The sequence below is a fragment of the Acidovorax sp. sif0632 genome (assembly GCF_019218805.1).
Lineage (GTDB): Bacteria > Pseudomonadota > Gammaproteobacteria > Burkholderiales > Burkholderiaceae_C > Acidovorax > Acidovorax facilis.
On the sequence record NZ_JAHUWW010000002.1, the window covers coordinates 1 to 452232 of the forward strand.

The 452232-nt window shown below is 64.8% G+C and carries 423 protein-coding genes, 6 tRNA genes and 2 pseudogenes (1 of these 431 only partly in view); 207 read left to right on the forward strand and 224 right to left on the reverse strand.

Annotated features, from left to right (window positions below):
* Positions 1 to 885: 885 nt before the first annotated feature.
* The 3 genes from KW832_RS05060 to KW832_RS05070 form a co-directional block, all read right to left on the reverse strand.
* Complete coding sequence (locus KW832_RS05060; RefSeq protein WP_121506618.1) at positions 886 to 1179, reverse strand: DUF4148 domain-containing protein; 294 nt, start codon at positions 1177 to 1179, stop codon at positions 886 to 888.
* Positions 1180 to 1503: 324 nt separating this feature from the next.
* A complete protein-coding gene (locus tag KW832_RS05065; RefSeq protein WP_370628629.1) occupies positions 1504 to 2886 on the reverse strand; it encodes an AI-2E family transporter in 1383 nt (460 codons plus the stop codon).
* 165 nt (positions 2887 to 3051) lie between these two features.
* Positions 3052 to 4287: a spherulation-specific family 4 protein gene (locus KW832_RS05070; RefSeq protein WP_218299118.1), complete on the reverse strand. Its 1236-nt coding sequence runs from the start codon at positions 4285 to 4287 to the stop codon at positions 3052 to 3054.
* Positions 4288 to 4429: 142 nt separating this feature from the next.
* Here KW832_RS05070 and KW832_RS05075 point away from each other — a divergent pair, with 142 nt between their 5' ends.
* Positions 4430 to 5167 carry a hypothetical protein gene (locus KW832_RS05075; protein ID WP_228899943.1) on the forward strand — a complete coding sequence of 246 codons (738 nt, stop codon included), beginning with the start codon at positions 4430 to 4432 and terminating at the stop codon, positions 5165 to 5167.
* Positions 5164 to 5760 (forward strand): FlgO family outer membrane protein, encoded by a 597-nt coding sequence (locus tag KW832_RS05080; RefSeq protein WP_304505073.1) that lies wholly within the window; start codon positions 5164 to 5166, stop codon positions 5758 to 5760. The genes KW832_RS05075 and KW832_RS05080 overlap by 4 nt, the downstream gene beginning before the upstream one ends.
* A gap of 258 nt (positions 5761 to 6018) precedes the next feature.
* Here KW832_RS05080 and flhC read toward each other — a convergent pair whose 3' ends face one another.
* From flhC to KW832_RS05105, 5 genes are all read right to left on the reverse strand, one after another.
* A complete protein-coding gene (flhC, locus tag KW832_RS05085; protein WP_010459839.1) occupies positions 6019 to 6579 on the reverse strand; it encodes a flagellar transcriptional regulator FlhC in 561 nt (186 codons plus the stop codon).
* 48 nt (positions 6580 to 6627) lie between these two features.
* Positions 6628 to 6954, reverse strand: coding sequence for a flagellar transcriptional regulator FlhD (flhD, locus tag KW832_RS05090; protein WP_055400499.1), 327 nt, complete (start codon positions 6952 to 6954; stop codon positions 6628 to 6630).
* 316 nt (positions 6955 to 7270) lie between these two features.
* Entirely contained in the window at positions 7271 to 8173 is a 903-nt protein-coding gene (locus tag KW832_RS05095; RefSeq protein ID WP_218299119.1) for a sulfurtransferase, read from the reverse strand.
* A gap of 91 nt (positions 8174 to 8264) precedes the next feature.
* Positions 8265 to 9176 carry a DMT family transporter gene (locus KW832_RS05100; RefSeq protein WP_121419317.1) on the reverse strand — a complete coding sequence of 304 codons (912 nt, stop codon included), beginning with the start codon at positions 9174 to 9176 and terminating at the stop codon, positions 8265 to 8267.
* A gap of 322 nt (positions 9177 to 9498) precedes the next feature.
* Complete coding sequence (locus tag KW832_RS05105; protein ID WP_121419318.1) at positions 9499 to 10629, reverse strand: aromatic ring-hydroxylating dioxygenase subunit alpha; 1131 nt, start codon at positions 10627 to 10629, stop codon at positions 9499 to 9501.
* 277 nt (positions 10630 to 10906) lie between these two features.
* Here KW832_RS05105 and KW832_RS05110 point away from each other — a divergent pair, with 277 nt between their 5' ends.
* The 4 genes from KW832_RS05110 to KW832_RS05125 all read left to right on the forward strand — a co-directional run bounded on the left by KW832_RS05110 (position 10907) and on the right by KW832_RS05125 (position 15446).
* A complete protein-coding gene (locus KW832_RS05110; RefSeq protein WP_055400508.1) occupies positions 10907 to 11149 on the forward strand; it encodes an exodeoxyribonuclease VII small subunit in 243 nt (80 codons plus the stop codon).
* Complete coding sequence (locus KW832_RS05115) at positions 11146 to 12111, forward strand: polyprenyl synthetase family protein (protein ID WP_121507187.1); 966 nt, start codon at positions 11146 to 11148, stop codon at positions 12109 to 12111. Before KW832_RS05110 ends, KW832_RS05115 begins: the two co-directional genes overlap by 4 nt.
* 115 nt (positions 12112 to 12226) lie before the next feature.
* Positions 12227 to 14131 carry a 1-deoxy-D-xylulose-5-phosphate synthase gene (dxs, locus tag KW832_RS05120; protein WP_121419320.1) on the forward strand — a complete coding sequence of 635 codons (1905 nt, stop codon included), beginning with the start codon at positions 12227 to 12229 and terminating at the stop codon, positions 14129 to 14131.
* A gap of 232 nt (positions 14132 to 14363) precedes the next feature.
* Entirely contained in the window at positions 14364 to 15446 is a 1083-nt protein-coding gene (locus tag KW832_RS05125; RefSeq protein WP_121419321.1) for a TRAP transporter substrate-binding protein, read from the forward strand.
* Between the two features lie 501 nt (positions 15447 to 15947).
* Here the strand turns inward: KW832_RS05125 and KW832_RS05130 are convergent.
* The 3 genes from KW832_RS05130 to KW832_RS05140 form a co-directional block, all read right to left on the reverse strand.
* Entirely contained in the window at positions 15948 to 17720 is a 1773-nt protein-coding gene (locus KW832_RS05130; RefSeq protein ID WP_218299120.1) for a TRAP transporter large permease subunit, read from the reverse strand.
* Positions 17721 to 17734: 14 nt separating this feature from the next.
* Positions 17735 to 18355 carry a TRAP transporter small permease subunit gene (locus tag KW832_RS05135; protein ID WP_218299121.1) on the reverse strand — a complete coding sequence of 207 codons (621 nt, stop codon included), beginning with the start codon at positions 18353 to 18355 and terminating at the stop codon, positions 17735 to 17737.
* Positions 18356 to 18536: 181 nt separating this feature from the next.
* A complete protein-coding gene (locus KW832_RS05140; protein WP_218299122.1) occupies positions 18537 to 19664 on the reverse strand; it encodes a substrate-binding domain-containing protein in 1128 nt (375 codons plus the stop codon).
* Between the two features lie 64 nt (positions 19665 to 19728).
* Between KW832_RS05140 and KW832_RS05145 the strand changes: the two genes are divergently transcribed.
* From KW832_RS05145 to KW832_RS05155, 3 genes are all read left to right on the forward strand, one after another.
* A complete protein-coding gene (locus KW832_RS05145) occupies positions 19729 to 20466 on the forward strand; it encodes an ABC transporter permease (protein ID WP_218299123.1) in 738 nt (245 codons plus the stop codon).
* Positions 20463 to 21191 carry a phosphate ABC transporter ATP-binding protein gene (locus KW832_RS05150; protein ID WP_370628630.1) on the forward strand — a complete coding sequence of 243 codons (729 nt, stop codon included), beginning with the start codon at positions 20463 to 20465 and terminating at the stop codon, positions 21189 to 21191. Before KW832_RS05145 ends, KW832_RS05150 begins: the two co-directional genes overlap by 4 nt.
* Before the next feature lie 80 nt (positions 21192 to 21271).
* The gene (locus KW832_RS05155) at positions 21272 to 22108 is read left to right on the forward strand and encodes an extracellular solute-binding protein (RefSeq protein ID WP_218299724.1); all 837 of its coding nucleotides are present in this window, start codon (positions 21272 to 21274) and stop codon (positions 22106 to 22108) included.
* A gap of 177 nt (positions 22109 to 22285) precedes the next feature.
* Here the strand turns inward: KW832_RS05155 and KW832_RS05160 are convergent, their stop codons facing one another.
* From KW832_RS05160 to KW832_RS05210, 11 genes are all read right to left on the reverse strand, one after another.
* Positions 22286 to 23983, reverse strand: coding sequence for an AarF/ABC1/UbiB kinase family protein (locus KW832_RS05160; protein ID WP_055399923.1), 1698 nt, complete (start codon positions 23981 to 23983; stop codon positions 22286 to 22288).
* A gap of 15 nt (positions 23984 to 23998) precedes the next feature.
* Positions 23999 to 24484, reverse strand: a complete 486-nt coding sequence (locus KW832_RS05165) for a DUF2269 domain-containing protein (protein WP_121507180.1) — start codon at positions 24482 to 24484, stop codon at positions 23999 to 24001.
* Positions 24481 to 24870 carry a DoxX-like family protein gene (locus tag KW832_RS05170; protein ID WP_218299124.1) on the reverse strand — a complete coding sequence of 130 codons (390 nt, stop codon included), beginning with the start codon at positions 24868 to 24870 and terminating at the stop codon, positions 24481 to 24483. The genes KW832_RS05165 and KW832_RS05170 overlap by 4 nt, the downstream gene beginning before the upstream one ends.
* Positions 24867 to 25994 (reverse strand): saccharopine dehydrogenase family protein, encoded by a 1128-nt coding sequence (locus KW832_RS05175; protein WP_218299125.1) that lies wholly within the window; start codon positions 25992 to 25994, stop codon positions 24867 to 24869. The genes KW832_RS05170 and KW832_RS05175 overlap by 4 nt, the downstream gene beginning before the upstream one ends.
* 4 nt (positions 25995 to 25998) lie before the next feature.
* Positions 25999 to 27681: an EAL domain-containing protein gene (locus KW832_RS05180; protein ID WP_218299126.1), complete on the reverse strand. Its 1683-nt coding sequence runs from the start codon at positions 27679 to 27681 to the stop codon at positions 25999 to 26001.
* Positions 27682 to 27801: 120 nt separating this feature from the next.
* Positions 27802 to 28899, reverse strand: a complete 1098-nt coding sequence (gene modC / locus KW832_RS05185; protein WP_218299127.1) for a molybdenum ABC transporter ATP-binding protein — start codon at positions 28897 to 28899, stop codon at positions 27802 to 27804.
* Positions 28899 to 29582, reverse strand: a complete 684-nt coding sequence (modB, locus tag KW832_RS05190; RefSeq protein ID WP_121419333.1) for a molybdate ABC transporter permease subunit — start codon at positions 29580 to 29582, stop codon at positions 28899 to 28901. Before modB ends, modC begins: the two co-directional genes overlap by 1 nt.
* Positions 29583 to 29617: 35 nt before the next feature.
* Positions 29618 to 30385: a molybdate ABC transporter substrate-binding protein gene (gene modA, locus KW832_RS05195; protein ID WP_218299128.1), complete on the reverse strand. Its 768-nt coding sequence runs from the start codon at positions 30383 to 30385 to the stop codon at positions 29618 to 29620.
* A gap of 82 nt (positions 30386 to 30467) precedes the next feature.
* Complete coding sequence (locus KW832_RS05200) at positions 30468 to 30698, reverse strand: DUF2798 domain-containing protein (protein WP_218299129.1); 231 nt, start codon at positions 30696 to 30698, stop codon at positions 30468 to 30470.
* Positions 30695 to 31294 carry a flavodoxin family protein gene (locus tag KW832_RS05205; protein WP_218299130.1) on the reverse strand — a complete coding sequence of 200 codons (600 nt, stop codon included), beginning with the start codon at positions 31292 to 31294 and terminating at the stop codon, positions 30695 to 30697. Before KW832_RS05205 ends, KW832_RS05200 begins: the two co-directional genes overlap by 4 nt.
* A 49-nt stretch (positions 31295 to 31343) precedes the next feature.
* Entirely contained in the window at positions 31344 to 31808 is a 465-nt protein-coding gene (locus tag KW832_RS05210) for a DUF2938 domain-containing protein (protein ID WP_218299725.1), read from the reverse strand.
* 115 nt (positions 31809 to 31923) lie between these two features.
* On the opposite strand from KW832_RS05210, the gene KW832_RS05215 reads away from it, so the two are divergent.
* Both KW832_RS05215 and KW832_RS05220 read left to right on the forward strand, forming a co-directional pair.
* Complete coding sequence (locus KW832_RS05215) at positions 31924 to 32367, forward strand: helix-turn-helix domain-containing protein (RefSeq protein ID WP_176888792.1); 444 nt, start codon at positions 31924 to 31926, stop codon at positions 32365 to 32367.
* 26 nt (positions 32368 to 32393) lie between these two features.
* Complete coding sequence (locus tag KW832_RS05220; protein ID WP_218299131.1) at positions 32394 to 33215, forward strand: TOBE domain-containing protein; 822 nt, start codon at positions 32394 to 32396, stop codon at positions 33213 to 33215.
* A gap of 125 nt (positions 33216 to 33340) precedes the next feature.
* Here KW832_RS05220 and KW832_RS05225 read toward each other — a convergent pair whose 3' ends face one another.
* Positions 33341 to 34489 carry a helix-turn-helix domain-containing protein gene (locus tag KW832_RS05225; protein WP_218299132.1) on the reverse strand — a complete coding sequence of 383 codons (1149 nt, stop codon included), beginning with the start codon at positions 34487 to 34489 and terminating at the stop codon, positions 33341 to 33343.
* A gap of 178 nt (positions 34490 to 34667) precedes the next feature.
* Here KW832_RS05225 and KW832_RS05230 point away from each other — a divergent pair, with 178 nt between their 5' ends.
* The 7 genes from KW832_RS05230 to KW832_RS05260 all read left to right on the forward strand — a co-directional run bounded on the left by KW832_RS05230 (position 34668) and on the right by KW832_RS05260 (position 42562).
* Positions 34668 to 35138, forward strand: coding sequence for a (2Fe-2S)-binding protein (locus KW832_RS05230; RefSeq protein ID WP_055396291.1), 471 nt, complete (start codon positions 34668 to 34670; stop codon positions 35136 to 35138).
* Between the two features lie 18 nt (positions 35139 to 35156).
* On the forward strand, positions 35157 to 37544 hold the full coding sequence (locus KW832_RS05235) for a xanthine dehydrogenase family protein molybdopterin-binding subunit (protein ID WP_218299133.1): 2388 nt from the start codon (positions 35157 to 35159) through the stop codon (positions 37542 to 37544).
* 11 nt (positions 37545 to 37555) lie between these two features.
* Positions 37556 to 38347: a xanthine dehydrogenase family protein subunit M gene (locus KW832_RS05240; RefSeq protein ID WP_218299134.1), complete on the forward strand. Its 792-nt coding sequence runs from the start codon at positions 37556 to 37558 to the stop codon at positions 38345 to 38347.
* 145 nt (positions 38348 to 38492) lie between these two features.
* On the forward strand, positions 38493 to 39407 hold the full coding sequence (locus KW832_RS05245; protein WP_121507169.1) for a MoxR family ATPase: 915 nt from the start codon (positions 38493 to 38495) through the stop codon (positions 39405 to 39407).
* Positions 39400 to 40632, forward strand: a complete 1233-nt coding sequence (locus KW832_RS05250) for a VWA domain-containing protein (RefSeq protein WP_218299135.1) — start codon at positions 39400 to 39402, stop codon at positions 40630 to 40632. Before KW832_RS05245 ends, KW832_RS05250 begins: the two co-directional genes overlap by 8 nt.
* Before the next feature lie 49 nt (positions 40633 to 40681).
* Positions 40682 to 41308, forward strand: coding sequence for a CoxG family protein (locus KW832_RS05255; RefSeq protein ID WP_218299136.1), 627 nt, complete (start codon positions 40682 to 40684; stop codon positions 41306 to 41308).
* 165 nt (positions 41309 to 41473) lie between these two features.
* Complete coding sequence (locus KW832_RS05260) at positions 41474 to 42562, forward strand: XdhC family protein (RefSeq protein ID WP_218299137.1); 1089 nt, start codon at positions 41474 to 41476, stop codon at positions 42560 to 42562.
* Positions 42563 to 42564: 2 nt separating this feature from the next.
* On the opposite strand, the gene KW832_RS05265 is transcribed toward KW832_RS05260, so the two are convergent.
* The 8 genes from KW832_RS05265 to KW832_RS05300 all read right to left on the reverse strand — a co-directional run bounded on the left by KW832_RS05265 (position 42565) and on the right by KW832_RS05300 (position 48175).
* Entirely contained in the window at positions 42565 to 43074 is a 510-nt protein-coding gene (locus KW832_RS05265; RefSeq protein ID WP_121507166.1) for a low molecular weight protein-tyrosine-phosphatase, read from the reverse strand.
* A gap of 20 nt (positions 43075 to 43094) precedes the next feature.
* The gene (locus tag KW832_RS05270; RefSeq protein ID WP_218299138.1) at positions 43095 to 43784 is read right to left on the reverse strand and encodes a glutathione S-transferase family protein; all 690 of its coding nucleotides are present in this window, start codon (positions 43782 to 43784) and stop codon (positions 43095 to 43097) included.
* Between the two features lie 136 nt (positions 43785 to 43920).
* Positions 43921 to 44091 (reverse strand): hypothetical protein, encoded by a 171-nt coding sequence (locus KW832_RS05275; protein WP_162995995.1) that lies wholly within the window; start codon positions 44089 to 44091, stop codon positions 43921 to 43923.
* A 94-nt stretch (positions 44092 to 44185) separates the two neighbouring features.
* Positions 44186 to 45085, reverse strand: coding sequence for a transglutaminase family protein (locus KW832_RS05280; RefSeq protein WP_121507164.1), 900 nt, complete (start codon positions 45083 to 45085; stop codon positions 44186 to 44188).
* A gap of 274 nt (positions 45086 to 45359) precedes the next feature.
* A complete protein-coding gene (locus KW832_RS05285; RefSeq protein WP_218299726.1) occupies positions 45360 to 45962 on the reverse strand; it encodes a histidine phosphatase family protein in 603 nt (200 codons plus the stop codon).
* Positions 45940 to 46908 carry an MBL fold metallo-hydrolase gene (locus KW832_RS05290; protein WP_121419351.1) on the reverse strand — a complete coding sequence of 323 codons (969 nt, stop codon included), beginning with the start codon at positions 46906 to 46908 and terminating at the stop codon, positions 45940 to 45942. Before KW832_RS05290 ends, KW832_RS05285 begins: the two co-directional genes overlap by 23 nt.
* 126 nt (positions 46909 to 47034) lie before the next feature.
* A complete protein-coding gene (locus tag KW832_RS05295; protein ID WP_218299139.1) occupies positions 47035 to 47403 on the reverse strand; it encodes a hypothetical protein in 369 nt (122 codons plus the stop codon).
* A gap of 19 nt (positions 47404 to 47422) precedes the next feature.
* The gene (locus KW832_RS05300) at positions 47423 to 48175 is read right to left on the reverse strand and encodes an IclR family transcriptional regulator (protein WP_218299140.1); all 753 of its coding nucleotides are present in this window, start codon (positions 48173 to 48175) and stop codon (positions 47423 to 47425) included.
* A 90-nt stretch (positions 48176 to 48265) separates the two neighbouring features.
* On the opposite strand from KW832_RS05300, the gene KW832_RS05305 reads away from it, so the two are divergent.
* The 7 genes from KW832_RS05305 to KW832_RS05335 all read left to right on the forward strand — a co-directional run bounded on the left by KW832_RS05305 (position 48266) and on the right by KW832_RS05335 (position 54924).
* Positions 48266 to 49114 (forward strand): SDR family oxidoreductase, encoded by an 849-nt coding sequence (locus tag KW832_RS05305; protein ID WP_218299141.1) that lies wholly within the window; start codon positions 48266 to 48268, stop codon positions 49112 to 49114.
* Complete coding sequence (locus KW832_RS05310; RefSeq protein WP_218299142.1) at positions 49111 to 50445, forward strand: NAD(P)/FAD-dependent oxidoreductase; 1335 nt, start codon at positions 49111 to 49113, stop codon at positions 50443 to 50445. Before KW832_RS05305 ends, KW832_RS05310 begins: the two co-directional genes overlap by 4 nt.
* 181 nt (positions 50446 to 50626) lie before the next feature.
* Complete coding sequence (locus KW832_RS05315; protein WP_218299143.1) at positions 50627 to 51562, forward strand: bile acid:sodium symporter family protein; 936 nt, start codon at positions 50627 to 50629, stop codon at positions 51560 to 51562.
* Positions 51559 to 52566 carry an NAD-dependent epimerase/dehydratase family protein gene (locus KW832_RS05320; RefSeq protein ID WP_218299144.1) on the forward strand — a complete coding sequence of 336 codons (1008 nt, stop codon included), beginning with the start codon at positions 51559 to 51561 and terminating at the stop codon, positions 52564 to 52566. The genes KW832_RS05315 and KW832_RS05320 overlap by 4 nt, the downstream gene beginning before the upstream one ends.
* Complete coding sequence (locus tag KW832_RS05325; protein WP_218299145.1) at positions 52563 to 53498, forward strand: EamA family transporter; 936 nt, start codon at positions 52563 to 52565, stop codon at positions 53496 to 53498. The genes KW832_RS05320 and KW832_RS05325 overlap by 4 nt, the downstream gene beginning before the upstream one ends.
* Positions 53499 to 53558: 60 nt before the next feature.
* Positions 53559 to 54185, forward strand: a complete 627-nt coding sequence (locus tag KW832_RS05330; RefSeq protein ID WP_218299146.1) for an ATP-binding cassette domain-containing protein — start codon at positions 53559 to 53561, stop codon at positions 54183 to 54185.
* 97 nt (positions 54186 to 54282) lie between these two features.
* Entirely contained in the window at positions 54283 to 54924 is a 642-nt protein-coding gene (locus KW832_RS05335) for a LysE family translocator (RefSeq protein WP_055396280.1), read from the forward strand.
* Between the two features lie 24 nt (positions 54925 to 54948).
* Here KW832_RS05335 and KW832_RS05340 read toward each other — a convergent pair whose 3' ends face one another.
* Genes KW832_RS05340 through KW832_RS05375 form a run of 8 tightly spaced genes read right to left on the reverse strand, consistent with a single transcriptional unit; the run spans position 54949 to position 60788 of the window.
* Positions 54949 to 55776 (reverse strand): LytTR family DNA-binding domain-containing protein, encoded by an 828-nt coding sequence (locus KW832_RS05340; RefSeq protein WP_055396282.1) that lies wholly within the window; start codon positions 55774 to 55776, stop codon positions 54949 to 54951.
* Positions 55773 to 56861, reverse strand: a complete 1089-nt coding sequence (locus tag KW832_RS05345) for a sensor histidine kinase (RefSeq protein WP_218299147.1) — start codon at positions 56859 to 56861, stop codon at positions 55773 to 55775. Before KW832_RS05345 ends, KW832_RS05340 begins: the two co-directional genes overlap by 4 nt.
* On the reverse strand, positions 56858 to 57175 hold the full coding sequence (locus tag KW832_RS05350; protein WP_121419361.1) for a 2TM domain-containing protein: 318 nt from the start codon (positions 57173 to 57175) through the stop codon (positions 56858 to 56860). Before KW832_RS05350 ends, KW832_RS05345 begins: the two co-directional genes overlap by 4 nt.
* Positions 57176 to 57230: 55 nt before the next feature.
* Positions 57231 to 58274, reverse strand: a complete 1044-nt coding sequence (locus KW832_RS05355; protein ID WP_218299148.1) for an alpha/beta hydrolase — start codon at positions 58272 to 58274, stop codon at positions 57231 to 57233.
* A gap of 27 nt (positions 58275 to 58301) precedes the next feature.
* Complete coding sequence (locus KW832_RS05360) at positions 58302 to 59372, reverse strand: dienelactone hydrolase (RefSeq protein WP_218299149.1); 1071 nt, start codon at positions 59370 to 59372, stop codon at positions 58302 to 58304.
* A 37-nt stretch (positions 59373 to 59409) separates the two neighbouring features.
* Positions 59410 to 59700: a 2TM domain-containing protein gene (locus tag KW832_RS05365; RefSeq protein WP_218299150.1), complete on the reverse strand. Its 291-nt coding sequence runs from the start codon at positions 59698 to 59700 to the stop codon at positions 59410 to 59412.
* A 58-nt stretch (positions 59701 to 59758) separates the two neighbouring features.
* A complete protein-coding gene (locus KW832_RS05370; protein ID WP_218299151.1) occupies positions 59759 to 60331 on the reverse strand; it encodes a DUF6622 family protein in 573 nt (190 codons plus the stop codon).
* A gap of 46 nt (positions 60332 to 60377) precedes the next feature.
* Positions 60378 to 60788, reverse strand: coding sequence for a DUF2306 domain-containing protein (locus tag KW832_RS05375; RefSeq protein WP_121419366.1), 411 nt, complete (start codon positions 60786 to 60788; stop codon positions 60378 to 60380).
* A gap of 308 nt (positions 60789 to 61096) precedes the next feature.
* Between KW832_RS05375 and KW832_RS05380 the strand changes: the two genes are divergently transcribed.
* The 7 genes from KW832_RS05380 (at position 61097) to KW832_RS05410 (ending at position 73791) form a co-directional block, all read left to right on the forward strand.
* Positions 61097 to 62398 carry an efflux RND transporter periplasmic adaptor subunit gene (locus tag KW832_RS05380; protein ID WP_174240365.1) on the forward strand — a complete coding sequence of 434 codons (1302 nt, stop codon included), beginning with the start codon at positions 61097 to 61099 and terminating at the stop codon, positions 62396 to 62398.
* Between the two features lie 15 nt (positions 62399 to 62413).
* Positions 62414 to 65617, forward strand: a complete 3204-nt coding sequence (locus tag KW832_RS05385) for an efflux RND transporter permease subunit (protein WP_218299152.1) — start codon at positions 62414 to 62416, stop codon at positions 65615 to 65617.
* Positions 65614 to 68796: an efflux RND transporter permease subunit gene (locus KW832_RS05390; RefSeq protein WP_055397372.1), complete on the forward strand. Its 3183-nt coding sequence runs from the start codon at positions 65614 to 65616 to the stop codon at positions 68794 to 68796. The genes KW832_RS05385 and KW832_RS05390 overlap by 4 nt, the downstream gene beginning before the upstream one ends.
* Positions 68797 to 68805: 9 nt before the next feature.
* Positions 68806 to 70242: an efflux transporter outer membrane subunit gene (locus tag KW832_RS05395; RefSeq protein WP_218299153.1), complete on the forward strand. Its 1437-nt coding sequence runs from the start codon at positions 68806 to 68808 to the stop codon at positions 70240 to 70242.
* 107 nt (positions 70243 to 70349) lie between these two features.
* Complete coding sequence (locus KW832_RS05400; protein WP_121422620.1) at positions 70350 to 71174, forward strand: undecaprenyl-diphosphate phosphatase; 825 nt, start codon at positions 70350 to 70352, stop codon at positions 71172 to 71174.
* A gap of 10 nt (positions 71175 to 71184) precedes the next feature.
* Positions 71185 to 72030, forward strand: coding sequence for a MipA/OmpV family protein (locus tag KW832_RS05405; RefSeq protein WP_233573352.1), 846 nt, complete (start codon positions 71185 to 71187; stop codon positions 72028 to 72030).
* 429 nt (positions 72031 to 72459) lie between these two features.
* Positions 72460 to 73791, forward strand: coding sequence for a diguanylate cyclase domain-containing protein (locus tag KW832_RS05410; protein WP_218299154.1), 1332 nt, complete (start codon positions 72460 to 72462; stop codon positions 73789 to 73791).
* 44 nt (positions 73792 to 73835) lie between these two features.
* Here KW832_RS05410 and KW832_RS05415 read toward each other — a convergent pair whose 3' ends face one another.
* From KW832_RS05415 to KW832_RS05445, 7 genes are all read right to left on the reverse strand, one after another.
* Positions 73836 to 75320 carry an FAD-binding oxidoreductase gene (locus KW832_RS05415; protein ID WP_218299155.1) on the reverse strand — a complete coding sequence of 495 codons (1485 nt, stop codon included), beginning with the start codon at positions 75318 to 75320 and terminating at the stop codon, positions 73836 to 73838.
* Between the two features lie 118 nt (positions 75321 to 75438).
* Positions 75439 to 77106 (reverse strand): diguanylate cyclase, encoded by a 1668-nt coding sequence (locus KW832_RS05420; protein WP_255577540.1) that lies wholly within the window; start codon positions 77104 to 77106, stop codon positions 75439 to 75441.
* Positions 77107 to 77267: 161 nt separating this feature from the next.
* A complete protein-coding gene (locus KW832_RS05425; RefSeq protein ID WP_218299157.1) occupies positions 77268 to 79049 on the reverse strand; it encodes a diguanylate cyclase in 1782 nt (593 codons plus the stop codon).
* 17 nt (positions 79050 to 79066) lie between these two features.
* Positions 79067 to 80539, reverse strand: coding sequence for an oxygenase MpaB family protein (locus tag KW832_RS05430; protein ID WP_218299158.1), 1473 nt, complete (start codon positions 80537 to 80539; stop codon positions 79067 to 79069).
* Entirely contained in the window at positions 80536 to 81357 is an 822-nt protein-coding gene (locus KW832_RS05435) for a carotenoid biosynthesis protein (protein ID WP_055397363.1), read from the reverse strand. The genes KW832_RS05430 and KW832_RS05435 overlap by 4 nt, the downstream gene beginning before the upstream one ends.
* A gap of 184 nt (positions 81358 to 81541) precedes the next feature.
* Positions 81542 to 82363, reverse strand: a complete 822-nt coding sequence (locus tag KW832_RS05440; protein ID WP_055397361.1) for an alpha/beta fold hydrolase — start codon at positions 82361 to 82363, stop codon at positions 81542 to 81544.
* A 42-nt stretch (positions 82364 to 82405) separates the two neighbouring features.
* Positions 82406 to 83233 carry a proteasome-type protease gene (locus tag KW832_RS05445; RefSeq protein WP_010459683.1) on the reverse strand — a complete coding sequence of 276 codons (828 nt, stop codon included), beginning with the start codon at positions 83231 to 83233 and terminating at the stop codon, positions 82406 to 82408.
* 319 nt (positions 83234 to 83552) lie between these two features.
* On the opposite strand from KW832_RS05445, the gene KW832_RS05450 reads away from it, so the two are divergent.
* Positions 83553 to 84761, forward strand: a complete 1209-nt coding sequence (locus KW832_RS05450) for an alpha/beta hydrolase family protein (protein WP_370628634.1) — start codon at positions 83553 to 83555, stop codon at positions 84759 to 84761.
* A 62-nt stretch (positions 84762 to 84823) separates the two neighbouring features.
* Here KW832_RS05450 and mutS read toward each other — a convergent pair whose 3' ends face one another.
* Positions 84824 to 87442, reverse strand: coding sequence for a DNA mismatch repair protein MutS (mutS, locus tag KW832_RS05455; protein WP_218299159.1), 2619 nt, complete (start codon positions 87440 to 87442; stop codon positions 84824 to 84826).
* Positions 87443 to 87787: 345 nt separating this feature from the next.
* Here mutS and KW832_RS05460 point away from each other — a divergent pair, with 345 nt between their 5' ends.
* Genes KW832_RS05460 through KW832_RS05470 form a run of 3 tightly spaced genes read left to right on the forward strand, consistent with a single transcriptional unit; the run spans position 87788 to position 96370 of the window.
* Positions 87788 to 90271, forward strand: coding sequence for a putative bifunctional diguanylate cyclase/phosphodiesterase (locus KW832_RS05460; RefSeq protein ID WP_370628671.1), 2484 nt, complete (start codon positions 87788 to 87790; stop codon positions 90269 to 90271).
* Between the two features lie 42 nt (positions 90272 to 90313).
* A complete protein-coding gene (locus KW832_RS05465) occupies positions 90314 to 95215 on the forward strand; it encodes a PAS domain S-box protein (RefSeq protein WP_218299160.1) in 4902 nt (1633 codons plus the stop codon).
* Positions 95216 to 95239: 24 nt separating this feature from the next.
* Entirely contained in the window at positions 95240 to 96370 is a 1131-nt protein-coding gene (locus tag KW832_RS05470) for a two-component system response regulator (protein ID WP_218299161.1), read from the forward strand.
* Positions 96371 to 96595: 225 nt separating this feature from the next.
* Here KW832_RS05470 and KW832_RS05475 read toward each other — a convergent pair whose 3' ends face one another.
* Positions 96596 to 97552 (reverse strand): inositol monophosphatase family protein, encoded by a 957-nt coding sequence (locus KW832_RS05475; RefSeq protein ID WP_218299162.1) that lies wholly within the window; start codon positions 97550 to 97552, stop codon positions 96596 to 96598.
* A gap of 175 nt (positions 97553 to 97727) precedes the next feature.
* Between KW832_RS05475 and KW832_RS05480 the strand changes: the two genes are divergently transcribed.
* Together KW832_RS05480 and cysE are read left to right on the forward strand one after the other, a co-directional pair.
* On the forward strand, positions 97728 to 98531 hold the full coding sequence (locus tag KW832_RS05480) for an RNA methyltransferase (protein WP_218299163.1): 804 nt from the start codon (positions 97728 to 97730) through the stop codon (positions 98529 to 98531).
* Positions 98532 to 98574: 43 nt separating this feature from the next.
* Positions 98575 to 99354, forward strand: coding sequence for a serine O-acetyltransferase (gene cysE / locus KW832_RS05485; protein ID WP_055400178.1), 780 nt, complete (start codon positions 98575 to 98577; stop codon positions 99352 to 99354).
* Positions 99355 to 99460: 106 nt separating this feature from the next.
* Here cysE and mog read toward each other — a convergent pair whose 3' ends face one another.
* Both mog and yjgA read right to left on the reverse strand, forming a co-directional pair.
* Positions 99461 to 100069 carry a molybdopterin adenylyltransferase gene (mog, locus tag KW832_RS05490; protein ID WP_055400180.1) on the reverse strand — a complete coding sequence of 203 codons (609 nt, stop codon included), beginning with the start codon at positions 100067 to 100069 and terminating at the stop codon, positions 99461 to 99463.
* Positions 100062 to 100733 (reverse strand): ribosome biogenesis factor YjgA, encoded by a 672-nt coding sequence (gene yjgA, locus KW832_RS05495; protein ID WP_055400276.1) that lies wholly within the window; start codon positions 100731 to 100733, stop codon positions 100062 to 100064. The genes mog and yjgA overlap by 8 nt, the downstream gene beginning before the upstream one ends.
* 64 nt (positions 100734 to 100797) lie before the next feature.
* Between yjgA and pmbA the strand changes: the two genes are divergently transcribed.
* Positions 100798 to 102240, forward strand: a complete 1443-nt coding sequence (pmbA, locus tag KW832_RS05500; protein WP_121507131.1) for a metalloprotease PmbA — start codon at positions 100798 to 100800, stop codon at positions 102238 to 102240.
* A 99-nt stretch (positions 102241 to 102339) separates the two neighbouring features.
* On the opposite strand, the gene KW832_RS05505 is transcribed toward pmbA, so the two are convergent.
* Positions 102340 to 103008 carry a TetR/AcrR family transcriptional regulator gene (locus KW832_RS05505; RefSeq protein ID WP_218299164.1) on the reverse strand — a complete coding sequence of 223 codons (669 nt, stop codon included), beginning with the start codon at positions 103006 to 103008 and terminating at the stop codon, positions 102340 to 102342.
* Positions 103009 to 103102: 94 nt separating this feature from the next.
* On the opposite strand from KW832_RS05505, the gene KW832_RS05510 reads away from it, so the two are divergent.
* The 4 genes from KW832_RS05510 (at position 103103) to KW832_RS05525 (ending at position 105637) form a co-directional block, all read left to right on the forward strand.
* Positions 103103 to 104125: a saccharopine dehydrogenase NADP-binding domain-containing protein gene (locus KW832_RS05510; protein ID WP_218299165.1), complete on the forward strand. Its 1023-nt coding sequence runs from the start codon at positions 103103 to 103105 to the stop codon at positions 104123 to 104125.
* Between the two features lie 88 nt (positions 104126 to 104213).
* Entirely contained in the window at positions 104214 to 104750 is a 537-nt protein-coding gene (locus KW832_RS05515; RefSeq protein WP_255577541.1) for a helix-turn-helix domain-containing protein, read from the forward strand.
* A gap of 219 nt (positions 104751 to 104969) precedes the next feature.
* The gene (locus KW832_RS05520; protein WP_010459940.1) at positions 104970 to 105395 is read left to right on the forward strand and encodes a VOC family protein; all 426 of its coding nucleotides are present in this window, start codon (positions 104970 to 104972) and stop codon (positions 105393 to 105395) included.
* On the forward strand, positions 105392 to 105637 hold the full coding sequence (locus tag KW832_RS05525; protein ID WP_218299166.1) for a hypothetical protein: 246 nt from the start codon (positions 105392 to 105394) through the stop codon (positions 105635 to 105637). The genes KW832_RS05520 and KW832_RS05525 overlap by 4 nt, the downstream gene beginning before the upstream one ends.
* Before the next feature lie 23 nt (positions 105638 to 105660).
* Here the strand turns inward: KW832_RS05525 and KW832_RS05530 are convergent, their stop codons facing one another.
* A complete protein-coding gene (locus KW832_RS05530; protein WP_192430107.1) occupies positions 105661 to 106548 on the reverse strand; it encodes a LysR family transcriptional regulator in 888 nt (295 codons plus the stop codon).
* 71 nt (positions 106549 to 106619) lie between these two features.
* Here KW832_RS05530 and KW832_RS05535 point away from each other — a divergent pair, with 71 nt between their 5' ends.
* From KW832_RS05535 to KW832_RS05545, 3 genes are all read left to right on the forward strand, one after another.
* Positions 106620 to 106844, forward strand: coding sequence for a hypothetical protein (locus tag KW832_RS05535; RefSeq protein WP_218299167.1), 225 nt, complete (start codon positions 106620 to 106622; stop codon positions 106842 to 106844).
* A gap of 150 nt (positions 106845 to 106994) precedes the next feature.
* Entirely contained in the window at positions 106995 to 107381 is a 387-nt protein-coding gene (locus KW832_RS05540; RefSeq protein WP_010459945.1) for a VOC family protein, read from the forward strand.
* Between the two features lie 424 nt (positions 107382 to 107805).
* Complete coding sequence (locus tag KW832_RS05545) at positions 107806 to 108087, forward strand: hypothetical protein (protein ID WP_010459949.1); 282 nt, start codon at positions 107806 to 107808, stop codon at positions 108085 to 108087.
* A gap of 50 nt (positions 108088 to 108137) precedes the next feature.
* On the opposite strand, the gene KW832_RS05550 is transcribed toward KW832_RS05545, so the two are convergent.
* Together KW832_RS05550 and KW832_RS05555 are read right to left on the reverse strand one after the other, a co-directional pair.
* Positions 108138 to 108629 (reverse strand): hypothetical protein, encoded by a 492-nt coding sequence (locus tag KW832_RS05550; RefSeq protein WP_100199432.1) that lies wholly within the window; start codon positions 108627 to 108629, stop codon positions 108138 to 108140.
* Positions 108630 to 108730: 101 nt separating this feature from the next.
* Entirely contained in the window at positions 108731 to 109831 is a 1101-nt protein-coding gene (locus KW832_RS05555) for a tartrate dehydrogenase (protein ID WP_218299168.1), read from the reverse strand.
* Between the two features lie 116 nt (positions 109832 to 109947).
* On the opposite strand from KW832_RS05555, the gene KW832_RS05560 reads away from it, so the two are divergent.
* Positions 109948 to 110886: a LysR substrate-binding domain-containing protein gene (locus KW832_RS05560; RefSeq protein WP_218299169.1), complete on the forward strand. Its 939-nt coding sequence runs from the start codon at positions 109948 to 109950 to the stop codon at positions 110884 to 110886.
* An 82-nt stretch (positions 110887 to 110968) separates the two neighbouring features.
* Here KW832_RS05560 and KW832_RS05565 read toward each other — a convergent pair whose 3' ends face one another.
* Complete coding sequence (locus KW832_RS05565) at positions 110969 to 111415, reverse strand: GatB/YqeY domain-containing protein (RefSeq protein WP_055400197.1); 447 nt, start codon at positions 111413 to 111415, stop codon at positions 110969 to 110971.
* A gap of 213 nt (positions 111416 to 111628) precedes the next feature.
* Complete coding sequence (rpsU, locus tag KW832_RS05570; protein ID WP_005799779.1) at positions 111629 to 111841, reverse strand: 30S ribosomal protein S21; 213 nt, start codon at positions 111839 to 111841, stop codon at positions 111629 to 111631.
* A gap of 415 nt (positions 111842 to 112256) precedes the next feature.
* Here rpsU and KW832_RS05575 point away from each other — a divergent pair, with 415 nt between their 5' ends.
* Entirely contained in the window at positions 112257 to 115529 is a 3273-nt protein-coding gene (locus KW832_RS05575) for an EAL domain-containing protein (protein WP_082437538.1), read from the forward strand.
* Positions 115530 to 115557: 28 nt separating this feature from the next.
* Here the strand turns inward: KW832_RS05575 and KW832_RS05580 are convergent, their stop codons facing one another.
* The 3 genes from KW832_RS05580 to KW832_RS05590 all read right to left on the reverse strand — a co-directional run bounded on the left by KW832_RS05580 (position 115558) and on the right by KW832_RS05590 (position 118458).
* A complete protein-coding gene (locus tag KW832_RS05580) occupies positions 115558 to 115872 on the reverse strand; it encodes a hypothetical protein (protein ID WP_218299170.1) in 315 nt (104 codons plus the stop codon).
* Positions 115873 to 115961: 89 nt separating this feature from the next.
* Entirely contained in the window at positions 115962 to 117215 is a 1254-nt protein-coding gene (locus tag KW832_RS05585; protein ID WP_218299171.1) for an NAD(P)/FAD-dependent oxidoreductase, read from the reverse strand.
* A gap of 67 nt (positions 117216 to 117282) precedes the next feature.
* Positions 117283 to 118458 (reverse strand): ABC transporter substrate-binding protein, encoded by a 1176-nt coding sequence (locus KW832_RS05590; RefSeq protein WP_218299172.1) that lies wholly within the window; start codon positions 118456 to 118458, stop codon positions 117283 to 117285.
* A 271-nt stretch (positions 118459 to 118729) separates the two neighbouring features.
* On the opposite strand from KW832_RS05590, the gene KW832_RS05595 reads away from it, so the two are divergent.
* Entirely contained in the window at positions 118730 to 119215 is a 486-nt protein-coding gene (locus KW832_RS05595; RefSeq protein ID WP_218299173.1) for a DUF4124 domain-containing protein, read from the forward strand.
* A gap of 38 nt (positions 119216 to 119253) precedes the next feature.
* Here the strand turns inward: KW832_RS05595 and KW832_RS05600 are convergent, their stop codons facing one another.
* The gene (locus KW832_RS05600) at positions 119254 to 120387 is read right to left on the reverse strand and encodes a sterol desaturase family protein (protein WP_218299174.1); all 1134 of its coding nucleotides are present in this window, start codon (positions 120385 to 120387) and stop codon (positions 119254 to 119256) included.
* Positions 120388 to 120511: 124 nt separating this feature from the next.
* On the opposite strand from KW832_RS05600, the gene KW832_RS05605 reads away from it, so the two are divergent.
* Positions 120512 to 121000 carry an acyl-CoA thioesterase gene (locus tag KW832_RS05605; RefSeq protein ID WP_010459986.1) on the forward strand — a complete coding sequence of 163 codons (489 nt, stop codon included), beginning with the start codon at positions 120512 to 120514 and terminating at the stop codon, positions 120998 to 121000.
* 69 nt (positions 121001 to 121069) lie between these two features.
* Here the strand turns inward: KW832_RS05605 and KW832_RS05610 are convergent, their stop codons facing one another.
* The 10 genes from KW832_RS05610 to nirB all read right to left on the reverse strand — a co-directional run bounded on the left by KW832_RS05610 (position 121070) and on the right by nirB (position 134435).
* On the reverse strand, positions 121070 to 122509 hold the full coding sequence (locus KW832_RS05610) for a cellulase family glycosylhydrolase (protein ID WP_218299175.1): 1440 nt from the start codon (positions 122507 to 122509) through the stop codon (positions 121070 to 121072).
* Between the two features lie 157 nt (positions 122510 to 122666).
* Positions 122667 to 123422 carry a methyl-accepting chemotaxis protein gene (locus tag KW832_RS05615; RefSeq protein ID WP_369801390.1) on the reverse strand — a complete coding sequence of 252 codons (756 nt, stop codon included), beginning with the start codon at positions 123420 to 123422 and terminating at the stop codon, positions 122667 to 122669.
* Between the two features lie 195 nt (positions 123423 to 123617).
* Positions 123618 to 124292 (reverse strand): TrkA family potassium uptake protein, encoded by a 675-nt coding sequence (locus tag KW832_RS05620; protein ID WP_255577542.1) that lies wholly within the window; start codon positions 124290 to 124292, stop codon positions 123618 to 123620.
* Positions 124282 to 125616, reverse strand: a complete 1335-nt coding sequence (locus KW832_RS05625) for a TrkH family potassium uptake protein (protein ID WP_218299176.1) — start codon at positions 125614 to 125616, stop codon at positions 124282 to 124284. Before KW832_RS05625 ends, KW832_RS05620 begins: the two co-directional genes overlap by 11 nt.
* A 173-nt stretch (positions 125617 to 125789) precedes the next feature.
* Complete coding sequence (gene cobA, locus KW832_RS05630; RefSeq protein WP_055400212.1) at positions 125790 to 126641, reverse strand: uroporphyrinogen-III C-methyltransferase; 852 nt, start codon at positions 126639 to 126641, stop codon at positions 125790 to 125792.
* Entirely contained in the window at positions 126638 to 127561 is a 924-nt protein-coding gene (gene ybiB, locus KW832_RS05635; RefSeq protein ID WP_218299177.1) for a DNA-binding protein YbiB, read from the reverse strand. Before ybiB ends, cobA begins: the two co-directional genes overlap by 4 nt.
* A gap of 168 nt (positions 127562 to 127729) precedes the next feature.
* Positions 127730 to 130567: a nitrate reductase gene (locus tag KW832_RS05640; RefSeq protein ID WP_218299178.1), complete on the reverse strand. Its 2838-nt coding sequence runs from the start codon at positions 130565 to 130567 to the stop codon at positions 127730 to 127732.
* 100 nt (positions 130568 to 130667) lie between these two features.
* Entirely contained in the window at positions 130668 to 131066 is a 399-nt protein-coding gene (gene nirD / locus KW832_RS05645) for a nitrite reductase small subunit NirD (RefSeq protein ID WP_218299179.1), read from the reverse strand.
* Positions 131067 to 131160: 94 nt separating this feature from the next.
* Positions 131161 to 131964 carry a type IV pili methyl-accepting chemotaxis transducer N-terminal domain-containing protein gene (locus KW832_RS05650; protein ID WP_121419395.1) on the reverse strand — a complete coding sequence of 268 codons (804 nt, stop codon included), beginning with the start codon at positions 131962 to 131964 and terminating at the stop codon, positions 131161 to 131163.
* A 26-nt stretch (positions 131965 to 131990) separates the two neighbouring features.
* A complete protein-coding gene (gene nirB, locus KW832_RS05655) occupies positions 131991 to 134435 on the reverse strand; it encodes a nitrite reductase large subunit NirB (RefSeq protein ID WP_218299180.1) in 2445 nt (814 codons plus the stop codon).
* A gap of 353 nt (positions 134436 to 134788) precedes the next feature.
* Here nirB and KW832_RS05660 point away from each other — a divergent pair, with 353 nt between their 5' ends.
* Complete coding sequence (locus KW832_RS05660) at positions 134789 to 136552, forward strand: bifunctional protein-serine/threonine kinase/phosphatase (RefSeq protein WP_218299181.1); 1764 nt, start codon at positions 134789 to 134791, stop codon at positions 136550 to 136552.
* A gap of 307 nt (positions 136553 to 136859) precedes the next feature.
* On the opposite strand, the gene KW832_RS05665 is transcribed toward KW832_RS05660, so the two are convergent.
* Complete coding sequence (locus KW832_RS05665; protein WP_121419398.1) at positions 136860 to 138074, reverse strand: nitrate/nitrite transporter; 1215 nt, start codon at positions 138072 to 138074, stop codon at positions 136860 to 136862.
* Positions 138075 to 138581: 507 nt separating this feature from the next.
* On the opposite strand from KW832_RS05665, the gene KW832_RS05670 reads away from it, so the two are divergent.
* Positions 138582 to 140243: a methyl-accepting chemotaxis protein gene (locus KW832_RS05670; protein WP_218299182.1), complete on the forward strand. Its 1662-nt coding sequence runs from the start codon at positions 138582 to 138584 to the stop codon at positions 140241 to 140243.
* Positions 140244 to 140368: 125 nt separating this feature from the next.
* Here the strand turns inward: KW832_RS05670 and KW832_RS05675 are convergent, their stop codons facing one another.
* Positions 140369 to 141394, reverse strand: a complete 1026-nt coding sequence (locus KW832_RS05675; protein WP_218299183.1) for a LacI family DNA-binding transcriptional regulator — start codon at positions 141392 to 141394, stop codon at positions 140369 to 140371.
* Between the two features lie 205 nt (positions 141395 to 141599).
* Here KW832_RS05675 and KW832_RS05680 point away from each other — a divergent pair, with 205 nt between their 5' ends.
* Genes KW832_RS05680 through KW832_RS05695 form a run of 4 tightly spaced genes read left to right on the forward strand, consistent with a single transcriptional unit; the run spans position 141600 to position 144983 of the window.
* On the forward strand, positions 141600 to 142085 hold the full coding sequence (locus KW832_RS05680; protein ID WP_218299731.1) for a gluconokinase: 486 nt from the start codon (positions 141600 to 141602) through the stop codon (positions 142083 to 142085).
* The gene (locus KW832_RS05685; protein WP_218299184.1) at positions 142082 to 142603 is read left to right on the forward strand and encodes a TRAP transporter small permease; all 522 of its coding nucleotides are present in this window, start codon (positions 142082 to 142084) and stop codon (positions 142601 to 142603) included. The genes KW832_RS05680 and KW832_RS05685 overlap by 4 nt, the downstream gene beginning before the upstream one ends.
* 12 nt (positions 142604 to 142615) lie before the next feature.
* Positions 142616 to 143908 (forward strand): TRAP transporter large permease, encoded by a 1293-nt coding sequence (locus KW832_RS05690; protein ID WP_121422627.1) that lies wholly within the window; start codon positions 142616 to 142618, stop codon positions 143906 to 143908.
* Positions 143909 to 143963: 55 nt separating this feature from the next.
* On the forward strand, positions 143964 to 144983 hold the full coding sequence (locus tag KW832_RS05695; RefSeq protein WP_218299185.1) for a TRAP transporter substrate-binding protein: 1020 nt from the start codon (positions 143964 to 143966) through the stop codon (positions 144981 to 144983).
* 118 nt (positions 144984 to 145101) lie between these two features.
* Here KW832_RS05695 and KW832_RS05700 read toward each other — a convergent pair whose 3' ends face one another.
* Both KW832_RS05700 and KW832_RS05705 read right to left on the reverse strand, forming a co-directional pair.
* Entirely contained in the window at positions 145102 to 145395 is a 294-nt protein-coding gene (locus tag KW832_RS05700; protein ID WP_218299186.1) for a DUF4148 domain-containing protein, read from the reverse strand.
* An 84-nt stretch (positions 145396 to 145479) separates the two neighbouring features.
* Positions 145480 to 145770, reverse strand: a complete 291-nt coding sequence (locus KW832_RS05705; RefSeq protein ID WP_055400238.1) for a DUF4148 domain-containing protein — start codon at positions 145768 to 145770, stop codon at positions 145480 to 145482.
* 535 nt (positions 145771 to 146305) lie between these two features.
* On the opposite strand from KW832_RS05705, the gene KW832_RS05710 reads away from it, so the two are divergent.
* On the forward strand, positions 146306 to 146746 hold the full coding sequence (locus KW832_RS05710) for a CBS domain-containing protein (protein WP_121419410.1): 441 nt from the start codon (positions 146306 to 146308) through the stop codon (positions 146744 to 146746).
* 231 nt (positions 146747 to 146977) lie between these two features.
* On the opposite strand, the gene KW832_RS05715 is transcribed toward KW832_RS05710, so the two are convergent.
* The 4 genes from KW832_RS05715 to KW832_RS05730 form a co-directional block, all read right to left on the reverse strand.
* Positions 146978 to 147817, reverse strand: coding sequence for an ABC transporter ATP-binding protein (locus KW832_RS05715; protein WP_218299187.1), 840 nt, complete (start codon positions 147815 to 147817; stop codon positions 146978 to 146980).
* A complete protein-coding gene (gene ntrB, locus KW832_RS05720; RefSeq protein ID WP_218299188.1) occupies positions 147814 to 148764 on the reverse strand; it encodes a nitrate ABC transporter permease in 951 nt (316 codons plus the stop codon). The genes KW832_RS05715 and ntrB overlap by 4 nt, the downstream gene beginning before the upstream one ends.
* Positions 148765 to 148800: 36 nt before the next feature.
* Complete coding sequence (locus KW832_RS05725) at positions 148801 to 150045, reverse strand: CmpA/NrtA family ABC transporter substrate-binding protein (RefSeq protein WP_121507101.1); 1245 nt, start codon at positions 150043 to 150045, stop codon at positions 148801 to 148803.
* Positions 150046 to 150552: 507 nt separating this feature from the next.
* Complete coding sequence (locus tag KW832_RS05730; RefSeq protein ID WP_121419414.1) at positions 150553 to 151179, reverse strand: ANTAR domain-containing response regulator; 627 nt, start codon at positions 151177 to 151179, stop codon at positions 150553 to 150555.
* 205 nt (positions 151180 to 151384) lie between these two features.
* Here KW832_RS05730 and KW832_RS05735 point away from each other — a divergent pair, with 205 nt between their 5' ends.
* Complete coding sequence (locus KW832_RS05735; RefSeq protein WP_121419415.1) at positions 151385 to 152551, forward strand: branched-chain amino acid ABC transporter substrate-binding protein; 1167 nt, start codon at positions 151385 to 151387, stop codon at positions 152549 to 152551.
* A 111-nt stretch (positions 152552 to 152662) separates the two neighbouring features.
* The gene (gene tsaD, locus KW832_RS05740) at positions 152663 to 153703 is read left to right on the forward strand and encodes a tRNA (adenosine(37)-N6)-threonylcarbamoyltransferase complex transferase subunit TsaD (protein WP_218299189.1); all 1041 of its coding nucleotides are present in this window, start codon (positions 152663 to 152665) and stop codon (positions 153701 to 153703) included.
* 65 nt (positions 153704 to 153768) lie between these two features.
* Here the strand turns inward: tsaD and KW832_RS05745 are convergent, their stop codons facing one another.
* Genes KW832_RS05745 through KW832_RS05770 form a run of 6 tightly spaced genes read right to left on the reverse strand, consistent with a single transcriptional unit; the run spans position 153769 to position 159746 of the window.
* Positions 153769 to 155220, reverse strand: a complete 1452-nt coding sequence (locus KW832_RS05745; RefSeq protein ID WP_218299190.1) for an aldehyde dehydrogenase — start codon at positions 155218 to 155220, stop codon at positions 153769 to 153771.
* Between the two features lie 45 nt (positions 155221 to 155265).
* Positions 155266 to 155976, reverse strand: coding sequence for an ABC transporter ATP-binding protein (locus KW832_RS05750; protein ID WP_218299191.1), 711 nt, complete (start codon positions 155974 to 155976; stop codon positions 155266 to 155268).
* Positions 155973 to 156731, reverse strand: coding sequence for an ABC transporter ATP-binding protein (locus KW832_RS05755; protein ID WP_218299192.1), 759 nt, complete (start codon positions 156729 to 156731; stop codon positions 155973 to 155975). Before KW832_RS05755 ends, KW832_RS05750 begins: the two co-directional genes overlap by 4 nt.
* A complete protein-coding gene (locus tag KW832_RS05760; RefSeq protein WP_218299193.1) occupies positions 156724 to 157656 on the reverse strand; it encodes a branched-chain amino acid ABC transporter permease in 933 nt (310 codons plus the stop codon). Before KW832_RS05760 ends, KW832_RS05755 begins: the two co-directional genes overlap by 8 nt.
* The gene (locus KW832_RS05765) at positions 157653 to 158531 is read right to left on the reverse strand and encodes a branched-chain amino acid ABC transporter permease (protein WP_099730813.1); all 879 of its coding nucleotides are present in this window, start codon (positions 158529 to 158531) and stop codon (positions 157653 to 157655) included. The genes KW832_RS05760 and KW832_RS05765 overlap by 4 nt, the downstream gene beginning before the upstream one ends.
* A 6-nt stretch (positions 158532 to 158537) precedes the next feature.
* Positions 158538 to 159746, reverse strand: coding sequence for an amino acid ABC transporter substrate-binding protein (locus tag KW832_RS05770; protein ID WP_218299194.1), 1209 nt, complete (start codon positions 159744 to 159746; stop codon positions 158538 to 158540).
* A 219-nt stretch (positions 159747 to 159965) separates the two neighbouring features.
* On the opposite strand from KW832_RS05770, the gene KW832_RS05775 reads away from it, so the two are divergent.
* The 5 genes from KW832_RS05775 to KW832_RS05795 all read left to right on the forward strand — a co-directional run bounded on the left by KW832_RS05775 (position 159966) and on the right by KW832_RS05795 (position 166042).
* Complete coding sequence (locus KW832_RS05775; RefSeq protein WP_218299195.1) at positions 159966 to 160961, forward strand: helix-turn-helix domain-containing protein; 996 nt, start codon at positions 159966 to 159968, stop codon at positions 160959 to 160961.
* A 198-nt stretch (positions 160962 to 161159) separates the two neighbouring features.
* Positions 161160 to 162608, forward strand: a complete 1449-nt coding sequence (locus tag KW832_RS05780) for an efflux transporter outer membrane subunit (protein WP_255577544.1) — start codon at positions 161160 to 161162, stop codon at positions 162606 to 162608.
* Between the two features lie 61 nt (positions 162609 to 162669).
* Complete coding sequence (locus tag KW832_RS05785; protein WP_218299196.1) at positions 162670 to 164058, forward strand: efflux RND transporter periplasmic adaptor subunit; 1389 nt, start codon at positions 162670 to 162672, stop codon at positions 164056 to 164058.
* Positions 164055 to 164837, forward strand: a complete 783-nt coding sequence (locus KW832_RS05790; RefSeq protein ID WP_218299197.1) for an ABC transporter ATP-binding protein — start codon at positions 164055 to 164057, stop codon at positions 164835 to 164837. The genes KW832_RS05785 and KW832_RS05790 overlap by 4 nt, the downstream gene beginning before the upstream one ends.
* Positions 164837 to 166042, forward strand: coding sequence for an ABC transporter permease (locus KW832_RS05795; protein WP_015015131.1), 1206 nt, complete (start codon positions 164837 to 164839; stop codon positions 166040 to 166042). The genes KW832_RS05790 and KW832_RS05795 overlap by 1 nt, the downstream gene beginning before the upstream one ends.
* An 83-nt stretch (positions 166043 to 166125) precedes the next feature.
* Here KW832_RS05795 and KW832_RS05800 read toward each other — a convergent pair whose 3' ends face one another.
* Positions 166126 to 166518 (reverse strand): Hsp20/alpha crystallin family protein, encoded by a 393-nt coding sequence (locus tag KW832_RS05800; RefSeq protein WP_218299198.1) that lies wholly within the window; start codon positions 166516 to 166518, stop codon positions 166126 to 166128.
* A 92-nt stretch (positions 166519 to 166610) separates the two neighbouring features.
* Here KW832_RS05800 and KW832_RS05805 point away from each other — a divergent pair, with 92 nt between their 5' ends.
* Positions 166611 to 167957 carry a branched-chain amino acid ABC transporter substrate-binding protein gene (locus tag KW832_RS05805; RefSeq protein WP_218299199.1) on the forward strand — a complete coding sequence of 449 codons (1347 nt, stop codon included), beginning with the start codon at positions 166611 to 166613 and terminating at the stop codon, positions 167955 to 167957.
* Positions 167958 to 168028: 71 nt separating this feature from the next.
* Here the strand turns inward: KW832_RS05805 and KW832_RS05810 are convergent, their stop codons facing one another.
* The 6 genes from KW832_RS05810 to KW832_RS05835 all read right to left on the reverse strand — a co-directional run bounded on the left by KW832_RS05810 (position 168029) and on the right by KW832_RS05835 (position 175325).
* The gene (locus KW832_RS05810; RefSeq protein WP_370628636.1) at positions 168029 to 168799 is read right to left on the reverse strand and encodes an ABC transporter permease; all 771 of its coding nucleotides are present in this window, start codon (positions 168797 to 168799) and stop codon (positions 168029 to 168031) included.
* Positions 168796 to 169776: an ABC transporter ATP-binding protein gene (locus KW832_RS05815; RefSeq protein WP_218299200.1), complete on the reverse strand. Its 981-nt coding sequence runs from the start codon at positions 169774 to 169776 to the stop codon at positions 168796 to 168798. Before KW832_RS05815 ends, KW832_RS05810 begins: the two co-directional genes overlap by 4 nt.
* A gap of 215 nt (positions 169777 to 169991) precedes the next feature.
* Positions 169992 to 171068 (reverse strand): lytic murein transglycosylase B, encoded by a 1077-nt coding sequence (gene mltB, locus KW832_RS05820; RefSeq protein WP_218299201.1) that lies wholly within the window; start codon positions 171066 to 171068, stop codon positions 169992 to 169994.
* 137 nt (positions 171069 to 171205) lie between these two features.
* A complete protein-coding gene (locus tag KW832_RS05825) occupies positions 171206 to 173233 on the reverse strand; it encodes a DUF3488 and transglutaminase-like domain-containing protein (RefSeq protein ID WP_218299202.1) in 2028 nt (675 codons plus the stop codon).
* Positions 173234 to 173345: 112 nt separating this feature from the next.
* Complete coding sequence (locus KW832_RS05830) at positions 173346 to 174401, reverse strand: DUF58 domain-containing protein (protein WP_121419432.1); 1056 nt, start codon at positions 174399 to 174401, stop codon at positions 173346 to 173348.
* Positions 174402 to 174404: 3 nt separating this feature from the next.
* A complete protein-coding gene (locus tag KW832_RS05835) occupies positions 174405 to 175325 on the reverse strand; it encodes a MoxR family ATPase (RefSeq protein ID WP_010460095.1) in 921 nt (306 codons plus the stop codon).
* A 101-nt stretch (positions 175326 to 175426) separates the two neighbouring features.
* On the opposite strand from KW832_RS05835, the gene KW832_RS05840 reads away from it, so the two are divergent.
* From KW832_RS05840 to KW832_RS05875, 8 genes are all read left to right on the forward strand, one after another.
* Positions 175427 to 176332 carry a histone deacetylase family protein gene (locus KW832_RS05840; protein WP_055396137.1) on the forward strand — a complete coding sequence of 302 codons (906 nt, stop codon included), beginning with the start codon at positions 175427 to 175429 and terminating at the stop codon, positions 176330 to 176332.
* A gap of 160 nt (positions 176333 to 176492) precedes the next feature.
* A complete protein-coding gene (locus KW832_RS05845) occupies positions 176493 to 177284 on the forward strand; it encodes an enoyl-CoA hydratase (protein WP_218299203.1) in 792 nt (263 codons plus the stop codon).
* Between the two features lie 5 nt (positions 177285 to 177289).
* Entirely contained in the window at positions 177290 to 178627 is a 1338-nt protein-coding gene (locus tag KW832_RS05850; RefSeq protein WP_218299204.1) for a mechanosensitive ion channel family protein, read from the forward strand.
* A 217-nt stretch (positions 178628 to 178844) separates the two neighbouring features.
* Entirely contained in the window at positions 178845 to 179594 is a 750-nt protein-coding gene (locus tag KW832_RS05855) for an electron transfer flavoprotein subunit beta/FixA family protein (protein WP_121507084.1), read from the forward strand.
* On the forward strand, positions 179595 to 180527 hold the full coding sequence (locus KW832_RS05860; protein WP_218299205.1) for an electron transfer flavoprotein subunit alpha/FixB family protein: 933 nt from the start codon (positions 179595 to 179597) through the stop codon (positions 180525 to 180527).
* 76 nt (positions 180528 to 180603) lie between these two features.
* Complete coding sequence (locus KW832_RS05865) at positions 180604 to 182394, forward strand: acyl-CoA dehydrogenase (protein WP_218299206.1); 1791 nt, start codon at positions 180604 to 180606, stop codon at positions 182392 to 182394.
* Positions 182395 to 182531: 137 nt separating this feature from the next.
* Positions 182532 to 183485 (forward strand): nitronate monooxygenase family protein, encoded by a 954-nt coding sequence (locus tag KW832_RS05870; RefSeq protein ID WP_055394253.1) that lies wholly within the window; start codon positions 182532 to 182534, stop codon positions 183483 to 183485.
* 251 nt (positions 183486 to 183736) lie between these two features.
* Positions 183737 to 184870 carry an ABC transporter substrate-binding protein gene (locus KW832_RS05875; protein ID WP_121419439.1) on the forward strand — a complete coding sequence of 378 codons (1134 nt, stop codon included), beginning with the start codon at positions 183737 to 183739 and terminating at the stop codon, positions 184868 to 184870.
* Between the two features lie 9 nt (positions 184871 to 184879).
* Here KW832_RS05875 and KW832_RS05880 read toward each other — a convergent pair whose 3' ends face one another.
* The 3 genes from KW832_RS05880 to KW832_RS05890 are packed head-to-tail and all read right to left on the reverse strand — an operon-like array spanning position 184880 to position 187863.
* A complete protein-coding gene (locus KW832_RS05880; RefSeq protein ID WP_218299207.1) occupies positions 184880 to 185890 on the reverse strand; it encodes a cytochrome d ubiquinol oxidase subunit II in 1011 nt (336 codons plus the stop codon).
* 10 nt (positions 185891 to 185900) lie between these two features.
* Positions 185901 to 187268, reverse strand: coding sequence for a cytochrome ubiquinol oxidase subunit I (locus tag KW832_RS05885; RefSeq protein WP_218299208.1), 1368 nt, complete (start codon positions 187266 to 187268; stop codon positions 185901 to 185903).
* Positions 187269 to 187272: 4 nt separating this feature from the next.
* Positions 187273 to 187863, reverse strand: coding sequence for a GbsR/MarR family transcriptional regulator (locus tag KW832_RS05890; protein WP_218299209.1), 591 nt, complete (start codon positions 187861 to 187863; stop codon positions 187273 to 187275).
* Between the two features lie 191 nt (positions 187864 to 188054).
* Between KW832_RS05890 and KW832_RS05895 the strand changes: the two genes are divergently transcribed.
* Positions 188055 to 189173 (forward strand): acyltransferase, encoded by a 1119-nt coding sequence (locus KW832_RS05895; RefSeq protein WP_218299210.1) that lies wholly within the window; start codon positions 188055 to 188057, stop codon positions 189171 to 189173.
* Between the two features lie 22 nt (positions 189174 to 189195).
* On the opposite strand, the gene KW832_RS05900 is transcribed toward KW832_RS05895, so the two are convergent.
* From KW832_RS05900 to mdlC, 4 genes are all read right to left on the reverse strand, one after another.
* The gene (locus KW832_RS05900; protein ID WP_055394290.1) at positions 189196 to 189585 is read right to left on the reverse strand and encodes a hypothetical protein; all 390 of its coding nucleotides are present in this window, start codon (positions 189583 to 189585) and stop codon (positions 189196 to 189198) included.
* A gap of 269 nt (positions 189586 to 189854) precedes the next feature.
* Positions 189855 to 190268 carry a nucleoside diphosphate kinase regulator gene (gene rnk / locus KW832_RS05905; protein WP_055394263.1) on the reverse strand — a complete coding sequence of 138 codons (414 nt, stop codon included), beginning with the start codon at positions 190266 to 190268 and terminating at the stop codon, positions 189855 to 189857.
* A 71-nt stretch (positions 190269 to 190339) separates the two neighbouring features.
* Complete coding sequence (locus KW832_RS05910) at positions 190340 to 191341, reverse strand: tripartite tricarboxylate transporter substrate binding protein (RefSeq protein ID WP_218299211.1); 1002 nt, start codon at positions 191339 to 191341, stop codon at positions 190340 to 190342.
* A 94-nt stretch (positions 191342 to 191435) separates the two neighbouring features.
* Positions 191436 to 193028, reverse strand: coding sequence for a benzoylformate decarboxylase (gene mdlC / locus KW832_RS05915; RefSeq protein ID WP_218299212.1), 1593 nt, complete (start codon positions 193026 to 193028; stop codon positions 191436 to 191438).
* Between the two features lie 66 nt (positions 193029 to 193094).
* On the opposite strand from mdlC, the gene KW832_RS05920 reads away from it, so the two are divergent.
* On the forward strand, positions 193095 to 193994 hold the full coding sequence (locus tag KW832_RS05920) for a LysR family transcriptional regulator (protein WP_218299213.1): 900 nt from the start codon (positions 193095 to 193097) through the stop codon (positions 193992 to 193994).
* Positions 193995 to 194074: 80 nt separating this feature from the next.
* Positions 194075 to 195241: a PA0069 family radical SAM protein gene (locus tag KW832_RS05925; RefSeq protein ID WP_218299214.1), complete on the forward strand. Its 1167-nt coding sequence runs from the start codon at positions 194075 to 194077 to the stop codon at positions 195239 to 195241.
* A gap of 153 nt (positions 195242 to 195394) precedes the next feature.
* On the opposite strand, the gene KW832_RS05930 is transcribed toward KW832_RS05925, so the two are convergent.
* Positions 195395 to 196453: a sodium-dependent bicarbonate transport family permease gene (locus KW832_RS05930; protein ID WP_218299215.1), complete on the reverse strand. Its 1059-nt coding sequence runs from the start codon at positions 196451 to 196453 to the stop codon at positions 195395 to 195397.
* Between the two features lie 86 nt (positions 196454 to 196539).
* On the opposite strand from KW832_RS05930, the gene KW832_RS05935 reads away from it, so the two are divergent.
* Positions 196540 to 197439 carry a LysR family transcriptional regulator gene (locus KW832_RS05935; RefSeq protein ID WP_218299216.1) on the forward strand — a complete coding sequence of 300 codons (900 nt, stop codon included), beginning with the start codon at positions 196540 to 196542 and terminating at the stop codon, positions 197437 to 197439.
* A gap of 49 nt (positions 197440 to 197488) precedes the next feature.
* Here the strand turns inward: KW832_RS05935 and KW832_RS05940 are convergent, their stop codons facing one another.
* A complete protein-coding gene (locus tag KW832_RS05940; protein ID WP_121507073.1) occupies positions 197489 to 198454 on the reverse strand; it encodes a LysR family transcriptional regulator in 966 nt (321 codons plus the stop codon).
* A 279-nt stretch (positions 198455 to 198733) separates the two neighbouring features.
* Between KW832_RS05940 and KW832_RS05945 the strand changes: the two genes are divergently transcribed.
* Both KW832_RS05945 and KW832_RS05950 read left to right on the forward strand, forming a co-directional pair.
* Positions 198734 to 199066, forward strand: a complete 333-nt coding sequence (locus KW832_RS05945) for a nuclear transport factor 2 family protein (RefSeq protein WP_218299217.1) — start codon at positions 198734 to 198736, stop codon at positions 199064 to 199066.
* Positions 199063 to 199845 (forward strand): SDR family oxidoreductase, encoded by a 783-nt coding sequence (locus tag KW832_RS05950; protein ID WP_218299218.1) that lies wholly within the window; start codon positions 199063 to 199065, stop codon positions 199843 to 199845. Before KW832_RS05945 ends, KW832_RS05950 begins: the two co-directional genes overlap by 4 nt.
* Before the next feature lie 77 nt (positions 199846 to 199922).
* Here the strand turns inward: KW832_RS05950 and KW832_RS05955 are convergent, their stop codons facing one another.
* From KW832_RS05955 to KW832_RS05965, 3 genes are all read right to left on the reverse strand, one after another.
* Positions 199923 to 200435, reverse strand: coding sequence for a hypothetical protein (locus tag KW832_RS05955; RefSeq protein ID WP_218299219.1), 513 nt, complete (start codon positions 200433 to 200435; stop codon positions 199923 to 199925).
* Between the two features lie 207 nt (positions 200436 to 200642).
* Positions 200643 to 201083 (reverse strand): GNAT family N-acetyltransferase, encoded by a 441-nt coding sequence (locus KW832_RS05960; protein ID WP_370628637.1) that lies wholly within the window; start codon positions 201081 to 201083, stop codon positions 200643 to 200645.
* 11 nt (positions 201084 to 201094) lie between these two features.
* Complete coding sequence (locus KW832_RS05965) at positions 201095 to 201964, reverse strand: LysR family transcriptional regulator (protein WP_218299734.1); 870 nt, start codon at positions 201962 to 201964, stop codon at positions 201095 to 201097.
* A 185-nt stretch (positions 201965 to 202149) separates the two neighbouring features.
* Here KW832_RS05965 and KW832_RS05970 point away from each other — a divergent pair, with 185 nt between their 5' ends.
* The gene (locus tag KW832_RS05970; RefSeq protein WP_218299735.1) at positions 202150 to 203139 is read left to right on the forward strand and encodes an NAD(P)H-quinone oxidoreductase; all 990 of its coding nucleotides are present in this window, start codon (positions 202150 to 202152) and stop codon (positions 203137 to 203139) included.
* A gap of 60 nt (positions 203140 to 203199) precedes the next feature.
* On the opposite strand, the gene KW832_RS05975 is transcribed toward KW832_RS05970, so the two are convergent.
* From KW832_RS05975 to KW832_RS06025, 11 genes are all read right to left on the reverse strand, one after another.
* Entirely contained in the window at positions 203200 to 204942 is a 1743-nt protein-coding gene (locus KW832_RS05975; RefSeq protein WP_218299221.1) for a phosphoethanolamine transferase, read from the reverse strand.
* Between the two features lie 35 nt (positions 204943 to 204977).
* Positions 204978 to 205847 carry an S-formylglutathione hydrolase gene (gene fghA, locus KW832_RS05980; protein WP_218299222.1) on the reverse strand — a complete coding sequence of 290 codons (870 nt, stop codon included), beginning with the start codon at positions 205845 to 205847 and terminating at the stop codon, positions 204978 to 204980.
* A 212-nt stretch (positions 205848 to 206059) separates the two neighbouring features.
* Complete coding sequence (locus tag KW832_RS05985; RefSeq protein ID WP_218299223.1) at positions 206060 to 207178, reverse strand: S-(hydroxymethyl)glutathione dehydrogenase/class III alcohol dehydrogenase; 1119 nt, start codon at positions 207176 to 207178, stop codon at positions 206060 to 206062.
* Between the two features lie 35 nt (positions 207179 to 207213).
* A complete protein-coding gene (locus tag KW832_RS05990; RefSeq protein WP_055402789.1) occupies positions 207214 to 207480 on the reverse strand; it encodes a metal/formaldehyde-sensitive transcriptional repressor in 267 nt (88 codons plus the stop codon).
* Positions 207481 to 207702: 222 nt separating this feature from the next.
* Complete coding sequence (locus tag KW832_RS05995) at positions 207703 to 209013, reverse strand: citrate synthase (RefSeq protein ID WP_121419457.1); 1311 nt, start codon at positions 209011 to 209013, stop codon at positions 207703 to 207705.
* A 78-nt stretch (positions 209014 to 209091) separates the two neighbouring features.
* Positions 209092 to 209412, reverse strand: a complete 321-nt coding sequence (locus KW832_RS06000; protein ID WP_055393121.1) for a succinate dehydrogenase assembly factor 2 — start codon at positions 209410 to 209412, stop codon at positions 209092 to 209094.
* 18 nt (positions 209413 to 209430) lie between these two features.
* Positions 209431 to 210135 (reverse strand): succinate dehydrogenase iron-sulfur subunit, encoded by a 705-nt coding sequence (locus KW832_RS06005; protein WP_055393124.1) that lies wholly within the window; start codon positions 210133 to 210135, stop codon positions 209431 to 209433.
* Positions 210136 to 210160: 25 nt separating this feature from the next.
* Positions 210161 to 211969: a succinate dehydrogenase flavoprotein subunit gene (gene sdhA / locus KW832_RS06010; protein WP_055393127.1), complete on the reverse strand. Its 1809-nt coding sequence runs from the start codon at positions 211967 to 211969 to the stop codon at positions 210161 to 210163.
* Positions 211970 to 211998: 29 nt separating this feature from the next.
* Positions 211999 to 212364, reverse strand: coding sequence for a succinate dehydrogenase, hydrophobic membrane anchor protein (sdhD, locus tag KW832_RS06015; RefSeq protein ID WP_055393129.1), 366 nt, complete (start codon positions 212362 to 212364; stop codon positions 211999 to 212001).
* Between the two features lie 67 nt (positions 212365 to 212431).
* Entirely contained in the window at positions 212432 to 212866 is a 435-nt protein-coding gene (gene sdhC, locus KW832_RS06020) for a succinate dehydrogenase, cytochrome b556 subunit (protein WP_121419458.1), read from the reverse strand.
* 133 nt (positions 212867 to 212999) lie between these two features.
* A complete protein-coding gene (locus tag KW832_RS06025) occupies positions 213000 to 213788 on the reverse strand; it encodes a GntR family transcriptional regulator (protein WP_218299224.1) in 789 nt (262 codons plus the stop codon).
* 215 nt (positions 213789 to 214003) lie between these two features.
* On the opposite strand from KW832_RS06025, the gene KW832_RS06030 reads away from it, so the two are divergent.
* From KW832_RS06030 to KW832_RS06050, 5 genes are all read left to right on the forward strand, one after another.
* Complete coding sequence (locus KW832_RS06030; RefSeq protein WP_055393136.1) at positions 214004 to 214990, forward strand: malate dehydrogenase; 987 nt, start codon at positions 214004 to 214006, stop codon at positions 214988 to 214990.
* A gap of 14 nt (positions 214991 to 215004) precedes the next feature.
* Positions 215005 to 216072: a CoA ester lyase gene (locus tag KW832_RS06035; RefSeq protein ID WP_255577547.1), complete on the forward strand. Its 1068-nt coding sequence runs from the start codon at positions 215005 to 215007 to the stop codon at positions 216070 to 216072.
* Between the two features lie 32 nt (positions 216073 to 216104).
* Positions 216105 to 216734: a hypothetical protein gene (locus KW832_RS06040; RefSeq protein ID WP_218299225.1), complete on the forward strand. Its 630-nt coding sequence runs from the start codon at positions 216105 to 216107 to the stop codon at positions 216732 to 216734.
* A gap of 127 nt (positions 216735 to 216861) precedes the next feature.
* Positions 216862 to 219447 (forward strand): bifunctional aconitate hydratase 2/2-methylisocitrate dehydratase, encoded by a 2586-nt coding sequence (acnB, locus tag KW832_RS06045; RefSeq protein ID WP_055393150.1) that lies wholly within the window; start codon positions 216862 to 216864, stop codon positions 219445 to 219447.
* Between the two features lie 203 nt (positions 219448 to 219650).
* Complete coding sequence (locus tag KW832_RS06050; RefSeq protein ID WP_218299226.1) at positions 219651 to 222269, forward strand: ankyrin repeat domain-containing protein; 2619 nt, start codon at positions 219651 to 219653, stop codon at positions 222267 to 222269.
* Between the two features lie 163 nt (positions 222270 to 222432).
* Here the strand turns inward: KW832_RS06050 and KW832_RS06055 are convergent, their stop codons facing one another.
* From KW832_RS06055 to cyoA, 7 genes are all read right to left on the reverse strand, one after another.
* Positions 222433 to 222996 carry a response regulator transcription factor gene (locus tag KW832_RS06055; RefSeq protein WP_218299227.1) on the reverse strand — a complete coding sequence of 188 codons (564 nt, stop codon included), beginning with the start codon at positions 222994 to 222996 and terminating at the stop codon, positions 222433 to 222435.
* Positions 222997 to 223000: 4 nt separating this feature from the next.
* Positions 223001 to 224329, reverse strand: a complete 1329-nt coding sequence (locus KW832_RS06060; protein ID WP_218299228.1) for an ATP-binding protein — start codon at positions 224327 to 224329, stop codon at positions 223001 to 223003.
* Positions 224310 to 225149: an SURF1 family protein gene (locus KW832_RS06065; protein WP_218299229.1), complete on the reverse strand. Its 840-nt coding sequence runs from the start codon at positions 225147 to 225149 to the stop codon at positions 224310 to 224312. Before KW832_RS06065 ends, KW832_RS06060 begins: the two co-directional genes overlap by 20 nt.
* The gene (cyoD, locus tag KW832_RS06070) at positions 225149 to 225577 is read right to left on the reverse strand and encodes a cytochrome o ubiquinol oxidase subunit IV (RefSeq protein WP_218299230.1); all 429 of its coding nucleotides are present in this window, start codon (positions 225575 to 225577) and stop codon (positions 225149 to 225151) included. Before cyoD ends, KW832_RS06065 begins: the two co-directional genes overlap by 1 nt.
* A 2-nt stretch (positions 225578 to 225579) precedes the next feature.
* Positions 225580 to 226215, reverse strand: a complete 636-nt coding sequence (gene cyoC / locus KW832_RS06075; protein ID WP_055402914.1) for a cytochrome o ubiquinol oxidase subunit III — start codon at positions 226213 to 226215, stop codon at positions 225580 to 225582.
* Positions 226208 to 228211, reverse strand: coding sequence for a cytochrome o ubiquinol oxidase subunit I (gene cyoB / locus KW832_RS06080; RefSeq protein ID WP_055402916.1), 2004 nt, complete (start codon positions 228209 to 228211; stop codon positions 226208 to 226210). Before cyoB ends, cyoC begins: the two co-directional genes overlap by 8 nt.
* 65 nt (positions 228212 to 228276) lie before the next feature.
* Positions 228277 to 229332, reverse strand: coding sequence for a ubiquinol oxidase subunit II (gene cyoA / locus KW832_RS06085; protein ID WP_121419466.1), 1056 nt, complete (start codon positions 229330 to 229332; stop codon positions 228277 to 228279).
* Positions 229333 to 229579: 247 nt separating this feature from the next.
* Here cyoA and KW832_RS06090 point away from each other — a divergent pair, with 247 nt between their 5' ends.
* The gene (locus KW832_RS06090) at positions 229580 to 230920 is read left to right on the forward strand and encodes an MFS transporter (RefSeq protein ID WP_055402920.1); all 1341 of its coding nucleotides are present in this window, start codon (positions 229580 to 229582) and stop codon (positions 230918 to 230920) included.
* 117 nt (positions 230921 to 231037) lie between these two features.
* On the opposite strand, the gene tolA is transcribed toward KW832_RS06090, so the two are convergent.
* The 13 genes from tolA to KW832_RS06155 all read right to left on the reverse strand — a co-directional run bounded on the left by tolA (position 231038) and on the right by KW832_RS06155 (position 240926).
* Positions 231038 to 232006: a cell envelope integrity protein TolA gene (gene tolA, locus KW832_RS06095; RefSeq protein WP_218299231.1), complete on the reverse strand. Its 969-nt coding sequence runs from the start codon at positions 232004 to 232006 to the stop codon at positions 231038 to 231040.
* Positions 232007 to 232036: 30 nt separating this feature from the next.
* Positions 232037 to 232465 carry an ExbD/TolR family protein gene (locus KW832_RS06100; RefSeq protein WP_055398910.1) on the reverse strand — a complete coding sequence of 143 codons (429 nt, stop codon included), beginning with the start codon at positions 232463 to 232465 and terminating at the stop codon, positions 232037 to 232039.
* Positions 232466 to 232479: 14 nt separating this feature from the next.
* Positions 232480 to 233193, reverse strand: coding sequence for a protein TolQ (gene tolQ, locus KW832_RS06105; protein ID WP_055398908.1), 714 nt, complete (start codon positions 233191 to 233193; stop codon positions 232480 to 232482).
* Positions 233190 to 233609 carry a tol-pal system-associated acyl-CoA thioesterase gene (gene ybgC / locus KW832_RS06110; RefSeq protein ID WP_121419468.1) on the reverse strand — a complete coding sequence of 140 codons (420 nt, stop codon included), beginning with the start codon at positions 233607 to 233609 and terminating at the stop codon, positions 233190 to 233192. The genes tolQ and ybgC overlap by 4 nt, the downstream gene beginning before the upstream one ends.
* 6 nt (positions 233610 to 233615) lie before the next feature.
* Positions 233616 to 234800 (reverse strand): pyridoxal phosphate-dependent aminotransferase, encoded by a 1185-nt coding sequence (locus KW832_RS06115; RefSeq protein ID WP_121419469.1) that lies wholly within the window; start codon positions 234798 to 234800, stop codon positions 233616 to 233618.
* A 108-nt stretch (positions 234801 to 234908) separates the two neighbouring features.
* A complete protein-coding gene (gene nusB, locus KW832_RS06120; RefSeq protein ID WP_121419470.1) occupies positions 234909 to 235466 on the reverse strand; it encodes a transcription antitermination factor NusB in 558 nt (185 codons plus the stop codon).
* A complete protein-coding gene (gene ribH / locus KW832_RS06125) occupies positions 235463 to 235927 on the reverse strand; it encodes a 6,7-dimethyl-8-ribityllumazine synthase (RefSeq protein ID WP_218299232.1) in 465 nt (154 codons plus the stop codon). The genes nusB and ribH overlap by 4 nt, the downstream gene beginning before the upstream one ends.
* Positions 235928 to 235932: 5 nt before the next feature.
* On the reverse strand, positions 235933 to 237054 hold the full coding sequence (gene ribBA / locus KW832_RS06130) for a bifunctional 3,4-dihydroxy-2-butanone-4-phosphate synthase/GTP cyclohydrolase II (RefSeq protein WP_218299233.1): 1122 nt from the start codon (positions 237052 to 237054) through the stop codon (positions 235933 to 235935).
* A gap of 175 nt (positions 237055 to 237229) precedes the next feature.
* On the reverse strand, positions 237230 to 238915 hold the full coding sequence (locus KW832_RS06135) for a DUF2235 domain-containing protein (RefSeq protein WP_218299234.1): 1686 nt from the start codon (positions 238913 to 238915) through the stop codon (positions 237230 to 237232).
* 215 nt (positions 238916 to 239130) lie between these two features.
* Entirely contained in the window at positions 239131 to 239427 is a 297-nt protein-coding gene (locus tag KW832_RS06140) for a 2Fe-2S iron-sulfur cluster binding domain-containing protein (protein ID WP_218299235.1), read from the reverse strand.
* 13 nt (positions 239428 to 239440) lie between these two features.
* On the reverse strand, positions 239441 to 240079 hold the full coding sequence (locus tag KW832_RS06145) for a DUF938 domain-containing protein (protein WP_218299236.1): 639 nt from the start codon (positions 240077 to 240079) through the stop codon (positions 239441 to 239443).
* Positions 240080 to 240210: 131 nt separating this feature from the next.
* Positions 240211 to 240393 (reverse strand): hypothetical protein, encoded by a 183-nt coding sequence (locus tag KW832_RS06150; protein ID WP_218299237.1) that lies wholly within the window; start codon positions 240391 to 240393, stop codon positions 240211 to 240213.
* A 251-nt stretch (positions 240394 to 240644) separates the two neighbouring features.
* The gene (locus tag KW832_RS06155; RefSeq protein ID WP_218299238.1) at positions 240645 to 240926 is read right to left on the reverse strand and encodes a DUF427 domain-containing protein; all 282 of its coding nucleotides are present in this window, start codon (positions 240924 to 240926) and stop codon (positions 240645 to 240647) included.
* 359 nt (positions 240927 to 241285) lie between these two features.
* On the opposite strand from KW832_RS06155, the gene KW832_RS06160 reads away from it, so the two are divergent.
* Both KW832_RS06160 and gshA read left to right on the forward strand, forming a co-directional pair.
* A complete protein-coding gene (locus KW832_RS06160; protein WP_218299239.1) occupies positions 241286 to 242194 on the forward strand; it encodes an SDR family oxidoreductase in 909 nt (302 codons plus the stop codon).
* Between the two features lie 71 nt (positions 242195 to 242265).
* The gene (gene gshA, locus KW832_RS06165; protein WP_218299240.1) at positions 242266 to 243792 is read left to right on the forward strand and encodes a glutamate--cysteine ligase; all 1527 of its coding nucleotides are present in this window, start codon (positions 242266 to 242268) and stop codon (positions 243790 to 243792) included.
* An 86-nt stretch (positions 243793 to 243878) separates the two neighbouring features.
* On the opposite strand, the gene KW832_RS06170 is transcribed toward gshA, so the two are convergent.
* A complete protein-coding gene (locus tag KW832_RS06170) occupies positions 243879 to 244094 on the reverse strand; it encodes an oxidoreductase-like domain-containing protein (protein ID WP_055398886.1) in 216 nt (71 codons plus the stop codon).
* Between the two features lie 11 nt (positions 244095 to 244105).
* Positions 244106 to 244357 carry a hypothetical protein gene (locus KW832_RS06175; RefSeq protein WP_218299241.1) on the reverse strand — a complete coding sequence of 84 codons (252 nt, stop codon included), beginning with the start codon at positions 244355 to 244357 and terminating at the stop codon, positions 244106 to 244108.
* A gap of 94 nt (positions 244358 to 244451) precedes the next feature.
* Between KW832_RS06175 and ylqF the strand changes: the two genes are divergently transcribed.
* Positions 244452 to 245429 (forward strand): ribosome biogenesis GTPase YlqF, encoded by a 978-nt coding sequence (ylqF, locus tag KW832_RS06180; RefSeq protein WP_218299242.1) that lies wholly within the window; start codon positions 244452 to 244454, stop codon positions 245427 to 245429.
* Positions 245430 to 245587: 158 nt separating this feature from the next.
* Positions 245588 to 247891 (forward strand): bifunctional diguanylate cyclase/phosphodiesterase, encoded by a 2304-nt coding sequence (locus KW832_RS06185; RefSeq protein ID WP_055398881.1) that lies wholly within the window; start codon positions 245588 to 245590, stop codon positions 247889 to 247891.
* Between the two features lie 121 nt (positions 247892 to 248012).
* Here KW832_RS06185 and KW832_RS06190 read toward each other — a convergent pair whose 3' ends face one another.
* The 3 genes from KW832_RS06190 to KW832_RS06200 form a co-directional block, all read right to left on the reverse strand.
* Positions 248013 to 248156, reverse strand: a complete 144-nt coding sequence (locus KW832_RS06190) for a hypothetical protein (protein ID WP_199727021.1) — start codon at positions 248154 to 248156, stop codon at positions 248013 to 248015.
* Positions 248157 to 248221: 65 nt separating this feature from the next.
* Positions 248222 to 249502: an MFS transporter gene (locus KW832_RS06195; RefSeq protein ID WP_370628639.1), complete on the reverse strand. Its 1281-nt coding sequence runs from the start codon at positions 249500 to 249502 to the stop codon at positions 248222 to 248224.
* 41 nt (positions 249503 to 249543) lie between these two features.
* Positions 249544 to 249993, reverse strand: coding sequence for a RidA family protein (locus KW832_RS06200; RefSeq protein ID WP_218299243.1), 450 nt, complete (start codon positions 249991 to 249993; stop codon positions 249544 to 249546).
* Between the two features lie 214 nt (positions 249994 to 250207).
* Here KW832_RS06200 and soxR point away from each other — a divergent pair, with 214 nt between their 5' ends.
* Positions 250208 to 250672, forward strand: a complete 465-nt coding sequence (gene soxR, locus KW832_RS06205) for a redox-sensitive transcriptional activator SoxR (protein WP_304505251.1) — start codon at positions 250208 to 250210, stop codon at positions 250670 to 250672.
* Between the two features lie 280 nt (positions 250673 to 250952).
* Here soxR and KW832_RS06210 read toward each other — a convergent pair whose 3' ends face one another.
* From KW832_RS06210 to KW832_RS06225, 4 genes are all read right to left on the reverse strand, one after another.
* The gene (locus KW832_RS06210; RefSeq protein ID WP_218299244.1) at positions 250953 to 251759 is read right to left on the reverse strand and encodes an oxidoreductase; all 807 of its coding nucleotides are present in this window, start codon (positions 251757 to 251759) and stop codon (positions 250953 to 250955) included.
* A gap of 35 nt (positions 251760 to 251794) precedes the next feature.
* A complete protein-coding gene (locus KW832_RS06215) occupies positions 251795 to 254878 on the reverse strand; it encodes an efflux RND transporter permease subunit (protein WP_218299245.1) in 3084 nt (1027 codons plus the stop codon).
* Positions 254875 to 255990 (reverse strand): efflux RND transporter periplasmic adaptor subunit, encoded by a 1116-nt coding sequence (locus KW832_RS06220; RefSeq protein ID WP_218299246.1) that lies wholly within the window; start codon positions 255988 to 255990, stop codon positions 254875 to 254877. Before KW832_RS06220 ends, KW832_RS06215 begins: the two co-directional genes overlap by 4 nt.
* A gap of 83 nt (positions 255991 to 256073) precedes the next feature.
* Positions 256074 to 256691, reverse strand: coding sequence for a TetR/AcrR family transcriptional regulator (locus tag KW832_RS06225; protein ID WP_121419489.1), 618 nt, complete (start codon positions 256689 to 256691; stop codon positions 256074 to 256076).
* A gap of 91 nt (positions 256692 to 256782) precedes the next feature.
* Between KW832_RS06225 and KW832_RS06230 the strand changes: the two genes are divergently transcribed.
* Complete coding sequence (locus tag KW832_RS06230) at positions 256783 to 258231, forward strand: efflux transporter outer membrane subunit (RefSeq protein ID WP_218299738.1); 1449 nt, start codon at positions 256783 to 256785, stop codon at positions 258229 to 258231.
* A gap of 60 nt (positions 258232 to 258291) precedes the next feature.
* Here KW832_RS06230 and KW832_RS06235 read toward each other — a convergent pair whose 3' ends face one another.
* A complete protein-coding gene (locus KW832_RS06235; protein WP_218299247.1) occupies positions 258292 to 261426 on the reverse strand; it encodes a WD40 repeat domain-containing protein in 3135 nt (1044 codons plus the stop codon).
* Positions 261427 to 261530: 104 nt separating this feature from the next.
* Between KW832_RS06235 and KW832_RS06240 the strand changes: the two genes are divergently transcribed.
* Complete coding sequence (locus KW832_RS06240; protein WP_218299248.1) at positions 261531 to 262466, forward strand: succinylglutamate desuccinylase/aspartoacylase family protein; 936 nt, start codon at positions 261531 to 261533, stop codon at positions 262464 to 262466.
* Between the two features lie 185 nt (positions 262467 to 262651).
* On the opposite strand, the gene KW832_RS06245 is transcribed toward KW832_RS06240, so the two are convergent.
* The 4 genes from KW832_RS06245 to KW832_RS06260 form a co-directional block, all read right to left on the reverse strand.
* Positions 262652 to 263191: a DUF924 family protein gene (locus KW832_RS06245; RefSeq protein WP_218299249.1), complete on the reverse strand. Its 540-nt coding sequence runs from the start codon at positions 263189 to 263191 to the stop codon at positions 262652 to 262654.
* Positions 263192 to 263276: 85 nt separating this feature from the next.
* The gene (locus KW832_RS06250; RefSeq protein WP_218299250.1) at positions 263277 to 263492 is read right to left on the reverse strand and encodes a hypothetical protein; all 216 of its coding nucleotides are present in this window, start codon (positions 263490 to 263492) and stop codon (positions 263277 to 263279) included.
* A gap of 268 nt (positions 263493 to 263760) precedes the next feature.
* Entirely contained in the window at positions 263761 to 264723 is a 963-nt protein-coding gene (locus KW832_RS06255) for a DMT family transporter (RefSeq protein ID WP_218299251.1), read from the reverse strand.
* Between the two features lie 217 nt (positions 264724 to 264940).
* Positions 264941 to 265447, reverse strand: a complete 507-nt coding sequence (locus tag KW832_RS06260; protein ID WP_055398918.1) for an MgtC/SapB family protein — start codon at positions 265445 to 265447, stop codon at positions 264941 to 264943.
* Between the two features lie 472 nt (positions 265448 to 265919).
* On the opposite strand from KW832_RS06260, the gene KW832_RS06265 reads away from it, so the two are divergent.
* Positions 265920 to 266510: an NAD(P)H-dependent oxidoreductase gene (locus KW832_RS06265; RefSeq protein WP_121419494.1), complete on the forward strand. Its 591-nt coding sequence runs from the start codon at positions 265920 to 265922 to the stop codon at positions 266508 to 266510.
* A gap of 33 nt (positions 266511 to 266543) precedes the next feature.
* Here the strand turns inward: KW832_RS06265 and KW832_RS06270 are convergent, their stop codons facing one another.
* Both KW832_RS06270 and KW832_RS06275 read right to left on the reverse strand, forming a co-directional pair.
* Positions 266544 to 267494, reverse strand: a complete 951-nt coding sequence (locus tag KW832_RS06270; protein ID WP_176885375.1) for a nitronate monooxygenase family protein — start codon at positions 267492 to 267494, stop codon at positions 266544 to 266546.
* Positions 267495 to 267562: 68 nt separating this feature from the next.
* Positions 267563 to 268357, reverse strand: coding sequence for a pseudouridine synthase (locus KW832_RS06275; RefSeq protein ID WP_218299252.1), 795 nt, complete (start codon positions 268355 to 268357; stop codon positions 267563 to 267565).
* 216 nt (positions 268358 to 268573) lie between these two features.
* Between KW832_RS06275 and KW832_RS06280 the strand changes: the two genes are divergently transcribed.
* Together KW832_RS06280 and KW832_RS06285 are read left to right on the forward strand one after the other, a co-directional pair.
* A complete protein-coding gene (locus KW832_RS06280) occupies positions 268574 to 269167 on the forward strand; it encodes a DUF6151 family protein (protein WP_218299253.1) in 594 nt (197 codons plus the stop codon).
* A gap of 156 nt (positions 269168 to 269323) precedes the next feature.
* Positions 269324 to 269659, forward strand: coding sequence for an ankyrin repeat domain-containing protein (locus KW832_RS06285; RefSeq protein ID WP_121419498.1), 336 nt, complete (start codon positions 269324 to 269326; stop codon positions 269657 to 269659).
* Between the two features lie 101 nt (positions 269660 to 269760).
* Here KW832_RS06285 and KW832_RS06290 read toward each other — a convergent pair whose 3' ends face one another.
* Positions 269761 to 270225: a TerB family tellurite resistance protein gene (locus KW832_RS06290; RefSeq protein ID WP_218299254.1), complete on the reverse strand. Its 465-nt coding sequence runs from the start codon at positions 270223 to 270225 to the stop codon at positions 269761 to 269763.
* Positions 270226 to 270354: 129 nt separating this feature from the next.
* Between KW832_RS06290 and KW832_RS06295 the strand changes: the two genes are divergently transcribed.
* Positions 270355 to 271272: a DHH family phosphoesterase gene (locus KW832_RS06295; protein ID WP_218299255.1), complete on the forward strand. Its 918-nt coding sequence runs from the start codon at positions 270355 to 270357 to the stop codon at positions 271270 to 271272.
* An 87-nt stretch (positions 271273 to 271359) separates the two neighbouring features.
* On the opposite strand, the gene KW832_RS06300 is transcribed toward KW832_RS06295, so the two are convergent.
* The 3 genes from KW832_RS06300 to KW832_RS06310 all read right to left on the reverse strand — a co-directional run bounded on the left by KW832_RS06300 (position 271360) and on the right by KW832_RS06310 (position 275613).
* The gene (locus KW832_RS06300) at positions 271360 to 272577 is read right to left on the reverse strand and encodes a DUF1501 domain-containing protein (protein WP_218299256.1); all 1218 of its coding nucleotides are present in this window, start codon (positions 272575 to 272577) and stop codon (positions 271360 to 271362) included.
* A gap of 10 nt (positions 272578 to 272587) precedes the next feature.
* Positions 272588 to 274201 (reverse strand): DUF1800 domain-containing protein, encoded by a 1614-nt coding sequence (locus tag KW832_RS06305; RefSeq protein ID WP_218299257.1) that lies wholly within the window; start codon positions 274199 to 274201, stop codon positions 272588 to 272590.
* 140 nt (positions 274202 to 274341) lie between these two features.
* Positions 274342 to 275613: an MFS transporter gene (locus KW832_RS06310; RefSeq protein WP_218299258.1), complete on the reverse strand. Its 1272-nt coding sequence runs from the start codon at positions 275611 to 275613 to the stop codon at positions 274342 to 274344.
* A gap of 277 nt (positions 275614 to 275890) precedes the next feature.
* On the opposite strand from KW832_RS06310, the gene KW832_RS06315 reads away from it, so the two are divergent.
* Positions 275891 to 277594, forward strand: coding sequence for a flagellinolysin (locus KW832_RS06315; protein ID WP_218299259.1), 1704 nt, complete (start codon positions 275891 to 275893; stop codon positions 277592 to 277594).
* 21 nt (positions 277595 to 277615) lie between these two features.
* On the opposite strand, the gene KW832_RS06320 is transcribed toward KW832_RS06315, so the two are convergent.
* Positions 277616 to 278053 carry a thermonuclease family protein gene (locus KW832_RS06320; protein WP_218299260.1) on the reverse strand — a complete coding sequence of 146 codons (438 nt, stop codon included), beginning with the start codon at positions 278051 to 278053 and terminating at the stop codon, positions 277616 to 277618.
* A 396-nt stretch (positions 278054 to 278449) separates the two neighbouring features.
* Between KW832_RS06320 and KW832_RS06325 the strand changes: the two genes are divergently transcribed.
* Complete coding sequence (locus tag KW832_RS06325) at positions 278450 to 279052, forward strand: DUF2242 domain-containing protein (protein ID WP_370628672.1); 603 nt, start codon at positions 278450 to 278452, stop codon at positions 279050 to 279052.
* A gap of 79 nt (positions 279053 to 279131) precedes the next feature.
* Here the strand turns inward: KW832_RS06325 and KW832_RS06330 are convergent, their stop codons facing one another.
* Positions 279132 to 279680, reverse strand: coding sequence for an alpha/beta hydrolase (locus KW832_RS06330; RefSeq protein ID WP_218299261.1), 549 nt, complete (start codon positions 279678 to 279680; stop codon positions 279132 to 279134).
* A 143-nt stretch (positions 279681 to 279823) separates the two neighbouring features.
* Here KW832_RS06330 and KW832_RS06335 point away from each other — a divergent pair, with 143 nt between their 5' ends.
* Positions 279824 to 280261, forward strand: coding sequence for an Lrp/AsnC family transcriptional regulator (locus KW832_RS06335; RefSeq protein ID WP_055398842.1), 438 nt, complete (start codon positions 279824 to 279826; stop codon positions 280259 to 280261).
* A gap of 95 nt (positions 280262 to 280356) precedes the next feature.
* Here KW832_RS06335 and KW832_RS06340 read toward each other — a convergent pair whose 3' ends face one another.
* Complete coding sequence (locus KW832_RS06340; RefSeq protein ID WP_218299262.1) at positions 280357 to 280902, reverse strand: dihydrofolate reductase family protein; 546 nt, start codon at positions 280900 to 280902, stop codon at positions 280357 to 280359.
* Positions 280903 to 280979: 77 nt separating this feature from the next.
* Complete coding sequence (locus tag KW832_RS06345; RefSeq protein ID WP_218299263.1) at positions 280980 to 281870, reverse strand: LysR family transcriptional regulator; 891 nt, start codon at positions 281868 to 281870, stop codon at positions 280980 to 280982.
* Between the two features lie 184 nt (positions 281871 to 282054).
* Here KW832_RS06345 and KW832_RS06350 point away from each other — a divergent pair, with 184 nt between their 5' ends.
* The gene (locus tag KW832_RS06350) at positions 282055 to 282765 is read left to right on the forward strand and encodes a glutathione S-transferase family protein (protein ID WP_218299264.1); all 711 of its coding nucleotides are present in this window, start codon (positions 282055 to 282057) and stop codon (positions 282763 to 282765) included.
* A gap of 19 nt (positions 282766 to 282784) precedes the next feature.
* Here KW832_RS06350 and KW832_RS06355 read toward each other — a convergent pair whose 3' ends face one another.
* Positions 282785 to 283321 carry a pseudouridine synthase gene (locus KW832_RS06355; RefSeq protein ID WP_176885386.1) on the reverse strand — a complete coding sequence of 179 codons (537 nt, stop codon included), beginning with the start codon at positions 283319 to 283321 and terminating at the stop codon, positions 282785 to 282787.
* 275 nt (positions 283322 to 283596) lie between these two features.
* Here KW832_RS06355 and gltS point away from each other — a divergent pair, with 275 nt between their 5' ends.
* Positions 283597 to 284838, forward strand: coding sequence for a sodium/glutamate symporter (gltS, locus tag KW832_RS06360; RefSeq protein ID WP_218299265.1), 1242 nt, complete (start codon positions 283597 to 283599; stop codon positions 284836 to 284838).
* Between the two features lie 135 nt (positions 284839 to 284973).
* On the opposite strand, the gene KW832_RS06365 is transcribed toward gltS, so the two are convergent.
* Positions 284974 to 285900 (reverse strand): M23 family metallopeptidase, encoded by a 927-nt coding sequence (locus tag KW832_RS06365; RefSeq protein ID WP_218299266.1) that lies wholly within the window; start codon positions 285898 to 285900, stop codon positions 284974 to 284976.
* Positions 285901 to 286077: 177 nt separating this feature from the next.
* Between KW832_RS06365 and KW832_RS06370 the strand changes: the two genes are divergently transcribed.
* Positions 286078 to 287349, forward strand: coding sequence for a phosphatidylserine/phosphatidylglycerophosphate/cardiolipin synthase family protein (locus KW832_RS06370; RefSeq protein WP_218299739.1), 1272 nt, complete (start codon positions 286078 to 286080; stop codon positions 287347 to 287349).
* Positions 287350 to 287786: 437 nt separating this feature from the next.
* Here KW832_RS06370 and KW832_RS06375 read toward each other — a convergent pair whose 3' ends face one another.
* Positions 287787 to 288035 carry a hypothetical protein gene (locus KW832_RS06375; RefSeq protein ID WP_121419513.1) on the reverse strand — a complete coding sequence of 83 codons (249 nt, stop codon included), beginning with the start codon at positions 288033 to 288035 and terminating at the stop codon, positions 287787 to 287789.
* A gap of 362 nt (positions 288036 to 288397) precedes the next feature.
* Here KW832_RS06375 and KW832_RS06380 point away from each other — a divergent pair, with 362 nt between their 5' ends.
* Positions 288398 to 289180, forward strand: a complete 783-nt coding sequence (locus tag KW832_RS06380) for a transporter substrate-binding domain-containing protein (protein WP_218299267.1) — start codon at positions 288398 to 288400, stop codon at positions 289178 to 289180.
* Positions 289181 to 289208: 28 nt separating this feature from the next.
* Here the strand turns inward: KW832_RS06380 and KW832_RS06385 are convergent, their stop codons facing one another.
* The 5 genes from KW832_RS06385 to KW832_RS06405 all read right to left on the reverse strand — a co-directional run bounded on the left by KW832_RS06385 (position 289209) and on the right by KW832_RS06405 (position 293218).
* On the reverse strand, positions 289209 to 289670 hold the full coding sequence (locus KW832_RS06385) for an SRPBCC family protein (RefSeq protein ID WP_055398924.1): 462 nt from the start codon (positions 289668 to 289670) through the stop codon (positions 289209 to 289211).
* 160 nt (positions 289671 to 289830) lie between these two features.
* Positions 289831 to 290148 carry a DUF2322 family protein gene (locus tag KW832_RS06390; RefSeq protein WP_218299268.1) on the reverse strand — a complete coding sequence of 106 codons (318 nt, stop codon included), beginning with the start codon at positions 290146 to 290148 and terminating at the stop codon, positions 289831 to 289833.
* Positions 290149 to 290412: 264 nt separating this feature from the next.
* Complete coding sequence (locus tag KW832_RS06395) at positions 290413 to 290742, reverse strand: hypothetical protein (protein WP_010460358.1); 330 nt, start codon at positions 290740 to 290742, stop codon at positions 290413 to 290415.
* 62 nt (positions 290743 to 290804) lie between these two features.
* Positions 290805 to 291797, reverse strand: a complete 993-nt coding sequence (locus KW832_RS06400) for an FHA domain-containing protein (RefSeq protein WP_255577549.1) — start codon at positions 291795 to 291797, stop codon at positions 290805 to 290807.
* Positions 291794 to 293218, reverse strand: coding sequence for a serine protease (locus KW832_RS06405; protein ID WP_218299269.1), 1425 nt, complete (start codon positions 293216 to 293218; stop codon positions 291794 to 291796). Before KW832_RS06405 ends, KW832_RS06400 begins: the two co-directional genes overlap by 4 nt.
* Before the next feature lie 79 nt (positions 293219 to 293297).
* Here KW832_RS06405 and KW832_RS06410 point away from each other — a divergent pair, with 79 nt between their 5' ends.
* Together KW832_RS06410 and KW832_RS06415 are read left to right on the forward strand one after the other, a co-directional pair.
* Entirely contained in the window at positions 293298 to 294242 is a 945-nt protein-coding gene (locus KW832_RS06410) for a M14 family metallocarboxypeptidase (protein WP_218299270.1), read from the forward strand.
* 151 nt (positions 294243 to 294393) lie between these two features.
* Positions 294394 to 295515: a hypothetical protein gene (locus KW832_RS06415; RefSeq protein WP_218299271.1), complete on the forward strand. Its 1122-nt coding sequence runs from the start codon at positions 294394 to 294396 to the stop codon at positions 295513 to 295515.
* Between the two features lie 86 nt (positions 295516 to 295601).
* Here KW832_RS06415 and KW832_RS06420 read toward each other — a convergent pair whose 3' ends face one another.
* The 4 genes from KW832_RS06420 to KW832_RS06435 form a co-directional block, all read right to left on the reverse strand.
* On the reverse strand, positions 295602 to 295919 hold the full coding sequence (locus KW832_RS06420; RefSeq protein WP_218299272.1) for a hypothetical protein: 318 nt from the start codon (positions 295917 to 295919) through the stop codon (positions 295602 to 295604).
* A 237-nt stretch (positions 295920 to 296156) separates the two neighbouring features.
* Complete coding sequence (locus KW832_RS06425; RefSeq protein ID WP_255577550.1) at positions 296157 to 296393, reverse strand: hypothetical protein; 237 nt, start codon at positions 296391 to 296393, stop codon at positions 296157 to 296159.
* Entirely contained in the window at positions 296393 to 296812 is a 420-nt protein-coding gene (locus tag KW832_RS06430; RefSeq protein WP_218299273.1) for a hypothetical protein, read from the reverse strand. Before KW832_RS06430 ends, KW832_RS06425 begins: the two co-directional genes overlap by 1 nt.
* Before the next feature lie 302 nt (positions 296813 to 297114).
* A complete protein-coding gene (locus KW832_RS06435; protein WP_218299274.1) occupies positions 297115 to 298938 on the reverse strand; it encodes a glutamine--tRNA ligase/YqeY domain fusion protein in 1824 nt (607 codons plus the stop codon).
* Between the two features lie 172 nt (positions 298939 to 299110).
* Here KW832_RS06435 and KW832_RS06440 point away from each other — a divergent pair, with 172 nt between their 5' ends.
* The 6 genes from KW832_RS06440 to KW832_RS06465 all read left to right on the forward strand — a co-directional run bounded on the left by KW832_RS06440 (position 299111) and on the right by KW832_RS06465 (position 303418).
* Positions 299111 to 299464: a hypothetical protein gene (locus KW832_RS06440; RefSeq protein WP_055393575.1), complete on the forward strand. Its 354-nt coding sequence runs from the start codon at positions 299111 to 299113 to the stop codon at positions 299462 to 299464.
* Positions 299465 to 299742: 278 nt separating this feature from the next.
* Positions 299743 to 300219: a type II 3-dehydroquinate dehydratase gene (gene aroQ / locus KW832_RS06445; protein ID WP_010460374.1), complete on the forward strand. Its 477-nt coding sequence runs from the start codon at positions 299743 to 299745 to the stop codon at positions 300217 to 300219.
* Positions 300220 to 300256: 37 nt separating this feature from the next.
* Entirely contained in the window at positions 300257 to 300673 is a 417-nt protein-coding gene (gene arfB, locus KW832_RS06450) for an alternative ribosome rescue aminoacyl-tRNA hydrolase ArfB (protein WP_055393573.1), read from the forward strand.
* 145 nt (positions 300674 to 300818) lie between these two features.
* The gene (locus KW832_RS06455; RefSeq protein WP_218299275.1) at positions 300819 to 301661 is read left to right on the forward strand and encodes a class III extradiol ring-cleavage dioxygenase; all 843 of its coding nucleotides are present in this window, start codon (positions 300819 to 300821) and stop codon (positions 301659 to 301661) included.
* Between the two features lie 38 nt (positions 301662 to 301699).
* A complete protein-coding gene (locus tag KW832_RS06460) occupies positions 301700 to 302371 on the forward strand; it encodes an alpha/beta hydrolase (protein ID WP_055393569.1) in 672 nt (223 codons plus the stop codon).
* Between the two features lie 150 nt (positions 302372 to 302521).
* Positions 302522 to 303418, forward strand: a complete 897-nt coding sequence (locus KW832_RS06465; RefSeq protein WP_218299276.1) for a DUF3014 domain-containing protein — start codon at positions 302522 to 302524, stop codon at positions 303416 to 303418.
* A gap of 27 nt (positions 303419 to 303445) precedes the next feature.
* On the opposite strand, the gene KW832_RS06470 is transcribed toward KW832_RS06465, so the two are convergent.
* The gene (locus KW832_RS06470; RefSeq protein ID WP_008903283.1) at positions 303446 to 303913 is read right to left on the reverse strand and encodes an Lrp/AsnC family transcriptional regulator; all 468 of its coding nucleotides are present in this window, start codon (positions 303911 to 303913) and stop codon (positions 303446 to 303448) included.
* Positions 303914 to 304040: 127 nt separating this feature from the next.
* Here KW832_RS06470 and KW832_RS06475 point away from each other — a divergent pair, with 127 nt between their 5' ends.
* A complete protein-coding gene (locus KW832_RS06475; RefSeq protein WP_218299277.1) occupies positions 304041 to 305312 on the forward strand; it encodes a methionine gamma-lyase in 1272 nt (423 codons plus the stop codon).
* Here the strand turns inward: KW832_RS06475 and KW832_RS06480 are convergent.
* Positions 305260 to 305733 (reverse strand): Lrp/AsnC family transcriptional regulator, encoded by a 474-nt coding sequence (locus tag KW832_RS06480; RefSeq protein ID WP_218299278.1) that lies wholly within the window; start codon positions 305731 to 305733, stop codon positions 305260 to 305262. The two genes, KW832_RS06475 and KW832_RS06480, sit on opposite strands and share 53 nt — an antisense overlap.
* A 103-nt stretch (positions 305734 to 305836) precedes the next feature.
* Here KW832_RS06480 and mdeB point away from each other — a divergent pair, with 103 nt between their 5' ends.
* Both mdeB and KW832_RS06490 read left to right on the forward strand, forming a co-directional pair.
* Positions 305837 to 308500 carry an alpha-ketoglutarate dehydrogenase gene (gene mdeB / locus KW832_RS06485; protein ID WP_218299279.1) on the forward strand — a complete coding sequence of 888 codons (2664 nt, stop codon included), beginning with the start codon at positions 305837 to 305839 and terminating at the stop codon, positions 308498 to 308500.
* A 136-nt stretch (positions 308501 to 308636) separates the two neighbouring features.
* Positions 308637 to 308870: a hypothetical protein gene (locus KW832_RS06490; protein ID WP_121419532.1), complete on the forward strand. Its 234-nt coding sequence runs from the start codon at positions 308637 to 308639 to the stop codon at positions 308868 to 308870.
* A 229-nt stretch (positions 308871 to 309099) separates the two neighbouring features.
* Here the strand turns inward: KW832_RS06490 and KW832_RS06495 are convergent, their stop codons facing one another.
* From KW832_RS06495 to KW832_RS06525, 7 genes are all read right to left on the reverse strand, one after another.
* Positions 309100 to 311091: a hypothetical protein gene (locus KW832_RS06495; protein WP_218299280.1), complete on the reverse strand. Its 1992-nt coding sequence runs from the start codon at positions 311089 to 311091 to the stop codon at positions 309100 to 309102.
* An 838-nt stretch (positions 311092 to 311929) separates the two neighbouring features.
* The gene (locus KW832_RS06500) at positions 311930 to 312754 is read right to left on the reverse strand and encodes a zinc-dependent peptidase (protein ID WP_218299281.1); all 825 of its coding nucleotides are present in this window, start codon (positions 312752 to 312754) and stop codon (positions 311930 to 311932) included.
* 36 nt (positions 312755 to 312790) lie between these two features.
* Positions 312791 to 313582: a UDP-2,3-diacylglucosamine diphosphatase gene (locus KW832_RS06505; protein WP_218299282.1), complete on the reverse strand. Its 792-nt coding sequence runs from the start codon at positions 313580 to 313582 to the stop codon at positions 312791 to 312793.
* A 27-nt stretch (positions 313583 to 313609) separates the two neighbouring features.
* The gene (locus tag KW832_RS06510; protein ID WP_218299283.1) at positions 313610 to 314116 is read right to left on the reverse strand and encodes a peptidylprolyl isomerase; all 507 of its coding nucleotides are present in this window, start codon (positions 314114 to 314116) and stop codon (positions 313610 to 313612) included.
* A 30-nt stretch (positions 314117 to 314146) separates the two neighbouring features.
* Positions 314147 to 314728, reverse strand: coding sequence for a peptidylprolyl isomerase (locus tag KW832_RS06515; protein WP_218299284.1), 582 nt, complete (start codon positions 314726 to 314728; stop codon positions 314147 to 314149).
* Positions 314725 to 316011: a murein L,D-transpeptidase family protein gene (locus KW832_RS06520; protein ID WP_218299285.1), complete on the reverse strand. Its 1287-nt coding sequence runs from the start codon at positions 316009 to 316011 to the stop codon at positions 314725 to 314727. Before KW832_RS06520 ends, KW832_RS06515 begins: the two co-directional genes overlap by 4 nt.
* A gap of 84 nt (positions 316012 to 316095) precedes the next feature.
* Entirely contained in the window at positions 316096 to 317193 is a 1098-nt protein-coding gene (locus KW832_RS06525) for a nuclear transport factor 2 family protein (protein WP_218299286.1), read from the reverse strand.
* A gap of 215 nt (positions 317194 to 317408) precedes the next feature.
* Between KW832_RS06525 and cysS the strand changes: the two genes are divergently transcribed.
* From cysS to KW832_RS06560, 7 genes and pseudogenes are all read left to right on the forward strand, one after another.
* The gene (cysS, locus tag KW832_RS06530) at positions 317409 to 318791 is read left to right on the forward strand and encodes a cysteine--tRNA ligase (RefSeq protein ID WP_218299287.1); all 1383 of its coding nucleotides are present in this window, start codon (positions 317409 to 317411) and stop codon (positions 318789 to 318791) included.
* 47 nt (positions 318792 to 318838) lie between these two features.
* On the forward strand, positions 318839 to 319513 hold the full coding sequence (locus KW832_RS06535) for a DNA-3-methyladenine glycosylase (protein WP_370628641.1): 675 nt from the start codon (positions 318839 to 318841) through the stop codon (positions 319511 to 319513).
* A 113-nt stretch (positions 319514 to 319626) separates the two neighbouring features.
* Complete coding sequence (locus tag KW832_RS06540) at positions 319627 to 320604, forward strand: acetyl-CoA carboxylase carboxyltransferase subunit alpha (RefSeq protein ID WP_055400675.1); 978 nt, start codon at positions 319627 to 319629, stop codon at positions 320602 to 320604.
* A gap of 171 nt (positions 320605 to 320775) precedes the next feature.
* Positions 320776 to 322629, forward strand: coding sequence for a methyl-accepting chemotaxis protein (locus tag KW832_RS06545; protein ID WP_218299288.1), 1854 nt, complete (start codon positions 320776 to 320778; stop codon positions 322627 to 322629).
* 127 nt (positions 322630 to 322756) lie between these two features.
* Positions 322757 to 323722, forward strand: a complete 966-nt coding sequence (gene tilS, locus KW832_RS06550; protein WP_218299289.1) for a tRNA lysidine(34) synthetase TilS — start codon at positions 322757 to 322759, stop codon at positions 323720 to 323722.
* 38 nt (positions 323723 to 323760) lie between these two features.
* A pseudogene (locus KW832_RS06555) lies at positions 323761 to 324285 on the forward strand (ACT domain-containing protein); the annotation flags it as partial.
* Between the two features lie 10 nt (positions 324286 to 324295).
* Positions 324296 to 324388: transfer RNA gene (locus KW832_RS06560), tRNA-Ser, on the forward strand.
* Between the two features lie 106 nt (positions 324389 to 324494).
* Here KW832_RS06560 and KW832_RS06565 read toward each other — a convergent pair.
* From KW832_RS06565 to KW832_RS06575, 3 genes are read right to left on the reverse strand one after another with little or no spacing between them, the layout of a single operon-like run.
* Complete coding sequence (locus KW832_RS06565; RefSeq protein ID WP_218299291.1) at positions 324495 to 324926, reverse strand: RNA-binding S4 domain-containing protein; 432 nt, start codon at positions 324924 to 324926, stop codon at positions 324495 to 324497.
* Positions 324923 to 326389, reverse strand: coding sequence for a sensor histidine kinase (locus KW832_RS06570; protein WP_218299292.1), 1467 nt, complete (start codon positions 326387 to 326389; stop codon positions 324923 to 324925). Before KW832_RS06570 ends, KW832_RS06565 begins: the two co-directional genes overlap by 4 nt.
* Positions 326386 to 327069: a response regulator transcription factor gene (locus KW832_RS06575; RefSeq protein WP_055400466.1), complete on the reverse strand. Its 684-nt coding sequence runs from the start codon at positions 327067 to 327069 to the stop codon at positions 326386 to 326388. Before KW832_RS06575 ends, KW832_RS06570 begins: the two co-directional genes overlap by 4 nt.
* Positions 327070 to 327194: 125 nt before the next feature.
* Between KW832_RS06575 and KW832_RS06580 the strand changes: the two genes are divergently transcribed.
* From KW832_RS06580 to KW832_RS06650, 15 genes are all read left to right on the forward strand, one after another.
* Entirely contained in the window at positions 327195 to 328154 is a 960-nt protein-coding gene (locus KW832_RS06580; RefSeq protein ID WP_055400423.1) for a tripartite tricarboxylate transporter substrate binding protein, read from the forward strand.
* A 92-nt stretch (positions 328155 to 328246) separates the two neighbouring features.
* Positions 328247 to 328765 (forward strand): tripartite tricarboxylate transporter TctB family protein, encoded by a 519-nt coding sequence (locus KW832_RS06585; protein WP_055400468.1) that lies wholly within the window; start codon positions 328247 to 328249, stop codon positions 328763 to 328765.
* A gap of 12 nt (positions 328766 to 328777) precedes the next feature.
* The gene (locus tag KW832_RS06590) at positions 328778 to 330283 is read left to right on the forward strand and encodes a tripartite tricarboxylate transporter permease (protein WP_055400425.1); all 1506 of its coding nucleotides are present in this window, start codon (positions 328778 to 328780) and stop codon (positions 330281 to 330283) included.
* A 226-nt stretch (positions 330284 to 330509) separates the two neighbouring features.
* Entirely contained in the window at positions 330510 to 331190 is a 681-nt protein-coding gene (locus KW832_RS06595; RefSeq protein ID WP_218299293.1) for a DUF2325 domain-containing protein, read from the forward strand.
* Positions 331191 to 331330: 140 nt separating this feature from the next.
* Positions 331331 to 332839: a sigma-54-dependent Fis family transcriptional regulator gene (locus tag KW832_RS06600; RefSeq protein ID WP_055400429.1), complete on the forward strand. Its 1509-nt coding sequence runs from the start codon at positions 331331 to 331333 to the stop codon at positions 332837 to 332839.
* 151 nt (positions 332840 to 332990) lie between these two features.
* Positions 332991 to 334184: a substrate-binding domain-containing protein gene (locus tag KW832_RS06605; RefSeq protein ID WP_121419552.1), complete on the forward strand. Its 1194-nt coding sequence runs from the start codon at positions 332991 to 332993 to the stop codon at positions 334182 to 334184.
* A 175-nt stretch (positions 334185 to 334359) separates the two neighbouring features.
* Positions 334360 to 335835: a PHB depolymerase family esterase gene (locus KW832_RS06610; protein WP_218299294.1), complete on the forward strand. Its 1476-nt coding sequence runs from the start codon at positions 334360 to 334362 to the stop codon at positions 335833 to 335835.
* Between the two features lie 64 nt (positions 335836 to 335899).
* The gene (locus KW832_RS06615) at positions 335900 to 336673 is read left to right on the forward strand and encodes an ABC transporter ATP-binding protein (protein ID WP_055400470.1); all 774 of its coding nucleotides are present in this window, start codon (positions 335900 to 335902) and stop codon (positions 336671 to 336673) included.
* Entirely contained in the window at positions 336670 to 337413 is a 744-nt protein-coding gene (locus KW832_RS06620) for an ABC transporter ATP-binding protein (RefSeq protein ID WP_055400434.1), read from the forward strand. The genes KW832_RS06615 and KW832_RS06620 overlap by 4 nt, the downstream gene beginning before the upstream one ends.
* 115 nt (positions 337414 to 337528) lie before the next feature.
* Positions 337529 to 338518 carry a branched-chain amino acid ABC transporter permease gene (locus KW832_RS06625; protein WP_055400436.1) on the forward strand — a complete coding sequence of 330 codons (990 nt, stop codon included), beginning with the start codon at positions 337529 to 337531 and terminating at the stop codon, positions 338516 to 338518.
* Positions 338519 to 338534: 16 nt separating this feature from the next.
* On the forward strand, positions 338535 to 339608 hold the full coding sequence (locus KW832_RS06630; RefSeq protein WP_218299295.1) for a branched-chain amino acid ABC transporter permease: 1074 nt from the start codon (positions 338535 to 338537) through the stop codon (positions 339606 to 339608).
* Between the two features lie 92 nt (positions 339609 to 339700).
* Positions 339701 to 341869, forward strand: a complete 2169-nt coding sequence (locus KW832_RS06635; RefSeq protein ID WP_218299296.1) for a D-(-)-3-hydroxybutyrate oligomer hydrolase — start codon at positions 339701 to 339703, stop codon at positions 341867 to 341869.
* 112 nt (positions 341870 to 341981) lie between these two features.
* On the forward strand, positions 341982 to 343139 hold the full coding sequence (locus tag KW832_RS06640) for an ABC transporter substrate-binding protein (protein WP_218299297.1): 1158 nt from the start codon (positions 341982 to 341984) through the stop codon (positions 343137 to 343139).
* A gap of 43 nt (positions 343140 to 343182) precedes the next feature.
* Complete coding sequence (locus KW832_RS06645) at positions 343183 to 344049, forward strand: alpha/beta fold hydrolase (RefSeq protein ID WP_121419559.1); 867 nt, start codon at positions 343183 to 343185, stop codon at positions 344047 to 344049.
* 80 nt (positions 344050 to 344129) lie between these two features.
* Complete coding sequence (locus tag KW832_RS06650) at positions 344130 to 344597, forward strand: DM13 domain-containing protein (protein ID WP_094287412.1); 468 nt, start codon at positions 344130 to 344132, stop codon at positions 344595 to 344597.
* 24 nt (positions 344598 to 344621) lie between these two features.
* On the opposite strand, the gene KW832_RS06655 is transcribed toward KW832_RS06650, so the two are convergent.
* Positions 344622 to 344864 (reverse strand): glutaredoxin domain-containing protein, encoded by a 243-nt coding sequence (locus KW832_RS06655; RefSeq protein WP_055400446.1) that lies wholly within the window; start codon positions 344862 to 344864, stop codon positions 344622 to 344624.
* 111 nt (positions 344865 to 344975) lie between these two features.
* On the opposite strand from KW832_RS06655, the gene KW832_RS06660 reads away from it, so the two are divergent.
* From KW832_RS06660 to KW832_RS06690, 7 genes are all read left to right on the forward strand, one after another.
* The gene (locus KW832_RS06660) at positions 344976 to 345542 is read left to right on the forward strand and encodes a lipocalin family protein (protein WP_218299298.1); all 567 of its coding nucleotides are present in this window, start codon (positions 344976 to 344978) and stop codon (positions 345540 to 345542) included.
* Positions 345539 to 346552 (forward strand): NAD(P)/FAD-dependent oxidoreductase, encoded by a 1014-nt coding sequence (locus tag KW832_RS06665; protein ID WP_218299299.1) that lies wholly within the window; start codon positions 345539 to 345541, stop codon positions 346550 to 346552. The genes KW832_RS06660 and KW832_RS06665 overlap by 4 nt, the downstream gene beginning before the upstream one ends.
* Positions 346553 to 346570: 18 nt before the next feature.
* The gene (locus KW832_RS06670) at positions 346571 to 346753 is read left to right on the forward strand and encodes a DUF2256 domain-containing protein (RefSeq protein ID WP_218299300.1); all 183 of its coding nucleotides are present in this window, start codon (positions 346571 to 346573) and stop codon (positions 346751 to 346753) included.
* Positions 346750 to 348066, forward strand: coding sequence for a DASH family cryptochrome (locus KW832_RS06675; RefSeq protein WP_218299301.1), 1317 nt, complete (start codon positions 346750 to 346752; stop codon positions 348064 to 348066). The genes KW832_RS06670 and KW832_RS06675 overlap by 4 nt, the downstream gene beginning before the upstream one ends.
* Complete coding sequence (locus KW832_RS06680) at positions 348063 to 349625, forward strand: cryptochrome/photolyase family protein (protein ID WP_218299302.1); 1563 nt, start codon at positions 348063 to 348065, stop codon at positions 349623 to 349625. The genes KW832_RS06675 and KW832_RS06680 overlap by 4 nt, the downstream gene beginning before the upstream one ends.
* A gap of 47 nt (positions 349626 to 349672) precedes the next feature.
* Positions 349673 to 350410, forward strand: coding sequence for an SDR family NAD(P)-dependent oxidoreductase (locus KW832_RS06685; RefSeq protein ID WP_218299303.1), 738 nt, complete (start codon positions 349673 to 349675; stop codon positions 350408 to 350410).
* Positions 350411 to 350608: 198 nt separating this feature from the next.
* Positions 350609 to 351637, forward strand: coding sequence for a phosphotransferase enzyme family protein (locus KW832_RS06690; RefSeq protein ID WP_218299304.1), 1029 nt, complete (start codon positions 350609 to 350611; stop codon positions 351635 to 351637).
* A gap of 28 nt (positions 351638 to 351665) precedes the next feature.
* Here KW832_RS06690 and map read toward each other — a convergent pair whose 3' ends face one another.
* Together map and KW832_RS06700 are read right to left on the reverse strand one after the other, a co-directional pair.
* On the reverse strand, positions 351666 to 352466 hold the full coding sequence (gene map, locus KW832_RS06695; RefSeq protein WP_218299305.1) for a type I methionyl aminopeptidase: 801 nt from the start codon (positions 352464 to 352466) through the stop codon (positions 351666 to 351668).
* Positions 352466 to 352741, reverse strand: a complete 276-nt coding sequence (locus KW832_RS06700; protein ID WP_094287431.1) for a ParD-like family protein — start codon at positions 352739 to 352741, stop codon at positions 352466 to 352468. Before KW832_RS06700 ends, map begins: the two co-directional genes overlap by 1 nt.
* A 60-nt stretch (positions 352742 to 352801) precedes the next feature.
* On the opposite strand from KW832_RS06700, the pseudogene KW832_RS06705 reads away from it, so the two are divergent.
* Positions 352802 to 353094, forward strand: a pseudogene (locus KW832_RS06705) (short-chain dehydrogenase); the annotation flags it as partial.
* A gap of 192 nt (positions 353095 to 353286) precedes the next feature.
* Here KW832_RS06705 and KW832_RS06710 read toward each other — a convergent pair.
* Both KW832_RS06710 and KW832_RS06715 read right to left on the reverse strand, forming a co-directional pair.
* Positions 353287 to 353577: a hypothetical protein gene (locus tag KW832_RS06710; RefSeq protein ID WP_218299306.1), complete on the reverse strand. Its 291-nt coding sequence runs from the start codon at positions 353575 to 353577 to the stop codon at positions 353287 to 353289.
* Between the two features lie 184 nt (positions 353578 to 353761).
* Positions 353762 to 355702, reverse strand: coding sequence for a sigma-54-dependent Fis family transcriptional regulator (locus KW832_RS06715; RefSeq protein ID WP_218299307.1), 1941 nt, complete (start codon positions 355700 to 355702; stop codon positions 353762 to 353764).
* Between the two features lie 280 nt (positions 355703 to 355982).
* On the opposite strand from KW832_RS06715, the gene KW832_RS06720 reads away from it, so the two are divergent.
* From KW832_RS06720 to KW832_RS06760, 9 genes are all read left to right on the forward strand, one after another.
* Positions 355983 to 357458, forward strand: a complete 1476-nt coding sequence (locus tag KW832_RS06720) for a benzaldehyde dehydrogenase (protein WP_218299308.1) — start codon at positions 355983 to 355985, stop codon at positions 357456 to 357458.
* Positions 357459 to 357534: 76 nt separating this feature from the next.
* The gene (locus KW832_RS06725; RefSeq protein ID WP_218299309.1) at positions 357535 to 358302 is read left to right on the forward strand and encodes a coniferyl-alcohol dehydrogenase; all 768 of its coding nucleotides are present in this window, start codon (positions 357535 to 357537) and stop codon (positions 358300 to 358302) included.
* Positions 358303 to 358317: 15 nt separating this feature from the next.
* The gene (locus KW832_RS06730; RefSeq protein ID WP_218299310.1) at positions 358318 to 359241 is read left to right on the forward strand and encodes an alpha/beta hydrolase; all 924 of its coding nucleotides are present in this window, start codon (positions 358318 to 358320) and stop codon (positions 359239 to 359241) included.
* A gap of 155 nt (positions 359242 to 359396) precedes the next feature.
* Positions 359397 to 360317, forward strand: a complete 921-nt coding sequence (locus KW832_RS06735; protein WP_218299311.1) for a transporter — start codon at positions 359397 to 359399, stop codon at positions 360315 to 360317.
* 31 nt (positions 360318 to 360348) lie between these two features.
* On the forward strand, positions 360349 to 361692 hold the full coding sequence (locus KW832_RS06740) for an ABC transporter substrate-binding protein (RefSeq protein WP_218299312.1): 1344 nt from the start codon (positions 360349 to 360351) through the stop codon (positions 361690 to 361692).
* A gap of 4 nt (positions 361693 to 361696) precedes the next feature.
* Positions 361697 to 362473: an ABC transporter ATP-binding protein gene (locus KW832_RS06745; protein ID WP_255577551.1), complete on the forward strand. Its 777-nt coding sequence runs from the start codon at positions 361697 to 361699 to the stop codon at positions 362471 to 362473.
* A gap of 34 nt (positions 362474 to 362507) precedes the next feature.
* Positions 362508 to 363311: an ABC transporter ATP-binding protein gene (locus KW832_RS06750; RefSeq protein ID WP_370628642.1), complete on the forward strand. Its 804-nt coding sequence runs from the start codon at positions 362508 to 362510 to the stop codon at positions 363309 to 363311.
* Positions 363308 to 364207: a branched-chain amino acid ABC transporter permease gene (locus KW832_RS06755; protein WP_218299313.1), complete on the forward strand. Its 900-nt coding sequence runs from the start codon at positions 363308 to 363310 to the stop codon at positions 364205 to 364207. Before KW832_RS06750 ends, KW832_RS06755 begins: the two co-directional genes overlap by 4 nt.
* Positions 364204 to 365295, forward strand: a complete 1092-nt coding sequence (locus KW832_RS06760; RefSeq protein WP_255577552.1) for a branched-chain amino acid ABC transporter permease — start codon at positions 364204 to 364206, stop codon at positions 365293 to 365295. Before KW832_RS06755 ends, KW832_RS06760 begins: the two co-directional genes overlap by 4 nt.
* Positions 365296 to 365328: 33 nt before the next feature.
* Here the strand turns inward: KW832_RS06760 and KW832_RS06765 are convergent, their stop codons facing one another.
* Positions 365329 to 366225: a LysR family transcriptional regulator gene (locus KW832_RS06765; RefSeq protein ID WP_218299314.1), complete on the reverse strand. Its 897-nt coding sequence runs from the start codon at positions 366223 to 366225 to the stop codon at positions 365329 to 365331.
* A gap of 126 nt (positions 366226 to 366351) precedes the next feature.
* Between KW832_RS06765 and KW832_RS06770 the strand changes: the two genes are divergently transcribed.
* The 5 genes from KW832_RS06770 to KW832_RS06790 all read left to right on the forward strand — a co-directional run bounded on the left by KW832_RS06770 (position 366352) and on the right by KW832_RS06790 (position 370607).
* Positions 366352 to 367050, forward strand: coding sequence for a class I SAM-dependent methyltransferase (locus KW832_RS06770; protein WP_218299315.1), 699 nt, complete (start codon positions 366352 to 366354; stop codon positions 367048 to 367050).
* A 120-nt stretch (positions 367051 to 367170) separates the two neighbouring features.
* Positions 367171 to 367620, forward strand: a complete 450-nt coding sequence (locus KW832_RS06775) for a hypothetical protein (RefSeq protein ID WP_255577553.1) — start codon at positions 367171 to 367173, stop codon at positions 367618 to 367620.
* Positions 367621 to 367664: 44 nt separating this feature from the next.
* Positions 367665 to 368081, forward strand: a complete 417-nt coding sequence (locus KW832_RS06780) for a DUF2141 domain-containing protein (protein WP_218299316.1) — start codon at positions 367665 to 367667, stop codon at positions 368079 to 368081.
* 25 nt (positions 368082 to 368106) lie between these two features.
* A complete protein-coding gene (locus KW832_RS06785) occupies positions 368107 to 369627 on the forward strand; it encodes a carotenoid oxygenase family protein (protein ID WP_218299746.1) in 1521 nt (506 codons plus the stop codon).
* A gap of 104 nt (positions 369628 to 369731) precedes the next feature.
* Complete coding sequence (locus KW832_RS06790) at positions 369732 to 370607, forward strand: alpha/beta fold hydrolase (RefSeq protein WP_218299317.1); 876 nt, start codon at positions 369732 to 369734, stop codon at positions 370605 to 370607.
* A gap of 130 nt (positions 370608 to 370737) precedes the next feature.
* Here KW832_RS06790 and KW832_RS06795 read toward each other — a convergent pair whose 3' ends face one another.
* Positions 370738 to 371127 carry a nuclear transport factor 2 family protein gene (locus KW832_RS06795; RefSeq protein ID WP_218299318.1) on the reverse strand — a complete coding sequence of 130 codons (390 nt, stop codon included), beginning with the start codon at positions 371125 to 371127 and terminating at the stop codon, positions 370738 to 370740.
* Positions 371128 to 371270: 143 nt separating this feature from the next.
* On the opposite strand from KW832_RS06795, the gene KW832_RS06800 reads away from it, so the two are divergent.
* The gene (locus tag KW832_RS06800) at positions 371271 to 372251 is read left to right on the forward strand and encodes an AraC family transcriptional regulator (RefSeq protein ID WP_218299319.1); all 981 of its coding nucleotides are present in this window, start codon (positions 371271 to 371273) and stop codon (positions 372249 to 372251) included.
* A gap of 113 nt (positions 372252 to 372364) precedes the next feature.
* Here the strand turns inward: KW832_RS06800 and KW832_RS06805 are convergent, their stop codons facing one another.
* Positions 372365 to 372787 (reverse strand): DUF1810 domain-containing protein, encoded by a 423-nt coding sequence (locus tag KW832_RS06805; RefSeq protein ID WP_218299320.1) that lies wholly within the window; start codon positions 372785 to 372787, stop codon positions 372365 to 372367.
* Between the two features lie 139 nt (positions 372788 to 372926).
* On the opposite strand from KW832_RS06805, the gene KW832_RS06810 reads away from it, so the two are divergent.
* Positions 372927 to 373808 carry an alpha/beta hydrolase gene (locus KW832_RS06810; protein WP_218299321.1) on the forward strand — a complete coding sequence of 294 codons (882 nt, stop codon included), beginning with the start codon at positions 372927 to 372929 and terminating at the stop codon, positions 373806 to 373808.
* Positions 373809 to 374055: 247 nt separating this feature from the next.
* The gene (locus tag KW832_RS06815) at positions 374056 to 377667 is read left to right on the forward strand and encodes an ATP-binding protein (protein WP_218299322.1); all 3612 of its coding nucleotides are present in this window, start codon (positions 374056 to 374058) and stop codon (positions 377665 to 377667) included.
* A gap of 111 nt (positions 377668 to 377778) precedes the next feature.
* On the opposite strand, the gene KW832_RS06820 is transcribed toward KW832_RS06815, so the two are convergent.
* Positions 377779 to 380271 carry a Lon protease family protein gene (locus tag KW832_RS06820; RefSeq protein WP_218299323.1) on the reverse strand — a complete coding sequence of 831 codons (2493 nt, stop codon included), beginning with the start codon at positions 380269 to 380271 and terminating at the stop codon, positions 377779 to 377781.
* Between the two features lie 126 nt (positions 380272 to 380397).
* Entirely contained in the window at positions 380398 to 381513 is a 1116-nt protein-coding gene (gene hemH, locus KW832_RS06825) for a ferrochelatase (RefSeq protein WP_121419588.1), read from the reverse strand.
* A gap of 59 nt (positions 381514 to 381572) precedes the next feature.
* Here hemH and KW832_RS06830 point away from each other — a divergent pair, with 59 nt between their 5' ends.
* From KW832_RS06830 to KW832_RS06840, 3 genes are all read left to right on the forward strand, one after another.
* A complete protein-coding gene (locus tag KW832_RS06830; protein ID WP_121422651.1) occupies positions 381573 to 382316 on the forward strand; it encodes an HAD-IA family hydrolase in 744 nt (247 codons plus the stop codon).
* A 110-nt stretch (positions 382317 to 382426) separates the two neighbouring features.
* Positions 382427 to 383281: a DUF2189 domain-containing protein gene (locus KW832_RS06835; protein ID WP_218299324.1), complete on the forward strand. Its 855-nt coding sequence runs from the start codon at positions 382427 to 382429 to the stop codon at positions 383279 to 383281.
* Complete coding sequence (locus KW832_RS06840) at positions 383278 to 383490, forward strand: DUF2788 domain-containing protein (protein WP_137748564.1); 213 nt, start codon at positions 383278 to 383280, stop codon at positions 383488 to 383490. Before KW832_RS06835 ends, KW832_RS06840 begins: the two co-directional genes overlap by 4 nt.
* 50 nt (positions 383491 to 383540) lie before the next feature.
* Here KW832_RS06840 and KW832_RS06845 read toward each other — a convergent pair whose 3' ends face one another.
* The 10 genes from KW832_RS06845 to hpnC all read right to left on the reverse strand — a co-directional run bounded on the left by KW832_RS06845 (position 383541) and on the right by hpnC (position 394848).
* Positions 383541 to 384578, reverse strand: coding sequence for a tripartite tricarboxylate transporter substrate binding protein (locus tag KW832_RS06845; protein ID WP_218299325.1), 1038 nt, complete (start codon positions 384576 to 384578; stop codon positions 383541 to 383543).
* A 46-nt stretch (positions 384579 to 384624) separates the two neighbouring features.
* Positions 384625 to 386022, reverse strand: coding sequence for a sensor histidine kinase (locus tag KW832_RS06850; RefSeq protein ID WP_218299326.1), 1398 nt, complete (start codon positions 386020 to 386022; stop codon positions 384625 to 384627).
* Between the two features lie 132 nt (positions 386023 to 386154).
* Entirely contained in the window at positions 386155 to 386838 is a 684-nt protein-coding gene (locus KW832_RS06855; protein WP_063463203.1) for a response regulator, read from the reverse strand.
* 156 nt (positions 386839 to 386994) lie between these two features.
* On the reverse strand, positions 386995 to 388008 hold the full coding sequence (locus KW832_RS06860) for a tripartite tricarboxylate transporter substrate binding protein (protein WP_121506954.1): 1014 nt from the start codon (positions 388006 to 388008) through the stop codon (positions 386995 to 386997).
* 120 nt (positions 388009 to 388128) lie between these two features.
* Entirely contained in the window at positions 388129 to 389433 is a 1305-nt protein-coding gene (gene hpnE / locus KW832_RS06865) for a hydroxysqualene dehydroxylase HpnE (protein ID WP_218299327.1), read from the reverse strand.
* Positions 389434 to 389449: 16 nt separating this feature from the next.
* Positions 389450 to 390292 (reverse strand): presqualene diphosphate synthase HpnD, encoded by an 843-nt coding sequence (gene hpnD, locus KW832_RS06870; protein ID WP_218299328.1) that lies wholly within the window; start codon positions 390290 to 390292, stop codon positions 389450 to 389452.
* Positions 390293 to 390401: 109 nt separating this feature from the next.
* Positions 390402 to 391298 carry an amino acid ABC transporter substrate-binding protein gene (locus KW832_RS06875; protein WP_216845919.1) on the reverse strand — a complete coding sequence of 299 codons (897 nt, stop codon included), beginning with the start codon at positions 391296 to 391298 and terminating at the stop codon, positions 390402 to 390404.
* A gap of 117 nt (positions 391299 to 391415) precedes the next feature.
* Entirely contained in the window at positions 391416 to 392825 is a 1410-nt protein-coding gene (locus KW832_RS06880; protein ID WP_218299329.1) for an L-serine ammonia-lyase, read from the reverse strand.
* 13 nt (positions 392826 to 392838) lie between these two features.
* Positions 392839 to 393591 carry a hypothetical protein gene (locus KW832_RS06885; protein ID WP_255577556.1) on the reverse strand — a complete coding sequence of 251 codons (753 nt, stop codon included), beginning with the start codon at positions 393589 to 393591 and terminating at the stop codon, positions 392839 to 392841.
* A 321-nt stretch (positions 393592 to 393912) separates the two neighbouring features.
* On the reverse strand, positions 393913 to 394848 hold the full coding sequence (hpnC, locus tag KW832_RS06890; protein WP_370628644.1) for a squalene synthase HpnC: 936 nt from the start codon (positions 394846 to 394848) through the stop codon (positions 393913 to 393915).
* Between the two features lie 207 nt (positions 394849 to 395055).
* On the opposite strand from hpnC, the gene KW832_RS06895 reads away from it, so the two are divergent.
* The 13 genes from KW832_RS06895 to KW832_RS06955 all read left to right on the forward strand — a co-directional run bounded on the left by KW832_RS06895 (position 395056) and on the right by KW832_RS06955 (position 409255).
* Positions 395056 to 396264, forward strand: a complete 1209-nt coding sequence (locus KW832_RS06895) for an efflux RND transporter periplasmic adaptor subunit (protein WP_055399499.1) — start codon at positions 395056 to 395058, stop codon at positions 396262 to 396264.
* An 8-nt stretch (positions 396265 to 396272) separates the two neighbouring features.
* A complete protein-coding gene (locus tag KW832_RS06900) occupies positions 396273 to 399455 on the forward strand; it encodes an efflux RND transporter permease subunit (protein ID WP_218299331.1) in 3183 nt (1060 codons plus the stop codon).
* 94 nt (positions 399456 to 399549) lie between these two features.
* Positions 399550 to 399636: transfer RNA gene (locus tag KW832_RS06905), tRNA-Leu, on the forward strand.
* 75 nt (positions 399637 to 399711) lie between these two features.
* A complete protein-coding gene (gene tig, locus KW832_RS06910) occupies positions 399712 to 401025 on the forward strand; it encodes a trigger factor (RefSeq protein ID WP_218299332.1) in 1314 nt (437 codons plus the stop codon).
* A gap of 127 nt (positions 401026 to 401152) precedes the next feature.
* Positions 401153 to 401761, forward strand: coding sequence for an ATP-dependent Clp endopeptidase proteolytic subunit ClpP (clpP, locus tag KW832_RS06915; protein WP_055399521.1), 609 nt, complete (start codon positions 401153 to 401155; stop codon positions 401759 to 401761).
* A 102-nt stretch (positions 401762 to 401863) separates the two neighbouring features.
* A complete protein-coding gene (gene clpX / locus KW832_RS06920; RefSeq protein ID WP_010460566.1) occupies positions 401864 to 403129 on the forward strand; it encodes an ATP-dependent Clp protease ATP-binding subunit ClpX in 1266 nt (421 codons plus the stop codon).
* Positions 403130 to 403317: 188 nt separating this feature from the next.
* On the forward strand, positions 403318 to 405750 hold the full coding sequence (gene lon / locus KW832_RS06925; protein WP_055399523.1) for an endopeptidase La: 2433 nt from the start codon (positions 403318 to 403320) through the stop codon (positions 405748 to 405750).
* 87 nt (positions 405751 to 405837) lie between these two features.
* Positions 405838 to 405913, forward strand: a tRNA-Gly gene (locus KW832_RS06930).
* Positions 405914 to 405971: 58 nt separating this feature from the next.
* A tRNA-Cys gene (locus KW832_RS06935) sits at positions 405972 to 406045 on the forward strand.
* A gap of 182 nt (positions 406046 to 406227) precedes the next feature.
* Positions 406228 to 406303 (forward strand) — tRNA-Gly (locus tag KW832_RS06940).
* A gap of 156 nt (positions 406304 to 406459) precedes the next feature.
* Positions 406460 to 406552: transfer RNA gene (locus KW832_RS06945), tRNA-Leu, on the forward strand.
* A gap of 141 nt (positions 406553 to 406693) precedes the next feature.
* On the forward strand, positions 406694 to 407698 hold the full coding sequence (locus tag KW832_RS06950; RefSeq protein ID WP_218299333.1) for a tyrosine-type recombinase/integrase: 1005 nt from the start codon (positions 406694 to 406696) through the stop codon (positions 407696 to 407698).
* A gap of 57 nt (positions 407699 to 407755) precedes the next feature.
* The gene (locus KW832_RS06955) at positions 407756 to 409255 is read left to right on the forward strand and encodes a hypothetical protein (protein WP_218299334.1); all 1500 of its coding nucleotides are present in this window, start codon (positions 407756 to 407758) and stop codon (positions 409253 to 409255) included.
* Here KW832_RS06955 and KW832_RS06960 read toward each other — a convergent pair.
* The 12 genes from KW832_RS06960 to KW832_RS07015 all read right to left on the reverse strand — a co-directional run bounded on the left by KW832_RS06960 (position 409252) and on the right by KW832_RS07015 (position 415078).
* On the reverse strand, positions 409252 to 409479 hold the full coding sequence (locus KW832_RS06960) for a hypothetical protein (protein ID WP_218299335.1): 228 nt from the start codon (positions 409477 to 409479) through the stop codon (positions 409252 to 409254). The two genes, KW832_RS06955 and KW832_RS06960, sit on opposite strands and share 4 nt — an antisense overlap.
* Complete coding sequence (locus KW832_RS06965; protein WP_255577557.1) at positions 409476 to 409868, reverse strand: ASCH domain-containing protein; 393 nt, start codon at positions 409866 to 409868, stop codon at positions 409476 to 409478. The genes KW832_RS06960 and KW832_RS06965 overlap by 4 nt, the downstream gene beginning before the upstream one ends.
* Complete coding sequence (locus KW832_RS06970) at positions 409865 to 410377, reverse strand: hypothetical protein (protein ID WP_218299336.1); 513 nt, start codon at positions 410375 to 410377, stop codon at positions 409865 to 409867. The genes KW832_RS06965 and KW832_RS06970 overlap by 4 nt, the downstream gene beginning before the upstream one ends.
* Positions 410377 to 410607 (reverse strand): hypothetical protein, encoded by a 231-nt coding sequence (locus KW832_RS06975; protein WP_218299337.1) that lies wholly within the window; start codon positions 410605 to 410607, stop codon positions 410377 to 410379. The genes KW832_RS06970 and KW832_RS06975 overlap by 1 nt, the downstream gene beginning before the upstream one ends.
* The gene (locus KW832_RS06980) at positions 410600 to 412741 is read right to left on the reverse strand and encodes a ParB/RepB/Spo0J family partition protein (RefSeq protein WP_218299338.1); all 2142 of its coding nucleotides are present in this window, start codon (positions 412739 to 412741) and stop codon (positions 410600 to 410602) included. The genes KW832_RS06975 and KW832_RS06980 overlap by 8 nt, the downstream gene beginning before the upstream one ends.
* Positions 412742 to 412744: 3 nt before the next feature.
* Positions 412745 to 413035 (reverse strand): hypothetical protein, encoded by a 291-nt coding sequence (locus tag KW832_RS06985; protein WP_218299339.1) that lies wholly within the window; start codon positions 413033 to 413035, stop codon positions 412745 to 412747.
* On the reverse strand, positions 413032 to 413391 hold the full coding sequence (locus KW832_RS06990) for a hypothetical protein (protein WP_218299340.1): 360 nt from the start codon (positions 413389 to 413391) through the stop codon (positions 413032 to 413034). Before KW832_RS06990 ends, KW832_RS06985 begins: the two co-directional genes overlap by 4 nt.
* On the reverse strand, positions 413388 to 413705 hold the full coding sequence (locus tag KW832_RS06995; protein ID WP_218299341.1) for a hypothetical protein: 318 nt from the start codon (positions 413703 to 413705) through the stop codon (positions 413388 to 413390). The genes KW832_RS06990 and KW832_RS06995 overlap by 4 nt, the downstream gene beginning before the upstream one ends.
* Positions 413702 to 413839 (reverse strand): hypothetical protein, encoded by a 138-nt coding sequence (locus KW832_RS07000; RefSeq protein ID WP_218299342.1) that lies wholly within the window; start codon positions 413837 to 413839, stop codon positions 413702 to 413704. The genes KW832_RS06995 and KW832_RS07000 overlap by 4 nt, the downstream gene beginning before the upstream one ends.
* Positions 413840 to 413844: 5 nt before the next feature.
* Positions 413845 to 413997 (reverse strand): hypothetical protein, encoded by a 153-nt coding sequence (locus KW832_RS07005; RefSeq protein ID WP_218299343.1) that lies wholly within the window; start codon positions 413995 to 413997, stop codon positions 413845 to 413847.
* A gap of 124 nt (positions 413998 to 414121) precedes the next feature.
* Positions 414122 to 414328 carry a hypothetical protein gene (locus KW832_RS07010; RefSeq protein WP_218299344.1) on the reverse strand — a complete coding sequence of 69 codons (207 nt, stop codon included), beginning with the start codon at positions 414326 to 414328 and terminating at the stop codon, positions 414122 to 414124.
* A 363-nt stretch (positions 414329 to 414691) separates the two neighbouring features.
* Positions 414692 to 415078 carry a hypothetical protein gene (locus KW832_RS07015; RefSeq protein WP_218299345.1) on the reverse strand — a complete coding sequence of 129 codons (387 nt, stop codon included), beginning with the start codon at positions 415076 to 415078 and terminating at the stop codon, positions 414692 to 414694.
* Positions 415079 to 415375: 297 nt separating this feature from the next.
* On the opposite strand from KW832_RS07015, the gene KW832_RS07020 reads away from it, so the two are divergent.
* Positions 415376 to 415591, forward strand: a complete 216-nt coding sequence (locus KW832_RS07020; RefSeq protein ID WP_218299346.1) for a hypothetical protein — start codon at positions 415376 to 415378, stop codon at positions 415589 to 415591.
* A 99-nt stretch (positions 415592 to 415690) separates the two neighbouring features.
* Here KW832_RS07020 and KW832_RS07025 read toward each other — a convergent pair whose 3' ends face one another.
* A complete protein-coding gene (locus KW832_RS07025) occupies positions 415691 to 416152 on the reverse strand; it encodes a hypothetical protein (RefSeq protein ID WP_218338450.1) in 462 nt (153 codons plus the stop codon).
* 162 nt (positions 416153 to 416314) lie between these two features.
* Here KW832_RS07025 and KW832_RS07030 point away from each other — a divergent pair, with 162 nt between their 5' ends.
* Both KW832_RS07030 and KW832_RS07035 read left to right on the forward strand, forming a co-directional pair.
* Entirely contained in the window at positions 416315 to 416593 is a 279-nt protein-coding gene (locus KW832_RS07030) for a hypothetical protein (RefSeq protein ID WP_218299348.1), read from the forward strand.
* Between the two features lie 76 nt (positions 416594 to 416669).
* On the forward strand, positions 416670 to 417104 hold the full coding sequence (locus KW832_RS07035; protein WP_218299349.1) for a hypothetical protein: 435 nt from the start codon (positions 416670 to 416672) through the stop codon (positions 417102 to 417104).
* A gap of 503 nt (positions 417105 to 417607) precedes the next feature.
* Here KW832_RS07035 and KW832_RS07040 read toward each other — a convergent pair.
* The 5 genes from KW832_RS07040 to KW832_RS07060 form a co-directional block, all read right to left on the reverse strand.
* Complete coding sequence (locus KW832_RS07040; RefSeq protein ID WP_218299350.1) at positions 417608 to 417874, reverse strand: hypothetical protein; 267 nt, start codon at positions 417872 to 417874, stop codon at positions 417608 to 417610.
* A gap of 134 nt (positions 417875 to 418008) precedes the next feature.
* Positions 418009 to 418404, reverse strand: coding sequence for a VOC family protein (locus KW832_RS07045; RefSeq protein WP_218299351.1), 396 nt, complete (start codon positions 418402 to 418404; stop codon positions 418009 to 418011).
* 1178 nt (positions 418405 to 419582) lie between these two features.
* Positions 419583 to 420413, reverse strand: a complete 831-nt coding sequence (locus tag KW832_RS07050; protein WP_218299352.1) for a DUF3037 domain-containing protein — start codon at positions 420411 to 420413, stop codon at positions 419583 to 419585.
* Entirely contained in the window at positions 420410 to 421195 is a 786-nt protein-coding gene (locus tag KW832_RS07055; RefSeq protein ID WP_218299353.1) for a hypothetical protein, read from the reverse strand. The genes KW832_RS07050 and KW832_RS07055 overlap by 4 nt, the downstream gene beginning before the upstream one ends.
* Positions 421192 to 421683, reverse strand: a complete 492-nt coding sequence (locus KW832_RS07060; protein WP_218299354.1) for a hypothetical protein — start codon at positions 421681 to 421683, stop codon at positions 421192 to 421194. Before KW832_RS07060 ends, KW832_RS07055 begins: the two co-directional genes overlap by 4 nt.
* 113 nt (positions 421684 to 421796) lie before the next feature.
* Here KW832_RS07060 and KW832_RS07065 point away from each other — a divergent pair, with 113 nt between their 5' ends.
* A complete protein-coding gene (locus tag KW832_RS07065) occupies positions 421797 to 422111 on the forward strand; it encodes a YdaS family helix-turn-helix protein (protein ID WP_218299355.1) in 315 nt (104 codons plus the stop codon).
* Between the two features lie 566 nt (positions 422112 to 422677).
* Here the strand turns inward: KW832_RS07065 and KW832_RS07070 are convergent.
* The gene (locus tag KW832_RS07070; RefSeq protein ID WP_218299356.1) at positions 422678 to 422929 is read right to left on the reverse strand and encodes a hypothetical protein; all 252 of its coding nucleotides are present in this window, start codon (positions 422927 to 422929) and stop codon (positions 422678 to 422680) included.
* 284 nt (positions 422930 to 423213) lie between these two features.
* On the opposite strand from KW832_RS07070, the gene KW832_RS07075 reads away from it, so the two are divergent.
* The 4 genes from KW832_RS07075 to KW832_RS07090 all read left to right on the forward strand — a co-directional run bounded on the left by KW832_RS07075 (position 423214) and on the right by KW832_RS07090 (position 427448).
* Complete coding sequence (locus tag KW832_RS07075; RefSeq protein WP_218299357.1) at positions 423214 to 423600, forward strand: hypothetical protein; 387 nt, start codon at positions 423214 to 423216, stop codon at positions 423598 to 423600.
* Entirely contained in the window at positions 423600 to 424667 is a 1068-nt protein-coding gene (locus KW832_RS07080; RefSeq protein ID WP_218299358.1) for a toprim domain-containing protein, read from the forward strand. Before KW832_RS07075 ends, KW832_RS07080 begins: the two co-directional genes overlap by 1 nt.
* A 232-nt stretch (positions 424668 to 424899) precedes the next feature.
* On the forward strand, positions 424900 to 426363 hold the full coding sequence (locus KW832_RS07085) for a DUF5906 domain-containing protein (protein WP_218299359.1): 1464 nt from the start codon (positions 424900 to 424902) through the stop codon (positions 426361 to 426363).
* Positions 426364 to 426875: 512 nt separating this feature from the next.
* Positions 426876 to 427448 carry a hypothetical protein gene (locus KW832_RS07090; RefSeq protein ID WP_218299360.1) on the forward strand — a complete coding sequence of 191 codons (573 nt, stop codon included), beginning with the start codon at positions 426876 to 426878 and terminating at the stop codon, positions 427446 to 427448.
* A gap of 30 nt (positions 427449 to 427478) precedes the next feature.
* Here KW832_RS07090 and KW832_RS07095 read toward each other — a convergent pair whose 3' ends face one another.
* Complete coding sequence (locus tag KW832_RS07095; RefSeq protein ID WP_218299361.1) at positions 427479 to 427784, reverse strand: hypothetical protein; 306 nt, start codon at positions 427782 to 427784, stop codon at positions 427479 to 427481.
* An 82-nt stretch (positions 427785 to 427866) separates the two neighbouring features.
* Positions 427867 to 428202, reverse strand: coding sequence for a hypothetical protein (locus KW832_RS07100; RefSeq protein ID WP_218299362.1), 336 nt, complete (start codon positions 428200 to 428202; stop codon positions 427867 to 427869).
* A 68-nt stretch (positions 428203 to 428270) separates the two neighbouring features.
* On the opposite strand from KW832_RS07100, the gene KW832_RS07105 reads away from it, so the two are divergent.
* The 13 genes from KW832_RS07105 (at position 428271) to KW832_RS07165 (ending at position 440590) form a co-directional block, all read left to right on the forward strand.
* Positions 428271 to 430394 (forward strand): terminase gpA endonuclease subunit, encoded by a 2124-nt coding sequence (locus KW832_RS07105; protein ID WP_218299363.1) that lies wholly within the window; start codon positions 428271 to 428273, stop codon positions 430392 to 430394.
* On the forward strand, positions 430391 to 430933 hold the full coding sequence (locus KW832_RS07110; RefSeq protein ID WP_218299364.1) for a hypothetical protein: 543 nt from the start codon (positions 430391 to 430393) through the stop codon (positions 430931 to 430933). Before KW832_RS07105 ends, KW832_RS07110 begins: the two co-directional genes overlap by 4 nt.
* Positions 430934 to 431066: 133 nt before the next feature.
* Positions 431067 to 432590, forward strand: a complete 1524-nt coding sequence (locus tag KW832_RS07115) for a caspase family protein (protein WP_218299365.1) — start codon at positions 431067 to 431069, stop codon at positions 432588 to 432590.
* 196 nt (positions 432591 to 432786) lie between these two features.
* The gene (locus tag KW832_RS07120; protein WP_218299366.1) at positions 432787 to 433521 is read left to right on the forward strand and encodes a hypothetical protein; all 735 of its coding nucleotides are present in this window, start codon (positions 432787 to 432789) and stop codon (positions 433519 to 433521) included.
* Positions 433518 to 433769, forward strand: a complete 252-nt coding sequence (locus KW832_RS07125) for a hypothetical protein (RefSeq protein WP_218299367.1) — start codon at positions 433518 to 433520, stop codon at positions 433767 to 433769. The genes KW832_RS07120 and KW832_RS07125 overlap by 4 nt, the downstream gene beginning before the upstream one ends.
* Position 433770: 1 nt before the next feature.
* The gene (locus KW832_RS07130; RefSeq protein ID WP_255577559.1) at positions 433771 to 435426 is read left to right on the forward strand and encodes a phage portal protein; all 1656 of its coding nucleotides are present in this window, start codon (positions 433771 to 433773) and stop codon (positions 435424 to 435426) included.
* Positions 435423 to 435863, forward strand: coding sequence for a hypothetical protein (locus KW832_RS07135; protein WP_218299368.1), 441 nt, complete (start codon positions 435423 to 435425; stop codon positions 435861 to 435863). The genes KW832_RS07130 and KW832_RS07135 overlap by 4 nt, the downstream gene beginning before the upstream one ends.
* Complete coding sequence (locus KW832_RS07140) at positions 435860 to 437191, forward strand: S49 family peptidase (RefSeq protein WP_218299369.1); 1332 nt, start codon at positions 435860 to 435862, stop codon at positions 437189 to 437191. Before KW832_RS07135 ends, KW832_RS07140 begins: the two co-directional genes overlap by 4 nt.
* 40 nt (positions 437192 to 437231) lie before the next feature.
* On the forward strand, positions 437232 to 437891 hold the full coding sequence (locus KW832_RS07145) for a head decoration protein (protein WP_218299370.1): 660 nt from the start codon (positions 437232 to 437234) through the stop codon (positions 437889 to 437891).
* Between the two features lie 38 nt (positions 437892 to 437929).
* Complete coding sequence (locus tag KW832_RS07150; protein ID WP_218299371.1) at positions 437930 to 438961, forward strand: major capsid protein; 1032 nt, start codon at positions 437930 to 437932, stop codon at positions 438959 to 438961.
* A gap of 6 nt (positions 438962 to 438967) precedes the next feature.
* Positions 438968 to 439303, forward strand: coding sequence for a hypothetical protein (locus tag KW832_RS07155; RefSeq protein ID WP_218299372.1), 336 nt, complete (start codon positions 438968 to 438970; stop codon positions 439301 to 439303).
* Positions 439300 to 439755: a hypothetical protein gene (locus tag KW832_RS07160; protein ID WP_218299373.1), complete on the forward strand. Its 456-nt coding sequence runs from the start codon at positions 439300 to 439302 to the stop codon at positions 439753 to 439755. Before KW832_RS07155 ends, KW832_RS07160 begins: the two co-directional genes overlap by 4 nt.
* Positions 439756 to 439831: 76 nt before the next feature.
* The gene (locus KW832_RS07165) at positions 439832 to 440590 is read left to right on the forward strand and encodes a hypothetical protein (RefSeq protein WP_218299374.1); all 759 of its coding nucleotides are present in this window, start codon (positions 439832 to 439834) and stop codon (positions 440588 to 440590) included.
* On the opposite strand, the gene KW832_RS07170 is transcribed toward KW832_RS07165, so the two are convergent.
* Positions 440591 to 440773 carry a hypothetical protein gene (locus KW832_RS07170; protein WP_218299375.1) on the reverse strand — a complete coding sequence of 61 codons (183 nt, stop codon included), beginning with the start codon at positions 440771 to 440773 and terminating at the stop codon, positions 440591 to 440593.
* 13 nt (positions 440774 to 440786) lie between these two features.
* Here KW832_RS07170 and KW832_RS07175 point away from each other — a divergent pair, with 13 nt between their 5' ends.
* The 8 genes in view from KW832_RS07175 to KW832_RS07210 are tightly spaced (at most 34 nt apart) and all read left to right on the forward strand, a layout consistent with a single transcriptional unit that may run on beyond the window.
* The gene (locus KW832_RS07175; RefSeq protein WP_218299376.1) at positions 440787 to 444764 is read left to right on the forward strand and encodes a tape measure protein; all 3978 of its coding nucleotides are present in this window, start codon (positions 440787 to 440789) and stop codon (positions 444762 to 444764) included.
* A 12-nt stretch (positions 444765 to 444776) separates the two neighbouring features.
* Positions 444777 to 445187 (forward strand): hypothetical protein, encoded by a 411-nt coding sequence (locus KW832_RS07180; RefSeq protein ID WP_218299377.1) that lies wholly within the window; start codon positions 444777 to 444779, stop codon positions 445185 to 445187.
* Between the two features lie 3 nt (positions 445188 to 445190).
* On the forward strand, positions 445191 to 446876 hold the full coding sequence (locus tag KW832_RS07185; protein ID WP_218299378.1) for a hypothetical protein: 1686 nt from the start codon (positions 445191 to 445193) through the stop codon (positions 446874 to 446876).
* Between the two features lie 12 nt (positions 446877 to 446888).
* On the forward strand, positions 446889 to 448817 hold the full coding sequence (locus KW832_RS07190) for a hypothetical protein (protein WP_218299379.1): 1929 nt from the start codon (positions 446889 to 446891) through the stop codon (positions 448815 to 448817).
* Between the two features lie 34 nt (positions 448818 to 448851).
* Entirely contained in the window at positions 448852 to 450048 is a 1197-nt protein-coding gene (locus KW832_RS07195) for a hypothetical protein (RefSeq protein ID WP_218299380.1), read from the forward strand.
* Positions 450039 to 450443 (forward strand): hypothetical protein, encoded by a 405-nt coding sequence (locus KW832_RS07200; protein ID WP_218299381.1) that lies wholly within the window; start codon positions 450039 to 450041, stop codon positions 450441 to 450443. The genes KW832_RS07195 and KW832_RS07200 overlap by 10 nt, the downstream gene beginning before the upstream one ends.
* On the forward strand, positions 450440 to 450820 hold the full coding sequence (locus tag KW832_RS07205) for a hypothetical protein (protein WP_218299382.1): 381 nt from the start codon (positions 450440 to 450442) through the stop codon (positions 450818 to 450820). The genes KW832_RS07200 and KW832_RS07205 overlap by 4 nt, the downstream gene beginning before the upstream one ends.
* 4 nt (positions 450821 to 450824) lie before the next feature.
* On the forward strand, positions 450825 to 452232 hold the 5' portion of the coding sequence (locus KW832_RS07210) for a DUF4684 domain-containing protein (protein WP_218299383.1). The gene runs 467 nt beyond the window's last position; only the first 1408 of its 1875 coding nucleotides appear in the window; it begins with the start codon at positions 450825 to 450827; its stop codon lies beyond the right edge, outside the window.

Sequence of the window (452232 nt, forward strand, 5' to 3'; positions counted from 1 at the left end):
TGCAGGGCTATCAACATGGCTTCACTCCCCGGGTGGATTGCAAGGACTCTATCAACTCCTTTAGAACCGCTCGCGCCATGAAGAGTGGATAGCGTTTGGAGTCTATGCAATCGTCCGGGATGCGACACATAGGTACATCCCGGGGCGCCGATCGGTCATGGCATAGGGCGAGTTTCTGCGCTTGACCATGCGTTTTGTTCCTTTTGCCCGTAGTGCGTGTCGCCCGCAATCGTGCACAAGCTGCCAGCAGTTGCTCAAACCAGCGTTTGCGCCGTATCGGCTGCTGTGGGGAAACGCTTCAGACTGTGGGAGCGTTTGGCGCAATAGCTGCACATGGGCGGAGGAGCTTTGCTGTGCATGCGGTATCTGCGGCCTTGCTGCCAGTTGGTGCAGCAGCCAGCGCACGCAGTAGTGCGCCAGCACCCAGCAGCTATCGGAAACTCCTAAATTGATAGCTGCTAGCGCTCGTCTATCAAAAGCTAGCGGCCAATTTGGTCTAAAAAATGCCAAGGCAAGCAGGCTCCATCCCCTGCTGGCTCTGACCCTCGTCTTTGCCGGTGCAACCTCCCACGCCATCAGCCTCCCCGGCATTCCCCCGGCCAGCCACAACCACCCACACCTGCTGGGCGACGGCCTGACCAGCTACCGCTACGACAGCGAAGATTGCCTGGAAAGCACCAGAAACCGACGGGTCAGGTTGAAGAGTTTCCGAGGCATTCCAACACCAACAAAAAGGGCTCCCAAGGGGAGCCCAGTTTGCTTGGCCAGCGCAGGAGTGTTTGTCTAAAACACCTCCCATGGCAGCGCCACCCGCAAATGCAAAGTGCCACCACCATGGGAAGTCCCGCAACTGCTTTAACCAAACTCAAGCAGTTGGTCTGCCAATTACATGGCGCTGAATTCGCCGTGGGGGATCTGGCCGGTGCGCAGGGCTTCCGCAGCCTGGGCACGCACGGCAGCGCGGTCAGCGGTGGAGGTGTAGGTCACCACACGCGAACCAGCAGGTTCCTGGCTGCGGGTCTGGGCGACGGTTGCGGCTTCAGCGGCCACTTCAGCGCGGGTGCGGTTCGTTTCGAACTTCAGGGCGAATTGCGAGCTGTCGGCTTCGTCAGCATGGGCGCCAAAAGAAGCGAAAGCGGCAACAGCAGCGACGGAGAGGAAACGGGCGGTCTTGTTCATGATGAAAATCCTTGAAGGTTAAAAAGCGTCTCAAAAAAGCCGGGTCAAAAACCATTCCTGAACCGGGTTCGGTGAGTCGCCTTGCGGGTTCGGCTCATCGATGGGATGAACTGTACGCCGATGGTGTTCACGGAAAAACTACCTGGTCGCGAACTAACTGTTCCAGTATTGGAAACAATCTTTGAGGCCGCCTTGACCTCCTGGGCCACGCCGGTGCGCCGTGATGGCGAGCGATATTGGTGGAATGGGTGAGGTGGGGGCTGAGATGACATCGCCCCGCAGCGTGGCGGGGGGCATCTGCCGGTTTGCGGCAGATGCCCTATATCAATCCCCCAGCAATTCGCCCACGGCCTTCAGGTCTTCGACCCGGTCGCACACGGCCTTCACGGCCATCATCACCGGGATGCCCAGCAGCAGGCCCCACAGGCCCCACAGCCAGCCCCAGGCGAGCACGCTGACGAACACGGCCACGGGGCTCATGCTGCTGGTGCGGCTGGTGAGCCAGGGGGTCAGCAGGTTGCCCACCAGGGTGTGGATGACCAGCGATGCACCGCCGATGGCCAGGGCCATGTCCAGGGTGCCGAACTGCAGGAAGGCCACCAGGGCCGATGCGCCGGTGACCAGGGCGGAGCCGATGTAGGGGGCGAGGTTGAGCACCCCGGCCGCCACACCCCACACGGCGGCGTTCTCCAGGCCCAGGGCCCAGTAGGCAAGGCCTGTGGCCACGCCCACCAGCACGCTGGTGAACACCTGCACCATCAGGTAGCGCTGGATCTGGTTGGTGATGTCTTCCAGCACGTGGATGGTGACCTTGCGCCGCTCCAGGCTGGTGCCCGCGATGCGCAGCAGCTTGTTGCGAAACAGGTTGCCCGATGCCAGCGCAAAGTAGGTAAGGAACACCACCACCGTGAGCTGCCCCAGCGCGGACATGAGCCCCATGGTGCCGCTCCACAGGTAGTCGCGGATGTTGAAGGGCGGGCGCTCTACCACCACGCGCTGCACGCCGCGCCGGGGGGGGCTGGCGGTGGCGCTGTTTTCGTTGGCGGCCTGTTCGATCTGCGTGGCGGCCTTTTGCATGGTGTCGAGCGGGCTGCTGGCGCCGGTGCGCGCCTTGAGGCTGTCGCGCACCTTCTTGGCGGCCACGGGCAGCGAGTCCACCAGTTGCGCGGCGCCGTCGCTCAGCGACCAGGCTGCGCTGGCCAGGCCCACCACGATGGCGATCAGCAGCACACCCGCCCCCAGCCAGCGGGGCACGTAGCAGCGCCGCAAGACCTCCACCACGGGCCGCAGTGCCGTGGTGAGCAGCAGGCTGAGCATGATGGGGATGAACACGGCGCTGGCCCAGTGCAGCAGGGCCACGCTGGCAAACAGCGCCAGCAGCGCGAGCGAGAGGTTGCGCACGTCCACGGGCATGTGGAGCATGAGCGGGCCGGGGAGGGATGCGGTGGTTGCGGGCGCGCCGCTTGGTGGTTGCGCAGGCGGTGGGGGGCTGTCGGGGGTTGGGCGGGATTGGGCGGGTGGGGCCGCTTCGTCCGCTTGGGCCATTTGGGCCATTTGGGCCATTTGGGCCATTTGGGCCACTGGTGCGGGGCCGTCCGCCGCAGGCGCGTGGGGGGGCAAGGTCGGGGCTGCGTCAGCTGCGGGGCTGTCTGGCTGTGGGGGCTCGGCAGCGGGGGCGGGTGGGGATGCAGGGGTGGGCTCGGTCATCATGCGCGGATTGTGATGGGACTCGGGCCTGCAGGGTTGTAGGTCGGGCTGACATGCAGCGTGTCGGCGGAGGGATGTGGCGGTTCGCACGCTCTGGCGGGTGGTTTGCCCGGCGACCCGCCAGCGGTGCCTTTGTGGCAGGGTTCGGCGCCCTGCCCGGTGGCATCAGCACAGCGGCAGCGGGCGCTTCTTGTTGAGTGCATCCACCGTGCCCAGCAGTTGCTGCCAGTAGGTGGGCAGTGACGACCACGAGGCGCCGATGGCCAGGTTGGTGGCATAGACCATGCCGGTGTTCAGGCGGGGCCGGTGGGCGTGCTTCACGGCGGCCTGCATGTCCGTGCAGGTGCTGGCGGTGTGGACCAGCATGGCCTGGGCGGTATTGTCCTTGGCGTAGACCCAGGTGCTGGCGGGCTGGGGGTCTGTGGCCTGGTAGGCGGCGGCATTGCCTGCGTAGGTGACCAGCGTGTCGGCCACACCCGCATAGGCCGCTACGGGGTAGGTGCCTGGGTTGCCGATCACGGTGGGTGCGTTGGGCGGCGTGGCGCCTTTGCTCATGCCCGAGGCCCGGGCCTTGGCGTAGTTGTAGACGTCCTGAAAGTACGCCAGCCGTGCGCTGTCGGTGGCCATGCCGTCCAGGAAGAAGCCGTCGAGCTGGTCGGGGTAGAGGCGGATGTAGTTGTCGATGGTGGCCTTCACGTCGGCCACCGAGCGCGACCCGCCGCTGCCCGAGGTGGCCACGTAGGCGACGACTTTGTTGGTAGTGCCCGCCACAGCCTTGAAGTCTTTGATGGCCGTGAGCAGGTCGTCGTCAACCTCGGAGTCCGCGGTCAGCACGCCGTCGCTGGCACTGGCCACGGCGGTGATCTGCACGTCCGGGTAGCTGGCTGCGCCGCTGGTGAGGGTGGCCCAGGGCGATGAGGTGCCGCTGGCGCTGAAATACGCGGGCACCAGCACCTGCAGGTTTTTGTGGGTGGGGCGCACGTAGTACGTGAGGCTGTCGCCCGCCGTGTTGGCGCTGCTGGTGGCCGTGGCGCTGACCTGGAAGGTGGCGCTGGGCGGCAGGCTGCTCACGGTGAGCGTGGTGCTGGCCACGCTGGCCACGGTGGTGGGCGCCACGGGGGAGAAGGTGGCGGCTGCGGAGGGGTTGACGGTAAAGGTGACCACCGTGCCGTTGGGGGCTGCGCCGCCGTTGACGGTAACGTCGGCCGCCAGCGGCTCGGATGCGCCGGGTTCGAGCACGTTCTCGGTGGGCTGCACGAAATGCAGCGTGACGGGCGCGCTCGCGGGTGGCGGTGGGGCTGTCGTGTTGTTGTCCTTGTCCGTGGCGCCGCCGCAGCCCGCCAGAGCCGCAGTGAGGGCCATCAATGACGCGAGGCGGTGGGTGCGGGTTGTGGTGAGCATGGTCTTCACGGAGGGTTGGTATGAATGGGTTGATTGTGAAGGCTTGCGCCAGCAGCTCCAAGGGCTGAAACGGCCGCTTTGGCCGGGAAAAACGGCCTTGTTGCGCCGATTACCGCAGGCGGTCGCCAGTACCATGGCCCACATGCCATCCTTCCTTCACCGCATTCCGGCCGCCGCAGCAGCCTTGCTGTGCGCAGCGCTGCTGGTCGGCTGCGGCACGCTGGACGTGCCGCGTGCCGACAACTACCCCGCCACCGGCCAGAAGAAAGCCCGCGCCGTGCACCACTGGGATGTGCTGGCGGGCGATGTGGCCGGGCGCGTGGCCGAAAAAATCGCATCCTGGCCCGAGGGCGAATACCCGCTGTACGTCACGGTGGCAGACAACTCCAGTTTCAACCAGAGCTTTCTCAAGTTGCTCAAGGTGCACCTGCTGAACCGGGGCGTGGCGGTGTCCACGGTGCCCACGGCGGTGGAGCTGGAGGTGCAGACGCAACTGGTGCAGCACGGGTCTGGCTCACCGCGCGGCTTGCCCGTGCCCATGGCCGGCACCATCATCGGCACTGGCGTGGGCGTGTGGCGCGACTGGGCGGTGCACTATTCCGACCGCACCCTGTTGCCGGGTGTGGCCACGGCCCTGGGCGTGGGGGCAGGGGTGGCGCTGGACATGGCCCAGCTCTACACCCAGGGCGCCGCCGCAGGCGGACCCACGCGCACCGAGGTGCTGATCACATCCACGCTCAAGTCGCGCGACCGGTACCTGGCCGGAACGGCCGATCTGTATTACATCGAGGGGGCCGATGCAGTGCTGTATCAGCCCGAGCGGCCGCCCGCGCCTGCACCGATGACGCCCGTCAAGACCTGGCGGGTGGTGGCGCCATGAAGGGCTTGTGGACGCCGCAACAAGTTCCCCGGGGCGCACGCGCCGCCAGCTGGTGGGCGGCTGCCGCCCTTGCGCTGGCGGGCCTGCAGGGCTGCGAGACCACCAACCCCATGCACAGCTACTACTACGGTGACCGGGCGGGCGGAATATCGCGCTCCAACCTCATCGAGCTGAATGAACGCGCCACCGATGCGCTGCTGCAGACCGCACCGCTGGATGCCAACCAGCCCGTGCTGGTGGCCACGCTGGTCAATGTGGACCGGCTCACTGAATCGTCGCGGCTGGGCCGCATCTTCTCGGAGCAGATCGCGGGCCGCATGGTGCACCGGGGTCTGAAGGTGACCGAGGTGAAACTGCGCGAGAACCTGCTACTGCAGCGCGACCAGGGTGAGCTGCTGCTGTCGCGCGAGGTGCGCGAGGTGAGCCAGTCGCAGAACGCGCAGGCCGTGGTAGTGGGCACGTATGCGGTCTCCACGTCGGTGGTGTACATCAGCCTCAAGCTGGTGAACCCGGTGGGCAACACCGTGGTGGCGGCGCACAACTATGCCGTGCCAATGGATGAAAACGTGCGCGCGCTGTTGGCTGGGAGGTAGCAGGGCGCTCGCAGGCCTCAGCCGGATTTGATTAATTTGATAGCTGCTCGCGCTTGTTTTGTAAGCGCAAAGTGCCAATGTGACTTCGATTCTTGAATGCTCGACCCGACCGGGCGGGCCTTACGAACTGGCGCTGCCTTCCCCCTGCCAGGGATGCCAAGCAAGGGCCGCCCCGCAGCGAGGGCATCGTCCCCCTTCCCGAATCGCGTAGCGGTTCGAGAGAAGGGGGAAGCGGCAAAGCCGCTCAGGGGGATGTACTTAATGCAGCATCAGTGCGCCAGCCGTCTTGCTCTTGCCGGCGCGGGCGGGTGGATTGCACAGGCCGCAGGTGAAGTGGCGGTTCTCATACAGCTCGGTCACGAATTGGCCGCTGCACTGGCTGCACTTGGTGCGCGTCAGCATGCCGGCGTCCACAAATTTCACCAGGCGCCAGGCGCGCGTGAAGGAGAGCAGGGGTTCGATCTCGGCCGTGGCGACCTGCTCGTTGTACAGGCGGTAGGCTTTGGTCAGCAGCTCCACCGAATCCAGGTCCACGCCCTTGGACAGGTATTCGTAGATGTTCAGGAACAGCGAGCTGTGGATGTTCTCTTGCCAGGTCAGGAACCAGTCGGTGGAGAAGGGCAGCTGGCCTTTCGAGGGTGATTTGCCCGCGATCTCTTTGTACAGCCGGATCAGCCGTTCATACGACAGCGTGGTTTCCGATTCAAGCACCTGCATGCGGGCGCCCATCTGGATCAGCATGGCCGCGCGTTCGATCTGCTTGGATTCGTTCAGCACGCTCTTGGCGGGGGCTTTGGCAGCGGGTGCGTTGGTGGACATGGCGGGCTTTCGGTGGAGACTGGGGGAAGAGGGCTGCGGGCAAGTGCTTCAGAGCACTTCCGACACGCGGCTGGCCATCAGGATGTTGGCGTGCAGCGTGTTGGTGGCTTCGTTGCCCACCTTCTTGGCTGAGTGGTTGGTGAGCAAGCTCCACACCAGGTTGTCGTCCACGCGGAAGCTGCAAAGAAGCGTGTTGCGGGAGGCCAGTTTCATCACTTGCGCTGGCGACAGCGATGCCAGAATGTCGGCAGACTCTTCGTTCATGCCCAAGCGGAACACGGCTTCGGCCTTGTCCTGACGGATCAGGGTTTGGGCCAACATCAGGTAGGTGAGGTTGGCTTCGCGGATTTCAGCGAGGATTTGTTCGTTGGTCATGGCAGCTTCCTTTTTCCAGTACCGGGTCTTGCGTTGCCTGCTGATTGCAGGTTTTGCGTGATCCGTTGAAATGGATTGTGAAACCGCCCCAATCAGAAATTAAGTCGGGGTTTGGCTGTGCCGCGTGTCTGGTTCTGCGGTGGGCCGTGTAGGAATTTGCCCTACACGCACATCAGGTGCAGGCTGGCATTTCAGGCGATGGCCGCTGCTGTGGCAGTGGGCCCAGGCTGCCCACTTCTGTTCATGGTTTTGATAGCACCCTCAAAACCATCTTTTTTGCACTTTTACAACCTGCGCTGCCGTGCTGGACGCTGGATCAGCCTTTTTCGACCGGGCGCGTGGGGTCTGAACACCACTCGCTCCAGCTGCCGGCAAACAATGCCGTCTGGCCGAGGCCGGCTATCTCCATGCCCAGCAGATTGGGCACGGCGCTCACGCCGCTGCCGCACTGGTGCACCACGGTGGCGGGGTCACGGCCGCCCAGCAGCGCTTCAAATTCAGCGCGCAGCACGTCAGCAGGCTTGAAGCGGCCATCCGCGCCGATGTTTTCGGCAAAGGGGCGGTTCAGCGCGCCCGGAATGTGGCCGGCCACGGGGTCCAGCGGCTCCACCTCTCCCCGGTAGCGGGCACCTGCACGGGCGTCGATCACGGTCTGGCCGGGCTGCTGCAGGCGCGCAAGCACCTCGCTGGCCGTGGCCAGCTGGCGCAAGGGGGCACCCAGCTGGAAGTTGGTCTGGAAGTGCGCGGGCTCTTCGCCGCTGTTCACCGCCCCACCGGCGGCCTGCCAGGCTTGCAGCCCACGGTCGAGCACGGCCACGGCTTCATGCCCCGCCCACTTGAGCATCCACCACAGGCGGCCACAGTAGTTGGCGCCCTGGCGGTCGTACACCACGGCCTGCATGCCATTGGCAAAACCCACGCTGGATAGCCACATGGCAAAACGCTCGCGGCTGGGCAGGGGGTGGCGTCCACCGGATGCCGGCTGGTCGGCTTCCTGGGCGGTCAGCGTGCCGTGAGCGCCGGGGGCACCGTGTTTGGCGCTGAGGTCGTTGTCGAGGTTGGCGTACACCGCGCCGGGGATGTGCGCCTGCGCGTACTGCTGGGCACCGGCCGTGGGTTGCATCAGTTCGAAGCTGCAGTCAAACACCATCAGCGGAGCACCGCTGGCGATCAGGGATTGCAGGTCGGGGGCAGAGATGAGCGTGGTGTAGGTGGTCATCGGCAGAAAATGGGCAAAGTGACGGAGTGCGTCGAAAGGGGCTCCATTGTGGCCATCCCGGTGGGGCGTGTCGTATCTGTTTTTGTATCCGTCAGTGTTCTTCGGCAGGTGCCCCGGGCGCAGCCCGCGCGCGCAGGATGGTGGCCACGATGCCGCTGCCCACGATGAGGGCCATGCCGAACCAGCCGATGGGCGGGATCTTGTCGCCAAACAGCAGCACGCTGTAGACGGCGGCAAACACGATGCCCGAATACTGCAGGTTGGCCACCACCAGCGTGCCGCGCTGGGTCTTGGCGCTGGCGTAAGCCTTGGTCATGCACAGCTGGCCACCCGCAGCCAGCACACCGATGGGCAGCAGCCACAGCGCCTGCCAGCCCGGCCAGTCCGACACGCCGGTAAACAGCATGGCCCCTCCGCCCGCCACTGCAGAGCCCACGGCAAAGTAGAAAACGGTGCGCGATTCGGGCTCGCCCAGGCGCGACAGCGCCACCACCTGCATGTAGGCAAATGCGGCGGTCAGGCCGGACATCAGCCCGATCAGTCCGGCAAAGGCCTGGTTCTGGTCCAGGCTGGGGCGCAGCATCAGCACCACGCCCACGAATCCGGTGAGCACGGTGAGAATCAGCGGCCCTTGCAGGGCGGGCCGTGGAGATGCCGCAGAAGGGCGCCAGGCCAGCAGCGTGCCGCCGACCAGGAAGGCGGCGATCCACACGCTGCTCATGTAGTTGAGCGTCATGGCCGTGGCCAGCGGCAGGTGGGCAATGGCGTAGAACCAGGCGCCCAGCGACGCCACCCCCACCAGGCTGCGCCAGGCGTGCATGCCGGGGTATTGCGTGGCCAGCGTCACTTTTTGAGAGCGTGCCAGCAGCCACAGGATGGCCATGCCGATCAGGCCCCGGTAGCACACCAGTTCGGCCGAGTTGAAGAAGTCCGATGCGATCTTGACGCACACGCCCATGCTGGCAAACAAGAACGCGGCCAACACCATCCAGAGGGCTTGCATCGTGACGTGATCCTGTGAAAGGCCGCGCGCCGCACGTGGGGCATAGGATTGCACGGCTTGAAATAAAAATAGCTGCCAGCGCTTGCGGATCAAGCGGTGGCAGCTATTGTAATGAGAGCGGTCAGGGTAGTCGTCGCGAATGGATAGCGTTTACCTCGCTGTTCGAGACTTCACGGATCGACGGCACAGACTCAGGTTGGGGCCTCTCAAAACTGGCGGTGCTCAGGCCAGTGCCCCCGCGCGAGGGCCGCCAAGCCGCGGATGCGGCACTTCGCTTGCGTACGCCGGGGGGCGTCCCCCGTGGGGGAAGACGCGAAGTGGCTCAGGGGGGGCTTCCCATGACCTGGCGGTACCACTCGTGGAAGTGCTGCATGCCATCTTCCATGGGGCTCTGGTAGGGGCCGACTTCGTTGTCGCCGCGCGCCAGCAGGGCCTTGCGGCCTGCGTCCATGCGCTCGCCGATTTCGTCGTCCTCGATGCAGGTCTCCATGTAGGCGGCCTTTTGCGCCTCGACGAATTCGCGCTCGAAGGCAGCGATCTCCTCGGGGTAGTAAAACTCCACCATGTTCAGCGTCTTGGTGGGGCTGATGGGGTGTAGCGTGGACACGGTGAGCACATGCGGGTACCACTCGATCATGATGTGCGGGTACAGCGTGAGCCAGATGGCGCCGTACTTCGGCGGCTTGCCTTCGCGGTAGTCCAGCAGCGCCTTGTGCCAGCGCTCGTACACCGGGCTGCCGGCCTTGCCCAGGCGGTTGGCCACACCCACGGTTTGTACCGAGTAGTTCTTGCCGAACTCCCAGCGCAGGTCGTCACACGTCACAAAGCTGCCCAGGCCTGGGTGGAAGGGGCCGACGTGGTAGTCCTCCAGATAGACCTCGATGAAGGTCTTCCAGTTGTAGTTGCACTCGTGCAGCTCCACATGGTCGAGCACGTAGCCGTCAAAGTCCAGGTCGGCACGCGGGCCCATCTGGGCCAGGTCGGCGGCCACGTCGTAGCCGTTGTCTTCAAACAGCAGGCCGTTCCACTCGCGCAGCTTGTAGTTGTTGAGGTTCAGGCACGGGTCATGCGCAAAGTGGGGTGCGCCCAGCAGTTCGCCCTGGGGGTTGTACGTCCAGCGGTGCAATGGGCACACGATATTGCCGCCCGCGCTGCCCTTTTGCTGGGTGTTCAGCGAGCCTTTGCCCTTGAGCATGACGGCCTGGCGGTGGCGGCATACGTTGGAGACCAGCTCAATGCCGCCTTGGGCGTTGCGCACCAAGGCGCGGCCCTCGCCCTCCTGGGGCAGTGCGTAGTAGTCGCCCGTGTTGGGCACCGCCAATTGGTGCCCCACATAGCGGGGCCCGCGCTGGAAGATGGTGTCCAGCTCGCGCTGGAACAGCGCATCGTCAAAGTAGCTTGAAACTGGTAGTTGGCTTGCGGCCTGCTGCAGTTGAAGACTTAAATCAGACATGGGTGACCTGACCTAAAGACTCCCCACAGGGAGAAAGTGCGGGAGGTGCGCCGGGGAATGCGCATCTGGAAAAAAGGAAACCGGCTAGGGTGGCTAGCCGGCTCGACTGGAATGGGATTATAGGCGGTGGGGTTATTCCCGCACCCCCGCTACGTGAATAGAAAACATCGCTTTCTGAAAATAGAGCGGCGTCACGCATCGGACCGCGTCTGACACGAAGGGCGTACCGGTGCGCCTAAAATCATCGGTTTTTCACCCGCGCTCTGCCGCCCCCTCCATGCCCAAGGCCCCCGCAACCCCCGCTCCTCCCGCCGAACCTGCCAGCTACGAGGCGGCCCTGGAAGAGCTGGAGCAACTCGTGGCCCGCATCGAGTCGGGCCAGTTGCCGCTGGACCAGATGCTGGCCGGCTACCAGCGCGGCGCCACGTTGCTGGCGTTTTGCCGCCAGCGGCTCGAAGCCGTGCAGGACCAGATCAAGGTGCTGGATGAAGGGCAACTGCAACCATGGAACCAGGAATGAGCGCGGTGCCAATGAATTTCGAGAGCCAGCCGCTGGACATGAACCTCTGGAGCCAGAACCACCTGGCCCGGGTGGAGCAGGCCCTGTCGCAATGGGTGGGCGATGGCGCACCTGCCGGGCTGGGCGACGCCATGCGCTATGCCGTGCTCGATGGTGGCAAGCGGCTGCGGCCCCTGCTGGTGCTGGCGGCCTATGAGGCGGTCTGCAGTGGCGCACCGGCCTCTGCGGTGGTTGACGATGCCGCGCTGCGCGCTGGCCTGGACGAGGCGGCCCTGCGGGCCGCGTGCGCGGTGGAACTCATTCACGCCTACTCGCTGGTGCACGACGACATGCCCTGCATGGACAACGACGTGCTGCGCCGTGGCAAGCCCACCGTGCACGTGCAGTTTGGCGAGGCCCAGGCGCTGTTGGCGGGCGATGCCTTGCAGGCCTTTGCATTTGAGCTGCTCACGCCCGACAACACCCTCATCCCCGCCGCCACGCAGGCCACGCTGTGCAGGCTGCTGGCGCGGGCCGCCGGCTCGGCCGGCATGGCGGGCGGGCAGGCCATCGACCTGGCCAGCGTGGGTGTGGCGTTGACCGAAGACCAGTTGCGCCAGATGCACCGGCTCAAGACCGGCGCGCTGCTGCAGGGCAGTGTGCTCATGGGGGCGGCGTGCGGCCACGCCGTGGGCGCGGCCTACCAGGCGCTGTCCGACTACGGGGCCGCCATGGGCCTAGCGTTCCAGGTGGTGGATGACATCCTGGACGTGGTGGCCGATTCCGCCACGCTGGGCAAGACGGCCGGCAAGGATGCTGCGGCCGACAAGCCTACCTATGTGTCTTTGCTGGGGCTAGCGCGGGCGCAGGCCTATGCCCAGGAACTGCTGGCCGAGGCCCATGCGGCCCTGGCCCGCAGTGGCCTGCCCGATAGCCGCGCGCTGGCGGCCCTGGCGGACATGGTGGTGCGCCGCTCGCACTGAGCCTGGCCCGATGATCCGTGCTGCACCCTGTTCATGCCCGTTGCAGTGAAATCAATGCCAAATTGGCCTCCAGCGCTTTCCTTTAAAGCGCTGGCAGCTATGAAAAGAATAGTAAATGTCCACGATGTCCTTTCCCCTGCTGCAGACCATCAATGACCCGGCCGACCTGCGCCAGCTTTCGCGCGCAGATCTCAAGGCCCTGGCGACCGAGTTGCGCGGGTTCGTGATCGAAAGTGTTGCGCGCACGGGCGGACACCTCAGCTCCAACCTGGGCACGGTGGAACTGACGATCGCGCTGCACCATGTCTTCAACACCCCTGAAGACCGCCTGGTGTGGGACGTGGGCCACCAGACCTATCCGCACAAGATCCTGACCGGCCGCCGCGACCGCATGCACACGCTGCGCCAGTTGGGCGGTATCTCGGGCTTTCCGCAGCGGGCCGAGAGCATTTACGACACCTTTGGCACGGCGCATTCGAGCACCAGCATCTCGGCCGCGCTGGGCATGGCGCTGGCCGCCAAGCGCAAGGGCGAAAACCGCCACGCCGTGGCGATCATCGGCGATGGCGCCATGAGTGCGGGCATGGCGTTTGAGGCACTGAACAACGGCGGTGTGGCCGATGCCAACCTGCTTGTGGTGCTGAACGACAACGACATGAGCATCAGCCCGCCTGTGGGCGCGCTCAATCGCTACCTCGCTCAGCTCATGAGCGGGCAGTTTTACGCGGCTGCCAAGAACGTGGGCAAGACCGTGCTGCGGCCCGTGCCGCCCTTGCTGGAGCTGGCCAAGCGCTTTGAGCAGCAGGCCAAGGGCATGGTGGTGCCTGCCACGCTGTTCGAGAAGTTCGGCTTCAACTACATCGGCCCCATTGATGGGCATGACCTCGATTCGCTGATCCCCACGCTGGAGAACATCAAGGGCCTCAAAGGCCCGCAGTTCCTGCACGTGGTCACCAAAAAAGGCCAGGGCTACAAGCTGGCCGAGGCCGACCCCGTGGCCTACCATGGCCCCGGCAAGTTCGACCCCTCCGTGGGCCTCACCAAGCCCGCCACGCCGCCCAAGCAGACGTTCACGCAGGTGTTTGGCCAGTGGCTGTGCGACATGGCCGCACACGACTCTCGCCTGGTGGGCATCACGCCCGCCATGCGCGAGGGCTCGGGCATGGTGGAGTTTGAAAAACGTTTCCCGGACCGTTACTACGACGTGGGCATTGCCGAGCAGCATGCCGTAACCTTTGCCGCCGGCATGGCCTGCGAAGGTGTCAAGCCGGTGGTGGCGATTTACTCCACCTTCTTGCAGCGCGGTTATGACCAGCTGATCCACGACGTGGCCCTGCAAAACCTGCCCGTGGTGTTTGCGCTGGACCGCGCGGGCCTGGTAGGCGCCGACGGTGCCACGCATGCAGGCGCGTACGACATCCCGTTTGTGCGCTGTATTCCCAACATGAGCATGGCCTGCCCCGCTGACGAGCGCGAATGCCGCCAACTGCTCAGCAGCGCCTTCGAGCAGGACCACCCCGTGGCCGTGCGTTACCCGCGTGGCAGCGGTGCTGGTGTGGCACCACTGGCGGCGTTGGATGGCCTGCCTTTTGGCAAAGGCGAGATCCGTCGCGAGCGCCAGGGCACCGATGCCAAGGCGCCGCGCATCGCGATCCTGTCGTTTGGCACGTTGCTGTACCCCGCGCTGGAAGCGGCCGAGGCTCTGGACGCCACGGTGGTCAACATGCGCTGGGCCAAACCCATCGACGAGGCCTTGTTGCGCGAGGTGGCCGAGCGCCACGATGCACTGGTCACGCTGGAAGAGGGCGCGATCATGGGCGGTGCGGGCAGCGCCGTGACCGAGGCGCTCCACAGCATGGGCATCGTGCGGCCCGTGCTGCAGCTGGGCCTGCCGGACGTGTTCATCGAGCATGGCGACCCGGCCAAGCTGCTTGCGTTGCAAGGGCTCGATGCCGAGGGAATCCGCCTTGCGATCGAGCGGCGGTTTTTGCCCGCGCTGCAGTCTGTGCGGGCTGCCTGATCTGCCAGGGTGGTCTGCCGCAGTCCCGTTTTGCAGCGGGGTGTGTGCGGCTGTCCCCAAGATGCTTGCAGAAGCCTGAAGCCATGTGCAAGGGCCAGGATTTTCGCGGGAAAACCCGCAAAAGTCTGAGGGGGCATGTTTCTACAATGAACCCGGCTCAAACAAGTCCTTGACGGCGCCGTGCACAACGCGTGCGCCCAAGTTTCGCAATCACTATATCGGAGAGAACCTCATGGATCGTCGTTCAATCATCAAGCAGGCTGGCATCGCTGGCGTGCTGGCTGCAGGCGTTGCGCCTGCTGTCCACGCCCAGGCTGCCATTCGTTGGCGTCTGGCTTCCAGCTTCCCCAAGTCGCTGGACACCATCTATGGCGGCGCTGATGTGTTCTCCAAGGCCGTCAAGGCCATGTCGGGTGGCAAGTTTGAAATCTCCGTGCACGCTGGTGGCGAGCTGATGCCCCCCTTTGGCGTGATGGACGGCGTGCAGCAGGGCACCGTGGAGATGTGCCACACCGTGCCTTACTACTTCTACGGCAAGAACCCCGCCTTCGCGCTGGGTTCGGCGGTGCCCTTCGGCTTCAATGCCCGCCAGATGAATGCCTGGATGCTGCATGGCAATGGCCGCAAGCTGATGAACGAGTTCTACGCGAACTACAACGCCATCAGCTTCGCTGGCGGCAACACCGGCACCCAGATGGGTGGCTGGTTCCGCAAGGAGATCAAGTCGCCGGATGATTTCAAGGGCATGAAGATGCGCTTGGGCGGTGGTCTGGTCGGTGAAGTGATGCAAAAGCTGGGCGCTGTGCCCCAGAGCATCCCTGGCGGCGAAATCTACCAGGCCCTCGAAAAGGGCACGCTGGACGCTGCTGAATGGGTGGGTCCGTACGACGACCAGAAGCTGGGCTTCAACAAGGTGGCTCCGTTCTACTACTACCCCGGCTGGTGGGAAGGTGGCCCGGAAGTGGACTTCTTCGTCAACCAGAAGGCCTTCGACGGCCTGTCTGCCGAGAACAAGGCCATCATCGAAGCCGCAACCAACGTGGCCCACATCGACATGCTGGCCAAGTACGATGCGCTGAACCCCACGGCCCTCAAGCAACTGGTGGCTGCCAAGACCAAGGTGCTGCCGTTCTCGCAAGCCGTGATGGACGCTTCGTTCAAGGCCTCCATGGAAGTCTTCGCTGCCAACGACGCTAAGAGCCCCGAGTGGAAGAAGATCTACGCCGACATGCGCGCATTCCAGCGCGATCAGGTGCTCTGGTTCCGTTTTGCCGAAGCCCGCTACGACTCGTTCATGTCTTCGCAGAAGCTCTGATCCCGAGTGGCTCTGGAGTGGCGGCGCAAGCTGCCATTCCAAGGTCTGCAAAACCCGTCCACTTTTGGGCGGGTTTTTTTTTCGTCCCGGTATTCTGCGAGGCGGCACCTTGTTGTGGCCATGCGGCCCCCTCAACCGCAGGAACGTGGGCGAGGTCCCAAGCCCCCAAGCCCAGCCCGACCAGACTGCTTGACTCTCGATGCCTTGGAGCGCGCGGCCGGTGTCTGTTTCCTGCTGAAGCCTCTCGATTCGTGAAGAGGCTTCCTTGGGGCAGCTCGCCGCCAAGAATGAGGGTGGCAGGGGATCCAGGGGCTCGTCTGCTTGCGCGCTATGCCAGAGTCGATGCTCCACCGCTACCTCCATGATCCATGGCGCACCGGACCCCCTCCGCGTCAGCTCCATAAAAAAACCTCCGCAGAGGTTTCCCATCTGCGGAGGTCTGAGGACCAGGGCGCGGGGCCCGGGTCAGACTGAATCACGGTCGTCTTGCAAGCAGTGTGCTCACTTCTTGTCGGTGGACATGGAGTCTTGCAGTGCCTTCAGGGGGTCGTCTGCTGCAGGAGCAGGCGCGGGGTCCGCAGCGCCGGCCATGCCGGCAGTCGGGTCGGCCGCTCCGGCGCTAGCGTCGGGCATGGTCGCTTCCATTTCCATGCGGACCTTGTCGAGGTCATAGACCTCGGCCTTGTCCAAGCCGCTGGAGACGATGCCCGGGAAGACAATGATCAGGCCCACCATCAGCAGCTGGATGCACAGGAACGGGATGGCACCCCAGTAGATCTGCGGTGTGGTGACCGGGGCAATCATCTTCTTGGTGACCTTGTCCATGTACTCCTTGGCCGGAGCCACGCTGCGCAGGTAGAACAGCGCAAAGCCGAACGGCGGGTGCATGAACGAGGTCTGCATGTTCACGGCCAGCAGCACGCCAAACCAGATCAGGTCAATCCCCAGCTTGTCGGCCACGGGGGCCAGCAGGGGCACGACGATGAAGGACAGTTCAAAGAAGTCCAGGAAGAACGCCAGGAAGAACACCATGACGTTCACGACGATCAGGAAGCCCAGCTGGCCCCCTGGCAAGCCGGTCATCAGGTGCTCCACCCACAGCGGGCCGTCCACGCCCTGGAAGGTCAGGCCGAATATCGTGGCACCGATCAGGATGAACACCACAAAACACGACAGCTTGGTGGTGGTGGTGACAGCCTGGCGCAGCAGCGACATCGTGAGGCGGCCGCGGAGGACGGCCATGATGCCGGCGCCCAGTGCGCCCATGGCGCCGCCTTCGGTGGGGGTTGCAACGCCCAGGAAGATGGTGCCCAGCACCAGGAAGATCAGCAGCAGCGGAGGGATCAGCACGAAGGTCACGCGTTCTGCTGCCCGCGAGAGCAGGCCCATCCGGGTGATCTTGTTGATGCTGGCAGCCACGAAGGCCAGTGCCACGCCAAAACACATGGACACCACGATGGTTTCGTCCAGCGCCACGCGGTCCACGGCTTCACCGGACCACCAGGTGTGCAGGGCAGGCATGTTCTTGGCCACATAGATGGATGCCGCCACGCAGATGCCGGTCAGCACCAGCAGCGAGGTCACACCGCTCTTGCCGTTGTCGTCGCGCAGCGTGCGCGCTTCGGGCGGGATGGCCGGCACCCACTGGGGCTTGAAGATGGCCAGCAGAATCACGTAGAGCGCATAGAAGCCGGTGAGCATCAGGCCGGGCACGAAGGCGCCCTTGTACATGTCGCCCACGCTGCGGCCCATCTGGTCGGCAATGATGATGAGCACCAGAGAGGGGGGAATGATCTGCGCCAGCGTGCCGGAGGCTGCGATCACCCCCGCCGCGAGTCGCCGGTCGTAGCCATAGCGCAGCATGATGGGCAGCGAGATCAGGCCCATCGAGATTACCGATGCAGCCACCACGCCCGTGGTGGCTGCCAGCAGCGCACCCACGAAGATCACGGCCAGTGCCAGGCCGCCACGGATGGGGCCGAACAGCTGTCCGATGGTGTCGAGCAGGTCCTCCGCCATCCCGCTTCGCTCCAATATGAGCCCCATGAGCGTGAAGAACGGAATGGCCAGCAAGGTGTCGTTCTGCATGATGCCGAAGATGCGCAGCGGCACGGCTTGCAGCAGGGCTTCGGGCAGCACGTTCAATTCAATGCCGATGAAGGCGAAGAACAGTCCGCAGGCGCCCAGGCTGAAGGCGACCGGGAAGCCCACCAGCAAAAAGCAGATGAGCCCCGCGAACATGATGGGGGCGAGGTTATGGGCGAGAAATTCCATGGTGTGTGCTCCGCTCAGGCGGCCTCGCTCTTGTTCTTGCCGTTGCCCTTGGCGGCTTCGGCCAGGTTGCGGATGGATTCGGCCAGTTCTTCTTCAGCCGTTTTTTCAATCTTCTTGACCGTGGGGTCTTCGATGAGGCCCTGCAGGAACCCCAGGCGCTTGATGAGTTCGGAGATGCCTTGCAACCACAGCAGGGTGAAGCCCAGCGGCATCATCAGGTACACAGGCCAACGGATCAGCCCGCCAGCGTTGTTCGACATTTCGCCCGACGCGAGGGCGCGGGTGAAGAAGGGAATGCCATACCAGAGCACCGCCAGGCACATGGGCGTGAGGAAGACGATGTAGCCGAACACGTCGATCCAGATCTGGGTGCGCTTGGAAAAGCGGCTGGAGATCACGTCCACCTTCACGTGTTCGCCCTGGAGCAGCGTGTATCCGGCGGCCAGCAGGAACGACGCAGCAAACAGGTACCACTGGATTTCCAGAAAACCGTTGGAGCTGATGTTGAACGCTTTGCGGACCACGGCGTTCACACCGCTGATGACTGTGGAGGCCAGGATGAGCCAGACCACATATTTACCGACCTGGGTGTTAAGCCAGTCGATCCCCCTTGATAACTTCAGTAGAGCCTGCATGGTGTCTCCAATAAAAAGGCTTTGCGTGTGATATGCCGACCCACGCGCCGGTAAGCGCAACGATTCGACAAACTTTTACAACGGCGCGATTCTACGGAGCACTGTAGGCCCAGGCTGACGGCAGCGTGACGGTGTTATCCCGCAGCCGGTATTCATTCTGTAGCTATAAAAAAAGTAGCAATTAGGGTTTCTTCCTAGGCTCGGAAGTGCGCTTTTTGCGGGTGAACTGCCACCACGGCAGCACCGTGTTCATGGCCTGCACCTCGCCGCACTGCCAGGGGCTGTAGCCCGGCAAGGTGGCCATCTGGGCCAGCCATGCGGGGGTTTGCAGCAAGTTGCGCAGGGCCAGCGTGGCGGGTTGGTCCAGGCTGGCTTTCAGGCAGGCCAGGTGGTAGCGCTCGTGCACCAGCGGCACAAAATCCAGCCCACGCGCCCGGGCTGCCACTTCAATACCCATGCCCACATCGGCCGCACCCGCAGCCACAGCCTGGGCAATGGCGGTGTGAGACGGTTCGTTGAGCGCATAGCCTCGAATGGCCTGGGCCTCCACGCCAGCCTGGACCAGCAGGTCGTCGAGCAGCACGCGGGTGCCAGTGCCCAGTGGCCGGTTGAGAAATCGGGCGCTGGTGCGGGCCACGTCGGCCAGACTGCCCAGCCCAAGCGGGTTGCCCGGTACCACGATGAGGCCCTGGGTGCGCTGGGCAAAGCCGATGATCTTGTGCAACCCGGGCTGCAGCAGGGGCTTGTAGGTGCGCGCAGTCAATGAATCGGCTGCGGGGTGCTCCACCGTGTGAAAACCCGCCAGCGTGCAACGCCCCTCATTCAGCGCACGGATCGCATCCACACTGCCGGTGAAGCGGATATCGAGGTGTAGCGCGCCCGCATCGGCCTGCGCGGCGGCGTGGGTGCGCAGCGCCACCAGCGCATCGTCATGGCTGGCGTACAGGGTGAGTACGTGGGCGTTGGGGTCAAAGGCCACGGCAAACGCGCGCTCCAGGTCGGCATGCAGCGCGGCGATCTGCGGGGCCAGCCGCGCCTGGGCCTGGCGCTCGGCCCACAGCAGCTTGGTGCCGAACTCGCTGAGCTGCGCCGACTGCCCCTTGCCCCAGATGATCAGCTCGCCGCCCAATTGCTCCTCCCAGCGCTTGAGGGCGCCCCAGACATGGCGGTAGGACAGGTCCAGCGCGCGCGCCGCGCCCGAGATGGAGCCCTGCTCGGCCACGGCCTGCAGCAGTTCGGGCAGTGGGTTGCGGATCAGCGCATTGCCTGCATCGCGGCTGAGCGTGTAGTGAAGTTGGACCCTATGCACGGACGTTCATATCGCTGGATATTGGTGAGGTGCCTACGATAGCTGAACCCGATCACAAGGCCCCATGTCCACCCTCACCGAAAGCGCGAGCACAGCGCTGCAACTCACCCTCTCCTCCGACCCCGTCCTGTGGACCATCGTGGGCCGCTCCTTGTCCGTCAGCGCCACCGCATGCCTGATCGCCTGTGGCGTGGGCCTGGTGCTGGGCGCCTGGCTCGGCGTCGCCCGCTTTGCCGGGCGCGGTGCCGTGCTGGCGGTACTCAACACCTTGCTGGCGGTACCGTCGGTGGTGGTGGGGCTCGTGGTGTACCTGGTGCTCTCGCGCAGCGGGCCGCTGGGTGCGCTGGGCTGGCTGTTCAGCTTCAAGGCCATGGTGCTGGCGCAGGCCATTTTGGTGCTGCCGGTGGTCACTGCGCTGACGCGGCAGGCGGTGGAAGACGCCGAGCGCGCGCATGGCGAGCAGTTGCGGTCGATGGGCGCGGGCCCGCTGCTGCGCGCCCTGCTGTTGGCCTGGGACGAGCGCTATGCGCTGCTCACGGTGCTGCTGGCCTCGTTTGGCCGTGCGATCTCCGAGGTGGGTGCGGTGATGATCGTGGGCGGCAACATCGACGGCTTCACGCGCGTGATGACCACCGCCATTGCGCTGGAGACCAGCAAGGGCGACCTGCCCCTGGCGCTGGCGCTGGGCATCATCCTGCTGGCCGTGGTGCTGGCGCTCAACGTGCTGATCGCGCTGGTGCGCCGCTGGCGCGAACGGGTGGATGGCTCTGCGTCTAGCACGCCGGTGGGGGTGGCCGCGTGAACGCGCCGTTGGCCCCTTCGTGGGCGGATCTGCGCCAGGTGTCCGTGCGCTACGGCCGCGTGCAGGCGCTGGACCAGGTCTCGCTCTGCATCACGCCCGGCGAGCGCGTGGCACTGGTGGGCGCCAATGGCAGTGGCAAAAGCACGCTGCTGCGCGTGCTGCACGGCTTGGCGGATGCGGCGGGCGGAGGCTTTCAGTGCGATGCCACCTTGCAGCAGGCCATGCTGTTCCAGCGCCCGCACATGCTGCGCACCAGCGCGCAGAACAACGTGGCGCTGGCGCTGTGGCTGCGCGGCAAGCGCTGGCGCGATGCGCGGCTGCAGGCCCTCACCGCACTGCAGCGCGTGGGCCTGCAGGGCATCGCCGCGCAGAACGCCCGCACCCTGTCGGGCGGGCAGCAGCAGCGTGTGGCGCTGGCCCGCGCCTGGGCGCTGCGGCCCGATGTGCTGCTGCTGGACGAACCCACCGCCAGCCTCGATCCCCATGCCAAGCGCGAGGTTGAGGCCCTGATGGCTGACTTTGCCGCCAGCCACAGCGCAGCAGGCCCGGCCCACCCCGTGACCATGGTCTTCAGCAGCCACAACCTGGGCCAGGTCAAGCGTCTGGCCAGCCGCGTGATCTACCTGGAGCACGGCCGCCTGGTGGCCGACCTGCCCGTGCACGACTTTTTCAACGGCCCCTTGCCGGAGGCCGCCCGTCTGTTTGTCAAAGGAGAACTGGTATGACAAGAATTGACCCCCACGCTCCCCACTTCGTGGGGTCGCTGCCTCCCCAGGGGGCTTTTTCATCGTGGGGCGGCCCGGCGATGAAAAACTTCAAGCCTTTTTATGGCCTAGCGCTTATCCATAAAGCGCTAGCAGCTATCATATTTGTAGTATCCGGCCCCGTGTTTGCGCAGAGCATCACCATGGCGTCCACCACCTCCACGGAGCAGTCCGGGCTGTTCGGCTACCTGATGTCTGAATTCAAGAAGGCCAGTGGCCTGGACGTGAAAGTGGTGGCGCTGGGCACCGGCCAGGCGCTCGATATGGCGCGCCGGGGCGACGCCGACGTGCTGTTTGTGCACGACCAGGTGGCCGAAGAAAAGTTTGTGGCCGACGGCTGGGGCGTGAAGCGCTACCCCGTGATGTACAACGACTTCATTCTGATCGGCCCCAAGAACGACCCGGTGGGCACCCAGGGCAAAGACATCGTGCAGGCGCTGCAGAAGCTGTCTGCCGCCAATGGCAACTTCATCTCGCGCGGCGACAAGAGCGGCACGCACGCGGCCGAGCTGCGCTACTGGAAGCTCGCGGGCGCCGACGCCGCAAATACCTCAAAAGGCAGCGGCTACAAGGAGTGTGGCTGCGGCATGGGCCCTGCGCTCAACATTGCGGCATCGAGCGGCGCCTATGTGCTGGCCGACCGTGGCACCTGGCTCAACTTCAAGAACCGCGCCGACCTGGCCGTGTTGGTCGAAGGTGACACCAAGCTTTTCAACCAGTACGGCGTGATGGTCGTGAACCCCGCCAAGCATCCCCATGTGAAGGCGCAGGATGCGCAGAAGTTTGTGGACTGGGTGGTGTCGCCCGCAGGCCAGGCGGCCATTGCGGGCTACAAGATAGGCGGCGAACAGCTGTTTTTCCCGAACGCGGGCAGGTAAATCCCCCTGAGTCGCTTCGCGCCTTCCCCCAAAGGGGGACGCCAGCGGTGGCCCGGCAAGGCCGGTTCCTCGGCATCGGCTTTGGTCGCGCCAGTTTCCTGGCGGCGGGGAGAAGGGCTGCCGCCTCAGCGCCGTAGATCGGGTTGGCCCAAAGGGCTTAACCCGACAGCTGCATGCTCAGTCATCGTCGCGGTGGTGGCTGCTGCGCCAGATGGCGCGCACCAGCCACAGGCCACACACCACGGCACCAAAGAACCCCAGGAAGCCAAACGCTGGCAGGCCAAACAGCGTAGGCCCACCCTTCACGGTCATCACGATGGACGAGCCAATGATGAGCGCTGCAATTACCAGCGCCATCGCCAGCCGGTTGGCCGACCGGTCGATCTGGTCGCCCACGCGCTTGAGGTGGGCCAGCTCGATGCCCACCTGCAGGTGCCCGCGCCGCGCATTGCGCAGCAGCCGCCCGATGTCGTCCGGCAACTGCTCCACCGTAGCCAGTGCACGCCGCAGGGTGCTCCACGCGCGCCCGGCGAGCACCTTGGGCTCGTAGCGCTCGCGCACCACCTGCTTGAGCAGCGGCAGCGCTTCGCTGGCCATATGGAAGTCCGGATCCAGGTTGCGGCCCATGCCTTCGAGCGAGATGAAGGCCTTGATGAGCAGCGCCAGGTCGGACGGCAGGCCCAGGTGGTGCTCGCGCAGGATGGCGGTCACATCCGCCAGCATCTGTCCCAGGCTCAGCTGCGCCAGCGGCACGCCGTGGTACTGGTCCACAAAGGCCTCGATCTCGGTTTCGAGCTGGCCCAGGTTCAAGCCCTGCGCGTCGCCCGTCCAGTCCAGCAGCACGTCGGCCACGGCCTGGGGCTGGTGTTCGACCAGGCCCAGCAGCAGTTGCAGTAGCTCGTCGCGCCGGCGCTGCGACAGGCGGCCCACCATGCCGAAGTCGATGAAGGCAATGCGGTTGCCGGGCAGGTAGAACACGTTACCGGGGTGCGGATCGGCGTGGAAAACGCCGTCCTTGACGATCATCTGCAGCACCGCCTGCGCGCCGCGTTGCGCCAGCACGGTGCGGTCAAAGCCTGCCTCGGGCGTCAGCGCCGCGAGTGCGCCGCCGGGTGTGCCGTCGATGAAGTCCTGCACGTTGATGCGCTCGCGGGTGTAGGCCCAGTGCACGCGCGGGATCACGATGTGGGGCAGTGCGGCCATGTTGGTGGCAATGCGCTCGGCCTGGCGGCATTCTCCCGCCAGGTCCAGCTCGCGTCGCAGTGAGCGCGCGAACTCGCGCACCAGTTGCTGGGGCCGGTAGGGCTTGAGTGCGGGCAGCTCGGCCTCGGCCAGCGCGGCCAGGCGTTGCAGCAGGCGCAGGTCGGCCTGGATGGTGTCCGCAATGCCGGGGCGGCGGATCTTGACGATGACTTCGCTGCCGTCCTGCAGCCGAGCGCGGTGCACTTGCGCAATCGATGCGGCGGCCAGCGGCGTGGTGTCAAACCAGGCAAAAACGGCTTCGGGTTCGGCGCCCAGGTCTTCGCGCAATTGCGGGCGCAGCGCATCGATGGGCACAGCGGGCACCTGGCTGTGCAGTTTCTCGAATTCTGCAATCCACTCCGGGCCAAACAGGTCGGCCCGGCCCGCGAGGATCTGGCCAAACTTGACGAACGCGGGGCCCAGCTCTTCGAGTGCCAGCCGCACCTGCACGGGCGGCTCCACGCGGGCCAGGTCTGCTGCGTGGGTCCAGTTCAGTGCCTGGCCCGCGCGCTCCAGCCGGTCTGCCAGGCCCAGGCGGCGCACGGTGTCGCCAAACCCGTGGCGCACCATCACGCCCAGGATTTCCTTCAGGCGCCCCAGGTCGCGGGCAGTGTCCAGGGTCTCGATCAGCATGGGGCGATGATAGGTTCAGAAGTTCAGGGTGGGTTTGTTCACCATCAGGTAGAACACCACGGCCATGGCCACAAAGGCCGGGTAGCCCAGTGCCTCCCACCAGCGGGCGTAGCGCCAGTACAGAGGTGGCAGCACCCCGTCGCCCTGGGGCGCCTGTGCCGCCTCTACCGCCATGTCGCGCATGCGCAGCTGCAGCCACACCACGGGCAGCCAGCAGGCACCGGCCACCGCATACAGGCCCAACGACACGGCCAGCCAGGGCGTTGTCAGCGGCAACCCCGCCACGGCGGCCATGGCGAGGCCGGTCGCTGGCTGGACGAAAACGGTGGGCGTGGTGAACCACCAGTCCGCCCGCACCACCAGGCGTGTGACCACCGCCTGCGCCTGCACATTGCCGCTGCGGTTGGTGAAGAACATGTAGAACGCCGAGCCCAGCCCGGTGCCCACCAGCAGCACGCTGGAGATGATGTGCAGCCATTTGAGGGTGAGGTACAGGCTCATGGCTTGGGTGGTGTCGTCGTCGCGTCTTGCAGCAGCACAAGCAGGATGGCGGCGATGGGCAGGTTTTTAGTCAGCGGGCCCAGCGGGTGCAGCCACCAGGACGGATCAACGAAAGTGGCCAACAGCGTCATGACCCCCATGAGCAGCAGCGCCGCCAAGTAGACGGCCCTGCGGGGGCGCCAGGCCATCCACAGGCCGATGACGGCGTCGGAGGTGGCACCCGCAAGGATCAGAAAGTGAGCCAGTCCTGGGGTACTCCAGGCTGGGGGCAGGCTGACCAGCAGTGCCCGGCTTTGTCCGTTCAACTCCACCACGCTGACGATGGCCGTGGCCAGCCACACAAACACCAGGCTCCAGCGCAGCAAGGCATAGGTGGCAGGGGTCATGGCTCCTCCACGATGTCCGTCACCATGCCCCACTTCGCAAACTCGGGTGCAAAGGCCGACAGCGGCAGCAGGCTGGTGCTGGTGTGTGCGCCGGTGGGCAAGGGTTGTCCAACAGCCAGTTGGCGCGCCAGCAGGATGGCGGCCATGCAGGGGATCTCGGGGCCATGGTCGTGGTCGGCTGCAATGTGCCAGGCGCGGCGGCGGGGCTGGCCTTGCGCACCGGTGCCCGCCACGCGTACCACCATGCCGCCCAGTGGCGTGCCCAGAAAGTCCAGCGCGCCGCCCGCGTGGTGCATCAGCCAGGCCAGCTTTTCGGGATGGGGCAGCACGCCCCAATGGCGCAGCGCTGCAAGGGTGGCGAAGGCTCTCTGTGCCAGGCCCACCTCCAGCGCTGCGCGGAAGGTGACGCGGTCGCGGGCTTTGTAATGGGCCGGGAAAATTTCCAGATCCGGGATGTCGCAGACCGCCCCCAGGCGCGGTTGCAGCCGCTGGAACTGGACCGGCGTGGGCTGCGCCCAGCCCCGTTTCGGCTGCCAGCGGCCGTCTTGCCACACATCGATGGCCAGGCCGCAGTAGCTCAGCACGGCCGCCAGCGTGGCCTGTCCGCGTGGCGCGCGTTGCGCGGGGGCGATGCAGATATCGATGCTGTCAATGCACTGCCAGTCCGCGCACAGGTGGTCGATGACGGCCGAGGACAGCGCGGGCACGGTGCTGGCGCCAGCGATGGCGGTGCGTCCGGCGGCGGTAAACGCGGCCTGCATGGCAGCTGGAAAGTCGCACACAAAACGGCGGCCATCGGCCAGGTCGATGTAGTGCGCGCCCGCCTCAGCAGCGGCCTGGGCCACGCTGTAACCCTGTGCCTGAAAAGGCCCCGCAGTGTGGATGACCAGATCCACGCCCCATTCGCGCAAGGTGGCAGCCAGACCCGGGGCCTGGTGGTCGAGGACCACGCCCTGAGCGCCGTGGCCCAATGTGTTCGCCAAGGCCTGGGCGCGGGATGCATCGCGGCCTGCCACCAGCAGGGCGATGTGGTGGCGCGTGGCCGCGTCGCCTGCCAGTGCGCGGCAGATGCGTGCGCCAAAGTTGCCGTACCCGCCCAAGACCAGTGTTTTGAGTGTTGCCATGGGTTCAGTGTCCGGGGGCTGGCGCGATGGCGGGCGGGAGTGCTGAAAACGGTGTGGAACCTGCCGGGCGCAGCAAGGCCTGCAGCGCTGCGCGCTGGGGCTGCATGTGGGTGTGGTGCCAGTCGGGTACGTGGGCTGCTGGAATGGGTTTGCTGAACACGTAGCCCTGGATGCAGTGCAGCCCAATGGCGGCCAGCGTCTGCAGCTCCTCCACGGTCTCCACGCCTTCCACCACCACAGACAGGCCGAACTCACCGGCCAGCGCGCTGATATGCCGCAGCAGCATCTGCCGCCGGCTGTCCTGCGGCAGCTTGCGCACGAAAAGGCGGTCGCATTTGATGCCTGCAATCGGCAGATCGGCCAGCATGCCCAGCGACGAGTAGCCAGCGCCAAAGTCGTCCATCCACACGACAACACCCATGGCGCTGAGTGTGTGGATGGCGGCCACCATCTCCGTGCCCAGCGCAATGATGGCGTGTTCGGTCATTTCGAGTTTGAGGGTGCGCGGCGGCAGGCCGCGCAGGGCCAGTTCCTCACGCAGCCACGGGGCAAAGCGGTCGTCCAGCAGCGTGATGGGGGCCACGTTCACGCTGATGGTCGTGTCGTTCAGGCCCTGAGCTTGCCAGGCCTTGGCACTGTCGAGTGCGTTGCGCAGGATCATGCGGTCCACTTCGGGCGTCTTGCCCTGCAACTCGCACACCAGCAGGAAGGTTTCAGGGTTGATGGCGCCCAGGGTCTTGTCGGTCATGCGCAGCAGGGCTTCGAACTGCACGCCACGCTGCTGAAAATCGACGATGGGCTGAAAGTGCAACGCCAGGTTTTCCGGGTGCAGAAGCCGGTGCAAATGGTCTGCAATGAGTGACAGCTGCATGTCGCGCTGGGCGTTTTGCGCCGTGGCCGATGACCGCATCATCGACAGCCCGCGTCGCAAGAGCTGCTGGCGGCCAGCGTCCGAGCGCATGTTGCTCATCTGTTCCAACGCTACGGCAATGGCAAAGGCCAGCACGGTGACCAGCAGCGCAATGCCGTCGGACTCACCGCTGGGGTCGCCCAGGTGCAGTGCAAAGGTGTTGACCAGCATCCAGTGCAGCACCAGGATGGCGGCGCCGCACAGGACCTTGTCTTCCCAGGTTTGTGCGCGGTAGCGGGGCGTGAGCATGCTGAGCTTGGCCGAGCGGTGCCGGATTGCGGTGCACGCCGCAAGGGCCACGGCCGTGGCCATGGACGCCATGATCGCCAGCACATTGACCTGCGAAAAACTCTGCACGTGGCCCCAGGTGATCGCAAAGTGCCCCGTCAGCATGCCAGCCGCCAGCCACACACCGGCCACCACAATGCGCGTCTTGCTGGCGCTGGTGCTGAGTGTCGGAATGGTGAGTCGCGCACTCACCGCCATGATCAGCAGGCCACTGAGGGCGGGCACCAACTCCAGCACGTGGTGCGCCAGCTCGGCATACATGAACAGACCCACCACATCCAGTGCCCAGACAATGCAGCCAATGCACAGGGCAGCTTGCGAGGCGCTGATGCGGCGGCTCGATGGATCGACCGAAAACGCCGTGTGCTCGACCAGGCGCTGGCACACATGAACCACCAGCGACGCGAAGATCCAGAACAGCAGGCTTTGGAGCAGCGGCGGAAACCCCACTGCAAACGCCACGGTGGCGTCGTGCCAGATTGAAACCATTTCCACCCCTTGTTCCCACCCTTGTTTTTTGGCGGTCATCATACGACCGATGGGAGGCCCTGGCGGCCACTGGGTTCGCCTGTGGGGCCTTCGGTGGAGAGGCCCGGATTGCGCAGCCCATCAGTTCACGATGGCAATGCCCTTCACCTGCACAAATACGGGTTGGCCGGGCGCCAGCGCTAACGTCTGGGCCGAGCGTTGCGTGACCCGCGCCAGCAGGCGTGTGGTGCCTGCATCCAGGGCCACCATCATTTGCCCGGGGCTGTCTTCGCCCAGCGCCACCACCGTGGCTGGAAGCACATTGAGGATGCTGGTGTCGCTGGGGGCGGTGAGTGCCAGGCTTACATCACGCGCCTGCACGCGCAGCCGGATGGGCTCGCTCGTGGCGTGTGCCTTGGGGCTAACCAGCAGCAGGTGCCCACCGCTGAATGCCACGGTGGTGATGTGGTCGTGCGGGTCGTGCTGTTGCACCGTGCCTTCGATCACCGTGGCGGCGGTGTCGCCATGGGCCAGGGGCAGGTCCAGCCGCACGATCAGTTCGTTGGTGCGGCCCTGTGCCAGTACACGGCCCTCACGCAACAGCACCATGTGCCCGGCCAAACTTGCCACCTCGTCGATGGCGTGGCTCACATACAGCATGGGGATGTCGAGGGTGTGTTGCAGCCTCTCCAGATAGGGCAGGACCTCGGCCTTGCGCTGGGCGTCCAGTGCAGCCAGGGGTTCGTCCATCAGCAGCAGGCGGGGGCTGGTGGCCAGCGCACGGGCGATGGCCACGCGCTGGCGTTCGCCACCCGACAAGGCCTGGGGCTTGCGGTCCATCAGGTGGTCGATGCCCAGCAAGTCCACCGCCTGCTCCAGCGCCACCTTGCGGCGTGCGGGGGGCGTGCGCTTCAGGCCGTAGTCGATGTTTCCACGCACGCTCAGGTGGTCGAACAGGCTGGCCTCCTGGAACACATAGCCCAGGCCCCGCTCGTGTGTGGCGCGCCAGATTGTCTGTGCATCGTCCTGCCACACCTCGCCGTGGACCACGACCCTCCCAGGTTGCGCGCGCTCCAGACCGGCAATCGCGCGCAGGCAGGTGGTCTTGCCGCAGCCCGAGGGGCCGAAGAGGGCGGTCACACCCCGGCCGGGCAATTGCAGGTCCACATCCAGCGCAAACCCGGGGCGAGTCAGCGTCAGTTGCGCGGTGATCTGTGCCGAAGAAGCAGTGGTGGCCATCACTGCACCATCGACAAAGTTTTGCGGCGGGTGAGGTTCAGCCCCAGCAGCACCACAAACGAAAACAGCACCATGCCGCCCGCCAGCCAGTGCGCCTGGGTGTATTCCAGCGCCTCGACGTGGTCGTAAATCTGCACAGACACCACGCGCGTGACACCCGGGATGTTGCCGCCCAGCATGAGCACCACACCAAACTCGCCCACCGTGTGCGCAAAGCTCAGGATCGCGGCGGTGATGAACCCGGGGCGCGCCAGCGGCAGCGCTACGGTGAAGAAACGGTCCAGCGGCCCTGCGCCCAACGTGGCCGCAGCCTCCAGCGGGCGCCGGCCGATGGCTTCAAAAGCGTGCTGCAGAGGCTGCACCGCAAAAGGCAGCGAATAGATGAGCGAGCCCACCACCAACCCCCAGAAGGTAAAGGGCAGGGTGCCGAGCCCCAACCACTGCGTGAACTGCCCCAGGGGCCCGTTGGGGCCGAGCGTGACCAGCAGGTAAAAGCCGATCACCGTGGGCGGCAGCACCAGCGGCAGCGCCACCACGGCCGACACCGGGCCGCGCCAGCGCGACGGCGTGTGCGCCAGCCACCAGGCCAGGGGCGTGCACAGCACCAGCAGCAACACCATGGTGGTGCCCGCCAGCCGCAGCGTGAGGCCGATGGCAGCCAGATCAGCGCTGGAAAATGGCATGAAGATGGGCGATCCGTCGATGGGGCTACAGGAGGTCAGAAACTATAGCCGTACGATTGAATGATTGCGCGCGCCTTGCTGCCGCGCAGGTAGGTCAGCAGTGCGCTGGCCGCCGCGCTGTCCTTGCCTGGCATCAGCAGCACGGCATCTTGCCGGATGGGTTCGTGCAGGCTGGCCGGCACCTGCCAGGCCGAGCCACTGCGGATCTTGCCATCGGCCATCACCTGCGACAGTGCCACAAAGCCCAGCTGCGCATTGCCGGTGGAGACAAACTGGAAGGTCTGGGCGATGTTCTCGCCTTGCACCAGGCGCGGCTGCAGGGCCGTCGCCACGCCCAGCTTTTCCATCACCTGCAGGGCTGCCGCGCCATAGGGCGCCAGCTTGGGGTTGGCAATGGCCAGGTGCTTGAAATCACCCGACTTGAGCACATCGCCCTTGGCGTCCACGGTGCCGGGTTGTGCGCTCCACAGCACCAGCGTGCCGATGGCATAGGTAAAGCGCGAGTGGGCTACGGCCTTGCCCTCGCGCTCCAGCCGGGCAGGCGTGGTGTCGTCGGCCGACAGCAGCACCTGAAACGGCGCCCCGTGGGTGATCTGTGCGTAAAACTTGCCGGTGGCACCGAACGAGAGCTCGGCCTTGTGGCCCGTGTCGGCCTCAAAAGCTGCGGCGATCTTCTGCATGGGTGCCGTGAAATTGGCGGCCACCGCGACCGAGACGGTGTCGGCATGTGCCACCCCTAGCATGGCCCATGCAACACCAGCACAGGCGAGGGTGCGGATCATGGATGCGGCGAGGTAGGGCATGGTGGCTGGCGCAAAAGCGCTATTCGTTTATGGAATAGCGAGAGTATAGGCAAGGTCGTGCGTTTTCCCTGCCTGCCTCTGTCTATCCATCACGCGCGACGACCCGCGCCACCAGCTTGCGAGCCAGCGGCGCCGCCAGCATGACCGCCGGGAAGGCGAACAGCCACCCCGTGAGCCACGCGCCCGCCCAGAGGCCTAGAAACCCCTGGTCCACCTGCGCGGCTCGAAAGGTGGAGATGCCGGACACCAGCAGCGACATCACGCCCGACAGGATGAAGCTGAACAGCACGGGGCCGTAGCGGGCGGGGATCATGCAGCCACCGCCTGGGCGGGTTGGTGTGCCGCCACACCGCCCAGGCGCTGCAAGGTCTCGGCGAAATGCCGCCCAAACATGCGGGCGGTCTTGGTATCGCCTGGCACAAACGCATCCGCTGCCGCCCCATGGCCTGCCTGCGCCATCAGGCCCGACCAGGAGCCGAGACGGTTGGCTGCTTCGTCATACGGAACCCCGGTGTGCTGCTCGGGCAGGATGGGGTTGCCCACCCACACCATGCCGTGCTGCATGGCAAACACCCACATCGACAGCAGTGTGGACTGCTTGTCGCCCGCAGGCAGCGACGACACGGTGAAGCCCGCCGCGAGCTTGTTCTTGAGCTGCTGCGTTTTCCACAGACGGCCGGTGGCGTCCATGAAGGTCTTGAACGGCCCGGAGACTCCGCCCAGGTAGGTGGGCGAGCCCAGGATGAAGCCGTCGTAGTGCAACAGGCTGTCGGGTGCGTGGGCCAGGTCTTCGGCTTGGCGTAACTCGGCATGGATGCCGGAAACGCCCTGGGCGCCCTCCAGAACGTGGCGGGCGATGTGTGCGGTGTGCCCGTGGGCGCTGTGATAAACGATGGCGATGGTTTTCATGGCATGGGTTCCAAACAAGTGATTTCGAGGGGAAAAACGCGCAGAACCGTCATCGAGAAATCAGTGCGATGGCGAGCGCAGACAGGTACAGGCCGAAGCCAAAGACGGTGTGGTTGGCCAAGCTGCGCAGGCAGTTCTTGAGCGGCGTGGGCGTGCGCGATGCCGCAAAGCCCGAGCCCATGGCGGGCTGCATCACCAGCAGCGGCGCCGCCACGGTGCAGACGCCCACGGCCAACGCGGGCAGCAGGGTGGGGCTGCGTACCCAGTCGGCGCCCTGGAGGCCGACCAGCCCGGTGGCAAATGCCATGCCCACGGCGTAGTGCGTGAGCCAGCCCCAGGCCAATTCCCCCCGGATGGGCACCGCCTTGGCGATGGCGGCATGGGCAAACTGGCCCCGAAACAGATGGCCCACCCAGCGGCCGATGAAGGCGAAGTTGAGGGTGGGGACGCCCAGATGCTTGAGCAGCAAGAGCCATGCGTCCATGACGGCGGTGGCGCCGATGCCGATCAACATGGCAATGGGAAATTCTTGCAGTGGGAGTGTCATCAAAGCACCTCGAAAAGTTGACGGAAGCAGGTTTTGAATGGAATATAGAAGTTCAAGTCAACTTGAAGTCAAGGGGTTTTTGATGGACATTGCCGAAGTTGCCAAACGCTCCGGGCTGCGGGCCTCCACGCTGCGGTATTACGAGGAAAAAGGGTTGATCCACTCGGTGGGAAAACCTGGTGAGCGCCGCCGTTTTGCGCCGGGCGTGTTGGACCAGCTGGCGCTGATTGCATTGGGGCAATCGGCCGGGTTCTCGCTGGACGACATCCGTGCCATGTTTTTGCCCAGCGGCGAGCCCAGCATTGACCGGCAACTGCTGTCGGCCAAGGCCGATGAACTCGATGCCATGGTCAAACGCCTCAAGGCCATGAGCAACGGCCTGCGGCATGCGGCAGCCTGCCCGGCGGAGAGCCATGCGCAATGCCCCTCCTTTCAGCGGCTGCTGAAGGCCGCAGCGACTGGCGCGCTGGAACGCCAGCAGAAGCTGGCAAAGCCTGTCACGGGGCTGCGCCGCAAGGCGGCGTGAAGGGAGCGCTCAGGCATCATCCGCGCATGCCTGTTTCTCTTTCTCTCACGGATGCGCTGGGCCATGCCCTGGCCGACAAACGCATCGACATCCTGCGCCAGATTGGCACCTGCGGCTCCATCTCGCAGGCCGCGCGTGCCGTGGGCGTGAGCTACAAGGCCGCGTGGCAGGCGGTGGACACGCTGACCAATCTGGCGGGCACGCCGCTGGTGGCACGCGCGGTGGGTGGGGTAGGGGGCGGCGGTGCGCAGCTGACCGAGGCGGGGCACCAGCTGCTGGCGGCGGCAAATGCGATGGCGCAGGCGCGAGGCGCTGTGCTGTCGCGCTGGCAGGCCACGCCCCATGCGGGCCCTGCGCTGGCGCGGCTGGCGGTGCGCACCAGCATGCGCAACCAGTTGCCGTGTGTGGTGGAGCGGCTGGTGGTGCAGGGGCAGATCGTGGCGGTGCACCTGCGGTTGGGCAATGCGAGCGATGGCGACGGTGCCGCAATGGGCGTGCCTGCAGCACTGGCCGCGCGCATCACCCGCGAGAGTGCGGAGCTGCTGGGCCTGCAGCCGGGGCTTGCCGTACAGGCGCTGTGCAAGGCCACGGCCGTGCGCGTGGAGCGGGGTGGTCGTTTGGCATCAGCGTCTGGGTCTGCGGTGGCCGATGCACCCGGCATCCACCGCCTGCCTGCAAAAGCCACGCGCGTGGTGCGGGGCGAGTCGGGCGATGAGGTGTCTGCCGAGCTGTCGGGTGGCTTGCAGATGGTGGGTTTTTCGGCGCCAGGCAGTGGCCTGCGCGCGGGCAGCACGGTCGTGCTGGTGGTGGAAGACAACGCCGTGGTCCTGGCCTTGGCCGAGGTCTGAGACTGGGCCCATTGCGGGAATCGCGCTATATATTTTATAGCTATTGGCGTTTGCTGAATAAGCGCTAGCGGCCAATTTGATGCAAATATCTGCTGCGCCTTGTTGGCAGGTGCCGCAGCCGCCGATCACAGCCCCTTGGGATGGCCCAGTTTGCGGTACACCGTGGCGCGGCTGATGCCGAGCACCCGGGCCGCTTCTGCCACATTGCCACGGGCGTCTTGCACGGCTTGGCGAATCAGGGCGGTTTCAGCCTCGCGCAGCGGTGCGGCCGTGGGCGAGGCGCCCGCCAGCGCCTGGGACAGGGTGGCAACAGGCTGGCTGGCGCCACGGGCGTTTTCTGGCCGTTGCGCTAGCGCCTGCAGGCGCAGGCCCGACCACAGGGGCAAATCGATCGGCTGCGCCGGGTGCCGCCGCGCAGCATCGAACAACATGGCCCACGGCATGGCCAGCAGGTCGCTGGCGTGGGTGGGCGCACCCGGGGTGCGCAGTGGCTGGGGCACCAGTTGGCGGGCCATGCTATTGCAGCCCACCACAAATCCATCGCCGTCCAGTGCCAGCAGGCCGTCGCCCTCGCTGCCCAGCGGGCCGCCGGGCCAGTTCACGCGCAGCAGCAGGGCATGGGGCAATTGCAGCAGCAAGGCGTCTTCCATGGCGCGGGCCGATCGGGCCACCAGGTGGCGCAGCTCGGGCCGCTCGGGCACATCCACGCCGGTCAGGTCCAGCATGCCCACACACTGGCCCTGCGGGTCGAACAGCGGTGCGCCTGCACAGCTGTAGCTGGCGTTGTCATCAAAGAAGTGTTCGCCCCGGTGCAGCCACACCGGCTGTAGTTCGGCCAGCGCAGCGCCGATGGCTGTGGTGCCCACTGCCGCTTCCGACAGGTCGATGCCCACGCGGCCAATGGCGCTGGCGCGCGGGTCGCCCGGGTCGCAATGGCCTTGCACGTCCACCACGATGCCGCGTGCGTCCGTCAGCATGGCGAAGTAGTGCATGCCCGCAATCGCGCGGGTGAGCTGTTGCAGCACGGGCCGTGCCGCGCGCAGCAGGTGGTGGTTTTGCTCCTGGCTACGGCGCAACGCCGTGGCGCTGACGGCGTCAAATGCCACACGGTGGGTGGGGTTGAGCCCCTGGGCCAGGCAGCGTTGCCACGACCGTGCAATCCATGGCTCCACCTCGGCCCGCAGGGGCGCTGCGCCATCCGCCAGCAAGCTTTGGCGCGCCTGTGCAATCAGTGCGTGGCGGTGGGCGGGGGAGGTGGGCGCGGAGGACAGCATGGTGAACCGAATCCTTGAGCTGCGCATGATGCGCTGGTGTGCGCTGCAACATGTTTCATTTTGAGAATATCCGGCCGGGGCTGCCGGAAATCTAGGGTTGTCCCTAGGGATGGGTGGTGGGGCGCGGCAGAAGATGCGCGAGGTCAGTCCAGCCAAAACCTATTCAGGAGACAGCCAGATGCAAGTCCAGTTCACGGTCAACGGGCGCGCTGCCAGTGTTGACGTCCCCCCCAATACCCTGCTTGTCCATGCGCTGCGAGAGCACCTGCTGCTCACTGGCACCCATGTGGGTTGTGACACCAGCCAGTGCGGGGCGTGTACGGTGCATGTGAACGGCAGGGCCGTCAAATCCTGCGCCATGCTGGCGGTGCAGGCCCAGGGGGCCGAGGTGACCACCATCGAAGGCATGGCCACCCCCGACGGCACCATGCACCCCATGCAGGCCGCGTTCAAGGAGTGCCATGGCCTTCAGTGCGGCTTCTGCACCCCGGGCATGGTGATGAGTGCGGTGGACCTGTGCAAGAACCACCCCAACGCCAGCGAAGGCGAGATCCGCGAGCTGCTCGAAGGGAACATCTGCCGCTGCACGGGCTACCAGAACATCGTGCGCGCAGTGCAGGTTGGCCAAAAGGCCATGGCTTCAGCGTAAACACAAAGGAGAAGAACCATGGGTGCATCCGACTTTTCCAAGCTGCCGCACATCGGCGAATCGCTCAAGCGCAAGGAAGACTACCGCTTCCTGACCGGCGCGGGCCAGTACACCGACGACGTGGTGCTGGCGGCGCAAAGCCATGCGGTGTTTGTGCGCTCGCCGCACGCACACGCCAAGATCAACAGCATCAATGTGGAAGCGGCCAAGGCCGCGCCCGGCGTGCTGGGCGTGTTCACCGGTGCCGACGTGGCGGCCGACAACATCAACGGCCTGCCTTGTGGCTGGCTCATCACCAGCACCGACGGTCGGCCCATGAAGGAGCCGCCGCACCCCATCCTGGCGCAGGGCAAGGTGCGCTATGTGGGCGACCATGTGGCCATCGTCGTGGCGCTGACGCAGCAGCAGGCGCGTGATGCGGCCGAGCTGGTGGAGGTGGATTACGACGTGTTGCCCGCTGTGGTCAGTGTGGCCGATGCCGCAGCAGGCACCGTGGCGGGCGCAGGGCTGCATGACGCCGCGCCGGACAACCATTGCTACAAATGGGCCATTGGTGACAAGGGCGCGGTGGACGCCGCATTTGCCAACGCCGCGCACGTGACGAAGCTGGATCTGGTCAACAACCGCCTCATCCCCAACGCGATGGAGCCCCGCGCCGCCATTGGCTCGTACAGCCGCGCCAACGACGAATACACGCTGTACGTCAGCAACCAGAATCCGCACGTCGAGCGGCTGCTGATGACCGCCTTTGTGATGGGCCTGCCCGAGCACAAGGTGCGCGTGATTGCGCCCGATGTGGGGGGCGGCTTTGGCTCCAAGATCTTCTTGTATGCCGAGGACGTGTGCCTGACCTGGGCGGCCAAGAAGCTCAACCGCAACATCAAGTGGGTGGCCGATCGCAGTGAGTCTTTTGTGTCGGACGCGCATGGCCGCGACCATGTGAGCCATGCCGAAATGGCGATGGACAAAGACGGCAAATTCCTGGCCATGCGCGTGCACACCGACGCCAACATGGGCGCCTACCTCAGCACCTTTGCCAGCGCCGTGCCCACCATCCTGTATGCCACCTTGCTGGCAGGCCAGTACACAACGCCGCAGATCTATGTGGAGGTGGATGCCTGGTTCACCAACACCGCACCGGTCGATGCCTACCGGGGCGCGGGCCGGCCCGAGGCCACCTACCTGCTGGAACGGCTGGTGTCGCGCTGTGGCTGGGAGATGGGCCTGGGCCAGGACGAAATCCGCAAACGTAACTTCATCACCAGCTGGCCCTACCAGACGCCCGTGGCACTGCAGTACGACGTGGGCGATTACCACGCCTGTATGACGCAAGCGCAGGAACTGGCCGACGTGGCGGGCTTTGCGGCGCGCAAGGCGGCCAGCGAGGCCAAGGGCTTGAAGCGTGGCATCGGCTACAGCAGCTACATCGAAGCGTGTGGGATTGCGCCGTCCAACATCGCGGGCGCCCTGGGCGCGCGCGCAGGTCTGTTTGAATGCGGCGAAGTGCGCGTGCACCCCACGGGCAGCGTGACGGTGTTCACCGGCTCGCACAGCCACGGCCAGGGGCACGAGACCACCTTTGCGCAGGTGGTGGCCGCGCGCCTGGGCATCCCGGTGGAAAACGTGGACATCGTGCACGGCGACACGGGGCGCGTGCCGTTTGGCATGGGCACGTATGGCTCTCGCTCCATCAGCGTGGGCGGCGCGGCCATCATGAAGGCGCTGGACAAGATCGAGGCCAAGGCCAAGAAAATCGCCGCGCACTTGATGGAGGCCAGCGACGCCGACATCGACTTCAGCGGCGGGGAGTTCACCGTGCGCGGCACGGACAAGAAGATCCCGTTCGGGCAGGTGGCACTTACGGCCTATGTGCCGCACAACTACCCGCTCGACAAGCTCGAACCGGGCCTCAACGAAACCGCGTTCTACGACCCGACCAACTTCACCTTCCCTGCAGGCACCTACATCTGCGAAGTGGAGGTGGACCCGGCCACAGGCAGCACCCGCGTAGACAAGTTCACGGCCGTGGACGACTTCGGCACCATCATCAACCCCATGATCGTGGAGGGCCAGGTGCACGGAGGCCTGGTGCAGGGCATCGGCCAGGCGCTGATGGAAAACTGCGTGTACGACCGCGAGACGGGTCAGCTGCTGACCGGCAGCTTCATGGACTACGCCATGCCGCGCGCTGATGACTTCCCCGAGTTCAAGCTGGGCCATGTGTGTACCCCCTGCACGCACAACCCGCTGGGTACCAAAGGCTGCGGCGAGGCGGGGGCGATTGGCTCGCCACCGGCGGTGATCAATGCGGTGCTGGATGCACTGCGCCCGCTGGGGGTTAAAGAGTTCGACATGCCCGCATCGCCACACCGTGTGTGGGAAGCGATTCAGAGTGCCAAAGCCTGAGGAGAACCAGCATGTACGCATTCACCTTTGAAAATCCCTCCTCCACCGCCGCCGCTGCACAGCTCATCGCCCAGGGCGGCAAGCTGCTGGCCGGTGGCCAAAGCCTGCTGCCGTCGATGCGGCTGCGCCTGGCCAACCCCGAGAAGATCGTTGACCTCAACAACATCCCCGAGCTGGCGGGCATCCGCCGCGAGGGCAACGCGCTGGTCATCGGCGCCATGACGCGCCACATGGACGTGGCCAACAGCGCCGATGTCAAGGCCGCCATCCCCGCGCTGGCCGACTTGGCCGCGCACATCGGCGACCGGCAGGTGCGCGCACGCGGCACGCTGGGTGGTTCGGTGGCCAACAACGACCCAGCGGCCTGTTACCCGAGCGCCGTGCTGGGCCTGGGCGCCACCGTGATCACCAACCAGCGCGAGATTGCGGCCGACGACTTTTTTGTGGGCATGTACACCACGGCGCTGGAAGAGGGCGAGATCATCACCGCCATCCGCTTCCCCATCCCCAAGCGCGCTGCGTACCTCAAGTTCAAGCAGGCTGCATCGCGCTTCTCGCTGGTGGGTGTGTTTGTGGCGCAGACCGACGGCGGTGTGCGCGTGGCCATCACGGGCGCGGCCAGCAGCGTGTTCCGGCATGCGGGGCTGGAGGCAGCGCTGAACCAGAGCTTTACGCCAGCATCGGCGGCGGCGGTGAAGATCGATGCAAGCGATCTCAACGCTGACATCCACGCCAGTGCGGCCTATCGCGCCAACCTTATCAGCGTGCAGACCCAAAGAGCAGTAGCGCAAATCCTGGGCTGATGGGGGATAGCACCCGCGCCCGGCATACTGCATCCAGGGGCGGGTGTTTGAAGGAAATTGGCCTCTGGCGCTTTTCTATCAAGCGCTATTAGCTATAGAAACTATAGTAATGAACGCTTCCCCTCCCGTGCCCGTGCCCGTGCCCATGACCGCGCCTGCGCTGTCCTCCATCGACGCCCTGGTGTCGGCCTTGCAGGGCGTGGGCTATTTTGCCGACCGGCGGCTGGCCACGGCCGTGTTCCTGGCGCTCAAGCTGCAGCGCCCGCTGCTGCTGGAGGGCGAGCCCGGCGTGGGAAAGACGGCGCTGGCCCAGGCGCTTGCCAAGGTGCTGGAACGCAGCCTGATCCGCCTGCAGTGCTACGACGGCCTGGAGCAGCGCGAGGCGCTGTATGAATGGAACTACGCGGCCCAGCTCTTGCACATGCGCGCAGCGGAAGGCAAAGGCAGCGCCGACATGGCGCAGGTGGAGCGCGAGGTCTACCAGGACCGCTACCTCATCCGACGCCCTTTGCTGCAGGCGCTGCAGGCGCCAGAACCCGGCGCCGTGCTGCTGATCGACGAAGTGGACCGTGCCGACGAGCCCTTTGAGGCGTTTTTGCTCGAGTACCTGGGCGAGTACCAGGTGAGCATTCCCGAGATCGGCACCGTGCGCGCCACGGCCACGCCCGTCACCATCCTCACCAGCAACCGCACGCGGGATCTGCACGACGCCGTCAAACGCCGCTGCTTGTACCACTGGCTGGACTACCCCGAGCGCGAGCGCGAACTGGCCATCGTGCGTGCGCAGGTGCCGGACGCCAGCGCGGCTTTGGCCACCCAGGTGGCGGATTTTGTGGGCCGCCTGCGCAGCCAGCCGTTTGCCAACGCTTTTCAGCGCGCGCCGGGCATAGCCGAGAGCGTGGAGTGGGCCAAGGCGCTGGTCGCGCTCGACACCATCGTGGTGGACCCCGAAGTGGTGTCCGACACCGCGGGCATCTTGTTCAAGCAGCGCGAGGACGTGGCTGCGCTCACGCGCGACATGGCGGCGCAGTTGCTGCAACCCGCTGAGGCCGATGCCTGAGGGCTCAACCGTGGCAGAGGTCAAAACGATTTCCCAGCTGGGCGATGCCCGCACGGGCAAGCTCGCCGACAACCTCAGCGGTTTTGGCCGCACCCTCCGCCGCGCTGGTGTGCGCGTGGACGCCGCCCGCATGGCGCTGGCCCAGCAGGCGGTGATGCTGGTGGGCCTGCGGCGCGAGGATTTCAGCGCCGCACTGGAGGCCGTGCTGGTCAGCCGTGAGCAGGACCGTTTGATCTTCCGCGAGTTGTTCGACGCGTACTTTCGCAATCCCAACGTGGCGCAGAAGCTGCTGGCGCAGATGCTGCCCAGCGCTGAGTCCAAGGCCGAGCCCGCCAAACGCCGCCCGCGCGTGAGCGAGGCGCTCGCCCCCGTGCGTGCGGCCCGCAACGCCCCCCCGCCGCGCGAGGACGAGAAGATCGATTTCGACGCCGCCATGACGGCCAGTGACCTGCAGCGCCTGCGGCAGGCCGACTTCAACCAGCTCTCGGCCAGCGAATACCTGCTGGTGGAGCGCCTGGCGCGTGAGGTGCCCTTGCCCCTGCCGCGCTACGCCGCCCGCCGCACCCGCCCCGGTGGGCGCGGCAGCCGCCCGCACTGGCCCGGCGCCATGCACCACGCGGCCCGCAACGGGGGCGAGGTGCTGCGCATCCCGCTGCTGCAGCGGCGCCAGCAACCGCTGCCGCTGCTGGTGCTGGTGGATGTGTCGGGCTCCATGGAGCGCTACGCGCGGCTGCTGCTGGCGTTTTTGCATGCCGCCACGGCACCGCGCCACACCGGCGATGCCGTGCGCCGCGACGTGTTTGCGTTTGGCACCGGGCTGACCGACCTCACGCCCGCCTTTCGCCTGGCCGACACCGACGCGATGCTGCAGGTGGCCAGCCATTCCATCAATGATTTTGCGGGGGGCACCCGCATGGGCGACAGCCTGGCCCAGCTGCGTTTGCAGCATGCCCGGCGGCTGGTGGGGCGGCGCACCCTCGTGCTGCTGATCAGCGACGGGCTGGACACCGGCACGCCCGAGGTGCTGGCGCAGGAACTGGGCTGGCTGCGCCGCCATTGCGGACGCCTGCTGTGGCTCAACCCCTTGCTGCGTTTTGAAGGCTATGCACCCACGGCACGCGGCGCCTCCGAACTGCACCGCCAGGCCCACGGCATGGTGGCCGTGCACAACCTGAGCCGCTTGCAGGATCTGGCGGCCAGCCTGGCGGCCGTGCTGCGGCAGTGACCGATTTCAGAGATAACCAGACAACACCAGACAACACAAGGAACCCACCATGGAAATGCAAGCCAGCCGCACCCTCGCCGTGAGCCAGCAGCAGGCCTGGGAAGCGCTCAACGATCCTGAGGTGCTCAAGCTGTGCATCCCCGGCTGCGACAAGGTCGAGGCGACCGGTGACAACCAATATGCGGTCGCCATGGCGCTCAAGATCGGCCCCGTGTCGGCCAAGTTTGCGGGCAAGATCACGCTGTCGGACATCGTGCCGCCGGAGAGCTACACCATAGCCTTCGACGGATCGGGTGGTGTGGCGGGTTTTGGCAAGGGCAATGCGCAGGTCAAACTGGTGCCTTTGCCCGCGGATGCCGCTGGGCAGGAAAGCTGCGAGCTGCACTACACCGTGCATGCCACGGTGGGCGGCAAGATCGCTCAGCTGGGACAGCGGCTCATCGACGGCGCGGCCAAGAGCATGGCAGAGGATTTTTTCAAGCGCTTTGACAACGAAATGCAAAGCCGCCATCCGCGCGCGCCGGCAGACGATGGTGCGGCATCCTCCGAAGCGCCCACCGAGCCTGGGGCACTGGCGGCGTCGGCGGGGGAGGATATTCCCCCCAGCGGCATTCCGGTTTGGGTGTGGGTGGTGGGCGCGGCGGCGCTGGTGCTGATAGCCTGGGCAATCAATTGACTCCTCCTGAGCCGCTTCGCGTCTTCCCCCTGAGGGGGACGCCTCCGGTGGACCGGCAAAGCCGGATCCACGGTGGCGCTGGCCTGGGCGCCGCGCGGTTTCAGACGCAGCGGGCGTAGATGGGAATATCTGAATAAGCGGTAGAAATGAATTGGTGACGGAACGATGGAAAACCTGGATGTGATGGTGTTGCGCACGCTGCAGGGCTGGCGGGCCGCCGGGCGGCGGGCGTTGCTGGCGACGGTGGTGCGCACGTGGGGCTCTTCACCCCGGCCGGTGGGCTCCATCATGGCGTTGTGCGAAGACGGTTCGGTGGTGGGGTCTGTGTCGGGCGGGTGCATTGAGGACGATCTGATTGACCGTCATACGCGGGCCTACGCGCAGGGCGCGCCCACGGCGAATGCGGTCGTAGACAAGGATCACCGTATTCCCAGCGGCCCGCCGACGTTTGTGAAATACGGCGTCACCGCCGACGAGGCGCACCGCTTCGGCTTGCCCTGTGGCGGAACGCTGGAGCTGCTGCTGGAGTACGACCCTGCCCCGGACAGCCTGGCAACACTGATCACCGCGCTGGAGGCTGGGCGCCTGATGCAGCGCAGCGTGCGCTTGGTCGACGGCGCGGTCACGTTGACGCCTGCGGCAGCGCCCACCGAGCTGGTGGTGGATGCTGAGCGGCTTACCAACACCTTTGGCCCCGAATACCGCATGCTGCTGATCGGCGCAGGCCAGCTGGCGGAATACCTGGCCACCATGGCGCTGTTCAACGGGTTTGCGGTAACGGTGTGCGACCCGCGCGAGGAATACCGGGGCAGCTGGAACGTGCCCGCTGCCACGGTAGTGAGTGACATGCCCGACGATGTGGTGCTGGCCTTCAAGCCCGACCGGCGCAGTTGTGTGGTGGCCCTCACGCACGACCCCAAGCTCGATGACTTGGCGCTGCTGGAGGCGCTGAACACGGATGCGTTCTATGTGGGTGGCATCGGCTCGCGCCGCAACAACGAGGCGCGCCGTGCCCGCATGATCGAACACTTCGACCAGACCGAGGAGAGCCTGGCGCGCCTGCGCGGGCCGATCGGCATCTACATCGGCAGCAAGACACCACCCGAGATTGCGGTGAGCGTGATGGCCGAAATTTTGGCCGTCAAAAACGGTGTCACCCTGCCGCGCGACATGGAAGTGGCCCAGGCCAAGAATGACCGGGAGCTGGCGCACAACGACCCCGGTACGCTGGTGTGTGGGGTGCGCGCCGCGTAGTGCTAAAGCGGCCTGGACCGCCGCTGCAACTGCTGCCGCACATGGTGCAGCAGGCCATCACAGGCGTCTTCCACCAGGTCCAGCACCTCCTCAAAACCAGCGGCCCCGCCGTAGTACGGATCGGGCACCACGGGGCTGTCGAACCGTTGGCAGAACTCTGTCATACGGCGCAACTTGCGGGCGTGTTCGGGTGGGCAAAGGTCTTGCGCAAGGGCCAGGTTGTCCCAGTCCATCGCCAGAACCAGATCGTGGCGTTCAAAGTCGTTGGCCAGCATCTGCCGAGCGCGCAGATCCGACAGGTCGTAGCCCCGTTGCGCTGCGTGGCGTTGCGTCCGCTCGTCCGGTGCCTTGCCGGGGTGGTAGTTGTGGGTGCCTGCCGAGTCCACACGCACCTGGCTGGCCAAACCACTGTGAACCACCTTGTGCCGGAACACGCCGTGGGCCGTGGGGCTGCGGCAGATGTTGCCCATGCACACAAAAAGCACCGAGTAGGTAGCGACGCGGTCAGGCATCTCTGTGATCCCGACGATGTTCAGGCGGACATCACCACCGGGCCACCCTTGGCAATGCCGCGCTGGTACGCGGGGCGGGCCTCCATGCGCTGCTTGTAGGCCAGAAGGTTGGTGCACGCACCGGCCTTGCTGGCGCGTGAGAGGGCGGCCTCCACCGCAAAGCTCATCTGAAAATCGGCCATGGTGAGGTGCTCGCCCGCAAACCAGCGGTGCGTGCCCAGGTGCTGCTCCATGAAGTCGAGTGCGGTGTTCACATTGGGGTCGATCAATTTCTCCTGCACCGTGCCGCACAGTGCCTTGGCGATGGGCTTGACGAAGAACGGCATGGGCTGGGTGGGGATGGTCATGAACACCAGCTTCATCACCAGCCAGTTCATGAGCGAGCCTTCGGCGTAGTGCATCCAGAAGCGGCACTGGCGGTACTCTGGCGTGCGCGGCGCCGGTTGCAGGTGGGCCAGGTCGCCGCCCGCCTGGGCTCCGTAGGTTTCCACCAGGTATTCGATGATCGCGCCCGACTCGGCGATGACCTCTTTGCCGTCGGTGATCACCGGTGATTTGCCCAGCGGGTGGATCTTCTTGAGTTCGGGCGGGGCCAGCTTGGTGGCCTTGTCGCGCTGGTAGATTTTCAGCTCGTAGGGAACACCCAGTTCTTCGAGCAGCCAGAGAACGCGCTGCGAGCGCGAGGTTTCGAGGTGGTGGACGGTGATCATGGGTGAATATTGGCACAGGTTGCCGGAGCAAGGCGCCACCGGCCGGGTGGTGTGAAAGCCCCAGAAAGCAAAAAGCCCTCTGGCGAGGGCTTTCTTGCAAGGAACCAACCGCAGTCGGCCCGTGGCGATCTGGCGATCAGCCGCCCTTCTTGGAGCGCTTGCCAGGGTTCTTCTTGCTGCGGGTTGCCACACCGCGTTCCAGGCTCACGCGCTGGCCACGGCCGGGAGTGGCCAGGGTGTAGCCGGGCACGGGCGTAGGGCGGGGGGTGCGCTTGCGGTCTGCTTCGGTGACGATCTTGTTGCCCATGGTAGGTCTCTGAGTTGGTGGAAAAAGGAGAGATTTTAGGCCACAGCCGGGTTGCCGGGCTTTCAAAGGTGTTTGGCAGGTGTTTTGTGGGTGCTCAGGCCGCCACAAAACCTGCGGCCACACCCGCCGCCACACCTGCGCCGTGGTCGGTGGACAGCGCTTGTGTGCAATGGCGGGGCAACTCAAAACCCCGCGCGGCATCCTGAATGGCCATCGTACGGATCACGGGGGGCTTGGCCCACACGCCACCGAAGATGGTGGCAAAGGCCACATCGGCCGCATCCCTCCCCACACCAAACCGCAGCAGGCCCATGGGGATCGCCGTGCCAGACGGGTCAAAGATGTACCAGCGGTCGCCCAGGTACACCTCGACATAGGCATGAAAGTCGGGGGGGCCCAGGGCCGGGTCAGCGCCGTAGTCGGTTCCGGTGGTGAAGCGGGCCGGGATGTTGATGGCGCGGCACAAGGCAATCATGAGGTGGGCGAAGTCACGGCACACGCCCACCTGCTCCACCAGCGTGTCCACCGCAGAGGTGTTGGAGTTGGAAGTGTTGGAGGTGAACGCCACGTGCCGCTGCACCCAGTCGCAGATCGCCTGCACGCGGCTGTGCCCTTGCCACAGCGCACCAAACTCGTTCGTCGCCAGGCGCAGCAGCCGGTCGGACTGGCAATACCGGCTGGGGTAGATGTAGCCCATTACCTCTTGCGGCAGGCGCCGCACCGGTACTTCTGCCAATTGGGAGGGGTCGATGCGGTAGTGGTTGATATCGACCGTGGCTGAATACGACAGCTCCAGCGTGCCGGGCTCACCATGCAGCCGCAGATAGCGGTTTCCAGTGGCTGGGTCGGTATGAATGTGGTGGGCAATGGGCTGGTTGATGACCAGGCGCTCTGCGCTTACCGACTGGTTGGGTGTCTGCGCCGCGTGGATGTTGAAGACAAAATCGGCACCATGCTGGTCCACCTCGTAGCTCAGATCAATCTGCAGCTCCATGCGTACGCGGTCATGGCTTGGCTGGTCTGCAGGGACTGTGCCGACTTGCTGGGCGGGGTAGGGGGCAGGCCAGGTGGCAGCGTTGCGGGTATTTGACTGCGGGGGAGGGCTTTGGGTGTTTGCCATGGGCATGTCCTTCGTGCACCGCGTTCCGGGGCATCCGGCACAGCAGCGTGGCTTGAGGATAGTCCTTTCCCCCGCGCCCGATGTAGGCGAACGACCCGCCGCCATGCCCGCCCGCTACCCATTCGCGGGAAGCCGCCAGGTCACCCCGTCAGGCGGGTATGGAAAGACGCGCCACGACCTCGACGTTGCCACTGCGATCTGCCCGGAGAATCAGTCCTTCGCCCGAGCTGGTGTTGGTATTTGCCAGGTCGGACAGCACAAACATGTGGGTGAACCACACTTCGAAACGACCGGGCTGGGACGACGCTGTGGCCAGCGCTGTACGCAGTTCACGCAGGTGGGCCGCGCCGGTGGTCTCCGGGCTACCCCGGGGCGACCCGAGTGCCGCCCAGACCTGCGGCGTACCAAAGGCGAGGGTGGCACTGTCCACGCAGCGGCACCAGGGGCTTGATAAAACCTTGCCAGGTTGGAGTTGCCGTTGCTGAAACCACGCGCCCAAGCTGCGTGCCTGTGCGCGGCCTTCTTCGCTCAGATTGCGCTGGGTGCTGCAGTCACCCAGGCGGAATCCTGGGGGGTCGAACGTGCCGGGGGCCAGCGCGTGGCGGAAGGCGGCCACCACCCCGCCCTTGCGCAACAAGGCTTCGGCATCCGCGTCTTGCGCCGCCCAGCCGCGCAGGCTGGCCAAGGCCAGCCCGGCACCCAGCACCGCACGGCGGGCAATGCGGGGCTCAGGCGGCAGGCTGGAAGGCATAGCCATTGCCAGAAACCGCCATGCGGCCAAACGCAGGGAACGGGAAGTGGAAGCCGCCCAGCATGGCATTGCTGGCGGTGATGCGCTGGAACACATCGCGCCGCACCTTGCGCGCAGCCTCGGCGTCCATGTCAAAGGTCACAGCCCAGTCGGGATTGCGTGCGAACAGTGCAGGCACGTTGGTCAGGTCTGCCACGTAGAAGAACTTCTGGCCCGACGAGGTCAGCTCGAACAGCGTATGGCCCGGCGTGTGGCCATAGGCCGCCACAGACTTGATGCCCGGCGCCACTTCCGCATCGGCCGCAAACTGCACCAGCGTGTCTGCGGGCATGGTGGCAAAGGTGCGGCGCACGTTATCGAATGCACCCTTCATGCCAGCGGGCGCAGCGGCCATGCGGGCGTCGTCCATCCAGAACGCGTGTTCGGCGGCGGGCACCATCACCTTGGCCTTGGGGAAAACCAACTCACCGGCCTTGTTGCGGATGCCGTTGATGTGGTCGCCGTGGTAGTGGCTGATCAGCACGGTGTCGATGTCGGCTGCCTGCATGCCCGCCGCGCGCAGGCTGTCGAGCAGCTTGCCGGTGGTGGCGCCACCAAACTCGCCCAAGCCGGTGTCGATGAGGATCTTGCGCGCGCCTGCCACCACCAGAAAGGGTGTGTAGGGCACGTCGATGTAGTCGGTGGGCAGTCCTTGCGATGCCAGCAGCGCACGCACCTCGGTCAGCGGCGCGTTCTTCACAAATTCCTCTCCCAGCGGGCGGCGCGTGATGCCATCGTTCAGCGCAATCACCTCCACATCGCCCACCTTCATGCGGCGAAAGCCGGGGCTGGGCAAGGTGGGGGTTCCGAAGTTGGGCGCGTTCTGGGCCCACACGGGGACAAACGAGCCCGCTGCGTAAACGGTGGTGGCCAGGCTTGCACCCAGGAAGTGGCGGCGTGACAGCATGAAACTCTCCGGTCTTGAGTTGAACTGAGGAGTCGCAACTGTAGCGATGCCCGAGAGATTGCCGCTTGCCGACGCGCTAACCTGTTCGCAACGTGGGGCTTTTGCTGGTAATTGGGGCTATGGAGGCTATTCGATCGCGAAGGCGTCGCGCAACGCACCGCAAAAGTCAGCATTTCCGCTGATTGTCAATGTGATCGTGGTCCGGGGTGGGGCGGGGTTGCCTGGCGCCGCACGCAGTTGCCCGGCATTGTCATCAAACGTCAGCACCAGCGGTGTGCTGATCTCCTGCACGCCTTGCAGGTCGTAGTGCCATATGCCCCCATCTTCCGACGGGCCGCAGGCATCGGGCCAATGCTGGTGCGCCCAGACGAGCACGGCGCTGATCTCGGTCTGCAATGCGGGAATCTGCGCGGGCTGCACGCTCGCCATGGCGTCAAACGTACCTACGCCGTCCGCGTCTTCGCTGTAGTCAAAATCCAGGTAGTTCAGGTTCATGGTGTCCGTTAAAGAGATGTCATGTCCAGGTACGGCCCAGCGCCTGGGCGGCTTCGCCCAGGCGGGTCACCTGCTGTAGCGCCTGCGCCAGCGGCATGCGTGCCGCCGGTGCTTGCAGTGCCACGGCGCAGCGTACCTGCCGCCGCCCGCTACCCAGCACAGGCACAGCCACACAAACGAGACCGTCCACAAACTCTTCGGCATCTGTGGCGTAACCCTGCCGCAGGATCTGCTCCAGCTCGGCCTCCAGGGCGGTGCGGTCGGTCAAAGTGGTGGCCGTGTGGCGGGTCAGCGGCAGTCCGTTCAGGATCGCCGCCCGGCGCGCGGCTGACAGGTGGGCCAGAAACAGCTTGCCGCTGGCCGAGCAGTGGATGGGCACGCGCGTGCCGGGCCGCAGCTCCATGCGCAGCGGAAAGGCCGACTCCACGCGGTCCAGGTAGATCACCTCGGCGCCGCTGAGCGCCGTGAGGTTGCAGCTCTCGCCAATATCGGCCACCAGCTGGCGCAGCACCGCATGGCGCACGCCATGCTGGGTGCCCGCGCTGAGCGTGCTTTCGGCCAGGCGCAGCAGGCGGGGTGCGGGGGTGTAGCGGCGCCCATCGGGCTCGCGCGCCAGCAGGCCACCGTTTTCGAGCTGGCCCAGCATTCGGTGCACGCTGGGTTTGGGCCAGCCTGTGGCCTCGATGGCGTCCGCCAGGCTGAACGGGCGGCCATGGGCGCACATGATTTCCAGCAGTTCAAACAGGCGCAGGCTGGGGGATGAGTTGGTCATAAATCCCGGAATTCGAGACGAATCCATAAAACATTTCGGGATTATTGAGCATTGTGGCTAAGCTGCAAACCAACATTTCACGGGGTGCTCATGGCGGCGACTTTTCAGAACGCGGTACTCACAGGCGCTTGTGGTGGCTTGGGCCAGGCCCTGGCGCGGGAGCTGATCGGCCAGGGCGCTGCCGTGGCGCTGGTGGGGCTTCACTTGCCCACGTTGCGGGCACTGGCTGCGCTGGCGCCTGGGCGCTGCGCGGTGTACACGCCCGATGTGGCCGACAGCACCGCGATGCAGGCCATGGCGGCCGACTGGATGGCGCTCTCGGGCGCGGTGCCCGACCTCGTCATTGCCAACGCGGGCGTGGCAGGCGGCTTTGACACTGCCGAAGCCGACGACCTGGCCGTGCTGCGCCGCATGCTGGAGATCAACCTGCTGGGCGCGGCCACCACCTTTCAGCCGTTTGTGAAAACCATGCGTGCACAGCGGCGCGGCGCCCTGGTGGGTGTGGCCAGCATTGCAGGCTGGCGCGGCATGCCGGGCAACGGCGCCTATTGCGCGAGCAAGGGCGGGCTCATCCGCTACCTGGAGAGCCTGCGTGCCGAGCTGCGCGGCGAATCCATTGTGGTCAGCACGGTGAGCCCTGGCTACCTTCGCACCGCGCTCACGGCGGGCAATCGTTTTGCCATGCCGGGCCTGATGGAGCCCGAAGCCGCTGCCCGGGCTCTGCTGGCGGGTGTCGCGCAAGGTCGTACCCACATCGTGCTGCCCGCGCGCATCGGCTGGCTGGCCCGCTTGCTGAACCTGTTGCCTGACACCCTGCACGACCGCCTGCTGTTGGGCCAGCCGCGCAAGCCGCGCGTGGGCGAGGCGGGGGCCACGGCCATTCCGGGCCTGCCGTTGCCTGCGGAGACACCGGTACACAACGAAAGCAAAAACGCATGACAACGGAGACAACACCCACTGTGGCAGATACCCGCACCCAGATCGCTCTGATAGGCGCAGGCCCCAGTGGCCTGGCGGCTGCGCGCAACCTGCAAAAGCTGGGCGTGCCCTTCCAGGGCTTTGAAGCGCACACCGACGTGGGCGGCCTGTGGAACATCGAGAACCCGCGCAGCACGGTCTACGAATCGGCACACCTCATCTCCAGCAAACACACCACAGAATTCACCGAGTTCCCCATGCGACCCGAGGTGGCCGACTACCCCAGCCACCGCGAGATGCGGCAGTACTTCATGGACTTTGCCGCGCACTTTAGTTTGCGCCCGCACTACTGGTTTGGTACCCGCGTGCTGAAGGTCGAGCCCGTGGGCGAGGGCGCAGCGCCGCTGTGGCGCGTCACCTGGAGCCAGCACGGCGGACCCGCGCAGACCGCAGAGTTCAAGGGCGTGGTGATTGCCAATGGCACGCTGGCCGAGCCCAACATGCCGCGCTTTGAAGGCCAGTTTGATGGCGAACTGCTGCACACCAGCGCCTACAAAAGCGCCGAGCTGTTCAAGGGCAAACGCGTGTTGGTGGTGGGCGCGGGCAACTCGGGCTGCGACATAGCCGTGGATGCGGTGCATTACGCGCGCAGCGTGGATCTGTCGGTGAGGCGCGGCTACTACTTTGTGCCCAAATACGTGTTCGGCCAGCCCGCCGACACGCTGGGGGGCAAGTTCAAGATGCCGCCCTGGCTCAAGCAGAAGATCGACAGCGTGGTGCTGCAGTGGTTTACCGGCGACCCGGCGCGGTTTGGCCTGCCCAAGCCCGATTACAAGATGTACGAATCGCACCCCGTGGTGAACTCGCTGGTGCTGCACCACCTGGGTCACGGCGACATCCATGTGAAGCCCGATATTGCGCGCCTGCAGGGCCACACCGTGTTCTTCAAGGACGGTAGCGCGCAAGACTACGACCTGGTGCTTTGCGCCACCGGCTACAAGCTGCACTACCCTTTCATCGACCACAGCCTGCTCAACTGGAACGGCATGGCGCCGCAGCTGTACCTCAACATCCTGTCCCCGCGCTTCGACAACCTGGCCGTGATGGGGATGATCGAGGCCAGCGGCATCGGCTGGCAGGGCCGTTACGAGCAAGCGGAGCTGGTAGCGCGCTTTTTCAAGGCGCAGTCTGAAGGATCACCGCGCGCCGAGGCCCTGCGCCAGGCCAAGGCCGGGCCTCCACCCGATCTGTCGGGTGGCTTCAAGTACCTCAAGCTCGAACGCATGGCGTACTACGTGCACAAGGACACCTACCGCAACGCGGTGCGGGCAGCGGCCGCTGCCCTGGCATGAAAGCCCCCCTGAGGCGCTGCGCGGCTTCCCCCCGCTCTCGCAGCGCTGCGCACTGCGGGCAAGGGGACGACGCCCTCGCTGCGGGGCGGCCCTTGCTCGGCGTCCCGCGCTGTCGCTGCGACAGTCTCGTGCGTTGCGCGTTGCGCAATACGCGGTGAAGAACTGAACTCAAAGGTTATCTATGCTGCCCGTCGACGAAATACGCCTCAACTTCAACCCTGCATCGCTCGTGGCGCTCAATGTGGTGCTGGGTTTTCTCATGTTCGGCATCGCGCTCGATACGCGCGTGGCCGACTTCAAGCGCGTGCTGCGCATGCCCGGAGCCATGGCGGTGGGCATTGCGGCGCAGTTCATCGTGCTGCCTGCCGTGACCTTTGTGCTTACGCTGCTGCTCCAGCCCGGCCCCAGCATTGCGCTGGGCATGATCCTGGTGGCCTGCTGCCCGCCGGGCAATGTGAGCAACATCCTCACGCACCGCGCAGGCGGCAATGTGGCGCTGTCGGTGTCGATGACGGCGATCTCCAACGCGCTGGCCATTGTGCTCATGCCGCTCAACTTCGCGTTCTGGGGCGGTTTGCACCCCACGGCGGCGCCGCTGTTGCGCAGTATTGCGCTCGACCCGCTGGAGATGGCGGGGCACATCGTCGCCATCATCGGGCTGCCGTTTGCGCTGGGCATTCTGTGTGCGGAGAAGCTGCCGCGTTTCACGCAGCGGGTGAACAAGCCCGTGCGCATCCTCAGCTTTGTCTGCCTGATCGGTTTCATCGTCGGGGCCGTGGCGGGCAACTGGCGCTACTTCCTCGACTACGTGGGGCTGGTGCTGCTGGCCGTGGTATTGCATGACGCGCTGGCCTTTGGCACCGGCTATGCCTGCGCGCGGCTCAGCGGCTTGTCGGACTACGACCGGCGCGCGGTGAGCATTGAGGTGGGCATCCGCAACGCGGGCCTGGGCCTGGTGCTGATCTTCAGTTTTTTTGGAGGCCTGGGGGGCATGGCCGTGGTGGCGGGTGTCTGGGGCTTCTGGGACATCATTGCCGGCTTGGCGCTGGCGGGATGGTGGGGCCGCAGACCTGCGGTGGTGCCGCTGGGGGCTTCGGCCAAGGAGCACGGCGCATGACGGCTTCTTCATTGGCAACGCGCCGCATCCTGGTGACCGGGGCCGACGGTTTTCTGGGCCAGGGTGTAGTGGCCGCCCTTGCGCGCGAGGGTGTGCACACGCTGGTGGCGGCCGATGTGCGCGAGGTGCCTGCCGAGCGTCGCCTGCCTGGTGTGATCTATCTGGTGCAGGACGTGCGTGACCCCGCGCTGGCGCAGACGCTCGCCGACCATGCCATCGACAGCGTGGTGCACCTGGCCTCCATCGTCACGCCGGGCAAAGGATCCAACCGCGAATTCGAATACTCCGTGGATGTGCTGGGCAGCCAGAATGTGCTCGATGCCTGCGTGGCCACGGGTGTCAAGCACATCGTCGTCAGCTCCAGCGGGGCCGCGTATGGTTACCACGCTGACAACCCCGCCTGGCTGCGCGAGACCGATGCGCTGCGCGGCAATGAGGTGTTTGCCTATGCCCACCACAAGCGGCTGGTAGAAGAGATGCTGGCGCAGTACCGCGCGGACCACCCCGCGCTGGCGCAGACGGTGCTGCGCATCGGCACCATCCTGGGCGAGCGGGTGGACAACCAGATCACCGCGCTGTTCGACAAACGCCGCCTGCTGGCCATCCGTGGCAGCGAGAGCCCGTTTGTTTTCATCTGGGACGAGGACGTGACCGGCGCCATCCTGCATGCGTTGCGCACGCAGCGCGCTGGCTGTTTCAACCTGGCGGGCGATGGTGCGCTGCCGCTGCGCGAGATCGCCCGGCGCCTGGGTAAACCGGTGCTGGAGTTGCCTGCGGGCCTGCTGCGTGCCGCGCTGGCGGTGGGCTCCGCGCTGGGCCTGAGCCGCTACGGGCCAGAGCAGCTGGATTTTCTGCGTTACCGCCCCGTGCTGCTCAATGCCGCGCTCAAGGAGGTGCTGGGCTACGTGCCTGGCAAGACCAGCGCTGAGGCGTTCGAAGCCTTCGTGGCTGCCCGGGCGCGCCAAGGGCGGCCGGTGGCTGTGGCTGCGGCGGTGGCTGCATGACGGCGCGGGCGCTGAGCCGTGGCGACTTGCTGCGCGCGCTGGCCGTGGTGGTCATCTGGGGGCTGAACTTTGTGGTGATGAAGCTGGGCTTGCAGGGGCTCAGCCCCATGCTGCTGGGTGCCCTGCGTTTCACTGCGGCATCCTTGCCGTTTCTGCTGTTCGTGCCCCGCCCATCGATGCCCTGGCGCTTTGTGGTGGGCTACGGGCTGGCGCAGGGGCTGGGGCAGTTCGGCTTTCTGTTCCTGGGTCTGCAGCTGGGCATGACGGCGGGCATGGCCTCGGTGGTCATGCAGACGCAGGCGTTTTTTACGCTGCTGCTGGCTGCACCGCTGCTGGGTGAGCGCGCCCAACCCTGGCAGTGGTGGGGTCTGCTGCTGGCGTTTGGCGGGCTCATGACGATTGGTCTTGCCCATGGAGAAGGGCCCGGGCAGATGACGCTGGCCGGTTTTGTGCTCACCCTCGGCGCGGCCTTCATGTGGGCGGTGTCCAACCTGGTGGCACGCCGTGCTGCGCAGGCAGGGGCTTACGCGCCGTTTCCGTTCATCGTGTGGAGCAGCGTGGTGCCCATCGTTCCGTTCTTTGCGCTGGCGGTGTGGACCGAAGGCGCCAGCGGTGTCGTGGCGCAATTGCAGGCGGTGGACGGCAGGGCTTTGCTCGCAGTGCTTTACCTCGCATTGCTGGCCACCTTGCTGGCCTACACGCTGTGGACGCAGCTGCTGCAACGCCACTCGGCCGGGCGGGTGACGCCGTTTTCGCTGCTGGTGCCAGTGGTGGGGCTGTGGGCTGCGTATGCGTTTTTGGGCGAAACGCCCTTGCCGCTGCAGTGGGCGGGCGCAGCCGCTGTGTTGTGTGGCCTGGTGGTCAACCAGACCGGAGGCTGGCTGTGGGCACGGTGGCGGCGCAAAGCCGAGACCCACTCGACCGCTCTCTAGAATCCTGGACCGGCGCAGGCTTGTACGGAATGTCCTGCGCAACAAACCCAAGGAAGCAGGATGTCTGAGAACGTGGTGTTGCAGGTGGAGGGGCTGTGTTTTGCCTATCCCGAATGTGGGGTGCTCAACCAGTGGTCGGTGGCGCTGCCTGCAGGCCTGGCGCTGGTGCGTGGCGACGAAAGCAGTGGCAAGACCACGCTGCTGCGCCTGCTGGCGGGTGAACTCACGGCACAGGCCGGGCGCATCACGCTGCAGGGTGTGAGCCTGGGCGACGCGCCCAAGGCCTTTGCGCACATGGTGTTCTGGGTTGATCCCCGTGCTGGCGACCTGGACAAGCTCACCGCCCGTGGCTGGCTGGACAGCCTGCCCGCGCACTACCCGCTGTGGGATGCGGCAGCGCTGGCCACGCACATTGAAGGCTTCACGCTGCACGAGCATCTGGACAAGCCGTTCTACGCGCTGTCCACCGGCAGCAAGCGCAAGGTGCTGATGGCCGGGGCGCTGGCCTCGGGCGCGCCGCTGACCTTGATCGACGAGCCTGTGGGCGGGCTGGACAAGCCGTCGGCCACCTACCTGGGCCGCGCCCTGGCGCAGGTGGCGGGCCAGCCCGGGCGGGTGGTGGTCGTGGCGCACTACGAGGCTTTGCCCAGCGTGCCCTGGGGCACGGTGGTGGAACTGAACGGTTGAGTGGTGTCCGGGGCACCGAGCGCCTGCGCCTTCCGCCCCCGCTTGTTTTAGACTGGGCCGCTATCGGGTGTTTTCCCGTTCTCTGAAGGACTGTTCCATGGACGCGCTTCTTTTTGCCCCGGTGGCGGTTGCCATTGCCCTCACGCCTGGCCCCAACAATTTCTGTGGCCTCAACAACGGCATTCGCGCGGGGATTGGTGCGGCCATGGTGGCGACGCTGGGGCGGGTGGCTGCGTTCGCGATTTTCCTGACGGTGTCTGCGGTGGGCCTGGGGGCCATGCTGCTGGCGTCCGAGGCGGCCTTCACGGCCGTGAAGTGGGTAGGGGCCTGCTACCTGTTCTGGCTGGGCTGGCGCGCGTGGCGCAGCCGCGAGTTCAGCGGGCTGGATGTGGTGGATGGCGCAGACGGAGGTGCGGTCAAAGCGGGCGGTGCACCGGTGCGCCTGCAGTCGCTCATCGCGCAGGAGTTCTTGCTGGGCATCACCAATCCCAAGGCCATCATCCTGTTTGCAGCGGTCTTTCCGCAGTTCATCGACCCCGGCCAGCCGGCCCTGCGCCAGTTTGTGGTGCTGGGGGCGGTGTACCTGGGGGCTGAGTTTGTCTCCACGGCGGTGTATGCGGCGGGGGGCCGGCAGATCCGCCGGTTTATCCGCACCTCGCGGGGTGTGGTGCGTCTCAACAAGGCCACCGGCGGGTTCTTCATGGGGGCGGGTGGCCTGCTGCTGGCCACCAATCGGTAAACACGTTCTAAGAACCCTCGGGGACTACATCGCCTTGAAAAGGTGCGCGTAAAGGCGGCTCACGGGCAGCTTCTCGGTCCGGCCCGCCAGCTCCAGATGCAGCTTGCCCGCCTCGTCGCGCGTCACCGTGGTGATGGCGCTGGCGCGCACCAGGGTGCTGCGATGGATCTGCCAGAACACCTGCGTATCAAGCTGGCTCGTCAGCTCCTTGAGCGGCGTGCGGATCAGGTACTCGCGCGCCGCAGTCAGCACCCGCACGTATTTGTCGGCCGCTTCAAAGTACAGCACGTCGGCCACCGGCACCATGTGGATCTGGCTGCCGCTGCTGGCCTGGATGAGGGTGAGGGGGGCGGTGCTGCTTGGTGCCGCTGCAGCGGATGGCGAGGCAATGCCGGGCGCTGCCAGCAGGTGGCGCAGCTGCTCCATGGTTGCTTCTAAATTGATAGCTGGTTGCGCTTTATTCATAAGCGCTAGCTGCAGTTTTTGCACTGTTTTTTGCAGCCGGGCCGCCTGCACGGGCTTGAGCAGGTAGTCCACAGCCTGGGCTTCAAACGCTTGCACGGCGTACTGGTCGTAGGCCGTCACGAATACGAGTGCGGGAAACGGTTTGTCGTCGGGCCAGGCGTCGGCCAGTTCCACGGCGGCATCCAGCCCGCTTTGGCCCGGCATGCGGATGTCAAAGAAGAGCACGTCGGGGAGCAGGGCAAGCGCCTGCCTGACGGCCGACAGGCCGTCGCCCACGGTCGCGGCGATCTGCAGCGCGGGCCAGGCGCGGGCCAGCTCCTGCTGCAGTGCGGCAGCCAGCAGGTGTTCATCCTCGGCAATCAGGGCGCGGGGGGCGGGCTGGTTCATGGGTTGGGAGCGGATTTCAAAGGAAAAACGACGCTAGCGCTTGTCCCTCCTGCGCTAGCAGCTATCAAATCAAGAGTGCCTGATGCGCCGTGCAAGGTGGCCAGGCGTTCGCGCACCTGGGTCAGACCAAAGCTTTGGCCGGGGCCCGGCGTGGGCAGGGTGCCGGGCAGGCCCACGCCGGTGTCGTTGACCTCGATCACCAGCAGCGGGCCATTGGCGCCCGGGCGCGTGCTGGCACGCACGGCGATGTGGCCGCCTTCCACCTGGGGCTCCAGGCCGTGGCGTATGGCGTTTTCCACCAGGGGCTGCAGCAGCAGTGGCGGCACGGGCACTTCCCGCAGTGCCTCGGGCAGGTCCAGCGTGTAGGCCATGCGCGGGCCCATGCGCACCGCCATCAGCTCCAGGTAGTCGCGCAGGCGGTCAAACTCGTTGGACAGCGGGTGCTGGGTGCTGCGCGACGCGGTGAGCGTGGCGCGCAGGTAGGCAATCATGCGGTCCAGCATCTCTTGCGCACGCGCGGGGTCTGTGCCGATCAGCACGCGCAGGTTGGCCAGCGTGTTGAACAGCATGTGCGGTTCGAGCTGGGTTTCCAGCAGCTTCAGGCGCGCCTCGCTCGCGTGCATGCGCGCCTCGGCCATCTTGTCTTCCAGATACGCCGATTTGTGGATGGCGTAGAAGTAGTAGCTGCCCACCAGCCCGGCAATGGCCGTGATGAGAATGGATGTGCGCTGGTCGGACCCGGTAGTGGACGTGCCCGGTGGGTAGAAGTGAAAGTAGTACACGCACAAGGCGTTGGCCAGCGCTGTGCCTGCCACGTACCCCACAACGATGCCCCCCGCCACCAGCGCCATGCCTTGCCACCCATGCGGCCAGCCCGTTTCGGCGGCAGACGGTATCAATTCGCGCCCCAGGTCGATCACGGCCCAGGTGAAGGTGCCGATCAGTATCGAATACACCACCGGCGGCCCGTAGGGCTTGTCGGGCATGAAGGCATATTGGATAGTCGCAACGACCAGGGTGAAGGCGAGCACCTGAAGGAAGTGCCGCAGCTTGCTGATGCCGTTGAAGGGGCGTCGCAGCATCATGGCCGGTGCTGATCTTGCTGCTTTTGGGCTTGTTCGCGCTGCAGGGCTTCGCGCTCGCGCTGCACCATGCGTTCGCGCAGGCCGTCGCCGCTGCCCAGCAGGAACACCGACACCCCATGCAGCACCAGCCCTAGGCCCCAGCCCAGCAGTGGATAGATCGACCAGGGGCGCGTACCGAATGCGTAGCGCGACATGGCAAAGAGCAGCGCGTTCACCAGCACGAACGCTGCAGCGTGCACGTACCAACCCAGCTTGGCGCTGGCGCGCCGGCGGGCCAGCGTTTCGATTTCTTCGGGGCTAAGAGGGGAGGTCATGGCGGGGCGGTCGGGGGTGAAAAGCTCGGGGCGCTGCAGGGATTCTAGGGGCGGGCTAGGCCGGGCAGGCGTGGCGCGCCACCGTGGCCACAGCCTGGGCGTCCAGCGTCAGCCCCATGTGGTTCACGCCGGGCACCAGGGTCACGGGCACAGGCTTGCCCGCCTGGGCAAACAGGTCGGCAAAGCGGTCGGCGTAAAAAAGCTCATCGTCCTGCCCGGCCACGATGCAGACCGTGCCCCGGGCATTGCGGATGTCGGCCTGGTAGTCGTCGTGGGGGCGGAAGTTGGTGGCCACCGTGTACGAATAGCGGGGCGTGAGCAGCTCGCGGGCTACGTCGTTGAGGGCAAAGCTCAGCACGGGCAGGTGGTTCCACCGGGTGATGCCGATCTGATTGAGCAGCGTGATGGCAACCATGCGGGGCAGGCCCACCGACACCCAGCCGCCGCTGTCAGGCCGCGATGTGGGGGCGTTGTGGTGCAAAAAAGGCGAAAGCAGCACATAGCGGTCGAACAGGTCCTGCCGCGCGCTGCCCGCAAAACGCAGCGCAAACCCGCCGCCTGCCGAAAACCCCATCAGCGTTTGCGGGCCAGCGTGCGGCACGGCGCGCAGAAAGTCCTCGATGTCGTCTTCCATCTGGCCGATGTACGCGGCCTGGCCCCTGGGGCCGGACGCGCCGTGCCCCCGCATGTCCAGAGAAGCCACGGCATAGCCCTCAGCCGCCAGCGCCTGTGCCAGCACGTGGTTGGACTGCCCCCGTGCGGAAGACCCATGCACCAATATCACCCGGCGCTGTGGTGTGGCTGCTGTTGCCGGACGGGGGCTGTAGCCATGCCACGCCAGTGAAGTACCGTCGCGCGCTGTGTAGCGCTGGACTGGTGGAACACCGCTGTAGTCCACACCCTTGAACGGATTGTTGATGCTGGACAGCGGCGGGATGTCGTGGGGGCCGCCCCAGGCGATGGCGGCAGCAAGTCCGGCAAGCCCCAGGGTCAGCAAGGCGGCAGCGATGAACAAGGGGTACAGGCTGCGGGGCCGCAATCTGGAGGTTTGCGTCATGGTGGCGAGCAGGCCGAGGGTGGCGGCAGAGATGAGGAGCATGGGGGCGTGTGACGCAGGATGGCCGCGTTAGGGCACTGGTTGAAAGGGGTGCAAGGGTTGCAGGTGCTGGGCGAAGAACGCCACGATGCGTGCATCCACCTCGGGCAGCACCTTGCGGTCAAAGCCGGGCGGGTCGCCCAGCAGCGCGGTCTGCACGTCGCTCAGCAGGTGCAGCGGTGGCATGGGCGACAGCATGGCGCCGTGGCTGGCGTCCGGCAGGTGGGCTACGTGGGTGCAGCGGTCCTGGCAGGCCGTGAGCACGGCGTCACTGTGAAAGCGCGGTACCTGGTTCACATCCATGCCCGCAGTCACCAGCCCCAGCGCGATGCTTGGGGTGGCAAGGGTGGCCATGTCAAAGTCGGCTGCAAAGGGCACGCTGGCCACGGCGGCTTGTATACGGGGGTCCTGGTGTGTGTAGGCGGTGTCATCGCCAAAGCGGTGCCGTATCACGGTCAGTGCAAACCACTTCTTCAGGCCATCCAGCAGGTTGCCGTGCAAACGGGTGATGAACCCGACACAGGAGGAAAAATCATCGGCAATGTGGGCCTCGCAGTGCTGACGAAAGCGCGCGGGCGACCACGCGCCGCCCGCCAGCGTCAACGCCGTGTGGCCACCGGCGGAACCACCGAAGACCCCCACCTTGTCCAGGGTGAGCAATTGGGCCAGGCGGTTGTCCTGTGCCACGGCGTCGATGGCGCGGGAGACCTCGGCGGGGCGGCGCTTCCAGCTCTCGGGGCCGGGGGTGGACGGGTCTTTGGAGTTGTCTCCCGCATGTTCGGGCAATGCCACGACAAAACCTGCGGCCACCATTGCACGCGCAAGGTCGGTGTGGACCCACGGATTGCCGCCCGAACCGTGTGTGATGACGATCAGGCGGCCGTTGCCCCGCACGGGGCTGCCCTGCCAGGCCAGCTGCAGCTGGAAGGGGCCGCGCTGCACAGGTTCGTCGGCACTGCTGCTGGGGTAGAACACCGTGATGGGGCCATCCCCCAGCAAGCCGGGCAATTCCATCAGCCCTGTGCCCGCCTGGGCGGCGGTGGCCGCACTCCATGTCGCGAGTGTCAGCAGGGCCAGGGTCAGTCGTCGGAGCATCTTCATGGGATTTCTTTCGTGCGGAAGGCGGGTGTAGACGGGTTCAAGGACGTGGCCCCTGCTGCGCCAGACGGTCGCGTTCGGCCTGCACCATGCGCTCATGCAGCCCGCCGCCAGCAATCAGGAACACCACCGCCCCATGCACCACCAGGCCGATGCCCCATCCCAGGGCGGGGTACACCGCCCAGTGCCGCCCGCTGGCGGCCGACAAGGTGATCAGCAGCAGGTTGACCAGCAGATAGACGCCGGCGTGCATGTACCAGCCGAGTTTGGCCCCGGCGCGCTTGCGGGCCAGGCGTTCGATGGGGTCTTGGGTGGGGTGGATGTAGTGCATGGTGATGTCTCCAGACAAGGTGAGTCAGTTCGATGGGAGGGCAGGGTTCTGGCGGGGCTCAGGCGCCCATGGGGGATGCGCCGTAGACCACGCTTTGCTGCGCCAGGCGCCACATCCGCAGGGCTCGGGCGGCGAACAGGCCGTTGAACACCCCATAAAGGGCCGAGATCTGCAGCGCGAAGGTGCCGTCCCGTGCCAGGGTGGGTTGCATGGCCAGCTCCACCCCGACGAAATACTTGGTCAGGAAGATGCCGACGATCAGCGCGAGCGGCATGGCGCTGCCCGGAATGTAAAAACTGCGCGAAGAGGCGCTGTAGAGCGTGCCGGTGGGCGCCGTGGGCTGGAACCACAGGGCCAGCGCCGTGGTCGCCGTGGCGGCTGCCAGCCAGAGACCCACTGCCTGTACGCCGGAGGAGGCCGAACCGCCGAATGCCGACAGCAGGCCTGCCACCGAGAAGGCGGCCATGCCCAGCGGCATGAGCTGGGTTCGCAGCAGGCTGGCGCTGCGGTCGCGCAGCTGGCTGGCGCCCAGCCCCACCAGGCCGGCCAGCATGCCCCATACCCAGTAGGGGGTGTGACTGATGACCTGGAGCATTGCTTGGGGTTGGTGAACAATCAAATTGAGCAGCATGGGGATCTCCTGAGTGGAAAGGGCAGATGGAGAGGGAACGGCAGGGTCAGATCACGCCCAGTGCCGACCAGAGCGAATGGCCGAGAAAGCGATCAGGCAGCAGAGTGAAGCCACCGGCCACCACGCAGGCGCCGATGTAGACGCGCTGCATGGTTTTGCGATGCCCGTCGATGTTGCGCCGGGCCAGGAAGACAAAAGACAGCACCAGCATCCCCAGCGTGACCGGTATCAGCAGGTGGATCAGCCCGAAGCTGCCCCAGCGCGGGCCCGGACCCCCACTGATGAAAATGGCCGACACGGCTGTGGCCACCATCAGGGTTACCCAGGCATACCCGGCGGCGCGGTGCAGGCGCGGGCGTTGGGTGGCACCCTTGCGGGCCCACAGGGCGATGGGGCCGATGGCGGTCGCGGCGAGCGCTGCGGCGAGGTGGATGGCGATGACGGGGGTGAGTTGCATGGTGTGGCTCCGGGCTCGTTCTTCAATGGAGCGGACTGTGCCGACACCGCCCCGTCGCTGCCAGCGGCTTGCGACGAAATGCGCCAGGGCCGCCGCGAAATGCAGGAGCGCGGCGTGACTTGCGGGGCATTTTTGGTGGTCGGCCCGTTGGTGGATGCGTCTTCCCTACAAATTGCTTTGACCCCAAGGTTTACTTTTCTTCGCACAGCGTTCAAAGCAACGCGTGAACTGAGCCTCTACGATCCGGTACGGTTGACCGTGCTGACACCCGCCCAGCACGCACCCCGAGAACACGAATCAAGACCGTCATGAACCCCCAAGAAGTCAACGCGCCCCCGCCATCGGCCATTCCTCCCGCTCCCCCCGGAAAACCGCCACGCCGATCCCGATGGGTAGGAAGCCTGCTGGCGCTGGTGTTGGTGGGGCTGGTAGGAGGGGCGGCGTGGTATCTCATCCAGCGGGCCAATGGTGAATCCAGCGGCGGTCCGGGCTTTCCGGGGGGCGGGCGCCCCATGGTCACGGTGGGGGATGCCGTGGTGCGCAAGGCTGAACTGCCGGTGATCATCGATGCGCTGGGCACCGTGATCCCCGCCACCACGGTCACGCTGCGGCCCCAGGTGTCGGGCATGCTGACCCAGGTGCTGTTCACCGAGGGGCAGATGGTCAAAAAAGGGCAGTTGCTGGCGCAGATCGACCCCCGCCCCTTCGAGCAGGCGCTGATGCAGGCCCAGGGCACCCGCCAGCGCGACGAGGCGCAGCTGGAGAACGCGCGCCTCACGCTGGAGCGCTACCGCACCTTGCTGTCGCAAGACTCCATCGCCCGCCAGGACGTGGATACGCAGGCCGCGCTGGTCAAACAGCTTGAAGGCACGGTGATGACCGACAAGGCCCAGGAGGGCACGGCGCGCCTGAACCTGGACTACACACGCATCACCGCGCCCGCGTCGGGGCGCATCGGTCTTCGCACCGTGGATGCGGGCAACTACGTGACCTCGGGCGACACGGCGGGCCTGGCCACCATCACGCAGGTGGCGCCCATCGACGTGCAGTTCTCGGTGCCGCAGGACCGCGTGGCCGACATCCAGGCAGCGCAGGGCGCAGCGGACGCCCTGGCCGTGACGGCGCTGGACCGCACGCGCAAGGCCGAACTCGACAAGGGGCGTTTCTCTACGCTGGACAACCAGGTCGACACCACCACCGGCACCGTCAAGGCCAAGGCGCGGTTCGAGAACGCGGCGGGTGCGCTGTTTCCCAACCAGTTTGTGAACGTGCAGCTGCTGCTGCGCAATGTGCCTGCGCTGGTGGTGCCGGTGACTGCCGTGCGCACTGGCGCCAATGGCGACTACGTCTATGTCATCAACGAAGACCGCACGGTGTCGCTGCGCAAGGTCAAGCGCGGTCAGGCCACGGTGGGGCTGATGGCGATCACCGAAGGCCTGAAGGAAGGCGAACGTGTGGTGACCGAGGGCGGGGACCGCTTGCAGGATGGCATGGCCGTGCAGCTGCCGGGTGCGCAGGCCGCCCGTGCACCGCGTGCGGGGGCCAGCGGGCCGCGAGGGGAGCGTGGAGAAGGTGGCCAGCGCCGCCAGCGTCCTCCTCAGAATCCCTGAGCGCGGCACGACAACATGAGTCCTTCACGTCCATTCATTGAAAGGCCCGTAGCCACTGCGCTGCTGATGATTGCCATCGTGCTGGCAGGGCTGGTGGGTTTCCGCTTTCTGCCGCTGTCGGCCTTGCCCGAGGTGGATTACCCCACCATCCAGGTGCAGACCCTGTACCCGGGGGCCAGCCCCGAGGTCATGAGCCGCACGGTGAGTGCGCCGCTGGAGCGCCAGTTTGGCCAGATGCCCGGGCTCACGCGCATGGCGTCCACCAGCGCCTCGGGGGTGTCCATCATCACGCTGCAGTTTGGCCTGGGGCTGGCGCTGGATGTGGCCGAGCAGGAGGTGCAGGCAGCCATCAACGCGGGCAATTCGCTGCTGCCCGCAGACCTGCCCGCACCGCCGGTGTACGCCAAGGTGAACCCTGCCGACGCGCCGGTGCTCACGCTGGCCATCAGCTCTGACACGCTGCCGCTCACCGAAGTGCAGAACCTGGTGAACACGCGCCTGGCGCAGAAGATCAGCCAGGTTTCCGGTGTGGGGCTGGTGTCGCTGGCGGGTGGGCAGCGGCCTGCCGTGCGCATCCAGGCCGACACCAAGGCGCTGGCGTCGTACGGCATTGGCCTCGATACCCTGCGCACGGCCATCACGTCGGCCAACGCCAACAGTGCCAAGGGCAGTTTTGACGGCCCGCAGCGCTCGTACACCATCAATGCCAACGACCAGTTGCTGACGGTGGACGACTACAAGAACCTCATCGTGTCGTGGCGCAACGGTGCGCCGGTGCGCATGCTGGAGGTGGCGCGTGTGGTGGAGAGTGCGGAGAACAACCGGCTGGGCGCGTGGGCGGGGGTCAACGACCCCCTCCGCGCCGCGCCGGGCCGCCCCCAGCAAGCGGACGCGCCCTCGGGGGGCAGCGAACCACACGAAGTGGGGAGCGTGGGGGCTTCCATCACTCCAGCGATCATCCTCAACGTGCAGCGCCAGCCGGGCGCCAACGTGATCGCCACGGTGGACAACATCAAGAAGCTGTTGCCCGAGCTGCAGGCGGGCCTGCCCGCATCGCTCAAGGTGCAGGTGCTGTCGGATCGCACCACGGGCATCCGGGGCTCGGTCCACCATGTGGAGCTGGAACTGGTGCTGGCCGTGCTCATGGTGGTGCTGGTGATCTTCTTCTTTCTGCACAGCCTGCGCGCCACGGTGATTGCCAGCCTGGCCGTGCCCATTTCGCTCATTGGCACCTGCGGCGTGATGTACCTGCTGGGCTACAGCCTCAACAACCTGAGCCTGATGGCGCTGACGATTGCCACCGGCTTTGTGGTGGACGATGCCATCGTGATGATCGAGAACATCGCGCGCTATCTGGAGGAGGGCGAGCCGCCGTTCCAGGCGGCGCTCAAGGGCGCGACGCAGATTGGCTTCACCATCATCTCGCTCACGGTGTCGCTGATCGCGGTGCTGATCCCGCTGCTCTTCATGAGCGATGTGGTCGGGCGGCTCTTTCGCGAGTTCGCGGTCACGCTGGCCATCACCATTCTCATCTCGGGCGTGGTGTCGCTCACCCTCGTGCCCATGATGGCTGCGCGCTGGCTGCGCGCCGAGCCCGCTGGGGGCCCGAAGGGCGTGGCGGGCCGTATCAACAGGGGTTTCGAGCGGGTGATTGGCGGCTATGACCGCTGGCTGCAGTGGGTGCTGCGCCACCAGGGCGCCACGCTGATGGTGGCGGTGATGACGCTGGCCCTCACGGCGCTCTTGTATGTGGTGATCCCGAAGGGGCTTTTTCCCACGCAGGACACCGGGCAACTGCAGGCGCGCGTCGAGGCGTCGCAGGATGTCTCGTACGCCCGCATGAGTGAACTCCAGCAAGCCGCCGTACGCGCCATCTTGCAAGACCCCGACGTGTTGTCGCTCAGCTCGTTTGTGGGTGTGGATGCGGCCAACAACACCATGCTCAACGCCGGGCGCATGCTGATCAATCTCAAGCCTGACCGCGACGGGCAGGAAGCCATCATGCAGCGGCTGCGTGAGCGTGTGCGGTCTGTGGCGGGTGTCACGCTATACCTGCAGCCCACGCAGGATCTGACGATCGATGCGGAAACCGGCCCCACCGAGTACCGCGTGTCGATTGGCGGTGTGGATGCCGCGCAGGTCAACGACTGGATCCGCAAGCTCGCCGAGCGACTGCAGCGCGAGCCCAAGGTGCGCAACGCCACGACCGATGCGGGCGCGCAGGGCCTGTCGGCCTTTGTGGACATTGACCGCAACACGGCATCCCGCCTGTCGGTCACGGCCAGCAGCGTGGACGACACGCTCTACAGCGCGTTTGGCCAGCGCATCGTGTCCACCATCTTCACCGAGACCAACCAGTACCGCGTGATCCTGGAAGCCCAGCAGGAAGGCATGAACACGCCCGAGGCTCTGGGCACCTTGCAGCTGCGCACAGGCTCCGGCACGCCCACGCCGCTGGCGGCTGTGGCCACCATCCGCGAGCAACTGGCGCCGTTGCAGATCACGCGCGTGGCCCAGTACCCGGCGGCAACGCTGGGGTTTGATAAGGCCGAGGGCGTGTCCTTGGGCAGTGCGGTGGACGCCATCCGCGCTGCCGCGAAGGAAATCGGGATGCCGCAGGGCTTGTCGATGGAGTTCCTGGGGGCTGCCGGGGCTTACGAAAAATCGTTGTCGAGCCAGCTGTGGCTCATTCTGGCGGCCATGGTGTGCGTGTACATCGTGCTCGGCGTGCTGTACGAGAGCTATATCCACCCGGTCACGATCCTCTCCACCCTGCCTTCCGCCGGGGTGGGGGCGCTGCTGGCGCTCATGGTGTCGGGCAACGACCTGGGGGTGATCGGCATCATCGGCATCATCCTGCTGATCGGCATCGTCAAGAAGAACGCGATCATGATGATCGACTTCGCCATCGACGCCGAGCGCCACCAGGGCATGGGGCCGCAGCAGGCCATCCACCAGGCTGCATTGCTGCGCTTTCGCCCCATTCTCATGACCACGCTGGCGGCGCTGTTTGCCGCGCTGCCGCTGATGCTGGGATGGGGCGAGGGGGCGGAACTGCGCCGCCCCCTGGGGCTGGCGATTTTTGGCGGCCTGATCCTGAGCCAGATGCTCACCCTGTTCACCACGCCGGTGATCTATCTGGCGTTTGACCGGTTGGGCCGCCGCTGGACGGGCCGGGGCACGGCGGCGGCGCCGGTCCAGGCCGGGGAGGTGACGTGAATCTCTCGCGCCCCTTCGTCGAGCGGCCGGTCGCCACCGTGCTGCTGACCATTGGCGTGGCCCTGGCGGGGATCGCCGCATTTTTTGTGCTGCCCGTATCGCCTTTGCCGCAGGTGGACTATCCGGCCATTTCGGTCTCGGCCAGCCTGGCGGGCGCCAGCCCCGAAACCATGGCCACCAGCGTGGCCACCCCTCTGGAGCGGCGGCTGGGGGTGATTGCCGGGGTCAACGAAATGACCTCGACCAGCTCCAACGGATCGGCGCGTGTGAGCCTGCAGTTCGACCTGAACCGCAACATCGACGCGGCCGCGCGCGAGGTGCAGGCCGCCATCAACGCGGCGCGGGCCGACCTGCCCGCCACGCTGCGCAGCAACCCCACGTATCGCAAGCGCAACTCGGCGGCATCACCCGTCATCATTCTGGCGCTGACCTCCAAGACGCGCACGCCGGGTGAGATCTACGATGCCGTCTCCAACGTGGTGAGCCAGCGCCTGTCGCAGGTGGACGGTGTGGGCGAGGTGGAGATTGGCGGCGGCTCGCTGCCCGCCGTGCGGGTGGAGCTGCTGCCCTTTGCGCTCAACCGCTACGGCATCAGCACCGAAGACGTGCGCGCTGCCATCCAGGCCTCCAACGCCAACCGGCCCAAGGGCGCCATCGAGGGCGACGGGCGCCGCCTGCAGATCTACACGCCATCGCCAGCGCGCAAGGCGGCGGAGTACGAGTCGCTCATCGTCGCCTGGCGCAACAATGCCGCCGTGCGGCTGGGGGATGTGGCGCGCGTGGTGGACGGGGTGGAAAACCGCCGCACCGTGGGGCTGTTCAACGGCGACCCCGCCATCATCGTGCTGGTCACGCGCCAGCCGGGTGCGAACATCATCGAAACGGTGGATGCCGTGCGCGCGCTGTTGCCCGACCTGCAGGCCCAGCTGCCGCAGGACATCCAGGTGGCCGTGGCGTCCGACAGCACCAACTCCATCCGTTCGTCCCTGCATGAGATCGAGCTGACCCTGATGGTCTCCATCGCCCTCGTGGTGCTGGTGGTGGGCCTCTTCCTGCGCAAGGCGCGGGCCACGGTGATCCCGGCGGTGGCCACCGTGGTGTCGCTGCTGGGAACCTTCGGCGTGATGTACTTCCTGGGCTTCAGCCTGAACAACCTGAGCCTCATGGCACTGACTGTGGCCACAGGTTTTGTGGTGGACGACGCGATCGTGGTGCTGGAGAACACCATGCGCCACATCGAGGCCGGCATGGACCGCATGCAGGCCGCGCTGCAGGGTGCGCGGGAGGTGGGCTTCACCGTGCTGTCGATCAGCCTGTCGCTGGTGGCGGTGTTCATTCCGCTCTTGTTCATGGACGGCCAGGTGGGGCGGCTGTTCCGCGAATTCGCCATCACGTTGTCAGCGGCAGTGATGATTTCGCTGGTGATCTCGCTCACCACCACGCCCATGATGTGTGCGTGGCTGCTGCGGGCGCACGACCCGGCCAGCGACAAGCCCCCGTCGCGCCTGGCGCGGTGGGCAGAGCGCGGCTACCAGGGCGTGCTGCGCGGGTATGGACACAGCCTGGACTGGGCCCTGGCCAGCAAAGGCCTGGTGGTGCTCATCCTGCTGGCGGTGATCGGGCTCAACGTGTACTTGTTCGCGAAGATCCCTAAAGGGTACTTCCCCGAGCAGGACAACGGCCAGCTCAACGCGGGCCTCAGGGCCGACCAGAGCATTTCTTCCGAAGCCCTGGCGCGCAAGCTGCGCCAGGCCGTGGAGATCATCCGCAAGGACCCAGCGGTGGACACCGTCGTCGGCTTCTCGGGTGGCAGCCGGGCCGGGGGGGGGTTCATGTTTGTGAACCTCAAGCCTTTGAAGCAGCGCACGGACAGCACGCCGGCCGTCATTGCGCGGCTGCGGCCGCAGCTCAACCAGATCACCGGCCTCAGGGTGTTTCTGAACCCCGTGCAGGACCTGCGCATGGGCGGGCGCTCCAGCAACTCCACCTACCAGTACACGCTCAAGAGCGACAACATGGCGGACCTCAAGCAATGGGCGGGCAAGCTGGCCGACCGGCTCAAGGACGAAAGCCTGCTCAAGGATGTGGACACCGACCAGGCGGAAAACGGCGTGGAGACCTATGTGGAGGTGGACCGCGACAGCGCTTCGCGCCTGGGCGTGAGCGCCTCGGCCATCGACAACGCGCTGTACAACGCCTTCGGCCAGCGCTCGGTGGCCACCATCTATGGCGAACTCAACCAGTACGCCGTCATCATGGAGTGGGCGCCGGAGTACACCCGGGGCCCGCCGGCCCTGAAAGATATCTACGTGGCCAGCAACCCGACGGGTGCCACGGGGACGGCCGCCAACCCGGGCCAGCGCGGTGCGTCCACGGGCAATGTCATCAGCACTGCGGCGTCGACCATGGTGCCGCTGAGCGCCGTGGCGCGCGTGGTGGAGCGGGCCTCACCCACGTCCATCAGCCACCAGGATGGCGAGCTGGCCACCACCATCTCGTTCAACATCGACCCCGGGACCTCGCTGGCGCAGGCGCGCCAGGTCATCGAGCAGGCCGAGGCCGACATTGCCATGCCCACCAACGTGCGCGGCAGCTTCCAGGGCACGGCGCTCAGCGCCCAGCAGTCGCAGGGGCAACAGCTGTTCCTGATCCTCACCGCCATCGTGGTGATCTACATCGTGCTGGGTGTTCTGTATGAAAGCCTGATCCACCCGATCACGGTACTGACCACGCTGCCGTCGGCGGGGGTGGGCGCCGTGCTGGCGCTGCTGCTGTTCAACATGCAGTTCACCATCATTGCGCTCATCGGCGTGTTCCTGCTGATCGGCATCGTCAAGAAGAACGCGATCATGATCATCGACTTTGCGCTGGACGCCGAGCGCGCGCGCGGGCTCACGGCCCTGGAGGCCGTGCGCGAAGCCTGCCTGCTGCGGTTTCGCCCCATCCTGATGACCACGATGGCTGCTGCGCTGGGTGCACTGCCGCTGGCCATCGGCTTCGGGCAGGGCTCGGAGCTGCGCCAGCCGCTGGGCGTGGCGATCATCGGCGGGCTCATCGCGAGCCAGTTGCTCACCTTGCTGACGACGCCGGTGGTCTATGTCCTGCTCGACAAGCTGCGCAAACCCGCACCCAATGAACAACAACTGAGCCGCGCCGGAGCCCCCGGTGCCGCTGTCTGATTGCGCACCATGACCCGTCCCTTCATCCCCCTCGCACCGGGTGCACGCGCCGCACGCTGGGCCAGCCTCGGGCTCGCGCTGACGCTGCTGTCTGCCTGCTCCGTCACTCCGCCGTACCAGCGCCCCGAGATGCCTGTGCCGGCCACGTTCAAGGAGGCGGGCGCCACCTGGGCGCCAGCCGCGCCTGCCGACGCGCTGGACCGTGGACCCTGGTGGGAGCTGTTCGGAGACGCCGAGCTGAACCGGCTGGCGGAGCAGGTGCAGCTATCCAACCAGAACATTGCCGCAGCAGTGGCTGCCTATGCCCAGGCGCAGGCCGTGGTGCGGCAGCAGCGCGCGGGGCTGCTGCCTTCCGTCAGCCTGTCGGGCGGTGCCACGCGTTCGGGTGGCGAGGGCGCCAGCCGGTCCGGCACCACGACCCAAGCCTCGTTGGGGGTGGACTGGGCCCCGGACCTGTGGGGGCGGCTCGAAAGCGGCGTCAACAATGCCCAGGCCAGTGCGCAAGCCAGCGAGGCCGACCTTGCGTCGGCCCGCCTGTCCGCCGTGGGCAGCCTGGCCTCTGCCTATTTCCAGTTGCGCGAGGCCGATGCGGAAATCGGGCTGCTGCAGGCCACGGTGGAGGGCTACGAGCGCAGCCTGCAGATTGCCAGGAATCGTTATTCCGCCGGAGTGGTGGCCCAGACCGATGTGCTGCAGGCGCAGACCCAGCTGGCAAACGCGCGGGCCGACCTGGCCACCGCGCGCCAGAACCGGGCGCGGTTCGAGCACGCGCTGGCGGTGCTGACGGGGCAGGCGCCCTCCGACTTTGTCGTGCCCAGTGCGCCGTGGGTGGCCCAAGTGCCCGAGGTGCCACCAGGCGTCCCCTCAACCCTGCTGCAGCGCCGCCCCGACATCGCGTCGGCAGAGCGGGCCGTGGCCGCTGCCAACGCGCAGATCGGCATCCAGCGCGCGGCGTACTTTCCCAGCCTGAGCCTGGGCGCCACCCTCGGCAGCGGTGGCAGCAGCGTGGCGGATCTGTTCAAGGCGTCGGGCACTGTGTGGTCGCTGGGGCTGTCCATTGCACAGACTGTGTTTGATGCAGGTGCCACCGCCGCCCGCGTGGAGGAGGCGCAGGCTGCACGCGATGCCCGTGTGGCCGTCTACCGCCAGACCGTGCTGACGGCCTTCCAGAGCGTGGAAGACCAGCTCACCGTGCTGCGCACCCTGCGAGAACAGGAGCCCCTGCGGCGCGAGGCCGTATCGGCCGCCGAACGCACGGCGCAGCAGCTGCTCAACCGCTATCGCGAAGGGCAGGTGGGCTACACCGAGGTGGTGACCGCGCAAGTGTCAGCGCTGTCTGCCCAGCGCGCCCTGCTGCAGCTGCAGGTCAACCGCCAGCTGGCCATGGTGGCGCTGGTGCAGGCGCTGGGGGGCGGGTGGCAGGCGCCGTGGCAACCCCCTGCCTGAAGGCCACGCCAGGTTGTTGGGCATATACTCCTGTTTTGATAGCTGCTAGCGCTTGATAGATAAGCGGTAGAGCCTAATTTGATTAAAATTTATCTCAAGGAGTGTGCGTGGACGTTGTATTGCTGGTCAAGGCCGCCATCATGGGCGTGGTCGAAGGCCTGACGGAGTTCCTGCCCATTTCTTCCACCGGGCACCTGATCCTGGCGGGCTCTCTGCTGGGATTTGATGACGCCAAGGCCAAGGTGTTTGACATTGCCATCCAGACCGGTGCCATCTTTGCGGTGATCCTGGTGTATTGGCAGAAGATCCGCGCCACGCTGGTGGCCTTGCCCACGCAGCGGCAGGCGCAGCGGTTTGTACTCAATGTGCTCATCGGGTTTTTGCCCGCTGTGGTGCTGGGCCTGTTGTTTGGCAAAGCCATCAAGGCCCATCTGTTCACCCCTGTGGTGGTGGCCAGCACCTTCATCATTGGGGGCTTCATCATTTTGTGGGCAGAGCGCCGATCTCCTGCGGCCACCCGCATCCAGTCGGTGGATGACATGACGCCGCTGGACGCCCTCAAGGTGGGCCTGGTGCAGTGTCTCGCCATGGTGCCGGGCACCAGCCGCAGCGGCTCCACCATCATCGGGGGCATGCTGCTGGGCCTGTCGCGCAAGGCAGCCACCGATTTTTCGTTCTTTCTGGCCATTCCCACGCTCATTGGCGCGGGGGTGTACAGCCTGTACAAGGAGCGCGCGCTGCTGTCGGTGGCCGATCTGCCCATGTTCATCACCGGGCTGGTCTTTTCTTTCCTGAGCGCCTGGCTGTGTGTGCGCTGGTTGTTGCGCTACATCAGTACCCATAGCTTTGTACCGTTTGCGTACTACCGCATCGTGTTTGGCATCGTTGTTCTGGTGACAGCATGGACTGGATGGGTGCAGTGGGCGGACTGATAATCCACCCATGAGCCGTTTTGCCCCCATTGCGCCCCTGGTTTCTTGTGCTTCGTTGCTGGCCTGCCTGTGCTCCTGGCCGGCGGCGCACGCCGCGGATGCGCCTGCGGCCGAAGAGCCGCCCAAACCGTTGTTCAACTACGCGCTGGGCGCCATCGTGGGCTCCAGCCCGGACTACGCGGGCGGTGATGGGCGCAAGAACAGCTTGCGGCCCGCATGGGCCATCGAATATGGACGCTTCAGGCTCAGTACCTCGCGTGGCAGCGCCTTCATGGGGCATGGGCTGGGTCCGCGCGAATCGGGTGCCAGTGCCACGCTGGCGCAGGGAGATCAATTCAACCTGAGCGCCTCGCTGCGCATCGACAAAGGCCGTGACGGCTCGGACGCACCGATCCTGGTGGGGTTGCCCTCGGTCCGGTCCACGCTGCGCGCGCGGGTGAGCGCTGGGTATGCGCTGACGCCACGGTGGTCTGTGGGCGCCGGGCTTTCGCAGGACATTCTGGGGCGCGACGGCGGCGCGCAGTTGTCCACCAGCGTGGGCTATACCTGGCCCGTGACCGAGCAGACCAAAGTCACTTTCGGCGCAGGCGCGAGCTTTGGGGATCGCACCTATCTGCGCGGTCATTTTGGCGTGCCTGCGGGTGGTTCCGGGGCCTTGCCTGCCTTTGATCCGGGCGCAGGCCTGTACAGCGTGGATGCCGGTGTGGAGGTCATGTCGGCCATCAATCGCCACTGGGTGATTCTGGGTGCGGCGCGTGTATCGCAGCTCAAGGGCGACGCCCGCCGCAGCCCGCTCACCGTCGAGCCCACAGGGTATTCCGTGTCCGTCGGCCTGGCATACCGCTGCTGCCGTTAGTCCACTGAAACCGAGAAATCGGCTGTGCGTGAGGGTCTGGCAGGGCCGCCCTCTAGGCGGCGGGCGCAGGCGGGTTGCATACCCGGCGAGCACGGCAACGACGAGGGCGGCCCTGCCAGGCCCTCACCCTTCGGGCCGAGGTGGCAGCAGGCGCATCGCTGCGTTGCGGGCCTTGCGCTGCACCCGCTGCCACCTCGGCGCACAGCCGATTACTCGGTTTCAGTGGACTAGCGTGCAACACCGTGCGGGAGCTGGCCTTTTGCGAAAGGCCCGTGGGGCCTGCGGGGGCACCATGGGCCGAAAGTGATAAGCTGGTGCTGACACACTGTTACCTGTAGCAGGGCGATGCAAAGCGGCCACCGTGAAGGAGGTGCAGCGTTGGATCGCCCCCTCTGTCGATGACCATCTCCCCGCCGGGGCTATCGCCGCATGATGCAAGACGAGCCTGAGTTGTCGCAGCCCCCCACAGCCGTCCATCAGGATTCCTGGTCCAAGGCTGAATTGCTGGATCTGATCACCCGCAGCGCGGGTGCCACCATGGCTGTGATCGACCGCAGTCTGGTCATGATCTATGTCAACGAGGAATACGCCCGCTGGTTCGGCGCCGTGCCCCAGCAGTTGGTGGGGAAAACCCTTGTCGAGGTGTATGGTGAGAGCGACTGCGCCCGATTCATGCCCTTCGTCGAGCGTGTGCTGCAGGGCGAGCGGGTGCAGTACCAGCGCCTTCTGCGCACACCGTATGGCATTGATGAATGGCGCACCATCTGCCTGACCCCCTGGCACAACCGGCAGGGGCTGGTGGACGGCTTCATCACCACGGCGCTCGACGTTCATGAACTGCAGGTCACCATGAATGCGCTGCGCGCAGCCAACCAGCGGCTTTCCTCGCACATGGAAAACAGCCCGCTTGCGGTGCTGGAGATGGACCATAACCTCAGGCTCCTGCACTGTTCGCAGCGCGCTGTGCAGCTCATGGGCTGGCTGCAGGTGGCGGGGCTGGAGGGGCGGTTGCTGACGGAACTGGTGGACCCCTCACTTCAGGACGACGGGCTTCAGAGTGCGCTACAGCGCCTGCAGACGGGGCAGGAGTCCCAGAACCGCGCGGAGACCTGCTTTGTGCGGGAGGACGGTAGCGAAGTGCATTGCGAGTGGTTCAACTCCGCACTGACCGACGCCCAGGGGCAGGTCACATCGATCATGGCGCTGGTCCAGGATGTCTCGGCCAAGATCCAGATCGCCCGCCAGCAGCACTATTTGGCCAACCACGATTCACTCACGGGCCTGCTCAATCGGGCGGCTTTTCAGAGCCGTCTGGAACAGTCCCTGACGCAGGCGCGATGCAATGCCGGGTCTGTGGCCTTGCTGTTCATCGACCTCGATGGGTTCAAGGGGGTGAATGACGCCGAAGGCCATCGCGCCGGTGACGAAGTGCTGCGCATTGTGGCCCAGCGCATTGCCAGCACGGTGCGTGCGGGCGACACCATGGCACGCCTGGGTGGCGACGAATTCCTGGTCATGCTCGACCGCGATGTCACCCGCGATGTGACCGACACCATCGGCCACCGCATCATCGAGGCATTGCACCAGCCCATGGTTGTGGAAGGGCGTGACCTTTTCATCGGCGCCAGCATTGGCGTGGCTGTGTATCCCCCACTGGAGGGGGATATCGACGCCCTGATGAACCGCGCCGACCAGGCGATGTACTCGGCCAAACGCGCGGGCAAAGGCCGGCTCCATTACGCGGAAGCGGCCCGTTCCTGAGCGGTGGTCTACCGCTCCAGGGAGGCTGGCCTGCAGCGCCTCCTCTACAGGCTGGGCAGCCGGACGCTCTGCTGAAAGTGGAAGAAGTTCCCGGGGTCGTACTGGGCCTTGACCTGCTGAAGCTGCGGGTATGCAGGGCCCCAATAGGCCTGGGCAAAGTCCTGCAGGCTTGCGTCGGGATAGTTCTGGTACACGTGGCCGTTCAGGAAGGGTTTGACCAGGTTCATGAACCCATCGAGCCAGGCTTCCATCTGGGCCCGCTCGGTGTCATTGGTCCAGAACACGTCCACCACGAGGTCGGCATCCACATGGCGGTGGATGAAAGCGCTGTCGGCCACGGGATAGCGGTTGATGGCGCCGCCATAGGGTTCCAGATAAGCCAGCGACCAGGGGTTGGGCGAAGTCTTGAAGTAATCGATGATGCGTTGCCAGTCGGCTGTTGACAGCGGCGTGCTGATGTAGCCGCAGGCCTTGGTTTCCGCCACGCCGTCGGGCAGGTTGTCTGGCAAGGTGTAGGGGTGGTCTTCCAGCCAGATGTTCATGTCGGGGTAGGTGCCCGTCTTGTCCACCAGCAGCTGTGCGCTCGGTATCGCCATGAGGCGTGCAATGGCCTTCATGCCCTCATCGCGCGTGCCGCAGAACATGCCTTGCACCATGTAGACCGGCGTACTGTTCTGGTAGCCCAGGTTCATCATGTAGCCCAGGGCATCGGGTGCGCCGGTTTTCATGTAGTGGGCTTGCATCGTCGTCAGGACTTCGGCGGCATGCGCGGCGTCCCAGCTGATGGCCCAGGCCCACACCTGGTCCAGCCGGTGCATGCGGTAGGTGACCTGCAGCAACACACCAAAGTTGCCGCCCGTGCCACCGCGCATGGCCCAGTAGAGCCCCGGGTTCTCCTGCGCGCTGGCCGTGACGATGCTGCCGTTGGCAAGCGCCACCCGGAACGATTCCACCAGATCGCTCTGGATGCCGAAGGCCCGCGATGTGTAGCCATAGCCGCCACCCTGCACGAAGCCCCCCACGCACACGCTGCCGCACGCTCCCGTGGGCACATGCCAGCCGGTGTGGTTCATCGCGCCGTTGAAATGGTCGAAATCGGTGCCCGGCAGCACATGCACGCGTTCGCGGGGTGGGTCCAGCACCACGCCTTTCAGGTCGCTCAGGTCCACCACCATGCCGCTGTTGACGGAGTAGCCTGCCGTGCTATGCCCGCCGCAGCGCACGGCCACCCACACGTTGTAGGTGCGGGCCACGGCAAGGCATTCGAGCACATCGTGTTCGCAGGCGCAGTAGACGATGATCTCGGGATAAGCCTGAAACGCGGGGTTGGATTCTTGCCGCGCAGCGTTATAGTCGGGGCTGGACGGCAGCACGATGCGGCCCACCAGCTTGGCCTCCAGCGCAGCCACGGCGTCCCAGGTCAGGGTTGCGCCCGGCGCGTTCGGTGCGGCCTGGCGTGTAGCCAGCGACTGAAAATGCGCAATGCGGGCGTCTTTGGCAATGCGGGCGGGACTTTTGCGATGGGCCATGGTGAACAATCCTTGGGTGGTAACGCGAAGCCCCGTGTTTAACGGAAGCCAGGCCGTTTGACCAGTTCGGAATGGCCCTTGTGGCTCAACCGCCGGGTGCGGTGTGCACTGGTAGCGCTCAGGCCGACGACAGCGCCAGGTCCCCGGTGTTGCGGCGAAGGCAGAATTTCCCTCCTTGCTTGCCGCTGTACATTGCCGCATCCGCCAGCTTCAGCAGGCCCAGTGCGTCGTTGCTGTCGTCCGGTGCAATCGCGTAGCCGATGGTCAATCCCACTTCCACCTGTAGATCGCCCAGCGAGAAAGGGGTGCGAAAAGCTTCCAGCAGTTTGAGCCCCAGCTCCTGGGCTTGCTGGCTGCTGCCAAGGTGGCCCGCCATCACCACAAATTCATCGCCGCCCAGGCGCGCTACCACGTCACTTTGGCGCACATGGCCTTGCAGCCGCCGGGTCACGGCGATCAGCAGTTCATCGCCCACATCGTGGCCGTGCCGGTCGTTGACGGGCTTGAAACCATCGAGGTCCATCACGTACACGGCCAGCAGGCTGTTGGGGCCACTGTGGGGCAGGGCGGAGGCCAGGGCAATGCTCAGGCCACGCCGATTGGGCAAGCCGGTCAAGGGGTCGGTATGGGCCAGCGAGTGCATCGCGTCGCGCTCGCGGTTGGCATCCAGCGCCTCCAGCCGCAATGCCTTGGTGCGCAGGCCCAGCACGCGCATGAAGAGCAGCATGTCCAGCGTTGCACCAAACTGGAAGGAATGCAAAGTCCAGAAATTCACCGGCACCCAGCCGTTGATGACGCCGATGACGATCGCGGTCGCAATGAAGTAGACCAACCAGGCCAGCAGCAGGCTGGTGCCGACCCCATCACCCCGGATCGCACGGCGTGCCGCACCGGGGATGCCCATCAGGGCGGGTACCAGGCCCAGAATGCTCACAATGGCTGCAATGGCGCGGGTGGAGATGGCATCCAGTCCGTATGCCAGTGCAAGGAGCACACACAGTGCCGCTCCACAGCGCATGAAGCGCAGAAAGCGTTTGTTGGAGTCGGGCTCCGACAGGGCCTGTCCGATGAAGAGGAACGAACCACAGGTGGCGAGCAAGGCAGAGAGCCCTCCCATGTGGACTTCATGCCAGAGGCTGTCGCTCCAGAGGAACTGCCGACCCACGCCGAACAGGTGCATCGAAAACAGCAGGCTGCCGGATGTGAGCAATGCGTAGTAGATGAACAGTGGCTCGCGCAGGCTCAGCCATTGGCCCACGCTGTACACAAGCAGGCACAGGGCCAGCCCCGTCAATACGCCCTGCAGCATTTGCTCGTTGACCGCCTTGCTGAGCATGGCTGCAGGCTTGTAGAACGAGATTGGCAGGATCATCGCTCCCCGGGTCTGGATGCGCACCAACAGTTCGTACTGCAACCCGGGCCTCAGATTCAGCGTGAGCGCGTGGGATCGGCTTTGCAATGGACGGTGTGCGTAAGGGTGTAGGCTGCCCAGGGTTGCTTGCTGGACCACATAGCCGCTGGTCGTGAGGTAGACGCCGATGTGGTTCAGGTCGGAGTGGTTGACATCCAGGATCCACTGGGCGTCAGACGTCGAGGCCACTTCGAACGGGATGCGCAGCCAGACTGCATCGGGCCTCACCCCCAACGTGGCGCCCACGCTGGGGGGCGGGGTGAACTTGTCGGACTGCGCCAGTACATCTTCCACTGAAAGCTGAAGGCTGGGATCGCTCAGTAGCGTGACGGCGGGCCATGCATCGATGGCTCCCCGCTCGTCGTTCAGCAGCAAGGGTGAGCTACCTGCCCACGCCCAGGGGCACACCATCAACGCCCAGAGCAAAGCCAGCCAAGGGAGGTGGTGGGGCCGGGGCCGGTTCGGCATGGGGTGACGGCGGGGCATGGTCGGGCTGGTTCAGTATAGGCAAGGCACCACGGTGCAGGAGGCCTGTTTCATGGCGCAAGCGCCAGTTCGCCACTGTTGCGCAGGATGGAGCTTTTGCCCCCTTGCTTGCCGGCATACATGGCTGCATCGGCAAGACGGATCAACCCATGGGAGTCGTCGCTGTCCAGGGGGGCCAGGGCATAGCCGATGGTCAGTCCCACCTTCAGGTTCAGGTCGCCCAGGGAGAACGGCGCATCGAAAGCGTGCAGCAGGGATCGGCCCAGCTCTTCGGCATGGTGCGGACTTTCGAGATGGCAGGCCATGACGATGAATTCATCCCCGCCCAGCCTTGCTACCAGGTCGGTCTGCTGGCGGACACTGGCTTGCAGCCGCTTGCCCACAGCCACCAGCAGGTCGTCGCCCACATCGTGGCCATGTGAGTCATTGATGGGCTTGAACCCGTCCAGATCGATCAGATACACCGCGACCAGATGGCTTGGTGAGCTGGAAGACAGCGCAAGTTGCAGCGCATGCTGCAGCCCACGCCGGTTGCTCAGACCTGTCAGTGGGTCGCTGTGCGCCAGCGAATGCATGATGTCGCGCTCGCGCAGCGCCTCCTGTGCTTTCATCCGCATGGCTTTGGCACGCAGCCCCATGACGCGCAAGAACAGCAGCATGTCCAGCGTGGCGCCGAACTGGAATGAGTGCAGCGTCCAGAAGTTCGCGGGCACCCAGCCCTGCACCAGGCACACCATGAGTGCGGCAGCCACACCGTAGGCAATCCAGGCCGCCAGCAGGGTGGTGCCGATGGGGTCTTTTTGCCGCACCCGCGTGATGGCAGCAGGCACGCTGATGAGAGAAGGCAGGGGGCCTACCAGACTCATGAAGGCGATGGCGATGGCGATGCTCAGCCAGCCCAGCGTGACGGCAACGCAGACCGCTGCTGTGATCGCTGCACCTGCGCGCATGGCGCGTGCGTACCGGCTTTGCGGGTTGTCTGCCAGTGCGGCACTCAGGAACAGGAACGAGCCCGCCAGGGCAATCAACCCAGCGGCCAGTCCTGCATACCGGCTCATCCACAGATTGCCCGGCCATAAAAACTGGTCGCCAATGCCGAAGAACTGCAGCGAAAAACCCGCGCTGCCCAGCACCACCAGTGCATAAAAGCCGAACAAGTGCTCGCGCTGCGTGAACCACTGGATCAGGCTGTACGCCAGCAGGCACAACGCCAGCCCGTTGAGCAGACCCTGCAACATCTGCTCGCGCAGGGCCTGGTGCATCTGGTAGGGCATTTCGCCGACCGTGATGGGCAGGATCAGTGGTCCGGTGGCTTGCACCCGTATCAGCAGGTCGTAAGCCTGTCCGGCCTGCAGGTCGAATGCCATCGCTGGCGTGCGGCTGGATAGCTGCATCTGATCACGCTGGCTGGTGCGAATCTGCTGGAGCACTCGGCCGCCACTGGTCAGGTAAATCTCGGCCTGCAGCGAGCTGTAGCCGATATCCACCATCCAGGGGGCGCGCGGTGTCTTGGGCGCGACGATGGGAATGTGCAGCCACATGGCTGCCTTGTGCACACCCAGCGAGCCACCGCGCCGGGCAGGCGCCTCGAACTCATTCAGGCGTTCCAGCATGTCCTGCACCGAAAGCTGGTACGTGGGATCGGCCTTGAGCGTGATGGCTTCCCAGGCATTCATCTGCGGCCGATCCTGCGTCAGCACCAGAGGCGCGTTCGCCTGCACGCCCGCAGGCAGAGCCATGATGACGAACAGCCAAAGCAGGCTGGACGCCACGCCGCAGCGCGCACGACCAAGCCGGGTGATCGTCAGGAGGGCGCAGACCAGCGGGGACATTGGCGTGGGAACAACGGCTATGTGGGTTGCTGCGCCTGGGCGGGGTGTGCGGCAGGGGCCTGGGCGGCCAGGCCCGCGCTCCAGCTGCCGCGCGTCGTCAGCCGGTCTTCGATCCGGTTGATCCAGCCCGGCGCGTGGGGGTCATCGCTCCAGCTGTGCACCACCTCGTCCACCTGGTTGAGCAACTCGGTGGGCAGTTGGAGGGGGCGGGTCTGGCTCATCAGCACGCGGCTCATGAAGTGGTAGCCCAGGATGCGCGTGAGTGTCCTCACGATCGAGAACCGGGGCAGCACCAGGCGCAGCACGGTGTCGATGGCACGGGCGAGCAGCAACACCCCCCAGAACAGCAGCGCCGATGGCCACGGCACAGGCTGGGTCAGGCCCAGATCGCTGGCCGTGTCGCGCCCGCACAGGTAGCGGGTCATGAGTTCGGGGAAGGGTTTCACAATGTTCCAGGGCAGCGAGTTCTCCATGGTCTGCATCAAGGCCCGGCCCAGGGCAGGGCGGGGGTCCGGTGTAACGGGTTCGGCGCGGCCCCGGGCCTGCATGCGCGCCATCAGGGCCTGGCCCTGGTCCATGGTGTCCACCATCAAGGCCCGGTCGATGCCCAGGATGTGGCCCACCACGTTCCAGGCGTGCAGGTAGGCCTCTTCGTCGGCCGTGCGCAACCTCAGCCCCAAGCGGCGCAAGCTGCGCAAAAACACATAGCCAAACGTTAGCAAGGTGTAGGCCAGCTCTTCCTGGTTGCAGGGCAGTCCATCGCCTTTCAGGTTCCAGCCGCGGGCGTACAGCGTCTGGAACATGGCCTGACGCCCGCCCCCGCTGGGCAGGGCTTGTGGTGCCACCTGCCCGCTGCCCCCGGCCAGCAGCTGTTTGACGGCACTTTGCGGGCTGCCGTGCAGGATCAGGTTGCGGATGGTGGCGTGGATCAGCCGCACCTTGAGCACCTGCGCCACGCCCGCGCCGCGCTGGCTGAGACCACCGTGCAGCATCACGGGGAAGATCATCGCGGCCGTGGACCGGATGCGGTACTCGGCGTTCTGCTCCAGCTGGCCCGAGGTGTGCAGCACGCTGGAGAGGTCGGGGATCACATAACACTCGGGCAGGCTGGCGCAAAACAGCAGGATGCACGACAGCGCCCCATGTTCCATGAACAGCTTCTCGGCACGCTCGATCTTTTTCGCATCGGCCCAGGACGGCAGCACTTGCGCGGTCTGCACGTAGTGGTTCAGTGCCCGGGCCATGGCTGCATCCACCCCGTCACCTTGGGCGGTCCAGCCCACCAGGCTCTTGTTGTCCGTCCATTGGCCGAACAGGCGGTTCACGGTGTCGATGCGCGCCCATTGCGGCGCATCCACCGCGACGTCCCCTGCGGGCCAGTCGCCCAGGATGTCGGCGATGGTCTGGTCGGCCAGGGGGTCGGCGTGGTGCTGCATACCCGCCAGTTCGGCGTCCGAGATGGTGTTGGAGTGTGACGTGTTCTGGTTCATACGCTGGCCTTTGCGGGGGCTGCCCAGCGCTGGTACCCGGCCAGCGCGCACAACAAGGGGATGCCCATCGCAAACGGCGCAATGGAGCGGATTTCCACCGGATTGCCCAGGATCATCTGAAACACCATATTGCTCCCATACAGTGCCAGCGGAACCAGGGCATGGTGGCGCAAGAACGGGCTGGATGGCTGCAGGGCCTGTTTGCGAACCGACATGCGGAAACCGAAGATGATGACGAAGGACACGAACACCCAGCCAAAAAACCCCTGCACCGTCTCCCCAAACCATGCGCCATCGGTCTTGGTCATGATCCAGGCCTTGAGGGTGTACACCATGTAAGGGTCGGCGCCCAGATCAAACGCCGTGACGATCATCGCTGCCAGAAATGACAGCATGGCGGCATTGCCCAGGCCCCGCGCGCCGTCCACCGCGCTTTGCCAGACGATGAGGTTGCAGATCACATACCCCGCATAGGTCAGCGAAAACCACATCAGCGGGATGACCAGGGGCACGTCCCCCAGACGGGGACCCAGCACGTCGGTGTAGGTGTACTGGCCAAAGAACCAGCCGCGCGAGGAGCCCATCTGCTCGGCAAACCAGCCAAAACTCACGGCAATCAGCACAAACTGCAGCGCTGGCCGCGCGCCCAGCAAATGGGTGGCACTGGCCCAGCAGCAGGCAAACATCACGACCGAGGCAATCACCAGGGCAATGGTGGTGTCGTTGTGGGTGCGGACTGCGAGGATGACCAGATAGACGGCCAGCAGCACATAGCTGAGCACAGGCAATCGCGAGGCAAAGTGAGGCAGGGTGGGCATGGGGGTGTATCACACTGTAACAACTCCCCCAGTGTAGGGGATTGCTCCACTCCGGGCGAACCTTGTTTGCCCTGATCGAAGGCCGTCTTGGCGGGGCTTTTCGGCGCTATTCGGGGCATTGCAGGAGGTATTGGGTGCTATGCCGCCCCAAACCCCGCAGCCCCCCAACACTGCGGGTGGGTCGTCAGTGCTTGACCGGGTTCAGCGCCGCCAGATTGAGCAGCGCCGCCTCAATGGCCGCCGCCGTGGCCACGGGCTGCTCCATCGGAAACAGATGGCTGCCGTCCAGCATCATGGTGCGGCCTTTGGTGATGCGCAGTGTCATGGCCATGCCCACCTGCCGCATCTCGTCCGAATCGCGCCCGCCGATGAAGGCGGCCGGGCACTGCAGGGGGTGGGTGCTGAGCAGCCGTCCCAGGTTGTGCGGCAGCGTGTTGTAGATGGCGGTTTCCACTGCGCGGTCAAAGCCCAACACGCGCTTGCCGTCGTGGTCCACCAAGCCGTGGGTGATGTAGTCGCCCAGCACTTCGGGGTCCCAGTGCGCAAAGGCCTTTTTCTTGCGAAAGTGTTCCAGCGCCTCTTCGTTGCTGGCCCAGCTGAAGCGCCGTTGTCGGCTGACCTTGCCCGGCGAGATGGAGCCCACGACCTGCGTGCGTTTGGCCACATCGACCGCGTTGGCCTTCCAGCCGCCCAGCAGGGGCGAATCGATCAACAGCACACCGCGCACCAGGTGGGGGTGGCGGGCGGCGGCCATCACGCTCAAAAAGCCGCCCAGCGAATGGCCCACCAGAAATACAGGCTGGCCCAGGCGCTCCACCTGCGGCGTGGCGAAGTCTGCCAGCTGCTGCACCAGATGGGGCCAGTTGTTGGTCACCGGGTACTTGGGGTCGTGGCCGTAGCGTTCCACCGCGCTGACCTCAATCCCCCGGGCCTTGAGGTGCTGGAAGAGCACGCGGTACGTGCTGGCCGGGAAGCTGTTGGCGTGCGAGAAAACGATGGGGAGCATGGGGATACCGGCGGGGCAGGGCGAACCCCGCCGTCAGAGAAATCAGATGAGCTTGTCGGTGTGGTTGGTGATCTTCTTGAGCGGCTTGCTGCGGGCCGGGTTCACCATGATGGGCACGGTGGTGGCGCCACCCCCCCAGGCCGGGTCTTCGATGCTGTCGAACACCTGGCGCAGCTTCTGGCCCCAGCTGTCGTGCAGCATGCGGAAGTAGGGGTTGTTCTCGTCGATGCAGACCACCTTGGAGGTCGAGAAGCTGTCGGCCTCGTACACCACCAGGTCCAGCGGCAGGCCCACCGACAGGTTGGACTTGAGCGTGCTGTCCATGGACACCAGCGCGCACTTGGCGGCTTCGTCCAGCGGGGTTTCGGGGGTGAGCACCCGGTCGAGCACGGGCTTGCCGTATTTGGATTCGCCGACCTGGAAGTACGGTGTCTCGGACGTGGCCTCGATGAAGTTGCCGGCCGAATACACCTGGAACAGGCGCATGCCTTCACCCTTGATCTGGCCGCCGAACACCATGGACACATTGAAGTCCACGCCCGAGCGCTTGAGCGCTGCGCCGTCGCGTTCGTGCACATGGCGCACCGCAGCACCGAGCACGCGGGCCGCGTCGAACATGCTCTTGGCGTTCCAGATCGAGATCGTCTCGCCCGAGTCACCGTCCTTGAGCTGCTCGGTCTGCAGGATTTCGCGCACCGACTGTGAAATGGACAGGTTGCCTGCCGACAGCAGCACCATGAAGCGGTCGCCCGCCTTCTCGTAGACCATCATCTTGCGGAAAGAGCTGATCTGGTCCAGGCCGGCATTGGTGCGCGAATCGGACAGGAAAACCAGCCCGGCGTTGAGTTTGATGGCGACGCAATACGTCATGGAAGAAGTGGGGTCGTTGTAAGAGGGGAACCCGCGAGTTTAGTCCGGCGTGGGAAGGCACCCTTGGGCAGGGTGCGGGCCAGTCATCGCGTGTGCAGTAGCCGGTATCCTGTATTGATAGCAACCAACGCTTGGTGGATAAGCGCTGGAGGCCATTTTTACTCAAGAATTGGCAGGTCCCAACCTTTTGCGTTCACCCGAAGTTCCGGCGGCAGCCAAGGCAACTGCCGCCCCGGGGGTAAAGGGCTATTGCTTACGGGCCAGGCAGTGTGTGCCCGTCGCTCCTATCATCCGCCGCTTCACCTGGAGGGGCCTTGCCGTGTTGAACCCACTGATTTTGTCTGTAACCCGCCGCGCCTGCGCGCTGGCCTTGGTGGCATTGCTGGCGGCCTGTGGCGGGGGCAGCGCGCAAGACCCCGGCGATGGCGGCAACACTCCGGAGCCACCTCCCGCACCGGCGCGTTCCGGCCAGCTCGAATCCGCCGCCTTGCTTGGCACCGTGCCGGCCGCTGATATCGCTGCAGCGCTGGCCGCCAAGGAGTCGCTGGCCCAGGACGTGGTGCCGCGCTACAGCGTCACTTCTTACCGGATCGAGTACCTCACCACCGATGCCGACGGCAAAGAGGTGCGCGCCTCGGGGCTGGTCAGCGTTCCGCAAAAGCCAGCGGGCGCCAAAAGCCCGGTGCTCAGTTACCAGCATGGCACCCTCTTTCGCGATGCCGAGGCGCCCAGCAACAACGCGGTTGCGTCCGAGGTGGCGGTGGTGCTCGCATCGCTGGGCTATATCGTGCTGGCGCCCGACTACGTGGGCTTTGGCGCTTCCAAGGGCACGCCCCATCCCTACCTGCTGGCGGGGCCGTCCGCAGCCGCCACGGTGGATTTTCTGACCGCCACCCGCACCTGGCGCAGCCAGGCCAACGTGGCAGACAACGGGCAGCTCTTTCTGACCGGCTACTCCGAAGGCGGCTACGTCACCATGGCCACACACCGCGCGCTGCAAGCAAGCGCTTCGCCCCACCTGCAACAGCTGCGCATGGTGGTGCCGGGCGCGGGGCCTTACAACGTGCAGACCACCATGGATGGCCTGGTGGACCTGGTGCGGCAAGAACAGCCGGTGATCGGCGCGCTCATCAACCCGGGCTTCCTGCGCTACCTGGGCGGCAGCGTGCAGCGTGAGGTGCGCCGCCTGCTGCTGCGCGCGCTGATCCCGGGCGATGCCGATGTGGCCTACGACACGCGTTTCATCGACCACTTTTTGGCCGACGACGTGTTGGCCCTGGCCAGCGCCAGCAACGTCTACGACTGGAAACCCAATGTGCCCGTGCGCCTGTACCACGGCCGCGATGACCGCACCGTGCCCTACGCCAGCTCGGTCAGCACCGTGCGCGCGATGCAAAGTCGCGGCGCGGGCGATCTGGTCAGCCTGACTGAATGCCGCGCACAACCGGTGGCCGGGCACCTGCCCTGTGTGCCGCCGTTCATCACCTTCATGCTGGGGCAGCTGGCGCCGGTGGCGCAGGATCTTTAAGCCGGGCAGGTGGCGGGGCTCGCCTTGGTGGGGAGTGCTACCCGCTGGGGTGCGTGACTGCGTCAGCCCGCCATCTTCTTGAGCTGGTACAGCGCATCCAGGGCCTCGCGCGGGCTCAGCGCGTCGGGGTTGATGCCTGCCAGCGCAGCTTCCAGCGGGCTGGCGCCCGCACTCTCAGGCACCTCGGGCGCAGCGAACAGGTCCACCTGCAATTCATCTTCGCCTGCCCGCTCTTCCAGCGCCGCCAGCGCATGCCTTGCATGGTGCAGCACGGGCGAGGGCATGCCCGCCAGCTTGGCCACCTGAATGCCGTAACTGCGGCTGGCCGGGCCGGGCTGGATCTCGTGCAGGAAGACGATGTCGGTGCCGCTCTCGGTGGCGCTCACATGCATGTTGATCGCGTGGCGCGCCTTGGCGGGCAGCTCCGTCAGCTCGAAATAGTGCGTGGCAAACAGCGTGAAGGCGCGGGTCTTGTCGTGCAGGTGCGTGGCAATGCCGCTTGCCAGCGCCAGGCCGTCGAACGTGCTGGTGCCCCGGCCGATCTCGTCCATCAGCACCAGGCTGTGAGGTGTGGCCGCGTGCAATATCTGCGCGGCCTCGGTCATCTCCAGCATGAAGGTCGATTGCGCATTGGCCAGGTCGTCCGCCGCGCCGATGCGGGTGTGGATGGCGTCGATGGGCCCCAGGCGGCAACTGGCGGCGGGCACATGGCTGCCCATGCTGGCCAGCAGCACGATCAGCGCGACCTGGCGCATGTAGGTCGATTTACCGCCCATGTTGGGGCCGGTGATGACCTGCATGCGCGTGTTGGCGTTCAGGCGCGTATGGTTCGCGATGAAGCTGCCGCTGGATGTCTCAGCCAGGCGGGCTTCGACCACGGGGTGGCGGCCGCCTTCGATCTCGATGCAGGGCTCGGGCACAAACTGCGGCGCGCACCAGTTCAGCGTGAGCGAGCGTTCGGCCAGTGTGCACAGCACATCCAGCGTGGCCAGCGCCTGGGCCAGGCGGGTGAGGGCGGGCACGTGGGGTTGGAGCTGGTCGAGGATCTGTTCGTACAGCCACTTCTCGCGGGCCAGGGCACGCTCGTTGGCCGACAGGGCCTTGTCCTCGAAGGTTTTCAGCTCGGGTGTGATGAAGCGCTCGGCGTTCTTCAGCGTCTGGCGGCGGCGGTAGTCGTCGGGTACGCGGTCGAGGTGGCTGCCGGTCACTTCAATATAGAAGCCGTGCACCTTGTTGAATTGCACGCGCAGGTTGGGGATGCCGGTGCGCGCCTTCTCGCGGGTTTCCAGATCCAGCAGAAAGGCATCGCAGTTGGTCTGGATGGCGCGCAACTCGTCCAGCTCGGTGTCAAAGCCGTTGGCGATCACACCGCCGTCGCGCACCAGGGCGGCGGGCTCTTCGGCGATGGCGGCCTGCAGCAGGCCGGTGCAGCCCTCGGGCGGCTGCAGGTGGCCGAAGATTTGAATCAAATAGGGCTCCAGCGCTTGTCCATTCAGCGCGAGTAGCTCTGCTTTTTGTAGCGTTTTGCCCAGGCCCACCAATTCGCGCGGGCGCACCTGGCGCAGGGCGATGCGGGCCGTGATGCGCTCTACGTCGCTCACCCCTTTGAGTTCGCCGCGCAGTGTGGCCCAGGGGCCCGAGCCACCGCCTGCGCCGCCTGCACCCCGCAAGGCTGTGGTGGCCGACAGGCGCTGCCGTGCCTCGGCGCGGTCGCGGCGCGGCTCCAGCAGCCAGGTCTTGAGCAGGCGGCTGCCCATGCCGGTCATGCAGGTGTCCAGCAGTGAGAACAGCGTGGGCGCATCGTCGCCGCGCAGGGTTTTGACGAGTTCCAGGTTGCGGCGCGTAGTGGCGGGCAGGTCGATGAGGTCGTCGTTGCGCTGCACCTGCACGCTGTGCACGTGGGTCAGGGTGCGGCCCTGCGTGTGTTCGGCATAGGTCAGCAGTCCGGCGGCGGCGGCGTGGGCCTCGCCCAGGTCTTGCGCGCCCCAGGCCTGCAGGCTGGCGGCGCCCAGGTTTTCGAGCAGCTTGCGTTCGCCCAAGGCGCTGTCGAATTGCCAGTCGGGGCGGGGGCTCATGGGGCAGGTGAAGGCGCCGCCCTGGCGCAGCACTTGCAGCTGTTGCTCAAAGCGCTCTGTCACGCCCGCGCTGTAGATCAGCTCGCTGGGCGCCACGCGCGCCAGCCAGGCGCCCAGTTCGTCCTGCGCACATTCGGCCAGGAAGACGCGGCCCTGCGTCACGCTCAGCCAGGCCAGTCCACAGCGCGCACGCGGCGCCTGGTGCACGGCCATCAGCAGCGATTCGGATTTGTCGGACAGCAGTTCAGTGTCGGTCAGCGTGCCGGGCGTAACCACGCGCACCACCTTGCGCTCCACGGGGCCCTTGGTGGCGCCCACCTCGCCCACCTGCTCGGCAATGGCCACCGACTCGCCCATCTTGATGAGGCGCGCCAGGTAGTTCTCCAGTGCATGGAAGGGCACACCCGCCATCACCACCGGCTGGCCGCCCGACTGGCCGCGCTGCGTGAGCGTGATGTCGAGCAGCCGCGCGGCCTTCTCGGCGTCTTGCCAGAAGACCTCGTAGAAGTCGCCCATGCGGTAGAACAGGAGCGTTTCAGGGTACCCGTCCTTGAGGGCGAGGTACTGCTGCATCATGGGGGTGTGGTGTTCGAGCGTGTCGGACATGCTGGGGGCCGAGAAATGAGGCGTGGACTGTAGCAGTTCGCTCCACGGGCCTGCACTGCATGCGGCAGAGGGCGGAGCCCGTTGGCCCAGGCGGATACGGTCATCGCCGTGCTGCACGAAGGGCTCCGGGTTTTCCCTTGGGCAAATGCCACAGGTTTTTATTGTTCGTTACGTTTTGACATACTCTTGCCTGTATGCTGGCACATTGGCTGTGACCCTCGGCCCCGCCTTGCGCAGGCGGGATTCCTACCCACCGCAGGCTTCAAAGGTTTCAGAGCGACCGTGATCTCGTCCGAACTGTTGACCGATCTCCTTGCCCCCGTTGGCGATGGCCACATAGAGCCGATGGCGCAGGCGCGTCTGCAGGCGCTGGTCGATGCCGTTCCAGTGGCCTTGATGGAGTTCCGGCTGCAGCACGGGCGTCTGCTGCTGCTGGCCGCCAACGCTGCCGCACGCCGCATGCCCGGCCTGGGGGCGGTGCGCAACCCCGGAGCGGATGCCTGCGAGGTGTTTGACCTGCTGGCGGGCACCCCCCTCATGGACCAACTGCAAGGCGTGGCCCGCGTGGGTGCGCCGCTCGAATGCCGCCAGGTGGTGCGCGAGCCGGGTCGGCTGCTGCTGGCCTGGGATCTGTCAGCCCGCCGTGTGACCAGCGACTGCATCGTGGTCACTGTGCGCGATGCCACCGAGGCCGAAACCCTGCGTGCCGCGCTGGCAGCATCCGAACGTGCCCTGGAAGAAGTGCGCCGCGAACTGCGCGAACAGACCGAGGTCTTCAACACCATGGAGAGCCTGGCCCGCACGGGCCATTGGCGCCGCATCGAAGACCCGGGCGAAACGGTGCTGCTGTGGTCGCCCGGCCTGTGCGACATCGCTGGCTTCGAACAGCAGGAATGGGTGGATCCAGAGCGCGCCGTGAGCGGCATCCTGCCCGAGGACCGCCATGTGTTCGACAAGGCCCGCATGCCAGGTGCCGGCCTGGATGTGGAATACCGCTGGCGCCGGCCCGATGGCGAAGTGCGGTGGATGCGGTCGCGCGTGCAGCGCACGTTGCCACGCGATGGGGTGCAGGTGGTGATGGGCGTGGTGCAGGACGTGACGGACGAACACCGCGCGGCCGAACAGCTGCGCGAGCAGCTGCTGTTCATCCAGCGCATTGCCAGCCGCATCCCGGGCTTTATCTACGAGTACCGACTGCATGCGGATGGCGGCACCAGCGTGCAGTACATCAGCGATGCGGTGCGTGACTTCATGGGGGTGGAGCCGAGCCAGGTGACCGCCGACCACGGCGTGCTCATGCACCGTGTGTTGCCCGAAGACCTGCCGCAGGTGCAGCGCTCGGCGATCACGTCGGTGCGCAGGCTGGTGCCCTGGCAGTGTGAGTACCGTGTGCGCATGCCCGACGGCAGCGTGCGCTGGCACATGACCAATGCCATTCCGCACCGAGAGCCCGATGGCTCGGTGGTGTCCCATGGCTTCACCATGGACATCACAGACCGCAAGCGCGCAGAACAAGAAATCGAGCGCCTGGCCTTCTTCGACGCCCTCACAGGCCTGCCCAACCGCCGCCTGCTGCTGGACCGCCTGCAGCGCTCCATCGCCGCCTGCCAGCGCACCAAGAACCTCGGCGCCCTGCTGTTCATCGACCTCGATAACTTCAAAGACCTCAACGACACCCTGGGCCACGACATGGGCGACCAGCTCCTGTCCCAGGTCGCCACCCGCCTGGTGGGCAGCGTGCGCGAAGCCGACACCGTGGCCCGCTTTGGCGGCGACGAATTCGTCGTCATGCTCGAAGCCCTGGCCCCCGACCTGCAAGACGCCGCCACCCAGGCAGAAACCGTGGCCGAGAAACTCCTGGCCAGCCTGAACCAGCCCTTCGAACTCGACGGCGCTCAGCACTACAGCACCCCCAGCATCGGCATCACCCTCTTTGGCGACGAACGCCTCACGGTGGACGAACTCCTCAAACGCGCCGACCTGGCCATGTACCAGGCCAAGGCCGCAGGGCGCAACACCCAGCGCTTCTTCGACCCCGACATGCAAGCGGCCGTCAACGCCCGCTCCAACCTGGAAGCCGACCTGCGCCAGGGCCTGGCCCGGGGCGAACTGCTGGTGCACTACCAGCCCGTCGTGGACCACCAATCCCAGCTCATGGGCGCAGAAGCCCTGGTGCGCTGGCGCCACCCCCAGCGCGGAATGATCAGCCCCGGCGACTTCATCCCCTTGGCCGAACAGACCGGCCTGATCCTCCCTTTAGGCCAATACGTGCTGCAAACCGCCTGCGAACAACTGCAGCGCTGGGGCCAGCACGAAGCCACCGCCCACCTGTCCATCTCGGTCAACGTCAGCGCCCGGCAGTTCAGGCAACCGGGCTTCGTGGCCGAAGTGCTGCAGACCCTCAAGAACCACCACGCCGACCCCCGCAAACTCAAGCTCGAACTCACCGAAAGCCTGCTGCTGGGAGACATCGAAGACACCATCGCACGCATGGTGCAGCTCAAGAGCGAAGGCGTGGGCTTTGCGCTGGATGACTTTGGCACCGGCTACTCATCGCTCTCCTACCTCAAGCGACTGCCCCTGGACCAGGTCAAGATCGACCAGAGCTTTGTGCGGGACGTGCTGACGGACCCCAACGACGCGGCGATTGTGCGGACCATCCTGGCGCTGGCCAAGAGCCTGGACCTGGAGGTGGTGGCCGAGGGGGTGGAGACGACGGGGCAGCTGAGTTTCCTGAGGCTGCATGGGTGTGAGGGGTTTCAGGGGTATCTGTTTGGGCGGCCCGGGCCGGTGGGGGATATTGATGCCTTGCTGTATCCCGCTCGGTAAGAGCCGCTCGCTGGTTGGCCAGGGCTTGGACGGAGGTTCCGCGTGACGCGGGTGGGTGAGGGCGTGGGCGGATTTCTGGACAAGGTGCTGGACCGCAATGCCCCTGGCGTGCGCGGTCTGGTGCTGGTGGTGGCTGCGGCACTGGTGGGGGCCTGGCTGGTGGTGCTGGGGGCCATGCACTGGCAAGGTGCCCAACGTGCTGACGAGCGCGCCAAGCTGCTGCAGCAGACCGTGGACACGCTGCAGGCCCGGATCACGGGTGGCGGCATGCTGGGCGCGGTGTCGTTGCTGGGCCTGAGCGAGCCGCTGCTCAAGGCCATGGCCCTGGGGCAGCTGGCACCGGACGACCCTGAAGCCCTGGCGCGGCTGGGGGTGGCCCGGGGGCGGTTTCTGGTCAACGGCGTGTATGTCATGGCGGCCGATGGCACGGTGGTGGCGCACGAGACGCCGGGGGGCCGATCCACCGGCATCAACCTGGCGTTTCGTCCGTATTTTCAGCAAGCCATCAAGGGCGCCATCAGCGTGTATGCCGCCATTGGCAGCAACTCGCAGGAGCGTGGCCTCTATTACGCCGCGCCGCTGTATGAAAACGACACGCCTTCCAGCTCCATCATCGGTGTGGTGATGTTCAAGGTGGGGTTCGAGTTGTTTGACGAGGTGCTCAAGAGCACCCAGTTGCCCACGGTGCTGTTGTCTCCGCAAGGCGTGGTGTTCGCATCGACGCGGCCCGAGTGGCTGTTTGCGGTGGCGCCGCCGCTCACGCAGGCGCGCATTGATTCCATCCGCGCTTCGCGCCAGTTTGGCAACCACTTCGACAAGGGCCTGGCTTCTTCCCTGCCCTTCGCGCCAGATGCGGGCGAGGTTGTCATCGACGGGGTGAACTACGCAGTGGAGCGCCGCCAGGTCGATTGGAGCGACCCCGGCGGCCAATGGCAGCTGGCGATGCTGGATGACGTGAGCACCCTGATGACGGGGGCTGAGCGCCTGAAGGTGGGAGGGGCTGCCTTCGTGCTGCTGAGCCTGCTGGGGCTGCTGCTGCTGGAGCTGCTGCGCAGCCGGGCGCGAGTGAGCGCTGCGCTGGAGCGCTTCAGGGTATTGGGCGCTGCGCTGGGGAGCAGCCCAGTCTCGGTGGTCATCACCGATGGAGACGGGCGCATCGACTGGGTCAATCCGCAGTACGAGCGCAACTCCGGCTACACACTGCAAGAGGTGCGTGGCAAGAAGCCGTCAGTGGTGTCCAGTGGCCAGACCCCGGCGCAGACCTACCAGGAGATGTGGTCCACGCTGCTCTCGGGCCGCTCGTGGCAAGGGCAGTTTGTCAACCGCCGCAAGGACGGAAGCCTCTACCACGACGAGGCTACGCTCTCGCCCGTGTTTGACGAGCGTGGCAAGCGCATTGCCATCGTTGGCCTGCACGAAGACGCCTCGGGGCGTATCCAGGCACAGAAGGAGCTGGAGCGGCGTGAGCGTCTGCTCAACGAGCTGCTGGAGCAGCAGACTGCCATCTTTGACAACGCGCCCCCCATTGCGCTGGTGGGGGACGGGAAGTTCCGGCAGTTCAACCCGGCGTTTGTGGAGCTGATGGGCAGCACGGCGTCCGAGCTGCTGGGGCTGGACGTCGGGGTGTTGCTGGGTGGGGAAGACCGCGCAAGGCAGTTCTACGGCCAGGTCGGTCCCGTGCTGAACGCCGGGGGCGCCGTGCGGCAGGTGTCGACGCTGTTTCGCCTGGATGGCCACAGCTTTGAGGCACGCATGGCAGGACGCAGCGTGCAAATGGAGGGGTTCAAGAACGCATCCCTCTGGGTGATCGAGGACGTCAGCGAGCAGCGCCGGGCCGAGATCGCCATGCAGCAGGCCAAAGACCGGCTGGAGCTGGCGCAGGAGGCCGGCAAGATCGGTGTGTTCGACATTGACCTGCTCACCTCCCAGGTACTGTGGAGCGAGAAGCTGCTGGCGTTGCTCGGCCTGGCGCCGGGCACGGAGGTGCGCTCCCTGCGTGACTGGCAGGCGGTTCTGCACCCCGATGATCGCGCCCGCGCGGTGGCCGCCTTTTCGAGTGCCCTGGCGGGCGGCGAGACCCACCTTCGCGATTCCTGGCGCATCGTGCGGCCGGACGGTGAGGTGCGATGGTTCCTGTCGGCGGCCCGCATATTTCGCGATGGCAACGGGCGGGCGGTGCGGGTGGTGGGCGTCAACGTGGATATCCACGAACAAAAGCTGCTGGAACAGCAGGTGGCCGAGCAGCTGGATTTCCAGCAGGCACTGATTGACGCCATCCCCGTGCCGCTGTTCTACAAGGGCGCGGACGGCCGGTACATCGGCTTTAACCGCGCCTACGAGCAGGCCTTTGGGGTGCAGCGCGAGGCACTGATCGGAAAGACCGTGCGGGACCTGGCGTTCCTGCCCGAGACCGAGCGCGAACGCTTCGATGCGGACGCGCAGGAGGCCTTGCACGGGGTCCAGTCGGTGCACAAGGAGGTGGACCTGCCGTATGCCGACGGAAAGGTGCACCACACGCTGTTCTGGCTGCACGGCTTCTCGCGGCCCGACGGCTCGCCGGGCGGGGCCATTGGGACCTTTGTCGACATCACCGACCGTCAGCGCGCCGAGCAGGACCTGCGCCGCGCCAAGGAGCTGGCCGAGGAGTCCACCGCACTCAAGTCCAACTTCCTGGCCAACATGAGCCACGAGATCCGCACTCCGATGAACGCGATCATCGGCATGTCGCACCTGGCGCTCAAGTCGGGCCTGACAGCACGCCAGCACGACTACGTGAGCAAGATCCAGCAGGCCGGCCAGCACCTGCTGGGCGTGATCAACGACATCCTGGATTTTTCCAAGATCGAGGCGGGCAAGCTCATGGTGGAGAAGCAGCCCTTTGTGCTCGACCGCATGCTGGAGAGTGTGTCCGACGTGGTGGGCTACAAGGCCGGTGCCAAGGGGCTGGAGCTGGTTTGCGATGTGGCGGCCGACGTGCCTCCCAACCTGGTGGGTGATTCGCTGCGCCTGGGCCAGATCCTCATCAACTTTGCCAACAACGCCATCAAGTTCACTGAAACGGGCGAGATCAGCATTGCCGTGCGGCTGCTGGAGGCAGAGGGCAACCGGGTGATGCTGCGGTTTGAAGTGCGTGACACCGGTATCGGACTTACGCCGGAACAGATGGGACGGCTTTTCCAGAGCTTCCAGCAGGCGGACACCTCCACCACGCGCCGCTATGGCGGCACGGGCCTGGGCCTGGCTATCTGCAAGAGCCTGGCGGAGCTGATGGGCGGCGAGGTGGGGGTGCAGAGCACCTATGGCCAGGGCTCCACGTTCTGGGTCACTGTGCCGCTCGAACGCGGTGCACCCGCGCGCGTGCTGCTGCCGCCCCCGGACCTCCGGGGCCGCCGTGTGCTGGTGGTGGACGACAACCAGACAGCGGCCACCGTGCTGTCCGACATGCTGCTGGCCATGGGTTTTGAGGTGGAGCAGGCCCACTCCGGCCTGGAGGCGCTCGACCGGCTGCGCGAGTCCATGGCACGGCACCAGCCCTTTGGTCTGCTACTGCTGGACTGGCACATGCCGGGCATGGACGGCGTGGAGCTGGCGGGCCACATCCGGGGCCTGGGCATGGCGCAGGTGCCCAAGATGCTCATGGTCACGGCCTACGGCCGCGAGGATGTGATGCGTGCCGCCCGCGTTCAGGGCATCGACACGGTGCTGATCAAACCCGTCAACGCCTCGCTGCTGTTCGACACGCTGATGCAGCCGCTGGAACACTCCACCTACAGCCCGCGCCGCGCGGTCACCCCCGCGCCCGCTGCTGACGAGCTGCCGCTGGAGATCCGGGGAGCGTCGGTGCTGCTGGTGGAAGACAACGAGCTCAACCAGATGGTGGCGGTCGAACTCTTGCTCGAAGCCGGTTTTGCCGTGGATGTTGCCGAGAACGGCCAGATCGCCCTCGACCGCATCGAGCGCAAGGCTTATGACGTGGTGCTGATGGACATGCAGATGCCTGTCATGGACGGCGAAACGGCCACGCGGCAATTGCGCAGCAATCCGCGCCATGCCCACCTGCCCATCGTGGCCATGACGGCCAACGCGATGGAGTCCGATCGCCAGCGCTGTTTTGCGGCCGGCATGAACGACCATGTGGCCAAACCCATCGAGCCTGCGGCCTTGTGGGCCGCTCTGAGCCGCTGGATTCGACCCCGGCCGGGGCTGGGCAAACCGCCTGTGGAGGGGGTGCCCCGCGCAGCAGGCGTTGGTGCCAGTTCGGATTGGGGGGCTGATGGGATGGCGCCGGAGGGGGCTGACGCTGCGGTGGCGGCAGCTTTCCCCGCAGTTGCCGGGCTGGACACCCGCCTGGGTCTGCAGCGCGCCTTGGGCAAGCCGGGCCTGTACGCCGAGATGCTGCGGCGATTTGTGCAAGGCCAGTCGTCGGTGATTGCGCACCTGGAGCAGGCCATTGCCAGCGCAGATGTGGTGCTGGCCGAGCGGCTGGCCCACACCCTGCGCTCGGTCGCGGCCAACATTGGCGCGCAGGAGGTGTCCGCCCATGCACAAGCGCTGGAGCAGGCCTTGCGCAGTGGGGCGCATGCCGAAATGTCCGCGGGACTGACGGCCACCCTGGGCGCTGCGTTACAGCCCCTGCTGACGGGATTGCAGGCGTGGATGCAGGGGCAGCAAACGGGGCGGCCGGAAGGCCTGGAAACCCCTGCTGGGGCCGCGCTGCAGGGAGTGGGCGCCACGGCGGTCCTGCAAAAGCTGCGCACGCTGCTGGAGCAGGACGACCCTGCAGCCCCCGAGTTTTTCCAACACAATGTCCAGGTGCTCCGATCTGCGCTGGGGAGCAGCTTCACGGTGGTCGAGATGCACACCCAGAATTTTGATTTTGAGCAAGCACTGTCGGCAATGGCCGCCGTGTCAGGCCCCGAACACCCTGCCGTTCACACCCCTTGAGCGGCACAACACCCAGGAACTTCCATGGACAACGCGCCCTTTGCCTCCCCACAGGCCGCTCTTGTTGACAAGCCGATCGCCACGGTGCTGGTGGTGGACGACACGCCGGACAATCTCACCCTCATGGGCAGCCTGCTGCGCGAGCATTTCCTGGTGAAGGTGGCCAACCATGGCGAGAAGGCCCTGAAGATCGCGCAGTCCGACACCCCTCCCGACCTGATCCTGCTCGACATCATGATGCCCGAGATGGATGGTTATGAGGTGTGTCGGCGCCTGAAGGCTGCGGCGGCCACGCGCGAGATCCCGGTGATCTTTCTCACGGCGCGTTCCGACACCGACGACGAGCGCGCGGGCCTGGCCCTGGGGGCCGTGGACTACATCACCAAGCCCATCAGCCCGCCCATCCTGCTGGCGCGGGTCAACACCCATCTGGCGCTCAAGGCCACGGCGGATTTCCTGCGCGACAAAAGCTCGTACCTGGAGCGCGAAGTGGCCATGCGCACGCTGGAGGTGCAGGCCATCCAGGACGTGACCATCATGGCCATGACATCGCTGGCAGAGACGCGCGACAACGAAACCGGTAACCACATTCGCCGCACCCAGCTGTATGTGAAGACGCTGGCCGAGCGGCTGCGCCACCACCCGCGTTTCGAGCCCGTGCTCAACGACCGCATGATCGAGCTGCTGTACAAGTCCGCTCCGTTGCACGACATCGGCAAGATCGGCATCCCCGACAGCATCTTGCTGAAACCCGGCAAGCTCACGGTGGAAGAGTTCGAGATCATGAAAACCCACACCACCCTGGGCCGCAACGCCATCGACGAAGCCGAGCGGCGCCTGGGCATGCGCGTGGCGTTCTTGAGCGTGTCCAAGGAGATCGCCTACAGCCACCAGGAGAAGTGGGATGGCTCAGGCTACCCGCAGGGCCTGGCGGGCGATGCCATCCCGGTGTCGGCGCGCCTCATGGCCGTGGCCGATGTGTACGACGCACTCATCAGCAAGCGCGTCTACAAGCCCGCGTTTTCACACGACCAGGCCTGCAACACAATCATTCGCGGCAAGGGCACGCACTTTGACCCCGACATGGTGGATGCATTTGTGGACATTGCGGAAGACTTCCGCAGCATCGCCCAGAAATACCCCGACCCTGGATAAAGGACAACCCCCTGAGCGACTTCGTCTCTTCCCCCTTCTCTCGAATTGCTGCGCAATTCGGGAAGGGGGACGCAGCCAGTGCACGCAAGTGAAACGCCGCACATTCGGCTTGGCGGCCCTTGCACGGCTGCACTGGTGTGCGTCTCGCCCGCTGCACGGTTCAGCTAGGAGATCTCACCATTGGTCATCGTGTGCTGGCCTAACTGCCGTGCGCGGTGGATGGGTTTAGAACGGCGCGTCTTCGCTCTTGGGGGCGTCGGCCTGTGGGGCGGCACCCGTGGTGTCGGACTCCACTTCGGCTGCAGCCTCGGCTTCAGCGCTGACGGGTCCATCTGTCGCAGCCGCCTGGCGCACAGCCGCCTTGTCGCCAGCGCTCGCAAACTTGCTGTACTTGCCCAGAATAGGCACCAGCTGGCCGTAGATGCGGGGGCTGCCGGCCAGGCACTCGCGCTGCTCCAGAAAGTCCGCTTCGCCCGTGAAATTGCCCACCAGGCCGCCGGCCTCGGTCACCAGCAGCGAGCCCGCAGCCACGTCCCAGATCGACAGGCCGGTTTCAAAGAAACCATCGGTGAAGCCCGCGGCCACATAGGCCAGGTCCAGCGCGGCGGCGCCGGGGCGGCGCAGGCCGGCGGTACGCTGCATCACGTCGGCCATCATGTTCAGGTAGCTCTTGAAGTTGTCGCCCGGGCGGAAGGGGAAGCCGGTGGAGATCAGGCAGTCCTTGAGCTGGGTGCGCTTGCTTACACGAATGCGGCGCTCGTTCAGGTAGGCCCCACGGCCCTTGGTGGCGGTGAACAGGTCGTTGCGCGAGGGGTCATAGATGACGGCCTGCTCGACCTTGCCGCGCACCGCCAGCGCGATGCTGATGCAGTACACGGGAAAGCCGTGGATGAAGTTGGTGGTGCCGTCCAGCGGGTCGATGATCCAGACAAATTCCGAATCCTTGGCGCCGTATTCGCTGCCCGACTCTTCGGCCAGGATGCCGTGGCCGGGGTAGGCCGTCAGCAGCGTCTCGATGATGATTTTTTCGGACGCGTGGTCCACTTCGGTCACAAAGTCGTTGATCTGCTTTTGCGAGATCCGCACCGATTCCACGTCAAGGGCCGCGCGGTTGATGATGGCGCCGGCGGCGCGTGCGGCCTTGATGGCCACGTTAAGCATGGGGTGCAGGTTGGACGACATAAATTGTGGTGGTGAGCAGGGCGCCGTGCGTCAACAATGAAGCGAGGCAGCCTGCGAATCAGGAGCGGTGCGATCCGACCCGGCGATGCGGGCGGCGACAATGAGGGCAGGATTTTACCCGCAGAGCCTCTTTTTCGCCTAACCGCTTGCCTTTTCCCTTGTCCTGCACCTGCCCATGAAGACCCGTTTTGTCCTGATCAACACCAGCCACGCCGGCAATGTGGGCGCTGCCGCCCGCGCCATGAAAACCATGGGTTTTGATGACCTGGTGCTGGTGGCCCCGCGCTGGGCCAACGTGCTGCGGCGCGAGGAAACCATCCAGCGCGCCAGTGGCGCGCTCGACGTGCTGGAGAACGCCCGCATCGTTGCAACGCTTGATGAGGCGCTGGACGGCATGAGCCACCTGTGCGCCACGGCGATGACTCCGCGCGACTTCGGGCCGCCCACGGCTGCGCCGCGTGCCCATTTCGAGTTGCTATTAAAACAAGAGCTGTTAGCGCTTGATGGAAAAGCGCTAGAGGTCAAAAATACCTCAAATCCAGAAGATCCATCGGCTGCGGCAGCTGGCCAGGCTGGTGTCGCCTTCCTGTTTGGCTCCGAGCGTTTTGGCATGACCAACGAGGATGTGTACCGCTGCCATGTGGCACTGTCGATTCCCACCAACCCCGGCTTTGGGTCCCTCAATCTGGGCGCCGCCATCCAGGTGATTGCCTACGAATGGCGCATGGCGCTGGGCGGGTTCCCGGTGCTGGATGCCACACCACAGCGCGCCCTGGCCGACGCCGCGCAGGTAGCGGGCATGCTGAAGCACTGGGAGCAGGCGCTCACCGGCATCGGCTTTCTGGACCCCGCCGCACCCAAGAAGCTCATGCCCCGCCTTAACCAGCTTTTCAATCGCGCGCAGCTCAGCCCTGAAGAAATCCACATCTTGAGAGGTGTCGCCAAAGCCATGATCGAGGCCACAGAGGCGAAACGCTAGACTGTGCAGCCCATAAACACATAACCAAAAGAAACGAGCCACGATGTTCGCCCGCCTGCGCTCCGATATCCAGTGCATCCTCGACCGCGATCCTGCCGCGCGCAGCACGTGGGAGGTGATCACCTGTTATCCGGGCCTGCACGCGATCTGGCTGCATCGCCCCGCGCACTGGTGCTGGCACCACGGCCTGAAATGGCTCGGTCGCTTTATTTCGCACTTTGCGCGCTGGTTCACGGGCATCGAGATCCACCCCGGCGCGAAGATTGGCGAGCGCGTGTTCTTCGACCATGCGATGGGCGTGGTGGTGGGCGAGACCGCCGAGATCGGCGACGGCTGCACCATCTACCAGGGCGTCACGCTGGGCGGTACCTCGCTGTACAAAGGTGCCAAGCGCCATCCCACGTTGGGCAAGGACGTGGTGGTGAGTGCGGGCGCCAAGGTGCTCGGCGGCTTTGAAGTGGGTGACGGCGCGAAGATCGGCAGCAATGCCGTGGTCATCAAGCCGGTGCCTGCGGGCGCCACGGCGGTGGGCATTCCGGCCCGGATCATCCCGTCCAAAGCTGGCGAAAGCGCGGACGTGACCGAGCCGCAGCAGGCGCGCAAGTTCACGGCCTATGGCATCACGCAGGAGGACGATCCGCTCTCGCAGGCCATGCGCGGGTTGATCGACAACGCCTCGTCGCAGGAGCACCAGATCGCGCTGCTGTGGCAGGCCATCGAGAAGCTGTCCACCAACCCGCAGAACAAGGACTGCGTGCCGTGTGATGCTGCGCTCAAGGAGCAGTTCGAGGCGGGCAAGCTGAACGAACTGGTGGGCAAGTAGCGGCGTGCCTGCGCTGCCCTGTTTTATTTTGTTGCTATGAAAAATATAGCTGTTTGCGCTTATTGAATAAGCGCTAGCGGCTATATTTGCTTCAAATTCTGAAGTATCAAGCTGGGCGAGTTGCCCGCACAGCGCTCTTGGGGCGGAACGCTTTGCAGACCTCGTCCCGCGTTTCCAGATACGGCCCGCCAATCAGGTCCACGCAGTAGGGTACGGCCGCAAAGATGCCCGGCACGATTTGCTTGCCGTCGGCCTCCTTCAGGCCCTCCAGCGTCTCGGCAATCGCCTTGGGCTGGCCGGGCAGGTTGATGATGAGGCTCTGGTCGCGCACCACGGCCACCTGGCGCGAGAGGATGGCGGTGGGCACGAACTTCAGGCTGATCTGGCGCATCTGCTCGCCAAAGCCCGGCATCTCCTTGTGCGCCACGGCCAACGTGGCCTCGGGCGTCACGTCGCGCAAGGCAGGGCCCGTGCCGCCGGTGGTCAGCACCAGGCAACAGCCTGCATTGACCAATTCGATCAGCGCCGCGCTGATGCCTTCCTGCTCGTCGGGGATCAGGCGCGATTCGAAGGTGATGGGGTTGTGCAGTGCGCGCGTGAGCCAGTCCTGCAGCGCGGGCAGGCCCTTGTCTTCATAGACACCGCTGCTGGCGCGGTCGCTGATGGAGACGATGCCGATCTTCACCGGGTCGTGCAGGGCGGAAGGCTCACTCATCGCCGTGGTCCTCATCGATATCGCTGGCGTCGTCTGCACCCGTGCCGCCCAGGTGCTCGCGCACCAGCTGGAACAGCTCGCGGTAGGCGCGGCCCTTGCGCGGGGCCAGGCCTTGCGAGACCTGGACATTGGCCTCCTTGCCCGCAGGCTGTGCGTCCTTGCGGGCTTGGCGGATTAGCGCGCGCAACTGCTGCGTGTCGGTGGTGGGGTGCTCGGCCATCCAGGGGGCCAGCGCGTCATCGTCGGCAATCAGGCGGTCGCGCCAGTGTTCGGCCAGGTGCAACTGCATCTTTTCGGTGGCCGAGCCCTTGTGCTGCTCTTCCAGCGCCTGGCGGGCGGCCTGCACCAGCTCGGGTTCGAGCTTGCGCATGATCTTGCCCACGTACTGCATCTGGCGGCGCTTGCCTTCAAAGTTGGTGATGCGCTTGGCCTCGGCCAGCGCGTCCACCAGCTTGTCGGGCAGTCCCACCGCCTCGAACAGGTCGGCGCGCAAGCTCAAAAGCTCTTTGCCCAGCTCCTGCAGTTCGTCGCTTTCGCGCTTGAGATCGGTGCGGCTGGCATCGGGCGTGCCTTTGAGTTCGGCCTTGAGCTGAATGTCCATTTCGCTGCCTTCGGCAACGAACTGGCCTCGCACAAAGTAGCCTTTTTTGGGTTTGCGTGACATGGGTGGGGGCAAAAAGAGAAGCGGCGCAGAGCGCGCCACAGCGGCAAGTATCATAGCTGCCGCTATGAATAAACCCTCCACCCGCGCCGCGCGCGCCCAAAGCGCGGCTGCCGCTGCGCCCGCGCCTGCCACCTCCCGCACCCCTGACAACGGCTTCAGCTACAGCCGCGCGTTCTTTGAAGACCTGGTGGACCGCGCCCTGGCCCATGCCAAAAAGCTCGGCGCCACCGACGCAGGCGCCGAGGCGTCCGAGGGCTGCGGCCTGTCGGTCAGCGTGCGCAAGGGCGAGCTGGAGAACGTGGAGCGCAACCGCGATAAATCCCTGGGCGTGACGGTGTACCTTGGCAAACGCCGTGGCAACGCCAGCACGTCCGATTTCTCGAACAAGGCCATCGAGCAAACCGTGCAGGCAGCCTACGACATCGCCCGTTTCACGGCCGAAGATCCCATGGCAGGCCTGCCGGACGCCGATGACATCGCCCCGGCCGACACGCACCGTGACCTGGACCTGTTCCACCCCTGGGCCATCACCAGCGAAGAGGCCGCTGAAATCGCCAAGGCCTGCGAGGCCGCCGCGCTCAAGACGCACCGCCGCATCACCAACAGCGAAGGCGCGGGCGTGTCGGCCCAGCAAAGCCACTTCTTCAGCGCCCACACGCGCGGCTTTCGCGGCGGCTATGCCAGCTCGCGCCACAGCTTTTCGGTCGCACCCATCGCCTCGCTGCCCGGCCGCAACGCCGAGATGCAGCGCGATGCCTGGTACAGCTCCATGCGCGACGCCACCGAACTGGCATCGCCCGAGGCCGTAGGCCGCTACGCCGCGCAGCGCGCGTTGAGCCGCCTGGGCTCGCGCAAGATACCCACCACGCAATGCCCGGTGTTGTTCGAATCCACCCTGGCCGCCGGCCTGTTGGGCGGCTTTGTGCAGGCCGTCAGTGGCGGCTCGCTGTACCGCAAGAGCAGCTTTTTGCTCGATTCGCTCGGCAAGATGGTCTTTCCCAAACACATCGACATTTTGGAAGACCCCTTCATCTTGCGCGGCAAGGGCAGCTCGCCCTTTGACGAAGAAGGCGTGCGCGTGGCGCCGCGCAAGGTGGTCAAAGGAGGGCGCGTCGAGGGCTACTTCCTGTCCAGCTACTCGGCCCGCAAACTGGGCATGAAGACCACGGGCAATGCGGGCGGCTCGCACAACCTGGTGATGACCTCGCGCCTCACGCAAGCCAGCGACAACCTCGACGCCATGCTGCAAAAGCTGGGCACGGGCCTCTTTGTTGTGGAGCTGATGGGCCAGGGCGTGAACTACGTGACCGGCGACTATTCGCGCGGCGCGAGCGGCTTCTGGGTGGAGAACGGCAAGATCGCCTACCCGGTGCACGAGATCACCATCGCGGGCAACCTCAAAGACATGCTCAAGGGCATTGAGGCCGTGGGTGCGGATGCCTACAACTACGGCGCCAAGACCGTGGGCTCCATCCTGGTCAACCGCATGAAGGTGGCGGGGAGCTAACGCCTGGTCCGTAGCGCAGCCGCCGCAAAGGGCCGCGCTGATGCAAAAAAGGCCCTCGCGACGAGCGAGGGCCTTTTTGTTTTTTGAGCAGCTGTTGCGCTACGTGTTGCCTGCCCGCGCACCCGCCAGCAAGGCCTGCACTGCTGCTTGCAGCACAGGGGTCGCCTCCTCGCCGCTGAGCAGGCCTGAACTCACGAAAGCCCCATTGATGAGCACAGCCAGCTGGGCCGCCAGGGCCTCGGGCCGGGGCACGCCCAGCCGCTCTGCAATGCCGTGCAGGCGGCTGCGCAGCGTCACCATGTGCTGCCGGGCCACCAAGCGGGCAGGGTGGTCCTGCTCGGCAAATTCGGCCGCCACGTTGATCTGCGGGCAGCCCCGGTAGTTGGAGCGGCCCAGCCGCTCGCCGATCCACTGCATGTGGGCCTGCAGCTCGGCGGCCGGGTCGTCGGCATGCTGCGCTGCCACCGCATCCCACAGGCCCCAGAAGTCCACGTCTTCACGCTCCAGAAACGCCACGATGAGGTCGTCCTTGGTGGGGAAGTAGCGGTACAGGCTGGTCTTGGCCACGGCCGCTTCGGCCACCACCAGGTCCACCCCCACGGCGCGCACACCGCGTTGGTAGAACAGGCTCGACGCCGTGTCGAGGATGCGCTCGCGCACGTCCTGCACGGGCTCGCTGGAGGCCGTCGCAGCGCGCCGTGACGAAGGCTTGGGGTGGGCGCCTGGCGCGGTTGCCGGGAGGGGATGGGAAAAAGAATGTGCGGCCATGCTTGACATGATACAGACCTGTCTGTAATCTTCAAAAAACAGACAGGTCTGTATCGTCAATTTTCCCCTCCACTTCTTTCCCGAAAGGTTCTCCATGACATCCTCTGTTCCTTCCATCGCGGTGTACGGTGCCAGCGGCCATACCGGTCAGTTTGTGGTGCAGGAGGCCTTGCGCCGTGGCCTGCGCGTGGTGGCCGTGGGGCGCAATGCCGCCCGGCTGGCTGCGCTGTTTCCATCAGGCGTGGAGTGCCGCGTGGCGGCGCTGGACGACCCGGCGGCGCTGGTGCAGGCCTTTGCCGGTTGTGGCGTGGTCATCCATTGCGCGGGGCCATTCATGGACACGGCCACCCCGGTGGCGCAGGCCGCGCTGCAGGCGGGCGCCCACTACATCGATGTGACCGCCGAACAGCCCAGCGCCCAGGGCACCTTTGCCGATTTGCAGGCACCTGCAGTGGCCGCCGGGCGCGTTGTGGTGCCCGCTGCCGGTTTCTACGGTGGCTTGGCCGACCTGCTGGCCAGCGCGCTCGCCGCTCCCGGCCCCATCGACGAGATCACCGTGGCCATGGGGCTGGACCGCTGGTGGCCCACCGAAGGCACGCGGCTGACCGGCGAGCGCAACAAGGCGCCGCGCCAGGTGGTGAAGGGCGGGCGCCTGGTGCCGCTGGTGCCCGCTGCCGACGTGCCCGACTGGACCTTTGCCGCGCCTCTGGCGACCTATGCGATGGTCGAGCTGCCGTTCAGCGAGACCATCACCCTGGCCCACCACCTGCAGGCCGACACCATCCGCTCGCTCATCAACCGCTCGGCCCTGGCCGACATCCGCGATGCCAGCACCCCGCCGCCCACGGCGGTGGATGGCAGCGGCCGGTCGGCCCAGCGTTTTGAGCTGGTGGTGCGGCTGGTGCAAAACGGCGTGGCGCGAACGGCCGGTGTGCGCGGCCAGGACATCTATGCCGTGACGGCGCCCCTCGTGCTGGAGGCCGCGCAGCGTCTGATGGCCCCGGCGTACCAGCGCAGCGGTGCGCTGGCCTTGGGCGAGGCGGTGGACTCCATGGACGCGTTGCGGGCGCTGAACGGCCAGGCGCTCGAAGTCTTTGGCGATGTGCAGGTAGCCTGAAAAGCGACCCCGAGTGCGGGTGCCAGCCGCGATCCCTGCCCGGGAAAATCGGGCGGGTCACCAGAATCCAAGGCGATATGCTTCGCGCATGCCCTTTGAGCGCCCGCACCCATTGCCCTCCAGCGCGCCCTCTGCGCCATCGAAGCAGACATCGGGTGCGGCTATTGCGCCGCAAGACCCGGCCTTGCTGCGCCGCCTGCTGCGCGCCAAGGACCGCATGGACGCCGCATCGCACGAGGCCTGGCCCGTGCAGCGGCTGGCCGAGGTCAGCGGCGTGTCGGAGGCGCACTTCGCCCGCTCATTCCGGCAGGCGTTCGGCATTCCGCCCCACCGCTACCTGCTGACCCGCCGCATCGAGCAGGCCACCACGCTGCTGCGTGATACAGACTTGCCCGTCACCGAGATCGCCTTTGCCACCGGCTGGGAAAGCCTGGGCACCTTCGGGCGCATCTTTCGCGACATCACGGGGCAGAGCCCCAGTGCGGTACGGCTGGAGGCCCAGGCTACCGCCACGCCCCTGAACCAGGTGCCCGCCTGTGTGTTGAAAGCCGCACAGCGTCCCGACCTCACCACAGCAGTTTTGGAGAAGCGCCGCCGCCTGGCGGAAGGTACAAACCTGTCCTAGAGCCTGTTCAAGGTCTTTTTGAAGTCGCACAAGTACCTTGCCGGGATGGGATGCAAGGCGCGGTGGGCAGCCAATAGCTCGGCTATTGGCAAGCGCCGCAACGCCACAGACCGCCCGGCAAGGCACTTGCCCGAAGGGTTGGAGTGAAATCGGGCGATGGCACTCCAATGCGATCTCCAAAAAGACCTTGAACAGGCGCTTAGCAACCAAGGAGATCTGATGACGAAGAACCAAGGCATTGGTGTGGTGGGTGTGTATGTGGACGACCAGGACGAAGCGCTTGCGTTCTATGTTGGCAAGCTGGGGTTTCGTGTGCACACCGACGTGCGCAACGGGCCGTACCGTTGGCTGACGGTGCAGCACCCCGATCAGCCGGACTTTCAGCTGGGGCTGTTCACACCCGGTCCGCCCATCCACGATGCCGCCACGGCGCAGACGTTGCGCGCCATGGTGGCCAAGGGCGCCATGCCGCCGCTGGTGTTGCATGTGGCGGACTGCCGCGCTGCGTATGCCCGGCTGCGCGACCAGGGCGTGGAGTTCACGCAAGAGCCCGTGGACCGGTACGGCAACGTGGATGCGGGTTTTCGCGACCCGGCGGGCAATGGCTGGAAGATGATCCAGCTCGCCGCCGGAGATGCGCAATGAGCGCCGGCGTGGGCATTCGGCGCCTTCACCGCTGGGTGTCGATGGCGTTCACGCTGGCCGTCATTGGCAATTTTGTGGTCCGTGCGCAGGGTGCAGGCAACCCGCCGGATTGGGTGACGTATGCACCCCTGCCGCCACTGGCACTGCTGCTGTTGACGGGGCTGTACCTGTTTGTGCAGCCCTATTTGCGGCGGTCTGCGGTGCGGCGTTCTCCCGACGCTCAGGGCTTACCGCCCGCGTGATGGCGGGCGGCGGCGCGCAGCCATTAGTCTGCGAAGTCGGCCAGCAGTTGCAGCACGCCCTCCACCGCAGGCGAGGGCGGTGGCTGGTGGCGGTGCGCCACGGCCATGGGGCGCATGAGCGGCGGCTGCAGGTGACGGATCTGCACGTCGTCCGCTCCCTGCTGGTCCTCCACCTCTTCCAGCGGTAGCAACGCAGCGCACTGGCTGGCCACCGCCAGGCTCTTGAGCGCGCCGGGGTAGCTCAAGGCCAGGAAGGGGCGAGGGTGGTGGCCCGCCTGGCCAAACCAGTTGGCAATCAGTCCGTGCATCTGTGTGGCGGGCGCAAACGATGCCCAGCGGCGGCTGGCCAGCCAGTCAGGGGTCACGAACTCGGGCGCCTCCCACGCTGCGGGCAGCAAGGCCACCATGGGGTCGTTGCGCCAGGGGGCCTGTCGTACCTCGGCCAAAGGCGGTTGCGGGCTGGCGATGATCCCGATGTCGAGCGTGCCCGCCTTGAGCCGCTGCATCGAATCGGCAGAGCCCACGGCCTCCAGACGGATCTCCACCCCGGGGCAGCGCGCCGCCAGCGCCTCCAGCATGCGCGGCAGCAGCTGCGTGCTGACGCCCGCCGACACCCCCATGCGCACGATGCCTTCCCGCCCCGAGGCGCGGCGGCGCACGCGCTCCATCAGGTCATCGCAAGCGAGCAGCAGCTGGCGTCCTTCCTGCACCAGCACCTCGCCGGCGGGGGTCAGTTCGGCCTGCCGCCGGCCCCGCACCACCAGGTCGGCCTGCAGCCGCGATTCCAGCTCCTTGATGTGCAGGCTGATGGTGGGCGGCGCCAGGTGCAGCGCCTGTGCGGCCGCCGCAAAGTTGCCCAGGTCGGCAATGGCGATCAGCGTCTGCAGGTGATCCAGGTTGAAGTTACGCATCAGTTTTTATGAATTGAGGCTTCATTGAATTCAACTTTACAGATGGTACGCCAAGCCCGAGCATGCGGGCCATGTTGCATCCCACCCGTTTGGACCCTCGTACTTCCGATGACGTCACGGCCCATTCGCCCGCAGACGCTGTGCCGAAGGCACCCCCCACCTCGGCAGGACAGGGCCGCTGGCTTCGGCGCGCACGCATCGCTTGCCAGCGGCGGCTGGCGGCGCTGGGCGCCGTCCTGGCGCGCGCCGAAAGGCACATCACCGAGAACTTCAAGGTACCGCCCCATGGGGGGTGATGGAGGTGCGCATCTGCAATGTCTGCACTGGTGTGGCGGTGGGGATCGGCCTACACTGCAAAACCGGTCGGACGGCCTGGACCGGAGCCTGGTGCCCACCAGGAGGCGCTAAGACCGAATGCAGGGCCGGATTGAGCGAAAGGACTTTGTATGTTGTCCGATTCCTCCGTAACCACCATGCTGCCTGTGATGGACATGGACCGCGCCCGTGCCTTCTACGAGGGTTGCCTGGGGCTGAAGCCCGGCGGGTTCCGGTCCGATGGCAAGTTCATCTATGCGGTAGGTGGCAGCACACTGGCGCTGTTCCCCAAGCCGGAAGGTACCAAGGCCGACCACACGGCCATCAGTTTCCAGGTGGCAGACATAGCGGCCACCATCGACGCGCTGAAACGCGCGAAGGTGGTCTTTGAGGACTACGATTTCCCCGGCCTCAAGACCGTGAATCACGTGTGCGTTCTCGGGGCCGAGAAGGCGGCGTGGTTCAAGGACACCGAGGGCAACTACCTCTGCCTCCACGAGGATATAGCGTCGGCTTGAGAGTACGCTGGTGGCGTCCCTGTGTTGGAGCGCCAGGTCTTTTTGGTTCAACCACCCCTGGGGCACCTTGGCATTGATCGTTCCCAGGAGTCCATATGTCTGTTTCCGGGGCGGAGATTCTGGAAGATGTGCTTTTCACCAGCCTTGAAGAAAGCAGAGAAGCTGCTTCCTGTCTGTGCTTCATTCATCGACCTTCATACCCAGCCTCTTGGTTCGCAAGAAATCGGGGCGCCACAATCCCCGGCCTTGTTGCGCCGCCTGCTCCGCGCGAAGGACCGCATGAATGCAACCCAGAACGAGGATTGGTCGGTGCAGCGGCTTGTGCAGGCCACTGGGTGTTACAAGCGCTTGTGCTTGTTCATTTCGCGAGACCTTTAGCATCCCGCCTCGCCGCTACCTGCTGACACGCCGCATCGAGCAGGCGATGACGCTGCTGGGTGCCACCGTCCTGTCCATCATCGAAATCGCCCATACCAGGGGCAGGGAAAGCTTGGATATGGGTATCTGCGGCCGTACGCTCCGGTATGTCTTCGGGAAAACCGCGAATACGCTGCAGGCCGATGCCCCGATCGACACGCGGCTGCTGGGCCTCGTCTCCGCCTGGGTTCTCAAAGCGGCGCAGTACCCAGCCATCACCGCTGCAGTTTCGGAAACGCGTCGCCGCATGTCCGAAGGTGTAGGCCAGCGTTCAACCAAGGAGATGTAGTGAACCGAGGTATCGGGGTGGTGCGGTTGTGTACTTGTTGGAGACTGACCCTATTGCAACTTGCGACTGATCCACAGGCCAGCGACACCGAGCGCCACCACAATCCAGCCCACCGTGTAGCCGCTACTGTTGGCCTCGACGAGTTTGTGTTTGTACGCAGCTGTATCGCGATAGTTGATCAATTGGCGGCTAGGCGTGCTGAGGCTGAACACCGCCTTTTCGTCTTTGGGGTCGAATTTGGCAGTCACGGTTTCACCGCTCAGGCCAGTCAGTACACGCTCGGAATTGGGCTCCCCCACACGCACGGTGACAATGCCCTCGGCACCCTTGATGTCGAGTTCGGTAAAGCGGCTTGCCAGCACGTTCTTTTTGCTCTTACGTTCAATGACGCGGGCGTTGATCGCCTTGCCGGAAACGGTGCTCAGCTCTGCTTCCGTAGGAACCGTCAGTCGCGAAGGCCGCTTGCGGTTCTCTGCGTACTCGGCGCCGAGCCAGACGAGGCCGCCAATGATCAACAAAAGAGGAATGGTTTTAAGGCTCAAAGCAACTCTCCTGGCAGGTGTTGGAATGGAGGCCCATAGTCTGCCATCGGATACGCGGAGCGCTCTCTTGAGCGTCTGGCCTTTCAGAAACAGGGCGGCGTTCAGTGGCGCCCAACCAACGCTGCGACCGCCTGTCCCACCTGCGTGGTGCTGGCCGCTCCCCCCAGGTCCGGCGTGCGCGGCCCGCTCTTGAGGGTGTCTTCAATCGCCGCCACGATGGCATCGTGCGCCAACCTGCCCGCCCCCTGGCCCTGGGTGAGGAAGTCCAGCATCAGCGCGCCGGACCAGATCATGGCAATCGGGTTGGCGATGTTCTTGCCGTAGATGTCCGGCGCCGAGCCATGCACGGGCTCGAACAGGCTGGGGAAGTGGCGCTCGGGGTTCAGGTTGGCCGATGGCGCCAGGCCAATGGTGCCGGTGGTGGCCGGACCCAGGTCGGAGAGGATGTCGCCAAACAGGTTGGTGGCGGCAACCACGTCGAAGCGGCCGGGCTGCAGCACAAAGCGCGCGGTGAGGATGTCGATGTGCTGCTTGTCCAGCGTGACCTCGGGGTAGTCCTTGGCCACATCGTCCGCTCTCTGATCCCACCAGGGCATGCTGATGGCGATGCCGTTGCTCTTGGTGGCCAGGGTCACGTGCTTCTTGGCGCGGCTCTGGGCCAGATCGAAGGCGAACTTCAAGAGGCGGTTGGCCCCGTGGCGGGAGTAGACCGATTCCTGGATCACGATCTCGCGGTCGGTGCCTTCGTACATGATGCCGCCCAGGGACGTGTACTCGCCCTCGGTGTTCTCGCGCACCACGTAGTAGTCGATGTCGCCGGGCTTGCGGCCGGCCAGGGGGCAAGGCACGCCTTCAAACAGGCGCACCGGGCGCAGGTTGATGTACTGGTCGAACTCGCGGCGGAATTTGAGGAGCGACCCCCACAGGGACACATGGTCGGGCACGGTGGCGGGCCAGCCCACTGCGCCGAAGAAGATGGCGTCCATGCCCGATAGTTGCGCCTTCCAGTCGTCGGGCATCATTTTTCCGTGGGCGGCGTAGTAGTCGCAGCTGGCCCATTCGAAGGTGTGCAGTTGCAGCTCGAAGCCGAAGCGGGCGGCGGCGGCCTGGATGGCGCGCAGGCCTTCGGGCATGACTTCTTTGCCGATGCCGTCTCCGGGCAGGACGGCGATGCGGTAGGTCTTGGTGGTGGGTGCGTTCATGGTGCGGGCAGGGTAGAGGGAAGCCGTAGGTGGGTGCGGTCGGTGTGTGCACTGCATTATTCCGAGCGCCATCAAAAACTACAATCCGCCAACTGTGGCTCCATCATTCACACATCGTGCATAAAAACCCAGCTGCCGACGATTTGCGCGTTTTCACGGCGGTGGTGCGCAAGTCCAACTTTGGCGCGGCTGCTGCCGAGCTCGGCACGTCGCCCGCCTACGTGAGCAAGCGCATCCGCCTGCTGGAGCAGGACCTGCAGGTCAAGCTGCTGCATCGCACCACCCGCCGGGTGGCGGTGACGGAGGAAGGCGAGCGCGTTTTCCACTGGGCGCAGCGCATCCTGGACGACATGGAGCAACTCATGCAGGAGGTGGCCATCACGCGCAGCGAGCCGCGCGGGCTGCTGCGCGTGAGCAGCAGCTTCGGCTTTGGGCGGCAGATCGTGGCGCCTGCGCTGTCGCGTCTGGTGGAGCAGCACCCGGGGCTGCAGGTGCGGCTGGAGGTGTTCGACCGGCTGGTGGACGTGGCGGGCGAAGGGTTTGACCTGGACGTGCGCGTGGGCGATGAAATTGCCCCGCACCTCATTGCCCGCCGCCTGGCCGACAACCACCGCGTGTTGTGCGCAGCGCCCGCCTACCTGCAGCGCAAGGGCTCGCCGCGCACGGTGGCCGACCTGGCCGCGCACGATTGCCTGGTGATCAAGGAGCGCGACCACCCGTTTGGCGTGTGGCGCCTGCGCAGCGGCGCGCAGGAAGAGTCGGTCAAGGTGCGTGGCCCGCTGTCGGCCAACAACGGCGAGATGGCCGTGCAGTGGGCGGTGGACGGGCGTGGCGTGGTGCTGCGGTCGTTGTGGGATGTGGGCGCGCACCTGCAGATCGGGCGCCTTGTGCAGGTGCTGCCGCAGTGGCAGCAGGAGGCCAATGTGTGGGCCGTGTACCCCACGCGGCTGGAGCGGTCGGCCAAGGTGCGAGTGTGTGTGGAGTTTCTGCAGGAGCATTTCCGCTCCGGTTGGATGGCGCGGGATGCCGACGCGGGGGTAAGCACCCCGGTTTGAAGCAAAAATAGCTGCTACCGCCCGTCTGACAAGCGGTAGCAGCTATCAAAAAAATACTGACTGGGTGGTGGTGAGGGGGCGATCAGCCTGCCAGCGCAGCCTTCACAGCGGCCGACACCTGGCCCATGTCGGCCTTGCCCGCAAGGCGGGTCTTGACCACGCCCATCACCTTGCCCATGTCGCCAGGGCCTGATGCGCCGATTTCGGCCACGATGGCCTTCACGGCAGCCAGCGTTTCTTCGGCCGACATGCGCTCGGGCAGGTAGGCCTGCAGCACGGCCATCTCGGCCTTTTCCTTGTCCGCCAGGTCCTGGCGGCCAGCGCCTTCAAAAGCGGTGATGGAATCCTTGCGCTGCTTGATGAGCTTGTCCACGATGGCGACCACGGCGGCGTCGTCCAGCACGATGCGCTCGTCCACTTCCTTTTGCTTCATCGCAGCCTGCAGCAGGCGGATGGTGCCCAGGCGCTCGCTGTCCTTGGCGCGCATGGCGGTTTTCATGTCTTCGGTGATCTGGTCCTTGAGGCTCATGGCGGCTTCCTTTTTTGGGTTTCAAACAGGGACAAGGGTTTGCCAAAAGGCTTTCTGGCTAGGCGTCAACGCCGCAGACAGTAGTCTCGCTACGGCAAGGCGTTGCAACGACGCCAGAAAGCCTTTTGGCAAACCTGAAAAACAAAAACCCGCGCTTGGCGTCCCTAGCGCGGGTTCTGGGACCCAAGCAAAAAGCTCGGGGCCGAAGATGGATCAGTACATCTTCTTGGGCAGTTGCATGCTGCGAACGCGCTTGTAGTGGCGCTTCACGGCGGCTGCCTTCTTGCGCTTGCGCTCGGCGGTGGGCTTTTCGTAGAACTCACGGGCGCGCAGGTCGGTCAGCAGGCCGAGCTTTTCAATGGTGCGCTTGAAGCGGCGCAGTGCAACGTCAAAGGGTTCGTTTTCTTTTACGCGGATCGTAGTCATTAGCTAATGGTTTTCCAAATGGTGCCTGCAGAGGGGCTTGGGGAGATCGGGCCTCAAGTCCGTACAAAGCGGTTTCCCCGTCTGTAACTAGTATTTGGCCGACGGGGCATTGCCAGCAAAGCCGGAGATTATAGCCTTTGTGGCGCGGATGAGAAGTACCCCCTGTGCAGCTCTCTGCGTCCCGTCCCTCGCTGCGGGGCGCCGCCACTGATGGCCTGGCTGGGCAAGGGCCATGTGGCACTGCTGAGGGCCGCGCCCGAATAAGGACTGAGGTCGTTCTCACCGGAGACATTGCCTTCGTCCATCCTCGGGCCGCGCAATGGCGTGGAAATTGCTTCATGTTGTAACAATCACTTACCACCGTCGGTGGGTTGCCCAGGTCACCCGCCCGGGCGGGCCTGCCGCTACAGACACCATGGCATTCATGCACCGCGTTTCGGGCTGGCTGGGCCGCCTCAGTGTGGGGCGCAAGCTCATGCTCATCTACCTGCTGGACCTGTCGGCGGTGATCTATGTGTCCAGCATTCTGATCCACGAAAAGTACGTGGCCATCGATTTCACACGCAAGGAGATCGTGGGCACCACGTATGCGGCGGTGCTGCGCGACGGGCTCATGGGGCAGTTTCTGGATGCATCCCAGCAGCCGCCGCTGGCGGGCGATGTGATTGCACGGCTGACGGGTGTGCGCAAGGCGTATGACGAGCAGTTGCGCACACAGGAAGTGGGCGAACGCTTCAGCATGGTGCTCGGGCAACTGGCCGCCAGGCCGCCGTCTGCAACGGATGCGCAGGTGCTGACCGGGATGCGCAGCCAGCTGCTGCGCGAGGGCCGCGAGCTGCTGACCACGGTAGGCAACCAGTCCAACCTGATTCTGGACCCGGATCTCGACAGCTACTACGGCATGTCGCTGGTGGTGCTGCGGTTTCCAGAACTGCTGCAGGCGGTGCACGACACGGTGGTTTTCTTGAACGCGGCGCAGACCGGGCGCGGTCCGCAGTGGTCCTTTGAGCTGCTCACGCTGGTGGGGCGGCTGGATGCTGTGATGCAGGGCATTGAGGCGGACTACAACCAGGCATTCATCGCAGGCTCGCCCGAAATGCGGGCGGCCTTGCAGGGGCCGCGCGAGGCGCTCCACCAATCCCTGGAGGGCTTCCAGGCGTTGTTGCAGGGTGTGGCGGCGGGGGAGTCGCGCCTGACCATGGCGCAGGTGGGCACGCAGCAGATGCAGGTGCTGGGCGCGCTGCGCGATGCCTGGACGGTGGGTATCGTGGACCTGGAGCGGCTGCTCAACCGCCGTGTGGATGGGCTCTTCGCTCGCATGTGGCTGCATTTGGGCACCGCGCTGGTGCTGCTGGGCTGCATCCTCTCCCTCGTGACGCTGGTGGCGCGGCAGATCGCCAAGCCGCTGCAGCAACTGGCGCGGGTGGCCGACGAGGTGCGCAAAAGCGGCGACCACACACTGCGCGCGCACTGGGTCAGCCGTGACGAGATCGGGCGTCTCGTCACGGCTTTCAATGAAATGCTGTCCCAGCTTGACCGCGACCGCGTGCTACAGCAGGAGCTGGCCGCCAGCGCGCGCGCGGCCGAGGCCCAGCGCGAGCTGGTCGAGGCCTTCCCCATCCCCATGGTGGTCACCTCGGTGCCCGAGCACGAGGTGCTGCACTCCAACGCCCCGGCTGCCCACTGGCTGGGTGACCGCAAGACCGACCCGTGGGCCGTGGGGCTGGAGCCCGGCGTGCGGGCGCGCTTCTTCCAGCGCCTGGCGGACCAGGGCTCGGTCGATGAGTTCGAGGTGCGCTGGAAGGGCACCGCCGAGCCTTCCTGGGCCGTGCTGTCGGCGCGGCGCCTGCAGTTCCAGGGGCGCGATTCGGTGCTCACCGCGTTCACACCCATCAATGTGCTCAAAGTGATGGAGCAGCGGCTGGAGCTGTGGGCCAAGGTGTTCGAGGCCTCGTCCGAGGGCATCATCATCATGAACGCCGATCAGCAGATCATCAGCGTGAACAAGGCGTTCTGCCGCAGCACGCACTACGACTTTTACGAGGTCATCGGCGAGGACCTGGGCTTTCTGCTGGAAGAGTCGGGTGCCGAGCCGCTGTCGGCGCAGATCCACCGCACCATGCTCGACAAGGAGTCGTGGCAGGGCGAGGTGCGGTTTCGCCGCCGCTCGGGCGAGACCTATCCGGCCTGGCTCATGGTGTCGGCCGTGCGCGAGACCAAGGGTGGTACGTTGGCCAACCACATCGGCATCGCCATCGACATCACCGACCGCAAGCGCAGCGAAGAGCGCATTCAGTTCCTGGCGCACCACGACGTGCTCACCGAGTTGCCCAACCGTTCGCTGTGCGTGCAGCGTCTGCAGATGGCGCTGGCGCAGGCGCCGATCACGGGCGAGAAGGTGGCTGTGCTGTTCATCGACCTGGACCGCTTCAAGGCCATCAACGACACGCTGGGTCACCACATCGGCGACGGCCTGCTGCGCTCGGTGGCCGGGCGCCTCACGCAGGCCGTGCGCAGCCGCGACACGGTCAGCCGCCTGGGCGGCGACGAGTTCGTGGTGGTGATGCGCGACGTGGCCGGGCGCGAGGATGTGCAGCAGCTGGTGGAGCGGCGCCTGATTCCGCTCATCCGCCAGAGCCACCCGGTGGAAGGGCACGAGTTGAACGTGTCGTGCAGTGTGGGCATCGCCGTCTACCCCGAGGACGGCAGCGACATCGACGAGCTCATGCGCCGTGCCGACGCCGCCATGTACGAGGCCAAGACCACGGGCCGCGACATGGCGCTGTTCTATTCGGCCGAGACCGACCAGCGCGCGCTGGCCCGCCAGACGATGGAGCAGCAACTGCGCCGCGCGCTGGAGCGCCAGGAACTGAGCCTGCACTACCAGCCGCGCCTGTCCGCCAAGGGCGGCGGCCTGCTGGGCGTGGAGGCCCTGCTGCGGTGGAACAACGCCACCCTGGGCCACATCCCGCCCAGCGAATTCATCCCCATTGCCGAGGAGACCGGCATGATCCGCGCGATCGGCGGCTGGGTGCTGCAGCAGGCTTGCGAGCAATGGGTGCGATGGCAGGTGCCGCTGTCGGGCCCATCCGCGCGCGGGCTGGTCCATCCGCTGGCGCATGTCTCCATCTCGGTCAACCTCTCGGCCGCGCAGCTGGCTGACCCTCTGCTGGTCAGCGACATCGAGGCACTGCTGGCGCGCACCGGCATGCCGGCCCACCGGCTGGAGCTGGAGATCACCGAGTCACAGCTCATGGACAACGCCCACGCGGCCGAGCAGCAACTGGCCGCGCTCAAATCGCTGGGCGTGCAGCTGTCCATCGACGACTTTGGCACCGGGTATTCCAGCCTGGCCTACCTCAAGCGCTTTGACATCGACCGGCTCAAGGTGGACAAGTCCTTCGTGCACGACATGCTGAGCAACCCCGCCGACATGGCGATCACGCGCGCCATCATCGCGCTGGGCCACACGCTGGGCCTCAAGATTGTGGCCGAGGGGGTGGAAGACTTGGCCACGGCCCAGGTGCTGAGCGCGCTGGACTGCGAAGAGCTGCAGGGCTACCACTTTAGCCGCCCGCTGCCGCCCGAGGCGCTACACGCCTGGGCCTTGGAGCACGGCGTGCTTCAGGGCGCGTCGGTACGGGGGCTGGGTTTTGGCAGTACGCAGCCTGCACCGCTGTGGGGGTGACCCGGCCCTCAGCGCCCGTCCTTACCCATCAGGCAATTCGGATGTGCAGCGCGAGGGCCAGTCCGACCAGGATGGCGCCCGGGGCCATATTGCCCAGCCACAGCGAGGTGCGTGAGGTCGAGCGGCCCGAGATGCGCGAGTCGGCTCGCAGGTAGGCATCGCCCTCATCAGTGCGCAGCCACCAAACCATCACCGCGCCCCCGGCCAGCGAGCCCACGCCCAGCGCTGCGAGGATTGCGATGAAGATGTTTCCGCCAATGCTTGCTGCAGGGACGAGGGCAATTAGTGCGCCCACGGCCGTTGCGGCCGCTTGGTACTTTTCTGCGCGTTCGAATCCATCCATGCCGTGGCTCCCGCCGTATCACCGGTAAAGCGATGTGTTGTTGCCTGGAGTTTAGGTGCGATGCCCCTCCCGATTGAGAACGGAGTGTTTCAGTGACCCGCTGGCGGCAACGCCTGTGCGCACGCCGCAGCGCTGGCCCAGGCCCACTGGAAGTTGTAGCCCCCCAGCCAGCCCGTCACGTCCACCACTTCGCCAATGAAGTACAGGCCGGGCTGCGTCTTGCACTCCATGGTCTGCTGCGACAGCGCCTTGGTGTCCACGCCGCCCAGCGTGACCTCGGCCTTCTTGTAGCCCTCGGTGCCCGTGGGCGTCAGCTCCCAGCGCGCCAGCTGCTCGGCCAACCGTGCCAGGGCCTTGTCGCTGGCCTCGTTGATGGGGCGCTGCCAGTCGGCCTCGCGCTGCGCCCAGGCGTCGGCCAGGCGGCTGGGGACCAGGGTGGCCAGTTCGTTGGCGATCAGCTTGCGCGAGCGGGCCTTGCCCTGCGCCAGCGCGGCGGGCAGATCCACCGTGGGCGCGAGGTTGATGGCCAGCGGAGTGCCTTCCTGCCAGTAGCTGGAGATCTGCAGCACGGCCGGGCCCGAAAGGCCCCGGTGGGTGAACAGCAGGTCTTCGTCGAAGGCCGTACGGGCTTTCTTGGCACCGGTGCTGATTTGCACCGGAAGCGCCAAGCCGGCCAGCTGTGCATACGGCGCCCAGCCCGTGCCATCAAAAGTCAGCGGCACCAGGCCTGGGCGGCGCTCGACGAGCGGGATGTTGAACTGCTGCGCCAGTCGGTAGCCAAAGTCGGTGGCGCCGATCTTGGGAATGGACAGCCCTCCCGTGGCAATGACCAGCGAGCGCGCTTGCACCGGGCCACGGTCAGTATCAATTTGATAGCTGGTAGCGCTTGATGGATAAGCGCCAGGGGCCAAAAACTTTATATTTTTGACCGCACAAGGTTGCCAGTGCGTCACCTGGCCCGCCGCGCACTCGGCCAGCAGCATGGCAATGATGTCCTCGGCCGAGCGGTCGGCAAACAGCTGTCCCTTGTGTTTTTCGTGGAAGGCAATGCCGTGCTTTTGCACCAGCGCAATGAAGTCGGCGGGCGTGTAGCGTGACAGCGCCGAGCGGCAGAACTGCGGGTTCTGCCCCACAAAGTGTTTGTGGGGCGCGGCGGGGTCCAGGTCGCGGTTGGTGAAGTTGCAGCGCCCGCCGCCCGAGATGCGGATCTTTTCGGCCACCTTTTCGGCATGGTCGATCAGCAGCACCTTCAGGCGCCGCTGGCCCGCCTGGGCGGCGCAGAACAGGCCGGCGGCGCCGGCGCCGATGATGACGACGTCAAAAACAGGGGAAGTGTGGGACACGGTGATGAACAGGCAGCGGTGACAGGGCCGCCATTGTCGCCGCAGCGTTCATGGGGCCCTCACGCCATCACTGTCGGTACACCCCGCCAGAGCCCACCACCGCGATGTCCACGTAGTTCGAGCCGTGGTGGTTCTGTGGGCTGAACTGGTAGCTGTAGCCGCCCAGGTCAAGGTTGCCCAGGCCTTCCATGGCCTGGACCAGGCTGGCCCGGGTGACGCCAGGCCCTGCTGCGCGCAGGCCTTCAATCAGCACGCGCGCATCCATGTAGCCGGTGTAGCGGTCGTAGTCCACAGGCTTGTCGTGGCGCTTCATGGAGGCCTGGAAGTCCCGCGTGAGCGCAATGGTGGGCTTGGTGGGCGAGGGGCCGGTGCGTGCAACGGCCAACCCGCGCGCGTCGTCACCCAGCGCCTTGAGCACTGCGGAGCCTGCGCCCAGCGACAAGGTGTAGACCGGCACTCCGAGGTGCGCGCGGTTGGCCCGCACATAGGCCACCACGGGCGGCCCCGCCGCCACCAGCAGCACGGCTTGTGGTTTCTGGGCGGCCAGGGCCTTGGCCGCGTCGTTGGCGTCTGCCCCGGTTGGCGCGATGGCATGCGAGCCGGCCAGCGTCGCGCCTTCGGCGGCAATGGTTTTTTCGACCAGCGGCAGCAGCAGCTTGCCAAAGTCGTTGTTCTCGTAAGCCACGGCAATGCGGGAGGTCTGCACTGCCACCAGGTTGCGCACGATCTTGACCAGCTCGTCGGCATAGCTGGCGCGTGTGGTGAAGAGGTAGGGATGCTGCTGCGCCCGGATGGCAGGGCTGCCCGTGTACACCGAGATCAGTGGCAGCTTGGCTTGCACCAGGTAGGGCAGCAGCGCCATCACTTGAGAGGTGCCAGACACGCCCAACAAGGCCAGCACGCCCTCCTTTTCGCTCAGCTGCCTGGCGTTCTCCAGCGTGCGGCGCGGATCGAACCCGTCGTCGAGCGTCACCAGTCGAATCTTGCGTCCGCCAATGCCGCCCTTGGCATTGGCGTCTTCCACTGCAGCGTCCTGTCCTTCATGGATGGGCGCAAGAAAAGGGGCCATGCCACCCGATAGCGCGGTAGACCGGCCAATGAGGATGTCGCCCTTGCCCGGAGCGGGTTGCGCCCTGGCAGACAGGCTGGCCAAGGCCGCACCGCCTGCCAGTGCCAGCACGAGGCTGCGGCGGCGCGCCTGGGAAAGCCGCTGGTTAACGGGCAAGGCAACGTGGGTCTTCATCAAGCAGCTCCTCCTGGTCGTGGCCACCGTGGCCTCAAGGTGCGGCGATGGTAGGAGTGCGGTAGCCGCGCACCCACCGGGTTTTTACCGGGGGTGCGTCAAGTTAGGGACAGGCGTCTATCCCTATCCCTTTTTGAGACTGGAGCGGCTGCCCCCAGCCCTGGGGCACGCCTTGTTGGTGTCGGTCAAGGGCTCGATGCCACCAAGGAGGCTCTGAACCGGTCGTGCGCGGCGCGGTAGCATGTGGCATCCACCCGCCGAGGACTATTCCATGAAACCGATACGCTGTGCCGCCTGCGCCCTGGTGCTGGGCTTTCTGGCCCCGGCCTGGGCCGTCAACAAATGCACGGATGCCGATGGCAAGGTGTCGTTCCAGGATGGCCCTTGCCTGGGCCAGGGCGAGAAGATCGAGGTGAAGCCAGCCATGCAGGGCGTCACCCCTGTTCCACCTGGCCCCTCCACCGCGAAGGAGGGCGCCTTCGGCCCCACCTGGCAGCGCAAACACTATCTGCAGAACCAGGGCGTGCCGCAGGCGCGCGCGGCCCTCGAACGCAACCAGCAGGAATGCGCGGCAACGGCACCGGATGCTGCAGTGGCCCATGCAGGCCCCCTGCGGCGCAGCACCCTGGCACAAGGCTCCCAGTTCGCGCAGGAACGCGCGGCTGCAGCGGGCAAGGACAAAACCGCGTGTGAGGCCCGAACCGAGGAGCTGCGTAACCAGCTCAAAGCGCTCGAAGCCGAACTCGGCAAGCTGTAGCCCTCCTCGGTGGGGGAGGGGGGAGGCGCCTCAGCCTCTCAGCCCTTCCAAGTGAACGGAAACTTGAACTGCTTCACAAACCCGTTGGGCACGTAGTCGCCCAGCACGCCGTAGTGTTCGGGCCAGAGCTTGGTGCTTTTGACGGCGGTGCCAAACAGGTAGTCCAGAAACGCAAAGTGCGCAGCGTAGTTCTTGTCCAGCGCCTCCTGGTCCTGGCTGTGGTGCCAGTGGTGGAAGTTGGGCGTGACGAGCACGTAGCGCAGCGGGCCCAGGCGCACGCTCACGTTGGCGTGGTTGAACACGGCCTGGAAGCCCACGATGACGATGTAGGCGTCGATCACTTCCTTGCTGAAACCCAGAACGTAGATGGGCGCCAGCACCAGTGTGCGGGTGATGAGCAGCTCCAGGATGTGCTGGCGCGAGCCGGCCATCCAGTCCATGCTTTTCACGCTGTGGTGCACCGCATGCAGGCGCCACAGCAGCGGCACCTCGTGGTAGGCGCGGTGCGTCCAGTACTGCACCAGGTCGGCCACGAGCACGATGAGGAACAGCGCCACCCAGAAGTTCAGGCCCTGTACCCAGCCGCGAATACCGTCGTTGGCCGCCCAGCCAAAAAATTTGTGCACGATGAGGTTGGTGGCCAGGAGCACAAAGCCCACCACCATGTGGTTCACGATGAAGTGGTGGAAGTCGGTTTGCCACTCGGCGCGGAAGATGGGCTGGTCCTTGCGCAGTGCAAAGAGTTTCTCGATGAATATGAAGATCAGTGAGCTGCCCAGCAGGTCGAGGATGAACCAGTCCAGGCCGATGTACGGTGTGTTGTCAGGGAAGTTCGGGTCCACCTCCACCTTGTGGCCGCCCAGTAACGCCGCCAGCGCCACCATGGCAAAGGCAAACGTGGCCAGCCAGCGCGAACGGTTGAAGAGGATGTTGACGAGGGAGATGCCCCCCGCGATGGCCATGGCGGTCAGCATGATGGTGCGAATCACCGTCACGTTGTAGCTCTTGCGCAGCTGTGGTGTCGTCAGGTACTCGGGGAAGTGGAAGGCCAGCACGCCCAGAAAACACAGGATGGCCAGCGTGAGTGCAATCACGCCCGACACCAGCCCGCGCCCGGTGCGCAGCGCGCCATGGCTTTCGGTGAATTCATTGAGCTTGTCGATTTCGAGCATGGTTTCCCCTCTGGCCTCCCGGCCTGCTTGGCTTTTTTGATGGGCCGTGATCTGGCTTGTGTGGCGCGAGTGTAGCGGCCTGCAGCGTTGCGCCTGCGACACGGGGGAGCCCTAAAATCGCGGCATGAACATCCCTTCACACCAACTCAGCATGACGGTGCTGATGTCCCCCGACATGGCCAATTTTTCGGGCAATGTGCACGGCGGGGCCATTCTCAAGCTGCTGGACCAGGTGGCCTATTCGTGCGCAAGCCGCTATTCGGCCTGCTATGTGGTGACGTTGAGTGTGGACCAGGTGATGTTTCTGCAGCCCATCCATGTGGGAGAGCTGGTGACCTTCCTGGCTAGCGTGAACTACACCGGTTCCTCGTCGATGGAGGTTGGTATCAAGGTGGTGGCCGAAGACATCCGCTCGCAGGTGGTGCGGCATGTGAACAGCTGCTTCTTCACGATGGTGGCAGTGGACGAGGCGCGCAAGCCGGTGCAGGTGCCGCCGCTGTCGCCTTCCACGCCCGACGAACGCCGCCGCTGGGATGCGGCACTGCTGCGCAAATCCTTGCGCAAGGAGCTGGCGGAGCGTTTCAGGCAGGTGCGCGAGACTGCTGGCGGGTAGGCCGGGAACCCGGAACAAAAAAGGGCCCCTGCATGGCAGGAGCCCTTGTTCAATGGGGGAAAAAGTTGCTTAGCGCGCGGCGCAGAAACCGAATTCGGCCGCTGCCCCGGGGGCGAGGGTCTTGTTCCAGTCCACGCCGGACGCGTTCAGGTTGCTGCCAGCCTGCGTCCATGTGGCATTCCAAAGATTGTTGATGGTGCCGCTCACGGGGATGGTGATCGCCCAGTTGCCAGCGGCGGTGCCCTGGTTGGTGACGCGGACCCGCTGGCAATAGCCTGCGTTCCAGACGCTGTCCATCATCTCCTGCACCGAGAAGCCACCGGTAGGCGTCGGTGGGGTTGGCGTTGTCGGCGTTGTGGGGGTGGTTGGCGTCGTAGGTGTTGTTGGCGTCGAACCATCGCCCCAGAGGCGCTGCAGCAACTGGACCTTGTCGGTGCGCACGGTGGTCCAGTCATCGTCCAGAATGCCGCCGGTGTCGCCGCTGTTGGGGTTCCACGACCAGTAGAAGCCGCTGCGCATGCCCTTGCCGACCATGTAGTCCACCAGCGCGTTCTGCCACTGCACATCCCGCGCATCGCCCCGGCCAAATTTGCCGCCGAACTCGCCCAGCATGACGGCATAACCGGCCTGCACGAACTGGCCAAAATGCTGGTCCCAGATGGCCGGCATGTTGCTTGGGAAGTTCGAAGCATTGAAGTAAGGCTGCACGTAGACATCCGGCCCGTAGGTGTGCGGCGCCAGCAGCAGGCGGTTGGCGGGGATGTTCAGGGGCGTGCAGGCCAGAGGTTCGAGGTTTCCACCCCAGAAGTGCGCGTTGCTGCCCGAGCAGCTGGGGTTCTCGCCGATGCCTTCCACGGCAATCAGCCAATGGGGAGCTAGCGGCAATATGGCAGCGGCTGCGCGCTCGGCGGCGCGGTTCCAGTCGGTGGCGTTGTTGCCCGTGCCCCAGGTGGCGGCGCCGTGGGGTTCGTTCTTGATATCGATGCCGATGACGCCGGGTACGCCTGCGTAGCGCTGGGCGACAAAGGTCAGATCACTGATCCATTGCTGTTCGCTGTAGCTCTGGGTGTACCAGAGTTCACTGATGGTCTGGCAATCGGGGGTGTGATGGTCCAGCAGCACATACATGCCACGGTTGCTCAGTTCCGTGACTACCTTGTCCATCACCTGGATGGCCGAGAGGCCCTGCAGGTCGGCATTGCGGCCGTAATCGATGCTGCTGGGCGGCGCCGAGCCGTGCAGGGTGGCGGGGCAGAACGGCAGGCGCACGGCGTTGAAGCCCTGGGCCTGCATTTGCGTGATCATTTCAGTCCAGTTGCGCGCCCACAGGCCATGCACCACATGGTTGTTGGTCTCAAAGCCAAACCAGTTGACGCCGCGCAGCTGGATGGCCTTGCCCGCACCGTCCAGCACCTTGCCTGCGTTGATTTCGTAGCTCAAGGCCATGCTGGTACTTGCCAGCAGGCAACCGGCCAACGCCAGGCTCTTGCACAGGGTGGTGATCTTCATGGCTTACGCATCTCCCGAAAGTGTTGTGTGTCTGGCGTGAAAGAGGACAGGCCCGCTACAGCCGGGCTACGGCCCGGTGGTGGGCTGAGTGTGGGCGCTCTGCCCATCGGCCACCGTTTCCAATGGCTGTCAATTGTAAGTGCCTGTTGCGCCCTTTTCAGGCTGCGCCACGGCTGCGTCCAGCCAGCGATACTGCCTGTAGCGAAAGGCCGTCTATTTCGTTGGTGATACCCGACAGTACGTTGGCCACCACCGCAAATTCCCGTCCGTGCTGGCCTGCGCGGGCGGCCATGACCTGGGCATTGAAGCTGACCACCTTGGCCTCGCGGGCCACGGTCTGGATGGACGCCACGATGCCCGCCAGTTCTTTCATGAGGGTTTCGGACTTGGCCTTGCCCACTTGATCGAACGCGGTGGTGGCGGTATTCAAGGCCTCCAGTGCGCTGTCGGTGGACTCCACCAGCCGCGCCAGCGCGTCTTCCACACGCGGGCTGTGGCGCTCTGCCAGGTCCAGCGTGGTGCCCACCTGCTGTGCAAACGCATCAATCGTGGCGCCAACGCCGTTAGGGCCGTGGTAGGTCTTGCGGATGATGTCGCCGTTGGCGGCATCCAAGTGACCGGCAGTGTCTACCAGCTTGGCTTGGCTGTCGGTGAACAGCGTCAATGAGCTGCGCGCCGCCTTCATGTGCAGATCGCTGCCGCGTGCGGCCAGCACCGTCTGCAACACCATGCGCTGCGACAGCATGCGCTGGCGTGCCGCCAGGTTGACCAGCGACATCTCGCCGTCACGGCTGGTTGAAGACCCGGCCTTGGGCGCCAAAGACAGCGTCGAAGAGGGGGGCGAAAAGGACGTCGAAGCTGGCATTGAGGAAGTGGCCATGCCGTTGCGGGTGGAGATGGGGAAGGCTGCCATGGTGTTCCTTGTGCTGATTGCATTCAGATACATCTGGTCAAGCAATACCCGGGCCAGTGTCACGGTCGCAGCCGTTTTCGATGCGATGGATGCAGACGCACTGACGAGGTTTGGCCCCGCGCCCGCTACCAGCCGCGCAAGGTGCTCTGGCACGTTGGCGGCAGGGAAGGGCGCGTGCGGTGCGGCGCTGGGCGCTCAGTACAACGCTGCGAAGCGCTCCACCATGCGCGTGGGGCCTGCCACGATGAGGTGGTCGCCCGGTTTGATTTCGGTTTCTGCCTTGGCGTAGATGAAGTCGAGGTGGCGGCGTTTGATGCCCACCACCGTAATGCCATGGCGTTTGCGCACGACGGACTGGGACAATGGCTTGTTGTGTGTCTCCATCGGCGCCCGGGTTTTGGCAATGGCAAAGCCGTCGTCAAACTCGATGAAGTCGATCATCTTGCCGGTGACCAAGTGCGCCACGCGCTCGCCCATGTCCGCCTCGGGGTAGACGACATGGTGCGCACCCACCCGCTCGGCAATGCGGCCGTGCTGGGGGTCAATGGCCTTGGCCCAGATGTCCTTGAGCCCCAGCTGGCTCAGGTTCAGGATGGTGAGCACGCTCGCCTCCAGGTTGCCGCCGATGCTCACCACCGCATGCGCAAAGTCGGGCACGGCCAGCTGGCGCAGGGTTTCCAGGTCGGTGGCGTCGGCCTGCACCACATGGGGTAGCACGCTCGCCAGCGACTGCACCGTCTCGGCATCGCTCTCGATGGCCAGCACGTCGTGGCCCAGCTCCACCAGTGATTTGGCAACCCCGGTGCCAAAGCGGCCCAGGCCAATCACCACCACGCTGCCCGACAGGTTCTTTACGGCTTTATCCAACAATGGGTTTCTCCTCGGGGTAACGGTAGTTGCGGCGCATCTGGTTGGTGGCCAGGGCCACGGCCAGGGTGACCACGCCCACGCGCCCAATGAACATGAGCGCAATGATGATGGCCTGCGCCCCCGGCACCAGGTCGGCGGTGATGCCCGTAGACAGCCCCACGGTGCCGAACGCTGAAATCACTTCGAACAGCACTTTTTCCAGCGGTAGCGGCGTGAGCGGCAAGATGAGCAAAATGGCCAGTCCCACCACGGCCGCGCTGAGCACCAAGATGGTGATGGCCTGGCGTTGCACCGAATCGGCGATGCGACGGCCGCGAAACTCGACGTCGCGGTGCCCACGTATTTCGTTCCACACCACCAGTACCAACACAAAAAACGTGGTCACCTTGACGCCCCCGGCGGTGCCCGCGCTGCCCCCGCCGATGAACATGAGGATGTAGTGCAGCGCCAGTGATTCGGTGCTCAGCGCTCCGATATCGACTGCATTGAACCCTGCCGTGCGTGCCGATACCGAGGTGAACAGTGCCACCAGCCCCTTGTGCGCCCAGCCCATGGGCCCCAGCGTTCCCGGATTGTCGAACTCGGCCAGAAAGATCACCACCGTGCCCAGTGCGATCAACGCCAGCGAGCCCCACACCGTGAGGGCGGTGTGCATGGACCACAGTGGGCGTTTGCGTCCGCGTTCGGCCAGCAGCTCGTGCAGCACCGGAAACCCCAGGCCTCCGATGATGATCGCCAGCATCAGCGGAGCCAGCACCAGCACATCGGACGAGAACCGCACCACGCTGTCTGCCCAAGTCGAAAAGCCCGCATTGTTGAAGGCCGATATGGAGTGGAACATGCCTTGCCAGGCAGCCTCTCCCCAGGGCATGCCATAGCCCAGTGCGAACCGCAGGCCCAGGGCCAGCGCCATCAGCAGCTCGACGGCAACCGTCACTTGGAGCACGATCTTGGCAACGCTCTTTACGTCCCCCAGCGCCAGCGAATGGGTCTCTGCCTGCAGCAGCAGCCGGGTGCGTATGCGCATTTGCCCGCCGATGAGCAGCCCCATCAGCGTGGCCGACGTCATCATGCCGAAGCCGCCCAGCTGAAACAGGCCCATGATGAGGGCCTGGCCCGTGCCGCTCCAATAGGTGCCGGTGTCCACCACCACCAGTCCTGTCACGCACACGGCGGAGGTGGCGGTGAACAATGCCGTGAGAAATGGCGCGCTCTGCCCCTGGGCGTGCGAGAGCGGCAGCATGAGCAAGACCGTGCCGGCAGCGATGACGGTCAGAAAAGACAGCACCAGAACCGCTGCGGGGTGCACGACACGTTGGTTCAAACGAATTCCTGGGCGGGTGGCAACAATGCGCGGCCCGTGAGGGTCGGGGCTTGGCGAAGACTCTCTCCAGAGTCTGCGCGCGGCGATGCTATCAGCTTTGGATGGATCTCTCGCCTGCTGCGGCGCTGTGGAGGCGGCCGGTGCTGCGCACAGCCGCAGGCACCCCCACGTCGTCAGACAGCGCGCCGCGCCCGGGGTGCTTCGGATTTTTCAGACGTGGAATGCATCGCGTCCTGCGACGCCAGCGCCACACCCCGCACCACATCCCCCACAACGATCACCGAGGGGCTGGCGAGCCCGTCGCGCGTGATGGTGGTGTGCAGTGCGCCCAGTGTGGTCACGGCGTGGCGCTGCTGGGGCAAGCTGGCATGCTGGATGATGGCCACGGGCGTGCTGGCGGGCAGGCCGGTGAGCAGCTCCTGCTCGATGGTGGCGGCGCCGCTCACACCCATGTAGATCACCAGCGTGAGCTTGGCGTCGCGGGCCGTGGCGGCCAGTTGGCGCCAGTCGGTGCCCGCGTCGCCGGGCTTGGCATGGCCGGTGACGAACACCACGCCGTGGGCATGCTCGCGGTGGGTGAGCGGCGCGCCCAGCGAGGTCAGGCCCGCCAGGCCCGCCGTGATGCCGTTGATGACGGTGACCGGCACGCCTGCCGCGCGCAGGTGCTCCACTTCTTCTCCACCCCGGCCGAAGATGAACGGGTCGCCGCCCTTGAGCCGCACTACGTTTTCACCCTCGTTCACCGCCATCAGCATCAGCTTCTCGATGAAGGCCTGGGGCGTGCTCTTGCAGCCACCACGTTTGCCCACGTAGACGATGCGGGCCGTGGGCGACGCGTGCGCCACGATGGCGTCGCTCACCAGGTCGTCCACCAGCAGCACGGTGGCGGCCTGGATGGCCTTGAGCGCCTTGATGGTGAGCAGTTCCGGATCGCCGGGGCCAGCGCCCACCAGCGTGCAGCTGCCTCCCGTTCCGAGGTGGGGCTTGGAAGGGGGCAGGGTGTTGGTGTGCGTGGGGCGGCTCATGGGGATGTCTCCGAATTGGTTTGTTCCGCAAGTCGCAAGATATGTTCCACCTGGCGCTCAATCGCAGGCGGAATCGGCAACTCGCCCGCCAGCACGCAGCGGGTGTAACTGGCCGTTGTGGCGACGTCGATCTCGGTGGGTAAGCCGGGCACCTCGCTGGCGGTCCCGGGCTGCTGTGATTCCAGCACCGCGTGCACGCCGTGCACAAAACCGTCGTATCGCGGTGTGCGGCGCGGATCAGTAGCGACCTCGCCCTCCAGCCCGCGCGAGAGCAGCGCGCTCACGCCCAGCGTGCGAAAGGTGGTCTGCAGCATCTCGAAATATTCAGGGTGTGTGTACGCAGTGACCACCACCGACGGCCCCGCGCACGGGCTCATCAGCTTGACCACGCTGTGCCCCGGGTTGCGCAAGCCCACCACCTCGCGCACCGAGAGCAGGCGCGCCAGGCCTGCGTGCAGGTGTTGGGTGTGGATATGGCGCACGGTGCCGTTTGCTATTTTTTCAGGAGCTGTTAGCGCAGGTACATCAAGCGCTAGAAGCACATCGGATGCCAAAATGCGCCGCGCCTCGGTGCGCATGCCGTGCAGCAGCACGGGCAGCCCCTCGCGCGCCAGCAGCAGCGCCAGCAGCGGGGTCAGCACCGGCAACTTGCGCGCGCCGTTGTAGCTGGGCAGCACGATGAGCGGGCGATCAGTGGCCGGCAGCAGCGCCAGGCGGCTGTGCGTGGCGTCCAGAAAACCGCACATCTCCTCGGACGTCTCGCCCTTGATGCGCATGGCCAGGCAGAACGCGCCGATCTCCAGGTCGCTCACCTGCCCGTCCAGCACCTGGCCGAACAGGTCGGTGGCCTGCTCGCGCGACAGCGGCTTGGCGCCGCGCGCGCCGCGCCCAATCTCTTTGATGTACTGACTGATGGCCATGGTTCTTGGTGGCGGGACTTGTGAAACAGGGCTTCAGCGTCGTTGTTTCGGCTTGCCGTACAGGCGTACTGTCTGCGCCGAAAGCGCCTAGCTGCAGCCCTGTTGCACAAGTCCTTGTGGGGTTTGTAGGTCTGAGGGCTATTTTCCTGCAAGCAAGAGAACTTTTGGTTATATGGCGGCCTGCGCCATGGGCTTGGACGCCAGCGGCCCCGTGGCTCGCACCATGCGCTTGAGTTCGGGCAGGCACGAGCCGCAGTTGGTGCCGCAGCGCAGCTTGCCCTGTAGTTGCGCCAGCCGGTCGTCGTCGGTTCCGTGGCAGTGCGCCAGCTCGGCGGTGATGGCGGTGTCCGTCACGTTGAAGCAGGTGCACACCGATTTTCCACGCGACTGCACGGCCACGGGTGCTTTGGCGCCGGGCACGAGCAGCAGGCGGCCATAGGTCTGCGCGGGCAATTCTTCCTGCAGCAGGGTCTTGAGCCAGCCCTCGGCGCTGGTGTCGCCCGCGAGCACGATGCCTTCGAGCGTGGTGGTGTCCCCATGGCGAGCCAGCCGCGCGGCGCGGCGCTGGCCACGTTTCTTGTCGGCATAGCGCAGCGTGTCGGCGCCAGTCAGGCCCATCAGAGATTCGATGCGTTCCACAGTGGCGTCGGGCGGTGCCTCGTGCGCGGCGGCGCGCAGCAGCACACCCACGCGCTCACGGCCGGGTTCGCCCAGCGGTGTGTTGTTGCTGAAGGGAACGCAGCTCGCAAACGGAAACTGCGCCATCAGCGCGGACAGCGCCTCGCGCGTGGCCTGGGCGCTGTCGGCGGGCAGCCAGGCCATGGCCAGCAGCGTCCAGGGCAGCTCGGCCTTGAGCACCTTCACGGCCGCGTGCTTGAGCTCGGGCTGCTTGGACGTGGGGCAATAGGCCGAGGTGGTGAGCGCGTTCACGCCTGCCAAGCGCTCGCCGGTGGACGAGCAGCCGCTCAAAAATTCGCTGCCCCAGTGCATGGCCATGAACGCCTGCGACAGGCCCACGGTGGTGTCGGCCTGCGCGGGCACCACGATGGTGCCGCGCTTGCTCGTCACGTAGACCAGGTCGCCGTTCTTCAGGCCGCGCCGCTCCATGTCCTGTGGGTGCAGTTGCACGCTGGGCTCGGCCACATGGCCGAACAGGCGGCCCAGTGTGCCGGTGCGCGTCATGCCGTGCCACTGGTCGCGCAGGCGGCCGGTGGTCAGGCTGAAGGGGTAACGCGACTCGCGCTGCTCGGCCGTGGGTTGCCAGGCGTGCGCGGCAAAACGGGCGCGGCCATCGGGGGTGGGGAACACGCCGTCTTCGTACAGGCGGGCCTTGCCCGTGGTGGATCCCTCAGGCAATGGCCACTGTTGGGGGCCTGCAGATTCGAGCGTCTCCCACGACAGACCGGTGATGTCCAGGTCGCGTCCGCGGGTGCTCTCGCGGTGCTCATTCCACACAGTTTCGGCGCCTTGGTCGGGGTCGTCAGTGGTGTAGGGGAACAGCGTGGGCTGGCCGGGGCGCAGGCGGGCCTCCAGCTGGTGCGCAAACTGCACCGCAATGGCCCAGTCGTGGCGCGCCAGGCCGGGTGCGGGCACGGCAGTGCGCACGCGCGAGATGCGGCGCTCGCTGTTGGTCACCGTGCCGGTCTTTTCACCCCAGGTGGTGGCGGGCAGCAGCAGGTCGGCATAGGCACAGGTGGCGGCGGTGGCAAAGGCTTCTTGCACCACCACAAACTCGGCGCGCTGCAGTGCGCGGCGTACGGTGGCCTGGTCGGGCATGCTCTGGGCGGGGTTGGTGCAGGCAATCCACAGCGCCCGGATTTCGCCATCGGCGGCGGCCTGGAACATCTCCACGGCCGTCTTGCCCGGCTTGCTGGGCACATCGGCTACGCCCCACAGTGCGGCCACCTCGGCGCGGTGCTGCGGGTTGGCCAGATCACGGTGGGCGCTGAGCAGATTGGCCAGACCACCCACTTCGCGCCCGCCCATGGCGTTGGGCTGGCCGGTCAGGCTGAAGGGGCCCGCGCCGGGCTTGCCGATTTGCGCGGTGGCCAGGTGCAGGTTGATGAGCGCTGCGTTCTTGGCCGTGCCGCTGCTGCTCTGGTTCAGGCCCTGGCAGTACAGGCTGAGCGTGGCTTTGGACTGCGCAAACCACTTGGCGGCGGTGGTCAGATCGGCCACGCTGATACCGCAGGTCTGCGCCACACGCTCGGGTGTGTAGTCGCGCACCAGGGCCTTGAGCTCGTCAAAACCCGTGGTGTGCGCGGCGATGTACGCGGCGTCCGTCCAGCCCTCCCACAGCATCAGGTGCAGCATGCCGTTGAACAGCATCACGTCGCTGCCGGGCTGGATAGGCAAAAATAGGTCGGCCATGCCGGCGGTGTCAGTGCGGCGCGGGTCGGCCACGATGACCCTCATGCCGGGGTTGGCGGCGCGCGCGTCTTCGATGCGGCGGAACAAGATGGGGTGCGCCCAGGCCGCGTTGCTGCCCACAATGAACAGGCACTGCGCGTGTTTCACGTCGTCGTAGCAGGCGGGGGGCGCGTCGGCGCCCAGGGTCTGCTTGTAGCCCGCCACGGCGCTGCTCATGCACAGGCGCGAGTTGGTGTCGATGTTGTTGGTGCCGATCAGGCCCTTGGCGAGCTTGTTGAAGACGTAGTAGTCCTCGGTGAGCAATTGGCCGCTCACGTAAAAGCCCACGGCATCGGGGCCGTGGTTCTGGATGGTGTTTGCCAATTTTTCGGTGGCCAGGTTCAGCGCGGCGTCCCATGGCAGGGGCTGGGGAGCATCGCTGCGTTGCGCGCGGTGCAGGGGCTGTAGCAAGCGGGTCTGCAGTGTGATGGGGCTGCTGGCCGTGAGGTGCAGGGTCGAGCCCTTGGTGCACAGGCGGCCAAAGTTGGCGGGGTGGGTGGGGTCGCCGCGCACGCCGGTGATCTGCGCGCCATCGGATTCGATGATCACGCCGCAGCCTACGCCACAGTAGGGGCAGGTGGATTTCGTTTCTTGCATGGCGTGGATTCCAGATGTTTTTTGGCTCTAGCGCTTAATGGAAAAGCGCTGATAGCTATGTATTTAATAGCTTTGGTGTTCGATGGACGTTGCGGGGTGATCAGGCCGCCAGGCCGCGCCGCGCCGGCCCTGCTACGGGGCGCGTCAAATCGACCGCATGCTCGTCCAGCTCCAGGGCATCCAGATACACCGCGCCATCTTCCACCTTCACGGCGAATTTGGGCGTGCAGCCTTCGTCGGGAGCCGATGCCTGCCCATCGCACAACCCAATCGTCCAGTTGTGCAGCGGGCACGCCACCTGCGTGCCAAACACAATGCCCTGCGACAGCGGGCCGCCCTTGTGAGGGCAGCGGTCGAGCAGTGCGAACACGCCTCCGGCATCGTTGCGGAACACGGCCACATCCAGGCCCTGTGGGCGCGCCACACGGCGCGAGCCCAGCACGGGGATGTCGTCCACGCGGCAGATCAGCTTCCATTGCGGGCTGTTGGTTGTGGTCATCATGGTTCCTTCGGTGTCTTTGGGTGTTGTCGGGGAGCCTGCCAGGGTCATCGTGGGGCGGCTCGTTATTTTTTTGAGTAAGTCTTGGGTGGGCTCAGGCCGCCAGCGCCGCATACATGCCGGTCACGCGGTCCATGCTGGAGAGCAGGTTTTCGCTGGCCACGTACACCTCGGCCACTTGGCGGTTCACGTTGCCGCCGCCCTGCATGCGCTGCAGCGCAGCGTCAAAAAACACCCACTGGCCGTCGGCCAGCTGCAGTTCCTGGCGGATGCGGTTGGTGGCCTGGGGGGCATTGCGCAGCAGCTCAGTGGCTGCGATGAATTCACTGCGGGCCTTGGCGATTTCGGTGGTGGCGGTGGACGCGTCCACCGGCAGCATGGCGGCCAGGTAGAACTTGGCCATGCGCTGGCTCAGCATGCGCTGACGGCCTGCAATGTTCACCAGGTGGCCCACGGGCTTGCCCGAGGCTGCCTCGTACTGCGTGGTGCCCAGATGGGCCAGGGCCAGCACCTTGGCATCGGCCTGCAGCATGGCGCTGGCGTTGTCGGTGGACGATGTCGCAGCGGCCAGCGTGGTCTTGTGGGCGGCCCAGGCGGTTTCCAGCTTGGTGTACGTTTCGCGGATGGTAGGCGAGGGCGCATAGGCCTTGAGTTCCACCAGCTGGCGCTCGAACAGCGCGATGGACTGCTCCATCACCTGGCGTGCCGTGGGCGTGTCGGCCTTGTGGGCCAGGGCCAGCCAGGCCTTGCCCACACGCTGGCTCAGCATGCGCTGGCGCCCAGCCTTGTTGATGGCGTCGTTGAGGTCGGTGACCTGGGCGTGGGCGCTGCCCAGCGGGGCGAGGGCGCTGCACGCAGCGGCGCAGCTGGCGGCGGTCAAAAGGGTTCTGCGGTGCATGGTGGGGTCTCTCCGGACTTGGGCGATCAGGCGCTCAAGGGCGCGAACTGGCGTGTGTCCACGGCCGCCTTGTCAAAGTCGAACCAGGGATCGGGCTCGCCGTCCAGCGCAAACTGCAGCTGCTCCCACAGCGCCTTGCGGCCTTCGTGGTCTTCCAAAATGCGCTTCTTCACATAGTCCAGGCCCACACGGTTCACGTAGTGCACGGTGCGCTCCAGGTACCAGCCTTCCTGGCGGTACAGCTCGCAGAAGGCGCCGGTGTACTCCAGCACTTCCTCGGCGGTTTTGAGCTTGGTGAAGAAATGCGCCACCTCGGTCTTGATGCCGCCGTTGCCCGCCACGTACATCTCCCAGCCGCTGTCCACGCCGATGATGCCCACGTCCTTGATGCCCGCCTCGGCGCAGTTGCGGGGGCAGCCGCTCACCGCAAACTTCACCTTGTGCGGCGCATACATGCGCCACATGGCGCGCTCCAGATCCTTGCCCATCTGGGTGCTGTCTTGTGTGCCCATGCGGCACCACTCGCTGCCCACGCAGGTCTTCACGGTGCGCAGGGCCTTGGCGTAGGCGTGGCCGCTGGGCATGCCGATGTCCTTCCAGACGTTGACCAGGTCTTCCTTCTTCACGCCCAGCAGATCAATACGCTGGCCGCCCGTGACCTTGACGGTGGGGATCTTGTATTTGTCCACCGCATCGGCAATGCGGCGCAACTCATCGGCCGTGGTCTCGCCGCCCCACATGCGGGGGATCACGCTGTAGGTGCCGTCTTTCTGGATGTTGGCGTGGCTGCGTTCGTTGATGAAGCGGCTTTGCGGGTCGTCCTTGGCTTCTTTCGGCCAGGTGCTGATGAGGTAGTAATTGACCGCCGGGCGGCAGGTGGCGCAGCCGTTGGGCGTCTTCCATTCCATGAACTTGAACACCTCGGCAATGCTGACCAGCTTGCTGCCGCGGATCACGTCACGCACGGCCTGGTGGCCGTGGTCGGTGCAGCCGCACATGGCCTTGGTCTTGGGCGTGGCGCTGTAGTCGCCACCGGCGGTGAACATGATGATCTGCTCCACCAGCCCGGTGCACGAGCCACACGAGGCGCTGGCCTTCGTGTGCTTGCGCACTTCATCCAGTGTGAACAGGCCTTTGTCCTTGATGGCCTTGCAGATGGCGCCCTTGGTCACGCCGTTGCAGCCGCAGACCTCGTCGCTGTCCTGCATGGCGGCAGCCTTGCTCTGGCCCTGGTGGCCGGTGTCGCCCAGGTGCGATTCGCCAAACATCAGCTTGTCGCGGATGTCGCTCACGCTGCGGCCGTCGCGCAGCAGCTTGAAGTACCAGCTACCGTCCACCGTGTCGCCATACAGGCAGGCGCCCACGAGCTTGTCGTCTTTGATGACGAGCTTTTTGTACACGCCACCGAAGGGGTCGCTCATCACGATCTCCTCGGTGTCGTCTCCTCCTTGAAAGTCTCCGGCCGAGAACAGGTCGATGCCCGTCACCTTGAGCTTGGTGGACGTGAGCGAGCCCTGGTAGCGGCCGATGCCGAATTCGGCCAAATGGTTGGCCAGCACCTTGCCCTGCTCGAACAGCGGGGCCACCAGGCCATAGGCAATGCCCCGGTGCGCGGCGCATTCGCCCACGGCATAGATGCGGGCGTCGGTGGTGGTCTGCAGCGTGTCGCTCACTACAATGCCGCGGTTCACGTGCAGGCGCATCTTTTCGGCCAGGGCGGTGTTGGGGCGGATGCCCACGGCCATCACCACCAGGTCGGCGGGCACCTCGGTGCCGTCCTTGAACTTCACGCTGGCCACGCGGCCTTCGGTGTTGCCCACCAGCTCCTGCGTCTGCGCCTTCATCAAGAACTGCATGCCGCGCTCCTGCAGCGACTTTTGCAGCATCTTCCCAGCCACATCGTCCAGCTGGCGCTCCATCAGCCAGTCGCCCACATGCACCACGCTCACTTGCATGCCGCGCTTCATCAGGCCGTTGGCGGCCTCCAGGCCCAGCAGGCCGCCGCCGATGACCACGGCGTGTTTGTAGGTGGCGGCCGCGTCGATCATGGCCTGCGTGTCGGCAATGTCGCGGTAGGCCAGCACGCCCTGCAAGTCTTTGCCAGGGATGGGCAGGATGAAGGGGTTGGAGCCTGTGGCGAGGATCAGTCGGTCGTATTCGGCGGTGACCACCGTGCCATCCTTGCTGGTGGCGCTGACCACGCGGCGCACGCGGTCCACGTCGGTCACCGTAAAACCGGTGTGCAGCGTGATGTGATTGTCGGCATACCAGGACCAATCGTTCAGAATGATCTCGTCGATGGTCTGCTCGCCGGCCAGCACGGGCGAGAGCAGGATGCGGTTGTAGTTGGGGTGGGGCTCGGCCCCAAACACCGTGATGTCGTACAGATCCGGGGCAATCTTGAGCAGCTCTTCCAGCGTGCGCACACCGGCCATGCCGTTTCCTACCATCACCAGCTTGAGCTTTTTCATCGTGACTCCGTCGGTTCTATCGCCTGGGCGATTCGAAAAACAAAAAAGGCGTCCACACGATGCCGTTTCGAATTCCTGTCGAAACCGCATGTGCGGACGCCTTCGTCCGGGCAATCCACCCCTGCGCCATTGCACGGGTGGATTGCGTGACCCTGTGGGGTCGTTGCTGGAGTTAAGCAATGCTTGTGCCAGTCGATTTGCACTGAGGTGGGGCGGCTTCTGGGGGTGTTTTGAGACCCGCGTGTGGGGGGTGGTGCAGTGCTGCCCCGGCTCTGCGCAGGCGCCACGGGGGTATGCCCTTGTCTGGCGCGGGGCGCACCACCTTGGGCACGGAACCTGCAAGGAGCTGGTGCATGACTTTTCAACTGGATTTCGGCCACACCTCGCAGGCTGGGCGCAAGGAGGTGAACGAAGACTTCGCCGCGCTCGTGTTGGGCCAGGGGCGCGACCGTGAGCGCGGAGCCATCGCGGCCATCGCCGACGGCGTGAGTACCGGCGGCAATGGCCGCGAGGCCGCCCAGACTTCAGTGAACACACTGGTGAACGACTATTTCGCCACGCCCGACACCTGGGACACCACGGTGGCGCTGGACCGCATCCTGTCCGCCCACAACGGCTGGCTCGCCTCCATGAACCGGCGCCGCCAGCCTGCGGTGGGGTTGACCACGCTGACCGCGCTGGTGCTGCGTGGCCAGTCCTACACGCTGGCCCATGTGGGAGACACACGCGCCTACCTGGTGCGCGAGGGCCGCCTGCAGCAGCTGACCACCGACCATGTCATGGCGCAGCACGATCTCAGGCACCAGCTCACCCGCGCCATGGGCCTGGACGACCACGTGGTGGTGGACTACAGCCAGGGCGAGCTGCGCAGCGGCGACCTGTTTGTGCTGCTGTCGGACGGCGTGCACGGCAGCATGCCCGAGCGCGAACTGCGCCAGCTGCTGCGCCAGGAGATACCGGCCCAGGCGCTCACCGACGAGCTGGTGCAGGTAGCCCTGCGCCGTGGCAGCAGCGACAACGTGACCGCGCTGGTGGTGCGGGTGCAGGGCGCGCTGGAGGCCACGCTGCAAGACGAATCGCGCCGCGCCCAGGACCTGCCCGTGCTGCCCCTGCTCAAGGTGGGCGACACCGTGGACGGCCTTACGGTGACAGCCATCGTGGCCGACAACGGCATCCACCGGCTGTACCAGGTGCGCGATGGAGCCACGCAGCGGCTGTATGCCCTCAAGACCCTGCTGCCTGCGCGCGCCCACGACGCCGAAGAACGCGCCACGCTGGCGCACGAGGCCTGGGTGGCGCGGCGCATGCAGTCGGGCCAGGCCGCCGCCCATCTGGCGCGGCTCAACGACTGGCCGGTGGGAGACGGCGGCTTTGGCGATGGCGCCGCAGCCAGCGCGTTTTACCTGCTGTACGACTGGCATTCCGGCGACACGCTGGGGCAGCGCCTGCGCCATCGCCAGCACCTGGCCGTGGGGCAGGCTGTGACGGTGACCGTGCAGGCCGCACGCGTGCTGGGCTGGCTGCACCGCCAGGGCGTGGTGCACCGCGACATCAAGCCCGACAACCTGCACCTGGGCGACGACGGGGTGCTGCGTGTGCTGGACCTGGGCGTGGCCCTCTCAGGCCGCGAGCCCGAGGCCACCCGCCGCCTGCACGCCGGAACCCCCAGCTACATGAACCCGGAGCAGTGGCCGGGCTATGAAAAGGGCGGCGACCCCTCCGGTCAGTTGCCCGACGCGGGCAGCGACCTGTTTGCGCTGGGGGTCACGCTGTACCAGCTGCTCAGCCACGGGCGCCTGCCCTATGGCGAGGTGGTGCAGTACCAGCTGGGCCGCTACCACCGCGACCCGGTGCCCCCCAGCCGCCACAACCCGGGCGTGCCGATCTGGCTCGACCAGATTGCCCTGAAGGCCGTGGCCCGCAACCGCGCCCAGCGTTTTGAAACTGCCGAGGAACTGCTTCTGGCCCTGGAGCGCGGCGCCTCACGCCCCCTGTCGGCGACCGGGCCCCAGCCGCTGATGCAGCGCGATGCCACGGCCCTGTGGAAGATCGCTCTGGCCGTGAGCGTGCTGGTGAATGTGTTGTTGATTTATTGGCTGCTGTTTTTGCCGCGGTGAGCTTTTGCGGCGATTTGCTATTAAAAACATAGCTTTTAGCGCTTATGAGATAAGCGCTGGGGCTTGTTTTTGTCAAAGACCAGTGCATGCACGACGCCCGTTGAGCGACTGCGCTTTGGCTGGAAGTGGGGTGAGCGCTGACGCGCTCACGGCTGCGCCGTTCACGCACTGCGCGCACGTCCACCCTTCTAGCGAAAGCGCGGGCAACGCTGCGCGTTGGCTGGCTGTGCCAGCTCAGGCACTGCGTGCCCGACCGCCCTTTTGCTGGAAGTGTGGCGAGCGCTTGCGCGCTCACCGGCTACGCCGGTCATGCGCTGCGCGCACGTCCACCCTTCTCCGCCCACGTGCGCGTCCAGCGGATCTGCATCACCCGCAGTAGCACCAGCATGGCCAGCGCGCACACCGCAATGCCCACAAAGCCCCAGAGGTAGGTGCCGGTGTACTGGCGCGAGATGCCCATGCCATTGGGGATGAGGCCTCCGCCCAGCGCGCCGATCTCGCCGATCATCGAGCCTGCCACCGCCGTGGCCAGTGGCCAGCGCAGCGGCACCAGCTGGAACAGGGCGCCGTTACCCGCCCCCAGGGCCGCAAAACACACCAGGAACAGCAGCATGGTCACGGGCAGTGATTTTTCGGCCAGGCCACACAGCACCATGCTGGCGGCGGTGATGGCCAGCACGCCGGTCAGGGTGTTCACACCGCCCCAGTGGTCCGACAGCCAGCCACCAAACACGCGCAGGGCCGCGCCCAGAAATGCCGCCATCATCGTGAGCTGGCCGGCCGCCACCTTGCTCACGCCGAACTGGTCATAAAAGTAGCTGGGCAAGAAGGTGGTCAGGCCAATGAAGCCGCCAAAAGTCACGGCGTAGATCAGGCTGAAGGCCCAGCCGTCTTTTTCAAACAGGCAGGCGATGTGCTCACGGAAGCTGGCGTGGGGTGCCAGGTCGGGCGGCTCCTTGGCGTACACCGCCATCACCAGCGCGGGTATCGCCACACTCACGGCAGCAAAGCCATACACGGCCTGCCAGCCAAACTTCTGCGCCAGCATGGGCGCGAGCAGGGCTGCCACCGCAGTGCCCACGTTGCCGGCGCCCACGATACCCATGGCCAGGCCTTTGTAGCGCGGTGGGAACGAGCCCGAGCCCAGTGACAGGGCCACCCCAAAGCTGGCACCCGCCACGCCCAGCAGGATGCCCATGGCGAGCAGGTCGTTGTACGAATGCACGAACAGGTAGCCATAGCCCATGGCCACAAAGATCCCCGCCATCTCGACCAGCGTGGCGTTCTTGCGACCGATGTACTGCGCCAGGATGCCCAGCGGAAACCGCATGAGGGCGCCCGCAAAGATGGGAATGGACAGCATCATGCCCATCTGCGTCGGCGTGAGCTGGAAGGCATCGCGGATGAACGGTGCCATGGCACCGTTGATCACCCAGACTGCGCACGAGAAACCGAAATACAGAAAGGACGACCACAGCGTTGGGGCGTGGCCGGACTTGAGAAACTCTCGAAATTGAAGCATGGCGATCTAGCGCAAAGAGGCTGCTGTGCTGCTGCAAGCACACCCACAACCGGGCAGAAAAACAAAAAGGCGCCAACACGGGCCGCGCGGGCTTGCTGGTTTGTTTGCAAGCCCCACACATCCCATGAAGACGCCAACGTCTTGTTCGCCCAATCCGCCGTTGCACCGGGCTGACACACGGCCAGCGTTGACCGTGGTGCTGAACATGCAAAGGATGTGCCAAGTTCTGGTGGCACTTGGTTTGAGTAAAAACGGCAGCTGGTGCTTGCGTATCGAGAGTTTTTTGCTATCAAATTTGAAGTTAAAATTGCCTGCCAGTCCAAGTTAGTGCAGCGTGCTCCGGTGTGATGCACTTTTTTGGCGCGATGCACCAATTTGGTGGCTGCAAACCAGCAGAGCCACTTAGGTGTTTCAAATCATAAAAATTCAACATAGGATGTATTCGATTCATCCGTTGCCGTGTTGCCCGGTTCTGAGGTGACGAGGCATTCCCTGAGGAGGGTCCCCATGCGCGTCAATCTCCCGATCAGCACGCAGGAATATGCGTTCCCCAAAGGCCAGACCCTGGTGTCCACCACCGATCTCAAGGGCCGCATCCTGTACTGCAACCCGATGTTCATCGAGGTCAGCGGGTACGAGAAGGAAGAGCTGCTGGGCCAGCCCCACAACATCGTCAGACATCCCGACATGCCCGAGGAGGCCTACCGAGACATGTGGGAGACCATTGCCAGCGGCAACCCGTGGTCGGCCCCGGTCAAGAACCGGCGCAAGGACGGCACGTTCTACTGGGTGATGGCCAACGTCACCCCGCTCATGCAGGGCGACCAGCCCACGGGCTACATGTCCGTGCGCACCGAGGCCACCCGCGACCAGATACAGGCCGCCGACCAGCTCTACCGCCAGATGCAGGCCGAAAAACAGGCTGGAACCCTGGTGCACGTGCTGCGCGAGGGGCAGATCGTCAAGAACACGCTCTGGGGGCGCATGGCCCGCGCAGTGCAGCTCGGGCCGCTCGGCAAGATCATGCTGTGCACGCTGCTGCTGGTGTTCGCGTCGTGGGGGGCTGCACTGCTAGGCGGGCACACCATGACCGTCGCGGCTGGCGCAGCCTGGCTGGGCGTGGTGCTGCTGGCCCTGGGCATGGCGGTGTACCTGCACCGGGCCACCGTGGCGCCGTTGTCGCAGATGCTGCGCTGGGCCAACCGCATGGCCGCAGGCGACCTTACCCAGAAGATTGCGGCGTCGCGCAGCGACACCGTGGGTCAGCTGCAAAAGGCGCTGGCCCAGCTCAATGTGAACCTGTTGTCCATCGTGCGCGATGCGCGCCAGGAGAGCGAACACATGCAGCTTTCCACCCGCGAGATCGCGCAGGGCAACCAGGACCTGTCGGAACGCACCGAAGCCCAGGCCAGCAACCTGGAGCAGACGGCGGCGTCGATGGAGGAAATCACCGGCACCGTCAAGCAGACGGCCGAATCGGCCCGCCAGGCCACCGTGCTGGCCACCCAGGCCACCCAGGTGGCTGAGCGCAGCAGCGAGGCCGTGGATGGCGTGGCCAGCACCATGAAGCAGATCCAGACTGCCTCCGGCCGCATCAGCGAGATCACCCAGCTCATCGACTCCATTGCGTTTCAGACCAATATCCTCGCGCTCAACGCCGCCGTGGAGGCCGCGCGTGCGGGTGAGCAGGGGCGCGGGTTTGCGGTGGTGGCCTCCGAGGTGCGCAGCCTGTCGCACCGTACGCTCTCTGCCGCCAAGGAAATCCGGCAGCTCATCGACGACTCGGCCACCAAGGTGAGCGAAGGCCACGCAAAGACCGACGCAGCGCAGAAGACCATGACCGAATCGCTGGAGCTGGTGCGCCGCGTGAACACGCTGATCGGTGAAATTCACAGCGCGTCCAACGAGCAGCTCAGCGGCATCTCTCAGGTCAACGCCGCCGTGGCGCAACTGGACACCATCACGCAGCAGAACGCCGCGCTGGTGGAGGAAAACGCCGCCTCGGCGATGCAGCTCAACGGGCAGGCGCAGACGATGACCGAGACGGTGCAGGTGTTCCGCATCGATGCGTCGGCGCCCAGCCAGGCGCGGGACGCGGTGGCGTTGCGCAAGGAGATGAAGGCTGGCAAGGGCGCATCGTTGTCCAGCCGCGCCTTGGCGGCGCCCTGAGCGCCAAGGGATTTCACGCAGTCCTGGAAACTGGCACGGTGCCATCACCAGTGCCACCGTGGAACGGCTTCGCCAGGCCACAGGTGGCGTCCCCCTGGGGGAAGACGCGAAGCGGCTCAGGGGGCTTATGTACTTGCCCGCACTGTCAGCTCAAACCCCAGATTCACTGAATTTTTCTCCGGCATCTCGCCCCGCATCAGCGTCAGCAGCATCTGCGCACTGGCCTCGCCGATGGCCGAGCGCGGGGTGCGTACGGTGGTCAGCGGCGGCAGCATCTGATCGCTGCCCGCCAGATCGTTAAAGCCGGCGATGGCCACGCGGCCAGGCACGGCCAGACCCAGACGCTGGGCGGCCAGCAGACCACCCTGCGCGAGGTCGTCGTTGCAGAAGAACACGGCGTCCACGCCAGGGCGGGTGCGCAGCACCTCTTCCAGCAGCTCTGCGCCCAGGCGGATGGATGAGGGCTGCGGGCTGAGCAGCTCCAGCCGTGGGTCGTACATCCCCGCCTCGCGCAGGCAACGGCGGTAGCCTTCGGCGCGCTGCATGGTGCGTGGGTCCAGCTGGGCGGCAACGAATGCGATGTTCTTGTGGCCGCGCGACAGCAGGTGGGTTGTCATCGCATGGCCTGCGTCCTGCTGTGAAAAGCCCACGCAGAACACGCCGGGTGCGGGCGTCATTTCCATCAAGTGCACGCAGGGCACGCCGCTGGTGGCAATCATGTGGCGGGCGGCCTCGGTGCGGTCAAAGCCCGTGACGAGCAGGCCCGCCGGGCGGTGGGCCAGGTAGGTGCGCAGTAGCTGCTCTTCTTCCTGCGGGTCGTAGTGCGTCACGCCAATCAGGGCTTGGTAGCCGTGCGGGAAGAGGGTGCGGTGCACGGCCTCCAGCACGTCGACAAACAGTGCGTTGGACAGCAGCGGCACCAGCACCGGCACCTGCACACTGCGCTGCGAGGCCAGTGCGCGGGCGGCGGGGTCGGGCACGTAGCCCAGTTGTGCGGCGGCGTCTTTCACACGCTGCACCAGTTCTTGCGCCACGCCGCGCTCGCCGCGCAGGGCACGGGACGCGGTGATGGGGCTCACCTCGGCGGCCTTGGCCACGTCGTTCAGCGTGATGCGGCCGCTGGAGCGGCGTCTTGTCTCGGGTTTGTTCAAGGGTTAACCCTCATGAGGGTTGAGATTCATCTGGTTAGGATAGCGCTGTCCAAGCGATGGGGCAAGGCGATGCCCGCCATTTTGGATGAAGTTGAAGAACTTGCCACAGTTTGGGCGGCATCCGGGACCGGATGCCTTTTTTACAGATTACTTGGATAGCGCTACCAATATGAGTGTTTTGCCGTCAACGGTTTATCTGGTGGTCATGGGTGTGGCCGGATGTGGCAAGTCCAGCCTCGGCGCTGCGCTGGCGCAGGCCGAAGAGCTGCCCCTGATCGAAGGGGACGACCACCACAGCCCGGCCAGCCGCGAAAAGATGCGCCAGGGTATTGCCCTGACCGACGAAGACCGCGAGGGCTGGCTGGCCACGCTGGGGCAATTGCTGCAGGCGCACCCGCACGGCGCGGTGCTGACCTGCTCTTCGCTCAAGAAGGCCTACCGAGACCGGCTGCGCGGCGCCTGTCCGGGGTTGCGGTTCGTGTTCCTGGAGATCGACCGCGCCAACGCAGGCCAACGTGTGGCGGCGCGCGCGGGCACCCATTTCTTTTCCAGCGCGCTGGTGGACAGCCAGTTCGCCACGCTGGAGTCACCGGTGGGCGAGGCGGGCGTGTTGCGGCTCGATGCGCTGTTGGATCTGGCCACGCTGCAGCAACAGGCTTCGGCCTGGATCGCCGCCCAGGAGTCTGCATGAATTCCCCTGCACAACAAGCGCAACTGCAGCCGTCGCTCAGCCGGTTCGCCAGGATCTCCCAGCTGCTGATGGCCAGTTGCCTCGGCGTGATGGCCGTGGCGGTGTTCATCAACGTGGTGCTGCGCTACGGCTTTGGCAGCGGTGTGGTGGCCAGCGAAGAGCTGTCGCGCCTGCTGTTTGTCTGGATGGTTTTTATCGGTGCCGCAGCGGCCTACCCCGCCGGTGAGCACATGGCTTTTACCAGTCTGGCGGGCCTGTTGGCAAAGCGCCCGGTGGCCTTTGGCCTGTTGACGGCCGTGATCCGGCTGCTGGTGATCAGCGCCAGCGCCATGTTGGCCTGGGGCGCCTGGCAGCAGGTAGTGGTGGGCATGGGCAGCCGCTCCGTCGTCATGGCCTACCCGGCGGCGTTGCTACCACTGCCGGCCTTTTTGTGCGCGGTGGCCATCGGAGTGATGGCGGTCATCGAGTTGTTTCAACGCAAGCCGCTGGACCTCGGTCACGGCGCCGAGGTGGAGTAAGTGATGATGGCCATGGGACCCGAAGCGCAGGCTTTTATCGTTTTTTCGCTGGGCATGCTGGTGCTGATGGGCACCGGCATGAACATGGGCCTCGCCCTGGTGCTCACTGGCGCTGGCATGGCCTGGGTGCTGGATTTTTTCGACACGCAATTGCTCGCGCAGAACCTCGTGGCCGGGGTGGACAGCTTTCCGCTGCTGGCCGTGCCGTTCTTCATCCTGGCGGGTGAGCTGATGAACTCAGGCGGCATCAGCCGTCGCATCATCGACATGGCGCAGGCATGGGTGGGGCATATCCGGGGCGGGCTGGGTTATGTGGCCATCGGCGCTGCGGTGCTGATGGCCAGCATGAGCGGGTCGGCCCTGGCCGACACGGCCGCGCTGGCCACCATCCTGCTGCCCATGATGCGCCAGCAGGGCTACCCGATGAACACCTCGGCAGGGCTGATCGCCTCGGGCGGGATCATTGCGCCCATCATTCCGCCGTCCATGCCGTTCGTGATCTATGGCGTGACGACCAACACCTCGATCTCGGCGCTGTTTGTGTCGGGCATCGTGCCTGGCTTGATGATGGGCGCGGGCCTTATCTTTGCCTGGCGCTGGGTGCTGCGCGGCTTGGATCTGCCCAAGGGCGAACCCTTGCCCGCCAAGGACCGCTTGCGCGCCACGGCACGCGCCTTCTGGGCCATGCTGATGCCGCTCATCATCATCGGCGGCATGAAGACGGGGGTTTTCACCCCCACCGAGGCCGCCGTGGTGGCCGCGTTCTATGCGCTGGCGGTGGCACTTTTCATCCACCGCGAGATGAAGCTGGCGGACATCTATGGCGTGCTGGTGCGTGCGGCCAAGACGACTTCTATCGTGATGTTCTTGTGCGCAGGCGCCCAGGTGGCCAGCTACATGATCACGCTGGCCGATCTGCCCAATGTGCTGACCAGCTGGCTGGGCCCGCTGGTGGAGAACCCGCGCCTGTTGATGGCCGTGATGATGATCGTGCTGGTGCTCATCGGCACGGCGCTGGACCTCACGCCCACCATCCTGATCTTTGCGCCCGTGATGCTGCCCATCGCCGTCAAGGCGGGGATCGACCCGGTGTACTTCGGCCTGATGTTTGTGCTCAACGGCGCCATCGGCCTCATCACGCCGCCCGTGGGCACGGTGCTCAATGTGGTGGCCGGGGTGGGGCGCATCTCGATGCACAGCGTGATCAAGGGCGTGAACCCGTTCCTCTTCACCTACGTGCTGATCCTGGCACTGCTGGTCGTGTTTCCGCAGATCGTGACCGCTCCGGTTCTGTGGATGCGTTGACGATGCTGCGCCCTCTTTTCCCGTGCCTTTCTTTCCTTCGCCAATGGAGACAACCATGAAAACTTTCCGCCGTACCCTGCTCGCCGCCCTGTCGGTGGCCGCCATCACCTGCTCGTTCCAGGTCGCTGCGCAAGACATCAAGCCGCGCATCATCCGTTTTGGCTATGGCCTCAACGAGGTGTCCAACCAGGGCCGCGCCACCAAGCTGTTTGCCGAAGAGGTCGAAAAAGCCTCGGGCGGCAAGATGAAGGTGCGCGCCATCGGTGCTGCGGCGCTGGGCTCTGATGTGCAGATGCAGCAGGCGCTGATCGGCGGCGCGCAGGAAATGATGGTCGGCTCCACCGCCACGCTGGTGGGTATCACCAAGGAAATGGCGATCTGGGACACGCCCTTCCTGTTCAACAACGCCAAGGAAGCCGACGTGGTGCTGGATGGCCCCGTGGGCCAGAAGGTGATGGACAAGCTGCAGGAAAAGGGCCTGGTGGGCCTGGTGTACTGGGAGAACGGCTTTCGCAACCTCACCAACAGCAAGCGCCCCGTCAACAAGCTGGAAGACATGGACGGCATCAAGCTGCGCGTGATGCAGAACAACGTGTTCCTCGACAGCTTCAAGACCCTGGGTGCCAATGCCGTGCCATTGCCGTTCTCCGAACTCTTCACCGCGCTGGAGACCAAGACGGTGGACGGCCAGGAGAACCCCTACAACACCATCCTGTCGAGCAAGTTCTATGAGGTGCAGAAGTACCTCACGGTGACGAACCACGTCTATAGCCCCTGGATCGTGCTGGTGAGCAAGAAATACTGGGACGGCCTGTCGAAGGCCGAGCAGAAGGTGCTGCTCGACGCCGCCAAGAAGAGCCGCGACTTCGAGCGCCAGGACACGCGTGCCGAGGCCGACAAGGCGTTGGCCGACCTGAAGGGCAAAGGCATGCAAGTGAACGAGCTGCCCGCCGCCGAAGCCAACCGCATGCGCGAAAAGCTCAGCGCCGTGAACGCGAGCATTGCCGCCAATGTGGGTGAGAGCCTGTGGAAGGAAGTGCAGGGCGCCGTGGCGCAGGCACGGGCTGGCAAGTAAACCAACGCTTGTTGACGGGGCTCAGCCCCGGCAATAGAAAAGGCCGAGGCCCCATGCGGGGCCTCGGCCTTTTTGCATTTGCAATCCAGGGTCTGCGCCACGGCGCAGACCCTGCAAATTACAGCGAACCGATTTCGCCGGAAGAGATCTTGCCGGTGCGCAGCGCGTCCACAGCCTGAGCATTCACTGCATTGCGGTCAGCCGTGGAGGTGTAGACCAGAGCACGCGAACCGACGGGGATGGCGCCGCTGGTCTGGGGCACGGTCGAGGCTTCAGCCATCACTTCAGCGCGGGTGCGGCTGGTTTCGAACTTCGTGGCGAATTGCGATGCATCGGCTTCGTCAGCCTGGGCACCGAAGGAAGCGAAAGCGGCAATAGCAGCGATGGAGAGGAAACGTGCGGTCTTGTTCATGGTGAAACTCCTGTGAAATTCAAAAAATGGGGACGAGGTGTCTGGAATACGTGAAGCGCGAAGCCGTGGATTCAAAAAGGTGAATCAACCGCCTTCAGCGGGGCCCACGCGGCCAGTGCGCATGGCTTGTGCGGCAGCTTCGGCACGCACTGCAGCGCGGTCTACCGTAGACTTGTAGGTCACCACGCGGGAGCCTGCTGGCTCCTGGCTGCGCATTTGGACTGCGGCGGCGGCTTCGGCAACCACTTCGGCACGGGTGCGGTTCGTGTCGAATTTCAGGGCAAATTGCGAACCATCAGCTTCGTCAGCCTGGGCACCCAAAGAAGCGAAAGCAGCCACAGCGGCGATAGAGAGAAAACGTGCAGTCTTGTTCATGATGAAAGTCCTTGAAGTTAAAAAAAGCGTCTCAAAAAAGCCGGAGCGAAGATCAAAAACAACGTGCTTCGCACCGGGTTCGGTGAGTCGCCTTGCGGGTTCGGCTCATCGATGGGATGAACTGTACGCCGCAGGTGGATGAAGAAAAACCAGCTGGTCGCAAACTAACTGTTCCAGTTTTGGAAACAATCTAGACGCTTGTTTCCTGCCTGTGGCCAATGAGAAGAATCTCAGGCCCGCAGCCGGTCGCAAGCGATCGATCCGAGGCAAGAAGGGTGGGCGTTGATTCCTTTGGAAGTGCGTTGGACATGGGCTGTATCGTGCCCGGCCGGCGCTGCGGCGTCGTCTCGTCGCCGTTTCGGTTCTTTTCAGTTTGTTTCGGGTTCGGCCGAATGCAACAGGGTCGAAACATATGCATCGCTGTTGCCACACCGGGCCCAAAAGCGGGATAAATCGGGCTTGCGCGGCTTGCGCCCGTTGGGCTTATGGGCTGAAATCTCTCTGTACCTGTTCCAGGTGTTACGAGGGAGGTTCCATGACCGTAGTCGCCAAAATTCTTCAGTCCAAACCGGACGCCACTGTCCACACCATTGCGCCCACGGCGTCGGTGTTCGATGCGCTCAAGCTCATGGCCGACAAGGGCATCGGCGCCCTGGTGGTTACCGAGGGGGATGCCATCGTGGGCATCTTCACAGAGCGCGATTACGCGCGAAAGATCGCCCTGCTGGGCCGCACGTCAGCCGCCACGCTGGCTCGCGATGTGATGACCACCTCGGTACGCTTTGTGCGGCCCGAGCAGACCAGCGAGCAGTGCATGCAGATCATGAGTACCGGCCGCCTGCGCCACCTGCCCGTGGTGGACAACAACGGCAAACTCGTGGGCATGATCTCGATCGGGGACTTGGTCAAGGACATCATCTCCGAGCAGAAATTCATCATTGAACAGCTGGAGCAGTACATCACTGGTAGCCATTAGAGGACAACCTCCTGAGGCGCTGCGCGCCTTCCCCCTTCTCTCGAATTGCTTCGCAATTCGAGAGAAGGGGGACGCACCCAGCGCGGCGGGGCGGCCCTTGCGAGGGGGTCGCTGGCCTGGGGTTGCGCGCGTGCGACGGCCCTACCATGGGGACAAAACGAAAAAGGGCTCTGACCGATCTGGTCAGAGCCCTTTTGATTTGCCGTGTTGTCGGGCCTGGAGCCCAGCGGTTCAAGCTGCTTTTTCTACGTGCCCCTGGCGGGTGTAGAGGAAGTCGATCACCGCCTTGCGGTAGTGCACGTACTGTGGGTCTTCGGCCAGCTCCACGCGTTTGCGGGGGCGGGGCAGGTCGACGGTCAGCACTTCGCCAATCGTCGCGGCCGGGCCGTTGGTCATCATCACGATCTTGTCCGACAGCAGCACGGCCTCGTCCACGTCGTGGGTCACCATGACCACCGTGCTCTGGGTGCGCGCCACGATCTCCAGCAGCTCGTCCTGCAGCTTGGCGCGGGTCAAGGCGTCCAGCGCACCAAAGGGCTCGTCCATCAGCAGCACCTGGGGCTCCATCGACAGCGCCCGGGCAATGCCCACGCGCTGCTTCATGCCGCCAGAGATTTCACCGGGGCGTTTTTGCCCAGCGGGCGTGAGGCCCACCAGGGCCAGTGCGGCGTCGGTGCGGGCCTTGAGCTGGGCCTTGGTTTCCTTGCCGCCAAACACGCGCTCCACGGCCAGGTAGATGTTGTCGAAGCAGGTGAGCCAGGGCAGCAGCGAGTGGTTCTGGAACACCACGGCGCGCTCGGGGCCGGGGCCCTTGATCTCCTTGTTGGCACACAGCAGCGCACCGTTGGTGGGGGTGGTCAGCCCGGCGATCAGATTCAAGAGCGTGGACTTGCCGCAGCCCGAGTGGCCGATCAGCGCCACGAACTCGCCCTTGGCAATCGTCAGGTTGATGTCGCGCAGCGCGGGGAACAGGCCCTTGGCCGTCTTGAAGGTCTGTTCGACGCCGTGGACTTCGATGAACTTGGTGCTCATGGAGGGGTGTGTGGATGCTGCCGTGGTGGTCGTGTTCATGCTTTCACCTCTTCAAACGTAAATGCGGTGGCCAGCTTGATGAGCGCAAACTCCAGCACCAGCCCGACGATGCCGATCACGAAGATGGCGATGATGATGTTCTTGACGTTGAGGTTGTTCCACTCGTCCCACACCCAGAAGCCAATGCCCACGCCGCCGGTCAGCATCTCGGCAGCTACGATCACCAGCCATGCGGTGCCCACGGCCAGGCGCACGCCGGTCAGCATGTAGGGCAGCACGGCGGGGAAGAGGATCTTGGTGGCGATCTTCCATTCGCTCAGGTTCAGCACGCGGGCCACGTTCATGTAGTCCTGCGGCACACGCTGCACGCCCACGGCGGTGTTGATGATCATGGGCCAGATGGAGCAGATGAAGATGGTCCAGATGGCGGCGGGGTTGGCGCCCTTGAACACCAAGAGGCCGATCGGCAGCCAGGCCAGCGGCGACACCGGCCGCAGCAGGCTGATGAGCGGGTTGAACATGCGCGACAGGAAGTTGAACCGTCCGATCACGAAGCCTGCCGGAATGCCCACCAGCGCCGCCATGCCAAAGCCCACGGCCACGCGCTCCAGCGACATCAGCACATTCCAGCCCACGCCCTGGTCATTGGGGCCATTGCGGTAGAACGGGTTGCTGAAGATTTCCAGCGCCTGCTTCCAGGTCTCCACCGGGCTGGGGATGCTGCCGCCCGTGGTGGTGGATACCACTGCCCACAGACCGATGAGCAGGCCCAGGCCACAGAGCGGCGGCAGTACCGTCATCCAGAAGCTGCGCGACAGGGCCGCCCAGTCGCGACTGGCAGGGGCGGGGCTCGCCGTTGTTTCGGCTTTGGACTGTTTTTGGCTTCTGGCGCTTGCTGGTGAAGCGCTAATAGCTACATTATTCATAGCGTTCTGTGCAACCACGGGGGCTGCATCCAACGGGGAGTGAAAGACGGCACTGACCATGGTGTTCTCCTTGGCAGGGTGGGCGGGGCAAGGCGCTCACGCCTTGATCTTGAAGCTGTCGGCGTACTTGGCGGGGTCTTTGCCGTCCCACACCACGCCGTCCATGAACTTGCTGGTGCGCATTTCGCTCTTGGGCAGCGGTGTCTTGGAGGCGGTGGCGGCCTGTTTGTAGACGTCGATGCGGTTCACCGCCTTGGCCACGTTCAGGTAGTCGGGGTGGTCCTTGATCAGGCCCCAGCGCTTGTGCTGCGTGAGGAACCACATACCGTCCGTGAGGTAGGGGAAGTTCACCGTGCCTTCATTGAAGAACTTCATGTGGTTGGGGTCGTCCCAGGTCTTGCCCATGCCGTCCTGGTAGCGGCCTAGGATGCGCTGGTTGATGGCATCGACGCCTGTGTTCACGTAGGCCTTGCCGGCAATGGTTTCGGCCATCTTGTTCTTGTTGGCCAGGCCATCGTCGATCCATTTGCTGGCCTCCAGGATGGCGGCCGTCACGGCACGGGCCGTGTTGGGGTATTTCTGCACGAATTCGGACGTTGTGCCCAGCACCTTTTCGGGGTGGTCTTTCCAGATGTCCTGCGTGGTGGTCGCGGTCACTCCGATGCCGTCCATGATGGCGCGGTGGTTCCAGGGTTCGCCCACGCAGAAGCCGTCCATGTTGCCCACACGCATGTTGGCCACCATTTGTGGCGGGGGAACGGTGATGACCTTGGCATCCTTCATCGGGTTGATGCCGTTGGCCGCCAGCCAGTAGTACAGCCACATGGCGTGGGTGCCGGTGGGGAAGGTCTGCGCGAAGGTGTACTCTCGCTTCTCGCTGGCCATCAGCTTGGCCAGGCCCGCTCCGTTGACGGCGCCCTTGTCGGCGAGCTTTTTGGACAGCGTGATGGCCTGGCCGTTGTGGTTGAGGTTCATCAGCACGGCCATGTCCTTCTTGGGGCCAGCCAGGCCCAAGTGCACGCCGTAGACCAGGCCATACAGCACGTGGGCAAAGTCGAGTTCGCCATTCACCAGCTTGTCGCGCACACCCGCCCACGATGCTTCCTTGGTGGGGATGATGGTCACGCCGTACTTCTTGTCGATGCCCAGCACCGAGGCCATCACCACGCTGGCGCAGTCGGTCAGCGGGATGAAGCCGATCTTCACTTCCTTCTTCTCGGGGGCGTCCGAGCCCTGGGCATGCACCAGGGCACGCAGTGCCGGGCTCACGCCCACTGCGCCCACGGTGGCGGCCTGCAGCACGGTGCGGCGGTTGAGGCTGGTTTTCAACAGATCGGTCATGGGGCGGTTCCTCGGTGCGTTAGAAAACAAAAAAGGCGTCCTCCCCTGGCCTGGTTGCATGCGCAAACGAGCTTCGGAGAGGGACGCCTTTGTCCATGGCAAAGCCCATTGGGGGGCCTTGTGTCAGCACCGGCCCGCCATTGGGTCAGTGCTGTCAGTGGTGGGACCGTCTTTGGTCTTGCCAGGGTTAATGCAAGCAGCGTGCCAGCCTGTTTTCGCCAGTTTGGCGCCACAATTACTATGCTTTTGATAGCTGCCTAGGCATGCTGGAAAGGCGCAAACGGCCTTTTTTGGCCTGCAATGGTCAGGGTTGGTGCATGCGCGCTGGCTGCACTGCGTTTGTGCGGCGCACCATCTGGGAGAAGCTGGTTGAGCTGGGCTTGGCCTAGGCGAAGGATGCCAAGCAAGGGCCGCCCCGCAGCGAGGGCATCGTCCCCCTTCCCGAATCGCGGCAGCGATTCGAGAGAAGGGGGAAGGCGCGCAGCGCCTCAGGGGGATGTCACCTGCCTACCCCAGCAGATCCATCACATCGAGCATGCGCTGCGCCACGTCCACCAGCTTGAGGCCCTTGTCCATGGCGGTCTTGCGCAGTTTCTCGTACGCGGCCTGTTCGCTCAGGCCCTGGCGCTGCATGAGCAGGCCCTTGGCCCGGTCGATGGTCTTGCGGTCCTTGAGTTCGGTCTTGGCGTCGGCCAGCTCGGCGCGCAGCGCCTGTTCGTGCTGGAAGCGCGCCATGGCCACGTCCAGAATGGGGCGGATGCGCTGGGGCGCCAGGCCCGCCACGATGTAGGCCGACACGCCCGCCGCCACCGCGTCCTTCACGTGTGAGGTGTCCTCGTCGTTGGTGAACATCACGATGGGGCGCCGCTCGTCGCGCGTGGCCATCACCACATGTTCGAGCGCGTCGCGCGCCTCGCTTTCGGCGTCCACGATGATGAGGTCGGGCTGCAGCTGGGCGATGCGCTCGCTCAGGAAGACATCGGCAGGCAGGGTGGCCACCAGGTTGAAGTTGTTCTCCAGCAACCCAATGCGCAGCGCCCGCGACCGTTCCGCCTGAAGTACGGCGTGTTCGTCGGCGGGGTCGGCGACTGCCAGATCCGGGGCAACCACCACGATGCGCAGAGACTCGTTCATACCCAGGAGCATAAGCAATTTTTACGCCACAAAATGGTGCATCGAAGCGGTGCGTTCCGGGGCTGCAGGCTGGCAGCAGGTTGTGGCCGCTTCCAAGGCCTGAAACTTGCTAATAGTTTGTCGATGGGCAGGGCATACCCGATAGCAGCTACCCGGTCGCATCGCATATACATCTGGTCACATTGACCCATTCAAGAGGATTTGCATGAACAAGCACATTGACCGGCGGCGTATCTCTGCCGGCTTGGCCCTGACCACCGTGGCGGTATCCGCGCTGCTGGTGTTGACAGGCTGCAGCAAGGTGCCCGACACCATCAAGATCGGCGTGGCCCAGCCCCTCTCCGGCCCCTTGGGCGCGCTGGGGCAGGATTTGCTCAACGGCGTCAACCTGGCCGTGGCGGAACTGAACAAGGGTGGCTACACCGTGGACGGCAAGCGTGTGACGCTGGAGGTGGTGTCGGTGGACGACAAGGCCGACGCCGCCACCGGCAAGACCGTGGCGCAGCAGCTGGTGGACTCGGGCGTGGTGGCGGTGATCGGGCACCTGAATTCGGGGGTGAGCATTGAGACGGCTCCGATTTACGCCGCCAAGGACATCGCCCAGATAGCCATCTCCACCAACCCCAAGTTCACGCAACTCGGCTTCCCAACCACCTTCCGCATGGTGGCCAATGACACCTTGCAGGCGCGCGCTATCGGCTCGTTTGCCGCCACACAGCTGGGTGCCGCCCGCTACGCTGCGCTGGACGATGGCACGCCTTACGGCAAGGGCCTGGCCGACGGTGCTGCCGAGCAGCTCAAGGCTGAAAAGAAGGAAGTGGTGGTGCGCAAGTCGTTTGACGACAAGACGGTGGCTTTCGATGAACTGGCTGGCGAGCTGAAGGCCGCCAAGGTCGAGGTCATCGTGTCCACCCTCAACGACTTTCAGGCCCTGGCTCTGCTCGAAGCCCTGCGCAAGGTTGACCACACCAAGGTTAGCCTGCTGGGCGGGGACACCATCAAGACCACCGACATGACCAAGGCCATGGGCATGGTCGAAGGCGTCTACGCCACATCGCCCGTACTGGAAGCCAAGGAGTTCACCACCGGCAAGCCCTTCCTTGAAAAGTACATCGAGGCCTACAAGAAGCCCCCGGCCTATGGCGGCCACTACAGCTACGACAGCACCTATGTGCTGTCAGCCGCCATCCAGAAGGCCAAGTCGGCCGATCCGAAAGCGATCACCAAGGCCATGCACAGCATCAACGGCTATGCGCCCGTGATCGGCACCATGACCTGGGACGACAAGGGCGAACAGCGCTACGGCGCCGTGGGCGTGTATGAACTGCGCAGCGGAAGCTGGGAACTGCGCATGCGTTCGGACCGCTGGTAAGCAAGCCGCCGCGTCGGCAGGCGCCATCCATCCGCACAACCCCTGCTGGTGACTGCCAGCAGGGGTTTTTTGCATCCGACCCTGAACGGGGCCGGGTTTTACACTCGGGGCATGAGTTTGCTGATCCTCGGTATTGAATCTTCGTGCGACGAAACGGGCGTGGCATTGGTCCGTTCCACGGGCAATGCTGTGCCCACGTTGCTGTCGCACGCGCTGCACAGCCAGATTGAGATGCACCAGGCCTACGGTGGCGTGGTGCCCGAGCTGGCCAGCCGTGACCACATCCGACGTGTGCTGCCGCTGGCCACGCAGGTGCTGACCGAGTCCGGCCAGTCGCTGGCCGATGTGGACGTGGTGGCCTACACCCGCGGGCCGGGCCTGGCGGGTGCGCTACTGGTGGGGGCGGGCGTGGCGTGCGCGTTGGGCGCAGCGCTCAACAAGCCGGTGCTGGGTGTGCACCACCTGGAGGGGCACCTGCTGTCGCCCTTCCTCAGCGCCGACCCGCCTGAATTCCCTTTTGTGGCCCTGTTGGTATCAGGCGGTCACACCCAGCTGATGCGTGTGGACGGCGTGGGCCGCTACGAGATCCTGGGTGAGACCATTGACGATGCGGCTGGCGAGGCGTTCGACAAGTCCGCCAAGCTCATGGACCTGGGCTACCCGGGTGGGCCAGCGCTCTCGCGCCTGGCTGAGCAGGGCGATGCCTCAGCCTTCAAGCTGCCGCGCCCGCTGTTGCACAGTGGCAACCTCGATTTCTCTTTTGCCGGGCTCAAGACGGCGGTGCTCACGCAGGCCAAGAAGCTGGGTGACGAACTGGAGGCACGCAAGGCCGACCTGGCGGCGAGCACCGAGGCTGCGATTGTCGAAGTGCTGGTGAAGAAGACGCTGGCCGCGCTCAAGCAGACCGGCCTGAAACGTGTGGTGGTCGCCGGTGGCGTAGGGGCCAACCGGCACCTGCGTGCGCAACTCAATGCGGCCTGCGCCGTGGCCAAGGTGCGGGTGCACTACCCTGAGTTGCACCTGTGCACCGACAACGGCGCCATGATTGCCATGGCGGCGGCCATGCGGCTGCAGGCAGGGCAGCAGCAGGCCAACACCGACTACGCCTTTGACGTGAAGCCGCGCTGGCCGCTGGATGCGATCACAGTTTGATGTTTGAGCGAAAAATGGTCGCTAGCGCTTGTCTAGAGAGCGCCAGCAGCTATCTTTTTTGAACTTCAGAAGGGGTAGTGGCGGGGGGTGGTCTGCACTGTGATCCAGCGCAATTCCGTGAACTCGCGCACGCCCGCCATGCCGCCAAAGCGGCCATAGCCCGAACTTTTCACGCCGCCAAAAGGCATCTGGCCTTCGTCATGCACCGTGGGGCCGTTCACATGGCAGATGCCCGACTCGATGCGCGCGGCCACGTTCCAGGCCTTGGCCACATCGCGGCTGAACACGGCGGAGGACAGGCCGAACTCGTTGTCGTTGGCGCAGGCAATGGCTTCCTCGACGCCGTTCACGCGCACCACGGGCTTGACGGGGCCGAACGATTCTTCGCGGTAGATGTCCATCTCTGCCGTCACATGGTCGAGCACCGTGGCCTGCATCAGCGTGCTGTCGCTCTTGCCGCCGCAGACCAGCGTGGCGCCCTTGGCCAGCGCGTCGTCGATCAGGGCGTTGCAGCGCTGCACCGTGGTCATGTCCACCACCGAGCCCAGCACCACCGGGCCCTTGCGCGGGTCGCCCAGGGGCAGGGCCTTGGCGCGCTCGGCGAGCTTGGGCACGAACTCGTCGGCCACGGCGTTGTCCACGATGATGCGTTCGGTGGACATGCAGATCTGGCCCGAGTTGGCGAATGCGCCGAACACGGTGCCTGCTACAGCGGCGTCGATGTCCGCGTCATCCAGCACCAGCAGCGGGGCCTTGCCGCCCAGTTCCAGCACCACGGGCTTGAGGTACTTGGCGCAGGTCTGCGCAATGATGCGGCCCACCTTGGTGGAGCCGGTGAAGTTGATGCGGCGCACTGCCGGGTGGGCCACGATGGCTTCGACCACGGCACCAGCGTCGGCGGGTGCGTTGGTCACAAAGTTCACCACCCCGGCAGGCAAACCGGCTTCCTGCAGGGCTTCGATGATGAGGCCGTGTGTGGCGGGGCACAGCTCCGACCCCTTCAGGATCACCGTGTTGCCGCAGGCCAGCGGCGTGGCAATGGCGCGCACGCCCAGGATGACGGGGGCGTTCCACGGGGCAATGCCCAGCACCACACCTGCCGCCTGGCGAACACCCATGGCCAGGCTGCCGGGCACGTCGGACGGAATCACTTCGCCTGCAATCTGCGTGGTCAGGGCGGCGGCTTCTTGCAGCAGGCCGGCAGCCAGGTGCACGTTGAAACCGGCCCACATGCCCGAGGCGCCGGTCTCGGCCGCCATGGCCACCGCAAAGTCGGCCGTGCGGGCCTCCAGCGCATGTGCTGCCTTGAGCAGCAGCGCGCGGCGCGCGTTGGGGCCCAGGGCGGACCAGGCCGGGAAGGCCTTGGCGGCTGCGTCGGCAGCGGCCTTGGCGTCGGCCACGCTGGCAGCGGGTGCCGTGGTGGCGACCGAACCGTCCAGCGGGTTGCGGCGCTCAAACGTGGCGCCGCCGGTGGCTTGCACGCGCTCGCCGTTGATCAGCATGGAAATGGCAGTCATTGAAAGCTCCTGAAAAAGAACAGATAAAAAGGGGGGAAGAGGTATTCAGGTCACGCCCAGATAGGCTTGGCGCACCACGTCGGATTTCAGCAAGTCAGAGGCTTCGCCAGACGCCACAATGCGCCCGCGCTCCAGCACATAGCCGCGCTGCGCGATCTGCAGCGCCTTGCGCACGTTCTGCTCCACCATCAGTACCGTCACGCCTTGCGCGGCAATGCGCTGCACGATGGTCAGCAGCTCATCGACCATGCGCGGCGCCAGGCCCAGCGAGGGCTCGTCCAGCATCAAGAGGCGCGGGCCGCTCATCATGGCGCGGGCCACGGCCACCATTTGCTGCTCGCCGCCGCTCATGGTGCCGGCTAGCTGTGTGGCGCGCTCTTTGAGGCGGGGAAAGTCTTCAAACGCCTGGTGCAACCGCTCGGCGCGCACCCGCGACGGCACCAGCCAGCCGCCCAGCTCCAGGTTTTCGGTCACCGTCATCTGCGGGAACAGCTGGCGACCTTCGGCGACCAGCGCCAGGCCGCGTTGCACGCAGGCCGTGGCGTTCATCGCAGGCACGGCCTGGCCGTCGAGCGTCACCGCGCCCTGGCGCGGCAGCAGGCCCGCCAGGGCCTTGAGCAGCGTGGTCTTGCCCGCGCCGTTGGGGCCCACGATGACGGTGATGCCGGGCGCGGCTTCCAGTGCCAGGTCCTGCAGCACCTGAAAGCCGTGGTAGCCCGTGGTCAGGTTCTGCACGGTGAGGTGTGCGCCGCTCATGCCGTGGCTCCTTCGCTGGTGGCTGTCATTTCGTCACCCAGATAGGCCTCGATCACATGGGGGTCGCGCACCACTTCCGCGGGCGTGCCGTCGGCAATCTTGCGGCCCTGGTGTAGCACCAGCACACGCTCCACGTACTTGAGCAGCGTGGTCACCGCATGCTCGATCCACACCACGGTCAGGCCCCAGTCATCGCGCAGGCGGCGGATGCGCTGGGCCATGGCGTCCACCTCGGCCTCTGTCAGGCCCGCAGCCACCTCGTCGAGCAACAACAGGCGCGGGCGTGTGCCCAGGGCCATGCCGATCTCCAGCAGGCGTTGCTGCGACGGCGTCACGTCGGCGGCGGGGCGGTCGGCCAAGTAGGCCAGGCCTAGCATGGCGAGAATTTCCTCCTCGCTGCGCAGGCCCTCAGGCCCTTGGCGGTGGCGGCCTGCGAACTGCATGCCAAAGCGCACGTTGTCGCGCACCGTCATGTCGGGGAACACGCGCGGCGTCTGGAAGGTGCGCGCAATGCCGTGGGCTGCGTAGTGGTGCGGGCCCTTGCCGGTGAGGTTGTCGGCACCACAGTGCAGCGTGCCCGATGTGGGCGGTTGCACGCCCGAGATGGCGTTGAAGAATGTGGTCTTGCCCGCACCGTTGGGGCCGATGATGCCGATCAGCTCGCCCTTGTGCAGCGTGGCGCTCACGCCATCCACGGCAGTCAGGCCGCCAAAGCGCACGGTCACGCTGTCAATGGTCAAAAGTGCTTCAGCCATGGTGCGCCTCCGCAGCAGGCTTGCGCCGTTGCCACAGCGTGGCCAGGCCATTGGGCAAGTACATCACGCACAGAATCAGCAGCAGGCCCAGCACCATCATGTAGCCGTAGGGCAGCTGCAGGCGCAGGGTTTCTGCCAGCAGGCTGAACACGATGGCCGCCAGGATGGGGCCGCCAATGCTGGTCGCGCCGCCAATCAGCGCGATCAGCACCGTCTGGAAGCCGATGAAGGGGCTGAACACGGCTGCTGGCTCGATGTAGGTCCAGCGCACGGCCATGGCCGCGCCCACGGCGCCTGCAAAGGCGGCGGTGATGCCAAAGCCCGCGATCTTGGCCAGGCGCGTGTCCACGCCCAGCGTCTGGGCGCGCTGCTCGTCGGCGCCGATGCCTGCCAGTGCGAGGCCAAACCGGCTGCGCTGGATGGCAATGGCGGTGGCAATGGCCGCCGCGGCGATCAGCAGCACCGTGAGGTACACCGTCTCGTTGCTGGGCACCACCGTGAGCACGCGGCCCACGGTGCCCGACACCTGTTTTTCGACAAAGGTCACCGCGTGGCGGATCAGCTCGGTCATGCCGAACGTCAGCACCGCAAAGTAGGTGCCACGCAGGTGCAGCACGGCAGCGCCCATCACCACGGCCACGATGGTGGCGATCAGTGCGCCGCTCAGAATCACCAGCGGCCAGGGCAGCACGCCCAGCAGCGTGGCGCTGGTGTACGCACCAATGCCAAAGAAGGCCGACGTGGCCAGCGACAGGTAGCGGGTGGCGCCGCAGAACAGCGACCAGCTGGTGGCCAGCGCGATGTACATCAGGCAGCTGAGCAGCACCGAGGTGGCGAACTCGGACACCAGCCAGGGCAGGGTGCCGACCACGGCCACGCCCACTGCGAGCGCAAGCCAGGGCTTGTTGGAAGGGAGGAGTTTCATTTCTTGCTAAACAAACCGTTGGGGCGCCAGATCAGCACGCCGATGAACACCGCATAGCTCAGCAGCATCTTGAGAGACGGGCTGCTGAAATGCATACCCAGCGCCTCGACCACGCCGAGCAGCAAGCCACCGGCCAGACTGCCTGCCAGGCTGCCAAAGCCGCCCAGCGTGATCACGATCAGCGCGGTGACGGTGTAGGGCTCGCCCATCGACGGCGAAATCTCATACGTCATCGACAGCAACGCCCCCGCCACGCCCGAGAGGCCCAGTCCAATGCCAAACATCATGGGATGCAGGCGCCGCGTGTTGATGCCCACCAGCTGCGCGCCCGTGGGCGACTGCATCAGCGCCCGCACGGCCTTGCCCAGCAGCGTGAGCTTGAGCAGCGCGATCAGCGCGGCCGACAGCGCCAGCGCCACGCCGAACAGCACCAGCTTGTTCTCGGTGAAGCGCATACCCGCGATCTGCACCGGGTCGGCCAGGTATTCATACCCTCGCAGGTCACCACCCCAGATCAGGAGCGCGGTGTTCTGCACCAGGAACATGAGGCCAAAGCCCACCATCAGGCTGCGGGCCTCGAACACGTCCACGTTTGGCGCGCGCGCCGCCAGGCGCTTGAAGCACAGCGCGTGCACCACCACGCCCAACACAAACAATGCGATGAAAGCCAGCGGCATGAGCAGCAGCGGCGAGATGCCCCATAGGGTGTGCGCGGACCAGGTGAGGAAGGCGCCCAGCATCAGGAACTCGCCATGCGAGATGTTCATGATGCGCATCAGCCCGTATTGCAGGTTCAGGCCCATGGCCACCAGCGCATAGATGCCGCCGGTAATGAGGCCACTGGCGACCAGTTCGGCCCAGGAGGTCAGGGACATTCCGTGTTACTTCCAGGCAGGCTTGTTGGTGTTCAATTGCGCCGTGGCGCGGTCCTTGGGCCAGACCACCTCGAAGTCGCTGCCCTGCCACTGGCTCACGGTGCCGGGGATGGAGGCGTTCTCGCTGCCCGCAAAGCGGATGCCGCCCAGGATGGTCTTGAACTCGTTCTTGGCGATGTGCTCGCGCAGCGCCTTGCGGTCCAGGCCCACCTTCTCCACCGCCTGCTGCAGGATCTGCAGGCCTGCCCAGGCATGGCCGCTGGCCCAGCGGTCGGGCTCCTTGTTGAACTTCTTCACGTGGGCGTCGAAATAGGCCTTGGCCTCGGGGCTGGTCTTCACGCTCCACGAGCCCATGCCGATCACGCCCTCGGTGTTGGCCTGCATCACGTTCTTGTACAGCTGGAAGGCCGTGCCCACCGAGGCGTAGAAGAACTTGGGGTTCAGGCCCACCTCGCGCGCCTGGCGGCTGGCCAGGATGGTGTCGGGCGGGTACGTGATGCCGATGAAGGCGTCGGGGTTCTGGTCCTTGATGCCGCGCAGCACGGGCGCCAGGTCCTTCACGCCCAGCGGGTAGCTTTTGCGCTCCAGCACCTGGATGCTGGTCTTCTTGAGGGCGTTGTTCAGCGCGGCAAAGTTCTCCAGGCCAAACAGGTCGTCCATGTAGACGATGGCAATGGTTTTGACGTTGTTGGCCACCAGCATGTCCACCAGCGCGCCCATCATCTTGTCGGGCTGCTGCAGCAGCGAGAAGAAGTAAGGCAGGTTCATGTCGATCAGCTTGCGCGACAGCGCCGTGGGTGCCAGCAGCGGGTAGCCGAAGCGGTTGGCCAGTGGCGCGATGGCGAAGTTGGCACCCGAGCCCCAGGGCGGCAGGATCAGGTCCACCTTGTCGCTGCCCATCAGCTTTTCGTAGGTGCGCACGCAGGTTTCGGTCTCGCTGCGGTCGTCGTAGCCGATGAGTTCGATGGGGCGCTTGGTGCCCTTCACGCTCAGGCCACCCGCTGCGTTCACCTGCTCGGCCCACAGCAGGTAGTTGGGCTCCTGGCTCACCTGGGCACCGGCTGCCCAGGGGCCGGTGCGGGCGATGGCATAACCGATGCGCACGGGTGCCGCGCTGCTGCCCTGGGCCCACAGTTGCGGAGCCACGGCCAGGGTGCCGATCGTGGCGGCGGCCCCTTTGATCCACTGGCGCTTGGAGGGTTGGTGTGCTGTCATTGTGTGTCTCCTCGGATGGGGCCTGCGTGGTGCACGCCGTGCCGGGAATCGTAGGGAGACCCGCCCCTGCGCGCTGCGCTCAGCGTGCACAAAACGCTTGCCTCAGCGTGCAGACGGCAGCGGGTTTACCCGGATTTCCCTCGGTGGCACGGGGTAACGGGGCGTCCGATAATTCAGCCGCATAACCATCAGGCTTGCGCAACCCGCACTGGAGACACCATGGCCCACCCCCTGACCGAGGTATCCACCGACGCCGTGCCTGCGCGCGACCGCCTGCACCTGTGGGGCGATGCGGTGTGGCGCCTGATTGGCGGGCTGGAGTCCGACGCGTTTGGTGACGATGCCTTTGCAGGCCACATCACCTCGGGCCAGGCGGGCTATGTGAACCTGTGCCAACTGGACGTGAGCCGCCACCGCGTGGTGCGCACCCCCAGCCTCATCCGGGGCAGCGACCGGGCCTACATCAAGGTGGTCGCCCAGCTCGAAGGGCGCGCGTGCTTTGAGCAGAACGGTCGCCAGGTATGGTTGTCGCCGGGGGAGTGGAGTGTTTACGACACCACACGCGCCTACGCCGTGAGCAACCCCGAGGCCGTGCGCCAGATGGTGCTGATGATCCCCAAGGAACAGCTGCCCGAGCGCAAGCTCAAGCTCGATGACCTGATGGTGCAGCGGTTCTCGGGCACCAGTGGCGTGTCGCGGCTGGCATGGGACACCATGCGCGCCGCGTTTGCCGAGCTGCCCACCATGTCCGACGCAGCCGCCGATGGCGTGGCCGATGTGATCACGCACCTGGTACAGCTGTCGCTGCTGGAGCGCAACGGGCAGCAGAGCCTGCTGTCGCAGCGCGAGGCCCTGCGTGACCGCATCAGCCAGTACATCGACCGCCACCTGGGCGACCCCGACCTCACCATCGACCGCATGGCCCAGGCGCTCAACTGCAGCAAGAGGCACCTGTACAACGCGGTGGCTGATGACGAGGAAACCCTGGCCGCCATGATCCAGCGCCGCCGCCTGGAGGCCTGCCTGCGCGACCTGCGCCACCCGGCGCATGCGCAGCGCTCGGTCACTGACATTGCGCTGTCCTGGGGCTTCAGCAACAGCGCGCATTTCAGCCGCGCGTTCCGCTCGCATGTGGGGTGCAGCCCCAGCGAATACCGGGCCCGCGCGTTGGCACCGGTGGGGCTGTTGCGGGACGAATCGCTGCGCGCCCACTGACCGGCGCCCCGGCCCACTTGCGTGTGGGGCCGTCTGTATGGCAAAGCACGGTCACCCTTTCTACCCATACGCATGCATAGGCATGCAGTGGCGTGACCTTTGCCTTGCATCAATTCTTTACGCGGGCTTGACCCAGTGGGTACCTTGTGGGCGCAATCGCTGCTCACAATGGGGTTTTCCCCTGCGTAGCCATTGCCCATGCGTTTTCTCCCACTGGCCTCTCCCGGCACACCCACTGCCCGCGCAGCGCCACCTTTGCGTGCTGTGCCGTGGAGGCAAACGGCCTTGTTGTTGTGCGTGCTGGCCACCGCGGGCTGTGCCAGCCTGGCACCCACGGATGGCGCATTGCCCGCAGTGGCCGTTCCCCCCGCCTGGTCTGCGGGGGGCAACGGCACAGCGCAAGGGGCTACGGCTACGTCCCTGGCCCAGTGGTGGCAGCGGTTTGACGATGCTGTGCTCACCTCGCTGGTCGAGCAAGCCTTGCGCGCCAACACCAGCGTGCGCACCGCCCAGGCCGCGCTGCAGCAGGCGCGTGCGCAGGTGGATGTGCAATCGGCCGGCCTGCTGCCCAGCGTGGGCGCATCGGCTTCGGCGCAGCGCAGTCGGGCCAGCAACAGCACGGGCAACACCTTTCAGGCCGGTTTTGATGCGAGCTGGGAGCCCGATGTGTTTGGCCGCCTGCGCAGCGGCGTGAGCGCCAGCGAGGCTGACGCCCGCGCGGCAGAGGCCAGCCTGGCCGACGTTCAGGTATCGCTGGCGGCCGAGGTGGCCGTCAACTACATTGAGCTGCGCGGGCTGCAGCAGCGCCTGGCCATTGCGCGCAGCAACCTGGCCAGCCAGCAGGAGACGCTGCAGATCACCCAGTGGCGCCTGAAGGCCGGGCTCACCACCTCGCTCGTCACCGAGCAGGCCCGTGCAGCGGCCGAGCAGACCGCCGCGCAGATTCCCAGCCTGGAAGCCAGCCTGGCGCAGTCGCGCTACAGCCTGGCCGTGCTGACAGGCCAGGTGCCCGGCGCGCTCGACGCTACCCTGGCCGCCAGTGCCCCCGTGCCGCAACCGACCGCAGAGCTCGCCCTGGCAATCCCTGCCGAGACCTTGCGCCAGCGGCCCGATGTGCGTGCGGCCGAGCAACGCATTGCAGCTGCCCTGGCGCGCGTGTCGCAGGCCGATGCGGCGCGCTACCCCAGCTTCTCCCTCGGTGGCTCGCTGGGCCTGCGTGCCCTCACGCTGGGCGCGTTGTCGGGGGGCAGTGCGGTAACCAGCGCCTTGCTGGGCAGCGTGTCCATCCCGCTGCTGGATGGTGGCGCGGCCCGCGCGCAGGTGCGTGTGCAGTCTGCAGCGCTGGAGCAGGCCCGCGTGGCCTACGAAGCCACCGTGCTCACGGCCCTGCAGGATGTGGAGAACGCGCTGGTGGCCTTGCTTGGCGACCGTGAGCGGCTCACGCGGCTGGTGGCCGCTGCGGACGCAGCCAGCAATGCGGCACTGTTGGCGCAGCAGCGTTACAGCAGCGGCCTCATCGACTTTCAGTCCGTGCTGGAGACGCAGCGCACGCTGCTGTCCACGCAAGAAAGCGTGGCTATCACCACCGCTGCCGTCGCGGCGGACCACGTGCGCCTCTACAAGGCCTTGGGGGGAGGCTGGCAATAGCCGCCTTGCTAATCCAGCCCCTGTCCTTATCGCCAGCCCTCCAATCTCTGATTCACGTCCCATGCCAAACACCGACACCCCCGCGACATCCACACCCGCCAAGGCGGCCCCCGCCGACCTGAGCGCCCTGCTGGGCGCGGATCGCCCGCGCCGCTGGTGGCAGCGCACTACCGTGTGGCTGGGGGTGGCCGCGCTCGTGGTGGTGGGCGGTGGCTTGTATGCCTGGCAGACGCGCCAGAGCGCCGGCACTGCACCCACCTATGTCACCGAAGAGCTGCGCCGGGGCAATCTCACACTCACCGTGTCGGCCAATGGCACGCTGCAGCCCACGCGCTCGGTCACCATTGGCAGCGAGCTGTCGGGCACCGTGCGCAAGGTGCTGGTGGATGTGAACGACAAGGTCAAGAAGGGGCAGCTGCTGGTGGAGCTGGACACCGCCAAGCTCGAATCCCAGGTGCTGCGCTCGCGCGCCTCGCTGGCGTCGGCGCAGGCCCGCTTGGCCCAGGCCGTGGCCACCACCAAGGAAGCCATCGCCAACTTTGGCCGGCTCGAAGAAGTGGCGCGCCTGTCCGGCGGCAAGGTGCCCTCGGCCTCCGAGCTGGACGCAGGCCGCGCCACGCTGGACCGCGCCCGCGCTGACGAAACCAGCGCCCGCGCCACGGTGGAAGACGCACGCGCTGCGCTGTCCACCGACGAGACCAACCTGTCCAAGGCCTCCATCCGCTCGCCCATCGACGGCGTGGTGCTGACCCGCACGGTGGAGCCAGGCAACGCGGTGGCCGCATCGCTGCAAGCGGTGACGCTGTTCACCGTGGCCGAAGACCTCACGCGGCTGCGGCTGGATGTGAGCGTGGACGAAGCCGATGTGGGTTCGGTCAAGGTGGGTCAGGACGCGAGCTTCACGGTCAGTGCCTATCCCTCGCGCCGCTACCCGGCCCAGGTCACGCGCGTCTCGTTTGGCTCCACCAAGACGGACAACGTGGTGACCTACATCACCTGGCTGGAGGTGAACAACAGTGACATGAGCCTGCGCCCCGGCATGACGGCGGCGGCCACCATCACTTCCACTGAACGAAAGGATGTGCTGCTGGTGCCCAACACGGCGCTGCGCTTCACGCCCGCTCAGGCCGCAGGGGCCGAGGCGAATCCCGGGGCGGGTGGCGCCAAGCCCGGCGCGTCGGGCAGCGGCAGTGGTGGCGGCATCATGTCGCAGCTCATGCCGCGCATGCCACGGTCTGGCTCGGGCCCACGCAAGCCGGGTGCGGGGGGCGAGGCAGGCGATGGCGCGGGCAAGACGCGGCAGGTGTGGGTGCTGCAGGACGGCGCCGCCAAGCCCATCGATGTGCAGGTGGGTATCAGCGATGGCCGCCATACCGAGGTCACGGGCGACGGCCTCACGCCCGGCATGGCCGTGATCACCGACCAGCGCGCGGCAGGGGCCAAGCCATGAGCGTGTCGGGCGACACCCCCATCATCCGCCTGCGTGGCGTGACCAAGGTCTATGGCGAAGGGGCGCTGGCCTTTCAGGCGCTCAAGGGCGTGGACCTGGACATTGCGCAGGGCGACTTTGCGGCCATCATGGGCCCCAGCGGCTCGGGCAAGTCCACGGCCATGAACACGCTGGGCTGCCTGGACCGACCCACCACGGGCGAATACCTGTTCAAGGGCGTGCATGTGGAGTCGCTCTCGCGCGACGAGCGGGCACGGCTGCGGCGGCGCTACTTTGGCTTTGTGTTCCAGGGCTTCAACCTGCTGGCGCGCACCTCGGCGCAAGAGAATGTGGAGCTGCCTCTGCTGTACCGGGGCGAGTCGGCCACCGCGCGCCATGCGGCGGCCGCGCGTGCGCTGGAGGCCGTGGGCCTCAAGGGCTGGGAACACCACACACCCGCCGAGCTGTCGGGCGGGCAGCAGCAGCGCGTGGCCATTGCGCGCGCCATCGTCACCGAGCCCGATGTGCTGCTGGCCGACGAGCCCACCGGCAACCTCGACACCCAGCGCAGTGTCGAGATCATGGAACTGCTCTGGCGCCTGAACGCCGACCACGGCATCACCGTGCTGATGGTCACGCACGAGCCCGACATGGCGCAGTACGCGCGGCGCATCGTGCGGTTTGTGGATGGCGTGGTGGACAGCGACGCGGCCAACCCGCATCCCAAGGGCCTGGACGCTGATGCTGTAGCTGTATCGAACGTATCGAACGTGGTCACTGCGGATTCAGGGGGCCACTGATGTTGCTCAACACCCTGCTGCTGGCGTTGCGTTCCATCCGGCGCAACCTGATGCGCTCTTTCCTCACCATCCTGGGCATCGTGATCGGCGTGAGCGCGGTGATCACCATGGTCACGCTGGGCAATGGCGCCACGCTGGCCATCCAGAACCAGATCTCGGGCCTGGGCACCAACCTGCTGCAGGTACGCCCCGGCCAGCGCATGGGGCCCGGCGGTGGCACGGGCGCCCCGGCCTTCAAGGACACCGATGCCGACATGATCGCGCAGCAGATCGGCGGCATCCTGGCCGTGGCGCCCGAGGCGCGCGCCGCCGCCACGGCCGTGGTGGGCGGGCGCAACTGGACGACCAGTGTGATCGGCAGCACCAACGCCTGGCTGGAGACCGGCAACTGGACGGTGCGCACTGGCCGCGTCTTTACCGACGCGGAATTGCGCGCGGGTGCCGCCGTGTGCCTGATCGGCGAGACCGTGCGGCGCGAGTTGTTTGGCACCGCCGATGCCGTGGGCGGCCAGCTGCGCGTGAAGGCGTTTTCGTGCGAGGTGGTGGGCGTGCTGGCGTCCAAAGGGCAGGGTGCGTTTGGCAACGACCAGGACGACACGGTGCTGGTGCCGCTGCGCACGCTGCAGCGCCGCGTGACGGGTAACACGCGGGTGAACACGCTGCTGGTTTCCATGAAGGATGGCAGCGACCCCGAGCGGGTCAAGGCCAGCCTCACGCAACTGCTGCGCGAGCTGCGCAAGCTGTCGGACTCGGACGAAGACAACTTCAACGTGCTCGACACCAAGCAGCTGGCCGACACGCTCTCGGGCACCACCAAGGTGCTGACCACGCTGCTGGGTGCCGTGGCCGCCGTGAGCCTGCTGGTGGGCGGCATCGGCATCATGAATATCATGCTGGTGAGCGTGACCGAGCGCACGCGCGAGATTGGCCTGCGCCTGGCCATTGGCGCGCTGGAGCGCGAGGTGCTGCTGCAGTTCCTGATCGAGGCCGTGGTACTGGCCGCGCTGGGCGGTCTCATCGGCATCGTGCTGGCCACGGGCGCGTCGCTCGCGCTGTCAGGGCTGATGGGGGTGCCCTACCTGTTCAACCCCGGGGTGAATTTGCTGTCGTTCCTTTTCTCTGCGGGCATTGGCGTGGTGTTTGGCTACTTCCCGGCACGGCGCGCTGCCCGCATGGACCCCATCGATGCGCTGCGGCATGAGTAATGCATCGGGTCTGGAAAGAGAATTTGAATGAAAAACGCCCGTACCGCTTATGGTACGGGCGTTTGTAGCTATTAATTCAATAGTTAGTGGATCGTCAGCGTGGTGGCCTTGCTGGCAGGCGCCACCTTGGCCAGGGTCAGTGTCAGCACGCCGTTTTCCAGTTTGGCGCTACTGTTGGCGGCGTCGATGTCGGCGGCCAGCTCCCAGGCGCGCTGCACCTTGCGGGGGGCTCCTTCCACACTTTGCAGGCGCACCACGTTGCCTTCAATGCTGATCTGCAACTGCTCGCGGGCCAGGCCGGGCACATCCAGCTGCAAGGTGGTCGCTTTGTCGTCCTGCGTGACAGTGCAGCCTGCTGCAGAACGTGCGGCAGCGGGGTCAGCCAGCGTGCCCATCAGAAAACGCTGCAGTGCCTGGTCGGCGGAACGGGGTGCTTGGGCGTAGGCGGCGCGGCGGATCACGGGGGCGAAGATCATGGGGTACTCCTATACACTGCGCGGCTCTCGACGTGGTCGCCGCATGCCAAAGAGGTGTGTGCGGCCACACCGCATTTCAAGGGAAAAATGGCATGAATAAATTGCACTCCGTGGGCTTGAAAACAGGCGCAGCGGCATTACGTCAATCCGTTTTGGCCGCAGCAGCCACGCTGTGCTGCGTGCTGCTGCCGGTGTCCGCCAGCCATGCCCAGGCTGCAGCGCCAGCCGCTGCCGTGGCGCAGGCCAAGCCCGTGAAGGTGGCGCTCATCGAAAGCCTGTCGGGCGCATTTGCCAACACGGGCGAAGCGGTTTACCGCAACATCTACTGGGCCATGGAACGTGTGAATGCGCGGGGTGGCGTGCAGTTGCCAGCCGTTGCGGGTGGCCCCCGCCCGCTGGCGCTGGAGCGCTACGACAGCAAGGGCCAGAACGAAGAGGCGCTGTCGGCCCTGCGTGCGGCCATCGACGATGGCGCGCAGGTCATCCTGCAGGGCAATTCATCGGCTACGGCGGCGGTGCTGATCGAGGCGATCAACAAACACAACGAGCGCGAGCCGAACAAGCGCGTGATTTTTCTGAATTACTCGGCGGTGGACCCCATCCTCACCAACGAGAAGTGCAGCTTCTGGCACTTTCGCTTTGACGCCCACGCCGACATGCGCATGGCCGCGCTGATGGATGTGATGCGCGAAGACAAGTCCCTCAAAAGTGTGTACCTCATCGGCCAGGACTACAGCTTTGGCCAGGCCGTGCTGCGCGAGGCCAAGAAGCAACTTGCCGCACAACGCCCCGATGTGGCGGTGGTGGGCGACGAGCTGCACCCGGTGGGCCGCGTGAAGGACTTTGCGCCCTACGCCGTCAAGATCAAGACCAGCGGCGCGCAGGCGGTGGTCACAGGCAACTGGGGCAATGACCTGACCCTGCTGGTGAAGGCCGCGCGGGAAGTGGGCTACGAGGGCAGCTTCTACACCTTCTATGGCAACGCGCTGGGTGCGCCCGCTGCCATGGGTGATGCAGGCATTGGCAAGGTGGTGGCGGTGGCCGACTGGCTGCCCAATGTGCCAGGCGCCCAGAGCGAGGCGTTCTACCAGTCTTTCCGCGAGCGTTTTCCCAAGCCGCAGGACGACTACGTGCACATGCGCATGCAGCTCATGGTGGAGGCGCTGGCCCAGTCCATCGAGCGTGCCGGCAGCACCGACGCCGTGGCCGTGGCGCGCCAGATGGAGAAGGCCGATGTGCGGCTCTCGGGCCAGGGCGGCAGCATGCGCGCAGCGGACCACCAGTTCCAGCAGGCGCTGGTGGTGGGCGTGATGGACAAAAAAGGCGCACCGGGCGTGAAGTTTGATGTGGAAGGCTCGGGCTACGGCTTTCGCGTGGTGCGGCAGATTCCTGCTGCCAAAGCGCAGCAGCCGCACAGCTGCAGCATGCAGCGGTATTGAGTCCACGTCCTGAACCGTTCACGCTGAGCCCGCCGAGGGGGTCAGCGTGAATGTTTTTTGGGGCGGTGGGCTCAACGCCGGATGCGGCGCCCCGTCTTGAACACCCACCACACCACGACGAGGCACGCGGCCATGAACACCAGCGTCATGCCCGTGCTCACGCCAATGTGGACATCGGCCTGGCCATAGAACGCCCAGCGCAGTCCGCTGATGAGATAGACCACCGGGTTGAACAGCGAAACGGTCTGCCAGAACGGCGGCAGCATGTTGATGCTGTAGAACGCCCCGCCCAGAAAGGTCAGCGGCGTGATGACCAGCAGCGGGATGACCTGCAGCTTTTGGAAGCTGTCGGCCCACAGGCCGATGATGAAGCCGAACAGGCAGAACGTGACGGCGGTGAGCACGAGGAAACCCACCATCCACACCGGGTGCGCCACTTCGTAGGGCACAAACACCCGGGCCGTGGTGAGGATGAGCACCGACACCAGCAGCGATTTGCTGGCCGCTGCGCCCACGTAGCCCAGCAGCACCTCCACCCAGTTCACCGGCGCGCTGAGCAGCTCGTAGATGGTGCCCGACCACTTGGGCATGTAGATCCCGAAGGCCGAGTTGGAGATGCTCTCGGACAGCAGCGACAGCATGAGCAGGCCGGGGATGATGTAGGCGCCGTAGCCCACGCCGCCGATGTCGCCCATGCGCGAGCCGATGGCGGAGCCAAAGACGATGAAGTACAGCGCCGTGGTGAGCACGGGCGCAATTAGGCTCTGCATCCAGGTGCGAAACGCACGGTTCATCTCAAAGCGGTAAATGGCGCTGACGCCATGCCAGTTCAGGCCGTTCATGCTTGGGGTGCTTTCTGCTGAGGGGTGTCCTGGTGCACCAGGCTCACAAAGATGTCTTCGAGCGAGCTTTCGCTGGAGTGCAAATCCTTGAAGTCAATGCCGTGCTCGGCCAGTGCGCGCAACAGTGCGGCAATGCCCGTGTCCTCCTGCTGCGTGTCGAAGGTGTAGGTCAGCGCGGTGCCGCCCTGGCTCAGCACGAGCGGCCAGCGTGCCAGCGCGTCGGGCACTTTGTCCATCGGCTGCTGCAGGGTGAGCGTGAGTTGCTTCTTGCCCAGCTTGCGCATCAGCACGTCCTTGTCTTCCACCACGATCAGCTCACCCTTGCGGATCACACCGATGCGGTCGGCCATGTCTTCGGCTTCTTCGATGTAGTGCGTGGTGAGGATGATGGTGGTTCCCGCGTCGCGCAACTCGCGCACCAGGCGCCACATGTCATGGCGCAGCTCCACGTCGACGCCAGCACTGGGTTCGTCCAGAAACAGGATTTTGGGCTCGTGCGACAGCGCCTTGGCGATCAGCACGCGGCGCTTCATGCCGCCCGACAGCGCGAGGATCTTGCTGTCCTTCTTGTCCCACAGCGACAGGTCCTTGAGGATCTTCTCGATGAACGCCGGATTGGGCGCCTTGCCAAACAGGCCCCGGCTGAAGTTGACGGTGGCCCACACGGTTTCAAACGAATCGGTGTGCAGCTCTTGCGGCACCAGGCCAATGGCCGCGCGGGCGGCTCGGTAGTCGTGCACGGTGTCGTGGCCGTCTGCGGTGATGGAGCCGGCCGTGGCATTGCTCATGCCGCAGATCACGCTGATGAGCGTGGTCTTGCCCGCGCCGTTGGGCCCGAGCAGGGCAAAAATCTCGCCGCGCCGGATGTCCAGGTCGATGTTCTTGAGCGCCTGAAAGCCGCCCGCGTAGGTTTTGCTCACGCCACGCACCCGGACGATGGCGTCCACAGCGGGCGTTGGAGAAGGTGATACAGGCATGAAGAAAAGGGGTGGGGTGGGGGTGGGCAAAGAGGTGTGCCGCTGCTGCAGGGCTGCCGGGCCAGCGGTCCAAGCCGGGCATTGTGGACTGACTTGCGCAAGCGCGCTTGCAGGCGCCGCCAAACCCCGTATCGGCCGTCCGGCCGTCCTCCTGCCGGGCCTGCGGTGCGCCGCAGCGCCTCCCTCAAAAAAACGCCCCGGTGCGCCTGCGCAGGTCAGCGCGCGCGCGCCGCCGCCACTTCGCGGCCCAGCTCGATCACCGCCATCGCGTAGTAGCTCGACCAGTTGTAGCGGGTGATGGCGTAGAAATTTTCGGTGCCCGCCACATAGCTCGGCGCCTCTGCGCCGTTTTGCAGCTCCACCAGCGCGAGCGGGCCGTTGTGTTGTACGCCAGCCGCGTCGAGCACAGCACCCTTGGCTTGCATGCTGGCCACGCTGAAGGTGGGCAGGATGTCGGGCGCCAGCAGGTCATCCATCTGCAGCCGTGCCGTGTCGAACTGCACGCCAAAGTGCGTGGGCATTCCCGGCGTCCAGCCGTGACCCCGGAAGTAGTTGGCTACCGAGCCGATGGCGTCGGCCGGGCTGTTGAACAGGTCCACGCGGCCATCGCCGTCATAGTCCACGGCGTAACGCACCCAGCTCGACGGCATGAACTGTCCCAGGCCCATGGCACCAGCGTAGCTGCCGCGCGGCTCGAACGGGTCGGTGTTGCTGCGGTTGGTGAGGCTCAGGAACTGCTCAAGCTCGCGGCGGAAAAATTCGGTGCGCTCCTTGGCGCGCGGGTGGGCCGACGGGAAATCAAACGCCAGCGTGGCCAGCGCGTCCATCACGCGGAACGTGCCCATCTGCTGGCCGTAGATGGTCTCCACGCCGATGATCCCCACGATGATCTCGGCGGGCACGCCGTACTCGCGCTCGGCGCGCTCCAGCGTGGCCTGGTTTTCCTGCCAGAACCGCTGGCCTGCGCGGATGCGGATGGGGTCGATGAAGCGGCTGCGGTACACGCGCCAGTTCTTGGCCGTGCCCTTGGGTGGTGGCAGCATGAGCCGTGGCACCTGCGGCAAAAAATGCGCCTGCCCGACGGCCTGGCGCACCCATTCGCGGTCCAGGTCGCGGCGCGCAGCCAGGTCGTCGGCAAACTGCAGCGCCTCGGGGCGCGATGCGTAGAGCACGGCTGGCTTTTGCTTTGTGATGCTGGTTTTGGAGGATTTTTGCGGGCTAGCGCTTACTGGTAGTGCGCAAGCAGCTATCAAAAATATAGCTGTTGTGATCCATGGAGCTGTCTTCTTCATTTGGGTTGTTCGTTACTTTGTTTTGTCCCTGCGCCCCGAAACCGACGCGACCCAGGCCAGGGATGCCAAGCAAGGGCCGCCCCGCAGCAAGGGCATCGTCCCCTTGGGGGGAAGCGGCGAAGCCGCTCAGGGGGGATTCATCGGTTTGGCCAGTGCAGTGCGCGAAACTCGCGCTGCAGGGCTCCCAGTTCGGTGTCGGGGTGGGGGGCGTAGCGCAGGCGTTCCAGCCGCAGCAGCCAGTCTGCCACCCCGGCAGCCTGCGGGCCGAAATGCGCGCGCACCCGTTCGGCCATGGCGCGAGGGGGCAGGGTTTCGGGCAGCGTCAGGCCGGCGCGCGCCAGGCGCTGGCGCGTGCGGGCCAGCAGCCGCAGCCAGGGGTCGTGCTGGGCACGTTCCCAAAGGCTCCAGCCCATGCCGCCCAGTGCAGCCGCGATGACCAGGCTGCCCAGCACGGTGGTGAGGTCCTGCCAGCTCGGAGATTCAAACCCCAGCGCCTTGAGCAGGTCCATCTGGCGGCTCTGGGTGTAGTTGAGCACCCACTGGTTCCAGCCGTTGTTGACGGCTTCCCACACGGCCCGCAGGTTCTGCACCATGCCCGGGCTGAGGGTGCCCAGGGCGTTGGCGAACGCACCCTGGGGCGCGCGCAAACGCTGGAACTGGCCCACGCGGTTCGGCGAGACGGCGCCTGTGGGATCTACACGCACCCAGCCACGCCCCTCCATCCAGACTTCGGACCAGGCATGGGCATCGGCGTTGCGCACCGTCCAGTAGCCATCGACGGGGTTGCGCTCGCCGCCCTGATAGCCCGTGACGATGCGTGCTGGCACATCCATCGCGCGCATCAGCACCACGAAGGCCGAGGCAATGTGTTCGCAAAAGCCTTCCTTGCGGTCAAACCAGAACTCGTCGGCGGTGTGCTCGCCAAAGACGCCTGGATCGAGGGAGTAGTTGTAGCCCCCCGTGCGCAGGCGTTGCAGGACGGCATTCACCAGAACTTCCGTGCGGGCGTTCGCCAGTGCAGGGTCTGCCCGCATCTGTGCCGCCAGCTCCAGGGTGCGCGGATTGAAGCCGGGCGGCAGCTCGGTGTACACGCGCAGTTGCCGCACCGACTGCTGGGGGCCGTGGCGGAACTCGGGGTAGCTCACGGCCTGGTAGCGCATCACCTCGGTGATGGGACGTGCCGTCATCCACTGCAGATCCTGCGTCATGTAGGCCTGCATGTTGTTGGGCAGCTGGGGAGCCTCGGGGGTGGCCTCCAGCACCATCAGCCAGGGCTGGCGCTGGGGTTCGAGCGTTACTTCATAGCGCACCGCCGGGCCGCTGACCTGCAGATTGGCGGGCAGGGCTGCACGTGCGGCCCAGGCGCTGTCTTCGCGGAAGGGCTCGGCCTGCCATTCCCGACCATCGAACGCGGTCATGACGGGCCCGCGAAAGTACAGCGTGGATTGTGCAGGCACATCGGTGGGCGCCCCTTCAAAGCGCAGGCGGATGGCCACGCGCTCATCCAGTGCGATCTCGGCCATGTCCCCGATCTTCATCGTGCCCGACAGGCCGCTACGCCCGGAGAGGTTTTCGCCGGGCATGCCCCACAACGGTGACATGCGTGGGAACAGCATGAACAGCGCCACCATGATGGGCGCGCCCAGCAGTGCCATGGTGCCCGCCATGCGAAAGGTCTGCGCCAGCGGCGGGCGCCCTACCGGCATGTGGGCATTGACCAGTGCCATGAGCAGCCCCAGCAGCGCCACCAGCATGGCGGCGGCAGTCAGCAGAGATTGCGAGAAGAAGAAATTGCTGAGCATCGTGAAGAAGCCCAGGAAGAACACCACCATGGCATCGCGGCGTGCGCGCAGCTCCAGCATCTTGAGGGCGAGCAGCATGACGATGAGGGTGACACCCGCATCCCGCCCGAGGATGGTGCGGTGCGTGAACAGCGTGCCTGCCACCGCTACCAGGAGCAGGGCGGCCACTGTCCAGCGGCCGGGCAGAGGGCGGCCCGTCCAGGCCAGCCAGCCGCGCCACAGCAGCAGGCCGCCAGCCAGAAGGCTGGTCCACACCGGCAGGTTGGACACCTGCGGCGCGATCACCCAGACGATCACGAACAGCAGAAAAAGCGTGTCGCGGGCGTCGCGAGGCAGGGAAACAAGGGTCTGTCGCAGGTTCATGGCAAGGGGGCACGCCCGACAGGTGGTGATTGATTTGCTATCAAAAATGTAGCTATCTGCGCTTTTCTAGCGAGCGCAAGGTGCCAGTTTGATCTAAATTTTGAGGGACGAATCAGCACAATGCCAGTGCCTCCAGGCAATTTCTGCGATGGGCCGCCCCCGTGTCCGGGGCGATCTCCACACCCGGCAGGCGCAGGCCATAGTCCAGCCCCAGCCGGTCGGCTTGCAGCACCCAGGCGGTCAGGCGCGAGATGCGGGCTTCGTGGTCGGGCAGTGAGGCACGGGCCAGGTCCAGCCACAGCTCGTGCCGCTGGGCCTGCTGGGCGTCGCGGCTCACCAGGTCGTCGGTGCCGGTGGCCAGCGACTTGGCGGCCTTCTTCCAGACCACGAGCTTGAGCGGATCGCCCCGGCGGTAGGCGCGCACACCGTCGAATTCGCCAATGCCCTGTGTGGGCGTGTTGCCCGCTCCGCCCGCGCGCGGTTCGCCAGACGGCAGGGGCGGTGTCGGGGTTTCGGGTGCGGGGTAGACCAGCACCTGGGCAGCGGGGCGCCAGTAGGTCCAGACGCGGAAGGTGCCCAGCGGAAAGCGCGTCTCGGCGGTCAATGTGGGAACGCGGTGCAGGCCCCGGCGCTCGGGCTTGAAAGCGACTTGCACGCTGGACTGCCCTTGCGCTGGCACGTCGGTCCAGGCCCAATGATGGGGTTCCTTTTGCGCCTCCTTGCCCGTGCCGTGCACCGACAGGGCGATGCCGTAGCGCGGGGTCTTGCGCTCGCTGGACAGCTGGATGTCAAACGCGGTGCTGCTGCCCATGAAGTGCGGCTCGGGTGCTTTCAGGTGCAGGGTCAGGCCGCGCAGGTTGGCGTGGCAGATGTGCATGCCGATCACCGCACTGCCCGCCAGCAAAAAGGTGAGCAGGTAGCCCAGGTTGAGCTGGTAGTTGATGGACGCGATGAGCAGCACGATCAGCGTCAAAGCCAGCATCCAGCCCGAACCGGTGGGCAGGATGTAGACATTGCGCTGCGTGAGCGCCAGCGTGTCGCTCAGCGGCAGGCGCGCCTGCCACCAGCGCTGGAAGCGGCGGCGCAGCGGCGCAAACGGGTTGAGCGTGGCGGCCAGGCTGCGCCAGCGCGCAAGGGGTGGGAGGGGCGGTGGGGTGGCGGATTCCATGGGTCAGGGCAATGGAACCGCTTCGACCATCGCGCGCACCTGCTCCACCGCGCCGCGTCCGGCGTCGCCGACGGGCACAAGGCGGTGGGCAATGGTCTGGGGCAGCACCGCCTGCACATCATCGGGCGCCACATAGTCGCGCCCGCTGATGAGGGCCTGCGCCTTGGCCGCGCGCACCAGGGCAATGCCCGCGCGGGGCGAGAGCCCTTGTAGAAACCACCGGCCCGAGCGGGTGGCCGCAATCAGGTCCTGGACATAGTTGAGCAGCGGATCGGCCGTGTGGATGGCCTGCACCTGGCGCTGCAGCTCGGCCAGTTCCTCGTCGGACAGCAGGGGCAGCATGGTGTCCACCATGTCGCGCCGGTCCGCGCCCGCCAGCAGCACACGTTCCGCGGCGCGGTCGGGGTAGCCGATGGAGATGCGCATCAAAAAGCGGTCGAGCTGCGACTCGGGCAGCGCGAAGGTGCCTAGCTGGTCGTGCGGGTTCTGCGTGGCGATCACGAAGAACGGGTGGGGCAGGGCGCGGGTTTCGCCCTCCACCGACACCTGCTTTTCTTCCATGGCTTCGAGCAGCGCGCTTTGCGTCTTGGGGCTGGCGCGGTTGATTTCGTCGGCCAGCAGCACCTGGGCAAACACCGGGCCGGGGTGGAACACGAAGGCTTCCTTGCCGCGTTCGTACACCGACACGCCGGTCAGGTCGCTGGGCATCAGGTCGGCCGTGAACTGCACGCGCGAGAACTGCAGGCCGAAGGTGCGTGACAAGGCGTGGGCCAGGGTGGTCTTGCCCACCCCGGGCACGTCTTCGATCAGCAGGTGCCCCCCCGCCAGCAGGCAGGCCACGCAGTCCTGGACCTGGGCCTGTTTGCCCACGATCACCGTGTTAAGCTGATCCAGAAGTGATTTGATTTTGTGCTGTGCGTTCATGGCATGACGTTATCCGAAAAATTGAGAAAAATGCGACACGCGGGGACAAGACTGTGAGCAAGACGGGCTATTTCACCCATCGGGATTGTTGGAAGCACGAGATGGGCCCGGGCCACCCCGAATGCCCCGAACGGCTGGACGCCATTGAGGATCGCTTGCTGATCACCGGCGTGGCCGACGCGCTGGAGCGCTACGACGCCCCCGAGGCCTCGCTGGCCGACATCGAGCTGGCCCACGGCCGCATGCACATTGCGGCGTTGCGCGGCCTGTCAGACCGGCTCAACGAAGAGCTGATGGCGGGCGGCCCCAACTACGCGCAGATCGACACCGACACTTCCATCAACGCCCACACCTGGAAGGCGTCGCTGCGTGCCGCCGGGGCGGCCCTGGCCGCCACCGATGCCGTGATGGCGGGCGAGGTGGAAAACGCGTTCTGCTCGGTGCGCCCCCCCGGCCACCATGCCTGCCGCGACAAGGCCATGGGTTTCTGCTTCTTCAACAACGTGGCTGTGGCGGCCAAATATGCGCTGCAGCGCTACAACCTGCAGCGCGTGGCGGTGGTGGACTTTGACGTGCACCACGGCAATGGCACCGAGGACATCCTGGCCAATGACCCCCGGGCGCTGATGGTCAGCATCTTCCAGCACCCGTTCTACCCCTACAGCGGCGACCACGATCCCGCCCCGAACATGGTCAACGTGCCCGTGCCCGCCTACACGCGGGGCATGGACATCCGCGAGATCATCGAGATGATGTGGATGCCCCGGCTGGAAGCCTTCAAGCCCGAGATGATTTTTGTGAGTGCGGGTTTTGACGGCCACCGCGAGGACGACATGGGCCAGCTGGGCCTGACCGAGCAGGACTACGCCTGGATCACCCAGCGCGTGAAGGACGTGGCCCGCCGCTATTCCCAGGGCCGCATCGTGTCGTGCCTGGAGGGCGGCTATGTGATGGGGCCGCTGGCGCGCAGTGTGGAGGCACATTTGCGGGTCCTCGCGGATTTGTGACCAACCCCCTGAGCGGCTTCGCCGCTTCCCCCTTCTCTTGCATCGCTGCGCGATGCGGAAGGGGGACGCCGCCAGCGCGGCGGGGCGGCCCTTGCGCGGCGGCCCCCGCCTGGGCAGTGCCAGTTTCAGTCGGCGTGCAGATGGCTGAGAGGAGCAAACTATGACGACAAAGAACTTCGATGATGTGCTGACAACCACCCGCGACGCCCGTGGCGTGGTCACCTTGACCCTGAACGACCCGGCCCGCTTCAACGCGCTGGGTGCAGAGATGCTCTCTGCGCTGCAACAGGCGCTGGACGATGCGGGCCGTGACGAAGCTGTGCGCGTGGTCGTGCTGGCCGCAGCAGGCAAGGCCTTCTGCGCCGGGCACAACCTCAAGGACATGGCGGCGAACCCGGACCTGGCGTACTACCAGAAGCTGTTTGCGCAATGCAGCCGCATGATGCTGGCCATCCACAAGCTGCCAGTACCCGTGATCGCCAGGGTGCAGGGCATGGCGACGGCGGCGGGCTGCCAGTTGGTGGCGCAGTGCGACCTGGCGGTGGCGGCCGACAGCGCCAGCTTTGCCACCAGCGGCATCCACTACGGCCTGTTCTGCGCAACGCCGAGCGTGCCGCTCGTGCGCAATGTGCCCGCCAAGCGGGCGATGGAAATGTTGCTCACCGGCGATTTCATCGATGCGCCCACCGCGCTGGCGCAGGGTCTGTTGAACCGTGTGGTGCCCGCCGATGCGCTGGATGCCGAGGTCGAAAAGTTGGTGGAGTCCATCCTGCAAAAGCCCCGCGTGGCCGTGGCCATGGGCAAGGCGCTGGTGTACCAGCAGCGGGAGCTGGGCATCGATGCGGCCTACCAGCTGGCGGGCCAGACCATGGCCACCAACATGATGGACGAGGCCGCGCAGGAAGGCGCGCGCGCCTTTGCTGAAAAGCGCCAGCCTGCCTGGAAGCGCTGAGAGCCATGGTGACGACGACGGACATCCCCATGCTGGAAGACGTGGGCCGCTGGGCCGAGGCGTTCCTGCGGCCCACGGTGCTGGTGGAACTGGCGGCCTTGGCGGCCTGCCTGGGCATGGCGTGGCTGCTGGTGGCGCTGCTGCAGCGCGGGCTGCACCGGGGCGACCCGCGCTCGATCCTGTTTGGCACGCGGATCGTGGATGGCGCACTGTTTCCGCTGGCGCTGCTCACGCTGGCCTATGTGGCGCGTGCGGCGCTGCTGCAGTGGATTCCGCTCGCGGTGTTCAGGGTGGCGGTGCCGGTGCTGGTGTCGCTGGTGGTCATCCGCATCGGGGTGAAGGTGTTGCAGGTGGCATACCCGGATGCCGCCTGGGTGCGGCCCATTGAACGCTCCATCTCCTGGCTGGCCTGGCTGGGCATGGTGCTGTGGGTCACGGGGCTGCTTCCCCTGGTGCTGGAGGAGCTCGACCAGATCCATTGGAAGGTGGGTGGAGCCACGTTGTCGGTGCGCACCATCATCGAAGGCGCACTGACGGCCGGGGCCGTGTTGCTGATCGCGCTGTGGATCTCGGCCGCCATCGAGTCGCGCCTGCTGCGCTCGGCCACCGGGGCCGAGCTGTCGCTGCGCAAGGCCGTGAGCAATGCCGTGCGGGCGCTGCTGATCTTCGTCGGGCTCATCATGGCCCTGTCGGCCGTGGGCATTGACCTGACCGCGTTGTCTGTGCTGGGCGGTGCTGTAGGGGTGGGGATTGGCTTTGGCTTGCAGAAGCTGGCGTCCAACTATGTGAGCGGTTTTGTGATCCTGGCCGAGCGCAGCATGCGCATTGGCGACAACGTGCGGGTGGACAACTTCGAGGGGCGCATCACCGATATCAATGCGCGCTACACGGTGGTGCGCTCGTCCACGGGCCGCGAGTCCATCGTGCCCAATGAGATGCTGATCATCCAGCGGGTGGAAAACCTGTCGCTGGCGGACCCCCGCGTCTGGTTGTCCACCGTGGTGAGCGTGGGCTATGACAGCGATGTGGACCTGGTGACGCGGCTGCTGGGCGAGGCCGCCTTTGCCAGCAGCCGTGTGCTGCGCGATCCGGCGCCCAGTGTGTCCTTGTCGGCGTTTGGTGCCGATGGGCTGGAGTTCACCGTGGGCTTCTGGATTGCCGACCCCGAGAACGGTTCGCTGGGCCTGCGCTCGGAGATCAACCGCGCCATCCTGAGTGCACTGCGCGCCCACAAGATCGAAATCCCTTATCCGCAGCGGGTCATGCATGTGCAGGTCGAGGGAGCACTGCCCCCTGCTGTGTCGAATGCGGCGGTGGGCCGCGCACTGGCGGGTTCTGAGTAGCCTTGCCCGCTTGTCCGTTGGCTGCAGGTTGCCCAAGGCGACAGCAAACTCTAGACAGGTGCTGCGCCCACTCGCCTATAATCCACAAAAAGCACGATCGTTCTTTTTTCTAATCGTGTGATCTGTGTGCTGGGCCCGTAGCGCTTTCGTTGCAGTGCCGCATAGAATGTTCCAGTTTACGTAAACGTCAATTCAACCAACTCTAGGAGCCGCAGCAATGAAGGTCTTGGTCCCTGTCAAGCGCGTGGTGGACTACAACGTGAAGGTCCGCGTGAAGTCGGACAACACGGGTGTGGACATCGCCAACGTGAAGATGAGCATGAACCCCTTTGACGAAATCGCCGTTGAAGAGGCCGTGCGCCTGAAAGAAAAAGGCCTGGTGACCGAAGTCATCGCAGTCTCCTGCGGCGTGGCCCAGTGCCAGGAAACCCTGCGCACTGCCATGGCCATCGGTGCCGACCGCGCCATCCTGGTCGAGACCGACGTCGAGCTGCAGCCCCTGGCCGTTGCCAAGATCCTCAAGGCCCTGGTGGACAAAGAGCAGCCCGGTCTCATCATCCTGGGCAAGCAAGCCATCGACGACGACGCCAACCAGACCGGCCAGATGCTCGCGGCCCTGGCCGACCTGCCCCAGGCCACGTTCGCCAACAAGGTTGAACTGTCGGCCGACAAGGTCAGCGTGACGCGTGAAGTGGACGGCGGCCTGGAAACCCTGCAGCTGTCGCTGCCAGCGGTCATTACCACCGACCTGCGCCTGAACGAGCCCCGCTACGTCACCTTGCCCAACATCATGAAGGCCAAGAAAAAGCAGCTCGATACCGTCAAGCCCGAAGACCTCGGCGTGGACGTGGCTCCGCGCCTGAAGACCCTCAAGGTGACCGAGCCCGCCAAGCGCGGTGCTGGCATCAAGGTGGCCGACGTAGCGGCACTCGTTGAAAAACTCAAGAACGAAGCGAAGGTGATCTAAATGTCGGTACTCGTTATTGCTGAACACAACAACGCGTCCATCAAGGGCGCCACGCTGAACACCGTGACGGCCGCTGTGGCCTGCGGCGGCGATGTGCACGTGCTGGTGGCCGGCCACAACGCCGGTGCAGCCGCCGCCGCAGCCGCCCAGATCGCCGGTGTCGCCAAGGTCATCCACGCAGACGCCCCTGGCCTGGAACACGGCCTGGCCGAGAACGTGGCCGCGCAAGTGCTCGCCATCGCAGGCAACTACAGCCACATCCTGTTCCCCGCCACCGCCAGCGGCCGCAACGTGGCCCCCCGCGTGGCCGCCAAGCTGGACGTGGCGCAGGTCAGCGACATCACCAAAGTGGTGAGCCCAGACACCTTCGAGCGCCCCATCTACGCCGGCAACGCCATTGCCACCGTGCAAAGCGCCGACAGCGTAAAGGTCATCACCGTGCGCGCCACGGGCTTTGACGCCGCAGCCGCCACGGGCGGTTCCGCAGCCGTTGAAACCGCCGCAGCCACCGCAGACGCTGGCAAGAGCAGCTTCATGGGCAGCGAAATCGCCAAGAGCGACCGCCCCGAACTCACGGCCGCCAAGATCATCGTCTCCGGTGGTCGGGCGCTGGGCAGCAAGGAAAAGTTCGACGAAGTGATGACGCCCCTGGCCGACAAGTTGGGCGCCGCTTTGGGTGCCAGCCGGGCCGCAGTGGACGCAGGCTACGCCCCCAACGACTGGCAAGTGGGCCAGACCGGCAAGATCGTGGCGCCGCAGCTGTACATCGCAGCGGGTATCTCGGGCGCCATCCAGCACTTGGCGGGCATGAAGGACTCCAAGGTGATCGTGGCGATCAACAAGGACCCTGAGGCGCCGATCTTCAGCGTGGCCGACTATGGGCTGGAAGCGGATCTGTTCACGGCCGTGCCAGAACTGGTCAAGGCCCTGTAAGAACGCCCCTGTGCACACAAAGGCATCGCTCGCGATGCCTTTTTTTTGACGAAATTTCGCTTTCCCGGAGACACCCATGAGCTACACCGCCCCCGTCAAGGACATGCTGTTCGCCATCGAGCACCTGGCCAACATTGAACAGATCGCGCAAATCCCCGGTTTTGAGGATGCCGGGCTGGACACGGCGGCTGCCGTGCTGGAAGAGTGCGCCAAGTTCAACGAAGGGGTGTTGTCGCCGCTCAACTGGGAAGGCGACAAGAACCCGTCGAGCTTTCAATCCGGCGTGGTCACCACCACCCCCGGCTTCAAGGAAGCCTTCCGCCAATACGCCGAAGGCGGCTGGCAAGGCCTGCAGCACCCCGCCGACTTTGGCGGCCAGGGCCTGCCCAAGACCATCGGCGCGGCCTGCATCGAGATGACCAACAGCGCCAACATGAGCTTTGCGCTGTGCCCGCTGCTGACCGATGGCGCCATTGAGGCGCTGCTCACCGCAGGCAGTGACGAGCTCAAGGCCACGTACCTTGAAAAGCTGGTGACCGGCGAATGGACCGGCACCATGAACCTGACCGAACCCCAGGCGGGCTCAGACCTGGCCCTGGTGCGTACGCGTGCAGAACCCCAGCCCGACGGCACCTACAGGATTTTCGGCACCAAGATCTTCATCACCTACGGTGAGCACGACATGGCCGAGAACATCATCCACCTGGTGCTGGCCCGCGTGCAGGGCGCGCCTGAGGGCGTCAAGGGCATCAGCCTGTTCGTGGTGCCCAAGTTCATGGTCAACAAGGATGGAAGCCTGGGCGCGCGGAATGACGCGCATTGCGTGAGCATCGAGCACAAGCTGGGCATCAAGGCCAGCCCCACGGCCGTGCTGCAGTTTGGCGACCATGGCGGCGCCGTGGGCTACCTCGTGGGCCAGGAAAACCGCGGACTCGAATACATGTTCATCATGATGAACGCGGCCCGCTACGCCGTGGGCATGCAGGGCATTGCGATCTCCGAGCGCGCCTACCAGAAGGCTGTGCAGTACGCCAAAGACCGCGTGCAGAGCCGCCCCGTGGACGGCAGCATCAACGCCAGCGCCGCCATCATCCACCACCCCGATGTGAAGCGCATGCTGATGACGATGCGCGCCACCGTGGAAGGCTGCCGTGCCATGGCCACCGTGGCCGCAGCAGCGTTCGATGCTGCCCACCACCACCCCGATGCGGAAACGCGCAGGCAGAACCAGGCGTTCTATGAATTCATGGTGCCGCTGGTCAAGGGCTACAGCACCGAGACCAGCCTGGAAGTGACCAGCCTGGGCGTGCAGGTGCATGGTGGCATGGGTTTCATCGAAGAAACCGGCGCGGCGCAGTACTACCGCGACGCCAAGATCCTGACCATCTACGAAGGCACCACGGCCATCCAGGCCAACGACCTCGTGGGCCGCAAGACGGCGCGTGACGGCGGCCAGACCGCCAAGGGCATCGCCGCACAGATCGAGAAGACTGAGGCCGATCTGTTGGCCAGCGGCACCCCCGCCGCGCTGGCAGTGGCCAAGCGCCTCACGGCGGCGCGCAAGGCGCTGCTCGATGTGATTGACTTTGTGGCCGGTGGCACCAAGGCCCAGCCCAACGCCGTGTTTGCGGGCAGCGTGCCTTACCTGATGCTGGCGGGCAATGTAGTGGCGGGCTGGCAGCTGGCGCGCAGCCTGCTGGTGGCACAGGACCTGTTGCAAAAGGGACAGGACGAAGCGTTCATGCGCGCAAAAATCACTACGGCCCAGTTCTACGCTGATCACATCCTGGTGAAGGCCCCGGGCCTGCGCGACAGCATTGTGGAAGGCGCGGCCAGCGTTACCGAGTTGGCGCTGGAAGCCTTTTGAAGGTTGAGCGTGTTGTGAGGAGACGGACTGCCCGCAGAGCGGGCAGCTTGTTGATATAAAAATGATAGCTGCTAGCGCTTGATGAATAAGCGCTAGAGCCCTATTTCATCCAAAAACCTGTTCAGGAAGTTGTTGCCATGTCCAAACTGCCCGCCGCGCTGCAAAACCTCTCGCTGCCTGTCATCGGCTCGCCGCTGTTCATCATCAGCAACCCCAAGCTCGTGATTGAGCAGTGCAAGGCGGGTGTGGTGGGCTCCATGCCCGCGCTCAATGCCCGCCCCGCTGAGCTGCTCGACGAATGGTTGGCCGAGATCACCGAGACGCTGGCTGCCTACAACAAGGCCAACCCCGACAAGCCGGCCGCGCCTTTTGCCATCAACCAGATCGTGCACAAGAGCAACGACCGGCTGGAGCACGACATGCAGGTGTGCGCCAAGTACAAGGTGCCGATCATCATTACCAGCCTGGGCGCGCGCGAGGATGTGAACCAGGCCGTGCATGCCTGGGGTGGCATCGTGCTGCACGACATCATCAACAACAAGTTTGCCCACAAGGCGATTGAAAAGGGCGCCGATGGCCTGATCGCCGTGGCCGCCGGTGCGGGCGGCCATGCGGGTGTGAAGAGCCCGTTTGCGCTCATCCAGGAAATCCGCCAGTGGTTCGACGGCCCCGTAGCGCTGAGTGGTTCCATCGCCAGCGGCGACGCCGTGCTGGCCGCGCAGGCCATGGGTGCAGACTTTGGCTACATCGGCTCTGCCTTCATCGCCACGCACGAAGCGCGTGCCAGCGATGCCTACAAGCAGGCCATCGTGGACGGCAACTCCGACGACATCGTCTACAGCAACCTGTTCACCGGCGTGCACGGCAACTACCTGGCTCCGTCGATTCGCGCTGCGGGCATGGACCCCGACAACCTGCCCGAGTCCGACCCCAGCAAGATGAACTTTGGCGGCGATGCCAAGAAGGCCTGGAAAGACATCTGGGGCTGCGGCCAGGGCATTGGTGCCATCAACGCCGTGACCAGCACCGCCGAGCTGGTGGGCAAGCTGCGCCGCGAGTACGAGGCTGCGCGCGCGCGCCTCAAGCTCTGATGCTGCGCTGAGCTTTTTGGGCTCCACACCACCGCCGCTGCCCAGGGCGTGGTGGCTTTGGGCAAGAGGGCTTCATTCGCCCGCAGTGCGCCTGGTGTGCACTGCGGGCGAAGCTGTTTCTGGCGCTCCCGAGGCAAGGGCAAACCCCCATAAGCCTGTTCTGGTGGCTGCGGATAATGATGATGATCAATAACCAAAGCGCGTGTGCTTGGGTTGCTCGGTCAGCACATTCTTTGCAAGGTGGGTGCGTGATGTTTCGTTCTTTTCTGGTGCTGCTGGTTGCCTTGTGCACAGGTGGCCTGGGCCATGCCCGCAACGAGGGCGTGACCGCCGATGAAATCCGTCTCGGTGCATCGGCGGTGCTGTCGGGGCCGCTCGGGCCACAGACTGCGCAGTATGGCGAGGGCTCGCGGCTCATGTTCGACGCGGTGAATGCGCAGGGCGGCGTGCATGGCCGCATGATCCGATACACCACACTTGACGACGGCTTCGATCCCCAGAAAGCGGTGGAGAACACGCGCCAGCTGCTGGAGACCGACAAGGTCTTCATGATCTACAACAGCACCGGCACGGCGCAGACGGCCGCCATATTGCCCCTGATCAAGGAGCACCGCACCCTGCTGTTTGGCCCGGTCACGGGCGCTTCGGTGTTTCGGGAAACCCTCAACCCCTACGTCTTTCATGTGCGCGCAGGGTATGCGAGCGAGGCTGCAAAAATCGTCTCGCAGCTGCGCCAGCAGGGCATCAGCCGCGTGGCCGTGTTCTACCAGGACGACGGTCTGGGCAAAACCTTGCTGGCCGAACTCAAGAAAGCCTCCGATGAGGAAAAACTGGCCTTCGTGGCGGAGATCAAGGTAGATCCCAAACAGCCGGACTTCGCGGCTGCGGCGCAGGCCACCGAAAAGGCACAGCCCCAGGCCGTGATCGTTGCAACCGCAGGAACCACGTTCACCAGCTACATCAAGGCCGTGCAATCGACAGCGGCGCGGCCCGCGTACTACGGGTTCTCTGTAGCCAGCATGGACGTGATCCACCGCGAACTTAAGGAAAAGGCGCGCGGCATCATCCTCGCGCAGATCATGCCGTCGCTGCGCAGCACCACGGTGCCCGTGGTGGCCGAATACCTGGCCCTGCTGCGCGCCAAGTCCCCCAGCGCCCAGCCTTCGGCTTCACAGTTCGAGGGATTCGTGCATGCCCGGCTGCTGGTGGAGGGGCTGCGCCGCACGGGGCGCAACCTGACCACGGAGTCTTTCATCAAGACAATGGAGGATGCCGGTGAAATATCCTTTGGGCGCTTTAACGTCAAATACTCGCCCAAGAGCCACAACGGCTCGACTTATGTGGAGCTGGCCATTGTGGACGCGGAAGGGAGTCTGCGGTATTGAGCGGAGGTTTCACAACCCGTACGTCAGCTCCCGCGCCTTGCCCCAGAACACCCGGTACATGAAGATGGTGTAGGCAATGATCGCTGGCAGCGTGATGGCCACGCCGATGCCGATCACCACCAGCGATTCCGTGGAGCTGGCGGCCTGCCACACGGTCAGGCGGTCGATCACGATGTAGGGATAGATGCTGTAGGCCAGCCCCAGGAAGGCCAGCACAAAGATCAGCACGGTGGCGCCGAACACGATCCAGCCGTAGCCGGCCTGCACCACGCGCGGCGTGGCCAGCACATGGCGGATGGCAAAGAAGGCCGCCACGCAGGCCAGCGGAATGGGCAGCAGCGCAAACAGTTCGGGCAGTACAAACCACTTGGCAAACACCGTGGGGCTGACCAGCGGCGTGGCCAGCGAAATCCCCATGAGCGCAAACCCCATGGGCCACAGCGCACCCTGGCCCCAGCGGGCGGCCTTGCGCTGAAGATCGCCATCGGTCTTCATGAGGAGCCAGCCCGCGCCCAGCATCGCGTAGGCCGCAGGCAGGGTGATGGCAATGCCTGCAGAAAACAGCAGGCCCCAGGTGTCGTTCTGAAAGCCGGTGATGTAGGCCCCCAGCATCCAGCCCTGGGCCAGGGTGGTCGCCAGTGAGCCTGCCGCAAACAGGCGGTTCCAGGTGGTCTTGTGCGAGTCGCGGGCCTTCACGCGAAAGTCGAACGCCACGCCGCGCAATATCAGCCCCACCAGCATCACGGCCACCGGCAGGTACAGGGCCGACAGCACCACGCCGTGCGCGGTCGGAAAACAGATGAGCAGCACCCCCACGCCCAACACCAGCCAGGTCTCGTTGGCGTCCCAGAAAGGGCCGATGCTGGACACCATCACGTCCTTCTCCGCATCGGTGGCAAAGGGCAGGAGGATGCCCACGCCCAGGTCGTAGCCGTCGAGGATCACATAGGCCAGCAGGGCCAGGCCCATTACGGCCATGAAGATCAGGGGCAGGGCGGTGGCCCAGTTCAGTGCGTCCATGGAGGCCTCCTTAAACGGCGCGAGGGGCTGGAGCTGGATGGGACGCCGCCGGTGTGGGCATGGCTGGGTGTTCGGCCATGTACTTGATCACGCCCACATAGGCCACCAGCAGCAGCCCATAGACGATGAGATAGGCCGCCAGCGTGCTGGCCACCATGGCGGGCGCGTGGGGGGCCACGGCGTCGGCGGTCTTGAAAAGGCCATAGACCAGGTAAGGCTGGCGACCGATTTCGGTCACGTACCACCCGGCCAGTGTGGCCACCCAGCCTGAGAACGCCATACCCACCAGCGTGTAGAGCAGTGGCCGGGGCAGGGTGGCCAGGTCTTGCTTGCGGCGGCAATACAGCACAAAAGCACCCACCCAGGCCACGGCCAGCATGAGCAGGCCCACACCCACCATCACGCGGAACCCCCAGAAAACGGGCGCCACGGGCGGATGGGCCCTTGGGAATTCGTTGAGCCCCTTCAGCTCGGCGTCGATGTCGTGCGCCAGGATCAGGCTGGCCGCCTTGGGGATCTGCAAGGCGTAGTCGGTGCGACCTTCCTTCTCGTTGGGCAGGCCAAACAGCGTAAGTGGCGCGCCCTTCTCGGTGTGCCAGATGCCCTCAATGGCGGCGATCTTGGCGGGCTGGTGCTCCAGCGTGTTGAGACCATGCAGGTCGCCCATGAAGATCTGCAGCGGGATCACGACGGCCACTGCGGTGATGGCCGTGCGCAGGGCCTTGCGCGTGCCTTCGTTGGCCGTGCCCTTGATGAGCTGCCAGGCACTCACCCCGGCGATCAAGAAGCCTGCCGTGAGGGCCGATGCCAGCAGCTTGTGGCCCAGTCGGTAGGGGAAGGACGGGTTGAACACAATCGCCAGCCAGTCCACCGCGTGGAACTTGCCATCGATGATCTCGTAGCCCACGGGCGTCTGCATCCACGAGTTCAAACTCAAGATCCAGAAAGCCGACAGCGTGGTGCCAAAAGCCACCATGAGCGTGGCGACAAGGTGCATGCGCTCGGACACGCGCCCCCGGCCAAACAGCATGATCCCCAGGAAGGTGGCCTCCAGAAAGAACGCCGTCAGCACCTCATAGCCCAGCAGCGGTCCGGCAATGTTGCCCACATGTTCCATGAAGCCCGGCCAGTTCGTGCCGAACTGAAAACTCATGGTGATGCCCGACACCACGCCCAGCGCAAAGGTCAGCGCAAACACCTTGGTCCAGAAGTAGTAGGCCTGCTCCCAGCCCAGCGCCGCCGGTGTGCCGCGCGTGGCCGTGTGCCGCAGGCGGAAGAACACCAGAAACCAGCACAGCGCAATCGTGATGGTGGGGAACAGGATGTGAAAGCTGATGTTGGCCGCGAACTGGATGCGCGAGAGCGTGAAGGCGTCCATGGCGTCAAACTCCTGAGGGATTGCTCTTTGGCGAGTGACTGCCCTTGCCGGTCAGCCGGTCCTTGAATTCGAGCACCCGGGTAACGGCGGTGCCCATGCCCATGAGCTGCATCGCTGTTTCAGGCGCCAGGCGCTGCACGTCGTCGAACCATGTCATGAGCCGGTCGATCAGTTCGTGCATCTCGCGCATGCGTTCCTGGGCGTGGCGCTCTTCATCGGAGGAGGGCTCTTCGAGCAGCGCCATGCGCAGCATCGACAAGGTGGGTTCGATCTCGCGGCGGCGGCGTTCCTCGGCCAGCACACGGAAGATCTCCCACACGTCCTTGGGTGCCTCGAAGTACTCGCGCCGGTCGCCCGGCTGGTGGCTCAGTTTCACCAGCCGCCAGGCCTGAAGCTCCTTGAGCCCCATGCTCACGTTGGAGCGCGAAAACTCCAGCGTTTCAGCAATCTCGTCGGCATTGAGCGGGCGAGGAGACAGGAAAATGAGTGCATACATCTGGCCGACCGTGCGGTTGATGCCCCAGCGGCTGCCCATCTCGCCAAAGTGGGCCACGAACTGGCGGTTCAGAGGGGGTAAATGTTTGACGTAGGTCATATAGGCACGTATTGTGCGCTTGATTTTTTGAAATTTCAGTAATTTCTGAAAATTCAGGAAATTGCACCTTCAGAAGGCGGGGTATCGCGGCAGGCTCTAGGGCTGCGCAAACTGCTGGATGCGGGGGACAATAGAGGTTTTTGTCTGCCGGTGCGGCCCCGCCTCGGCACATGCCATACCTCCCCGCTCCCATGTCTTCGTCTCCTTCCCGCATGCCCCTGATCGATATGGTCAAGGGCGTGGCGTGCATCACCATCGTCTGGCACCACCTGGCCTTTTATGGCCCGATGTCGGACATCGCCCAGCCTCTCGCCCCCGCCTTGATGGCCTGGCTGTATGACTATGGGCGCATGGCGGTGCAGGTGTTTCTGGTGCTGGGCGGCTACCTTGCCGCAGCCAGCCTGGCGCCCCAGGGCGTGGCGCGGTTTGACCATGCTGGCAATGCAGTGGCCAAGCGTTTTGTACGGCTGGTGGTTCCCTACGCGGTGGCGTTGTTGCTGACGGTGGTGGTGGCTGCCTTGGTGCGCCCCTGGATGGAGCACCCTTCTGTGCCGCAAGAACCCACCTTGGCGCAATTGCTGGCCAATGCCTTGCTGCTGCAGGACATCGTGGACGAAGATGCCCTGTCTGCCGGTGTCTGGTATGTGGCCATCGACTTCCAGCTTTTTGCATTGAGCGTGCTGCTCTGGGCGGGCGTCAGGGCCCTGCCGGGCGCGTGGGCCCAGCGGCACAGGGCTGTTTTGGCCCGGGTGCTCATCGTGGCAGGTGTGGCGGCGTCGCTGTGGGTTTTCAACCGCATGGCCGGGCTCGACATGTGGGCGATCTACTTCCTGGGTGCCTATGGCCTGGGCATGCTGGCGTACTGGGCAGTGCGCGCAGCCAGCCCGGTGGGGTGGCTGAGCGCCATGGTGCTGCTGGGCGGTGTGGCCCTGGCGCTGGACTTCCGGGGCCGCATTGTGGTGGCGCTCGTCACGGCGCTGTTCCTGGTGGTGGCGTTGCGGTCCGAACGTCTGCGTGCCTGGGGCGGTTTTGCGCCGCTGGTTCGCGTGGGGCAGATGTCTTACTCCATCTTCCTCGTGCACTTTGCCGTGTGCCTGCTGGTCAATGCCGTGGTCAGCCACTTGTGGCCTGCTTCGCCGGTGCCCAATGCACTGGGCATGCTGCTGGCGTTTGTCCTGTCCCTCGCCGCCGGGCGCCTGCTCTACCTGCGGGTGGAGCAGCATGTGCCCACCTGGTCCACCGCATTGCGCTGGCAGGCGGGGCTGGTGGGCACCGGTCTGCTGGTGGCTGTTACCAACAACGGGTTCTGAATGAGGGCTCGTGAAGAGCTCTTCAACGCTGTAGCTTGCGCTCGCGCCGCTTGCGCTGCCGGTCCAGAAACCAGGCCATGAAGGGCAGGATCAGCATCGAGCCCGGAATCACCCAGATGAACAGGTAGGGACTCACGGACGAGGCTGACCGCATCACATCCCGCAAATGGGCGCGCTCTGCGGCATCCCAGTTGCCCTGGCGGCGCTGCTGCACCAGCCACACCACCGAGCCCTTCATGGTTGCCATCTCGCGCTTGAGGCGGCTCTTTTCGCGGCTGTTTCCCGCCAGGAAGGAGCAGAACCATTCAGGAGCCCGCTCCATTCGCCGCTGGAATGCGACCGTCGAGTCCGGGTCGAACTGGTCAATCGATGGAGGGATGTCTGGCGTGTGTGGTGCGGGCGGTGTGGTCATGGCGGCTGCCATTGTCGCGGCTCATGGCGCTTTGCACCACCCCAATCCGTGGCACTTGCACCCTCCAGGCAGGGCTCGCCGGGAATAGAAGGCGCGCAGTGCTCCAGCGGGCTCCAGCTACCCAATAGCCTCAGAAACCGGCGTGCTCAAAGGCCAGGGCAGCCAAGCAGGGGCCGCCCCGCAGCGAGGGCGGCGTCCCCCCGCCCGCAGTGCGCAGCGCTGTGAGAGCGGGGGGAAGGCGCGCAGCGCCTCAGGGGGGTGTCCCGAATTCAACGATGCAGTTCGCCGGCACTTTCAGGCTGGTACAGGATGTCTTTCACGCGCACCGTCATCGACTTGCCGCCCGGTCCGGGCCAGGCCAGTTCATCGCCCACCGCCAGGCCCAGCAGGGCGCTGCCCACGGGCGCGAAGATCGAGATGCGGTCTGCAGTGCCATCCGCGTCGCGCGGATAGACCAGGGTCAGGCAGAACTCCTTGCCCGTCTCCAGGATGGAGAACTGCACGGTGGAGTTCATGGTCACCACGTTGGGCGGGATGTCTTCGGGCGGCACCACATCGGCCCGGTCCAGCTCTGCTTGCAGGTCCGCCTTGCCCGGGAAGACACTGGCCGGGATGGCGGCCAGCAGGGCTTCGATGCGGTCAACGTCGAGCGACGACAGGATGATCTGGGGCTTGCGCGCCATGGCAGTACCTCTAAGGTGGTGACAAAGCGCGGGACTGTAGACCATCGCGAATCTCGCACTGCCGCGCGCGGTCAATCTCCCTGGATGTTGCGCGCCTTGATCAGGGCGCCAAACCGTGCGCTGTCGATGGAAGCCCGTGCGTTGAAGTCGGTGGGCGACATGGGGGCAGGCACCCCGCCCAGCGCCGTGATGCGGTCCTTGACGGCCTGCGTGCCCAGCACCTTGTTGATCTCGCGGTTCAGGCGCGTGACCACGTCGGGCGGTGTGCCCGCCGGTGCATAAAAGCCAAACCAGGTGTCTGCGTCAAAGCCCTTCAGACCCACTTCGTCCAGCGTGGGAACGTCCGGGAAGAGGGGTGAGCGCTTGGCGCTGCCCACGGCCAGCAGCCGGAGCTTGCCCGCTTTCACATGCGAGAGGCCGATACCCGGGTCGAACATGAAGTCCAGCTGCCCACCCAGTAGGTCCTGCATGGCCGGTGCCGCGCCCCGGTAGGGCACATGCACCGCAAATGCATTGGCCTGGGTCTTGAGCATCTCGGCCGCCAGGTGGGGCGAGCTGCCGTTGCCCGGCGTGCCAAAGCTCAGCTTGCCGGGGTTGGCCTTCAGGTGCGCGAGGAACTCCTGGATGGTGTTGACCGGCAGTGTGGGGCGCACCTCCAGGAAGACCAGCACCCGTGCAGCAGCAGCCACGGGTGTCAGGTCCTTGACGGGGTCGAAAGGCATCTTGGGATACAGGTGCGGGTTGACCGACACCATGCCGCCCGAACTCATGAGCAGGGTATAGCCGTCGGCCGGGGATTTGGCCACGGCCTCCCCGCCGATGTTGCCGCCCGCACCGCCCCGGTTTTCCACCACCACCGGCTGTCCCAGCACGGCCTGCAGGGGCTGGGTGACGGCGCGCGCAATCTGGTCGGCGGCGCCCCCGGCGGGGAAGTTGACGATGACTTTAATCGGCTTGCTGGGCCAGGTGTCTGCCATGGCGGCGGTGCTGAGCAGCACGCTGGCAGCGGCGCATGCCAGCGTGCGCAGCAGGTGGCGGGTGGTTGGGGAGGGCGGGTTGTGAACGGGGTGCATGGTTGTCTCCAGTCAAGGTGAGCGCCCGGGTGCGCCGGGTCTGGTGTGTTGTGGTGATGGGGTGAGCCGGGAAGAACGGTTTGTGCAGGGCCTGTCAGGCCACGTCCACCTCAACCAGGATGGCGCGCGGGCTGGCCAGTGCATCGCGCAGCGCCTGGTGCAGCAAGGCGGGGTCGCTCACACGCACAGCCTCGCAGCCCTGGCCACAGGCGAGCGCGAGGAAGTCGAGATCCGGCAGGTCGGTGCCTTCGAGCTTGTCGCCTTCGTGGAAGCCGAAGGTGGGGGCAAACTCCTGCAGCGCCGCGTAGCGGCGGTTCTTGAGGATGATGAAGGTGATAGGCAGCTTCAGCTGCGCCGCGCTCCACAGGGCCTGGATGGAATACATCGCCGAGCCGTCACCCAGCAGTCCGATCACCTTCTTGTCGGGTTTGGCCAGCGCCACGCCCACGGCGGCAGGCATGCCATAGCCCAGGCCGCCGCTGCACATGGTGTAGAAGGTTTCGCTTTGCACAATGGGCAGGTAGGCGTGCATGGCTGCGCGCGAGCTGGGCGCTTCTTCCACCACGATGGAGGCCGCGTCGCGCACCTCGGCCAGGGTCTGCATCACATAGGGCACGCTCATCAGCGGCCCCGTGGGCTCCACACGCGGGCGTGCGGGGCGCGGTTGTGGCAAGGCGCGTGGCGGTGGTGCGGGGCGCGCCAGCAGGTCGAGCACCCCTAGCCGGATGCCGCCAACGGCCGAGGTGCCTTCAGGCGTCCAGGCGGCGGTGCCGGGGTCTTCAATCAGCTGCACCAGTTGCGCGCCCGGCGGCACATGCGGGCCAAAGCCTTCCACGTGGTACGTGAACGCCGCGGCGCCCAGCGCAAACACCAGGTCGTGGCCGGCGAGCAGCGCGACGATTTTCTCGCGCATGGCGGGCAGCACCCCGGCGAACAGGCGGTGGTCCTGTGGAAAGCCGCAGCGGCCCGCCATGGGGGCAATCCACACGGCAGCGTTGTGCCGCTCGGCCAGCGCCACCACCTCGTCCCAGGCACTGTCGCGGTCCACGGCGGCACCCACCACGAAGACGGGGCGCCGCGCGGCATCCAGTGCATCGCCAATGGCCTCCAGCACGCGGGGCTCGGGACGCGTTTCGGTGCTCACGGTGCGCGCCTTCAGCGGCTCGCAAGGCTTGTCCCAATCGTCGGCGGGGATAGACACCAGCACCGGCCCACGCGGCTGCTGCATGGCGATGTAGTAGGCGCGGGCGATGGCCAGGGGTACGTCTTCGGCGCGCGCTGGCTCCACGCTCCACTTCACGTAGGGCTTGGGCAGCTCGGTGGCCTGGCCCGAGAACAGGAAGGGGTCGAACGGCAGGATGGAGCGCGCCTGCTGCCCGGCCGTGATGACCATGGGCGTGCGGTTCTTGTGTGCCGTGAAGATATTGCCCATGGCGTGCCCCACGCCGGCCGCCGAGTGCAGGTTCACAAAGGCGGCGTTGTGGGTGGCCTGCGCATAGCCGTCGGCCATGCCCACCACCACCGATTCCTGCAGGCCCAGGATGTAACGGAAGTCGCTGGGAAAGTCGAGGAACAGTGGCAGCTCGGTGGAGCCCGGGTTGCCAAAGATGGTATCGATGTGAAAGCCGCGCAGCAGGTCGAGCACGGCCTCGCGCACGGTGGGGAGATGGGGGTGTTCTGAAGGCATCCCCGCATCTTCGGATGGCTTGCTCTATCCATCAATACAATGAAGTGACTAAGCGGTATTCACTCAATGCATATCAAAGACATCGACCTGAACCTGCTGCGCCTGTTCGATGCCGTCTACCGCACGCGCAACGTGAGCCGGGCCGCAGAGCTGCTGGACCTGACACAGCCGGCAGCCAGCCAGGCGCTGACGCGGCTGCGTTTGCTGATCAAAGACCCGCTGTTTGTGCGCGCGGGCGGCGGCGTGCAGCCCACCCCCAAGGCCGACCGGCTGGCCGACGCCGTGCGCAGCGCGCTGGGCCTGCTGGAAGAGGCCCTCAACGAGTCGGCCTTGTTCGACCCTCTGCAGTCGCGCAAGGTCTTTCGCATCCACATGAGCGACATTGGCGAAGGCCGCTTTCTGCCCGACCTGATGGTGGCGCTGCAGCGCCAGGCGCCCGGCGTGCAGCTGGAGACATTGCCCGTGCCGCGCCACGAGATTCCCCAGCGGCTGGACAGCGGCGCCATCGACTTCGCCTTTGGCTTTTTGCCCACGGTGAAGGATACGCAGCGTGTGCAGCTCCTCCAGGACCGCTACGTGGTGCTGCTGCGCGCAGGCCACCCCTTCGCCGCCACCAAGCGCAGCGGCCCCGCCTTGCTCAGCGCCCTGCGCCAGCTGGAGTTTGTGGCCGTGCGCACCCACTCCGACACCCTGCGCATTCTGGAGATGCAACAGTTGCAGGACCGCATCCGCCTGACCACCGAACACTTCATGGTGCTGCCTGCCATCGTGCGCGCCACGGACCTGGCCGTGGTCATGCCCCGCAACATCGCACGCACCTTTGCGGCCGACGGCGGCTACAGCCTGATCGAACCAGCGCTGCCGCTGCGCGACTTCACAGTGTCGCTGCACTGGAGCCGCCGCTTTGAAAGCGACCCCGGCAACCAGTGGATGCGGGGGCTGATCGAGCAGCTGTTCAAGGAGTAAACCGTGCCAAGGCCGCGCGCATGCTTGCGGGGGCGGAGGGGCAAGCACGCAGCACCAAATGGCTGTATATTTATACAGTTATGTCTCGCACCTTCACGGACAAATCCGACATCCCCGCGCCGCCCGAAGAGGTCCGCATTCCGCTGCAGGCCATCCGTGGCCGGGGCGCGGCCACGGCCCTGGCTCACCGGTTTGCGCGCGATGTGCGCGAGGCGGCCGACGACGGCTGGGGCCAACTGCCGGGGGGTAACGATGCGGGCGACGATGCATCCGCCGCCCCCGCCGCCACCCGCGTGCATCTCGAAGCCGCGCGCAGCGCCATCTGCGCCAACGACTCGCCAGACATCTTTTTTGAACTCTCGGTGAACCCCTACCGGGGCTGCGAACACGGATGCATTTACTGCTACGCGCGGCCTACCCACAGCTACCTTAACTTCTCACCGGGGCTCGACTTTGAAACGCAGATCGTGGCCAAACACAACATTGCCGAAGTGCTGCGTAGCGAGCTGTGCGCGCCGCGCTACGTGCCCCGTTTGATCAATATCGGCTCGGCCACCGACTGCTATCAACCTGTGGAGCGGGACTTGAAGCTCACCCGCAGCCTCATCGAAGTGATGAGCGTCGCGCGCCACCCGTTTTCGCTCATCACCAAATCCAGCGGTGTGGAGCGTGACCTGGATTTGCTGGCTCCGCTCGCAGCGCAACGCCTGGCGGCGGTGTACGTCACCATCACCACGCTCGATGCCACGCTGGCCCGCCGCATGGAGCCCCGCGCCGCAGCGCCCCACCGGCGCCTGCGCACCATCCGCGCGCTGGCCGAGGCGGGTGTGCCCGTGGGCGTGAGCGTGGCGCCACAGATCCCCTTCATCACCGAAGACATGGAACAGGTGCTGGAGGCTGCGCGCGACGCGGGCGCGCGCAGCGCCTTCTACACCGTGCTGCGACTGCCGTGGGAGCTGGATGCGCTGTTTCGCGAATGGCTGCAGGTGCACTACCCCCAGCGTGCCGCGCGCGTGATGGCCCGTGTGCAAGACCTGCACCACCTGAGCGACGCCGAGCGCCGCGCGGGCAAAACCTACAACAGCGACTTCGCCACCCGCATGAAAGGCACCGGCCTGTGGGCCGACCTGGTGCGCCAGCGTTTTGCCACCACCTGCCGCAAGCTGGGCCTGAACCGCGAACGCGTGGAGCTGGACCTAGGCCAGTTCCGCCCCGGGCTGCTGCAGGGGCAAAGCAGCCTGTTCTGACCCGGCTGTGTGGCGCAGTGGGTTGTAATTTGAATAAAAAATGGCCGCTTCCGCGCATCCGGTATGCCTCAATAGCTATCTAAATGATAGCAATTGAAGCAGGCTCTGCAAGCGCACGCCAGGGGCCACGTGTGGGCTGTATGCATCGCCCCCTCACACGGCCCACAGGCTTTGCACCACCTGCGTGTACAGCGGAATGCCCAGCACGATGTTGAGCGGAAACGTCAGCCCCAGCGACAGGCTCACATACAGCGACGGGTCGGCCTCGGGGATGGCATAGCGCACGACCGCAGGCACGGCGATGTAGGACGCACTGGCCGCCAGCACCATCAGCAGCACCGCATCGCCTGCAGGCACCGCCACCAGCCAGACCAGGCCCAGCGCCAGCGTGGCGTGGGTGATGGGGCCCAGCACCGCATAGGCCAGCAGCCAGGGCGACTGCTGGCGCACCGCAGGCAGGTTGCGTGCGGTCGATAGGCCCATGTCCAGAAGGAACAGGCACAACATGCCCTTGAACAGATCACCCGAAAACGGCTGCATGGCCGCCTTGCCCGCATCGCCCGTCAGCAGGCCAATCAGCATCGCGCCCAGCAGCAGCAACTGCGTGCCATCGGTGAACGACTCGTGCAGGATCTTGCCCACCGACAGGTGCGGGCCGCCCTTCCCACTGACGTTGCCCGGGCCATGACCGCCCAGCGTGGCGGCGCCCCCGCCTGTCATCGCCACCACGGGCGGGGCGGCGGTGGCCATGGCCACCGCCTGCTGTTTTTGCCGTAGCGCATTGGCCAGCAGCACTGCGAGGATGATGGCGGGCGACTCCATCAGCGCCATCGCCGCCGCCATGTGGCCGCCGTAGGCGATGTGTTGGGACTCCAGGTACTGCGTGGCCGTCACAAACGTCACCGCGCTCACCGATCCATAGGTGGCTGCCACCGCCGCCGCATTGAAGCCCGACAGCACCCGCCGCAAGAGCGCAAAGCCCACCAGCGGCACCACGATGGCCAGCAGCACCGCCAGCCCCAGGCTGGTGGCCACGCTGGGCGTGAAGCCCGACGCCGCCAGCGCAAACCCGCCCTTGAGGCCCAGTGCCATCAGCAGGTAGATCGACAAGAACTTCGAGATCGCCGCAGGCATCTCCAGGTTGGACCGCACCAGGCCCGCAAACACACCCAGGGCAAAAAACAGGATCGCAGGGTCCAGCAAGCTTTGCATCATTCAACTCCTTGGGCGCCAATGCTATGCAGTGCAGGGTGCAAAGTAAAATCGATTTGAATGCGCTTATCTATAGATAAAAATCTATGAACATCACCTTTCGCCAGCTGCGCCTTTTTCTGGCGCTGGCCGAAACCGGCAGCGTCAGCGCCGCCGCCCGGGTCATGCACGTCACCCAGCCCACCGCCTCCATGCAGCTGCGCGAGGTGTCTCAGGCCGTGGGCCTGCCGCTGTACGAAGTCATCTCGCGCCGCGTGCACCTCACCGAAGCGGGGCATGCCCTGGCCCGCACCGCGCGCGCCATTGCGGGCGAGTGGGATGCGTTTGAGCAGCGCGTGTCTGGCGCCAAGGGCCTCACCAGCGGACGCCTCAAGGTCGCCGTGGTCAGCACCGCCAAATACTTTGTGCCGCGTCTGCTGGGCAGCTTCTGCAAGCTGCACCCGCAGATCGACATCTCGCTGGAGGTGCTCAACCGCGACCATGTCATCAACCGGCTGCGCAGCAACCTGGACGACCTCTACGTCATGTCCATGCCGCCGGCCGATTTGCCGCTGGAAGACCACATCCTCATGCCCAACCCGCTCGTCGTCATCGCCGCCGCAGGCCACCCTCTCGCCGCGAAAAAGCGCGTCAAGTTCACGCAATTGCAGTCCGAGCGCTTCATCCTGCGCGAAAAAGGCTCCGGTACCCGTATGGCCACCGACACGCACCTGCGCCAGCTGGGCTTTGTTCCCAGCGCCGTACTCGAGCTGGGCAGCAACGAGGCCATCAAGGAATCGGTGGAAGGCCAGCTGGGCGTCTCCATCGTTTCCCGCCACAGCCTCGGCCCCCACCACGAGGGCCTGGCCGTGCTCAACGTGCAAGGCTTCCCCATCCAGTCGCAATGGCACCTGGTCTGGCCCAAGGGCAAGCAGCTGTCACCGATTGCGGAGGTGTTCCGGGGGCATCTGATGGGCGAGGTGAAAGGGTGGATGGAAGGACGGTGAGGGAGACGCATCTGGCTTGAAGGGCTGATATCGGCCACCCAAGACCCCATCACCGACGTGGAGCCCTCTGCACAGCCGCATTCACTGATGGGCGTCGCAAGCCAGGCCTGGGTTCTGGCAGATCACGGTCCAGCAGGCAGTCGATGAAAGCCGTCAATGCCGGTGATGGATGGCGCCGATTGGAGTAGTACAGGAACAGGCCGGGCTTTGCCACCGACCAGTCGGCAAGCACCTGCACCAGCCGCCCCTGGTCGATGTGGTTGTCCACCCGCTCACGGTCAAACGCATAGGCAATGCCCAGGCCCTGCACGGCCGCAGCCACGCCCATGTCCGAGTGGTTGGTCACCAGCGGTCCTTCTGCGGCAATCTCCACCCGTTTTCCTTTTTTCTCGAACTCCCAGCGGTAGGTCCGGCCATCCATCTGAAGCCGCCAGTTGATGCACGCGTGGCCGTGCAGGTCGGCGGGCGCCTTTGGCGTGCCGCGCTGCGCCAGGTAGTCGGGCGAGGCCACGGCAATCATCTTCACGTCCGGGGTCAGGCGCACGGCGATCATGTCTTTTTCCAGCCGCCCGCCCACGCGGATGCCCGCATCAAAGCGGCCCGCAACGATGTCGCTCAGCCCGTCGTCCACCACGATGTCCAGCACCACATCCGGGTGGGCCTGGTGGAACCGCCCAAGCCGTGGCGCGATGACCTGTGTGGCGGCCATGCCCAGCGTGTTGATGCGCAGCGTGCCCCCCATCTGGCCGGCCGCCGCACTGGCTTCGGCCACTGCGGCGGCCATGTCCCGAAACAGCGGGGCCATGCGCGCATACAGCTGTGCCCCGGTGGCCGTGGGCGCCACGCTGCGCGTGGTGCGGTTCAGCAATCGCGCGCCCAAGCGGGCTTCCAGCTGGCGAATTGTCTGGCTCAGCGCCGACGGCGACAGCCCCAGGTGCTCCGCCGCGCGCGCAAAGCTCGCGCGCTCGACCACGGCGGCAAAGGCCTTCAGTTCTGCAAAATCCGATCCGCGCATTCTGTATTGTTTTCTACATAGCCTATTTAAATTCTAGGCCATTCACTAATTGGTGCTGCAGGCGCATCCTGACGACTCCACCAACCCAAAGACTAGGGATGACCTGCATAACCCTCGCGAGGCGGTGGTAGCGCGGATCGGGATGGGGCACAAGGCGTCTCTTCTTGCCAATAGACGCGCTATTGGCAAGAAAAGCAACGCAGTGGACAGCCCGAGACCGCGCCATCACAGACCGCAGGGAGTTGTGCAGGTCATCCCTAAACCAAGGAGATCGTCACCATGACCCCTTTGAGCCTCCCTGACCCCATTGCCGCCTACTTTGCGGCCGACCAACAAAAGAACGCTGAGGCCATTGCCCGGTGCTTCGCGGCACAGGCCGTCGTCAAGGACGAGGGCCGCACCCATTCGGGCATCGACGCCATCAAGGCCTGGAAGGCCGCGGCATCGACAAAGTACAGGTACACCACCGAACCCTTCGCGCTGCAGCAGAGCGACGGCCACCAGGTCGTCACCAGCCGCGTCGAGGGCAACTTCCCTGGTAGCCCGGTCGATCTGCGTTACCGCTTTCGCCTTGAGCGTGGCCTGATTGCGTCGCTGGAGATCACGGTATGAGCTTCGACCTTCAACTGCGCGGCCAGCGCGCACTCGTCACGGGCGGCACCAAAGGCGTGGGCGCTGCAGTGGTGCAGGCTTTGGTGGACGCCGGTGTGCAGGTGATGGCTACCGCGCGTTCAGCCCCTGCGCACCCGATTGGCGACGTGCTGTACGTGCCTGCCGACGTCTCCACCGCAGAAGGCGCTGCAGAGGTTGCGCAGGCGGTGCTCACGCACTGGGGCGGCGTGGACATTCTGATCAACGTGGTGGGTGGCTCCAGCGCGCCAGGCGGGGGCTTTGCAGCGCTGGACGATGCGCAGTGGTTCAACGAACTGAACCAGAACCTGATGCCCGCCGTGCGCCTGGACCGCGCTTTGTTGCCCGCCATGCTGGCCCAGGGCGCGGGCGTCATCGTCCACGTCAGCTCCATCCAGCGCGTGCTGCCGCTGCCCGAGTCCACCACCGCCTACGCCGCTGCCAAGGCGGCCCTGTCCACCTACAGCAAGGCCTTGTCGAAAGAGGTCACGCCACAAGGCGTTCGCGTGCTGAGCGTCTCGCCCGGCTGGGTCGAAACCGAAGCCGCCGTCGCCCTGGCCGAGCGCGTGGCCACCCAGGCGGGCACGGACTACGAAGGCGGCAAGCGGATCATCATGCAGTCGCTGGGCGGCATCCCGCTGGGCCGCCCCGCCAGACCGCAAGAGGTGGCCGACCTGATCACTTTTTTGGTGTCACCGCGTGCGGGAGCGATATCGGGCTCGGAGCATGTGATTGATGGGGGCACGGTGCCGACGGTTTAGAGGCGCAGCAATGCGGCTTCTCACATCAGCCCTCGTGGAACGCCAGGAACTGACACCCGGTTGAGCTGCGGTCCGTCTTACCGCACCCCCGCCAGGCCCCCGCCACCGACAGCCCGCGTTACGGGGCAGTTGATGACGATATCGGTGACTTCGAGCGAGACCAGGCCTTTGTCTTCGGCAGCCAATAGCTCCTCCTCCGATGTCAGCTCGGGCCCCGGATCGTGTGTCGTTCTCGTCACCAGGACGAGGCGCCACAGTGGGCTGTAGCTTCGGTCCGTGTTCGCCGCGCCCACGGGACGTGGCGCAGATTGAAAGATGCTGATCTGTTCGCCCTGCGAGAATTTGTACACACGCTCCAGCACCGAGGGGCGCGCGGCGATGGCGTCGCGCAGGCGAGGCACATGGTTCACACCGGCGGCCTCTGCCATGGCGCCGTCCGAGATGTCTGTCGTGATGTACTCCACCTGTCGCCCGTCAACCCAGGCACGGTGCAGTGGAAGTACCGTTTCTGTCCGTCCGGCATCAAAACGGGGCCCCGCGCATCCGATGAGCAGAACCACGGATGCAATGGCGATGGTGAGACGAATCAAGTGCGACGCTCCTGTTGAGGCTGAACGTTGATCCTGAGCAGCATGTGGTGGCTAGCCGACGTGAGTCGGCTCGTGCGACGGATGGGAGTGCTGGCGCATGGTGCTGCCATTTTGCCCAAGCTACCTCTGACACCAAGAAGCAAAAAACCCCGGCGAGCGGATCCAATCAGTGGGTTGAGGCTGTCGCGTCCCCGTCATAGGGCCTGCCTAAACCAGCACATCCCGAATAGCCACGTCCTTGTCAAACTGTGCCTTGGCAAACGGGCACAGCGGGACCACTTTGGTACCCGTAGCCCGCGCCCACAGCACCAGCGCGTCGAGCAGTGCGCGTCCGACACCTTGCCCGCTGAATGATGGATCTACCTCGGTGTGGTCCACGATGACCATCGTGGCGTTGGTGCGGCTGTAGGTCATCTCGGCCAGGCGCTGGCCGCCGTTTTCGATGGTGAAGGCGCCTTTGGCGTCTTGCTCCTGGTGCTGGATGGTGTGCTGCATGGGGTGGTGAATGAAGCAGATGGAATAGGTGCCGGAGTATGGCGCAGCAGGTATTGCCGCCGCTGACCGATTGATGAATGGGTTGCTTCTTCGGTCGGTCGGCCAGTTCAGGTTTGCTGATGCCTTGGTTGCGAAGGCAGCGCCAAGCAGCATGCCGTTTTCCGCTACGCCTGACCAAATGCCTCCGACAGAAACTCTGCCGTGGCGCGGACGCGGGCGGTGCGCTGCAGGTCGGGGTGCATGACTTGCCAGACCTCGTAATCGGTGGCGCGGCGGCGTTGGGGCCAGATGCGGACCAGGCCTTCGCGCTCGCCCATCCACACCGGCATTTCACCCAGGCCAATGCCCGCTGCCACCGCCTTGCGCACCAGCAGGCTGGAGCGCACGGCCATGGCGATGCGGGCTTGGCGGGCGGGCACACCGGCCATGGTCAGAAACGGGCTGTGCTCCAGGTAGGGGCCATAGGCTACCAGGTGGTGGCCCCGCAGCTCGTCGTCGGGCACGGGTTCGCCAAAGTGCTCGATATAGCCCGCGCTGGCAAACAGGCCCACCGGCCATGACACCACGCGGCGCACGACCAGGTCGGGCGTCTCCGGGCGGACGTTGCGAAACGCTATGTCCACCTGCCTGCGGCTGAGGCTGAGCAACTGGGTGGAGACCTCCAGGTCCACACGGATGTGGGGCCAGTGCCGCTGCAGGCGCTCGACGGCGGGCAGCAGCAGGTCGATGGCGATGGAGTCGGTACTGGTGACGCGCACGATGCCGCCGGGGTTTTCGTCCTGGCCTTCGATTTTGGTGCGCAAGTCGAGGGCTGCGCTTTCCATGCGGCGGGCGGCTGCCAGGGCCGTTTCACCTGCCGGCGTGAGCAGGTATCCATCTTTGGCACGCAGGAACAACTTGGCGCCCAGCTCGGCCTCCAGTGCATTCAGCCGCCGCCCCACGGTGGCCTGGTCGATGCCCAGGCTGCGCGCTGCGGCGCGCAAGGAGGGGGCTCTTGTCAGCGCGAGAAAGACGCGGGTGTCGTCCCAGTTCATGGTGGTGTTCATACGGCGGTGATGATGCAATTTTGCATCACTACAGAGCGAAATTGCTGCGTTTGAATTGTGCGTTGGCGCTGTAACCTTGCAGGCCTGAATGACATTTTTGAGGACTGCAACCCATGCCCACCGCTTTGAGTGAACAACATACCGCCACTGTGCAGACCGCCGTACCACCCACCATGCAGGCCATCGTGTTCGACGACTTCGGTGGGCCTGAGGTGCTGGTGGCCCGGGAGGTCCCGACCCCCGAGGTGCGTCCGCACGACCTGTTGGTGCGCAACGCCTCCATCGGCGTGAACCGCGCTGATCTGTTGCACCGCAAAGGGGCTTACGGTCGCGCCTACTTTGGCGATGCGGACACCATGGGGCTGGAGATCGCGGGCACGGTGGTCGAGGTGGGCCCGCTGGTGCGCGGCTTTGCCGTGGGCGACCGTGTGATGGGCATTGTGGGCGGCGGGGCCTACGCCGAGCTGTCGCGCATCGACCACCGCATGGCCATGCATGTGCCGGAGGGCCTGGGCCTGGTGGCTGCGGGTGCGGTGGCAGAGGTATTTGTGACTGCACACGAGGCGCTGTTCCACCTGGCCAACCTGCAGGCGGGCGAGTCGGTGCTGATCCACGCAGCCGCAGGCGGCGTGGGCTCGGCGGCGGTGCAACTGGCGAAAGCGGCGGGCGCACGGGTGTTTGGCACAGCAAGCGGTGACAAGCGCGATGCAGTGCTGGGCTTTGGCGCGGATGTGTTCATCGATTACCGCAGCGAGGACTTTGCGGCCGTGGTGGCGCAGGCAATGGACGGCAAAGGTGTGGACGTGGTGATCGACTTCATTGGTGCGCCATACCTGGAGCGCAACGTGCGGTCGTTGGCCGTGGGCGGGCGCATGGTGGCCGTGGGCTTACTGGGGGGCGCGCAAGGCGCCACTTTGCCGATGGACGCCGTGCTGTATCGCCATCTGCAGATCTTTGGCACGGTGATGAAGTCGCGCCCGCCCGAGGTCAAGCAGGCCATGGTGCAGCGCTTTGCCGAGCGGTGGCTGCCTGCGCTGGCGGCCGGTGCGATCTGGCCGGTGATTGACAGCACCTACCCGTTGGCAGATGCCGCGCAGGCCCACAGTCGCATGGAATCTGGCGCCAACGTCGGCAAGATTCTGCTGCTGCCAGGGGCGGCGTGAGGCGCGCAGAAGTTCATTGTTGCGGTTGGGGCATGGCGCCCGGGCAGGCCCGACTCCGCGTCAGCCCGCCGCTCTGGCCGCCCCTGCCGCCTGTCGGCAACCTGCAAACATGTCCAGCCCCGCGCTGTACGCCCCGGTCTTCACATCCATCAGCCCCAGCACCGAGTGAAAGTAGTTGTCGTGGGTGATGCGCCGCTCGGCCAGCTCGTGCTGCAGGCAGCCGGTGGCGACCTGGGTGCGCGCCTGCATGGCGGGCGAGAGCCAGGTGATCCACGGCACATGCTTTTGCACGTCGGGCGCAATGGAGTAGGGCAGGCCGTGCAGGTAGAGGTTGTTCTCGCCCAGTGATTCGCCATGGTCTGCTACATAAATCATAGCTGTTTGCGCTTTGCTATCCTGCGCTGTGAGCCATTTGAGCACTGAATCGAGGAAAAAGTCCGTCTCCACGACGCTGTTGTCATACGCGTTGACGACCTGCTGGCGCTCACACTCCTGCAGGGAGGTGGATGTGCATTCGGGGCCAAACTTCTTGTTGTCGGGCGCCGAGCGTTTGTAGTACGCGGGGCCGTGGCTGCCCATCTGGTGCAGCACGACCACGGTGCCGCGCTGGCGCTGTTCCGCGGGCAGGGCGGCGATGCGGGTGTCCAGGTCTTGCAGCATCACGCGGTCCAGGCACTCGCCGCCGGGGCACAGGGCGGGGTCGGGCGTCGGGCTTTTTGGCGCGCTGGTGAGGGTCTCGCCAATGCGGTCGCACACGCCTTTGCAGCCGGACTGGTTGTCCACCCACAGCACGGCCAGGCCTGCGTGGTGCAGCACGTCGATGAGGCTTTCAAAGTTGGCAGCGCGCGCTTCATAGCCCGTGCGGCCCAGGTGCGAGAACATGCAGGGCACCGATGCTGCGGTGCTGGTGCCGCAAGACCACGCATTGCGGGCGCTGACGAGGTCCGTGCGGGCCGCGAGCAGCGGTGTGGTGTTGCGCTCATAGCCGTTGATGCCGAAGTTGCCGCTGCGGCCGGTTTCGCCCAGCACCAGCACCAGCAGCGGGGGCTTGGCCTGGCCCGCATAGCTGGCGCCCAGCTGTGCATCGCGCCCCAGGGGCAGCAGCTTGCTGGTGTCCATGCGCAGGGGCTTGGTGGCGATGTTGCCCAGCGCGTACACGCTGTTGAGCGGGTTGATCAGGTAGCGCAGCTTGGTGTGGTTGCGCATGGTCGATGCAAAGTCCTGGAACACCAGCAGCAGGCACACCACGATGACGGCGATGGCGCCCGCCAGCAGCAGCCCGTTGTGCGCCGCGTGGCGCAGGGTGCTCAGCCGCAACACGGGGCGGCGCAGCAGCCACCACAGCGGTGGCACGGCCAGCGCCAGTACGGTGGCCAGCATGCGCCAGTTGAGCAGGTCACCCGCCTCTTTGACGTCGGTTTGCAGCACGTTGGTGAGCATGCTGGCGTCAATGGCGACGCCGTAGGCCAGCATGAAATACGCGCCAAACGCAGCCATCACCACCAGCACGGCGGCGGCGGGCTTGAGCGTCCAGCGCCAGGCCAGCAGGCTCAGCAGTGCGGCATTGCCCGCTGCCACGATGAGCGCAAACGCGATGGCAAAGCCCCAGCCGCGCAGGCTGCCCTGGCCCGGCAACTGCGCCACCTCGCGCCACAGCGGCACATTGCAGGCCGTGGCCAGCCAGGTGCTGATGAGCACCACAACCCAGGCGGGGTGCAGGTGGCGTGTTGCGGTGGAAACGGGCCGGGGCGCGGTGCCCGTGGCCAGGTGGGGAAGCAGCAGGCGCTGCAGTATCAAAGGCATGGGGCGCACTGTGGCGCCCGAGGCTTAAGGCCGCATTAACGTGCGGACGGCGGCAGCAGGTTTCTGGCGTGGTGCGCCAGGTGGTCGGCCATGAAGGTTTGAATGAAGTAGTAGCCGTGGTCGTAGCCCGCGTGGCGGCGCAGACTGAGCGGCTGGCCGATGGCCTGGCACGCAGCTTCGAACAGGTGTGGGTGCAGTTGGTCGGCCAGAAACTTGTCGGACAGGCCTTGGTCGATGAGGATGCCCGCAGGGTACGGCGCGACCGGCTGGTGCTGCATGAGCACCGTGGCGTCGTGCTCGATCCAGCCCGTGCGGTCAGCGCCCAGGTAGCCCGTGAAGGCTTTCTCACCCCATGGGCACTGGGTGGGCGCGCAGATGGGGGCAAAGGCCGACAGGCTCTGGAACCGGCCCGGATGGCGCAGCGCCAGCGTGAGCGCGCCATGCCCGCCCATCGAGTGGCCGGTGATGCCCAGGCGGGTGCCGTCGATGGGCAACTGGGCTGAGACCAGCGGCAGCAGCTCTTTCAGGAGGTAGCTCTCCATGCGCCAGTGGGTGCGCCACGGCGCCTGCGTGGCGTCCAGATAAAAGCCTGCGCCCACGCCAAAGTCCCAGCTCTCGGCCTCGCCCGGCGCATTGGCTCCGCGCGGGCTGGTGTCGGGCGCGATGAGGGCCAGGCCCAGTTCGGCCGCCAGGCGCTGGGCGCCGGCCTTGACCATGAAGGTTTCTTCCGTGCAGGTCAGCCCCGCCAGGAAGAGCAGGGCGGGCACGGGCCCTTGCTTCGCTTGCGCGGGAAGGAACACCGAAAACTTCATGGGCAGCCCGATCTCGGAGGAGGCGTGCTGGTAGAAGCGCTGCTCGCCGCCAAAGCAGGCGTGGGTGCTGAGGAGTTCCAGGGAGATGGTCATGGTGGATGCTCTGAAAATAATAGCTGCTAGCGCTTGATGGATAAGCGCTGGAGGTATTTTTTTGCTTGAATTGAAAACTGACCTTAGACCGAGCCCGTTTGCCCTGAGCTTATCGAAGGGTTGGTGGCAAGGCGTGCCATGGCTTCGACAGGCTCAGCCCGAAGGGGTAACGGGGCGTTCGGGCGTATCAAACGTTGGCTGCTCTGCAGGGCTCAGGCCACCGCGTATTTAACGACGGAGCGTATCGACTTGCCTTCGTGCATCAAATCAAACGCTTCGTTGATGTCCTTGAGGCCCATGGTGTGCGTGACAAACGGCGCCAGCTGGATCTTGCCCGCCATCGCGTCTTCGACCATGCCGGGCAACTCGCTGCGGCCCTTGACGCCGCCGAATGCCGTGCCCATCCACTTGCGGCCGGTGACGAGCTGGAAGGGGCGGGTGCTGATCTCTTGCCCCGCACCGGCCACGCCGATGATGACCGACTGGCCCCAGCCGCGGTGCGCGCATTCGAGGGCGGCGCGCATCACGTTGACGTTGCCGATGCACTCAAAGCTGTGGTCCACGCCCCAGGTTGTCATCTCCACGATGACCTGCTGGATCGGCTTGTCATGGTCCTTGGGGTTCACGCAGTCGGTGGCGCCAAAGGTGCGGGCCAGATCGAACTTGGAGGGGTTGGTGTCCACGGCAATGATGCGCCCAGCCTTGGCCAGCTTGGCGCCTTGAATGACCGCCAGGCCGATGCCGCCCAGGCCGAACACGGCGACCGTATCGCCCTCTTGCACCTTTGCGGTGTTCTTGACGGCGCCCAGGCCCGTGGTCACGCCGCAGCCCAGCAGGCAGACCTGCTCGGGGTTGGCATCAGGGTTGACCTTGGCGAGCGACACCTCGGCCACCACGGTGTATTCGCTGAAGGTGCTGCAGCCCATGTAGTGGTAGATGGGCTGGCCATTGTAGGAAAAGCGCGTGGTGCCGTCGGGCATCACACCCTTACCCTGTGTGGCGCGCACGCTCACGCACAGGTTGGTCTTGCCGCTCTTGCAGAACAGGCACTCGCCACATTCGGCGGTGTAGAGCGGGATCACATGGTCGCCGGGCTTCACGCTGGTCACGCCTTCGCCCACCTCCACCACGATGCCCGCGCCTTCATGGCCCAGCACCACGGGGAACAGTCCTTCGGGGTCGTCACCGCTCAGGGTGAAGGCGTCGGTGTGGCACACACCGGTGTCGGTGATCTTGATGAGCACTTCGCCCTTCTTGGGCGGGGCGACGTCGATCTCGACGATCTGCAGGGGTTCTCCGGCTTTGAAGGCGACGGCGGCACGGGATTTCATGGGGTGTTCCTTTCGGTCAATCGGATGGGGACGGTCTATTTGAGGTAGGAGCGAAGCAACGCCAGTGTTTCGTCAATGGCCTGCTGCGACGGTGCTGGTTTTTCCGCCAGCGTCTCGCGCACATGGCTGTCGAGCAGGTCGGCCATCAGTCCGTGCACGGCGCCCCGCATGGCCGCCAGCTGCTGCAGGATGGGGGCACAGTCGCTGCCCGCCTCCACCGCGCGTTCCAGCGCCTCGGCCTGGCCCTTGATGCGGCGCAGTCGGGTGATGGCGCGTTGCTTGTCTTCGGGGGTGTGGGGCATGGGTTTCGGGTGTGGGGTGCGGGGGCTGTCTTTGTACTGGGCGGCAGTATAAAAGATAACCCCATGCTGGTCGTGAGCTAGGTCGTCAAAAAACCTTTTAACTAGGGGGGAGTATGTGCATCCGGCACGTCTTGGCCTGTGTGGGGCGCCCATGAAAAAAGCCCGCAGGCACTGCCTGCGGGCTTCGGGAGGGGGTGGACGGCGCGCGGGGCGCCGTACCGGTCAACGCTTGGCCAGTGGTGGCACGTCGCGGCGCTCGGAGCCGGTGAACAGCTGGCGGGGGCGGCCGATCTTGTACTCGGGGTCGCCGATCATTTCGTTGAGCTGGGCGATCCAGCCCACGGTGCGGGCCAGGCTGAAGATGCCGGTGAACAGGTTCACAGGAATGCCGATGGCGCGCTGCACGATGCCGGAGTAGAAGTCCACGTTCGGGTAGAGCTTGCGCTGCACGAAGTAGTCGTCTTCCAGGGCGATCTTTTCCAGTTCCTTGGCCAGCTTGAACAGCGGGTCGTTTTCCAGGCCCAGCTCGGCCAGCACTTCATTGCAAGTCTCTTGCATGAGCTTGGCGCGGGGGTCGTAGTTCTTGTACACGCGGTGGCCAAAGCCCATGAGCTTGACGCCGGAGTTCTTGTCCTTGACCTGCTTGATGAAGTCGCCGATCTTTTCCACGCCGCCTTGGGCCTGGATGTCGTACAGCATGTTCAGCGCTGCTTCGTTGGCGCCGCCGTGGGCAGGGCCCCACAGGCAGGCCACGCCCGCCGCGATAGCCGCAAACGGGTTGGTGCCCGACGAGCCGCACAGGCGCACGGTGGAGGTCGAAGCGTTCTGCTCGTGGTCTGCGTGCAGGATGAAGATGCGGTCGAGCGCGCGTTCCAGCACGGGGTTGACCTTGTACTCTTCGCAGGGTGTGCCGAACATCATGCGCAGGAAGTTGCCTGCATACGAGAGGTTGTTCTGCGGGTACATGTAAGGCTGGCCCATGCCGTACTTGTAGGCCATGGCGACCAGCGTGGGCATCTTGGCGATCAGGCGGATGGCGGCGATCTCACGGTGCTGCGGATTGTTGATGTCCGTGCTGTCGTGGTAGAAGGCCGACAGGGCGCCCACCAGGCCGGTCAGCACGGCCATGGGGTGCGCGTCACGGCGGAAGCCACGCAGGAAGAACTGCATCTGCTCGTTGACCATGGTGTGGTTGGTCACGCGGCTCGTGAAGTCGGTCTTCTGCGCTGCGTTGGGCAGGTCACCGTACAGCAGCAGGTGGCAGGTTTCCAGGAAGTCGCAGTTTTCAGCTAGCTGCTCAATGGGGTAGCCGCGGTACAGCAGTTCGCCCTTGTCGCCGTCAATGTAAGTGATGGCCGACTGGGTGGCTGCCGTTGACAGGAAGCCTGGGTCATAGGTGAACATGCCCGTCTGCGCATACAGCTTGCGGATGTCGATGACATCCGGGCCAATGGTGCCCTGGTAGACCGGCAGGTCCACGCTGGGACCGCCGTTACTGAACGACAGGGTGGCTTTGTTGTCAGCTAGCTTCATTGTTACTTTCCTTAGGTTTGCCGATGATCATCCGGTCTGGTGGGGCTGGGATCTTTTCAGAGCGAGAAAACCCGCTCGTCAGGTGCCCAGCACGGGGGTGCCGCCGCTTTCCCGCAGCATGCCCAGCACTTCATGCACCTCGGGCGCATCCAGCGTCTCACTGGGTTCCTTGCGGCAAAGCAGCAGGTCCAGGAGGTCGTTGTCGGCGAGGTCCATCAGGGCCGCAAGGCCCTGGGCGTGGCGCTGGTTCAGCTCAGGCTCGAAACGGGTGAAGAACTGTTCGATGAACAGATCGTTTTCCAGCAGGCCGCGCCGGCAGCGCCAGTGCAGCTTGCTGAGTTCGCGTTCCGTCAGCAGCGGCGAGGCTGCCGAGGGGGCGGTGGTGGCGGTTGCACCCATGGCGGTCCTGGGCCCCGGTCAGATGGCGCGACGCACCATCAGTTCCTTGATCTTGCCGATGGCCTTCGTGGGGTTCAGGCCCTTGGGGCACACGTCCACGCAGTTCATGATGGTGTGGCAACGGAACAGGCGGTACGGGTCTTCGAGGTTGTCGAGGCGCTGGCCGGTGGCGTCATCGCGGCTGTCGGCGATGAAGCGGTAGGCCTGCAGCAGTCCGGCAGGGCCCACGAACTTGTCGGGGTTCCACCAGAAGCTGGGACAGCTCGTGGAGCAGCTGGCACACAGGATGCACTCGTACAGGCCGTTGAGCTCTTCGCGCTCTTCGGGAGACTGCAGGCGCTCGCGGTCGGGTGGAATCTGCTCGTTGATCAGGTAGGGCTTGATCGAGTTGTACTGTTTGAAGAACTGCGTCATGTCCACGATCAGGTCGCGGATCACGGGCAGGCCGGGCAGGGGCTTGAGAACAATCGTGCCCTTCAGGGTATTCATGTTCGTCAGGCACGCCAGGCCGTTCTTGCCATTGATGTTCATCGCGTCGGAGCCACAGACGCCTTCGCGGCACGAACGGCGGAACGACAGCGTGGGGTCCTGCTCCTTGAGCTTCATCAGGGCGTCCAGCAGCATGCGTTCATGGCCGTCGAGTTCGATCTCGATGGTCTGCATGTAAGGCTTGGCGTCCTTGTCCGGGTCGTAGCGGTAGATTTGGAATGTGCGCTTTTGCATGGTTCTTCTCTCGTGGGGCTACTGTTTAGAACGTACGGACCTTGGGGGGCACGCTGTCCACCGTCAGGGGCTTGAGGTTGACCGGCTTGTAGGCGAGGCGGTTGCCTTCGCTGTACCACAGGGTGTGCTTCATCCACTCCTGGTCATTGCGGCCCAGGGGGAACTCGGCGTGGTCGGCAGGGTGCTCGTAGTCGTACACGGTGTGGGCGCCACGGCATTCCTTGCGGGCGGCGGCCGACACCATGGTGGCCTGCGCCACTTCGATCAGGTTGTCCACTTCCAGCGCTTCGATGCGGGCGGTGTTGAACACCTTGGACTTGTCCTTCAGCGTCACGTTGGCCACGCGGCTGCGGATCTCGGCGATCTTCTTGACGCCTTCGTCCATGCTGGCCTGGGTGCGGAACACGCCGGCATGCTGCTGCATGGTGGAGCGGATGTCACCTGCCAGGTTTTGCGCGTAGATGCCTTCGTTCGACTTGTCGAGCTGGTTCAAGCGTTCCAAGGTGCGGTCGGCCGCATCCTTGGGCAGGGGCTTGTGCTCCTTGTTCTTGTTGTTGAACTCGACGATGTGGCGGCCAGCGGCCTTGCCGAACACCAGCAGGTCCAGCAGCGAGTTGGTGCCCAGGCGGTTGGCGCCGTGCACCGACACGCAGGCGCACTCGCCCACGGCGTACAGGCCGTTGACCACTTCGTTGTTGATGCCGTTGGCTTGTGCAACCACCTGGCCGTTGATGTTGGTAGGCACGCCACCCATCTGGTAGTGGATGGTGGGCACCACAGGAATAGGTTCCTTGGTGATGTCCACGTTGGCGAAGTTGACTCCGATTTCGTACACCGAAGGCAGGCGTTTATGGATGGTGTCTGCACCCAGGTGGTCGAGCTTGAGCAGGATGTAGTCCTTGTTGGGACCGCAGCCGCGACCTTCCTTGATTTCCTGGTCCATGCAGCGGGACACGAAGTCGCGCGGGGCCAGGTCCTTCATGGTGGGCGCATAACGCTCCATGAAGCGCTCGCCGTTGCTGTTGAGCAAAATAGCGCCTTCGCCACGGCAGCCTTCGGTCAGCAGCACGCCGGCGCCGGCCACGCCCGTGGGGTGGAACTGCCAGAACTCCATGTCCTGCAGCGCAATGCCGGCACGTGCCGCCATGCCCAGGCCGTCACCGGTGTTGATGAAGGCGTTGGTCGATGCCGCAAAGATGCGACCTGCACCGCCGGTGGCCAGCAGCACGGTCTTGGCTTCCAGGATGTACAGGTCGCCGGTTTCCATTTCCAGGGCGGTCACGCCCACCACGTCACCGTCGGCGTCGCGGACCAGGTCCAGCGCCATCCATTCGACGAAGAAGTTGGTCTTGGCCTTCACGTTCTGCTGGTACAGCGTGTGCAGCATGGCGTGGCCAGTGCGGTCGGCAGCGGCGCAGGCGCGTTGCACGGGCTTTTCGCCATAGTTGGCGGTGTGGCCGCCGAAGGGGCGCTGGTAGATGGTGCCGTCGGGGTTGCGGTCGAACGGCATGCCGAAGTGCTCCAGCTCATACACCACCTTGGGGGCTTCGCGGCACATGAACTCGATGGCGTCCTGGTCGCCCAGCCAGTCGGAGCCCTTGATGGTGTCGTAGAAGTGGTAGTGCCAGTTGTCTTCGGACATGTTGCCCAGCGATGCGCTCACGCCGCCTTGTGCAGCCACGGTGTGCGAACGGGTGGGGAAAACCTTGGACAGCGAGGCCACGTTCAGGCCTGCGCGGGAGAGTTCAAGCGCGGCACGCATGCCGGAGCCGCCTGCGCCGACGATGACGACATCGAACTTGCGGCGGGTGATGTTAGCGTTGGTGTAGCTCATTATTTTTTGCCTTCAGTCGCGGGGATCAATCAGAGACGCCACAAAACCTGGATACCCCAGCCGGCACAGCCGACCAGCCAGACGATGCTGAACACCTGCAGTGCCAGGCGCAGGCCCACGGGCTTGATGTAGTCCATCAAGACTTCACGCAGGCCGATCCAGGCGTGCCAAGCCAGTGCAACGATCACGGAGAAGGTCAGCACCTTCATCCACTGGGCCGAGAAGATACCGGCCCATTTGTCGTAGCCGATGGGACCTTTGGAGAAGATCACCTGGGCCAGCAGTGCCAGGGTGAACAGGGCCATCAGGACTGCCGTGACGCGCTGGCTGAGCCAGTCGCGCAGGCCATAGTGGGCGCCGACGACGACGCGCTTGGAACCGTAATTGACGGACATGGGAATTTCCTCTCGTTCTTCGGCGGGCACTGCCTGGCAGCAGCCGCCGCTTTTTGGGGTTGATCGATCAGTACAGGCCGAAAAGCTTGGCGCCCAGCACCAGGGTCAGCGTGATGCTGATGGCCAGGACGGCAAAGGCCGAGGACTTGCCGAATTCCTTGTTCACGGCGCTGTGGCTCACATCCATCCACAGGTGGCGCAGGCCAGCGGTGAAGTGGTGCAGGTAGGCCCAGATCAGTGCCAGGGCCACCAGTTTGATGAACCAGCCGGGCACGAAGCCAATGCCGATGTTGAAAGCCGCCGAGAACCGGGCGAACGAGATTTCAGACGACACCGAGGTGTCGAACATCCAGATGATGAAGGGCAGCAGCAGGAACATGATCAGCCCGCTGCCGCGGTGCAGGATCGAAACCCACGCGGCAGGAGTCATGCGGTAGGTGGTCAGGTCCTTGAAGGCATTGATGTTGCGGAATTCAGGCCGTTTTTTGGCGAGTTCTGTCATGTTGTGTGCTTTCGTGGATGTAACTGCTTTGTAATTTGAAGATGCAAAGAACGCAAAATTCTATTGCAACGCAACAAGAAGGGTTTGCTCCAGCCCGAATGTTCTACGTTTCCGCTCAGTTGCCAGTGTGGTGTCAGCTCAGTTCGTTACGGTAATGGTGCGTGTCGGTCAGGTACAGGCCACGCCGTAACTCCATCGGAACGTCGTTGTAGGTGTAGGCGATGCGCTCCACGCTCAGCAGCGGCGTGGCCTGTGGGATCTGCAGCATCGCCGCCTGGTCGGCATCGGGCAGCACGGCACGTATTTTCTCCTCGGCACGTACCATGCGTACGCCGAAGTCGAGTTCAAACATGGCGTAAGTAGGGCCTTGGTAGTTGGCCAGTTGTTCGGCCGTCAGCCCTTTGAAAGCCTGGCCGGGCAGCCAGATGTCTTCCAGGATGGTAGGTACGCCTGCGAATGACAGGACTCGCCGCGCCTGGATCACCGGGTCGGCGCTGCGCAGTGCCAGCGCGCGCGCAACGTCAGCGCTGGCACGCACACGCCGACAATCGATCACCTTGCGCTGTGCAGGGCCCTCCACGCGGACGTCTCCCGTGTCGGGCATGAGCTTGAGAAAACGGTACTGCACATGCTGCTCGGCATGGGTGGCCACAAAGGTACCCTTGCCCTGGCGCCGCATCACGAGGTTTTCGGCCGCCAGCTCGTCAATGGCCTTGCGCACCGTGCCCTGGCTCACGCGAAAGCGTGCAGCCAGCTCCATCTCGCTGGGGATGGATTCGCCCGGTTTCCACTCGCCCTGTTGCAGACTTTGCAGGATGAGCCCTTTGATCTGCTGGTACAGCGGGCTGAACGCGGGCGTGGCAGAGCCCGTGCCTGCCAAAGGCTGCGCAGGGTTATCGGCGTTGAGCGGAAGCGAGGACATGGCGATCGGGAGAAGGGCAGGCCGCACACGAAGTGATACGCGGGCTGTGTCAGGGTGTTAATCATATCTTATATAAGACATAAGACAAATTGACCGAGGTGTCCAATCAGCGGTACACTCCAAGGCTGTTTTGCGGGGCACGGGCTGCTGGTAACAGGCGCTGGTGCTTGCGTTGCACTCACACCTGTTTTCCTCACTTCCCTGGAGTTTTCACCATGAGCAAGAAGCCTGTTCGCGTCGCCGTCACCGGTGCCGCTGGTCAAATTGGTTACGCCCTGCTGTTCCGCATCGCCTCCGGCGAAATGCTGGGCAAGGACCAGCCCGTCATCCTGCAATTGCTCGAAGTGCCTGTCGAAGGCCCCCAGAAGGCGCTCAAGGGCGTGATGATGGAACTGGACGATTGCGCGTTCCCCCTGCTGGTGGGCATGGAAGCCCACAGCGACCCCATGACCGCTTTCAAGGACGCCGACTACGCCCTGTTGGTCGGTTCGCGCCCCCGCGGCCCGGGCATGGAACGCGCCGAACTGCTGGCTGTCAACGGCGCCATCTTCACGGCACAGGGCAAGGCCCTGAATGCCGTGGCTTCGCGCAACGTGAAAGTGCTGGTCGTCGGCAACCCTGCCAACACCAACGCCTACATCGCCATGAAGTCGGCCCCCGACCTGCCACGCAAGAACTTCACCGCCATGCTGCGCCTGGACCACAACCGCGCTGCCAGCCAGATCGCTGCCAAGACCGGCAAGGCCGTGGCGGACATCGAAAAGCTGACCGTCTGGGGCAACCATTCGCCCACGATGTACGCCGACTACCGCTTCGCCACCATCAACGGTGAAAGCGTCGCCAAGATGATCAACGACCAGGAATGGAACGCCAACACTTTCCTGCCCACCGTGGGCAAGCGCGGCGCTGCCATCATCGAAGCGCGTGGCCTGTCGTCGGCTGCTTCGGCTGCCAACGCCGCCATCGACCACATGCGTGACTGGGCCCTGGGCACCAACGGCAAGTGGGTCACCATGGGCATTCCTTCGGACGGCCAGTACGGCATCCCCAAGGACACCATGTTCGGTTTCCCCGTGACGTGCGAAAACGGCGAGTACAAGATCGTTGAAGGTCTGGAAATCGACGCGTTCTCGCAAGAGCGCATCAACATCACGCTGGCTGAGCTGCAAGGCGAGCAAGACGGCGTCAAGCACCTGCTGTAAACCAGGTGAGCGCCATGCAGCCGACGCCACAGGCATCGGGCCTTCGGGCCGCCCGGGTCCCCGCGCAGGGGCAGGGCGCTGCGCCATCCCATCCACGCGATGTGTTGCTGGGCGCCCAGGCGCAGACAGGCTTCCTGCCGGTCTGTGACCACTACAGCGGCGTCGAAGCGCGCATGCGCAAGAGCCTGCAGCTGCAGGCCGAGATGACGCAGGAGTTCGGTACCTGCGTCTTTGATGTCACCCTCGATTGTGAAGACGGCGCCCCCGTCGGCCTTGAAGCCGACCACGCCCGGCTGGTTGCCCGTCTGGCCCTGGGCGCCGCACCCGGTGCCCGCGTGGCCGCCCGGGTCCACGCGGTGGACCACCCGGCATTCGCCAACGATGTCGCCACGATAGCGGGCGAAGCAGGCCATCGGCTCAGCCACATCATGGTTCCCAAGGTGGAATCTGTGGACGACGTACTGGCAGCGGAGCGTGCGCTGGAGAAAGCCTCTGCCGCCCCGGTACCGATCCATGTCCTCATCGAATCCCCTGCTGCGGTGCACCGTGCTTTTGAAATCGCAGCCCACCCGCGCGTGCAGAGCCTGAGTTTTGGCCTCATGGATTTTGTGTCGGCCCATGGTGGCGCCATCCCTGCGCATGGCATGACTTCGGCGGGGCAGTTTTCGCACCCACTGGTGGTGCGTGCCAAGCTGGAGATTGCCGCTGCCTGCCATGCCCACGGCAAGGTGCCATCGCACTGTGTGGTGACGGAGTTCGCCGATACGGTGGCCATGCAAGGCGCCGCCAGCCGTGCCGCGCGCGAGCTGGGCTATACCCGCATGTGGAGCATCCATCCCGCACAGATCCGACCCATCCTGCAGGCGTTTGCGCCTCAGCAGGATGACATCGAAGTTGCTTCAAAAATAATAGCTGCTGCCGCAGATTCTGATTGGGCTCCCATCAGCTTTGAAGGCACGTTGCACGACCGCGCCAGTTATCGCTTTTACTGGCAGGTGCTGGAGCGCGCCCACCGTACCGGGCGCACACTTCCTCTTGCCGTGCGCCATTGGTTTGGCGCGTCGGCCTCCGTTCCGTTGTGAACATTCCTGAATTTTTCCACGCAGGACCTCCCATGAAATCCTTTATCGCCTCTGCCCTGATGCTGCTGGCTCCAGCCCTCGTCCTGGCGCAAACCCCTGCCAAGACCGAAGCCAAACCCGAGACCAAGGCTGCCGCCAAACCTGCAGCAAAGCCCGCTGCCAAGTCCGATACGAAGTCTGCCAAGGCTGCGGACAAGGCGCCTGCCGCCAAGAAATCTTCGGTAGCCAAAACCGAAGGCACCAGCAGCCGCAGCCAGCTCAAGAGCGCGGCGAACCAGGTGGCCACCGGCATCATTGCTGCCGAAGCCGCGCTGTCCCCCGAAGAACTGGCCATTGCCGAACGTGTGCACGTGGGCCGCATTCCCTGCGAACTCGGTGCCTTTGTCACCGTGACCGCCGAGCCCGCGAGCCCAGGCCACTTCCATGTGGAAGGCAAGGGCTTCAAGTACTTCATGGCCCCCGTCGCTACCACCACGGGCACGGTGCGCCTGGAAGACCAGAAGGGTGGCGCCGTCTGGCTGCAGATCGCCAACAAGTCCATGCTGATGAACCAGAAGCTGGGTCAACGCCTGGCCGACGAATGCATGAGCCCGCAGCAGGTGGTGGTGGCCGAGGCCATCAAGAAAAACCCGCCCGTGAGTGTGCTGGAACCCCTGAAGTAAGCCCTTCACCAGTGCAGCGCCACAGAGCAGAAAACCGCACGACCCCGCGCATGCAGGCGCCCTGGCTATCGAAAAACGCCGCCGCGCTGCACGCCGCCCCACTTTAGAACGCAACCGGAGAAAAATGATGTTGAAAGCCTACCGTGACCACGTGGCCGAGCGCGCCGCCCTCGGCATCCCGCCCCTGCCGCTGACCGCCAAGCAGACGGGCGAGCTGATCGAGCTGCTCAAGAACCCCCCTGCGGGCGAAGAAGCCACGCTGGTGGACCTGATCACGCACCGCGTGCCTGCCGGTGTGGACGACGCCGCCAAGGTCAAGGCCAGCTACCTGGCTGCCGTGGCGCACGGTACTGAGGTGTGCACGCTGATTGGCCGCGAGCGCGCCACGCAGCTTTTGGGCACCATGCTGGGCGGCTACAACCTCACCCCCCTGATCGACCTGCTGGACGACGCTGCGGTGGCCTCCGTCGCCGCCGAAGCGCTCAAGAAGACGCTGCTCATGTTCGATCAGTTCCATGACGTCAAGGAAAAGGCCGACAAGGGCAACACCTTCGCCAAGGCCGTGCTGCAGAGCTGGGCCGATGCCGAGTGGTTCACCAGCCGCCCCGAAGTGCCCCAGAGCATCAAGCTTACCGTGCTCAAGGTCACTGGCGAAACCAACACCGACGACCTGTCGCCCGCACCTGACGCGTGGAGCCGCCCTGACATCCCGCTGCACGCGTTGGCCATGCTCAAGAACAAGCGCGACGGCATCACGCCCGAAGAAGACGGCAAGCGCGGCCCGGTGAAGTTCATCGAAGACCTGCGTGCGCGTGGCAACCTGGTGGCCTACGTGGGCGACGTGGTCGGCACGGGTTCGAGCCGCAAGTCCGCCACCAACAGCGTGCTGTGGTTCACGGGCGAAGACATCCCGTTCGTGCCCAACAAGCGCTTCGGCGGCGTGTGCCTGGGCAGCAAGATTGCGCCCATCTTCTACAACACCATGGAAGACGCTGGTGCACTGCCCATCGAACTGGACGTGAGCCAGATGCACATGGGCGACGAGATCGAACTGCTGCCCTACGCTGGCAAGGCGCTCAAGGACGGTAACGTGATTGCCGAATTCGAAGTTAAGAGCGAAGTCCTGTTCGACGAAGTGCGTGCCGGTGGCCGCATTCCGCTGATCATTGGCCGTGGCTTGACTGCCAAGGCCCGCGAAGCCCTGGGCCTGCCGCCTTCCACGCTGTTCCGCCTGCCGCAAGTGCCTGCCGCCACCGGCAAGGGTTTCACGCTGGCCCAGAAGATGGTCGGCCGCGCCTGCGGACTGCCCGAAGGCCTGGGTGTGGTGCCCGGCACCTACTGCGAACCCCGTATGACCTCGGTGGGCTCGCAGGACACCACCGGACCCATGACCCGCGACGAACTCAAGGACCTGGCCTGCCTGGGCTTCAGCTCCGATCTGGTGATGCAGTCCTTCTGCCACACGGCTGCGTACCCCAAGCCCGTGGACGTGAAGATGCACCACGAGCTGCCTGACTTCATCAGCACGCGCGGCGGCATCTCGCTCAAGCCTGGCGACGGCATCATCCACAGCTGGCTCAACCGCATGCTGCTGCCCGACACCGTGGGAACGGGCGGCGACTCGCACACGCGTTTCCCCATCGGCATCAGCTTCCCTGCAGGTTCGGGCCTGGTGGCATTCGCCGCAGCCACGGGCGTGATGCCCCTGGACATGCCTGAGTCGGTGCTGGTGCGCTTCAAGGGCCAGATGCAGCCCGGGGTCACGCTGCGTGACCTGGTGCACGCGATTCCGCTGTACGCCATCAAGCAAGGCCTGCTGACAGTGGCCAAGCAGGGCAAGAAGAACATCTTCTCGGGCCGCATCCTGGAAATCGAAGGCCTGCCTGACATGAAGGTCGAGCAAGCATTCGAACTGTCTGACGCCTCGGCCGAGCGCTCTGCCGCTGGCTGCACGGTGCGCCTGAACAAGGAACCCGTGATCGAGTACATCAACTCGAACATCGTGCTGCTCAAGAACATGATCGCCCAGGGCTATGCCGACGCGCGCACCATCGGCCGCCGCATCAAGGCCATGGAAGCCTGGCTGGCCAACCCCCAGCTGCTGGCACCTGATGAAGATGCCGAGTACGCGGCCGTCATCGAGATCGACCTGGCCGAGATCACCGAACCCATCGTGTGCTGCCCCAACGATCCCGACGACGCCAAGACGCTGTCGGACGTGGCGGGTGCTGCCATCGACGAAGTGTTCATCGGCTCGTGCATGACCAACATCGGCCACTTCCGTGCAGCCTCCAAGCTGCTCGAAGGCAAGAAGGACATCCCCGTCAAGCTGTGGATGGCCCCGCCCACGAAGATGGATGCACACCAGCTCACCGAAGAAGGCCACTACGGCGTGTTCGGCGCGGCCGGTGCCCGCATGGAAATGCCCGGCTGCTCGCTGTGCATGGGCAACCAGGCGCAGGTGAAGGAAGGCGCTACCGTGATGTCCACCAGCACGCGCAATTTCCCCAACCGTCTGGGCAAGAACACCAACGTATACCTGGGCTCGGCCGAACTCTCGGCCATCTGCTCCAAGCTGGGTCGCATTCCTTCCAAGGAAGAGTACCTGGCAGACATCGGTGTCATCAACCAGAACGGCGACAAGATCTACAAGTACATGAACTTCGACCAGATCGCCGAGTTCAAGGAAGTGGCAGACGGCGTGACCGCCTGATCCTTCCCCTCGGGGATGGATGGACCAGCAAAAAGCGGCTCTTCGGAGCCGCTTTTTTTTGGCGCTGGATGTTTGTTGCAAACCACGCAATCGCCAAGCCATGCCACGGTGTGTCACGCAATTGACGCGTGTTTGTCACGCAAATGTCATTATTTCGTCGCTATGCTCCAGCCATAAAAACAAAACGAAATGGGGGGACATCCATGGCAGGAGAGAAAAACAATGCCGACAAGACCAGCAGCGTAGGGGCACGCCTCGCGGCGCTGCTGATCAGCGCGGTCTTCGCTCTGGGGTTTGGGTTGGGCGGCTACCACGCCGGGCTCAAGCCCCTCGCCCGTACGCTCGATACTGCCCTGCAGGTGCGTGGCTGGCAGCCTGTGCAGGCCGAAGTCCTGTCGGCTGAACTCAAGACGCACCACAGCAGCGATGGCGCCACCTACGAAGTGCAGGCCCGCTACCGCTATCAGGTGGCGGGCAAGGCTTACGAAGGCACCCGCGTCGGCCTGGACGCGCGGGGCAACAGCGACAACATCGACGACTGGCCACGGCAGTGGGCGGGGCGTCTTCAGAGCGCGCAGGCACGAGGGCAGGGCATCACGGTCCTGGTCAATCCCCACGATCCGTCGCAGTCGCTTATCGATCCCTCCATCCGCTGGTCGCTGCAGATTTTCCGCATTCCGTTTGCCCTGGTTTTTACCTTGGTGGGGCTGGTGGCGGCCTGGTTCTTTCTGCACACCCTGCTGGGTCTGGCCAGGGCCGGTGGGGCATCGCCGGAAGCTGGCAGGGGTGGCCTGCAGCCGGGCTCGTCGCCCACCAGCTTGTTCGCGAAGGGCGCTTCCGGCACTTCGGTGGGTGCCATCTGGTTTTTCACCATCTTCTGGTGCGGTATTGCGTTCCCTATGGCGGCCTTGCTGTGGACCCAATCCAGCGCCCCCTGGTTTGCCAAGGCCTTCATCTCCCTCTTCGTGATGATCGGCCTGGGGCTGGTGGCCGTGTCGGTGCGCCATACCCACATGGCCTGGCGCTACGCGGGCGCAGAGCTGACCGCACTGCCCACAGTCCCGCGTGCGGGCCACCCGGTCGAGATGACACTGCTCCTGCCCGAGCGTGCCGCCGCCTACCAGCAGGGCCAGCAGCTGCAACTGCGCCTGGCCCAGTACCGGGTGGATGAATCGAGCTCCGGTTCGCCGGAGCGTTGTGTGGAGTCTTTCTCTGAAACCGCGCGTGTGCAGCCCACGGCCGATGGCGGACTGCGGCTGACAGCCCGTTTTGATCTGCCACCCGACGCGCCCCCGCACGGCGCGCAGCGCTCTGGTGAACGTGTGGACTGGCGGCTGGAGTTGCTGCGCACCCCGGGCGGGGACGTAGAGCTGACCTACGACGTGCCCGTACAGGCGGCCCCACAGGCGTTTGGCCACGAACAGGCCGATCGCTTTGACCGGCGCGCTATCTGGAAGAAAGTGACCCCCATCGCGCCCGGTGATCCGGCCCACGGAGAAGGAGAAGCGGGCGTGGATGGTGAGGGCGCCTTGCTCCTGCCCGCTTCCGTTACGCTGCTGGAGACCCCGCATGCGTGGCAGTTTGAATTCAGCCGTCGCGGCTGGCGCTGGGCTGCAGGCCTGGTGCTGGCGGGTCTTGTGGCGGAGGCCTTCGTGAACGGCCGTTTCGGCTCTGGCGGCATCGCATTGCCACCATTCTTTGTGGCCACCGGCGCCTGGTGGCTGCTGGTCGCCTTTGTCCTGCAGGCTGCCACCTGCCGCTGGACTCTGTCTGTGCGGGATGAGGGCATCACCGTGCGCCGCTACTCTGCGCTGTGGTCGCGGGCAGACGCCCTGCCCGGACAGGCCAGCCAGAGCCTGGTGCACAAGCTGCTGTATTCCACCGGCAGCGGCGCCAGCGAGACCCCTTATTTCGCTGTCTATGCGCGCGAGCGCGATGGCACCCTGGTTCGGTTGACCCCCGGCGTCAGTGGCGAAGGGGCTGCCACTGCGTTGGGCCAATCCATCGCGCGGGCCTGGTCGCACCGTCGGGGCCATTTCAGCCCTGGCGCACAGCGGCCTGCCCGCTCCGGGCATTCGCGCCCGGCCTGGGGATTGCTGCTGCTGGCAGTTGCTCTGGCCTGGTGGATCTGGGGGCCGTCCCTTGTCGGCCTGGTGCGCCCGGCTCTGCCTGGTCCATCCGCTGCGCCCGTCGCCGCCGCCGTACAGCCATCTGCGTCGTATTCTCCAGTGGATGACGCGCTGCTCGACGCGCAGGACGCCGGTGATGCCCAGGCCGTGGGCGCAGCCCTGGCAGCGGGCGCCAACCCCAATCTGCTCGCGCCCAGCGGCTCGTCCGTGCTCATGCTGGCGGCCCACCGGGGGCAGCTGGAGCACATCGAGTTGCTGTTGCAGGCTGGTGCCCAGCCCGACCTTCGCCAGACACACAAAGACAGCGAGCGTGGCGACACTGCGTTGTTGCGCGCCTTCTACGGCGGCCACCTCGCTGCCGCCCAACGTCTGGTGCAGGCCGGGGCCAGCCTGGCGGCCCGCAACCGGTGGGACTGGGGCCCAGCACACATGGCCGCGCAAAGTGGTTGTGTGCCTTGTTTGCAGTGGCTGGCCGAACAGGGGCAGCCCCTGGACGAGCCCGCGCCCGCAAGCCGGGGCGAGACGCCTGCGATGCTGGCTGCTGCCAAAGGGCGCATCCAGGCGCTGGAGTGGTTGGAGGTGCGGGGTGTGGACCTTTGGCGCAAAGACCCGCATGGCAAGAATGCGCTGGATTGGGCGCGGTTTGGAAAGCAGCAAGAGGCGGAGCACTGGCTGGTGCAGCGCCAGCGCTGATGTGAGGCCAGGCCTCAGGCGCAAAGGGTGTCTATGGATGGGCCGAGGCAGTTGATTGGCGCTTCACAGGGTTTTGCTATAAAAAATATAGCTAACAATGACGCCCTTTAAGCGCTAGCGGCCAATTCTTCTTGAAATATCGAGCCCTGGTTCCGGAGCCCGCCTAACGAACCTGTTTCTTTTCCAGCTTGCGGGTCAGGGTGCGGCGGTGCATGCCCAGGCGCCTTGCCGCTTCGGAGAGATTGAAGCCGGTTTCTGCCAGCACCTCGTTGATGCGCTCCCATTCCAGCGTCTTGATGGAACTGGAGCGGTTGGTCAGCTCCACTTCGGTGTTGCCCGCCTTCAGGCCAAACGCGGCCTCGATGTCGTCGGTATTGGACGGCTTGGCGAGGTAGTGGCAGGCGCCCAGTTTCACCGCCTCCACGGCGGTGGCGATGCTGGCAAAGCCGGTGAGCACCACGATCAGCATGTCTTCGCTGGCGGCATGCAGCTTTTGCACGCAGGCCAAGCCTGAGGCTTCGCCCTTGAGTTTGAGGTCCACCACCGCAAAGCCGGGCGTGTGTTGTGCGAGCAGGGTTTCGACCTCGGGCAGGCTGGCAACCTGCAGCACGCGGTAGCCGCGCCGTTCGAAAGAACGGGCGAGCGTGCGGGCAAAGGCCTCGTCGTCTTCCACGATGAGCAGCAGTGGTTGCGCTTGTTCTCGTTCTTCGTCGTCGGTAGGGCTCATGGCTTCAGGCTTTGGCTTCAGGCAGTGCGATCGCCGCCAGTGGCAGTTCGATGGTTACTTCGGCACCCCCTTCGGGGCGGTTGCGTGCCGCCACGCTGCCACCCAGCGTGCGTGCCACGTTGAGCACAAGGTACAGGCCCAGCCCACCGCCCGGGCGGTTTTTGGAGGACTGGTAGGGCGTGCCCAGCTTGGCCAGCATGTCGGGGGCAAAGCCCGGCCCTGCGTCGGTCACCGTGATGCGCAGTGCATCGGCGTTGCGGGTGACGGCCAGGCGCACCCAGCCGGGCGAGGCGTCGCGTGCATTGTCCAGCACATTGAAAACCATCTGCTGGAGCGTGGTGTCAGACACCATGGGCGTATCCGCGCCAAAGTCGTTGTCGTAGATGAACTGCGGCATCGACCGGGTGCTGCGCCATTCTTCTGCCAGGGCATCCACAAAAGTGCGCACGGTGGTCTGCATGGAGGCTTCGCCGCGTGTCTCTCCGGCCGAAAGCAGGATGCCGCTCACGATGCTCTTGCAGCGCTGCACCTGGGCCTGCATTTCGTCGATGTCTTCCTTCAGCGCTGGGTAGGCCGCCAGCTGCTTGTCGTGCTGCCAGTCCCCCAGGATCACGGCCAGCGTGGACAGCGGCGTGCCCAGCTCGTGGGCCGCGCCTGAGGCCAGCAGGCCCATGCGCACGATGTGCTCTTCTTCCACGCGACGGCGGCGTGCTGCGGCCAGGCGCGCATCGCGTTCACGCAGGTTCAGGTTGATGCGGGTGATGAAGACCACCACCAGCGTGGCGTTGAGCACAAAGCACACCAGCAACCCGATCACGTAAAGGCTCGACAGGCCCTGGTGCAGGTCCTGCGGCAACTCCAGGGGCAGATGGTGTGTGGCCAGCACGCCAAAACACAGCAGCGTGATGATCACGATGGACCAGATGTAGGCGCCGCGCAGCAGCACGGCCCCCAGCGTGATCTGCAGCAGGTACAGGAAGACGAACGGATTGCTGGTGCCTCCGCTCAGGTACAGCTGCACTGTGAGCACGGCCACATCGATCAGCAGGGCCAGAAAAAGCTCCACATTGCGCACCACCACACCGGTGCGCAGCCGCAGCAGGCTCACCACGTTGAACACCGCCAGGCAGCCCACCACCAGCAGCATCTCGCGCACAGGCAGCGTGAGGTTCAGGCTGTAGTGCGCCATCTCGATGGTGAACACCTGGCCGACCACGGCAATCCAGCGCAGCTCGATCAGCTGCTGCAGGTTCTTGATGCCTGCGGCGGCATTGGCCGAGCGTGCGTTGCGCTGCGGCGCGGCGGTCGCAGTATCAGGACGAAGAGGTGTCATCAGGGGCGAAGGTGGTGGCAGGGCGCGCAAAGCCGCGCAGGCGGCGCTCGTAGCGTGCCACATACCAGCCAGCACCCGCAACCATGAGGGCCAGACCGTACCAGGTCAGTGCGTAGACCAGGTGGCTGTTGTGGAAACGGATCACCGTCATGCCAGCGCGCGGCCAACTGGTGTCCGCTGCCGGGGGAGCAGCGGCGCCAGGTGCGGGAGGAAACCCCGCATCGATGAAGAAGGGGGCAGTCTCGGGCAACTGCAGCCAATGGCCGATGGCCGTAATGTCGCGCGAGTACCAGCGCTGCTCAGCCGGGGCATTGGTGCGCAGAAAACCACCGTCAGGCTCGCTCATGCGCAGCAGGCCCTGGACAGTCGCGGTGGTGGAAGTAGGGGGGATGGAGGCGGGCATAGGCTTTGCCAGCCATTGGGCGCGCTGCTCCTGCGGCACAAAACCCCGGTTCACCAGCACCTGCGCGCCATCATCCAGCTGCAAGGGCGTCATCACCCAGAAGCCCGAGCCCAGCTCGGTCAGGGCCTGGGTAAGCACGGTTTTCTCGGGCAGCCACCGGCCCTGCGCGGTGACGGGCAGGTATTCGTGGCTGGCTGCACTCACCTGGGGCCACTCTGGGCGGGAGGGCAGGGGTACAGGAGCAGCGTGCACGCGTTGATCGACGCGCTCGATCAACGCGAGCTTCCATGCGCGGCGCTGCACCTGCCAGGTACCCAGCGCGATAAAGCCCAAAAACAAGGCGATGCCCACCACTGCGAGCACCGCCTGGCGAAGCCGCCAGGCCTGGGGGGCCGGGGCTGTGGGATGGGACGGCATCAGGGCGTCGAGTGGCCCGGCGCCTCATGCGTTGGGGGCGTGGGGGTGGGGTGCTCGGGCATCATGTTCGCGTTCATGTGGAACATGACCCACAGCGTGCCCGCAATGGCGATGGCCACAAACACCACCGTGAAGATGGTGGACAGCATGGTCCAGCCGCCTTCGACCTTGCCGTTCATGTGCAGGAAATACACCATGTGCACCAGGATCTGGATCACGGCGAAGCCGCCCAGCACCAGCACGGCGGTGTTGCGGTCGGCGATGACCTTGGCCATGACGAGCCAGAAGGGAATGGCCGTGAGGATGACCGAGAGCACGAAGCCGATCGTGTAGTCGCGCAGGCTGCTGTGCGGTTCCGCGTCGCCGTGGTGGTCGTGGCCGCCATGGTCATGCGCGCCGTGTGCGTGTGTTGTGTGTTGTGCGCTCATAGTTACAGCACTCCCATCAGGTACACAAAGGTGAAGACGCCAATCCAGACCACGTCCAGAAAGTGCCAGAACATCGACAGGCACATCAGGCGGCGGGTGTTGGCAGGGATCAGGCCGTGTTTGCCGATCTGCACCATCAGCACCACCAGCCAGATCAGACCAAAGGTCACGTGCAGGCCGTGGGTGCCCACCAGCGTGAAGAAGGCTGACAGGAAGGCGCTGCGCTGGGGCGTGGCACCCTGGTGGATCAGGTGGGCAAACTCATAGAGTTCGAGGCCCAGGAAGCACAGGCCGAAGAAGCCGGTGACGGCCAGCCACAGCAGCGTGCCTTTCACATCCTTTTGCTGCTTGCGCAGCATGGCAAAGCCAAAGGTGATGGACGACAGCAGCAGGAAGGCCGTGTTGATGGCCACCAGCGTCAGGTCAAACAGCTGCGCGCCCGTGGGGCCAGCCGCATAGCTGCGGCCCAGCACACCATAGGTGGCAAACAGGGCGGCAAAGATGAGGCAGTCGCTCATCAGGTAGAGCCAGAAGCCCAGTGCGGTGCCGTTTTCGGGATGGGGCTCGTGCGCAAGGTGGTAGTCGCGCGGGGCCAGGGCGCCTGCGGCGGCGCCAGCGTTGAGGCGGAGTTCAGACATGGCGTGCCAGTTGGAGTGTGCGGGCTTCTTCGGTGGCGGCGACTTGGGACGCCGGGATGTAGAAGTCACGCTTGTAGTTGAACGTGTGGATGATCGAAGCCAGCAGCAGCGCCGCGAACGAAACGCCCGCAAGCAGCCACATGTGCCAGATCAGCGCGAAGCCAAAGACCAGCGACAAGGCCGAGATGACCGCGCCCGAGCCGGTGTTGGCAGGCATGTGGATGGGCGCAAAGCCGCCGAGCGGGCGCTTGTACCCATGCTTCTTCATGTCCCACCACGCATCGATTTCATGCACGACAGGGGTGAAGGCAAAGTTGTAGTCGGGCGGGGGCGACGAGGTGGCCCATTCGAGCGTGCGCGCATCCCACGGGTCGCCCGTGTGGTCGCGCAGCTGGTCGCGCTTGAGGTAGCTCACCACGATCTGGATCAGGAAGCAGGCGATGCCCGCAGCAATCATTGCGGCGCCGATGGCGGCGATCACGAACCAGATCTGCAGCGACGGGTCTTCAAAATGGTTGGCACGGCGCGTGACACCCATCAGGCCCAGCACATACAGCGGGCCGAACGCCACCCAGAAGCCCACCACCCACAGCCAGAAGGAGCGCACGCCCCAGGTGCGGTCGAGCTTGTAGCCAAAGGCCTTGGGATACCAGTAGTTGATGCCGGCGAACAGCCCGAACAGCACACCACCGATGATCACGTTGTGGAAGTGGGCGATCAGGAACAGGCTGTTGTGCAGCACGAAGTCGGCCGGGGGCACGGCCAGCAGCACGCCGGTCATGCCGCCAATGGCAAAGGTCACCATGAAGGCCACGGTCCACATCATGGGCAGCTCGAAGCGGATGCGGCCCTTGTACATGGTGAACAGCCAGTTGAAGATCTTCGCGCCTGTGGGGATCGAGATGATCATCGTGGTGATGCCAAAGAAGGTATTCACGCTCGCACCCGAGCCCATGGTGAAGAAGTGGTGCAGCCACACCAGGTACGACAGGATGGTGATCACCACCGTGGCGTAGACCATGGAGGTGTAGCCGAACAGCCGCTTCTTGCAGAACGTGGCCACCACTTCAGAGAAGATGCCGAAGCACGGCAGGATCAGGATGTAGACCTCGGGGTGGCCCCAGATCCAGATCAGGTTCACGTACAGCATGGCGTTGCCGCCCAGGTCGTTCGTGAAGAAGTTGGTGCCGACATAGCGGTCCAGCGACATCAGCACGAGCGCTGCCGTCAGCACCGGGAACGAGGCCACGATCAGCGCGTTGGTGCACAGGGCAGTCCAGGTGAAGACGGGCATGCGCATCAGGTTCATGCCGGGTGCGCGCATCTTGATGATGGTGACGATCAGGTTGATGCCCGAGAGCGTGGTGCCCACCCCCGCAATCTGCAGGGCCCAGATGTAGTAGTCGAGCCCCACGCCGGGGTCCTGCGCCCCCAGGTTGGACAGTGCCAGCCAGCCGGATGTGGAGAACTCGCCCAGGAACAGCGACACCATCACCAGGATCGCGCCTGCCGTGGTCATCCAGAAGCTGAAGTTGTTGAGGAACGGGAACGACACGTCGCGCGCGCCGATCTGCAGCGGCACGAGGTAGTTCATGAGGCCCGTGACCAGTGGCATCGCCACGAAGAAGATCATGATCACGCCGTGGGCGGTGAAGATCTGGTCATAGTGGTGCGGCGGCAGGTAGCCCATGTTGTCGCCAAAGGCCATGGCCTGCTGCAGGCGCATCATCACGGCGTCGGCAAAGCCGCGCAGCAGCATCACGAGGCCGAGGATCATGTACATGATGCCGATGCGCTTGTGGTCGATGCTGCAGATCCAGTCGCGCCACAGCGTGCCCCACAGGCGGAATTTGGTGATGGCGGCCATCACGGCCAGGCCACCCAGCACGGTGGCGACAAAGGTCCAGAGCACGATGGGCTCGTGCGCCATCGGTATGGAATCCCAGGTGATTCGGCCCAAGGCCCAATGGGATGCGGTATCAGGTGCGGAGGACATAAAGGTCTTTGGAAGATGCCAACACCCGCTTGGCACGGGCGCTGACATGGCAAATCAAGGGCGGGTCATTGGGCGGAGTTGGCGCGCGGTGCGTGGCGGGCTTCCAGGCTGGCCACCACCTGGGCGGCGTTCTGCGAGGTGCATACGTCCTGCGGCAGATTCAGGCCCACGGCGCGCACATAGGCGTCACCGCCGTTCTCGTCGATGGCCATCATGTGGTGCATGCACATCTTGCCGTCTTCGACACAGCGGTTCAGTACCTTGTCATACAGGCCTTCTTCCACGCTGGCAAAGCGCTGCACGGGGTCGCGCTCGCTGGGCTTGGCCAGGTCCATGTAGGCCTGGCGTGTAAGTGGCTTGCCTTCGGACTTGGTCTTGGCCACCCACTGCGCGAAGTCGCTCTCGCTCAGGCCATGGAACTTGAACGTCATGCCCGAGAAGCCAGCGCCGCTGTAGTGCGAGGACATGCCCTTGTACACGCCCGGTTGGTTGATCACGGCGTTCAGCTCGGTCTGCATGCCGGGCATCGCGTAGATCATGCCGGCGAGGTCGGGCACGTAAAACGCGTTCATCGTGGACGTGGCCGTGAGCTTGAACAGGATGGGGCGGTCCACCGGCGCAGCCAGTTCATTCACGGTGGCAATGCCCAGCTCAGGGTAGAAGAACAGCCACTTCCAGTCCATGGCCACCACCTGCACTTCCATGGGGGTGGATTGGGCGTCCAGCGGTTTGCTGGCCGAGATGCGGTCCAGCGGGCGGTAGGGGTCGAGCTTGTGGGTGCCGATCCAGGTCAGGGCGCCGAGGGCGATGACGATCAAGAGCGGCACGGTCCAGATCACCAGCTCCAGCGTGGTGGAGTGGTGCCAGTCGGGGTCGTAGTCGGCCTCGGTGTTGGCAGTGTTGTTCTGGCGGTACTTCCAGGCAAACCACAGGGTGAGGGCAATCACCGGAACGATGATGATCAGCATCAGCAGCGTGGCCTGGATGACCATGTGGCCTTGCTGGGCCGCGATGTCGCCGGCGGGGTTGAGGACGACCGCCTTGCTGCAGCCAGCCAGGCTGCCCAGGGCGGCCATGGCGGCGAGCCAGACAGGCACGCGAGGTAAAGGTAGTTTGGACATGTGACAGGCGCAACCAAGGCGTTTAAGGGTAAACGCGGATAACGAAGTGCCGTCGAATGTAATAGCCCTAGCTTTTTTGTACATTGGACATTTTGTCCAAGGTCAAAGTAATGCGCCCCACTTTGGTGCATTTCCGGCCCCTGCGGTGTTGTCCTGCACACGGCATAGTGAAACCGCACTTGTCCCAGATCAAACTTGCGTGTAGAACCAGAATGTCTTATCCAAACAACGACAAGGAGCCCTGTTCATGAGCAGCCCCGCCTCTGCCACTTACCCTGCGGCCGGCTTTGAAGAAAGCCCCGCCTCTCTCTCGCGGGCTGATACGCATGAAGACGTGACCCCCAGCGAAATTGCTGTGGGCGTGATCATCGGACGCTCGTCCGAGTATTTCGACTTCTTCGTTTTCGGGATCGCCTGCGTTCTCGTCTTCCCGTCATTCCTCTTTCCATTCCTCTCGCGCCTGGATGGCACGCTGATGGCGTTTGCGCTGCTGGCGGTCGCTTTTGTCGTGCGCCCGGTGGGCACGGCCATTTCCATGGCCATCCAGCGGCGCTGGGGCCGGGGCACCAAGCTGACCATTGCACTGTTCCTTCTGGGCGTGTGCACGGTGGGGATGGCGTTCTTGCCGGGCTACAAGGACGCGGGCCTGACTGCCGTGGTGGCGCTGCTGATCCTGCGCATTGGCCAGGGTCTGGCGCTCGGCGGTTCGTGGGACGGCCTGCCGTCGCTGCTGGCCATGTCGGCGCCCAAGGAACGGCGGGGCTGGTTTGCCATGATCGGGCAGTTGGGCGCGCCTGTCGGGTTTGTGCTGGCGGCGGGTCTGTTTGCCTATCTGTACAGCAGCCTCAGCGTGCAGGAATTTCTGGCCTGGGGCTGGCGTTATCCCTTCTTCGTGGCCTTTGCCGTGAACGTGGTGGCCCTGTTTGCCCGCCTGCGCCTGGTGGTGGGGCAGTCGTACGCCGAGCTGCTGCAAGAGCGTGAACTGCAGCCCGTGCCTGTGAGCCGTGTGATACGTGACGAAGGCAGCAATGTGGTACTGGGTGCTTTTGCCGCGCTGGCCAGCTTTGCGCTGTTCCACCTGGTCACGGTGTTCCCGCTGTCTTGGATCACGCTGTATTCGGACCAGCCGGTGACCCAGATTCTGGGCGTGCAGATCGTAGGCGCCTTTCTGGCAGCGGGGGCCATCATGGTGTCTGGCTGGCTGTCGGACCACCTGGGCCGCCGCAAGCTGCTGGGCGGCATGGCGGTGTTGATCGGCGTGTTTAGCTTCATGGCCCCCGTGCTGCTCAACTCGGGCGAGGTGGGCAGCACCATGTTCCTGCTGCTGGGTTTTGTGCTGCTGGGCTTGTCGTATGGCCAGGCTTCGGGCACGGTCACGGCCAATTTTTCGCCCCAATACCGCTACACGGGCGCCGCTCTCTCGGCAGACCTTGCCTGGATCATTGGCGCCGCGTTTGCACCGCTGGTGGCCCTGTACCTGTCGGCCCAGTTCGGGCTGCTGGCGGTCACGGTGTATTTGCTGTCGGGCGTAGCCTGCACGCTGGGCGCGCTGAACCTGAATCGGCGCATGGAGCGCCGGGACCGGTAAGAAGCAGAGATTTGCTATTGTTTGTATAGCTGTTTGCGCTTGTCTACAAAGCGCTAGAGGCTAAAAATGCTCTAAAAAGAGCGCCCGGTACTACCGGGCGCTTTTTTTTGTGGAGGCTCAGTCCTGTGGCCTGAAGCCAATGGTCAGTGAAGGCGGCACGCGGCCATCCACATCGCGCGGCAGGGTCTCGGTCTTGTCCAGGGCACGGAGCACTGCGTCATCCCAGGCCTTGTTGCCGCTGGACTGCACCAGGCGTTTGCCCACGATGGTGCCATCGGGCGAAAGGCGGACTTCCACCTCGGCGCGCGGGTTGCCTGAGATCGCGTCGGGGTACACGATGTTGGGCTTGACCTTGGCTGCAACCTTGCCGCCATAGCTGCCCGACGGACCAGCGCTGCGCTGGGCTGTGCCTGTGGCGTTCTCGCCGCCCGTGGCCCCCGCCAGGCCCTGGAGGCGGCGCAGGTTGGCTTCCCGCTGTTCTGCCAGCTGTTTGGCCTCCGCGTCGGCCTTGCGCTTGGCGGCTTCGTCCTCCTTGCGCTTGTCTTCGGCCAGCTTCTTTTGCTTGTCCTGCTCGGCCTTCTTCTGCTCAGCCAGCTGCTTTTCGCGCTGTTCCTTTTCTTTTTCCTTTTCCTTTTGCAGGCGTTCCTTCTTTTCCAGCTCCAGGCGGTCGCGGCGTTCGTCTTCCTTGCGCTCACGTTCGCGCTTTTCACGTTCCAGCTGCTGCTCGCGCGCCTTCTTCTCCTGCTCCAGGCGTTTTTTTTCGCGTTCGATGGCGATGTCCGCCTCGCGCGTGTCGGGCGGCTCCACGGCGCGGGGGGGCGGTGGTGGTGGCGGAGCGGGCGGACGCACTTCCGGGGGAGCGGGTGGTGGCGGCGGGGGCTCCACGGCGCGTGGTGCGGCCTGCTGGGGCACCGCAGCCCACAGTTCGGCCTCCACCGCAGGCTGGTCGGCGCTGTTCTTCCAGTTCACGCCCCAGGTGAGCGCACCGATGAGCACGACATGCACAAGCACCGCCAGTGAAATGGCGCGCAAGCGTGCCGGGGGGCGGGGCGGGGAAAACTGGTCGCGGTCGTTGTGGGCGTGCATGGGCTTCAGAGCGGCGGGCGTGCGTTCGGTTCAACCACCCTGTTTGACGGAAAGACCCACGCGTTGCACGCCCGCCTTTTGCAAGGCATCCATGGCCTTCACCACGTTTTCGTACTGCACGCCCTTGTCGGCGCTGATGACCACGGCACTGGCGCTGTCAGCACCCTGGGCCTTCTGCCAGCGGCTGGCTGCGTCGCCGATCTCGCGCTGGTTCAGACTGCGTGTGGCTTCGGGCGTCTTGAACTGCAGCGTGCCGTCCTTGTTGACGATGACCTGGGCCACCACCTTGGGCATGTTCTTGCCTTTGCCCACGCTGGGCACATCAACAACGCCCGGCGTCAGCATGGGCGCCGTCACCATAAAGATGATGAGCAGCACCAGCATGACGTCGATGAACGGGACCATGTTGATCTCGTTGATGGTGCGGCGGCCTCGACCGCGGGATGCCATGGCGGGCATGTGGGCCTCCGTGCTCAGTGGCCCGAGGCCGTATGGCCTGCGGGTGCGGGCTGGGCGCCCAGATTGCGCTGCAGGATGTTGGAGAACTCTTCGATGAAGGTCTCCTGGTGCGTGGCCACGCGGTCGATGTCGCGGGCAAAGCGGTTGTAGGCGATCACAGCGGGGATGGCGGCAAACAGGCCAATGGCGGTGGCCACCAGCGCTTCGGCAATGCCAGGCGCCACGGTGGCCAGCGTGACCTGCTCCATGCCCGCAAAGCCGGTGAACGCATGCATGATGCCCCACACGGTGCCAAACAGGCCTACGTACGGCGACACGGAGCCGACCGACGCCAGAAATGACAAGCTCGACTCCACAACATCCATCTCGCGCTGGAAGCTCGCGCGCATGGCGCGGCGTGCGCCGTCGAGCAGGGTGCCGGGGTCCACGATGCGGCGCTCACGCAGCTTCTGGTATTCACGCATGCCACTGGCAAAAATACGTTCCATGGGACCGGCCTGCTTGGCGTTTTGTGCGGCACTGGCGTACAGGTCGTTCAGGCTGGTGCCCGACCAGAACTCGCGCTCGAAATCCTCATTGAGCGCTTTCACGCGCTTGAGCGAAAACAGCTTGCGGAAGATGGCTGCCCAACTGGCGACGGAGACGCCCAGCAGCAGCAGCATCACGAGTTGCACCACCCAGCTGGCGTGCAGCACCAGGGTGATGATGGACATGTCTTGGGAGTTCATGGTGAGAGTTGTTCCAGCAGGGTGTTCGGAATTCTTGCGGGGCGCATGGTGGCAGCATCAACCCATCCGATGCGGATGGTGCCTTCGCTTAGCAACAAAGGGGCTTGTTCGGTCATCTGCTCTGGTTTCAGGAGCGCGCGCTGCACTATTGTCAACGATGCGCGGCCCGAGGCCTGCAGGGCGGCGGTAACAATCAGTTCATCGTCCAGCCGTGCAGGCCGGTGGTAGCGAAGCTGGGCATCGGTTACGACAAACATGCCCCCGGTTTGTTCCCGCAATCGCTGCTGACCCACGCCCAGCGACCGCAGCCATTCGGTGCGAGCGCGCTCGAAGAACTTGAGGTAGTTGGCATAGAACACGATGCCGCCGGCATCGGTGTCCTCCCAATACACGCGGATGGGGAACTCGAATGCCATCGCGCGTTACCCCAGCACGCTGCGCAGCCGCGCCACAGACTCTTGGAGTTGCGCCATGGAGTTGGCGGTGGAAAAGCGCACAAACCGTTCTGGCTCGGCCGTGCCGAAGTCACGCCCTGGCGTCACGGCGATGTGCGCACGGCGCATCAGCTCAAAAGCAAAGTCCCAGCTGCCGCTGACACCCAGGCGCTCGGCGGCCTGCGTGCAGTCCGCCCAGGCGTAGAAGGCACCGTCGGGCATCACCGGCACCGAAAGGCCCATGGACTGCAGGGCGGGGATAAAGAAGTCGCGCCGGGCCTTGAACTCGGCGCGGCGGCGTTCGTATTCAGCAATGCTCTCTGCCTCGAAGCAGGCCAGCGCCGCGTGTTGCGACACGGTGCTGGCGCAGATGAACAGGTTCTGCGCCAGGCGCTCGACCACCGGCACCATGGCTTCGGGCACTACCATCCAGCCCAGGCGCCAGCCGGTCATGTTGAAGTATTTGCTGAAGCTGTTGATGCTGATGATGTTGTCGTCGATGGCCAGTGCGGTGTGGCCAAACTCTTCCTCGTACGACAGGCCCAGGTAGATCTCGTCGATCATCGTGATGCCGTCATGCGCGCGGACCACTTCGTGGATTCGGCGCAGCTCACCGGGCGCGATGGAAGTGCCGGTGGGGTTGGACGGCGATGCGAGCAGCACACCCCGCGTCTTGTCCGTCCAGGCCGCACGCACCTTGTCGGCGCTCAGCTGGTAGCGTTCTGCGGCCGTGGTGGGCAGCAGCACGGCCTTGCCCTCGGCGGCGCTCACGAAGTGGCGGTTGCAGGGGTAGCTGGGGTCGGGCATCAGGATCTCGTCGCCCGACTCGATCAGCGCCAGGCACGCCAGCTGCAGCGCGGCCGAAGCACCGGCCGTGACCACGATGCGGCGTGCAGGCACATTGACGCCAAAGCGGCTCTGATACCAGCCGCTGATGCGCTCGCGCAGCGCATCCAGCCCCAGCGCGTTGGTGTACTGCGTAGCGCCGCTGTGCACGGCGCGCGCGGCGGCCTCTTGCACCAGGGGCGGCGCGGTGAAGTCCGGCTCGCCGATGTTCAGGAAGATCATCGGCTCGCGCGTGCCCGCCACCTCGCGGGCCAGGGCCTGCGCGGCCTTGGCGACCTCCATCACATAGAACGGTTCGATGCGCTCAGCGCGCGTGGAAAACTTCATGGGAAGGTGTCCTGCCCGTGCGGGTCGGGTGTTGCTCGGAAACTCAAGAAAGAAGGCCCCGTGCGTGGCAGTGGGTTGCACGCGCGGGAGCCTTTCGGCGGGGGGCGCTCAGGCTTCGTCGGCGGGCGCGCCAGGCATTGCGCCCGGGGCCTTGTCGGCCGCCACTTCCAGCGCACGCAGCTTGGGGGCCAGGCCGTTGAGCACGGCGTTCACGTACTTGTGGCCGTCGGTGCCGCCAAACTCTTTGGCAAGCTCAATGCACTCGTTGAGCACCACACGCCATGGCACGTCCAGGCAGTGCTGAAACTCGTACACGCCGATCCACATCACTGCATGCTCGATGGGCGAGATCTCGGCCATCTTGCGGTCCAGCAGCGGGGTGATCAGCGCGTCCAGGTCGGCGGCGGTGTTGATGCAGCCGTGCAGCAGTGCGTCGTAGTGCACCGAATCGGCCTTGTGAAAGCCCGCCAGGTCGCGGGTGAACGCGTCGATGGCGTGTGCATCGTTCCCGCCCACCAGGTGCTGGTATAGCGCCTGCAGCGCGAATTCGCGCGCGCGGCTGCGGTTGGACTTGGAGGCTGCCTTGCGCGTGCCCGTGCTCTTGAGCCCGGTGCGGGCCTGCTTGGGCGGGCGTGCCGAGGACGGCGTGGGGGTGTTTTCGCTCATGACAGCTCGTCCAGCAGGTTGGCCATTTCCACCGCAACGCGGGCGGCATCGGTGCCTTTTTCGGTCTGGCGGGCGATGGCCTGCTCGACGTTTTCGGTGGTGATGATGGCGTTGGCAATCGGGATCTGGTAGTCCAGCGACAGGCGCGTGACGCCCGCGCCGGATTCGTTGGCCACCAGTTCGAAGTGGTAGGTCTCGCCACGGATGATGCAGCCCAGCGCGATCAGCGCGTCGAATTCATCGCTTTCGGCCATGGCCTGCAAGGCCACGGGCACCTCCAGTGCGCCGGGCACCAGCACGTGCTTGATGTTTTTCTCTTGCACGCCCAGCGCGAGCAACTCGGTGCGGCAGGCGGCCGCCAGCGTGTTGGTGATGCTCTCGTTGAAGCGGGCCTGCACGATGCCGATGTGCAATTTCTTGCCGTCCAGCTTGTCCGCTGTTCCTTTGTCTGCGCCAAACATGTTCTTTATTCCTTGGGGATGAAGCCGGTGATTTCGAGGCCGTAGCCGGCCATGCTGGGCATGCGGCGGGGCTGGCCCATCAGAGCCATCTTGTGTACGCCACATTCGCGCAGGATCTGCGCGCCCACGCCATAGGTGCGCAGGTCCATGCGGCCGCGTTCGGGGGCCTGCGCCGCGCGGGCGGTGCCTTCAAACTGGGCCAGCAGCTGGGCGGCGCTTTCACCGCAGTTGAGCAGCACCGCCACGCCCTTGCCTTGCTTGACGAGGTATTGCAGGCTGGTATCGAGGCCCCACGAGTGCATGGAGCGGTTGACTTCGAGCGCGTCGAACACCGACAGGGGCTCGTGCACGCGCACAGGTACCACGTCGTCGGTGCTCCACTGGCCCTTGACCAGCGCCAGGTGCACGGCCTGGCTGGGTTTGTCGCGGAAGGCGTGGGCGGTAAATTCGCCGTAGGCCGTCTGCAGCGTGCGCGTGCCGACCTTTTCGACCAGCGACTCGTTGCGGCTGCGGTATTCGATGAGGTCGGCAATGGTGCCGATCTTGAGGCCGTGCTCGGCCGCAAACAGCTGCAGGTCGGGCAGGCGGGCCATGGTGCCGTCGTCCTTCATGATCTCGCAGATCACCGATGCGGGGCTGCAGCCTGCCATGGCGGCCAGGTCGCAACCGGCTTCGGTATGGCCTGCGCGCATGAGCACGCCGCCGTCCACCGCCTGCAGCGGGAAGATGTGGCCGGGTTGGACCAGGTCGGTGGGCTTGGAGTTGCGGTCCACCGCCACCTGCACGGTGCGGGCACGGTCGGCCGCCGAGATGCCGGTGGTCACACCCTCGGCCGCCTCGATGGAGACGGTGAACGCCGTGCTGTACACCGTGCCATTGCGCGCGGCCATGGGTGGCAGCTTGAGGAACTCGCAGCGCTCACGGCTCAATGTCAGGCAGATCAGGCCCCGGCCGAAGCGGGCCATGAAGTTGATGGCCTCGGGCGTCACGTGGTCGGCGGCCAGGACGAGGTCGCCTTCGTTTTCGCGGTCTTCTTCATCCACCAGGATGACGATGCGCCCGGCGCGCATCTCGGCCACGATGTCCTCGACGGGGGAGATCGGCACGGGGGTGAGGGGGGAGGTCATGGAAGGGCGGGCTTTCGGTGGGCCGCGCGGGTGGCGCGCACCGCACGCTGTCCGGCCACGACCCGGGCGGGTCGATTCCAAAGAGCGGGCAGTGCGGGGCTGGCCGCACGGTGCGGGAGCGCTCTGCGCCCCGAAAGTCGGGATTTTAGTTCACTTGGGGCGCGGCCAAGGCGGATCACGCAGTCGAGCGGCCGCCGTCATGCCCGGCCAGCGCGCCGGCCACGATCAAGCCGACCAGCAGCATCAGGGACAGCATCTTGACGCCGCTGGCCACCGTCAGCACTGTGGGCCAGTGGGCGAGGTGCATGTGCAGCGTGGCAAAGTTTTCCACGAGGTCCGACACCACGAGCGTGCCCATCGCCCAGTGTGCATGGCGCCAAAGGCCACCCAGGGCCCGGCCCTGCGGCACGGCCCGCGCGACCAACCGCCGCACGGCCCACGCCACCGGGTAGGCCAGCCACAGGGTGTAGCAGGCGAGCAGGGCCCAATCCAAGGCGATGACGCGGCGCACGCCCTCGGCGTTGCACATCACCTCCCAGCTGGCATGCCAGTGGGCCGACAGCTGAAAGCCCGTGGGCAGGATCTGCAGCCACAACGGCGCGGTATCCAGGTCGCAGGCGCGGTAGCCAGCGAGGGTGGTGATGGCGTATAGCACGGCTGTGGCGGCTGCCAGCGCTATGCCCATCCAGCGCCAGGGTTGCGTGCGCGGCACGGTGCTGGCGGGCACGGCGCCGCCCACCGGGCGGGCCGTGGGGTCGATGAAGTCGCTGGTCTCACGGCCACGGGCGTTCAGGCCGGTCCAGACCCAGTAGGGGCAGTCATACGCCTGGTCGTGCATGGCGGTGAGCGGGTCGCCGGGCTGCAGCCGGCTCTTGTCCACCCGCAAGCCGTGGGCAGCGGCTTCGTCCACCATCCAGGCCAGCGTGATGTTGGACAGCCCGTCGCGCGCGTACGAGCCGCCCACGTCGCTGTGCACGCCGCGGAACCAGCGCTGGTCGTAGCTGCGCCAGGGCTGCTCCTCGGCGGTGAAGTGCGGGTCTTCGTAGCGGCGGGGCGTGTACTTGCTGCGCGATTCATACAGCGACATGGCATGGCGCACGTGGGCAAAGCGCTTGCAGTCGAAGTCGGTGGAGTTGCTGATCTTGATGCTGCCCAGTCCGCCCAGGCCGATGGCCTCCACCGTGTCCCACACGCCCACGAAGTGCACCAGCGGCGTGCGGCCCAGCGAGAAGTTGTTGATCACGTCCTCCGCAAATTTCTCCCGGTCTTTGGTGCCAGCCTGGTTTTTGTGGCCGCGCGGCGCAAAGTAGGTGCGCACCAGCGTTTCGATGAGCGGCAGCCCCTCGGTGTGAATCAGGCCGTACATGTTGATCATCCCGGCCACCGACCGCGCCGTGAATGCGCCGCGCGAGAAGCCGAACAGGTAGATCCGGTCGCCCCGCTGGTAGGTATTGACGAGGAACCGGTAGGCCTCTGCGATGTTGGGGAACACGCCGTTGCCCAGTGCCAGACCTGCCAGTTGCCGCAGCTGGTTCTTGGCCTCGGACACGATGCCGTCCGCCGGGAACTCGTTGGTGGTGCCCACGCCGGGGTCGTAGTAAACGAGCTGGGTGGGCTCCTTGCCCGATGGGTCGTGGCCCTTGCCGAGCATGCGCAGCAGTTTGACCACGTTGGTGTCCTGCTGGTTGCCCAGAATGTTGCCGGTGCCGTCGAACAGCAGCACCAGGTTGCGGCCGGGCTTTTCGGCCCATTGCGCGTCCGCCGCGATGCACTGGGTCAGGATGTCCTCGCGGGTGGGGGGACGGTAAGCGGCGCGCGGTGGATTCGTGGCTACTGCGGCCGGTGTGGCAAATGCGTTCATGAAGTCCCCCCTCGCTCTGCAACCAATCATGACTGACGCAAACAGTGCTCAGGCAAGCGACACGCCCACGGCAAAGCCGGTTGCAGCATCCCGATTGGCGTAAGTCCTCAATGTATGTGCCGCAGATTCTGGGTGACTACTGCCGGGCATGGCAAGCAGGAAAGCGCCATTCGGGGGGGCGAGCCGGGGCTGGGGGCAGGCCCCTTCCGCCAACGTCAGATGCTTTGCGCTTGCAACCGCACGTCGCTTGCCGGGTAGGCCACGCAGGGCAGCACGCAGCCCTCGGCCTTTTCTTCGGCGGACAGGCCGGGCCACTCGATGGCATAACGCACTTCGCCTTCGATCAGCATGCCGAGGCAGGTGCGGCAGGTGCCGTTGCGGCAGGAGCTGGGCCAGTCGATGCCGCCTTGCTCCAGCGACAACAGCAGGGGCTGCTCGGGCCAGGCGTCACATTGCTGGCCGTCGGGCTCGACCTTGGCGATGAAAAAGGGGGCTGCGGTGGGTGTAGTCATGGGGTGCGTTTCTTCAAGCGTTGCGGGAGGCGTGTGTCCAAACCAGCAGCAGGTTGTTGGCGGGCATCGCATGCCGTGCGGCCAGTTGCAGGTCGGCCTGGGCGGCGACGGCGGCCACGTCTTCGATGCGGCGGATGCCCCAGTCGCCGTCTTGTGCGCGCAGGCTGGCGTCGAAAGACAGGTTGCCAGGCGCAGTGGGCACGCCATCTTCCAGATACGGGCCGTAGGTGACGAGGTGGCCGCCCGGCGTCAGGTGGCGGGCGGCGCATTGCATCAGCCCCGTGCAGCAGGCCCAGGGCGCGATGTGCAGCATGTTGGCGCAGTAGACCAGGTCGAACGACGCGGCGCCGAACGCCGGGCCTTCGCTGGGCCAGCGGTCATGCAGCACGTCCAGCCGCTGTGGCGCCCGCACGTTGCGGGCACCGGCCTGCTCGGCCCAGGCGGTGATCGATGCGAAGTGGGTGTTGTGCAGGTCTGTGGGCTGCCAGGTCCAGCCGGGCAGGGCGGTTGCAAAGTGCGCGGCGTGCTGGCCGGTGCCGCTGGCAATCTCCAGCGCGGCGCCGGTAGGTGGCAACAGGGCCAGCAGCTTCGCCAGGATGGGGCCCTGGTTGCGTTCGGCGGCGGGGCTGTGCTGGAGGGGGGCGGTGGTCACTGAGTATTTTGATATTTTTAGCCTCTAGCGCTTATCTGGTAGGCGCTAGTAGCTATGAAATAAAGAGCGCTTCGAAGAAGCCGACGGGGACTGTACCTCAGATGCTTTGTCCAGGCGGCGCTGCCTGTTTTTTAAGCGGCATAAGAAGTTTCCTTGTAAATCAATGACTTAAAACTGTCATACAAGGCTTGTTCAGAGTTATCCACAAGATTGTCCAGTCCGGGAAGGGATAACCGGGGGTTTTGGGGGCCGTTTGAGGGCGTTGACAGCGGGGGCGGATCGGGTTTTGTAATTGCCTGTTTTTTGAGCGTCATAAGGATATTCCTTGTAAATCAATCACTTAAAGCGTCCATACAAGGCTTATCCAAGGTTATCCACACCATTATCCAGTGCAGAACGGGATAACCATCGCCATGCTGTTCTGCATTGCCTAAAAATGAGGCAGTGCAGGGTGATTCTTTACAAATCAAGCACTTGGCGTTGTCATACAGGGCTTGTCAAAACTTATCCACATGATTGTCCAGTGCTGGCAGGGATAACCCGCAGGTGGTGGGCTCCGGGGTGTTCAGGGGGTGACCTTCACGCCCTTCCAGAACGCCACGCGGCCTTTGATTTCTTCGGCTTCGGGCTTGGGGTCGACGTAGAACCAGGCGGCGTCGGTGTTCATTTCGCCGTTGACCAGCAGCGACAGGTAGCTGGCCTGGCCCTTCCAGGCGCAGGTGGTCTTGTGGTTGCTGAAGGTGAAGTAGTCGCGGTGGAGTGCGCTTTCGGGGAAGTAGTGGTTGCCCTCCACCACCACGGTGTCGTCGCTTTCGGCAACTACTACGCCGTTCCAGACTGCTTTCATGGGAAATCCTTGGTAAAAATGGCCGCTGGCGCTTGATTTATAAGCGCTGTTAGCTATGAAATTGTGAGTAAAAGGGTGCCGCTGCGGCAGCAAGCCCCCGGAACGGGATTGCGAGGCCGATTATTCCCAATGCGCCGCAGCTGTGCACGGGCCTCTGGGAACGCAGGGTTTTAGGCGGATATGCCTTCATTTATTCAGTCGCCTGCGCAACCGGCGGCCAGCGCCGCGTGGCTTACAGTGCAGCGCGCGGTGCCCGCACATTGGGGATGGGCGCCAGAGGCGGTTTAGAGAGATGCGTTTCGTTTCTATTCCACTGATTGATGGACCAACCAAGACAACAGGACAGGAGAACCTTCACCATGGGTATTGATTTCAAAGGCCGTGTGGCGATCGTGACGGGCGCAGGCGGTGGCCTGGGCCGGCAGCATGCATTGGCTTTGGCAGCGCGCGGCGCCAAGGTGCTGGTCAACGACCTGGGCGGCGCGGTGGACGGCAGCGGCGGTACCGTGGGTGCGGCGCAGGCCGTGGTCGATGAAATCCGCGCTGCGGGCGGCGAGGCGCTGGCCAATGGCGCGTCGGTCACCGACTTTGCCGCGGTCGAGGCCATGGTGCAGCAGGCCATCGACGCCTGGGGCCGGGTGGACATCCTGGTCAACAACGCCGGCATCCTGCGCGACAAGTCGTTCGCCAAGATGAGCATGGACGACTTCCGCCTGGTGGTGGATGTGCACCTGATGGGCGCCGCCAACTGCTGCAAGGCCGTGTGGCCGCACATGGTGGCCCAGCAATATGGCCGCATCGTGATGACCACGTCGTCCACCGGCCTGTACGGCAACTTCGGCCAGGCCAACTATGGCGCGGCCAAGCTGGCCCAGGTGGGGCTGATGCAGACCCTGGCCATCGAGGGCGCCAAGTACAACATCCACGTGAACGCCCTGGCCCCCACGGCCGCCACGCGCATGACCGAGGGCCTGATGCCCCAGGAAGTGCTGGACGCCCTGAAGCCCGAGGCCGTGGTGCCCGCCATGCTGGTGCTGGCGCACGAAAGCGCGCCCACGCGCACCATCCTGTGTGCGGGTGCGGGCACGTTCGAGGCCGCCCACATCACCCTGACGCAGGGCGTTCATCTGGGCATTGGCGCTGATGTGCCCGAGCAACTGGCGGCCCACCTGGCCCAGGTGACGGACCGTGCCGGTGAGCAAGTACCACAAAGTGGCGCAGCCCAAGGAACCAACGAAGTTGGAAAGGCCTTGGCCGCAAGGGCTTGATTTCCCCAGAGGCGGGCCAGCGCTCAACGTGCTAAGTTCCGGGCCGACAGAAGTTGGATCGGTATAAACATATGAGCACACTGCACGAGAGACTGGCCGCCTACCCGGCGGACGCCCTGGGGGGGATTCGCCGCGGCATCGAAAAGGAAGGGCTGCGCGTGCTGCCCACCGGCGGCCTGGCCCTTACACCCCACCCGCTGGCCCTGGGCTCTGCCCTCACGCACCCGCTGATCACGACCGATTACAGCGAGTCGCAGCTGGAGCTGATCACCGGCGCCCACAAGGGCGTGCAGAAGTGCCTGGATGAGCTGACCGAGGTGCACCAGTTCGTGCACCACACCCTCAAGGACAGCGGCGGCGAGCTGCTGTGGGCCTCCAGCATGCCCTGCGGCCTGCCCACCGACGAGACGATTCCGATTGGCCGCTATGGCAGCTCCAATGTGGGCCGCGCCAAGAGCGTGTACCGCATGGGCCTGGGCCACCGCTATGGCCGCCGCATGCAGACCATCTCGGGCATTCACTACAACTGGTCGCTGCCGGGCGTGGACAGCGAGCAGTATTTCGCACTCATCCGCAACTTCCGCCGCCACGCGTTTGTGCTGCTTTACCTGTTCGGCGCGTCGCCCGCCTTGTGCCCCTGTTTTGTGGAAGGGCGCGAGCACCGACTGGAGCGCATGGAGGGCGGCAGCGCGCTGTACCTGCCCCACGCCACGTCGCTGCGCATGGGCCGCCTGGGCTACCAGAGCGACGCGCAGGCCACGCTGGCCGTGAGCTACAACGGCCTGACGGGCTACGCCAACTCGCTGCACGAGGCGTTGACCAAGCCGTACCCCGCCTACGAAACCGTGGGCGTGCGCAACCCCGGTGGCGACTACAACCAGCTGGGCACCAGCCTGCTGCAGATCGAAAATGAGTTCTACGGCACCATCCGCCCCAAGCGCACCGTGCGCACCGGTGAGCGCCCGCTGCACGCGCTGCGCGAACGGGGTGTGGAATACGTTGAAGTGCGCCTGATGGACCTGGACCCGTTTGTGCCCGTGGGCATCACCGCGCCCACCATGCGCCTGCTGGACGTGTTTTTGCTGCACTGCCTGCTGTCCGACAGCCCGCCGGACACACCGGCCGAAATTGCCGAACTCAAGCAGAACCAGCACCTCACCGCAGAGCGTGGCCGCGAGCCCGGTTTGCACCTGTCGCGCAACGGCCAGAGCGTGCCGCTGACCGAATGGGGTGCCGAGGTGCTGGCCGCCTGCGAGCCGCTGGCTGCCGCGCTGGATGCCACCCATGGCACCGACGACTACAGCACCGCGCTGCGCGATGCCCGCGCGCTGATGGCTGCGCCCGAGCGCACACCATCGGCCCGCGTTCTCGACAGCATCGTGCAGAGTCACCACAACAGCTTTGAATCCTTTGCCCGCCAGCAGTCCATCGCTGCGCGCGACGCGTTGCTGGGCCTGCCGTGGACGCCTGAACAGCAGGCGCGCTACCTGGCGATGGCAGATGAATCGATTGCCGCGCAGAAAGCCATCGAGGCGGCAGACACGCTGCCGTTTGAAGAATGGCGCGAGCAGTACATGGCGGTGAAGGAGCTCGGGTGATGGGGCACGCAGGCGTCAGGAAACTCCTGATTTGATAGCTGCTTGCGCTTATTCATCAAGCGCTAGAGGCTGTTTAGACGCTAATTTCAGCCTTGCAGCTGCAGCAGCGCCTCTTGCCGCCAGTATTCGGCCGCGTCCAGAAACCCCTCCCATACGCAGCCATTGCACCCGCGCCCACAGCAGGTCGTTGGCTCGGGCGGCGGGGTGCGCAGCGCAATGCCCATGTCTGCAGCGCGTTGCTGCAGCGACTGGAACATCTGCTGCGCGGTCGCGCCGTCCACAGCGCGGGCCGGGGTTGCCATGGTGAGTGAAGTCACGGCTTGTGGCGCCCGGACTTGGCGCGGCGCACGGCGTACTGCACCCCAAACGCAATGCCCAGCACCAGCGCAAACCAGCCCACCAGGGCCGCCTGGCTCATCAGATCGCGCACGCTGTCAGAGCGGGCGACGTACGGCGCCAGCAGGATGACCAGGCCAATCAGGGCCAAGGTCACGCTCTTGAACAGCAGATCCTTGTGGGCCTTGGTGGCGGTGGCTTTGCGCGGGGTGTCGAGAGGGGCTGGCATGAAGGTCAAACAACGCCGTGGCGTAGGGCAAGTGGGACCGCGATTATCCTTGCCACCCTTAGAACCTGTTGAACCAAGAAGAAAGTACCCCCGCATGGCCATCCAGTGGTTCCCCGGTCACATGCACCTGACCCGTAAAGCCATCACCGAACGCATCAAGGACATTGACGTGGTGATCGAGGTGCTGGACGCCCGCCTGCCCGGCTCCAGCGCCAACCCGCTGCTGGCGGAGATCACCGGCCACAAGCCCACGCTCAAGGTGCTCAACAAGCAGGACGTGGCCGACCCCGAGCGCACGGCGCAGTGGGTGGACTGGTACAACGCCCAGAGCGACACGCGCGCCTTGCCACTCGATGCGTCCGACCCGGCCCCCACGCGCAAGCTGATTGACGCGTGCCACCTGCTGTCGCCCAACCGGGGCGGCATGGCCAAGCCCATGCGGGTGCTGATCTGCGGCGTGCCCAACGTGGGCAAGTCCACGCTCATCAACACGCTCAGCAACAAGCGCCAGGCCAAGACGGGCGACGAGGCCGGCATCACCAAGCTGGAACAGCGCATCACCCTGGCCGACGACTTCTACCTGTGGGACACGCCCGGCATGCTGTGGCCGCGCATTGTGGTGCCCGAAAGCGGCTACAACCTGGCCGCCAGCGGCGCGGTGGGCCGCAATGCCTACGACGAGGAGTTGGTGGCGCTGGAGCTGCTGCGCCGCCTGCAGAAAAACTACGCCCCACTGTTGGAGGCTCGCTACAAACTGGGCCTGCCCGAGGGGGCCGTGGCAACGATGCACGACGAAGAGCTGCTCGAAGCCATTGGCCGCAAACGCGGTGCCATGCTGGGCGGCGGCAAGGTCAACCTGCAAAAGACAGCCGAGATCGTGATGACGGATTTCCGCACCGCCATCCTGGGCCGCATCACGCTGGAGACGCCCGCCGAGTTTGAAGCCTGGCGCGCTGCGGGCCTGGCCGAAGACGCCAAGCGCCAGGCCAAGAAGGATGCGCGCGCCAAGTCCAAAGGCAAGGGCTCGGGTGTGCGGGAGCCTGCGCCGGGCAGCGACGACGGCACGGACTGACCGGGTTCCCGGCGCATCCCAGCGGGCGCGCAGGATGCCCGCCGTCGGCGTTGCGTGGCCGCCGCTGCTGGCGTTTTGCTGGTAGCCGATCCGTAAGAACTTGAACAGGTTCTAAGGCTGCGGTTACGATGGCCTTCCCCCCTGCAACCCCCGTCGCCATGGCCGAAGCCCCCGCTGTTCCGCTGCCCGACCACGAAGACGCCACCACACGCCATCTGGTGCGTGTGGCAGGGTGGGCCGTGATGCTGCTCGGCGGCGTCATCGGCGTGCTGCTGATGTTTGACGACCCCGTGCAGCCTGCGCGTGTGGCGCTCAATCTGGTGGCGGGCCTGGTGGGGGGCTCAGCGCTGTGGCTGGCGCGCCAGCAGCGCTGGACGCAGGCGGCCCACCTGCTGGTGTGGGGCGTGTGGGTATCGGTGTCGCTGGTGGCGGCCCGCAATGGCGGTGTGAATGGCCCCAACCTGCTCAACTACCCGGTGATCATCGTACTGGCCGGCTGGCTGCTGGGGGCCAGGGCCACCCTGACGCTGGTGGGGCTCACGGCGCTGCTGTTCCTGGGGTTCATCTGGGCCGACATCCAGGGCATGTTCAAGCCGGTGCAGGTGGCCAACCGGGTGGCCGGTGCGGTGTACCTGGCAGGCATTCTGGTGCTGACGGCAGCGGCCACGCTGCTGTCGCGCCGCAACTACATGAGCCGGGTGCAGGAGGCGCAGCAGACCGCTACCAACCTGGCTGCCAGCGAGGCTGCACTGCGCAAGCTGCTGCGGGCGGTGGAGCAGAGCCCCGAGAGCATCGTTATTACCGATCTGAAAGAAGACATCGAGTACGTGAACGACGCCTTCGTGCGCCGCACGGGTTATGAGCGCGATGAAGTGGTGGGCAAGGCATCGGCCGACTATTCCAGCAATGGACTGGCGCCCGCGCAGCGGGACGGCCTGCGCGCCACCCTGGCACGCGGCGAGAGCTGGGCGGGCGAGCAGGTCAACCGCCGCAAGGACGGCGCCGAGATTGCCGAGGCCGTGGTGGTGGCCCCCATCCGCCAGCCTGACGGCCACATCAGCCACTATGTAGAGCTCAAGCAGGACGTCACCGAGCGCAAGCGCGCAGCGCAGGAAATTCATCGCCTGGCGCATTTCGACAGCCTCACCAGCCTGCCCAACCGCTTCACGCTGATGGAGCGGCTGTCTGCGCTGCAGGGCCGCGCGGGCCGCCCGCCCACCACGCAACACGCGCTGCTGCTGCTGGACCTGGACCGCTTCACCACCTTCAACGATGCACGCGGCAGCGAGATGGGCGACCGCCTGCTGTGCGCCGTGGCGCTGCGCCTGTCCGAGATACTGCCCCCCCAGGGCCTGCTGGTGCGTGTGGCGGGCGACGAGTTTGCCGTGGTGCTCCACGGCCTGGGCGCAGACGCCTCGCTGGCGGGCCGGCGTGCCCTGGCCTTTGCCGAAAAGCTGCAGACAGCGTTGCTGCGGCCGCTGCACCTGCAAGACAACGACACCGAAGAAGCCCAGCTGGGTGCTAGCGTGGGCATCACGCTCTATCCGCAAAGCGCCAACGATGTTGCGCACGACGCCCTGCGCCGTGCAGGCACGGCGCTGCACCGCGCCAAGCAGGCCGGTGGTGGGCGGGCGGCCTTCTTCGAGCAAGGCATGGGCGAGGCGGCTGAGCAGCGCTTTCGCGTGGAGCGCGAGCTGCGCCAGGCCATCGGTGCGGGCGAGCTGCGGCTGTACCTGCAGTCGCAGGTAGACGTGTTGGGCCAGATCACCGGGGCTGAGGTGCTGGTGCGCTGGCAGCATCCGCGCGACGGCCTGGTGGCGCCGGGCGTGTTCATCCCCGTGGCGGAAGAGTCGGACCTGATCGTGAGCCTGGGCGGCTGGGTACTCTCCCATGCCTGCGCGCTGCTGGCGCAGCCATTGTTTCAGGAGCGGCGACTGCGGCTGTCGGTCAACCTGAGTGCCCGGCAGTTCCGGCAGGCGGGTTTTGTGCCGCAGCTGCGCGCCATGCTGGCTGCCAGCGGCGCCGACCCGCGCCTGCTCACCCTGGAGGTGACCGAAGGCCTGGTGATCGACGATTTTGACGACGCCGTGGCCAAGATGGGCGAGTTGGCGGCGCTGGGGGTGGACATGTCGCTGGACGACTTTGGCACGGGCTATTCGTCGCTGGCCTATCTCAAGCGCCTGCCGATCCAGGAGATCAAGATCGACCGCTCCTTTGTGCGCGACGCACCCACCAATGCCGACGATGGAGTGCTGGTGGAAGGCATCCTGTCGGTGGCCCGCCACTTCGGCCTGCGCGTGGTGGCGGAAGGGGTCGAGACCCGCGACCAGGCGGATTTCCTGAGCCAACGTGCTCCCGACATCGTGTACCAGGGCTACCTCTTCGGGCGCCCCGAGCCCGACACCGACTGGCTGGCCCGTGCAGCGCTGGTGGGCACCGCCACCGTGGAGGATGAAGGCTGAATTTCAAGCAAAAATAGCTGCCAGCGCTTATTGGTAAAGCGCTGGCAGCTATTTTTATGATAGCAAACGGCTTGTCGGCGCATGCGCGCCTCAGCGCAACGGCCTGCGGGTGCTTGGTGACTTACTTGTTCTTCTCTTTGCCACGCGGGATGACGGCGGTCACCGGTGGCATGGGGCGGTCAGAGCCGCCGCTTTCCTTGGGCAGCGAAGTGTCCTTCTTGGGTTTCTTTGCCATCTTGTTGCTGCGTTGTTCGCCTTTGGCCATGGTGCCTCCTGTAAAGGTCTCGGAATGGGACCGTGCCGGGATGGTACGTCACAAACCGGCCCCTTTCAGCGCACGGCGGGCTGCGCCGCAGCGGGGTTCGCTGCCGCAGGCTGCGCTCGCAGAGCCAGGCGCTGGTCATGCGCCAGCGCCAGGGCGTTGAGCACCGCGATGCTCCCACCCAGCGCGCAGGTGGCGCCCCAGCCGCCCCATAGCCAGGCCACGGACCCGAGCGCCGACCCGCTGGCCGCGCCCGTGAAGTAGCTGGTCATGTACACCGCGTTGATGCGCGCACGGGCCGTGGGGTCCAGCCGGTAGATCACGTTCTGATTGCTGATGTGCACGCCCTGCAGCGCCAGGTCCACCACCAGCATGCCCACTACAAACCACACCAGGCTGGTGGCGCCCAGCCAGAGCGCGCCCCAGCCCAGCAGCAGCAACCCCACCGAAACGGCCGTGGCCACCTGGGCCTGACCACGGTCGGCCATGCGGCCCGCCACATTGGCCATGAGTGCACCGGCCACGCCCGCCAGCCCCACCAGGCCGATGCCCGCATCGCCCAGGCGGTGGGCAGGCCCCGCCAGCAACAGCGCCATGGTGGAGAACAACACGCTGACCGACGCAAACGACAGCCCGCCCAGCAAGGCCCGGCTGCGCAGCCGGGGGTGGCGCAGGGCCAGCGTGCCCAGAGAGCGCAGCACCTGGCCATACCCCTGGGCCCGCCCAGCGTTTCGCGAGCGGGGCATTACCCACCACAGCGCCAGCGCCACGGCCACCATGGCCACGCCCGCCACGCGGTACACCAGCGTCCAGCCGCCCAGTTCAGACAGCAGTCCTGCCACACTGCGCGCCGCCAGAATGCCCACAAGCAGCCCGCTCATCACCATCCCCACCGCGCGCCCACTGCGGCCCGTTGCAGCCAGCGTGGCCGCCAACGGCACTAGCACCTGCGCAGCCACCGAGAACAGCCCCGTCAGCACCGTGCCCAGCGCCAGCAGGGCGTAGCTGCCCGCAAACCCGCTGGTGAACAGCCCCAGGGCCGCCAGCAACATCAGCGTGGTGATGAGCCGCCGCCGCTCCAGCATGTCACCCAGCGGCACCAACAACAACAAACCCGCCGCGTAGGCCACCTGTGCCAGCGTGACGATGAGCGCCGCCGAGGCGTCACGCACCTGCAACTGCGTGGCAATGGAGTGCAGAAGGGGCTGGTTGAAGTAATTGCTGCCCGCGCACAACCCGCAGGCCACGGCCATGAGCAGCAGCACCGGCGTGCTGAGGCCTGTCGCCTCTGGGTGGGGCGTGCTGGGCGGTGTGGTGGATGCGGAGCGGGAGTGCGGTGGAGTGCTCATCTTGGGGACAGTGGTTGCCTGGCGTGGTGTGCATGCACAGCTCATGCCTGCATCACTGCTGTGGCCTCGATTTCAATCAGCATGCCGTCAAGCGCCAGCCGGGGCACCGGGATCAGCGTGCAGGCTGGTGCCGCCCCATCGGGCCACAGGCTGCGCACCGCCTGGCTGAACAGCGCCAGCCGCTGCTCGGTGTGGTCCACCACCAGCACGGTGAGCTTGGCCACGTCATGCACGCTGGCCCCCGCGCCTGCCAATGCGATACGCAGGTTGGTGAACGCCTGGCGCAGCTGCTCCCCAAAGTCGGCAGACAGCTGGCCCGCAGCGTTCTCGCCACCTTGGCCCGCCACAAAGACAGTGCGTGCCGGGGCGGGCGCCACCACCACATGGGTGTAGCCATTGGCACGCGGGTCGTACAGGCCCGGCGGGTTGATGAAGCGCAGCGCGGAAGTTGCCGTGGCGGGGCGCTGGGTTGTTGCGGTATCAAGGCGCATGGTGCAGAAATCCTGAGAGGGGATGTGAAGGTGAAACCCACGGCGGAATTGCCGGAAAGCCTGGGCGACCGCAGTCGCAGCGGCATCGGCGGCGGTTGCAAGGGCTTCGTGGGTTAGTATCAAACCTCAAGTTAAATTGAGGTCAATCGCCGTGAAGAAAGCCCTTGCAGAAGCTGTTGTGAAACCAGGCAAGCTCCGCATTCCCGTCGCCCGCGTGGTAGCGGACGCGCAGGCTGACCCGTCCGAGCTGTGCGAAAAATCCGAGCTGTCGGTGGGCGAGGTCGCCAGCCGCAGCGGGCTGGCCGTGTCGGCCCTGCATTTTTATGAATCGCGCGGGCTGATCGCCAGTGTGCGCAATGCGGGCAACCAGCGGCGCTACCCGCGCTCCGTGCTGCGCCGCGTGGCGGTGATCAAGGTGGCGCAGCGCATGGGCGTGCCGCTGGCCGCCATCGCCGAGGCCTTGCAGGCGCTGCCCGCCGGGCGCACGCCCACGGTGGCCGACTGGCGCCGCCTGTCCGCCCGCTGGCGCGACGATCTGGACGAGCGCATCCGCACGCTGACGGCGTTGCGCGACCAGCTGGATGGATGCATTGGCTGCGGTTGTTTGTCGCTCAAGGTCTGCCCGCTGCGCAATGCGCAGGATGCGCTCGCAGAGGAGGGGCCTGGGCCGCATTTTTGAGAGGCGATGTGTGATTTGCTGCGCCCGCCGACGAAAGGGACGCATGGATTCCTGAAGGTCCTGCCCATTCATCCCCTCAATCTGCTCCGCCCGCGCGTGCCCAGGCCCGCCACCGCCATCACGCATGCGTTGAGCCGCTTCCGACTGCTGAAGGGCCCAGACCAATGCCTTTTGATCGTCATTCATGCTTGTCTCCCGTTGCGTAATTCGGTACTCCATCTGCGGCCGCCCTTGCGGGGGCGGGACCTGCGGTGGATGTATGGGGTATCGGCATGAGCCGTCACGCAAGCCCGAATGACTTGCGCAAGCCCTTCCCGACAGGGCCTGCGGGCATGAAGCGGCGCAGTTTGGCCAGCATCGACGCTTCACCCTTGGGTGTGTGGCGCATTTTCCAAGTCCCCAGCGCGGCACGGACGATGGTGCCGGCCACGCCCTGGGGCGGGGGCGCCTTCTGCACGTTGCTCTGGATCGCTTGCGACACGACGTCCAGCTCCTTGCTGTAGTCAGCAATCCGGGCCACCGTTTGGGGCGCGTTCAGATCCAGGTTGGTCTTGGTGAAGGAGGGCTCGACCAGCGAGACGCGGATACCGAATTGGCGCACTTCGTGGTCCAGCGTTTCAGCCAGCCCTTCAACGGCGTGCTTGGACGCTGAATAGAGAGCCATGTAGGGCGCGGGCAAAAATCCGAGCACCGAACTCACATTGACGATGCGGCCAGAGCGCTGCCCGCGCATGTGCGGCAACACTGCCTTGATCACGCGCAAGACGCCGAAGAGGTTCGTGTCAAACAGCTTCTGAGCCTCCTCCACAGATGTTTCTTCCGCAGCGCCCAGCAGAGTCACCCCCGCGCTGTTGACCAGCACGTCGATGCGTTGGGCTTGCGCGATGATGGTCTGGATGCCGCTTTCAACGGACATTTCGTCGCGGATGTCCATCTCAACGAGCGTCACGTTGGGAATGGCGTGCGCTTTGGCGGTGTTGCGCACGGTGCCGAAAACCCGGCAGCCCTGTTCGGCAAACTTCATGGCGGCAGCACGACCGATGCCCGAGGACACGCCGGTAACAACGACAACTTTGGATTTCGACATGGCAGTTCCTTTGATAGTGAGATTCGCAAGGGGAATCAGATAGATGCAGGCGCGGGGGCTGAGCGAATGGGCCGGATGCCGAACCAGATCGAATACATCGCGGGCAGGAACACGAGCGTCAGTACCGTGCCGGCCAGCGTGCCGCCGATCAAGGTGTAGGCCAACGTTCCCCAGAACACGGAGTGCGTCAGCGGGATGAACGCCAGGATCGCGGCCAGGGCGGTGAGGATCACCGGGCGGGCACGTTGCACGGTGGCTTCCACCACGGCGCGGAATGGGTCGAGTCCGGCGTCTTCGTTTTCGCGGATCTGCCCGATCAGGATGAGCGTGTTGCGCATCAGAATGCCGGACAACGCGATCAGGCCTACCAGCGCATTGATGCCAAAGGGCTGTTGGAACAACAGCAGTGTCGGCACCACGCCGATCAGGCCCAGCGGGCTGGTCAGGAAGACCATGACCATCCCCGAGATGGAGCGAACCTGCAGGATGATGATGAGCAGGGTGGCTGCCAGCATGATCGGGAAGATTGGCAGCATGGCGACCGTCGCCTTGCCGGCTTCCTCGATAGAGCCTGCTTCCACGATGCGGTAGCCGCCAGGCAGCTTGTCCATGAGGGGCTTCAGTTGCTGGGTGATGGCCGTGGATACGTCCGGAGGCTGCAAACCTTCGGCAATGTCGCCGCGCACCGTGATCGTCGGCGTGCGGTCACGCCGACGCAGGATGGGATCTTCCATGCGCACATCGACCTTGCCCACCTGCGACAGCGGGATGCGCTGCCCGCTCGATCCCACCAGCGACAGGCCCGAAATCTTCGCGGGGTCGAGACGGACATCGCCTGCGGCCCGGCCCATCACTTGCACCGAGCGGATATCCTCGCGCACCTCCGTCAACGGGGCTCCGCTCAGCAGGAACTGCAGCTGCAGCGCCACGGAGCTGGAGCTGAGTCCCACGGCATTGAGGCGGTCCTGGTCGAGTGTGAAATGCAAGGTCGGAACACGCGGGCCCCAGTCCGTGTTGACGGTGCGCATCATCGGGCTGGCCTGCAGGACCGCCTTGACCTCGGCGGAAATCTCGCGCAGCTTGTCCAGATCGGGCCCCATGACGCGGTATGCCACCGGGAAGGGCGAAGGCGGGCCAAACACGATTTGCGTGACACGCACCCGTGCCTCCGGCGCCAGGCCATCTGACACCGCATGGCGCAGTCTGAATTTGAGCTCTTCCCGTTCCTTGTCATTGCCGGTGAGCACCACGATCTTGGCGAACGACGGGTCCGGCAGCTCGGGCGACATGGCCAGGAAAAAGCGCGGGGCACCCTGGCCGATGTAGGCGGTCACGACCTTGGCCTCCTCCTGCTTGGCCAGCCAAGCCTCCACCTTGGCCGTCGCAGCGCTGGTTTGTTCGATGGACGTGCCGTAGGGCATCTGCACCTCGACCAGCACTTCCGGCCGGTCGGACGTGGGGAAGAACTGCTTCTTGACCAGCGCCATCCCCAGCACCGACACCACAAACAGGATGACGACGGAGGCTGCAACAATCCATTTGCGCGCAATGACGCGGCCAAGCAGCTGACGGAACTGGTTGTAGCGCGGTGTGTCGTAAATGGTGTCGTGTCCGCCTTCGACCTTTTTGAGGTCAGGCAACAGCTTGACGCCCAGGTAAGGCGTAAAAACCACCGCCACCACCCAGGACGCAATCAATGCAATGCCTACGATCCAGAACATGTTGCTGGTGTATTCACCCGCCGTGGAGCGTGCGAAACCATTCGGCATGAAGCCAATGGCTGTGACCAGGGTGCCAGAAAGCATGGGGGCTGCCGTGTGGCTCCAGGCGTAGGCCGAGGCCGCCACACGGCTGTAGCCTTCTTCCATCTTCACCACCATCATTTCAATGGCAATGATGGCGTCGTCCACCAGCAGGCCCAGGGCCAGGATGAGTGAGCCCAGCGTGATCCGGTCAAAGTTCTTGCCAGAGGCGGCCATGATCACGAACACCGCCGCCAGCGTCAACGGCACGGCGGCTGCCACGACGATGCCCACACGCCAGCCCATGCTGACAAAGCAGACCACCATCACGACGAGCAGGGCGACGAAAAACTTGACCATGAACTCGTCCACTGCCGAGCTGATGTTGACGGCCTGGTCGGTCACCTTGGTCAGCGTCATGCCCACGGGGAGTTCTGCATTGATCTTGGTGACCTCGGCCTCCAGCGCTTTGCCCAGATCGAGCCCGTTCCAGTCGTCGCGCATCACGACGCCCAGCAGCAGGGCTGGCTCGCCGCCGTTGCGCACCAGGAAGGTTGCGGGGTCTTCATAGCCGCGCTCGATAGTCGCCACATCCGACAGCTTCAGCGTCCGCCCCTGCGCGATGATCGGGGTCTGCCGGATCTTCTCCAACGTGTCGAACGCGCCATCCACACGCAGGAAAACCTGTGGTCCCTTGGTTTCGATGGAGCCTGCGGGCGTCAGCACGTTCTGGCTGTTGAGCGCGGCAAAAATGTCCTGCGGCGCCACGCCCAGCGTGGCCAGGCGATCATGGGAGAACGAGACGTAGATCCGCTCGGGTTGTTCCCCAATGATGTTGACTTTCTTGACGCCCGCCACATGCAGCAGTTGCTGGCGCAACACTTCCGCGTCGCGGACCAACTGTCTTTGGGGTTCACCCTTGGCCTTGAGGGCGAAGAGCGCAAAGGTCACGTCTGCATATTCGTCGTTGACCATAGGGCCGATGACGCCAGCAGGCAGTTTCCTCGCCTCGTCGCTGATCTTCTTGCGAGCCTGGTAGAACTCCTCCTGCACTTGCGACGGCGGTGCGCTGTCCAGCAGCGACACCATGGTGAAAGCCAGGCCGGGGCGGGTGAAGGTTTCTGTGCGGTCGTACCAGCGCAATTCCTGCATGCGCTTTTCCAGGGGTTCTGCAACCTGGTCCTGCATCTCCTGGGCCGTGGCGCCAGGCCACGCCGTAACGATCGTCATCTGCTTGATGGTGAAAGGCGGGTCTTCAGCGCGCCCGAGTTTGGCAAACGCGAGAATGCCTGCTGCAGAGATCAGGAAGATCAGGAACAGGGTGATGGCGCGCTCGCGCACTGCGAGCGCCGACAGGTTCAAACGGCCTTCGCTCACGGACGTGCTCCTTCCTTCGGAGCAGCTGCCGCAAGATCTGCCAGCCGGACCTGCTCGCCTTCGCGCAACAGGTGCGCACCCAGTGCGACGATTCGCTCCCCGGGCTTGATGTGGCCCGTCACGTAGGCGCCTGCATCGTCCAGGCGCTGGACGGCCACCGGCTGCCAGGCAACCTTGGCCGGTTCACCGCGAAGCACCCAAACTCCTGGGCCCTTGCCCGCATCGAACAAGGCGCCGATGGGCACTTGCAGGCCCGCCGCCGCAGAGGACTTTTCGTCCGGAATGCGAACCACCACCGTGGTGCCCAGGGGCGCGTTGGCCAAATCCCCTTCGAGCACATAGCGGGCCTCGAAGGTGCGCGTCACCCGGTCTGCCGAGCTGGAAAGCTGTCGCAGCTTGGCCGAGACGGCGGCCTCCTCCTTGCCAAACAAGGTGGCTTGTGCCTGCGACCCTATGGCGGGGCGCAAAGTCTCCGGCAGCTGCACGAGCGCTTCGCGGCGGCCTGCATGGGCCAGGCGGACTACCGGTTGCCCGGCGCTCACCACCTGTCCGGGTTCGGCCAGCGTTTCCACGACGACGCCGTCGCCGTCTGCCACCAGTTCGGCATAACGGCTTGCATTGCGGGATACATCCGCCTGGGCTTCGGCCGCACTGAGCTGCGCCTGGGCTGCGTCTGCAGCCGCCTTCACCTGGTCATAGGCCGCAGCGGAGATAGCGCCTGTGCCGCGCAGGTCGCGGTACCGTGCTTCATCGTCCGCCGTCTGGCGAGCACGGGCACGCGCAGCGGCCACAGCCTCTTGCTGCGCATGGGCGGCCAGTTTCAGATCGACCGCATCGATGCGCATGAGCAGCTGCCCGCGTTTGACGGTCTGCCCCGCATCCACCAGCCGTTCCAGCACCTTGCCCGAGACGCGAAAGCCCAGGTCGCTCTGCACCCGGGCCGCTACGGTACCCGTGAACGCCCTGGAGGCAGCTGCGGCCTCTTGAACAATGGCTGCGCGCACCAGCGGCGCTTCGGTGCGTGGATCGGAAGAAGCCTTTTCGCCGCAGGCGACCAGCGCCAACGGCAAGGCAGAAATGAGAAACAGAGTGGCGAGGCGAGGCCGAAGCATGAAAGTCCCTTGTGCAGATGGATCGGGACTTTCATTGTGATTATTGTGACCAAATTAGTCAATAGTCACAAATAAACTTTCGCTCATGGGGACAGGCTGCGCAGGACCAGGCTGGACAACTGGGTGGGCGCCTCGTTGGCGTAGTCCAGGCTGTGCTGCAGGATCAGCGGATTGAGGTAGGGGCGCATCACCAAGTGGATGGCTGCAGTGGTTTCATCCAGCGGCGTCTTGCGCTCGAAGTCGCCGGTCTGCCGGCCTTCCTGCAAGACATCCCGCAACAGCGCCTGCAGGCGCTCCTCATACACGATGGTGGACTGCCAGCGTTCGGTTGCCGCAGAGGTGGCGATCTCGTAGAGCTTTCTGTCCTGGAAAAAGAGACGCAGGCTCGACTCCACAATGGCTTTGAACATGCGCCGCAGCTTCTCGGGTGGCCGATCGGCCTGGGCCACGGCCGCCCGGACCTCGCTCTCGATATCGCTCAGGCAGTTGGCGCAAATCATCTCGCCGATGGCCTGCTTGGATTCGAAGAACTTGTAGATATAGGCTTTTGAAAAACCGATCTCCTTGGCCAGGTCGGACACGGTGGTTTTTTCGTAGCCGTAGCGGCTGAAGTGCTCGGTGGCGGCGGTCACGATCTGGTTTCGCACCTCGTGGTCCGCAGGGCCCCGGCCTGCGGCGGTGGGATGGCTTGTTTTGGTCATGGGCAAAGCTTACGCCAGTCTTGGTGACTAGACAACGAGTGACTATTTGGTATTATGGTCACAATTCAATTGAACCATGACCGAAAAAACCATGCTGCCCAAACGCACACTCGCCGCCCTTCTTGTGGCCAGCCTCTCCGCCGGCTGCGCCGTGGGGCCGGACTATGTCCGGCCCGAGATTTCCCTGCCTGGGCATTACCAGGATCAGCCCGGCAGCAATCAACAGCCAGAGAAGGCCGCCGCCGAACTGGCCTCCTGGTGGTCTGCGTTTGGCGATCCTCAACTCACGCGATTCGTGTCGCTCGCGCTGGCGCAAAACCTCGATCTGGCGCAAGCCGCTGCACGGGCCGCCCAGGCGCGTGCGGGGCTGGGCGCGGCCGACGCCGCACTGTTGCCGTCCGCAGCCGTGTCGGGCCAGGCTGCGCGGGCCTATCAGTCCACGCAAACACCCTTGGGACAGGTCTTGAGTTCGACGCCGGGTTTTGACCGGTATGGCAGCGCTTACGAGGCAAACCTGGGCGCAAGCTGGGAGCTGGATGTGTTTGGCGGCCTGCGCGGGGGGCGGGAGGCGGCCACCGCCGAATACCAGTCTTCGGAGGCTGGTGCTGTTGCCACCCGATTGGCCGTGGCGGCACAGACCGCAGATATCTACATCACGATTCGCGGCCTGCAGGCCCGCCGAGACGTGGCCCGCCAGCAGGTGCAGACGCAACACGACCTGCTGTCCAACGTCAGGCTGCTGCACAGTAAGGGTCTTGCGGCAGAGCTCCAGGTGAGCCAGGCGGAGGGGGCGCTCTCGCAGGCGCAAGCAGCGATCCCGGTGCTGGACGCTTCCTTGGACACGGTAATGAACGCCATGGATGTCATCCTGGGAACTCCCCCGGGCACCCACCGCGCAGAACTGACCGCGCCGGGCGGCATTCTGGCAACTCCCCAAGGAATTGCGACGGGCTCGCCGAGCGAGCTGCTCAGGCGCAGGCCGGACCTCATCGCTGCGGAGCGCCGCTTGGCTGCATCCAATGCGCGCATTGGCGCCGCCATCTCCGAGTACTACCCCAAACTCTCTCTCAGCGGCCTGGTGGGGAGTGCAACGTCTGTGTCCAGCGGCAGCCTGTTCTCGGGCGGCGCCAGCCAGGCCACAGGCGTGCTCGGGCTGCGCTGGCGTCTTTTCGACTTCGCGCGCATCAATGCGCAGATAGAGCAGGCCAAGGGCCAGGAGGCAGAGATGCTGGCCGCCTACCGATTGGCGGCGCTGCGGGCCACGGAAGATGTGGAAAACTCGCTCTCCGCGTTTTCCAGGCGCCAGGAGCAGGTTTTGGTGCTGAAGGCCGGTGTCGATTCGCTGGGGCGCGCTCGCGCAGCGACGTTCTCTGCCTACCAAAAAGGCGTTGTCAGCTTGATCGAAGTCCTGCACGCCGATGAGACCTTGCTCCGGGCTGCCGATGCGCGTGTACAGGTGCAGACGGAATCTGCCCGCGCGGCAGTGGCCATCTTCAAAGCACTGGGGGGAGGGTGGGAGTCCGGTGCATCTCCGACCTAGTCCACGTTCAATCGCCACGCCCAAAGCAGCGTTAACTTCCGACGAGTACGGTCACATCGCCTACCACCGCAACGGCCCGGTTTCATCGCTCCAGAAGATCCACCGCCGCACCTCCGCATACGGCGATGTGCCGATGGAATACGGGTCCATCCCCGTCTCCACGCGCTCCAGGTGCACCAGGTAGCCGCCGTAGCTGGCGGCCCACAGGGTGCTGCCGTCGGGCGACATGTCCATGGCACTGATGGTGCTGCCGATGTGGTGGCGCCACAGCGGGCGCCCGTCGTCGCTGAGGGCGTGCAGGTAGCCATTGGCATCGCCCAGCACCACCATGCCCGGCACGGTGGCAGATGCATACACGCGCCACTGGGTGTTGATGGCCGGGGCTTCGTGTGTTTCTTCTTCTCCACCGTCTGCCGCGAGGTCTGGCAACGCTGCACTCACTGGCGCGGCCAGCGTGCAGCCCCCGTAGAAGTGGCAGGAGTTGGCAAGCAGCTGCGTGCCGTCGTGTGAAAAGGCGGTGTGGTGCGGGTAGGACGACAGGGGCTCGTAGCGGCGCACCACCTGGCCTCGGGCGTTCAGCAGGATGTGCACGCTGTCCTGGTCGCCCACGGCGATGTAGCGCTCGTCCGGTGACAGGGCCATGTGCAGCATGTCGAGCGCCAGCATCGTGACCTCGGCGCCGTTCACCGATTCGTCCTGCTGGTTCTTGGGCCAGGTGTAGGGGCCGTCTTCGTCAAAGGTTTGCGGGTGGATGCGCTGCACGGGGCTGCTGGCTTCCGCGGCACCCTCGGCGTGCAACAGATAGACGCCCGTGGGGTTGCGCAGCAGCACACGCTGGCCGTCGTTGAAGGGGATCAGCTCGTCGCAGCGCTGGCCCAGGGGGCCGGGCGATACCACCACCTGAGCTGGCAGTGCTTCGTTGCCCTGGGGCAGTGCAAAGCGGGCGATGACGGGGCCGTCAAAACCATCGTGCGTGGTGATGTGCTCGCCGTCGCTTTGCGCAAAGCAGCGCCGGTTGGGCGAGCGGCCGAGGCCGCGCAGTGCGGGCAAGGGGATGTGCCGCAGGCCCTGCAGGGCCACCCAGTGCGCCGTGTCGTCGTAGGGGGCGCCGATGCGCGCCAGCACGCGGCCGTCGTCCAGCGCGAACACCAGGCCGATGAAGCGGCCCGCATCGGCGGCGTGCCGCACGAAGGCGTCGGGGGCAAATGCAAAGCGCTGGCGAAAGCGATCGGCCAGGTCTTCGTCGGCGTGGGTGTTGACCACGCGGGCCAGTTGCAGCACGGTGGCTGCGGCCGCCTTGCGCGGGTCGGAGGGCGGGTCGCTGTCTTCGTTTTCTTCTTCTTCTTCTTCTTCTTCTTCGGTATCGCCATTGCCTTCCTGCGCCTCGGCCGAATCCAGTGCGAGCTGGCGCGCGCGGATGGCGGCCACATAGCTTTGTCCATCGGCCTGCCATTGGTCGGACAGCGTCATCAGCTCCACCGGGAAGACCGCTGCATCGGGCAGGTCGAGCGCCAGCGGGGGCGTGGCCAGCAGGTGCACGGCGGCTTCAATGCGCCGCGCCTCGGCCTGACGGGCCTGCTCCTGTTCGTGCTGATCGCGCACGCGCAATTGGACCGCACCGTAAAAACGCAGCAGCCGCGTTATGTGGTCGGCGGCGCTGCGGGGCAGGGTGGCGCGGGCATCGCTCTGGCGCTGCGCATAGGTGAACTCCACCACGGCAGGCCCGTCCAGCGCGGCTTCCACGTTGATCTGGTAGGCGCTGTGGGCGTTGTCGTCTTCGTCGCCGGGGGCTTCGTCGCCGTTTTCCCAGCTGAGCTTGAGGGCGCGGCCCCAAGGCTCGCCTTCGTGCATGCAGGGCTGGCGTGCGCCCACCCACACGTCGCCTTCCCACCAGCCGTTCTTGTCGCTGTCCCACCAGTCGTTGTAGCGCTCGGTGAACACAGGCAGGGAGGTAAATTCTTCGATGCGCTCTGCGGTCAGCTCGGCTACCAGGCGCTGGTACAGCGGGTAGCGGGCGCGGTGCTGGCCCACGGCCTTGCGCAGGTAGTCCAAGACGCCGCGCCAGGCCCGCGTGCAGGCCTGCCAGGCTTCGGGGGCGGTGTCGGGTGCCAGGGGCAGCCATTCGCCGGGCTCGCCTTCGCTATAGGCGCGGTACACCAGCGTGAGCTGCGCGGTGGTGGGCGCCTTGTGGCCCCGCACGGCGGCGGCCAGGCGCGCCAGCAGCCCCTGGCGTTCGGGCACCTGCGCCACCGAGAGGTAGAAGTCCCAGGTCTTCCAGACGGTGATGAACACGTTGTCATCGCGCTGGTCGCCATCGGCGTCCACATGCCGCTGGCACAGCGAAAAATCAGTCTGCTGAAACCACCCGGTGGCCGTGTGCTCCTTGGGGCCGATCACGGGCGTGTGCACGGTGGCCAGGATGTTGCGCACGCTGATGGCCTCATCGGCGAACAGGTCGGCCTCCAGGGGCATCAGCGCGTGGATCTCGGCGCTGCTGCGCGTGGCGTTCTCGCCCGCGCGCACGGCGGCCACCACGCGGGCGCGGTCCAGCACGTAGCTGACGCCGCTTTCGCCATCGTCGATGCCGTCATGGAACTCAGGCAGGAACACGATGCCTACGATTTCGCTGGAGAACTCCGCCAGGTGCGGCACGCCGCGCACCTCGTCCATGAGGAACTCCACCTGTTCGGGCCCGGTGATGTCTACGGGGTATTCATCCGTGAACAGTGCCACCCGCGCCGTGAGCCCGCCACGCACGGTGAGCCCGCCGTGGTTGTAGTCGCCCCACAGCAGGTCGGCCACTTGCAGCGCGCCCTGCACATAAAGCAGCTGGCCGCCCACCACGGCGTTGTGCATGCGCGCGTCGCCCAGTACGACCAGGTGCGTGGCGCCATCGGTGTCGTCGCAGGTGAGCGCGCCGTCGATCTGCAGATGGCCTTCGATCAGGATCAGAAAGGGCTGGCCCGTGGGAGCTTGGTTGGTGTTGTTGCCGCCTTGCAGCAGCGCCCGCAGCGGGCTGCCGCTGGCCAGGGGCGCATCCAGGTGCAGCTCGGGCACCTGCACATCGCCGGTGATGCAGAGCACGGTTTCCGTGACCAGCGCATCCGGGTCCTCTGCAAGGCGCTGGGCGATCCAGCTGTCGGCGGGCAGTCGGGCGGCCACATCGGCCAGCGGGCAAAGTCGGGCAGTGGGCATGGTGCGGCGGGGCGGTGGAACAACGGGCGGGGCATCGTACACCGCGCGCCATGTGGTTTTTGCTTTGCGCGGAGAATGATGTGTTGTCTTATTAATTGCCCGCCATGACACAAAACTCTCCCGTTTTCGAAGTCCTTCCCCGCGACCTGTCTGCCTACCGCCAGGGCAATGTGGGCATCGACTACGTGCACCGTTTTGAATCGGGTCAGCCGGGCCCCCACGTGCTCATCAATGCGCTCACGCATGGCAACGAGATCTGCGGCATGGTGGCGGCCACGCACCTGCTGGACACGGGCGTGCGCCCGCGGATTGGCACGCTGACCATCAGCTTTGCCAACGTGGCGGCGTATGCGTCGTTTGACCCGACCCGTCCGTTTGAAAGCCGCCAGCTGGTGCACAACCTCAACCGCATCTGGTCCGCCGGTGAGCTGGACGGCACGGCCGCAAGCCCCGAGCTGGACCGCGCCCGTGCGCTGCGCCCGGTGGTGGCTGCGGCCGATCACATCCTGGACATCCACTCCACCAGCCAGGATGTGCAGCCTTTCTGGGTGTACCCCGCCTATCCGCGCAATGCGCAGGTGGCGCTGGCCATTGGCAGTCCGCCGGTGCACCTGGTGATGCCCAGCGGGCTGGGCTCGGGCACGCCGCTCATCCAGCACGGCCGCCATGGGCTGGCTGAGAGCGATGGGGTGGCTTTGGTGGTGGAGTGTGGCCAGCATTTCCGCCAGTCGGCGGCCGACGTGGCCACGGCCGTGGCGCTGGATTTTCTGGCGCATTTCGGGCTGGTCGAAGCCGCTGCCAACCGCCCAGCGCCAGGCCCGCAGCGCCGCTATGAACTGCTGGAGACCTGCATGGTGCGCACGCCGGACTTCCGCTTCACACGGCCTGTGCAGGGCTTTGAGGTGTTTGCCCAGGGCGAACTCATCGCCACCGATGGCCCGCACGAGATCCGCGCGCTGTGCGACGACTGCACGGTGATGATGCCCACGCGCGAGCCCATCGTGGGCCGCGAGGCGGTGTACCTGACCCGGCCGATCTGAGGATGACCTGCATAACTCCCTGCGGTCTGTGATAGCGCGGCCTCGGGCGGTTCGCTGCGTTGCTTTTCTTGCCAATAGCTGGGCTATTGGCTGCAAAAAGACGCCTTGCGTCCCATCCCGATCCGCACTACCACCGCCTCGCGAGGGTTATGCAGGACATCCCTGACCGGCAAGGACCGGCAGGCTCAGAAGGACGAGCCGGGCTGCGCGAGGAAGGCCAGCTCCTGCGCTGTGGACGTGCGCCCCAGCACGGCGTTGCGGTGCGGGTAGCGCCCGAAGCGCGCAATGATGTCGCGGTGCGCCACCTCGAACTTCAGGTTGTTTTCCAGCCCCCGCTGGTCAAACAGCACCATCGCCTGCGCATGGATGGCGGCGGATTCGCTGTGCATGTAGGGCATGTAGGCAAAGGCGCGTTGGGCGGGGGCGAGTGCCTTGTCGTGCTGCCCGGCCACCAGCTCCTGCGCCAGGACGAGCGCCTGGGCGTCTTGCGCAAACGCAAGCGGCGAGCCCCGGTGGATGTTGCGCGAGAACTGGTCCAGCACCAGGATTTCCGCCAGGCGGCCTTGGGGCGTGCCGCGCCAGCTCCACAACTCGCACTGCCGGGCTGCCTGCCAGGTGGCACCGAAGCGGACACGGATCATCGCGTCGATGGCGTCTTCTTGTGCGAAGTGCTGGGCGGGGGTGAGTTCTTCGAACCAGAAATGAAGGATGTCTTCGGCTTGCATCGTGAATATGGAATGAAATAGGGCTCTGGCGCTTGATCATAAAGCGCTAGCAGCTATTAATTTCATAGTATCCGATGCTGACATCTCAGTTCTGGAGGCGGATTTTTCCCTCGCGCACATACTGGTTGAACTGGTCCTTCGGGATCGCGGCGGAGCCCACGGCATCGTTGTCTGCGGTCCAGCTCAAGGTGGTGCTGTCTTTGGAAGGCTCCAGCTCCACGGGGCCTTTCGGAATGGTCAAGGGGGCTCCGTCACCCGGGGTGTAGGTAACGTGGCCTGCAATGGTGGCGTGCTGGGTCATGGTGAATTCCTTTTTGGTGGTGCCGATGTGATGGACCTCCTATTGCACCGCCCATGCGCCTGCCGGGGTGTAAGACCATGCCGTGCGACGGCGCGGGCAGGTGCCGCCACCTGCAAGGTTGTCGTTGTCCCTGGCTCAGCGCATGAAACTGGCACGGCCCAGACCAGTGCCACCGTGGAACTGGCTTTGCCAGGCCACCGGTGGCGTCCCCCTCCCGCGCAGCGAGAGAGGGGGAAGGCGCCGAAGGCGACTCAGGGGGAGCTTCACCTCAAGGAGGCACCACCGCCTGCGTCCGCTCCTGCCGCACCAGATACAACCCGCTGCCGATGATGATCGCGCCGCCCAGCAATGTGGAAACCCCCGGCACGGCCTGCCACAGCACCCAGTCGAGCCCCATGCCCCAGGCCAGGGCCGTGTATTCAAACGGCGCCACCACCGACGCCTGCCCGTGCCGGAACGCCTCGGTGATCGCCAGCTGCCCCAGAAACCCCGTGATCGCCAGGCCTGCCACCAGCGGCCAGTGCGCAGCGTCCACGCCCACCCAGCCCGGCCAGGCCAGAGTGCCCGCGCCCAGCGCCAGCAAGGCGGTGGTCCAGAAGACCAGGCTGGCGCTGGAGTCGGTGCGACTAAGCACGCGCCCCGTGATGGCCGACACGGCGTATCCACACGCTGCGCCCAGCACCGCCAGCGCGCCCAGCGTGAAAAATGCGTCCTGGCTGGGCCGCAGGGCCACCACCACGCCCACCATGCCCAGCACGATCGCCACCCAGTGGGCGGCGCGCACCTTCTCGCCCAGCACCACGGTGGACAGCGCCGTGATCAGCAACGGGGCGATGAAAAACAGCGTGTAGGCCTCGGCCAGGCCCAGCTCCTTGAGTGCGTAGGTGAACAGGCCCAGCATGGTCACGTTGAGCACGCCACGCAGCAGGTGCAGCGGCCAGCGCACCTTGAGCAGGCCCCGCACCTCGCCGCGCCACAGCACATACAGCGCCACCAGCGGCAACGCAGCCCAGCCGCGCAGCGCCGCCACCTGCATGGCGGGGTAGCTGGCCGACAGGGTCTTGAGCAGGGCGTCCATCAGCGAAAAACACCCCACCGCCGCGACCATGGCGACGATGCCGCGCAGGTTGCCCGAGGCTGCCGCCTGCGCTGCGGTGGCCGTCGCAGTCGCAGTTGTGGTCGCGGCTGCAGATGCCGCGGGCTGAGCCTCGGTGTCGCTCGTCCGCGTCATGGTTGTACCGCCGCAGGAAGGCTGCAGGCTGTGGCGGGTGGCAGGGTGGCAAACGGCGCAGGAGCTGTGCCGCCAAGGCAGCGGTGCTGCGCTGGAAGACTGTGCATGGGGTAACGAGATGTGGCTGCCTGCGGCGCGTGGGCCTGCGCCGCAGTCAGGGGGTCGGTGGGCCAAAAAGTGTAGCGCAGCCCGCGCCAGCGCGCTGCCTCGGCTCGGCTCAGTCCGCCTTGTGGTTGGCTGCGTTGCGGCTCACCTTGTCGTGCAGCATCGGAATGGCCCACAGCACCACTAGCGCCAGCACCGTGCTCAGCACCGCCGTGGCTTCGCGGCCCAGCCCGGCGGCCACGCCGATGGCGGCCGTGAGCCATATGCCAGCGGCTGTGGTCAGGCCCTTGACCTGGCTTTCGGCATCGCCCTTGAGGATGGTGCCCGCGCCCAGAAACCCCACGCCCGCGATGATGCCCTGCAGCACGCGGCTGTTGTCTGCCGCTTCAATGCCGGCCTGCTGCGCCACCAGCACGAACAGGGCCGCGCCCATGGCCACCAGCATGTGCGTGCGCACGCCGGCGGCCTTGCCCGCGTGTTCGCGTTCCCAACCCAGCAGGCCGCCCAGCAGCGCTGCCATGGCCAGGCGCACCACGATGCGCGTGGCCTGTGCCGCATCGGGCACGTCCGAGAATTCCGAGGCCACCGTGCTGGCGATCTCCTGCCAGAGGTCAGCCATGGCCATAGTCCTTGCACCCGGTGACCGGCGTTGTGGCGAGGGAGGACGGTGTGCTCAGAGAGCGGTGCGCGTGTGGTGGCATGGCGGGGAGTCCAGCGGAGGAGGGGGCGCAGCAACAGTGCTGCCCTGCGACTGTGCTGTTCCTTCGCGGCAGCGTCTACCGGTGGCGGGCGAGCGCGGGGGTAGGACACTGCCGACGCACGCCAACGACCGCTTGGCGGGGTGTGGGCGCCAGGTTTTGATAGAAATTGGCACCTGGCGCTTGATGGTAAAGCGCTGGTAGCTATCAAAAGTGAAGCATCTGGCGGTTGCCACCCATAGCCACGTTCCTCCCGCGCCTCCCCAGCCCGTCCCTGCGGGTGGCGCCACCTGCTCGGCGCTTGCACCCCGGGGTTGTGCGTGTCACGATTTGCCTTGGTGCCTGCAGCGGCCGCCATCACTGGCGGGCCTGGCGCCGCGAGGAGTTTTTGCCATGACGCCCCAACGCATTCTTCTGATACAGGGCCACCCGGACGCGAGTGCGCCCCACCTGTGCCACGCGCTGGCGCAGGCCTATGCGCAAGGGGCCATCGCGGCGGGCCACGAGGTGCGCGAGATCGAGGTGGCTGCCATCGACTTTGCGCTGCTGCGCAGCCAGCACGAGTGGGAGCTGGGCCTGCTGCCCGCATCGCTCAAGCCTGCTCAGGCGGACATCGGCTGGGCGCAGCACATCGTGCTGTTCTTTCCGCTGTGGCTGGGCGACATGCCAGCCCTGCTCAAGGGTTTTCTGGAGCAGGTGGCGCGACCCGGGTTTGCCTTCAATACCGAAGGCAGCAACCCCTTTGGCCGCAAGGGGCTCACAGGGCGCAGTGCGCGGGTGGTAGTCACCATGGGCATGCCTGCGCTGGTCTACCGCTGGTACTTCCGCGCGCACAGCGTGAAGTCGCTGGAGCGCAATATCCTGGGCTTTGTGGGCATTGCGCCGGTGCATGAGACGCTGGTGGGCAGCGTGGAGCAACTGGGCGACGATGGGATTGCCAAGTGGAAGGCGCGCATGCGTGCGCTGGGCGCGAAGGCGGCGTAGAGCCCTGGCCCTACCTCTGCGCTGCGATGGCGATCAGCCAAATGACCGCGCTGCGGCCAAGGCGCCCATGCGTTGGCTGATCGCAAAGAACTCCTGCACTGTGTCGTCAATGATCTGCTGCGCGGTCTTGACGGAATCGATGAGCCCGGCGGTCTGGCCTGCGAGGGCCGGTGCGGCCTCCATGTCGCCGTCAAAGTACACGCGCTGGATGCCAGCAAAGCTGTCTGCGGGCATCAGGCCTGCCTCATGGATGGCCTGGGTGCGCTGCGACTTGAGCGCGCGGATGCAGGGGCTGGCCTTGGTGTTGAGCATCCAGGTGCCGGTCACGCCCGCATCGACGATGGCGTTCTTGTAGTTGGCGTGCACGGGGCTTTCGGCGCAGCTCACAAACCGTGTGCCCATCTGTACCGCCTCAGCCCCCAGCGCAAAAGCCGCCGCCATGCCGCGCCCGTCGCAGATGCCCCCGGCCGCGACCAGCGGCACATCCACCCGCGCGCGGATGGCCTGCAGCAGCACCAGGGTGGAGACCTCTTCGGGGTTCTTGAAACCGCCGCCTTCACCACCTTCGACCACCAGGCCGTCGATGCCAGCGTCCACGCATTTGAGCGCCGCGTCCACCGTGGGCACCGCGTGGTACACGGTGATGCCCGCATCCTTGAGCGGCGCGATGAACTTGGCCGGACTGCCCGCCGAGGTGGTCACAAACTTCACGCCCGACGCGCACACAAAGCGCAGCATGGCGTCGTCCTTCAAAAAGCGGATGGGCAGATTCACGCCAAACGGCAGGCCCAGTGCGCTCATCTTGGTGATCTCAGCCTGGCAGTTGGCCGTCTCGCCCGACGATGTCTCGATGATGCCCAGCCCGCCCGCGCGGGACACTGCCGATGCCAGCTGCGTGCGCGCGATCCAGCCCATGGGCGCCTGGATGATGGGGTAGCGCGCGCCCGTGTGGGCGAGGACGCGGTTGGTGGCGGGTGCGGTCATGGGCGGAGTCTCCTGATTTTTGGAGTGCCCATTATTTCGACGGGTGCGCTGTCGTCGTGTCGCCCGGGTTACGGTGCAGTGGGCGTGCCTTGCGTCTCTTCCCACGGCAAGCGTGCAAACAGCCGCTGCCAATCGGAGACGGGGCTGGCGTTGGCAATCTCTGCCGTGTCGTGCCCGGGGCCCCAGCCCGCAGGCCCCGGCCATGGCAGCCCGCTGTCAAACGTCATCACAGCGCCCGACACGGGGTGTGGCACCGTCAACTGCCATGCATGCAGCCACAGCCTTTGCTGCCCCAGCCGCTCGGCCCACCAGCGGTTGAGGGGACCTTTGCCGTGTGTCGCGTCGCCGATGATGGGGTGCGCCAGGTGTTTGAGGTGGCGGCGTATCTGGTGGCGCCGCCCGGTGGTGGGGATCGCCTCGACCAGCGAGGCGCGGGTGGTGGCAAAACGCACATCGCTGGCCTCGTCGAGCGTGAGCTGCGCCAGGCGCCGAAAGCGGGTGTGGGCGTCCTGGACGGCCGCATCGGCCGGGGCATCGTCGGGCTTCAAGGCGTGGTCCACCTCGATGGCCTCGGGCGCCCAGCCGCGCACCAGGGCCAGGTAGCGCTTGTGCGTGGCGCCGTGCTCGAAGGCCTGTGACAGTGCCCGCGCCGCATCGCTGTGCAGCGCCATCACCAGCACGCCGCAGGTGCCCTTGTCGAGCCGGTGCACCGGGTACACATGCTGGCCCAACTGGTCGCGCAGGGTCTGCATCACAAACCGCGTCTCGCCCGCGTCCAGCCCCGTGCGGTGCACCAGCCAGCCCGCAGGCTTGTAGACGGCCACCAGGTGCTCGTCGCGCCAGAGGATGTGCAGAGGGGGCATGGAAGAAGGTAGAGAAAAAAGGGGCGGGAGGCCGTGGACAGGGGCCAAACCGCACGACAGCACGGCCGATGCCGGGGCTGGCGCAGGGGCTCATGCGGTGGCATCGTTTCTACTATACGGCGGTGGGTAGGGCGCCCGGGTGGCCTGGCCTGCACACTGCTGACAAATTCTGGCAGCTGGGGCGGTAAGCTTTCCATCCACCAGAGAGAGGGCTCCATGAACCACCGCTTTCAATGCCAGTGTGCCAAGGTCGTCGGCGAGGTGGCCGACACGCGCTCCGCCATCCACGCCGTCTGTTATTGCCGAGACTGCCAGGCCTATGCCCACCATCTGGGGCAGCCCGACGCGGTGCTGAACCCTCTGGCCGGCACCGAGGTGGTGGGCACGCATGCCCGCAACGTGTCTTTCACCCGCGGCGCCGAACAGCTGGCCTGCCTGTCGCTGTCCGAGGCGGGATTGCTGCGCTGGTATGCGCGCTGCTGCAATACCCCCTTGGCCAATACGGGGCGCGACTGGCGCATGCCCTATGTGGGGCTGGTCCACCTGTGCCTGCGCGCGGGCGGCGAGCCGCTTGCGCCCGCGTTTGGGCCGGTGCAGATGCACCTGGAGACCGCCAGCGCCAAGGGCACGCCGCCCCGCATGCGCTGGAGCCAGCTGAAGGCGCTGCTGGGCTTCATGCCCCGCATTGCGGCGGCGCGATTCACCGGTAGCTACCGCCGCACACCATTCTTCACGGCCACTGGCGCGCCTGTGGTGGCGGTGCGTGTGCTGTCCGCCGCCGAACGCGAAAAGGCCGTGGCAGCGGTGTAGCAGCTGGGCCGGGTGCCGTAGTTCTTTGCGCTACCACCCACGCGCCAGGGCGTGCCAGAATGCCGACGGTTTGCCATGGAGCCCCTGGTCTGGAGGCATGTGCATCGGCCCGCGCTGCGCTCCTCGCAAAACCGAAAAACAATACAAGGAGACCCCATGTCCGCTGGAGACTGGAAAGACATGTACGCCGCCGCAGTGGCGGGCGACCTGGCACTGGTGCGCCACCACATCAGCGCGGGCGTCAACCCCAACTACCAGCACCCCGAAATTTTGTGCACACCGCTGGTGGCCAGCCTGATCCATGGCCACAGCGAGATCGCGCACTACCTGCTGGCCCACGGTGCTGATCCCGGGCTGCGGTCAGACTTTGACGACATGACCCCACTGGAGGCCGCGCGCCGCTACCGGCGCACCGAGTTCATCACGTTGCTGCAGGCACAGGGCGCCAAGGAAGAGCGCAAACCGTTCTGGTGGCGCTGGCTGCCGGTGTAGACGCCAAGCACACGCGCATCCGTAGAGCCCGCGCAGTCCAGGCCAGCGGCCGCCTCGCCGCACGGGCGGCGTCCTACTCGGAGGGAAGGGCCGAAGGCGACTCAGAGTGGGCTTCCTTCCTTTGCACGCATCTTGGCCGCGATGTACTCGCCGTGCGTCACATGCAGCAGGCCGGCCACCTTGCTGATGGTGTGGTTCTCGTTGGCGTCGATGTGGGCGTCGGCATACGCCACCTGCCACATGGCCTCCACGAGCTGGATCTTCTGGTCCTGCGTGAAGTGATCGTTGAGGCTGCTGGTAAATCGCTGGTAGTCGTAGGCGGTCTTCGACGTGGTTACGGCCAGCTCCAGCAGGCGCTCCAGCTCATCATCGCTCAGCGCAAATTTGCTGCGCAGAGCGGTCACCATGGTGGCGCGCTCGGCGTCGTCCATGGCGGCATCAAACCGCACCACTTCCACCAGCAGAACGGCGGCTGCCAGTTGCACGGCATGGGCGCGCGCGGCGGGTGACTGGGTGGTGGAGGGCTGCGTGAAGCTGTCAAACAGATCTTTGAGGGTTCGGAACATCGGGTGCTTTTCGGTGTGCGTGGCAAATGGGGTGGAGGCGCGGTGGATGGGTTGGTTCCCGCAGCGCGCGCGGGCGGGCAGCACACTTTGCGCTCGCGTGGTGCACCGCCCCGGCGACAATCGGGGGCCATGACGAAGAAAACCATACTCCCCCTGCAACTGCTGGTTGCCCCCGACAAGAACGATCCCCAGCCGCTGATCCTGTACCACGGGCGCAATTGCCCCGACGGCTTTGGCGCGGCGCTGGCCGCATGGTTGTACTACGGCGACAGTGCTGAATACGTGGGGCTCGACCACGGCGATGTCAAGTCTGCGGACGACCTGCCGCCCCTGCAAGGCCGTGCGGTTTACATCCTCGACTTTTCTTTTGCCGCCGAGGTGATGGCTGCCATCGACGAGCGGGCCGCCAAGCTGGTGATGCTGGACCACCACAAGAGCGCCGCCGAAAAACTCACCGGCTTTGCCTGCCGCTGCGGTGTGGTGCACTTCGACATGAGCAAGTCGGGCGCGCGCCTGGCGTGGGAGTTCTTTCACCCGCACGAGCCCATCCCTGAGCTGCTCAAGTACGTGGAAGACCGCGACATCTGGAAGTGGGAGTTTGCCGAGAGCGCCGCGTTCTTGTCGGCCCTCGACATGGAAGAACAGGGCTTTGCGCGCTGGCGCGAGATCGCGGCCTTCACGCCCGAGCAGCTCAAGGAGTTCATGGTGCGCGGCGAGGCCATGGACGAGAAGTACAAGAAGCTCTGCGCCGACATTGCCGAAGGCGCGCAGCCGCTGGTGTTCAACGGCATCACCGGGCTGATGGTGAATGCGCCCGGCATGTTCCACAGCCTGGTGGGCGACATCCTCTCGGCCAAGACCGGCACCTTTGCGCTGATGTGGAGCGCTGGCGAAAAAGGTGTGAAGGTGGGGCTGCGTGCGCAGCGCAACTTTGACTGCATCGCGCTGGCCGAAAGCATGGGCGGCGGCGGGCATGCCCAGGCCTGCGGCTTCAAGATGAAGGTGGAGCGCCTGCCCGAGCTGCTCAGTGGCACCTTCAACGCCTGAAGCAGGGACTGGTTCTGAATAAAAATCGGCCTTTGCGCGCGATGGATAAGCGCTGATAGCTATTAAATTTATAGCAATCGGCGCAAGCTACACCAGCCGCAAGTCCGCCCCCTTGGTCCCTGGAAACACCCGCGCCACGGCGGCTGCGTTCAGTCCGTACATGCGCGCAAACAGCCCGCCCAGCACGGCGCGGTAGTCGTTGAGCACGGGGTAGTCGCGGTTCTGGAACAAGGTGGTGGCCGTCAGCGCCTGCTGCTCGCCCACAATGCGCCCGCCGCCCACACCACCGCCCAGCACCCAGAACACGGTGCCGTGGCCGTGGTCGGTGCCCCGGTTGCCGTTCTCGCGGAAGGTGCGGCCAAACTCGCTGACCACCACGACCACGGTGGATTTCCACGCCGGGCCCATCTCGTCGGCAAAGCCAGCCAGGCCCCGGCCCAGCTCTTCAAACCGGTTGGCCAGCGCGCCCGTGGCCGCACCCTGTGCCACATGGGTGTCCCAGCCGCCTACGTCCACAAAGCCCAGTTGGTAGCGCGTCTGCATCAGCTTTGCCATGCGCCGCGCCGTGCCTTCAAAACCCTTGGTGCTCAGCGCATTGCGGCTGGCGGCTTCCATCTCGCCCTGCATGGTGCGGGCGACTTCTTCGCGCGTGGCAAAACCTTCGGCCACGGGTGTGGCCAGTGGCGTGCCCCGGTACATGGATTCGATGAGCTGCGCCTGCCGCGCATCCACGCCGCTGCGGCCGGCCGCCGCGCTCAGCAGCGTGTTGGGCACATCCACTGCGCCGCGCAGCACCAGGGGCAGGGTGCTGGTGAAGGCCATGGGCTGCAGCGCGGCCGTGGCCGGGGTGTTGCCGGTGCGCGGGTTCAGCTCGGCCACCAGCCGGTTCAAAAAACCTGAGCGGTAGTCGCGCCGCCCGCCCACGGGCTGGCCCAGCTCCATGCTGTCTTGCGTGTCGAAGTGGCTGCGCGAGAGGTCGTCGGTGCCCGCAAAGGGCACAAAGGCCAGCTGGCGCTGCTGGTACAGCGGCAGCATCGATTCGGCCAGTGCGGGGTGCAGGCCCCAGTCGGGCGTGAGCGGCAGCGCGCCACCGTCCTGCCCCGGACGGGCAATGGCGATGTTGGGCCGTGTCTCGTAGTAGTAGCTGCTGGCCGTGGGCACCAGCAGGCTGGCGCAGTCATAACCACCGCGCAAGAACACAAGCAGAAAACGCACGTCCTGCGCGCCGGGGGCGGCCATCGTGCTAGCGCTGCGCACGCCGAGGGCGCTGGCGCCCAGAGCTTGAAGAAGGTGTCTGCGTCGCATGGTGATTTCCTCAGCCGTGCATGAATTCCGGTGATGCAAGGAACAACAGGTTCCACTCACGCGGTGATGTTGCCTGCGCCAGCGCATTGCGCGTGGCGGCCGACCAGGTGGGCTGCAGGGCGCGCACATAGGCACTCTGTGCCAGCGGTGGGGGCGTGCGCTGCGATGCCGACTGTTCGGCCATCCTCATCTCCTTCTCGCGCGGGGTGGGCATGGGGGCGGTGGCCACACCGGCCCCGATGGCGCGGGCGATCTCGAAGCGCGTGGACATCTGCCCTGAACCTGCCCATGCCGCCGCGTCCAGCGGGTAGCCGTCGGGCGTGGCGCGGCCGTACAGGGGCTCGGCCAGGCGCTGCAGCCAGCCCAGCGCGGGCTCGGCGCCGGGCAGCACGGCGTCGCCATGGGCCAGGCGCAGGCTGGCCAGCACATAGTGCACAGGGTCGCGAAAACGCTGGCCCAGCGATGCACGAAATTCCGGCGCGCTGAACAGCGCCTCCAGCACGGCGGCAATATCGCCATCGGTGCGCTCGAACGTGCGGGCCAGCGTCTGCAGTAGCGCGGGCGGTGGCTTGTCGCCCACCAGGAAAAGCGCGATCTTGCGCGTGATGAAGCGTGCGGTGGCCGGTGCGCGGGCCAGGCGATCCAACGCCTCGTCCACCTCGCCCAGGCCTTCGGCGCGCAGGGGCTGGCCCAGCAGGGTCTTGGGCTCCCAGTCATGCCGCTGGGGGTTGAACTCGAACAGGCCGTCGCGCACGTAGTGGCGGCGCAGCGCGGGCTTCATGCGCGGGGGCTCGTCGCCGTCTGGCTGGCGTGCAATGCCCACGCCGGTCAGCACGCGTGCCAGCTCCTGCACATCCTGCTGGCTGTAGCCGCCGTCCACGCCCAGCGTGTGCAGCTCCATCAACTCGCGCGCGTAGTTTTCGTTGATGCGGCCCGCTGCGTTGCGGGCGTTGTCCAGGTAGTGCAGCATGGCCGGGTGGCGCACCGTGGCACCCAGCAGGTCGCGAAAGCGGCCCAGGGCATGGGGGCGGATGGCGCGTTCCTCATAGTCGCCCACCAGCACACGCAGGTTGCCTTTGCCCGCAAACACGCTGAAGTGGTTCATCCAGAACCAAGTCATCTTCTCGCGCAGCTGGGTGGGCGAATACAGCGCGCGCAGCACAAAACGCTCGGCCGCCTCCTGCTGTAGCGCGCGCATGTCCTGCTGCCAAGCCTTGAGCGCGGCCTTGCGGCCATCCTCGGTGGGCTGGGCCTTGGCGGCCTGGTGCTGGGCCTCCATGCGCGCGGCCAGCTCGGGCAGCGGCGTGCGGGTGATGGCCATGGCGTCGATCTGCGCCTGGGCCGCGCGCGGCAGCGTGGCGGGCGTGGGGCGCAGCTGCGCGGCCAGGTAGGCGGCAACCCCTTGCGGTGGCAGCGCCTGTGGGCCCTGGGCGGTGTTGCCCCAGGTTACGCGGTCCAGCAGGCGGGCCAGGGTGGGCTCGTCGGCGGTGTTCCAGGCAGCGGCGCCCGCCGGGGTGGCGGCGCGGGCCAGGCCCAGCGGGGCGGTGGCAGCCATGCCCAGCAGGCCAGCGAGCACGGTGCGGCGGGGAAGAGGGCCGGGGAGCGGGGCGGAAGGAGCGTTCATGGGGCGCACAGGGGGCAGGCAGTGGAGCGCATGGTGCTCCGCCTCAATGCGCCGTGCAAGCCTGCCGCGCGGGTTTTACCTGCGCGACACAAACGCCCCGGAGCTTGTTTACACGGGCTGTCGCGCCGTCGCTGAACCGCTCAGCTGCTGGCCTGCGCAGCTTCCTCTAAACGGTCCACCGTGCGCAGCGTCTTGAACGCCAGCATCCAGCCACCCACCACGCCCAGCGTGCACAGCCCGCCCACCACGGCGGCGGGCACAACGCCCAGCCAGGCGGCGCTGGTGCCCGCGCGGAACTCGCCCAGTTCGTTGGACGAGCCGATGAACAGCATGTTCACCGCGTTCACCCGCCCGCGCATGGTGTCGGGGGTGGAGAACTGCACCAGCGCGCCGCGGATGTACACGCTCACCATGTCGGCCGCGCCAGCCACCATCAGCGCCGCAAACGACAGCCAGAACCAGTGCGAGAGCGCAAACACCAGGTTGGCCACGCCAAACACCGCTACCGCAATGAACATGGTGCGGCCCACATGGCGGTTGAAGGGCCGCATGCTCAGGTACAGCCCCGCACCCACCTCGCCCACGGCCATGGCGCTGCGCAGCGCGCCCAGGCCCGCCGGGCCCACATGCAGCACCTCTTGCGCGTAGATGGGCAGCAGGGCCACCACGCCGCCCAGCAGCACGGCGAACAGGTCCAGCGAGATGGTGCCCAGGATGATGGGCCGGGTGCGGATGAAGGTGATCCCTGCGCCAAAGCGCTCGAACATCGTTCCCTGCGCGGGGAGGGGCGCAGTGGCATGGGCCACCACCACACGCAGCAGCAGCGCCACGCCCAGCACAAAACACGCGCAGCACACGGCATAGGTCAGCTCGCCACCGCCCAGTGCATACAGCAGCCCGCCCAGCAGCGGCCCTCCGATGCTGGCGACGCGCATCAGCATGCTGTTGGCGGCAATGGCCTGCGCGAGCTGCCCGCGCGGCACGATCTGCGGCAGCAGGCTTTGCATGGCTGGCCCCGAAAAAGCGCGTGCGCAGCCATACAGCACCAGCACCGCATAAATGCCAGCCACACCGCTGGCCCCATGGCCCGCCAGCCACCACAGCAGGGCACTGCACACGCCGCCCACCGACCAGGCCAGCGCCAGGATGCGCTTGCGGTCAAAGCGGTCGATCAAATCGCCTGCTGGCAGCAGCAGGGCCAGCATGGGCAGAAACTGCGCCAGACCCACATAGGCCAGTGCCAGCGGCTCGCGGGTGAGGTCATACACCTGCCAGGCCACCACCACGGCCTGCACCTGGGTGGCGACCACGGCCACCACGCGGGCGATCAGAAAGGAAATGAAGCCGGAGTGGCCGTAGACGCTGGAGGTCTCCGCATCGGGTGCTGCAGGGGGGGAATGGGGGACTGTCATGAAAACGGAGCGGGGGCGGCCGGGGCAGCGCACGCTGGGGGCCAGATGGGAAAGACCCCAGGATGCTAGCGGCTGTGCAGCCTGCACGCTGGGGGCTTGGGGGAAGACCCGCAGAAATGGGTCTTCAGGTTTTGCCCTGGCCCGCCGATAAGGCAGAGAAGAAGAAGCGGGTTTGCGGCCTCGGCGCTGCTGCTGCGTGGGGCTGGGCGTGCCGCTTCGACCGGTTTTTACCGTTTGTCTATTCATCTGCTTTGACCAGGAGTCCCCGGGGCGTGCCATGGCGTTGACGATCAACACCAACGTGATGTCGCTGAATGCGCAGCGCCGGCTTGGCGGTGCGCAGAGCGATATGGCCACGACCGTGCAGCGCCTGTCCTCGGGCCTGCGCATCAACAGTGCCAAGGACGACGCGGCGGGCCTGGCGATCTCCGAGCGGTTCACTTCGCAGATCCGGGGGCTCAACCAAGCGGTGCGTAATGCCAACGACGGCGTTTCGCTCATGCAGACGGCCGAGGGCGCGCTGCAGAGCGTCACGGCCAGCCTGCAGCGCATCCGCGAGCTGGCTGTGCAGGCCGCCAACGACACCAACAGTGCGTCTGACCGCCAGGCCATCCAGGCCGAGGTGACGCGGCTGGCGCAGGAGATCGACCGCACCGGGCGCACCACGCAGTTCAATGGCATGGACGTGTTCGATCGCTCCGACGCCAGCGTGGTGGGCGACGAGAACCTGCTGTCCGTGTTTGACGGCCTGACCAGCGCGGGCAGCTGGCTGGAGAGCAGCGAAAACCTCATCCGCAACTACTTTGGTCTGCAGGGCGATGGGGCGGCCATCGACATCCGCTACACCGGCTTTACCGACAACGCGGGCGGTGTGGCCGCCTATGTGCAGGTCACCGGGTTTGACGGGCAGGGGCGGGGCAACAACCTGGTGCTGCAGGTGGACATGGCCGACTTCGTGCCGCCCAACCCGCCCAATGGGGGCTCCGCACCGTTCTACAACGACCGTGTGATTGCCCACGAAATGGTGCACGCGGTGATGGCCCGCTCCACCAACTGGCAGAACATCACCGGCAGCCACTTGTGGTTTGCCGAAGGCGCGGCCGAATTCATCCACGGCGCCGAAGAACGGGTTCGCGCCGACGTGGCCAACCTGGGCGTGGCGGCCGTGGTGGCGGCCATTGGCGGGCCCAGCAACACCAGCGAGTTCTACTCGTCCAGCTACTCGGCCGTGCGCTACATGCACGAGCGCATCAAGACGGCGGGCGGCACCGGCATCAAGGATGTGCTCACCTACATGAGCAACAACCCCGGCTCCACGCTGGACGCGGCCATTGGCGCAGCCTCGGCCGGGGCCTTCACCAACGCGGGGGATGTGCTCACGCAGTACGGGCTCAACGGTGCGGCCTTCATCGGCAGCTTTGACCTGAACAATGCCGACACCGGCGCCATTGGCGGCGCCGACGTGGACGGCGGCATGGTGCGCGACGCCAAGGCGGCGCTGCCCAACCAGGGCAGCCGCTCGGGCAAGGACGCGCTGCAGGGCTTCACCGAGACCTACGAAAACATCGCCTCGACCAGCGGCGCCATCAGCACCAAGGTGTTCCAGGTGGGCGCCAATGCCAACCAGACGCTGGAAACCCGAGTGGGCGCGATTGGCCTGGGGGCCATGGGCCTGCGCAACACGCTGGATGTGACCACCTCGGCCGCGCAGGCCATCGTGTCGGTAGACCGCGCGCTCGACTATGTGAACAGCCAGCGCGCCGTCATCGGCGCCCAGTCCTCGCGGCTGGAGTCGGCCATTGCCAACCTGCAGATCGGCAGCGAAAACCTGTCGGCCAGCCGCTCCCGCATTGTCGACACGGATTTCGCGGTAGAGACCGCCAGCCTGGCCCGCCAGCAGATCCTGCAGCAGGCGGGCAACGCCATGGTGGTGCAGGCCAACCAGATGCCCCAGGGCGTGCTGGCTTTGCTGCGCACCTGATGCATCCCTCTCCAGCCCAGCTCAGCGCTGGCTGCGTCGGTGCCGGTAGTCCCACGGCGCCAGCGGCCGCTTCTGTGACCACAACCCTGTGCCGCTGCTGCGCGCCTGGCGCTGCAGAGCCACCAGCTGCGGGCGGGATTCGGCATAGGGTGTGTACACCCAGGCCAGGCCGGCGCGCACCTGTGCCGTAGCCACGTCTGCGCTGCCGCAGCGCACATGGGCCACCGTGCGGCCGTAGTTGTCTTCGTCCACCGGCTGCAGCGCGGCGCGTTGCCTGAAGCACAGCTGCGCCAGGTGCTGCCGTGACTTCTGGCCAAAGGCCTGGCGTGACTCGGGCGCGTCGATGGCGGCGATACGCACCTTCACCTGCTGGTAGGCGCCGGGCGCGCCGCAGCGCACGGTCAGGGTGTCGCCGTCGCTGATGGCGACGACCAGGCAGAGCAGGGAGGCAAGGGGCACGGCAGCAGAGGGAGAGAGAAATGGTGGAAGGCGAGCAAGAAGGCAGGTGACAGAATGTTGTGCCAAATTGCCACTTCGCGCTTTATGGATAAGCGCTAACAGCTATCAATAGTGTAGCATCTGGCGTGTTGTCTCTACGGGCTGCTGCAAATTGATACCTTGACGCGTGCAATGCCCGAAATGGTGCGCAGGGCGTGCGTGCAGGGCTTTGGGCTGTGGTTACCACGCTTTCAGCCCCTCCACGGGCAAGGGCGTTGTGCCAGGCTGGGCATAGGGCTTTCTAGAATCGACGGGAACCGGGTGTGGTGCAGACTGTCAGAACGCCATGGCAGCCGTTCTTCGCCGCTATGGCAACCGGAAATGCCCCCCGCAATGACGACTTTCTTGATGATGTTGATGACCCCGAAGGAGTGCCCGCCCTTGCGTTTGTGCCTTTTCCCGACCCGTTTCACTGTTCGTTCTGGTGCCGCTGCAGGTAGCTTGGCTCTGGCCGCATTGCTGGCAGGCTGTGTGGGCACCACGCCCAAGACGTTTGGGGTGCAGGAGAGTTTTGGTTCGGTGGCCACCTACTCGCGCCTGTTTGACGCCACGCCCGCCCAGACCTGCGAGGCATCGCGCCGCGCGCTGCTGAGCCAGGGCTACATCATCTCCACCCACCAGCCGGAGCTGGTGGAGGGCAAAAAGAGCTTCCAGCCCGAAGCCGAGTCGCACCTGCAGATGGTGGTGCGCGTGGTGTGTGTGCCCGAGGCCAATGACGGCAAGGTGAGCCTGGGCTTTGTGACGGCGCTGCAGGACACTTATGCCCTGCGCAAGACCAACAACTCGGCCAGCGTGGGCGTGGGCGCCATCGGGTCCGTGTCGCTGCCGTTTTCTGCCAGCAGCGAATCGCTGGTCAAGGTGGGCAGCGAGACCATCTCGAAGGACGCTTTCTACGAGAGCTTCTTCGATCTGGTCAAGCGCTACCTCGTGATGGACCAGGCGCAAGCCATCGGTGGCTGACGCGGAGGTTCCAGGCACTGTGGCCTGAGCGCTCTGGGCCTGCGCTCTCAGAGGGGCGTGGCAATCCCCGCAGCAGTTCTCACTCTCCGCGCCAGCGCGCCACCAGCTCCCATCCCTGCGGCCAGTCACCCAGGCCACTGTCGGCATTGAGGTGGCCCCGCGCACCCAGCACCACGTGCTCGGCGTTCCAGGCGCTGGCGCACTGCGCCGAAAAGCCGGGGGTGGAATACGGGTCGCTGGTGCTGCTCATCAGCACCCGTCTCGGCAGGTCGCGCTGGGCGGGCAGCACGGCAGGCAGTGGGGCAAAGCCTTTGGCGTCGGCCGGAAAATTCGGCCCCCCGGGGTCTGGCACCGCCACCAGCAGCAGCGCATGCACGGGCCGGTGGTGGCGCGCGGCCCAGTGCACCGCGACCAGGCAGCCCAGGCTGTGTGCCACCAGGATGGGGGGCTGGGGCGATGCAGCAACGGCGTCATCGAGCGTGCGCGCCCAGGTGTCGCAATCGGGGTGGTCCCAGTCGGCCTGCTCCACCCGCGCTACGCCCGCGTGCCGGGATTGCCACAATGACTGCCAATGTGTGGGGCCCGAGTTGTAGATGCCCGGAATCAGCAAGACAGGTCGCGTCGTCATTCAATGTCCTTGTTCTCAAAGCAGATCCATCACTGCCCGCCAACAATAGGAAACCGCCGCTGTTCCGGCCAGGGGGGCTCATCGGAAATCGCCCGCCCAAACCTTGAAGTCATCGTTAAGAGCCTGTTCAAAGAAAGCACCCCGTGGAACTGGACAAAAAAGACCGACAGATCCTCATGGCCCTGCAGCATGACGCGCGGCAAAGCCTGTCGGCGCTGGGCAAGCAGATCGGCCTGTCGCAGCCTGCGATGAGCGAGCGTGTGAAAAAGCTCGAAGACGCGGGCGTGATTGCAGGCTACGCGGCCCGCATCAACCTGGACGCCGTGGGCCTGGGCCTGCAGGCGGTGGTGCGGGTGCGCACCACGCACGAGCACATCCAGCGCTATGTGTTGCTGTTCCAGTCCCTGCCCGAAGTGCTGGATGTGGTGCGCGTGACCGGCGAAGACTGCTTCGTGGTGCGCTGCGCCTTCGGCCAGCCCGCCGACCTGGAGCGCGTGGTGGATGCGCTGGCCGCGTTTGGCAGCGTCTCCACATCACTGGTGCTGTCGCACCCGGTGAACAAGGCGGTGCCGCTGGGGTGAAACAGGGGTGGTCGTCTCGCCACAATAAAAATGGCCGTTACCGCACGTCTGTATTGCACAAACAGCTATTGAATCTGTAGCGATCTGCGCACTGGCTACGGGCGTGGCACCGCGTAGCGCAGCTCGGCAAACAGGCCACCGAGTGTGGTCGCCGACTGCAGGCGCAGCGCCGGTTGTGTGATCCGGCGTGGCAACAGCGGCTTGCCCGCACCCAGTGTGACCGGTGCGATCTGCACGATCAACTCGTCCAGCAGGCCCGCATCATAAAACTGCCCCACCAGCTCGCCCCCGCCCACGATCCACACATTGCGCCCCGCTGCGGCCTGCACCACGGACTGGTGCACGGGCCGCACATCGCCACGCACAAAGCGCACATCGGCGCCCGGGATGGCGCGCAGCGTGCGCGTGCTGAACACCCATGTGGGCTGCACGTAGGGCCAGGGCTGGCCTGCGTCGATGGCGTGTTTCAGCATCCATTCGTAGGTGTGCGACCCCATGGCCAGCGCACCCACGTCGCGGATGAAAGCGGGGTAGCTGGAGCCCTCGATCTCGCCGAACTGCAAGAGCCAGCCAAGGTCATGGTCTGGCGTGGCAATGAAGCCATCGAGGCTGGATGCGCCGTAGAACTGTGTGAGGGTCATGGCGGCGCACTGTAGAGACCGGCTGCTGACAACGTGCTGGCAGCAAGCTGGGAGGGCGGCGGGAAGGCCCGAGTGCGTCAGGGTAACTGCACCGTCTCCGCCAGATGCCCGTACACCGTGGCAATGCGCCGCAGGTGCCGCGACTCGGGGTGCGTCAGCAGCCACAGCTCGGTTTCACAGTCGGCCAGCGACCCGGTGAGGGGGCGCAGGTCGCTGCGGCCCTGGGCCAGAAAGAGGGGCAGCACCCCCACGCCCATGCCCAGGGCCACCAGCTCCATCACGGTGAGCAGGCTGTTGACGCGGTAGGTGGGCTGCGCCTTGGGGTATTGCTTTTTGCGCCAGCGCACCGAGGGGTGGTCGGGCAGAGCGTCGTCGGGCGCAATCCAGGCTGCGCGGCCCGCCTCCACGTCGGACAGGACCAGCGGGCTGGCGGTGCCTGCGTACAGCGCGGATCGGATCATGCCCAGTTGCCGACCCACCAGGTGTTGTGGTGGACGCTTGGTGGCGCGCACGGCGATGTCGGTGTCTCGGCGCGTCAGGCTCACCAGTTCATTGCCCGCATGCAGTTCGTATACCAAGGCCGCGTGCCGGGGCTGCAGCACCTGCAGGGCGGGGGCGATGAGGCCGTGCAGGAGGGTGTCGGTGGTGGAGATGCGCACCGTGCCCGACACCTGCTCGGGCTGTGCCTGCGTGGCCGTGCGGGCGGCCTCCAGGGCGGCTTCCACGCGCTCGGCCTGCTCGGCCAGGGCCTGGGCCAGCTCCGAGGCGCGGTAGCCCGCGCGCGAGCGCTCGAACAGCGACTGGCCCAGCCCGCGCTCGATGCGCTGGATGGCACGGAACACCGTGGACGCATCCACGCCAAGCCGTTCACCGGCTGCTGCCAAGGTGCCGGTGCGCACCATGGCCAGCAGCACTTCCAGCTCTGCGGCGCCCAATTGGTATTGCGTGAATGCAATGGATGTTTTCATGTGTGCTTATTTTATTTGCGCCAATGCAATCATAAATTCTGCTGGTCGCCATACGTCGGTAGATACACCAACTGGCGATGCCAACCCTCTCGCCATAGAAAGCCCGCCCCATGAAACGCACCTGCACCTGCATTGCCCGCCTGTTGAATACCCTCTGTGCCCCACACGCTCAAGGATGGACGGCATGAGCTCGCGAACAGCCGCACCCGCACTCACCCTGGTCTCGCATGCGCTGTGCCCCTACGTGCAGCGCGTGGCCATCGTTCTGCACGAAAAGGGGCTGGCGTTTGAGCGCCGCACCATTGACCTGGCCCGCAAGCCCGACTGGTTTCTGGCCATCTCGCCGCTGGGCAAGACCCCGGTCTTGCAGGTGCAGGGCCAAAGCCTGTTCGAGTCCGCTGTGATCTGCGAATACCTGGAGGAAGTGGCCATGCCCGTGTTGCACCCGTCAGATCCGCTGCAACGCGCACGCCACCGGGCATGGATGGAGTTTGGCTCTGCGGTGCTGAACACCATCGGCGGCTTCTACGCCGCGCCGGATGAGGCCACGCTGCAGGCCCGCGCGCAGGACCTGCGCAGCCGCTTTGTGCAGATCGAAGAGGCCCTGGGCCAGCGCAGCGTGCCGGGGCCGTACTTTGCCGGGCCGGACTTTGGCATGGTGGATGCGGTGTTCGGCCCGGTGTTCCGGTACTTTGACGTCATCGACACCTTGCCAGGCATGAATGACCTGGGGCTCTGGCACGGCTTGCCGCTGGTGCAGCAGTGGCGCGCTGCGCTGGCGGCACGCCCTTCGGTGCAGCAGGCCGTGGGCGTGGACTATGCCGATGGCTTGCGGGCCTTTTTGCGCGCGCGTGGGTCAGCGTTGTCGCGGCGCATGCAGGCGGTGGCCGCGTAGACCCCGCACGCCTGCCAGCTCAATCCGCCCAGGTGCCCGGTGCCAGCCCGTCCAGCGTGTATGGCCCGATGGCCGCGCGGATCAGCCGCAGCGTGGGGTGGCCCACGGCGGCCGTCATGCGGCGCACCTGGCGGTTGCGGCCTTCGCGAATGACCAGCTCGATCCAGGCAGTGGGGATGGCCTTGCGTTCGCGGATAGGCGGGTTGCGGTCCCACACCGCAGGCGCGGGCTCCAGCAGCCGTGCGCGGGCGGGCAGGGTGGGGCCGTCGTTCAGCACCACGCCGCTGCGCAGCGCGGCCAGCGCGGCCTCATCGGGGACGCCCTCCACCTGCACCCAGTAGGTCTTCTCCATCTTGAAGCGCGGGTCCGCAATGCGGGCCTGTTGCTTGCCGTCGTTGGTCAGCAGCAGCAGGCCCTCGCTGTCGGCATCCAGCCGCCCCGCCACGTATACGCCGGGCAGGTCGATGTAGTCCTTCAGGCCCTGCCATTTGCCCTCGGCCGTGAACTGGCTGAGCACGCCGTAGGGTTTGTTGAAGCGGATCAGGCGGGTTGTCATCGACGACGGGGTGGGAGCGGTGAGGGTGGATCGGGGCACGCAGGGCTGCCGAGCATAGCTGCAGCGAGGGAGGAAAGAACCAGTGCGGCGCTGAGTGAACAGGGTGGCGTCTGACACCTGCTTCATCCTCCGGCCTGGCCGGGGGGCGGAGCTTGACAGGTAAAATAGGCCTCCAGCGCTACGCTAGCTTGCGCTTGCAGCTATTTAATCCATAGCTGATTCATCTGGGCAAGTGTTGTCTGACCCTCTCATCCAGGCCTCAAGGAGACACCGCCATGACCACCATTGAACTCGACATTGCCCAGACCATCGGCATCGCCGCCGTGCTGCTGGTGGTGGGCGATTTCATCAAAAACCGCGTCGGCTTGCTCTCGCGTTACTTCATTCCCGGGCCCATCATCGGCGGACTGGTGTTTTCGCTGATTGCGCTGGTGGGCCACCAGACGGGCCTGTTCACCTTTCAGTTCTACGACAACATGCGCGCCTTTTTGCTGCTGGTGTTTTTCACCACCATCGGCTTTTCGGCCAGCTTCGAGCTGCTCAAGAAAGGCGGTGTCGGCGTAGCGCTGTTTCTGGCCGCCGCCGTGGGCCTGGTGGTGCTGCAGAACCTGCTGGGCGCCGGGCTGGCTGCTGTGCTGGGCGTGCATCCGCTCATCGGCGTGGCGGCGGGGTCCATATCGCTCACGGGCGGGCACGGCACCTCGGCCGCGTTTGGCCCGCTGCTGGAGCAGGCGGGCGCCGCAGGTGCGTTGCCCGCCGCCATTGCAGCGGCCACCTATGGCCTGGTGGCGGGTTGTGTGATTGGCGGCCCGCTGGGCACCCTGCTGATGCGGCGCAATGGCCTGCACACCTCGGGGTTGGCTGCGGGCACGCCAGCCGCGGCCACCGCCACGGCGGCTGGCGCTGTCGACGCCGCCAATGCCTCCACCGCCCGCCCTGCAGCCCCGGCCCCCATGGGCAACAGCGACACTGTGATGTACGCCAGCATCCTGATTGCCGTGTCCATCGGGGCAGGCACGTTGCTGGTCAACTGGCTCAAGGGCCTGGGCATTACGCTGCCTTCGTACCTGGGCCCGATGCTGGTGGCGGCGGTGGTGCGCAACATCATCGACTGGCGCGACAGTGCGCTGCCCCTGCGCCAGTTCGAGGTAGTGGGCAATGTGTCGCTGGCGTTCTTCCTGGCCATGGCGCTCATGTCCATGAAGCTGTGGGAACTGGCCGAGGTGGCCGGGCCGCTGCTGGTCATCCTGCTTGCCCAGACCGTGCTGATGTTTGCGTATGGCTACTTTGTCACCTTCCGCGTGATGGGGCGCGACTATGACGCCGCAGTCATCGCCGCCGGCCACTGCGGCTTTGGCATGGGCGCCACGCCCAACGCCATGGCCAACATGCAGGCGTTCACCGCCGTCAATGGGCCATCGGTGAAGGCGTTTTTTGTGATCCCGCTCGTGGGTTCGCTCTTCATCGATTTTTTCAACGCCGTGATCATCACGGGCTTCATGAATTATTTGAAGTGACCCCCTGAGCCGCTTCGCGTCTTCCCCCGTAGGGGGACGCCTCCAGCGGCCCGGCGAAGCCGGTTCCGCGGTGGCGCTGGTAGGGGCGCGCCCCCTTCAAGCGCTGTTGGCCCGCAGCGACGGTGGATGCCGAAACTACACAGCCACAAACAGCGCAGGGTCCACCATGGTTCTGTTCAGCATCACGCCCCAGTGCAGGTGCGGCCCGGTCACGCGGCCGGTGGCGCCCACCTTGCAGAACGCGTCGCCCGCCTGCAGCACATCCCCCACGCGCACATCCTTGCTGCTCAGGTGGCAGTACATCGTCAGTAGGCCCTGGCCGTGGTCCAGCCACACCGTGCCGCCATTGAAGAAGTAGTCGCCCACGTCAATCACCCGGCCTGGCAACGGTGCCACGATGGGCGTGCCCGTGGCGGCGGCAATGTCCATGCCGCTGTGCGGATTGCGCGGCTGGCCGTTGAACACGCGCCGCAGCCCGAACGAGCTGGACCGCCGCCCCTGCACCGGCACCCGCATGCGCAGCGATGGCAGGGCCACACCAGCGGGCTGCTCGGTGAAGGTCGCCATCACTTGCGCCTGGTGGTTGCGCTCGCGCTCGTAGCGGGCCTGGTCCTCGGGTGAAAGGTCTACCGTGCGCGGCGATACCTTGAGGTGCTGCTCCTTGTATTGCTTGGGGGCTACGGCGTAGTGCACCAGGCGCGGGCTGCCGCCGCGTTCGGCCAGCACGGTGATGAAGGCATCGCCCGGCGCAGCGGCCAAAGGTATGCCCACGATGGCTGTCCACTCAATGGCATCGCCCACCACCCGCAGCGGCACATCCACATCGCCCTGGCGCACCTGCGCCACCGGCCGTGTGGCCGCCGGGCCCAGCGACAGCCGCGCCACACCCCCGGGCACCTGCAGCGCCTGGGGCCACACCGTGGGCGCGGGTGGCAATGGCTTGGCGTGCAGCAGCCCCACCAGGGCGGGCTGGGCGAGAAGGCCCGCCGTGCCGATCAAGGCGCTGCGGCGGTTAATGGGGTTGGCTGGGCGGATGAGGGCAGGGCGGGCAGGTTCAGACACGGCAGGGCAACGGTAAGAAAAAAGCGCGGGGGGATGGCAAGCGTGCTGCAGCCGCGCGTGCACGGCGAGCACCCCGCAATTGTGCCGCCCAGCGTTGGCGGCGTCCGCCTACATCGCCACCCCCAGGCCGCCACCTACCATCGCGCCATGCCACCTGCCGCCCCCCGCCGCTTCACCATGTTCACTGTCTTGCTCACGGCCCTGGCCACGGGGGCCCTTGTCTTGTTGGCGCTCAACTTCACGGCGGGCGAGAAAAAGGTGCAGCAACAGCTGCCGCGCCTGTACAACACCGCCCACCCGCAGTTTGAGCGTGCGCTGGGCAGCCTGCTGGGCCCGGGCATCGTGGGCGGCAATGCGGTGACCGAGCTGCTCAACGGCGACCAGATCTTTCCGCCCATGCTGGCTGCGATCAAATCCGCGCAAAAAAGCGTCACCTTCGAAACCTACATCTACTGGTCGGGCGACATCGGTAAACAGTTTGCCGACGCCCTGAGCGAGCGCGCCCGCGCGGGTGTGCCTGTGCATGTGCTGCTCGACTGGGTAGGCAGCGCCAAGATGGAAGAGAGTTATCTGGCCGAGATGAAAGCGGCCGGGGTGCAGATCGAAAAATTCCACAAACCCCACTGGTACAACCTGGCCCGCCTGAACAACCGCACCCACCGCAAGCTGTTGGTGGTGGATGGACAGGTGGGCTTTACCGGTGGCGTGGGCATTGCGCCGGAGTGGACGGGCCACGCGCAAGACCCCAACCACTGGCGCGACTCGCACTACCTGGTGCGTGGCCCCGTGGTGGCGCAGATGCAGGCCACGTTTTTGGACAACTGGCTCAAGGTCACCGGCAAGGTGCTGCATGGCGAGGCGTACTTTCCGGCCATCGCACAAGACCCTCCCGTGGGCACGCAAAAGGCGCAGATGTTCTCCAGCTCGCCATCGAGTGGCAGCGAGAGCATGCAGCTCATGTACCACTTGGCCATCACGGCGGCCGAGCGCAGCATCGACCTGTCGGTGGCGTACTTCGTGCCCGATGAGCTGACCCACAAGTTGCTGATGGACGCCCTGGCGCGCGGCGTGCGCCTGCGTCTGGTGACCCCCGGCGAACACACCGACACCGAAACGGTGAAGGCTGCATCCCGCGCCACCTGGGGCCCGCTGCTGCAGGCGGGCGCCGAGATTTATGAGTACACGCCCACCATGTACCACTGCAAGGTCATGATCGTGGACCAGCTGCTGGTGTCGGTGGGCTCCACCAATTTTGACAACCGCTCGTTCCGCCTCAACGATGAGGCCAACCTGAACGTGTACGACGCGGCGTTTGCGCAGCGCCAGACCCAGGTGTTTGAAGACGATATCCAGCGGTCACGCCGCGTGACCTACCAGGCCTGGTTGGACCGGCCGCTGCGCGAGAAAGCGCACGAGAAACTGACGGCCTTGCTGCGGTCGCAGTTGTGATGGGGTTTGAATGAAATCAGGTGCTGGCGCTTGTGGGTAAAGCGCCAGACGCTATCAATAGTGTAGTTTTCTGCGTCTGATGCGGGGGGCGAAGACGCAGCCCGGACTCTTCAACCCAAGCAGGCATTTGCCCCTAGTCCACTGAAACCGAGAAATCGGCTGTGCGCCGGGGTGGCAGCGGGTGCAGCGCAAGGCGCGGGCTGCGGCCAAGGCTGGCCGCCTTGGCAAAGCCCGCAACGCAGCGATGCGCCTGCTACCACCCTGGCCCGAAGGGTGAGGGCCTGGCAGGGCCGCCCTCGTCGTTGCCGTGCTCGCCGGGTGTGCAACCCGCCTGCGCCCGCCGCCTAGAGGGCGGCCCTGCCAGACCCTCACGAACAGCCGATTTCTCGGTTTCAGTGGACTAGTGTCCCAAGTTTCTAACTCGGGACCCTCGTCCATCAGTGCGTCACAAACTCATACGTCACTGCCTCGCTGTCCACCATGTCGAGGATGTCGTCCAGCACATCTTCATCTTCGGTGCTGGCCCACAGGTCTTCGGGGTCTGCCGCAAACAGGGGTTCGATGGCAATGTCCATGAACTTGCCGTCGGGCAGCTTGATGACAGGCGTGCCCTCCGAGGTGTCGACCAGCTCCCAGTCGTCGGGCACGGTCATTTCGAGTTGGATGGTGACGTTGAGTTTTTTCATGGCGATTCCTTGTTGCTAACCGGGCAGGGTAACCCACTTTGGGAAGAATGGGCGTGTAGCGCTTATTCCACCAGCGCAATGTGCTATAAAAAATAGAGCATTTGAAGGAGCCTTGTACCTGCGCAGCCTGGCACCGGTACGGGGCGGGCTGCTTGGCACGCCACTTGCGTTGCTTGGAGCCTGCTGGTGTCGAAGCCCGCAAGTGCTCATGACCGCCCACAAATGCTCGCGCAGAAGCCACCAACGACCACCCCAGTGCATAACGCTGCGGGGCGCACCCAAGCCTGCTGTATTGTTGGTGGCAATTCTCGTGCCAGGCACCCCTTCACCAAACTGTCCTTCACCCACCGGAGAACCTTGAAATGATCGCCCAAAAAATCCTCGCCGTGGCCGCAGCCGCCGTGGCCGTCACCCTCGCCTTCAGCCAGGCCGCACAAGCCGGCCCCCGGCTCGACAAGATCATGGAGGCCAAGGTCATCCGCGTGGGCACGCCTGGCGACTACCGCCCGTTTGCCATCAAGACCGACGCGGGCTACAGCGGCCACGACATCGATGTGATCGAAACCATGGCCAAGGAGCTGGGCGTGAAGATCGAATACGTGCCCACCACCTGGCCCAACCTGCTGAAGGACCTGCAGGGCGACAAGTTTGACGTGGCCGTGGGCGGCATCACCCGCAACGTCAACCGCATGCGCATTTTTGACATGCTGCCCGGCTACGCTCCCTTTGGCAAAGTGGCCCTGGTGCGGGCGGCCGACAAAGCCAAATACACCAGCGTGGACGCCATGAACCAGCCCGCCGTGCGCGTCATCAAGAACCCCGGTGGCACCAACGAAACCTATGTGCTGGCCAACCTCAAGGCCGCCCAGGTCAGCACGCACGACAAGAACGCCGAGATCCCTGCGCTGATCGCCGAAGGCAAGGGCGACGTGATGATCACCGAAACCTACGAAGCCCTGCACTACGCCAAGGCCGACCCGCGCCTGCACGCCGCGTTTGTGGATGCGCCGCTCACGCCCAAGAACTACCTGGGCTTCATGTTGCCCACCGACGACGCCGACTATGTGCGTGTGATGGGCTTTGTGTGGGGCCTGGTGGACAGCCGGGGCACCATCAAGCAGGCGGCTGACAAGTGGTTGAAGTGATCAGGGCCTGAGGCTATGGGCGTCTGAGTTATTCGCCCGGAATCTCTGGCTCCACCAGCAGCGCCAGCAGCTGCAGCGACTCCTGCCAGCCCACGTAGCACATCTCGGTGGGGATCACCGCCGGGATGCCCGCCTGCACGATGGACACCTCGGTCCCCGCGATCACCTTTTTCAGCTGGATCGTGGTGCGCATCTCGCCCGGCAGGTTGGGGTCGTCAAACCGGTCGGTGTGCACGATGCGCTCGCCCGGCACCAGCTCCACATACTCGCCGCCAAACGCATGCGTGCCGCCACTGCTGAAGTTGGTGAACTGCATGCGGTAACTGCCGCCCACGCGTGCGTCCATGCTCAGCACCCGGCCGGTAAACCCGTGGGGCGGCAGCCATTTGCACATGGCGTCTGGGTCCAGAAAGGCGCGGTAGATGCGCTCTGCCGGGGCGCGCAGCACGCGGTGCAGGGTGACGGTACCGGTGTTGGTGTTGGTCGTCATGCTCGGGTCTCCTTGGGGTGTAGATCTGTGGTGGATGAAAGCGTGAACCGCCAAACCATATCGGTTATTCAACGTGTTCACACCCCTACGACGAACGGACCTGCGCGTTTTCGACACGCCGCTGTTGCAACGGCAAACTTTTTGGCAAAGCCTCAGCCTTTCAGGCCACAACCGTCCGCACCCCAAAGCTCTCGCTGCCCTGCGCCCAGGCCAGCAGCCGGTCAATGTTGGGGTGCTTGCCGGGGAAGGTGCGCGCATCGGCTACATGCTCGGCATACCACTCCAGCCCCAGGGTGGCGGCCGCAGGCGTGATGCTGCTACCGTACAAGGCAGCCAACGCGGCATACACCACCAGCGACCCGGTCTGTCCGGGCTTGTTCTCGATGGTGGCCAGCACTTGCCCATCCGGGCCCAGCAGGTGCAGGGCGGTGAGGTGGCTGGCGGAGGGGAGTTGCTTCAAGCGGTCTGCGAAGTTCATGGTTGTCAATGAAAATATGAATGAAATTGGTCTCTAGCGCTTTATGGGTAAGCGCTAGTAGCTATGAATAGATGAGTATTTTGGCGGTTGATTGCATCAAGCCGCTGCGGCCGCGGTGCAGCTTCACAAGGGAGGTGTTCGATGGAGCCACCAACTTGCCCGGCATGAGGGATTGGTGGAGTGCGCTGCCATACCCATATTGGGGTGGATCATTCCTTTTTGGGTTTCTTCGGGTCGGAATGAACCCAGACTCCCTAGCACGCATCACGCCTGCCACACCCCAAACCCCGCCGACCGCAGGTCGATGCCAATCTCGATCTCGCGGTCCACAGCATCCTCGTAGCTCATGGGGTTGAAGCCTTCGTACAGATCGGGCAGCAGGCGCAGGCCGTATTGCGTCACAAACCGGTTGGCCTGGATGCCCGCCTTGTGCTTGTCAAAGCGCACATCCGGGTCCAGCCCGGTCATGCCCACATACACGCAGGGCTTGCCCTCGATGTAGCCCGGGTTGCACCGGCGAAAGCGCGGCTCCAGCAGCACGTCTTTGGAGAGTTCGACCACGTAGACGTGGTGGTGGAGCTTGCGGCGGCGCATGGGTGGATGGGATAGACGCGGATAGTAGGGCTGCGGTGAAGCGTTCTGCGCGGTGCTACTTTTTACTCGTCATCGTCCGCCTGGCCGTCATCGCTCAGGCGGCGGTCCAGCTTGCTGCGCAGCGACTCGGTTTCTTGCAGAAACTGCTCTACCGGCACGGCCGGGGCCACGCGCAGGCTGGGCGGAAACAGGCTGCTCATGTAGAGCGTTTGCGACAAGCGCATGTTGTTGAGCCACTGCGCACCCAGCCACGACGGCACGCCCAGGGCCACCACCGCAGCCACCATCCACGCCAGGCCCACGCGGCGGCGCGGCAGCACGGTCGCCAGGTGGGCATACAGCGCACCAGCCAGCACCAGCACGATCAACACACTGGCGAACTGCGAAAAAACCTCCAGCGAGAAAACGAATGCGGTCAGGTGGGCCACCAGATGCACCACATCCACCGCCAGGGCCGCAGCGCAGGCTATGCGCACGTGGCGCCAGAACTGCAGGTGGCCCGCAAACACCTTGTTGGCCGCCGCCCACACGCCCGACCAGGCGCCCAGCACCACCAGCAGCGTGAGCAACACGCCCGGCACGGCCTTCAGGTATTGCGAACTGTCGCGCGCATCCAGCCACGACTCCCCCAGCCCCGCCAGCAGCACCAGCGCCACCAGCGCCGCCGTGGTGCCCACCGTGCGCCACGGAAACTGCGGCAGCGGCTGCTCGTCAGCAATCGGTGCATCGGCCAGGCGCAGCGTGATGTGGGTGTGGCCCAGGTCGATGGGCGCGCCGTCGGGCCAGTCAAAGTGCTCGCCCGGGCCGTGCTGCTTGCGCTGCAGGCGTGCGCCATTGCGCGTCTCCAGCACCTCGATCTGCACGGTGCGTGGCTCGTTCACCGCGCGGTCGATGCGCAGGTGCCGGGGCGCCACAAACGGGTCGTCCAGCACCAGGTCGCAGTCCAGCGCCCGGCCTACTGTGACGGGCCAGCGCGTGATAGGCGCGCGCGCCAGCAACGCGCCGTGGCGGTCAAAGGCTTCGATAAGCCCCAGGGTCGTCGGCATCGTGCTCATGGTGCGGCCTCCCAGCGGAAGGCCTTGAGGTAGTGGCTGGCCAGCTTCATGCCGTTGTCAAAAGCAATGCCCTGCACGTCCAGGCGGCCCAGCACGCCTTGCGTAGGCTGGTTGATGGACGCGGCCAGGACAGTCATGTTGTACAGACCGGGCAGCTTGCGATAGGCCGACAGGCAGACCACCGCGCGCAGCGGCAGGCTGCCGGGGTCCACAAAGCGCTCGCTGCACTCTGCGGCCGTCTGGTGGCGGTTGCCGCGCCGTTGCAGCTGTTCGTTGGCAAAGCTCTGGGAAAACATCCGGGCGAACCGTGCAGCGCCCAGGGTGGGGGCGTTGTAGGCCTCATAACTCAGGCGCACTGCGCCGGTGTTGAATTCACCCGCCACCACATCGCTGTCGGCCCGGCATTGCGTGCGCTCCAGGTTCAGGCCCGGAAACGCCGGGTCGCGCCCCGATCCCCAGCACCGCGCCAGCGCATCGTCGGGCACGGGCACGCGGTAGTTGCCGTGGCGCTGCTCGCGAAATGGCGCTTTCAGGAACCGGTCTGTCAGAAGCTGCTGGTGCTCCATCAGCTGCCGCGTCATCTCGGCATGCGCGGCCTGGGTGATGGGCTGGGCGTTGGCCGCACGCTGCACCAGCGCCTGCGCAAACTCGGCCGGGATCAGAAAGCTGACTTGCTCGCCGTCGAGCCGCTTGGCCACGTTCACGCCCAGCACGCGGCCTGCGTCGTCCACCGCCGGGCCGCCGCTCATGCCGGGGTTGAGCGTGCCGCCAAAAAAGATGCGCGGGTAAAAGCTGCGCTTGACCAGCCCGTTGTAGGTGCCCTCGGTCACGGCAAAGCCGATATCGAGCGGGTTGCCCAGCGAGTAGATGCGCTCGCCCTGTGCCAGCGCCTCGTCGGCGGGCCGAAAGCCCAGCACCGGCGCAGCGGCCGTGCGGCCCTTGGCGCGCAGCACGGCCAGGTCGCGCTGCACGTCAAACGCCAGCAGCTCCACCTCGCCCTCTTGCCCCTCCATCGTCACGTACACGCCCCGGTAGCGCTCGGGCTCCAGCGCCAGCTGGCTGGCCACATGGAAGTTCGTCACGATCAGCCCATCGGCCGATACAAAAAAACCCGAGCCAATCGACGCCTGCGTGTTGGCATTGCGCAGCAGCGTGCGGATCTGCACCAGCTTGTCGCGCGACAGCTCATAAATGCGCCGCGCATCGCGCGACAGCAGGGCGGCATCCGCCCCGGTGGGTACAGAGGCTGCAGCGGCCCCCGGTGGCGGTGTGGTGCCGTCTGCCGGGTCACTGCCCGCAGGGCGAGTTGCCGGGGGGGCGGCGGGTGGAGGGGCATTCTGTGCGTGGGCGACCAGGGCGCAGAGCAGCAGAACCAAGGACGAGGTAGCCAGCCGCAGGGGCCGGATCAGGGGGAAGGGCATCGCGGTATTCTATGAATGCCCTGCACCTCCCCAGGTTCTGCCTGGGCAACCCATCCAATATCTACGCACCCACGCACCCATGTCAGAAATCCACACCTATCCCATCGGCACGCCCGGCCAGCCCTGGGGCGCCGCAGAGCGCGACCAGTGGCGCGCGTGCCAGGTGCGCCAGCGCAGCTACGCCGACGACGTGCTCAATGCCGTGGAGGCACTGCGGGGCCGGTTTGATGTGGAGCTGTATGGCGACGTGGTGTATGCCAACGACCAGCACCCGGCCGAGCGCTTTCCGCTGCGCGCCATCCGCAGCCGCAACTGGCAACCCGGCCTGCCCAGCGTGCTTATCACCGGCGGCGTGCACGGCTACGAAACCAGCGGCGTGCACGGCGCACTGCGTTTTGTAGATACCCAGGCCGAACGCTTTGCGGGCCGCGCCAACCTGCTGGTGGTGCCCTGCATCAGCCCCTGGGCGTATGAGCGGTTTCAGCGCTGGAACTTCGACGCCATCGACCCCAACCGCTCGTTCAAAGAAGGCTCCCTCGCGCAGGAATCCCTCGCCCTCATGCGGCTGGTGGCGCAGCACCAAGGCCAATATGGCCAGTTCACTGCCCACATCGATCTGCACGAAACCACCGACACCGACGAATCCGAATATCGCCCCGCCGTGGCCGCGCGCGACGGCAAGGTGTTCGAGCCCGGCAGCATCCCCGACGGCTTCTACCTGGTGGACGACACCGAGAACCCACAGCCCGCCTTCCAACAAGCCATCATCGAGGCCGTGGGCCGCGTTACGCACATTGCGCCGCCCGATGAAAAGAACGAAATCATCGGCTCGCCCATGACCGAGCCCGGCGTGATCCGCTACGAATTCAAGGCCTGGGGCCTGTGCGCCAGCGTGACCGGGGCGCGCTACACCACGACCACCGAGGTCTACCCCGACAGCCCCCGCGCCACGCCCGAGCAGTGCATCGCGGCGCAGGTGGCGGCGGTGTGCGCGGCGGTGGAGTTTGTGTGTGGGGCGCAGTAAACCTGTACCACCTTTTTTTTGAGGGCCAAATTGGCCGCTACCGCCTGATAGATAAGCACTGATGGCTATAAAAATAGAAGCAATAGGGCGCTGAGGCGCTTAAGCACCAAAGCCCAAGCCCACCCACCACCCGCATTGAACAGAGACGCCCATGGACTGGCCCCAGATGCTGGACACCTTCGCCCGCATGCCCGCCGCCGAGCAGCAGGCCTGGTGGCGCATGGCCGCCGGGCTGCTGGCCGTGGTGGTAGCGCTGCTGTGGCTGGAGAGCCGCTACTTCAAGCCCAGCCGCCGCGTGGGCAGTTGGTTGGCGGTGCGCCTGGTGTCGGTGCTGGCCGCGCTGCTGGCGGTGGCGGCCGTGCTGCTGCCCGCGCGCGCCGTGGGCGGGCCCGCTGCGCTGGGCGTGTTTGTGCTGTCGCTCTACACCCTGGGGCCGGTGGTGTGGTTTGGCGGCCATGTGCTGGCCGGGCGCTGGGTGCGGCCCGCACTCTCGCGCGCCGAAAGCCTGGTGCTGGGCCTCACCGGCCTGGCCATCGCCGCCGTGCCCGTCTATGCCAGCCTGCTGGCGCAAAGCGCCCTGCAAACCGCCGCACGCGACGTGGCCCAGCGCCGCGAGCTGCCCGCCAGCAACCCGCCGCTGGCCCACACCGTGCAGCCCGTGCAGCGTTACCAGCTGCACGGCGTGGGGCTCATCTACACCCAGTCACTGCTGGGCACCACCTACAACCGCCTGCTGCGCGTGGAGCAACGCCACGGCGGCGGCCAATGGCCCACGCACCCCCACCCCGTGGCCCACCCCAGCTACTGCACCCACGGCAACGACGTGCACCTGATGTGGTCCGCCCAGGAACCCCCACCCTACCTGCGCCTGCACTGGGCCCAGAGCAACGGCGCACCCACCAAGGCCGAGTTCACGCCCCAGCTGGCGTTTGACCCAGCCACCCCCGTGCCCGACTTCCACCTCCCCCTGCGCCCCGACGGCGCCGACCCCGCCGCCCCCATTGCGCGCGAAAGAGCGTACCTGGTGCTGGTGAAAGAGGGGCAGGCGGCGCAGCCGCAACAAGCTCCGACGCAGCAACCGCCGCAGACTTACACCCAGATGCTGGGCAGCCCCCCCGAAGCAGGCGAGGTGCGCACGACCGATTGCGTGATGGCGGGTTTCCAGATCACCCCCACGGTTGCCAAACAAGGCTGGCAGGTGCAGGCCATGGGGCTGGTGTTTCAGCTGTCCACAGGCGGGCAGCCGTTGCGGGCGTTAGTGGAGCGGAAATAGAGGCGAAACTGGCCGTTTCCGCCTGATGGTATTGCCTTTGTTGATATCAAATTGATAGCAAGAAGGGTTTGGTGCGCGAGTGGGATTTATGGATTGCTTCCCAAAGCGCTCAGCAACCGCGCACTCACCTCGGCCGCATCCAGCGTGGCGAACTGCATGTTGTGCTGCTCCGTCAGCGGGCCGTGGCCCGGCTCCATGCGGCCCGCAGCGTCGTAGCCCATGGCCTTGAACTTCCACACCCCGCCAACCAGCTTGAGCGAGCCCACATGCGCGCCATCGGCGGTGTGGACTGCCACTGCGGCGGCGTTGACTGGCAACAACTGCAAGGGGCCTGCCAGCGGGCCGGGCGGTATGTGGGCGAAGGTGCGGGTGAAAGTGAGCGGCAGGGGTGAGGAAGGGAGCATGGCGGTGTCTCTATCGCAAATGGCGTGGCGCTTGCGGCGCGGTGGCTCGATCTCTGCCCGGTGTGTCGCGTGTTGTGGGTGCTTTGCCGACCGATCGCAGGTTTCGCTCTGCACCCCGTGGGAGACTATGGGCGGTTTGCATGGATCATGCAATTGGTCTCTAGCACTTATCTGTCTCTGGCGGCCAGGTGCAGCCGGTGGCTACTAGCCGGTGCCGGGCCCTAGGCTCGGCCACCATCAATCCTTGAGGCTCACCCCCAGGTTGTCCAGCTTTTTTGCATACGAGTCCCTGCGTTTTACGGCCTTTGCAGCCGTTTCCGTGGCGGCTTGGACTGCCTTGGGGCCCTTGTTCGCCGCAGCTTTGATCAATCCGAGCTTGTGAGCGGCATCTGCCTGCGCCCGCTGGAAAGTGGCGATGAGTTCAGCATGGGCAACGGATGAGTTCACAGGGACTTTCCTATCAATCAGCGTCATCACCCTTGAAGGGTGACATCGGTGCGAAGTAAGGCGGTTCTCAATTCGCGAGTCGCAGGTTTTGAAATATCCACCTTTTGAACAGCCACGTCGAACGGTGAGCCCGGCCTGATGCTAGTTGGCAGTATCTTTTTTGCTGGATTCTTGGCGGGGTACGTGCCCTGACCCGGACACATGCGAACGGAAAACCCGAATTCTTCGAGTGCACCTTTTGCATACAACTCTGCCAGTTGTTGAAACGTCACGAAGGTTGAACGTTTAACGTCTTTGAGTCCTGGCTGGCTGATGTCGCGAACGATCTCAAATTTACCGAGTGAATCTCGCTGTGTATCGGTAAACGGATGCAGTAAGAAGGTCTGACGAACGCCATTCTTTTTGGACACCAGGGTGTGCTCGACGGTGATATCGGTTAGCAGCATGTTGTTTTCCTCGCTTTTCAAGCTGCAGCTTGCACAGCAGCATCATTCGCCATTCCACCCAAACTCGCAGACTGTGTTTTCACACCAAGCTACTGGGTAGCTGATGTCCTACCCCTTGAGATGCGAAGTGTTCGACGCAGAAAATTCTCATCTGAAGGCGGGGACTTTGACTAAACGGCAGCAAATGACAGATCCATATTGCACTGTGACAGGTCGTTTCGCATCGAAAGCTGTCATCAGTCCAAAAGAAAACGGCCAGCAAATATAGAAATTTGCTGGCCTTCTTTCCAATCAGGAGGTAATCACTTCCCCCACGAATCCTTCAACCCCACCGCCAAGTTAAACACCGGCTTCCCTACCTTGTGGTCAATACGATCCGCCACAAAGTACCCGTGCCGCTCAAACTGAAACTTGTCATCTGGCTTGGCATTGGCCAGTGACGGCTCCACGATGGCTGTCACCACCTTCAGGCTGTTCGGGTTCAGGCTTTCGATGAAGTCCTTGCCGCCCGCGTCGGGGTGGGCGTCCAGGAACAGGCGGTCGTACATGCGCACTTCGGCATTCACGCCGTCGGCCACGCCCACCCAGGTGATGGCGGCTTTCACCTTCACGCTGTCGGCGCCGGGGGTGCCGCTCTTGGTGTCGGGCACCACGGTGGCCAGCACTTCGGTGATGACTCCGTCAGCATCCTTGGTGCAGCCGGTGCATTCGATGACGTAGCCGCCCTTCAGGCGCACCTTGTTGCCGGGGAAGAGGCGCTTGTAGCCCTTGGGGGGCACTTCTTCAAAGTCTTCGCGTTCGATCCAGACTTCTTTGCCGATGGTGAAGTGGCGCACGGGGCTTTCCACGCCCTCGGGTGGGTGGGGAAGGGCGGGCAGGCTGCAGGGTTCCAGGTGGCCTGCGCCCATCACGTCGTCCCAGTTGGTGAGCACCAGCTTGACGGGGTTGAGCACGGCCATGCCACGGTGGGCTTTCAGCTCCAGGTCTTCGCGCAGGCAGCCTTCCAGGGTGCTGTAGTCGATCCAGCTGTCGGACTTGGTCACGCCGATGCGTTCGGCAAAGGTCTGGATGGAGGCGGGTGTGTAGCCGCGGCGGCGCAGGCCGACGATGGTGGGCATGCGGGGGTCGTCCCAGCCGCTGACCTTGTGGTCGTACACCAGCTGGGCGAGCTTGCGTTTGCTGGTGATGACGTAGGTGAGGTTCAGGCGCGCAAATTCGTACTGGCGGGGGGGCGGGCTGGCCAGCAGGCCGCCTTCGGTCAGCCGCTCCAGCAGCCAGTCGTAGAAGGGGCGCTGGTCTTCAAACTCCAGCGTGCACAGGCTGTGGGTGATTTGCTCCAGCGCGTCCTCGATGGGGTGCGCGTAGGTGTACATGGGGTAGATGCACCAGGTGTCGCCCGTGTTGTGGTGGGTGGCGCGGCGGATGCGGTAGATGGCCGGGTCGCGCATGTTGATGTTGGGGCTGGCCATGTCGATCTTGGCGCGCAGCACCATGGAGCCGTCTTCGTGCTGGCCGTCACGCATTTCGCGGAACTTGGCCAGGTTTTCGGCCGGGGTGCGGCTGCGGAAGGGGCTGTCCACGCCGGGCTTGCTGAAGTCGCCCCGGTTGATGCGGATCTGCTCCACCGTCTGTTCGTCCACGTAGGCGTGGCCGGCTTCGATCAGGTACTCGGCGGCGCGGTACATGAAGTCGAAGTAGTCGCTGGCCTGGTAGGGAGCGGCGTCGGGTGCGCCGTTCCAGTCAAAGCCCAGCCATTTCACCGCGTCGATGATGCTGTTGACGTATTCGGTGTCTTCTTTTTCGGGGTTGGTGTCGTCAAAGCGCAGGTGGCAGATGCCGCCGTAGTCGCGCGCCAGGCCAAAGTTGATGCAGATGCTCTTGGCATGGCCCACGTGCAGGTAGCCGTTGGGCTCGGGCGGGAAGCGGGTGCGGATCTTGGCGGGGTCGGGCTCGCCCTGGGCGTGGTGGGCGGCGTCGCCGGGGGTGCCCGCCCAGCGGCGGGTGGTGTAGGTGCCTTTTTCCAGGTCATGCTCGATGATCTGGCGCAAAAAGTTGCTGGGCTTGACGGTTTCAGGGGCCGCAGAAGTGGCAGTGGCGGCGGTATTGGCGGGGGAGGGGGTGCTCATGCAGCCATTTTAGGCGCCGGTTTCGTGATGGTTTACGCATAGAAACAGGCGCGTATACGTCCAGACACAACGTAAAGACGATTTTGTGCCATCCTTTTGCCTACTTGGTGCGTTATGTACCGGTGAGGTGAGTCCATTTGGCTGGCTGCCCTCGCTCAAACAGGAGATTTCCATGACGAAAACCCGTTCTATCTATGCCATGGCCGCTTCGGCTGGCGTGGCGCTGGCATTGCTGGCCGGCACGGGCGCAGCCCAGGCCCGCGACGTAAATTGGTCGGTTGGCATTGGCGTGCCTGGCGTGGTGGTGGGGGCCAGCAATGGCTACTACGCCCCCGCCCCGGTGTATGTGGCGCCGCCCCCGCCCGTTTACTACGCACCCCCTCGGCCCGTGTACTACGCGCCTCCCCCAGCGTATTACGCACCGCCCCCGGTCGTGTATTACGGTGATCGCGGCTACCGCCACCATCGGCACCACCGCCACCACGGATATGGCCATGGGTATGGCCACGGCCGCTGGGATCGTTGATCCCTGGTCTGATCCGCTGGCAGCCCGACCGGGTTGCCGCGTTGTGTAACCAACCTCTTGGGCGCCAGTCGCTCACAGGCAGCGTCTTTGCACAGGCTGCCTTTTATAGCGGCCCTTCGGGGCCGCTTTTCTTTGCACGCAGGCTTTTAGAACCTGTTCAAGATCTTTTCGGGGATTGCATTGGAGTGCAATCAGGATGAGTGGATGCTTCGGGTGCGCCGCATAATCGCGCACTCTGGCCTGCCAGCGTGGCAGGCGCAACGCCCCCGGAGTGCCGCATGTCTGTGAAGAAAAAAACCGTTTTTGTCCTGAATGGCCCCAACCTGAACCTGCTGGGCACGCGCGAGCCCGCTGTGTATGGCGCGGCCACGCTGGCCGATGTCGAAAAGCTGTGCGCCGACGCGTGCGAGCGCCATGGTTTTGCGCTGCGCTTTCACCAAAGCAACCACGAAGGCGCGCTGGTGGACTGGATTCACGAGGCAGGCCGCCTGCACGCAGCGGGCGAGCTGGCAGGCGTGGTGATCAACGCCGGGGCCTACACCCACACCAGCATCGCGTTGCACGATGCCACCAAGGGTACCGGCATCACGCTGATTGAGCTGCATATCAGCAATGTGCATGCGCGCGAGGCGTTTCGCCACCATTCGTACATGGCGGCAGCCGCCAAGGCGGTGATGTGTGGCTTTGGCGTGCTGGGCTATGGCCTGGCGATTGACGGCCTGGCGCAGTTGCTGGCCCAGCAACCTGCGGCCTGACGCCAGGCGGTAAGGGGACCCATAGACCCGTAGATATATGGCCCCGCCATTGCCCCTGCAGGTGTCTGAGGACGAGGTGGAGATCACCGCCATGCGCGCACAGGGCGCGGGTGGGCAGAACGTCAACAAGGTATCAAGCGCCGTCCACCTGCGTTTTGACGTGGCAGCATCGTCGCTGCCCGAGGATGTGAAAGAGCGCCTGCTGGCCCTGCGCGACACGCGCATCACGCAAGAGGGTGTGGTGGTCATCAAGGCCCAGCAGTACCGCAGCCAGGAGCAAAACCGCACCGATGCGCTCGCGCGGCTGAACGCGCTGATCAACACTGTGGCCGTGCCGCCCCGGGTGCGCCGCGCCACCAAACCCACCTACGGGTCGAAACAGCGGCGGCTGGAGGGCAAGACCCAGCGCAGCGAGACCAAGGCACTGCGGGGCAGGGTGCGCGACGGGTCTTGAACCGGGGCTCCCTGTGTGGTGGGTATCTCCACGGCCATCGTCGATGGCGCATTGGCATCATCTGTAGAACAATCTGTCCGGCCAGCAGGGCTTGGTACCAGGTGCTATCAGTCCTACATTCATTGCATTCACGGATGGAATTGCCATGACTGCCTTTGCCCAAGCCCCCCTCACTGCTCCCGCTGTGGTTCCCGCCTTGTTCGTATCGCACGGCGCGCCGCTGTTTGCGATCGATGCTGGCACCACCGGCCCCGCGCTCACGCAGTGGGGTGAAAACCTCAAGGCGCAGTACCCTGGCCTGCGGGGCGTGGTCATCATGTCGCCGCACTGGATGGCGCGTTCTGCCCAGGTCATGACCGGCCCGCAGCCTGCCACGTGGCACGATTTTGGCGGTTTCCCGCCCGCGCTGTACCAGCTGCAATATCCCGCCTCAGGCTCGCCTGCGCTGGCGCAAGAGGTGCTGGGGCTGCTGCAGGCCGCTGGTGTGGCTGCACAGGGCGATGCCGCGCGCCCCTTTGACCATGGCGCCTGGGTGCCGCTGATGCATTTGTTCCCGCAGGCCGACGTGCCCGTTGTGCAGGTGGCTCTGCCCGTGGGCGCTGGCCCTGCCGATGTGTATGCACTGGGTGCCGCGCTACGCAGCCTGCGCAGCCAGGGCGTGCTGGTGGTGGGGTCCGGCAGCATGACGCACAACCTGGCCGAATTCTTTGGCGGCGAGCGTGCGCCCGCGCCCTATGTGCTGGAGTTCAGCCGCTGGATCGAGGATGCGCTGGCCCGTGGCGACATGGCCGCGCTGCTCAACTACCGTACCCAGGCCCCCCATGCCAGCCGCGCCCACCCGACCGAAGACCATTTCTTGCCCATCTTCTTCGCGCTGGGCGCGGCGGGCGACGATCTGCACGCAAACTACTTGAGCCGCGAGGTGATGTACAGCATGCTGTCGATGGATGCTTTTGCCCTGGAGCCTGTCGCAGGACGGGCGGGTTAAGTAAGTTTTTTAGCTAAAAATGCCGCTGGCGCTTGTCTATGCTCAATCTACCGCTCACATTTTTGCAGCGACCCGCTGCTTCCACAACCCCCCGCCCCTGGCTGCTGGTGCTGATGCACGGCGTGGGCAGCAACGAGCAGGACCTGTTCAGCCTGGCGCCGCAGATCCCGGATCGGTTCCACGTGCTCAGCCTGCGCGCACCGTTTCGCATGGGGCCGGGCGCGCACGCGTGGTTTGATTTTTCCATCGAACCGGGAGGCGAACGCACCATCAACGAAGAGCAAGAGGCGCAAAGCCGAGCCTTGGTGGCCCAGGCGGTCGAGTCTGCCGCCGAGCAATTGGGCATTCCGCCCGAGCGCGTGGTGGTGGGCGGCTTCAGCCAGGGCGGCATCATGGCGCTGTCGCTGCTGCTGACCCGGCCCGCGCTGATGCAGGCCGCGCTGGTGTGGCACAGCCGGCTGCTGCAGCAGGTGGTGCCTTTGAGTGCGCCCGCCGACGCGCTGCGGGGCAAACGGCTGTGGCTGAGCCACGGCACGCACGACAACGTGATCCCGCTGGCCCACGCGCAGGCCATTGCGCACCACATGGCGCCGCTGCCGGTGACGGTGACGTACCACGAGTTCCCCAGCGCGCACGAGATCCGACCTTCTGAGCTGGCGGCCACGGTGGCGTGGCTGGAGTCATTGTCGACAACGCCAACGGCGTTTTAGTCGCGGGCTTCCGGGGCGCGGTCTACATCGCGTTACCGGCGCCTCATCCAGCAGGTTTCCAATCAAGCAGATCCCCAGGGGGGATTGATAGGGAACGCCCTGCGCCGCAGCCGCTCGGACAAGGGTTGTTCCCGTCTTGAAGGAGATCCGATGCCTGAAAACGAAACCGCCGAGTTCCGCCCCGCGCCACCGCGCGCATCCTCCACACCGTGGATCATTGCCGCCGTGCTGGCCTGCGCGGTCGGCGCCGGAGCCGCCTGGTGGTTCTGGCTGCGCCCGGTGGAGGCCCCGGGTGCGCCGCCCCCCGTGGCCAGCGCACCCGAAGCGCCCGTACCCCCACCGCCCATGCCCGAGGCATCGGGTCCCCAGAACCCTGTGGATGCGCTGGCCCCGGCAGATACCGCCTTGCCCGTATTGGCTGAATCCGACAAGCGAGTGGCGGAGCTGCTGGCCGAATTGCTGGGTAGCGACAAGGTCGCGTCGTTCTTGTTGACCGAAGGTTTTGTCCGCCGCGTGGTGGCCACGGTAGACAACCTGGGCCGCGCCCAGGCCCCGTCGCGCATGTGGCCGGTACAGCCTATGCCGCAGCGCTTTACGGTGGACGGCGAGGGCGATGCCCCCACCACGATTGCCACCACCAATGCCGCCCGCTACAGCGCCTTTTTGACTTTTGCCGAAGCCGTGCCCCTGGAGCCCGCCGTGGCCTTGTATGCGCGGCTGTACCCGCTGTTCCAGCAGGCGTATGAAGAGCTGGGCTACCCCAAGCGCTACTTCAACGACCGCCTGGTGGCCGTGCTGGACCACTTGCTGCTGGCGCCCGAACCCAAAAGCCCGCTGCGCGTGAAGCTCACGCCCGTCAACACCGATGTGCCCAACCTGCGCCCGTGGGTGCGCTATGAGTTTGTGGACCCGGCACTCGAATCGCTCACCAGCGGGCAAAAAATTCTGGTGCGGATGGGGCCAGCGAACCAGGCGCGCGCGAAAGCGCTGCTCCGTGATCTGCGCAAGCGCGTGGCAACCAGCGAGTTGCAGCTCCCCCAACGGTGAAGGAGGTGAGTGGCTGCTGCGCGTCGGCTACAGCGGCAGTGCCATGGTGCGCTTGACCTCCTTGAGCGAGAAGCTCGTGGAAATCTCACGCACGCCGGGCAGGCTGCGCACATGGGTGCGCACATAGTCGGCAAACGATGCGAGGTCGGCCGCCACCACCTCCAGCTGGTAGTCGTAGCGGCCCGAAAGGTTGTGGCACGACAACACCTGGGGCATCGCCATGACCTCGCGCTCCAGGGCCGATGTGGTGTCAGCCGTGTGGTCGTGCAGCGCCAGCTGCACAAAGCCCAGCACGCCCCAGCCCACACGCTGGCGGTGCAGATGGGCGTGGTAGCCCGCAATCACGCCCGCATCCTCCAGCGCGCGCACGCGCCTCCAGCACGGGGAGGTTGACAGCGAAACCGCTTCGGCCAGATCGCCCACGGTGGCGCGGCCATCGCGTTGCAGGGCGTTGAGGATCGTGCGGTCCACGGGGTCGAGTGGATGAGGGTGCATGGCAGTGTGTCCTGCTAATTGGGTAATTTGAGGCAAATTTTGCCTTCTTTGATCGTATGAAGGGTAAATAAGGCGAGAACTTACCCGTTGATGGGTTGAAGAATCTCCCTATTCCAAGGAGACCACCATGACCCGCACATCCGCCACCGGCTTCAGCACCCGCGCCATCCACCATGGCTACAACCCGGCCGACCACCAGGGCGCACTGGTGCCGCCCATCCACACCTCGGCCACTTTTGCCTTCCCCGATGTGGCCTATGGCGCGCGCTGCTTTGCAGGCGAGGAGCCCGGCTACTTCTACACCCGTATCGCCAACCCCACGCTGGCGCTGCTGGAGGGGCGCCTGGCCAGCCTGGAGCAGGGCGCAGGCGCCGTGGTGTTCGGCTCGGGCATGGGGGCCATCACGGCCACGCTGTGGTCCATGCTGGAGCCCGGCGATGAAATCCTGGCCGACCTTACGCTGTATGGCTGCACCTTCTCGTTTTTGCACCACGGGCTGGGCCGCTTTGGCGTGAGCGTGCGCCATGTGGACATGACCGACCCGGCCCACGTGGCCGCCGCGCTGAGCCAGAAGACCCGCGTGATCTACCTGGAAACCCCGGCCAACCCCAACATGCGGCTGGTCGACATTGCCGCCGTTTCGGCCCTGGCCCACGCCCAGGGCGCCAAGGTGGTGGTGGACAACACCTACTGCACGCCTTACCTGCAGCAGCCCCTGCTGCTGGGTGCCGATGTGAGCGTGCATTCCATGACGAAGTACCTCGGCGGCCATGGTGACCTGACCGCAGGCGCGGCCGTGTTTGCCGATGCCGAACTGGCCCAGCGCGTGCGCCTGTATGGTCTTAAAGACATGACGGGTGCTGTGATGTCGGCGCAGGACGCGCACCTTGTGATGCGCGGCCTCAAGACGCTGGCGCTGCGCATGGACCGCCACTGCCAGAGCGCTCAGAAAGTGGCCGAGTTCATCGCCGCCCACCCGGCTGCGGCGGCCGTGCACTACCCCGGCCTGCCCAGCTTTGCCCAGCACGCGCTGGCAAAGCAGCAGATGCGCCAGATGGGCGGGATGATCGCTTTTGAGCTGCGTGGTGGCCTGCAGGCGGGCGTGCGCTTCATGGACGCGTTGCAGCTCGTCACCCGCGCCGTCAGCCTGGGCGATGCCGAGACGCTGGCCCAGCACCCGGCCAGCATGACGCATTCCACCTACACGCCCGAGCAGCGTGCCGCCCACGGCATTGCCGAAGGGCTGGTGCGCCTGTCGGTCGGCCTGGAGGACCTGGATGACCTGCTGGCCGATATTGGCCAGGCACTGGACCTGGTGCAGGCGCTGGATTTCAAGGCCGAGCCCACTACGGGGAAGACTGCGGCAGCGGCAGCGCCGTCTTGTAACGCACCTGCTTAAGCGCGAAGCTGGAGCGGATCTTCTCCAGCCCTGGAATGGGGGAAAGCTGTTCGACGATGAAGCGCTCCAGCGCCGCAATGTCGGGCAGTGCCACGCGGATGAGGTAGTCCGAGTCGCCGCTCATCAGGTAGCACTCCATCACCTCATCGTGCTCGGCAATGCGCTGTTCAAAGTCGGCCAGCGCTTCCTTGCTCTGGCTTTTCAGGCTGATGCTGATGAACACGTTCAGTCCCAGCCCCAATGCCGCGGCGTTGGCCAGCGCTACATAACGGGCGATGACACCGTCGGTCTCCAGTGCCTTCACGCGTGCCAGGCAGGGAGACGGCGAGAGATGCACGCGCCGGGCCAGCTCCACGTTGGAGAGCGAGCCATCGGCCTGCAGTTCGGCCAGTATGCGCAGATCGGTGGCGTCAAGCTTCATGTGCTGCAATATTGGTTTATGGTGGAATATTGTGCTGCTATAGATGGCTAATTTTCGCAATTCGGCATCACATTTTTTGCAAATCCTTCTAGAGTGTGCTCCTATGAATGCCCCCTTGCCTTCCCATCTGCTCCATACCCAGGATGCCCTGGGCGACACTGACCCCCAGGAGACCGCCGAATGGCGCGACGCCTTTCTGGCCCTGGTCGCCACCGAAGGCCCCGAGCGGGCGCGGCACATGCTGCAAGAGCTGGTGCGGGTGGCGCGCGCACAGCGGATTGGCTGGCAGCCCGACCTGAACACGCCGTACGTGAACACCGTGGCGGTACAGGACCAGCCCGTGTTCCCCGGCGACTTGGCCATCGAAGAGCGCGTGGCTTCCATCGTGCGCTGGAACGCGCTGGCCATGGTGGTGCGCGCGAACCAGGCGTATGGCGAACTGGGTGGCCATATCGCCAGTTATGCGAGCGCGGCCGACTTGTTCGAGAGCGGCTTTAACCATTTCTTCCGTGCACGTGAGGGTGTGGGTGAAGGCCAGCACCGGGGCGACCTGGTGTTCTTCCAGCCCCACAGCGCGCCGGGCGTGTATGCACGTGCATTCCTCGAAGGGCGTTTGTCCGAAAAAGATCTCATGCATTACCGCCAGGAGCTGACCGCTCCGGCTGCGGGCGCACAAGGCCTTTCGAGCTACCCACACCCGTGGCTGATGCCGGACTTCTGGCAGTTTCCCACCGGCTCGATGGGCATCGGCCCCATCAGCAGCATCTACCACGCGCGCTTCATGCGCTACCTCACGCACCGCAATTTGCTCGACTGCAGCCAGCGCAAGGTGTGGGGCGTGTTCGGCGATGGCGAGATGGACGAGCCCGAATCCATGAGTGCCCTGACCCTGGCCGCGCGCGAGGGGCTCGACAACCTGGTCTGGGTAGTCAACTGCAACCTGCAGCGGCTGGATGGCCCGGTGCGCGGCAACGGCCGCATCATCGACGAGCTGGAGCGCCTGTTCGCGGGTGCTGGCTGGAACGTGGTCAAGCTCGTGTGGGGCAGCGACTGGGACGGCCTGTTCGCCCGCGATCTGACCGGCGCCCTGGTGCGAACGCTGGAAGGTACGGTGGACGGCCAGATGCAGACCTTTGCCGCCAAGGACGGACGCTTCAACCGCGACAACTTCTTCGGCCAGAACCCCGAGCTGGCGGCCCTGGCCCAGGGCATGACGGACGAGCAGATCGACCGCTTGAAGCGCGGTGGGCACGACCTGGTGAAGATCCACGCTGCCTACGCTGCTGCCAGCGCGCACAAAGGCCAGCCCACGGTGATCCTGGCGCACACCAAGAAGGGCTACGGCATGGGCACGGCCGGCCAGGGCAAGATGACCACGCACAGCCAGAAGAAGCTGGACGAGACCGACCTCATCGAGTTCCGCAACCGCTTCAACCTGCCGCTGTCCGACGAGCAGGCTACGAGCCTCGCCTTCTTCAAACCCGCCGAAGACAGCCCCGAGATGCGCTACCTGCGCAGCCATCGCCAGAACCTGGGCGGCTACCTGCCGCGCCGCGAGACGGCGTGCGACGCGCTGCCCGTCCCATCCATAGAGAGCTACGCGCAGTTCGCGCTGCAGGCCGATGGCAAGGAGATGAGCACCACCATGGCCTTCGTGCGCATGCTGGGCACCTTGCTCAAGGACGCCACGCTGGGCCCGCGCATCGTGCCCATCGTGGCCGACGAGGCGCGCACCTTCGGCATGGCCAATCTGTTCAAGCAGGTCGGCATCTACAGCAGCGTGGGCCAACGCTACGCGCCCGAGGACATCGGCTCGGTGCTGAGCTACCGCGAGGCGCTGGACGGCCAGATTCTGGAAGAAGGCATCAGCGAAGCCGGCGCCATCGCCAGCTGGACCGCTGCAGCCACCAGCTACAGCGTGCACGGCCTGGCCATGCTGCCGTTTTACATTTACTACTCAATGTTCGGCTTCCAGCGCGTGGGCGATGCCATCTGGGCCGCTGCCGACCAGCGTGCGCGCGGCTTTTTGCTGGGCGCCACGTCGGGCCGCACCACGCTGGGCGGCGAGGGTCTGCAGCACCAGGATGGATCGAGCCACCTGGTGGCAGCCACCATCCCCAACTGCAAGGCCTACGACCCAGCCTACGCAGGCGAGATGGCTGTGATCATCGATGCTGGCATGCGCGAAATGGTGACCGAGCAGCGCGACGTTTTCTACTACGTGACACTGATGAACGAGAACTACGCCCAGCCCGACCTGCCCGCCGGTGCTGCAGAAGGTGTGTTGCGTGGTTGCTATGTTTTTAAGAGCTACTCGCGCTTGATAGATAAGCGCGAGAGCACGATTTCATCCAAATCCGTCACCCTGATGGGCTCTGGCGCCATCCTGACCGAGGTGGTCAAGGCCGCCGAACTGCTGGCCGCAGAAGGCGTGGAAGTGACAGTGCTCAGCGTGACCAGTTGGAGCGAGCTGGCGCGCGATGGTGTGGCGTGCGAGCAGCGTTGGCTGGCGGGCGAATCCGCGCCTGCATCCGCATGGCTGACACAGCAGCTGGCCCCAACACGCGGGCCTGTGATTGCAGCCACCGACTACGTGCGCGCCGTGCCCGAGACGGTGCGGGCGCTTGTCCCCGAGGGCCGCAAGTATGTGACCCTGGGCACGGACGGATTTGGACGCAGCGACACGCGCGCTGCACTGCGCCAATTTTTTGGCGTAGACGCTTCCAGCGTGGCCCAAGCTGCACGACGCGCGATGGCCGCTGGCTGACGAACATGGGCGCCGTGTGGGCGCCTGCTGTCGTTCCGTGATTCCGCAATTCCGCCGCCGGGGTGGGGTGGGTGAATGCCGTTGCCCAATTCGGCGCAGGCTTCCTACAATGGCCCAGCAACCGCGAGAGGGCGCCATGACACACGTCACCTGGGACCACAACCCGCCGACCACCTGGACAGCCATGGCGGACGGGCAAGCACTTTGCTCCATCAAGCGCAAGGACATTGGCGGCTGGACGGCGGTCTGGATGGATGAGCGCCTGTGGCCAGCGCCACCCCATCTGCCCAAGGCCATGCCCCAGCCCACACGGTTTTTCAGCAGTCTGGAAGAAGCCAAACTGGCGGTCGAACAGGCGCTGTCGGCCTGAAGCGTTGTCGGGCCTGAATCCGTCAGGCATCCAGCAGCTGGCTGGATTCCATCAGGTGTTGAAGTGCTTTGTTTTTTATAGCGGCCAACGCAATACCAACGGGCGCCAGGGCCGACACTGATTCGTGGAACTGCTTTTTTTACAGCGCCCACCCGCCATGCCGACTGCAAGGCACCAAAGGGCCTTGCACCTTGGCCCCTTCGGTGCCTCAGGGGCCGCAGCCACATGGTCAGGGCAGTTTGACGGCCGCCACGGCGTTGGACGTGGAGATGAAGAGTGTGGTGTCGCGCACGGCAAGGCCCCAGGGCTCGTCGATGAGGCCGGGCAGGTCTCCTGCCGCAAATCCCTGGCCCCAGGGTTTGCCCACCAGCGTGCTGACCTGGCCATCGACGCCAATCTTGCGCACCACATGGTGGCGCGGATCTGTCACATAGACGTTGCCCTTTGCGTCGGCTGCCAGGTGGGCCTGTGAGTCGGAGAGTGCCGTGCCTGTGTCCACGGCCAGTTGCGCCGACGATACGGGGCCATTCACCAGCCCGGGGGGCATGTCCGCGCGGCCTGCAACGGTGCTCACGCTGCCTGCGGGGGTGATCTTGCGGATGGTGGGGCCCACGCCCGTGATGTTGTGGTAGCGCCCATCGACCACATACAGGTTGCCCGCAGGGTCGAGTGCCATATGGCCCAGCGCCGAGAACAGCGCCGAACCGGCAGGGCCGTCTGCATGCCCCCGTGCGTTGGGGTTGCCTGCAAACAGGCTGACGGCACCGGTCGGGTTTATCTTGAAGATCACGCCTTGCAGCGACGATGCGTACAAGGTGCCCGCATCGTCGGCGACCAGGCCCGTGATGCCAAGATCCAGAAATGCTGGGATGGCATTCAACTGAGCGGACAGGTCGGCAAAAACTGCGACGTTGCCTGCGGGCGTGGCCTTCAGGATGCGCTTGAGAGAGTACGAGTAGATGTTTCCGGCACCATCCACGGTGAGTGCTTCAGGGCCGCAGAAGGCGACTTCGTTGATTGGCCCCGTGATTTGCGAGCACGGGTTTTTAACCCTGCCCAGGGTGCCCACCATGCCATCCGGCTGAATAGTTCGAATGGCTGCATTGTTGCGGTCGCGCACATACAGGGTGCCTGATTTGCCCACGGCCAGCGCCCCCGGGCCGTCAAACCGGGCTGTGCTCCCGCTGCCATCGGCCCAGCCAGGACTGGGTGCCGTTCCCACTTTCAAGTCGGCAGCGCCATCGCGGGGGTAGCGGTGGATCAGTGCGTAGCTTTGGAAGCTGCTGGACGCGCTGTTTTCGGTGACGAGGAAGCGCCCTTGGGCATCCACCGCGAGGCGTTTGGCAGCGCAAAAGGCAGGCGGCAGGCCATCGGCGCCGAAGGCGCAGTCCGCTGCGCGCCGCACGGTGGTGACGGAACCATCGGCAGCGATCTCGCGCAGCGGCGTGCCCAGGTGCCTGTCCAGCACAAATATCCGGTTGGAGCGGTCTATGGCAATGGCTTGCAGTTCGCCAAACTTGGCCGCTGATGCCGAACCGTCCACATGGCCAGCGTTGCCCTGGGCCACGGTGCCTGAGAGCACCGTGGCCTGTCCACCGGGCGCAAATTTGCGCACCACATGGTCGTTGGGATCGGCGGCGTACAAGGCCCCGGCGGAGTCGGTCGCCAATTGCACCGGGTAGAAGCGCGCGGGGTTGTTGCGCCCTTGTCCTGGCGTCGGAATCTGGCTGACCTTGAACACCACGGTGCTGACCACGCCGGCTGGTGTGATTTTGCGGATGGGGTTGCCCGTGGGCTCGGCAGGCAGGGTCTGCGTCAAAGGTGCCCATTCAGAGACATAGACATTGCCATCCTTGTCCACGGCAATGCTGGTGGGGCTACACAGCGTAGCCGCCGTGCCGGTGCCGTCGGCATTGCCACACACGCCCACCTGGCCGGCCAGCGTGGTGACGTTGCCGGATGCATCGATCTTGCGCACCAGGTGGTTCCCGGCGTCGGCCACGTAGGCGTTGCCCGCCGCATCCACCGCCACGGCCAGCGGCGCGTTGAAACGGGATGCTGTGCCTGCGGCGTCCAGGTAGCGCGTCTCGGTGCTGCTCGCGCCACTCCGTGTGGGGCCGCCGCCTGCGACTGTGGTGAGCTGCCCGGTGGGGGAGAGTTTGCGAATGGTGTTGTTGCCGGTGTCTGCCATCAGCACATCGCCCGCGGGGGTGAGCGCCATACCACCCGTTTCGACGCTGATTTTTGCGAAAGCCCCGGTGCCATCCTGGTTGCCCGGGCCGTCGGTGCTACCTGCCAACAAGGACAGGGCTGTGGCGGGCGGCGGTGGCGGGGCTGGTGTATCGCTGGAACCCCCGCCGCAGGATGCAAGCACAGGGATTGCCAGCGAGGCCAGCAGCCTCCAGCGGGCTCGGTGTGGGGTGCGTGGTTTGCTTTGCATAAAAATCCTATGAAAATGTTGGGTCAGAGTCGCAGACTGGCCATCAGCCCGATGAAAACGCATGGGAGGGGAAGTTGGTCACCGCCATCTCATCCAGGCTGACTCCAAAGCGGGCCGTCGCGAGTGCGGCGCTAGCGCTGAGGTAGGGGTGTCAGAAGAGCTGTCCCCAGACGCGGCGACCACGGGGACTCCCAATGCAGCAAGCAGGCCAATGCGTCGCAGTCGATCCTTGGATGCGGTGTTGGGCATGAAGCTCCCTATCGCGAATTTCGGTTTTGACTTTCGCAAAGCAGTGCCCAGGCAAACAGCGCGCCTCAAGACAAGGCGGTTGTTGCATCCCTGTTTGCATAAGAGCGGCTAACAAAACTCTTCTGGCGTGGTTGCCGCGTCATGTCGTACTGCTCGTACAGCCTGCGACGCAACGCTAGCCAGAACCGCTTCGCTGAGTTTGTTAGCCGCTCTAAGTCCTATCGGTGACGTTGGGGCAACGATACATGACGGGACGAGTTTATGGGCTGTGTATGACAGCGGCCAAGTAACTGTCGGTTACGGCAGGCGGGCATACGTTAAAACACCCGGCCCTCCCAATTGGCATGAGGATTTTGAGATGGCTGTGGGGTTAGCGCACAGGCGGGCAGAAAAATGCATCCAGCACCGGCATCAGCGCCGGAAACTCCTGTGCAAAACGCTCGCGGTTGACAAAGTACGCCTCGCAGGCCACCGCAAAAAACTCGGACTGTGATGTGGCCCCGTAGGCGTCCAGCCAGGGGCGTTCTGCTCCAAAGCGCTCGGCCAGGATCACACGCTCGCGGAACTGCTCGTACGCTGGCTCCCAGGCGGCCCACCAGGCCTCGTAGGCGGCGCGTCCGGTGCGTGTCCCCATGAAGCCTGCGGGCAAGGGCGGGCAGCCGTTGGGTTCGCCGCTCTTCATGTCGAGCTTGTGCACGAACTCGTGCACCACCACGTTGTGGCCGCGTGCCGTGTTCTCGGTGGCATTGGCCACGTGCTCCCAGCTGAGCATGATGGGGCCGCGCTCCATGGCCTCGCCCAGCAGCACCTGGGTGTGTTCATGCACCACGCCGGCCTCGTCCACCGTCTGGCGGCGTGCCACGGCTTCGCCAGGGTGCAGCACGATGCCCACAAAATCGTCGTACCAGTCGAGCGCCTTGGCCGGGTCGCCCCAATGCAGCAGGGGCAGGCAGGCCTGCGCCGCAATGTCGATGGCCATGGCGTCGGTCACCACCAGGCCGTGGGCGCCGTGGAACTCCTTGTGGTGCAGAAAGAGGGCGCTCAAGGCGCGCAGCTTGGACTGGTCGTGCAGCGAGAGCGCCGCCAGAAACGGGTAACGCTGCAGGGTCTGGAGCCACAGCGTGGCCGAGATGTCGGGCACGGGGGCCACCGTGGCGCGGACGCGGCTCCAGAGCCGATGGAAAAGAGGGGGCATGGCGATCAGGCAGCGGGTGGTGAAACCCCGCGCAGTTCAGGATCGCGAGTACTTGGGGGTCAGGGACCGCCGTTCCAAGCCCGTGTGCGACAAACGCAGTGTTTCCGCGCGGGGCGGTCGTGCAGCGGCATCCCAGTCGCTGAGCACCACGCGCTGCAGGCCGGGCGCCAGCACATGGTTTGCGGGGCGGTGGGTGTGGCCGTGAATGAGCGTATGCGCCTGGGCCGCGTGCAGCCAGGTGATGGCGGCCGGGCCGTCTACGTCGGCATAGGTGACGCCCGACTGTTTGCGTGCCTCGCTCTCCTGGCGGATGCCACGGGCCTGTGCGCGACGTGTGGCCAGGGGCTGCGCCAGAAACTGTTGCTGCCACTCGGCACTGCGGGCCTGCACGCGAAAGCGCTGGTACTCGACATCGTCCAGGCACAGCAGGTCGCCGTGGCTGAGCACGAAGCGCTGGCCGCCAAACACCAGCACCGTGGGGTCTGCCAGGCCAGTGATGCCACACTGCGCCAGGAACCCCGGGCCCGCCAGAAAGTCGCGGTTGCCGTGCATGAAGTACACGGGCAGGCGCTGCGCGGCGGCCCGCAGGGCGGCGCAGCCTTCGGCCTCGAAACTGCCAGGTTCGCCCATGGCGTCATCGCCCACCCATACCTCGAACAGGTCGCCCAGGATGAAGAGGGCATCGGCCGTGGTGGTGGCCAGGTAGTGCTCGAAAGCGGCCACTGTGGCGGGCTCGCTGGCCTGCAGGTGCAGGTCCGAAATGAAATCGACCGTGCGCCAGTGCGATGGAGCGACAAGCTCCTCGAGCCGGGGCACGGTCGTGGTCACGGAGATCGCGGTCAGATCAGAGTGCGATCAAAGCGCAACAGCCTTTTCGATCACAACGTCTTCCTTCGGCACGTCGTCATGGAAACCCTTGCGGCCCGTCTTCACGGCCTTGATCTTGTCCACCACGTCGGTGCCCGACACGACCTTGCCGAACACGGCATAGCCCCAGCCCTGGGCCGAGGGTGCGGTGTGGTTCAGGAAGCCGTTGTCGGCCACGTTGATGAAGAACTGGGCGGTGGCCGAGTGGGGGTCGCTGGTGCGGGCCATGGCCACGGTGTAGTTGGCGTTCTTGAGGCCGTTGTTGGCTTCGTTTTCGATGGGCGCGTCAGTGCCCTTCTGGGTCATGCCGGGCTCAAAGCCGCCGCCTTGCACCATGAAGCCAGGGATCACGCGGTGGAAGATGGTGTTGCTGTAATGGCCCTTGTTCACATAGGCCAGAAAGTTCTCGACCGACTTGGGGGCCTTGGCGGCATCGAGTTCGAGGGTGATGACACCGTAGCCGGTGATGTGCAGTTCGACCTGGGGGTTGCTCATGGCAATGCTTCCTTCAAAAAAATGGCGGGGTCACTTCACCAGGGTGGCGGAGTTGATGGTGACGGGAGTGGTGGGCACGTTCTGGTGCGGGCCCTTGTTGCCGGTGGCCACGGCCTTGATCTTGTCCACCACGGCCGTGCCTTCGACCACCTTGCCGAACACGGCATAGCCATGGCCGTCGGGGCTCGGGGCGTTGAGCATGGCGTTGTCCTTCACGTTGATGAAGAACTGCGATGTGGCCGAGTTGGGGTTGCCCGTGCGCGCCATTGCAATGGTGTAGGTGTCGTTCTTGAGGCCGTTGTTGGCTTCAAGGGGAATAGGGGCCTTGGTGGGCTTGGGAATCAGGTCGGCGGTGTAGCCACCGCCCTGGATCATGAAACCGTCGATCACGCGGTGGAACACGGTGCCGTCATAGGTCTTGTCCTTGACGTAGCCCAGGAAGTTTTCCACCGTTTTGGGCGCCTTGGCCGGGTCGAGTTGCACCACGATGTCGCCCATCGAGGTAGACAGCTTGACCTTGGGGGTGTCTTGCGCCTGTACGGATGCTACTGAAAAAATAGCTGTCAGCGCAATACCAGCAAGCGCCAGGGTCGAATTTCTTCTGGAAATCATCCAATCACTCCTTCGAAAAATATCTGCCATTGTTGGCCCCGCCGCGCCCAGTACTGGCGTTTGACGGGACCCGTGCGGGCGCCTTCGGCGACTTCGCCGAACGTTACCACCATGGTGTCGGCGGAGTCTGTCCAGCGCAGGTAAGACTTGTCCTTGAGGTGGAGTTCCCGGCCTTTCAGGGCGCGGGTCTCCGCCTGGAGCACCTGGGTCCATTCGTTGAGCGGTTTTTTGCGGTAACTCTGGAAGTCTGACGCGTAAAAGCCCAGCAACCGGTTCATGTCGCCCTGGGTCTTGGCATTGCGCCAGGCATTGAGCACCGCGTCGAAAGACTTGCGGTCCGCCTGCACGGCGTGGGGCGCTACCCACTGCAGCTGGCGCGCAATGACCACGGGGGTGGAACGGGGCTCCACGGTGCGCAGAATGCGTTCCAGGTCGGGGTTTGCCAGCACCAAGCAGCCATCGGTGGCCAGGGGCGCGCGGGCAAACTGGTCGGGTGGCGTGCCATGCAGCCAGATGCCGCTGCCGGTCTTGCCCCGGCTCTGGTCCAGGGGGTTGGGGTAGTTGATGGGCAGCGCGCCTGCGCCGTAGAAGTCCTTGAGCGTGGCGGGGTCCAGGCGGCTGGTGATGAAGTACACACCAAGCGGTGTGCGCTGGTCGCCCTCCAGGCTTTTCTCGATACCCAGCTTGCCGACCGAGGCGTAGTAGTCGGCCACCAACTGCAGGCCCTTGGGCGTGTTCTCGAAAAGGTACAGGCGCGAGCGCGAAGCGTCCACTGCAATGGCATGGCGCGAGCGGGGCGAGAGTTCCAGGAACTGGGCGGGAATGCTGTGTGCGGGTGGGCGGCTGCGCTGGGCGTCCACGCGCTGGCGCGATTCGTTGCGCAGCTCTTCCAGGGTGGTGGCTACCTGCAGGCTGCGTGCTGTGTCGGGCTCTGGCACATCGCCCATGCGGCGGATGGGCCGTGTGCGCGACATGAGCAGGTCGCCCACGGCCAGTTGCGCCAGCTGGAAGTTGGGATAGTCACGTGCAAGGGTTTCGGCCTGGGCCAGTGCCTCGCGGCTGCGGCCTTCTGCGATGAGCTTGTACACGGCCAGCAGGCGTGTTTCTGCCTGTCCGTCGCGCAGGTTGGGCGCCTTGGTGTCGGCTGGCTCTGTCGAAGGCTGGGTGGCGGCGCGGCGCACTTTTCCGCTCTGGGCGTGCGCCGGTGCTGCCTGCAGCAGTGCGGCGAGGAACAGGGTGCCTGCCGCAGCCCGGCGGCTTGGTGCAGACAACTCCACAAACATGCGCGGTTTCAGGTTCAGGCCTTCAGGGGCTCGGCAGCAGGCACAGCCCCGCACGCTGCGCAGGCCCAGGGTCGGGGTTCACAGTCAACCGCCTGTGGATTCGCGGACGATGGACCAGCGGCCGTTGTGGTTCACCAGGTCCAGCGTCTTGCGGCTCGTGACGTTGAGCGCATCAGCAGTGTAGGCCTGCCGAAAACGGGCGGTGGCCTTGTCGCCATTGACCGCAACGGTAACGTCGGACAGCTGCACGTTGATCTTGGACTTGCCCACGATGCGCGCCTCGCGCTCCTTTTCCCACGCTGAGCGCGTCTGGCGGCCGGGTGGATCGAACGATTTGTCGTAGGCGCCCAGATAGGCCTGCATGTCTTTGGCCGACCAGGCGGCCGCCCATGCCTGCACGGCTGAGGTCACGGCCTGAACGGCTGCGGCGTCGCTTGCTGCTGCCGGGGTGGCTGAGGGTGCTGCGGTGGGGGCTTGGGCGATAGCAGGCGCAGGAGCAGGAGCTGCACTGGGCGCAGATGCGGGTACGGGTGTGGCTGCCGGGGTCGGTGCAGGGGCGGGGGCCACTGCTGCGGGTGGCGCTGGCCGCTGCGTGGCCACCACGGCAGGGGCCGTTGCCGGGGCGGCGGCGGCGGGGCGGCCTGGCTTGCCGGCGGTTTCAGGCGCGAACAGCTCGCGGATCAGTGCCAGCTTGGGCTTGACGGAATTGGCGTTGGTGGCGTCCAGCTGCAGCGCCTTGTTGTAGGCCTGGCTGGCCAGCTTGGCGTAGATGTCGCCCAGATTTTCGTGGGCAGTGGCGTAGCTGGGGTTGGTGCGGATTGCCATCTCCAGCGCCGTGCGTGCCTTGTCCAGCTGGTTCTGGTTGGCGTAGAGCACCGCCAGGTTGTTGTAGGGCTCGGGCAGCTCTGGGTATTCTTCGGTCAGCTTGGTGAAGGTGGTGATGGCATCGGCAGGCTTGCCCGAATCTGCCTGTGCCACGCCACGCAGGAAGCGCAGCTGCGGGTCGCGTGGGTTGGCGGCCAGGCGCTGATCGGCCTTGGCGAGCGCGTCGGCGGGCTTGCCTGCTTTGATCAGCTGGGTGATTTCTGTGTAGTCGTCGGCCTGGGCCGCGCCAGTGCCCAGCAGCGCGGTCAGTGCCAGCAGGCGCAGGAGGCGTGGAAGTGTGCGGCGGACTTGCTTCATGGGGGCTTCAAAGGTGTGGGGCAGCGTCTGTCCCGGGCGGGGGCTTATACTGCGGCGGATTGTAGCTGAGGGGGTTGTCATGACGGAACGCTGTTGCCGCGGGTGATTTCGCTGTAGGCCCCTCGCTGGGCCAACCCTTCGCCAGGGGCCTTTGCCCCCAGCTGCCGGGTGGATTTTCATTCACCCACCACCCCATCCCCCGTTACTGAAATCCCATGAGTTTGCGCATCTACAACACGCTGTCGCGTGCATTGGAAGACTTTTCCCCGCTCGAACCTGGCCATGTGCGCATGTATGTGTGCGGCATGACCATCTATGACCTGTGCCACATCGGCCACGCCCGCATGATGATGGCCTTTGACGTGGTGCAGCGCTGGCTCAAAAGCAGTGGCTACCGCGTTACCTACGTGCGCAACATCACCGATATCGATGACAAGATCATCAAGCGCGCGCTGGAGCGCGGCATCACCATCCGTCAGCTGACCGACGAGATGATTGCCGCCATGCACCAGGACATCGGCCTGCTGGGCATCGAGCCGCCCTCGGCCGAGCCCCGCGCCACCGAATACGTGCCCCAGATGCTGTCGCTGATCGGCCAGCTTGAGGGCAAAGGCCTGGCCTACCGTGCCAGCAATGGCGATGTGAATTACTCCGTGCGCAAGTTCGACGGCTACGGCAAGCTCTCGGGCAAGTCGCTCGATGAACTGCGTGCGGGTGAACGTGTGGCCGTGCTCGATGGCAAGGAAGACCCGCTCGACTTTGTGTTGTGGAAGTCTGCCAAGGCCGAGGAACCACCCGAGGCCAAGTGGGAAAGCGCTTTTGGCGCCGGCCGCCCCGGCTGGCACATCGAATGCTCGGCCATGAGCTGCGCCACGCTGGGCGAGACGTTTGACATCCACGGCGGCGGGGCTGATTTGCAGTTCCCCCACCACGAAAACGAAATCGCCCAGAGCGAAGGCGCCACGGGCAAGCCGCTCGCGAAGTTCTGGGTGCACAACGGTTTTGTGCGCGTGGACAACGAGAAGATGTCCAAGAGTCTGGGCAATTTCTTCACCATCCGCGACGTGCTCCAGCAGTACGACGCCGAGACGGTGCGGTTCTTCATCGTGCGGGCCCACTACCGCAGCGCGCTGAACTACAGCGATGCCCATCTGGACGACGCGCGCCAGGCGCTCAAGCGCCTGTACACGGCGCTGAGCCTGGTGGCGCCCTCCGATGTGGCGACCATCAACTGGGCCGATCCCTACGCCGCGCGTTTCAAGGCGGCCATGGACGAGGACTTTGGCACGCCCGAGGCCGTGGCCGTGCTGTTTGATCTGGCCGGTGAAGTCAACAAGACGCGATCGGCCGCGCTGGCGGGGCTGCTCAAGGCGCTGGGGGGATGCCTGGGCATTCTGCAAGGTGACCCCAAAGCCTTTCTGCAAGCGGGTGCCAGTGGCGTGGACGAGGCCGACATTCAGGCGCAGATCGCCGCCCGCGCTGCCGCGAAGGCTGCCAAGAACTTCGCTGAGGCCGACCGCATCCGCCAGGCGCTGCTTGCCCAGGGCATCGTGCTCAAGGATTCCGCCGCAGGCACGACCTGGGAAGCTGCGCAGTGAAGCTGGTTTTTATGTCAAATATGCCTCTGGCGGAGGTGGGGTAATCGGTGGCAGCTCTAAAAAAGATAGCGAGCGATGCTGTAACGCCGCCGCTGGTGCTGGCCACGCCCGACTACTGGGCGGAGGCCTGCAAGCACTTGGTGAAGAAGGACCGGGTGATGAAGCGCCTGATCCCGCAGTTGGGCGATGCCGCGCTGCGTACGCGGGGTGATGCGTTCGTCACGCTGGCGCGCAGCATCGTGGGCCAGCAGGTGTCCGTCACGGCGGCGCAGGCCGTGTGGGAGCGCTTCGTCGCGCTGCTGCCGCGCGGCATGAAGCCCGCCAGCGTGCTCAAGCTCAAGATCGACGACATGCGGGCCGCAGGCCTGTCGGCGCGCAAGGTGGATTACTTGGTGGACCTGGCCATCCACTTTGAACAAGGCAAGCTGCACGTGAAGGACTGGGCGGCGATGGACGACGAAGCCATCATTGCCGAACTGGTAGCGATCCGAGGCATTGGCCGCTGGACGGCCGAGATGTTCCTGATCTTCTACCTGATGCGCCCCAACGTATTGCCCTTGGATGACCCAGGGTTGATCGCAGGGATCAGTCACAACTATTTCTCGGGCGATCCCGTCAGCCGCAGCGATGCGCGCGAGGTGGCCGAGGCCTGGAAGCCATGGTGCAGCGTGGCAACTTGGTATATTTGGCGATCGCTCGACCCCCTGCCGGTGGCTTATTGAAAACGGCTGACCCAGCCTGACGCGCTTTACAAAACTCGTTAACCGTCGGTTACAGTGCGTGCCATTCGTATTCGTGGCAGCCGCAACCGGCGCGATCCCCTAGGAGAAAAACGTTGGCGAAAAAGACCTTTCTGGATTTCGAGCAGCCCATCGCCGAACTCGAATCCAAAATTGAAGAACTGCGCTACGTGCAGACCGAGAGTGCCGTCGATATCTCGGAAGAAATCGACCAGCTGAGCAAGAAGAGCCAGCAGCTCACCAAAGATATCTACAGCGAACTGTCGCCCTGGCAGATCACCAAGATTGCCCGGCACCCCGAGCGCCCCTACACGCTCGACTACGTGCGCGACATCTTCACCGACTTCGTGGAACTGCACGGCGATCGCCATTACGCGGACGACCTGTCCATCGTGGGCGGCCTAGCGCGTTTCAACGGCCACGCCTGCATGGTGCTAGGCCACCAGAAGGGGCGCGACACCAAGGAGCGCGCCATGCGTAACTTTGGCATGAGCAAGCCCGAGGGCTATCGCAAGGCCCTGCGCCTCATGAAAACGGCCGAGAAGTTCAAGCTGCCCGTGTTCACCTTTGTGGACACGCCCGGCGCCTACCCCGGCATCGACGCCGAAGAACGCGGCCAGTCTGAAGCCATCGGCCGCAACATTTTCGAGATGGCGCAGCTCGAAGTGCCCATCATTACCACCATTATTGGTGAAGGCGGCTCTGGCGGCGCACTGGCCATCAGCGTGGGTGACCAGGTCGTCATGCTGCAATACGCCATCTACTCCGTGATCAGCCCTGAGGGCTGCGCTTCCATCCTCTGGAAGACCAGCGACAAGGCACAGGAGGCTGCCGATGCCCTGGGCATCACCGCCCACCGCTTGAAGGCCCTGGGCCTGGTGGACAAGATCGTGAGCGAGCCCGTGGGCGGCGCCCACCGCGACCACAAGCAGATGGCGGCCTTCTTGAAGCGTGCCCTGGGCGATGCCTTCCGCCAGGTGGCCGACCTCAAGACCAAAGACCTGCTGGACCGCCGCTACGAGCGTCTGCAGAGCTATGGCCGCTTCAGCGACACCAAGGCCGATAGCCGCTGAGCGGTTGACTGCCCACCGCTCATTGCGCCCACGGCCCTTCGGGGCCGTTGTTGTTTTTGTGGTCAGAACCTAGCGCTCTGCGCGCTAACCACCACTGGCGCACAGGCTGATACCGGATGTAACATGGCTCAATCCTCCCGTCCGTGCGGGTGGATCAAGAAGGGGTGCCCCATGTCGCTTCTGAAGACGCTCAAAGGCCAGATTCTGGTGTTGTCCGCCCTGTGTATGGTGGCCGCCCTGCTGGTACTGACCCTGGTCAACTACTTTTCGGCACGCGGGCAGGCGCAGGTGTCGCTGGCGGAAGAGGGGCTGGCCACGGCCAAAAGCCACGCCGAGACCATTGAGGAATGGGCGCGGGGCAAGTCGGCGATCATTGCGGCGTCCGTCACCGCCTTTGAAGAGCCCGAGCCCGCCAAGCCGCTGGCCATGCTGCGGGACGCTGGCAAGTTCAGTACCGCCTATTTTGGCTATGCCGACAAAAAATACGTGTTCTCTGAAACGCGCAATTTGCCGGCAGATTACGACCCCACCGCACGGCCTTGGTACAAGCAGGCGGCGCAGGCGGGCACGTCGGTCGTCACGCCGCCCTATATTTCAGCGTCGGACCAGAAGCTCGTGGTGACGTTTGCCACCCCGGTGGGCGCAGGCGCCGCCCTCAAGGGGGTGGCGGCGGGCGATGTGTATATGGAGTCGGTGGTGGCCAATGTGGCCTCCATCCGGCCCACGCCCCAGAGCTTTGGGTTCCTGGTGTCAGCCGACGGAAAGATCATTGCCCACCGCGATCAGGCGCTTACCCTCAAGCCCATTGCGGAGCTGTCCAAAGACCTTGCGGTGGACAAATTGGTCGCAGCCGCCAAGGACAGTACCAGCCTGTTGCAAGCCGACATTGGAGGGCGCAACCGCCTGCTGAGTGTGGTTCCCATCGCTGGCACCTCGTGGATGCTGGTGGTGGCCCTGGATGAGAGCGAAGCGATGGCGCCCATCCGCTCCATGCTGGCCACATCCTTGATTTCCAGCGTGTTGGTGTTGCTGGTAGCCGTCGGGCTGCTGGGCGTGATCCTGACCCGGCGCCTGCGCCAGTTGACCCTGGTGCGCGACGCCATGCACGAGATCGGCACAGGCGACGGTGATCTGTCGCGCCGCATCGACGCACAGGGCGAAGACGAACTGGCGCAGATTGCTGCCAGCTTCAACAGCTTTGCGGGCAAGCTCTCGGGTGTGTTGGCGCAGATTCGTGATGCCAGCAGCTCGGTGCGCGTGGCGGCCGAAGAGATCGCCACGGGCAACCAGGACCTGAGCGGGCGCACCGAACTCACGGCCTCCAGCCTGGAGGAAACCTCCGCATCCATGCAGCAACTGACCGAAACCGTGCGCCATAACGCGGATTCAGCCCGCCAGGCCAACCAGCTGGTGGCCCAGGCATCCAGCGTGGCGCAGCACGGTGGCAAGGTGGTGGGCAATGTGGTGACCACCATGGAGCAGATCAATGCCGCGTCGCGCAAGATCAACGACATCATCGGAGTCATTGACGGCATCGCCTTCCAGACCAACATCCTCGCATTGAATGCGGCGGTGGAGGCAGCGCGCGCTGGCGAGCAAGGTCGTGGCTTTGCGGTGGTGGCCAGCGAAGTGCGCAGCCTGGCTGGGCGCAGTGCGGAGGCTGCCAAGGAAATCAAGCAGCTCATTAGCGCGTCGGTGGAGCAGGTGGAAAACGGCTCGCGCCTGGTGCATGACGCGGGCACCACGATGAAAGACATCGTGACCTCGGTGCAGCGCGTCACGGACATCATGGCCGAGATCACGGCCTCGACCAACGAGCAAAGCACCAGCATCAACGAGGTCGGGCAGGCGGTATCGCACCTGGACCAGATGACCCAGCAGAACGCGGCGCTGGTGGAGCAAAGCGCCGCCGCAGCCCAGAGCCTCAAGGACCAGTCGGTGCGGCTGTCGGAGGTGGTGGGCACGTTCCGCCTGTCCGCCGATGCCTCACGCGCCGGGCCGCGTTTGTCCGCGCCAGCCGGTTGATGGGATGAAGGGGGCAGGCGAGGGGAAGGTGCCCGCGATAATCGGCGCCCATGCATTCCCGCTCTGTCCATCGCTTTTGTGTGCTTGATGCGCCACCACCGCTCCGGGGCGCGGGCCGGGTGCCGCAGTGACCCAGTCTTTCGACGCTGCCATGCAGGCCTTTGCCCCCGCACTGCCACTGGCTGTGGGGCTGAGTGGCGGGGCTGACTCCACGGCGCTGCTGCTGGCTTGTGCGCGCCGGTGGCCTGGGCAGGTGCAGGCCATCCATGTGCACCACGGCCTGCAGGCGGCGGCCGATGGGTTTGAACGGCATTGCACTGCCTTGTGCCAAGGCCTTGGCGTGCCGCTGTGGGTGGAACGGTTGGATGCCCGCCATGCACCGGGCCAGAGCCCTGAAGATGCCGCCCGACAGGCAAGATACAAGGCTTTTGAGGCTGTAGCGCTTGCCAGTCAATCGCAAATAGCTATCAAATCAATAGCAATTGCGCAACATGCGGATGACCAGGTTGAGACGCTGCTGCTGGCGTTGTCACGTGGTGCAGGCGTGGCAGGGCTGGCCGCCATGCCTGCCCGCTGGGAACGCGCTGGCGTGGTGTGGCACCGCCCGTTGCTGCCGGTGGCCGCCGGAGACATTCGCAGCTGGCTGCGAGCGCAGGAACAGGGCTGGGTGGAAGACCCCACCAACACCGACGAACGCTACACCCGCAACCGTATCCGCGCGCAGCTACTGCCTGCGCTGGAGGCCGCCTTTCCGGCGTTTCGCGACACGTTCGCCCGCTCGGCCTCCAACGCCGCGCAGGCCGCTGAGCTGCTCGAAGAACTGGCGCAGCAGGACCTGGCGCGCGTCGGTGCACCGCCGCAGATCGCTGCACTGCAGGGCTTGAGCCGCTCGCGCCAGGCCAACGTGCTGCGCCACTGGTTGCGCCAGTTCCACCACACCACACCCGCGGCGGCGCAACTGGGCGAGCTGTTGGACCAGATTGCGGCCTGCACCACGCGCGGCCACCGCATCCACATCAAGGTGGGGCGTGGCTTTGTGGTGCGGACCGGGCCAGCCCTTGACTGGTGCGACCCCCAAGTTGGGGAGCTCTAGTTGCCCGAACATCGCAAGGCACCCTGCGAGGAAGACAAAAAATGGAACAAGCCGTCGTACCAGGCATCGTGGTCAACTGCGACGAGGCCAAGATCTCCGTGCTGGGCGTGCCCGGCAAGCGCGGCCTTGCCCGCGAGATCCTGGACGCGGTGGGCGATGCCAACATCGAAGTCGGCGTGATCATCCAGAACGTGAACAAGGACGGAAAAACCGACGTCAGCTTCACCGTGCACTGCAATGACTATGCCCGCACCATGGACCTGCTCCAGGAGAAAGTGGCACCCACACTGGGGGTGCAGGAACTGGTGGGGGACACCACCATCTGCGCGGTGAGCATCGCCGGTATCGGCATGCACAGCCCTGTGGGGATGGCCAGCAAGATGTTTAGTGCCCTGAGAGAAGAGGGCATCAACATCCAGATGATCTCCACGTCCGCAATCAAGACCTCGGTGGTGATCGACGAAAAGTACGCCGAGTTGGCCGTGCAAAGCCTGTGCAGAGCATTCGAGTGTGACCAGCAAGCCGTACCAGACTGCCTGAATCGGCTCAGAAATGGGGCATAATAGCGGGATTGGAAACGTGACCGAGTGGCCGAAGGTGCTCCCCTGCTAAGGGAGTATGGGGTGTAGAGCCTCATCGAGGGTTCGAATCCCTCCGTTTCCGCCAAGATAAAGCCCAAGTGATTCATTCACTTGGGCTTTTTTCTTGTGAAGCATTCGTCTTGGCGCCTTGTCTGCCGCGCCTGGCGAATCCGCCCTGACTCACGCTGCGCTCATTCGTCGATGGACGCGCTCCAGCGGCTGCCCCAATCGCCCCCCTTGCTGCTCACCTTGTCGATCTCGCGCCGATCCCGTTTGGTAGGGCGGCCTTCGTGCAGCGTGGCGGCGGGCTCTGGTGCCAGGCGGCGCAACTCCGCAGCCTTTTCGCGGGTGGCGATGCTATCGGGCGTTTCCTGGTACAGCTGTTGGGCGACAGGTGCCGGGCCGCGCGCTCCGCTCAGGCCCATCACCAGCACCGTACGGGCAACCGGCCCCTGGCGCAGCGCGACGGTATCGCCGCAGCGCAGGTCCCGCGCGGGTTTGGCCAGTTGGCCATTGACGGTGACGCGGCCTTTGCCGATTTCTTCGGTGGCCAGGCTGCGGGTTTTGTAAAAGCGCGCGCACCAGAGCCACTTGTCCAGCCGCATTGTCTCCAGGGTGTTCATGCCGGGGATTGTGCCGCGTGTGCGGGGTTGCCCATGTCAGCCGATGGCGCGGCCAGTGGCAGGCGCACCACGGCGTCCAGCCCTGTCAGTCTGCTGCCCACCATGCGGTTGGTTAAGGCGATGCTGCCACCGAGGGCTTGCACGATCTCATGGCAGATCGCCAGGCCCAGGCCGCTGCCCGCGCGCACGTCGCCGGCCGAAAAGGGCTGAAAGAGGCGTGTCGCCAGTTCGTCGTCGATGCCGGGGCCGTGGTCGCGGATGGTCAGCGCCACATGGTGGCTGTCGGTGCGCAGATCCACCGTGAGTTCACTGCCCTGTGGGGCGTGGCGCACGGCGTTGTGCAACAGGTTGCGGCTCAGCTCGCGCAGCATCCACTCATGAGCCTGCACCCGTGCGGGCTCGGTGTGTATGCCGAAATCCAGGTCGCGCTGGGCGATCAGGGGTGAGATTTCTAGCGCCACGGTACGCAGCATTTCGTCCAGCCGTGTGGTCGGTGGGGTGCTTTGCTGGCGCAGTTGCTCCACCTTGGCGAGGGCCAGCATCTGGTTCGCCAGCTGGGTCGCGCGGTCCACGGTGTCGCTGATTTCATGCAGAGCCTGCTGGGGCTCCACGTCGCCGCGCAGGGCGGACTGCACCTGGGTCTTGAGCACCGCCAGGGGCGTGCGCAACTGGTGCGAGGCATCGCGCACAAAGCGCTTCTGGTGTCGCAGCAGGTGGCGCAGGCGCTGCATGACCTCGTTGGTGGCATCGATGAGCGGCTGCAGTTCGCGCGGGGTGGAGGGAGCCGCGATGGGGCTCAGGTCGCCCTCCCTGCGCCCTTGTAGCTGCAGGCTCAGCTGCCGCACAGGGTGGATGGCCCGCTGCACCACCAGCACCACGGTCAACGCGATCACGGCGACGAGCAGGGCCTGGCGCAGCAGGGTATTGCGCAGAATCTGCAAGGCCAGGGTTTCGCGCACCTCCAGGGTTTCGGCCACCTGGATCACGGCCATGGTGCGGCCTTCCGAGCTTGCCACGGGCTGCAGCAGCACGGCCACGCGCACATCGCGCTCCCGAAAGCGGTCGTCGTAGAAATCCACCAATGCCGCATACGGCGGGCGGGCCGGTATCTGGCCGCGCCATACCGGCAGTTCGGCAAATCCAGAAACCAAGTCGCCTTGCAGGGTGGACACGCGGTAGAACATCTGGCTCTGGTTGTCTGCCTCAAAGGCTTCCAGCGCGGAGTAGGGCACCGTGGCGCGCAACTCTGCCGCTTCGTCGTAGCCCCTCACATCGAGTTGCTCGCTGATGCTTTTGGCCGATGCCAGCAGGGTGCGGTCATAGGCCGTATTGAGCGAGGCCAGGGTCTGCTGGTAGAGGCTGTAGGTGTTGAACCCGATGAACAGCACCACGGGCAGCAGAATACCCAGCAGCAGGCGCCTGCGCAACGAAGGGTGGCGGCCCGAGTCCGTTGCAGCGCTCATGTGTCGGCCCGCAGCAGGTAGCCCAGCCCGCGCAGGGTCATCAGCGTGAGGCCTGTGCCTGCCAGCTTCTTGCGCAGGCGGTACACCACGACCTCAATGGCCTCGTACTGCACATCCAGCTGGCCGGGGAACACCAGTTCGTACAGCCGCTCCTTCGTCACGGCATGGCCGGGCTGGGCGAGCAGGGCGTGCATCAGCGCCAGTTCGCGCGGTGTCAGCTCCATCACTTCGCCATTCAGGTAGAGCGCGCCGCTGTCCTTGTCGTAACGGATGGCGCCGATCTGCACGGTGCTGGGCGCCAGCGGCGCCACGGTGGGATCTGCGCTGCGCCGCACCAGGGCGCGCAGGCGCGCCTCCAGCTCGTCCAGGTCAAAGGGTTTGGGCAGGTAGTCATCGGCACCCGCGTTCAGGCCCATCACGCGGTCGCCCACAGTGCCGCGTGCAGTGAGGATGAGCACGGGGGTGCGCAGGCCGCGCGAGCGGGCCTGCTGCAGCACCTGCAGGCCGTCGAGCCCGGGCAGGGTCAGGTCCAGGATCACCGCGTCGGGCTGCCGTGCGGCCCACTGGCTGAGCGCCGCGCGGCCGTCGCCCACGGCGGTGACTTCCATGCCACGGCGTGTCAGGGCGCGGTGCAGCGTGGCTTGCATGGTGGGGTCATCTTCAACAAGAAGCAATTGCATGCGCGGCACCATAGCACCGTCTCATCGGGCCGGTCGCATGAGTGTTTTCCCTGAGTTCATGGACAGCCGTTTGACAGGCAGGGCGCGCATCATCGAGCGGTTCGCAAACCTTACAAGGAGACACCATGCGTCGCGATACCTTCCTCAAATCACTGGCTGCCATGGCCGCCGCAGGCGTGTTGCCTGTGTCGGCCCAGAGCGCTCCGGCCCTCAAGATGATGATTCCCGCCAACCCCGGCGGTGGCTGGGATTCCACCGGCCGTGCCCTGGGCAAGGCCATGCAGGATGCGGGCGCAGCGGCGTCGGTCTCCTATGACAACAAGGGTGGCGCCGCCGGTGCGATCGGTCTGGCCCAGTTCGTCAATGCCAGCAAGGGCGATCCCAACGCGATGATGGTGATGGGCGCCGTGATGCTGGGCGGCATCATCACCGGCAAGCCTCCGGTTGGCCTGGACAAGGTCACGCCCCTGGCGCGCCTGACCAGCGAATACAACGTGTTCGTGCTGCCCGCGAACTCGCCTTTCAAGACCATGAAGGATGTGGTGGACCAACTCAAGAAGGACCCCGGCAGCGTGAAGTGGGGCGGTGGTTCGCGCGGCTCCACCGAGCACATTGCGGCAGCCATGATTGCGCGCGAAGTGGGCGTGGACCCCGCCAAGATCAACTACGTGGCGTTCCGTGGGGGTGGTGAGGCCACCGCCGCCATCCTGGGCGGCAACGTCACCGTGGGCGGCAGCGGCTACAGCGAGTTTGCCGAGTACATCTCTGCGGGCAAGATGCGCGCCGTGGGCGTCACCTCGGGCTCGCGCCTGAAGGGCGTGAACGTGGCCACGCTCAAGGAGCAGGGCATCAACGTGGAAATCGGCAACTGGCGCGGCGTGTATGGCGCGCCCGGCATCACGGCCGAGCAGCGCAAGGCACTGATCGACGCCCTGTCCAAGACCTTCAAGCACAAGGCCTGGCAGGATGCCATGGAGAAGAACGGCTGGACCCCTGCATGGATGGCGGGTGACGAGTTTGCCAACTTTGTGGACGCCGAGTTCGCCAGCATGCGCGCCACGATGGCCAAGTCTGGAATGATCTGATCTGAGACAAGCAAGCAGGTCAAGGCGCTGGCTGCGCGCCCCTGACAGGGGTGTGCGGCCATGCCGCCGGCCGCTCGGTGCGAAAGAAAAACATGACACAACAACATTCATCGCGCTCCAAGCCTTTGCAGACCTTGATCGGTGCGGGGCTGGTGGTGCTGGCGCTGTGCCTGGCCTGGGGGGCCAGTTCGGTCAGCTCTGAGGCTGGCTATGGCGGTGTAGGCCCCAATTTCTTTCCCTGGGTGGTCAGCATTGCCATCCTGATTTGTGGTGTGCTTTGCGTGGTGCACGCGCTGACAGGCGGGTTTCGCGACCTGGAAGAAGGGTCCGGCGACACGCACGCCCACTGGAAGGGCTTCATCTGGGTGTCGGCCGGGCTGCTGCTCAATGCCTTGCTCATCACCACGCTGGGCTTCATCCTGAGTTGCGCACTGTGCTTTGTGCTGTCGGTGCGGGGCTTCAGGAGTTCGGAAGGCGAGTTGGACCTGCGCCTGCAGGCCTGGATCAAAGACTCCGCCATCGGCGTGGCCGTGTCTGCGCCTGTGTTCTGGATGTTTACGCAATTGCTGGCCATCAACCTGCCCGGCCTGACCAATACGGGGTGGCTGTAAAGCCTGCATGTTATGGATACCTTAAACCTTTTGATGCAGGGTTTTGCGACCGCTGCAACACCCATCAACCTGATGTGGGCCTTTGTGGGCTGCATCATCGGCACCGCCGTGGGCGTGTTGCCTGGCATTGGCCCGGCCGTGGCCGTGGCCATGCTGCTGCCCATCACCGTCAAGGTCGAGGCCACGGCCTCCATGATCTTCTTTGCGGGCATCTACTACGGCGCCATGTACGGCGGCTCCACCACCTCCATCCTGCTTAACACGCCCGGTGAGGCCGGGTCCATGGTCACGGCCATGGAGGGCAACAAGATGGCCAAAAGCGGCCGCGCCGGTGCGGCGCTGGCCACCGCTGCCATTGGCTCGTTTGTGGCGGGCACCATTGCGACCATCCTGGTCACGTTCTTTGCGCCCCTGGTCGCGGAATACGCTGTGCGCCTTGGTCCGCCCGAATACTTCATGCTGATGGTGCTGGCCTTCACCACCGTGAGCGCGGTGCTGGGCAAGAGCACGCTGCGTGGCATGGTCGCGCTGTTCGTTGGCCTGGCCATGGGCCTCATTGGTATCGACCAACTCACCGGGCAAGCCCGCTACACCGGCGGTGTGCCAGAGCTGATGGACGGCATCGAGGTCGTGCTGATCGCCGTGGGCCTGTTTGCCGTGGGCGAAGCCCTGTACAACGTGATGTACGAAGGCCGCACCGACGAAACGCAGAACCGCCTGACCAGCACGCACATGACCAAGGAGGAGTGGAAGCGCTCCTGGCCTGCGTGGATTCGCGCCACGTTCATCGGTTTTCCGTTTGGCACCGTGCCCGCTGGCGGTAGCGAGATTCCGACCTTCCTGAGCTATGCCGCTGAAAAGAAGCTGAGCAAGAACCCCGAAGAGTTCGGCACCACCGGCGCCATCGAAGGTGTGGCCGGCCCCGAAGCCGCCAACAACGCGGCCATCACGGCCACGCTGATCCCGCTGCTCACGCTGGGCATTCCCACATCGAACACCACGGCCATCCTGCTTGGCGCGTTCCAGAACTACGGCATCCAGCCAGGCCCCCAGCTGTTTGACACCAACGGTGCGCTGGTGTGGGCGCTGATCGCGTCGATGTACATCGGCAACGTGATGCTGCTCATCCTGAACCTGCCTTTGGTGGGCCTGTGGGTCAAGCTGCTGAACATTCCCAAGTCATACCTGTACGCGGGCATTCTGGTGTTCTCCACGCTCGGTGTGTATGGCATGCGCCAAAGCGCGTTCGACCTGGTGCTGCTGTACGCCATTGGCCTGTTGGGAGTGGTGATGCGCCGCTTTGACTTCCCGGCTGCGCCGGTGGTGGTGGGCATGATCCTGGGTCCCTTGGCGGAAGCCCAGATGCGCAATGCCGTGGCCATTGGCGAAGGCAAGTGGAGCATCTTCGTGGAGCGTCCAGGCTCGCTGACCCTGATCGTCATCGTGCTGGCCGTGCTGATCGTGCCGCGCCTGCTGCGGCGCTGGGCGGCGCGCAAGCTGGCATTGGTGCAGACTTGACCGGCGCGCAGCGCGCGCCCTTCACCCAAAAAAAAACCGCGCTGCAATGGCGCGGTTTTTTGTTTCTTGGGGCACCCGTTGGCACGGGTGTTTTTTCAGCATCTGCGCAAGCCAGACACCGGGGGCTGGACGCCCCCGGTGCCCTCCCCACCAAGGTGACTTGCGTGCTCACAAGCCGTGGATCGTACCATAAAATGCGAATAGTTCTTATTTGCAAAGGTGGCGCATGCATTCACTTCCGCAGGAGTTTCTGGCACTTTGCCGCCACTTGGGCGATGTGCAAAAGCGCTGCAGTGCCACGGTGGCAGCCCAGGCGGCGCAGATCGAGGCCCTCCAGGCCCAGGTGCTGCGGCTGCGTGCCGAGGTGATCGTGCGGGACACGCGCCTGGCTATGGCGCAGGATGCGCTGGCGCAGTGGAAAGCGGCCCACCCCAGCCTGCCGCGCCGCAAGGCGATGGCCCGCCACATCAGCATGCTGGCCGAGCGCATTGCCAGTCTGTCGCGCGAATGCCTGCGCTGGCGGCTGGCGGCCGAGGCGCCCGCCCAGCCCGTGCAGCCCGAACGTAGTCTGGACGTGGCAGGCCATCCTTCTGCGGCCAAGGGCAAAGGCTGCGCCGAGCCCGATGCCGCGCCGGACGGCACCCTGGACGCCAATCTGGCCGCTGCCGACCTGGTGATCTGCCAGACGGGCTGCATCAGCCATGACGAGTACTGGCGCGTGCAGGACCACTGCCGCCGCACGGGCAAGCCCTGCATCCTGGTGGACCAACCCCTGGCCGTGCGCGAGGCCGAGGCGCTGGCCGCCGTTCAGCCCATGGTGGTTCTGCGCATGACGCGCGCGCAGCGCCCGGTGGGCAATGCACAGGCGACCGACGGGTATGTGGTTCTGGATAAAAATAGCCTCTAGCGCTTGATGATATTGTGCTCATAGCTATAAAAATAGTAGCATCTGGATTTGCAGGTAAATGCGCGGCAGCTGCGCGGCAGCTGCGCGGTGACAGCGGCGTGACTGTTCTTCGGCCCACCCCGCCGCGCTACCATCCGCAGATGCCTTTGCTCACCGATGACGCCCCCGCACTGCCGCTGGATGCCCAGGGCATCCTGGAACTGGCGGCACGCTCCATGTTTCAGCTGTTCTCCAGCGTCAGCCAGGGCATGTTCCTGGTGGACCGCAGCGGGCGCATCGTGTGGGTGAACGAGGGCTACCAGCGTTTTCTGCCCGACCTTGGGTTCTCTTCGGTGGACCAGTTTGTCGGCCGCACGGTGGAAGAGGTGATCCCCAACACCCAGATGCGCCGCGTGCTCGAAACCGGCCAGCCCGTGCTCATTGACCTGCTCACCAACAAGGCGGGCACCTTCGTGGTCAGCCGCATCCCGCTGCGCGACGATGCGGATCGCGTGATCGGCGCCATCGGCATCGTGTTGTTCGACCACCCCGAGACCACGCTGCAGCCGCTGATCAGCAAGTTTGCCCTGCTGCAGCGCGATCTGGACGATGCCCGGCGCGAGCTGGCCAGCCAGCGGCGGCGCAGCCTGACGGTGGCGGGTGACGGCGAGCGGCGGTCCAAATACACCTTTGCCAGCTTCATCGGGTCGAGCCCCGCTGCGGCCGAGGTCAAGCGCCAGGCACGCCGTGCAGCGCAGTCCACCAGCCCGGTGCTGCTGCTGGGCGAGACAGGCACCGGCAAAGAGCTGCTGGCCCACGCCATCCACGCTGCATCCAGCCGTGCAAGCGGCCCGTTTGTCAGCGTCAACATCGCTGCCGTGCCCGACACGCTGCTGGAGGCCGAGTTCTTTGGCGTGGCGCCCGGCGCCTACACCGGCGCGTCGGCCAAGGGGCGCGATGGCAAGTTCAAGCTGGCCGATGGCGGCACGCTGTTCCTCGACGAAATCGGCGATATGCCCCAAAGCCTGCAGGCCAAGCTGCTGCGCGCGCTGCAGGAAGGGGAGATCGAGCCGCTGGGCAGCAACAAGCTCGTGCCCTTCAACGTACGCATCCTGGCCGCCACCTCGCGCGATCTGGCTGGCCTGGTGCGTGAAGGCAAGTTCCGCGAAGACCTGTTTTACCGCCTGCACGTGCTGCCGGTGCGCGTGCCACCACTGCGTGCGCGGCGCAGTGACATTCCGGCACTGGTCGAGGCTCTGGGCGATGACCTGGCGCTGCGCAACGGCACGCCACCGCCTGAGCTGATGCCCGAGGCCATGGCCTTGCTCGCTGGCCAGCCCTGGCGCGGCAACATCCGCGAGCTGCGCAACGTGCTGGAGCAGGCCGTGATGCGCAGCGAGGGCCAGTCCATCGACGCGGCGCAGCTCGAACGCATCCTGCGCGAAGCGGGCGTGGAGCCCGCCGCGCCGGTGCAGGACACCACCGCCGTGGTGGTCGAGGCCGAGGACGAGTCGCGCTACCTGCGGCCCCTGGCCGAGCAGGTGGCCGAACTGGAGCAGCGGGCCATCCATGCCGCCATGAAGGCCCATGGCGGCAACAAGCTGGCCACGGCGCGGCAGCTCGGTATCTCACGCGCCACGCTCTATGGACGTCTGGAAAACCCTGAATAAATTTCAGGCAATTGCCTGAAAGTTAGACATTTATTGTGTATTGAATTCAGGCATTGTCTCCAGTGTGTGAGGAAAATTTTCTTTGAAATCAAGCACTTGGCTGCTGGCACAGACTGTGCAATAAAGAAGCATCACAACAGGAGACATCGCCATGCACCGTCGCACTCTGGTCGCCCTCGCTTCCGCAGCCGTTACCGCCGCCACACTTTCCGCCCCCGCATTCGCACAGACCGGCGAAATCCGCATTGCCCACGTGTACAGCAAGACCGGCCCTCTGGAGGCCTATGGCAAGCAGACCCAGACTGGCCTGATGATGGGGCTGAACTACGCCACCGGCGGCAGCATGACGGTCAATGGCAAGAAGCTGGTGGTGATCGAGAAAGACGACCAGGGCAAGCCCGACCTGGGCAAGAGCCTGCTGGCCACCGCGTACTCTGACGACAAGGCCGACATCGCCGTCGGCCCCACCGCATCGGGCGTGGCCCTGGCCATGCTGCCGGTGGCCGAGGAATACAAAAAGATCCTGCTGGTCGAGCCCGCCGTGGCCGACTCGATCACCGGCGACAAATGGAACAAGTACATCTTCCGCACAGGCCGCAACAGCAGCCAGGACGCCATCTCCAACGCCGTGGCGGTGGACAAGGAAGGCGTGACCATTGCCACCCTCGCTCAAGACAACGCGTTTGGCCGCGATGGCGTGAAAGCCTTCAAGGACTCGGTCAAGAAGGCCAAGCTTGCCCACGAGGAATACCTGCCCGCTGCCACCACCGACTTCACCGCCGGTGCCCAGCGCCTGATCGACAAGCTCAAGGACCAGCCCGGCCGCAAGATCATCTGGGTGGTCTGGGCCGGTGCAGGCAACCCCTTTAAGATCGCCGACATGGACTTGAAGCGCTATGGCATCGAGATCTCCACGGGCGGCAACATCCTGCCCGCCATGGCCGCGTACAAGAACTTCCCCGGCATGGAAGGCGCTACGTACTACTACTTCGGCATCCCCAAGAACCCCGTGAACGAAGCCCTGGTGGCTGCGCATTACAAGGAGTTCAAGACTCCGCCAGACTTCTTCACCGCCGGTGGTTTCAGCTCGGCCATGGCGCTGGTCACGGCGCTCAAGGCCACGGGTGGCGACACCAACACCAACAAGCTCATCAAGACCATGGAGGGCATGAGCTTTGACACCCCCAAGGGCAAGATGACTTTCCGCAAGGAAGACCACCAGGCCATGCAGAGCATGTACCACTTCAAGATCAAGGTGGACCCGGCCTTTGCCTGGGGCGTGCCCGAACTGGTGCGCGAGATCAAGCCTGAAGAAATGAACGTGCCGATTCGCAACAAGCGATAAGCCGGTCTTTTCGATGCGTTAGCGAGGCCCGTCGGACAGGATCACCGTCCTGCTCCTTCGGGGTTCATCCCGCAGGGGCGGCCGCCCCTCTTTTTCCAGTGAATTGATGCATGAACCCCCGGATTACACGGGGGCTGGGTCAGACTTTCTCAAAATTATTTGGAGACAAGACAACATGGCTTTCAATTTCATCCGGGCGGCAGCAGCAGGGGCTGCGATTGCACTCTGTGGCGTGGCCAGTGTTCACGCTGCCGTCAACCTCCCCGCCCTCAAGATCGACAAGACGCAGACCACCGTTTCCGGTCTGTCCTCGGGCGGCTTCATGGCCGTGCAGCTGCATGTGGCGTACTCGGCCACGTTTGCCAAGGGCGTGGGGGTGGTGGCGGGCGGGCCGTTCTATTGCGCCGAGGGCTCAGTCGTCAATGCCACGGGGCGCTGCATGGCCAGCCCCACGGGTATTCCCACCAGCACGCTTGTGAACACCACCAACACCTGGGCCGGCCAGGGCGTGATCGACCCCGTGGCCAACCTGCAGAACTCCAAGGTCTACCTGTTCTCGGGCACGCTCGACAGCGTGGTCAAGACGGGGGTGATGGATGCACTGCGCACCTACTACAACAGCTTCGTGCCAGCGGCCAACGTGGTCTACAAGAAGGACGTCGCATCAGAGCACGCGATGGTGACGGACGACTACGGCAACGGTTGTTCCACCAAGGGTGCCCCCTACATCAGCGATTGCAACTTCGACCTGGCAGGCGCCATGCTGCAGCACCTGTACGGCACGCTGAACGCACGCAACAACGCCACGCTGCCCACCGGCAATTTCATCGAGTTCAACCAGAGCGAATTCATCACCAACCACGGCATGGCCACCACGGGCTGGGCCTATGTGCCCCAGGCCTGCCAGGCGGGTGGCACGGCCACCTGCAAGCTGCATGTGGTGTTGCATGGCTGCAAGCAGAACGTGAACGACGTGCAGCAGCAGTACGTGCGCAACACGGGCTACAACCGCTGGGCCGACAGTAACAACTTCGTGATGCTGTACCCGCAGACCAGCCTGGCCGCCACCAACAGCTGCTGGGACTGGTGGGGCTATGACAGCGCCAACTATTCCAAGAAGTCCGGCCCGCAGATGGCTGCCATCAAGGCCATGGTGGACCGCGTGGGAAGCGGTGGAACCACCAACCCACCGGTGGACCTGCCAGCCCCCACGGGCGTGAGCACCTCGGGCGCCACGGCCAGCAGCATGGCGATTGGCTGGAACGCCGTGAGCGGAGCGGCCAGCTACAACGTGTACCGCAATGGCAACAAGACCAATGCGCTGCCCGTGACTGCCACGAATTTCACCGACACCGGCCTGGCCGCATCCACCACCTACAGCTGGACGGTGCGTGCCGCTGATGGCAACGGCGCCGAGGGCGCCTTGTCCGCCGCTGCATCCGGCACCACGCTGGCCGCATCGGGCGGCGGCACGGGCACCTGCACCACGGCCAGCAACTACGCCCACACCATGGCGGGCCGTGCCTACGTGTATGGCGGCTACACCTTCGCGCTGGGTTCCAACCAGAGCATGGGGCTGTGGAACATCTTTGTGAACAACACGCTGAAACAAACCAGCCCCAACTACTACGTCATCGGAACTTGCCCTTGACGTGAAAAAGGGGGCGGCCGCCCCCTCGACCAACGATGACTACCGTGAAAGTGAACCACCACCCATGAGCACCTTGGCCACCAAGGACTTGACCATCCGCTTTGGCGGCCACGTGGCGGTCAATGCCGTGACCTGCTCTTTCGAGCCCGGCACGCTGACCGCCATCGTGGGCCCCAATGGCGCGGGCAAGACCACGTACTTCAACCTCATCTCGGGGCAACTCAAGGCCACCAGCGGCAGCGTCACGCTGGGCGGGCAGGACCTGACCGGCCAGTCCGTCTCGGCGCGCACGCATGCGGGCCTGGGCCGGGCGTTCCAGCTCACCAACCTGTTCCCCAACCTCAGCGTGCTCGAGAACGTGCGCCTGGCCGTGCAGGCCACGCAAGAGGGCAAGCACCGCCGGGGCCTGAACCTGTGGAGCATCTGGAGCGACCACCATGCGCTGACCGAGCGGGCTGAATCCATCCTGCAGACGGTGGCCATGTACGAGCGTCGCGACACGCCCGTGGCCAGCCTGCCGCATGGCGACCAGCGCAAGCTCGAAGTGGCGCTGCTCATGGCGCTGGAGCCGCAGGTCTACATGTTCGACGAACCCACGGCCGGCATGAGCCACGACGAAGCGCCCGTGATCCTGAACCTGATCCGTGATCTGAAGAAGGACAAGACCAAGATCATCCTGCTGGTGGAGCACAAGATGGACGTGGTGCGCGAGCTGGCCGACCGCATCATCGTGCTGACCAACGGCACGCTGGTGGCCGACGGCCCACCGGCCGAGGTGATCGCATCGCCCGTGGTGCAGGAAGCCTACCTCGGTGTAACCAAGGAGGCCGCCGCATGACCACCACCACCAACAACACGGGCAATCTGCTCGAACTCCAGGGCGTGCACACGCACATCGGCGCGTACCACATCCTGCACGGCGTGGATCTGGCCGTGCCCAAGGGCCAGCTCACCATGCTGCTGGGCCGCAACGGCGCGGGCAAGACGACCACGCTGCGCACCATCATGGGCCTGTGGCATGCGTCCAAAGGCTCGGTCCACTTTGCAGGCAAAGACATCACGGCGCTGAACACCCCGCAGATCGCGGGCATGAACATCGCCTACGTGCCCGAGAACATGGGCATCTTCGCCGACCTCACGGTGAAGGAAAACATGCTGCTTGCCGCCCGCAGCGCGCGCAATGCCGCGCAGATGGACGAGGCGCGGCTGCAGTGGATCTTCAAGCTCTTCCCCGCCGTGGAGAAGTTCTGGAACCACCCGGCCGGCAAGCTCAGCGGCGGGCAAAAGCAGATGGTGGCCGTGAGCCGCGCCATCGTCGAGCCGCGCGACCTGCTCATCGTGGATGAGCCCAGCAAAGGCCTGGCGCCCGCCATCATCAACAACATGATCGAGGCGTTCGACCAGCTCAAAAAGAGCGGCGTGACCATCCTGCTGGTCGAGCAGAACATCAACTTTGCCAAGCGGCTCGGCGACACCGTGGCCGTGATGGACAACGGCCAGGTGGTGCATGCAGGCAGCATGGCTGCGCTGGCCGAAGACGAAGCACTGCAGCGCTCGCTGCTGGGGTTGGCACTATGAGTTTTGCACCAGATTTCAAGCCTTTTGGGCTGCTAGCGCTTGATGGTAAAGCGATAGCAGCTATTAAAAATGTAGCAAATGCGCAGATGCCGCCTGCCATGCAAGGAGGCCGCGTATGAGCGCCATCACCCGTGACTTCGACTGGAAGCCCCTGGCCCTGGTACCCGCGCTCGCGCTGCTGGTGCTGCCCTTCATCGGCTCACCCAGCACCTGGCTCACGCTCACCGTGGCGGGCCTGGCGATGGGCATGATCATCTTCATCATCGCCTCGGGCCTCACGCTGGTGTTCGGCCTGATGGACGTGCTCAACTTCGGCCACGGCGTGTTCATTGCCTTGGGCGCCTTCGTGGCCACCAGCGTGCTGGGCGCCATGGGCGACTACACCCAAAGCGCTGACCTGTGGCGCAACCTGATGGCCGTGCTGCCCGCCATGCTCGTGGCCATGGCCGTCGCCGGGGCCGTGGGCCTGGCGTTCGAGCGCTTCATCGTGCGGCCCGTGTACGGCCAGCATTTGAAGCAGATCCTCATCACCATGGGAGGCATGATCATTGGTGAAGAACTGATCAAGGTCATCTGGGGCCCCGCGCAGATTCCGCTGCCGCTGCCCGAAGCCATGCGCGGTTCGCTGCTGGTGGGCGACGCCGCCATCGAAAAATACCGCCTGATCGCCGTGGCGGTGGGCCTGGTGGTCTTCGGCGTACTGGCCTGGACGCTGTCGCGCACCAAGGTCGGCCTCTTGATCCGCGCCGGTGTGCAAGACCGCGAGATGGTCGAGAGCCTGGGCTACCGCATCCGCCGCCTGTTCGTGGGCGTGTTCGTGGTGGGCTCGGCCCTGGCGGGCCTGGGCGGCGTGATGTGGGGGCTTTACCAGCAGAACGTGATCCCGCAGATGGGCGCACAGGTCAATGTGCTGATCTTCATCGTGATCATCATCGGAGGCCTCGGCAGCACGGGTGGCGCGCTCATTGGCGCGCTGCTGGTGGGGCTGATGGCCAACTACACCGGCTTCCTGGTGCCCAAAGTGGCGCTGTTCTCCAACATCGCGTTGATGGTGGCCATCTTGCTCTGGCGTCCCCAGGGTGTCTATCCAGTTGCCAACCGCTGATGAGGAGTTTCTAGAAATGTTGAACCGACTTCTCTCTGGCGACTACCCGCGCAGCAAGGTGCTGGCGGTGATCCTGGTGGCTATCCTCATCGGGCTGGCGTTTGCCCCGTTCCTATTCCCGGGCGTCAAGGCGCTGTCGGTGGCGGCCAAGGTGCTGATCTTTGTGGTGCTGGTCGCCAGTTTTGACCTGCTGCTGGGCTACACCGGCATCGTGAGCTTTGCGCACACCATGTTCTTTGGCATCGGGGCCTATGGCATCGCAGTGGCCACCACGCGCCTGGGTCCCACCTGGACGGCGCTGGGCGTGGGCATTGGTGGCGCGCTGCTGCTGTCCCTGCTGCTGTCGCTGGCGGTGGGGCTGTTCTCGCTGCGCGTGCGCGCCATCTTCTTTGCCATGATCACGCTGGCGGTGGCCGCTGCGTTCCAGACGCTGGCCTCGCAGCTGTCCGACATCACCGGCGGTGAAGACGGCCTGACCTTCAAGGTGCCCGAATTCCTGTCGCCCAGTTTCGAGCCCTTCGAAGAGCCCTTTCTGGGCGTGACCATCGATGGGCGCCTGATCTGCTACTACCTTCTGTTCGTCACCGCGGTGGCGCTGGTGCTGGCCCTGCTGCGCATCGTCAACTCGCCGTTTGGCCGCGTGCTGCAGGCCATCCGCGAGAACGAATTCCGTGCAGAGGCTATTGGCTACCGCGTGGTGGTGTACCGCACCACATCGAGCGTGCTGTCTGCCCTGTTCGCCACGCTCGCGGGTTGCATGCTGGCGCTCTGGCTGCGCTACAACGGGCCGGACACTTCGCTGAGCTTCGAAATCATGATGGACTGCCTGCTCATCGTGGTGATCGGTGGCATGGGCACCATCTATGGCTCTGCCATCGGGGCGGTGCTCTTCCTGGTGGCGCAAAGCTACCTGCAAGACTTGCTGCGGCTAGGCAGCGAGGCTGCCACGGGTCTGCCCTGGCTGTCGGCACTGCTCTCGCCCGACCGCTGGCTGCTGTGGCTGGGAGTGCTCTTTGTTCTTTCGGTCTATTACTTCCCTACCGGTGTGGTGGGGCGTCTGCGCGCGGCAGCTGCGCGCAAGGCGGGGTGAGCGGCCCCGGCCGCGCCGGGTGACCGGCGTGGCCTGGGTGTGTGGGTGAGCTGTGCAACCAGAAGCAAAGAAAAACTCCAGGAGACAAGCACATGAAGATGAACATCAAGACCCCCCGTTTCCGTCCCGTTTCTCGTCCCCTTTCCCATCCGTTCCTGCCCGCAGCGCTGGCCGCTGCGGTGCTGGCTGCCTGCGGTGGCAGCAGTGGCGATAGTGCCGCCCCCAACACCAAGCCCGGCTACCTCGGCACCATCAGCGAGACCACGTACGACGGCGCCAGCAATGACCTGCTCACGGCGGGCCTGGGAGCCACGGGCCTGGCCGCTGCCGCGCCCCCTGCGTTTGCTGATCCCCTCAAGCCCACGGCGGCCGAGCTGCGCCGCACGGCCATCCACACCAACTACCGCGCCATGCTCGACATGACGGCAGCCGGTGGTTACGGCACGCTCTACGGTCCCAATGTGGATGCGCAGGGCAAGGTCACCACTGGTGAGGGCAAGGTGCCCGGCACCGAATACATCGCGTTTGCCGACGACGGCACGGGCCGCAAGAACGTCACCCTCATGGTGCAGGTGCCCGCCAGCTTCGACCCCAAGAAGCCCTGCATGATCACCGCCACCACCTCGGGCTCGCGCGGCGTGTACGGCGGCATTTCCACCGGAGAGTGGGGCCTCAAGAAGGGCTGCGCCGTGGCCTACTCGGACAAGGGCACGGGCGGCGCGCCGCATGACCTCATGAACGACACCGTGCCGCTGATCGACGGCACACGCACCACGGCCGCCGCAGCGGGCAAGGCCGCAGCCTTCAACGCAGGTCTCACGGCCACCGAGCTGGCCGCCTTCAACACCGCCACCCCCAACCGCTTTGCCTTCAAGCACGCCCACTCGGGCCAGAACTCTGAGAAGGACTGGGGCACGAGCACGCTGCAGGCCGTGGAGTTTGGCTATTACGTGCTCAACCAGCGCTACGGCGCCACCGACGCAGCGGGCCAGCGCCTCAAGACGCTGACCCCGGCCAACACCATCGTCATCGCATCGAGCATCTCCAACGGCGGTGGCGCGGCCATTGCGGCGGCCGAGTTGGACACGCAGGGCCTGATCAGCGGCGTGGCCGTGTCCGAGCCCGCCATCGAGATGCCCACCAACCCCGGCGTCACGGTACGCCGTGGCAGCGCCGATGTGGCTGTCACCGGCAAGACGCTGGTGGACTTCACCACCTACGCCAACCTCTACCAGGCCTGCGCGTCGCTTGCGCCCTCGGTCAGCACCAGTCCGTTTGCCGCCGCGTTTGCGGCCGGGTTTGCCAGCGCTGCGTTGCCCATAGCGCCCAACCGCTGCGCGTCGCTCAAGGCGGCAGGACTGCTCACTGCCAGCACCATGCCCGCGCAGGCCGAAGAGGCATTGCAAAAGCTGCGCGCCTACGGTTGGGAGCCCGAGTCCAACGACCTGCATGCCTCCATGGCGGCGTTTGAAGTGTCCCCCGCCGTGGCCGTGACCTTTGCCAGCGGCCTCTCGCGCGCCAGTGTGCAGGACAACCTCTGCGGCTTCAGCTACGCCGCCACGGCGGCCACCGGCGGGGTTATGCCGCTGGCCGCCGCTGCATTGCCAGGCATGTTTGCCACCGGCAACGGCGTGCCTCCCTCGGGCGGCATCAACCTGGTCAACAACCTTGGCAAGTTCGGGCCCGCGCGAGACTTCCTGTCGGTGTCGGATGCCGGTGTAGCCGACTGGAACCTGAGCGGCGCGCTGTGCCTGCGCAACCTCGTCACCGGCAATGACGCCGCCGCCAAGAAGCTGCAGGCCGGTGTGGACGAAACCCGCCGCAACGGCAACCTGCGTGGCAAGCCCACCGTCATCGTGCACGGCCGCGCCGATGCGCTGCTGCCGGTGAGCCACACCTCGCGCCCATACGCCGCGCTGAACAAGAAGGTCGAAGGCGCCGCCAGCAAGCTCAGCTATGTGGAAGTGGCCAACGCCCAGCACTTCGACAGCTTTATAGGCCTGCCCACGGTGCTGCCGGGCTATGACAGCCGCTACGTGCCGCTGCATGTGTACCTGAACCACGCGCTCGACGCCGTGTACGACCACCTCGCCAGCGGCAAGGCGCTGCCCGCCAGCCAGGTGGTGCGCACCGTGCCGCGTGGCGGCACACCGGGCAGCGCCCCGGCCATCACCGCCGCCAACGTGCCGCCGCTGGCTACCACGCCTGCTGCCGCCAACGCCATCGCCATCACGGCGGGCGCCATTGCCATCCCCGACTGACCCAAGGAGCTTTGCCAGACGACACACCGTCACCGCCGCCCACCGGGCACGCGTGGGGGCCATCGGCCCTTGCGCCGCCCGTGGGCGCGGCTGCAAGCAACACAAACAGGGGATGAACCGAATGGACAAGGTCAAGACATGGAGCCGCCGTGCGGCGGCAGCACTGGCGGTGCTGTGGGGCGGGGCCACGGCGCCCTTGCTGCACGCCGCCGAGATTGTGGTGGGGCAGGTGGCACCGCTCACCGGAGTGCTGGCCAGCACTGGCGCACAGATGGTGCTGGGCGGCAAGATCTACTTTGACTGGGTGAACGCCCAGGGCGGCGTGCACGGCGCGACCATCCGCCAGGAGGTGGCCGACGACGCTTACAAGGTGGCCGACACCGTGAAGCTCACCCGTGAGATGCTGGCCAAGCCCGAGGTGGTGGCGCTGTATGGCTTTGCGGGCACGGCCAACATCACCCAGCTGCTGGCAGACGGCGTGTTGCAAGAGGGCGGTGCGGCGCTGGTGGCGCCTTACACGGGGGGCGAATCGCTGCGCAACCCGTTCAACCCTTGGATCTTTCATGTGCGCGCAGGCTATGTCGATGAGACCGAGCACATGGTGCAGCAGCTCACCACCCTGGGCATGAACCGTGTGGCCGTGATGTACCAGGACGACGGTTTTGGCAAGGCGGGCCTGGCGGGGGTGGAGGCTGCCTTGGCCAAGCGCAACCTCAAGCTGGTGGTAGCAGCAGGCTACGAACGCAATACCGACAAGGTCGATGAAGCCGTCAAAGCCATCAAGGCCGCCGATGTGCATGCGGTCATCATGATTGCGGTGAACAAGCCTGCGGCGGCCTTTATCCAGCGCTACCGCGAGCAGGGCGGCGGCGCTCAGCTGTACAACATCTCGGTGGTGGACCCGACCGAGCTGGTCAAGCTGGCGGGCCTGAAAAACGCGCACGGCCTGGGTATCAGCCAGGTGGTGCCGTACCCCTACCGGCCCCAGTTGCCAGTGGTGCGTGAATACCAGTCGCTGCTCAAGAAATACGCCCCCGAGGCCGAGGTCAACTACACCAGCTTCGAGCAGTTTCTGGGCGCCAAGGTGCTGGTCGAGGCCCTGCGCCGTGCCGGGCCCGCGCCCACGCGCGCCAAGGTCGTCAAGGCCCTGGAGTCGCTGCAAAGCTTTGACCTCGGCGGCATCACGCTGGGCTACTCCCCCACCAACCGCATCGGCTCACGGTATGTCGAGGTCACTGTCATTGGCAGCAATGGTCGCCTCATGAAGTGAGCCGCCGATCCTTTTTTATTCTCTGTTCCACAAGGTCGCCATCATGTCCCCCACCTCGCGCTACCTCACCTGCGCTGGCTATGAAATCCACACCACGGAGTGGGGTGCGCCCGACGCGCCGGTGGTGATTGCCTGGCACGGCCTGGCGCGCACCGGGCGCGACATGGACCCCCTGGCCGCCCACCTCGCGTCCCGCTACCGCGTGATCTGCCCCGACACCCTGGGTCGGGGCCTGAGCCAGTGGGCGCGTGCACCGCAGGACGAGTACCGCCTGTCGTTCTACGCGCGCATTGCGGCCGATCTGTTCGACCAATTGGGCGTGGAGAAAGCGCACTGGGTGGGCACGTCGATGGGCGGGGCCATCGGCACCGTGTGCGCCTCGGGTTTGTTCGAGCCGCAGCTCAAGGGCCGCATCCAGAGCCTGCTGCTCAACGACAACGCCCCGCGCCTGGCCGACGCCGCGCTGGAGCGCATCAAGGCCTACGCAGGCCACCCGCCCGCGTTCGACACGGTGCGGGAGCTGGAGGCGTTTTTTCGGCAGGTGTACACGCCCTACGGCTGGCTCAGCGATGCGCAGTGGCGCCTGCTGACCGAGAGCAGCACCCGCCGCTTGCCCGACGGCCGCGTGACGCCGCACTACGACCCGGCCATGGTGCAGCAGTTCACCCACCACACCAACGACTACCTGATCTGGGACCATTACGACGCACTCGACATCCCCGTGCTGTGCCTGCGTGGCGAGGAGTCTGACCTGGTGCTGCGCGACACCACCGCCGAGATGCTGACCCGGGGCCCCGGCGCACGTGGCCTGGCGCAGGTGGTGGAGGTGCCCGGCTGCGGCCACGCGCCCGCGCTCAATGTGCCGGAGCACTACGCACTGGTGGATGGCTTTCTGGCCCGCGCATCCTGAGCGGACAGCGGGGAGCTGCGCAGCGTTGAACGGGAGGGCGCGGCGCAGTACATTGGGCTCAGTCCACTGAACCCGTTGCCATGAAACCTCTGCTGCTCATCGCCTCGCACCTGCTCACCCTGGTCATCGGGTTTGCGCTGGGTGTGTATGTGCTGCCGATCCTGATCGCGCCCGACGCCCCCACGCTGCAGCAAATCCAGTCAAGCCAGCCCGCTGCGCAATGGACTGCCACGTTCCGCCGTGACCTGAAAGACAGCGACGCCCTGCACTGGGGCGAAGGCGCCGTGTCCATCAGCCCGCAGGCCATCAGCCTGGTGGGCAAGCTGGCCCCGGGGCCGGACTACAAGCTCTACCTGTCGCCCGAGTTTGTCGAGACCGAGGCAGACTTCAAGCGCCTCAAGCCCCAGATGTTGCGTGTGGGCGATGTGAAAACGTTCAACAACTTCATCGTCCCGCTGCCGCAGGGCGTGGACCCGGCCAAGTTCAACACCGTGATCGTGTGGTGCGAAACCTTCAGCGAGTTCATCACCGCTGCGAAGTACCAATAACCAGGGGAGGGACGAAAGCAGGTGTCACTGGCCGATCTGCGCCAGCGCAGCCTGCAGCCCCGCCAGTCCGCCCACGCGCTGGTTGTTGATAAAGATCTGTGGCATCTGCCGCACCGAAGGCCCGCACTTCGCATAGAACGCCAGGCGCTCGGCCTCGTCGTCGATCTTGATTTCTTCAAAAGGCAGCGAACGCGACTGCAGCAGCTTCTTGGCCGAATCGCATTGGGGGCAGGCGGATTTGGAGTAAACGGTGATTTGAAAAGTCATGGGCAGAGTTTACGGGTGGCCCATGGCAGGCGCTCGCGCCGGGCTTTCGCCGCAACAGCGCTGGTGGTGGCAGAATACCAATTGGTTTGTTTTGTGACCAATTGGTAATCTATGCACTTCTTCTTATCCTGCTTCCGCCGCTGCGCCTGGTTGGGGCTGGCCGTGTTTTTGCTCGCCTTGAGTGGCTGCTCGTCCACCCGCCCGCCCGAGGGCATCACGCCCGTCACCCCGTTTGACCTAGCCCGCTACGAGGGCCGCTGGTACGAAGTCGCGCGGCTCGACCACTCATTCGAGCGCGGCATGACGGATGTGAGCGCCACCTACCAGCGCCAGGCGGACGGCAGCGTGCGCGTGCTCAACAGGGGTTTTGACACCAGCAAGAACGACTGGCGCCAGGCCGAGGGCAAGGCCCTGTTCACGGGCGATGCCAACGCCGCCTCGCTCAAGGTGTCGTTCTTTGGCCCGTTCTACGGCGGCTACCACGTGGCCGCGCTGGATGCCAACTACCAGTGGGCCCTGGTGGTGGGGCCGGACCGCAGCTACTGCTGGATCCTGTCGCGCACCAAGCAGCTGCCCCCTGACGTACGCGAACAACTCATCGCCCGTGCACAGGCGCTGGGTATCGACACCCAGGCGCTGATCTGGGTGACCCACGAACGAACCGACCCACAACCATGAGCCTTGCTACGCCACAAACCATCGCCGTCATTGGCGCAGGCCTGGCGGGCTTGTCGTGCGCGCAGGCGCTGCAGCAGGCGGGGCACACGGTGCATGTGTTCGACAAAGCCCGGGGCCCGTCTGGCCGTATGAGTACCCGCCGCGCCGAAGATGACAACGGCCCCTGGCAGTGCGACCACGGCGCCCAATATTTCACCGCCCGCGACCCTGCCTTCCGCGCCGAGGTGGCCCGCTGGCAGCAGGCCGGTGTGGCTGCGTTGTGGAATGCCCGGCTGGCCAGCTTTGACGGCAACGCTTGGTCCACCCCGGCCACCCCGCTGGAGCGGTTTGTGGGCACACCGCGCATGACGACGCCCGCAGCCTGGCTGGTGCAGCACCTGGGCGAGCCTGCGCTGGCGCAGTGGCAAACCACCGTGCAGCGGCTGGACCATAGCGAGGGCGGGTGGACCATCACCTCGGCAGAACATGGCCCGCACAGCCCGCGTTACAGCGCAGTGCTGCTGGCCGTGCCCGCCCCGCAGGCCGCGCCCTTGCTGGCCCCAGTGTCCCCCGCAGGCGCCGCCTTGGCCGCCAGCGCACGCATGCGTGGCAGCTGGGCGGTGATGCTGCGCTACGCCAGCCCCGTGGCCCTGCCGTGGGAAGGTGCGTTCATCAACACCGGCCCCTTGCGCTGGGTGGCGCGCGACAGCAGCAAACCCGGCCGCACGGGGCAAGAAACCTGGCTGCTGCACGCCAGCCCTGAATGGAGCGAAGCCCATATCGAAGACAGCGCCGAGGCGGTCACCACCGCATTGCTCACTGCCTTTGCCGCCCTGGGTGGCCCCGCACCTTTGGCCGCCACCGCCCACCGCTGGCGCTATGCCGACACCGAACCCGCGCTCATGCAGGGCAGCTGGTGGGATGCGCAAATGCGCCTGGGCCTGTGTGGCGACTGGTTGCACGGCGGCAAGGTCGAAGGCGCGTGGCTCAGCGGGCGTGCGCTGGCGCAGCAGGTGTTGAAGCCTGCGTAACCAACCCACAGGTCCGCCATGCGCATGCGCAAAAAATCAGACCTTCCGCAGAAGACCTGCCAACACTGCGGCCTGCCCTTCACTTGGCGCAAGAAGTGGGAGAAGGTGTGGGATGAGGTGAAGTACTGCTCTGACCGCTGCCGCAGTGAACGCAAGCGCAGCGGCACTTCGCAAGGCGTGGCAGGGGAGGACACCGCATGAGCACCGTGCTGTTCTGGTTTCGCAACGACCTGCGGCTGCACGACCAGCCCGCGCTGCACGCAGCGCTCACCAGCGGGGCTACCCATCTGCTGCCCGTGGCTTGCCTGCCTGCCTCTGATGAGACCACCCCCTGGGGCTTTGCCCGCGTAGGCTCCCACCGCCGCGCCTTCACCGCCGCAGCGCTGCGCGGGCTGCATCAACAGACGAGCGCACTGGGCAACCCGCTGTTGGTCTGCCAGGCCCCACCCGCCACCGCCTTGCCACAACTGGCCCAGGCCTTGGGGGCCACCACCGTGGTGTGCGAAGACATTCCCGCCCCTTACGAACAGGCGGAAGTCGCCGCCCTGCGCGCGGCAGGCCTGCAGGTGCGTAGCGTATGGCACAGCAGCCTGCTGCACCCGGCCGACATGCCCTGGCCTGCCTCTGACCTGCCCGGTGTGTTCACCAGCTTCCGCCAGAAGGTCGAGCGCGCAGGCATCACCCCCGCTGCACCACTGCCCGCACCCACCACACTGCTGCCGCCGCCCCAAGTGCCTGGGCCCGTGCTGCAAGCCGTGGGCGCAGAGCAGGGCGCTGCCAGCATCCAGCAACCCACACCGCCCCAGGGCACCGATGCCCGCTCGTCCTTCCCCTACGGCACGCCTGCTTGCGATGGCTGCGAGGCCGCCGCGCTGGCCCACCTGGCGCAGTACCTTGCCCGCAAGCTGCCCCACAGCTACAAGGCCACGCGCAACGGGCTCACGGGGCTGGACTACTCCAGCAAGTTCTCGCCCTGGCTGGCCACGGGGGCAATCTCGCCGCGCCAGATCTATGCCGATCTAAAAACCTTTGAGCGCGACCACGGCGCGAACGATGGCACCTACTGGCTGTGGTTTGAGCTGCTGTGGCGCGACTACTTTCGGCTGCTGCACCTGCAATACGGCGCAGCGCTGTACCGGGTGCGAGGCCTGTCAGAACTACCGCCCGCCCCGCACAACCCGCGCGGCTTTGACCACTGGTGCCGGGGCGAGACCGGCGAGCCACTGGTCGATGCCGCCATGCGCGAGCTGGCCGCCACCGGGTATCTCAGCAACCGCCTGCGCCAGGTGGTGGCCAGCTATCTTCTGTACGACCTGCACAGCGACTTGCGCGCTGGCGCCGCTTGGTTCGAATCGCAACTGGTGGACTACGACGTGTACAGCAACCAGTCCAACTGGCTCTACATCGCCGGGCGCGGCACCGACCCGCGCGGGGGCCGCCGCTTCAACCCCATCAAGCAGGCGCAAGACCACGATGCCGACGGCAGCTACCGCCGCATGTGGGGCACGGCATGAGCACGCCACAACCCTCTACCCCACAGCGTGCCCACACGCTTCGCCTGCTTCTGGGGGACCAGCTCAACCCCGAGCATTCATGGTTTGCCACGCCGGACGAAGGCGTGGTCTACGTGCTGATGGAAGTGCGGCAAGAGACCGACTATGTGCTGCACCACGCGCAAAAAATCCTCGCCATCTTTGCCGCCATGCGCGATCTGGCCCGGCATCTGCGCGAGGCGGGGCACCGCGTGCGCTACGTGGCGATTGACGATGCGAGCAACCGTCAGTCGATGCCCGACAACCTGGCCGCCCTCATGGCGCACTACGGTGCGCACACGCTGCAATACCAGCACCCCGACGAATGGCGGCTCGACGAGCAACTGCGCACCTGGGGGGCACAGCAAAGCTTTGCCGTGCAGGCCGTCAGCAGCGAGCACTTCTACACCACCCGCACCGAAATGGCCGAGGTGTTCAAAGGCCGCAAGCAGTGGCTCATGGAGCACTTCTACCGCCGCATGCGCCAGCGCCACAGCCTGCTGATCGACGCAGCGGGCGAGCCCGAAGGTGGCCAATGGAACTACGACCACGACAACCGCAAGCCCTGGCCCGGCACACCAGCACTGCCGCCCGACGCCCGCCCCACGCACGACCACAGCGCCCTGTGGGCCACCATCCAGGCCGCAGGCGTGCAGAGCTTTGGCAACCCGCAGGCCCATGCACTGCGCTGGCCGCTGAACCGCGCCGAGGCGCTGGCGTGGCTGGATCACTTCATCACCACCACACTGCCGCACTTTGGCGCGTATGAAGACGCCATGAGCACGAAGAGCAGCAGGCTTTTCCACTCCCTGCTGTCCTTCGCGCTCAACACCAAAATGCTGCGCCCGCACGAGGTGGTGCAACGCGCCCAAGCCGCCTACCACGCAGGCGCTGCACCTCTGCCTGCGGTGGAGGGCTTCATCCGCCAGATTCTTGGCTGGCGCGAATATGTGCGCGGCATCTACTGGGCCCACATGCCCGGCTACGACGAGCGCAACGCCCTGGGCCACAGCACACCACTGCCCGAGTGGTTCTGGACGGGCCAGACCCGCATGCGCTGCATGCAGCACGCCGTGGGCCAGTCGCTGGAGCATGCTTATGCCCACCACATCCAGCGCCTCATGGTCATCGGCAACTTTGCACTGCTGGCGGGGCTTGACCCGGCCGCCGTGCACCGCTGGTACCTGGGCGTGTACATCGACGCCTTTGAATGGGTGGAAGTGCCCAACACCGTGGGCATGAGCCAGTTTGCCGACGGCGGCCTGCTGGCCACCAAACCGTATGTGAGCAGCGCCGCCTACATCGACCGCATGAGCGACTACTGCGGCGGTTGCCACTACGACAAGAAGCTCAAGGTGGGTAAGCGCGCCTGCCCGTACAACGCGCTGTACTGGGACTTTTTTGCGCGCAACGAAGGCACGCTGGGTAACAACTTCCGCCTCGGCATGGTGTACCGCCAGTTGCAAAAGATGCAGGGCCCGCAGCTCGATGCGCTGCGCGAGCATGCGGCCAGCCTGCGCACGCGGCTGAATGCGCTATAGCCCGCTTGCCGAACCACCGCACGACACCTTCACCGCACGACCGCGCCATGTCTAACGCACAGCCCGCCGCAACGCCGTTCACTTCTTTGCAGTCCCTGCCCGAGGGCTACCGCGCCCTCGTCATCGGCTCCACCGGCGCCATCGGCAGCGCCTTCCTCGCCCACCTCCAGGCCGACCCTCGCTGCGCCCTGGCCGTAGGCCTGGGCCGCCACACCACCCCGGCAGTGGACCTGGATGACGAGGCCACCATTGCCGCCGCCGCCCACCAGCTCAAGGCCGAGGGTCCCTGGCACTGCATCATTCACGCCGCAGGTCTGCTGCACGGCCCCCACGGCATGCCCGAAAAGCGCCTGGGCCAGTTGAACTACGCGCAGATGGAAGCCACCTTCCGCACCAACACCTTCGGCCCCGCGCTCGTGCTGGCCCACTTTGCGCCACTGCTGCCCAAACAGGGGCGCGGCCTGCTGGCCGTGCTCTCGGCCAAGGTGGGCAGCATTGGCGACAACCGCCTGGGCGGCTGGTACAGCTACCGCGCCAGCAAGGCCGCGCTCAACATGCTGGTCAAAACGGCGTCCATCGAAGTGGCCCGCACCCACCCGCAGGCCGTGCTGGTGGCGTTGCAACCGGGCACCGTCAACTCGGCGCTGTCGGCCCCGTTCAACGGCGCAGAAATCGGCCGCCCGGCAGCAGATGCGGCGGGCGACATGCTGCGCGTGCTGGATGAGTTGCCGGTGGAGGAAACGGGTAGCTTTTATGCGTACAGCGGGGACAAGCTGCCATGGTGATGGCAGGGCGGTTTGCTATGATTTTGATACCGATGGTGCAATGCCAGCGGGCGGTGGCAGCCCTTTCTAGTCATATTTTTGTGATGTGACTGTTTTCCCGCTTGCACTAGCCTCGGTGGTTCAGCAAAAAATTTTTGGCGCAACCCCATCGAACCACGCCGCACGGGTGTTTCATGCTGCATCCATGGAGAATGCCGCATGCTTTCCTCCCCTTCTCATGACCTCAACCTGGTCGTCTCCCACACTACAGCCGCTGCCTCTTCCGTGAGTGATTGGGTGGCGCGGCACTACGGCCTACCAGTGCAGCAGTGCTACCTGATCCGCCGCAACCTCAACGACAACTACGCCGTGTGGGGCACGGATGGCAGCCGCTACGTGGCGCGGCTTTGTGCCATCCGGCCGCGTGGCGCGTTCAATGTGGATTTTGAGGTTGCGCTGCTGGCCCACCTGCACGCGCAAGGTGTGGGCGTGGCCACGCCGGTCTTGGCTGCGAATGGTGCTGCCAGCATTACCCTGCCGTTCCCTGAGGGCCCGCGTGCGCTGGTGCTGTTTCGCCACTGTGATGGCGCCGTGCCCGATACGCCCGAGGAACTGCATCTGACCGGCGCCACGCTGGCCCAGATTCACAGCGCCGCGCAAAGCTTCACAGGCCCCGCAAGCCGCTATGTGCTGGACGGCCACCACCTTGCAGGCCGCACGCTGGACTACCTTGCCGCCCATCCCGAGCTGGACCCTGCCGTGCTGGATGCCTACCGGCAACTGATTGAGCGCCTTCTGAGCGAGTTGGCGAGTGTTGAGGGCACCTTGACCCGCGTGATGTGCCACGGCGACACGCATGGCTTCAACAACCATGTGACCACCGATGCCGATGGTGTGCAGCGCGCCGCGTTCTTTGACTTTGACGACGCGGGGCCAGGATTCCTGACCTATGACCTCTGTGTTTTCTTGTGGTCGAACCTGCCCCGCAAGGCCCCCATGGAGCCCGACGAAGCCTTGCTCAAGCGCTGGCAGCAGTACCTGGCCGGCTACCGCGCAGGCGGCGGCCATATCACCGATGCCGACCTCGCCGCCTTGCCGCTCTTCGTGCAGTTGCGGCACCTGTGGAACATGGGGGAGGGCGTGGCGCGCATCCACCACTGGGGCGCCAACATGATGTCTGCCGACTGGATCAAGAAGCAGCCCGATGTGATGGCAGCTTGGGCCCGTCTGGAGCTGCCACCCGGCTGATGCGGCAATCTCCTCGTGCAGGCCATCCCTAAATCGCAGGGTAGCTGCCCGTGCCCCCCGGCCACGCCGTCAGCACCTCATAGCCGCTGTCCGTCACCGCCACCATGTGCTCCCACTGGGCCGAGAGCGACCGGTCCTTGGTCACCACCGTCCAGCCATCGGCCAGCTCCTTGGTTTCTCGCTGGCCTGCGTTCAGCATGGGCTCGATGGTGAAGACCATGCCCGCCTCCAGCCGCAGCCCCTGGCCGCGCCGCCCGTAGTGCAGCACTTGCGGCTCATCGTGGTACACGGTACCAATGCCGTGGCCGCAATACTCGCGCACCACGCTGAAGTTCTCGCGCTGCGCCACGGTGGCAATGGCGTGGCCCACATCGCCCAGCGTGGCCCCCGGCTTCACCGTGCGGATGCCTGCGCACAGCGCCTCGTACGTGGTGCGCACCAGCCGCTGGGCCAGCACGCTGGGCGTGCCCACGCAGAACATGCGGCTCGTGTCGCCATACCAGCCGTCTTTTTCCACCGCCACATCAATGTTCACGATGTCGCCCTTCTTCAGCACCTGCTGGGGCGAGGGGATGCCGTGGCACACCACGTGGTTCACCGAGGTCAGCACCGTTTTGGGGTACCCCAGGTAGCCCACATTGGCAGGCCGCGCGCCCTGCACGTTCACGATGTGGTCGTGGCACATGCGGTCCAGTGCGTCGGTGGTTACGCCAGGCACCACATGCGGCTCGATCATCGCTAGCACCTCGGCCGCCAGTTGTGCGGCCCGCCGCGCCATCACCAGTTCTTCGGCCGAGCGGATCGGCACCCCACGGTCAGCGCGCGCCATCAGTGCGGCTGCTTTCTGGCGCGTGCGGTGGGAGCGTCTGCAGCAGGCTTGCTGTCCAGCTCACCCCGCGCCGCCAGCGCCACATCCAGCCCACCCGCCAGCTCGGCCCGCACCAGCATCTGGCAAATCTCGCGGTGGTCCAGGTCGGGGTACATCTCGGCCAGCATGCCCACGCGCATCCAGTGCTCGGCCTGGGAGTTGATGGAACGGCTCAGCGCAGTGCTAGCCAGACGCAGGTTTTCGTGCATCTGGTCGGAAATTTTGACTATGCCCATGGGGTGCTGCCTTTATGCGAAACGTAATTGAATTGTATATGTTTTGCATATTTTCGGCACAGCATTGGAGACAACCGCCTGGGCGGCTGGTATAGCTACCGCGCCAGCAAGGCTGCGCTCAACATGCTGGTCAAAACGGCGTCTATCGAAGTGGCGCGCACCCAACCGCAGGCCGTGCTGGTGGCGCTGCACCCCGGCACCGTCAACTCGGCCTTGTCGGCCCCGTTCAACGGTGCAGAAATTGGCCGCCCGGCGGCCGATGCGGCGGGCGACATGCTGCGGGTGCTGAATGGGTTGCCAGTGGAAGAAACGGGCGGTTTTATGCGTGCAGCGGGGACAAGTTGCCTTGGTAGTCGCGCTGGCGTGAAAAGTGCATTGCTATCGTTTTGATACTGCATGTGCCCGTCTATCAGACGCTATCGGCCAATTTGGCCTCAAGGGTTTTTGAAGAGAACGGGTGCTGAAGGCAGAACGAAAGAGACCCCAGCGTTTCGACCTGCGACTGCAGTCATTGAGCCCTGCGTAGAGGTAGGTTGAATCGCAACTCACTCATATATTTTTCCGCAGTAGAGAAAAACTGCGAACTGCTTCCACGGGCTGCTGGTTGCCAGTCCTTGATGGGCACCAAAGTTGCTGTCCTCAGCCCACGCAATTGCTCCCTCCAGAAAGGACTCGATGGATGTGTTTTCCCATCCCCCGGCATCGCGTCCATGTGGCTCGGCGGTCTCATTCACGCGAGCTTCAACCGAGGCAATGCGGTCCTTCGCAAGTGCATGAGCAAAGGCTAAGAATGAGTCTTGATCTACAACGCGATCAAGTTGAGCTTGAAGATTCATCTTGGTACACAGGTGTGGCGTATTGTCGAAATGGCCCAGTCGCGATGCGGCTTGTACTTGATCAGGGAATGCTCCAGTCGCCGTTGGAGCAAAACTCACAAGCGGCGTTGGATTTTTGCAGGTTCTTGTTTAAAGGTTCTTCTTAGGAGGTTTCTGAGCGTACGCCGCCATATCGTTTTATCGTTTACTTGGCCGAAATCCCAAACTTCCTCACCCGATAAGCCATCGTCGCCCGGCTAATCCCCAACAACCGCCCCGCCAGCGCCACATTCCCCCCCGCGCTTTGCAGTGCCTGCCGCAGCATCTGCTCCTCCGCCTGATGCAGAGGTGCCACCACCGGCGCAGCGGCTGGCGTTTGCCCCGCACCAGCCCGTGCACTTGCTGCCGCAGCGGCTTGCGGAACTTGCATCGGAGTAGCCCCCACACCCGCCACCCCCTGCGCATGCAGCGTTCCCCCGCTGTTTCCCTGCAGGTGCAGCGACATCACCCCGCCGCCACTTTGCTCACCCCCCGCAAACAGGTGGTGCGGTTCGATCGGCTCCCCATCCGTCGCTAGGATCACCGCCCGTTCAATCAGGTTCTGCAACTCGCGGATGTTGCCGGGGAAGGGGTAGTGAAACATCGCCTTCACGGCAGCCTGGCTAAAGCCGGGCACCTGCCGCTGGTGCTTGCGCTGGTAGTGGGCCAGGAAGTGGCTCATAAGTAAGGGGATGTCGTCGCGCCGGTCGCGCAGCGGGGGCAGGTGGATGGGGAAGACGTTGAGGCGGTAGAACAAGTCTTCGCGGAAGGTGCCTTCGCGCACGGCCTGGCGCAGGTCCACGTTGGTGGCGGCCACCAGGCGCACGTCCACGCGCACGGTGCGGGTGCCGCCCACACGTTCTACCTCGCCTTCTTGCAGGGCGCGCAGCAGCTTGCCCTGGGCCACCAGGCTGAGCGTGCCGATTTCGTCGAGGAAGAGGGTGCCGCCGTGTGCACGCTCAAAACGGCCGGGGCGCGACGTGCCTGCGCCGGTGTAGGCGCCGCGCTCCACGCCGAAGAGTTCGCTCTCGACCAGCGTCTCGGGGATGGCCGCGCAGTTGATGGCCACAAAGGGCTGGCTGCTGCGCGGGCTGATGCGGTGGAGCATGCTGGCAAACATCTCCTTGCCCACGCCCGATTCGCCGGTGAACAGCACGGTGGCGGCAGTGGGAGCCACGCGCTGCAGCATGTGGCAGGCGGCGTTGAAGGCGGATGACGCGCCGACCATGGTGGCGTGGGCTGTGGGCTCGGCGGCGGTGCCTGCATCGCTGGATGCCGTCGCCTTGCCCGGTGGCACGCCCAGGTAGGTGGTGCGGGCCTTGCCCTGCGCCCCTGCGGGCGTGGAGCTGGGCAGCGTTGCGGGCGGGGTGCCCACAAAGTCCTGGGCGTTCAGGTAGAACAGGTCTTGCTCGGGGTCATCCCACAGTTCGGCCGATTTGCCCACCACGCGGCAGTGCGCCGCGCCGGAGGATCGGCAGTCCACCTCGCGGAATACGATCATGCGGCCAAACAAGGTGCTGACGTAGCCCGTGGCATAGCCCACCTGCATCCAGCACGCGGGCGAGCCGCCCACGCCGTAGGCGGCGATGTGTTCGTCGTCTTCGCTGGAGTTGTGCCAGATGAACTCGCCGTCGTATTCGCCCAGCTCGGCGTTGTAGCGGGCGTGCACCACCTCCACCTGCACCACGCCCTCCAGCGCGTGCAGGCGCGTGCCGGCCATGGCGGCGGCGGTGGGCTCGGCATCGGGCCACTGCTGGCGCACCAGGCGGGCGTCGCGCGCGCCGCTCACGTAGCCCGCGCGGGTGAGCAGGCCGCGTGCCTTGTCCAGACCAATGCTGTCGATCAGCTCGCGCCGCAGCGAGCCCAGGGCCTCGGAGTGCAGCAGGATCATGCGCTGGTCTTGCAGCCAGATACGCCCGTCGCCGGGGGAGAAGAACAGGCATTCGCTTATGTCGGCCACCGTGGGGTGGGTGTGCTGGCTGATGCCATGGGTGTCGAACCCACCCAGGGCGCGGGGGGCTTCGGCAGGCACGGTGCCCAGCAATGCCTGGCCTTGGCCCACGGCGGTGCGGTGCAGGTCGGCCAGAGAGACGCGGCGCTTCGGCATGGGGTTCTCCGGTTGTGGATCAGAAAGTGATCAAAAAGTGATCATTTGATCAATCTTTGCAGTGCCATTTGTTTATGAATGGTAACTATTTGGCTGCGAAAAGTCGCCCGTGCCAGCCGTGTTTTGGCCTAGGGAAAGTCCGTAGCGCTCCCTCTCAAAAAGCCCGTGTTTCAGGCGTTTTGGGGCTTGGTGGCAGGCAGGGCTGGTACGCCCGTTGCAATTTGAGGTCACACCGCCGCAGCCATGCGGTGGGTTTTGATTTCAACCAAGGAGCAATGCAATGGGTGTTTCAGAAAAACCAGGTCTGCTGGACAACCGCCTGTGGGCGGGCAAGGCCTTTGATGGTGCGTGGTCTACCGTGCTGAGCACGGCGCGTGATGCGCTCGAGCCCGCCACGGGCCAGGTGTTCAGCCGCGTGGGCATTGCCAGTGCGGCAGACATGCAGGCCGCCATTGGCCGTGCGCAGCAGGCGCAGGCCGCATGGGCGGCCACGGGGCCGCGCGAGCGTGCGGCGGTTTTCCACCGCGCGGCCAGCATTTTTGAGCAGCACTTTGACGAGCTGGCCATGACAGTCGCCCGCGAAACCGGCGGCATCGTGCCCAAGGGCCAGCACGAGGTGCGCGAGGCCATCACGCTGTGCCACCTGGCCGCAGCCTTGCCCATGCAGGCCCAGGGCCAGGTGCTGCCCAGCACGCCGGGGCGCCTGTCGATTGCGCGGCGCGTGCCGCACGGGGTGGTGGGGGTGATCTCGCCATTCAACTTCCCGCTCATCCTGGGCCTGCGCTCGGTGGCCCCGGCGCTGGCGCTGGGCAATGCGGTGGTGCTCAAGCCCGACACGCGCACGCCAGTAAGCGGTGGCTTCATCATGGCCCGCGTGTTTGAAGAAGCGGGCCTGCCCAAGGGCCTGCTGCAGGTGGTGCCCGGCGATGCCGAGGCGGGCGAGGCGCTGGTGGTGGACGAGCGCGTGCCCATGATCGCCTTCACCGGCTCGCCCACGGTGGGCCGCCGCATTGGCGCGTTGGCCGGGCAGCATCTCAAGAAGGTGTCGCTGGAGCTGGGCGGCGCCAACAACCTCATCATTCTGGAAGACGCCGACCTGGAGGCCGCCGCCAGCGCCGCAGCGTTTGGCGCGTGGTTCCACCAGGGGCAGATCTGCATGGCATCGAACCGCATCCTGGTGCACGAGTCGATTGCCGAAGGCATCCTGCAACGCATGGTGGGCAAGGCCACGCACCTGCCCGTGGGCGATGGCGCCAGCGGCCAAGTGGCCCTGGGGCCGATGATCGACGCCAAACAGCTGCAACGCTTCGACAAGCTCATCAAGGACAGCGTGGCCCAGGGCGCCAAGCTCGAAGCAGGCGGCACCTACGAAGGCCTTGGCTACAAGCCCACGGTGCTCTCGGGCGTCAAGCCCGGCATCCGTTCGTTTGACGAAGAGCCTTTTGGCCCCGTGGCCAACCTCGTCACCTTCCGCACCGATGAAGAGGCCGTGCAACTGGCCAACACCAGCCAGGGCGGACTGGCTGCGGCTGTTATCAGCCCTAGCGTGGGCCGCGCCATGGCCATCGGCCAGCGCCTGCGCGCGGGCATGGTCCACATCAACGACCAGACGGTGAACGATGAATGCACCAACCCCTTTGGCGGCCCCGGTGTGGGTGGCAACGGGGGCAGCGTGGGTGGTCCGGCGGACATTGATGAATACACGCAGTGGCAGTGGATCACGGTCAAAGACGCCCCCCCCGCATTCCCGTTCTGAAGTCGCACGCCCCCGGTGCGGCCTGGCCGCGCCGGGGGCTTGTACCCCCAATACAAAAAATCAGGAGACAAATTTCATGACCCTTCACAACAAAACCATCGTCGTCACCGGCTGCTGCTCCGGCATCGGCGCAGACTTTGCCAAGCTTGCCCGCCAGCAGGGCGCCCGCGTGATCGGTGTGGACCGCAATGCGCCCACGCTCACGCTCGACGGCTTTGTGCAGGTGGATTTGGGCGACCCGGCCGCCATCAACGATGCCGTGGCGCAACTGCCTGCCAAGGTGGATGCGCTGGCCAACATTGCGGGCGTGCCGGGCACATCGCCCGCCGAGCTGGTCGGCCGCGTCAACTACCTGGGCCTGCGGCACTTCACACACCGCGTGCTGGAACGCATGGGCGAGGGCGGCTCCATCGTCAATATCTCTTCCATCCTGGGGGCCGAGTGGCCCCAGCGCCTGGAGCTGCACCGCGCACTGGGCGCCACCACCAGCTTTGATGAGGGCGCGAAGTGGCTGGCCGCTCACCCCTTGGCGCAAGACACCTGCTACCAGTACTTCAAGGAAGCGCTGATCGTGTGGACCTACACCCAGTCGCAAAAGATCTTCCTGGAGCGCGGCGTGCGCATGAACTGCGTGGCCCCAGGCCCCGTGTTCACGCCCATCCTGGGCGACTTTGTACAGATGCTGGGCCAGGAGCGGGTGGAGAAAGACGCCCACCGCATGAAGCGCCCGGCTTTCAGTGACGAAGTGGCGCCGGTGATCGCCTTCCTGTGCAGCGACGCGGCACGCTGGGTGAGCGGCATCAACCTGCCGGTGGATGGCGGGCTCGCCTCCACCTACCTCTGAGCGAAGGGGCCACACATGTCCGCACAACAGCTTGAGGCCATCTTGCAGATGGCCGCGCAAAACCCGCCGCCACCACAAGCCACCCCCGCGCAGCTGCGTGCGTGGTTTGACGCCAGCAACTCGCGAATGCCCTTGGCCCAGGGGCTTCCCATCCAGACGCTGCGCATCCCCAACGGGGCGGGCGGCACCATGGCGGCGGAGCTGCTGAGCACGCCGCAGGCGGACCCGCGCAGGCTGGTCATCTACTACCACGCGGGTGGCTTTGTGTTCGGCTCGCTCACATCACACCGGGCGCTGTGCTCGTACCTCGCGCAGTTCAGCGGTGCACAGGTGCTCAACGTGGACTACCGCCTGGCGCCGGAACACCCCGCGCCCGCCGCGCACGACGATGCTCTGGCGGCCTACCAGTGGGCGCTGGCCAACGGCTATGCCGCGTCAGCCATCGCGCTGATGGGTGACTCGGCGGGCGGTAACCTGGCCTTGTCCACGGCCGTGCGTGCACGCAACCAGGGCCTGCCCCTGCCCGCGGCCATCGTCGCCTTGTCACCCGCGTTGGACCTGGCGTCCGAAGGTGTGTCCCACCACACGGTGGACGACCCGTTCATCACGCGCGAGCTCATGGGCTTTTTCAACGCCATGTACGTGCCCGGTGGCGATGTGCGTTCACCCACAGTCACGCCGTTCTACAGCGCCGATCTGCAAGGGTTGCCCCCTGTGCAACTGCAAGTGGGCGGCTGGGAACGCCTGCGCGACGACGCCGTGACCATGGCCGCCCGCTTGAAGGCGGCGGGCGTGCAAGCGGACTGCACCGTGTGGGACGGCATGGTGCATTGCTGGCAGCTTTTTGCGCCCGCGTTGGATGAAGCGCTGGCCTCGCTGGAGCAGGCGGGCCGGTTCATTGCCGCGCACCAGCGCACGGCGGTGGCGGCTGCTGCATAGCGCAGCGGCGTCCTCCAGCCCCAACCACCCCAAGGGCCGACGCATCGGCCGCGCCCCACCGGCACAGGCCGGGGCGCGAGCCTGCGCGCCACCCAGCCATGGCCTGCGCGGAGCCACAGAAAACCGATCGACATAACAACGAGGAGACAAACGACATGAAAACACTGCAGAGACTGAAAGCATCGCTCCCCAAAACAAGCCGCCTCGCCGCGCTGGCCCTGGCCAGCACGCTGGGTGCAGCGGCCTTCGCCACCGAGGGCGGGGGCTCCACCTACCCGCTGGGCACTGAGAACTTCGTGGCAGGCGCTGCGCCGCCGCCCGGGCTGTATGTGCTGGAGTACCTCAACTACTACACCACCAGCCGCGTGAACGATGGCCAGGGCAACGCCGTGCCCATCCCCGGCTTCAAGGTGCGTGCCGCCGCCGCTGCCACACGCGTGATCTGGATCACGCCCCAGCAGGCGCTGGGTGGCCATGTGGCGGCCCACGCCATCTTCCCGCTTGTGGACCTGTCGGTGCGCGCCGGGGGCGTGAGCGATTCGCGCACCGGACTGGGCGATGTGACGGTGGGGGGCTCGGTGGCCTGGCACCACTCCCCGCAGCTGCACAGCGTGGTGGGGCTCGATGCCGTGCTGCCCACAGGTGCGTATGACCGCACACGCCAGGCCAACATTGGCCGCAACTACCTGTCGCTGCAACCCCTGGGCGTGCTGACCTGGATGGACCCCAGCGGCTTCAACGGCGACGTGAAGGCCACCCTCAACTTCAACCGCACCAACAGCGACACCAACTACCGCTCTGGCCGCGAATTCATCGTGGACTACGCCGCAGGCTGGGGCCTGGGAAATGGCTGGGTGGTGGGCGTGGGCGGCTATGTGTACCGGCAGTGGAGCGACGACAAGGTGGGCGGGATGGCGCTGGCGGGATCGCGTGGCCGCAGCCAGTCCATTGGCCCGTCGGTGCGCTACGCCAACGGCAAGGGCTGGCTCATCACCGCCAAGGTGGAAAAGGAGTTCGGCGTGCGCAACCGCGCCCAGGGCTCGCAGTTCTGGCTCAAGACCACCATCCCTTTCTGAACCCCGCAACCGATCGCTGGAGAACTTCACCATGACAACCAACACCCCTGAATCCACGGTGCCCGCCGCAGACGCTGCGCAGGCCGCATCCCCCACCATCTCGCGCCGTGGGCTGATCGCTGCTGCAGGCGCTGGCAGCCTCGCACTGGCTGCCCGCCCGCTATGGGCCCAGGCCGCAGGCGCCGCGCCCGTGCTCAAGGTCGGCTTCATCAGCCCACGCACCGGCCCGCTGGGCGCGCTGGGCGAAACCGACACCTTCATCCTGGCCCAGGTGCGCAAGACGCTGGCTGCGGGTCTGACCATTGGCGGCGTGAAGTACGCGGTGGAGATTCTGGACCGCGACACGCAGTCCGACCCGGCCCGCGCGAGCCAGCTGGCCAAGGCGTTGATCAACAGCGACAAGATCGACCTCATGCTGACCACCACCACACCCGAAACGGTGAACCCGGTGTCGGATGCGTGCGAGGCGGCGGGCGTGCCCTGCCTGTCTACGGTGATGCCGTGGGAGGCCTGGTACTTTGGCCGGGGTGCCAAGCCCGGTGCGCCTTCGCCCTTCAAATGGACGTACCACTTCTCGTTTGGCGGCGGCAGCTTCACCACGTCGTACACGTCGCAGTTCGCGGCGTTGCCCACCAACAAGAAGATTGGCGTGCTGTACCCCAACGATGCTGATGGCAACGCCATCCGCGGCACCCTGGCGCCCGAGCTGGCCAAGGCGGGTTTCACCATCGTGGATGCGGGCCCGTACGAAAACGGCACCACCGACTATTCCGCGCAGATCGCCAAGTTCAAGGCCGAGCGCTGCGAGATCTTCAACACCTTCCCCATCCCGCCGGACTTCGCCACCTTCTGGCGCCAGGCAGCCCAGCAGGGCTACACGCGCATGGTGAAGATTGCGCAGATCGCCAAGACGGGCCTAGTGCCCTCGCAGGTGGAGGCCCTGGGCCCGCTGGCGCTGAACCTGGGCGCAGGGTGCTTCTGGCACAAAAGCTTTCCCTACGCATCGGCGCTCACCGGCCTGACCGGTGTGCAGCTGGCCGATGCCTACGAGGCCAGCACCGGCAAGCAGTGGACGCAGATGCTGGGCTCCACCATGTCGTTGTTCGATGCGGGCACCGAGGCGCTCAAGGCCAGCACCAACCCGCGCGACAAGGCGGCGCTGGCCAAGGCCATCAGCACGCTCAAGGCCACCACCATGCAAGGCCCGGTGGACTTTGCCAAGGGGCCTGTGCCCAACGTGTCGGTGACGCCCGTGGTGGGCGCCCAGTGGGTCCAGCCCGCAGCAGGCAGCAAGTTCAAGCTCGACCTCCTCATCACCGAGAACGCCACCGACCGCAACATCCCTGTGGCGGCGGTGCTCAAGTCCTATAGCTGATCTCATGCGCCATCCACAACCCCTTTGGAGCCCGCCAGCGGGCGGGCCACAGCAGCAGCCGTTGCTGCTGCAGGCGCAGGGCATCGAAATGCGCTTTGGTGCATTGACGGTGCTGGACCAGCTCGATTTTTCGGTAGGCACCGACGAGGCCGTGGGCATCGTCGGCCCCAACGGTGCGGGCAAGACCACGCTGCTGAACGTGCTGGCCGGGGCATACGCGCCCAGCCACGGCACCGTGTGGTTCCAGGGTGTGGATGTGAGCGCCCGCAGTGCCGCAGACCGCTGCCGCGCGGGCATTGCGCGTACCCACCAGGTGCCCCGGCCGTTCCTGGGCATGACGGTGTTTGAAAACGTGCTCACCGCCGCCACGCACGGCGCCGGCCTGCACGCACGCGATGCGGGTGACCGCGCCATGGAATGCCTGCACCTGTGTGGCATGCAGGCACTGGCCAACCGCCGCGCAGAGACGCTGGGCCTGCTGGGCCGCAAGCGGCTGGAGCTGGTGCGCGCGCTGGCCACGCAGCCCACCGTGCTGCTGCTCGACGAAATCGGCGGCGGCCTGACCGATGCCGAGGCCAGCGAGCTGGTGGACCTGGTGCGCACGATCCGCCGCCGCCGCATCGCCATCGTCTGGATCGAGCACATGGTGCATGTGTTGCTGCAGGTGGCCACGCGCCTGGTCTGCATGGACGGCGGGCGAATCATTGCCAATGGTGATCCGCAAGCCGTGCTGAACGATGCCACCGTGGTCGAGGCCTATCTGGGCGGGGTGGCCGCATGAGCGCCGCCCGGCCGCCCAAAGTGAAGGAAACCCAGTGAACACGTTGTTGACCATCGAATCCCTGAGCGCCCACCATGGGCAGCTGCCTGCTGTGCGCAACGTTTCGCTGCAGGTGCGCCAGGGCGACATCTTGGCCCTGGTAGGGGCCAACGGTGCGGGCAAAACCACGCTCTTGCGCACGCTGGCCGGTGCGCACCGCGCCAGCAGCGGCACAGTGCGGTGGGACGGTGTGGACATCACCCGCATGCCTGCCAACGAGCGTGTGGCCGAAGGCTTGGCCCTGGTGCCCGAGGGGCGCCGCCTGTTTGCAGGCATGACGGTGCGCGAGAACCTGCTGGTGGCGCGTGCGGCAGGGCGGCGCGGGCAGTGGAGTTTTGACACCGTGCTCGATGCCTTTCCGCAGCTGGCCCCCAAGCTGAATGCAAAAGCCGGCGAGCTGTCGGGCGGGCAGCAGCAGGCCGTGGCCATTGGCCGTGCGCTCATGACTAACCCGCGCGTGCTGCTGCTCGACGAAGTCTCGCTGGGCCTGTCGCCCCTGGCCGTGCAGGGCGTGTACGACGCGCTGCAGGGCGTGGTGGGGCAGGACACCACGCTGGTATTGGTAGAGCAGGACCTGCAGCGCGTGCAGGCCGTGGCCAGCCGCATTGTCTGCATGCTCGAAGGCAGCGTGGTGGCCGACGCGCCCGCCAGCCAGCTCACCCGTGCGCAGATCACAGCGTTTTACTTTGGCGCGCAGCGGCCCGAAGCTGCGCCCATCAGTCACACCACGGGCAGTGCCGATGGCGAAGCTGCCAACCACGCGAGCCACGTCCACCCCGCCCACAAGGAGGCTGCATGAACCTTCTCAATCAGATCGTCCAGGGCCTCTTGCTGGGCGGCTACTACGCGTTGCTGGCCTGCGGGCTGTCGTTCATGTTCGGGGTGATGCGCATCATCAACCTGGCCCACGGCAGCCTGACCGTGGTGGCCGCCTACCTGCTGTGGGTGCTGGCCGAACCGATGGGCTGGCACCCGCTGCTGGCCCTGCTGGCGGTGGTGCCTGCCATGGCGCTGCTGGGCTGGCTGCTGCACAAGCTGGTTCTGGAGCGCAGCGCGCGCCTGGGCGCCCTGGTGCCGCTGCTGGCCACGTTTGGCCTGGCCAGCGTGATCGACAACGTGCTGTTTCAGCACTTTGGCGCCGACACGCGTTCGCTGGCCACGTCCATCGGCACGCTGGCGTACGACAGCTGGGAGCTGCCCGGCGGCCTGTACGTGGGGAAACTGCCCACCCTGGTGCTGGTGCTGGCGGTGCTGCTGCTGGGCGGCCTGCACGCGATGCTGGCGCACACCCCGCTGGGGCGGCAGATCCGCGCGGCGTCGGAAGACGCCGACACCGCGCGCCTGGTGGGTGTGCGCACCGGTACGGTGTTTGCGGCGGCCTCGGCCATCACCATGGTCACCGTCACGCTGGCCGGGGCATCGCTGGCGCTGCGTGCCACGTTCGATCCGTTCTCGGGCCCGCAGCAGCTGATCTTTGCGTTTGAGGCCGTGATCATCGGCGGCGCCGGGTCGCTCTGGGGCACCTTGCTCGGCGGCGTGGTGCTGGGCGTGGCGCAGAACCTGGGGGCGCAGGTGCATCCCCAGGGCTTTTTGATCGCCGGGCACGCCACCTTTTTGGTCATCCTGCTGGCCCGGCTCTACGCGAGCGGCGCGCTGCGCAGGTTCTTCTCCACCCGCCGCAGGGCCGCGCCATGACTGCTCCCATGATTTCTGTACCTTCCGCACCCACGGGCTCATCCACGTGGGTCATCGAGCGCTGGACGCGCGCGTCCATTGCCTTCGCCAGCGCCACCGTCCTGCTGCTGGCCGTGCTCTGCCTGGGGCCGCTGTGGCTGCAGGCGGGCACGGTAGACCGGCTCACCACGTTGTTCATCTACGTCATCCTGGCCGTGATGTGGAACGCGCTGGCGGGCTACGCCGGGCTGGTGTCGATCGGCCACCAGGCTTTCTTCGGGCTGGGGGCCTACGCCATGGTGCGGCTGGCCGATGCGGGCCTGGGGCCATACCCCGCGCTGCTGGTGGGCGCCATGCTGGTGGCACTGGTCGCGGTGCCGCTGGCCGTGTTCATGCTGCGGCTGCAGGGCGGCGAATTTGCCATCGGCATGTGGGTGGTGGCCGCGCTGGCGCACCTGTGTGTCAACCTGGACAGCCTGGTGCAGGGCGAAACCGGCACCTCGATGATTGCGCTGCAGCAGTACGCCGCCGACGACCGCCGCGCCTACACCTACTGGGCGGCCCTGGCTGCCATGGCCGGGCTTTGCTGGGTGGTGTTCTGGCTCTTGCGCAGCAAGGTGGGCACGGCCGCGCAGGCCATCCGCGACAACGAAACAGCCGCCATATCGCTCGGGGTGCGGGTGGTCGCTATCAAACGGCTGGTGTTTGTGCTGTCAGCGTTTGGCTGCGCCATCGCTGGTGGGCTGTGGCTGGCCACGTCCATCAGCTTTCAGCCCAAGACCTATTTCAGCGTGCAGTGGACGGCCTACATGATCTTCATGGTGCTGGTGGGTGGCATCGGCACCATGGAGGGCCCCATCCTCGGCGCGCTGCTTTTCTTTGCGGTAGAGACGCTGTGGGGCGGGCAGGGCGTGCTGTACCTCATCGGCCTGGGCGCCATTGCCATGCTGTTCGCGCTGTTTTTGCCCAAGGGCATCTGGGGTGCGGTGCAGCAGCGCTGGGATGTGCACCTGCTGTCGGCGGGGTACCGGGTGCGCTCGCGGGCGCCGCACAAGGTCGATGCGGGTCGGGCCGCCGCAGGAGCGGGTACGAGTGAGGGGCACACATAGTCACGGACCGCTGAGCTTTGGTCCGTGCCGCGCTCAGCGCTCGTCCTGCGACTCCCCGTTGGACAGCCCCGCCGCCAGCGCCTCAAACACCACCCGAATCCGCCGCGAGGTGCGCAGCTCGCGGTGGGACACCAGCCAGATGGGAAAGCGCACTGGTGGCAGGTCGTCCAGCACCCGGACCATGCCTGGCGTCTTGCGCGCGATCTCGGTCATCATGGCGCCGATGCCCATGCCCTGGCACACTAGCGCCCAGTGGGCCACGGTGTGGTCGGAATAGCAGCTGAAGTTGTCTTCGCTCAGGTTCAGACCGTGCTGGCGCAGGTACGCCAGGTATTGGCCATTGCGGTCTGAGCCCACAAAGGGCAAGCGTGCGGCCTCCTGTGCGTTGCGTGGATGGCCGTGGGCCCGGACCCAGTCCTCTGAGGCGTAGAAGTAGGCCTGTGCCTCACGGATCAGGCGAGCGATCAGGTCGGGCTGCTCGGGCTGGACGTGGCGGATGGCAATGTCGGCCTCGCGGCGCAGCAGGTCGCTCAGCGCGTTGGACGAGATCACCTCGACGGCAATGCCTGGCTCCTGCGCGCGCAGGCGCTGCACGATGGGCGGCAGCAGGTAGGCGGCCACGGCGTCGGTGGCCGACACCGACACCACGCCCCCTACCGCTTGCGACCGCCCGCTAGCCGCCAAGCCCAGCGCCTCGGCGGCAGCGCCCATGGCGCGGGCGTGTTCCAACAGGTCCAGCCCCGTGGGCGTGAGCACCATGGCCTTGCCCACGCGCTCGAACAGGGTCACCCCCATCTGCTGCTCAATGGCGGCCACCTGCCGGCTCAGGGTGGGCTGGGTCAGGCCCAGCTTGCGCGCGGCGGCAGACAGTGAGCCGGTCTGGGCCGTTTGCAGAAAGGCTTTTAGCTGATTCCAGTCGAGGTTATCCATGCGTAGATGTATATGTTCACTGCAATTTACCGCAGTTTCCTGCGCTTCAATGCATGGATAGCATCCGGGTGTTGTTCGTTGCATTCCTGCATTCGTCCGCCTCAGCACTTCCCCCGAACCGTATCCATGTCTTTGCCCGCCATTGCTCCCGCCTCCAGCGCTTCTCCCTCTGCTGCGGCCCGTTCGGCTGCGGCGTCCCAAGCGCGGTTCTGGGACCGCATCGCGCCCAAATACGCAGCCGACCCCATTGCTGACCTGGCGGGGTATGAGGCCACACTGCAGCGCGTGCAGGGCCTGCTGTCCACGCAGCATGACGTGCTGGAGATTGGCTGCGGCACGGGCAGCACGGCGCTGCGCCTGGCGCCTTTCACCCGCAGCTTGCTGGCCACCGATGTCTCGCCCCAGATGATTGCCATTGCCCACCAGCGGCTGGCCGCGCAGCCCTCGCCACAGCTGAGTTTTGCCGTGGCCGACGCCGAGGCCGCGGCCTTTGGGCAGGCGGCGTACGACGCGGTGCTGGCCTTCAACGTGCTGCACCTGACGAGCGACCTCGACGGTGCGCTCAAGCAGGTGGTGCAGGTGCTGCGGCCGGGTGGGTTGCTGATCTCCAAGACAGCTTGCCTTGCCGAGATGAACCCGCTGATTCCCTACCTGGCCGTGCCGCTGATGCGCGCCATTGGCAAGGCCCCGCCCGTGCTGTGTTTTGGCGAACAGCGGCTGCAGTCGGCCATGGTGCAGCAGGGCCTGCAGATCGTCTGCGCCGAGCGGCATGGCACGCGCGGCAAGGACATCCGTGCCTTTGTCGTGGCCCGCAAACCGGGCTGATTTTTCCTCCTCCTTTCACCGCAACGCATGCGGCCCTTTTGGGGACGCAGGGAGTTGTTTTGCCTGCTGGTTCTTGCCGAGCCGTTTTGTTCATTCCCCATTGATCCCAAGGAGCCTGTCATGTCTGTTTCTTCCCATTCATCGCACCGCACCCGCTTTGTTCGCTGGTCTGCGGGGGCGCTGACCCTGGCGCTCTTCGCCGGTTGCGCTTCCACCCTCGACCAGTCGGGCCTGGAGCAGCGTACGGCGCAAGCCATCGGGCGGACTGCCGACCAGTTCACCATCACCGATCGCCAGGAGGAAACCGGTGGCCGGGTCAACTACACCGTCAACACCCGCGACGGCGCCACCTATCGGTGTTACGTGTACGGCGCCACAGGCTTTCAGAAGGCCATGAGCTTTGGGCAAACACCCCATTCCGACGCCATCTGCACAGCCATGGTGGCCGGCAAAAGCGGCAGCAGCAGCCCTGCAGCCGCAGCGCCGGCAGCAGCCCCGGCGCCTGCCGCCCGTGGCCGCAATGCCAGCCCCGAGTGCAACGCCTTGCTGAAAGCGGCCGGGCGGTGCTGATGTTTGCGCTCCCTCCTTCCACGCAGCCCCGCACGCAGAACGCCATGAAGGGGATCCACACCACCCTGTTGATGGTTGCGGCCTGGCTGCCCCTGGCGGCCAGCGCGGCGGACCTGCGGGTTGCCGTGACCGACGGCCCCGCTGCGCCAGCCACGCTCTACCTGGCCGTGTTTGACTCGGCCGATGCATTTGCCAGCAACCAGGCCGTGGTCTCGCAAAAGATCGAACTGCGCGACGGTGCCGCGCAACTGGTGTTCAGTGGCTTGCCCGCCGGGCGCTACGTGGTCAAGTCGTTTGCCGACGAAAACGGCAACGCCAAGCTGGACACCAACCTGCTGGGCCTGCCCACAGAGCGGTATGGCTTCTCCAACGACGCCCGGGGCCGCATGGGCCCGCCCGGTTTCGACGCGGCAGCCGTGCCGCTGGATGCCGACCACAGCATCACCATCCGCCTGCGCTGACCCCCCTGGAGGCGTACTCATGTCCATCCATCGCCGTGATCTGGTGCTGCGGCTCATGGCCGCTGGCGGCGGCCCCTTGCTTGCGTCCATGGCATCCCAGGTGCCCCGCACGGCGCATGCGCAAGCGTCGTCCCCCAGCTGGCACGCCCAGTTCGAAGCGTCCCACGCGCCGTGGAAGCCGGCGTTTGCCACTGCGGCGGCAGACATTCCTCTGACCGCCGCCTCGGTGCGCGGGCGCTTCCCGGATGCCGTGGCGGGCACGTTGTACCGCGTGGGCCCGGCGGGCCACGACCTGGGCGGAGAGCGTTACCAGCACTGGTTTGACGGCGACGGGATGGCCCACCGTTTTGTGATCGGCGGCAACACGGTGCACCACCAGGGCCGCTATGTGGCCACCGCCAAGCGGCTGGCTGAAGTCCAGGCGGGCCGCAGGCTGACCGAAGGCTTTGGCACCGTGTTCCCGGGCCGCGAGCCACCCAGCTCGCCCGACAGCATGAACACCGCCAACATCAGCATGCTGCCTGTGGGCGACGATGTGCTGGCACTGTGGGAAGGCGGCTCGGCCACGCGCCTGGACCCCCGCACGCTGGAGACCCGGGGCCTCAAGACCTGGCGCGCAGACCTGGCAGGCGTGCCCTTCTCGGCCCACCCTCGGGTGGAGCCCGATGGAACGATCTGGAACTTTGGCGTGGACGCCCACCACGGCCTGTTGCTGCTGTACGAAATCACGCCTGCAGGGGCGCTGCGCCGCGCCGATGCGTTCCCGCTCAGCCACATGCCCATGGTGCATGACTTTGCGGTCACGGCCGGGCACCTCGTCTTTCTGCTGCCTCCGCTGGTGTACGACGCGCAGCGCCGCGTGGCCGGGGCGAGCGTGCTGGACGCGCACCAATGGCGCCCCGAGCTGGGCATGCGTGTGCTGGTGGTCAACAAGCAGGACTGGAAGCGGCAGCAGATGTTCCACCTGCCTGCGGGCTTCCTGTTCCACCTGGGCAACGCCTGGGAGGAGCAAACCGCCAGCGGCACGGTGATTCATCTCGATTACGCGCGCGCAGCCGACGCATCCGGCGTCCTCACCGACACGCGCGAGGTGATGCGCGCCCGGCTGGCGGGCTCGGCAGGCCCGGTGCTGACGGTGGCCCGCTTGGACTTGCGCACCGGCAAGGCCACGCAGGCCAGCCTGGGTGTGGAGGCGGAGTTTCCGCGCATCGACCCCCGGCGGGTCGGGCAGCGGCACCGCCAGGTCGTCCATGCCACCGGCACCCAGGGCGGCCTGCCGCTGTGGGGCGCCATTGCCTCCACCAACGTAGAGACCGGGGTGTCGCAGCGCTACCGCTACGGCCCCCACACCATCGTGGAAGAACATGTCTGGGTGCCCGACGCGCGCGGCCCCGGCTGGGTGGTGGGCACCACGCTGGACTACGCCCGCAAGCAAACCCTGCTGTCGTGTTTTGCCGCCGACTCGCTGGCCGACGGCCCCGTGGCGCAGGCCACGCTGCCGTATGCGCTGCCGCTGGGGCTGCACGGCGTGTTTGTGGCGGCCTGATGCGGCCTGATGCGGCCCCGTGGCGTGCCCCCAGCAGGTTTTTAAAGGCCCTGGCTTGCACCGGCAGGTGGGTCGGCTTCACTCAACAAAATGGTCAAGGCGAAATGAAAAGATGGCGGTTGGCGGGCTTGTGGTTGTCCGTGTGTCTGGCGGGCTGTGCCACGGTGCCCGGCGTGGTGACCGACACGGCGGGCGGCCGCACGGTAGAACACGCCCTGGCAGGGCAGGGCGCACCGGTGGTGGTGTTCGAGAACGGGCTGGGGGCGAGCCTCGATTGGTGGGCCAAGGTCTGGCCAGACACCGTGCAGGAGACCACCGCGCTGGCCTACAACCGCGCAGGCTACGGCCACAGCGAGGCATCGCCAGGCCCCCGTGACGGCGCCCATGTGGTGGAGGAACTGCGGGCGCTGCTCAAAGCCCGCAAGCTGCCGCCACCCTATGTGCTGGTGGGCCATTCGCTGGGCGGCTTGTACATGCAGCTGTTTGCGCGCCAATACCCCGGCGAGGTGGCGGCGCTGGTGCTGGTGGACTCCACCCACCCCGACCAGATGCGAGGGGCTGGCAACCCAGACCTGTGGCCGACATGGCTGAAAGTGGCCTTCCGCCTGAGCACCTCTGACGTGGTCAAGCAGGAGCTGGCAGCGCTGGATGCCACCGGGCAACTCGTTGCCAGCCTGCCGGTGGACCCCGCTGTGCCCGTGTTTGTGCTCAGCGCGCTGCGCACCCCGGGGGCTTCCCCTGCGCTGGCCGACGATGTGCACCGAAAACGCGCTGACATCGCGCATCTCTATCCAGGCTCCACCCAGGTGTGGGTGGACAGCGGGCACGGCATCCCCCTGGAGAAGCCCGAGGCGGTGGTGCAGGCGATTCGCGATGCGGTGCAGGCCGCCCGCGCGCCCCGCGCTACTGCGCCGGGATGCGCGCCTGCGGCAGGCGGGTTGCCGGGTGCGTGCACACAGGGCGTGCAATCTGGTGGGTAATTGATTGCTATAAATTGGATAGCTAACAATGAATACAGACGGGCGGTAAGCCCCTTTTTGACTCAAAAAACCCGCGTTGCTTGCCCCACGCCGGTGGCTAGGGCGCACAGGCAAGGCAGGCCGTGGGCCGTCACTGGCCCCAGAACGCGTCTTCCTGTGCCGGATCGCTGGAGAACAGGCGAACCTCGACGATCCTTCCATCCACGATGTGCAGCAGATCCACACCCGCCTGCTGGAGCGTGAGGCCGTCGCGCTCGCCAGCAAACTCGATGCTCACGGCCACCCAATCTCCGTTGGCCATGTAGTGGTCGGCCCGGGTGATCGCAAACGTCCCTTTCGATACGGCCATCATCTCGCCCAGCATCTGGCCCACGGCGGCCAAGCCACGGTGCGTGCCCGAGAACTGGTTGTGGCCCGGCTGGTGCCAAACCACGTCGGGCGAGATGACGCGGCCGAGGGTGGCCTGGTCGCCGGTTTGTGCGGCTTGGATGTAGGTTTTGGCGATTTCAATGGCGTGCATGGGGATTCCTTGGTGGTTTTGGGGCAACGCCCAGTGGGCGCTGTGAGGTCATTGTTGGACAATCAAAGCCCCCGCAGGCGGTGAAAATGGGGCGATTCACTGTCACTTCAGGACAAACCCCTGCGCCCCGCCGTTGCTGACCCATGACCCCACGCCACCACAAGCCCGCCGCAGCCCGCCACCCCGACATCCAGCACCTGAGCTACCAGCCCGAGGGGCTGTACCCGCTCGACCTGGAGATATTCCGGGTGTCAGACCTGCGGCAACGGGTGGGCGGCGAGGCGCTGGCGTCCACCTACCGCTACGCCTTTCCGACCCTGATCTTTGTGACGCAGGGAACCTGCCTCCACCTGGTGGACTTCGAGCACGTGCGCTGCGGCCCGGGCTCGGTGCTGGTCCTGCGGCCTGGCAAAGCCCACAGTTTTGGATACACCCAGGACTGGGATGGCTGGATGGTGCTGTTCCGCCCCGAATTTCTGTGGGCAGCGGCCCCCGCCTCGCAGGCGCAGACCCCGATCGACGGACTGGACGGCCTGCCGACCGCGTGGGCGTTGGGCAGCGACAGCGCACCGGTGATTGCCCACGCCATTGCGCAGATGCACCAGGACACGCAGACCCACGCCGCATCGCTGCATGCCCATGCCCTGTTGCGCTACCAGCTCTATGCCTTGCTGACGCGGCTGCGCATGGCGCACGAGCAGCAATCTGCGCAGCCCGCACCGCCGGGGCGCACGCTGCAGAGATTCAAGGCGTTTGAATTGCTGGTGGAGAAGCACTTTGCCACCTGGCACCAACTGCCCCGGTACGCACAGCAGCTGGGCTGCTCCGAGAAAAGCCTGGTGCGCGCGTCGTTGGAAGCAGCCGGTGTCACACCCAAGGCCTTCATTTCCGCCCGCGTCGTTCTGGAGGCCAAGCGCCTGCTGGCCCACACCACCTGGCCGGTGGCGCGTGTAGCCGAGGGGCTGGGTTATAGCGATCTGGCGAACTTCGCCAAGTTCTTCAAGCGGGAGGCTGGGTGCACCCCGACCGAATTTCGCTGCAGGCAGACGGCCCATCAACAGGGGATGGCGGGGCGCCTGCAGGCAACGGCTTCGCACCCGATTCCCCCACGGCCCACAGCCTGAACGGCCCGGCCGCCGCGCCGGGGCATGCCCTGCCCGAGACACACGGTGCCCGCAGCTGCGCAGCCAGCAAGCAGCAAGCAGCAAGCAGCAAGCAGCAAGCAGCAAGCAGCAAGCTACCCTAGCAATTGGACCGTGCGCGGGTCTTTTGCCCCGCCGAAATACTTTTGCAGCACCGCCTCGAACACGCTGCCCGGCGCAGAAGCTTCGCCAAACAGCGTCATGCTGGAGCGCAGCTTGAGGTCGTCTGGCGAGCCCAACACATCCAGCGCAGAAGACGTCTCCAGGTCCAGCAGGATCTGGCAGCACTCACGCAAACGGCCTGCGAGCACCGGGTGCGCCAGGTAAGCCTGCGCCTCGGCCATCGATTGAATGGCATAGCGCTGGGCCATGTCGCTGTGCCCCAGCCCCTGGATCTGCGGAAACACAAACCACATCCAATGCGTGCGCTTCCTGCCCGCCCGCAGCTCAGCGATCACACGGGGCCAGACGGGCTCCTGGGCTTGGAGGAAACGGTCGAGAACTGGGGGGAGGGGCATGCTGGATTGGGTGGCGGGATGGTTGTAGTGGATGGTGACTGCGAACCCTTGGCAGGGCAAGAATTGAATGGTGATGGCAGTGCAGGGGAGGGGGCGCGTGCGCGTGACACGCAGTCAGACCCCATGCCAGAATGAACCGATGAGCACCACCACCTCCTCCTTCCAATCCAACGCAGACGGCACCCAGGTCACCACCTACACCTGGGCCCAAACCCCGGGTCAACCTGTGGGCGTCGTTCAAATCTCCCACGGCCTTGCCGAGCATGGCGAGCGCTACGACCGCTTTGCGCGGGCCTTGAAGGCCGCAGGCTTCATCGTCCACGCCGTGGACCATCGCGGCCACGGGCGCACTGCCGGTGGCAAGCTGGGCGACTTTGGCAGCGCTGGTTTCAGCGGCCTCATTGCCGACGTGGCCCAGTTCGGCGCACTGCTGCGCGCGCAGCACGCCGGCCTGCCGCTCTTCCTGTTCGGGCACTCCATGGGCTCCTTCGCAGCGCAGGCGGCCATCCTCGACCACTCTTCCACCTGGTCCGGCGTCATCCTGTCAGGCTCCACCGCCCTCGACCTGTTTGCCGCCGCCATGGCCAACGCCCCCGCCGATGCGCCCGCAGGGCTCGCCGCATTCAACGCGGGCTTTGAACACCGCACCGGCTACGAATGGCTGTCGCGCGACGCTGCGGAGGTGGACGCCTACGTGGCCGACCCGTGGTGCGGCTGGGACATGCCGCCTGAAGTGATCCCTTCACTTTTCGAGCCCGCCTCCCGGCTGGCCGACCCCGCACAGCTAGCGCGCATCCGCAGCGACTTGCCCATCCTCATCGCATCCGGCGACGCGGACCCGCTGGCCGCAGGCGGAGCTTTGCTTCAGCAACTGGGGCAGCGGTATCGGGATGCTGGTGTGACCGATGTGACGGTCAAGCTGTACCCGGCGGCGCGGCATGAGATCTTGAACGAGACGAATCGGGATGAGGTGACGGGGGATGTGGTGGCGTGGCTGCGGGTTCGTGTTGAGGTGGCGTAGGGAATGCTCGATGCCGTCCTAGCGATCTTGCAGACGGCTGTTCCAAGCTGACCGCCGACGTTCAGCAGAGAAAAGCCGTCAGCTGCTCTGCGCCCAAAGCAGAATGAAGTGAGCGAGATAATAATCGGCCCTGGTTAAGTGCATCGATATTGGCTTTAACGTCAGAAGTTCATTTATCCTTGTAATCATTAATGTATTAGGGGAGTGCGGTGGTCGGACCCTTACAAGTTAGATTGCCTAGTATCAAATGATAAAAAATGCTATTTCTCTAGCCCGTCGATTTGCAAACACCCTCAATCGCCTTTCGTCATGGTTGGGAAATAAAAACAACTCTGAAGGTATTCGAACGAAGTTTTTGGATCTTGCGCCGACTGATAAAGCAGACAGCGCTGGCGTGTATTCTGAAGCGCTTTGGTTTGCCACAAATAATTCGAAGGTTTTTAATATTGCCTTAACCGGTCCGTATGGGTCGGGAAAGAGCAGCATAATTCAATCATTTCTGAAAAAATACAGGCGGCCTGCACTTCATATCTCTCTCGCTGCGTTTGTTTCCGATGCAAATTCGGATGGCGTGAAAGTGAGTCGTCAAGAAATTGAGAGAAGTATTCTGCAGCAGATGCTGTACGGTGCGGACGCAAACAAAATACCGTTGTCACGGTTTAAAAGAATTCAGTCGCCCAGTTTTTGGTCGATCTTTAGATCTCTGTACATAACGCTTGGGGTGGTTGCACTTTGGTATGTTTTTACCCAGCGAGCAGATATATTAAGTGGCGCCTTTTTTATTCCGTTTGAAATTATTAATGGAGTCAAGTTATTTATTTTTGCTTTTGCTGCCATATTTCTATGGATGACTCTCCATCATTTTTATATTGCTAGCTTCGGTCTATCATTAAAAAGCATCTCATTAAAGGATGTTGAGATAAGGCCTGCATATGACGATCAAACATCGATACTAAATCGTCACTTAGATGAAATACTCTATTTTTTTCAGTCAACTAATTATGATCTTGTAATCATCGAGGATCTTGATCGATTTAATGATAGCGAAATTTTTGTCACACTTCGCGAAATTAATAGTCTCGTGAATGAAAATGCGGGCGTGAAACGAGCTATAAGATTTTTATACGCCTTGCGTGACGACATGTTTGTAAATACTGATCGAACCAAGTTTTTCGAGTTCATCATTCCGGTAATACCTATCATCAATGCATCAAATTCGATCGATATGGTGCTGCAGCAAGGCAGAAGGCTTGCGCTTGATGAGCGTTTTGATAGACAGTTCCTACGAGAGGTGTCGCGCTACCTGAATGATCTAAGGTTGATTCAGAATATATTTAACGAATATGCAATTTACGTGGCTAATTTGGAGACTGATGGGGATAATCTACTTGATCCCAACAAGCTTCTTGCGATTCTGATCTATAAAAATGTTTATCCAAGGGATTTTGAGCAGTTGCATCGAGGTGTGGGAAATCTTGCTGAAATACTTAATCGTCAAGATGAGCTGATTAGGCAAGGTGAAGCAGGATATAGGGATGAGATTGAGCAGCTTGAACGGGAGCTTGAAATTTGTGACCGACAGATGCCTGCGGATTTGGCAGAGTTGCGGAAAATTTATGCAATGGCCCTTATTGAAAAGCTTCCAGCGGGAATTATGAACGTTGGCGTTGATAGACAAACATTGATTCCTCTTGCCCAAATATCAAGTCACAATATATTTGAGCGGCTTATTGAGGCGACTCGCGTATTTGTTCAATATCAGAATAATGGCTCGACGTGGATTGAAGTTCCAAATTTGCAAGCCGAGGTAGACTCTCGAAAATCCTACCTGGAACGCAAAAAGGAGGTCGAAGGTAAAGGGGCTGAAAGCAAGAGCAAGGCACTGCGAAGAATTCAAGATCTTAGATCAAAAATTCCCAAACTTCGAATTGCTAAGCTGCATGAATTATTGCGTTTACATGCTGATCATATTGATGATCTTTTCAAAGGGTTTGAGGAGAACGGAGAGCTTGCACGGTTTTTGATCTTGGAAGGTCATGTTGATGATACTTATTATCAATATACCTCATTATTTCACTCGGGTCGTTTATCGCCCAATGACAACAAGTTTCTTATTCAAATTAGGGCATTCATTACGCCGGAGCCCAATTTTCCGCTGGACAATCCAAAAGAAGTCATTGCAGCGATGCGAGATGAGGACTTTCAGCAGAGCTACGTCTTGAATGTTAAGCTCGTTGATAGTCTCTTAGATAATTCGAGCCTTTACCTTGATCAAACGCGGAGATGTTTTGATCTTCTCTCATCTGAATTCGAGAGTTGTGAAGAATTTTTGAGTGCTTATTACGCCAGTGGCCGTAATGTTTCATTGCTTCTGCTGAGATTGGTTAGTTCGTGGAAAAATCTAGTACCAGTTGCTATTGCCAGTGGTAAAAATATTTCTCACGTTACTCAGCTTATCGCAAATTTGCCGATAAGCTCGCTCAAAGCGCTCGCCGAAGATTTTGGTGAACTATCGGATTTTGTTGCTGCGAATCTGTCAGAAATCCTATTGAACTTGCCGGGCTTGGCCCAAGAACGCCTCGCGTGTCTCAATTTTGAGGTCAAAGATCTAACTGAAATCAAAGAGCACTCCGAAATTGTACGCTTTATGGTAGCGGAGGGACGTTACACACTCACTATAGCGAACTTGGAGTACGCCTATCAGGAGGTATTGGGGCAAAGCGACCTCAACTCAATGCGCTCGAAAAATTTCACAACGATCCGTTCGATGAATAACTCGACATTGAAAAAGAGGGTGGAACGTGATTTTAATATCTACGTGCGTGATGTTCTTTTAGAATTGCCGGAAAACTCAGTGGAAGACGTTCCTGCTATTCTGTTCATTCTTGACCGGGATTCGCTTGAACAAGATGTTTTTAAGAAATTTCTTGAGCGGCAGACAACCAAGTTGCCGAAAATTGAAAGTGTTTCTGAAAAATTGCACCCAATACTTTTTCAGTTACATTCGATTGAAGCAACCTGGATGAATTGTCTCGCTTTCATGGAGTCCGGTGGATTTGAGGCCGATGTGCTGACTGCGTACCTTTGTTTCGATGATGTACGTAGAGCTATCCTGCAAAGTCCGATACCAAGCAACCCTGAATCACTTAAGCTGCGCCAATTCCTCCTCAATGCAGGTTCGATGCCTGATGCAGCTTACACAGATTATGTTCGCGCACTGCCGCATCCGTTCCAAGAATTCCCCGAAGGAGTTGATGAAACCAAGCTTCGAATTCTGATATTAGAGAAAAAAATCACATTAGCCAAGAAAAATTTCGATGCGCTGGATGATAACGAAGAGTTGCAGAAGCTGTATATCGCTACCAACATCGATGCATACCTAGCTGATCCCCTCAGTTTTGCGCTCGACGATGAATTCCTGGAAGAGCTTCTACGATTTGATATCGATAATTCAGCTAAGCTTAAGATAGTTGAATTAATGGACTTGAACGCGCTGGGAGAACTACCTGAACGCGCGGCTCTCATTGGATCTATTATTGGTGGTGAAGATGCTTTGATACCCAAGTTGGGTGGGAGTGGTGCGCAGTCCATAATAATTAATTCTGAACCCATAGCGACGCAAATTTCACTCTTCAACAAGTATCATGTCCTTCTGTCAGATGAAGAAGTGCGTCACGTGTTGGCGAATATGCCGCGTCCGTTTTCAGAAATTAAAACAGGATATGGCACGCCGAGATTAAAAAATAACCCGGAAAACCGGGTTTTGGTTCAGTGGCTTGAATCGAGAAGTATTATTTCATCGTGGCGTCAGGATCGCTTCTTGACTGATGATATAAGAGTAAATCTCTTTAGGCGTTAATATGCGGCTCTTCAAATCTGCGCTGACTAGTCAAAGAGCATCGGTCTAAAGCCTGCAACCGTACTGAAACAGCGGAACAGGAGAATTTGAGCTCGTGGACCGTTGGTTAATCTACCGCCCCCGAACCCCTCGCCCCCTCCGCGCACCCCCCGCCACCTGACAAGCCCGCCGATACGCCCGCAGCGTCACCTCCGCCCGCTGCATCACCGTGTCCTCCACGGTAGTCGCGCCTCCGGCCAGCTCATCAGCCTGCGCCTGGAGCAACTCCGCCGGGCTCATGCCCGACGCCTCACCGGTCAGCAGCGCAATCCCCTCACTCACATGCCCCATGGTGTAGACATGGAACAGCCCACGCTCCACTGCGTCCAGCACGCTGCGGTCCAGCATCAGGTGGCGCTGGTTGCGGGCGGGGATCAGCACGCCTTGCGTGCCATCCAGCCCCGCCGCCTCGCAGGCGCGAAACCAGCCTTCGATCTTTTCGTTGATGCCGCCCACGGGCAGCACCTCGCCATGCTGGTTGAGCGCGCCGGTCACGGCGATGCCCTGGCGCAGGGGCAGGCCTGACAGGCTGGACAGCAGCGCGTACAACTCTGCGCACGAGGCCGAGTCGCCTTCCACGCCGCTGTATTCCTGCTCGAACACGATGGACGCATTGAGTGCCAGCGGCGCCACGTGGCTGAACAGGGCGGTGAGGTAGCTGTGCAATATCAGCACGCCCTTGTCGTGGATGGGGCCAGACATATCGACCTCGCGCTCGATGTTGAGCAGGCCCTCTTGCCCGGCAAACGTGCGCGCGGTGATGCGCACGGGGAAGCCGAAGCGGTAGTCGCCCAGGTCGATCTGCGTCATGGCGTTGATCTGGCCGGTGATGGAGCCTGCCAGCGAAATCAAGCGCTCGCCCTCGGTGATGGAGTCGTGCAGCTCTTCTTCCGGCTGGTTGTGGCGCTGGGTGCGGGCGGCCAGGGCGGCCTGCACGTCGGCGGCCTGCACCAGGGGGCCGCCGCGCGCCTTGCACAGGGCGGCGCTTTCGATGGCCAGCGCTTCGGTGTGCGCAAAGCGTGCGCTCTGGCGGCGCTGGTCGTCGGCCTCGCGGTGTGTTTGCTCCAGCAGCAGGGCCACGGCGTCGGGGCCGAAGTGGGGCAGGCCGCGCTTTTTGCAGACTTGCGCCACCAGGATGGCGGTGGCGTGGTGGGTGGCGGGCGTGGCGGCAAAGTGGTCTGAAAAGTCCACCTTCACGCGGAAGCGGCGCGCGGCGTCGGGGTCGGCGTCCTGCAGCGCGTAGTACTCGTCCACCGATCCGATCAGCACGATCTTCACGTCCACGTCCACCGGCTCGGGCTGCAGCGCCACGGCGCCGCCGGGGGCATGGCCGGGGCCGCCGCCTCCTTCTTCGATCTGCAGGCGGCCGCAGCGCAAAAAGCGGCGCAGGCGCTGCCACAGGCCTTCTTCGGCGGCCAGGTCGTGCAGGTGCAGCAGGATGAAGCCGCCGTGCGCCTTGAGCAGGCTGCCCGCGTGGATGCCGGTGTGGTCGGCCTGCACGGTGTCGGCGTCCGATCCATGCTCGATGCTGCCAAACAGCGTGCGCTGGGTGGGGTTGTCTTCCACCACCACGGGCGCGGCGGTGCGGCCGTGGTTGTCTACCACCAGGTTCACCTGGCAGCGGGCCAGCAGGTCGTCGAGCGCGTCCTTGCGGTCGTCTTCGGCATCGGCGCCCTGGTCGCTACCTCGTTCGGCGTCCAGGGGCTCGAACAGGTCGATGCCGCCCAGCACCGCCTGCTCCACCTGGTCTAGCCAGTGCGTGAGCTTGACGGTGTCCTTGATCTGCTTGCGCAGGCCCTGGCGGATGTCGTGCAGGGCGTGTTCCACCAGGGGCTTGATGGTCTGGCGGCGCAGGGCGGCCAGGGCGTCGTCGCGGGTGCGCTCCAGCGGGCGGGCGGCTTCAAGAAAGCGGGCAATCTCGGTCCGCAGTTCTTGTTCGGCTGCGTCGATTTCAGCGCGGCGCTCGCGCGGCAGGGCGCGGGCTTCGGCTTCGGTCAGCGCCTGGCCTTTGGGGCCGGTGAGGGTGAACACCATTTGCCCGCCCTCGCGGGTCAGGCGGAATTGGCGCGCTTCGGCAAACGCGTCGAGCACGGCAAAGGCTTCGCCTTCTTGCGCCTGCCAAGTTTTCTCGATGCGCTCCGCCTCGGCCTTGAAGTCGGCGGCGGCCAGGCGTTTGGGGATGTCGGCCTGCAGGTTCTTGGCCATGTCGGCCATGCCTTGGCGCAGCTGGCGGCCCTGGCCCGCCGGCAGGCGCAGGGCGCGGGGGCGGTCGGGCGTGTCGAAGTTGTGCAGGTAGCACAGGTCGGGCGGCACGGCGCGTTCTGCCGCAGCAGTCTCCATGGCCTGGCGCAGCAGCGATGCGCGCCCGCTGCCCACTTCGCCCAGCACGAACAGGTGGTAGTCGGGCTGGTGCAGCCCCAGGCCAAACTGCGCGGCGGCCTGCGCGCGCTCCTGGCCGATCCAGGGCAGGGGCAGGTCTTGCAGCTCGGCCGTGCTGGCAAAGCCCAGCGTGGCGGGGTCAATCGTCAGCCGCAGCTGGTGGGGGGCGAGGGCAGAAGCGGGCATCAGTACAGGTGTTGGGGGAGGGGCAGGTCACCAAAGTGTGTCTGCCATCTCGGAATATGGGTCAAATTGGCCGCTAGCGCTTGATGGATAAGCGCAAGCAGCTATAAAAATAGTAGTAACCAGCAGTCAGTGCGCCACGGGGCACACGCCTTTGGGTGCCCCACCGGCCAGCGCATGGCTGCGCGCATCGGCTAGTGCCGCAGCGGTGGGCACCTCGGTGGGCCAGCCCGCCAGGTGCTGTTGCGCCACGCGGCTCAGCGCCGTGATCCAGTGGCTGTTGTCGTTCAGGCAGGGGATGTAGTGAAACTCCTGCCCGCCCGCGTGCAGGAACGCCTCGCGCACTTCCATGTTGATTTCTTCCAGCGTCTCCAGGCAGTCGCTGGTGAAGCCGGGGCACACCACATCCACCCGGCGGGTGCCCGCCTTGCCCAGGGCCTCGATGGTGGGCTGGGTGTAGGGTTCCAGCCACTTGGCCTTGCCAAAGCGCGACTGGAAGGTGATGCGGTAGCGGTCTTCGCGCAGGCCCAGGCGCTCGGCCAGCAGACGGCCCGTCTTGCGCGATTCGCAGTGGTAGGGGTCGCCCAGGTGCAGCGTACGTTCGGGCACGCCGTGAAAGCTCATCACCAGCTGGTCGGGTTGGCCGTGGGTCTTCCAGTGCGATTCGATGGTGCGGGCCAGCGCGTCGATGTAGCCGGGGGCGTCGTGGTACCGGTTCACAAACCGCAGCTCGGGCACATTGCGGGTAGCGGCGGCCCAGGTGTACACGGCGTCGAACACGCTGGCCGTGGTGGTGGCCGAGTACTGCGGGTACAGCGGCAGGATGAGGATGCGCGTGGCGCCCTCGGCCTTGAGCGCATCGAGCTGGCTGGCGATGGACGGGTTGCCGTAGCGCATGGCATGGCGCACCAGCACCGCGTGGCCCGCCTCGCCCAGCCAGCCGCGCAGCAGCGTGGCCTGCTTGGCCGTCCAGTGCGCCAGGGGCGAGCCCTCGGGCGTCCAGATGCTGGCATATTTGGCGGCCGATTTGGCCGGGCGCGTGCGCAGGATGATGCCGTGCAGGATGGGTAGCCACACGAGTTTGGGGATCTCCACCACGCGGTGGTCACCCAGGAACTGCGCCAGATAGCGGCGCACGGCCGGGGCCGTGGGTTCGTCTGGCGTGCCCAGGTTGCACAGCAGCACTCCAGTGCGTTCGGCCTGGCCGTGGGTGTAAGGGGGTTCGGTGTGGAAGGGTGAGCGCATGCCCCGATTGTGGCAAACGGACCGGCCCTTCGGTGACCGTGGAGTATTCTCTGCAGACCATGCCCGATTCCCCCGCTGAACTGCCCGCTGCCCAGCCCACCGCGCTGCAGCTGGACACCTCCCGCATCCGCGCCATCTCCATCGACCTGGATGACACGCTCTGGCCCATCTGGCCCACCATCACGCGGGCTGAACGCGTGCTGCTGGACTGGCTCACGCACCATGCGCCCGCCACGGCAACCTTGTTCTCCAGCACCGAATCCCTGCGCGCCATCCGCAACCAGATGGTGGCGCTGCGACCCGACCTGCTGCACGACCTGAGCGCGCTGCGGCGCGAGTCCATCCGCCTAGCGCTGACCCAGGCGGGCGACGAGCCCGCGCTGGCCGAACCGGCGTTTGACCTGTTCTTTGCCGAGCGCATGCGCGTGGAGCTGTTTGACGACGCACACGACACGCTGGCCTTCTTGTCGGCACGCTACCCGGTGGTGGCCGTCTCCAATGGCAATGCCGACGTGCACCGCATCGGCATCGGCCACTACTTTCGCCACAGCATCAGCGCATCGGAGTTTGGCGTGGCCAAGCCCGATGCGCGCATTTTTCACGCTGCCGCCACGGCCGTCGATGTGCTGCCCCACGAGGTGCTGCACGTGGGCGACGATGCCACGCTGGATGCGCAGGGCGCGCTGAACGCCGGCATGCAGGCCGTGTGGATCAACAGCGCCAACCACCCCTGGCCGCACGACGACACACCGCCCCATGCCACGGTGGACAGCCTCACTGCGCTGTGCAGGCTGCTCGCCTGACCGGCTGCGCTGGCCCGGTTTCTTGCCTCAGGTCAAGGTTTGGGCGTGCGGTGGTTGAAGCCGTTGCCCGATAAGGTCACACTCCATCGTCGCTCAGCGACCCCCTCACCATGCCCCGTAAACCCCCGCCATTGCCCACCATCCGCACCATCGGCCTCATGCAACCCATGGCCTGGCTGGTGCTGGCCTGGCGCGACATGGCGCGGGCGGGCTGGATCAGCTTTGCCCATGGGCTGGCACTCACGCTGTTTGGGGCTGCCATCTTTGCCGTAGCGCACCACCGCTTCTGGCTGCTGGCGGGGGCGCTGTCGGGCTTTCTGGTGGTGGCGCCGGTGCTGGCCACCAGCCTGTATGCGCTGAGCCGCGCGCTGGAGCGCCGCGAAAGCGCCAACCTGGGCGTGGTGCTCAAGACCTGGTTCAACTGGCAGAACAGCCACGTCAACAAATGGGGCAACGACTACTGGTGCATGGTGCAGTTTGGCGCCCTGCTGGCGCTGGCGGCTTCGGGCTGGGTCATGACTTCGGCGGCGCTCATCACGCTGCTGGCGCCGGTGCCGATCGAGACACCGCTCGACTTTCTGCGCCACGTGGTCATGGCGCGCGATGGCTGGCTGTTTGAAATCTGGCTGGCGCTGGGCAGCCTGATGGCCGCCCCGATTTTTGCGTCCAGCGTGGTGGCCATGCCGCTGCTGCTGGACCGCCGCGCCACGCTATTGCAGGCGGTGCTGACCAGCTGGCAGGCCGTGGTGGTCAACCCGCTGCCCATGGCGTTCTGGGCGGCGATCATCCTGGGCTTTACCTTGCTGGGCCTCGGCTCGCTGCTGCTGGGCCTGATCGCCGTGATGCCCATGCTGGGCCACGCCAGCTGGCACGCCTACCGCGACCTGGTGGACGCATCCAGCCTGCCCGAGCGCGACCTGGCTGCACCCGCTGCACCGGCGCGCACGCCTGGAGGGGCATCGTGATTTTTGGCTTCACCGAGGCGCAGATCTCGGGCTTCTTCCTCACCTACGGCGTGGGGGCGTTCATCGTCTACATGCTGTTCATCATCGGGCAGCTGGCGTGGGAATCGAAGGCAGGGCGGTTTGGCACCTTTGTGCTCTTCCTGGGCCTGGGCGTGGGGTTTCTGGGGTTCCTGGCCAAGGTGGTGATCCAGTGGTGGCTGGAGAAGTGAGCGGGCCAGAGATCCTCTGAGACCACCGCACGGGCTTAGCAGCAGCCGCCTCAGCGCGGCCAGGACCGCAGGCCCAGCTCCTGCGCCAGTTGCCGGTAGTCGGCCAGACTGCGTTGCACAAACGCCTCCAGCGCCGCGCCGGTGCGCGCAAACGGGTACAGGCCGTACTGGCTGCACAGCGCGGCATAACCGGGTGCGGCCAGCGCATCGGCAAAAGCCGTGACCCAGGCACGCACGGCGGCATCGGGGGCGGTGGCGGCCATGTACAGGCCGCGCACCGTGGGCCAGACCAGGTCCACGCCCTGTTCGCGGGCTGTGGGCAGGTCGGCCAGGGCGCCAGGCAGGCGGGCCTGCGCCAGCACGGCTAGAAAGCGCAGGGGCGCGCCCTTGTCCAAAGCCTGCCGGGCCTCGGCCGCATCGCCGGTGAAGACGCCGATGTGGCCGCCGCGCAGGGCCTTCAGGGCCTCGCCGCCGCCTTCGAATGACACAAAGCGCATGCGTTTGGGGTCCTGCCCGGCGGCGCGGGTCAGCAGGGCGGCTTTCATCCAGTCCTGGCTGCCCAGGGTGCCGCCCGCGCCAAACACTACGCGGGCCGGGTCCTTGCGCAGCGCGGCCACCACGTCTTGCAGGCGCTGGTGGGGCGAATCGCGGTGCACGGCCACCACACCATAGTCGGTGCCCAGCGTGGCGATCCAGCGCACGGCGCTCACCGGGTGCGGGCCAAAGCGGCCCTGTGCGATGTTGAGCAGCGAGCCGCTGGAGAACGCCACCAGCGTGCCCGGCCCGCCGAGCCGCCCGGTGGCGATCTGGTCAAACGCCATGGCACCGATGCCCCCGGGTAGATAGCGTGTGTGCAGCGGTGGGCGTGCGGGGCGCACGGCTTGCACGGCCTGCGTGGCCAGGCCGCAGGTCAGGTCGAACCCGCCGCCGGGGCGGGAGGGGGCGATGCACTCGGCGGGCTCCAGCGATGCGTCGGCCGCCCACGCAGCTGGCGTGTGCGCAGCGGCTGAAGTGCCCGCTAGTGCTGCCAGCCACTGCAGAGCGCGGCGGCGGTGCAGGGTGGGGAGGGGGCGTGGTGCGGACGGCATGCGGGGCGAATTCTGGCGGAATCTGGGGTGCTGCGGGATGGGGTTTTCAGCCCCGGGGCCACCACAGGATGGCCAGCAGGCCGGGCCCACCCGCGCGTTCTTCGAGTCGCAGGCCGCCCCGGTGCCGCTCGGCAATGGAGCGCGCGATTGCCAGCCCCAGGCCCGAGCCGCCCGCCGCCGCCTGCGAGCCACGCCGGTAGCGCTGGCCCAGTGCATCGCGTTCGTTGGCGGGCAGGCCGGGGCCGTTGTCTTCCACGCTGAGGCTCCAGCCCAGGTCATCGCCTGCGGCTGACACGGTGACCGTGCCGTGTTCAGGTGTGTAGGCAATCGCGTTGGCCGCCAGGTTGGTAAGCGCCTCGCGCAGCAAGCCGCTGTCGCCCACGGCCATGAACTCAGGCGTGGGGGTGTGGATGCCAAAGTCGATGTGCCGAGCGCGGGCGCGGGGCAGCAGCTCCAGCGCCACGGCGCGCAGCAGCGCGGCCAGGTCGAACGGGGCCAGCTCTACCGCCGCAGTGTCGCTGCGGCCCAGGGCCAGCAGCTGCTGGGTGCTGCGCGTGGCGCGCGCGACTTCGCCGCCGATGGCTTCCAGGGTGTGCTGAACCTGGGTGGCGTCGGCCTCGCGCCGGGCGTAGTCGATCTGCATCTGCAGCGTTGTGAGGTGGGTGCGCAGCTGGTGCGAGGCGTCGTCCAGAAACTGCCGCTGCTGGGCCACCAGGTCTTGCGTGCGCGCCATCTGCTGGTTGGCGGCGGCCACCAGGGGTCGGATGTCGGCAGGCAGGTCGGTGTCGGCCATGGGGGTCATGTCGTCGGGGCTGCGCGCCTGCACCTCGCGCGCCAGGCGCGCCAGCGGCCGCAGCGCCACGGCCAGCGTGGCGGCTGTGCCCAGCACCATGAGCGCCAGCACCAGCGTGTCGCGCAGCGCGGCCCGGCGCACAAAGCGGCGGGTGAACTCCTGCCGCGAGCGGGTGCTTTCTGCCACCTGCACCAGCACGCTGCTGGCATCGGATCCGGGCGCGGCGCCTTCCACCGCGCGGCGGTAGGCGGCCAGCCGCACGGATTCGCCGAAGTAGGTGGCGTCGTAGAAGCGTGGCACGCCGGGCGTGAGCAGGCCGGGCGGCAGGGGCAGGTCGGCGTTGCCCAGCTCCACCAGCCCGTCGGACGAGGCCACGCGGAAGTACACATTGCCGCTGGCCGTGAGTTCAAAAAATTCGAGCATGCTGTAAGGCAGCTCGGCCGACAGGCCGCCCGAGGCGGTGGAGATATTGGCGTCAATGGATTTGAGCGCCCCGAGCAGCGATCGGTCGTAGGCCGCGTTGGCCGCCTCCAGCGCGTCGTGTCGCGTCATCCACAGCTCCACGCCCGTCACCACGGCCAGCAGCGGCAGCAGCAGCAGGGCCAGCAGCCGCCACAGGCTGGCGCGGCGCAGGCGTTGTATCAAAGACATGGCAGCGGACTCCGCCGCAAAGAACAGGGAGCGGTCCTGAACATGCGCGTGGCCCACGCCAGTGCCACCGTGGAACTGGCTTTGCCAGGCCACGGGTGGCGTCCCCCCTCAGGGGGGAAGACGCGCAGCGTCTCAGGGGGGAGCCACATCATTTGCTTCGAGCGCGTAGCCCAGGCCGCGCAGGGTGGTGATGCGCACACCGCTGCCATCGAGCCGCTTGCGCAGGCGGTGCACAAACACTTCCACGGCTTCGGGGTGCACGTCCTCGTCGTCAGAGAACACGCGGTCCAGGATCTGCTGCTTGGAAAACGGCTCGCCGCTGCGCTGCACCAGCACGCGCAGCACGGCATGCTCGCGCGGCGACAGGGCCAGGGGCTCGCCATGCAGCGTGAACTGCTTGCGCGGGTTGTCGTACACCAGCGCGCCACAGGCCAGACGCGGGTGCTCGTTGCCGCGTGCGCGGCGCACCAGGGCATGCAGGCGGGCCTCCAGCTCGGCCAGCTCGAAAGGCTTGGCCAGAAAGTCGTCAGCCCCCGCGTTGAGCGAGCGCACGCGCTCGTCCAGCGAATCGCGGGCCGTGAGGATCAGCGCGGGCAGGCGCTGGTCGCGGTCGCGCAGGCGCTGCAGCACGGCCTGGCCGTCCAGCCCGGGCAGGCCCAGGTCCAGCACCAGCGCATCGTAGTTGTCGTGCTGCTGCAGCGCACGGTCGGCCAGGCGCCCATCGTTCACCCATTCCACCTGGATGCCCGCATGCTCCAGCGCGCGGCTGAGCCAGGTGCCCAGGTTGTGGTCGTCTTCGGCCAGGAGGATGCGCATGGGGGGATGCTAATGCCGTTGTGCCGTGGCCCGGCCCGCCAGCAGGCTGTTGAAACTGGCGTGCCCCCAAAGCCAGTGCCACCGTGGAGCGGGCTTTGCCCGGCCACCGGTGGCGTCCCCCTCGGGGGAAGACGCGAAGCGGCTCAGGGGGGCTTCCTAGTCCGGCTTGATCTGCGCGCGCTTGATGACTTTCTGCCAGCGCGCCTGCTCCGCCGCAATGAACTGTGCAAACTGCGCGGGCGTGCCGCCGATGGCTTCGGCGGCGTCGCCGTTCAGGCGCTTGAGGGCTTCGGGTGCCTTCACGGCCTTCATGGTTTCGGCGGCCAGCTTGTCCAGGTGTTCTTTGGGCAGGCTCGCAGGGGCCAGCATGCCGTACCACTGCGTCATCTCGAAGCCGGGGAAGCCCTGTTCGGCCACGGTGGCCACATCGGGCAGCTGGGGCAGGCGCTGGGTGGAGCCGGTGGCGATGCAGCGCACCTTGCCGGACTTGATGAACGGCAGCAGGGCCGCTGCGCCCACCGAGGCGGCATCAAGGCGGCCCGAGAGCAGGTCGGTCATCATGGGGCCGGTGCCCCGGTAGGGCACGTGCAGCATGAAGATCTCGGCGGTCATCTTGAGGTATTCAAACGCGAGGTGGCCCGCGCTGCCATTGCCTGCCGAGCCGTAGCTGAGCTTGCCTGGGTTCTTCTTGGCGTAGGCGATGAACTCCTTGAGGTTCTTGGCGGGCACGTCGGGGTGCACCACGTACAGGCTGGGCACCTTGGCCAGCAGGCTCACGGGTTTGAAGTCCTTGTTCGCGTCGTAGGGCAGTTTGTCGAAGATGTAGGGGTTGACGGCCAGCGTGCCGATGTGGCCCAGGATGAGGGTGTGCTGGTCTTCGGCGCGGGCGACTTCCTGCATGGCGATGTTGCCTGCGGCGCCGGGTTTGTTGTCCACAAACACGCTCTGGCCCAGGGTCTTGCTCAGCTCGGCCGCTGTGGAGCGCGCCACGATTTCGGAGCTGCCGCCCGGTGCAAAGGGCACGACGAAGCGGATGGACTTGGCGGGCCATGCGGTCTGGGCCGACGCAGCGGCGGGCAGCAGGCCGCCCAGGGCCAGGGCGCTGCCTGCGCCCAGCAGGTGGCGGCGGGTGGGGTGGAAGGCGGGGGTGGTGTCGTTATCGAACAGCATGGGTGTCTCCGTGAAAGCCGTTATGGCGTTGCCCGGCGTATGGTGTGCGGAGCGTGCTTTCGGAATGCTGTCAGTCGGCCTGGGGTTTACCCGAGGCACCTCGCACGGACAGAGCGAGGATTACGCCAGTGCCGCTACTGCCGTGCCGCTGAGCACGGCCCCTTCCAGCGTGGCGGGGTAGGGGCCGTCCACATAGTCGCCGCAGGCCGTCAGCCCCGGCAGCACCTGCATGCCGGGCCGCTGCAGGCCAGGGGTGCAGGCAAAGGTGGCGCGTTTCTCCACCACGGTCTGCACGGGCTGCAGGCCAGGCAGGCCCAGCTGGGCGGCGGCCTGCTGCAGCACCTGCTGCTCGATCAAGGCGCGGTCCCCATCACTGGCGCTCACCACAAAGGCCAGCAGCCCGTGCTGGCCGTCGAGCTGGCCCCGGTCGAACACAAACTGCGCCGGGTGGGCAGCGGTGTTGCGCAGCGCCAGCATGGGCAGGGGCAGGTGGGCGCCCAGGGCGTGGGCATAGACGGTGGTGATGGCCTCAAACCGCAGGGCGCTGGTGGCGGCGCTCCAGCGGGCTGCACCGGCCAGGCCCGCCGTGCCTGCCAGGCCTTCGACCAGGCGGCTGGCTTCCCAGGACGGGCAGGCCAGGGTGACGTGGTCGAACGCTCCGGGTTCTTCGGTGCCGTTGGCGGCCACTACCGGCTGCCAACGCCCCCCGGGCAACGGCTGCAGGCGCTGAATGCGCTGGCCGGTGAGGACCTGGCCGCCTTGCTGCTGCAGCCAGCGGGCAGCGGCTTCGGGAAAGAGGGCGCCTAAGTCCACACGTGGCAGCAATAGGTTGGAGCCGCCGCGCCCGCTGAACAGGCTGTCCTGCAGCACACGCAGAAACACCTGGCCGCTGGCCTGGTTGGCAGGGGTGTTGAGGGCCGACACGCATAGCGGGTCGATGAACTCGGTCATGAGCCGGGGCGTGAGCGGCGCGCACAGCGCGGCCACCGATGTGGCGGGCGCGCAGCGAAAGCCGCGCAACTGCCAGGCCGTGGCTGTGCGCAGCAGTGCCAGCTTGTCGCGCCAGCCCCAGCCCTTGGCGCGGGCAATGCCCAGCAGCGCATCGAGGGGTGGGGGCAGGTCGGGCAGTTGCAGGCCCTGGCCATCAGGGAATTGAAGCGTGAGTGGCAGGCGCAGCAGGGCGGTATCGATGTCCACGCCCACCAGCCGCATCAGGCGCAGGCTTTCGGCGTAGGCGCCGATCAGGATGTGCTGGCCGTTGTCGAGCGTGGCGGGTGTGCCATCGGGCAGCGCGCCCGGCACGGCGCGCGCCCGGCCGCCCACGGTACGCGCGGCCTCGAACACGGTGACCTGGCGCCCTGCCTGCCCATGGGCGATGGCGGCGGCCATGCCCGCCCAGCCTGCGCCGATGACGGCGACCTTCATGGACGCGGGCCCACGGCTACGACATCCGGCCGAGCGCCTGCACCTTCCACGCCAGCCAGAACTTGCGCAGCGGCGTGAGGCGGATGCGCTGGTGCAGCACCTGGAAGTTTTCGTGCTCGATCTCGCGCAGCAGGGTGCGGTAGATGTTGGCCATCATCAGGCCGGGCTTCTGGGCGCGGCGGTCGGCATCGGGCAGCAGGGCGAAAGCCTCGTCGTACAGGCGGTGCGCGCGCTCGGCCTGAAAGCGCATCAGCGCGGTGAAGCGGTCGGAATACTGGCGCTTCAGGATCTCGTGCGCCTTCACGTCAAATTGCTGCAGCTCGCTCACCGGCAGGTAGATGCGGCCCAGCATGGCGTCTTCGCCCACGTCACGGATGATGTTGGTGAGCTGAAAGGCCAAGCCCAGCGTGTGGGCGTAGTCGGTGGTGCGCGGGTCGGTCTGGCCGAAGATGCGTGCGGCGACTTCGCCCACGATGCCCGCCACCAGGTGGCAGTAGCCCTTGAGGCCCGCAAAGTCGAGGTAGCGGGTCTGCTCCAGGTCCATCTGGCAGCCGTCGATCACGGCCTGCAGGTGGCGTTGTTCAATGCCATAGTCGGCCGCCAGTGGCATCAGTGCCAGCATCACAGGGTGGGTGGGCTGGCCCGCATAGGCCTTGGCCACCTCGGCCTGCCACCAGGCGAGCTTGGTGCGCGCCACGCCAGGGTCGGAGACTTCGTCCACCACATCGTCCACTTCGCGGCAGAAGGCATAAAACGCCGTGATCGCGGCGCGGCGCGGGGCCGGCAGGAACAGGAAGGCGTAGTAGAAGCTGCTGCCCGAGGCCACGGCTTTTTGCTGTACGTATTGCTGTGGGGTCATGGGGCGCGATTGTCCCATGGCGGACATGGCCCGCGAATGCAACCTGGCAGCTGGTGGAGGCCGCAGTTCCCCAGTTTGGCCTGCCTGTTCTGCGGCAGGCCGAAGGGCATCAAAAGGCGATCTGTTCCACGCCCACGTCGCTGGGCCGCTTGAGCGCTTCGCGCATGAAGACGCTCATGGGGAGCGTGCCTTGGTCCGAGTGGAACCACTTTTTGTAGAGAGCCGCCATCTCCCCGGTCTGGATCAGGCGGCGGGTGACTTGGTCTACCAGCTCCTTGAAACGAGGGTCTTGCCTGCGCAGGCCAATGCTGTAGGGCTCTACCGAAAGGCGCTTTTCCAGAAACTGGTAGTCCCCCATGGCCTTGCCCAGCCGGGTCATGGGGCTCCACAGGCCTGCATCGTCTGCAAAAACCGCATCTGCCTCCCTGCGCGTGAGTGCATCCAATCCCTGTGCGGTGCTGTCTACCGGCACGTAGATGAATTTGCGGTGGTAGGTGCGTTCGTTCGTGGCCAGCAGGCCGTCATTGGTGGTTTTCCGTTCGACGGCAATGCGTTTGCCGTTCAGATCGTCCACCGTCTTGATGCCCGAGTCCTTGCGCACGAGGAACGCAGTGGTGGCGATGAAGATGTGGTGGCTGAAGGCGACTTCCTTCTGGCGCTCCAGGGTGTTGGTGGTCGTGCCGCATTCCAGGTCCACTACGTTGTTTTTCAGGTCCGCAAGGCGGTTCTTGCCGTCTACGAGTACATAGGTCAGGCGCAGGTCGGGGCGCTTGAGTTCCTTCTTGAGCTCCTCGTAAATCTTGGTGCAGATATCAACGCTGTAGCCACGCACCTGTCCAGTGGCTGGGTCTTTGTAGGAGAAGGGGTGGGATGCCTCGCGGTGCCCCAGTCGCAATTCGCCGGTCTTGGCAATGTGGGTCAGGGTGTCTTGCGCCCAGGCGCCAGGGGACATCCAGGACAGGGGAAGGATCAGTAGCAGGGCTCGCAGCGCAGAGAAGAGGTGCATAGGAAACGGAAAAGGTGACGGGGCCATGCATGCCAGGCGTCGCAGGAAACGCGCGAGGCTGCACGCCGCGCATTGTGCTGCGGCATCTGTTGTTGTGTCACATTGGCGACAGGTTTGTCAGCATTCCACAACATTCACCGCCAGCCCGCCACGCGATGTCTCCTTGTATTTGACCTTCATGTCCGCACCGGTCTGCATCATGGTCTTGATGACCTTGTCGAGCGAGACCACATGCTGCCCGTCGCCACGCAGCGCCATGCGGGCGGCGTTGATGGCCTTGATGGCGCCCATGGCGTTGCGTTCGATGCAGGGGATCTGCACCAGGCCACCCACGGGATCGCAGGTCATGCCCAGGTTGTGCTCCATGCCGATCTCGGCGGCGTTCTCGATCTGCTCGGGGGTGCCGCCCATCACCGCAGCCAGCGCGCCTGCTGCCATGGAGCAGGCCACACCCACCTCGCCCTGGCAGCCCACCTCGGCCCCCGAGAGCGATGCGTTTTCTTTGTAGATGATGCCGATGGCGCCTGCCGTGAGCAAAAACGTGGCGATGCCGTCGTCGTTGGCCGGGATCGGGCCTTGCAAAAAGTTGACGTAGTAGTGCAGCACGGCCGGGATCACACCTGCTGCGCCATTGGTGGGCGCCGTCACCACGCGGCCCCCGGCGGCGTTTTCTTCGTTGACGGCCATGGCGTAGAGGTTTACCCAGTCGAGCATCGAGAGGGGGTCGCGCAGTGCGGCCTCGGGCTGCGTGCTGAGCTTGTGGTGCAGCTCGACCGCGCGGCGGCGCACGTGCATGGGGCCAGGCAACGTACCGGTGCTGGCGCAGCCGCGCTGCACGGCGCTGGCCATGGTTTTCCAGATGGCCATGAGCTGGCGGCGCACCTCGGAGGCGCTGCGCCAGTGTTGCTCATTGGCCGCCATGAGCTGGGCCGGGGTGAGGCCGGTGGCCTGGCACTGGGCCAGCAGCTCGGCCCCGGTGCGGAAGGGGTGGGGCAGGCCCTGGGCATGGCCGGCCGCATCGGGCCCAGCGGTGGCGGCGCTGTTGAGTACACGCTCGCCCGCCGCGTCGATCACAAAACCGCCACCCACCGAGTAGTACTCACGCGCCGCAATCTCGTTGCCCTGCGCGTCGAACGCGTGAAACGCCATGCCGTTGGGGTGCAGCGGCAGGCTTTTGCGGCGAAACAGCAGATGCTCTTTTTCAACAAACGGCACCACATGCTCGCCCAGCAGCTCCAGCGTTTGCCGGGTGCGGATGTCGGCGATGGCGGGCTGGATCTGGTCCGGATCGATGTGGTCGGGCTCGTGCCCGGCCAGCCCCAGCAGCACCGCCTTGTCGGTGCCGTGGCCCACGCCCGTGGCAGACAGGGAGCCGAAGAGTTCTACGGTGACGCGGTGCACGGCGGCCAGGCCCAGCGTGTCGCGCAGATAGCAGGCAAACTGCCGAGCCGCAATCATGGGGCCCACGGTGTGGGAGCTGGACGGGCCGACGCCAATCTTGAAGAGGTCGAAAACGCTGACGGACATGGTGAAGAGGTTCTTAGGAGCGGCGCAGTGGTTTGGCCGAGGGGCGGGGGCGGACTGGCGGCCGGGTAGGCTGCGACAGGTGCGATTTCAGGGCATAGGTGGCCACGATCAGTGCCAGCCAGCCCAGCAGGACATCCCAGAACCCCATGACCAGCCACACGGGCGCCAGCAAGGGGCCTGCGAGGGGAAGGACGTACAGGGAGAGGCGGGGCGTCCAGAAGCCGGGGGCTCTCATGCAGGGGGATGAGAAGGGGTCGAAGGTGCCGGGCGAGCAGCCCTGGCTTTCGAGGATGGTGCGCGCGGTCTGGTTGCCCACGATGGGCAGGCCCAGCGCAAAAATGAACACGATGAAGCCCGCCAGCAACAGCCAGAACAGGCCGACCATACCCCAGCGCAGTACGTCTGCTGGGGTGGCGTTGCTGCGGCGCGGCAGCCAGCGCTGCAGCAGGTCCGTTGCTGCGGCCGGGTGGCTATCTGCCCAGCGTGCGGCATACAGCGCCAGCCCCCACGCCAGCAGCAGCGCCCAGAGGTTGCTCAGCAGTACAAAGGGGTAGTCCACGATGCTGCCTGCCGACAGAAAAGGCATCAGCCGCAGCCCGATGGCATTGGTCAGCCACGTGCAGGTGCCCAGCGTGGGGTTGGTGTGGGGTTGGCAGTGCAGCACATCCAGCACCCGCTCTGCCGCCACGCCCCCGACGATGGAAAACACCAGGCAAAAAAGGATGAGCCCCCACTGCAGGGTCTTGAAGAGATGTCTGGCGGTCAACGGTGGGCCCTCCTGGCAAGCCACGGGTAGTGGCTTGCGGACATTGTTGTCTTTGTTGTTGTGTTCCGGAACGGGTAAGTCCCGGGCGGCTGGCCGCAGTGGGCGCAAGACTAGCGCGCTGTAAAGGCGGCGCCATGCGCGCTATCCCTGCCCCGCCCAGGGTCCGCCCGCCGCCGTCCCCTCGGTGCAGGCGGCTGTTTGCTCACAAATTAATAGCTAATAAGGCAATATGGATAAGCGGTGAAGGCCATTTTTGCCTCAGATTCATGGACAGGGCACGCACCGATGTCAGCGCGCCTTGTGGCCCATGAATCTTTCTTCTTACATCACCAGCGCGCGGCCCAGCATCACCACCCAGTCCCAGGCATGCAGGCGCGGGCGGGTGTGCAGGCTGCCGCCTTTGAGGGCCTCGACCTTGTCGAGGATGCGCAGGCCGCCCTGCACCACCAGGCGCAGCTCCCAGCCCGCGCGGCCGGGCAGGCGGTGCACCAGGGGGGCGCCGCTGTACATGGTGGTGCGGGCCCAGTCGGCGCAGTCGGCGATGAGGCGCGCGTTTTCGCGCGTGCTTTGCAGGGCCAGCAGCTCGGCCTGGCAGGCGCCATGAACGGCGCAGTCGGCGCGCGGCAGGTAGTGGCGGTGGCGGGGGATGTCCACCGACAGGTCCTGCCAGAAGTTGATGAGCTGCAACGCGGTGCAGATCGCGTCGCTTTGCCGCAGCGCCTGCGCGTCGCCCACGCCATACAGGTGCAGCAGCAGGCGCCCCACGGGGTTGGCCGAGCGGCGGCAGTAGTCCAGCAGCTCGGCGCGGTCGGCGTAGCCTTCGGCATCGCGGGTTTTTTCCACATCCTGGGCAAAGGCGCTGAGCAGGTCTTCGAGCAGCGGCACGGGCAGCTGGTGGCTGCGCAGCACGCCTTGCAGCGGCAGGAACACGCTGGCCCAGCGGGGCGAGGGCGGCTGGCCCTGGGCAATCGCGCGCAGATCGGCCAGGTAGGCCGCCAGGTCGGCCAGGCGGGCGGCGGGTGTGGCATCGCCTTCATCGGCAATGTCGTCGGCCGTGCGGGCAAAGGCGTAGATGGCGGCAATCGGCTGGCGCAGGTGCGGTGGGCACAGCAGGGACGCGACCGGGAAGTTCTCGTAGTGCGTGACAGGGGCGGCCAGGGTGGCAGACGCATGGTGTGGTGCGGTCTGGAGCGGCTGTGGCGCGGAAGTTGCAGCAGACGCCACTTCAGGCTGGGGAGGGGGGGATCGGTCGTTCACACCCTGGATTGTCGCTTGACAATGCCGAGGGCTTCTCATAGATTACTAACCGGTCAGTCAGTAATCAAAAAGCCAATTCAATCAGGGACAAGGAGGCTGGCCGGTAACTGTTACGGCAGTTCCGTTTTCAACGCAGGCATTCGTGCCTGCGTTTTGCGTGCAGGCCTTGCAACTCCTTGTAGCCCTTCTCTATTCACCGGATTTCCCATGCGCACATCCTCCGCCTCGCGGCCTTTTCAACGGCACTGCCGGACCTTGCTGATGGTGGCTGCCGCTGCTTTGCTGGCCGCCTGTTCCCGCCCCGCGCCGCCCGAAGAGCCGGTGCGCTCCGTCAAGTTGCTGACGGTGGGAGTGGGGGCGTTGCAGTCCAGCCTGGAGTATTCGGGCGAGGTGCGGGCGCGCGTGGAGTCGCGTTTGGGGTTCCGCGTGGCGGGCAAGATCGTGCAGCGCCAGGCCGAACTGGGCCAGCGTGTGCGGGCCGGACAGGTGCTGGCCCAGCTGGACCCCAAGGATTACCAACTGGCCACCGACGCCGCGCGCGCGCAGTTGGCATCGGCCACCACGCAGCGTGATCTGGCCGCTGCCGACTACAAGCGCTACCAAGCCCTGAAGGACCAGAACTTCATCAGCGGCGCCGAGCTGGAGCGCCGCGACGCCACGCTGAAAGCCGCCCAGGCCACGCTGGACCAGGCCCGAGCGCAGCTGTCATCGCAAGGCAACCAGGCGGCCTACACCACGCTGGTGGCCGATGTGGCGGGCGTTGTCACTGGCATTGACGCCGAGCCTGGCCAGGTGGTGTCGGCCGGGACGCCTGTGGTGCGCATTGCGCAGGATGGCCCCCGCGATGTGGTGTTTGCGGTGCCGGAGGACAAGGTGGGGCAGATCACCCCAGGCTCAGAAGTGGCGGTGCGCGGCTGGTCCGGTGGCGCCAACCTGACGGGCCGCGTGCGCGAAGTGGCCGCCAGTGCCGACGCCGCTACGCGCACTTACCAAATCAAGGTGGCCATCGACGGTGCCGATGCGCCTGCCCTGGGCTCCACCGTGTATGTCACGCCCAAGGCGCTCAGCCATGCGGGCATTCCGGCTATCAAGCTGCCCACCAGTGCGCTGCGCCAGGAGGGGCAGTCCACGGCGGTGTGGGTGTATGACGCGGCCAGCAGCACGGTGAAGTCGCAGGTGGTGCAGATTGCCACGGCCGATGGCAACGAGGCCGTGGTGGCTGCGGGTCTAGCCCCCGGCATGCAGGTGGTGGCCACGGGGGTGCATGTGCTCTCGCCTGGGCAGAAAGTGCTGATTTATCAGCCAAAAACGGCCTCAGCGCCCGCCAGTAAAGCGCAGACAGCTACCAATCCAGTAGCAATGCCTGCCGCGCCTGCTGCCACAGCAGCGGCACCCGCAGCTTCCACAGCCAACTGAGGCCGGCCATGACGCAAGTACAACCCAAAGAGGGGTTCAACCTCTCCAAGTGGGCGCTCGACCATCCCGCCCTCACGCGCTACCTGATGGTGGTGCTGATGCTGCTGGGGTTTGCCGCCTATTTCCAGCTGGGGCAGGACGAGGACCCGCCGTTCACCTTCCGTGCCATGGTGGTGCGTACCTACTGGCCGGGCGCCACGGCGCAGCAGGTGGCCGAGCAGGTCACTGACAAGATCGAGCGCACGCTGCAAGAGGTGCCCTACGCCGACAAGATCCGCAGTTATTCGAAGCCCGGCGAGTCGCAGATCATCTTTCAGATCAAGGATTCGTCCAAGGCCAGCGAGGTGGCCAACGTCTGGTACAGCGTGCGCAAGAAGGTGGGCGACATGCGCTACACCTTGCCGCAGGGCATCCAGGGCCCGTTCTTCAACGACGACTTTGGCGATGTGTATGGCGTGATCTACGCGCTGGAGTCCGAGGGCTTCAGCTACGCCGAACTCAAGCAGTTTGCCGATGACGCACGCCAGCAGCTGCTGCGTGTGCCCGATGTCGCCAAGGTTGAGCTGTTTGGCGTGCAAGACGAAAAGCTGTTCATCGAAATCTCGCAAAAACGCCTGTCGCAACTGGGCCTGGACATGAACCAGGTGCTGGCCCAGCTGGGCCAGCAAAACGCCGTGGAGAGCGCCGGAGCTATTCAGACCCCGCAAGACCAGGTGCAGGTGCGGGTGCAGGGTCAGTTCAACGCGATTGAAGACCTGCGCGCCATGCCGATCCGTGGCCCGTCGGGCGCACAACTGCGCCTGGGCGATATCGCCGAGGTCAAGCGCGGCTATGTGGACCCGGCCACCGTGAAGGTGCGTCACCAGGGGCAGGAAGTGATTGCGCTGGGCGTCTCCATGGCCAAGGGCGGCGACATCATTGCGCTGGGCAAGGCGCTGCATGCCGCCACCGACCGCATTGGCGGCACGCTGCCAGCGGGGGTGCAGCTCGTCAACGTGCAAGATCAGCCCAAGGCGGTGGCCACCTCGGTGAACGAATTCGTCAAGGTGCTGATCGAGGCCGTGGTCATCGTGTTGGCGGTAAGCTTCATCGCGCTGGGCCTGCACAAGCGCCCCGGCAAGAACCCGCTGTGGAAGCGCTGGTACATCGATCCGCGCCCAGGGCTGGTGGTGGGCATCACCATTCCGCTGGTGCTTGCCGTGACCTTCTTGGCCATGTGGTACTGGGGCATCGGCCTGCACAAGATATCGCTGGGCTCGCTCATCATCGCACTGGGCCTGCTGGTGGATGACGCGATCATTGCGGTCGAAATGATGGTGCTCAAGCTTGAAGAGGGCTACGACAAGGTGCGTGCCGCTACCTTTGCCTATGAGATCACGGCCATGCCGATGCTGACGGGCACGCTGATCACGGCGGCGGGCTTTTTGCCCATCGGCCTGGCCAAGTCCACTACGGGCGAATACACCTTCGCCATTTTTGCGGTCACCGTGATCGCGCTGGTGCTCAGCTGGTTCGTGTCGGTGTACTTTGTGCCATACCTGGGCACGCTGCTGCTCAAGGTGCCGCCGCATGTGCTGGCTGCCCAGGCCAACAAGGGCATCACCGACGATCCACACGAAGTGTTTGACAGCCCGTTCTACCGCACCTTCCGCCGCCTGGTGGACTGGTGTGTGTTGCACCGCTGGATCACCATTGGCGCCACAGTACTGACCTTTGCCCTGGGCATTGTGGGCATGGGCAAGGTGCAGCAGCAGTTCTTCCCCGATTCGAGCCGGCCTGAAATTCTGGTGGACATCTGGTTCCCCGAGGGCACCTCATTTGCAGGCAATGAAGAAGTGACCAAACGTGTGGAGCAGCGCTTGCTCTCTGAGCCTGGCGTCAGTTCTGTCAGCACCTGGGTCGGTTCCGGCGTGCCGCGTTTCTATTTGCCGCTGGATCAGGTGTTTCCCCAGAGCAACGTGTCGCAGTTCATCGTTCTGCCCCAGGATCTGAAGGTGCGTGAGTCCCTGCGCGTGAAGTTGCCTGCGCTGCTGGCTGAGGAATTCCCGGAGGTGCGTGGTCGCGTCAAGCTGCTGCCCAATGGACCACCGGTGCCTTACCCCGTGCAGTTCCGCGTGGTGGGGCCTGATCCGCTGGTGCTGCGTGAGCGCGCCGATGAAGTGAAAGCCCAGCTGCGCAAGAACCCGGACATGCGCGGTGTGAACGACAACTGGAACGAGTCTGTGAAGGTGCTGCGTCTGGAAGTAGACCAGGCCAAGGCGCGCGCGCTGGGTGTCACCAGCCAGTCGATTGCCCAGGCGTCCAAGACCATTCTGTCGGGTACGCAGGTGGGCCAGTACCGCGAGGGTGACAAGCTCATCGACATTCTGCTGCGCCAGCCGCTGGACGAGCGCAACGCCATCACCGACATCGCCAACGCCTACCTGCCCACGGCCTCGGGCAAGTCGATCCCGCTCACGCAGATCGCCAAGCCGGTCTTCACCTGGGAGCCCGGTGTGATGTGGCGCGAGAACCGCGACTACGCCATCACCGTGCAGGGGGATGTGACCGAGGGGCTGCAGGGGGCCACGGTGACGGCGGCGCTGCTGCCTGCTCTCAAGGACATTGAGGCGAAGTGGCGCGCTGCCGGGCAGACCGGCTACCGCATCGAAGTGGCGGGTGCTGTGGAGGAAAGCTCTAAGGGCTCGGCGTCGATTGCAGCCGGCATTCCGGTCATGTTGTTCATCACCTTCACGCTGCTGATGCTGCAACTGCACAGCTTCAGCCGCGCGATGCTGGTGTTCCTGACCGGGCCGTTGGGCCTGGCAGGGGTGGCTGGGGCGCTGATTCTGCTCAACCGTCCGTTCGGCTTCGTGGCGTTGCTGGGGGTGATTGCACTCATGGGCATGATCCAGCGCAACTCGGTGATCCTGATCGACCAGATCGAACAGGACCGCGCGAGGGGTGTGCCTGCGTGGGATGCGATTGTTGAATCGGCAGTGCGCCGCCTGCGTCCTATCGTGCTGACGGCTGCGGCTGCGGTGCTGGCCATGATCCCGCTGTCACGCAGCGTGTTCTGGGGCCCGATGGCCGTGGCCATCATGGGCGGACTGGTGGTGGCCACCGTGCTGACGCTGCTGGCGCTGCCCGCGATGTATGCCGCGTGGTTCCGTGTGAAAAGGCCTGCGCCGGAGGTCCTTGGAGGGGTTTGATTCCCACCCTGCCCGCATCAGGGTAAAATAGAAGGTTGACCGATTTCACACAGGCGGCAGCTGAGGTTGCCGCCTGTTTGTTTGTTGTAGAACCGCGCGGGTGGCGAAATTGGTAGACGCACCAGGTTTAGGTCCTGACGCCAGCAATGGTGTGGGGGTTCGAGTCCCCCCCCGCGCACCACCCATGTGAGACTTTGCGGAACACGGCGCTGCTGCGCTGCAGCCAGCACGATCCACATTCATAAGAGGAATAGCCATGGCCGTTACTGTTGAAACCCTTGAGAAGCTCGAGCGCAAGATTACGCTGAGCGTGCCCGTCACCCTGATCCAGTCCGAAGTCGACACGCGCCTCAAGCGCCTGGCCCGCACGGTCAAGATGGACGGTTTCCGTCCCGGCAAGGTGCCCATGAACGTGGTGGCCCAGCGTTACGGCTACTCGGTGCAGTACGAAGTGCTGAACGACAAGGTGGGTGAAGCCTTTGCCGTGGCAGCCAACGAAGCCAACCTGCGTGTTGCTGGCCAGCCCCGCATCACCGAAAGGGAAGGCGCTCCTGAAGGCCAGGTCACTTTCGATGCCATTTTCGAAGTGTTCCCAGAAGTCAAGATTGCCGATCTGTCTGATGCCGAAGTCGAAAAGCTGTCGGCTGAAGTGACGGACGCCGCCATCGACAAGACCATCGACATCCTGCGCAAGCAGCGCCGCAGCTTCGCCCAGCGCGCCATGGATGCTGCTGCGCAAGACGGCGACCGCGTGACGGTCGATTTCGAAGGCAAGATCGATGGCGAGCCGTTTGAAGGCGGCAAGGCCGAAGACTTCCAGTTCCTGGTGGGCGAAGGCCAGATGCTCAAGGAGTTCGAAGACGCCGTGCGTGGCATGAAGTCTGGCGAAAGCAAGACCTTCCCCCTGGCATTCCCTGCGGAGTACCACGGCAAGGATGTGGCTGGCAAGACCGCTGACTTCCTGGTGACCATCAAGAAGATCGAAGCTGCCCACCTGCCCGAAGTGAATGATGCCCTGGCCAAGTCGCTCGGTATTGCCGATGGCTCCGTGGAAGGCCTGCGCGCCGACATCAAGAAGAACCTGGAGCGTGAAGTCAAGTTCCGTTTGCTGGCCCGCAACAAGCAAGCCGTGATGGACGCCCTGGTGGCCAAGGCTGAACTGGACCTGCCCAACTCCAGCGTGCAGGCTGAAATCGCCCGCCTGCTGGAAGGTGCCCGCGCTGAACTCAAGCAACGCGGCATCAAGGACGCCGACAAGGCCGAGATCCCTGAAGACGTGTTCCGCCCCCAGGCTGAGCGCCGCGTGCGCCTGGGCCTGGTGCTGGCCGAGCTGGTGCGTGCCAATGAACTGCAGGCCAAGCCCGAACAGCTCAAGGCCCACATTGACGAGCTGGCCGCCAGCTACGAGAAGCCTGAAGACGTGGTGCGCTGGTATTTCGGTGACCGCCAGCGCCTGGCGGAAGTCGAAGCCGTTGTGATCGAAAACAACGTGACCGAGTTTGTGCTGTCCAAGGCCAAGGTGGTCGAGAAGGCCGTGTCGTTTGACGAACTGATGGCCCAACAAGGCTGATAGGCTGTCGACTGGGCGGCTTGTTATCGAATTGCCCGGTTGTTGCCGTTACATACAGGGGCTTGTGCTTTCGTGCACAAGCCCCAATTCATTTCTGGGTACAGTACCTGCTTGTCTGGAGAAAAACATGAGCGCATTGGAAACACAAGGCCTGGGCATGGTTCCCATGGTCATCGAGCAGTCGGGCCGTGGCGAACGGTCCTACGACATCTACTCGCGCCTGCTCAAGGAGCGCGTGATTTTTCTGGTGGGTCCGGTCAACGACCAGACCGCCAATCTGGTGGTGGCTCAGCTGCTGTTCCTGGAGAGCGAAAACCCCGACAAGGACATTTCGTTCTACATCAACTCCCCAGGTGGCTCGGTGAGCGCCGGCATGGCGATCTTTGACACCATGAACTTCATCAAGCCTGATGTCTCGACCCTGTGCACCGGCATGGCCGCCAGCATGGGCGCCTTCCTGCTGGCCGCAGGAGCCAAGGGCAAGCGTTTTGCGCTGCCCAACTCCAAGGTCATGATCCACCAGCCTCTGGGCGGCATGCAGGGCCAGGCAACCGAGATTGAGATCCACGCCCGCGAAATCCTCAAGACCCGCGAGCAGCTCAACAAGATCCTCGCCGAACGCACGGGCCAGCCGCTGGAAAAAATCCAGCGCGACACCGAGCGTGACTATTTCCTGTCGGCTGATGAGTCCAAGGAATACGGTTTGGTCGATCAGGTGATCAGCAAGCGCTCCTGATAGCCAGAGGGTCAAACAGCGGCGTTTTCCTTTGGGGAAGACGCCGTTTTTTATTTGGTTATCATCCCGACAACTTTCCGTAACAAGCAAGGCATTGCCCCCATGGCCGAGAAAAAAGGCTCTTCCAGCGAAAAAACCCTTTACTGCTCTTTCTGCGGCAAAAGCCAGCATGAAGTGAAGAAGCTGATCGCCGGTCCGTCGGTCTTTATCTGCGACGAGTGCATTGACCTGTGCAACGAGATCATTCGCGATGAGCTCCCGGCTGGCGACCTGGCGCGCGAAGGCCGCAGTGACCTGCCCACCCCCGTAGAGATCAAGACCAACCTCGACAACTATGTGATTGGTCAGGACGTGGCCAAGCGCACGCTGGCGGTGGCGGTGTACAACCACTACAAGCGCCTGCGCCACAAGGACAAGGCCCACAAAGACGATGTGGAGCTGTCCAAGAGCAACATTTTGCTCATTGGGCCCACGGGTTCGGGCAAGACGCTGCTGGCGCAGACCCTGGCGCGCATGCTGGACGTTCCCTTTGTGATGGCCGACGCCACCACGCTGACGGAAGCCGGTTATGTGGGCGAAGATGTGGAGAACATCGTCCAGAAGCTGCTGCAAAGCTGCAACTATGAGGTGGAGCGCGCGCAGCGCGGCATCGTCTACATCGACGAGATCGACAAGATCTCGCGCAAGTCGGACAACCCCAGCATCACGCGTGACGTTTCGGGCGAGGGCGTCCAGCAGGCGCTGCTCAAGCTCATCGAAGGCACGATGGCCAGCGTGCCGCCGCAGGGCGGACGCAAGCACCCGAATCAGGACTTCCTGCAGATCGACACGACCAACATTCTGTTTATCTGTGGCGGTGCGTTTGCGGGACTGGAGAAGGTCATCGAGAACCGCACCGAAGCGTCGGGCATCGGGTTTGGCGCATCGGTCAAGAGCAAGAAGCAGCGTTCGCTGACAGAGGTGTTCACCGAGATCGAACCCGAAGATCTGATCAAGTTCGGCCTGATTCCTGAGCTCGTGGGGCGCATGCCCGTGGTGACGGCTCTGGCTGAACTCAGCGAGGATGCGCTGGTGCAGATCCTGACGGAGCCCAAGAACGCGCTGGTCAAGCAATACAGCAAGCTCCTGGCCATGGAAGGTGTGGACCTCGAAATCCGTCCTGCCGCGCTTAAGGCCATTGCTCGCAAGGCCTTGGCCCGCAAGACCGGAGCCCGCGGCCTGCGCTCAATCCTGGAGCAATCGCTGATTGGCACGATGTTCGACTTGCCCAATACAAGCAACGTTGAAAAAGTGGTGGTGGACGAGTCCACCATCGAAGAAAACAAGCCGCCGCTGCTCGTTTATCGCGAAGCGGCCAAGAAGGCCTGAGAAGGCGTGAAGGAGTCTGCGATGCCCGCATGGACACGCCGGAATCCTTCACACCGTCTGAGATGACCGGAGCGGGCGCCTTGGTGTCGCCCATTGAACCATCAACCCTTGTGCCAGCGCGGCTTGCGCGTAAGGGTTGAAAATCCCCACATGTGGACCCATTTCCACAGAGCACTTTGAGGATTTCCATGTCCGGACATACCCCCCTGCCAGCCACCCCTATCGATCTACCGCTGTTGCCTTTGCGTGACGTGGTGGTGTTTCCCCACATGGTCATCCCGCTTTTTGTGGGGCGTCCCAAGAGCATCAAGGCGCTTGAGTTGGCCATGGAGGCCGACCGTCGCATCATGCTGGTGGCACAGAAAGCTGCAGCCAAGGACGAGCCTTCGGTGTCGGACATGTTCGATGTCGGCTGCGTCTCCACCATCCTGCAGATGCTCAAGTTGCCTGACGGCACCGTGAAGGTGTTGGTCGAAGGCCAGCAGCGCGCCCTGGTGACGTCCATCGAGGATGCTGAGACCCATTTCACAGCCACCGTCACGCCGGTAGAAGCTACACCCGAGGCCAACAAGCCCAGCGAGATTGAAGCGCTGCGCCGTGCTGTGATGCAGCAGTTTGATCAGTACGTCAAACTCAACAAAAAGATTCCCCCGGAGATCCTCACATCGATCTCCAGCATCGACGATCCAGGCCGTCTGGCCGACACCATCGCCGCGCACCTGCCGCTCAAGCTCGAGAACAAGCAGGTGGTGCTGGACCTGTCGGATGTGAAGGCGCGCCTTGAAAACCTGTTCGAGCAGCTTGACCGCGAGGTGGACATCCTCAACGTGGACAAGAAGATCCGTGGGCGTGTGAAGCGCCAGATGGAGAAGAACCAGCGCGACTTCTACTTGAACGAGCAGGTCAAGGCCATCCAGAAGGAGTTGGGCGAAGGCGACGAAGGCGCGGACATCGAGGAGATCGAGAAAAAGATCAAGCTCGCCAAGATGCCTGCCGAGGCGCGCAAGAAGGCTGATGCAGAACTCAAGAAGCTCAAGCTGATGTCGCCCATGTCGGCCGAGGCCACCGTAGTGCGTAACTACATTGACGTGCTCACGGCGCTGCCTTGGAGCAAAAAGACCAAGATCAAGCACGACCTGGTCAACGCTGAAGGCGTGCTCAACGAAGACCACTTTGGCCTGGACAAGGTAAAGGACCGCATCCTTGAATATCTTGCGGTGCAGCAGCGCGTGGACAAGGTGAAGGCTCCCATCCTGTGCCTGGTGGGGCCACCTGGCGTGGGCAAGACCTCGTTGGGGCAATCCATTGCCAAGGCCACGGGCCGCAAGTACGTGCGCATGGCCTTGGGTGGCATGCGCGACGAGGCTGAAATCCGTGGGCACCGCCGCACGTACATCGGCGCGCTGCCTGGCAAGGTGCTGCAGAGCCTGTCGAAGGTGGGCACGCGCAATCCGCTGTTTCTGCTGGACGAAATCGACAAGCTGGGCACGGACTTCCGAGGCGACCCGTCGAGTGCGCTGCTGGAGGTGCTGGACCCCGAGCAGAACCACACCTTTGGCGATCACTACGTCGAAGTGGACTTTGACCTGAGCGACGTGATGTTCGTCGCCACGTCGAACTCGATGAACATTCCGCCGGCCCTGCTCGACCGCATGGAAGTGATCCGCCTGTCGGGTTACACCGAGGACGAGAAGACCAGCATCGCCATGAAGTACTTGCTGCCCAAGCAGCTCAAGAACAATGGCGTGAAGGACGAAGAACTGCTGATCACCGAGCCCGCCGTGCGAGACATGGTGCGCTACTACACGCGGGAAGCCGGCGTGCGTTCGTTGGAGCGCGAGTTGTCCAAGATCTGCCGCAAGGTGGTCAAGGGTCTGCAGCTCAAGAAGCTCGAACCCCAGGTCGTTGTCACCGCCGACAACCTGCCTGACTTCCTGGGCGTGCGCAAGTACACCTACGGCCGTGCCGAGGCGCAGAACCAAGTGGGCCAGGTGGTCGGTCTGGCCTGGACCGAGGTAGGTGGCGATCTGCTGACCATTGAAGCCGCCGCCATGCCCGGAAAGGGTGTGATCACGCGCACCGGTTCTTTGGGTGATGTGATGAAGGAGTCGGTGGAGGCTGCCCGCACGGTAGTGCGCAGCCGCTCGCGCATTCTGGGCATCAAGGACGAAGCGTTTGAGAAGCGCGACATCCACATCCATGTGCCAGACGGCGCAACCCCTAAAGATGGCCCGAGTGCGGGCGCTGCGATGACGACGGCGTTTGTTTCGGCCCTCACGGGTATTCCCGTGCGCGGCGATGTTGCCATGACCGGTGAGATCACGTTGCGCGGTGAAGTTACCGCCATTGGTGGCCTCAAGGAAAAGCTGCTGGCGGCTCTGCGCGGCGGCATCAAGACGGTGCTGATCCCCGAAGAGAACGTCAAAGACCTGGCCGAGATTCCGGACAACGTGAAGAGTGGACTTGAGATCGTGCCTGTGCGCTGGATCGACAAGGTGCTGGAAGTGGCCTTGGAAACCAAGCCTGTGCCCTTGACGGATGAGGAAGTGGCGGTCGTGGCTGCGCCCTCGACGGACAAGGCCGTTGCAGCGTCGTCCGCGACAGATGGCCTGAAACACTGACGCAAATTTTTTTTGAGAACCCCAAAAAATGCGCTACAATTCATTTCATCGCAGCAAACGTTGTACAATGTGAGGCTTCGGTAAAATGCGGGAATAGCTCAGTTGGTAGAGCGCAACCTTGCCAAGGTTGAGGTCGAGAGTTCGAGACTCTTTTCCCGCTCCAATTTCCACAAAAAGGGAAGCAAATGCTTCCCTTTTTTGTCAGAGAAATGTGAATTTCTGGCGCGGTAGCAAAGCGGTTATGCCCCGGATTGCAAATCCGGTTAGTCCGGTTCGACTCCGGACCGCGCCTCCAGATACGGTCTGTGTCTTGATGTCTGAAGATCTTCTGTGATCGTCGTAATCAAGATGACTGTTGAAGGATGGATGGTGATTGGTTGATTTTTTGGTTTGCTATCGAATAGAGCCAAAAAATAGCGATATAATTTGAGGCTTGCTGATTAGCTCTGATGGAAACGTCGGGTGCAGTAGGCGAATGCGGGAATAGCTCAGTTGGTAGAGCGCAACCTTGCCAAGGTTGAGGTCGAGAGTTCGAGACTCTTTTCCCGCTCCATATTTGTAAGGGAAGCTTCGGCTTCCCTTTTTTCTTGGTGGTGCAAGGCGGGCGGCTCGGCGGGGCGTCGGCCCTGTGACCAGAGATACGACAGGGCATTGCGCGCATGCGCTGCCCGGGTTACGCTGCGGCGCAGGAGTGCGTTGGGCAGCCGGCGCCCCGATGGTGAAATTGGTAGACACTGCGGACTTAAAATCCGCCGCTTTCCTGAAAAGGGGCGTGCCGGTTCGACCCCGGCTCGGGGCACCATTCATGTGTTTTCATTTGTGCAGCAATTGCACAAAGCTAGAAAAATCAACGCTCTAGCGCTTCTCTCTTTGGTGGTACAGTGCGCCGGCTGCACAAGTTTGCACAAGCGGCGCCCCCAAATTTCCCCCACCAATCCCCCAAATGGCAACGCCCATCAAAACGGCCAAAGGCACCTGGCGAATTCAGATCGAGGTGAAGGGCCAGCGCGACAGCAATACGCTGCCCACGAAGCGCGAGGCGACAGAGTGGGCCGCCAGGCGCTCTGCCGAGTTGCTGGCCACGGCCACCGGCCGCGCTGGTGAGGTGAAGACGCTGGGCCAGGCGCTGGTGCGCTATGGCGAAGAGGTGTCGAGCGAAAAGAAGGGCTGGCAAAAAGAGTTGATACGGCTGCAGGCCTTCCCGCGCCAGCCGCTGTTCCCGGCAAAGCGCCTGCTGGCCGAGCTGACGCCCGCCGATATCGTTGCCTGGCGCGATGCCAGGCTGAAGGTGAATGCGCGCAGCTCGGTGCTGCGGGATATGGTGCTGTTGTCCCACGTGCTGGAGGTGGCCCGGCGCGATTGGCAGTGGTTGAACTCGAACCCCATGCGCGACGTGCGCAAGCCGTCAGAGCCTGACCACAGGGAGCGGATCATTTCAGGCCCCGAGGTGAGGCGCATGCTGCGCGCCTTGGGGTGGAGTAGGGGGCCCGTGCGGTCGGTGGGTCACGCCGTGGCCAACGCCTTCCTGCTGGCCCTGCAGACGGGTTGCCGCGCCGGGGAGATCTGCGGCATTCGCTGGGATGATTTGGGGGCCGGCTACTTCAAGGTGGACGGCAAAACCGGCAAACGGGATGTGCCTGCCGTGCCCTCCACCATGCGCACCATTGATCTGATGCGAGGCTTTGACAAGGATCTGGTGTTTGGGCTCAAGACGCAGAGCCTGGACGCGATGTTTCGCAAGTATCGGCAGCGGGCGGGCCTGGAAGGGTTTACCTTTCACGACAGCCGCCACACCGCTGCCACGCGCTTGGCCCAGCGCCTGCATGTGCTGGACCTGTGCAAGATGTTCGGGTGGACTAGCACCACCCGGGCGCTGGTGTACTACAACCCCAAAGCTGTAGAAATCGCGCAGCGTATACAGCATGGCGGTCCACGCTCGGCGCGCTGAGCTGCTTCTTGTCACATCTCGTATCATCGTCGTCAAACAACGACGGGGTAGGGACAAATGAGCCAATCACGATGGTTACAAGAATTTCAAAACCATCCTTTTCAGGAGGTTTGGCGCGCGCTAAAGATTGAACTGAGTGAAACGCAAGTTGACGATCCGACTGAAGCAAATGCAGTTATGGAGTTGGCTCGGTTGAAGCGCGTCATTTCCTATGTTGAAAATATCCTTCGGTCGTTAGATCCGGAACTTGTGCCAAGGTCAATCTGGGCAAATTTTCAAACCCAGGTGGCACATGCCCTAAGCAATCTCCAGACATATAACGTTGACAAAAATGTGTCAGGGCTCATCGCAGCCAATGACCATGCGGATAATCTGCTGTCTTATGTGAAACCCTGGATGGTAACTCCCATCGATGCGATTGATGCAGTTCGCGACGCCGCTGTCAATTACTCGGAAGCACTGGAGAGTCAAATAACCGATTTTATAGGGACGGCGCAATCCGCCATTGGCGAAATCGGAAGCACACGAAGCAAAGCGGCGTCGCGCTTAAAAGGTCTCGTCACGACTGCAGATAAAATAGATGAGCTCGCCAAGGAAATATTCGAAGCAAAGGGCGATCAAGAATCTTTAGAAGGTAAGCTCAGACGAGCCTTTCAGCATTCTCAAGCAATTTATAGTGAAATCATCACACTTCACACAAAAATGTTGGTTGATCAGCCCGATCAGAAATCGATTAATAGTCTGATTAGCGAAGCTGAAAAGAGAATTGTTGCAGCCGACAAGAGTGTCGCCAACACAATCAGTGAGAGTGAAGCGTTGGTTGCTGAGTTAGAAGTATTCAACCATAAGATCTTCGGTGGCGTGAACGTCCGGACGGGGGAGAAAGTTCTTGGCCTCGAGCAAGAGCTCCAGCAGCGAATAGAGCAGATTGATCATTATGAGACTGATCAGCAGAAACGGCATCAAAGTCTATTTAATAAAATCGAGGCATTGTTGCCGGGTGCGAATAGTGCGGGGTTGGCATCGGTATACCGTACAATGAAAATGAGCTTTAATAAGCCTATTCAATATTACACAGTCTATTTTTATTGTTCTTTGGTGCTACTGGGAATTGGCTCCCTTTTGCTTTGGGTGGAAAGTTTTACGCTAAACCCCTTTGTAATTCAATTTGTGGGAATCAAGCCGTGGGAGGAGTTACTTAGAGGGTTGCTTGGGAGAGCAGCATTCTTCATTCCCGTGGTGTGGTTGGCAATCTTTTCTGCCACCCGCAGAAGCCAATATGAGCGGCTGCAACAGGAATACGCGCATAAAGAAGCTTTCGCTTCGTCGTATGATAGCTATAAGAAAGAGCTGACAGAATTACATACTGACACGACTGAACTGCAAAAAGCACTTCTTGAGAAAGCAATAACGGCTGTTGCCTTTAATGCGTCCAGCACATTGGACGGTACAAGCCATGTCGAGAAGCCGCCATTTCTGAAATTCTTAGATAAAGCAGACCCCGAATTGTTGAAGAAATTGGCAGAGCTAATCGTCAATAAAAAACCGGCAAGCTAATTGCGCTGCTCCCATTCAATTACTTCGCTGAGAAGCCATTTCCCGTCACGGCCAGGGCGAGGAAAATCGCGATCACTCGCCAGACGCTTTGCCAAGGTGTTGCGGTGCACCCCCAAGCGTACGGCCAGTTGGCCACGGTCCAGGCGTGTGCCCAGCATGGTGGCCATCAGTTGCATGGCGCTGGTCATCTTGTCGATGCGTTCCAAAAGCTGCGATTCGCTCATGCTGGCACTACCTCTTTTGGCACATTGAAAAAGCCCAAACGCCCCTTGTACGGCACGAAGGGGATGGGGCTGCTGTCGTAAAGCACGAAGCCGTGGGAGCCGTCTTGCTTCCAGGGTGATGGGTGGCGCCGGCGGCAGTCGGAGACGTGCGTCCAGCCGACCAGCCCGCCGCGCGGCAGGTCTTCGTAGGCGGGCATGCTGGGCGGCCGCAGGTTCAACAGAGCCAGCTGCTCGCACACTTCGTCGTAGTAGCTGCGTGCCATGGTTTGGCCTGCGTGCACCAGCAGGCGGCCACGGAAGTTGGTGGGCCAGTCGCGGTTCTCGATGTCTTTGAAACCGTGGACGATGAGCCAGGCCCACGGCTGGCGGATGCTGAGGGCGGGGATCATGCTGGCACCTCCATGCCAAGATCGGCGGGGGTTGCGTTCACCAGTTCGCCGCCGCCCTGGCTTTGCATGTGGGCGATGACGCGCTTGGTGGCGGTTTGCAGCTCGGAGAAGGAAAGCTGGCGCAGCTGGTGGTCGTGCAGGTCGACCATGCAGGTGATGGCGTCCAGCTCGTAGTAGCGCAGCGGGGTAGGTCGCCAGTTGCCCGTTTCGTTGCCGCGATCCAGCACGGATTTGATGGCGACCAATGCGGCGTCGATGTGGCCCGACATGCCGCGCACGTAGCCCAGGCGCTCAATCTCTAGCGCGATGAGCATGGTGGTGCGCAGGGTTTGCACCTGCAGCTCGGTGGCTACGCCTTCACGCACACGGGTGGCGCAGTGGCGGACGGCGTCCATGGTCTCGCGGATCTCGGCCTCGGTGAGGCGCGCGGCGCGCACCTGGGCCTTGAACATGGTGTTCACCGGCACGGGCTGGCGGCGTTGGGGGATGCGGTAGCGGGGGATGCCCATCACGCACCTCCTTGCTTGCGGGCGGCTGCAAAATGTTTGTCGTACCGCTTCAACTGGCGCTGCATTTCAGTCTCGCACAGTTTGATGATCCGCAGCGCTGTTCGTCCACCGCCTTCATTCCCGCCATGTATCGTGCCGCCCTCAAGCAATGCTTGTACCGCCCCGAAAACGGTCAGTGTTGTGTGGGCTTTGGCAGCATTTCTTATGTGCTCTTCTTGAAGATCACGCATCAGCAGCCTCCAGCTCGGTGTAGTCCACGGTCAGCTCCATCTGCTCGGGCTGTTTGCCCGGGAAGGGCCACGGGTCGAGCAGCGATACCACCCACTTGCGACCGCTGGCGCGCACGATGGTGGCGGTGTGGTCTTTGCACTGGATCACGCCGCCTGCGGGGCCTTTGACGTTGGTCTTGAGCTTGACCGTCTGGCCCAAGGCGAAGTTGTTGGGCGTCTCGGCACTCTGCATGGCCTGGGCGATGCCAGCCATCACCTCGGCCTGGCTGGCCTTGCCGGTGCCGTCAACGGTGTCCTTGCCTTTGGCCTTGGGCTTGAGTGAGGGCTTGGCTTTGTCGGCGGGGGCGTCTGGCTGGGCCTCGGCTGCGCGTGCTGCGGCCTCCTCCTTCATCGCGTCTTGCGTGGTGGCCTTGTGGTAACTGGTGTCGATGTGGGCCGCCCATGCAACTGCGTCCAGCAGCTTGGCCTCGTCGGGTGGGCGTTGATAGCGGGGCGCCACGTCCACCGTGGCGGCCAGCATCATCAGGGTGAGCAGCTGCAGCCGCGGGCTGGCGCTGGCCGACTCGCGTGCGGCTTTCTCCAGCTCGGTGTCGGTGAAACGTTCGGGCAGATCGAAGATCATGCGCACCAGGGCTTCATCGGCCTCGCGGGCCTCGGTCAGGATGTAGTGGTAAGCGACCTCCTCGGGCAGATCAATGCTGCTGGGTGGGTCGTTCTTCAGCGTCTCTATGATCTGTGCGATGGCAGCGCCGCGCCAGCGGGTTTGATACTCGGCCTGCAACTCATCCTTGGTGGGCTGGGGGGCCTTCTTGTCGGCCTTGCCCGCTGCCCCCTTGGCTTGCAGCGCTTCGCCCGCAGCACGCACGGGTACGGCCTCAACCACGCCGCCTGTGGGGGTCTCGATCAGCACCACCTTGCTCTGGGGCACTTCCTGGCCCAGCACTTCGCGCATGGGCTCTGTGCTGCCCTTCTTGGGCTTGTCGAGCAGGATGTAGCCCTTGGGGGTTGCGCCCTCGGTGGGCATCAGCTCGCGCGCCTCGCGGCCGGTGATGATCTGGCGGCCTTTGGCCTGGGCATCGGCCTTGAGGGCGTCGTAGTGGGCCTCTTTTTTGTCGGCAAAGCAGGCGGTGTCGGTACAGACGTCTGCACCCGCCTTGTCCCACAGCTCGGGGTTGGCGCCGGTGCGCTTGGGGCACTGGGTGCAGGCGCCCACCTTGGGCAGCAGCTGGGCGTTGTCCAGGGCGAAGGGCGCCTGGGTGAGGTCCGTCATGTAGTTGCGCTGGGCCAGATCCTTGGCGCTGCGGTAGCTGAGCGGGCCGCCATCGGGGCCGCCTGTGAGCGCCTTGCGGGTGAACTCCACCTGCAGGGCTGGCGTGGGGCGCTGGGCCACCAGCAGGGCCACGCTGCGGTTGAGCGTGCCCGCCTTGAGGGCGGCGATGGCCTCGGGGCAGATTTTGAGCAGGCGCAGGCTCTCCATCACGTGGCTGCGGCTCTTGCGCAGGGCGTCGGCCACAGCTTCACGGGTCATGCTGTGGGCGTCTACCAGCAGCTGAATGCCGTGCGCTTCGTCCAGGGGGTTGAGGTCTGCGCGGTGCAGGTTCTCGATGAGCTGCATCACCACGGCGTTGCTGTTGTCTGCCGCCACGATGTGGACGGGCACCCGGCGCAGGCCTGCGATGCGGGCGGCCACAAAGCGGCGCTCGCCCGCAATGATCTCGTGCGTGGCGTGCTTGGTGGCCTCATCTTCAAACGTGTCTTGCAGGCGCTCGGCGGGCAGGCGGCGCACCAGCAGGGGCTGCAGCACCCCGTAGACCTTCATGGTGGCGGCCATTTCCAGCAGTGCTTCGTCTTCAACGATCTGCCGGTTGGTCTTGCTGCGCACCAGTTCCGATAGGGACAGGGTGCTGTCAGCGGGCGCGGCCTGGGCGGCATCGGCGCCGATCACAGTGAAGTCGGCCAGCGGCACGCTCACCTGTGCGGCGCCGCACTGTAGCCAGTAGCTGCGCCCGCCTGGTGGCTTGCCGATGACCTGCGCTTGCTGGCCTGCATAGGGATGCTTGCCGCCGCCTTTGGCTGGCTTGGCGTCGGGGTTGATGGTGACCGTGAGGCCAATGAGTGGATCTTTGGTGGCCATGGTTTATGCAGGCTGTGGGGGGCGGAAGCTGGTACGGCTGGGCAGGCGGAAGGCGTCTGTCGAGCCAGGGCGGTAGGGGTTGGTGCGCAGCTCGGGGCAGGTGTACGGGGCGCCCTTGGTGGTGCTGTTGCGCACGGGCACTTCGGCGCTGGCGATCTCCAGGCGCTCGCTATTGCGGCGGGCCTGCAGCTCGGCCTGCGATGGCACAGGGCTGATCAGCACCTTGCCGTTGCCGGAGACTTTGGCGGTGGGGATGGGCTGCATCGCTGCTGTTTTTCGTGCAGGCGTGTTCATGCGTGCGCTCCGTTCGTGGCGATATCGAACTCGGCGGCGGTGAGCGGGCCAACGGGCATGGGGTGCTGGCTGCGGTTCACTACGTCAATGGCCGCCCGCCACAGGCTCTCCGGCACACCGAAGGCGTAGCCATCGGTTTGGGTGATGTCGTGCACCAGCGACAGGGCAGGGACTGCGCAGGTGCCGTGCGTGACGGTCAGGCCCTGGCGATTGCAGTAGTTGACCAACTCCAGCGCCACGAGCTGGGCTGGGTTGAGAGCAGCGCCAGGGGTAGGCTTGGCGAGGTCGGTAGCCAGCGCAACGTTGCCGTGGGCATCGGTGCTGAGCGTGAAGGTGACTGTGGTTTTGCGGGTCATTCCAGATCCTTGCGAGTGGATGGGGTTTGGTAGGGAAGGCCGATGTGCGCGGCGTCGCAGTCGAGGCGGCGCGAGCGGAACCGGGGATTGGTGGCGTCCAGCTCGGCCACCTGGCCGCGCAGGCTGCGGGCGAGGGTGCTGGCCGCGTAGTGGCTGGCAGGGCTGGCGTTGGGGTAGGTGTGGCGGGCCACTACGTGCTGGCCCGTTTGTGCGTCGGTTAGGTGAACATCGAGCACGGGCACGCCCTTGCGGGTGGTGCCGCAGATGGCCGATGTGACCTGGCCGCGTATCCGCAGCTGCAGGGCGGTGGTCATGGTCTGCCCCGTGGCCGCTTGCGGCGTTCGCGCAGGTCCAGGTCCATGTGCGTAGCGGCCTTGATACGCACGTGGTTGCCGTCGAAGCTCCACCAGTTGCGCAGGTAGGTCAGCACGAAGAGGAGAGTGCGCATGATGGCTACGCTCCCAGTGCAACGCGGGTGATGAGGCCCGCAGCAATGCCCAGCAGCGCCAGGCACAACGCGCACAAGGCCACGCGCACCGCAACACGCAGGCCGCGCTTGTTGGTACGGCGTGGCTGCAGCCGGATCAGCTGGACTGGAGCGCTCATGGCAGCGCCCTCACACTGATGCAGCGGGCGGCTGGGAATTGCGTCATTGCATCGATGACGGCCGCGCAGGTACTGGAGAACACGCCTGCGTAGGTGTGGGTGCCTACCGTGATGCTGCAGGTGATCATGCGGCACCGCCTTCAATCCGTTCCACCTTCAGCACCGACATGCCGGTCACACGGTGCGCGGCAAGCTCCGCCTGGCTTGCATTCGGAGCCTTCACTTGGACGGTGGGCAGGGCGCCGTGGCCTGCCTTGACCTCGATCTGGTCGTGGTCGGTGCCGGGTGGCACCAAGGTTGCGCGGTAACTGCGCAGGGTCGTGTTGTGCATCGTTCCTCCAAATCGCGTATTGGTGCGACTGGAAGAATGTTAGCTACGCGCTAATAAAACGTCAATGGCGCAGCGCTAATTATCATGTGTGTGGGTTGGTGAGTGCGTGCCGTTGAGCGGTGATGCACACTTGAGCAACGTTTTCACGAACGGGGCAACGGCCCGATGGTCACGCGGGCCGTCAAGTCTGGTAGGCATTCGCCAAGGATCGGGCAGGGCAGGTTACGCGCGAGCTAGGGCTGCTTGCGCATTCCGGCGATGGTGACCGGTCAGTCCGGCACCATGAACACCCACAGCAGGTATCCTCAGTCAGCGGCCGCAAGCGGCCAGAAGCGGTCTGTGGCGACAGATGGAACCGGACGCTCAAAGTTGGACGAGATGGAGCTTGCTAAGAGCACTCTCTGGGAGCTCTGCCGCTCGAAATGCGTACTCGAAGTATTCCAGGGTCTCTGCCGCTTCAGGTGGCTCAACGCTGCCGGCGTAAAGCAAACAAATAGCCAAGCGAATTTGAAGCACTTCAGGCGATTGCTCCGCGTCTCGTCCGGCGATGCTTTGCCAAAGTGAAACGCGCAGGGCTTCTTCTTCAGTCGGTTCGACATCGCCGAGTGGGTGAGTCTCAGTGAACAGCACGCCAGTGAGTGCTGCATCGGAGAGTCTTGCCCGAACGGTTTGCAGAGCGCGAAGCATGGCCGCCCGCGCTGAAATATACGGGCTGTGAGATTCAGGATCAGGACGAGCTTGAGACGACACGGTGAAAGAAAGCCTAACGTAATTTAGAAAGCAAACCTGCGGGATAAACTGAACCTTGCAAGATATTCTGGGCCCAAAATTCCCTTGGGTCAGCAAACTAGAGCTTGCGGCGGGCCGAACTGGAGCAGCTTACTGTGCGGCTGGGGCACCAACCCATCTGTCTTGATTCAATGGCCGCTTTTGGGAGGTGATGCCCGCTGTCGCCTCGGGGCCCGCTAGTGTCCTTCGCCGTGGGGCAGAATTCGGCCACTACCGGCCGCTGGCTGATGCCGTTCAACTCGACCAGAAGAAACCGCTATGACCAAGTATCAAGTCGCAATAATTCTGCTCATATTTGCCGTTGTGCAGTTAGTCATGGCGGCAAAGATCGCCAGGCTAAGCAAGCGAAAGTCTTCAGAAAAATCTGCGCAACTCGATGTAGAAATTGACCGTCTGAATGCAATTAGCAAGCGTATTCAGGTGGCGGCTTTCAGCGCACTTCTTGTTTGGCTGGGTATTCAATACTTCGCATAGCGGCCAGGAGCTGCCGCTCGCGGAAGGAAGAAGCGGTCGCTCGGCACAGAATTGACCGGCGAGGTACGCGAGGCTTCCATCATGAACAACCGGCGGTTGTCATTGCGTCTCTTCTGCCAGCACATGGACGACACGAAAACTCCCCACATCAGACGCCACATACTGAAGTGGATCGCTCGCGCGATAAGTTAGCTCAATGACTTCGGGCCCTAGCCAACGGGCTCGAATCTCTGGCTCTTGGATGGTGTTCCCGACCAATGAACCGTGCCTACCAAACGACACAAGAACGTTCCCGGCCTTCTTGGGCAGCATTTCATATTCACGCACGACGGAAACATGGGTGGTCCACTCCACTGTTCCTGTGCATCTCTGTTCGTACACTACCAATCTCCAAGCGCCGCCCGGTGCTTCGATGTCTCGGAGACGTGAGTTCTCACAGGTTTGGAGCAAGGGCCAGGCAAGCGAGTAGAGGACTACCAGCACGCCAAGCGCAAGCAACACCAGTACCCAGGCGAATAAGACTTTGGAAACACGGCCCAGACGGCCTCCTTGTGCAATCATGATGTTCAGCTTTGATGAAAACAGCAACTCAACGGATATGGCTTGTCGCCCCTGATTTTGCTGCGTGAGAGGCCGCTCTTCAGCGCATCTGCGAAAGTCGCTTGTGGGCCCGCTAGCGTCCTTCTCCGTGAGGCAGAATCCGGCCAGAACCGGACATTCAATATGACCCCTCGTTTCTCTGTGGATTTCAACGAACTCCTTGAGAGCGATCTCGTCATGCTGTCCCAGACTGACCTCCGGAAGGAGATAGATGGCTCGCTCGTGCTGCTTGTTGATGGTCTACCCATTGAGGTCCAACAAGAAAGTTTCTATGACGACGGCACGCACGAAGTGCTGTTTGCTCGCGGAGTCGTCGAAATCAACTCAACGGGCACCTGGTCTCACGTCAAGTGGTGCTGTCGATTTGACTCTGAGGGTGTCTACGACATCGCAGGTCAATAATGCATGCTGCAGGCATTTTCGGCATGCCGTGCATCGGCTCAATTCGGCCAGAAGCGGACTTTCCACGGACGGGTACATGGCTCATTTCAAAGTCGAAAGCACACCTGAAATCTACGCCTTACTTAGGGTCTTCCGAGAAGCGAAATTCTCTATAGAACCCCACGACGATGAGATTGCGGACAGCCCGCTTGTAAATGCGATGTTCCTGCGAGTGATGGAAACAATCGTTGAGCTAAGCGTCCAAGAAGACGGTGACATTGCTAAGGAGCGGTGGGCTACGTGGCTCGCCATCGATGCGTCGCGCGATGAATGGTATGCCGCCTTGCGTCGAGCTACACGGGTTGCAAATTGGTCGGCGATGACCTCTCACGAAAAAAACCGTAGAGCGCGAGATATCCTTTGTCCTTTCACATGCTCCCCCGAACTCCTCGCCGAGTTCGTCGCCCAAGTAGATGCCAAAGTCGCTGCCTTAGCGACGTCTGCTTCGGCCCGCTATCTTCCTTCAACGTGAGGCAAAATTCGGCCAGAAGCAGTCGGTCGCGGCTGGCGAAAGCGGACTCTCAACGTTTTGGAGTTGACCGGCACGCAGCGGCATTGCGCCACCAGTTAGACCGCGTCGCGCCCAGCATCAGTTCTCCTCCACTTCGAAGTTGCGCCTACCACCCAGCGAATCAGCACGGCTAAGCCTGCGAACACGGCGGCACACGGGACGAAGTACAGCAAGAACCATATTGCAAGGTGCGCGGCCGGGACAGAATTCGATAGGGCAAGTGACGCTGCGGTCGAAGCGAGCAGGGTAGGCAACGCGTAGACGCGCGTCGCCTGCCTCGCCGAGTGGATGCAAAGCCTTAGGAAGGCAGCCAAGCCCAATGCCGCCACAAAGTAAACGAGGATCTCAGGTCCCATCGCGCGGTCTAACGTGCCGAGGTAAGCGGCGGCGTAGCCGTCCGCTTGACCGCATGGTTAGAACTGATTGTTTGCAATACCGCCCAGGCGCCACCGCATTGCTGCCGTCTAGACAAATCCGACTTTCTTCACGTCGGCGGCATAGAACACCGCTTTGACGAAAGCGTGAGGGACTTGCAGCTCAAACTCGATGGTCTGTCCATCAGGCGCGGCGTCCTTCACCCACATATGAAAGTAGTTTCCGTTTGGATCAATTTTCTGGGCATAGATGTATTGCCCCATAGCGCTTTTCTTTGCCCACAGCTTGACTAGGTCGCCCAGCTCTTCAATCGCAGCATCGAAGAAGACGACGCAATAGACCTTAGTAGCGCTCATAGTATTTCTCCTGCGTCTAACGTTTGAGGTGAGGCGGGACCGACGGTAAGCCACCAGGCCCGCGAGGCGGATGATATGCCTCACCGCCTCGCGGGCCTGGTGGCTTGCCGTTGGGCCTCGCCTCGACCGAAGGGTTAGGCCTCGCTCTGCCGGAGCTGAAAAACATTGCCTTCTGGATCCCAGCCATCGAGGTGCTTGGCGCCGCGCCAGGACCAAGCCTTTGCAGATGCCTTCAGGCCACCGCCGAGGCGAACGATCTTTGGACGCGTACTCTCGAGGTTGCCTACAAGCAGGGATAGCTTGATCGGTGTGCTCTCGCGCACTTCGGGTGGCTCTGCAATCTGGATGCGCTCGGCGAGTGCAGGCGGCGACTGGATGATCGACAGCTCGAGCCCTTCTGAGCTGAGCAGCACGAAGGTTGGCCCCTCTTCCTCGCGGGTCAGGTCAAGGACTTCCGCATAAAAGTTCGCAAGGCGCCACGCGTCTTTGGCATACACCGCAGCAGTGATTGGATGTGCGTTCAGGGGCATCGCGTGCGTGTTTTCATGTTTTTCGGGGGAGCGCCTCTGACGCTCAGGTTGCGAGACCTAACGTAATTTAGACCGCAAAACCTGCGGGATAAATTGGGCCGTGCGGGATATTCTGGACACTGTTTTCTCCTGGGGGCGGCTTGCAGCATAGGTTTGCAAGGGATGACCTGTTCAAATGTCCAAGTATAAAAACTCCATGAAACCCGGTACGCGTCAACTCGTCAAACTATAGCTCGTCAGTCGGCAGACACCGGGATTTCCAACAGAAGCGTGCTGCAAGTCAATGGCAGCTTCCGGGTGGCGCTTCTGAACGGCGGCTCAGGGCCCTAAGCGGACGTCAGCTCCGCTGTGCTGACCTCAATCACCGTATGCTCGTCGAAGTCGACAGCTACGGGGATTAGGACTTTCTCTGTCATGAAAAAAAAGGGCCAGCTCGCCGCTGGCCCTTCTCCCATTTTCTGCTTCAAGGGGCATAAGGATGACCCGAGTGAACTTCACCTGCTGTCGCGACGGCCAAACATGCGGACAGGGCCACAGCACGCAGAGGGATGCGGAAGCAAGCTTCCAGCGTAGTGTCAAACGAAACGTGGTAACGGATCATAGGAACCTCCTTCTTTGTGACGGTGATCTGCTTTTTGGTTGGCTTGGTATCGTTTAAGGGCCGCTTCGTAGCGGCTTGCGGCTTCGGAACTGGGGTCGTGCGATGTACTGCACCGGGTTTTGGTTGGTGAGCCTGCTGCGCACTATGACCTTGTCCTTGGCCGTCGGGTCCAGCCTTATGCCTCCTGAGAGCAATAGGGATTCCACTTTACCATGGGTGGCAGCGCGGGGCCGGGACCTCACCGAGCGCAAGTTCCTAGTAAGCCCGCGGAGACCGGCTTGCGCTCTATCGCAAGGGGAGTTCGACGGATCAGTCCGCGCAGGCGTTGGTCAACGCAGGCGGGGAAGCCCGCGAAAACTTTACAAGATGGCTGTGGTGATCAATCGACCGGCGGCCACGACGTATGCCCGCTCTTGGCCGAATTCTGCCCTACGGTGATGGGCGCTAGCGGGCCCAAAGGCGACCTGTCATCGGTGCTGGCGGAGTAGTCAGATCGAAATGGACTCAGTGTTCAGGTGCGCCCGGAATACGCAGCAGCACGGGGTGATGGACGTGCACTTCTAATCTGTCGGGGCTCTCAGGGTGCCGCGTGTGGACTTGGCGCTGCTCTTTCGATGTACTCGGCCATGCTGGCCTGGTTGTCGAAGTGGAAGATCTGGAATCCGCGAGCGATCAGCAGGTCGATTTGCGAATCTGCCGCGTCGGCCAGGGCTTCTGGCACATCCACCACGGCAAGACGCATGGTGTCGGGACCGTATGCTGCCGCTGCCAGGTCGCCAGCTGTGCTTTTCATGCAGGCCTCCAGCAGCTTGTTGTGCATGCTGTCAGGCGCAACGTTGTAATCCAGCGTTTGAGTGATGCGGTACACGCCGTTCTTGTACACAAAGTCGCTTTTCAACTCGTCGTGCCCTGGCACGGGAACGTTAGGCACCACCAAGTGCTCAGCCAGGTCGGTAGCCACCGTTCCCAGCACGTGCATCCTCTTGAACTGTTCACGCAGCGCTGTCTGAAGCCTCGTGCGCTTCTCGCGCTTGGGCTTGTCCTCTGTGGATTTATTAGCCACGTACTGCGACTTGATAGCCGCAATACGAGCTTGCAGCTCTGGTACCGTGGCAGCCATGAAGGAGCCCACGGCGTCTGTTTCGCAAAAACCAAACATGCCAAGCGCATCGACCTGGGCGCGCACGCCGGGCCGGTGGCCGAGAATGGTTTGAATGTTCTGGGTCCACTCAGCGAGGCGCCCGGTATCCCAGCTTGCGTCGATGGCGCGCAGCTTGTTGAGCGTGGCCATCATGATGAGGCGCGGAGGCTCGCCGTCGTGAAAGAGAACGATGCCCACGTTGATGACCTCGCCACGCATAGGATCTGGCGCGAGGCGCAAGACGACGTAGTGGTATGTCGTGTTCATGGCCTTACTCCGTTTTCAAGCGAATCAATCGCTTCAATGACCTGCGTTCGCAGAGAATTTGCCCACCAAAGGCACAGTGAATCAGCTTGCGATGGCGTCAAAAAAACCCCGATCAGAGGGGCAAGAACACTGTGACTGAGCCATTTGGCCGGGAGCCTCGATATTGTTGCACAGGCGCTGTGAAAGGCTTGCCAGTCAAAAGTAACCCCTAGCAACTCCCAGTTTCCTGTGGCCTCCCAAGTGCGGGGATCCGCATGCCTAAGTGGGTGTTGCGCAGGGTGCCGCACGGGCCAGGAGCGTGAGAAGTCCAGGGCGCGCAGGCGAAATCCTTGCGCTCCGGTGGCGCTGGTCACCTGCTGAACAAGCCAGTTGTTCCAGTGTCTGTCGTCATTGCCAAGCACCAGGTCCACCGCCAGCATGGCGGAAAAAGCACCAGGGTTCTGGCATGCCTTCATGACGTGCTGCCATTGCAGCGCGTTTGCTTGGTCGAACCGGAGCACCCCTGATTCGATGCGGGAGCCGAACACGTGTTCCAGGCCGCTAATACCCTCCATGGTGACGATGGTAGGCTGGCACGCCGGGATGCCGCAGGCGTCGCTCACCCTCGCTCCTACAAACTCAGCCACGCCCACGAGGTTGCCCGGTTTGAGCATGAATTGCTCTCCGTGCTCCGTGTAGCCCATGCCCAAATTGTCCTGGCCAGAGCGTTTTTGCAGGGGGTCCCGGGTGGTGATCAGCGGATAGATGCCTGGGAGGGGATGGGAGCTGGCAGAGAGGGTCAAGTTTGCTGTCTCACTGGATCGAAGATCATCGCGGACTCGACACTCAGACTTGGCTCCAGCGCTTTCTGCACGATGGGTGGTAGGGCCTCAGCCCGCGCGAGTTCGCTATGAAGGTAGGCGAGCGAACCTTTTTCGCTGTGGGGATTGGCCGCGTAGGTTGAAAGCACAGCAATCAGTGCCTGGCGCTTCTCGGGTGGCACTTTGGAGAGCGCATCAGCCACGAGTCCCAACGCTTCGCCGAGTATTGGTCTTGAAAAGGACGTGCCTCTAAGCAAATCTGGGTCTGTATCCATCCAGCCGCGCGGTTTTTCCAGCTTTTCCTCAAGCAACCGAGCTTGGTCGGAGCCCATTACCTTTGGTTTTCCGGTTTTGCTGCCCAGTGATGAGTTTGCTATCTGACTCAATGTTGAGTCCGTCGAAAGGCGATCAATTCTTGCGTTAATTGCTGCAAAGCTGCCGAACTCTGACTTGAGTTCGGCGAGGCGCATCCTTCTAACTTCTTCGACTGTTTTCATTGCAGACTAATTTGATAGCGCCTTGGTAAGTTTGTGTTGCAGCGCTGCGCTGTTGACAATGGTTAGCGCTGCGCTATCATTTGAGGATGCAGCTCGCAACATACTTCTCCGAAAACCGGGGGGCGCAGGCCGATCTGGCCCGGCTGCTCTGCGTTCCGCAGTCGCTCCCCAGCGCATGGGCGGCGATTGATCCTAAAAAGCGCCGCCCAGTGCCCGTGCGGTACTGCGTGGCCATTGAGCGCGCCACAGGCGGTGCGGTCTCCCGGCGAGAACTGCGCCCGGGTGACTGGCGGGACATCTGGCCCGAATTGGAATGCGCCGCGCCAATTGCGATCGCAGCGCCTGCCCAGCATGCGCAAGCCGCTGTCAATGCCGAATGCGCGGAGGTGGGCAATGCGTAGCACTGCCAGACGCCGCCTGACTATGTGCTTGCGCTGTGCCCTGTCCACGGTGCAGTGCAGCCTGCCGGACACCTTCGTGGCCTGGCGGTTCTCCAAGCGGTTTTTGGTGGGCGGACGGTCGCCGTCCCACTCAGAATTGCTTTCCGGGGCGCGGGCGCTCAGGCGTCTGATTTCGCTCTGAGGAAAGGCGCCCATGCATAGCCTTACAACACGCCGTAGTTTGCTTTTGGCTGCTCTCGCGCTGTCATTCAAGGCGCGCAGCGCGCCAAAGATCGTCTTTCTGTCCAGCGAGCTGCAGCCGCTGCGTGTGGACGCTATTGGTCGCGCGTCACTACTACAGCGAGGGTGGGCGGTTGCTGAGACGGCAGTTCTGCCACCTGGACTACCCGCACGGGCACGGGCTCTTTTGTTGTCGGATCGACAAGAGGGGTGAGCGGCCATGCGTAGCACAACAAATCTTCGCTTGGAGATGTGCCGCAATGCACGCGGCATGCCTCTGGCACAAAAAGTTAACAAGTCGGAAGTTGCTGCTGATGACTTGGTTGAGAAGTGGCTGCACTGGTGCGCTACGCGCCGGACGCTTGGGACGCAGCCCTGTGCAGATCGGTCATAAGGGTTGCACTGGCAATGTCCCCTTGTTTCTCCGCCGTGGCCGCAATGGCTGCCAAGCCATCGCCGAAGGCCGCGCGTCTTTCGGCAGGCATATGCCGTATTCCCATGATGACCAGCGCGCCGAGCGAGTTCTCGATGGCCTTGATGCGTAGTTCTGCGTTCTCCAGAGCCTGTATCAGTGTTTGGATGCGTTGTTCGTTGCCCATGGTGCGGTCTTTCGTTTTCGTTGATGGGTTGAGGTGTTTGATCGTGCCCCAGCCCATTTTCCGCCACGTGGCCGCTTGCAGCGGTGGCCGTGCTTCCCTCCTTCGTGTTCCTTCCTCCCTCTTGGGGCGCGCGGCTGGCGGGCTTTTTATTCATGGTGATTTCAGTGCATGGGCTCATGCACTGAAGTCTCTTTTTTTTGCCCAAAAAAAGCATTCCGAACGGTTCCGAATGATTCGGAAGCGTTCGGAACGCTGTGGGCGGCACAGTCATGAGGTGGTCTGCTGTGAATGATCCGTTGCTGTACGAAGATGAACTGGACGCCGCGCGTGATGCGGTGAAGCACCTGGGCGGTGCGAAGAAGGTTGGCCCGCTGATCTGGCCGGACAAGGCGCCCGAGACTGCTGCCCGCTATCTGTTGGACTGCCTCAATGGTTCGCGCGCCGAACGCCTGAGCCCGTCGCAGCTGCTGCTGTTGATGCGCCTTGCCCGTGAGGTCGGCTTTCATGGCCTGGCTGGCTATCTCCTGCGGGAGGCTGGATATGCGCCCCCGGTCCCTGTGGAGCCGCAGACTGAGGCTCAGATGCTGGCGCGTCAGATGGAGGCCATGGTGGGGCAGTTCTCTGCGTTGACCCATCGCCTGGAGCGACTGACCGGGGCAGGGCGAGACTGATGGACAACTATCAGGACGTGCTGCTGCAGATGAGGCAGTTCGGGATCGAGCTGCGTGAAAAGGATTTGCCGCTGAAGCTGGACACGCCCAAGAGCAAGACCTGTGGCAAAGACGGTAAGGACTGGTACAAGCTGCGCATCTTCCGCCGAGACCCTGACAAAGGTGGTGGTGAGTATGTGGTGGGCTCGTTCGGCACGTACCGCCATGGAGGCGCCCGCCAGCAGGTGGATGTGGAGTGGGCGCCCCTCTCCCCGCAGGAGCGTGCGCGCCGGGCTGCGGAGCTGCGGGCGCAACGCGCCAAGGCGGCGGCCGAGCGCAGGGCCGAGATCGCCAACGCGATGGCAGAGGCCATTGATGTGTGGCGCCGGGGCGTGAAGGATGGGCAGTCGCCCTATTTGGAGCGCAAAGGCGTGAAGGGAGAGTCCTGCCGGTACCTGGCCGAGCCCTTTGTGTTGCGCTGGCCGGGCGATCCTGGCGAGGATGACACGGTGGTGTTCCTGCCCACGGGCACGTTGCTGGTGCCGCTGCTGCGGTATGACTTGCCCCGCGAGGAGGCTTTGCGTGCCTTGCAGTTCATCCGCCCCGATGGGGCCAAGATTTACCAGCGGGGGATGGATAAGCCGGGGTGCTGTCTGCGCCTGGGTGACATCAACAGCGACACCACCCCGCTGCTGCTGGTGGTGGAGGGCTATGCCACGGGCTTGACGGCCCGGACGGCCGTCGACGGGCTGTACCCGGTGTTTGTTGCCCTGGACGCGGGCAATCTGGCGCATGTGGTGCCGCTGCTGCGCAAGCTGTATCCCCACACCCGCATCTTGATCCTGGCCGACGACGATTGGCAGACGCGCGACCAGGTATCTGGCGATCTGACCAACCCCGGCCGCCATGCCGCCCGGGCTGTGGCCCGCAAGGTGGAGGGCTGTGATCTGGTTTGGCCCATCTTCAAGCTGGATACGCGGGATAAGAAGGACACCGACTTCAACGATCTGCAGGCGCGTGAGGGCCTCGATGCCGTGCGCAAGCAGCTGTCTGGCGTCGTCACGATGATGGCGAGGCGCTATGGCTGAAACAACGCCAGGCAGCGGACCACAGGGCGGGGCGGTAGAGCCCGCACCGACTGCAAGCGAAGCTTTGCAGGCGCACGTTGCACCCGGCGCGCCAGCGCCGCACGATAGTTCTGTCGTTCGCGTGGACTTTGGCGTGGGCAAGGGGCAGGGCGGTGGTGCTGCGTCTACTGATGTAGGCGCTGGTCCCAGCTCGGCCCCGCCCCCCCTCCCGCAAAGTAGCGCAGCTGCGCTCATGTCGGGGGATGGGGGGGGTGACGCCGGGGAGCCTTCTGAGCCTCCAGCAGATGACGCCGTTGGCGACAAGCCGGTGCAGGGGCGCAAGAAAGAAAAGACCATCGATTGGGGCAAGTTCAATCACCTGGTCGAGCACTTCGTTCTGATCTACGGCACAGATACCGTCTGGGACGGCTCGGAGCGGCTGCAGATGAAGATCGCCAACATGGGCCACGCCCACGGCGCGGACATGGTGCGCATGTGGAAGTCGAGCGAGCGGCGGCGCACGGTGCGGCTGGATGACGTGGTGTTTGACCCCACGATGCAGTGCGACCCGGAAACGACGGTCAATCTGTATGACGGGATGGCCATGGTGCCCAAGGAGGGCAACGTGGACCCCATCCTTGATCTGGTGCGCTACCTGACCAGCCGGGCGGCCGAACACGATGCCGAGTGCGACGAGATCATGCACTGGCTGCTGTGCTGGCTGGCCTACCCGCTACAGCACCCTGGCGCCAAGCTGCGCACGGCGGTGGTGATGCACGGGGATGAGGGCGCTGGGAAGAACTTCCTGTTCGACATCATGGTGGCGATCTATGGGAAGTACGGCGCCCTGGTCGGCCAGGATGAGCTGGAAGACAAGTTCAACGACTGGCGCAGCTGCAAGATGTTTGTGGTGGGCGATGAGGTGTCCAGCCGCGCTGAGCTAGTGCACAACAAGAACCGGCTGAAGGCGCTGATCACCTCGCCCACTGTGCAGATCAACCCGAAGAACTTGGCTCGTCGGGAAGAGAAGAACCAGATGAACATCGTGTTCCTCTCGAATGAGCTGCAGCCGCTGGCCCTGGACAACTCGGACCGCCGCTATCTGGTGGTGTACACGCCCCGGGCCAAAGACCCCGACTACTACCGAAAGCTGGGCGAATGGCGGGACAGCGGGGGCGCTGAGGCGTTCTATCACTTCCTGCTGACGTACCCCCTCGATGGCTTCCATCCCTACTCGCCCGCCCCTATGACGGCGGCCAAGGAGGCGCTGATCGAGATCAACCGTAAGAGCCCTGAGCAGTTCTGGGCGGAGTGGTCGAGTGGTGAGCTGGATCTGCCGTATCAGGCCTGCGCGGTGGACCAGGCTTATTCGGCCTACCTCAAGTGGTGCCAGCGCACTGGTGACCGCTACCCGTTCAAGCGCAACCAGTTCACGCCCACGTTGACCCGATTCTCTGAGGGGCAGGGCAAGACAGCGCGCACCAAGGCTATGAACGTCACGCGCCCTGGTGAAGCCAAGAAAACCACCCGAATGCTGCTGGTCTGTGAGCCCGTCTTGCGCAAGCCCGACGCTGGGCCTGACGACGTGACCATGACAGAGACCGAATGGGCTACCAGCTCTGTGACCGACTTTGGTGTGGCCTTGCGCAAGTACATCGGCTATGGGTCTGGCTCCCCGTCCCACGATGGCAGCAATGCCGATGGAGGTGATGAATGAGCGCCTGTGGAGTTACGCGGTTACGCGAGCGCGTAACGCACAAACCCAGCACTGGCGCGGGTAGTTACGCGATTACGCGGTTACGCGCCTCCCGTATGTGCGTATGTGCGCAGGCATGCAGGCGGGCGCGTGTGTGCGTGCATGCATGTGTGTGCGTGTGCAGCGTAACCGCGTAATCGCGTAACTCGCTAGGCGTGGCGCGGGTTGTGGTGTTACGCGTGCGCATAACCGCGTAACTCGGTTTGTTCTTTTTAAGAAAGAAAAGGAAAAGGGAATGGTTGAAATCAAAGTGCAAGGGTTGAGCTTGGTTCGGGCAAGGCTCGCCTACATCGTCGCGCTGTGCGCCGCCCGCTCGGCCACCACCGCCGCGTCCGTTGCGGCGCCTCGGCCGACCCCCCCTATAGGTACTCCCGGGGCCTTTGCCCATGGGGGTAATTCGACCCCCGCGCGCCCGCTAGTCGCTGGCTTTGGGAAAAGTCCGGGGTTTGGTCCGGTTTCAGGGGAATAGTCCGATGGCTGTGCAGCTCATGAGCAAGGCGGCTTACGCGCGGCACCGTGGCTGCGACGAGAAGGCCGTGCGCAAAGCCATCGCCGAGGGGCGGATCAGCACCATCGACGGGAAGATCGACCCCGAGGTGGCGGACATCCAGTGGGCGAAGAACACCCGCGCCCGGGCCGACAGCAAGCGCACGGCGGCCGGGGCGGCGATTGATGCCGGCACCCCCTTGCTCGATGGCGAACCGGCCGCCAGCGGCTCGGATTCGGCGCCCAGCGCGCCAGCCGCTCCCGGCTATGCCGACTATCGGGCGATGCGTGAGAAGGCCGACGCCGAGATGGCTGTGCGGGCGAACCTCAAAGACGCGGGCCTGCTGGTCGAACGCGCTCAGGCGCAGCGCGGCACCTTCGACGTGGTGCGCGCCTACCGCGACTCCGTTATGGTCATCGGCCAGCGCGCTGCCCCGCGATGCATCGGACTGGCCGACTCCCGCGAGATCGAGCACGTCATCGTTGATGAAACCCGCAAGGCGCTGGAGGGCTTCGAAGCTCGCATGGCGGCGCTGTTACCTACCAAGGAAGCCCTATGACACCCATCATTCCCACGGGTCTCAGTGACGTCATCTTCCCGGATGCGCCTCTGGCTGACCGAGCCGCCGGCGCGTTCTCACAATCTCCTCCATCGTGGCCAGGAAGTGTGACCATAGCTGTTCGCGTTGCAGTGGCGGCGGGAGCTTCTCCATCGCCATCGTCATCTGCACATCGTACGTGCGAGCCATCGACTCCAGCACCTCGGTCGGCGTGTGGTGCAGAAGCTCACGCACAGCGGCCTCTAGCGCCCCGATCCGGTTCAACTGACCTATGACGTTGTCATTCAACGCGGCAATCTCGCGCCTGGCCTGCGCCAGCGTGTATTCCTCGCTCATGGATGGTCCCTCTGCAGGTGGTTGGTGGAACACCCATCGTAAGTCGGAGGAGACCAGCCACCAATGGAGGCGGCCACGAGACCTACAACGCTTCCAGATGTGGCAACTCTTGCGGAGAAATCACGAAAGTATTGCCATTGTTGTCCTGCTTGAATGCGAACCCGTACTCAAAGCGGTCGGCGCTGGGCAGCCAAAAAACAACTGGTCCCGTACGTATGTCCCCGTCCCAGCCGCTGGCCTCTGCGGATTGCTTGGCTTTAACCCATGCATCCAAAAACTCCTCGCAGCTCGGCAGTCCGCTGTCACCTTCGCCAGAAAGTGCTTCCGCATCGGCACGCGCGAGCTGCGCAGCAACATCAGCGACAGACTGGAGCAACTCCCAGCGGAAATCAATGGGTGCAATTTCATAGGTCCACATAAATCCCTCCCGTACAAAAAATGCTTGTTGAGGAGCGCAGTATCGCGCAGCGTTGGAGCGGCCTTTCCATGAGCCTCGCTGACGGTTACGAACTCGTCGTTCGCGCAGCCATGGAGGCGGCGCGCCCTGACCCCGAACTGCGCGTGGACGAGTGGGCCGAGGAGTTCATGGTGCTGCCCAAGAGCAGTCCGCAGCCTGGGCCGTTCCGCTTCGATCGCAGCCCGCCCGCCCGGCGGGTGCACCAGGTGCTTTCTCCTGGCCACCCCTGCAAACGCGTGGTGGCCAAGGTGGCGTCGCAGATGTTCAAGACGCAGACGGCCTTGAACTGGATCGGCTCCATCATCCACCGCAGGCCACGCAACATCCTGGCCCTGGAGCCCACCGACACGCTGGTGAAGCGTTTCTCGGCGCGGGTCAGCACCATGATTCGCAATGTGCAGGTGCTGCGCGAGCGGGTATCAGCCACCAAGAGCCGCGACAGCCGCAACACCGTTCAGGCCAAGGACTTTCAAGGTGATGCCACGCTGCACATCAATACGGCGGGCTCAGCCGCCAACCTGGCTGAAGTTTCAGCGCCCTTCATCTATGTGGACGAGATCGACCGCCTGGAACTGAACGTTGACGAGGAAGGCGACCCTGTGGAACTGGCAGAAGCCCGTGCTACCCAGTACGCCAACGATTGCAAGTTCTTCTACACCAGCAGCCCAAGCACCGAAGGCTTCAGCAAGATCGATGACCTGTTCGAGATGGGCACCAAGGAGGAATACCACGTCCCTTGCCCTGACTGTGGTCACCTGCATGCTTTGGTGCTGGACAACTTCCGCTATGAGCGCGACCCGGAAACAGGCTACATGGATAGGGCATGGTTCGTGTGCCCTGCGTGCTTTTTCGAGATCGATGAACACCACAAGACCACCATGCTGCCCGATATCGGCATGGGTGGAGAGGCGCGCTGGGTGGCAACATCGACGGGCGACGGTGAAACGGTCAGCTTCACCCTGTCGGCGTTCTACATGCCCATCGGGGCCATCACCTGGCTGTCGCTGGCCCGACAGTACGCCCGGGCAAAAGACCGTCGTGCACGTGGCGACCATGAGGGCATGCAGGTGTTCTACAACACCCGCCTAGGTCTTAGCTACAAGAACACCGAGTCCAACACAACTGCCAAACAGCTTCAGGATCGCGCTGAAGAGATTCCGCCCCGGGTGATCCCTGACGAAGCGCTCGTGGTCACCATGGCCACCGACACCCAAGACGCTCGACTGGAGGTGCAGATTGAGGCTTGGGGGCCAGGCATGCGGCACTGGGTGCTGGACTACATCGTTCTGTACGGTTTGCCGTCCGCTTCGCCTGACGACCCAGAAAGCGTTTGGGCACAGCTCGACAAGATCCGCGCCACGCCGTTTTTGCATGCGTCCGGGCGCGCTATCCAAATCAGTGCGGACGGCATTGACGCTGGCGGTAGCCACACGCAGGACGTGTACAACTATGGCGCGGCCCGCGCCCACCTGGGTTGCACAGTTTTAGGCGGTTCGCCACGCCCCAACCGGCCCATCATCAGTAACGCGCCTTCCAAGGTCGATATCGACTGGGGTGGCACCAAGCGTCCTGGGGGAGTAGAGCGTTGGTTGGTGGGTACGGACGTCGCCAAAGACTATCTATTCAACCGCTTCCACTTGGCCGAGGGGCCGGGAGCAATGCGCTTTCACAAACACCTACCTCCTGAGTGGTTTGCAGGCCTTGTGGTGGAGCAACCCCGCACCCGCTATGTGAAGGGGAGGGCAGTGCGTGAATGGGTCAAGCCCAACGGCGCCCGCAATGAGCCGTTGGACCTTTCCGTCTACAACCTTGCCATTGCCTACCGCCTGGGTTTGCACAAGTGGAGTGCCCTGGATTGGCAGCGGCTGCGCGCCAAGCTCATCCCTCGCAACCGGGACATGTTTGCCCCCATGCCCGAGGCCACTCCGACATCCCAGCCAAACACCGACGCAGGCGAGGTGCGGAAAGTCTCCATGGCGCCTGTTCCGACTACGCCCCTAGCGCCCCAAGCAGGACCGACCGTACAGACGTATGTACTTCAGCAGGCCAGCGCAGAGCCCAATCGCCCACAGCGCGCTCCCACCCCGACTCCCGTATTTCAACCTCAGGCGCCTGTTGGGCGCCGGATGCGATCAAAAGGACTCCGCAGATGACCAACAGAACAAACCAATACGACATAGAAGCATTGCATCTTGCAGCGCCTGGCCCCGCTTCACGAAATGATGAGCCTGCGCTGAGTGAGAGCCAGGAGCAACGCGATATCGATGATCTCTGCGAACGTTGGGTCGCGTGGAAGAACTCCCGGCGCCTCTACGCGCCGCCACCTTCTTCTGGATCGATACTGGGGCAACTCAGCGGTATGCGTTCAAGACCGCTTATTCGTGGTGGTCCCGATGCGATCTGTAGCGCGGAATTGGCGGCTTTACACCTTGCATATACGTGTCAACCAGACACCCTCGACAAGCGGGTATTTGACCTCTACTACGTGCATAGAGTGGCGCCAATCAAGTTAGCAGCTGCGGCGTTGAAAATCAGCCGTTCTCACTTCTATTTGTTGTTGTCCATGTTTCGGAGGCGAATCTATGTCTCTTCACGTGCGTTGATGGAACAAGAGTTGCAGGCGCTACAAGAGCTCAATTCAGTCCGGGTTCGTCGCAGTCTAAGTGATCACGACGATAGAGACCCTAGGTAACATCGTATGCTCTCCAGCTCGTATTCAGATCTCAAGGCTGGCGAGGTGAGGGCTGGATTATTGGCTGATAATAGGAATGCAGTGTAGATCGCGCCAAATTTGGTGCAGAAAACCTACTATATTTGGAGTGGATGTGAAACTTGCAATAGTGATTGGAATTACCGATTATCAGAATTTGGATAGGCTGCCTGCCTGTACTAATGATGCCAGGGCATTTTACAACTTCCTCAATCAAACCATATCGTTCGAAGAGATTTGCTTTGTTTCACCGTCTTCTACTGGGAGAGAAGCGAAAAAGATAATATCAGAATTTGTTGATAAATATAAATCTTCAAATATCAGTGAATTGATTTTTTATTTCTCCGGGCATGGAGCGCGATTTGAAGAGGATTTTTTCTATACGTTTGTCGATTATAAATCTGAAAAAAGAGAGGCGGGGGGGCTAAGGAATTCAGAACTAGATGGTTTAATAAAAACCCTTTCGCCGGAGATCACTGTTAAAATTGTAGATGCCTGCAACTCAGGGACGACATACATTAAAGACGAAGAGTCTGATGTTCAGAAGGTATATGAAAAATCAGCGCAAGACCATCAACTCAAGCGTCTTTATTTCATGCACTCATCTGCGGCAGATGCAAAATCATGGGCGGGGCCAGAATTCAGCCACTTTACGCTGGCGATTCTAAATTCTCTTTTAGATAAGCAGGGACCCGTTAGATATCGAGATGTAGTAGCGGATGTTGCAGATGCGATGCCATTGATTGGTGCGCCTACACCCACATTTGTTATCCAAGCGCATAACACAGAAGTGTTCGTTCAAATGGATTCGGATTTGGTTGACTACTTGGCGAGACAAATTAAGCAAGATACTCCGGATTCATCATCTTCAAAAGATCAAAATGAAACGCCTAGTGCATCGGGAGCATTGCCAAGTCACTCTCCCAAGGTGCAAACAGTCTTGCAATTGGCGGAGAAACTCGCGGAGGATATTTATTGTACTGAGATTGAGGCTAAGGATAATCTCCAAGTGTTAGGCGACTTGCTTAATAGCGGTAAATGGCCAAAAGCCTTAAGCGAACTCTTCACAATAGATGTCCGCCCGCTGGAGGTGGAAAATGTTCCTAATCGTTCGGCGATTGGACGTTGGATTCAGGAGGTGAAGGACGATGATATTTTTGCACAACCTCTCTACGAGGATGAAGCTTATTCCGTTGAGGAGTATCGTGAGATTCCTCGAAAGCCATCAACTTACGGGCTCATGCACGATTCGATGCGAATTAAGCAATTTTTCGGTGAAAAGGAATATAAGCTTGAAAAAGTAAATAAGTTTCGAAAAGTAATTGCTGGTTTTACTTACTCTGTTGTGCCAATTTTCTTGCCTCATCAAATCTGGTTGCGGCCTCGATCTGCCTCGCTGGAGACCTATGTGATCACCGTTGTTTTTCTCTATTCAAGAAGAAGTTTGAATGGCTTTTACGCCATTGAACACTTGAAGATGACGGGGTGGGATACCACCAAACAACCGGTTGCTCAAAAATTCAAGCACGTATCTGCACCTCTGAAAAAAAAAGCGCAAGTTGCTACGTTGATCAACTCCGTCATGGAGGATGTTCAACAATTCGTCATTGGAGATGTCCGAGCGCGTCTTGGAAGTTAGTCAACTAGAAAATTGTCCTATCTAAGCAAGACACTATATTGCTTGATTCCATAAGACACTTTGCCCCAAAATTGGCCCCAATTCAGGTAGGTCTCAAAACTCCGCCAGCCTGAAAATCAATAGTCCACAACGCAGTTGTGCAGCATGCCCCCGGCAGCCGAAAGGCTCCGGGGGCTTTCTTTTGGGGCTTCCAAACATGCTTGAAATTCTCCGCAGCGGCAACATGGCAGATGTGATTGCATCGGTGCGTGACGTGCCCGCTCGCATCGTGCCGTACGCCGCTTCCACGGCGCTCACGCGCACCGCGCAGCACGCGGCCAAGATCGAGCTGCCTGCCGAGATGCGCTCGGTGTTCGGCAACCCCGTGGCCTACACCCTGAACTCGCTGCGCATTGAGCCTGCGACCAAAGACACATTGAGTGCGCGGGTGATGGTCAAGACCAGTGCTGCGGGCATCGCGCCTGAGAACTTCTTGCTTCCCCAGGTCGAAGGCGGTGGGCGCAAGCACAAGCGGGCAGAGGCGGCCATGCGCTACGCCGGTGTGCTCGGTGCGAGCCAGTTCGCTATGCCCGGCAGTGGCCTCTCGCTGGACGCAAACGGCAACGTCAAGGGCGCCGAGGTCCGCACCATCCTGGCGGCGCTCAAAAATATCCGTGGTGGTGTAGGTGCTCAGGGCCAGAGGGCCGGTCGCGGTCGCAAGCTGGCAAACGACATGTTCGTCGGCAAGCCCAACGGCGGAAACCGCCCCGATGGCATCTGGCGCCGGGAAGGCAAGCGCATCCGTGCGCTGTTCATCTTCACCAATGACGCGCCCACCTATTCCAAGCGCCTGGACTTCACGGGCGTGGTCCAGCGCGTGGCTCTGCAGCGATTCCAGCCCGAGTTCCAGAAAGCAATGGCCGCCATGGTGGCGCGAGGGGGACGGGCATGAGCACGGCGCCTGCACTCAGCCCCCTGCAGCTCGCGCAGCAGCGCCTAGCGAACTACCTGGCGGCCGAGGCAAAGATCCTCGAATCGCAAGAGTACAGCGTGGGGCAGGGTGGCACTGCCCGCCGCACGCGCCGTGCCGAACTGGAACAGGTGCAGAACGGCATCCGCGAAGTACGCATTGAGATCACCACACTGACGGCCGCAGCCACAGGCCGTGGGCGCGTCTCCTACCTACGCCCGAGGTGCTGACATGCACGCATCCCTCCTCGATCGCCTTGTGAGCCGGGTGGCACCGACGTATGCCGTGAACCGCCTCAAGAGCAAGATGCAGTTCGATGTGATCGCATCGCTCGGTGGCTCTCTTGGCAGCGAAAACGCCCTTTTTGGGTCTGACGACGCCACGGGCACGCGCGACGATGGCGGCTCACGCCGTTGGCGTCCCGCACCCCGCGATGCCAAAGCCGACAGCCTCAAGCACCTTCCACTGCAGCGCGGGCAGTCGCGCGACCTGGTGCGCACCAGTCCCATCGCCTTGGGCGCCATCAACACCAATGTGGATCGCGTCGTCGGCACCGGCCTTGCTCTCAGCGCGCAGCCGCACCGGGGCATCCTGGGTTGGAGCGTTGAAGAGACCGTGGCCTGGAAGATGCACGTACAGGCCGAGTTCAGCCTCTGGGCTGACAGCCCTGAATGCGATATCGCAGGCACGCTCAACTTCTACGAACAGCAAGGGCTCCTGTTGCGCAGCACGCTGGAGAGCGGTGACACCTTCACCATCCTGCCTGACGGTGAACCCACGTCCACACAGCCCTATCGCCTCCGCATCCAATTGCTGGAGGGTGATCGCTGCGGAAATCCACAGGGAACACGCGACACCGAAGAAATCGCTGGCGGGGTACGCATGGGACAAGGCGGCGTGCCCATGGCCTTCTTCATCTACGACCACCACCCAGGTGGCGTACGTGTCGCGGGCAACCGCTGGGCAGGCCGCTGGTACGAACGCCTGGGCACGTCCGGGCGTCGGCGCATCCTGCACCACTACCGCAAGCTGCGGCCCGAGATGCCTCGCGGCGTGCCGTACCTGGCGCCCATCGTCGGCTGCATCAAGCAACTCACGCGGTACACCGAGGCCGAGATTGCAGCCGCTGTCATCAGCAGCTATTTCACCGTTTTCATCAAGAGTGATGGCGGCAACGCGGCAGCACCCATCTTCCAGGGCGGAGGCGCGCCCGGTGAAGGAGGCAACGGAGGCGACGTTTCCGAGCTGGGGCCAGCAGCCATCATCGATCTGGCGAAGGGTGAAGAAGCTCAGTTTGCAAACCCTCTGCGGCCAAACCCCAACTTCGACCCCTTTGTCCAAGCGGTGCTGCGCCAGATCGGCATGGCGCTGGGCATCCCCTACGAGCTGCTGGTAAAGAAGTTCGACGCCAGCTATTCCGCCAGCAAGGCCGCGCTGCTCGATGCAGGTATCTATTTCCGCTCGGTCCGTACCTGGCTTTCGCGCAGCTTCTGCCAGCCCGTGTATGAGACATGGCTTGCCGAAGCGGTGTCACGGGGCCGTGTCACTGCCCCAGGGTTCTTCACCGACCCCCTGCTGCGCTGGGCATACACCCGCGCACTTTGGCATGGCGACAGCATGGGCAGCATCAACCCCAAGGATGAGGTAGCTGCATACAGCGCTGCTGTTGACGCGCGGTTCATGTCTCGCGAGCGCGCCGAGTGGGAGTTGTTTGGCACCGATTGGAACGACACCTTCGACCAGAAGGAAGCCGAGGAATCGCGCCTGCGCAAAGCACAGATGCTCCCTGTGCCCAAGGCGGGCGCAGCAGCCCCACAGAACTCGCCCAAGCCATCGACAGAGCCCTTTAAAGAGGATGCCGTCGAAAACGAAGCGGTACCCGCATGACCGAGAAAACCATTTCTGCCGAACAGGTCGCGATCCTGGCCGAGCGTGTGGACACCCTGCTGCTCAACTATTCGGAACTCAAGGGCCTGCTGCTTGCCATCAGCCAGCAACAAAGCACCGTGAGCAGCCAATCCGCCGTGCTGCAAGAGCGCCTGGTGTCGTTCGAAGCGAACCAGCGCCGCCTGTTCCAGCTGTCCGACGAACACGCGCACTCGATCAAGCAGATCAGCTCAGAACTCAAGGTTCACAGCTGGACCTGGAAGCTCGTGGGCTCCGTCGCGGTGTCATCGCTGGGTTTGGTCGGCTGGGCCTACACCGAGTTGCGCAGCCTGCAAGGCCAGGACAACCGGCATGAAAACCGGCTTTCCATTCTTGAATTCATTGTCGGCGGCCGCGCATCACCGGCCCCGAAGTCCAAGGAGGGCACTACCCCATGACTCTGCTCGATCTCATCACAGGCGCCTGGGCCATTGAACCCGACAAGCTGCGCGAGATCCAGGCGATCTACGCCACGCACCTGCGCGGCGAAAAGATCGACATCGCTGCCATCGAAGCCCGCCTTGGTCGCCCATTGTCGAGTGAGCAGCAGGCCTACACCGTAGAACCAGGAGGCGTGGCTGTGCTCCGCATGTCTGGCGTGATCGCCCCCAAGGCAAACCTGTTCATGCAGGTAAGCGGGGGGCTCAGCACTCAGATGGCCACCAAGCAGCTCGAAAGTGCCATCGTCGATGCCCGTGTGCGCTCCACCATCCTGGCGCTGGATACCCCGGGCGGCAGTGTTATTGGCACGCCTGAAATGGCCGCTGCCGTGCACGAGTTGGCGAAGACAAAACCCATCGTCACGCACAGCGATGGCGCTCTTGCCAGCGCGGGCTATTGGATCGGCAGCGCGGCCAACGCCGTGTACGTCAGCGGCCCGACGGTGCAGGCCGGCAGCATTGGCGTGGTCATCGACCGCACTTTCAATCCGAACAGCGCGCTGCGCGAGGAAAGCATCGTCGCTGGCCGATACAAGCGCCTGGTCAAGTCCAACGAACCACTGAGCGACGAAGCCCGCGCCATCGTCCAGGCCGACGTGGACTACGTCTATTCACTGTTCGTGGACGCTGTCGCGCAATACCGCGACACCACGGCACAACAAGTTCTGGACCGCATGGCCGATGGCCGTGTGTTCAGGGGCCAGCAGGCCATCGATGCGGGGTTGGTGGACGGTGTCTCCACCCTCGACGCACTGGTGGAAAGCATGGCCACCGACCCCGCCAAGTACACAAACCGCCGCAAGGCGGTTTTTGCTGTGGCGGCCCTCCCGTCCCCAAGCGCCGGTGCTGCGCCCAAAGACACAACCACAACCCGTGAAAAGGAACCCGTCATGGCTGACCCTGACAACAAAACCCCCATCACGCGTGCGTCTTTCGAGCAGGACCACGCGCCACTCTTCGCCCAGCTTCGCGGCGAATTCCTCGCCCTGGGCGCAACGCAAGAGCGTGAGCGCATCCAGGCGGTGCTGGCCCTGGACGCCCATGGCGAAAAGGAGCTGATCAACACCCTGGCCTTCGACGGCAAGACCTCTGCGGGTGATGCCGCCCTTGCCGTGCTCAAGGCCCAGGCCGCACGCACCTCAGCAGCTGCTGCCCAGCACCAGCAGGATGCTCCGCCCGCTGCACCCGGCAGCGCCTCCGCCGCGCCCACGAATCAGGGCGAAGACACGGACCGCAGCCTCGGCAAGCGCGCTGCTGCTGCCTTTAACGAACTCCGGGGCCGCTAAGGCGCCGGTTCCATCCACAACCATTTGAAAGGCCAAGAACATGACGTTCCTTGCAACCTACAAGAGCCAGGGGTATGTACCTCGCGGCCTCATCGCTGGCAACGCAGCATTGCTGATCAGTGAATCCATCTCACTGTTGGCGGGCAACCATGCACGCGGCACCTTGCTGGGCCGTGTGACGCTGGGCGATGCCACCTCGGCCGCGAAGGCTGGTGGCAACACCGGTAACGGTGTGCTGACCCTCGATGCGACTCCCCGCCTCGACGGCGCACAGGCTGGTGTCTACGCCGTCACCTGCACCACTGCTGCAGCCAACGGCGGCACCTTCACCGTAGTCGCGCCAGATGGCTACTCGCTCGGCACCGTATCCGTGGGCGCCACGTTTGCCAACCAGATCAAGTTCAGCATCGCCGATGGCAGCACGGACTTCATCGTGGGCGACAGCTTCAACATCACCGTCGCGGCGGGATTGGGCGGCTTTGTGAAAAGTCTCTCCACCGCCAATGATGGCTCGCAGGTGCCCGAAGCCATCCTGGCCGAAGACACCGACGCCACCCTGGAACCGGCACCCACCATCGCCTACACGCGCGGTGACTTCATCGCCGATGACGTCATCTTCGGCGCAGCCCACACCGTGGACTCCACGCGTGCAGTGCTCCGCGACAAGGGCATCTTCCTCATCGGTCAAGTGCCGGTCTGAGGCCCATCCACAACCCCAACACATAGGAGCCTTACACCATGCCCGATATCTTCAGCACCGACAGCCTGGTGGCCGTCGTCGAAGAGCTGCGCGTGCCCAACCTGGGCCTCGCAAACCGCTACTTCATCAACGTCCAGCAAGACGAATCCGAAGAAATCCACTTCGATCTCGAAAACAAGCCGCGCCGTATGGCTCCGTTCGTGAGTCCCCTGGTGGCTGGTCAGTTGGTCGCAAGCCGTGGCTTCCAGACCGATACGTTCAAGCCTGCGTACATCAAGGACAAGCGCGCATTCCACCCAGGCCGCGCCTTGAAGCGCGCCATGGGCGAGAAGATCGGCGGTGGAGAACTGTCCGCCGAGCAGCGCATGGAGCTGCTGGTGGCGCAGGATCTGCAAGACCAGATCGAAGGCGTAGAGCGTCGTCTCGAATGGATGGCGGCTCAGGCGCTCTATGCAGGCAAGGTTACCGTCCAGGCGCCTCAGTATCCCAAGGTGGTTGTGGACTTTGGGCGCCATGCTGACCTCACCGTTAACCTGCAGAATGCAGAGCGCTGGGGCGAGACAGGCGTCAAGCCGCTTGACAGCCTGCAGGACTGGTCGGATGCCATGGTCAAGCGGACTGGTGTTGGCATTAGCGATGTGGCGATGACCATCGACGCCTGGAAGGTGTTCCGCGCCGATCCTGACGTGAAAGAGCGCCTTGACCGCTATCGCGGCAACAGCACCGTCCAGCAAGACGCCCACAACCGCGAAGGCCTGGTGTTCCAGGGCGTCGTGGATGGCTTCAATATCTTCACCTACAGCGGGTGGGGCATTGAACCTGGCGACGAAGAAGCGCAACAGCAGACTCTGCTGCCGCCTTTTACGGTGATCTGCACCGCTGCGCCTGACCTGGTCGAGGGCACTCGTCACTTTGGTGCCATCCTTGATCATGATGCCCTGCAGGCAATGGCGTACTTCCCCAAGAGCTGGTTGGAGCAAGACCCCAGCATGCGCTACTTGTTGATGCAGTCGGCGCCCTTGCTGGTGCCATACCGCGTCAACGCCACGATGCGCATCAAGGTGCGCTGATTGGCCATGCTGGATCTCGAAGAAGACATGGCCGACGTGTTCTACGGCCCCGACTTCGCCACCACCTTCACGCGCCAGCGGCCATCGGTCGCTGACGTGGATGTGGTGCTGATCTTCGGGGTGGTCGATAAAGAGGCCCTGGATGGCCGCGCCATGGCCGCCACACGCAAGGTGCAGATGCCTGTCAAGCAGGATGTCCGCGCCGATGACGTGCTGATGGCCAAGGAGGCTATCCCGGCCCTCAGCATCGCCGTAGGCGCCCGGTTTCGCGTGCTGGACAACCCCCAGCGCGTGAATGACGGCATGGAGATGGAGGCGCTGCTGGGCAGCGTGTCGCCATGAGCACGCTCAAGCCAGACACGTTGCCACAGGGCGCCCCCTTCGCCATCGGCGCGACCATCTTTGCAGCGCTGAAGGTTGCCCAGGCACTGGAAGGTGCCAAGGTGTTGGACAACCCAAAGCGCAACAGCGACCTGCAAGACGGCGCCCGCATCGTCTTTTTCGAAGACCAGGCCGACAAGCTCATTGGACAGCCGGGCCAGTCGCAGAAACGCACCTATGTGTTTTCGCTGGGCGCCATCAACCGCACCGAGAAGGACCGGGAAGGCGCACATGCTGACTACCGCGCCGCCAAGCGCGTCATCCGCAGCTGCATGCCAGAGATCGTCAAGCTGGTGCAGATCGAAGGCCGTGGCGTTGTCGAAGGCGATGTGGTCTACCGCCTTGAAAACATCGACGTGGGGGGCGGCCTCGTGGTTGGCCTGTTCACGCTCGACTACCGCGATCCGGGCTGACAAGCCTGTTTCGATTTACCCAACCAATAGCCCGCCACCGAGCGGGCGTTTTTGTTTCTACTGAAAGGAGGCGGTTATGACCGCACGTGCAGTTCTGGCTGGTGGCCTGGTGACCTTGTCCGTCTGGAATACGGTGACGCAGGCGTGGGGCCCTTGGGGCGATGCCCTGGATGCCGACAAGTTCGCCATCAAGCCCAACTCTGAGAAGAAGTCCAGCTCCTCGAAATCGCATTTGAACTACGGTCAGTCGCGGGCCGCTGTCGTCATCCCCAAACCCACTGAATTGTCCATTGCGATCTCTGCCGCCAGTGCCGCAACGTTGGCAATGCAGTTCCAGGGCATCGTTGAGTCACTGACGCAGAGCGCGGGAACGCTGACGGAGCATGAAGTGACTGTGACAGAGCTGGGGGACTGGCTGCCCGTTGGCAAGCGAAACTTGGTCGAAGACGGCTTCCAGGTTTTCCAGGCTGATGGCACCACGCCACTTGTTGTCGGCACGTTCCAAGTGAACTGGGCGCGAGGCGAAATCCGTGTGAAAAGCGGAGTCGCAGTGGGCAACAAGATCAAGCTCACCAGTGCCTACAACGCCGTCGACGGCAAGAAGATTCTCGGCGGCCGGTTGCCTCAGATCCGCTGCCGGGCGCGGTTCGACGGCGCCAACCTTGTGGACGGTGCGCCGGTGGAGGCGGACGTACACGAGGCCGTTCTGGGCGCTGGGACCGAGTTCGACTTTCTGTCCGACAACTTCACCGCCACCGAGCTGTCCGGCGAAATTGTGGTTCCAGCCGACAAGACGGAAGGCTACGAAGTCCGCTGGCCAACCCTCACATCCTGATCAAGGCCGCCGTACAGACGTCTGTACGGCGCCCATCAGCACCAGAACGGGCCATCCCACCACCACGGTGGCGATGGCCCCGCCACCCAGCGCCATCAGGCGCTCCGAATCCACCAGCAGGCCCAACAGGGCCAGCGGAATGCCCGCGCCCGCCAGGGCAATGCACCACACCAAACCCTTCATCTGATCCTCCAAAATGGCCGATCCCAAGATCAAATACGACATCGAAGCCGCCGTCAAGGGTGAGGCCGATGCCGAGGCGCTCGCCAAGACGCTGCGCGGTGTGGGTGACGTTTTAGAGGGCGACCTTAAAGACGGGGCGCTGCAGGCCGCGCAGGCGCTTGAGGCGCTCGCTTCCAAGCAACGGGCGGTCGAGAACTTCCAAGCCCTGAAGCGTGAGTCTGTCGACCTTGGGACTGCACTGCAGAAGGCAACCGAGCAGGTTGACCGCTTGGGCGCCGAATTGCCCCAGGCAACGGCCCAAACCCAAGCCCTGGCCGTTGCTGAGCGTGCAGCCCAAACGGCACTGGAACAGGCTCGCACGGCTCTGCAGAGCAAACGCGATGCGCTCAAGGCTGTGCGCGAGGAAACACAGGGCTCAGCGCGCCGGACCGACGAATACAAAGCCACGGTGGCGGGCCTCAAAGATGGCATCAAGGCCGCAGTGGCAGAGGTCAAGTCCCAACAGACCGCACTGCGCAGCACGGCCCAGGCCACCACCCAAGCCCAAAACGCCGAAGCCGCGCTGCGCAAGGAATATGACCTGGCTATCGGTTCCTCGGTGCGCTTGAGCACCGAGTTGGGCAACAAGCGCCGCGCGCTCACCGAGACGCGCGAGATCATGCAGGCAGTTGGCATCAGCACGGCCAACCTCGCGCAGGCCGAGGCAGGTCTGCGCAGTGCGGTCGCTCAGGTGCGGCAGGAAGTGGCCGCCTTGGCCCCCGCCTACCAACAGGCCGCCTCCGCCTCCACCCAGTCCACACAGGTGCAAGCGCAAAACCAGCGCACCTTGCGCGAGGGCATGACCTCCATCAGCACCCAGCTGCAGCGCATTCAGCAGATCGCTACTGTGGCGCTGGGCGGCAGCTATGCCGGGGGCCTTGCCAAGAGCGTGGCAGACACCGCCGACGAGTTCCGCAACCTCGAAGCCCGCGTGAAGCTGGCAACGGGCGAAGGCCCGCTGTTCCAGGCAGCTTTTGATGGGGTGACACAAGTTGCCCTGCGCACGAACACCGCGCTCAATGAAACCGGCACGCTGTTCGCGCGCCTGGCGAAGGCAGGGACAGAGGCCGGCCAGTCTGCCCAACTCGCGCAAGACAACGCCCTGCGCCTCACTGAAACCATCAATCAGGCCATCCAGCTATCGGGCGGCTCGGCCGACTCATCCAGGGCCGCGATCACGCAGCTCATCCAGGGCTTGCAGTCGGGTGTGCTGCGCGGTGAAGAGTTCAACTCCGTGATGGAGCAGGCGCCGCGCCTTGCACAAGCCATGGCCAACGGCCTGGGTGTGACGACTGGCGAGCTGCGCAACCTGGCCGGGCAGGGCGCCCTCACTGCCGAAGTGGTGATGAAAGCGCTGCGCGGCCAGGCCGACGTTGTGGCAAACGAGTTCTCCAAGCTGCCGCCCACAGTGGGCCGTGCTCTGCAGAACCTCACCACGCAGTGGACGCTTTATGTCGGCCAGGCGGACAACGGCTTGGTGAGCAGCGCAAACGCTGCCAAGGTGATCAACGCGCTGGCAAGCAACCTTGACACCCTGGTGACCACCCTCAGTGCTGCAGGCAAGCTGTGGGCGGCCATCAAGATCGCGGGCCTGGCTGCTGACTTTGGCGCCTGGGCGCTCAAGACCCTATCGGCCACGGCTGCTGTCGAAAAGAACACCCTCGCAGTGGCTGCGAACACCACGGCGCAGGTGGGCAATGCCGCTGCCCACGCTGCCAACACCGCCGCGCAAACCGCCAACATCGCCGCCACCACGGCGTCCACAGCCGCGCGCACCGCCAATGCCGCGTCGTGGGCGTCGATTGCCACCTTCACGGGCCAGGCCACCAAGGCCACCACAGCGGCCACGGCGGCGGCTGTGGCGAACACGGCAGCAACGGGTGCCAAGACCGCAGCATTCGGCCTTCTGGGGGGCGCGGTGCGTGGCGTCACCGGCTTGCTGGGCGGCCCGGTGGGTTTGATCGCCACGGTTGTGCTGTTCAACGGCGAGATCCGGAAGGGGATCACTTCCGTAGTCGAATGGGGTTTGGGCTTCACAGAGGCCGGGCAGACCATCAAGAGGTACGAAGCCCAACAGCGCGCAGCCACCGAGGCGGTCGTTCGTGATACAGAGGCACGCAAGGCTCAGGCGGCGGCCTTGCAGTTGCAGAACGACAAGATGGCCGACGCTCGCAACCGGGCCTTCGACCTGACCAAGGAGAGCGTGGGCCTCCTCGCAGAGTTCGACAAGCTGCGCACCTCGGGCGACTCTGTCGCTGATGCGGTCGGCAAGATCGGCAAGGATTTTGACTTGTCGAACTCCCCAGGCATCCGCACCGCCTCTGCCGTGCTCGACAAGCTGCTGGCAGACGGCAAGCTGACGGCCAGTGAGTTTCAGGCCGCGTGGGCAAAGGCGCTCGATGGGCAAGACCTTGCCAAGTTCGAAGTGCTCGCCCGCACTGCCTTTACTGCTGCTGCGCAAGACGCGAAGAAGCTGCAGGACCAGCTGCAGCAGGCCATCACCAACGGCGCATCCGAAACGGTGCTCAACGACCTGCGCGATCGCCTCAAGTCAACCCTTGAGGCTGCGGGCCGCGAGTCTGAGCGCGTGTCCCAGATGATGGACAACGTCCTGCGTGAAGCGGTCAAACGCACGGGGCTGGAGTTCGACCAGCTGCAGGGCAAGATCGGTACTGCATCGCGCAGCGCGTTGAATGATCTCGATGTCGTCATCGGTGGCCTTGACCGTTTGAAGGCGCAAGGTGTAGATGCCGGGCGTGTGCTGGCCGCCAGCTTCACCCAGGCCATCAACACGGCAGACAGCCAGAAGGCCCTGGACGAACTCCGCGCCCGTATCGAACAGGTGCGCAGGGCGCTGGGTGACAAGGTGGCCGATGGCCTGCTGGATCAAGCCAGGCAGAAGGCCGAGGAGTTGAAAGCCGCACTTGATCAGGCCACGCCTGGCATCAACAGCGTTGCTGAGGCCATGAAGCGACTGGGACTGGAGTCTTCGGCCAGCCTGCAGCGCACAGCCACCGAAGCTCGGGGGGCGTACGCCGTGATCGCCCAGGCTGGCGCCCAAGAGGGTGAGTCCTATCTTGCCTGGCAGCGCCGCAAGGAGCTGGCGGCCCTCGCCATGATTCAGCGCATGGTGGAGGCCAATCGCGGCATTGTTGACGCCAACATCGCGGCGCAGGCTGCTGCGGCGGGCCTCAAGGTCGAAGTGGATCAGAGCGGTCGCACCATCGTGCGCTCCATGCGCGATGCCGAAGAGGCCACACACCGCGTAGGCCGTGCAGCCGGTGGCGCGGCTGGGGGGTATAGAGACATGGCCGGGGCAGCGGCTGCCGCTGCGGCCAACGCCAAAGCTCTCGAAAAAATCTACGACAAACACCGCCTTGTTCCCGGTGGCGACAAAGACAAATACACGGTGGGCGATGGCTCCGACCTGATCGGCAAGTCCCGCGACATCCGCTATGCCGGGGTGAACGACACGGACATCAATCAACAGATCGCCGCCCGCTATGGCGAGGAGGCCGTGGGTAACGACCTGGCCATGAAAGCGTGGCAGTTGCGCCTGCAGCTCCAAGCCTATCAGAAGAACTACGGGAACATGCGCAGCAAGCAGAGCCTGCTGGAGCAACGCAACATCGCCGCCGAGCTGGACCGCATTGAGCGGGAGCTGCAAGCCGCTTTGGAAAAAGAAGGTAAGTCGGATGGTGCCAAGCCCCGCTCCGGTCGGGGCCGCTCGGCCTCTGGTCGCGCAGGTGGCGATGCTGAAGACGATCAGCAAGACAGCCGCAGCGGTCGCTCCAGCGGCAGCGGTGTCTCGCAGCAAAGCAATGGCGTGCCAGTGCACCTGCATTTCAACGGGCAAGACCTGGGGGTTGTGAACACCGACCCATCAGGCCGCGCTGCCTTGGAAAAGTTCATGACGGCCCTTGCCGATGGCAAGAGCGTGTCCGGTCGATAGGCAGACAACACCATGGCAATCACCCTCACCAAAGGCGCTACCACCCTGGAGCTGCCGGAAGACCTTCTGTGGGTCAACGAGTTTCGCTGGTCCCCTGTAGCGCAAGCAACAGAACGCAGCCTCACGGGCGCACTGCTCATCGATGTGGGCTCGCGCGTTGGCGGCAGGCCCATCACCCTTGTTGGCAAGGAGAACTTCGCGTGGATCTTGCGCTCCGGGCTCGAAACCCTGTACGCCTGGGCTGCGCTGCCCGGGCAGCAATTCACCCTCACCCACAACGGCGTGGCGCGCACCGTCATTTTTGACCACGGCACTGCAGAAGAAAGCAACGCCATCAAGCAAGTCGAGCCCGTGATCGGTTACAGCGATCCCGAGCCAGAAGACTACTACTGCAGCCTTGAGCTGAACTTTCTGGAGATCTAACCCATGCCACTACTTGCTGGCGATATCCGCCTGGCGCGCAGCGCAAACATGGCCGACGTGCCCGAAGGCGGCGGGCCACCCTCGGCGCAGCTGCTCACATCGGGCAGGTCGAACGAAATCTTCCCGGACCTGTCCGAAGAGACCCGCACTGTGGGCCGTGTCGAGATCTATCAAATCTTCGGTATCTTGCGCAACACCGACCGCGCAGCGCTGATGGGCTCCAACGTGATCCTGGCGCAGCCGCCCGCAGATCCGAATGTGAGCGTGACGCTGCTCTCGCTCAAAGACCCGTTCGCCACGCGCGCCGATATCGCCCGGCGCATCGAGGCGGGCATGTCGCCCGGTACAGAGTGGTCGGGCTACTTGTTGGAAAACCACTTTGTCACCATGCGCAGCGTCACGCTGCTGCAGCGCCCCGGCATGAAGCCGCCCGTCATTGGCCGCACCTATGTGCTGGTGTACCAGGAAGGCCTGGCCGGCGAGCGCCGCCAGCGCGTCAAGATCAAGTCCACGGCCACAGAGACGCGCATCTTCACCGAGATCGTAGGCAATACGCTCATCGACTTTGAGGGCCAGGTCACCACCTGCGAGCTGTTCGACGGGCTGCTGTACGACTTCCCAGGCTCGCCGCCCTCGCGCACCTATGCGCGCCAGTCCACCAAGTCCGCGTTGCGTGAGACCGTCTACAGCGACACAGGCATGTTCTACGGCGCTGGCCGCCTGACCGTTGAAACACAGATCACAGACAGCTGGATCAACGTTGACAGCATCACAACGCAGATCGTGCCGAATAGCCGCACCGAGTCCGCCACGGTGGACCAGCGCCCCAGCGCGCGCCAGGTCATCACACTGGCTACGGTGCCCCGCAAGGTCGAAGTCGGCATTACCCCCCACACCAAGCGCGTCAAGATTGGCGAGGAGAACGTGGGCCGGATCTATGTGGACCAGCTCCGCCCGCTGCCCGAGCCCAGCACGCTGTTCATTGACTACTGGTCGATGGGGACCAAGTACACGATCACCGACGATGGCACTGGCCGCTTGGTTGGCGCTGGCGGCGGCGCGGTGAGCTACCTCACCGGCGCCTTGAACTACACCCTCAGTTTCCTGCCCGACATCGGCAGCGACATCACGATCACTCACGGCACGCGCCTGGCGTACACAGACCGCAGTGCTCAAGGCGCTCAAGTTCGCGCGCCTGAGTTCGCTTTCATGATCGATAGCGAGGGAGAGTTTGACCGGATCATCCCGGGCGCCCTGAGTGTGACGTATCCCAGCGGCGGTGTGCTGCGCACGGTCACCGACAACGGCACGGGCGCCCTGACCGGTGCCGCGACGGGCGTGGTTGACTACCCAAGCCGCAGCGTCTTGCTGCGCCCCACATTCATGCCCGATCCGGGGGCCGAGTTGCAGATCGAATGCCAGGTGGATGCGCTGGTCACCGAGAACCTAGCCCCTGGCGCCCCCGACGCGGGCGGCTTCATCACCCTGGCGCTGGCCCAGCAGCCTGCGGCTGGAACGCTGGCGTTGTCATGGATCACCGCCCGCAACACCAGCGCCACGGCCGGGGCCAAGCTGACAACCACCACGGCCACCAAGAAGACGGATGTGACCTACACCATCCGCAGCGTGCCCGAATACTACGAGCCCGCGTCTTCGGGCGGCGGCGTCAACTGGCCGCGTTCCAGCTAAGGACTGACTGACATGGCAATCAAATACGTTCAACGCCCCTTCACGATCAAAGTCACGAACGGGAGCAGCGCGACCGACAGCGAAGAAACCGGCACCACAAACGACGGCCGCATCGTTGCGGCCCGAACTGTCACCGACGATGGCGCGGGCAACCTTGCCAACGGCCTGGGCACCGTCAACTACGTGGGCAAAACCGTTGTGCTTAAAGTGGTCTCGTTTGACCGCAGCACCACGGCCTACAAGAGCGACTACGACGACGCCGTCGAGTTCGAGCGCACCGTCACGGACGGCGAGGGCAGCAGCAACAGCAACGCCCGCAAAGGCGGCGAATACGGCACGGCATCGGTCGGCGAAGAGGTGCTTGCCGCATCGACCGTCATTGCACGCTACCGCGTGGGCGCCAGCGCCCCGGCCACACGCACCCAGGCGCTGGAGATGCCGCCCATGGCCATCGACCTGGCGCCTTACACCACGGACTCCATCGTGCCCGGCTCGGTGCAGTTCCGCTGGATGGGCCAGATTTACAGCGACTTCGAGGGCGTGGTGTACCGCGACCGCACCGATGTTTCTGCAGGCATTGCCAGCGGCCGGCTGGACTATGCGGCCGGGGTCGCAACAATGACGGGCTGGGTGGTGGGCGGCACCGGCCCCACCGACTTCCAGCTCCTGAGCCTGTGGACGCAAAAGGGCCAGTGGAGCACCGCCTCGCTGTTCTTCAGCACCGATATGGCGCCGCTGCGCCCAGGCCCTGGTGGCTTCGTGCTGTCGGTTGTGGATCTGCGCGGCGACACCTTGACCGCCAATGTGGACAACCAGGGTGCAATTACGGGCGCGCACATGCGCGGCAAGGTGGAGTTCTCCCGCGGTGGCGTGGAGCTGCAGTTTGGTGACTTCGTGCTGGATGCGGACCTGACTGCGGCCGACAAGACCGAGTGGTGGTACAGCGCGGCCGACGTGGGCGCGGTGCAAGCTGGCCGGATCTGGCGGCCGTGGCCGGTGGACCCCACAACGCTGCGCTACTCGGCAGTGAGCTTTATTTACTTGCCCGTCGATATCACGTTGATGGGCTTGGACCCTGCAGCGCTGCCCGCCGATGGTCGTGTGGCATACGCACGCCCGGGCGACCTGTGTGTGATCGGTGTGCTGCATGGTGGCGTGACGTTCGTGCCTACCGTGGGCCATGTGTACGACCTGGGCGCAGAGCGCCTGTCGTTCGCGCAGGTCATTGATGCAGTCACCCAGGCCGAGATCTACACGGGCTACACCGCTGACCTTGACGGGGGCACCGTCACTTTCAATGACCTGACCGGCTACCCGGCCGGGGGAGTGAAGGTGCTCGGCCGCACGGAGGTGTATCGCCAGATCGCCGAAGTGCGTATAGACGGCAAGGTGCGGCTTACTCAGCCTGTGGGCTATGGCTTCCCGGTTGGGGCGGTGTTCTCGACTGCGCTGCGCTTTGGAGACCGCTTCGCTCGGGTGAGCCGGGTCTACGACCAAGCGAGCTGGAACGGCACAACCTGGTATGACGGGGTGGACCCCAGCAAGGGAGAAGCGGTCGGCACGTTCGCCAGCGGGCAGCACCCCATTGTGGTCACCAACCGGGGGGCGATCACCGAGCGCTGGGCGCTGCGCTTTCGGTCGGACGGCCAGGTGTTTGACCTGATCGGCCAGCGCTTTGGGCAGATCGCCAGCGGCAATATCAACGCGGACTTCTCGCCAATGAACCTTGCTGCGGGTGCGCCCTACATGACCGTTCCATCCTCTGGCTGGGGTTCCGGCTGGGTGAGCGGCAACGTGCTCTTCATCGACACCATCGGCGCAGAGGCCGCGATTGACTGCGTGCGCTGCACACAGCCGGGCTCGCCAGTCGGCATTGACGACAGCGCGTGGCTTGTGCAACGCGGCGACGTGGCGCGCGACCCCGGCAGCAGCTTTGACTGATTCACCGACCAATTGATTCCAAAAGGACCACACCATGGCATTCACCTACCCCGTCAAATGGGTCACCAACACCATGCGCGGCGCGCCGCAGATCAGCGGCACCGCAGGGACGTTTATTGCTGCGCTGGATGCGTTTTTAAACACAGGCTGGGGGTCGGCCAACGCCATCAGCGTTTCGGTAAGCGGCGGCGTGGGTACGGCAGAGTTTCCCGAAGGCGTGTTCTTTGAAGACCACGCCGTGGTGCTGTTTGGTGGTGCCACCACGCCTGCAGCGCTCAATGGCGAGGCGCGTGTGCTTTCGCACACCAACAAGAGCATCACGTTCGAGACCGACGCGCCCGATGGTGTGGCTACCACGGGCACGACAATCACCTGCCGCTATGCGCCTGTGGGCAACTGGAGCAAGCCCTTTGTCGGCACGAACAAAGCAGCTTTCAAATCCTCAGATGTGCAGGGGAGCGGCCACTACCTGCGCATTGATGACAGCGGCACGATGACTGCGCGGGTGGTCGGCTACGAAACCATGACCGACGTGGACACAGGCGCAGGCCCTTTTCCGACTGCGGCGATGCTATCGGGCGGTGGCTATGTACACAAATCTACCTTGGCAAGCGCCGCTGCAGTGCGCTACGCAATGGCCGCTGACTCGCGTGCAGTCCTTTGGGGGGTAGAGGCAGGGTCACATAATTCCACGGTCAACCGTATCAGCAATGTGCGTGGGTTCGGCGACCCATTGCCAATGGCACCTTCGGGGGATGTCTGGAGCACGTTTTTGTCAGCGAACGGCTCTGCGAACAATTCAGCTTTAAATACTGGCGCTTTGTCCGGAGGGGCTACGTCGTCTACGGGCGGCTTGTGCTGTTCGCCCCGTGCATTTGCGGCTGTCGGGGCAGCGCAGCTGATGACTGTCGTGCCCTTTACAGGGGGGGCTACGGCAGTGTCGGGCGCGGATGGCTTTGGTGGTGTCGCCCCTTCTGCCGTCGATGGCCAGATCAAGCTTGCGAGGGTGTTCTTGAAAGAGCAATCCGCCGGATCGCCTCCACGGTGCACCGTCCCAGGAGTCCTGTACGTGCCGCAATCAGGGGTTGCTGCTTTTTTTGCCCCTGGTGACACCCTCGTTGGTTCTGGTGATTGGGCCGCGCGTCGCCTGCTGGCCGTGGGCACAGGCGATAGTGCCGTGGTCCCCGTGACGGGAATCGCGTTTGTCGACCTTACCGGGCCATGGCGCTGATGGCTCAGCTCACCACACCATCGAGCTTGCAGCCGCTGCCCGGCTATGTACAGGGCAGCGCCTCTGAGCGGTTCTCGATAGCCGCCTCGGTGCCCGCGTTGTGGCGCTTGCGCGATGACTTGCGGCAACGCAACCCAACCAGTGGCGTGATCACTGATCGGGTCATGTTCAAAGCCACCCCCAGTTCGCCCGAGTCGCCGTTCGCCATGGGCCGCGTGTGGCTGCTGCGCCTGGCCGATGGCTACAAGGCGTGGGAGGGCTGGAGCAACCAGGCGGGCTACTACACAGCAACCGGGCTGGAGCTGGGCGTGGACTACATCGCTGTGGGCATAGACCCGCTGCGCAACCACAAGGCCACGGGCGCAGGCCCTGTGCGTGCCGTGGAGGCTGTATGACGATCAGCATTGCACACAGAGCAGCTCGCAATCAGGCGAGCATTGATCTTGCAGACGCTGGCGCAGGTCCGTCCGTCATCAAGCTGTACACCGAGGCGGGGGGCACGATGCTGGGTGTGAGGACACTTGCGAAGCCTTGCGGGACTATCACTGTCGAGGGGCGTATCCAGCTATTGCCATCGCTCACAAACGACCTTGTGCAAGTTACCGGCACGCCCACTTGGGGGGAGTGGTGCGACGGCAGCGGCGTAGCGATCTGGGGCGCGGATGTGACCAACGAAGCGGGGCCGGGACCCATCAAGTTGCAGGGCACCGAGACCATGATCATCTATGAGGGCGGCGTTGTGGCGCTCTCGGCGCAGGCGTTGCTGGGGTAGCGATGTGGACATTGACGCAAAACTTGTCTTCACGGCCCCTGCTGACGGCTCTGGGCGGCTTGTCTTCGGCGACAGCGGAACGGTTGTTGTCCCGGATGCTGTCTTCAGCATTGACGGCGACTTGCCCGGCCTGGGCATGCTCACGATGCACGCCGGATCTCTGCTCAGCATCGACGTTGAGTTGCCCGGTCTCGACGGCACCATCGGGCTTGCATGGGATGCCAATGTCAGCCGGGGCATGCGTGCCGAGGTGCAAGTCTGCTGGCAAGAGGCGCGGCCCGTTGCTGCAGGTCTTGCCACAGCCTGGCAGGGCGGCCAGCCGGTGCGTGCCGCTGTCGCTGCCACTTGGCAGCAGGGCCAGCGCATTGCCGCAGCAGTCGATACCCGGTGGCAAGAGAGCGAGCGCCTGCGCGCTGCCGTTGCTGCCGCTTGGCAAGAGGGCATCCGGGTGCGCAACGCAGTGGTCTCCGGCTGGCAAGAGAGCCACCGCATGCGCGCAGCAGTCGCTGCAGCCTGGCAGCAAGGCACCCCACGCCGTGGCGCTGCGCTGTCGCGCTGGGAGGAGACCGAGCGCCTGCGTGCTGGCCTGGTCTCGCACTGGCAGCACGGCGCGCCTGTGCGCCATGCGGTGCTTGGCCGCTGGGGCGATGGCCTGCACATCCGTCAGGTGCTGCGCACCCACTGGCAAGAGGGGCGGCGCCCGCCTGCAGGTGTCTCCACAGTGCCGCCCATCGACCCGCCTGGCGAGCCCTGCTACGACCCCGCAACGGTGGGGCGGCTTGTGTTTACAGACCTCGCCCTGGGCGACGGTCGGCTTGTATTCGTGTGCCAGCGGCCTGGGCAGGGGCCGCCGCCTGCAACCGTCGTTGTGCCGATTCAGAGGGTGTACATGACCATCAATAACTTGAGCATCACACGGGCCGATGGCGAGCCCATCCCTACTCAGACCTTCGGCATGTCGCTGGACGTGGACTCGTGGACTTGGCAATGGAGCGCCACGCTTCACGGTAGTGCGCTGCCACTCATCACCCCCGGCCCTGGTGGGGAGCCTGTGCAAGTGATCGCCACAATCAACGGGGTGCCCTACCGTCTGCTGGCAGAAAGCTACAGCCGTGAGCGGCGCTTTGGCAAAACGAGCATCAACGTAAAGGGGCGTGGAGTCACCGCGCTGCTGGACGCGCCTTACTCCCCGGCGTTGAACCACGGAAACAGCTTGGCGCGCACGGCCCACCAGCTCATGGGCGAGGTGCTCACGCTCAACGGTGTGCCCTTTGGCTGGGATGTTGACTGGCGCATGACGGATTGGCTGGTGCCAGGCGGGGCGTGGACATTCCTGGGCTCATTCATGGCCGCTCTTGTGGATATAGCGGGTGCTGCAGGCGGGTACATCCAGCCGCACAACACAGCCCAGA

Bases quoted from the DNA above. Each gene is read 5' to 3' on its own strand.
- KW832_RS05060 (WP_121506618.1), bottom strand. From the start codon at position 1,179: ATGAACAAGACCGCCCGTTTCCTCTCCGTCGCTGCTGTTGCCGCTTTC.
- KW832_RS05065 (WP_370628629.1), bottom strand. From the start codon at position 2,886: ATGACCGAGCCCACCCCTGCATCCCCACCCGCCCCCGCTGCCGAGCCC.
- KW832_RS05070 (WP_218299118.1), bottom strand. From the start codon at position 4,287: ATGCTCACCACAACCCGCACCCACCGCCTCGCGTCATTGATGGCCCTC.
- KW832_RS05075 (WP_228899943.1), top strand. From the start codon at position 4,430: ATGCCATCCTTCCTTCACCGCATTCCGGCCGCCGCAGCAGCCTTGCTG.
- KW832_RS05080 (WP_304505073.1), top strand. From the start codon at position 5,164: ATGAAGGGCTTGTGGACGCCGCAACAAGTTCCCCGGGGCGCACGCGCC.
- flhC (WP_010459839.1), bottom strand. From the start codon at position 6,579: ATGTCCACCAACGCACCCGCTGCCAAAGCCCCCGCCAAGAGCGTGCTG.
- flhD (WP_055400499.1), bottom strand. From the start codon at position 6,954: ATGACCAACGAACAAATCCTCGCTGAAATCCGCGAAGCCAACCTCACC.
- KW832_RS05095 (WP_218299119.1), bottom strand. From the start codon at position 8,173: ATGACCACCTACACCACGCTCATCTCTGCCCCCGACCTGCAATCCCTG.
- KW832_RS05100 (WP_121419317.1), bottom strand. From the start codon at position 9,176: ATGCAAGCCCTCTGGATGGTGTTGGCCGCGTTCTTGTTTGCCAGCATG.
- KW832_RS05105 (WP_121419318.1), bottom strand. From the start codon at position 10,629: ATGTCTGATTTAAGTCTTCAACTGCAGCAGGCCGCAAGCCAACTACCA.
- KW832_RS05110 (WP_055400508.1), top strand. From the start codon at position 10,907: ATGCCCAAGGCCCCCGCAACCCCCGCTCCTCCCGCCGAACCTGCCAGC.
- KW832_RS05115 (WP_121507187.1), top strand. From the start codon at position 11,146: ATGAGCGCGGTGCCAATGAATTTCGAGAGCCAGCCGCTGGACATGAAC.
- dxs (WP_121419320.1), top strand. From the start codon at position 12,227: ATGTCCACGATGTCCTTTCCCCTGCTGCAGACCATCAATGACCCGGCC.
- KW832_RS05125 (WP_121419321.1), top strand. From the start codon at position 14,364: ATGGATCGTCGTTCAATCATCAAGCAGGCTGGCATCGCTGGCGTGCTG.
- KW832_RS05130 (WP_218299120.1), bottom strand. From the start codon at position 17,720: ATGGAATTTCTCGCCCATAACCTCGCCCCCATCATGTTCGCGGGGCTC.
- KW832_RS05135 (WP_218299121.1), bottom strand. From the start codon at position 18,355: ATGCAGGCTCTACTGAAGTTATCAAGGGGGATCGACTGGCTTAACACC.
- KW832_RS05145 (WP_218299123.1), top strand. From the start codon at position 19,729: ATGTCCACCCTCACCGAAAGCGCGAGCACAGCGCTGCAACTCACCCTC.
- KW832_RS05155 (WP_218299724.1), top strand. From the start codon at position 21,272: ATGAAAAACTTCAAGCCTTTTTATGGCCTAGCGCTTATCCATAAAGCG.
- KW832_RS05160 (WP_055399923.1), bottom strand. From the start codon at position 23,983: ATGCTGATCGAGACCCTGGACACTGCCCGCGACCTGGGGCGCCTGAAG.
- KW832_RS05165 (WP_121507180.1), bottom strand. From the start codon at position 24,484: ATGAGCCTGTACCTCACCCTCAAATGGCTGCACATCATCTCCAGCGTG.
- KW832_RS05170 (WP_218299124.1), bottom strand. From the start codon at position 24,870: ATGACCCCTGCCACCTATGCCTTGCTGCGCTGGAGCCTGGTGTTTGTG.
- KW832_RS05175 (WP_218299125.1), bottom strand. From the start codon at position 25,994: ATGGCAACACTCAAAACACTGGTCTTGGGCGGGTACGGCAACTTTGGC.
- KW832_RS05180 (WP_218299126.1), bottom strand. From the start codon at position 27,681: ATGGTTTCAATCTGGCACGACGCCACCGTGGCGTTTGCAGTGGGGTTT.
- modC (WP_218299127.1), bottom strand. From the start codon at position 28,899: ATGGCCACCACTGCTTCTTCGGCACAGATCACCGCGCAACTGACGCTG.
- modB (WP_121419333.1), bottom strand. From the start codon at position 29,582: ATGCCATTTTCCAGCGCTGATCTGGCTGCCATCGGCCTCACGCTGCGG.
- modA (WP_218299128.1), bottom strand. From the start codon at position 30,385: ATGCCCTACCTCGCCGCATCCATGATCCGCACCCTCGCCTGTGCTGGT.
- KW832_RS05200 (WP_218299129.1), bottom strand. From the start codon at position 30,698: ATGATCCCCGCCCGCTACGGCCCCGTGCTGTTCAGCTTCATCCTGTCG.
- KW832_RS05205 (WP_218299130.1), bottom strand. From the start codon at position 31,294: ATGAAAACCATCGCCATCGTTTATCACAGCGCCCACGGGCACACCGCA.
- KW832_RS05210 (WP_218299725.1), bottom strand. From the start codon at position 31,808: ATGTTGATCGGCATCGGCGCCACCGCCGTCATGGACGCATGGCTCTTG.
- KW832_RS05215 (WP_176888792.1), top strand. From the start codon at position 31,924: ATGGACATTGCCGAAGTTGCCAAACGCTCCGGGCTGCGGGCCTCCACG.
- KW832_RS05220 (WP_218299131.1), top strand. From the start codon at position 32,394: ATGCCTGTTTCTCTTTCTCTCACGGATGCGCTGGGCCATGCCCTGGCC.
- KW832_RS05225 (WP_218299132.1), bottom strand. From the start codon at position 34,489: ATGCTGTCCTCCGCGCCCACCTCCCCCGCCCACCGCCACGCACTGATT.
- KW832_RS05230 (WP_055396291.1), top strand. From the start codon at position 34,668: ATGCAAGTCCAGTTCACGGTCAACGGGCGCGCTGCCAGTGTTGACGTC.
- KW832_RS05235 (WP_218299133.1), top strand. From the start codon at position 35,157: ATGGGTGCATCCGACTTTTCCAAGCTGCCGCACATCGGCGAATCGCTC.
- KW832_RS05240 (WP_218299134.1), top strand. From the start codon at position 37,556: ATGTACGCATTCACCTTTGAAAATCCCTCCTCCACCGCCGCCGCTGCA.
- KW832_RS05245 (WP_121507169.1), top strand. From the start codon at position 38,493: ATGACCGCGCCTGCGCTGTCCTCCATCGACGCCCTGGTGTCGGCCTTG.
- KW832_RS05250 (WP_218299135.1), top strand. From the start codon at position 39,400: ATGCCTGAGGGCTCAACCGTGGCAGAGGTCAAAACGATTTCCCAGCTG.
- KW832_RS05255 (WP_218299136.1), top strand. From the start codon at position 40,682: ATGGAAATGCAAGCCAGCCGCACCCTCGCCGTGAGCCAGCAGCAGGCC.
- KW832_RS05260 (WP_218299137.1), top strand. From the start codon at position 41,474: ATGGAAAACCTGGATGTGATGGTGTTGCGCACGCTGCAGGGCTGGCGG.
- KW832_RS05265 (WP_121507166.1), bottom strand. From the start codon at position 43,074: ATGCCTGACCGCGTCGCTACCTACTCGGTGCTTTTTGTGTGCATGGGC.
- KW832_RS05270 (WP_218299138.1), bottom strand. From the start codon at position 43,784: ATGATCACCGTCCACCACCTCGAAACCTCGCGCTCGCAGCGCGTTCTC.
- KW832_RS05275 (WP_162995995.1), bottom strand. From the start codon at position 44,091: ATGGGCAACAAGATCGTCACCGAAGCAGACCGCAAGCGCACCCCCCGC.
- KW832_RS05280 (WP_121507164.1), bottom strand. From the start codon at position 45,085: ATGGAGCTGCAGATTGATCTGAGCTACGAGGTGGACCAGCATGGTGCC.
- KW832_RS05285 (WP_218299726.1), bottom strand. From the start codon at position 45,962: ATGCCTTCCAGCCTGCCGCCTGAGCCCCGCATTGCCCGCCGTGCGGTG.
- KW832_RS05290 (WP_121419351.1), bottom strand. From the start codon at position 46,908: ATGCTGTCACGCCGCCACTTCCTGGGTGCAAGCCTGGCCACCACCGTT.
- KW832_RS05295 (WP_218299139.1), bottom strand. From the start codon at position 47,403: ATGAACCTGAACTACCTGGATTTTGACTACAGCGAAGACGCGGACGGC.
- KW832_RS05300 (WP_218299140.1), bottom strand. From the start codon at position 48,175: ATGACCAACTCATCCCCCAGCCTGCGCCTGTTTGAACTGCTGGAAATC.
- KW832_RS05305 (WP_218299141.1), top strand. From the start codon at position 48,266: ATGGCGGCGACTTTTCAGAACGCGGTACTCACAGGCGCTTGTGGTGGC.
- KW832_RS05310 (WP_218299142.1), top strand. From the start codon at position 49,111: ATGACAACGGAGACAACACCCACTGTGGCAGATACCCGCACCCAGATC.
- KW832_RS05315 (WP_218299143.1), top strand. From the start codon at position 50,627: ATGCTGCCCGTCGACGAAATACGCCTCAACTTCAACCCTGCATCGCTC.
- KW832_RS05320 (WP_218299144.1), top strand. From the start codon at position 51,559: ATGACGGCTTCTTCATTGGCAACGCGCCGCATCCTGGTGACCGGGGCC.
- KW832_RS05325 (WP_218299145.1), top strand. From the start codon at position 52,563: ATGACGGCGCGGGCGCTGAGCCGTGGCGACTTGCTGCGCGCGCTGGCC.
- KW832_RS05330 (WP_218299146.1), top strand. From the start codon at position 53,559: ATGTCTGAGAACGTGGTGTTGCAGGTGGAGGGGCTGTGTTTTGCCTAT.
- KW832_RS05335 (WP_055396280.1), top strand. From the start codon at position 54,283: ATGGACGCGCTTCTTTTTGCCCCGGTGGCGGTTGCCATTGCCCTCACG.
- KW832_RS05340 (WP_055396282.1), bottom strand. From the start codon at position 55,776: ATGAACCAGCCCGCCCCCCGCGCCCTGATTGCCGAGGATGAACACCTG.
- KW832_RS05345 (WP_218299147.1), bottom strand. From the start codon at position 56,861: ATGATGCTGCGACGCCCCTTCAACGGCATCAGCAAGCTGCGGCACTTC.
- KW832_RS05350 (WP_121419361.1), bottom strand. From the start codon at position 57,175: ATGACCTCCCCTCTTAGCCCCGAAGAAATCGAAACGCTGGCCCGCCGG.
- KW832_RS05355 (WP_218299148.1), bottom strand. From the start codon at position 58,274: ATGCTCCTCATCTCTGCCGCCACCCTCGGCCTGCTCGCCACCATGACG.
- KW832_RS05360 (WP_218299149.1), bottom strand. From the start codon at position 59,372: ATGAAGATGCTCCGACGACTGACCCTGGCCCTGCTGACACTCGCGACA.
- KW832_RS05365 (WP_218299150.1), bottom strand. From the start codon at position 59,700: ATGCACTACATCCACCCCACCCAAGACCCCATCGAACGCCTGGCCCGC.
- KW832_RS05370 (WP_218299151.1), bottom strand. From the start codon at position 60,331: ATGCTGCTCAATTTGATTGTTCACCAACCCCAAGCAATGCTCCAGGTC.
- KW832_RS05375 (WP_121419366.1), bottom strand. From the start codon at position 60,788: ATGCAACTCACCCCCGTCATCGCCATCCACCTCGCCGCAGCGCTCGCC.
- KW832_RS05380 (WP_174240365.1), top strand. From the start codon at position 61,097: ATGAACCCCCAAGAAGTCAACGCGCCCCCGCCATCGGCCATTCCTCCC.
- KW832_RS05385 (WP_218299152.1), top strand. From the start codon at position 62,414: ATGAGTCCTTCACGTCCATTCATTGAAAGGCCCGTAGCCACTGCGCTG.
- KW832_RS05395 (WP_218299153.1), top strand. From the start codon at position 68,806: ATGACCCGTCCCTTCATCCCCCTCGCACCGGGTGCACGCGCCGCACGC.
- KW832_RS05405 (WP_233573352.1), top strand. From the start codon at position 71,185: ATGAGCCGTTTTGCCCCCATTGCGCCCCTGGTTTCTTGTGCTTCGTTG.
- KW832_RS05410 (WP_218299154.1), top strand. From the start codon at position 72,460: ATGATGCAAGACGAGCCTGAGTTGTCGCAGCCCCCCACAGCCGTCCAT.
- KW832_RS05415 (WP_218299155.1), bottom strand. From the start codon at position 75,320: ATGGCCCATCGCAAAAGTCCCGCCCGCATTGCCAAAGACGCCCGCATT.
- KW832_RS05425 (WP_218299157.1), bottom strand. From the start codon at position 79,049: ATGTCCCCGCTGGTCTGCGCCCTCCTGACGATCACCCGGCTTGGTCGT.
- KW832_RS05430 (WP_218299158.1), bottom strand. From the start codon at position 80,539: ATGAACCAGAACACGTCACACTCCAACACCATCTCGGACGCCGAACTG.
- KW832_RS05435 (WP_055397363.1), bottom strand. From the start codon at position 81,357: ATGCCCACCCTGCCTCACTTTGCCTCGCGATTGCCTGTGCTCAGCTAT.
- KW832_RS05440 (WP_055397361.1), bottom strand. From the start codon at position 82,363: ATGCTCCCCATCGTTTTCTCGCACGCCAACAGCTTCCCGGCCAGCACG.
- KW832_RS05445 (WP_010459683.1), bottom strand. From the start codon at position 83,233: ATGACGTATTGCGTCGCCATCAAACTCAACGCCGGGCTGGTTTTCCTG.
- mutS (WP_218299159.1), bottom strand. From the start codon at position 87,442: ATGTCCGACACGCTCGAACACCACACCCCCATGATGCAGCAGTACCTC.
- KW832_RS05460 (WP_370628671.1), top strand. From the start codon at position 87,788: ATGGCGCAGGCGCGTCTGCAGGCGCTGGTCGATGCCGTTCCAGTGGCC.
- KW832_RS05470 (WP_218299161.1), top strand. From the start codon at position 95,240: ATGGACAACGCGCCCTTTGCCTCCCCACAGGCCGCTCTTGTTGACAAG.
- KW832_RS05475 (WP_218299162.1), bottom strand. From the start codon at position 97,552: ATGTCGTCCAACCTGCACCCCATGCTTAACGTGGCCATCAAGGCCGCA.
- KW832_RS05480 (WP_218299163.1), top strand. From the start codon at position 97,728: ATGAAGACCCGTTTTGTCCTGATCAACACCAGCCACGCCGGCAATGTG.
- cysE (WP_055400178.1), top strand. From the start codon at position 98,575: ATGTTCGCCCGCCTGCGCTCCGATATCCAGTGCATCCTCGACCGCGAT.
- mog (WP_055400180.1), bottom strand. From the start codon at position 100,069: ATGAGTGAGCCTTCCGCCCTGCACGACCCGGTGAAGATCGGCATCGTC.
- yjgA (WP_055400276.1), bottom strand. From the start codon at position 100,733: ATGTCACGCAAACCCAAAAAAGGCTACTTTGTGCGAGGCCAGTTCGTT.
- pmbA (WP_121507131.1), top strand. From the start codon at position 100,798: ATGAATAAACCCTCCACCCGCGCCGCGCGCGCCCAAAGCGCGGCTGCC.
- KW832_RS05505 (WP_218299164.1), bottom strand. From the start codon at position 103,008: ATGGCCGCACATTCTTTTTCCCATCCCCTCCCGGCAACCGCGCCAGGC.
- KW832_RS05510 (WP_218299165.1), top strand. From the start codon at position 103,103: ATGACATCCTCTGTTCCTTCCATCGCGGTGTACGGTGCCAGCGGCCAT.
- KW832_RS05515 (WP_255577541.1), top strand. From the start codon at position 104,214: ATGCCCTTTGAGCGCCCGCACCCATTGCCCTCCAGCGCGCCCTCTGCG.
- KW832_RS05520 (WP_010459940.1), top strand. From the start codon at position 104,970: ATGACGAAGAACCAAGGCATTGGTGTGGTGGGTGTGTATGTGGACGAC.
- KW832_RS05525 (WP_218299166.1), top strand. From the start codon at position 105,392: ATGAGCGCCGGCGTGGGCATTCGGCGCCTTCACCGCTGGGTGTCGATG.
- KW832_RS05530 (WP_192430107.1), bottom strand. From the start codon at position 106,548: ATGCGTAACTTCAACCTGGATCACCTGCAGACGCTGATCGCCATTGCC.
- KW832_RS05535 (WP_218299167.1), top strand. From the start codon at position 106,620: ATGTTGCATCCCACCCGTTTGGACCCTCGTACTTCCGATGACGTCACG.
- KW832_RS05540 (WP_010459945.1), top strand. From the start codon at position 106,995: ATGTTGTCCGATTCCTCCGTAACCACCATGCTGCCTGTGATGGACATG.
- KW832_RS05545 (WP_010459949.1), top strand. From the start codon at position 107,806: ATGACGCTGCTGGGTGCCACCGTCCTGTCCATCATCGAAATCGCCCAT.
- KW832_RS05555 (WP_218299168.1), bottom strand. From the start codon at position 109,831: ATGAACGCACCCACCACCAAGACCTACCGCATCGCCGTCCTGCCCGGA.
- KW832_RS05565 (WP_055400197.1), bottom strand. From the start codon at position 111,415: ATGAGCCTCAAGGACCAGATCACCGAAGACATGAAAACCGCCATGCGC.
- rpsU (WP_005799779.1), bottom strand. From the start codon at position 111,841: ATGACTACGATCCGCGTAAAAGAAAACGAACCCTTTGACGTTGCACTG.
- KW832_RS05575 (WP_082437538.1), top strand. From the start codon at position 112,257: ATGGCATTCATGCACCGCGTTTCGGGCTGGCTGGGCCGCCTCAGTGTG.
- KW832_RS05580 (WP_218299170.1), bottom strand. From the start codon at position 115,872: ATGGATGGATTCGAACGCGCAGAAAAGTACCAAGCGGCCGCAACGGCC.
- KW832_RS05590 (WP_218299172.1), bottom strand. From the start codon at position 118,458: ATGAAGACCCACGTTGCCTTGCCCGTTAACCAGCGGCTTTCCCAGGCG.
- KW832_RS05595 (WP_218299173.1), top strand. From the start codon at position 118,730: ATGAAACCGATACGCTGTGCCGCCTGCGCCCTGGTGCTGGGCTTTCTG.
- KW832_RS05600 (WP_218299174.1), bottom strand. From the start codon at position 120,387: ATGCTCGAAATCGACAAGCTCAATGAATTCACCGAAAGCCATGGCGCG.
- KW832_RS05605 (WP_010459986.1), top strand. From the start codon at position 120,512: ATGAACATCCCTTCACACCAACTCAGCATGACGGTGCTGATGTCCCCC.
- KW832_RS05610 (WP_218299175.1), bottom strand. From the start codon at position 122,509: ATGAAGATCACCACCCTGTGCAAGAGCCTGGCGTTGGCCGGTTGCCTG.
- KW832_RS05615 (WP_369801390.1), bottom strand. From the start codon at position 123,422: ATGGCAGCCTTCCCCATCTCCACCCGCAACGGCATGGCCACTTCCTCA.
- cobA (WP_055400212.1), bottom strand. From the start codon at position 126,641: ATGAGCCGCCCCACGCACACCAACACCCTGCCCCCTTCCAAGCCCCAC.
- ybiB (WP_218299177.1), bottom strand. From the start codon at position 127,561: ATGGCCATCAGTCAGTACATCAAAGAGATTGGGCGCGGCGCGCGCGGC.
- KW832_RS05640 (WP_218299178.1), bottom strand. From the start codon at position 130,567: ATGCAAGAAACGAAATCCACCTGCCCCTACTGTGGCGTAGGCTGCGGC.
- nirD (WP_218299179.1), bottom strand. From the start codon at position 131,066: ATGACCACAACCAACAGCCCGCAATGGAAGCTGATCTGCCGCGTGGAC.
- KW832_RS05650 (WP_121419395.1), bottom strand. From the start codon at position 131,964: ATGCACCGCAGAACCCTTTTGACCGCCGCCAGCTGCGCCGCTGCGTGC.
- nirB (WP_218299180.1), bottom strand. From the start codon at position 134,435: ATGAAAAAGCTCAAGCTGGTGATGGTAGGAAACGGCATGGCCGGTGTG.
- KW832_RS05660 (WP_218299181.1), top strand. From the start codon at position 134,789: ATGACTTTTCAACTGGATTTCGGCCACACCTCGCAGGCTGGGCGCAAG.
- KW832_RS05665 (WP_121419398.1), bottom strand. From the start codon at position 138,074: ATGCTTCAATTTCGAGAGTTTCTCAAGTCCGGCCACGCCCCAACGCTG.
- KW832_RS05670 (WP_218299182.1), top strand. From the start codon at position 138,582: ATGCGCGTCAATCTCCCGATCAGCACGCAGGAATATGCGTTCCCCAAA.
- KW832_RS05680 (WP_218299731.1), top strand. From the start codon at position 141,600: ATGGGTGTGGCCGGATGTGGCAAGTCCAGCCTCGGCGCTGCGCTGGCG.
- KW832_RS05685 (WP_218299184.1), top strand. From the start codon at position 142,082: ATGAATTCCCCTGCACAACAAGCGCAACTGCAGCCGTCGCTCAGCCGG.
- KW832_RS05690 (WP_121422627.1), top strand. From the start codon at position 142,616: ATGGGACCCGAAGCGCAGGCTTTTATCGTTTTTTCGCTGGGCATGCTG.
- KW832_RS05695 (WP_218299185.1), top strand. From the start codon at position 143,964: ATGAAAACTTTCCGCCGTACCCTGCTCGCCGCCCTGTCGGTGGCCGCC.
- KW832_RS05700 (WP_218299186.1), bottom strand. From the start codon at position 145,395: ATGAACAAGACCGCACGTTTCCTCTCCATCGCTGCTATTGCCGCTTTC.
- KW832_RS05705 (WP_055400238.1), bottom strand. From the start codon at position 145,770: ATGAACAAGACTGCACGTTTTCTCTCTATCGCCGCTGTGGCTGCTTTC.
- KW832_RS05710 (WP_121419410.1), top strand. From the start codon at position 146,306: ATGACCGTAGTCGCCAAAATTCTTCAGTCCAAACCGGACGCCACTGTC.
- KW832_RS05715 (WP_218299187.1), bottom strand. From the start codon at position 147,817: ATGAACACGACCACCACGGCAGCATCCACACACCCCTCCATGAGCACC.
- ntrB (WP_218299188.1), bottom strand. From the start codon at position 148,764: ATGGTCAGTGCCGTCTTTCACTCCCCGTTGGATGCAGCCCCCGTGGTT.
- KW832_RS05725 (WP_121507101.1), bottom strand. From the start codon at position 150,045: ATGACCGATCTGTTGAAAACCAGCCTCAACCGCCGCACCGTGCTGCAG.
- KW832_RS05730 (WP_121419414.1), bottom strand. From the start codon at position 151,179: ATGAACGAGTCTCTGCGCATCGTGGTGGTTGCCCCGGATCTGGCAGTC.
- KW832_RS05735 (WP_121419415.1), top strand. From the start codon at position 151,385: ATGAACAAGCACATTGACCGGCGGCGTATCTCTGCCGGCTTGGCCCTG.
- tsaD (WP_218299189.1), top strand. From the start codon at position 152,663: ATGAGTTTGCTGATCCTCGGTATTGAATCTTCGTGCGACGAAACGGGC.
- KW832_RS05745 (WP_218299190.1), bottom strand. From the start codon at position 155,220: ATGACTGCCATTTCCATGCTGATCAACGGCGAGCGCGTGCAAGCCACC.
- KW832_RS05750 (WP_218299191.1), bottom strand. From the start codon at position 155,976: ATGAGCGGCGCACACCTCACCGTGCAGAACCTGACCACGGGCTACCAC.
- KW832_RS05755 (WP_218299192.1), bottom strand. From the start codon at position 156,731: ATGGCTGAAGCACTTTTGACCATTGACAGCGTGACCGTGCGCTTTGGC.
- KW832_RS05760 (WP_218299193.1), bottom strand. From the start codon at position 157,656: ATGAAACTCCTCCCTTCCAACAAGCCCTGGCTTGCGCTCGCAGTGGGC.
- KW832_RS05765 (WP_099730813.1), bottom strand. From the start codon at position 158,531: ATGTCCCTGACCTCCTGGGCCGAACTGGTCGCCAGTGGCCTCATTACC.
- KW832_RS05770 (WP_218299194.1), bottom strand. From the start codon at position 159,746: ATGACAGCACACCAACCCTCCAAGCGCCAGTGGATCAAAGGGGCCGCC.
- KW832_RS05775 (WP_218299195.1), top strand. From the start codon at position 159,966: ATGGCCCACCCCCTGACCGAGGTATCCACCGACGCCGTGCCTGCGCGC.
- KW832_RS05780 (WP_255577544.1), top strand. From the start codon at position 161,160: ATGCGTTTTCTCCCACTGGCCTCTCCCGGCACACCCACTGCCCGCGCA.
- KW832_RS05785 (WP_218299196.1), top strand. From the start codon at position 162,670: ATGCCAAACACCGACACCCCCGCGACATCCACACCCGCCAAGGCGGCC.
- KW832_RS05790 (WP_218299197.1), top strand. From the start codon at position 164,055: ATGAGCGTGTCGGGCGACACCCCCATCATCCGCCTGCGTGGCGTGACC.
- KW832_RS05795 (WP_015015131.1), top strand. From the start codon at position 164,837: ATGTTGCTCAACACCCTGCTGCTGGCGTTGCGTTCCATCCGGCGCAAC.
- KW832_RS05800 (WP_218299198.1), bottom strand. From the start codon at position 166,518: ATGATCTTCGCCCCCGTGATCCGCCGCGCCGCCTACGCCCAAGCACCC.
- KW832_RS05805 (WP_218299199.1), top strand. From the start codon at position 166,611: ATGAATAAATTGCACTCCGTGGGCTTGAAAACAGGCGCAGCGGCATTA.
- KW832_RS05810 (WP_370628636.1), bottom strand. From the start codon at position 168,799: ATGAACGGCCTGAACTGGCATGGCGTCAGCGCCATTTACCGCTTTGAG.
- KW832_RS05815 (WP_218299200.1), bottom strand. From the start codon at position 169,776: ATGCCTGTATCACCTTCTCCAACGCCCGCTGTGGACGCCATCGTCCGG.
- mltB (WP_218299201.1), bottom strand. From the start codon at position 171,068: ATGAAGAAGACAGCTCCATGGATCACAACAGCTATATTTTTGATAGCT.
- KW832_RS05825 (WP_218299202.1), bottom strand. From the start codon at position 173,233: ATGAACCTGCGACAGACCCTTGTTTCCCTGCCTCGCGACGCCCGCGAC.
- KW832_RS05830 (WP_121419432.1), bottom strand. From the start codon at position 174,401: ATGGAATCCGCCACCCCACCGCCCCTCCCACCCCTTGCGCGCTGGCGC.
- KW832_RS05835 (WP_010460095.1), bottom strand. From the start codon at position 175,325: ATGAACGCACAGCACAAAATCAAATCACTTCTGGATCAGCTTAACACG.
- KW832_RS05840 (WP_055396137.1), top strand. From the start codon at position 175,427: ATGGGCCCGGGCCACCCCGAATGCCCCGAACGGCTGGACGCCATTGAG.
- KW832_RS05845 (WP_218299203.1), top strand. From the start codon at position 176,493: ATGACGACAAAGAACTTCGATGATGTGCTGACAACCACCCGCGACGCC.
- KW832_RS05850 (WP_218299204.1), top strand. From the start codon at position 177,290: ATGGTGACGACGACGGACATCCCCATGCTGGAAGACGTGGGCCGCTGG.
- KW832_RS05855 (WP_121507084.1), top strand. From the start codon at position 178,845: ATGAAGGTCTTGGTCCCTGTCAAGCGCGTGGTGGACTACAACGTGAAG.
- KW832_RS05860 (WP_218299205.1), top strand. From the start codon at position 179,595: ATGTCGGTACTCGTTATTGCTGAACACAACAACGCGTCCATCAAGGGC.
- KW832_RS05865 (WP_218299206.1), top strand. From the start codon at position 180,604: ATGAGCTACACCGCCCCCGTCAAGGACATGCTGTTCGCCATCGAGCAC.
- KW832_RS05870 (WP_055394253.1), top strand. From the start codon at position 182,532: ATGTCCAAACTGCCCGCCGCGCTGCAAAACCTCTCGCTGCCTGTCATC.
- KW832_RS05875 (WP_121419439.1), top strand. From the start codon at position 183,737: ATGTTTCGTTCTTTTCTGGTGCTGCTGGTTGCCTTGTGCACAGGTGGC.
- KW832_RS05880 (WP_218299207.1), bottom strand. From the start codon at position 185,890: ATGGACGCACTGAACTGGGCCACCGCCCTGCCCCTGATCTTCATGGCC.
- KW832_RS05885 (WP_218299208.1), bottom strand. From the start codon at position 187,268: ATGGACGCCTTCACGCTCTCGCGCATCCAGTTCGCGGCCAACATCAGC.
- KW832_RS05890 (WP_218299209.1), bottom strand. From the start codon at position 187,863: ATGACCTACGTCAAACATTTACCCCCTCTGAACCGCCAGTTCGTGGCC.
- KW832_RS05895 (WP_218299210.1), top strand. From the start codon at position 188,055: ATGTCTTCGTCTCCTTCCCGCATGCCCCTGATCGATATGGTCAAGGGC.
- KW832_RS05900 (WP_055394290.1), bottom strand. From the start codon at position 189,585: ATGACCACACCGCCCGCACCACACACGCCAGACATCCCTCCATCGATT.
- rnk (WP_055394263.1), bottom strand. From the start codon at position 190,268: ATGGCGCGCAAGCCCCAGATCATCCTGTCGTCGCTCGACGTTGACCGC.
- KW832_RS05910 (WP_218299211.1), bottom strand. From the start codon at position 191,341: ATGCACCCCGTTCACAACCCGCCCTCCCCAACCACCCGCCACCTGCTG.
- mdlC (WP_218299212.1), bottom strand. From the start codon at position 193,028: ATGCCTTCAGAACACCCCCATCTCCCCACCGTGCGCGAGGCCGTGCTC.
- KW832_RS05920 (WP_218299213.1), top strand. From the start codon at position 193,095: ATGCATATCAAAGACATCGACCTGAACCTGCTGCGCCTGTTCGATGCC.
- KW832_RS05925 (WP_218299214.1), top strand. From the start codon at position 194,075: ATGTCTCGCACCTTCACGGACAAATCCGACATCCCCGCGCCGCCCGAA.
- KW832_RS05930 (WP_218299215.1), bottom strand. From the start codon at position 196,453: ATGCAAAGCTTGCTGGACCCTGCGATCCTGTTTTTTGCCCTGGGTGTG.
- KW832_RS05935 (WP_218299216.1), top strand. From the start codon at position 196,540: ATGAACATCACCTTTCGCCAGCTGCGCCTTTTTCTGGCGCTGGCCGAA.
- KW832_RS05940 (WP_121507073.1), bottom strand. From the start codon at position 198,454: ATGCGCGGATCGGATTTTGCAGAACTGAAGGCCTTTGCCGCCGTGGTC.
- KW832_RS05945 (WP_218299217.1), top strand. From the start codon at position 198,734: ATGACCCCTTTGAGCCTCCCTGACCCCATTGCCGCCTACTTTGCGGCC.
- KW832_RS05950 (WP_218299218.1), top strand. From the start codon at position 199,063: ATGAGCTTCGACCTTCAACTGCGCGGCCAGCGCGCACTCGTCACGGGC.
- KW832_RS05960 (WP_370628637.1), bottom strand. From the start codon at position 201,083: ATGCTGCTTGGCGCTGCCTTCGCAACCAAGGCATCAGCAAACCTGAAC.
- KW832_RS05965 (WP_218299734.1), bottom strand. From the start codon at position 201,964: ATGAACTGGGACGACACCCGCGTCTTTCTCGCGCTGACAAGAGCCCCC.
- KW832_RS05970 (WP_218299735.1), top strand. From the start codon at position 202,150: ATGCAGGCCATCGTGTTCGACGACTTCGGTGGGCCTGAGGTGCTGGTG.
- KW832_RS05975 (WP_218299221.1), bottom strand. From the start codon at position 204,942: ATGCCTTTGATACTGCAGCGCCTGCTGCTTCCCCACCTGGCCACGGGC.
- fghA (WP_218299222.1), bottom strand. From the start codon at position 205,847: ATGACCATCTCCCTGGAACTCCTCAGCACCCACGCCTGCTTTGGCGGC.
- KW832_RS05985 (WP_218299223.1), bottom strand. From the start codon at position 207,178: ATGAAATCCCGTGCCGCCGTCGCCTTCAAAGCCGGAGAACCCCTGCAG.
- KW832_RS05990 (WP_055402789.1), bottom strand. From the start codon at position 207,480: ATGCCCCACACCCCCGAAGACAAGCAACGCGCCATCACCCGACTGCGC.
- KW832_RS05995 (WP_121419457.1), bottom strand. From the start codon at position 209,013: ATGAAGCTAGCTGACAACAAAGCCACCCTGTCGTTCAGTAACGGCGGT.
- KW832_RS06000 (WP_055393121.1), bottom strand. From the start codon at position 209,412: ATGGGTGCAACCGCCACCACCGCCCCCTCGGCAGCCTCGCCGCTGCTG.
- KW832_RS06005 (WP_055393124.1), bottom strand. From the start codon at position 210,135: ATGCAAAAGCGCACATTCCAAATCTACCGCTACGACCCGGACAAGGAC.
- sdhA (WP_055393127.1), bottom strand. From the start codon at position 211,969: ATGAGCTACACCAACGCTAACATCACCCGCCGCAAGTTCGATGTCGTC.
- sdhD (WP_055393129.1), bottom strand. From the start codon at position 212,364: ATGTCCGTCAATTACGGTTCCAAGCGCGTCGTCGTCGGCGCCCACTAT.
- sdhC (WP_121419458.1), bottom strand. From the start codon at position 212,866: ATGACAGAACTCGCCAAAAAACGGCCTGAATTCCGCAACATCAATGCC.
- KW832_RS06025 (WP_218299224.1), bottom strand. From the start codon at position 213,788: ATGTCCTCGCTTCCGCTCAACGCCGATAACCCTGCGCAGCCTTTGGCA.
- KW832_RS06030 (WP_055393136.1), top strand. From the start codon at position 214,004: ATGAGCAAGAAGCCTGTTCGCGTCGCCGTCACCGGTGCCGCTGGTCAA.
- KW832_RS06035 (WP_255577547.1), top strand. From the start codon at position 215,005: ATGCAGCCGACGCCACAGGCATCGGGCCTTCGGGCCGCCCGGGTCCCC.
- KW832_RS06040 (WP_218299225.1), top strand. From the start codon at position 216,105: ATGAAATCCTTTATCGCCTCTGCCCTGATGCTGCTGGCTCCAGCCCTC.
- acnB (WP_055393150.1), top strand. From the start codon at position 216,862: ATGTTGAAAGCCTACCGTGACCACGTGGCCGAGCGCGCCGCCCTCGGC.
- KW832_RS06050 (WP_218299226.1), top strand. From the start codon at position 219,651: ATGGCAGGAGAGAAAAACAATGCCGACAAGACCAGCAGCGTAGGGGCA.
- KW832_RS06055 (WP_218299227.1), bottom strand. From the start codon at position 222,996: ATGAGCCCTACCGACGACGAAGAACGAGAACAAGCGCAACCACTGCTG.
- KW832_RS06060 (WP_218299228.1), bottom strand. From the start codon at position 224,329: ATGACACCTCTTCGTCCTGATACTGCGACCGCCGCGCCGCAGCGCAAC.
- KW832_RS06065 (WP_218299229.1), bottom strand. From the start codon at position 225,149: ATGCCGTCCCATCCCACAGCCCCGGCCCCCCAGGCCTGGCGGCTTCGC.
- cyoD (WP_218299230.1), bottom strand. From the start codon at position 225,577: ATGAGCGCACAACACACAACACACGCACACGGCGCGCATGACCATGGC.
- cyoC (WP_055402914.1), bottom strand. From the start codon at position 226,215: ATGTCTGAACTCCGCCTCAACGCTGGCGCCGCCGCAGGCGCCCTGGCC.
- cyoB (WP_055402916.1), bottom strand. From the start codon at position 228,211: ATGTCCTCCGCACCTGATACCGCATCCCATTGGGCCTTGGGCCGAATC.
- cyoA (WP_121419466.1), bottom strand. From the start codon at position 229,332: ATGTCCAAACTACCTTTACCTCGCGTGCCTGTCTGGCTCGCCGCCATG.
- KW832_RS06090 (WP_055402920.1), top strand. From the start codon at position 229,580: ATGAGCAGCCCCGCCTCTGCCACTTACCCTGCGGCCGGCTTTGAAGAA.
- tolA (WP_218299231.1), bottom strand. From the start codon at position 232,006: ATGCACGCCCACAACGACCGCGACCAGTTTTCCCCGCCCCGCCCCCCG.
- KW832_RS06100 (WP_055398910.1), bottom strand. From the start codon at position 232,465: ATGCCCGCCATGGCATCCCGCGGTCGAGGCCGCCGCACCATCAACGAG.
- tolQ (WP_055398908.1), bottom strand. From the start codon at position 233,193: ATGAACTCCCAAGACATGTCCATCATCACCCTGGTGCTGCACGCCAGC.
- ybgC (WP_121419468.1), bottom strand. From the start codon at position 233,609: ATGGCATTCGAGTTCCCCATCCGCGTGTATTGGGAGGACACCGATGCC.
- KW832_RS06115 (WP_121419469.1), bottom strand. From the start codon at position 234,800: ATGAAGTTTTCCACGCGCGCTGAGCGCATCGAACCGTTCTATGTGATG.
- nusB (WP_121419470.1), bottom strand. From the start codon at position 235,466: ATGAGCGAAAACACCCCCACGCCGTCCTCGGCACGCCCGCCCAAGCAG.
- ribH (WP_218299232.1), bottom strand. From the start codon at position 235,927: ATGTTTGGCGCAGACAAAGGAACAGCGGACAAGCTGGACGGCAAGAAA.
- ribBA (WP_218299233.1), bottom strand. From the start codon at position 237,054: ATGACCTCCCCCCTCACCCCCGTGCCGATCTCCCCCGTCGAGGACATC.
- KW832_RS06135 (WP_218299234.1), bottom strand. From the start codon at position 238,915: ATGAACGCATTTGCCACACCGGCCGCAGTAGCCACGAATCCACCGCGC.
- KW832_RS06140 (WP_218299235.1), bottom strand. From the start codon at position 239,427: ATGACTACACCCACCGCAGCCCCCTTTTTCATCGCCAAGGTCGAGCCC.
- KW832_RS06150 (WP_218299237.1), bottom strand. From the start codon at position 240,393: ATGACGCTCAAAAAACAGGCAATTACAAAACCCGATCCGCCCCCGCTG.
- KW832_RS06155 (WP_218299238.1), bottom strand. From the start codon at position 240,926: ATGAAAGCAGTCTGGAACGGCGTAGTAGTTGCCGAAAGCGACGACACC.
- KW832_RS06160 (WP_218299239.1), top strand. From the start codon at position 241,286: ATGGGTATTGATTTCAAAGGCCGTGTGGCGATCGTGACGGGCGCAGGC.
- gshA (WP_218299240.1), top strand. From the start codon at position 242,266: ATGAGCACACTGCACGAGAGACTGGCCGCCTACCCGGCGGACGCCCTG.
- KW832_RS06170 (WP_055398886.1), bottom strand. From the start codon at position 244,094: ATGGCAACCCCGGCCCGCGCTGTGGACGGCGCGACCGCGCAGCAGATG.
- KW832_RS06175 (WP_218299241.1), bottom strand. From the start codon at position 244,357: ATGCCAGCCCCTCTCGACACCCCGCGCAAAGCCACCGCCACCAAGGCC.
- ylqF (WP_218299242.1), top strand. From the start codon at position 244,452: ATGGCCATCCAGTGGTTCCCCGGTCACATGCACCTGACCCGTAAAGCC.
- KW832_RS06185 (WP_055398881.1), top strand. From the start codon at position 245,588: ATGGCCGAAGCCCCCGCTGTTCCGCTGCCCGACCACGAAGACGCCACC.
- KW832_RS06190 (WP_199727021.1), bottom strand. From the start codon at position 248,156: ATGGCCAAAGGCGAACAACGCAGCAACAAGATGGCAAAGAAACCCAAG.
- KW832_RS06195 (WP_370628639.1), bottom strand. From the start codon at position 249,502: ATGAGCACTCCACCGCACTCCCGCTCCGCATCCACCACACCGCCCAGC.
- KW832_RS06200 (WP_218299243.1), bottom strand. From the start codon at position 249,993: ATGCGCCTTGATACCGCAACAACCCAGCGCCCCGCCACGGCAACTTCC.
- KW832_RS06210 (WP_218299244.1), bottom strand. From the start codon at position 251,759: ATGTCGAAATCCAAAGTTGTCGTTGTTACCGGCGTGTCCTCGGGCATC.
- KW832_RS06220 (WP_218299246.1), bottom strand. From the start codon at position 255,990: ATGCTTCGGCCTCGCCTCGCCACTCTGTTTCTCATTTCTGCCTTGCCG.
- KW832_RS06225 (WP_121419489.1), bottom strand. From the start codon at position 256,691: ATGACCAAAACAAGCCATCCCACCGCCGCAGGCCGGGGCCCTGCGGAC.
- KW832_RS06230 (WP_218299738.1), top strand. From the start codon at position 256,783: ATGCTGCCCAAACGCACACTCGCCGCCCTTCTTGTGGCCAGCCTCTCC.
- KW832_RS06235 (WP_218299247.1), bottom strand. From the start codon at position 261,426: ATGCCCACTGCCCGACTTTGCCCGCTGGCCGATGTGGCCGCCCGACTG.
- KW832_RS06240 (WP_218299248.1), top strand. From the start codon at position 261,531: ATGACACAAAACTCTCCCGTTTTCGAAGTCCTTCCCCGCGACCTGTCT.
- KW832_RS06245 (WP_218299249.1), bottom strand. From the start codon at position 263,191: ATGCAAGCCGAAGACATCCTTCATTTCTGGTTCGAAGAACTCACCCCC.
- KW832_RS06250 (WP_218299250.1), bottom strand. From the start codon at position 263,492: ATGACCCAGCACGCCACCATTGCAGGCCACGTTACCTACACCCCGGGT.
- KW832_RS06255 (WP_218299251.1), bottom strand. From the start codon at position 264,723: ATGACGCGGACGAGCGACACCGAGGCTCAGCCCGCGGCATCTGCAGCC.
- KW832_RS06260 (WP_055398918.1), bottom strand. From the start codon at position 265,447: ATGGCTGACCTCTGGCAGGAGATCGCCAGCACGGTGGCCTCGGAATTC.
- KW832_RS06265 (WP_121419494.1), top strand. From the start codon at position 265,920: ATGACGCCCCAACGCATTCTTCTGATACAGGGCCACCCGGACGCGAGT.
- KW832_RS06270 (WP_176885375.1), bottom strand. From the start codon at position 267,494: ATGACCGCACCCGCCACCAACCGCGTCCTCGCCCACACGGGCGCGCGC.
- KW832_RS06275 (WP_218299252.1), bottom strand. From the start codon at position 268,357: ATGCCCCCTCTGCACATCCTCTGGCGCGACGAGCACCTGGTGGCCGTC.
- KW832_RS06280 (WP_218299253.1), top strand. From the start codon at position 268,574: ATGAACCACCGCTTTCAATGCCAGTGTGCCAAGGTCGTCGGCGAGGTG.
- KW832_RS06285 (WP_121419498.1), top strand. From the start codon at position 269,324: ATGTCCGCTGGAGACTGGAAAGACATGTACGCCGCCGCAGTGGCGGGC.
- KW832_RS06290 (WP_218299254.1), bottom strand. From the start codon at position 270,225: ATGTTCCGAACCCTCAAAGATCTGTTTGACAGCTTCACGCAGCCCTCC.
- KW832_RS06295 (WP_218299255.1), top strand. From the start codon at position 270,355: ATGACGAAGAAAACCATACTCCCCCTGCAACTGCTGGTTGCCCCCGAC.
- KW832_RS06300 (WP_218299256.1), bottom strand. From the start codon at position 272,577: ATGCGACGCAGACACCTTCTTCAAGCTCTGGGCGCCAGCGCCCTCGGC.
- KW832_RS06305 (WP_218299257.1), bottom strand. From the start codon at position 274,201: ATGAACGCTCCTTCCGCCCCGCTCCCCGGCCCTCTTCCCCGCCGCACC.
- KW832_RS06310 (WP_218299258.1), bottom strand. From the start codon at position 275,613: ATGACAGTCCCCCATTCCCCCCCTGCAGCACCCGATGCGGAGACCTCC.
- KW832_RS06315 (WP_218299259.1), top strand. From the start codon at position 275,891: ATGGCGTTGACGATCAACACCAACGTGATGTCGCTGAATGCGCAGCGC.
- KW832_RS06325 (WP_370628672.1), top strand. From the start codon at position 278,450: ATGACCCCGAAGGAGTGCCCGCCCTTGCGTTTGTGCCTTTTCCCGACC.
- KW832_RS06330 (WP_218299261.1), bottom strand. From the start codon at position 279,680: ATGACGACGCGACCTGTCTTGCTGATTCCGGGCATCTACAACTCGGGC.
- KW832_RS06340 (WP_218299262.1), bottom strand. From the start codon at position 280,902: ATGACCCTCACACAGTTCTACGGCGCATCCAGCCTCGATGGCTTCATT.
- KW832_RS06345 (WP_218299263.1), bottom strand. From the start codon at position 281,870: ATGAAAACATCCATTGCATTCACGCAATACCAATTGGGCGCCGCAGAG.
- KW832_RS06350 (WP_218299264.1), top strand. From the start codon at position 282,055: ATGAGCTCGCGAACAGCCGCACCCGCACTCACCCTGGTCTCGCATGCG.
- KW832_RS06355 (WP_176885386.1), bottom strand. From the start codon at position 283,321: ATGACAACCCGCCTGATCCGCTTCAACAAACCCTACGGCGTGCTCAGC.
- gltS (WP_218299265.1), top strand. From the start codon at position 283,597: ATGACCACCATTGAACTCGACATTGCCCAGACCATCGGCATCGCCGCC.
- KW832_RS06370 (WP_218299739.1), top strand. From the start codon at position 286,078: ATGTTCACTGTCTTGCTCACGGCCCTGGCCACGGGGGCCCTTGTCTTG.
- KW832_RS06375 (WP_121419513.1), bottom strand. From the start codon at position 288,035: ATGAAAAAACTCAACGTCACCATCCAACTCGAAATGACCGTGCCCGAC.
- KW832_RS06380 (WP_218299267.1), top strand. From the start codon at position 288,398: ATGATCGCCCAAAAAATCCTCGCCGTGGCCGCAGCCGCCGTGGCCGTC.
- KW832_RS06385 (WP_055398924.1), bottom strand. From the start codon at position 289,670: ATGACGACCAACACCAACACCGGTACCGTCACCCTGCACCGCGTGCTG.
- KW832_RS06390 (WP_218299268.1), bottom strand. From the start codon at position 290,148: ATGAACTTCGCAGACCGCTTGAAGCAACTCCCCTCCGCCAGCCACCTC.
- KW832_RS06395 (WP_010460358.1), bottom strand. From the start codon at position 290,742: ATGCGCCGCCGCAAGCTCCACCACCACGTCTACGTGGTCGAACTCTCC.
- KW832_RS06400 (WP_255577549.1), bottom strand. From the start codon at position 291,797: ATGAGCACGATGCCGACGACCCTGGGGCTTATCGAAGCCTTTGACCGC.
- KW832_RS06405 (WP_218299269.1), bottom strand. From the start codon at position 293,218: ATGCCCTTCCCCCTGATCCGGCCCCTGCGGCTGGCTACCTCGTCCTTG.
- KW832_RS06410 (WP_218299270.1), top strand. From the start codon at position 293,298: ATGTCAGAAATCCACACCTATCCCATCGGCACGCCCGGCCAGCCCTGG.
- KW832_RS06415 (WP_218299271.1), top strand. From the start codon at position 294,394: ATGGACTGGCCCCAGATGCTGGACACCTTCGCCCGCATGCCCGCCGCC.
- KW832_RS06420 (WP_218299272.1), bottom strand. From the start codon at position 295,919: ATGCTCCCTTCCTCACCCCTGCCGCTCACTTTCACCCGCACCTTCGCC.
- KW832_RS06425 (WP_255577550.1), bottom strand. From the start codon at position 296,393: ATGACGCTGATTGATAGGAAAGTCCCTGTGAACTCATCCGTTGCCCAT.
- KW832_RS06430 (WP_218299273.1), bottom strand. From the start codon at position 296,812: ATGCTGCTAACCGATATCACCGTCGAGCACACCCTGGTGTCCAAAAAG.
- KW832_RS06435 (WP_218299274.1), bottom strand. From the start codon at position 298,938: ATGAGCACCCCCTCCCCCGCCAATACCGCCGCCACTGCCACTTCTGCG.
- KW832_RS06440 (WP_055393575.1), top strand. From the start codon at position 299,111: ATGACGAAAACCCGTTCTATCTATGCCATGGCCGCTTCGGCTGGCGTG.
- aroQ (WP_010460374.1), top strand. From the start codon at position 299,743: ATGTCTGTGAAGAAAAAAACCGTTTTTGTCCTGAATGGCCCCAACCTG.
- arfB (WP_055393573.1), top strand. From the start codon at position 300,257: ATGGCCCCGCCATTGCCCCTGCAGGTGTCTGAGGACGAGGTGGAGATC.
- KW832_RS06455 (WP_218299275.1), top strand. From the start codon at position 300,819: ATGACTGCCTTTGCCCAAGCCCCCCTCACTGCTCCCGCTGTGGTTCCC.
- KW832_RS06460 (WP_055393569.1), top strand. From the start codon at position 301,700: ATGCTCAATCTACCGCTCACATTTTTGCAGCGACCCGCTGCTTCCACA.
- KW832_RS06465 (WP_218299276.1), top strand. From the start codon at position 302,522: ATGCCTGAAAACGAAACCGCCGAGTTCCGCCCCGCGCCACCGCGCGCA.
- KW832_RS06470 (WP_008903283.1), bottom strand. From the start codon at position 303,913: ATGCACCCTCATCCACTCGACCCCGTGGACCGCACGATCCTCAACGCC.
- KW832_RS06475 (WP_218299277.1), top strand. From the start codon at position 304,041: ATGACCCGCACATCCGCCACCGGCTTCAGCACCCGCGCCATCCACCAT.
- KW832_RS06480 (WP_218299278.1), bottom strand. From the start codon at position 305,733: ATGAAGCTTGACGCCACCGATCTGCGCATACTGGCCGAACTGCAGGCC.
- mdeB (WP_218299279.1), top strand. From the start codon at position 305,837: ATGAATGCCCCCTTGCCTTCCCATCTGCTCCATACCCAGGATGCCCTG.
- KW832_RS06490 (WP_121419532.1), top strand. From the start codon at position 308,637: ATGACACACGTCACCTGGGACCACAACCCGCCGACCACCTGGACAGCC.
- KW832_RS06495 (WP_218299280.1), bottom strand. From the start codon at position 311,091: ATGGCGCTCACCCCCGCGGGCGATGTGCTGATGGCAGACACCGGCAAC.
- KW832_RS06500 (WP_218299281.1), bottom strand. From the start codon at position 312,754: ATGCCCCCTCTTTTCCATCGGCTCTGGAGCCGCGTCCGCGCCACGGTG.
- KW832_RS06510 (WP_218299283.1), bottom strand. From the start codon at position 314,116: ATGAGCAACCCCCAGGTCGAACTGCACATCACCGGCTACGGTGTCATC.
- KW832_RS06515 (WP_218299284.1), bottom strand. From the start codon at position 314,728: ATGATTTCCAGAAGAAATTCGACCCTGGCGCTTGCTGGTATTGCGCTG.
- KW832_RS06520 (WP_218299285.1), bottom strand. From the start codon at position 316,011: ATGTTTGTGGAGTTGTCTGCACCAAGCCGCCGGGCTGCGGCAGGCACC.
- KW832_RS06525 (WP_218299286.1), bottom strand. From the start codon at position 317,193: ATGAAGCAAGTCCGCCGCACACTTCCACGCCTCCTGCGCCTGCTGGCA.
- cysS (WP_218299287.1), top strand. From the start codon at position 317,409: ATGAGTTTGCGCATCTACAACACGCTGTCGCGTGCATTGGAAGACTTT.
- KW832_RS06545 (WP_218299288.1), top strand. From the start codon at position 320,776: ATGTCGCTTCTGAAGACGCTCAAAGGCCAGATTCTGGTGTTGTCCGCC.
- KW832_RS06565 (WP_218299291.1), bottom strand. From the start codon at position 324,926: ATGAACACCCTGGAGACAATGCGGCTGGACAAGTGGCTCTGGTGCGCG.
- KW832_RS06570 (WP_218299292.1), bottom strand. From the start codon at position 326,389: ATGAGCGCTGCAACGGACTCGGGCCGCCACCCTTCGTTGCGCAGGCGC.
- KW832_RS06575 (WP_055400466.1), bottom strand. From the start codon at position 327,069: ATGCAATTGCTTCTTGTTGAAGATGACCCCACCATGCAAGCCACGCTG.
- KW832_RS06580 (WP_055400423.1), top strand. From the start codon at position 327,195: ATGCGTCGCGATACCTTCCTCAAATCACTGGCTGCCATGGCCGCCGCA.
- KW832_RS06585 (WP_055400468.1), top strand. From the start codon at position 328,247: ATGACACAACAACATTCATCGCGCTCCAAGCCTTTGCAGACCTTGATC.
- KW832_RS06590 (WP_055400425.1), top strand. From the start codon at position 328,778: ATGGATACCTTAAACCTTTTGATGCAGGGTTTTGCGACCGCTGCAACA.
- KW832_RS06595 (WP_218299293.1), top strand. From the start codon at position 330,510: ATGCATTCACTTCCGCAGGAGTTTCTGGCACTTTGCCGCCACTTGGGC.
- KW832_RS06600 (WP_055400429.1), top strand. From the start codon at position 331,331: ATGCCTTTGCTCACCGATGACGCCCCCGCACTGCCGCTGGATGCCCAG.
- KW832_RS06605 (WP_121419552.1), top strand. From the start codon at position 332,991: ATGCACCGTCGCACTCTGGTCGCCCTCGCTTCCGCAGCCGTTACCGCC.
- KW832_RS06610 (WP_218299294.1), top strand. From the start codon at position 334,360: ATGGCTTTCAATTTCATCCGGGCGGCAGCAGCAGGGGCTGCGATTGCA.
- KW832_RS06615 (WP_055400470.1), top strand. From the start codon at position 335,900: ATGAGCACCTTGGCCACCAAGGACTTGACCATCCGCTTTGGCGGCCAC.
- KW832_RS06620 (WP_055400434.1), top strand. From the start codon at position 336,670: ATGACCACCACCACCAACAACACGGGCAATCTGCTCGAACTCCAGGGC.
- KW832_RS06625 (WP_055400436.1), top strand. From the start codon at position 337,529: ATGAGCGCCATCACCCGTGACTTCGACTGGAAGCCCCTGGCCCTGGTA.
- KW832_RS06630 (WP_218299295.1), top strand. From the start codon at position 338,535: ATGTTGAACCGACTTCTCTCTGGCGACTACCCGCGCAGCAAGGTGCTG.
- KW832_RS06635 (WP_218299296.1), top strand. From the start codon at position 339,701: ATGAAGATGAACATCAAGACCCCCCGTTTCCGTCCCGTTTCTCGTCCC.
- KW832_RS06640 (WP_218299297.1), top strand. From the start codon at position 341,982: ATGAACCGAATGGACAAGGTCAAGACATGGAGCCGCCGTGCGGCGGCA.
- KW832_RS06645 (WP_121419559.1), top strand. From the start codon at position 343,183: ATGTCCCCCACCTCGCGCTACCTCACCTGCGCTGGCTATGAAATCCAC.
- KW832_RS06650 (WP_094287412.1), top strand. From the start codon at position 344,130: ATGAAACCTCTGCTGCTCATCGCCTCGCACCTGCTCACCCTGGTCATC.
- KW832_RS06655 (WP_055400446.1), bottom strand. From the start codon at position 344,864: ATGACTTTTCAAATCACCGTTTACTCCAAATCCGCCTGCCCCCAATGC.
- KW832_RS06660 (WP_218299298.1), top strand. From the start codon at position 344,976: ATGCACTTCTTCTTATCCTGCTTCCGCCGCTGCGCCTGGTTGGGGCTG.
- KW832_RS06665 (WP_218299299.1), top strand. From the start codon at position 345,539: ATGAGCCTTGCTACGCCACAAACCATCGCCGTCATTGGCGCAGGCCTG.
- KW832_RS06670 (WP_218299300.1), top strand. From the start codon at position 346,571: ATGCGCATGCGCAAAAAATCAGACCTTCCGCAGAAGACCTGCCAACAC.
- KW832_RS06675 (WP_218299301.1), top strand. From the start codon at position 346,750: ATGAGCACCGTGCTGTTCTGGTTTCGCAACGACCTGCGGCTGCACGAC.
- KW832_RS06680 (WP_218299302.1), top strand. From the start codon at position 348,063: ATGAGCACGCCACAACCCTCTACCCCACAGCGTGCCCACACGCTTCGC.
- KW832_RS06685 (WP_218299303.1), top strand. From the start codon at position 349,673: ATGTCTAACGCACAGCCCGCCGCAACGCCGTTCACTTCTTTGCAGTCC.
- KW832_RS06690 (WP_218299304.1), top strand. From the start codon at position 350,609: ATGCTTTCCTCCCCTTCTCATGACCTCAACCTGGTCGTCTCCCACACT.
- map (WP_218299305.1), bottom strand. From the start codon at position 352,466: ATGGCGCGCGCTGACCGTGGGGTGCCGATCCGCTCGGCCGAAGAACTG.
- KW832_RS06700 (WP_094287431.1), bottom strand. From the start codon at position 352,741: ATGGGCATAGTCAAAATTTCCGACCAGATGCACGAAAACCTGCGTCTG.
- KW832_RS06710 (WP_218299306.1), bottom strand. From the start codon at position 353,577: ATGAATCTTCAAGCTCAACTTGATCGCGTTGTAGATCAAGACTCATTC.
- KW832_RS06715 (WP_218299307.1), bottom strand. From the start codon at position 355,702: ATGCCGAAGCGCCGCGTCTCTCTGGCCGACCTGCACCGCACCGCCGTG.
- KW832_RS06720 (WP_218299308.1), top strand. From the start codon at position 355,983: ATGGGTGTTTCAGAAAAACCAGGTCTGCTGGACAACCGCCTGTGGGCG.
- KW832_RS06725 (WP_218299309.1), top strand. From the start codon at position 357,535: ATGACCCTTCACAACAAAACCATCGTCGTCACCGGCTGCTGCTCCGGC.
- KW832_RS06730 (WP_218299310.1), top strand. From the start codon at position 358,318: ATGTCCGCACAACAGCTTGAGGCCATCTTGCAGATGGCCGCGCAAAAC.
- KW832_RS06735 (WP_218299311.1), top strand. From the start codon at position 359,397: ATGAAAACACTGCAGAGACTGAAAGCATCGCTCCCCAAAACAAGCCGC.
- KW832_RS06740 (WP_218299312.1), top strand. From the start codon at position 360,349: ATGACAACCAACACCCCTGAATCCACGGTGCCCGCCGCAGACGCTGCG.
- KW832_RS06745 (WP_255577551.1), top strand. From the start codon at position 361,697: ATGCGCCATCCACAACCCCTTTGGAGCCCGCCAGCGGGCGGGCCACAG.
- KW832_RS06755 (WP_218299313.1), top strand. From the start codon at position 363,308: ATGAACCTTCTCAATCAGATCGTCCAGGGCCTCTTGCTGGGCGGCTAC.
- KW832_RS06760 (WP_255577552.1), top strand. From the start codon at position 364,204: ATGACTGCTCCCATGATTTCTGTACCTTCCGCACCCACGGGCTCATCC.
- KW832_RS06765 (WP_218299314.1), bottom strand. From the start codon at position 366,225: ATGGATAACCTCGACTGGAATCAGCTAAAAGCCTTTCTGCAAACGGCC.
- KW832_RS06770 (WP_218299315.1), top strand. From the start codon at position 366,352: ATGTCTTTGCCCGCCATTGCTCCCGCCTCCAGCGCTTCTCCCTCTGCT.
- KW832_RS06775 (WP_255577553.1), top strand. From the start codon at position 367,171: ATGTCTGTTTCTTCCCATTCATCGCACCGCACCCGCTTTGTTCGCTGG.
- KW832_RS06780 (WP_218299316.1), top strand. From the start codon at position 367,665: ATGAAGGGGATCCACACCACCCTGTTGATGGTTGCGGCCTGGCTGCCC.
- KW832_RS06790 (WP_218299317.1), top strand. From the start codon at position 369,732: ATGAAAAGATGGCGGTTGGCGGGCTTGTGGTTGTCCGTGTGTCTGGCG.
- KW832_RS06795 (WP_218299318.1), bottom strand. From the start codon at position 371,127: ATGCACGCCATTGAAATCGCCAAAACCTACATCCAAGCCGCACAAACC.
- KW832_RS06800 (WP_218299319.1), top strand. From the start codon at position 371,271: ATGACCCCACGCCACCACAAGCCCGCCGCAGCCCGCCACCCCGACATC.
- KW832_RS06805 (WP_218299320.1), bottom strand. From the start codon at position 372,787: ATGCCCCTCCCCCCAGTTCTCGACCGTTTCCTCCAAGCCCAGGAGCCC.
- KW832_RS06810 (WP_218299321.1), top strand. From the start codon at position 372,927: ATGAGCACCACCACCTCCTCCTTCCAATCCAACGCAGACGGCACCCAG.
- KW832_RS06815 (WP_218299322.1), top strand. From the start codon at position 374,056: ATGATAAAAAATGCTATTTCTCTAGCCCGTCGATTTGCAAACACCCTC.
- KW832_RS06820 (WP_218299323.1), bottom strand. From the start codon at position 380,271: ATGCCCGCTTCTGCCCTCGCCCCCCACCAGCTGCGGCTGACGATTGAC.
- hemH (WP_121419588.1), bottom strand. From the start codon at position 381,513: ATGCGCTCACCCTTCCACACCGAACCCCCTTACACCCACGGCCAGGCC.
- KW832_RS06830 (WP_121422651.1), top strand. From the start codon at position 381,573: ATGCCCGATTCCCCCGCTGAACTGCCCGCTGCCCAGCCCACCGCGCTG.
- KW832_RS06835 (WP_218299324.1), top strand. From the start codon at position 382,427: ATGCCCCGTAAACCCCCGCCATTGCCCACCATCCGCACCATCGGCCTC.
- KW832_RS06845 (WP_218299325.1), bottom strand. From the start codon at position 384,578: ATGCCGTCCGCACCACGCCCCCTCCCCACCCTGCACCGCCGCCGCGCT.
- KW832_RS06850 (WP_218299326.1), bottom strand. From the start codon at position 386,022: ATGTCTTTGATACAACGCCTGCGCCGCGCCAGCCTGTGGCGGCTGCTG.
- KW832_RS06855 (WP_063463203.1), bottom strand. From the start codon at position 386,838: ATGCGCATCCTCCTGGCCGAAGACGACCACAACCTGGGCACCTGGCTC.
- KW832_RS06860 (WP_121506954.1), bottom strand. From the start codon at position 388,008: ATGCTGTTCGATAACGACACCACCCCCGCCTTCCACCCCACCCGCCGC.
- hpnE (WP_218299327.1), bottom strand. From the start codon at position 389,433: ATGAAGGTCGCCGTCATCGGCGCAGGCTGGGCGGGCATGGCCGCCGCC.
- hpnD (WP_218299328.1), bottom strand. From the start codon at position 390,292: ATGACCCCACAGCAATACGTACAGCAAAAAGCCGTGGCCTCGGGCAGC.
- KW832_RS06875 (WP_216845919.1), bottom strand. From the start codon at position 391,298: ATGCACCTCTTCTCTGCGCTGCGAGCCCTGCTACTGATCCTTCCCCTG.
- KW832_RS06880 (WP_218299329.1), bottom strand. From the start codon at position 392,825: ATGTCCGTCAGCGTTTTCGACCTCTTCAAGATTGGCGTCGGCCCGTCC.
- KW832_RS06895 (WP_055399499.1), top strand. From the start codon at position 395,056: ATGCGCACATCCTCCGCCTCGCGGCCTTTTCAACGGCACTGCCGGACC.
- KW832_RS06900 (WP_218299331.1), top strand. From the start codon at position 396,273: ATGACGCAAGTACAACCCAAAGAGGGGTTCAACCTCTCCAAGTGGGCG.
- tig (WP_218299332.1), top strand. From the start codon at position 399,712: ATGGCCGTTACTGTTGAAACCCTTGAGAAGCTCGAGCGCAAGATTACG.
- clpP (WP_055399521.1), top strand. From the start codon at position 401,153: ATGAGCGCATTGGAAACACAAGGCCTGGGCATGGTTCCCATGGTCATC.
- clpX (WP_010460566.1), top strand. From the start codon at position 401,864: ATGGCCGAGAAAAAAGGCTCTTCCAGCGAAAAAACCCTTTACTGCTCT.
- lon (WP_055399523.1), top strand. From the start codon at position 403,318: ATGTCCGGACATACCCCCCTGCCAGCCACCCCTATCGATCTACCGCTG.
- KW832_RS06950 (WP_218299333.1), top strand. From the start codon at position 406,694: ATGGCAACGCCCATCAAAACGGCCAAAGGCACCTGGCGAATTCAGATC.
- KW832_RS06955 (WP_218299334.1), top strand. From the start codon at position 407,756: ATGAGCCAATCACGATGGTTACAAGAATTTCAAAACCATCCTTTTCAG.
- KW832_RS06960 (WP_218299335.1), bottom strand. From the start codon at position 409,479: ATGAGCGAATCGCAGCTTTTGGAACGCATCGACAAGATGACCAGCGCC.
- KW832_RS06965 (WP_255577557.1), bottom strand. From the start codon at position 409,868: ATGATCCCCGCCCTCAGCATCCGCCAGCCGTGGGCCTGGCTCATCGTC.
- KW832_RS06970 (WP_218299336.1), bottom strand. From the start codon at position 410,377: ATGGGCATCCCCCGCTACCGCATCCCCCAACGCCGCCAGCCCGTGCCG.
- KW832_RS06975 (WP_218299337.1), bottom strand. From the start codon at position 410,607: ATGCGTGATCTTCAAGAAGAGCACATAAGAAATGCTGCCAAAGCCCAC.
- KW832_RS06980 (WP_218299338.1), bottom strand. From the start codon at position 412,741: ATGGCCACCAAAGATCCACTCATTGGCCTCACGGTCACCATCAACCCC.
- KW832_RS06985 (WP_218299339.1), bottom strand. From the start codon at position 413,035: ATGAACACGCCTGCACGAAAAACAGCAGCGATGCAGCCCATCCCCACC.
- KW832_RS06990 (WP_218299340.1), bottom strand. From the start codon at position 413,391: ATGACCCGCAAAACCACAGTCACCTTCACGCTCAGCACCGATGCCCAC.
- KW832_RS06995 (WP_218299341.1), bottom strand. From the start codon at position 413,705: ATGACCACCGCCCTGCAGCTGCGGATACGCGGCCAGGTCACATCGGCC.
- KW832_RS07000 (WP_218299342.1), bottom strand. From the start codon at position 413,839: ATGCGCACTCTCCTCTTCGTGCTGACCTACCTGCGCAACTGGTGGAGC.
- KW832_RS07005 (WP_218299343.1), bottom strand. From the start codon at position 413,997: ATGAGCGCTCCAGTCCAGCTGATCCGGCTGCAGCCACGCCGTACCAAC.
- KW832_RS07010 (WP_218299344.1), bottom strand. From the start codon at position 414,328: ATGCACAACACGACCCTGCGCAGTTACCGCGCAACCTTGGTGCCACCC.
- KW832_RS07020 (WP_218299346.1), top strand. From the start codon at position 415,376: ATGACCAAGTATCAAGTCGCAATAATTCTGCTCATATTTGCCGTTGTG.
- KW832_RS07025 (WP_218338450.1), bottom strand. From the start codon at position 416,152: ATGATTGCACAAGGAGGCCGTCTGGGCCGTGTTTCCAAAGTCTTATTC.
- KW832_RS07030 (WP_218299348.1), top strand. From the start codon at position 416,315: ATGACCCCTCGTTTCTCTGTGGATTTCAACGAACTCCTTGAGAGCGAT.
- KW832_RS07035 (WP_218299349.1), top strand. From the start codon at position 416,670: ATGGCTCATTTCAAAGTCGAAAGCACACCTGAAATCTACGCCTTACTT.
- KW832_RS07040 (WP_218299350.1), bottom strand. From the start codon at position 417,874: ATGAGCGCTACTAAGGTCTATTGCGTCGTCTTCTTCGATGCTGCGATT.
- KW832_RS07045 (WP_218299351.1), bottom strand. From the start codon at position 418,404: ATGCCCCTGAACGCACATCCAATCACTGCTGCGGTGTATGCCAAAGAC.
- KW832_RS07050 (WP_218299352.1), bottom strand. From the start codon at position 420,413: ATGAACACGACATACCACTACGTCGTCTTGCGCCTCGCGCCAGATCCT.
- KW832_RS07060 (WP_218299354.1), bottom strand. From the start codon at position 421,683: ATGCGCCTCGCCGAACTCAAGTCAGAGTTCGGCAGCTTTGCAGCAATT.
- KW832_RS07065 (WP_218299355.1), top strand. From the start codon at position 421,797: ATGCAGCTCGCAACATACTTCTCCGAAAACCGGGGGGCGCAGGCCGAT.
- KW832_RS07070 (WP_218299356.1), bottom strand. From the start codon at position 422,929: ATGGGCAACGAACAACGCATCCAAACACTGATACAGGCTCTGGAGAAC.
- KW832_RS07080 (WP_218299358.1), top strand. From the start codon at position 423,600: ATGGACAACTATCAGGACGTGCTGCTGCAGATGAGGCAGTTCGGGATC.
- KW832_RS07085 (WP_218299359.1), top strand. From the start codon at position 424,900: ATGTCGGGGGATGGGGGGGGTGACGCCGGGGAGCCTTCTGAGCCTCCA.
- KW832_RS07090 (WP_218299360.1), top strand. From the start codon at position 426,876: ATGGCTGTGCAGCTCATGAGCAAGGCGGCTTACGCGCGGCACCGTGGC.
- KW832_RS07095 (WP_218299361.1), bottom strand. From the start codon at position 427,784: ATGAGCGAGGAATACACGCTGGCGCAGGCCAGGCGCGAGATTGCCGCG.
- KW832_RS07100 (WP_218299362.1), bottom strand. From the start codon at position 428,202: ATGTGGACCTATGAAATTGCACCCATTGATTTCCGCTGGGAGTTGCTC.
- KW832_RS07105 (WP_218299363.1), top strand. From the start codon at position 428,271: ATGAGCCTCGCTGACGGTTACGAACTCGTCGTTCGCGCAGCCATGGAG.
- KW832_RS07110 (WP_218299364.1), top strand. From the start codon at position 430,391: ATGACCAACAGAACAAACCAATACGACATAGAAGCATTGCATCTTGCA.
- KW832_RS07120 (WP_218299366.1), top strand. From the start codon at position 432,787: ATGCTTGAAATTCTCCGCAGCGGCAACATGGCAGATGTGATTGCATCG.
- KW832_RS07125 (WP_218299367.1), top strand. From the start codon at position 433,518: ATGAGCACGGCGCCTGCACTCAGCCCCCTGCAGCTCGCGCAGCAGCGC.
- KW832_RS07130 (WP_255577559.1), top strand. From the start codon at position 433,771: ATGCACGCATCCCTCCTCGATCGCCTTGTGAGCCGGGTGGCACCGACG.
- KW832_RS07135 (WP_218299368.1), top strand. From the start codon at position 435,423: ATGACCGAGAAAACCATTTCTGCCGAACAGGTCGCGATCCTGGCCGAG.
- KW832_RS07140 (WP_218299369.1), top strand. From the start codon at position 435,860: ATGACTCTGCTCGATCTCATCACAGGCGCCTGGGCCATTGAACCCGAC.
- KW832_RS07145 (WP_218299370.1), top strand. From the start codon at position 437,232: ATGACGTTCCTTGCAACCTACAAGAGCCAGGGGTATGTACCTCGCGGC.
- KW832_RS07150 (WP_218299371.1), top strand. From the start codon at position 437,930: ATGCCCGATATCTTCAGCACCGACAGCCTGGTGGCCGTCGTCGAAGAG.
- KW832_RS07155 (WP_218299372.1), top strand. From the start codon at position 438,968: ATGCTGGATCTCGAAGAAGACATGGCCGACGTGTTCTACGGCCCCGAC.
- KW832_RS07160 (WP_218299373.1), top strand. From the start codon at position 439,300: ATGAGCACGCTCAAGCCAGACACGTTGCCACAGGGCGCCCCCTTCGCC.
- KW832_RS07165 (WP_218299374.1), top strand. From the start codon at position 439,832: ATGACCGCACGTGCAGTTCTGGCTGGTGGCCTGGTGACCTTGTCCGTC.
- KW832_RS07170 (WP_218299375.1), bottom strand. From the start codon at position 440,773: ATGAAGGGTTTGGTGTGGTGCATTGCCCTGGCGGGCGCGGGCATTCCG.
- KW832_RS07175 (WP_218299376.1), top strand. From the start codon at position 440,787: ATGGCCGATCCCAAGATCAAATACGACATCGAAGCCGCCGTCAAGGGT.
- KW832_RS07180 (WP_218299377.1), top strand. From the start codon at position 444,777: ATGGCAATCACCCTCACCAAAGGCGCTACCACCCTGGAGCTGCCGGAA.
- KW832_RS07185 (WP_218299378.1), top strand. From the start codon at position 445,191: ATGCCACTACTTGCTGGCGATATCCGCCTGGCGCGCAGCGCAAACATG.
- KW832_RS07190 (WP_218299379.1), top strand. From the start codon at position 446,889: ATGGCAATCAAATACGTTCAACGCCCCTTCACGATCAAAGTCACGAAC.
- KW832_RS07195 (WP_218299380.1), top strand. From the start codon at position 448,852: ATGGCATTCACCTACCCCGTCAAATGGGTCACCAACACCATGCGCGGC.
- KW832_RS07200 (WP_218299381.1), top strand. From the start codon at position 450,039: ATGGCGCTGATGGCTCAGCTCACCACACCATCGAGCTTGCAGCCGCTG.
- KW832_RS07205 (WP_218299382.1), top strand. From the start codon at position 450,440: ATGACGATCAGCATTGCACACAGAGCAGCTCGCAATCAGGCGAGCATT.